Annotated in this window: 410 protein-coding genes, 9 tRNA genes, 3 rRNA genes and 1 pseudogene (2 of these 423 running past the window's edge); 158 read left to right on the forward strand and 265 right to left on the reverse strand. The window is 64.7% G+C overall.

What is annotated here, in order from left to right:
* The 21 genes from tyrS to der form a co-directional block, all read left to right on the forward strand.
* Nucleotides 1-294, forward strand: the 3' portion of a protein-coding gene (gene tyrS / locus CIMIT_RS05850) for a tyrosine--tRNA ligase (protein ID WP_038590440.1). It extends 969 nt beyond the left edge of the window; only the last 294 of its 1,263 coding nucleotides appear in the window; the start codon falls outside the window, past its left edge; it ends in the stop codon at nucleotides 292-294.
* A 668-nt stretch (nucleotides 295-962) separates the two neighbouring features.
* A 16S ribosomal RNA gene (locus CIMIT_RS05855) occupies nucleotides 963-2,481 on the forward strand.
* A 517-nt stretch (nucleotides 2,482-2,998) separates the two neighbouring features.
* Nucleotides 2,999-6,083: ribosomal RNA gene (locus CIMIT_RS05860) — 23S ribosomal RNA — on the forward strand.
* A gap of 181 nt (nucleotides 6,084-6,264) precedes the next feature.
* Nucleotides 6,265-6,382, forward strand: a 5S ribosomal RNA gene (rrf, locus tag CIMIT_RS05865).
* Together the 16S, 23S and 5S rRNA genes form the textbook arrangement of a ribosomal RNA operon.
* 800 nt (nucleotides 6,383-7,182) lie before the next feature.
* Entirely contained in the window at nucleotides 7,183-7,857 is a 675-nt protein-coding gene (locus tag CIMIT_RS05870; protein WP_038590443.1) for a tetratricopeptide repeat protein, read from the forward strand.
* A gap of 16 nt (nucleotides 7,858-7,873) precedes the next feature.
* On the forward strand, nucleotides 7,874-8,863 hold the full coding sequence (locus CIMIT_RS05875; protein ID WP_038590446.1) for an HAD-IIA family hydrolase: 990 nt from the start codon (nucleotides 7,874-7,876) through the stop codon (nucleotides 8,861-8,863).
* A 1-nt stretch (nucleotide 8,864) separates the two neighbouring features.
* The gene (locus CIMIT_RS12800; protein ID WP_168167117.1) at nucleotides 8,865-9,032 is read left to right on the forward strand and encodes a hypothetical protein; all 168 of its coding nucleotides are present in this window, start codon (nucleotides 8,865-8,867) and stop codon (nucleotides 9,030-9,032) included.
* Between the two features lie 21 nt (nucleotides 9,033-9,053).
* Nucleotides 9,054-9,884: a TlyA family RNA methyltransferase gene (locus tag CIMIT_RS05880; RefSeq protein ID WP_038590451.1), complete on the forward strand. Its 831-nt coding sequence runs from the start codon at nucleotides 9,054-9,056 to the stop codon at nucleotides 9,882-9,884.
* Complete coding sequence (locus CIMIT_RS05885; RefSeq protein ID WP_038590454.1) at nucleotides 9,881-10,798, forward strand: NAD kinase; 918 nt, start codon at nucleotides 9,881-9,883, stop codon at nucleotides 10,796-10,798. Before CIMIT_RS05880 ends, CIMIT_RS05885 begins: the two co-directional genes overlap by 4 nt.
* 19 nt (nucleotides 10,799-10,817) lie before the next feature.
* A complete protein-coding gene (gene recN, locus CIMIT_RS05890) occupies nucleotides 10,818-12,545 on the forward strand; it encodes a DNA repair protein RecN (protein WP_038590457.1) in 1,728 nt (575 codons plus the stop codon).
* Between the two features lie 53 nt (nucleotides 12,546-12,598).
* Complete coding sequence (steA, locus tag CIMIT_RS05895; RefSeq protein WP_038590460.1) at nucleotides 12,599-13,795, forward strand: putative cytokinetic ring protein SteA; 1,197 nt, start codon at nucleotides 12,599-12,601, stop codon at nucleotides 13,793-13,795.
* Nucleotides 13,796-13,815: 20 nt separating this feature from the next.
* Complete coding sequence (locus CIMIT_RS05900) at nucleotides 13,816-14,679, forward strand: copper transporter (protein ID WP_051904836.1); 864 nt, start codon at nucleotides 13,816-13,818, stop codon at nucleotides 14,677-14,679.
* 2 nt (nucleotides 14,680-14,681) lie between these two features.
* Nucleotides 14,682-15,317: an NUDIX domain-containing protein gene (locus tag CIMIT_RS05905; RefSeq protein ID WP_038590462.1), complete on the forward strand. Its 636-nt coding sequence runs from the start codon at nucleotides 14,682-14,684 to the stop codon at nucleotides 15,315-15,317.
* Complete coding sequence (xerD, locus tag CIMIT_RS05910; RefSeq protein WP_038590465.1) at nucleotides 15,318-16,223, forward strand: site-specific tyrosine recombinase XerD; 906 nt, start codon at nucleotides 15,318-15,320, stop codon at nucleotides 16,221-16,223. It abuts the gene before it with no gap.
* 100 nt (nucleotides 16,224-16,323) lie between these two features.
* Nucleotides 16,324-17,394 carry a hypothetical protein gene (locus CIMIT_RS05915; protein ID WP_051904837.1) on the forward strand — a complete coding sequence of 357 codons (1,071 nt, stop codon included), beginning with the start codon at nucleotides 16,324-16,326 and terminating at the stop codon, nucleotides 17,392-17,394.
* A 128-nt stretch (nucleotides 17,395-17,522) separates the two neighbouring features.
* A complete protein-coding gene (locus CIMIT_RS05920; protein ID WP_038590468.1) occupies nucleotides 17,523-18,404 on the forward strand; it encodes a ParA family protein in 882 nt (293 codons plus the stop codon).
* A 6-nt stretch (nucleotides 18,405-18,410) separates the two neighbouring features.
* Nucleotides 18,411-19,247, forward strand: a complete 837-nt coding sequence (locus CIMIT_RS05925; protein ID WP_051904838.1) for a segregation and condensation protein A — start codon at nucleotides 18,411-18,413, stop codon at nucleotides 19,245-19,247.
* A 230-nt stretch (nucleotides 19,248-19,477) separates the two neighbouring features.
* Entirely contained in the window at nucleotides 19,478-20,029 is a 552-nt protein-coding gene (gene scpB, locus CIMIT_RS05930) for an SMC-Scp complex subunit ScpB (protein ID WP_051904839.1), read from the forward strand.
* Nucleotides 20,030-20,138: 109 nt separating this feature from the next.
* Nucleotides 20,139-21,068 (forward strand): pseudouridine synthase, encoded by a 930-nt coding sequence (locus tag CIMIT_RS05935; protein WP_038590471.1) that lies wholly within the window; start codon nucleotides 20,139-20,141, stop codon nucleotides 21,066-21,068.
* Entirely contained in the window at nucleotides 21,069-21,773 is a 705-nt protein-coding gene (gene cmk / locus CIMIT_RS05940) for a (d)CMP kinase (protein ID WP_038590474.1), read from the forward strand.
* A 62-nt stretch (nucleotides 21,774-21,835) separates the two neighbouring features.
* Nucleotides 21,836-23,341, forward strand: coding sequence for a ribosome biogenesis GTPase Der (der, locus tag CIMIT_RS05945; RefSeq protein WP_038594222.1), 1,506 nt, complete (start codon nucleotides 21,836-21,838; stop codon nucleotides 23,339-23,341).
* Between the two features lie 6 nt (nucleotides 23,342-23,347).
* Here the strand turns inward: der and CIMIT_RS05950 are convergent, their stop codons facing one another.
* Nucleotides 23,348-24,136 (reverse strand): class I SAM-dependent methyltransferase, encoded by a 789-nt coding sequence (locus tag CIMIT_RS05950; protein WP_038590477.1) that lies wholly within the window; start codon nucleotides 24,134-24,136, stop codon nucleotides 23,348-23,350.
* Nucleotides 24,137-24,176: 40 nt separating this feature from the next.
* On the opposite strand from CIMIT_RS05950, the gene CIMIT_RS05955 reads away from it, so the two are divergent.
* From CIMIT_RS05955 to CIMIT_RS12585, 6 genes are all read left to right on the forward strand, one after another.
* Nucleotides 24,177-25,100 carry a CE1 family esterase gene (locus tag CIMIT_RS05955; protein WP_038590480.1) on the forward strand — a complete coding sequence of 308 codons (924 nt, stop codon included), beginning with the start codon at nucleotides 24,177-24,179 and terminating at the stop codon, nucleotides 25,098-25,100.
* Between the two features lie 47 nt (nucleotides 25,101-25,147).
* On the forward strand, nucleotides 25,148-26,092 hold the full coding sequence (locus tag CIMIT_RS05960; protein WP_038590484.1) for a diacylglycerol/lipid kinase family protein: 945 nt from the start codon (nucleotides 25,148-25,150) through the stop codon (nucleotides 26,090-26,092).
* 80 nt (nucleotides 26,093-26,172) lie between these two features.
* Complete coding sequence (locus CIMIT_RS05965; protein ID WP_038590489.1) at nucleotides 26,173-26,745, forward strand: DUF3558 family protein; 573 nt, start codon at nucleotides 26,173-26,175, stop codon at nucleotides 26,743-26,745.
* 2 nt (nucleotides 26,746-26,747) lie between these two features.
* On the forward strand, nucleotides 26,748-27,329 hold the full coding sequence (locus CIMIT_RS05970; protein WP_038590493.1) for a DUF3558 domain-containing protein: 582 nt from the start codon (nucleotides 26,748-26,750) through the stop codon (nucleotides 27,327-27,329).
* Between the two features lie 19 nt (nucleotides 27,330-27,348).
* Nucleotides 27,349-27,945 (forward strand): DUF3558 family protein, encoded by a 597-nt coding sequence (locus CIMIT_RS05975; protein ID WP_038590498.1) that lies wholly within the window; start codon nucleotides 27,349-27,351, stop codon nucleotides 27,943-27,945.
* Nucleotides 27,946-28,285: 340 nt separating this feature from the next.
* Nucleotides 28,286-29,821 (forward strand): hypothetical protein, encoded by a 1,536-nt coding sequence (locus tag CIMIT_RS12585; protein ID WP_144311822.1) that lies wholly within the window; start codon nucleotides 28,286-28,288, stop codon nucleotides 29,819-29,821.
* A 448-nt stretch (nucleotides 29,822-30,269) separates the two neighbouring features.
* Here the strand turns inward: CIMIT_RS12585 and ggt are convergent, their stop codons facing one another.
* The 6 genes from ggt to CIMIT_RS06015 all read right to left on the reverse strand — a co-directional run bounded on the left by ggt (nucleotide 30,270) and on the right by CIMIT_RS06015 (nucleotide 36,110).
* Nucleotides 30,270-32,249 carry a gamma-glutamyltransferase gene (gene ggt, locus CIMIT_RS05990; RefSeq protein ID WP_038590510.1) on the reverse strand — a complete coding sequence of 660 codons (1,980 nt, stop codon included), beginning with the start codon at nucleotides 32,247-32,249 and terminating at the stop codon, nucleotides 30,270-30,272.
* A gap of 39 nt (nucleotides 32,250-32,288) precedes the next feature.
* Nucleotides 32,289-32,498 carry a hypothetical protein gene (locus tag CIMIT_RS05995; RefSeq protein WP_038590512.1) on the reverse strand — a complete coding sequence of 70 codons (210 nt, stop codon included), beginning with the start codon at nucleotides 32,496-32,498 and terminating at the stop codon, nucleotides 32,289-32,291.
* Between the two features lie 113 nt (nucleotides 32,499-32,611).
* Nucleotides 32,612-34,225, reverse strand: a complete 1,614-nt coding sequence (locus CIMIT_RS06000) for a cation:proton antiporter family protein (protein ID WP_038590515.1) — start codon at nucleotides 34,223-34,225, stop codon at nucleotides 32,612-32,614.
* 137 nt (nucleotides 34,226-34,362) lie between these two features.
* Nucleotides 34,363-34,436: transfer RNA gene (locus tag CIMIT_RS06005), tRNA-Pro, on the reverse strand.
* A gap of 85 nt (nucleotides 34,437-34,521) precedes the next feature.
* A complete protein-coding gene (locus tag CIMIT_RS06010; RefSeq protein ID WP_038590517.1) occupies nucleotides 34,522-34,902 on the reverse strand; it encodes a YchJ family protein in 381 nt (126 codons plus the stop codon).
* Nucleotides 34,903-34,904: 2 nt separating this feature from the next.
* Complete coding sequence (locus CIMIT_RS06015) at nucleotides 34,905-36,110, reverse strand: bifunctional alpha/beta hydrolase/OsmC family protein (RefSeq protein WP_051904842.1); 1,206 nt, start codon at nucleotides 36,108-36,110, stop codon at nucleotides 34,905-34,907.
* 216 nt (nucleotides 36,111-36,326) lie between these two features.
* Between CIMIT_RS06015 and secA2 the strand changes: the two genes are divergently transcribed.
* The 4 genes from secA2 to CIMIT_RS06035 all read left to right on the forward strand — a co-directional run bounded on the left by secA2 (nucleotide 36,327) and on the right by CIMIT_RS06035 (nucleotide 40,900).
* On the forward strand, nucleotides 36,327-38,618 hold the full coding sequence (gene secA2, locus CIMIT_RS06020) for an accessory Sec system translocase SecA2 (protein ID WP_038590520.1): 2,292 nt from the start codon (nucleotides 36,327-36,329) through the stop codon (nucleotides 38,616-38,618).
* 176 nt (nucleotides 38,619-38,794) lie between these two features.
* The gene (odhI, locus tag CIMIT_RS06025) at nucleotides 38,795-39,226 is read left to right on the forward strand and encodes an oxoglutarate dehydrogenase inhibitor Odhl (RefSeq protein WP_038590522.1); all 432 of its coding nucleotides are present in this window, start codon (nucleotides 38,795-38,797) and stop codon (nucleotides 39,224-39,226) included.
* Between the two features lie 96 nt (nucleotides 39,227-39,322).
* Nucleotides 39,323-40,069, forward strand: coding sequence for a transcriptional regulator FtsR (gene ftsR, locus CIMIT_RS06030; protein ID WP_084674279.1), 747 nt, complete (start codon nucleotides 39,323-39,325; stop codon nucleotides 40,067-40,069).
* A gap of 249 nt (nucleotides 40,070-40,318) precedes the next feature.
* Nucleotides 40,319-40,900, forward strand: coding sequence for a MerR family transcriptional regulator (locus CIMIT_RS06035; RefSeq protein WP_038590527.1), 582 nt, complete (start codon nucleotides 40,319-40,321; stop codon nucleotides 40,898-40,900).
* Nucleotides 40,901-40,966: 66 nt separating this feature from the next.
* Here CIMIT_RS06035 and CIMIT_RS06040 read toward each other — a convergent pair whose 3' ends face one another.
* The 5 genes from CIMIT_RS06040 to CIMIT_RS06060 are packed head-to-tail and all read right to left on the reverse strand — an operon-like array spanning nucleotide 40,967 to nucleotide 47,011.
* The gene (locus tag CIMIT_RS06040; RefSeq protein ID WP_038590530.1) at nucleotides 40,967-42,373 is read right to left on the reverse strand and encodes a vWA domain-containing protein; all 1,407 of its coding nucleotides are present in this window, start codon (nucleotides 42,371-42,373) and stop codon (nucleotides 40,967-40,969) included.
* 47 nt (nucleotides 42,374-42,420) lie between these two features.
* Nucleotides 42,421-43,296, reverse strand: a complete 876-nt coding sequence (locus CIMIT_RS06045; RefSeq protein ID WP_038590533.1) for a hypothetical protein — start codon at nucleotides 43,294-43,296, stop codon at nucleotides 42,421-42,423.
* Entirely contained in the window at nucleotides 43,297-44,349 is a 1,053-nt protein-coding gene (locus CIMIT_RS06050; RefSeq protein WP_038590536.1) for a hemolysin family protein, read from the reverse strand. It abuts the gene before it with no gap.
* Nucleotides 44,346-45,749 (reverse strand): hemolysin family protein, encoded by a 1,404-nt coding sequence (locus CIMIT_RS06055; RefSeq protein ID WP_038590539.1) that lies wholly within the window; start codon nucleotides 45,747-45,749, stop codon nucleotides 44,346-44,348. Before CIMIT_RS06055 ends, CIMIT_RS06050 begins: the two co-directional genes overlap by 4 nt.
* Nucleotides 45,750-45,754: 5 nt before the next feature.
* Nucleotides 45,755-47,011: a DEAD/DEAH box helicase gene (locus CIMIT_RS06060; protein ID WP_038590542.1), complete on the reverse strand. Its 1,257-nt coding sequence runs from the start codon at nucleotides 47,009-47,011 to the stop codon at nucleotides 45,755-45,757.
* A gap of 139 nt (nucleotides 47,012-47,150) precedes the next feature.
* Here CIMIT_RS06060 and CIMIT_RS06065 point away from each other — a divergent pair, with 139 nt between their 5' ends.
* Nucleotides 47,151-48,212 carry an HNH endonuclease gene (locus CIMIT_RS06065; RefSeq protein WP_051904843.1) on the forward strand — a complete coding sequence of 354 codons (1,062 nt, stop codon included), beginning with the start codon at nucleotides 47,151-47,153 and terminating at the stop codon, nucleotides 48,210-48,212.
* Here CIMIT_RS06065 and gndA read toward each other — a convergent pair.
* Nucleotides 48,209-49,678 (reverse strand): NADP-dependent phosphogluconate dehydrogenase, encoded by a 1,470-nt coding sequence (gndA, locus tag CIMIT_RS06070; RefSeq protein ID WP_051904844.1) that lies wholly within the window; start codon nucleotides 49,676-49,678, stop codon nucleotides 48,209-48,211. The two genes, CIMIT_RS06065 and gndA, sit on opposite strands and share 4 nt — an antisense overlap.
* A gap of 49 nt (nucleotides 49,679-49,727) precedes the next feature.
* Here gndA and CIMIT_RS06075 point away from each other — a divergent pair, with 49 nt between their 5' ends.
* Nucleotides 49,728-50,195, forward strand: coding sequence for a PaaI family thioesterase (locus CIMIT_RS06075; RefSeq protein WP_051904845.1), 468 nt, complete (start codon nucleotides 49,728-49,730; stop codon nucleotides 50,193-50,195).
* Here CIMIT_RS06075 and CIMIT_RS06080 read toward each other — a convergent pair.
* From CIMIT_RS06080 to CIMIT_RS06100, 5 genes are all read right to left on the reverse strand, one after another.
* Complete coding sequence (locus tag CIMIT_RS06080; RefSeq protein ID WP_038590546.1) at nucleotides 50,192-51,265, reverse strand: magnesium and cobalt transport protein CorA; 1,074 nt, start codon at nucleotides 51,263-51,265, stop codon at nucleotides 50,192-50,194. The two genes, CIMIT_RS06075 and CIMIT_RS06080, sit on opposite strands and share 4 nt — an antisense overlap.
* 82 nt (nucleotides 51,266-51,347) lie before the next feature.
* Nucleotides 51,348-52,223 carry a pyruvate formate-lyase-activating protein gene (gene pflA / locus CIMIT_RS06085; RefSeq protein ID WP_038590549.1) on the reverse strand — a complete coding sequence of 292 codons (876 nt, stop codon included), beginning with the start codon at nucleotides 52,221-52,223 and terminating at the stop codon, nucleotides 51,348-51,350.
* Nucleotides 52,224-52,305: 82 nt separating this feature from the next.
* Entirely contained in the window at nucleotides 52,306-52,557 is a 252-nt protein-coding gene (gene grcA2 / locus CIMIT_RS06090) for an autonomous glycyl radical cofactor GrcA2 (protein WP_038590551.1), read from the reverse strand.
* A gap of 26 nt (nucleotides 52,558-52,583) precedes the next feature.
* Nucleotides 52,584-54,695, reverse strand: a complete 2,112-nt coding sequence (locus tag CIMIT_RS06095) for a pyruvate formate lyase family protein (RefSeq protein WP_038590553.1) — start codon at nucleotides 54,693-54,695, stop codon at nucleotides 52,584-52,586.
* Between the two features lie 286 nt (nucleotides 54,696-54,981).
* A complete protein-coding gene (locus CIMIT_RS06100; RefSeq protein ID WP_038590566.1) occupies nucleotides 54,982-56,376 on the reverse strand; it encodes an NAD(P)/FAD-dependent oxidoreductase in 1,395 nt (464 codons plus the stop codon).
* Nucleotides 56,377-56,520: 144 nt separating this feature from the next.
* On the opposite strand from CIMIT_RS06100, the gene CIMIT_RS06105 reads away from it, so the two are divergent.
* Entirely contained in the window at nucleotides 56,521-57,843 is a 1,323-nt protein-coding gene (locus CIMIT_RS06105) for an SAM-dependent methyltransferase (protein ID WP_038594235.1), read from the forward strand.
* Nucleotides 57,844-57,951: 108 nt separating this feature from the next.
* Here the strand turns inward: CIMIT_RS06105 and CIMIT_RS06110 are convergent, their stop codons facing one another.
* The gene (locus tag CIMIT_RS06110) at nucleotides 57,952-58,686 is read right to left on the reverse strand and encodes a YceI family protein (RefSeq protein WP_084674280.1); all 735 of its coding nucleotides are present in this window, start codon (nucleotides 58,684-58,686) and stop codon (nucleotides 57,952-57,954) included.
* Between the two features lie 5 nt (nucleotides 58,687-58,691).
* Nucleotides 58,692-59,018 (reverse strand): hypothetical protein, encoded by a 327-nt coding sequence (locus CIMIT_RS06115; protein WP_038594241.1) that lies wholly within the window; start codon nucleotides 59,016-59,018, stop codon nucleotides 58,692-58,694.
* A gap of 179 nt (nucleotides 59,019-59,197) precedes the next feature.
* Here CIMIT_RS06115 and CIMIT_RS06120 point away from each other — a divergent pair, with 179 nt between their 5' ends.
* Nucleotides 59,198-59,569: an RNA polymerase-binding protein RbpA gene (locus tag CIMIT_RS06120; protein WP_038590569.1), complete on the forward strand. Its 372-nt coding sequence runs from the start codon at nucleotides 59,198-59,200 to the stop codon at nucleotides 59,567-59,569.
* Between the two features lie 53 nt (nucleotides 59,570-59,622).
* Here the strand turns inward: CIMIT_RS06120 and CIMIT_RS06125 are convergent, their stop codons facing one another.
* The 6 genes from CIMIT_RS06125 to CIMIT_RS06150 are packed head-to-tail and all read right to left on the reverse strand — an operon-like array spanning nucleotide 59,623 to nucleotide 65,800.
* Entirely contained in the window at nucleotides 59,623-60,609 is a 987-nt protein-coding gene (locus CIMIT_RS06125; RefSeq protein ID WP_038590572.1) for a polyprenol monophosphomannose synthase, read from the reverse strand.
* A gap of 28 nt (nucleotides 60,610-60,637) precedes the next feature.
* Complete coding sequence (lnt, locus tag CIMIT_RS06130) at nucleotides 60,638-62,179, reverse strand: apolipoprotein N-acyltransferase (protein WP_051904847.1); 1,542 nt, start codon at nucleotides 62,177-62,179, stop codon at nucleotides 60,638-60,640.
* On the reverse strand, nucleotides 62,180-62,713 hold the full coding sequence (locus tag CIMIT_RS06135; protein WP_038590575.1) for an FxsA family protein: 534 nt from the start codon (nucleotides 62,711-62,713) through the stop codon (nucleotides 62,180-62,182).
* Between the two features lie 9 nt (nucleotides 62,714-62,722).
* On the reverse strand, nucleotides 62,723-63,931 hold the full coding sequence (locus CIMIT_RS06140; protein WP_231910266.1) for a lipase family protein: 1,209 nt from the start codon (nucleotides 63,929-63,931) through the stop codon (nucleotides 62,723-62,725).
* A gap of 5 nt (nucleotides 63,932-63,936) precedes the next feature.
* Nucleotides 63,937-64,692 carry an SDR family NAD(P)-dependent oxidoreductase gene (locus tag CIMIT_RS06145; RefSeq protein ID WP_038590578.1) on the reverse strand — a complete coding sequence of 252 codons (756 nt, stop codon included), beginning with the start codon at nucleotides 64,690-64,692 and terminating at the stop codon, nucleotides 63,937-63,939.
* Nucleotides 64,693-64,696: 4 nt separating this feature from the next.
* Nucleotides 64,697-65,800 carry a M24 family metallopeptidase gene (locus CIMIT_RS06150; protein WP_038590581.1) on the reverse strand — a complete coding sequence of 368 codons (1,104 nt, stop codon included), beginning with the start codon at nucleotides 65,798-65,800 and terminating at the stop codon, nucleotides 64,697-64,699.
* 32 nt (nucleotides 65,801-65,832) lie between these two features.
* On the opposite strand from CIMIT_RS06150, the gene CIMIT_RS06155 reads away from it, so the two are divergent.
* Nucleotides 65,833-66,405, forward strand: coding sequence for a S1 family peptidase (locus CIMIT_RS06155; protein ID WP_051904848.1), 573 nt, complete (start codon nucleotides 65,833-65,835; stop codon nucleotides 66,403-66,405).
* Here the strand turns inward: CIMIT_RS06155 and CIMIT_RS06160 are convergent.
* The 8 genes from CIMIT_RS06160 to dop form a co-directional block, all read right to left on the reverse strand.
* On the reverse strand, nucleotides 66,402-69,263 hold the full coding sequence (locus CIMIT_RS06160) for a DEAD/DEAH box helicase (RefSeq protein WP_084674281.1): 2,862 nt from the start codon (nucleotides 69,261-69,263) through the stop codon (nucleotides 66,402-66,404). The two genes, CIMIT_RS06155 and CIMIT_RS06160, sit on opposite strands and share 4 nt — an antisense overlap.
* Before the next feature lie 5 nt (nucleotides 69,264-69,268).
* Nucleotides 69,269-70,228, reverse strand: a complete 960-nt coding sequence (gene tatC, locus CIMIT_RS06165; protein WP_084674282.1) for a twin-arginine translocase subunit TatC — start codon at nucleotides 70,226-70,228, stop codon at nucleotides 69,269-69,271.
* A gap of 81 nt (nucleotides 70,229-70,309) precedes the next feature.
* Nucleotides 70,310-70,606, reverse strand: coding sequence for a Sec-independent protein translocase subunit TatA (gene tatA, locus CIMIT_RS06170; protein WP_038590584.1), 297 nt, complete (start codon nucleotides 70,604-70,606; stop codon nucleotides 70,310-70,312).
* A 51-nt stretch (nucleotides 70,607-70,657) separates the two neighbouring features.
* Entirely contained in the window at nucleotides 70,658-71,599 is a 942-nt protein-coding gene (locus CIMIT_RS06175; RefSeq protein ID WP_038590586.1) for a helix-turn-helix transcriptional regulator, read from the reverse strand.
* Complete coding sequence (locus CIMIT_RS06180) at nucleotides 71,589-72,536, reverse strand: helix-turn-helix transcriptional regulator (protein ID WP_051904849.1); 948 nt, start codon at nucleotides 72,534-72,536, stop codon at nucleotides 71,589-71,591. Before CIMIT_RS06180 ends, CIMIT_RS06175 begins: the two co-directional genes overlap by 11 nt.
* Before the next feature lie 31 nt (nucleotides 72,537-72,567).
* The gene (pafA, locus tag CIMIT_RS06185) at nucleotides 72,568-73,959 is read right to left on the reverse strand and encodes a Pup--protein ligase (RefSeq protein WP_038590589.1); all 1,392 of its coding nucleotides are present in this window, start codon (nucleotides 73,957-73,959) and stop codon (nucleotides 72,568-72,570) included.
* 4 nt (nucleotides 73,960-73,963) lie between these two features.
* A complete protein-coding gene (locus CIMIT_RS06190; RefSeq protein WP_038590592.1) occupies nucleotides 73,964-74,152 on the reverse strand; it encodes a ubiquitin-like protein Pup in 189 nt (62 codons plus the stop codon).
* Complete coding sequence (gene dop, locus CIMIT_RS06195) at nucleotides 74,145-75,656, reverse strand: depupylase/deamidase Dop (protein ID WP_038590595.1); 1,512 nt, start codon at nucleotides 75,654-75,656, stop codon at nucleotides 74,145-74,147. The genes CIMIT_RS06190 and dop overlap by 8 nt, the downstream gene beginning before the upstream one ends.
* Nucleotides 75,657-75,723: 67 nt before the next feature.
* On the opposite strand from dop, the gene CIMIT_RS06200 reads away from it, so the two are divergent.
* Both CIMIT_RS06200 and trpB read left to right on the forward strand, forming a co-directional pair.
* The gene (locus CIMIT_RS06200; protein ID WP_038590598.1) at nucleotides 75,724-77,211 is read left to right on the forward strand and encodes a peptide MFS transporter; all 1,488 of its coding nucleotides are present in this window, start codon (nucleotides 75,724-75,726) and stop codon (nucleotides 77,209-77,211) included.
* 89 nt (nucleotides 77,212-77,300) lie between these two features.
* On the forward strand, nucleotides 77,301-78,644 hold the full coding sequence (gene trpB, locus CIMIT_RS06205; RefSeq protein ID WP_038590601.1) for a tryptophan synthase subunit beta: 1,344 nt from the start codon (nucleotides 77,301-77,303) through the stop codon (nucleotides 78,642-78,644).
* 38 nt (nucleotides 78,645-78,682) lie between these two features.
* Here the strand turns inward: trpB and CIMIT_RS06210 are convergent, their stop codons facing one another.
* The 5 genes from CIMIT_RS06210 to pdxS form a co-directional block, all read right to left on the reverse strand.
* Entirely contained in the window at nucleotides 78,683-79,798 is a 1,116-nt protein-coding gene (locus CIMIT_RS06210; protein ID WP_051904850.1) for a Wadjet anti-phage system protein JetD domain-containing protein, read from the reverse strand.
* Nucleotides 79,785-83,120, reverse strand: a complete 3,336-nt coding sequence (locus CIMIT_RS06215; protein ID WP_038590604.1) for an ATP-binding protein — start codon at nucleotides 83,118-83,120, stop codon at nucleotides 79,785-79,787. Before CIMIT_RS06215 ends, CIMIT_RS06210 begins: the two co-directional genes overlap by 14 nt.
* On the reverse strand, nucleotides 83,107-83,769 hold the full coding sequence (locus CIMIT_RS06220; protein WP_038590607.1) for a DUF4194 domain-containing protein: 663 nt from the start codon (nucleotides 83,767-83,769) through the stop codon (nucleotides 83,107-83,109). The genes CIMIT_RS06215 and CIMIT_RS06220 overlap by 14 nt, the downstream gene beginning before the upstream one ends.
* Nucleotides 83,762-85,258, reverse strand: a complete 1,497-nt coding sequence (locus CIMIT_RS06225) for a DUF3375 domain-containing protein (RefSeq protein WP_038590610.1) — start codon at nucleotides 85,256-85,258, stop codon at nucleotides 83,762-83,764. The genes CIMIT_RS06220 and CIMIT_RS06225 overlap by 8 nt, the downstream gene beginning before the upstream one ends.
* A gap of 413 nt (nucleotides 85,259-85,671) precedes the next feature.
* Complete coding sequence (gene pdxS, locus CIMIT_RS06230) at nucleotides 85,672-86,556, reverse strand: pyridoxal 5'-phosphate synthase lyase subunit PdxS (protein ID WP_038590613.1); 885 nt, start codon at nucleotides 86,554-86,556, stop codon at nucleotides 85,672-85,674.
* 81 nt (nucleotides 86,557-86,637) lie between these two features.
* Here pdxS and pdxR point away from each other — a divergent pair, with 81 nt between their 5' ends.
* Entirely contained in the window at nucleotides 86,638-88,026 is a 1,389-nt protein-coding gene (pdxR, locus tag CIMIT_RS06235; RefSeq protein WP_051904851.1) for a MocR-like pyridoxine biosynthesis transcription factor PdxR, read from the forward strand.
* Here pdxR and CIMIT_RS06240 read toward each other — a convergent pair.
* The 4 genes from CIMIT_RS06240 to CIMIT_RS06255 form a co-directional block, all read right to left on the reverse strand.
* Nucleotides 87,980-89,023, reverse strand: a complete 1,044-nt coding sequence (locus CIMIT_RS06240; RefSeq protein WP_231910267.1) for a bile acid:sodium symporter family protein — start codon at nucleotides 89,021-89,023, stop codon at nucleotides 87,980-87,982. The two genes, pdxR and CIMIT_RS06240, sit on opposite strands and share 47 nt — an antisense overlap.
* A gap of 102 nt (nucleotides 89,024-89,125) precedes the next feature.
* A complete protein-coding gene (gene arc / locus CIMIT_RS06245; RefSeq protein WP_051904852.1) occupies nucleotides 89,126-90,673 on the reverse strand; it encodes a proteasome ATPase in 1,548 nt (515 codons plus the stop codon).
* A gap of 27 nt (nucleotides 90,674-90,700) precedes the next feature.
* The gene (locus tag CIMIT_RS06250) at nucleotides 90,701-91,534 is read right to left on the reverse strand and encodes a tRNA (adenine-N1)-methyltransferase (RefSeq protein ID WP_038590615.1); all 834 of its coding nucleotides are present in this window, start codon (nucleotides 91,532-91,534) and stop codon (nucleotides 90,701-90,703) included.
* A 15-nt stretch (nucleotides 91,535-91,549) separates the two neighbouring features.
* A complete protein-coding gene (locus CIMIT_RS06255; protein ID WP_038590618.1) occupies nucleotides 91,550-92,767 on the reverse strand; it encodes a M18 family aminopeptidase in 1,218 nt (405 codons plus the stop codon).
* A gap of 26 nt (nucleotides 92,768-92,793) precedes the next feature.
* On the opposite strand from CIMIT_RS06255, the gene CIMIT_RS06260 reads away from it, so the two are divergent.
* Nucleotides 92,794-93,609: a RecB family exonuclease gene (locus CIMIT_RS06260; RefSeq protein ID WP_407919527.1), complete on the forward strand. Its 816-nt coding sequence runs from the start codon at nucleotides 92,794-92,796 to the stop codon at nucleotides 93,607-93,609.
* Between the two features lie 12 nt (nucleotides 93,610-93,621).
* Here CIMIT_RS06260 and CIMIT_RS06265 read toward each other — a convergent pair whose 3' ends face one another.
* The 9 genes from CIMIT_RS06265 to CIMIT_RS06305 all read right to left on the reverse strand — a co-directional run bounded on the left by CIMIT_RS06265 (nucleotide 93,622) and on the right by CIMIT_RS06305 (nucleotide 102,720).
* Nucleotides 93,622-95,307: a formate--tetrahydrofolate ligase gene (locus CIMIT_RS06265; protein ID WP_038590624.1), complete on the reverse strand. Its 1,686-nt coding sequence runs from the start codon at nucleotides 95,305-95,307 to the stop codon at nucleotides 93,622-93,624.
* A gap of 36 nt (nucleotides 95,308-95,343) precedes the next feature.
* Nucleotides 95,344-96,654, reverse strand: a complete 1,311-nt coding sequence (locus tag CIMIT_RS06270) for an anaerobic C4-dicarboxylate transporter (protein WP_038594275.1) — start codon at nucleotides 96,652-96,654, stop codon at nucleotides 95,344-95,346.
* Between the two features lie 138 nt (nucleotides 96,655-96,792).
* Nucleotides 96,793-98,217, reverse strand: a complete 1,425-nt coding sequence (gene aspA, locus CIMIT_RS06275) for an aspartate ammonia-lyase (RefSeq protein ID WP_038590627.1) — start codon at nucleotides 98,215-98,217, stop codon at nucleotides 96,793-96,795.
* 119 nt (nucleotides 98,218-98,336) lie between these two features.
* On the reverse strand, nucleotides 98,337-99,185 hold the full coding sequence (gene hisG, locus CIMIT_RS06280) for an ATP phosphoribosyltransferase (RefSeq protein ID WP_038594278.1): 849 nt from the start codon (nucleotides 99,183-99,185) through the stop codon (nucleotides 98,337-98,339).
* 24 nt (nucleotides 99,186-99,209) lie between these two features.
* Nucleotides 99,210-99,473: a phosphoribosyl-ATP diphosphatase gene (locus tag CIMIT_RS06285; RefSeq protein ID WP_038590632.1), complete on the reverse strand. Its 264-nt coding sequence runs from the start codon at nucleotides 99,471-99,473 to the stop codon at nucleotides 99,210-99,212.
* A gap of 11 nt (nucleotides 99,474-99,484) precedes the next feature.
* The gene (locus tag CIMIT_RS06290; protein WP_268870422.1) at nucleotides 99,485-100,168 is read right to left on the reverse strand and encodes an HAD family hydrolase; all 684 of its coding nucleotides are present in this window, start codon (nucleotides 100,166-100,168) and stop codon (nucleotides 99,485-99,487) included.
* Nucleotides 100,161-100,565: a hypothetical protein gene (locus CIMIT_RS06295; protein WP_038590636.1), complete on the reverse strand. Its 405-nt coding sequence runs from the start codon at nucleotides 100,563-100,565 to the stop codon at nucleotides 100,161-100,163. Before CIMIT_RS06295 ends, CIMIT_RS06290 begins: the two co-directional genes overlap by 8 nt.
* A gap of 12 nt (nucleotides 100,566-100,577) precedes the next feature.
* Nucleotides 100,578-101,804: a cysteine--1-D-myo-inosityl 2-amino-2-deoxy-alpha-D-glucopyranoside ligase gene (gene mshC, locus CIMIT_RS06300; RefSeq protein WP_038590639.1), complete on the reverse strand. Its 1,227-nt coding sequence runs from the start codon at nucleotides 101,802-101,804 to the stop codon at nucleotides 100,578-100,580.
* 58 nt (nucleotides 101,805-101,862) lie between these two features.
* Nucleotides 101,863-102,720: an undecaprenyl-diphosphate phosphatase gene (locus CIMIT_RS06305; protein WP_038594283.1), complete on the reverse strand. Its 858-nt coding sequence runs from the start codon at nucleotides 102,718-102,720 to the stop codon at nucleotides 101,863-101,865.
* An 86-nt stretch (nucleotides 102,721-102,806) separates the two neighbouring features.
* Between CIMIT_RS06305 and CIMIT_RS06310 the strand changes: the two genes are divergently transcribed.
* Entirely contained in the window at nucleotides 102,807-103,871 is a 1,065-nt protein-coding gene (locus tag CIMIT_RS06310) for a YncE family protein (protein ID WP_197697001.1), read from the forward strand.
* Between the two features lie 28 nt (nucleotides 103,872-103,899).
* Complete coding sequence (locus tag CIMIT_RS06315) at nucleotides 103,900-105,021, forward strand: quinone-dependent dihydroorotate dehydrogenase (RefSeq protein WP_456236323.1); 1,122 nt, start codon at nucleotides 103,900-103,902, stop codon at nucleotides 105,019-105,021.
* Here the strand turns inward: CIMIT_RS06315 and CIMIT_RS06320 are convergent.
* Both CIMIT_RS06320 and CIMIT_RS06325 read right to left on the reverse strand, forming a co-directional pair.
* Nucleotides 105,018-105,374, reverse strand: coding sequence for a hypothetical protein (locus tag CIMIT_RS06320; RefSeq protein WP_038590642.1), 357 nt, complete (start codon nucleotides 105,372-105,374; stop codon nucleotides 105,018-105,020). The genes CIMIT_RS06315 and CIMIT_RS06320 overlap by 4 nt on opposite strands.
* A gap of 14 nt (nucleotides 105,375-105,388) precedes the next feature.
* Nucleotides 105,389-105,925 carry a YbhB/YbcL family Raf kinase inhibitor-like protein gene (locus tag CIMIT_RS06325; RefSeq protein ID WP_038590645.1) on the reverse strand — a complete coding sequence of 179 codons (537 nt, stop codon included), beginning with the start codon at nucleotides 105,923-105,925 and terminating at the stop codon, nucleotides 105,389-105,391.
* 240 nt (nucleotides 105,926-106,165) lie between these two features.
* On the opposite strand from CIMIT_RS06325, the gene CIMIT_RS06330 reads away from it, so the two are divergent.
* The 3 genes from CIMIT_RS06330 (at nucleotide 106,166) to CIMIT_RS06340 (ending at nucleotide 107,628) form a co-directional block, all read left to right on the forward strand.
* Nucleotides 106,166-106,251, forward strand: a tRNA-Leu gene (locus tag CIMIT_RS06330).
* 120 nt (nucleotides 106,252-106,371) lie between these two features.
* On the forward strand, nucleotides 106,372-107,025 hold the full coding sequence (locus tag CIMIT_RS06335) for a TVP38/TMEM64 family protein (protein WP_038594291.1): 654 nt from the start codon (nucleotides 106,372-106,374) through the stop codon (nucleotides 107,023-107,025).
* 36 nt (nucleotides 107,026-107,061) lie between these two features.
* Complete coding sequence (locus CIMIT_RS06340) at nucleotides 107,062-107,628, forward strand: DNA-binding protein (protein WP_038590648.1); 567 nt, start codon at nucleotides 107,062-107,064, stop codon at nucleotides 107,626-107,628.
* On the opposite strand, the gene CIMIT_RS06345 is transcribed toward CIMIT_RS06340, so the two are convergent.
* Genes CIMIT_RS06345 through CIMIT_RS06355 form a run of 3 tightly spaced genes read right to left on the reverse strand, consistent with a single transcriptional unit; the run spans nucleotide 107,591 to nucleotide 110,142 of the window.
* A complete protein-coding gene (locus CIMIT_RS06345; RefSeq protein ID WP_084674285.1) occupies nucleotides 107,591-108,856 on the reverse strand; it encodes an SPFH domain-containing protein in 1,266 nt (421 codons plus the stop codon). The two genes, CIMIT_RS06340 and CIMIT_RS06345, sit on opposite strands and share 38 nt — an antisense overlap.
* Nucleotides 108,857-109,285, reverse strand: coding sequence for an NfeD family protein (locus tag CIMIT_RS06350; protein ID WP_038594297.1), 429 nt, complete (start codon nucleotides 109,283-109,285; stop codon nucleotides 108,857-108,859).
* A 5-nt stretch (nucleotides 109,286-109,290) separates the two neighbouring features.
* Nucleotides 109,291-110,142, reverse strand: a complete 852-nt coding sequence (locus CIMIT_RS06355) for a DUF3097 domain-containing protein (RefSeq protein ID WP_038590650.1) — start codon at nucleotides 110,140-110,142, stop codon at nucleotides 109,291-109,293.
* A gap of 72 nt (nucleotides 110,143-110,214) precedes the next feature.
* On the opposite strand from CIMIT_RS06355, the gene CIMIT_RS06360 reads away from it, so the two are divergent.
* A complete protein-coding gene (locus tag CIMIT_RS06360) occupies nucleotides 110,215-110,955 on the forward strand; it encodes a hypothetical protein (RefSeq protein WP_038590653.1) in 741 nt (246 codons plus the stop codon).
* Between the two features lie 21 nt (nucleotides 110,956-110,976).
* Here CIMIT_RS06360 and CIMIT_RS06365 read toward each other — a convergent pair whose 3' ends face one another.
* From CIMIT_RS06365 to CIMIT_RS06375, 3 genes are all read right to left on the reverse strand, one after another.
* Nucleotides 110,977-112,029 carry a ferrochelatase gene (locus tag CIMIT_RS06365; protein ID WP_038590668.1) on the reverse strand — a complete coding sequence of 351 codons (1,053 nt, stop codon included), beginning with the start codon at nucleotides 112,027-112,029 and terminating at the stop codon, nucleotides 110,977-110,979.
* Between the two features lie 41 nt (nucleotides 112,030-112,070).
* Entirely contained in the window at nucleotides 112,071-113,882 is a 1,812-nt protein-coding gene (locus tag CIMIT_RS06370; RefSeq protein ID WP_407919528.1) for a DIP1281 family NlpC/P60 protein, read from the reverse strand.
* Nucleotides 113,883-114,392: 510 nt separating this feature from the next.
* Nucleotides 114,393-114,872, reverse strand: a complete 480-nt coding sequence (locus CIMIT_RS06375) for an Rv1476 family membrane protein (protein ID WP_051904855.1) — start codon at nucleotides 114,870-114,872, stop codon at nucleotides 114,393-114,395.
* A 305-nt stretch (nucleotides 114,873-115,177) separates the two neighbouring features.
* Here CIMIT_RS06375 and acnA point away from each other — a divergent pair, with 305 nt between their 5' ends.
* The 3 genes from acnA (at nucleotide 115,178) to CIMIT_RS06390 (ending at nucleotide 119,408) form a co-directional block, all read left to right on the forward strand.
* Nucleotides 115,178-117,958, forward strand: coding sequence for an aconitate hydratase AcnA (gene acnA, locus CIMIT_RS06380; protein WP_231910269.1), 2,781 nt, complete (start codon nucleotides 115,178-115,180; stop codon nucleotides 117,956-117,958).
* Between the two features lie 103 nt (nucleotides 117,959-118,061).
* A complete protein-coding gene (locus CIMIT_RS06385) occupies nucleotides 118,062-118,628 on the forward strand; it encodes a TetR/AcrR family transcriptional regulator (protein WP_038590674.1) in 567 nt (188 codons plus the stop codon).
* 24 nt (nucleotides 118,629-118,652) lie between these two features.
* The gene (locus tag CIMIT_RS06390; RefSeq protein WP_038590677.1) at nucleotides 118,653-119,408 is read left to right on the forward strand and encodes a glutamine amidotransferase-related protein; all 756 of its coding nucleotides are present in this window, start codon (nucleotides 118,653-118,655) and stop codon (nucleotides 119,406-119,408) included.
* Nucleotides 119,409-119,414: 6 nt separating this feature from the next.
* On the opposite strand, the gene CIMIT_RS06395 is transcribed toward CIMIT_RS06390, so the two are convergent.
* Nucleotides 119,415-120,140, reverse strand: a complete 726-nt coding sequence (locus tag CIMIT_RS06395) for an NAD(P)H-binding protein (RefSeq protein WP_084674411.1) — start codon at nucleotides 120,138-120,140, stop codon at nucleotides 119,415-119,417.
* A 60-nt stretch (nucleotides 120,141-120,200) separates the two neighbouring features.
* On the opposite strand from CIMIT_RS06395, the gene CIMIT_RS06400 reads away from it, so the two are divergent.
* The 4 genes from CIMIT_RS06400 to CIMIT_RS06415 are packed head-to-tail and all read left to right on the forward strand — an operon-like array spanning nucleotide 120,201 to nucleotide 123,201.
* Nucleotides 120,201-120,470, forward strand: coding sequence for an ACT domain-containing protein (locus CIMIT_RS06400; RefSeq protein WP_038590680.1), 270 nt, complete (start codon nucleotides 120,201-120,203; stop codon nucleotides 120,468-120,470).
* Between the two features lie 15 nt (nucleotides 120,471-120,485).
* A complete protein-coding gene (locus CIMIT_RS06405) occupies nucleotides 120,486-121,856 on the forward strand; it encodes a PFL family protein (protein WP_038590683.1) in 1,371 nt (456 codons plus the stop codon).
* Nucleotides 121,857-121,904: 48 nt separating this feature from the next.
* A complete protein-coding gene (locus tag CIMIT_RS06410) occupies nucleotides 121,905-122,603 on the forward strand; it encodes a MerR family transcriptional regulator (RefSeq protein ID WP_038590685.1) in 699 nt (232 codons plus the stop codon).
* On the forward strand, nucleotides 122,596-123,201 hold the full coding sequence (locus tag CIMIT_RS06415; RefSeq protein ID WP_038590688.1) for a hypothetical protein: 606 nt from the start codon (nucleotides 122,596-122,598) through the stop codon (nucleotides 123,199-123,201). The genes CIMIT_RS06410 and CIMIT_RS06415 overlap by 8 nt, the downstream gene beginning before the upstream one ends.
* On the opposite strand, the gene CIMIT_RS06420 is transcribed toward CIMIT_RS06415, so the two are convergent.
* The 10 genes from CIMIT_RS06420 to CIMIT_RS06465 form a co-directional block, all read right to left on the reverse strand.
* Entirely contained in the window at nucleotides 123,182-123,424 is a 243-nt protein-coding gene (locus CIMIT_RS06420; protein WP_231910270.1) for a hypothetical protein, read from the reverse strand. The two genes, CIMIT_RS06415 and CIMIT_RS06420, sit on opposite strands and share 20 nt — an antisense overlap.
* Nucleotides 123,425-123,447: 23 nt before the next feature.
* Nucleotides 123,448-124,341 carry a trypsin-like serine protease gene (locus CIMIT_RS06425; protein ID WP_084674286.1) on the reverse strand — a complete coding sequence of 298 codons (894 nt, stop codon included), beginning with the start codon at nucleotides 124,339-124,341 and terminating at the stop codon, nucleotides 123,448-123,450.
* A gap of 26 nt (nucleotides 124,342-124,367) precedes the next feature.
* Complete coding sequence (locus CIMIT_RS06430) at nucleotides 124,368-125,996, reverse strand: ABC-F family ATP-binding cassette domain-containing protein (RefSeq protein ID WP_038590694.1); 1,629 nt, start codon at nucleotides 125,994-125,996, stop codon at nucleotides 124,368-124,370.
* 100 nt (nucleotides 125,997-126,096) lie between these two features.
* Nucleotides 126,097-126,537 (reverse strand): metal-sulfur cluster assembly factor, encoded by a 441-nt coding sequence (locus CIMIT_RS06435; RefSeq protein ID WP_038590697.1) that lies wholly within the window; start codon nucleotides 126,535-126,537, stop codon nucleotides 126,097-126,099.
* Nucleotides 126,538-126,540: 3 nt separating this feature from the next.
* On the reverse strand, nucleotides 126,541-126,993 hold the full coding sequence (sufU, locus tag CIMIT_RS06440) for a Fe-S cluster assembly sulfur transfer protein SufU (RefSeq protein ID WP_038590700.1): 453 nt from the start codon (nucleotides 126,991-126,993) through the stop codon (nucleotides 126,541-126,543).
* Nucleotides 126,990-128,249: a cysteine desulfurase gene (locus tag CIMIT_RS06445; RefSeq protein WP_038590702.1), complete on the reverse strand. Its 1,260-nt coding sequence runs from the start codon at nucleotides 128,247-128,249 to the stop codon at nucleotides 126,990-126,992. Before CIMIT_RS06445 ends, sufU begins: the two co-directional genes overlap by 4 nt.
* Nucleotides 128,249-129,004 carry a Fe-S cluster assembly ATPase SufC gene (sufC, locus tag CIMIT_RS06450; RefSeq protein ID WP_038590705.1) on the reverse strand — a complete coding sequence of 252 codons (756 nt, stop codon included), beginning with the start codon at nucleotides 129,002-129,004 and terminating at the stop codon, nucleotides 128,249-128,251. Before sufC ends, CIMIT_RS06445 begins: the two co-directional genes overlap by 1 nt.
* Before the next feature lie 49 nt (nucleotides 129,005-129,053).
* On the reverse strand, nucleotides 129,054-130,226 hold the full coding sequence (sufD, locus tag CIMIT_RS06455) for a Fe-S cluster assembly protein SufD (protein WP_038590709.1): 1,173 nt from the start codon (nucleotides 130,224-130,226) through the stop codon (nucleotides 129,054-129,056).
* Nucleotides 130,227-130,231: 5 nt separating this feature from the next.
* Nucleotides 130,232-131,677, reverse strand: a complete 1,446-nt coding sequence (sufB, locus tag CIMIT_RS06460) for a Fe-S cluster assembly protein SufB (protein ID WP_038590713.1) — start codon at nucleotides 131,675-131,677, stop codon at nucleotides 130,232-130,234.
* Nucleotides 131,664-132,398: a helix-turn-helix transcriptional regulator gene (locus CIMIT_RS06465; RefSeq protein ID WP_038590717.1), complete on the reverse strand. Its 735-nt coding sequence runs from the start codon at nucleotides 132,396-132,398 to the stop codon at nucleotides 131,664-131,666. Before CIMIT_RS06465 ends, sufB begins: the two co-directional genes overlap by 14 nt.
* Before the next feature lie 241 nt (nucleotides 132,399-132,639).
* On the opposite strand from CIMIT_RS06465, the gene mptB reads away from it, so the two are divergent.
* The 5 genes from mptB (at nucleotide 132,640) to CIMIT_RS06490 (ending at nucleotide 138,120) form a co-directional block, all read left to right on the forward strand.
* Entirely contained in the window at nucleotides 132,640-134,259 is a 1,620-nt protein-coding gene (mptB, locus tag CIMIT_RS06470; protein ID WP_038594313.1) for a polyprenol phosphomannose-dependent alpha 1,6 mannosyltransferase MptB, read from the forward strand.
* A gap of 5 nt (nucleotides 134,260-134,264) precedes the next feature.
* Nucleotides 134,265-135,191: an ABC transporter ATP-binding protein gene (locus tag CIMIT_RS06475; RefSeq protein WP_038590721.1), complete on the forward strand. Its 927-nt coding sequence runs from the start codon at nucleotides 134,265-134,267 to the stop codon at nucleotides 135,189-135,191.
* 132 nt (nucleotides 135,192-135,323) lie between these two features.
* Nucleotides 135,324-136,025, forward strand: a complete 702-nt coding sequence (locus tag CIMIT_RS06480) for an ABC transporter permease (protein ID WP_084674412.1) — start codon at nucleotides 135,324-135,326, stop codon at nucleotides 136,023-136,025.
* 126 nt (nucleotides 136,026-136,151) lie between these two features.
* Entirely contained in the window at nucleotides 136,152-137,126 is a 975-nt protein-coding gene (locus CIMIT_RS06485; protein WP_231910271.1) for a COX15/CtaA family protein, read from the forward strand.
* 40 nt (nucleotides 137,127-137,166) lie between these two features.
* Entirely contained in the window at nucleotides 137,167-138,120 is a 954-nt protein-coding gene (locus CIMIT_RS06490) for a zinc-binding dehydrogenase (protein WP_038590730.1), read from the forward strand.
* Here CIMIT_RS06490 and CIMIT_RS06495 read toward each other — a convergent pair.
* A complete protein-coding gene (locus tag CIMIT_RS06495; RefSeq protein WP_197697002.1) occupies nucleotides 138,117-139,043 on the reverse strand; it encodes a heme o synthase in 927 nt (308 codons plus the stop codon). The genes CIMIT_RS06490 and CIMIT_RS06495 overlap by 4 nt on opposite strands.
* A gap of 416 nt (nucleotides 139,044-139,459) precedes the next feature.
* On the opposite strand from CIMIT_RS06495, the gene tkt reads away from it, so the two are divergent.
* The 5 genes and pseudogenes from tkt (at nucleotide 139,460) to pgl (ending at nucleotide 146,003) form a co-directional block, all read left to right on the forward strand.
* The gene (gene tkt / locus CIMIT_RS06500; RefSeq protein WP_095066769.1) at nucleotides 139,460-141,541 is read left to right on the forward strand and encodes a transketolase; all 2,082 of its coding nucleotides are present in this window, start codon (nucleotides 139,460-139,462) and stop codon (nucleotides 141,539-141,541) included.
* 101 nt (nucleotides 141,542-141,642) lie between these two features.
* Nucleotides 141,643-142,740: a transaldolase gene (gene tal / locus CIMIT_RS06505; RefSeq protein WP_038594332.1), complete on the forward strand. Its 1,098-nt coding sequence runs from the start codon at nucleotides 141,643-141,645 to the stop codon at nucleotides 142,738-142,740.
* A 16-nt stretch (nucleotides 142,741-142,756) separates the two neighbouring features.
* The gene (zwf, locus tag CIMIT_RS06510; RefSeq protein WP_051904856.1) at nucleotides 142,757-144,304 is read left to right on the forward strand and encodes a glucose-6-phosphate dehydrogenase; all 1,548 of its coding nucleotides are present in this window, start codon (nucleotides 142,757-142,759) and stop codon (nucleotides 144,302-144,304) included.
* A gap of 100 nt (nucleotides 144,305-144,404) precedes the next feature.
* Nucleotides 144,405-145,211: pseudogene (locus CIMIT_RS06515) on the forward strand (glucose-6-phosphate dehydrogenase assembly protein OpcA); the annotation flags it as partial.
* Between the two features lie 57 nt (nucleotides 145,212-145,268).
* On the forward strand, nucleotides 145,269-146,003 hold the full coding sequence (gene pgl, locus CIMIT_RS12360) for a 6-phosphogluconolactonase (RefSeq protein WP_084674414.1): 735 nt from the start codon (nucleotides 145,269-145,271) through the stop codon (nucleotides 146,001-146,003).
* Nucleotides 146,004-146,069: 66 nt separating this feature from the next.
* Here the strand turns inward: pgl and secG are convergent, their stop codons facing one another.
* The 19 genes from secG to metK form a co-directional block, all read right to left on the reverse strand.
* Entirely contained in the window at nucleotides 146,070-146,306 is a 237-nt protein-coding gene (secG, locus tag CIMIT_RS06520; RefSeq protein WP_038590740.1) for a preprotein translocase subunit SecG, read from the reverse strand.
* A 115-nt stretch (nucleotides 146,307-146,421) separates the two neighbouring features.
* Complete coding sequence (gene tpiA / locus CIMIT_RS12970; protein WP_038590743.1) at nucleotides 146,422-147,204, reverse strand: triose-phosphate isomerase; 783 nt, start codon at nucleotides 147,202-147,204, stop codon at nucleotides 146,422-146,424.
* 39 nt (nucleotides 147,205-147,243) lie between these two features.
* Nucleotides 147,244-148,461 carry a phosphoglycerate kinase gene (locus tag CIMIT_RS12975; RefSeq protein ID WP_038590746.1) on the reverse strand — a complete coding sequence of 406 codons (1,218 nt, stop codon included), beginning with the start codon at nucleotides 148,459-148,461 and terminating at the stop codon, nucleotides 147,244-147,246.
* Nucleotides 148,462-148,576: 115 nt separating this feature from the next.
* Nucleotides 148,577-149,587 carry a type I glyceraldehyde-3-phosphate dehydrogenase gene (gene gap / locus CIMIT_RS06535; RefSeq protein WP_038590749.1) on the reverse strand — a complete coding sequence of 337 codons (1,011 nt, stop codon included), beginning with the start codon at nucleotides 149,585-149,587 and terminating at the stop codon, nucleotides 148,577-148,579.
* A 393-nt stretch (nucleotides 149,588-149,980) separates the two neighbouring features.
* Entirely contained in the window at nucleotides 149,981-150,997 is a 1,017-nt protein-coding gene (whiA, locus tag CIMIT_RS06540; RefSeq protein WP_084674288.1) for a DNA-binding protein WhiA, read from the reverse strand.
* Between the two features lie 85 nt (nucleotides 150,998-151,082).
* A complete protein-coding gene (locus CIMIT_RS06545) occupies nucleotides 151,083-152,060 on the reverse strand; it encodes a gluconeogenesis factor YvcK family protein (protein WP_038590755.1) in 978 nt (325 codons plus the stop codon).
* A gap of 42 nt (nucleotides 152,061-152,102) precedes the next feature.
* Entirely contained in the window at nucleotides 152,103-153,023 is a 921-nt protein-coding gene (rapZ, locus tag CIMIT_RS06550; RefSeq protein ID WP_084674289.1) for an RNase adapter RapZ, read from the reverse strand.
* Nucleotides 153,024-153,085: 62 nt separating this feature from the next.
* Entirely contained in the window at nucleotides 153,086-155,158 is a 2,073-nt protein-coding gene (uvrC, locus tag CIMIT_RS06555) for an excinuclease ABC subunit UvrC (RefSeq protein WP_038590758.1), read from the reverse strand.
* Nucleotides 155,159-155,187: 29 nt separating this feature from the next.
* On the reverse strand, nucleotides 155,188-155,700 hold the full coding sequence (locus CIMIT_RS06560; RefSeq protein ID WP_038594345.1) for a PH domain-containing protein: 513 nt from the start codon (nucleotides 155,698-155,700) through the stop codon (nucleotides 155,188-155,190).
* 150 nt (nucleotides 155,701-155,850) lie between these two features.
* Nucleotides 155,851-156,336 carry a 6,7-dimethyl-8-ribityllumazine synthase gene (ribH, locus tag CIMIT_RS06565; RefSeq protein WP_038590761.1) on the reverse strand — a complete coding sequence of 162 codons (486 nt, stop codon included), beginning with the start codon at nucleotides 156,334-156,336 and terminating at the stop codon, nucleotides 155,851-155,853.
* Nucleotides 156,337-156,399: 63 nt separating this feature from the next.
* Nucleotides 156,400-157,686, reverse strand: a complete 1,287-nt coding sequence (locus tag CIMIT_RS06570) for a bifunctional 3,4-dihydroxy-2-butanone-4-phosphate synthase/GTP cyclohydrolase II (RefSeq protein WP_038590764.1) — start codon at nucleotides 157,684-157,686, stop codon at nucleotides 156,400-156,402.
* Nucleotides 157,679-158,326, reverse strand: coding sequence for a riboflavin synthase (locus tag CIMIT_RS06575; RefSeq protein ID WP_038590767.1), 648 nt, complete (start codon nucleotides 158,324-158,326; stop codon nucleotides 157,679-157,681). Before CIMIT_RS06575 ends, CIMIT_RS06570 begins: the two co-directional genes overlap by 8 nt.
* Nucleotides 158,327-158,338: 12 nt before the next feature.
* Nucleotides 158,339-159,361 (reverse strand): bifunctional diaminohydroxyphosphoribosylaminopyrimidine deaminase/5-amino-6-(5-phosphoribosylamino)uracil reductase RibD, encoded by a 1,023-nt coding sequence (gene ribD / locus CIMIT_RS06580; RefSeq protein ID WP_038590770.1) that lies wholly within the window; start codon nucleotides 159,359-159,361, stop codon nucleotides 158,339-158,341.
* Nucleotides 159,358-160,026 (reverse strand): ribulose-phosphate 3-epimerase, encoded by a 669-nt coding sequence (rpe, locus tag CIMIT_RS06585; RefSeq protein WP_038590773.1) that lies wholly within the window; start codon nucleotides 160,024-160,026, stop codon nucleotides 159,358-159,360. Before rpe ends, ribD begins: the two co-directional genes overlap by 4 nt.
* 10 nt (nucleotides 160,027-160,036) lie before the next feature.
* On the reverse strand, nucleotides 160,037-161,464 hold the full coding sequence (locus CIMIT_RS06590; protein ID WP_038590776.1) for an RsmB/NOP family class I SAM-dependent RNA methyltransferase: 1,428 nt from the start codon (nucleotides 161,462-161,464) through the stop codon (nucleotides 160,037-160,039).
* Nucleotides 161,461-162,393 (reverse strand): methionyl-tRNA formyltransferase, encoded by a 933-nt coding sequence (gene fmt / locus CIMIT_RS06595; protein WP_038590779.1) that lies wholly within the window; start codon nucleotides 162,391-162,393, stop codon nucleotides 161,461-161,463. The genes CIMIT_RS06590 and fmt overlap by 4 nt, the downstream gene beginning before the upstream one ends.
* Nucleotides 162,394-162,894 carry a peptide deformylase gene (gene def / locus CIMIT_RS06600; RefSeq protein ID WP_038590782.1) on the reverse strand — a complete coding sequence of 167 codons (501 nt, stop codon included), beginning with the start codon at nucleotides 162,892-162,894 and terminating at the stop codon, nucleotides 162,394-162,396.
* 44 nt (nucleotides 162,895-162,938) lie between these two features.
* Entirely contained in the window at nucleotides 162,939-164,945 is a 2,007-nt protein-coding gene (locus tag CIMIT_RS06605) for a primosomal protein N' (RefSeq protein ID WP_038590785.1), read from the reverse strand.
* 52 nt (nucleotides 164,946-164,997) lie between these two features.
* Complete coding sequence (metK, locus tag CIMIT_RS06610) at nucleotides 164,998-166,212, reverse strand: methionine adenosyltransferase (RefSeq protein WP_038590788.1); 1,215 nt, start codon at nucleotides 166,210-166,212, stop codon at nucleotides 164,998-165,000.
* 653 nt (nucleotides 166,213-166,865) lie between these two features.
* On the opposite strand from metK, the gene CIMIT_RS06615 reads away from it, so the two are divergent.
* Nucleotides 166,866-168,197 (forward strand): HNH endonuclease signature motif containing protein, encoded by a 1,332-nt coding sequence (locus CIMIT_RS06615; protein ID WP_084674292.1) that lies wholly within the window; start codon nucleotides 166,866-166,868, stop codon nucleotides 168,195-168,197.
* Nucleotides 168,198-168,230: 33 nt separating this feature from the next.
* Here CIMIT_RS06615 and coaBC read toward each other — a convergent pair whose 3' ends face one another.
* The 10 genes from coaBC to pyrR form a co-directional block, all read right to left on the reverse strand.
* Nucleotides 168,231-169,490: a bifunctional phosphopantothenoylcysteine decarboxylase/phosphopantothenate--cysteine ligase CoaBC gene (gene coaBC / locus CIMIT_RS06620; protein ID WP_051904857.1), complete on the reverse strand. Its 1,260-nt coding sequence runs from the start codon at nucleotides 169,488-169,490 to the stop codon at nucleotides 168,231-168,233.
* 77 nt (nucleotides 169,491-169,567) lie between these two features.
* Complete coding sequence (rpoZ, locus tag CIMIT_RS06625) at nucleotides 169,568-169,867, reverse strand: DNA-directed RNA polymerase subunit omega (RefSeq protein WP_095066809.1); 300 nt, start codon at nucleotides 169,865-169,867, stop codon at nucleotides 169,568-169,570.
* A 15-nt stretch (nucleotides 169,868-169,882) separates the two neighbouring features.
* A complete protein-coding gene (gene gmk / locus CIMIT_RS06630; protein ID WP_038590805.1) occupies nucleotides 169,883-170,476 on the reverse strand; it encodes a guanylate kinase in 594 nt (197 codons plus the stop codon).
* A 3-nt stretch (nucleotides 170,477-170,479) separates the two neighbouring features.
* On the reverse strand, nucleotides 170,480-170,803 hold the full coding sequence (gene mihF, locus CIMIT_RS06635) for an integration host factor, actinobacterial type (protein ID WP_038590808.1): 324 nt from the start codon (nucleotides 170,801-170,803) through the stop codon (nucleotides 170,480-170,482).
* Between the two features lie 287 nt (nucleotides 170,804-171,090).
* Entirely contained in the window at nucleotides 171,091-171,912 is an 822-nt protein-coding gene (gene pyrF, locus CIMIT_RS06640) for an orotidine-5'-phosphate decarboxylase (protein WP_038590811.1), read from the reverse strand.
* 4 nt (nucleotides 171,913-171,916) lie between these two features.
* A complete protein-coding gene (carB, locus tag CIMIT_RS06645; RefSeq protein WP_038590814.1) occupies nucleotides 171,917-175,261 on the reverse strand; it encodes a carbamoyl-phosphate synthase large subunit in 3,345 nt (1,114 codons plus the stop codon).
* Between the two features lie 34 nt (nucleotides 175,262-175,295).
* Entirely contained in the window at nucleotides 175,296-176,471 is a 1,176-nt protein-coding gene (carA, locus tag CIMIT_RS06650; protein WP_038590819.1) for a glutamine-hydrolyzing carbamoyl-phosphate synthase small subunit, read from the reverse strand.
* 19 nt (nucleotides 176,472-176,490) lie between these two features.
* Nucleotides 176,491-177,810, reverse strand: coding sequence for a dihydroorotase (locus tag CIMIT_RS06655; protein WP_038590824.1), 1,320 nt, complete (start codon nucleotides 177,808-177,810; stop codon nucleotides 176,491-176,493).
* Nucleotides 177,811-178,731, reverse strand: a complete 921-nt coding sequence (locus CIMIT_RS06660; protein ID WP_038590828.1) for an aspartate carbamoyltransferase catalytic subunit — start codon at nucleotides 178,729-178,731, stop codon at nucleotides 177,811-177,813.
* 3 nt (nucleotides 178,732-178,734) lie between these two features.
* Nucleotides 178,735-179,304, reverse strand: coding sequence for a bifunctional pyr operon transcriptional regulator/uracil phosphoribosyltransferase PyrR (pyrR, locus tag CIMIT_RS06665; RefSeq protein WP_038590831.1), 570 nt, complete (start codon nucleotides 179,302-179,304; stop codon nucleotides 178,735-178,737).
* A gap of 162 nt (nucleotides 179,305-179,466) precedes the next feature.
* On the opposite strand from pyrR, the gene CIMIT_RS06670 reads away from it, so the two are divergent.
* A complete protein-coding gene (locus CIMIT_RS06670; protein ID WP_231910273.1) occupies nucleotides 179,467-180,030 on the forward strand; it encodes a type III secretion system chaperone family protein in 564 nt (187 codons plus the stop codon).
* A complete protein-coding gene (locus CIMIT_RS06675) occupies nucleotides 180,020-180,478 on the forward strand; it encodes a YbjN domain-containing protein (protein WP_038590834.1) in 459 nt (152 codons plus the stop codon). Before CIMIT_RS06670 ends, CIMIT_RS06675 begins: the two co-directional genes overlap by 11 nt.
* Here CIMIT_RS06675 and CIMIT_RS06680 read toward each other — a convergent pair.
* From CIMIT_RS06680 to aspS, 16 genes are all read right to left on the reverse strand, one after another.
* Nucleotides 180,475-181,317 (reverse strand): PPK2 family polyphosphate kinase, encoded by an 843-nt coding sequence (locus tag CIMIT_RS06680; protein ID WP_038590837.1) that lies wholly within the window; start codon nucleotides 181,315-181,317, stop codon nucleotides 180,475-180,477. The genes CIMIT_RS06675 and CIMIT_RS06680 overlap by 4 nt on opposite strands.
* Before the next feature lie 21 nt (nucleotides 181,318-181,338).
* Nucleotides 181,339-181,932 (reverse strand): transcription antitermination factor NusB, encoded by a 594-nt coding sequence (gene nusB / locus CIMIT_RS06685; protein ID WP_038590841.1) that lies wholly within the window; start codon nucleotides 181,930-181,932, stop codon nucleotides 181,339-181,341.
* Complete coding sequence (gene efp, locus CIMIT_RS06690) at nucleotides 181,932-182,495, reverse strand: elongation factor P (protein ID WP_038590843.1); 564 nt, start codon at nucleotides 182,493-182,495, stop codon at nucleotides 181,932-181,934. The genes nusB and efp overlap by 1 nt, the downstream gene beginning before the upstream one ends.
* Nucleotides 182,496-182,569: 74 nt before the next feature.
* Nucleotides 182,570-183,661, reverse strand: coding sequence for an aminopeptidase P family protein (locus CIMIT_RS06695; RefSeq protein ID WP_038590845.1), 1,092 nt, complete (start codon nucleotides 183,659-183,661; stop codon nucleotides 182,570-182,572).
* A 13-nt stretch (nucleotides 183,662-183,674) separates the two neighbouring features.
* Entirely contained in the window at nucleotides 183,675-184,112 is a 438-nt protein-coding gene (aroQ, locus tag CIMIT_RS06700) for a type II 3-dehydroquinate dehydratase (RefSeq protein ID WP_038590847.1), read from the reverse strand.
* A gap of 45 nt (nucleotides 184,113-184,157) precedes the next feature.
* Nucleotides 184,158-185,210 (reverse strand): 3-dehydroquinate synthase, encoded by a 1,053-nt coding sequence (aroB, locus tag CIMIT_RS06705; protein WP_038590848.1) that lies wholly within the window; start codon nucleotides 185,208-185,210, stop codon nucleotides 184,158-184,160.
* Between the two features lie 24 nt (nucleotides 185,211-185,234).
* A complete protein-coding gene (locus tag CIMIT_RS06710; RefSeq protein ID WP_084674293.1) occupies nucleotides 185,235-185,816 on the reverse strand; it encodes a shikimate kinase in 582 nt (193 codons plus the stop codon).
* A 2-nt stretch (nucleotides 185,817-185,818) separates the two neighbouring features.
* Nucleotides 185,819-187,048 (reverse strand): chorismate synthase, encoded by a 1,230-nt coding sequence (aroC, locus tag CIMIT_RS06715; RefSeq protein ID WP_038590850.1) that lies wholly within the window; start codon nucleotides 187,046-187,048, stop codon nucleotides 185,819-185,821.
* Nucleotides 187,049-187,072: 24 nt separating this feature from the next.
* On the reverse strand, nucleotides 187,073-187,495 hold the full coding sequence (locus CIMIT_RS06720; RefSeq protein ID WP_051904858.1) for a prepilin peptidase: 423 nt from the start codon (nucleotides 187,493-187,495) through the stop codon (nucleotides 187,073-187,075).
* Between the two features lie 11 nt (nucleotides 187,496-187,506).
* Nucleotides 187,507-188,385, reverse strand: coding sequence for a shikimate dehydrogenase (locus CIMIT_RS06725; RefSeq protein ID WP_051904859.1), 879 nt, complete (start codon nucleotides 188,383-188,385; stop codon nucleotides 187,507-187,509).
* 12 nt (nucleotides 188,386-188,397) lie between these two features.
* Nucleotides 188,398-189,549: an endolytic transglycosylase MltG gene (gene mltG, locus CIMIT_RS06730; protein WP_038590852.1), complete on the reverse strand. Its 1,152-nt coding sequence runs from the start codon at nucleotides 189,547-189,549 to the stop codon at nucleotides 188,398-188,400.
* Nucleotides 189,546-190,040 (reverse strand): Holliday junction resolvase RuvX, encoded by a 495-nt coding sequence (gene ruvX, locus CIMIT_RS06735; RefSeq protein ID WP_038590855.1) that lies wholly within the window; start codon nucleotides 190,038-190,040, stop codon nucleotides 189,546-189,548. Before ruvX ends, mltG begins: the two co-directional genes overlap by 4 nt.
* A gap of 138 nt (nucleotides 190,041-190,178) precedes the next feature.
* Nucleotides 190,179-192,848: an alanine--tRNA ligase gene (gene alaS, locus CIMIT_RS06740; RefSeq protein WP_038590857.1), complete on the reverse strand. Its 2,670-nt coding sequence runs from the start codon at nucleotides 192,846-192,848 to the stop codon at nucleotides 190,179-190,181.
* 90 nt (nucleotides 192,849-192,938) lie between these two features.
* Nucleotides 192,939-194,321: a replication-associated recombination protein A gene (locus tag CIMIT_RS06745; protein ID WP_038590859.1), complete on the reverse strand. Its 1,383-nt coding sequence runs from the start codon at nucleotides 194,319-194,321 to the stop codon at nucleotides 192,939-192,941.
* 61 nt (nucleotides 194,322-194,382) lie between these two features.
* The gene (locus tag CIMIT_RS06750; RefSeq protein ID WP_038590861.1) at nucleotides 194,383-195,630 is read right to left on the reverse strand and encodes a protein kinase family protein; all 1,248 of its coding nucleotides are present in this window, start codon (nucleotides 195,628-195,630) and stop codon (nucleotides 194,383-194,385) included.
* A 182-nt stretch (nucleotides 195,631-195,812) separates the two neighbouring features.
* Complete coding sequence (gene aspS, locus CIMIT_RS06755; RefSeq protein ID WP_038594363.1) at nucleotides 195,813-197,633, reverse strand: aspartate--tRNA ligase; 1,821 nt, start codon at nucleotides 197,631-197,633, stop codon at nucleotides 195,813-195,815.
* Nucleotides 197,634-197,772: 139 nt separating this feature from the next.
* Here aspS and ypfJ point away from each other — a divergent pair, with 139 nt between their 5' ends.
* From ypfJ to CIMIT_RS06780, 5 genes are read left to right on the forward strand one after another with little or no spacing between them, the layout of a single operon-like run.
* Nucleotides 197,773-198,681, forward strand: a complete 909-nt coding sequence (gene ypfJ, locus CIMIT_RS06760) for a KPN_02809 family neutral zinc metallopeptidase (protein ID WP_084674294.1) — start codon at nucleotides 197,773-197,775, stop codon at nucleotides 198,679-198,681.
* Between the two features lie 14 nt (nucleotides 198,682-198,695).
* The gene (locus tag CIMIT_RS06765; protein WP_051904860.1) at nucleotides 198,696-199,454 is read left to right on the forward strand and encodes a CBS domain-containing protein; all 759 of its coding nucleotides are present in this window, start codon (nucleotides 198,696-198,698) and stop codon (nucleotides 199,452-199,454) included.
* Between the two features lie 35 nt (nucleotides 199,455-199,489).
* A complete protein-coding gene (locus CIMIT_RS06770) occupies nucleotides 199,490-200,608 on the forward strand; it encodes a CE1758 family FMN-dependent luciferase-like monooxygenase (protein ID WP_038590863.1) in 1,119 nt (372 codons plus the stop codon).
* 19 nt (nucleotides 200,609-200,627) lie between these two features.
* Nucleotides 200,628-201,299, forward strand: a complete 672-nt coding sequence (locus CIMIT_RS06775) for an FMN reductase (protein ID WP_038590865.1) — start codon at nucleotides 200,628-200,630, stop codon at nucleotides 201,297-201,299.
* 42 nt (nucleotides 201,300-201,341) lie between these two features.
* Entirely contained in the window at nucleotides 201,342-202,739 is a 1,398-nt protein-coding gene (locus CIMIT_RS06780; protein ID WP_038590867.1) for an L-serine ammonia-lyase, read from the forward strand.
* A 6-nt stretch (nucleotides 202,740-202,745) separates the two neighbouring features.
* On the opposite strand, the gene hisS is transcribed toward CIMIT_RS06780, so the two are convergent.
* From hisS to tpx, 3 genes are all read right to left on the reverse strand, one after another.
* Complete coding sequence (gene hisS / locus CIMIT_RS06785) at nucleotides 202,746-204,029, reverse strand: histidine--tRNA ligase (protein ID WP_038590869.1); 1,284 nt, start codon at nucleotides 204,027-204,029, stop codon at nucleotides 202,746-202,748.
* Between the two features lie 11 nt (nucleotides 204,030-204,040).
* A complete protein-coding gene (locus CIMIT_RS06790) occupies nucleotides 204,041-204,697 on the reverse strand; it encodes an MBL fold metallo-hydrolase (RefSeq protein WP_038590871.1) in 657 nt (218 codons plus the stop codon).
* 80 nt (nucleotides 204,698-204,777) lie between these two features.
* Entirely contained in the window at nucleotides 204,778-205,275 is a 498-nt protein-coding gene (gene tpx / locus CIMIT_RS06795; RefSeq protein WP_038590873.1) for a thiol peroxidase, read from the reverse strand.
* A gap of 133 nt (nucleotides 205,276-205,408) precedes the next feature.
* On the opposite strand from tpx, the gene CIMIT_RS06800 reads away from it, so the two are divergent.
* Both CIMIT_RS06800 and CIMIT_RS06805 read left to right on the forward strand, forming a co-directional pair.
* Nucleotides 205,409-206,407 carry a peptidylprolyl isomerase gene (locus CIMIT_RS06800; protein ID WP_051904861.1) on the forward strand — a complete coding sequence of 333 codons (999 nt, stop codon included), beginning with the start codon at nucleotides 205,409-205,411 and terminating at the stop codon, nucleotides 206,405-206,407.
* Between the two features lie 236 nt (nucleotides 206,408-206,643).
* The gene (locus tag CIMIT_RS06805; RefSeq protein WP_038590876.1) at nucleotides 206,644-206,988 is read left to right on the forward strand and encodes a hypothetical protein; all 345 of its coding nucleotides are present in this window, start codon (nucleotides 206,644-206,646) and stop codon (nucleotides 206,986-206,988) included.
* A 171-nt stretch (nucleotides 206,989-207,159) separates the two neighbouring features.
* Here CIMIT_RS06805 and CIMIT_RS06810 read toward each other — a convergent pair whose 3' ends face one another.
* From CIMIT_RS06810 to CIMIT_RS06915, 22 genes are all read right to left on the reverse strand, one after another.
* Nucleotides 207,160-209,229 (reverse strand): bifunctional metallophosphatase/5'-nucleotidase, encoded by a 2,070-nt coding sequence (locus CIMIT_RS06810; RefSeq protein WP_038590878.1) that lies wholly within the window; start codon nucleotides 209,227-209,229, stop codon nucleotides 207,160-207,162.
* Between the two features lie 166 nt (nucleotides 209,230-209,395).
* Complete coding sequence (locus CIMIT_RS06815) at nucleotides 209,396-211,675, reverse strand: RelA/SpoT family protein (protein ID WP_038590880.1); 2,280 nt, start codon at nucleotides 211,673-211,675, stop codon at nucleotides 209,396-209,398.
* A gap of 45 nt (nucleotides 211,676-211,720) precedes the next feature.
* Nucleotides 211,721-212,287, reverse strand: coding sequence for an adenine phosphoribosyltransferase (locus CIMIT_RS06820; RefSeq protein WP_038590882.1), 567 nt, complete (start codon nucleotides 212,285-212,287; stop codon nucleotides 211,721-211,723).
* 60 nt (nucleotides 212,288-212,347) lie between these two features.
* Nucleotides 212,348-213,979, reverse strand: a complete 1,632-nt coding sequence (locus CIMIT_RS06825) for an ABC transporter substrate-binding protein (protein WP_038590884.1) — start codon at nucleotides 213,977-213,979, stop codon at nucleotides 212,348-212,350.
* A gap of 40 nt (nucleotides 213,980-214,019) precedes the next feature.
* Entirely contained in the window at nucleotides 214,020-215,189 is a 1,170-nt protein-coding gene (gene secF, locus CIMIT_RS06830) for a protein translocase subunit SecF (RefSeq protein ID WP_038590886.1), read from the reverse strand.
* 2 nt (nucleotides 215,190-215,191) lie between these two features.
* The gene (gene secD / locus CIMIT_RS06835) at nucleotides 215,192-217,042 is read right to left on the reverse strand and encodes a protein translocase subunit SecD (protein WP_084674295.1); all 1,851 of its coding nucleotides are present in this window, start codon (nucleotides 217,040-217,042) and stop codon (nucleotides 215,192-215,194) included.
* Between the two features lie 136 nt (nucleotides 217,043-217,178).
* Nucleotides 217,179-217,493, reverse strand: coding sequence for a preprotein translocase subunit YajC (yajC, locus tag CIMIT_RS06840; protein WP_038594378.1), 315 nt, complete (start codon nucleotides 217,491-217,493; stop codon nucleotides 217,179-217,181).
* A gap of 42 nt (nucleotides 217,494-217,535) precedes the next feature.
* The gene (ruvB, locus tag CIMIT_RS06845; protein ID WP_038590888.1) at nucleotides 217,536-218,612 is read right to left on the reverse strand and encodes a Holliday junction branch migration DNA helicase RuvB; all 1,077 of its coding nucleotides are present in this window, start codon (nucleotides 218,610-218,612) and stop codon (nucleotides 217,536-217,538) included.
* A gap of 6 nt (nucleotides 218,613-218,618) precedes the next feature.
* Nucleotides 218,619-219,218 carry a Holliday junction branch migration protein RuvA gene (ruvA, locus tag CIMIT_RS06850; RefSeq protein ID WP_038590890.1) on the reverse strand — a complete coding sequence of 200 codons (600 nt, stop codon included), beginning with the start codon at nucleotides 219,216-219,218 and terminating at the stop codon, nucleotides 218,619-218,621.
* A gap of 11 nt (nucleotides 219,219-219,229) precedes the next feature.
* Entirely contained in the window at nucleotides 219,230-219,784 is a 555-nt protein-coding gene (gene ruvC, locus CIMIT_RS06855) for a crossover junction endodeoxyribonuclease RuvC (RefSeq protein WP_038594381.1), read from the reverse strand.
* Nucleotides 219,785-219,930: 146 nt separating this feature from the next.
* Nucleotides 219,931-220,683, reverse strand: a complete 753-nt coding sequence (locus CIMIT_RS06860; RefSeq protein ID WP_038590893.1) for a YebC/PmpR family DNA-binding transcriptional regulator — start codon at nucleotides 220,681-220,683, stop codon at nucleotides 219,931-219,933.
* Between the two features lie 88 nt (nucleotides 220,684-220,771).
* Complete coding sequence (locus CIMIT_RS06865) at nucleotides 220,772-221,650, reverse strand: acyl-CoA thioesterase (protein WP_051904863.1); 879 nt, start codon at nucleotides 221,648-221,650, stop codon at nucleotides 220,772-220,774.
* Nucleotides 221,651-221,684: 34 nt separating this feature from the next.
* Nucleotides 221,685-222,170, reverse strand: coding sequence for a hypothetical protein (locus CIMIT_RS06870; protein WP_038590896.1), 486 nt, complete (start codon nucleotides 222,168-222,170; stop codon nucleotides 221,685-221,687).
* On the reverse strand, nucleotides 222,167-223,267 hold the full coding sequence (locus tag CIMIT_RS12590) for a glycosyltransferase family 4 protein (protein ID WP_038590899.1): 1,101 nt from the start codon (nucleotides 223,265-223,267) through the stop codon (nucleotides 222,167-222,169). Before CIMIT_RS12590 ends, CIMIT_RS06870 begins: the two co-directional genes overlap by 4 nt.
* Nucleotides 223,268-224,212, reverse strand: a complete 945-nt coding sequence (locus tag CIMIT_RS12595; RefSeq protein WP_038590902.1) for a phosphatidylinositol mannoside acyltransferase — start codon at nucleotides 224,210-224,212, stop codon at nucleotides 223,268-223,270.
* Entirely contained in the window at nucleotides 224,213-224,848 is a 636-nt protein-coding gene (gene pgsA / locus CIMIT_RS06885; protein WP_038590905.1) for a phosphatidylinositol phosphate synthase, read from the reverse strand.
* On the reverse strand, nucleotides 224,841-225,449 hold the full coding sequence (locus CIMIT_RS06890) for an ATP adenylyltransferase (RefSeq protein ID WP_038590907.1): 609 nt from the start codon (nucleotides 225,447-225,449) through the stop codon (nucleotides 224,841-224,843). The genes pgsA (CIMIT_RS06885) and CIMIT_RS06890 overlap by 8 nt, the downstream gene beginning before the upstream one ends.
* Nucleotides 225,439-227,514 (reverse strand): threonine--tRNA ligase, encoded by a 2,076-nt coding sequence (thrS, locus tag CIMIT_RS06895; RefSeq protein WP_038590910.1) that lies wholly within the window; start codon nucleotides 227,512-227,514, stop codon nucleotides 225,439-225,441. The genes CIMIT_RS06890 and thrS overlap by 11 nt, the downstream gene beginning before the upstream one ends.
* A 171-nt stretch (nucleotides 227,515-227,685) precedes the next feature.
* Nucleotides 227,686-228,852, reverse strand: a complete 1,167-nt coding sequence (locus CIMIT_RS06900; RefSeq protein WP_038590913.1) for a Dyp-type peroxidase — start codon at nucleotides 228,850-228,852, stop codon at nucleotides 227,686-227,688.
* A 33-nt stretch (nucleotides 228,853-228,885) separates the two neighbouring features.
* Entirely contained in the window at nucleotides 228,886-229,527 is a 642-nt protein-coding gene (locus tag CIMIT_RS06905) for a copper chaperone PCu(A)C (RefSeq protein WP_038590916.1), read from the reverse strand.
* Between the two features lie 45 nt (nucleotides 229,528-229,572).
* Nucleotides 229,573-230,145, reverse strand: a complete 573-nt coding sequence (locus tag CIMIT_RS06910) for a copper resistance CopC family protein (protein ID WP_038590919.1) — start codon at nucleotides 230,143-230,145, stop codon at nucleotides 229,573-229,575.
* Between the two features lie 181 nt (nucleotides 230,146-230,326).
* Nucleotides 230,327-230,398: transfer RNA gene (locus CIMIT_RS06915), tRNA-Val, on the reverse strand.
* Between the two features lie 232 nt (nucleotides 230,399-230,630).
* Here CIMIT_RS06915 and CIMIT_RS06920 point away from each other — a divergent pair.
* The 6 genes from CIMIT_RS06920 (at nucleotide 230,631) to CIMIT_RS06945 (ending at nucleotide 231,240) form a co-directional block, all read left to right on the forward strand.
* Nucleotides 230,631-230,706 (forward strand) — tRNA-Gly (locus CIMIT_RS06920).
* Nucleotides 230,707-230,724: 18 nt separating this feature from the next.
* Nucleotides 230,725-230,796 (forward strand) — tRNA-Val (locus CIMIT_RS06925).
* 48 nt (nucleotides 230,797-230,844) lie between these two features.
* Nucleotides 230,845-230,920: transfer RNA gene (locus tag CIMIT_RS06930), tRNA-Gly, on the forward strand.
* A gap of 35 nt (nucleotides 230,921-230,955) precedes the next feature.
* A tRNA-Cys gene (locus CIMIT_RS06935) sits at nucleotides 230,956-231,029 on the forward strand.
* Nucleotides 231,030-231,044: 15 nt separating this feature from the next.
* Nucleotides 231,045-231,116, forward strand: a tRNA-Val gene (locus CIMIT_RS06940).
* 48 nt (nucleotides 231,117-231,164) lie between these two features.
* A tRNA-Gly gene (locus tag CIMIT_RS06945) sits at nucleotides 231,165-231,240 on the forward strand.
* Between the two features lie 401 nt (nucleotides 231,241-231,641).
* Here the strand turns inward: CIMIT_RS06945 and CIMIT_RS06950 are convergent.
* A complete protein-coding gene (locus CIMIT_RS06950; RefSeq protein WP_038590922.1) occupies nucleotides 231,642-232,622 on the reverse strand; it encodes an asparagine synthase C-terminal domain-containing protein in 981 nt (326 codons plus the stop codon).
* Nucleotides 232,623-232,771: 149 nt separating this feature from the next.
* Between CIMIT_RS06950 and CIMIT_RS06955 the strand changes: the two genes are divergently transcribed.
* The 3 genes from CIMIT_RS06955 to msrB are packed head-to-tail and all read left to right on the forward strand — an operon-like array spanning nucleotide 232,772 to nucleotide 235,221.
* The gene (locus tag CIMIT_RS06955; RefSeq protein WP_038594387.1) at nucleotides 232,772-233,527 is read left to right on the forward strand and encodes a pyrimidine reductase family protein; all 756 of its coding nucleotides are present in this window, start codon (nucleotides 232,772-232,774) and stop codon (nucleotides 233,525-233,527) included.
* 22 nt (nucleotides 233,528-233,549) lie between these two features.
* A complete protein-coding gene (locus CIMIT_RS06960; RefSeq protein ID WP_231910274.1) occupies nucleotides 233,550-234,815 on the forward strand; it encodes a glycosyltransferase family 87 protein in 1,266 nt (421 codons plus the stop codon).
* Nucleotides 234,808-235,221, forward strand: a complete 414-nt coding sequence (msrB, locus tag CIMIT_RS06965; RefSeq protein WP_038590925.1) for a peptide-methionine (R)-S-oxide reductase MsrB — start codon at nucleotides 234,808-234,810, stop codon at nucleotides 235,219-235,221. The genes CIMIT_RS06960 and msrB overlap by 8 nt, the downstream gene beginning before the upstream one ends.
* Before the next feature lie 58 nt (nucleotides 235,222-235,279).
* Here msrB and hemQ read toward each other — a convergent pair whose 3' ends face one another.
* Nucleotides 235,280-235,981, reverse strand: coding sequence for a hydrogen peroxide-dependent heme synthase (gene hemQ, locus CIMIT_RS06970; RefSeq protein ID WP_038590928.1), 702 nt, complete (start codon nucleotides 235,979-235,981; stop codon nucleotides 235,280-235,282).
* Between the two features lie 130 nt (nucleotides 235,982-236,111).
* Here hemQ and CIMIT_RS06975 point away from each other — a divergent pair, with 130 nt between their 5' ends.
* Both CIMIT_RS06975 and CIMIT_RS06980 read left to right on the forward strand, forming a co-directional pair.
* Entirely contained in the window at nucleotides 236,112-236,750 is a 639-nt protein-coding gene (locus CIMIT_RS06975; protein ID WP_038590931.1) for a DUF3000 domain-containing protein, read from the forward strand.
* Nucleotides 236,751-236,761: 11 nt separating this feature from the next.
* A complete protein-coding gene (locus CIMIT_RS06980) occupies nucleotides 236,762-237,973 on the forward strand; it encodes an HRDC domain-containing protein (RefSeq protein ID WP_231910275.1) in 1,212 nt (403 codons plus the stop codon).
* Between the two features lie 16 nt (nucleotides 237,974-237,989).
* Here the strand turns inward: CIMIT_RS06980 and dxs are convergent, their stop codons facing one another.
* The 4 genes from dxs to dut form a co-directional block, all read right to left on the reverse strand.
* Nucleotides 237,990-239,924 (reverse strand): 1-deoxy-D-xylulose-5-phosphate synthase, encoded by a 1,935-nt coding sequence (dxs, locus tag CIMIT_RS06985; RefSeq protein WP_038590934.1) that lies wholly within the window; start codon nucleotides 239,922-239,924, stop codon nucleotides 237,990-237,992.
* Nucleotides 239,925-240,038: 114 nt separating this feature from the next.
* On the reverse strand, nucleotides 240,039-241,286 hold the full coding sequence (locus CIMIT_RS06990; protein WP_038590937.1) for a class I SAM-dependent RNA methyltransferase: 1,248 nt from the start codon (nucleotides 241,284-241,286) through the stop codon (nucleotides 240,039-240,041).
* 13 nt (nucleotides 241,287-241,299) lie between these two features.
* Nucleotides 241,300-242,190: a DUF3710 domain-containing protein gene (locus tag CIMIT_RS06995; protein WP_038590940.1), complete on the reverse strand. Its 891-nt coding sequence runs from the start codon at nucleotides 242,188-242,190 to the stop codon at nucleotides 241,300-241,302.
* Between the two features lie 152 nt (nucleotides 242,191-242,342).
* Nucleotides 242,343-242,834 (reverse strand): dUTP diphosphatase, encoded by a 492-nt coding sequence (dut, locus tag CIMIT_RS07000; protein ID WP_051904865.1) that lies wholly within the window; start codon nucleotides 242,832-242,834, stop codon nucleotides 242,343-242,345.
* Nucleotides 242,835-242,883: 49 nt separating this feature from the next.
* On the opposite strand from dut, the gene CIMIT_RS07005 reads away from it, so the two are divergent.
* The 3 genes from CIMIT_RS07005 to CIMIT_RS07015 all read left to right on the forward strand — a co-directional run bounded on the left by CIMIT_RS07005 (nucleotide 242,884) and on the right by CIMIT_RS07015 (nucleotide 245,951).
* Nucleotides 242,884-243,420, forward strand: coding sequence for a DUF3093 domain-containing protein (locus tag CIMIT_RS07005; protein ID WP_231910276.1), 537 nt, complete (start codon nucleotides 242,884-242,886; stop codon nucleotides 243,418-243,420).
* 116 nt (nucleotides 243,421-243,536) lie between these two features.
* Nucleotides 243,537-244,355, forward strand: a complete 819-nt coding sequence (locus tag CIMIT_RS07010; RefSeq protein WP_038590943.1) for a PTS sugar transporter subunit IIA — start codon at nucleotides 243,537-243,539, stop codon at nucleotides 244,353-244,355.
* 12 nt (nucleotides 244,356-244,367) lie between these two features.
* Entirely contained in the window at nucleotides 244,368-245,951 is a 1,584-nt protein-coding gene (locus CIMIT_RS07015) for a PTS ascorbate transporter subunit IIC (protein ID WP_038590946.1), read from the forward strand.
* A gap of 6 nt (nucleotides 245,952-245,957) precedes the next feature.
* Here CIMIT_RS07015 and CIMIT_RS07020 read toward each other — a convergent pair whose 3' ends face one another.
* Nucleotides 245,958-246,254, reverse strand: a complete 297-nt coding sequence (locus CIMIT_RS07020) for a DUF4193 domain-containing protein (RefSeq protein ID WP_038590949.1) — start codon at nucleotides 246,252-246,254, stop codon at nucleotides 245,958-245,960.
* 150 nt (nucleotides 246,255-246,404) lie between these two features.
* A complete protein-coding gene (locus CIMIT_RS07025) occupies nucleotides 246,405-247,265 on the reverse strand; it encodes an inositol monophosphatase family protein (RefSeq protein WP_038590952.1) in 861 nt (286 codons plus the stop codon).
* A gap of 75 nt (nucleotides 247,266-247,340) precedes the next feature.
* Between CIMIT_RS07025 and ppgK the strand changes: the two genes are divergently transcribed.
* Nucleotides 247,341-248,129, forward strand: a complete 789-nt coding sequence (gene ppgK, locus CIMIT_RS07030) for a polyphosphate--glucose phosphotransferase (RefSeq protein ID WP_051904866.1) — start codon at nucleotides 247,341-247,343, stop codon at nucleotides 248,127-248,129.
* Between the two features lie 343 nt (nucleotides 248,130-248,472).
* Complete coding sequence (locus tag CIMIT_RS07035; RefSeq protein WP_407919529.1) at nucleotides 248,473-250,020, forward strand: RNA polymerase sigma factor; 1,548 nt, start codon at nucleotides 248,473-248,475, stop codon at nucleotides 250,018-250,020.
* Nucleotides 250,021-250,097: 77 nt separating this feature from the next.
* On the opposite strand, the gene CIMIT_RS07040 is transcribed toward CIMIT_RS07035, so the two are convergent.
* Nucleotides 250,098-251,867, reverse strand: coding sequence for a DEAD/DEAH box helicase (locus CIMIT_RS07040; RefSeq protein ID WP_038590955.1), 1,770 nt, complete (start codon nucleotides 251,865-251,867; stop codon nucleotides 250,098-250,100).
* Nucleotides 251,864-252,118, reverse strand: coding sequence for a DUF3039 domain-containing protein (locus CIMIT_RS07045; RefSeq protein ID WP_038590958.1), 255 nt, complete (start codon nucleotides 252,116-252,118; stop codon nucleotides 251,864-251,866). The genes CIMIT_RS07040 and CIMIT_RS07045 overlap by 4 nt, the downstream gene beginning before the upstream one ends.
* A 50-nt stretch (nucleotides 252,119-252,168) precedes the next feature.
* Here CIMIT_RS07045 and CIMIT_RS07050 point away from each other — a divergent pair, with 50 nt between their 5' ends.
* From CIMIT_RS07050 to galE, 6 genes are all read left to right on the forward strand, one after another.
* Nucleotides 252,169-252,681: a DUF3099 domain-containing protein gene (locus CIMIT_RS07050; protein WP_084674299.1), complete on the forward strand. Its 513-nt coding sequence runs from the start codon at nucleotides 252,169-252,171 to the stop codon at nucleotides 252,679-252,681.
* Between the two features lie 4 nt (nucleotides 252,682-252,685).
* Nucleotides 252,686-254,200, forward strand: coding sequence for a DUF7782 domain-containing protein (locus CIMIT_RS07055; RefSeq protein WP_038590961.1), 1,515 nt, complete (start codon nucleotides 252,686-252,688; stop codon nucleotides 254,198-254,200).
* Nucleotides 254,201-254,218: 18 nt separating this feature from the next.
* Entirely contained in the window at nucleotides 254,219-254,653 is a 435-nt protein-coding gene (gene dtd, locus CIMIT_RS07060; RefSeq protein WP_038590964.1) for a D-aminoacyl-tRNA deacylase, read from the forward strand.
* A gap of 206 nt (nucleotides 254,654-254,859) precedes the next feature.
* On the forward strand, nucleotides 254,860-255,852 hold the full coding sequence (locus CIMIT_RS07065) for a sigma-70 family RNA polymerase sigma factor (protein ID WP_038590967.1): 993 nt from the start codon (nucleotides 254,860-254,862) through the stop codon (nucleotides 255,850-255,852).
* A 15-nt stretch (nucleotides 255,853-255,867) separates the two neighbouring features.
* Nucleotides 255,868-256,557 (forward strand): metal-dependent transcriptional regulator, encoded by a 690-nt coding sequence (locus CIMIT_RS07070; RefSeq protein WP_038590978.1) that lies wholly within the window; start codon nucleotides 255,868-255,870, stop codon nucleotides 256,555-256,557.
* Nucleotides 256,558-256,582: 25 nt separating this feature from the next.
* Nucleotides 256,583-257,548, forward strand: coding sequence for a UDP-glucose 4-epimerase GalE (gene galE / locus CIMIT_RS07075; protein WP_038590981.1), 966 nt, complete (start codon nucleotides 256,583-256,585; stop codon nucleotides 257,546-257,548).
* Between the two features lie 7 nt (nucleotides 257,549-257,555).
* On the opposite strand, the gene CIMIT_RS07080 is transcribed toward galE, so the two are convergent.
* The gene (locus tag CIMIT_RS07080) at nucleotides 257,556-258,725 is read right to left on the reverse strand and encodes a DUF4192 domain-containing protein (RefSeq protein ID WP_038590984.1); all 1,170 of its coding nucleotides are present in this window, start codon (nucleotides 258,723-258,725) and stop codon (nucleotides 257,556-257,558) included.
* A gap of 234 nt (nucleotides 258,726-258,959) precedes the next feature.
* Between CIMIT_RS07080 and CIMIT_RS07085 the strand changes: the two genes are divergently transcribed.
* The 4 genes from CIMIT_RS07085 to CIMIT_RS07100 all read left to right on the forward strand — a co-directional run bounded on the left by CIMIT_RS07085 (nucleotide 258,960) and on the right by CIMIT_RS07100 (nucleotide 267,518).
* Nucleotides 258,960-260,006 (forward strand): PAC2 family protein, encoded by a 1,047-nt coding sequence (locus tag CIMIT_RS07085; RefSeq protein ID WP_038590987.1) that lies wholly within the window; start codon nucleotides 258,960-258,962, stop codon nucleotides 260,004-260,006.
* Nucleotides 260,007-260,037: 31 nt separating this feature from the next.
* Nucleotides 260,038-262,566 (forward strand): DEAD/DEAH box helicase, encoded by a 2,529-nt coding sequence (locus tag CIMIT_RS07090; protein WP_038590990.1) that lies wholly within the window; start codon nucleotides 260,038-260,040, stop codon nucleotides 262,564-262,566.
* 250 nt (nucleotides 262,567-262,816) lie between these two features.
* Entirely contained in the window at nucleotides 262,817-264,034 is a 1,218-nt protein-coding gene (locus CIMIT_RS07095) for an NAD(P)/FAD-dependent oxidoreductase (protein ID WP_051905036.1), read from the forward strand.
* 67 nt (nucleotides 264,035-264,101) lie between these two features.
* Nucleotides 264,102-267,518, forward strand: a complete 3,417-nt coding sequence (locus CIMIT_RS07100) for a proline dehydrogenase family protein (protein ID WP_038590996.1) — start codon at nucleotides 264,102-264,104, stop codon at nucleotides 267,516-267,518.
* Between the two features lie 65 nt (nucleotides 267,519-267,583).
* Here CIMIT_RS07100 and CIMIT_RS07105 read toward each other — a convergent pair whose 3' ends face one another.
* From CIMIT_RS07105 to CIMIT_RS07115, 3 genes are all read right to left on the reverse strand, one after another.
* Nucleotides 267,584-268,612, reverse strand: coding sequence for an HNH endonuclease signature motif containing protein (locus CIMIT_RS07105; protein WP_038590998.1), 1,029 nt, complete (start codon nucleotides 268,610-268,612; stop codon nucleotides 267,584-267,586).
* 168 nt (nucleotides 268,613-268,780) lie between these two features.
* Entirely contained in the window at nucleotides 268,781-269,305 is a 525-nt protein-coding gene (locus tag CIMIT_RS07110) for a carboxymuconolactone decarboxylase family protein (protein WP_038591001.1), read from the reverse strand.
* An 86-nt stretch (nucleotides 269,306-269,391) separates the two neighbouring features.
* The gene (locus CIMIT_RS07115) at nucleotides 269,392-269,988 is read right to left on the reverse strand and encodes a peroxiredoxin (RefSeq protein WP_038591004.1); all 597 of its coding nucleotides are present in this window, start codon (nucleotides 269,986-269,988) and stop codon (nucleotides 269,392-269,394) included.
* A 135-nt stretch (nucleotides 269,989-270,123) separates the two neighbouring features.
* Here CIMIT_RS07115 and CIMIT_RS07120 point away from each other — a divergent pair, with 135 nt between their 5' ends.
* The gene (locus CIMIT_RS07120) at nucleotides 270,124-271,080 is read left to right on the forward strand and encodes a hydrogen peroxide-inducible genes activator (protein WP_038591007.1); all 957 of its coding nucleotides are present in this window, start codon (nucleotides 270,124-270,126) and stop codon (nucleotides 271,078-271,080) included.
* A gap of 28 nt (nucleotides 271,081-271,108) precedes the next feature.
* Nucleotides 271,109-275,035, forward strand: coding sequence for an ATP-dependent RNA helicase HrpA (hrpA, locus tag CIMIT_RS07125; RefSeq protein WP_038591010.1), 3,927 nt, complete (start codon nucleotides 271,109-271,111; stop codon nucleotides 275,033-275,035).
* A 4-nt stretch (nucleotides 275,036-275,039) separates the two neighbouring features.
* On the opposite strand, the gene nrdR is transcribed toward hrpA, so the two are convergent.
* Together nrdR and CIMIT_RS07135 are read right to left on the reverse strand one after the other, a co-directional pair.
* Nucleotides 275,040-275,498, reverse strand: coding sequence for a transcriptional regulator NrdR (nrdR, locus tag CIMIT_RS07130; RefSeq protein ID WP_038591013.1), 459 nt, complete (start codon nucleotides 275,496-275,498; stop codon nucleotides 275,040-275,042).
* Between the two features lie 82 nt (nucleotides 275,499-275,580).
* Nucleotides 275,581-275,949, reverse strand: a complete 369-nt coding sequence (locus CIMIT_RS07135) for a hypothetical protein (RefSeq protein WP_038591016.1) — start codon at nucleotides 275,947-275,949, stop codon at nucleotides 275,581-275,583.
* A 219-nt stretch (nucleotides 275,950-276,168) separates the two neighbouring features.
* On the opposite strand from CIMIT_RS07135, the gene lexA reads away from it, so the two are divergent.
* The 5 genes from lexA (at nucleotide 276,169) to CIMIT_RS07160 (ending at nucleotide 281,371) form a co-directional block, all read left to right on the forward strand.
* Nucleotides 276,169-276,849: a transcriptional repressor LexA gene (gene lexA / locus CIMIT_RS07140; protein WP_038591019.1), complete on the forward strand. Its 681-nt coding sequence runs from the start codon at nucleotides 276,169-276,171 to the stop codon at nucleotides 276,847-276,849.
* A 164-nt stretch (nucleotides 276,850-277,013) separates the two neighbouring features.
* Nucleotides 277,014-277,805 carry a DeoR/GlpR family DNA-binding transcription regulator gene (locus CIMIT_RS07145; protein WP_038591022.1) on the forward strand — a complete coding sequence of 264 codons (792 nt, stop codon included), beginning with the start codon at nucleotides 277,014-277,016 and terminating at the stop codon, nucleotides 277,803-277,805.
* Nucleotides 277,806-277,993: 188 nt separating this feature from the next.
* Nucleotides 277,994-278,974 (forward strand): 1-phosphofructokinase family hexose kinase, encoded by a 981-nt coding sequence (locus tag CIMIT_RS07150; protein WP_038591025.1) that lies wholly within the window; start codon nucleotides 277,994-277,996, stop codon nucleotides 278,972-278,974.
* Nucleotides 278,975-278,989: 15 nt separating this feature from the next.
* On the forward strand, nucleotides 278,990-281,035 hold the full coding sequence (locus CIMIT_RS07155) for a PTS fructose transporter subunit IIABC (protein WP_038591028.1): 2,046 nt from the start codon (nucleotides 278,990-278,992) through the stop codon (nucleotides 281,033-281,035).
* Between the two features lie 66 nt (nucleotides 281,036-281,101).
* On the forward strand, nucleotides 281,102-281,371 hold the full coding sequence (locus CIMIT_RS07160; protein ID WP_038591031.1) for an HPr family phosphocarrier protein: 270 nt from the start codon (nucleotides 281,102-281,104) through the stop codon (nucleotides 281,369-281,371).
* 74 nt (nucleotides 281,372-281,445) lie between these two features.
* On the opposite strand, the gene CIMIT_RS07165 is transcribed toward CIMIT_RS07160, so the two are convergent.
* Nucleotides 281,446-282,723, reverse strand: coding sequence for a uracil-xanthine permease family protein (locus tag CIMIT_RS07165; RefSeq protein ID WP_038591034.1), 1,278 nt, complete (start codon nucleotides 282,721-282,723; stop codon nucleotides 281,446-281,448).
* A gap of 50 nt (nucleotides 282,724-282,773) precedes the next feature.
* Entirely contained in the window at nucleotides 282,774-284,300 is a 1,527-nt protein-coding gene (gene hflX, locus CIMIT_RS07170) for a GTPase HflX (protein WP_051904867.1), read from the reverse strand.
* Nucleotides 284,301-284,422: 122 nt separating this feature from the next.
* Here hflX and CIMIT_RS07175 point away from each other — a divergent pair, with 122 nt between their 5' ends.
* Both CIMIT_RS07175 and CIMIT_RS07180 read left to right on the forward strand, forming a co-directional pair.
* The gene (locus CIMIT_RS07175) at nucleotides 284,423-285,196 is read left to right on the forward strand and encodes a hypothetical protein (RefSeq protein ID WP_051904868.1); all 774 of its coding nucleotides are present in this window, start codon (nucleotides 284,423-284,425) and stop codon (nucleotides 285,194-285,196) included.
* Nucleotides 285,197-285,278: 82 nt separating this feature from the next.
* Nucleotides 285,279-285,794, forward strand: a complete 516-nt coding sequence (locus CIMIT_RS07180) for a hypothetical protein (protein ID WP_051904869.1) — start codon at nucleotides 285,279-285,281, stop codon at nucleotides 285,792-285,794.
* 22 nt (nucleotides 285,795-285,816) lie between these two features.
* Here the strand turns inward: CIMIT_RS07180 and dapF are convergent, their stop codons facing one another.
* The 3 genes from dapF to CIMIT_RS07195 are packed head-to-tail and all read right to left on the reverse strand — an operon-like array spanning nucleotide 285,817 to nucleotide 288,178.
* Entirely contained in the window at nucleotides 285,817-286,635 is an 819-nt protein-coding gene (gene dapF, locus CIMIT_RS07185; RefSeq protein ID WP_038591037.1) for a diaminopimelate epimerase, read from the reverse strand.
* The gene (miaA, locus tag CIMIT_RS07190) at nucleotides 286,632-287,555 is read right to left on the reverse strand and encodes a tRNA (adenosine(37)-N6)-dimethylallyltransferase MiaA (RefSeq protein WP_038594421.1); all 924 of its coding nucleotides are present in this window, start codon (nucleotides 287,553-287,555) and stop codon (nucleotides 286,632-286,634) included. The genes dapF and miaA overlap by 4 nt, the downstream gene beginning before the upstream one ends.
* An 11-nt stretch (nucleotides 287,556-287,566) precedes the next feature.
* Nucleotides 287,567-288,178 carry a hypothetical protein gene (locus CIMIT_RS07195; protein WP_231910277.1) on the reverse strand — a complete coding sequence of 204 codons (612 nt, stop codon included), beginning with the start codon at nucleotides 288,176-288,178 and terminating at the stop codon, nucleotides 287,567-287,569.
* Nucleotides 288,179-288,487: 309 nt separating this feature from the next.
* Between CIMIT_RS07195 and CIMIT_RS07200 the strand changes: the two genes are divergently transcribed.
* Nucleotides 288,488-289,819, forward strand: a complete 1,332-nt coding sequence (locus CIMIT_RS07200; protein WP_038594424.1) for a DUF349 domain-containing protein — start codon at nucleotides 288,488-288,490, stop codon at nucleotides 289,817-289,819.
* The gene (locus tag CIMIT_RS07205) at nucleotides 289,819-290,907 is read left to right on the forward strand and encodes a GNAT family N-acetyltransferase (RefSeq protein ID WP_038591043.1); all 1,089 of its coding nucleotides are present in this window, start codon (nucleotides 289,819-289,821) and stop codon (nucleotides 290,905-290,907) included. Before CIMIT_RS07200 ends, CIMIT_RS07205 begins: the two co-directional genes overlap by 1 nt.
* A gap of 6 nt (nucleotides 290,908-290,913) precedes the next feature.
* Here the strand turns inward: CIMIT_RS07205 and CIMIT_RS07210 are convergent, their stop codons facing one another.
* Together CIMIT_RS07210 and miaB are read right to left on the reverse strand one after the other, a co-directional pair.
* Nucleotides 290,914-291,534, reverse strand: a complete 621-nt coding sequence (locus CIMIT_RS07210; protein ID WP_038591046.1) for an Rv2732c family membrane protein — start codon at nucleotides 291,532-291,534, stop codon at nucleotides 290,914-290,916.
* A gap of 17 nt (nucleotides 291,535-291,551) precedes the next feature.
* Entirely contained in the window at nucleotides 291,552-293,102 is a 1,551-nt protein-coding gene (gene miaB, locus CIMIT_RS07215; protein WP_051904870.1) for a tRNA (N6-isopentenyl adenosine(37)-C2)-methylthiotransferase MiaB, read from the reverse strand.
* A 193-nt stretch (nucleotides 293,103-293,295) separates the two neighbouring features.
* Between miaB and gluA the strand changes: the two genes are divergently transcribed.
* The 4 genes from gluA to CIMIT_RS07235 all read left to right on the forward strand — a co-directional run bounded on the left by gluA (nucleotide 293,296) and on the right by CIMIT_RS07235 (nucleotide 296,648).
* Nucleotides 293,296-294,024 (forward strand): glutamate ABC transporter ATP-binding protein GluA, encoded by a 729-nt coding sequence (gene gluA, locus CIMIT_RS07220; RefSeq protein ID WP_169713229.1) that lies wholly within the window; start codon nucleotides 293,296-293,298, stop codon nucleotides 294,022-294,024.
* A 50-nt stretch (nucleotides 294,025-294,074) separates the two neighbouring features.
* Complete coding sequence (locus CIMIT_RS07225) at nucleotides 294,075-294,953, forward strand: glutamate ABC transporter substrate-binding protein (RefSeq protein ID WP_038591052.1); 879 nt, start codon at nucleotides 294,075-294,077, stop codon at nucleotides 294,951-294,953.
* A 70-nt stretch (nucleotides 294,954-295,023) separates the two neighbouring features.
* A complete protein-coding gene (gluC, locus tag CIMIT_RS07230; RefSeq protein ID WP_038591055.1) occupies nucleotides 295,024-295,710 on the forward strand; it encodes a glutamate ABC transporter permease GluC in 687 nt (228 codons plus the stop codon).
* Complete coding sequence (locus tag CIMIT_RS07235; protein ID WP_038591060.1) at nucleotides 295,710-296,648, forward strand: amino acid ABC transporter permease; 939 nt, start codon at nucleotides 295,710-295,712, stop codon at nucleotides 296,646-296,648. Before gluC ends, CIMIT_RS07235 begins: the two co-directional genes overlap by 1 nt.
* Here CIMIT_RS07235 and recX read toward each other — a convergent pair.
* The 3 genes from recX to CIMIT_RS07250 all read right to left on the reverse strand — a co-directional run bounded on the left by recX (nucleotide 296,645) and on the right by CIMIT_RS07250 (nucleotide 298,818).
* Nucleotides 296,645-297,244 (reverse strand): recombination regulator RecX, encoded by a 600-nt coding sequence (gene recX, locus CIMIT_RS07240; RefSeq protein WP_038591064.1) that lies wholly within the window; start codon nucleotides 297,242-297,244, stop codon nucleotides 296,645-296,647. The genes CIMIT_RS07235 and recX overlap by 4 nt on opposite strands.
* The gene (gene recA / locus CIMIT_RS07245; RefSeq protein ID WP_038591069.1) at nucleotides 297,244-298,368 is read right to left on the reverse strand and encodes a recombinase RecA; all 1,125 of its coding nucleotides are present in this window, start codon (nucleotides 298,366-298,368) and stop codon (nucleotides 297,244-297,246) included. The genes recX and recA overlap by 1 nt, the downstream gene beginning before the upstream one ends.
* 234 nt (nucleotides 298,369-298,602) lie before the next feature.
* Nucleotides 298,603-298,818, reverse strand: coding sequence for a DUF3046 domain-containing protein (locus CIMIT_RS07250; protein WP_038591072.1), 216 nt, complete (start codon nucleotides 298,816-298,818; stop codon nucleotides 298,603-298,605).
* Between the two features lie 89 nt (nucleotides 298,819-298,907).
* Between CIMIT_RS07250 and CIMIT_RS07255 the strand changes: the two genes are divergently transcribed.
* From CIMIT_RS07255 to CIMIT_RS07265, 3 genes are read left to right on the forward strand one after another with little or no spacing between them, the layout of a single operon-like run.
* The gene (locus tag CIMIT_RS07255; RefSeq protein WP_084674300.1) at nucleotides 298,908-299,510 is read left to right on the forward strand and encodes a biotin transporter BioY; all 603 of its coding nucleotides are present in this window, start codon (nucleotides 298,908-298,910) and stop codon (nucleotides 299,508-299,510) included.
* A gap of 1 nt (nucleotide 299,511) precedes the next feature.
* On the forward strand, nucleotides 299,512-300,201 hold the full coding sequence (locus CIMIT_RS07260; protein WP_038591077.1) for an energy-coupling factor ABC transporter ATP-binding protein: 690 nt from the start codon (nucleotides 299,512-299,514) through the stop codon (nucleotides 300,199-300,201).
* The gene (locus CIMIT_RS07265) at nucleotides 300,198-300,812 is read left to right on the forward strand and encodes an energy-coupling factor transporter transmembrane component T family protein (protein WP_038591080.1); all 615 of its coding nucleotides are present in this window, start codon (nucleotides 300,198-300,200) and stop codon (nucleotides 300,810-300,812) included. Before CIMIT_RS07260 ends, CIMIT_RS07265 begins: the two co-directional genes overlap by 4 nt.
* Before the next feature lie 262 nt (nucleotides 300,813-301,074).
* Here CIMIT_RS07265 and CIMIT_RS07270 read toward each other — a convergent pair whose 3' ends face one another.
* From CIMIT_RS07270 to pgsA (CIMIT_RS07285), 4 genes are all read right to left on the reverse strand, one after another.
* Entirely contained in the window at nucleotides 301,075-301,923 is an 849-nt protein-coding gene (locus CIMIT_RS07270) for a PspA/IM30 family protein (RefSeq protein WP_038591083.1), read from the reverse strand.
* Between the two features lie 72 nt (nucleotides 301,924-301,995).
* Nucleotides 301,996-302,343, reverse strand: coding sequence for a helix-turn-helix domain-containing protein (locus CIMIT_RS07275; RefSeq protein ID WP_407919530.1), 348 nt, complete (start codon nucleotides 302,341-302,343; stop codon nucleotides 301,996-301,998).
* 49 nt (nucleotides 302,344-302,392) lie between these two features.
* Complete coding sequence (locus CIMIT_RS07280) at nucleotides 302,393-302,902, reverse strand: CinA family protein (RefSeq protein WP_051904871.1); 510 nt, start codon at nucleotides 302,900-302,902, stop codon at nucleotides 302,393-302,395.
* Nucleotides 302,892-303,431, reverse strand: a complete 540-nt coding sequence (pgsA, locus tag CIMIT_RS07285) for a CDP-diacylglycerol--glycerol-3-phosphate 3-phosphatidyltransferase (RefSeq protein WP_084674416.1) — start codon at nucleotides 303,429-303,431, stop codon at nucleotides 302,892-302,894. Before pgsA (CIMIT_RS07285) ends, CIMIT_RS07280 begins: the two co-directional genes overlap by 11 nt.
* Nucleotides 303,432-303,477: 46 nt before the next feature.
* On the opposite strand from pgsA (CIMIT_RS07285), the gene CIMIT_RS07290 reads away from it, so the two are divergent.
* Nucleotides 303,478-303,771, forward strand: coding sequence for a YciI family protein (locus CIMIT_RS07290; protein WP_038591094.1), 294 nt, complete (start codon nucleotides 303,478-303,480; stop codon nucleotides 303,769-303,771).
* A 9-nt stretch (nucleotides 303,772-303,780) separates the two neighbouring features.
* Here the strand turns inward: CIMIT_RS07290 and CIMIT_RS07295 are convergent, their stop codons facing one another.
* From CIMIT_RS07295 to dapB, 9 genes are all read right to left on the reverse strand, one after another.
* Nucleotides 303,781-304,962, reverse strand: a complete 1,182-nt coding sequence (locus CIMIT_RS07295; protein WP_038591097.1) for a TerC family protein — start codon at nucleotides 304,960-304,962, stop codon at nucleotides 303,781-303,783.
* Between the two features lie 204 nt (nucleotides 304,963-305,166).
* Nucleotides 305,167-305,739 carry a DJ-1/PfpI family protein gene (locus CIMIT_RS07300; RefSeq protein ID WP_236620827.1) on the reverse strand — a complete coding sequence of 191 codons (573 nt, stop codon included), beginning with the start codon at nucleotides 305,737-305,739 and terminating at the stop codon, nucleotides 305,167-305,169.
* A 30-nt stretch (nucleotides 305,740-305,769) separates the two neighbouring features.
* Entirely contained in the window at nucleotides 305,770-309,102 is a 3,333-nt protein-coding gene (locus CIMIT_RS07305) for an FtsK/SpoIIIE family DNA translocase (RefSeq protein WP_038591103.1), read from the reverse strand.
* Nucleotides 309,103-309,198: 96 nt separating this feature from the next.
* Complete coding sequence (locus CIMIT_RS07310; protein WP_038591106.1) at nucleotides 309,199-309,828, reverse strand: TIGR03085 family metal-binding protein; 630 nt, start codon at nucleotides 309,826-309,828, stop codon at nucleotides 309,199-309,201.
* A gap of 30 nt (nucleotides 309,829-309,858) precedes the next feature.
* Nucleotides 309,859-310,305, reverse strand: a complete 447-nt coding sequence (locus CIMIT_RS07315; protein WP_144311825.1) for a hypothetical protein — start codon at nucleotides 310,303-310,305, stop codon at nucleotides 309,859-309,861.
* 504 nt (nucleotides 310,306-310,809) lie between these two features.
* Nucleotides 310,810-312,855 carry a ribonuclease J gene (locus tag CIMIT_RS07320; RefSeq protein WP_038591112.1) on the reverse strand — a complete coding sequence of 682 codons (2,046 nt, stop codon included), beginning with the start codon at nucleotides 312,853-312,855 and terminating at the stop codon, nucleotides 310,810-310,812.
* Between the two features lie 2 nt (nucleotides 312,856-312,857).
* Nucleotides 312,858-313,766 carry a 4-hydroxy-tetrahydrodipicolinate synthase gene (gene dapA, locus CIMIT_RS07325; RefSeq protein ID WP_038591115.1) on the reverse strand — a complete coding sequence of 303 codons (909 nt, stop codon included), beginning with the start codon at nucleotides 313,764-313,766 and terminating at the stop codon, nucleotides 312,858-312,860.
* An 82-nt stretch (nucleotides 313,767-313,848) separates the two neighbouring features.
* Complete coding sequence (gene thyX, locus CIMIT_RS07330) at nucleotides 313,849-314,601, reverse strand: FAD-dependent thymidylate synthase (protein ID WP_038591118.1); 753 nt, start codon at nucleotides 314,599-314,601, stop codon at nucleotides 313,849-313,851.
* A gap of 4 nt (nucleotides 314,602-314,605) precedes the next feature.
* Nucleotides 314,606-315,361, reverse strand: coding sequence for a 4-hydroxy-tetrahydrodipicolinate reductase (gene dapB, locus CIMIT_RS07335; RefSeq protein WP_038591120.1), 756 nt, complete (start codon nucleotides 315,359-315,361; stop codon nucleotides 314,606-314,608).
* 130 nt (nucleotides 315,362-315,491) lie between these two features.
* On the opposite strand from dapB, the gene CIMIT_RS07340 reads away from it, so the two are divergent.
* The 3 genes from CIMIT_RS07340 (at nucleotide 315,492) to CIMIT_RS07350 (ending at nucleotide 318,134) form a co-directional block, all read left to right on the forward strand.
* Nucleotides 315,492-316,184 (forward strand): AMIN-like domain-containing (lipo)protein, encoded by a 693-nt coding sequence (locus tag CIMIT_RS07340; protein WP_144311826.1) that lies wholly within the window; start codon nucleotides 315,492-315,494, stop codon nucleotides 316,182-316,184.
* Between the two features lie 223 nt (nucleotides 316,185-316,407).
* On the forward strand, nucleotides 316,408-317,190 hold the full coding sequence (locus CIMIT_RS07345) for an NAD(P)-binding protein (RefSeq protein WP_038591123.1): 783 nt from the start codon (nucleotides 316,408-316,410) through the stop codon (nucleotides 317,188-317,190).
* 29 nt (nucleotides 317,191-317,219) lie between these two features.
* Complete coding sequence (locus CIMIT_RS07350; protein ID WP_231910278.1) at nucleotides 317,220-318,134, forward strand: oxygenase MpaB family protein; 915 nt, start codon at nucleotides 317,220-317,222, stop codon at nucleotides 318,132-318,134.
* Nucleotides 318,135-318,485: 351 nt separating this feature from the next.
* Here CIMIT_RS07350 and CIMIT_RS12980 read toward each other — a convergent pair whose 3' ends face one another.
* Complete coding sequence (locus tag CIMIT_RS12980) at nucleotides 318,486-319,940, reverse strand: DUF6114 domain-containing protein (protein WP_231910374.1); 1,455 nt, start codon at nucleotides 319,938-319,940, stop codon at nucleotides 318,486-318,488.
* The gene (locus tag CIMIT_RS07365; protein WP_038591129.1) at nucleotides 319,924-320,508 is read right to left on the reverse strand and encodes a DUF6230 family protein; all 585 of its coding nucleotides are present in this window, start codon (nucleotides 320,506-320,508) and stop codon (nucleotides 319,924-319,926) included. The genes CIMIT_RS12980 and CIMIT_RS07365 overlap by 17 nt, the downstream gene beginning before the upstream one ends.
* Before the next feature lie 450 nt (nucleotides 320,509-320,958).
* Here CIMIT_RS07365 and CIMIT_RS07370 point away from each other — a divergent pair, with 450 nt between their 5' ends.
* Both CIMIT_RS07370 and CIMIT_RS07375 read left to right on the forward strand, forming a co-directional pair.
* Nucleotides 320,959-321,990 (forward strand): oxygenase MpaB family protein, encoded by a 1,032-nt coding sequence (locus tag CIMIT_RS07370; RefSeq protein ID WP_051904874.1) that lies wholly within the window; start codon nucleotides 320,959-320,961, stop codon nucleotides 321,988-321,990.
* 94 nt (nucleotides 321,991-322,084) lie between these two features.
* Complete coding sequence (locus CIMIT_RS07375) at nucleotides 322,085-323,668, forward strand: succinic semialdehyde dehydrogenase (protein ID WP_038591132.1); 1,584 nt, start codon at nucleotides 322,085-322,087, stop codon at nucleotides 323,666-323,668.
* Between the two features lie 89 nt (nucleotides 323,669-323,757).
* On the opposite strand, the gene CIMIT_RS07380 is transcribed toward CIMIT_RS07375, so the two are convergent.
* The 4 genes from CIMIT_RS07380 to CIMIT_RS07395 form a co-directional block, all read right to left on the reverse strand.
* Entirely contained in the window at nucleotides 323,758-326,037 is a 2,280-nt protein-coding gene (locus CIMIT_RS07380) for a polyribonucleotide nucleotidyltransferase (protein WP_407919531.1), read from the reverse strand.
* A gap of 177 nt (nucleotides 326,038-326,214) precedes the next feature.
* Entirely contained in the window at nucleotides 326,215-326,484 is a 270-nt protein-coding gene (gene rpsO, locus CIMIT_RS07385) for a 30S ribosomal protein S15 (RefSeq protein ID WP_038591150.1), read from the reverse strand.
* Between the two features lie 104 nt (nucleotides 326,485-326,588).
* The gene (locus tag CIMIT_RS07390) at nucleotides 326,589-327,551 is read right to left on the reverse strand and encodes a nucleoside hydrolase (RefSeq protein ID WP_038591153.1); all 963 of its coding nucleotides are present in this window, start codon (nucleotides 327,549-327,551) and stop codon (nucleotides 326,589-326,591) included.
* A gap of 45 nt (nucleotides 327,552-327,596) precedes the next feature.
* Entirely contained in the window at nucleotides 327,597-328,568 is a 972-nt protein-coding gene (locus CIMIT_RS07395) for a bifunctional riboflavin kinase/FAD synthetase (RefSeq protein WP_038591156.1), read from the reverse strand.
* 30 nt (nucleotides 328,569-328,598) lie between these two features.
* Between CIMIT_RS07395 and truB the strand changes: the two genes are divergently transcribed.
* Nucleotides 328,599-329,495, forward strand: a complete 897-nt coding sequence (gene truB / locus CIMIT_RS07400; RefSeq protein WP_038591159.1) for a tRNA pseudouridine(55) synthase TruB — start codon at nucleotides 328,599-328,601, stop codon at nucleotides 329,493-329,495.
* A 29-nt stretch (nucleotides 329,496-329,524) separates the two neighbouring features.
* Here truB and CIMIT_RS07405 read toward each other — a convergent pair whose 3' ends face one another.
* The 9 genes from CIMIT_RS07405 to rimP all read right to left on the reverse strand — a co-directional run bounded on the left by CIMIT_RS07405 (nucleotide 329,525) and on the right by rimP (nucleotide 339,038).
* Nucleotides 329,525-330,178, reverse strand: coding sequence for a 4'-phosphopantetheinyl transferase family protein (locus CIMIT_RS07405; protein WP_038591162.1), 654 nt, complete (start codon nucleotides 330,176-330,178; stop codon nucleotides 329,525-329,527).
* Entirely contained in the window at nucleotides 330,179-330,979 is an 801-nt protein-coding gene (locus tag CIMIT_RS07410; protein WP_038591165.1) for a metallophosphoesterase family protein, read from the reverse strand. It lies immediately after the preceding gene.
* 25 nt (nucleotides 330,980-331,004) lie between these two features.
* Nucleotides 331,005-332,360: an MATE family efflux transporter gene (locus CIMIT_RS07415; protein ID WP_051904875.1), complete on the reverse strand. Its 1,356-nt coding sequence runs from the start codon at nucleotides 332,358-332,360 to the stop codon at nucleotides 331,005-331,007.
* Nucleotides 332,361-332,430: 70 nt separating this feature from the next.
* On the reverse strand, nucleotides 332,431-333,423 hold the full coding sequence (locus CIMIT_RS07420) for a DHH family phosphoesterase (RefSeq protein ID WP_038591170.1): 993 nt from the start codon (nucleotides 333,421-333,423) through the stop codon (nucleotides 332,431-332,433).
* Nucleotides 333,424-333,879, reverse strand: coding sequence for a 30S ribosome-binding factor RbfA (gene rbfA / locus CIMIT_RS07425; RefSeq protein ID WP_038591174.1), 456 nt, complete (start codon nucleotides 333,877-333,879; stop codon nucleotides 333,424-333,426). It lies immediately after the preceding gene.
* 159 nt (nucleotides 333,880-334,038) lie between these two features.
* On the reverse strand, nucleotides 334,039-336,840 hold the full coding sequence (gene infB / locus CIMIT_RS07430) for a translation initiation factor IF-2 (RefSeq protein ID WP_038591177.1): 2,802 nt from the start codon (nucleotides 336,838-336,840) through the stop codon (nucleotides 334,039-334,041).
* A 109-nt stretch (nucleotides 336,841-336,949) separates the two neighbouring features.
* Nucleotides 336,950-337,264 carry a YlxR family protein gene (locus tag CIMIT_RS07435; RefSeq protein WP_038591180.1) on the reverse strand — a complete coding sequence of 105 codons (315 nt, stop codon included), beginning with the start codon at nucleotides 337,262-337,264 and terminating at the stop codon, nucleotides 336,950-336,952.
* A gap of 196 nt (nucleotides 337,265-337,460) precedes the next feature.
* Complete coding sequence (gene nusA, locus CIMIT_RS07440; RefSeq protein ID WP_038591183.1) at nucleotides 337,461-338,465, reverse strand: transcription termination factor NusA; 1,005 nt, start codon at nucleotides 338,463-338,465, stop codon at nucleotides 337,461-337,463.
* Nucleotides 338,466-338,495: 30 nt separating this feature from the next.
* Nucleotides 338,496-339,038 carry a ribosome maturation factor RimP gene (rimP, locus tag CIMIT_RS07445; protein WP_038594461.1) on the reverse strand — a complete coding sequence of 181 codons (543 nt, stop codon included), beginning with the start codon at nucleotides 339,036-339,038 and terminating at the stop codon, nucleotides 338,496-338,498.
* Between the two features lie 31 nt (nucleotides 339,039-339,069).
* Here rimP and CIMIT_RS07450 point away from each other — a divergent pair, with 31 nt between their 5' ends.
* Nucleotides 339,070-339,882 carry a ferritin family protein gene (locus CIMIT_RS07450; protein WP_144311828.1) on the forward strand — a complete coding sequence of 271 codons (813 nt, stop codon included), beginning with the start codon at nucleotides 339,070-339,072 and terminating at the stop codon, nucleotides 339,880-339,882.
* A 7-nt stretch (nucleotides 339,883-339,889) separates the two neighbouring features.
* Here the strand turns inward: CIMIT_RS07450 and CIMIT_RS07455 are convergent, their stop codons facing one another.
* Nucleotides 339,890-341,680, reverse strand: coding sequence for a proline--tRNA ligase (locus CIMIT_RS07455; protein WP_038591186.1), 1,791 nt, complete (start codon nucleotides 341,678-341,680; stop codon nucleotides 339,890-339,892).
* 31 nt (nucleotides 341,681-341,711) lie between these two features.
* Between CIMIT_RS07455 and yaaA the strand changes: the two genes are divergently transcribed.
* The gene (gene yaaA / locus CIMIT_RS07460; RefSeq protein WP_038591188.1) at nucleotides 341,712-342,413 is read left to right on the forward strand and encodes a peroxide stress protein YaaA; all 702 of its coding nucleotides are present in this window, start codon (nucleotides 341,712-341,714) and stop codon (nucleotides 342,411-342,413) included.
* On the opposite strand, the gene CIMIT_RS07465 is transcribed toward yaaA, so the two are convergent.
* A complete protein-coding gene (locus CIMIT_RS07465) occupies nucleotides 342,397-343,326 on the reverse strand; it encodes a DUF559 domain-containing protein (RefSeq protein ID WP_051904877.1) in 930 nt (309 codons plus the stop codon). The genes yaaA and CIMIT_RS07465 overlap by 17 nt on opposite strands.
* Nucleotides 343,327-343,763: 437 nt before the next feature.
* Here CIMIT_RS07465 and CIMIT_RS07470 point away from each other — a divergent pair, with 437 nt between their 5' ends.
* From CIMIT_RS07470 to CIMIT_RS07480, 3 genes are read left to right on the forward strand one after another with little or no spacing between them, the layout of a single operon-like run.
* A complete protein-coding gene (locus CIMIT_RS07470; protein ID WP_038591191.1) occupies nucleotides 343,764-344,492 on the forward strand; it encodes a DUF1648 domain-containing protein in 729 nt (242 codons plus the stop codon).
* Between the two features lie 11 nt (nucleotides 344,493-344,503).
* The gene (locus CIMIT_RS12145; RefSeq protein ID WP_051904878.1) at nucleotides 344,504-345,109 is read left to right on the forward strand and encodes a thermonuclease family protein; all 606 of its coding nucleotides are present in this window, start codon (nucleotides 344,504-344,506) and stop codon (nucleotides 345,107-345,109) included.
* A 4-nt stretch (nucleotides 345,110-345,113) separates the two neighbouring features.
* Nucleotides 345,114-345,860 carry an NAD-dependent deacylase gene (locus tag CIMIT_RS07480; RefSeq protein ID WP_038591194.1) on the forward strand — a complete coding sequence of 249 codons (747 nt, stop codon included), beginning with the start codon at nucleotides 345,114-345,116 and terminating at the stop codon, nucleotides 345,858-345,860.
* On the opposite strand, the gene CIMIT_RS07485 is transcribed toward CIMIT_RS07480, so the two are convergent.
* Nucleotides 345,857-346,816: a class I SAM-dependent methyltransferase gene (locus tag CIMIT_RS07485; protein WP_038591197.1), complete on the reverse strand. Its 960-nt coding sequence runs from the start codon at nucleotides 346,814-346,816 to the stop codon at nucleotides 345,857-345,859. The two genes, CIMIT_RS07480 and CIMIT_RS07485, sit on opposite strands and share 4 nt — an antisense overlap.
* A complete protein-coding gene (cobA, locus tag CIMIT_RS07490) occupies nucleotides 346,800-347,540 on the reverse strand; it encodes a uroporphyrinogen-III C-methyltransferase (protein ID WP_051904879.1) in 741 nt (246 codons plus the stop codon). Before cobA ends, CIMIT_RS07485 begins: the two co-directional genes overlap by 17 nt.
* Nucleotides 347,541-347,564: 24 nt before the next feature.
* Here cobA and CIMIT_RS07495 point away from each other — a divergent pair, with 24 nt between their 5' ends.
* Nucleotides 347,565-348,818: a protein adenylyltransferase SelO family protein gene (locus tag CIMIT_RS07495; RefSeq protein WP_038591200.1), complete on the forward strand. Its 1,254-nt coding sequence runs from the start codon at nucleotides 347,565-347,567 to the stop codon at nucleotides 348,816-348,818.
* A gap of 43 nt (nucleotides 348,819-348,861) precedes the next feature.
* Here CIMIT_RS07495 and mqo read toward each other — a convergent pair whose 3' ends face one another.
* Nucleotides 348,862-350,358 carry a malate dehydrogenase (quinone) gene (mqo, locus tag CIMIT_RS07500; protein ID WP_038591203.1) on the reverse strand — a complete coding sequence of 499 codons (1,497 nt, stop codon included), beginning with the start codon at nucleotides 350,356-350,358 and terminating at the stop codon, nucleotides 348,862-348,864.
* Nucleotides 350,359-350,544: 186 nt separating this feature from the next.
* Between mqo and CIMIT_RS07505 the strand changes: the two genes are divergently transcribed.
* The 4 genes from CIMIT_RS07505 (at nucleotide 350,545) to CIMIT_RS07520 (ending at nucleotide 354,246) form a co-directional block, all read left to right on the forward strand.
* Entirely contained in the window at nucleotides 350,545-351,561 is a 1,017-nt protein-coding gene (locus tag CIMIT_RS07505) for an alpha/beta hydrolase (RefSeq protein WP_051904880.1), read from the forward strand.
* A gap of 44 nt (nucleotides 351,562-351,605) precedes the next feature.
* Complete coding sequence (mtr, locus tag CIMIT_RS07510) at nucleotides 351,606-353,012, forward strand: mycothione reductase (protein ID WP_038591206.1); 1,407 nt, start codon at nucleotides 351,606-351,608, stop codon at nucleotides 353,010-353,012.
* Nucleotides 353,013-353,331: 319 nt separating this feature from the next.
* Nucleotides 353,332-353,730: a hypothetical protein gene (locus tag CIMIT_RS07515; RefSeq protein ID WP_038591209.1), complete on the forward strand. Its 399-nt coding sequence runs from the start codon at nucleotides 353,332-353,334 to the stop codon at nucleotides 353,728-353,730.
* A gap of 54 nt (nucleotides 353,731-353,784) precedes the next feature.
* Complete coding sequence (locus CIMIT_RS07520; RefSeq protein ID WP_038591212.1) at nucleotides 353,785-354,246, forward strand: hypothetical protein; 462 nt, start codon at nucleotides 353,785-353,787, stop codon at nucleotides 354,244-354,246.
* Between the two features lie 424 nt (nucleotides 354,247-354,670).
* Here the strand turns inward: CIMIT_RS07520 and map are convergent, their stop codons facing one another.
* The 5 genes from map to dxr form a co-directional block, all read right to left on the reverse strand.
* Nucleotides 354,671-355,567, reverse strand: coding sequence for a type I methionyl aminopeptidase (map, locus tag CIMIT_RS07525; protein ID WP_095066772.1), 897 nt, complete (start codon nucleotides 355,565-355,567; stop codon nucleotides 354,671-354,673).
* Between the two features lie 45 nt (nucleotides 355,568-355,612).
* A complete protein-coding gene (locus CIMIT_RS07530; RefSeq protein WP_038591218.1) occupies nucleotides 355,613-357,424 on the reverse strand; it encodes a penicillin-binding transpeptidase domain-containing protein in 1,812 nt (603 codons plus the stop codon).
* Nucleotides 357,425-357,486: 62 nt separating this feature from the next.
* Complete coding sequence (gene ispG, locus CIMIT_RS07535; RefSeq protein ID WP_038591221.1) at nucleotides 357,487-358,647, reverse strand: flavodoxin-dependent (E)-4-hydroxy-3-methylbut-2-enyl-diphosphate synthase; 1,161 nt, start codon at nucleotides 358,645-358,647, stop codon at nucleotides 357,487-357,489.
* Between the two features lie 36 nt (nucleotides 358,648-358,683).
* A complete protein-coding gene (locus CIMIT_RS07540; RefSeq protein WP_038591224.1) occupies nucleotides 358,684-359,892 on the reverse strand; it encodes a M50 family metallopeptidase in 1,209 nt (402 codons plus the stop codon).
* A gap of 9 nt (nucleotides 359,893-359,901) precedes the next feature.
* Nucleotides 359,902-361,065, reverse strand: a complete 1,164-nt coding sequence (gene dxr, locus CIMIT_RS07545; RefSeq protein WP_038591227.1) for a 1-deoxy-D-xylulose-5-phosphate reductoisomerase — start codon at nucleotides 361,063-361,065, stop codon at nucleotides 359,902-359,904.
* Between the two features lie 192 nt (nucleotides 361,066-361,257).
* On the opposite strand from dxr, the gene CIMIT_RS07550 reads away from it, so the two are divergent.
* On the forward strand, nucleotides 361,258-361,758 hold the full coding sequence (locus tag CIMIT_RS07550) for a DUF2631 domain-containing protein (RefSeq protein ID WP_084674303.1): 501 nt from the start codon (nucleotides 361,258-361,260) through the stop codon (nucleotides 361,756-361,758).
* 300 nt (nucleotides 361,759-362,058) lie between these two features.
* Here CIMIT_RS07550 and rlmN read toward each other — a convergent pair whose 3' ends face one another.
* Genes rlmN through frr form a run of 3 tightly spaced genes read right to left on the reverse strand, consistent with a single transcriptional unit; the run spans nucleotide 362,059 to nucleotide 364,717 of the window.
* Nucleotides 362,059-363,162, reverse strand: a complete 1,104-nt coding sequence (gene rlmN, locus CIMIT_RS07555) for a dual-specificity RNA methyltransferase RlmN (protein WP_038591230.1) — start codon at nucleotides 363,160-363,162, stop codon at nucleotides 362,059-362,061.
* A gap of 43 nt (nucleotides 363,163-363,205) precedes the next feature.
* Nucleotides 363,206-364,114, reverse strand: coding sequence for a phosphatidate cytidylyltransferase (locus CIMIT_RS07560; protein WP_231910279.1), 909 nt, complete (start codon nucleotides 364,112-364,114; stop codon nucleotides 363,206-363,208).
* A gap of 45 nt (nucleotides 364,115-364,159) precedes the next feature.
* Nucleotides 364,160-364,717, reverse strand: coding sequence for a ribosome recycling factor (frr, locus tag CIMIT_RS07565; protein WP_038591233.1), 558 nt, complete (start codon nucleotides 364,715-364,717; stop codon nucleotides 364,160-364,162).
* A 72-nt stretch (nucleotides 364,718-364,789) separates the two neighbouring features.
* Between frr and CIMIT_RS07570 the strand changes: the two genes are divergently transcribed.
* The gene (locus CIMIT_RS07570) at nucleotides 364,790-365,899 is read left to right on the forward strand and encodes an amidase family protein (RefSeq protein WP_038591236.1); all 1,110 of its coding nucleotides are present in this window, start codon (nucleotides 364,790-364,792) and stop codon (nucleotides 365,897-365,899) included.
* A 120-nt stretch (nucleotides 365,900-366,019) separates the two neighbouring features.
* Here the strand turns inward: CIMIT_RS07570 and pyrH are convergent, their stop codons facing one another.
* The 3 genes from pyrH to rpsB all read right to left on the reverse strand — a co-directional run bounded on the left by pyrH (nucleotide 366,020) and on the right by rpsB (nucleotide 368,900).
* The gene (gene pyrH / locus CIMIT_RS07575; protein ID WP_231910375.1) at nucleotides 366,020-366,703 is read right to left on the reverse strand and encodes a UMP kinase; all 684 of its coding nucleotides are present in this window, start codon (nucleotides 366,701-366,703) and stop codon (nucleotides 366,020-366,022) included.
* A 194-nt stretch (nucleotides 366,704-366,897) separates the two neighbouring features.
* Complete coding sequence (gene tsf, locus CIMIT_RS07580; RefSeq protein WP_038591245.1) at nucleotides 366,898-367,716, reverse strand: translation elongation factor Ts; 819 nt, start codon at nucleotides 367,714-367,716, stop codon at nucleotides 366,898-366,900.
* Between the two features lie 251 nt (nucleotides 367,717-367,967).
* A complete protein-coding gene (gene rpsB, locus CIMIT_RS07585) occupies nucleotides 367,968-368,900 on the reverse strand; it encodes a 30S ribosomal protein S2 (RefSeq protein WP_038591248.1) in 933 nt (310 codons plus the stop codon).
* A 288-nt stretch (nucleotides 368,901-369,188) separates the two neighbouring features.
* Between rpsB and CIMIT_RS07590 the strand changes: the two genes are divergently transcribed.
* Nucleotides 369,189-369,704 carry a M23 family metallopeptidase gene (locus tag CIMIT_RS07590; protein ID WP_051904881.1) on the forward strand — a complete coding sequence of 172 codons (516 nt, stop codon included), beginning with the start codon at nucleotides 369,189-369,191 and terminating at the stop codon, nucleotides 369,702-369,704.
* On the opposite strand, the gene CIMIT_RS07595 is transcribed toward CIMIT_RS07590, so the two are convergent.
* The 13 genes from CIMIT_RS07595 to rpsP all read right to left on the reverse strand — a co-directional run bounded on the left by CIMIT_RS07595 (nucleotide 369,701) and on the right by rpsP (nucleotide 386,446).
* Nucleotides 369,701-370,594 (reverse strand): tyrosine recombinase XerC, encoded by an 894-nt coding sequence (locus CIMIT_RS07595; protein WP_038591252.1) that lies wholly within the window; start codon nucleotides 370,592-370,594, stop codon nucleotides 369,701-369,703. The genes CIMIT_RS07590 and CIMIT_RS07595 overlap by 4 nt on opposite strands.
* A 29-nt stretch (nucleotides 370,595-370,623) precedes the next feature.
* Nucleotides 370,624-371,796 carry a DNA-processing protein DprA gene (locus CIMIT_RS07600; RefSeq protein ID WP_038591257.1) on the reverse strand — a complete coding sequence of 391 codons (1,173 nt, stop codon included), beginning with the start codon at nucleotides 371,794-371,796 and terminating at the stop codon, nucleotides 370,624-370,626.
* Nucleotides 371,793-373,301, reverse strand: a complete 1,509-nt coding sequence (locus CIMIT_RS07605; protein ID WP_038591259.1) for a YifB family Mg chelatase-like AAA ATPase — start codon at nucleotides 373,299-373,301, stop codon at nucleotides 371,793-371,795. The genes CIMIT_RS07600 and CIMIT_RS07605 overlap by 4 nt, the downstream gene beginning before the upstream one ends.
* Nucleotides 373,288-373,668 (reverse strand): YraN family protein, encoded by a 381-nt coding sequence (locus tag CIMIT_RS07610; protein WP_038591262.1) that lies wholly within the window; start codon nucleotides 373,666-373,668, stop codon nucleotides 373,288-373,290. Before CIMIT_RS07610 ends, CIMIT_RS07605 begins: the two co-directional genes overlap by 14 nt.
* Before the next feature lie 106 nt (nucleotides 373,669-373,774).
* Nucleotides 373,775-374,086 (reverse strand): DUF2469 domain-containing protein, encoded by a 312-nt coding sequence (locus tag CIMIT_RS07615; protein ID WP_038591265.1) that lies wholly within the window; start codon nucleotides 374,084-374,086, stop codon nucleotides 373,775-373,777.
* Nucleotides 374,086-374,739, reverse strand: a complete 654-nt coding sequence (locus tag CIMIT_RS07620; protein ID WP_038591267.1) for a ribonuclease HII — start codon at nucleotides 374,737-374,739, stop codon at nucleotides 374,086-374,088. Before CIMIT_RS07620 ends, CIMIT_RS07615 begins: the two co-directional genes overlap by 1 nt.
* 3 nt (nucleotides 374,740-374,742) lie before the next feature.
* Nucleotides 374,743-375,432: a signal peptidase I gene (lepB, locus tag CIMIT_RS07625; protein WP_038594490.1), complete on the reverse strand. Its 690-nt coding sequence runs from the start codon at nucleotides 375,430-375,432 to the stop codon at nucleotides 374,743-374,745.
* 213 nt (nucleotides 375,433-375,645) lie between these two features.
* Nucleotides 375,646-375,993 carry a 50S ribosomal protein L19 gene (gene rplS / locus CIMIT_RS07630; protein WP_038591270.1) on the reverse strand — a complete coding sequence of 116 codons (348 nt, stop codon included), beginning with the start codon at nucleotides 375,991-375,993 and terminating at the stop codon, nucleotides 375,646-375,648.
* 116 nt (nucleotides 375,994-376,109) lie between these two features.
* Nucleotides 376,110-378,404: a Tex family protein gene (locus CIMIT_RS07635; RefSeq protein WP_038591273.1), complete on the reverse strand. Its 2,295-nt coding sequence runs from the start codon at nucleotides 378,402-378,404 to the stop codon at nucleotides 376,110-376,112.
* A complete protein-coding gene (gene trmD / locus CIMIT_RS07640; RefSeq protein ID WP_197697003.1) occupies nucleotides 378,401-379,609 on the reverse strand; it encodes a tRNA (guanosine(37)-N1)-methyltransferase TrmD in 1,209 nt (402 codons plus the stop codon). Before trmD ends, CIMIT_RS07635 begins: the two co-directional genes overlap by 4 nt.
* Entirely contained in the window at nucleotides 379,602-380,102 is a 501-nt protein-coding gene (rimM, locus tag CIMIT_RS07645; protein WP_038591276.1) for a ribosome maturation factor RimM, read from the reverse strand. Before rimM ends, trmD begins: the two co-directional genes overlap by 8 nt.
* A 129-nt stretch (nucleotides 380,103-380,231) precedes the next feature.
* Nucleotides 380,232-385,253 (reverse strand): YPDG domain-containing protein, encoded by a 5,022-nt coding sequence (locus tag CIMIT_RS07650; protein ID WP_038591279.1) that lies wholly within the window; start codon nucleotides 385,251-385,253, stop codon nucleotides 380,232-380,234.
* 677 nt (nucleotides 385,254-385,930) lie between these two features.
* Nucleotides 385,931-386,446: a 30S ribosomal protein S16 gene (gene rpsP / locus CIMIT_RS07655; protein WP_038591282.1), complete on the reverse strand. Its 516-nt coding sequence runs from the start codon at nucleotides 386,444-386,446 to the stop codon at nucleotides 385,931-385,933.
* 428 nt (nucleotides 386,447-386,874) lie between these two features.
* Here rpsP and CIMIT_RS07660 point away from each other — a divergent pair, with 428 nt between their 5' ends.
* The gene (locus CIMIT_RS07660; RefSeq protein ID WP_084674304.1) at nucleotides 386,875-389,172 is read left to right on the forward strand and encodes an acyltransferase family protein; all 2,298 of its coding nucleotides are present in this window, start codon (nucleotides 386,875-386,877) and stop codon (nucleotides 389,170-389,172) included.
* A gap of 82 nt (nucleotides 389,173-389,254) precedes the next feature.
* Here the strand turns inward: CIMIT_RS07660 and ffh are convergent, their stop codons facing one another.
* From ffh to gdhA, 10 genes are all read right to left on the reverse strand, one after another.
* Nucleotides 389,255-390,883 carry a signal recognition particle protein gene (gene ffh, locus CIMIT_RS07665; protein WP_038591285.1) on the reverse strand — a complete coding sequence of 543 codons (1,629 nt, stop codon included), beginning with the start codon at nucleotides 390,881-390,883 and terminating at the stop codon, nucleotides 389,255-389,257.
* Nucleotides 390,884-390,991: 108 nt separating this feature from the next.
* On the reverse strand, nucleotides 390,992-392,770 hold the full coding sequence (ftsY, locus tag CIMIT_RS07670) for a signal recognition particle-docking protein FtsY (RefSeq protein WP_407919532.1): 1,779 nt from the start codon (nucleotides 392,768-392,770) through the stop codon (nucleotides 390,992-390,994).
* 393 nt (nucleotides 392,771-393,163) lie between these two features.
* Complete coding sequence (gene smc / locus CIMIT_RS07675) at nucleotides 393,164-396,607, reverse strand: chromosome segregation protein SMC (RefSeq protein WP_038591291.1); 3,444 nt, start codon at nucleotides 396,605-396,607, stop codon at nucleotides 393,164-393,166.
* Between the two features lie 38 nt (nucleotides 396,608-396,645).
* A complete protein-coding gene (locus CIMIT_RS07680; protein WP_038591294.1) occupies nucleotides 396,646-396,948 on the reverse strand; it encodes an acylphosphatase in 303 nt (100 codons plus the stop codon).
* A gap of 19 nt (nucleotides 396,949-396,967) precedes the next feature.
* Entirely contained in the window at nucleotides 396,968-398,470 is a 1,503-nt protein-coding gene (locus CIMIT_RS07685) for an alanine/glycine:cation symporter family protein (protein ID WP_038591297.1), read from the reverse strand.
* Between the two features lie 83 nt (nucleotides 398,471-398,553).
* Nucleotides 398,554-399,375, reverse strand: a complete 822-nt coding sequence (gene mutM, locus CIMIT_RS07690) for a bifunctional DNA-formamidopyrimidine glycosylase/DNA-(apurinic or apyrimidinic site) lyase (protein ID WP_038591300.1) — start codon at nucleotides 399,373-399,375, stop codon at nucleotides 398,554-398,556.
* Complete coding sequence (rnc, locus tag CIMIT_RS07695; RefSeq protein WP_038591303.1) at nucleotides 399,376-400,149, reverse strand: ribonuclease III; 774 nt, start codon at nucleotides 400,147-400,149, stop codon at nucleotides 399,376-399,378.
* Nucleotides 400,146-400,682, reverse strand: a complete 537-nt coding sequence (locus tag CIMIT_RS07700; protein WP_038591306.1) for a YceD family protein — start codon at nucleotides 400,680-400,682, stop codon at nucleotides 400,146-400,148. The genes rnc and CIMIT_RS07700 overlap by 4 nt, the downstream gene beginning before the upstream one ends.
* A gap of 41 nt (nucleotides 400,683-400,723) precedes the next feature.
* Nucleotides 400,724-401,524 carry a DivIVA domain-containing protein gene (locus tag CIMIT_RS07705; RefSeq protein WP_038591309.1) on the reverse strand — a complete coding sequence of 267 codons (801 nt, stop codon included), beginning with the start codon at nucleotides 401,522-401,524 and terminating at the stop codon, nucleotides 400,724-400,726.
* 85 nt (nucleotides 401,525-401,609) lie between these two features.
* A complete protein-coding gene (gene gdhA / locus CIMIT_RS07710; RefSeq protein ID WP_038591313.1) occupies nucleotides 401,610-402,956 on the reverse strand; it encodes an NADP-specific glutamate dehydrogenase in 1,347 nt (448 codons plus the stop codon).
* Between the two features lie 159 nt (nucleotides 402,957-403,115).
* Between gdhA and CIMIT_RS07715 the strand changes: the two genes are divergently transcribed.
* Nucleotides 403,116-404,264 (forward strand): glycerate kinase, encoded by a 1,149-nt coding sequence (locus CIMIT_RS07715; RefSeq protein ID WP_051904882.1) that lies wholly within the window; start codon nucleotides 403,116-403,118, stop codon nucleotides 404,262-404,264.
* Here the strand turns inward: CIMIT_RS07715 and CIMIT_RS07720 are convergent.
* Nucleotides 404,261-404,659 (reverse strand): hypothetical protein, encoded by a 399-nt coding sequence (locus tag CIMIT_RS07720; protein ID WP_038591317.1) that lies wholly within the window; start codon nucleotides 404,657-404,659, stop codon nucleotides 404,261-404,263. The two genes, CIMIT_RS07715 and CIMIT_RS07720, sit on opposite strands and share 4 nt — an antisense overlap.
* Nucleotides 404,660-404,694: 35 nt before the next feature.
* Here CIMIT_RS07720 and CIMIT_RS07725 point away from each other — a divergent pair, with 35 nt between their 5' ends.
* The 5 genes from CIMIT_RS07725 to CIMIT_RS07745 all read left to right on the forward strand — a co-directional run bounded on the left by CIMIT_RS07725 (nucleotide 404,695) and on the right by CIMIT_RS07745 (nucleotide 412,638).
* Entirely contained in the window at nucleotides 404,695-406,020 is a 1,326-nt protein-coding gene (locus CIMIT_RS07725; RefSeq protein ID WP_038591321.1) for a DUF4921 family protein, read from the forward strand.
* Nucleotides 406,021-406,127: 107 nt separating this feature from the next.
* Nucleotides 406,128-407,498, forward strand: coding sequence for an amidohydrolase (locus CIMIT_RS07730; protein WP_197697004.1), 1,371 nt, complete (start codon nucleotides 406,128-406,130; stop codon nucleotides 407,496-407,498).
* A 117-nt stretch (nucleotides 407,499-407,615) separates the two neighbouring features.
* A complete protein-coding gene (locus CIMIT_RS07735) occupies nucleotides 407,616-410,006 on the forward strand; it encodes a glycogen/starch/alpha-glucan phosphorylase (RefSeq protein WP_038591326.1) in 2,391 nt (796 codons plus the stop codon).
* Nucleotides 410,007-410,060: 54 nt separating this feature from the next.
* A complete protein-coding gene (locus CIMIT_RS07740) occupies nucleotides 410,061-411,917 on the forward strand; it encodes a chorismate-binding protein (RefSeq protein ID WP_038591329.1) in 1,857 nt (618 codons plus the stop codon).
* Nucleotides 411,910-412,638 (forward strand): aminotransferase class IV, encoded by a 729-nt coding sequence (locus CIMIT_RS07745; RefSeq protein WP_038591332.1) that lies wholly within the window; start codon nucleotides 411,910-411,912, stop codon nucleotides 412,636-412,638. The genes CIMIT_RS07740 and CIMIT_RS07745 overlap by 8 nt, the downstream gene beginning before the upstream one ends.
* Before the next feature lie 190 nt (nucleotides 412,639-412,828).
* Here CIMIT_RS07745 and CIMIT_RS07750 read toward each other — a convergent pair whose 3' ends face one another.
* The 15 genes from CIMIT_RS07750 to hisD all read right to left on the reverse strand — a co-directional run bounded on the left by CIMIT_RS07750 (nucleotide 412,829) and on the right by hisD (nucleotide 427,489).
* Complete coding sequence (locus CIMIT_RS07750; protein WP_038591335.1) at nucleotides 412,829-415,246, reverse strand: excinuclease ABC subunit UvrA; 2,418 nt, start codon at nucleotides 415,244-415,246, stop codon at nucleotides 412,829-412,831.
* A 36-nt stretch (nucleotides 415,247-415,282) separates the two neighbouring features.
* Nucleotides 415,283-416,704, reverse strand: coding sequence for a pyruvate kinase (gene pyk / locus CIMIT_RS07755; RefSeq protein WP_038591338.1), 1,422 nt, complete (start codon nucleotides 416,702-416,704; stop codon nucleotides 415,283-415,285).
* A gap of 138 nt (nucleotides 416,705-416,842) precedes the next feature.
* Nucleotides 416,843-417,742, reverse strand: a complete 900-nt coding sequence (lgt, locus tag CIMIT_RS07760) for a prolipoprotein diacylglyceryl transferase (RefSeq protein WP_038591341.1) — start codon at nucleotides 417,740-417,742, stop codon at nucleotides 416,843-416,845.
* 54 nt (nucleotides 417,743-417,796) lie between these two features.
* A complete protein-coding gene (locus CIMIT_RS07765) occupies nucleotides 417,797-418,642 on the reverse strand; it encodes an indole-3-glycerol phosphate synthase TrpC (protein WP_051904884.1) in 846 nt (281 codons plus the stop codon).
* Between the two features lie 76 nt (nucleotides 418,643-418,718).
* Nucleotides 418,719-419,408, reverse strand: a complete 690-nt coding sequence (locus CIMIT_RS07770) for a TIGR02234 family membrane protein (protein WP_051904885.1) — start codon at nucleotides 419,406-419,408, stop codon at nucleotides 418,719-418,721.
* Nucleotides 419,409-419,774 carry a phosphoribosyl-AMP cyclohydrolase gene (gene hisI, locus CIMIT_RS07775; RefSeq protein WP_038591344.1) on the reverse strand — a complete coding sequence of 122 codons (366 nt, stop codon included), beginning with the start codon at nucleotides 419,772-419,774 and terminating at the stop codon, nucleotides 419,409-419,411.
* Nucleotides 419,774-420,547, reverse strand: a complete 774-nt coding sequence (gene hisF, locus CIMIT_RS07780; protein WP_038591346.1) for an imidazole glycerol phosphate synthase subunit HisF — start codon at nucleotides 420,545-420,547, stop codon at nucleotides 419,774-419,776. The genes hisI and hisF overlap by 1 nt, the downstream gene beginning before the upstream one ends.
* A 24-nt stretch (nucleotides 420,548-420,571) precedes the next feature.
* Nucleotides 420,572-421,402: an inositol monophosphatase family protein gene (locus CIMIT_RS07785; protein WP_051904886.1), complete on the reverse strand. Its 831-nt coding sequence runs from the start codon at nucleotides 421,400-421,402 to the stop codon at nucleotides 420,572-420,574.
* Between the two features lie 12 nt (nucleotides 421,403-421,414).
* Nucleotides 421,415-422,170: a bifunctional 1-(5-phosphoribosyl)-5-((5-phosphoribosylamino)methylideneamino)imidazole-4-carboxamide isomerase/phosphoribosylanthranilate isomerase PriA gene (priA, locus tag CIMIT_RS07790; RefSeq protein ID WP_038591349.1), complete on the reverse strand. Its 756-nt coding sequence runs from the start codon at nucleotides 422,168-422,170 to the stop codon at nucleotides 421,415-421,417.
* A gap of 87 nt (nucleotides 422,171-422,257) precedes the next feature.
* Complete coding sequence (hisH, locus tag CIMIT_RS07795) at nucleotides 422,258-422,911, reverse strand: imidazole glycerol phosphate synthase subunit HisH (protein ID WP_038591354.1); 654 nt, start codon at nucleotides 422,909-422,911, stop codon at nucleotides 422,258-422,260.
* A gap of 11 nt (nucleotides 422,912-422,922) precedes the next feature.
* The gene (locus CIMIT_RS07800) at nucleotides 422,923-424,242 is read right to left on the reverse strand and encodes an MFS transporter (protein WP_231910280.1); all 1,320 of its coding nucleotides are present in this window, start codon (nucleotides 424,240-424,242) and stop codon (nucleotides 422,923-422,925) included.
* A gap of 1 nt (nucleotide 424,243) precedes the next feature.
* On the reverse strand, nucleotides 424,244-424,420 hold the full coding sequence (locus CIMIT_RS12725; protein WP_157727809.1) for a hypothetical protein: 177 nt from the start codon (nucleotides 424,418-424,420) through the stop codon (nucleotides 424,244-424,246).
* Nucleotides 424,421-425,053 (reverse strand): imidazoleglycerol-phosphate dehydratase HisB, encoded by a 633-nt coding sequence (gene hisB, locus CIMIT_RS07810; RefSeq protein ID WP_051904887.1) that lies wholly within the window; start codon nucleotides 425,051-425,053, stop codon nucleotides 424,421-424,423.
* The gene (locus CIMIT_RS07815) at nucleotides 425,034-426,170 is read right to left on the reverse strand and encodes a histidinol-phosphate transaminase (RefSeq protein WP_038594510.1); all 1,137 of its coding nucleotides are present in this window, start codon (nucleotides 426,168-426,170) and stop codon (nucleotides 425,034-425,036) included. Before CIMIT_RS07815 ends, hisB begins: the two co-directional genes overlap by 20 nt.
* 5 nt (nucleotides 426,171-426,175) lie before the next feature.
* Nucleotides 426,176-427,489 carry a histidinol dehydrogenase gene (gene hisD / locus CIMIT_RS07820; protein ID WP_038591359.1) on the reverse strand — a complete coding sequence of 438 codons (1,314 nt, stop codon included), beginning with the start codon at nucleotides 427,487-427,489 and terminating at the stop codon, nucleotides 426,176-426,178.
* Nucleotides 427,490-427,689: 200 nt separating this feature from the next.
* Between hisD and CIMIT_RS12150 the strand changes: the two genes are divergently transcribed.
* Nucleotides 427,690-428,778, forward strand: a complete 1,089-nt coding sequence (locus CIMIT_RS12150; protein ID WP_051904888.1) for a type III secretion system chaperone family protein — start codon at nucleotides 427,690-427,692, stop codon at nucleotides 428,776-428,778.
* 7 nt (nucleotides 428,779-428,785) lie between these two features.
* On the opposite strand, the gene CIMIT_RS07830 is transcribed toward CIMIT_RS12150, so the two are convergent.
* Both CIMIT_RS07830 and CIMIT_RS12155 read right to left on the reverse strand, forming a co-directional pair.
* Complete coding sequence (locus CIMIT_RS07830) at nucleotides 428,786-429,391, reverse strand: hypothetical protein (RefSeq protein WP_038591364.1); 606 nt, start codon at nucleotides 429,389-429,391, stop codon at nucleotides 428,786-428,788.
* 6 nt (nucleotides 429,392-429,397) lie between these two features.
* Nucleotides 429,398-430,123, reverse strand: a complete 726-nt coding sequence (locus CIMIT_RS12155) for a hypothetical protein (RefSeq protein ID WP_141760579.1) — start codon at nucleotides 430,121-430,123, stop codon at nucleotides 429,398-429,400.
* A 293-nt stretch (nucleotides 430,124-430,416) separates the two neighbouring features.
* Here CIMIT_RS12155 and CIMIT_RS07845 point away from each other — a divergent pair, with 293 nt between their 5' ends.
* From CIMIT_RS07845 to CIMIT_RS07870, 6 genes are all read left to right on the forward strand, one after another.
* Nucleotides 430,417-431,004, forward strand: a complete 588-nt coding sequence (locus tag CIMIT_RS07845) for a TetR family transcriptional regulator (protein ID WP_038591381.1) — start codon at nucleotides 430,417-430,419, stop codon at nucleotides 431,002-431,004.
* Nucleotides 431,005-431,015: 11 nt separating this feature from the next.
* Entirely contained in the window at nucleotides 431,016-433,193 is a 2,178-nt protein-coding gene (glgX, locus tag CIMIT_RS07850; RefSeq protein WP_038591385.1) for a glycogen debranching protein GlgX, read from the forward strand.
* A gap of 82 nt (nucleotides 433,194-433,275) precedes the next feature.
* Nucleotides 433,276-434,709: a 3'-5' exonuclease gene (locus tag CIMIT_RS07855; RefSeq protein ID WP_038591388.1), complete on the forward strand. Its 1,434-nt coding sequence runs from the start codon at nucleotides 433,276-433,278 to the stop codon at nucleotides 434,707-434,709.
* Nucleotides 434,710-434,846: 137 nt separating this feature from the next.
* On the forward strand, nucleotides 434,847-435,395 hold the full coding sequence (locus CIMIT_RS12730) for a hypothetical protein (protein ID WP_038591391.1): 549 nt from the start codon (nucleotides 434,847-434,849) through the stop codon (nucleotides 435,393-435,395).
* A gap of 100 nt (nucleotides 435,396-435,495) precedes the next feature.
* Nucleotides 435,496-438,066 carry a malto-oligosyltrehalose synthase gene (gene treY, locus CIMIT_RS07865; RefSeq protein ID WP_038591394.1) on the forward strand — a complete coding sequence of 857 codons (2,571 nt, stop codon included), beginning with the start codon at nucleotides 435,496-435,498 and terminating at the stop codon, nucleotides 438,064-438,066.
* Nucleotides 438,067-438,089: 23 nt separating this feature from the next.
* The gene (locus CIMIT_RS07870; RefSeq protein ID WP_084674306.1) at nucleotides 438,090-439,166 is read left to right on the forward strand and encodes a GTP pyrophosphokinase; all 1,077 of its coding nucleotides are present in this window, start codon (nucleotides 438,090-438,092) and stop codon (nucleotides 439,164-439,166) included.
* A gap of 10 nt (nucleotides 439,167-439,176) precedes the next feature.
* Here CIMIT_RS07870 and CIMIT_RS07875 read toward each other — a convergent pair whose 3' ends face one another.
* From CIMIT_RS07875 to CIMIT_RS07885, 3 genes are all read right to left on the reverse strand, one after another.
* The gene (locus CIMIT_RS07875; protein WP_038591397.1) at nucleotides 439,177-439,560 is read right to left on the reverse strand and encodes an RNA-binding S4 domain-containing protein; all 384 of its coding nucleotides are present in this window, start codon (nucleotides 439,558-439,560) and stop codon (nucleotides 439,177-439,179) included.
* Nucleotides 439,561-439,794, reverse strand: a complete 234-nt coding sequence (locus tag CIMIT_RS07880) for a hypothetical protein (RefSeq protein WP_038591400.1) — start codon at nucleotides 439,792-439,794, stop codon at nucleotides 439,561-439,563.
* A gap of 297 nt (nucleotides 439,795-440,091) precedes the next feature.
* The gene (locus tag CIMIT_RS07885; RefSeq protein WP_038591403.1) at nucleotides 440,092-440,736 is read right to left on the reverse strand and encodes a YigZ family protein; all 645 of its coding nucleotides are present in this window, start codon (nucleotides 440,734-440,736) and stop codon (nucleotides 440,092-440,094) included.
* 59 nt (nucleotides 440,737-440,795) lie between these two features.
* Between CIMIT_RS07885 and treZ the strand changes: the two genes are divergently transcribed.
* Nucleotides 440,796-442,547, forward strand: coding sequence for a malto-oligosyltrehalose trehalohydrolase (gene treZ / locus CIMIT_RS07890; RefSeq protein WP_038591406.1), 1,752 nt, complete (start codon nucleotides 440,796-440,798; stop codon nucleotides 442,545-442,547).
* Here treZ and ilvA read toward each other — a convergent pair.
* Complete coding sequence (ilvA, locus tag CIMIT_RS07895; protein WP_038591409.1) at nucleotides 442,544-443,851, reverse strand: threonine ammonia-lyase IlvA; 1,308 nt, start codon at nucleotides 443,849-443,851, stop codon at nucleotides 442,544-442,546. The genes treZ and ilvA overlap by 4 nt on opposite strands.
* Nucleotides 443,852-444,009: 158 nt before the next feature.
* Here ilvA and CIMIT_RS07900 point away from each other — a divergent pair, with 158 nt between their 5' ends.
* From CIMIT_RS07900 to CIMIT_RS12370, 3 genes are all read left to right on the forward strand, one after another.
* Nucleotides 444,010-445,911, forward strand: a complete 1,902-nt coding sequence (locus CIMIT_RS07900; RefSeq protein WP_038591412.1) for a choice-of-anchor I family protein — start codon at nucleotides 444,010-444,012, stop codon at nucleotides 445,909-445,911.
* Nucleotides 445,912-446,103: 192 nt separating this feature from the next.
* Entirely contained in the window at nucleotides 446,104-446,589 is a 486-nt protein-coding gene (locus tag CIMIT_RS07905; protein ID WP_038591414.1) for a hypothetical protein, read from the forward strand.
* Between the two features lie 92 nt (nucleotides 446,590-446,681).
* The gene (locus CIMIT_RS12370) at nucleotides 446,682-447,131 is read left to right on the forward strand and encodes a hypothetical protein (RefSeq protein WP_084674307.1); all 450 of its coding nucleotides are present in this window, start codon (nucleotides 446,682-446,684) and stop codon (nucleotides 447,129-447,131) included.
* A gap of 83 nt (nucleotides 447,132-447,214) precedes the next feature.
* Here the strand turns inward: CIMIT_RS12370 and dnaE are convergent, their stop codons facing one another.
* The 7 genes from dnaE to lspA all read right to left on the reverse strand — a co-directional run bounded on the left by dnaE (nucleotide 447,215) and on the right by lspA (nucleotide 457,004).
* Complete coding sequence (dnaE, locus tag CIMIT_RS07915; RefSeq protein WP_038594515.1) at nucleotides 447,215-450,784, reverse strand: DNA polymerase III subunit alpha; 3,570 nt, start codon at nucleotides 450,782-450,784, stop codon at nucleotides 447,215-447,217.
* Nucleotides 450,785-450,820: 36 nt separating this feature from the next.
* Nucleotides 450,821-452,104 (reverse strand): ABC transporter permease, encoded by a 1,284-nt coding sequence (locus CIMIT_RS07920; protein ID WP_038591421.1) that lies wholly within the window; start codon nucleotides 452,102-452,104, stop codon nucleotides 450,821-450,823.
* A 3-nt stretch (nucleotides 452,105-452,107) separates the two neighbouring features.
* Nucleotides 452,108-452,827, reverse strand: coding sequence for an ABC transporter ATP-binding protein (locus tag CIMIT_RS07925; protein WP_038594517.1), 720 nt, complete (start codon nucleotides 452,825-452,827; stop codon nucleotides 452,108-452,110).
* Nucleotides 452,828-453,088: 261 nt separating this feature from the next.
* Nucleotides 453,089-454,873, reverse strand: coding sequence for an efflux RND transporter periplasmic adaptor subunit (locus CIMIT_RS07930; protein ID WP_038591424.1), 1,785 nt, complete (start codon nucleotides 454,871-454,873; stop codon nucleotides 453,089-453,091).
* Nucleotides 454,874-455,004: 131 nt separating this feature from the next.
* Entirely contained in the window at nucleotides 455,005-455,553 is a 549-nt protein-coding gene (locus CIMIT_RS07935) for a hypothetical protein (RefSeq protein ID WP_038591427.1), read from the reverse strand.
* Between the two features lies 1 nt (nucleotide 455,554).
* The gene (locus CIMIT_RS07940) at nucleotides 455,555-456,484 is read right to left on the reverse strand and encodes an RluA family pseudouridine synthase (protein ID WP_038591430.1); all 930 of its coding nucleotides are present in this window, start codon (nucleotides 456,482-456,484) and stop codon (nucleotides 455,555-455,557) included.
* Complete coding sequence (gene lspA, locus CIMIT_RS07945) at nucleotides 456,474-457,004, reverse strand: signal peptidase II (RefSeq protein WP_084674308.1); 531 nt, start codon at nucleotides 457,002-457,004, stop codon at nucleotides 456,474-456,476. Before lspA ends, CIMIT_RS07940 begins: the two co-directional genes overlap by 11 nt.
* 79 nt (nucleotides 457,005-457,083) lie before the next feature.
* On the opposite strand from lspA, the gene CIMIT_RS07950 reads away from it, so the two are divergent.
* Together CIMIT_RS07950 and CIMIT_RS07955 are read left to right on the forward strand one after the other, a co-directional pair.
* Nucleotides 457,084-458,079, forward strand: coding sequence for a DUF6263 family protein (locus CIMIT_RS07950; protein WP_051904890.1), 996 nt, complete (start codon nucleotides 457,084-457,086; stop codon nucleotides 458,077-458,079).
* A gap of 18 nt (nucleotides 458,080-458,097) precedes the next feature.
* Complete coding sequence (locus CIMIT_RS07955) at nucleotides 458,098-459,801, forward strand: ABC-F family ATP-binding cassette domain-containing protein (protein WP_038591433.1); 1,704 nt, start codon at nucleotides 458,098-458,100, stop codon at nucleotides 459,799-459,801.
* 10 nt (nucleotides 459,802-459,811) lie between these two features.
* Here CIMIT_RS07955 and CIMIT_RS07960 read toward each other — a convergent pair whose 3' ends face one another.
* The gene (locus CIMIT_RS07960) at nucleotides 459,812-460,426 is read right to left on the reverse strand and encodes a WKL family lipoprotein (protein WP_038591436.1); all 615 of its coding nucleotides are present in this window, start codon (nucleotides 460,424-460,426) and stop codon (nucleotides 459,812-459,814) included.
* Between the two features lie 115 nt (nucleotides 460,427-460,541).
* Between CIMIT_RS07960 and CIMIT_RS07965 the strand changes: the two genes are divergently transcribed.
* On the forward strand, nucleotides 460,542-461,373 hold the 5' portion of the coding sequence (locus tag CIMIT_RS07965) for an asparaginase (RefSeq protein WP_038591450.1). The gene runs 95 nt beyond the window's last position; the window shows 832 of its 927 coding nt (coding positions 1-832); it begins with the start codon at nucleotides 460,542-460,544; the stop codon falls past the right edge of the window.

The raw sequence follows: 461,373 nt of genomic DNA on the forward strand, positions 1-461,373 counted from the left end.
GGTCGCGCCGAGATCCGTGACCTGGACGAGCAGACGCTCGCCTCGGCAGTCTCCGCGACCGAGGTCTTCGAGTTCAGCGACGCTGAGACCTCCATCGTCGATCTGCTCGTCGGCGCTGGCTTGTCGGAGTCGAAGGGCGCAGCCCGCCGATCCGTCAAGGAAGGCGGCATCTACGTCAACAACGAGCGTGTGGAGTCCGAGGACTGGACGCCGACTGCCGACGATCTCCTGCACGGATCGTGGCTCGTGCTGCGCCGCGGCAAGAAGAGCTTTGCTGGCGCCAAGAAGATGTAGGGCTTCAATTCGCTGCAACGCCGTTGCTTCTCGTGTAAGGAGAAGCAACGGCGTTTTGCTTTGCACGAATATGCGGCTTGTGCTGGCGATTTGTGTTGGTGTGTGGAAAATGGTTAAGTATTTTCTCGTTGCCGCGAGCGAGTGAGTCGCTGGGTGGGAACGAGATAATTTCAAAGTGTTGCAGGCTTGGTTTGCAGGTTGTTTGGTCGGGGTTGTTCTCGATTTTGACTTTTGTTTACCTTGTGTGTAACGTTGAGATCCGCTGCTTAGCGCTGATTGGTTGAGTACTGGTTGGTGCGGGTGTGCGTGTGTTGTTTGAGAACTCGATAGTGTGCCAATGTACTTTTGTTTGTGGATTGGTTGCGTGCCTGGTTGTGCTGGCTGTGCCCTGTGTGGGTGTGGTTGGTGTGTGCCGGTGGTGCTGCCCTTGAATCTCTAATTTTGGGTGGTGTTTTGCTGGTTGCTTGGTGCGTGATGTGATTCGCGTTATTTTGTAACTATTTTTGTTTTGCCGGTCCTTGTTTTCCCTCGTCGGGTGAGGGCCGGTTTATAAACAGTAATTTGAGGATTTGCCAGTCCTGCATTGCAGTTTTTGTGGTGTGGGTTGGTTTGTTTTTGGTTAGGTTTTCAGGCTTTTCACGGCCTTGTTTCTTGCTGAAACATTTGTTTTTGTGGAGAGTTTGATCCTGGCTCAGGATGAACGCTGGCGGCGTGCTTAACACATGCAAGTCGAACGGAAAGGCCGAAGCTTGCTTCGGTACTCGAGTGGCGAACGGGTGAGTAACACGTGGGTGATCTGCCCTGTACTTCGGGATAAGCTTGGGAAACTGGGTCTAATACCGGATATGACGATCTCTTGGATGGGGTTGTGGAAAGCTTTTGCGGTATGGGATGAGCTCGCGGCCTATCAGCTTGTTGGTGGGGTAATGGCCTACCAAGGCGTCGACGGGTAGCCGGCCTGAGAGGGTGTACGGCCACATTGGGACTGAGATACGGCCCAGACTCCTACGGGAGGCAGCAGTGGGGAATATTGCACAATGGGCGCAAGCCTGATGCAGCGACGCCGCGTGGGGGATGACGGCCTTCGGGTTGTAAACTCCTTTCGCAACCGACGAAGCTTTTGTGACGGTAGGTTGAGAAGAAGCACCGGCTAACTACGTGCCAGCAGCCGCGGTAATACGTAGGGTGCGAGCGTTGTCCGGAATTACTGGGCGTAAAGAGCTCGTAGGTGGTTTGTCGCGTCGTTTGTGGAATACCGCAGCTTAACTGCGGGGTTGCAGGCGATACGGGCATAACTTGAGTGCTGTAGGGGAGACTGGAATTCCTGGTGTAGCGGTGGAATGCGCAGATATCAGGAGGAACACCGATGGCGAAGGCAGGTCTCTGGGCAGTAACTGACGCTGAGGAGCGAAAGCATGGGGAGCGAACAGGATTAGATACCCTGGTAGTCCATGCCGTAAACGGTGGGCGCTAGGTGTGAGTCCCTTCCACGGGGTTCGTGCCGTAGCTAACGCATTAAGCGCCCCGCCTGGGGAGTACGGCCGCAAGGCTAAAACTCAAAGGAATTGACGGGGGCCCGCACAAGCGGCGGAGCATGTGGATTAATTCGATGCAACGCGAAGAACCTTACCTGGGCTTGACATACACCGGATCGCTGCAGAGATGTAGCTTCCCTTTGTGGCTGGTGTACAGGTGGTGCATGGTTGTCGTCAGCTCGTGTCGTGAGATGTTGGGTTAAGTCCCGCAACGAGCGCAACCCTTGTCTTATGTTGCCAGCATTTGGTTGGGGACTCATGAGAGACTGCCGGGGTTAACTCGGAGGAAGGTGGGGATGACGTCAAATCATCATGCCCCTTATGTCCAGGGCTTCACACATGCTACAATGGTCGGTACAACGCGTTTGCGAGCTCGTGAGGGTGGGCTAATCGCTGAAAGCCGGTCGTAGTTCGGATTGGGGTCTGCAACTCGACCCCATGAAGTCGGAGTCGCTAGTAATCGCAGATCAGCAACGCTGCGGTGAATACGTTCCCGGGCCTTGTACACACCGCCCGTCACGTCATGAAAGTTGGTAACACCCGAAGCCCATGGCCCAAACKTGTTAGGGAGTGGTCGAAGGTGGGATCGGCGATTGGGACGAAGTCGTAACAAGGTAGCCGTACCGGAAGGTGCGGCTGGATCACCTCCTTTCTAAGGAGCTTTTTTAATGTGCCCACGGTTGTGGGACGTGTGGTGGTTGAGTCGCCGAGTGTGTGACTGCCACCRAWWAKTRTTTKRAAWTCCGGGTGGATGCRYAYCCGCAGKRCAYRGAKKSMCTGCGTAGCAGACCTGGGTGGTAACCAAGCTTCACAAACATTGTTTTGGGTATGTTGGCATGCTGTTGGGTGTCTGGGGCAGCACACAATGAGCTACGCCGGTTGGTGTGGTTGTGGTTGTCTTGTTGGCCTGCACGTGAATGATCATGCGCCCTGGTTGGTGTGTGGTTGTTGTGGTGTGGGTGTGTTGTGTGAGAACTGTATAGTGGACGCGAGCATCTTTCTTCTTTCCATGCTCCGCATTGTTTKKGTGGGGTGTGGGTTGATTTATTTTTGTGTTTTGCAATGTTTTGTGTTTGCAAGATCGTTTGTAAGTGTTTTGTGTATCTGCGCATGCTGTCTGCYGCTKTTKKGTGGYGAGGTGGTGTGTGTTTGTATCGTGTTGGGTAATTTGTTTGGTTATTCAGGGCGTACGGTGGATGCCTTGGCATGCTTAGCCGATGAAGGACGTGTGAGGCTGCGTTATGCCTCGGGGAGTTGTCAACAAAGCGTTGATCCGAGGATGTCCGAATGGGGAAACCCAGCACCGGTTGTGTGGTGTTACCCGCAGATGAATGCATAGTCTGTGTGGGGGTTGACGCGGGGAAGTGAAACATCTCAGTACCCGTAGGAGAAGAAAACAATTGTGATTCTGCTAGTAGCGGCGAGCGAACGTGGATGAGGCTAAACCATGTGCGTGTGAGACCTGGCAGGGGTTGCGTGTGTGGGGTTGTGGGGTGCAATGGAYCYAGGCTGCCATCTGGGTGCGTGTGTGTGCGTGTAAGCGGAAGTYRYTTGGGATGGTGTACCGGAGTGGGTGAGAGTCCCGTACGCGAATATKYGTYGMATRTGCGTTGTTGTTAKCCCCGAGTAGCAGCGGGCTCGTGGAATCTGCTGTGAATCTGCCGGGACCACCCGGTAAGCCTAAATACTAAGTGTGACCGATAGTGAAKAGTACCGTGAGGGAATGGTGAAAAGTACCCCGGGAGGGGAGTGAAAGAGTTCCTGAAACCGTGCGCTTACAATCCGTCAGAGCACCRTTGTTGTGTGTGATGGCGTGCCTTTTGAAGAATGAGCCTGCGAGTCAGCGGCATGTCGCGAGGTTAACCCGWRTGRWGGGGTAGTCGTAGCGAAAGCGAATCCTAGTTGGGTGTKTTTAGTGGCATGTCCTGGACCCGAAGCGGGGTGATCTACCCATGGCCAGTGTGAAGCAGCTGTAAGAGGTTGTGGAGGCGCGAACCCACGTAGGTTGAAAACTGCGGGGATGAGTTGTGGGTAGGGGTGAAAGGCCAATCAAACTCCGTGATAGCTGGTTCTCCCCGAAATGCATTTAGGTGCAGCGTTATATGTTTAGCTTGCCGGAGGTAGAGCKACTGGTTGGTTGAGCGGGACTATCATCTTAGCAACATCAGCCAAACTCCGAATGCCGGTGTAAGTGTGTATAGCAGTGAGACTGTGGGGGATAAGCTTCATAGTCGAGAGGGAAACAGCCCAGATCGCCGGTTAAGGCCCCTAAGGGTGTACTAAGTGGAAAAGGATGTGGGATCGCGAAGACAGCCAGGAGGTTGGCTTAGAAGCAGCCATCCTTGAAAGAGTGCGTAATAGCTCACTGGTCGAGTGGTTCTGCGCCGACAATGTAGTGGGGCTCAAGTACACCGCCGAAGCCGCGGCAATAATCCTTGTGATTGTTGGGTAGGGGAGCGTCGTGCATGGTGTGAAGCAGTACCGTGAGGAGTTGTGGACTGTGTGCGAGTGAGAATGCAGGCATGAGTAACGAGTGTAAGGTGAGAATCCTTACCGCTGGATGACTAAGGGTTCCTGGGTCAAGTTCGTCTTCCCAGGGTGAGTCGGGTCCTAAGGCGAGGCCGACAGGCGTAGTCGATGGTKAACGGGTTGATATTCCCGTACCCGTGTATGCGCGCCAAGTGATGAAGCGGTGAGACTAACCACCCTGAACACTGGCCATTGGGTGACTTTGTTGCCCTGGGTTGGTGTGATGCGTGGGGCCTGATCCGTGGTAGTCAAGTGATGGGGTGACGCAGGAAGGTAGCCAAGCCACCGGTTGGTGTGTGGTGTAAGCGTGTGGCACGACAGTGTGTGAAATGCCGCTGTCAAATGTGTGAGGCGTGATGCGTAGCCCATKKTTGGGTGATGTTGGTGATCCTATGCTGCCGAGAAAAGCCTCTAGCGATGTGTGTATACGGCCCGTACCCGAAACCGACACAGGTAGTCAGGTAGAAAATACTGAAGCGGTCGGGTGAACTGTGGTTAAGGAATTCGGCAAAATGCCCCCGTAACTTCGGGAGAAGGGGGACCCATGCTGGTTGCCATGTTTTGCGTGTGGTTGCTGGTGTGGGTCGCAGAGAAGAGAGGGGAGCGACTGTTTATCAAAAACACAGGTCCGTGCGAAGACGGTTAAGTTGATGTATACGGACTGACGCCTGCCCGGTGCTGGAAGGTTAAGAGGACCTGTTAGGCCTTTGTGGTCGAAGCGGAGAATTTAAGCCCCAGTAAACGGCGGTGGTAACTATAACCATCCTAAGGTAGCGAAATTCCTTGTCGGGTAAGTTCCGACCTGCACGAATGGCGTAACGACTCCCCTGCTGTCTCAACCACAGGCCCGGTGAAATTGCAGTACGAGTAAAGATGCTCGTTTCGCGCGGCAGGACGAAAAGACCCCGGGACCTTCACTATAGCTTGGTATTGGCATTCGGTGCGGTTTGTGTAGGATAGGTGGGAGACKWTGAWGCGGCYACGCTAGTGGTTGTGGAGTCGTTGTTGAAATACCACTCTGACCGTAGTGGATATCTAACCTTGGCCCATGATCTGGGTTGGGGACAGTGCCTGGTGGGTAGTTTAACTGGGGCGGTTGCCTCCCAAAATGTAACGGAGGCGCCCAAAGGTTCCCTCAGCCTGGTTGGCAATCAGGTGGTGAGTGTAAGTGCACAAGGGAGCTTGACTGCGAGACTTACAAGTCGAGCAGGGACGAAAGTCGGGACTAGTGATCCGGCACCTACTTGTGGATGTGGTGTCGCTCAACGGATAAAAGGTACCCCGGGGATAACAGGCTGATCTTCCCCAAGAGTCCATATCGACGGGATGGTTTGGCACCTCGATGTCGGCTCGTCGCATCCTGGGGCTGGAGTAGGTCCCAAGGGTTGGGCTGTTCGCCCATTAAAGCGGCACGCGAGCTGGGTTCAGAACGTCGTGAGACAGTTCGGTCTCTATCCGCCGCGCGCGTTGAAACTTGAAGAAGGCTGTCCCTAGTACGAGAGGACCGGGACGGACGTACCTCTGGTGTGCCAGTTGTTCCGCCAGGAGCATTGCTGGTTGGCTACGTACGGGAGGGATAACCGCTGAAAGCATCTAAGCGGGAAGCCTGTTTTAAGATGAGGTTTCATTTGAGGTGCCCAGTAGACGACTGGGTTGATAGGCCGGAACTGGAAGCACAGTAATGTGTGGAGGTGACTGGTACTAATCCACCAAATATCAAACAACAACCCCAACCACAACACACGTGGTCTTGGTAAACACATCAAACCGTGTGAAACAACAAAAGCATTCGCGTCCACTGTGCAGTCACTGACACAACACACCAACGTGTCAACAGTGATTCAAAATAAATATTGCGTCACCAACAACCAACAACACTGGTTGACTGGCATGCCCCAATAGGTGTGTCGGTGGTTGATGGCGGCGGGGAAACGCCCGGTCCCATTCCGAACCCGGAAGCTAAGCCCGCCCGCGCCGATGGTACTGCACTCGGGAGGGTGTGGGAGAGTAGGTTACCGCCGACCCAACAACTTCATTTTTCGACGCGCTTCGCGCACCAAGTAGAGGTGCCCGGAGCGCGTCGCTTTTTTGCGCCTTCGCCGCCCCGGGGGTATTCCAGACACTACCCCGCGCGCCCGAGGGCACTGGAATGATTTTGTAACAAGACAGCACTGCAACAGCGTTGTGCCTGGTCACTGGAAATCCAACGCAACATTATTCCACCCTTCCGCGGCGCGACCCCACCCAATGCACCGTGTACCGACACAATCACACGCGACCAAGCGTTTTACACGCGGGGTGGGGCCAAACGGAGCTAGCTTCAAATAGACAAACCGGCCACACGTGACCAGGGGAAATACCAGTGGCCAGCGGCCAAACGGAGCTAGCGCCATCTACGACAATCAAGCGCCGCGCGAGGAACAACGTCCAGCCCCCAGCCAGAACCCGTGCCAAACCCCGCACCACGCCCACCCCGCACCACGCCCACACCGAGCCACCGTTCCCGCAGCTCACCCCGGACACCACGACGGCGATGACATAGACGACCTCCCACATCAGGGCAACCCCAAAGGTGTGTGAGCAAACCCCCTATAATGAGTTGAACGCAAAAGAAAGGGCATTGATGTCGGAAGAGAAGCACTCGTCGCATAGGCGCGAAGGCGGATACGGCGGTGGCCGTGATCGTCGTGGAGCAAAGCCACGCGGTGGTAAGCCGGGTGGCCGCCGAGGTGGTAGGGGGCACGGTCGTGACGATCGCTTTAGCGGCAAGAAGGTTCGGCACGATCGCCCGAACCCGTCCCGCCAGGGATTCCGTGAGGATCGTATGGCAAAGAAGGCTGAGGAGCCGGATCTGCCGGACGGCATTGATATCAACGAGCTCGACCGCTCCGTGCTGCAGGATTTGCGCGTGCTGTCCAAAGACAACGCAAACCGGGTAGCACAGCACATGGTCATGGCGATCGAGGTGCTGGAGGATGATCCCCAGCTTGCGCTTCGCCACGCGCGTGCGGCGAAGAACCGCGCAGGTCGCGTGGGTGTTGTGCGTGAGACCAACGGGGTCGTCGCCTACCACGCCGGTGAGTGGAAGGAAGCGCTCTCCGAGCTGCGCGCGGCTCGTCGCATGAGCGGCGGCCCGGGTCTGCTGGCGGTGATGGCGGACGCTGAGCGCGGCCTTGGTCGGCCGGAGAAGGCGCTGGAGCTTGGCCGGACTCCGGAGGCTCGCCAGCTGAATCCGGAAGACCGGATCGAGCTTGGCATCGTGCTTGCGGGCGCTCGGCACGACCTGGGGCAGCACGAGTCTGCCCTGGCTACGCTGTCGCGCTTTGAACCGACGCAGACCCCAGGGACTGTCTCTCAGCTGCGGCTCGCCTACGCCAATGCTGAAGCGCTGCTTTCTGTAGGCCGGAAGGATGAGGCCAAGGAGTGGTTCCAGTCCGTTGCTGAGGCAGACGCTGAAGGTATGACGGACGCCGAGGAACGCGTCCGCGAGCTGAGCTAGGAGGAGACAGAAGCTGATGTCTGCGACCTTGCAAGACCTCCACGACGCGCTGCTCTTGGATCTCGACGGCACCGTATGGGAGGGCGGGCGCGCGATCCCGCACGCTGTCGAAGCGATCAACGCCTCTGGGTGTACGGCTGTGTACATCACCAACAACGCTTCCCGCTCGGCGGCTGAGGTGGCCAGGATGCTTGATGCAATCAACCTGCCTACAGATGCAGAGCACGTGCTGACCTCGGCCCAGGCCGCGCTTGGGCTTGCAGCGGATACGCTCGCACCTGGCGATCCGGTACTCGTGCTGGGCGCACAGTCCTTCCGCGATCTTGTCCAAGAAGCTGGTTACCGCCTCGTCGATTCCGCAGACGAGCAGCCGAAGGTCGTCCTGCACGGCCACAACCCGGATACGGGCTGGGCGCAGCTTTCCGAGGCCGCGCTGGCCATTCGCGCCGGTGCCACGTACCTCGCCTCCAACATGGACACGACGCTGCCCATGGAGCGTGGGTTGATGGTGGGTAACGGTTCGATGATCGCTGCGGTGACGTCGGCAACCGGCGTGGTGCCCGCCTCAGCTGGCAAGCCTGAGCCTGCGATGTTCCACCAGGCCGTGCAGCGCATTGGGGCGAAAGCCCCGCTGGGCGTCGGCGATCGCTTAGACACCGACCTCGCTGGCGGGGTCGCCGCCGGCATGCCTACCCTGCATGTGCTCACCGGTGTGTCCGGGCCGCACGCACTTTTGCAGGCCCCGGCGAAGCAGCGGCCGACCTATATCGCGGAGGACATGCGCGGCCTTGCTGCGGATCCCGCCTCTTTGCGCCCGGGCGTGCACGGTGGTTTCTCTGCCCGCATGGACGGCGAAGTGCTCGTGCTCGACGGCGGCACCGCGGACTCCACCAGCCACGAGGCACTGCTTACCGCGCTGGAGGTCGCCTGGTCGCAGCCGACACCTCCGAGCGAAGTCCGCGCTGAGTCTGCTGCGGCGGAGGCCGCGCTGGCCAAGTGGTGGTAGCGTGAGCGCCCCGAAACCGCACGATCCGCGCACAACGCAGCACAGCCCACAGGAGGTGCGCGAGCGCGTGGAGGCAATCCTCGCGGAGCCCGCCGATTCGCTTCTCGACGAAGCGTCGCAGCTCGCCCGCGCCCACGACGTCTTAAGCGACGCGCTGCGCGAGAACTAGGAAAAGGAGACGGAAAAGGACGTGGCACCCGGACGCAGACGGCTCGACGCAGAGCTGGTTCGCCGCAAGATCGCACGCTCGCGTGAGCAGGCCCAGACCTGGATCAAAGAAGGCAAAGTGACCGTCAACGGCTTCCCAGCAACGAAGCCGGCCACGGTGGTGGAGCCGGACGTGTCGATCAAGGTCGACGTGGGCGAGGAGGATGAGTGGGCCTCGCGCGGGGCACACAAACTCTTGTCTGCGCTCGAGGTGTTCACCCCGCAAGGGCTCGACGTAGCTGGGCGCAGGGCGCTAGACGCGGGGGCGTCGACAGGCGGCTTTACCGATGTCTTGCTCAAGCGCGGGGCGAAGGAAGTCATTGCCGTGGATGTGGGCTACGGCCAGCTCGTTTGGCGGCTGCAGAATGATCCGCGGGTGCAGGTGCTGGATCGGACGAACATCCGCCACCTGACGCTTTCGCAGCTGGGCGAGCCAGCAGACCTGATGGTCGGCGATCTGTCCTTCATCTCGCTGAAGCTGGTGCTGCCCGCGATCGCGGAGTGCATGGCGGAGGGCACAGACCTGCTGCCGATGGTCAAGCCGCAATTCGAGGTGGGCAAGGACCGCCTCGGGCACGGCGGGGTCGTGCGTTCCCCGGAGTTGCGCGCGGAAGTGACCACCGAGGTCGCGGAGTTTGCGCAGTCGCTCGGCCTGAGCGTGAAGGGCGCGACGGCGTCCGGGCTCCCCGGCCCAAGCGGCAACGTAGAATACTTCCTGTGGCTGGTCAAAGACGGCGGCGCGAGTGCACTTGATGCCGCAGAGCTACATTCGCTGGTTACACATGCAGTAGAGGAAGGGCCCAAAAAGACGTGAGCGAGACATCCACGCGCGAGATCCTATTGGTGCCGCACTACTCGCGGCCGGACAATATTTCTTCCGCAGCCACTGCGGCCCGGCTGCTTACCGACGCGGGCCTGCGCGTCCGGCTGCTTGAACAGGATGCAGAAAGCCCGATCAACAAGGACCCGGAACTGCGGAAACTCGAACAGGTCCCGGGTGGACTCGACGCGGCGGCAGGGTGCGAGCTGGTTCTGGTGCTCGGCGGTGACGGCACGTTCTTGCGCGCTGCGAGCTACGCCCACGCCCAGGACATTCCGGTGCTGGGGATCAACCTTGGCCACGTCGGCTTCTTGGCTGAGGGCGAGGCGGAAAGCCTCGAGCAGGTGATCGCGGACGTGATTTCGCGTTCCTACCGCGTCGAGGAGCGCATGACCATTGACGTGATGGTGCGCGATGCTTCGGATACCGAGCTCGGCCGCGGGTGGGCACTGAACGAGTGCAGCATCGAAAACGTGGACCGCACCCAGGTGCTGGACGCCACCTTGGAGGTGGATTTCCGGCCGGTGTCTTCCTTTGGGTGCGACGGCGTGCTCATTTCCACCCCGACAGGCTCGACCGCGTACGCCTTTTCCGCGGGCGGTCCGGTGATGTGGCCGGCGCTCGACGCGATTTTGGTGGTGCCCAATAACGCGCACGCGCTGTTTGCGAAGCCACTGGTGGTCTCTCCGCGCTCGACGGTTGCGGTGGAGTCCGAGCCGACGACGAGCGACGCGGTCGTGATCATGGACGGGTTCCGCTCGATTGCCATGCCAGCGGGTTCGCGCGTGGAAGTCATTCGCGGCTCGCGGCCGGTACGGTGGGTGCGTCTGGACGACCGCCCGTTTACCGACCGTCTGGTCAATAAGTTCCAGCTGCCCGTCTCCGGGTGGCGCGGGCCCCGCTACTGATTTTTGAAAAGGAGCATGCATGCTGGCAGAGATTGCCATTCGCAACCTCGGCGTGATTTCTCACGCCTCGGCGGAACTCGCGCCAGGACTGACTGTGCTCACCGGCGAGACCGGCGCGGGCAAGACCATGGTGGTCACCGGTCTACGCCTCCTCACTGGGGGTCGCGCCGACGCATCCCGGGTGCGTACCGGTGCCACGGAAGCCGTGGTAGAGGGCGCGTTTAGCCTCGCCGGCATTGCGGAGGACACGCAGGAGCGCGTCGAAGAGATCGCCGAGGGCGCGGGTGCGAGCGCGGATGAGAACGGCGAGTACGTCGTCTCTCGCTCCGTGAAGGCGACCGGCCGCTCGAAGGCCCACCTGGGCGGGAGGACGGTGCCCGCGGCCACGTTGGGCGAGCTGGCGGGCGAGCTGCTGACCATCCACGGCCAGAACGACCAGTTGCGCCTGATGTCGCCGGATGAGCAGCTCGCCGCGGTGGACCGTTTCGACCCGAAAATCGCGGGCCTTTTGGAGAAATACCGCAGCGCCTACCGTGCGTGGCGGGAGGCGGCGCGGGATCTGCGGGAGCGTACGGAGCGCCGACTAGAGCTTGCCCAAGAGTTAGACCGGCTTCAGTTCGCCTTGGAAGAGATCGACGGGATCGACCCGCAGGAGGGCGAGGACACCGAGCTGGTCGAGACGATTAACCGGCTCCAAGACGTCGACGCACTGCGGGAGGCGGCGGAGACCGCGCTTGCCGCGATCGACGGGTCGGAGGCCGCCGGGGGCTATGGCGGCGACGAGGACGCGGCGTCCACGCTGGTGGGGCGTGCCGCGGCGGCGCTCGACGGGGCCAGCGACGCGGTGCTGAAGGAGTTGGGCACGAGGATGCACGAGGTCGCGAGCCTGCTTGGCGACGTCTCCGCGGAACTCGGCAGCTACGTCGCAGAATTGCCCAGCGACCCGGACGAGCTTGATCGCCTCCTGCAGCGACAGCAGGAGCTGAAAACGCTGACGCGCAAGTACGCGCCGGATATCGCAGGCGTGTTGGCGTGGCGAGCTAAAGCCGCCGAGCGCTTGGCGCGGATCGACACCTCTGACGAGGCCATCGAGGCGCTGAAGAGGCGCGTGGCGACAGCGGAGAAGGAGATGCGCACCCGCGCCAATGCTCTGACCAAGGCGCGCGTGGCCGCTGCCGCGGAGCTGGGGCAGGCCGTAACCGGCGAACTGCACGGTTTGGCCATGCCGAAGGCGCAGTTGAGCGTGGAAATTTCTGAGGTCGACTTCGGCCCGCGTGGCGCAGATGCCGCGGAGATCCGCCTCGCGCCGAATACCGCGCTGGAACCGAAGCCGCTGGCCACGAGTGCCTCCGGCGGCGAGCTGTCCCGCGTCATGCTCGCGCTCGAGGTCATCCTCTCGGGTGCGAGCGGTGGGGCCACCATGGTCTTTGACGAGGTCGACGCGGGCGTGGGTGGTCGCGCTGCGGTGGAGATTGGGCGTCGATTAGCGCGCTTGGCGGCCAACAACCAGGTCATCGTGGTCACGCACCTGCCGCAGGTCGCAGCGTACGCGGATACGCACCTGCACGTGGCCAAGGACGTCAGCGACGAGTCTGTGACGTCCGGGGTGCTCAGCTTGGATGCCGCGGCCCGGATTGACGAGCTCGCCCGCATGATGGCAGGCCTGGATGACTCCGATACCGGCCGGGCCCACGCCACAGAACTCTTCGAGCGAGCACAGCGCGAGGTGCGCGAAATGCGCGCCTGACGCTCCCGCGCGCCTTCACCATACGGGCTGGTCACGGGTGCACAATATGACGCATGACTGTTGCTTCCCGGAACACCGAATCTGCGCAGCCCGCGCTGACGGGCACGCTGCGCGATTGCACTGCCCAGGGGCGGGGGCTGTCGCGCATGCAGGAGGGCGATATAGCTCTCGTTGACTCGCCGGACATGACCCGCAGGCAGGCCGAGGCGTTGCTCGCCCGCAAGCCGAAGGCGGTGGTGAACCTGGCGCAGTTTTCCACCGGTGCGATGCCGAACTACGGCCCCCACCTGCTTGCCGACGCCAATGTGACCATGTTCGAAGCCATCGGCACCGACACTGCAACCCGGGACAAGCTGCGTGATGGGAAGAAGGCGTCGATTAGCGCTGACGGCACGATCACCGTGGGCAAGAAACAGGCGGCGACGGCCCAGCTGGTCAAGCGTGCCGACCTGGACACGACCTTTACCGAGGCGCAGCAGCACCTGGTGGAGCAGATGGAGGCCTACTTCGGCAACACCATCGAGTTCGTGCATGCGGAGGCCCCGCTGCTTATCGACGGCCTCGGCGTGCCCGACCTCGGCGACGCCATGCTCGAGCGCAAGGTGCTGGTGGTCTCGCCGGGGTCGGAGACGCGCGAGCGGCTGAAGGGGATCAAGAACTTCATCCGCGAGTTCACCCCGGTCATCGTCGGCGTGGGGCAAGCTGCGGACACACTGGTGGAGATGGGCTATGAGCCGGACTACATCGTGGGGGATCCGACGGGTATCGCGTCGACAAGCTTGCGCAGCGGCGCGCGGGTGATCCTGCCTGCGGAGACGGACGGCTTTGCCCCGGGGCTCGAGCGCATCCAGGATCTTGGGGTGGGCGCGATGACGTTCCCCGCGGCGACGGAATCGCCGACGGATCTGGCGATTTTGCTTGCTGTGTTCCACGACCCGGACATGATTATTACTGTCGGTGAAGCCGTGGAGCTTGACCAGATCTTTGCTGATCCGGACTCCACGCAGCCGGAGGCGCTGCTGACCCGCATGAAGGCGGGCCGCAAGTTGGTGGATTCGACGGTGATTGAGCAGCTCTACGCCGTGCCGTCGAACGGCGGGGTCGCGTGGGCGTGGGCCATTTTGGGCATCCTGGTGGCGTTCGCCACGATCGTCGTGGTCGTGGGGCTCTACGGCGCGGGCGACTTCAGCGAGAACTTGATTAACACCTGGAACAGCATCGCCTTGTCGGTGCAGAGCCTGTTTGAATAGCGGAGAAGGGGTAGCCAAATATGTCTGATTCTTCACGTGCAAGCGGGCTTGTCGTTGCGGGTCTCGGCTGGGGTATCGCGCTCGGTGTGGCCGCGGGGGCGCTGGTGCTTGCGCCGGCGATGCGCAGCGAGGGCGAGCCTTTCGGGCAGGAGTCTGCCGCCTCGATGCGCGAGATGCAACGCGCGGAATCCTACGCCGATGATGCGGATAGCCTGCTCGGCGACCACTCCGCGGCACTCGTCAGCGGCACGCTCGACGACGCCCACGTGACAGTACTGCGCACAGCGCGCGCCGCCGACGAGGACGTCGCCGCGGTGCGCTGGCTGCTCGACCGGGCGGGCGCGAAGAACTCCGGCGAGATCGCGCTGACGGAGAAGTTCACCTCGCAGGACTCCGCGGATGCGCTGTCCTCGCTCATCGCTAACACGCTGCCGGCGGGCGCGCAGCTGTCGGTGGAGCAGCGCCGACCGGGCGTGCACGCTGGCGAGTCGCTTGGTGCCGCGCTGTTCGCGGACCAGGAAACCGGGGAGGGGATTGCCGCAGCTGGGGACCGCCAGTTCGTGCTCGACGCGCTGCGTGAGGGCGGCTTCCTCGACTTTTCCGGCGACGTCGTCCCGGCCGATGCGATCGTGATCGTTGGCGGGGACACCGCTGATATCGGCGACGACGCAGAGACGGCAGGCGAGGCCGGCGAATTCGGCCAGCAACTGCTCGGAGACTTCGCCGACGCGCTCGGCGGCACGGGTACCACCGTGCTGAGCGTGCGTGAGATGGGCGCGTGGAAGGCCCCGGAGCTTGAGCAGGCCACCTTCATCGAGGCCGTGGAGACCGAAGCGGGCCGGATCCGGACCGTGCTCGGTGCCGCCGACGACAAGGAGTCCTAGACGTGCCCCACGAATTCACTGTGAGAGGCTCCGAGCTGCTCGCCCAGTCGCCGATCTTGGCGCTGCGGCGCGACCGCGTCGAGATGCCGGGCGGCAAGGTGGCCAACCGAGAAATCGTCGAGCACTTCGGCGCGGTCGCCGTGGTTGCCCTCAACGAGGCAGGCGAGATCGCCGTGGTGGAGCAGTACCGGCACGCGGTTCGCCGCCGCCTGCTCGAGCTGCCCGCCGGGCTGCTGGACATGTCGGGCGAGGACGAGCTGACCTGCGCGAAGCGCGAGTTAGTCGAGGAAGCCGGCCTGGAGGCTGGCAACTGGGCCGTGTTGGTCGACCTGGTGACCTCGCCCGGGTTTGCGGAGGAAGCGGTGCGCGTTTTTCTCGCCCGGGACCTGCGCGAGGTGCCGCGTCCGCCAGCCGAGGACGAAGAGGCAGACATGACCGTGAGTTGGATGCCGCTGGCGGATGCCCGGGATGCGGTGCTGCGCGGGGAGATCGTCAACTCGATTGCGATCGCCGGTGTCCTGGCCACGACCGAGGTTGCCGCAGGCCGTGCCACCCCGCGGTCGGTAGACACTCGCTTCGAGTACCGCCCGACGTCCCTGGCCAAGCGCCGTACGGGCCCGGACCTGAAGCAGCTCTAGGTGGACGCGCGCACACTCGCCGAGCGCTGGCTGACCCACCTCATCGTCGAGCGCGGGGTTTCGGCGCACACGGAGAGCAATTATCGACGCGACGTCAACCGCTACCTCACCTGGCTCGAGCGCGCCGGCATCACCGATTTGCGGCAGGTCACGGCCCGGGACGTGGAAGCCTATGTGGCTGATCTGCGCCGCGGAGTAGACGGAGCGCGCGGGCTGTCGACCTCATCGACCGCCCGAGCGCTGGTCGTTGCCCGAGGGCTGCACAAATTCGGCGTGGCCGAAGGCGTACTCGACGCCGACGTCGCCGCGGAGGTCGCACCGCCCAAGCAGGGGGAGAAGCTGCCCGACACCTTGAGCGTGCACGAAGTCGAGGCGCTGCTGGATGCGTGCCCGACCGAGACGCCGATCGGCGTACGGGACCGGGCGCTTTTAGAGCTTTTGTACGCCACGGGGGCGCGCGTCTCGGAAGTGCTCGCGCTGAACGTCGACGACGTGCACGACACCGAGGGCGTCATCACAGTCACCGGCAAGGGCAACAAGCAGCGGCTGGTGCCAGTCGGCTCGCACGCCCAGGCGGCCGTTGGCGCATACTTGGTGCGCGTGCGGCCCGCGTTCGCCACTGGGAAGAGCCACGCCCTGTTCTTGAACACCCGCGGCGGGGCCTTGTCGCGGCAAAGCGCGTGGACGGTGCTGAAGCAGGCGGCGCGTCGCGCTGGGATTGAGAAGGATATTTCCCCGCACACGCTGCGCCACTCCTTTGCCACCCACCTGCTTGAGGGCGGCGCCGACGTGCGGACGGTCCAGGAACTGCTCGGGCACTCCTCAGTGACTACCACGCAGATTTACACGCACGTGACCGCCGCAAACCTGCGCGAGGTGTGGCAGCAGGCGCACCCGCGCGCCTAACTCATGGTTAGCTGTGCGCACCGTGTCAGGCGCTGCCAGCCGGAGGGTGTAGATTAACCGTTTTGCACGTTTTGTTCACACACAGGAGGGGTTTGCACCCGTGACGTATTCCCGCACAGCCGCCCGCGCAACACTGAGCGTCGCCGCGGTCGCAGCACTGGCACTGGCCTCAGCACCGATCGCGCCCGCACAGCTGCCCGAGGGCGTGAACCCGGCTGATGTGCAGTCGATGATCCCCTCCGAGGTCACCGTCCGCGCCGGCGAGACCACCACCGTGGACCTTGGCGTCCCGGTGGACGTGAACTACTCCAGCGGCGGGTGGCAGGTCACCTCGAACGGCACGCAGGTCTCTGTCACCGCGCCGGATACACCCGGGGCCACGGCAAGCGTGCCCGCGAGCGCCGGTGGCATGACGGCTACGGTGAACCTCGTGGCGGTCGGTGAGGGCGAACAGGCTGACGCCGACGACGTCGCGGAAGGGGGCGGCGGCGCAGCTGCTGGCGGAAGCGGCGGCGGAAATGCTGGCGGAAGTGCCAGCGAGGGCGCTGGAGAAAATTCCGGTGAAAGCGCCGGTGGCGCTGGTGAAGGCGGCTCCGGTGGTGAGGGCGGCGGCGGGGCGTCGCAAAGCAGCGGGGCCGGCGGAGAGGCAGCACCCGCGCGCGGTGACCGACAGAAGGCGGAGGAAGTCGACACCTCTGGTGCGAAGCGGCTGGCCTTTGACGGTGAGATCGACGGCAACACACTCGTGGTGAAAGTCTCGCTGCGCAAGGCCCGCGACCTGATGAAGTATGCCAACGCGGACCGCGAGGGTGCGAAGCTGCGCTACGTGGACGCGGAGGGCAACATCATCAAGGGCGTGAAGCGCGACGTGGATGTGGCCAAGCGGACCATGACGTTGACGTATCCGGAGGGGGAGACCCCCGATAACCCCTTCATCATGGAGGTCGTGCGCGACGGCAAGGCAGAGTTCATCGCGGAGATTACGGCGACGAACGCCCCGGCCTCCGGTGCGGAGGATGAGGCGCAGCCAGTGGAAGATCAAGGCGGTACCGTTGACTCTTCGAGTAAGGGCAGCTCGGTGCTCCCGCTCGTGATCGGCGGGGTCGCGCTGCTTGCTGCGCTGGCGCTGATCATTGTGTTCTTCGTCCGCCGTTCCCGCGCACGCGGTTAATGCCAACGTTGTAAGATAGACGCGTCAAGCGTTACGGCGGAACTTTGGGCGCTTCGCCGCTGGCGCGGATTTGGATGTACAGATGCTCACTGGACGTTTGGGCCGACGGCTGAAGGAAAGGACCGACAATGGCAGATGACGCACTGTTCGATGCCTCCGAGCAGAAAACCTTCCTCACGGGACGCCCCTACCGCGAGTTCCCCGAGCCGGCACCGCTGGACAAACACGGCCCGGCCACCGTGCTGTCGATGGTGAACCAGAAGGGTGGCGTGGGCAAGACGACGTCGACGATCAACCTCGGCGCCTGCCTGGCGGAGCAGGGCAGGAAAGTCCTCCTGGTTGACTTAGACCCCCAGGGCGCGCTGTCTGCCGGGCTGGGCGTTTCCCACGACGAGGAGCAGGTGACGGTCTACGACCTGCTCTTTGACAACACGGCGAGCATCCACGCCGCGATCAAGCACTCGAACGTCAGCGGTCTCGATCTGGTGCCCGCCAACATTGACCTGTCGGCAGCGGAAATCCAGCTGGTCAACGAGGTCGGGCGCGAGCACACCCTGGCCCGAGCGCTGCGCCCGGTGCGCAACGAGTACGACATCATCATTATTGACTGCGGGCCGTCTCTCGGCCTGCTCACCGTCAACGCGCTCGCCTGCTCCCACGGCGTGATCATCCCGATGGAGTGCGAGTACTTCTCGCTGCGCGGTCTCGCCCTGCTCACCGACACCGTGGAGAAGGTGCGCGACCGGATCAACTTCGACCTGGACATCGTGGGCATCCTGGTCACCATGTTCGACCGTCGCACCACGCACGCGCGCGAGGTGATGGACCGCGTGGTGGAGGTCTTCGGCGAGCGAGTCTTTGACACCGTAATTACCCGCACCGTGCGTTTCCCGGAGACCTCGGTGGCCGGCGAGCCGATCATCACCTGGGCACCACGTTCGCAGGGCGCGGAGCAATACCGCAACCTTGCGCGCGAGCTGCTCGAGCGCACCGAGCGGGGCACGGCGTAGGCAGGCGTGGCTGATCCTGCAGGTGGCGGCCCCCAGGGCCAGGTAGGCGAGCAGCCGGAGATTACCGGGTTCCGGCTTGTCCTCAACAACTTCGAGGGCCCCTTCGACCTGCTTTTAAACCTGATTAGCTCGAAGAAGCTCGACGTGACCGAGGTTGCGCTCGCCGAAGTGACCGACGAGTTCATCGCGTACACTCGCGCGCTTGGCGAGACCGCGAACCTCGACGAGATCACCGAGTTCATCCTGGTCGCGGCCACTTTGCTCGACCTCAAAGCCGCGCGCCTTGTGCCCCGCGGCGAGGATGAGGAGATCGAGGACATCGAGCTGTTGGAGTCCCGAGACCTGCTCTTCGCCCGCCTTCTGCAGTACCGCGCCTACCAGCAGGTGGCTGATCAGTTCGCCGAGTGGCAGAAGCACGCGCAGCGACGATACCCGCGCGCTGTCTCCATGGAGCCGCAGTTCGCGGACCTGCTGCCGCCGGTCAACCTCGGGCACACCCCGGCGAGCTTTGCGCAGCTGGCCGCCAGCGTGTTCCGCCCCAAGCCGCCGGAAGAGGTCGGCGTGGACCACCTGCATGCGGTGGAGGTGTCGGTCCCGGAGCAGGCCGGTCGCATCCTGGACACGCTCAAGGTAGTGGGGGCGAGCCAGTGGCTTAGCTTCGCGTCGCTGACGAAGGACTGTGCGCTGTCGATGGAGATCGTCGGCCGCTTCCTCGCGCTGCTCGAGCTCTACAAGGCGCGCGCGGTGGAGACGAAGCAGGAGGAAGCGCTCGGCCCACTGGAGGTGTCCTGGACCGGGCTCGAGGTGGACCCGGCCGTCGTTGCGGCGAGCAACTGGGCGTGAGCGGATCACGCGCTACATGACGAAACCTCCACGACGAAGACCTTGGGATTTTCGTCAATCTGCGGCCGCTGTGTTCGTCATGTAGCCCGGCCGCGAGCTAAACAGCGCAGATCGGAGCTCGATTATCGCCAATTCAGCACTATCGACGTGCTGGTTACGCCTTTTAGCGGAGCGCTGTCGATCGGGACACGCGGGCGTCGGCAAGCAATAGCACCTTATAGACTGTGGGCATGGATATGCCGATGGTTTCCCAGCTGCGCTCGCGTGTGGAGTCGATTCTGCTGGTCGTGGACACGCCGGTGGAGGCGGAGGCCGTCGCGGGTGTGCTGGGCGCGACGCGCGAGGACGTTGATGCGGTCTTGCGCGAGTGGGCGGCGGAGCTGGACGCGCGTGGCAGCGGGATCGACCTGCGGGAGACTCAGGAGGGGTGGCGGCTGTACACGCGCCCGCAGAACGCAGAGGTGGTCGAGGCGTTTGTGCTGGATGGCACGCAGTCCAAGCTCAGCCGCGCGGCGCTGGAGACGCTCGCGGTGGTGGCGTACCGCCAGCCGGTGACGCGCGCGCAGGTCGCCGGGGTGCGCGGCGTGAACGTGGACGGCGTGATGCGCACGCTGACGCTGCGCGGGCTGATCGCGGAGGTGGACCCGGACGAGGCGACGGGCGCGCACCGCTACGTCACCACCGAGCTGTTCCTGGAGCTGCTGGGGATCGACTCGCTGTCGCGGCTGCCGGACCTCGCGCCCTTGCTGCCTGAGGTCGACGCGATCGAGGACGCGTGGTAGCGGCTGGTAGACGCCGGTTGTCGCTGGTAGACTCTGCCCCGAACACGCGCGGTGCCGCTTATGTTGCCGTCACCCGCATAACCCCAATATGGATGTAAAGGATTCACACATGACTCCTCCCGCTCGCCGAGACGGCACACCGGACACGGGGAAGGATGAGCCGTTCTACCCTTCCTACGCAAAGCCGGCGAAGAAGCAGAATGTGCGCCTGGACAAACGGCGCGAAAACGCGAAGAAGCATGAGCCCCACCCGTTGGAAGACAATTGGTGGGACGACGATGAGACGAAAGCCCGGAAGCAGAAGACGGATGGGATCCGGCTGCAGAAGGTGCTGGCTCAGGCGGGTGTGGCGTCGCGTCGTCACGCGGAGGTGATGATCGACCAGGGTCGCGTCGAGGTCAACGGCAAGATCATCGCGGTGCAGGGCACGCGCGTGAACCCGAACGTGGACATCATCCGCGTCGACGGCACCCGCATCAATGTCAACGAGGAGATGGAATACTTCGCGTTTAATAAGCCGCGCGGAGTGCAGACCACAATGCAGGACGAGTTCGACCGCACCTCTGTCGGCTCCTACCTGTCGGAGCGTACGGCTTCCGGCCAGCGCCTCTTCCACGTGGGCCGCCTTGATGCGGACACCGAAGGCCTGCTGCTTCTGACCAACGACGGGGAGCTGGCCAACCGGCTGACCCACCCGAAGTACAACGTGTCCAAGACCTACCTGGCCACCGTGCTGGGTGAGGCGAAGGGCGGCCTGGTCAAGAAGCTGAAAGAGGGCGTCGTGCTTGACGACGGCACGGCGAAGGCCGACTATGCGCAGATCGTCGACGTACACAACGGCCAGTCCTTGATCCGCGTCGAGCTGCACGAGGGCCGCAAGCACATCGTGCGCCGCATGCTCAAAGAGTGCGGCTTCCCGGTCCAGCGCCTGGTGCGCACCAAGGTGCACACCGTGCAGCTGGGCGACATGAAGCCGGGCGCGATGCGCGCGCTGAACTCCTCCGAGCTGGCTTCGCTGTACAAGGCGGTGCAGATGTAAATGGGTACCGCACAGATTTCTAACATGCCTGACGGCGGGCTCATCCTGGCTGTCGACGGGCCGTCCGGCACCGGCAAGTCCACCACCTGCCGCGCGCTGGCGAAGCGCTTGGACGCAAAGTACGTGGATACCGGCGCGATGTACCGGGTGGCAACACTCGCGGTGCTGCGCGCGGGCGTCGACCCGACGGATACGCAGGCCGTGATCGAGGCGACGAAGGATCTGCCGCTCGAAGTCTCCGATGACCCGGACGCGAAAGAGGTCCTGCTGGCAGGCGAGGACGTCTCCGGCGAGATCCGCGGCCCGGAGGTCACCCGGAACGTGTCTGCGGTCTCGGCGATCCCCGAAGTGCGCGTGAACCTGGTCGAGCTGCAGCGCAAGCTCGCCCGCGAGGCGCACCGCGCGATCGTGGAGGGCCGCGACATTGGCACTGTGGTGCTTGCCGACGCCCCCGCGAAGGCCTTCATGACGGCGTCGGCCGAAGTACGCGCCCAGCGCCGCTACGACCAGGACGTCGCCGCAGGCCGCGACGCCGACTTCGAAACGGTGCTGGCGGATGTGCAGCGCCGCGACGAGCTGGACTCTTCCCGCGCGACCAGCCCGCTGCGTCCGGCCGATGACGCGGAAGTGATTGATACCTCAGCAATGGCCCCCGACGAGGTGCTTAGCGCCCTCATTGGATTGATTGAAAGGAGCGCGCAGTGACCCAGGAGCCAAAGGACACGGGTGCTGAAAACGCACCCGAGACGGAGTTCATCCAGCCGGGCATCGACGCCTCCGGCTACGAGGAGCTGAGCCCCGAAGACGTTGGGGCCGATGACGCCGAGTTCTACGACGCCGACTTTGACACCAACGACTTTTCAGATGCCGACTTCGCCGAATACACCGACGAAGATTGGGCCGAGATCGAAGAGTCCTTCGGCATCATGCGCCCGGACGTGGTGGAGGAGAACCTGCCCACGGTAGCGATCGTGGGGCGCCCGAACGTGGGCAAGTCGAGCCTGGTCAACAGGTTCATCGGTCGTAGGGAAGCCGTGGTGGAAGACCACCCCGGTGTGACGCGTGACCGGGTCAGCTACCTCGCAGACTGGGGCGGGCGTCGCTTCTGGGTGCAGGATACCGGTGGGTGGGACCCTAACGCCCGCGGCATCCACGGCGCGATCGCGCGCCAAGCAGAGGCCGCGATGGAGACCGCCGATGTGATCGTGATGGTGGTCGACGCACAGACCGCGATCACCGAGACGGACGCGGTGATGGCGCGCAACCTGCAGCGCTCGCCGGTACCGGTGATCCTGGTGGCGAACAAGTTCGAGTCTGAGTCCCAATGGGGCGACGCCGCCGAGTTCTACGGGCTCGGCCTGGGCGATCTGTGGCCGGTCTCGGCGCTGCACGGCCGCGGCGGCGCGGACGTGCTCGACGAGATTCTGCGACTGTTCCCGGACGAGCCGCGCGCCAAGCCCTCCATCACGGATGGTCCACGCCGCGTCGCGCTGGTCGGCCGCCCGAACGTGGGCAAGTCGAGCCTGTTGAACAAGCTGGCCAAGTCGCACCGCTCGGTGGTGGACAACGTTGCTGGCACCACGGTGGATCCGGTGGACGAGATGATCCAGCTGGATGAGCACATGTGGAAGTTCATTGACACCGCTGGCTTGCGCAAGAAGGTCAAGAACGCCCAGGGCCACGAGTACTACGCGAGCCTGCGCACCCGCGGCACGATCGATGCGGCCGAGGTGTGCGTGGTGCTGATCGACGCCTCCGAGGAGATCTCGGAGCAGGACCAGCGCGTCATCTCCATGGTGCTCGAAGCGGGCAAGGCGATGGTGATCTGCTTTAACAAGTGGGACCTGATGGAGGAAGATCGCCGGTACTACTTTGACCGCGAGTTCGACGAGATGATGGGCCACCTGCCGTGGGTGACCAAGCTGAACATCTCCGCAGAAACCGGCCGCGGCCTGCACCGCCTGGAAAAGGCGATGACGGAGGCGCTGGAGAACTGGGACAAGCGTATCTCCACCGGTCAGCTGAACAACTGGCTGCGCGAGGCGATCGCTGCCAACCCGCCGCCGATGAAGAACAACCGGCTGCCCAAGCTGCTGTTCGCCACCATGGCAACCACCCGCCCGCCGACAATTGTGCTGTTTACCACCGGTTTCTTGGACGGCGGCTACCGCCGCTACCTGGAGCGCAAGTTCCGCGAGACCTTCGGCTACCACGGCACGCCGGTGCGCATCGCGGTGCGCGTGCGTGAGCGGAACCCGCGGCGTCGCAAATAGCGCGGGCTAATCCCGCTTCCCGTATACGAACGCGTCGACGCGGTAGGGAAGCGGGATGCGCTGTCCGCGCTCGAAGCCGAGCCGATCGTGGAGATACCAGTCCAGGTTGGCCACCATTTTCTCCCGTGTCTTCGTGTTTGCGCGCAACCAGTAGGAGCGGGAGGCCATCAGATCGAAGCACTCGTCGGTGGTGACGATCTGCGCCCAGGTTTCACGCAGTTCGCCCTCGAGTACCCAGGGGCGCGCGACTTGCGGGTAGAACCCGGCGCGCTGCACATCTCCTGAGTGCATGATTCGGCTGAGCCTTAAGACCCACGGGTGGTTGACGGCGAGCGTGTTCCAGCACAGCAGCAGTTTGCCGCCTTCGCTGGTCACGCGGGCGGCCTCAGCGCTGGCAGCTGTAGTGTCGACCCAGTGCCAGGTTTGGGCGCAGGTGACGGCGTCGACGGCGGCGTCGGCAAGTGCGGTGGCCTCTGCAGTGGCGCGCCAGACGGGCACCTCGGGCAGATGTTCACGCAGCACGCGGGTCATGTCGGCCGACGGGTCGCAGGCGAATACGTGCTGATCCGTGTTTTCCGCGAGCAGCTTGGTGAGCTTGCCGGTACCGGCGCCGACGTCCACGATGCGGGCACCGCCGGCTCGCCGTGGGAGCGTGCCCAAAAGCTTGGTCACGGCAGGCGGGTAGGAGGGACGCACCGCGTGGTAGAGCGTCGCCCCGTCGCTAAAAGCGCGTGCTGAGCTGGTGCGATGCTGCTCATCGCGGAAGGCTGGCTGCTGCTTTCCACTGGGCTTCATAATCGACTAATGTACCGGGTCGAAGGTTTTGGGAGGAACTATGACAGCACTGCGCACGGCGGGCCTGCTCGCTGTGGTCGGCGTGGTGCTTTGCAGTGCCGCCTGCGCGGACGCGCCGGAGCCGATCTCGGAAATCGTGCCCTCTTCGGTGCGCGACCACGTCGCTGAAGTGGAGCCGTGGAGCAGACCGGATACGCACGAGCGCACGATCCAGGTCGGAGAACGCGAGCGCAGCTACCTGCTCAGCGTGCCGCCCGGGGCAAAGCAGCGCGGAAGCCTCCCCATGATTTTTGCGTTCCACGGCTATGGGGAAGACGCGGCGTCGATACGCAAATACTCGCGACTAGATGTGGCCGACGCGATCGTGGTCTACCTGGACGGGGTCGGCCGCGCGTGGGCACCCGCGCCGTACGCGAAGACGTCGGGCGGCGAGGATCTGGCGTTTGTCGACGCGGTACGCGAGGAAGTCATGGGCGAGTACTCCGTGGACAAGGCGCGCGTGTTTGCCACGGGCCTGTCCAACGGCGGTGGGTTTGCTACCTACCTGGGCTGCCAGCGCCCGCAGGACTTTACCGCGGTGGCTTCGGTCTCGGCAGCGTTCTACCACCGCGTTTCGGAGGGGTGCTCCTCCATCCCGATCAAGCACGTGGACTTCCACGGCACTGATGATTCGGTGATGAGCTACTCCGGCGGCGAGCGCCACGACACGGCCTACGAGTCAATCGAGGCGATGCTGGAGGAGACGGCGCAGCGCAACCACTGCGCGCCCGAGTACGTGGAAAAGCCGCTCTCAGAGACGGTGTCCGAGCTGCGCTGGGACGGCTGCGACGCGCCCTTGGTGCACTACCGGGTTACCAGCGGACCGCACATTTGGCCCGGCGGTGCCTACGACACCTCGGAGACGACGACCCGCGGGTTCGCCACGCGCACACAGCTCGCGTTCTTCGGCGTGCCGATGCGCTAAAAGGTACCGGGAAGTTTCGGCCGCGTGCCCTATGCTTGTGCGGTGTGATGCAGAATTCTCCACGAGCCGCCGTCGTCGTGTTCAATCCTGCCAAGATCGATAAGAATCGCCTCCGCGCGGTGGTCACGCGCCATGCGCCGAGCGACTGCCGGATCGAGTGGATCGCCACAACCCCGGACGACTCGGGCGAGGCTGAGGCAGCCGCGCTGCGCCGCTCCGACGTCGACGTGGTGCTGGTCGCGGGCGGCGACGGCACGGTTCGCCAGGTTGGCACCGCGCTGGCCAACTCTGGGATTGCGCTGGGCATCGTGCCCACCGGCACAGGGAATCTGTTGGCGCGCAACCTTCGCCTGGACTTGGGGCTCGAGGCGTCGGTAAGCAGGGCTTTCCACGGGGAGCATATGCTTATCGATGTCTGCCGCGCCAAACTCTCACGCCCCGACGCCAGCAACGAACGCCTCGGCTTTCTCGTGATGGCCGGAGTCGGCCTGGACGCGCAGATGATCGAGTACACCGACGAGGGCCTCAAACGGCGCATCGGCCCGCTGGCCTACATCTCTGGGATCGCGCGCTCGCTGCGCGGCGGCAACCGGATCAAGGTGACCTACACCGTCGACGGGCATCGCACCCATGCCACCAAACTGCACACCCTGATCTTTGGCAACTGCGGGGAGCTCATCAACGAGATCCCACTGCTTCCCGAAGCCCGCCCCGACGACGGCCTGCTCAACGCCGTCGGCATGGCACCTCGCGGGCCCATCGGGTGGACCAAGATCGGGCTCAACCTCGTGGCAAACAAGGTGGCGCGGCTGCGAGGACTCAACCCCGACCCGCCCGTGGTCAACTTCGCCGACCTGGAGTATTCGGAAGGGAGCCACGTCAAGGCCTTCTTTGCCGCCCCGGAAATCTTCGAAGTCGACGGTGATCCGGTTGGCGAGGTCACCGCAGTAGAGATCTCAGTCGACGCAGGCGCACTGAAGGTGTGCGTGTAGCACGTGTTCCGGTAGCGGGTTTTCCGGGCTTGCGTCATACTGAACGCAAACCTGTAAGGACCGTACACGGGGAGGATGCCGTGCGAACAACTTTCATTGGTGGTGCCGGAGTCGCGGCCTGCGCGGTGCTCCTCGTTGGCTGCGGGGCTACAGAAGAGATCCCAACGGTGCCAGAGCTCCAGTTTAAGAGCGGAACGCTTGCGATTGAGGAGTTCTCCAGCGAGTCGGTGGCTGGAAACGTGTTTGATCCCTGCACTGAGATTTCTGCGGAAGAATACGAGGCGGCAGGCCTTAACGGCGTCAGGCCAATGGAGAGTGAATACGAGTTTGAGGACATCAACTCGTGCGACACGAACCTGAACGAGGCCGGTCAACGGCTCACGATCAAGGCGGGCCCGATCAGTGAAGCAGGGCTGAAGAAACAGTCGGAAAACGCATTGGAATACCCCGAGTCGATCGTGCCCGGGCTGTTTACGTACACCAATGCGTTGCCGGGAGTGTGCTTTGCACAAGTAGATACCGAGCGGGGAGCACTTACAGCGCAGATGTCTGCGCAGGGCAGCGGCACCGAAGACATTGATCGATGCAAGATCGCTCGGGAAACCATCGAGGACATCTACAAGGCCGTCAACACAGATGACGAGGAGCAGTAAGCATGCGGCACAGGCCTTTCCAAACGATGCTCTGCGCCGCTGCGCTCGTACCGCTTCTGGTCTGCTGCGGGACTGCGGCTAAGGAACCGGCACCTGAGCCGGAGGCACCCCCAGCGTTCCACTTTGCCAACGGCGATCTAGTCATCCGCGAATTCGCCTCCGATGCCGTGAAGGGAAACCTCTTCGACCCCTGCACGGAGATCACCGAGGAAGAGTACACCCAAGCTGGCATCGAAGGCGTGGACACTTTTGAAAATGAACTCGGCGACGACCAAGTTGTAAAGTCGTGCACCTCAATCGAGCCGAGTGCAGACTCGAACCGCCGCATCGAAGCCTCGGTCTTGAGCGAGAATTCACTGAAGGCCTCCGGGGCGAAGCAGATTGACCATCCGCAGTCCAGTGTCCCAGGCCTCTACACAGTGAGAGAAGGTGCCGGATCTTGCCGGGCACAGGTCGACACCGAACGCGGTGCCTTTGCCATCGGTCTATGGAAAAATGACCACGAGGGGAAAGAAGACACTGTGTGCAGTGAAGCACAGCAGGAGATGGAAAAGCTGTACGAGGCAGTCAGCGGCGACGAGTAACACGCACATGGGGGATGCAATGGACAAGAAGCTCTCAGCGACGTTGAGCTGTCTGGCGATTGTTGGCGCGCTGGCGGGGTGCGCGAGCGATCCGGTTGAGCCAGCTGCGGAAGTGGCGGAGCCTGAAGCGCCGGCGTTCCACTTCGCGAGTGGGACGCTGGAGCTCGGGGACTTCGACCCGGCTACGCTTGGCGACGACCTGTTTGATCCCTGCACCGAGATCTCCGCGGATGAGTTTGCTGCAGCGGGGATGACGGGGGTGGAGGCGGAGCCTTCGATTGGAAGTATGTCGGGTGGACTTGGCCAGGGGTGCCGAACTGACAGCCTCGAGCCTGGGGTTACGCGCATGATCCTTGCCACGCGGACTTCATCACAATCTGTGGCACAAGCGCCCGGTTATGAGATAAAACATCCTGAATCCGTGGTGCCAGGCCTGTACACTCACCAGGCCCCAGAGGTTGATCCGTACTTGTGTATCGCACAGGTCGATACGATACGTGGAGGAGTTGGAGTGGGGGCCACTATCAGTGGTTTAAAGAAGAACACTCTCGATGCGTGTGGAATTGCCGTACAAGAACTGGAAGAGCTGTTTACTACAAACGGGGACAATGGTTAGCAAACCCGGGCCAAAGACTTAAGTTTCCGGTACGTTGACAAATGCAACGCAGATTGAATCATCTGCTAGCTAGTTTCTGGGGAAAACTAAAACTATGGGGGAAATTGTGGGGAACCGAATTAATTTAGACGTTGACTCTGTTTTAAATGCAGCTGCGAACCTCTCTGCACTGAGCACTCAGATAAGTGGGGGGAGGGCAGGTAGCTACCTTTCCGGGCTTAATGGTTTTTCGACTGTTTCTGGTTTGGATGGTGTGGGGCGGACGCATTCGCGGGTGTCGTCGGCGTCTGCGCCGGAGGCGAATCGGGTGTTGGGGGAGTGGCTGCAAACAGTTGCTGACGTGTTGCGGGTGAGTGCGGAGAACACCTCGCGTGCCGATGGATCGGTTGCAGGCTTGTTGGGCTCGATCGGTGTGGTGGAACGTACTGGTGGTGCTGGCGCGGTAGCCGGTCTGATGGGGCAGACGTTGTCGCAGTACGAAAACGCGAACTCCTTTGCCAATCCGCGCCCTGCTGCGGGTGCACAAGGATCGCTTCCGGTGTTGCATCAGCAGTTGATGGCCACCCAGGTCGCACAGGCAACAGCGGCAGCGGCGTTTTGGGCGAAGAACGCCGCGTTGGTGCAGTCGGTGGTCGCCCAGTTGCCGGCGGTCGCGGGTCTGCTTGCTGATTCTGCGGAGACGGAGTTTGTTGCCCGTGCAATCAACAAGCTTGGTGAGGTGTCTCGTGTGGGCCAGGAGTATGTTGCCCGTTCAGTGCTGATGCAGGGCCATGCTGCCGGTCTGGCGCAGGTTGCGGGTGCGGAGCAGCTGATGGCCCATGGTGCTATGGCGGTGTGGGCTGGCCTGCCAGGTCCGTCGCGGGCGTTGTTTGAGCAGTCGTATTTGGGGGTGTTTCCACCGAGGTTGACTGCGTCGTTGCAGCCGGTGGTGCCGGTGTTTGATCGCCTACTGCCGGATTTGGGTTCGATTCCTGGTGATGGGTTTGCGGTTGGGGATATGCCGTCCCCGCAGGTGCCGGGGTTTGAGGACGCGCCGTTGCCGCGGACGTTGCGTGATGCGTTTACTGCTGCAGGTCTTGGTGCGTTGGGGCAGGCGGTGACGCCTTCCCAGGTGGTTGGTGAGTATGGGTTGCCCACGCCAGAGGTGTTAGAGCAGGTTGCTGCGAAAACGCCTGCTGGTGTGGCGGGTACCCAGGCGGCATCTGTTGGGCTGGGCCCGCTCGCACCGGCTGGTGTCGGTGCGGGTGCTGGGTTGGCACCTACGGCTGGTGCTGGTGGTGTGGGCACGCTTAGCCAGCCGGGTGCCGCTGGTCTGGCGGGCCCTGGTGGTCCGGGTCGACCGGGTGTGGGTGGTGTCTCGCCCACGGTGGCCGCCGGTGCCGGTGCTGGTGGTGCTTCCGCTGGTGGTGCTGGTGGTGTGACGGGCCCAGTCGGCGCCGGTGCTGGGGCTGGGCGTGGATCCGGTGCACAGGGTGCGCGTAGTCGTGTACCGCGTGATGCGCACGCGGGTGCAGCTGCTGGTGCTGTTGGTGGTGCGTTGGGTGCTGGCGCGGGTCTTGCCGGGGCTGCTGCTGGTATGGGCGCTGGTCGTGGTGTTTCAGGATTCGGTGCTGGTGCGCCAGGCGCTGCGGGCCAGGCACCTGGTGCAGTGGCGGCTGGTGGATCTGCTGCCGGTGCGACCGGTGGTCGTGGCGGTGGTGTGATGGCTGCTGGTCCGATGGGTGCTGCTGGTGGTCGTGGTCAGGGGCAGGGCAAGGCACAGGCGAAGGTCAAAGCGGTGACCAGTGCGGTCGAGCGTGATGGGAACCTGGAGGCGTTGCTGGGGCAGTCTCCGTTGGTGTTGCCGACGGTGATTGGTAACAACGTCCGCGGCTAACACGCACTGTCGGAGGGTCAGCTGCGTCGCGGTTCTGCAGTCTGCGGCCGCAGACTGTGCATCCATGCGAGTCCGCGGCCGCAGACTTCACACTCCTTGCGGCTATTTGCTCCGCGGCTGTCTGTCCAACATGTGTTCGGATTCTGTGTCCGAAAACCTCTTGGTCTGCGGGTGGCTGGTTGCCGTAAACGGAGCTAGCTCCATTTGCGGCCGGCCCACAGGGAAAACCCCAGGTCGCCACGACGCGGCAGGGCTAAACAGAGCTAGCTCCTTTTGGGTTATCGCTGGATCCGTCTCCAGTCCGCGGCCGCAGGCTCCAGAAGCCATGCACCCAGTCCGCGGCCGCAGATTGTTATCTCCTAGCCTTTCAGTGCGTTGGAGGGTCTTCTCGCCAACCGCCGAGCAAACCGAGCAAACCGCCGAGCAAGCCGACGCGCCAACCGCCGAGCTACCCGCCAAGAACGATGCCTTCGCGGCGGGGGTCGGCACCTCCATAGATCCCGTCTGGTGTCACACGCAGCGCAGAAAGACCACTCGTGAGTTCATCAAGCTCCACGCTGTGACCCTTTTGCTGCAAGCTGTCCACTGTTTCCGCAAGGGCATCTTCAGAGACGTCTGGGTGCTCGTTACCGATGTTCGTTTCAGGCTGGTTCCTCGCCCCGAAGTTAGGAGCAGAGATTGCCTGCTGCACGTTCATGTCCCAATCCGTGATTCCGAGCAGTGTTTTTATCACGTACTGGATGATTAGGGACCCGCCGGGCGACCCTAGGGCCATGGCCAAAGAACCGTCTTCGTTGAAAAGCAAAGTGGGGGACATTGAGGAACGCGGGCGTTTCGCGCCCTCGACGCGGTTTGCAGCTGGAGTGCCGTCTTCATTGAGCGGTTCCGCATTGAAGTCGGTCAGCTGATTGTTCAGCACAAATCCGTTCGTGAAGTGGAACGATCCGAAGGCCGCTTCGACGCTGGAGGTGATCGCTGCGGCGTTGCCCTCACTATCGATCACGTTGATGTGTGTTGTACCGTTCTCGGCGATATCGACGCCCGCTCCAACCGGTTCCTCGAGCACTCCCGGCTCCACCTTCCCGGCAGAAGCGTCGGGGTCGATGAGTTCTGCTCGCTGGGACGTGTAGGCGTCGGCAAGCAGTGCTTCCGGGCCGCCTGGGATCTCGACGAATGCCGGGTCTCCGACGTAGGCATCGCGGTCGGCGTAGGCGAGCCGCTCCGCCTCGGAGACAAGGTGGATCGCCTCGGGCGCGGGCAAGGCCCCGTCGACGCCCGGGCTGTCGGGTTTGTACTGGGCGAGGTCGATATCGTTAAGCAGGCGGAGCGTCTCGACTACGGCGATGCCTCCTGAAGAAGAGGGCGGCATCCCACAGACCTCGTACTCCTTGTATTCGCCGCACAGCGGTTCAGTGACATTGGGAGTATAGGCGGCAAGGTCCGCAGTCGTCATCTGCGAAGGTGTCATGTTGTCCGTGTCGCGCGTGGCTTCCTCCACGATGGCCTTCGCGAGCTCGCCTGTGTAGAACGCATCTGGACCCTCGTGTGCGACCTTTTGCAGGGTGTCGGCGTAATCCTGGTTTTTCAACATTGTGCCCGCGGAGATCGGGGTGCCCTGCTCGTCAAAGAAGTAGGCGGCCGCGTTGGGGCTTGCCTGCAAATCTTCCGCGTTGTCAGCCACCAGTGCAGCCAGCCGTGGGGACACCTCGAAGCCATTCGCTGCGATGTCGGCAGCGGGCGAAATGAGATCAGCCCAGTCCTGCTTGCCATATTGCTCGTGCAGCACCCCGAGCGCGGCCACGATGCCAGGCACACCGATTGATCGGCCAGACCGTCGTGCATCGGGAACTGGCGGGTCGGTGTTGTCGTCTGATTGCTGGATCAAGTAGGTCTCGGTGGCACTGACGGGTGCTACTTCGCGACCGTCGATGGCAATGCGCTTACCGGTCTTTGCATCGGAGTAGAGAATGTAGCCGCCACCGCCGATGCCGGAAGATTGCGGCTCGACGAGTCCGAGCACGAACTGCGCTGCAATTGCCGCGTCGGCCGCGCTCCCGCCGTCCATGAGCACCTGACATGCGGCCTTCGTCGCCTCGGGATTTGCTGTGCTTGCGGCAAAGCTGGCAGCTTTTACCTCCTGCATGCCAGAGCGGTAGCCTGTTCCGCTCTCTGGTGCAGCAGCGATGTCCTCCGAGGCCCCGGAGCCGCTCTCGCCAGCGGCGCTATCAACGAATCCGGTGACACCTTCCGCAGGTTCGCAGTTGGAGATATCAATGGTTTGCACTGCCGTCTTTTCGGGAGCAGTGCTTTCCGACGCTCCGTTGACATCCGCATCGCTCGAGGATGCAACATCATCGGGCTGTCCGCCACACGCAGTAAGTGACGCAGTGCATAGTAGGGTGAGGAATGTGAGATGGGTCTTCTTCATGGTGAAAATTTAGCATCTGAAGACCCACCATGGGAGCGTTTACGCAGCGCTGCCCTTCTTCTTTTCCCGCTCGTCGTAGTACCAACCGACAACGGCACCGAGGATGATGCCGAGCGCGACGCCGAGGGCGATGCCCAGCTGCGAAACGGTGAGGCCGAGTACGACGCCCAGGGCGACACCGACGCCGACGCCGGTCGCCAAGTGATTACTGCAGGTAGTGTTCTTCTTTCCGTTGTTTGGTGTGGTCATGGGTATCACTACTTCCATGCATATTGGGGGATGGAGTCCCGAGATTACCAAGCTTTTCGCCCGCTAATCGTCTACAACGACAATGCTCAGGGCCTTGTGCGGTGACGTGCAGCCTATTCCGTAGCATCTCCCGCGACATGCAGGCGGCGCTGCTCGTTCTTTGTGAAGGTGCGCTCGGCGAGGGACTCACCGGCACCGTCTAGCAGGTGTACCACCACATCCAGGCCGAGGGCCTCGAGGTCTTCGACGTCTTCGCGGTACATGGCCACCGAGCTGATCGTGCACTCTTCGGGGTTGATGCGGGAGGCGTAGATCTCTTTGACTGTGTCCACGTTTGCGTGTTGGGCGGGCATGGCGAGCATGATCATGTCGATCTGGTGGCTGTCCTTGACGCGCTCCCAGAAGTCCACATCAGTGGCGTCGCCTTCAACCACGTTGTAGCCGCGTTCTTGCAGGTGGCGGACGCGGGCGGGGTCGTGTTCCACGCCCAGGACCCGGGCGCCGTAGACCTCGGCGAGCTCCTTGTAGCAGGCGAGTCCGAGGCGGCCGACGCCGAGGACGAGTGCGTGGGCGTCGCCAAGCTCGATGGGGCGATCCTCTGGGTGAATCTTGTGCGGCGGACGCGTGGGCAGGCGCTTCGCCAGGTGGGTGGCGCGCGAGACGCTTTGTGGGTTGCAGATCGCCGAGACAACGAAGCTGAGCGAAACCGCGAGCACAAGAGAAAGTAGCCAGCGCTGGTTGAGCCAGCCGTCTGCGACGCCGAGGGCGGCGATGATCAGCGCGAACTCGGAGTAGTTCGAAAGCAACAGCGCTGCGAGCACCGAGGTGCGGTTGCGCAGGCCCAGTGTCCAGAGGATCGCCCAGTAGGCCACAGTTTGGAGTGGGAGTAGGAGGAGTAGTAGGCCGGCGTCGAGAAGATTCTGCCAGCTCGGGAGTCCGAGGAAGCCGATGTTCACGAAGAAACCGACGAGAAGCAGCTCTTTGAGGGTAAACAGCGAGTGGCTGAGCTGCTCGGCACCGGGGGACCGGGCGAGTACCACGCCCATGATCAGGGCGCCGAGGCTGCCGGAAAGGCCCACCCACTCGAAAAGGGCGTAGCCCGGAAGCAATGCCATGACGATGCCGAAGAGCGCGCCCAGCTCGCCGTGGCCAAGCTTGTACCAGCGGCGCGTGGTCAGGGCGAGCAGCGGGACGATGAGGACGAGGAGGAGAGCGGCCAGACGAGGCGGTTCGCCGCGGAGGACGCTCATGAAAGCAACGGCGAGGATGTCCTGCATAATCAGCACGCCGACGCAGATATTGCCGTAGAGCGCTTGCTCGTCGCCGCGGTCTTGGAGGATCTTGATTACCACGATGGTGCTCGAAAAGCTCAAGACCAGAGCGATGTTGACGGCGACCGAGAAGGACGTGGGGCCGAAAGCGCCGAGCGCGCCAAGTGCGGAGATAAATCCCGCGCCAACAAGCGTCATGACCAAGACGTGGGCGCTGGCGGTCAGCCACACGGCTTTATCCGTCAGCGCACGCAGATCCAGGCGCAGGCCAATGGCGAAGAGCATGAGGGTGACGCCGATGTCGGCGAAGAGATCGAGGGCCTCGACGTGAGCCACGCCGTTGGCGTTGAGGATAAACCCCGCGGCCAGAAACCCGATCAGTGGTGGGAGACGGACTGCCCATGCGATAAGCCCGCAGCCAAACACCACAGCAAGGTAGGTCAACAGCAATTCCATGCAGAGTAGTCTGCCTTACATAGGCAGGCTTACCAATGGTTGAAACGCAATCTACCCCAAGTGGGTGAGGTCTCGCTAGGGGGACTACGCAAAAAGCGAGGGTACCGGCCGTTTTATCGGTACCCTCGCGGATTTTGTCGGACTGACAGGATTTGAACCTGCGACCCCCACACCCCCAGTGTGGTGCGCTACCAAACTGCGCCACAGCCCGTCCGCTACCGCGTCTGCGGTAACTCGGCCAGATTACAACACTGTGAGGAGAAAAGGAAACCGGCAGGTCAGTCAGTCTAAGCGTCCTATCTCACGTCGCCGTTGAGGTAGACCCACGCGCCGCCTTCGCGGATGAAGCGGGAGACCTCATGCTGCACGCCGGTGGGGGAGTAGGCGGCAAACTCCACCACGCCTTCCGTGTCAAAGGGGCCGCCACCCTGCGTGCGCCGGATCTCGAGTCGGGTAAAGGGCAAGCCGGTCGCAGGCAGCTCTGACACCTTTGGTCGGGTCCGCGCCGCCCAAGTGGTGTGCAGGTACTCGGGCAGGCCGTGGACAAAAGCGGTGTAGCGCGAGCGCATCAACGCCTCGGCGGTAAGCGGCTTCGCGCCGCGATGGTAGGCACCGCAGCAGGCGGCGTACGGCTTGCCAGATCCGCACGCACAGGCAGAAAGAGAGCGGGCGGCCATAGTTAGCGCTGCTTGTCGCGCTCGCGGCGCTGCTCGACGGTAGCGGTGTCCACCGTGGTGGTGATGTCGTTAGAAGCGACGTAGCCGTCCACGGTGGAGGCGGCGCCGGCGGCGCGCAGGGTCTCCACCTGTTCGTCCGTCAGGTCTCCGTAGAGGGTGATGTGGCGGGTGAAGGTGGTGTCTGCGTCGTGGGTGACTTCCACGCGGACGTCGTCAAGCGGCATGCCCTTCGCAGCGATCCTGATCGCCTGCGAGCACGACACGGCGAGCGCTGACATGAACAGCCCTGTCGAGGTCACGCCCTGGCCCTTGCCGCCGGCGTTCTTCGCGCGGTCGGTGGTGATCTCGCGCCCCGAGGTGCGCACGACATCTCCGTACTTCGTGCCGCGCGCCGAGTAGGAAATGGCATTGGAATCGCCGGTGGACTCCGGGGTGAACTCGGGCACGATGTACTGCTGGGCCCAGGAGCCGATGATGTCGGCGGCGCGCTGCGCGGTGCCCTGGCGGGTGAGCAGGTGGTCGGCCTTGTCCAGCGCCATCAGCGACTTGGGGTAGCGGGTGAGCTGGAAGATGGTCTGGGCGTTATCGATGCCTACGGTGACGTCGATAGGCGAGTGCACCACCAGCAGCGGCTTGCGCACCTTGCCCAGGTATTCCTCCGGGTTGGTCTCCGCGAGATCCTCCAAGAAATGGCGCGAAATGACCAGCTCGCGCCCGCCGAGCGTGACGTGGACGGAGCCGTTCGCGTCCGCCTCGCCGATCTTGTCCGCGTAGTGCAGCACGGAGTGTGCGGGGTCGAAGGGTGCGCCGACGGTGGCCACCATCTTCAGCATCTTCTTTAGCTCCGGGCGGGTCGCTGCCTTGAGCACCGCGGCACCACCGAGCGAGTGGCCCATGATCAGCTGCGGGGCCGTAAAGTGCTCCTCCATCCACTGCGCGACCGCGACGATATCGTCAACATTCTGGCTAAACGAGGTCTCGGCGAACTCGCCCTCGGACTGGCCCAGGCCTGGGAAGTCGAAGCGCAAGGTGGCGATCCCGTGCTCGGTCAGCCGTTTCGAGATTCGCGATGCGCCAGGAGTGTGGCGCGAACCGGCGAAGCAGTGCGCGAAGATTGCGTAGGCTTTTGCCGGCCCGTCGGGGCGATCCATAGTGGCGGCAAGCTGGAGCCCCGTCGAAGAGGGGACCTTGAGATTCAGAGACTTCATGGCGTGGGCTTTCTCTTGTTTGTTCGCGATTTCTCAAGTGCTGCGCGCCAAACGTGCGCGCGGGCTGCCATACAATCTAAGGCACAAAGAATCTCCCAACAACAGTCCCGCCCGGTGGGTGAGTGCGCGCAGCGCTTAGACTTGGGGGCATTGACCTTTGCCGTCGGCGCGACCCACGCGCCTGCGGTGCCGCGATGAGGAAGGACGGCCCTGCGCATGGGCGCATTCGACTGGTTCTGGAAGGCGATGGGCTCGACATCCGAGCGCAACAACAAAAAGTCCAAGGGCATCGTCGCCGCTGCCTACGAGTTGCTGCCGGAGCTCGAGCAGCTTGACGACGCCGCGTTGGTGGACACCATCCGCACCACCGTCGCTGACGGCGAGATCAAGGACAAGTCGCGCTTCTTGGCCGTACTCACGGTCGCCTCGCAGCGCCGGCTTGGCATGCGGCCTTTCGACGTGCAGAACCAGGCAGTGCTGCGCCTGCTTGAGGGCGATGTGATCCAGATGGCCACTGGTGAGGGCAAGACGCTTGTCGGCGCGATGGCCGCCACCGGCTTTGCGCTCACGGGTAAGCGCGTCCACGTCATTACGGTGAATAATTATCTGGCCGGGCGCGACGCTGAGTGGATGCGTCCGCTCGTGGAGTTCTTCGGGCTGAGCGTCGCTGCGGTCACCGAGGCCAGCAGCCGCGCAGAAAGGGTGGCGGCGTACCGCGCCGACATCATCTACGCGCCGGTCACCGAGATCGGCTTTGACCACCTGCGCGACAACCAGATCACCTCGCGCGAGCAAACTGTCCAGCTGCCCGCCGACGTTGCCTTGGTAGATGAGGCGGACAGTGTGCTTGTCGACGAGGCGCTCGTCCCCTTAGTCCTCGCCGGCTCCGAAGGTAGCGAGCAGGCCACCGGGCAGATCACCGAGGCCGTTTCCCACCTCGTCGAGGACAAGGACTACACCATCGACGCTGAGGGGCGAAACGTTTTCCTCACCGACGAGGGCGCGAACCGCGTGGAGAAACTCCTGGGTATCGACTCGCTCTACGGGGACGGGCACATCGGCACCACCTTGGTACGCGTGAACCTCGCGCTACACGCCAAGGCCCTGCTGATCCGCGACGTGCACTACATCGTCGACGACGGCAAGGTCGCGCTCGTCGACGCCTCCCGCGGGCGCGTGGCCGAGTTACAGCGCTGGCCCGACGGGCTGCAGGCCGCTGTTGAGGCGAAGGAGGGGCTGAAAGTTTCCGAAGGTGGCCGCATCCTCGACTCGATCACCTTGCAAGCGCTCATGCGCCGCTACCCGTCGGTGTGCGGCATGACCGGCACCGCCGTCGAGGCCACCGACCAGCTGCGCTCCTTCTACGACCTGCACGTTGCGGTGATCGACCGGGCCAACGAGCTCAAGCGTTTTGACGAGGCCGACCGCATCTACGCCACGATGGAGGAGAAGAACCACGCGATCGTCGAAGAGGTCGCGCTGCTGCACTCCAACCGCCAGCCAGTGCTGGTGGGCACGCACGACGTCGCGGAATCCGAGGCGCTCGCCGACGCACTCGAGGCGCGCGGCATCGCGGTCAACGTGCTCAACGCGAAGAACGACGCCGAGGAGGCCCGCATCATCGCGGAGGCGGGCGACTTGGGGCGCGTGACCGTGTCCACTCAGATGGCGGGCCGCGGCACCGATATCCGCCTCGGTGGCGCGGACGAGGCCGACCACGACGAGGTCGCCGCCCTCGGCGGGCTCGCAGTCATCGGTACCGCCCGGCACCGCTCCGCTCGCCTGGACAACCAGCTGCGCGGCCGCGCTGGCCGCCAAGGGGATCCGGGCTTAAGCCTGTTCTTCGTCTCGCTGGAAGATGACATCGTCACCACCGGCGGTGCCGACGAACAGGTCACGGCACACCCGGGCGCGGACGGCCGGATCGAGTCGAACCGCATCCAGCAGTTCGTCGAACACTGCCAGCGCGTCACCGAGGGCCAGCTGTTGGAGATCCACTCCCAGACCTGGAAGTACAACAAGCTGCTCGCAGACCACCGCGAAATCCTGGACACCCGCCGCGCGGCGCTGCTCGACACCGACGCCGCCTGGCGCGAGCTGGCCGAACGCAGCCCACAGCGCGCCGCCGAGCTTTCCGGCCTCGACCAGGCCGTGCGCGAGCAGGCTGCCCGCGAGATCATGCTCTTCCACCTCGACGCCGAGTGGTCCGAATACCTCGCGCTTATGGACGACGTGCGCGAATCCATCCACCTGCGCGCCATCGCCCGCGAGACCCCGATTACCGAGTACCACCGCATCGCCGTCCGCGAGTTCAAGGAGCTGGCCAATCGCGCCGTCGACCAGGCAGTCGACACCTTTGAGCAGGTGCTTATCGACGCCAACGGCGCCCACCTCGCCGACGCCGGCTGGAAACGACCAAGCGCCACCTGGACCTACATGGTCTCCGACAACCCGCTTGCGGGCTCGGGCAACAGTGTCCTCTCCGGCATCGGGAATATCTTTCGATAGAGGGCTGGGGCGCTACAGAAGCGTTACCTGCGAACTTGGTGGGTGAGTGGTGGCAAAGGCCCACAGAACCGACGCGAGTCGGTAGTATGACAAACAGCTAACTGAAAACCTCGACATCGACGCGGTGGCTTTTCCCGCCGGGAAGCGTCGGTATCACACAAAGTCAGGAGTAAGTGATGAGCGAAAACACCGGTAACCCGCAGCACCAGGTGGAAACGACTTCGGTGTTCCGTGCGGACCTGCTGAAGGAGATGGAAAACGGCGCCTCCGCATCCAAGGACGGCATCACCGGTGCAGAGAACCTCCCCGAGGGCGCGGCACTGCTGGTGGTCAAGCGCGGCCCGAACGCTGGCGCACGCTTCCTGCTGGACCAGGATTCCACCACGGCCGGTCGCCACCCGGAGGCCGACATCTTCCTGGACGACGTGACCGTGTCCCGCCGCCACGCCGAGTTCCGCCGCACGGAGGACTCCTTCGAGGTTGTCGACGTGGGCTCGCTGAACGGCACCTACGTCAACCGCGAGCCGCGCAACTCCCAGACGCTGTCCACCGGCGACGAGATCCAGATCGGTAAATTCCGTCTGGTCTTCATCGCCGACGAGAAGTAAGGTTCTCCTATACGCCCGCGTCCCGGGCATCATCCTTTACCTGTCCCTCGCTGATTGCGGGGGACACGAGACGTAGCAACGAAAGATCCACCACCAGTGAGCGCACTCCGTAGCACCTCGCCGCTGAAAGCGGCTGGCCAGTCCCCGAAGAGGAAAGCCAAGACCATGTCCATCGGCGTGGTCCTTGAACGCCTCCGCGAGGAATTCCCGGACGTGAGCCTGTCCAAGATCCGCTTCCTCGAGTCCGAGGGGCTGATCACCCCGCAGCGCACCGCCTCCGGCTACCGCCGCTTCACCGACGAGGACGTGGAGCGTCTGCGCTACATCCTGGTCACCCAGCGCGACAACTACCTGCCGCTGAAGGTCATCCGCGAGCAGCTCGAGGCGATGGACTCCGGTCAGGTCACCGCGATCATGAACGGGGCCGATGCGGAGCCGATGGTCTCTGCGGACAACTTCCGCGCGCCCGCGGACACCAAGCTCAGCGACGAGGATGTCGCCGAGCAGGCCAACACGGACCAGGCGACGGTGGCGCAGCTGATCAAGGCTGGGCTGATCAGCCCTGACCGGGCGGGCTACTTCACCGCCGACGACGTCAGCGTGGTGACCACCGCGCTCGCCCTCGGTGACTTCGGCGTGGACATCCGCCACCTGAAGACGCTGCGCACCACCGCCGACCGCCAGGTCGACCTCATCGCGCAGGTCGCCGAGCCCATCGCGAAATCCGGCAAGGACACCGCGCACCAGCTGGCGGAGGAAACCGGCCAGCAGATGTCGGCGCTGATCGTCTCCGTGCACGCCTCACTGGTGAAGAACGAGTTGCGCCGCAGGTTGGGCAACTAGGCCAGCACGCTTCTCGACGCGCCGCCAACCCTCATACGCGGGGTGGGCGGCGCTTTCCCACGTTTGGGGGTGCTTTTGCGTGTCTGAAGTTTCTAGAGTGACGCAAGTGAAAGTCGGGGTAGAAGAACCCTCAACGTGAAGTTGAAGGTTAATGTTCGGCGTGTTGCGCGTGCAAAGGTTGACCAGATGCCTATGCTTGACATTTAATAAAGACATCGGCATTCAGCCAAACACCATGGGAGTAATTACGTGACTACGAACACCCCGGACCTCGGCGCACAGCCTACGCTCGACGCCGCCGTACAGGAATCGCTCTTCGACCTCGGCCCCAGCGACGAAGTGGGCTACCGTGTCCCGATCGCCTGCCAGGTCGCCGGCATCACCTACCGCCAGCTGGACTACTGGGCGCGCACCGAACTCGTGCGGCCGTCCATCCGCGGCGCGAAGGGCTCTGGCTCCCAGCGTCTGTACTCCTTCAAGGACATCCTGGTCCTGAAGATTGTCAAGCGCCTGCTGGATACCGGCATCTCCCTGCAGAACATCCGCCTGGCGGTGGACAAGCTGCGCGACCGCGGCGTGAACGACATCGCGGAAATCACCCTCGTCTCCGATGGCACCACCGTCTACGAGTGCCGCAGCAACGAAGAGATCATCGACCTCCTCGGCGGCGGCCAGGGCGTATTCGGCATCGCCGTCCCGCAGATCATGAAGGAGCTCACCGGCACCATCTCGGCCTTCCCGTCGGAGCGCGTGCTTCACGACGACGCGCCAACCGCCGAAGTCACCGGCATCGACGAACTCGCCGCCCGCCGTCGCCGCAAGACCTCCTAGGCCTTACGCCGCACTCCCATAGAAGAAGGAACGCCCCCAGCAGAGGGGGCGTTCCTTTTTGCGTGCCTACTTGGTGCCGACCCCGGTAGCCAGTGCCGCGGGCAGGTCCTCGGGCGTGGACGCCTGCGCCTGCGTTGCGGCAACGCGCTCTACGCCCGCGTCCGGCGCGCCGTCGCCGACGTGCACAACCGCAATCTCGACGCCCTGATCCAAGTACTGCTGGATTGACTCGGCAAAGGCGGTGCCGTCCGCGTCCTCGCCTGCGTCGGCGGTGCCAGTGGTCACCAGCACGATTCGGACAGGCTCTGCGCCACCGGCGGAAGCAGCGGCGGCAGCGTTAAGCGCCTCTCGAGTCTGCGGCACCCCGCCAGTGAGGAAGCGGTGCACCGCCACGTCAACTTCCTCCGCGGAGGGGGTTAGGGCGACGTTGACTCGGTAGCCGCGGGTCACACCCTCGTTGAGCGGGGAGGAGTAGTTCCACAGGCCGACCATCTTCTCCTGCGCGGCGACGTTGCCCGCCGCCTCGCCGATGGCGTCCTTCGCGGGCTGGATAAACGGTGCCATCGCATCCGAAGTGTCGAGCAGGAACAGCGTGTGCGCAACCTCGCCGGCCGCCTGTGCCGTCTCCTTTTCAGTCTTCTTCTCCGGAGCCTGCTCGGCCGGGGCGGTATCAAAGGCGGCGGCCCACACCGAGTCATCGACGCCCGCTGGCTCACCGACGTCTTCCTTCGCCTGCGACCGGGCGAAATCCTGCCCGGCGCGCGACTGGTTCTCGTCGGTGTGCTCGCCCGCATTGAGCGGGATCGCCGCGTACTGCACCGCCGCGTCGACGGGTGTGAACACAAGCCCCTCCGGGGTGGCGTCTTCAGCCGTGGCGACGAAGGTGTCCGGCGTTTGCTCATAGTCGGCGAACGGGTCCAGACGCTGCTCCTTAAGCGCTGAGGCGGCGCGGCCCGCGTCTTCGCCCGCAAGCTTCGAGGCGACAACCGCGGAGGCCGACGGCTGCTCACCGGTAGGGAAGCGCACCGCGGAAAGGTCGACTTCGCCGAGCTCGGCGGCCTTCTCGCCGGCGATGCCCACCGGCTGCTCGGCAACGACCTCCGGATCAGACACGGCGGCGGTGCGGCCCGCGTCCTCGATAGTCTTGTGTGTCAGCGGTGTGTCCGGGGCGACGTAGACGGCGGCGTCCGCCACGTTGTCCACCAGCACGGGCTGCACGCAGTAGTCGCGGACGACCGGCTTGGTCTCCGCGTAGGCGTCGACAACTGCTTGGCCCACGCCTGTATCCGAGGCCGCAACGGGCAGTTCCAGGTTGCCGGAGACGCATTCGCCGCCGGCCACCTCCTCAGAGCTCTCGCCGCGGCCGAAGATCAGCCACAGCACGAGCGCAACAATGAGCAGCAATGCCACGAGTACCGCGATGGCACCTCCCGACAGTGCGTAATTGTTCTTCCCATTGGAGTGTCGTGCCATGTCAACCGCCTTAAACGCCACAGGACCAAAAAACTTCTGCCGCCATCTTATCCGTCGATAAGCTGATCCAGGAGCGCGACAAGCCGAAGCCGCAGCGGCTCCGCGGCCGCCGCGAGCTCCCGCTGCCGACGCACGTACTCGGCCTTGCCCTCGGCCGTCTCTATCGGCACGACGCCAAAACCCAGCTCGCGGCAGTCGTAGGGGGAGGCCTCCATGTCCAGCTTTCGCGCCTGCCGCGCGAGCGCGAACGTGTCCAGCAGCAGCTCGCCGGGCACCGCAGGCCCGAGCTTGGTCGCCCACTTGTACAGGTCCATCGCCACGTGCACGCAGCCCGCCCGATCGTTGTCCGCCTGCCCCTCGCGCGTGAGCACGGTGAGGTTCAGCGGCCGCGCGGGCTTGGTGAAGAAGCGAAACGCGTCGTAGTGCGTGCACTTGAGCTGGTGCGATTCCACCACTGCGTCGGTCCCGGCTCGCCCCAGCCGTAGCGGCAAATTATGCCGGGGCCGATCCGTGCGGTAGACCATCGCCCACTCGTGCAGCCCAAAGCAATCGAAGTGGGGCTCCCGCTTATCGACGCCACGCAGCAGCCCCCGAATCTCCTCCATCGCCACCCCGTGCCGGGCCATAAACGACTCCGCGTCGAACCCGACCGTCGCGCTGCCGTCGACGGCGGCTTCGACCCGGTAATCGCGCCAGGTGGCGTGGGGCGTGGTGGCAGCGTCGTCAAGCACGCGCCCGAGCCCCGGGTGCCAGCGACGCAGGTGGGTCGGGCGCAGCCAGTAGTAGTCGAAGAGGAAGTCCCACACCGGGTGGTGCTGTCCGCGCGCACGGCGCTTCAAGTGGGGCGTCACCCAGGCGTCGGCGCGCGCCTCGTGCGCAGCCATTGCTTCTCGGTACTCGGCGGGGGAGAGGTGTACGGGCATCTAGTCGTCCTCGTGGGTCCAGTCGGCGACCGTGCCTACGTACTCCTCGATAACGTCCTCCAGCGCCAGCACGCCGACGACGACGCCGTTGTCGCGGACCTGCGCCATGTGGGCGGAGCGGCGGTGGAGGGACGTGAGCGCGTCGTCAAGCGTCTGGGCCCCGTCGACGCTGCTGAGCGGGCGAATCTTCGCGCGCGGCACCAGCGGGTCGTCCTCCGCCGACTCCATGAGATCCAAGATGTCCTTGACGTGCAGGTAACCGACGAACACCCCAGGAGCGGTCTCCACCGGGAAGCGGGAGTAGCCCGTCTCCCGCACCGCGCGTTCGACTGCGGAGAGCCGAATGCCCGAAGGCGGCAGCGCGATGGTCTTCACATTCTGCAGAGGAATCATGACCTCCTTCAGGTTGCGGGACTCCGAGCGCAGCGCTTTGGCCAGGCGGGCCGTCTCCTCGGCGTCCAGCAGCCCCTCCTCGCGGGACTCCTGGATCATGCTGGCCAGCTGTTCCTGGTCCACCGTGGACTCCAGCTCGTCGCGCTGCACGATGCCGAACGCCGCCAGCGTCTTGCGCGCCACCCAGTTCAAAAACTCGATCACCGGGCGGGTGAGCTTCATCCACACCGTCATCGGCTTCGTCAGCCACATCGCTGTCGACTCCGGGCCAGCGATCGCGATGTTCTTCGGCACCATTTCACCCAGCAGGATGTGCAGGTAGGAGATGATGCACAGTGCGATGGCGAAAGAAACCGGGTGCAGCAGATTCTCCGGCAACCCGAGGCCCTTGAAGGGCACCTCGATGTAGTGCGCGATCGCGGGCTCGGCGACCTTGCCCAGCACCAGCGAGGCGATCGTAATGCCGAACTGCGCGCCCGCAAGGTAGATGGATAGGTGCTCGGTGGCCTCGAGGACGCCCTTCGCATCCCTCTTGCCCTGCGCGAGCATGTTCTCCAGCCGGTCGCGCCGCGAGGAGACGAGCGCGAACTCCGCGGCGACGAAGAACGCGTTCAGCGCCAGCAGTACAACGATTAAGACGATGGCAAGCCAGATACTCACTCCTGCTCACCACCCTGGCGCTCGGCGATACGCTCCGCTTCTGCGGGCGAGACTGGACTCAAGACGACACGGTCCACCCGGCGGTCGTCCATGACGGACACGCGCCCGACCCAATTGCCGGCACCGCCCGCCTCGAACTCCTCCTGGAAGTTCGCGGTAGCCTGCGGCAGCACCACAGTGTCGCCCGCCTGCGGGATCCGCCCCAGGGTGGCCATCACGAGTCCGCCCAGGGTTTCGTAGGGGCCTTCGGGGGCGGTGTATCCGGTCATGGACGCTACGTCGTCAAGCCGAACCAGCCCCGAGACCTCCCACGAGGTGCCGAAGCGCTGGAAATCGCGCTCCTGCTCCGCGTCGTCGTACTCGTCGTAGACCTCGCCCAGGATTTCCTCAACCACGTCCTCGATGGTCACCAGGCCCTGCGTGCCGCCGAACTCATCGGCGACGAGCACGACCTGCGAGCCGGCGGAGCGCACGCGGTTGAGCACCGCGTCGCCGTCGAGCGTGCCGGGGACAAACGGCACCGCTTTCGCAAGCCCCGCGAGCTTCGTCGTGGACCGCTCTGATTTATCCACCGAAAACGCGTCCTTGATGTGCACCACGCCGATCGTGTCGTCCAAATCGCCGCGGCGCACGGGGAAGCGGGAGTGGCCGGTCTCGCGGGCAAGCGCGATGAGGTCGGCGACAGTGTCCTCGGCATCCAGGGCGTTGATCGTCGAGCGCGGCGTCATCACCTCTTCGGCGGTGGTGTCGCCGAACTGCAGCGATCGGTCGATCACCGCCGCGGTATCCGCATCCAGCCCGCCGGCCTGTGCGGAGCTGCGCACCATCGCGGTGAGCTCCTGGCCGGAGCGGGCGGAGGCGAGCTCGTCAGCAGGCTCCATGCCGAGCTTGCGCACAATGAAGTTCGCCGAGCGGTTCAGCGAGGAAATGAAGCCCTTGAACACCGTGTTGAAGGCGTTGACCGGCGGCACCACGAAGCGCGCCGTGGCGAGCGGGTCCGTAATCGCCACGTTCTTCGGCACCAGCTCGCCGAACACCATGGAGAGAAAAGTCGCCACCGCGAGGGCGAGCACAAGCGCGACTGCGGTAGAGGCCTGATCGCTCAAACCCACCAGCCGGAGCAGGGGAGCGAAGTACTGGCCGAGCACCGGCTCGGCGAGGAAGCCCGCGGCCAGCGTCGTCAGCGTGATGCCGAGCTGCGCGCCGGAAAGCGCGAAGGAAAGGTTTGCGTGGTCGCGCGCCACCGCGTGGGCGCGTTTGTCGCCCTTCTCTCGCACGTGGGCGTCGATAGTGGACCGCTCGAGCCCTGTCATGGCGAACTCGATCGCCACGAACAGGCCCGTTGAGGCGGTGAGCAGGATGAAGCCCAGCAGCGAGAGGATGGATATGAATATGTCCATTGCAGTTAGCGCCTATGTCTCCTTCGTGTGTGCGGTGCTTTTCGACGCCCACGCGCCCCCGCCGGCTGCCCCGGCGGCGGCAGCGGCGCGCCCTTGGGCTCGCGTGCACCGGTGATTGTAATGAGGCTTTCGGACATGGGCTCGACTTCGACCTCGCGGGCGTCGACACCCGCCTTGCGCAAAAGTTTGTCCACTTCCTTGCGCTGCTCATCCATGACCAGCGTCACCACCGTGCCCGAGGTGCCTGCGCGCGCGGTGCGGCCGGCGCGATGCAGGTAGGCCTTGTGCTCGGCGGGCGGGTCGACGTGCACGACGAGCGAGACGTCGTTGATGTCGATTCCGCGAGCGGCAATGTCGGTGGCCACGAGCACCGGCGTCGAGCCGTCCGCAAAACCCTCGATAGCGCGAGTCCGCGCGCCCTGGCCCTTATCGCCGTGGAGACCCTGGGCGTTGATGCCCACGCGCCGCAACTTCTTGACCTGGCGGTCTACGCCGTGCTTCGTGCGCATGAACATGATGGTCTTGCCCTCGCGCGCAGCGATCTGCAGCACGATCGCATTGCGCTGCTCGCGGCTACCGACGAGCAAACGCACGTGCTCCATCGTGTCCACCGACGCCTCCACGGGCGCAGTCGAGTGCGTGACCGGGTCGTGCATGTAGCGGTCGATGAGTTTTTGCACATCCCCGTCGAGCGTGGCGGAGAAAAGGAGTCGCTGGGTGTTGGGCGGCGTGGCGTCGAGAAGATTGCGGACCTGTGGAAGAAAACCCATGTCGGCCATCTGGTCGGCTTCGTCGAGCGCGGTGACTTCTACCGCATCCAACGAGAGTTTGCCCTGGTTGATCAGGTCCTGGGCGCGGCCCGGGGTGGCGACGAGCAGGTCGACGGGGGCGGCGAGCGCGCGGATTTGGGTGTTGATGTTCACCCCGCCGACGACATCGAGCACCCGCAGACCAAGCGTCGCCGCAGGATCGGCCAGACGCTCGCGGATCTGCGCCGCAAGCTCGCGGGTCGGTGCCAAAACGAGGCCGCGCGGACGGCCGGGGCGGCTTGGCGCGCCGCTGAGACGCACGAGCATCGGCAGGCCGAAGGTGAAGGTCTTGCCGGAGCCGGTGGGGCCGCGGCCGAGGACGTCGCGCCCGGCGAGCGCATCGGGGATCGCTGCCTCCTGGATGGGGAAGGGATGCTCGATACCTTGCTTGGACAGGACGGTGACCACAGGCTTTGGCAGTCCGAGGTCAGCAAACGTGGTTGACAGTGTCATTGCCACGAGTCTACCGCGCGAAAAACTCCGATCCCTATTAGACGCACATTTCGGGGCTTCGGTTCCCTTTTGGGGCGAAAGTGGAATACTTCTCACATTTGCTTGTTTGCGCAGCTCATGGGTGTTTATGGTGGGTGGCATGAACCTCGTAGACGCTTTAATCGCCCAGGACCGCGCCGGCATCGCCATCGTTGCCGACGCGGCTTCGGCGAGCGTCTCCGAGCTGGTCGCCCGTGGCATGGACCGTGACCGCGCCGAACAACTCGCGGTTGCCGCCGAAGTCTTCTACGGTGCGGTGCGCAACAAGAAAGCACAGGCGGCGTGTGTTGCCGCGGCGCGGGAAAACGGGCACCGCCTGGACACCCTGGCGTATATTGCACGGTCGTCGCGGTCGCTGGATTCGGACAAAGACCGGTGGCACTACCGCCAGAAGCTTTGTGAGACTGAAGGTGACATGCGCACCGTGGTCAAACGCGCGAAAGCCTTGAAGAAGGAACTCAAACCGCCCGCACCGCGTGCGCCGAAAGCCTCGGTGACCTTCCACGACACAGGCTGGTCGACCGTGCACATCACCGGGCGCACCACTGATGTGCTGCCGGTGTATCGCGCGGCGAAAGACGACCCGCAGGCGTGGCTGAGGGACACACGCACGGGTGGCGATGCGGCGATTACTACCGTGTTGAACATGGACATCGGCGACTTTGTCCAGTGGCGCATGTGCGACGACGGCGAGGTCGAAGTCCAGCTGACCAACGGCGAGTGGCTGCGCGGTGCAGAGCTGGTCAACCGGAAGCTGCGCGCGGCCGGGTACATCGCGCTGATCTCGGCCACGGACGGGCCGGTCAACCTCTACCCGGTGAAAATCGAGCGCCACGCCACTCGCGAGCTGCGCGCACTAATGAGCGCGGATGGTGCCACCTGCGCGTGGGCTGGCTGCAACCAGCCGGCGGATTTCTCCGAGGCGCACCACATCCAAGAGTGGTCCAAAGGAGGCACCACCGAGGTCGAGAATATGTGCTGGTTGTGCACCTACCACAACCGGCAAAACGGCAGGCCGAACCGCGGGCGGATGCAGCGGGTCGGCGGGCAGATCATGTGGCAAAGCCCGAAAGGCTACCTCACACCCCGCGGCATAAAGCACACCGACCCGGCACGAAGACACGCCCGGGCCGCACACATCCCAGCAACAGGACCGCCTTAAGCGTCGATCTCCTCCCGAGACCCGGACCACGTGGTGTGGAAGGTGCCGTCCATGTCGACGCGCTTATAGGTGTGCGCGCCGAAGAAATCGCGCTGCCCCTGGATCAGCGCTGCCGGCAGGCGCTTGGAGCGCAGCGAGTCGTAGTAGGAAAGCGAGGACGCAAAGACCGGGACCGGCAGGCCGAGTTGGGTGGCGGTGATGACGACGCGGCGCCAGGCGTCGATAAGCCCGCCCTCAAGCTCCTGCTTGAAGTACGGATCGAGCAAGAGCGACGGCAGCTCGGGGTCGTTTTCGTAGGCCTCGGTGATACGGTTGAGGAATTTCGCGCGGATGATGCAACCGCCGCGCCAGATGCGCGCGAGCGCGCCCGGCTCGAGGTCCCAGCCGTACTCCTGCGAGCCCGCGTTGATCTCGTCGAAGCCCTGCGCGTAGGCGACGAGCTTCGAGGCGTAGAGCGCGCGGCGCACGTCCTCGACGAACGCGGCGCGGTCGATGCCGAGCTCGTCGAGCGTGGTGACCTCGCCGGCCGGCAGGCCGATGCGCTGCGCGGCCTCGCGCTGGGCGATTGCCGACGACAACGCGCGCGCAAACACCGCCTCGCCGATACCCGTGACGGGCACGCCCAGGTCGAGCGCCTCCTTCACCGTCCAGCGGCCGGTGCCCTTCTGGCCGGCGGCGTCGAGGATGACGTCGATGAACGGCTTGCCCGTCTTCGCGTCCGTCTGGCGCAGCACCTCGGCGGTGATCTCGATGAGGTAGGAGTCCAGGTCGCCCTCGTTCCAGGTGCTGAAGATCTCGGCGAGCTCAGCGGGGGAGAGACCGGCGCCGTAGCGCAGCAGGTGGTAGGCCTCGCCGATGACCTGCATGTCGGCGTACTCGATGCCGTTGTGCACCATCTTGACGAAGTGGCCGGCACCGTCGGGGCCGATGTGGGTTACGCACGGGGTGCCGTCGACTTTCGCGGAAATGTCCTCGAGCAGCGGGCCGAGCGTCTCCCAGGATTCCTTCGGGCCGCCTGGCATAATCGACGGGCCGCGCAGCGCGCCCTCCTCGCCGCCAGAGATACCAGCGCCGACGAAGTGGCGGCCGTGGGCGGCGACCTCCTTTTCGCGGCGGATTGTGTCCGTGAAAAGGGCGTTGCCGCCGTCGATGATGATGTCGCCGTCGTCCATCGCGGTCGCGAGCTGGTCGATCACCGCGTCGGTCGCGGCGCCGGCCTGCACCATGATGATGGCCTTGCGCGGGCGCTTGAGCGAGGCGACGAACTCCTCGATCGTCTCCGCGGCGACGAAGTTGCCCTCGTCCCCGTGGTCCCCGATGACCTGGCGGGTCTTCTCCGGCGAGCGGTTGAAAATGGCAACGGTGTGGCCCTTCGAGGCGAAGTTGCGGGCGAGGTTGGAGCCCATCACGGCCATGCCAACCACGCCGATGTCGGCGGTTCCGTACGCAGAGGATGCTTCAGTCATGCGGCCGATTCTACGCGCCGGCACCGCGGTGGCGCGCTAGAGTGTGGCCATGAGCGCACACCAAGAGAGACAGGCTGGGCTGCCCAGCCGTTTTGCCAGGGAAGTACTGCACACACCGCTCGACAGCGACGAGCTACGCGCCATTAACGAGCAGCGCGGCGGCTTCGGCGCCCACATTGGGCTGGTCACCACGTCCTGCTCGGCGGACCGCGCGACCGGGTACGTGGAGGTGGGGCCGCAGTTGCTGCAGGTCACGGGTGTGGTTAATGGGGGTGTGTATGCGTCGATAGGCGAGACGCTCGGCTCGATCGGAGCGATCGCGGCGGCCGGCCGCCCGGCCGTGGGCATGAGCAACTACACGGACCTGCTCGGCAGCGTCGCCGAAGGCCGCATCGAGGCGGAAGCGCTCCCGGTACATACCGGCAAGCGCACGCACCTGTGGCGCGTGGAGCAGCGCGCGGGCGGGCGGCTCGTCGCTGTGACGAACCTCAAGCTCATGCTTATCGACGCCCCCTAGAGCCAGTGGTTACGCCGGAACCACCAGTACATCAGCGCCATCGAGCCAAACATGACGCAGAGCACGACCGGGTAGCTGAATGACCAGGAAAGCTCCGGCATGTTCTCGAAGTTCATGCCGTAAATGCCCGCGATCATTGTCGGGGCGGCCGCCATGCCCACGACGGCGGAGATGGTGCGCATGTCGGAGTTCTGCTGCATGCTGACTTTGGCCACGGAGGCGTCGAGAAGCGAGGAGAGGCGCTCGTCGAAGCCGAAGAGATGGTCGCTGGCGATCGTGGCGTTATCCATCACATCGCGGAAGTAGGAGCGCAGCGTTTTGCGCAGCAGGTCCTTGTGCGCAACCAGGGCGTTCTTGAGCGCCGGCACCAGCGGGTCAATCGCGTGGCGCATCTCGAGCACCTCGCGCTTGTACATGTAGATCTTGTCGATGTTGATGTCGCGGCGCGGGGTGAAGACCTCGTTTTCCAGCTCGTCGACGTCGGTTGAAAGCTCGCTGGCGACACGCAGGTGGTTGTCAACCGCGTAGTCGGCGATCTTCCAGGCCACTGCCGCGGGGCCTAAGATGGCGAGCTCCTCGTCCTCCTCCAGCTGCGCGGTGAGATCCGGCAGGGGAGCGTGGTGGCGGATCGTGATCGCGAAATTCGGGCCGACGACGATCTGGATCTCGCCGGTGGAAATGATCTCGCGGGAGTCGTCGACTTCCTCGTCGTCGCGGTAGTAGACGGTGCGGATAACCAGGAAGAGCTGGTCGTCGTAGCGCTCAACCTTGGGGCGCTGGTGGGCGTCGATGACGTCGTCGACGATAAGGTCGTGAAGGTTGAACAGCTCCGCGATGCGCTCCATCTGGGTGTTCGTCGGCTCCTTGAGCGAGAGCCACACGAAGGCGTTGTCGTGCTCCTCGACGCGCGCAAGTGCCTGTGCGACGCGCGCATTGCCGGGCAGGCGCTTGCCGTCCACGAAGATGCGGCAGAAGTCGATCGAGCGCTCGATCGGCACCGGGACGTGGGGAGCAACGGGGGCGAAGTTCTTCTTCGGCCGTGGACGTGGCATGGGGATCCGAGGCGGCATGCATGCCTCCCTTCGTGTGACGCGAAAACTAGCGGGCCCCGCCCTGGGAGCGGAGCCCTTAGAAAATACTACGCTGCGGCCGCTAGAAAACCGTGAGCCCCCGCGAGCGGAAGACTTCGCGGACATGCTCGACGCTCTCGGGCGTCGGTGGTGTGACGTCCTCGAGCTCGTAAGGCAAGCCGATGCGCTTCCACTTGTCCGCGCCCATGTTGTGGAAGGGGAGTACCTCCACGCGCTCGACGTTGTCGGACCAGCGGGCGACGATGTCGGCGACGTTGTTCACGTTCTCCTCGGAGTCCGTGTGGCCCGGCACGACCACGAAGCGCACCCACACCGGTTTGTCGAGCTTGCTGAGCCGGTCGCCGAAGGCAATCGTGGGGGCGAGCTCCCGCTTCGTTACGGCGTTGTAGGTGGCCTCGTCGCCGGATTTGACGTCGAGAAGCACGAGATCGATGTTGTCGAGGTCCTCGTCGCTCAGTCGTGCGCCAAGGTAGCCGGAGGTATCAATGCAGGTGTGGATGCCTGCGTCGTGGACGAGCTTGAGCAAGCGGCGCGTAAACGCGATCTGAAACAGCGGCTCGCCGCCGGAGAGCGTGAGACCACCGCCGGAGGCGTTGAAGACGCTGCGGTAGCGCATGACGCGCTTGGCCACCGACTCGACGGATTCGAGCGTGCCCTCCTTCATCTCCATCGTGTCTGGGTTGTGGCAGTACACGCAGCGCAGCGGGCAGCCGGAAAGGAAGATGGTCATGCGGGTGCCGGGGCCGTCGACAGCGGTGACGAGCTCCCACGAGTGCACGAGCCCAACGTCGCCCGTGCGGCGAGCTTCGAGCAGCTCGGGGCGGGTGATCTCCAAGTCAGCGTCCGCGGTACCGCCAAGTCCAGCGGCAACACCCCTGACCCGCTCGCCCTGCTGCGGCTCAAGTGTGACGATGCCGGTCGTTCCATCCTGCGCCATTGGCGCCCTCCTGTTTCTTTGCGAGCGCCCCACCGCCCGCCTCTGACAGAGACGAACAGCGGGGCGTTGCGGGATTACTGTGTTATGCGCCGTGGTGGAAGGTGCGCGAGATGACGTCGCGCTGCTGCTCCTTGGTGAGCTTGACAAAGTTCACGGCGTAGCCGGAGACGCGAACGGTGAGGTTCGGGTAGTTCTCCGGGTGCTCCATCGCGTCCTCCAGGGTGTTCTGGTCAAGGACGTTGATGTTGGCGTGGTACAGGCCAGAGTCCATGTTGTTCGCGGAACGGTTGGCCTTCATGGATGCGAGGCGCTCGTCGAAAGTGTGGGTAGCCATTGGGAATTCCTTTCTGGGAAGTGAAGTTATGCGGGGTGGATTTCGGAGTCTGCGTGCTCCATGATGAAGCCCGCATCCAGCACGCCGACCAGGTTCTGCACCTGCTCCTCCTTGTCGCGGCCGAGGCCGGAGGGCGTGATGGTGTTGGTCAGCGAGATGCCGTCAAGCGCGTCGTTGTAGTCGAGCTTGCCGACCGAGAGCATCGACGCCACCATACCGTGGTTGTCGGCGCCGTTCTCGGGGTTTGCGCCCGGCGCGAACGGGGTGCCGGCCTGGTGCCCGGAGGGGAAGGAGCCGGTGGCCTTACCGTAGACCACGTTCGAGGTGATGGTGAGCACCGACTGGGTCGGGATGGCGTCGCGGTACATCGGGATCGCCTTGATCTTCTGCATCACGGTGTGGACGACGGTGGCGGCGATGTCGTCGGCGCGGTCGTCGTCGTTGCCGTAGAAGGGGAAGTCGCCCTCGGTGATGTAGTCGACGATCAGGCCCGTCTCGTTGCGCACCGGGGTGACGGTGGCGTACTTGATGGCGGACAGGGAGTCAGCGACGATGGAAAGGCCAGCGATGCCGCAGCCCATGGTGCGCACGATGTCGGAGTCATGCAGCGCCATCTCGACGGACTCGTAGGCGTACTTGTCGTGGCAGTAGTGGATGATGTTCAACGCCTCGACGTAGGTGCCAACGACCCAGTCAAGCATTTCCTCGTACTTTGCCCAGACCTCGTCGAAGTCGAGCGGTCCGTCGCCGGTGATCGGGGTGTGGCCCTCGGTGACCTGCTTGCCGGTGACCTCGTCGCGGCCGCCGTTCATGGCGTACAGCAGGGCCTTCGCCGCGTTGACGCGGGCACCGAAGAACTGCATCTGCTTGCCGACGGGCATCGGGGACACGCAGCAGGCAATCGCCGCGTCGTCGCCCCACTGGTCGCGGATCTGCTTGTCGGATTCGTACTGGATCGAGGAAGTCTCGATCGAGATCGCGGCGCAGAATTCCTTGTAGCCCTCGGGCAGTGCCGGGTCCCAGAAGATGGTGATGTTCGGCTCCGGAGCCGGGCCCAGGTTACGCAGCGTTTGCAGCAGACGGAAGGCGGTCTTGGTGACCTGGTGGCGGCCGTCGGTGGAGAAGCCTGCGTCAGACCAGGTTGCCCAGTAGGGGTCGCCGGAGAAGATCTGGTCGTAGTCCTCGGTGCGCAAGAAGCGGACGATACGAAGCTTGATCACCAGCGCGTCGATGATCTCCTGGGCCTCTTCTTCGGTGAGCGTGCCGTTGGCCAGGTCGCGCTCGAAGTAGATGTCGAAGAAGGGGGAGAGGCGACCAATGGACATGGCGGCACCGTCCTGGCTCTTCACGGAGGCCAGGTAGCCGAAGTAGGTCCACTGCACGGCCTCGAGCCCGTTGGTTGCCGGGCCGGAGATGTCAAAGCCGTAGTCGGCGGCCATCGCCTTGAGCTTCTTCAGCGCCTTGATCTGCTCGGCATGCTCTTCGCGGTAGCGCGCCCAGTGCTCGGAGAAGCCCTTGTCCAGGGACGCGTCCTTGGCAGCGATCTTGTCTTCGATGAGCTTGTCCACACCGTAGAGGGCGACGCGGCGGTAGTCGCCGATGATGCGGCCTCGGCCGTATGCGTCAGGCAAGCCGGTCACGATGTGCGAAGATCGAGCCGCGCGGATGCGGGGGGTGTAGATGTCAAAGACGGCGTCGTTGTGGGTCTTGCGGTACCGGGTGAAGACCTTCTTCACGTCTTCGTTGACTTCCTTGCCGGCCTCCTTGATGGCCTGCTCGACCATGCGCCAGCCGCCGTTCGGCATCATCGCGCGCTTGGTCGGCACGTCGGTTTGCAGACCGACGATGACGTTGTCGTCCTCGCAGATGTAGCCGGCGGGGAAAGCGTCGATGTCAGCCGGGGTGTCAGTATCGACGTCGTAGACGCGGCGCTCGCGCTCAACGGCGAGGTAGTTCTTATCCAGCGTGTCCCAGACGCGCAGCGTCTTCTCGGTCGGGCCGGCGAGGAAGGAAGCGTCGCCGTCGTAGGGGGTGTAGTTGCGCTGAACGAAATCGCGGACGTCGATGTGCTCGGTCCATGGGCCTTCTTCGAAGCCGTCCCAAGCGTTGGTCTGCGGTGCAGCGGTAGTAGCAGTCACGTTGAAAATCTATCCTTTATATCTCGAGGATCTGATCCAAGATGGTCGCGCTGACTCTCTCCCAGGTTCCCGTTCAACATCCGCCACCGGGCGCAGAGGCTCCGGCCGATGATTTGAAGCGCGCCATCGTTAGTTCCCATCATAAGGTAAGACCATTGAAAATTGCATCCTCAACGCCCTGTGATGTCACTCACGTAGCTCAAAACGTCCCCAAAAAGTGCGAAAAGGCCCGGTCACAGGGGACCGGGCCCAAACGTCGACGCCCGCACGGGGCGGCAACTCGGGGCTAGTTCTCGCCGTTGGTGTCGCGGACCTCTTCGAGGTTGTCGTCGCCAGCCTTCTCGCGCAGCTTCTTCAAAGCGTTGCGGCCGTGCTGCTGCTGCAGGGTGGTGGAGAGGTTGTAGCGCTTCGGCGTCAGGGCGTTGAGCGTCCAGGTGTAAATCGAGACGAGGCGGTTACGCCCGGCCACCAGGAAGGAGACGTGCACGAGCAGCCACATAAGCCAGCCGATGAAGCCAGTGACCTCGACCTTGCCCATCTTGACCACGGCGTTGAAGCGCGACACGATCGCCATCGAGCCCTTATCGAAGTACTCAAAGGCATCGCGGTCCGCCTGTGCGACGTCGTGCTCGACCTGTTCCTTGATGATGCGGCCGACGTACTCGCCGGACTGGATAGCCACCTGGGCAACGCCCGGGAGGCGGTCGCGGCTCATCATGTCGCCGATGATGAAGACGTTGTCGGTCTCACCCACGGTCAGGTCAGCGTTGACCGGCACCTTGCCGTTTCGCTCGGCTTCGACGCCAACCTGCTCTGCGATCTGCTTGCCCAGCGGGGAGGCCTGCACGCCCGCGGACCAGATCTTCGTGGCTGCGCGCAGGGTGGTCTCCTTATCGGTCTTGGTGTCCTTGTAGGTCACCGTGTTTGCGTCGATGTTGGAAACCAGAGCGTTGAGTACCACAGTCACGCCCTTACGCTCGAGCTCGCGCTGGGCGCGCTTGCCCAGGCGCTTGCCGAATGGCGGAAGGACCTGCGGCATGCCGTCGATAAGCACGACCTTGGCCTGGGAAGGCACGAAGTTCTTGAACTGCCCCTTGAAAGAGCGGTGGGCCATCTCGGCGACCTGGCCGGCGAGCTCGACGCCGGTCGGGCCGGCACCGACGATGACGAAGGTGAGCAGCTCCTCGCGCTCCTGCTCGGTCTCGGCCAGCTCGGCGCGCTCGAAGGCGCTGACCAGGCGGGCGCGGATCTCGAGGGCGTTATCCACCGTCTTCAGGCCCGGAGCGAACTCAGCGAAGTGGTCGTTACCAAAGTACGACTGGCCTGCACCAGCGGCAACGATGAGCGAGTCGTACTCGTAGGTGCGGGTAAACGCGCCCTCGTTCGCGGTCACGGTCTGCCCCTCGACGTCGACGTCGGTGACATCGGCGCGCACAACGGCGACGTTGTCCTGGTTTGCCAGGATCTGACGCACCGACGTAGCGATCTCGCCGCTGGAAAGCAGACCGGTTGCCACCTGGTACAGCAGGGGCGCAAACAGGTGGTAGTTCGTGCGGTTGATCAGCGTGACGTCGACATCAGCGTCAGCGAGCTCGCGGGCTGCGAACAGGCCACCGAAACCAGCACCGATGATGACGACGTGGTGACGGTTGCCTGCGGGGCGAAACGGCGTTTCTGCCATAAGAACCTACTCCTTGCACACAAAGTACAAATTGCTGGGAAAATTTTTACCTTGCATATCCTACGCTGATTGTAAAAAATCACCATTGATGGGTCCCGTCGTGGCGCCAACCGCTACGAAAATATGGCGACTAGCATTGGCCGGGTGGCGAACTCACAGCGATTTCCGGAGCACCTCGCGCCTATCGACGCGCGCACGTGGCCGAGCGTGGCAAGCGTGCCCACCAGCCGCCTTCTGCGCTGGAGGGCCTCGCGCGCGGAGGCGCATTTTGCTGCGGTGTGCGCAAAAGCGGAGCTCCGCCTGGAGGGCGATGCGCCGGACTTGAGCGTGGATTACGTCGAGGTCTTCGACCGGATCGCGGCGAGCGGCTGGGTCGGGCTGGCAGAAGGCTATATGGCAGGAGAGTGGCGTACACCGGACTCGGATCGGCTGGTGGCGGTCCTGCGCGGGCTGGTCGAGGCGGGGTATAGGCCGCCGACGTTGCGCGTTGCACCCCCGCAGCACGGCGGCGGTGGCCAGATTCCGCCCTCGCTGGTCCAGCACTATGCGGGTGACGGCGTAAGCCCATTTCAGGGGCACTTTGCCACCGGCGTACCGACGCGCGAGCGCGTGCGCGTGAAGTCCTGGGTGCCGCGCGCCGGCCGCGGGGCGGAACCGGCGACGCACTTCGTGGACAACACGGAAATTGGGGCTCCGCTGGACGCGGCAACCACGCGCGCTGACCTTGCGGATGCGCAGGAACGCTCGGTAAATAGGCTGGTCAGTGAGGTGGGTGCCCGCGAGCGTTGGCGGATTCTGGAGTATCCGGCGGCGGGACCTGCGGCCACGATTGCGGCCGCGGCACGCGGAGCGGAAACGGAGTGCGTAACGCTGAGCGAGGACATGGCCGCGGCGCTGCGGGAGCAGCTCACGTTTGCAGGTGTCAGCGGGCATGTTCGCGCGGTGCGACCCAACGTGACCTCGCTGGGCCGGGATTTCGACGCCGCGGTGTCGCTGGAGCACCTCGAGACGCTGTCCGCGGACGATAAGGCGGAGTACCTGACCCGGCTGGGCAAGGCGGTCGCGCCAGGTGGGCGCATCGCGTTGCAGACGATCCTTGGCACGGGCAACCTGCAGGGTAAGGGTGCGGGCAAGGCCGCGACGGCGGCGTTGGCGTCGCTGCGCGCGTATGTGTGGCCGGGCTTAAGTTATGTCACGCCCGAGGAACTGGCGAAGCTGGTGGATCGGCGCACGCCGCTGCGCGTGATTGGCGAGTCGCACGCGCCGGACCACCTGGCACGTTCCTTGGCGCTGCAGCGGTCGACGTTTGAGACGCACCTGCGGGACGCGGCGGCCGACGGCTTCGATCCGGTGTTCCGCCGGTTGTGGGTCTGGCAGCTGGCGCTGCGGCAGGCGCTCGCGGAGCTCGAGCTGATCGATCTCGCGCAAGTGACGCTCACGGCCCGGAATAGGCGGGGGCGTCGGTAGGGGTGGTGCGTGTGGTCGTCGAGAAGCAAGGGCGCGAAGTTAAGTTGACATAATGTACATTATCGGACATATATTGCCATATATTGCGTCACATGACGCAATATGGGCCTAGTCCTTGGTCAGGTGCAGGCGGACGTTGATTTCGCCTTCCTCGTTGATTGTGGCCGCAACGAACTCCGGCGACTCGACGCCGTAGTCTAGGCGGTTGATCGGCATGTCGCCCGCGACGTACACCGAGGATCCAGAACGCGCCGCGGCGAACTCGTGCGTGACCGGGTTGGTCTTGCCGTGGATGGTCATCTCGCCGGTGAGCTCGACAGTGCCGACGGAGCCGTCCTCCGGCAACTGCGAGACGTCCGCGGGCTCGGTCACGCGGAAGGTCGCCTCCGGGTAAGTATCGGTGTGCAGGATCTTGCGGCGCACGTTGGAATCGCGTACGTCGCTATCGCTGGTGAGGTTGTTCAGGTCTACAGTGATCTCGCCTGCGGTGAGCGTGCCGGCCTCGATGGTGACGTTGCCGGAGACGCCCTCCGTCGACGCCGAGGTGACCTTCCGTTGGCCCGGCAGTACCTCCGAGAAGGTAAAGCCAGCCGAGGTGCTGTTTGGCCCCGGGCGCTTGGTGACGGTCCACTCGCCGTCGATATCCGTCTCGGCGGCCTTCAGGCGCGACTCATCGATGCCCTCGGTCTTCACGCCGTTGCTAAACAGTCCGCTCAGTGCGAGCGGGATTAGCGCGATGGCGAGCAGGATGACCAGGACGATGGAGACAACGACGATCAGGATCGTCCGCTTGCGCTTCGTCGCGGCAATGTCCTCAGCCGTGGACAAATTCTTGGATGTCATGATTGCTACCTTAACCTCTCGATGTGTTGAGCCAAGCTCACCATTTCGTCACACAAGTGACGTAATTCCTCAGGCGTTGCACCCTCGGCGGCTGCCGTGTGGATGTCCTCGGCCGCGCACCGCAGTTGATACAGGCGATCCCGCAGGTCAGACACCTTTTCCGGGCTGAGGATCACGGCGTCCTCTGGAATCTTCGTCCCCGAGACGGAGTTTCGCTGCTCGTAGGCGCGCTGCTTGCACGACGGGCTGCAGAACCTGCGACGCCGACCTCTCCCCTTCTGCTCCGGCAGCGGACCACCGCACCAGGCGCACACCGGCGGCGTGCGACCAATTCGCGCGGATTGGGGCAATTGGTCAGGATCCGATTCTGCGACGTCATCAATGCTTGCCACACGGCAAGCCTAGTACATTGGGCAAATTCCAGATCGCTCGCGACGCCGGGAACAAAAACTTAAGCGAAGACGTTATACTAAGGCGTTGACTTGAAGATATTGAAGGGATGGGATGCAGCATGGCTGATCGCGTGCTCCGAGGAAGCCGTATGGGTGCCGTAAGCTACGAGACTGACCGGGACCACGACCTGGCCCCGCGCCAGATGGCAAAGTACCGGACCCCGGACGGGTCGGTCTTCGAGGTCCCTTTCGCCGACGACGCGGAAATCCCCGAAGAGTGGATGTGCAAGAACGGCCAGCTCGGCACCCTCATGGAGGGCGAGGGCGTAGAGTCCAAGCCGACGAAGCCGCCGCGCACCCACTGGGACATGCTGCGTGAGCGCCGCAGCCTTGAGGAGCTCGACGTGCTGCTGGAGGAGCGCCTGGAGCACCTGCGCAAGCGTCGTCGCGCCGCAGCCCGCCTGGCCAAGGAACAGCAGGAAAACTCCTAGAAATCGCGAAAGGCCCGGACCGTTACTTTGAACGGTCCGGGCCTTCTGCGTGCTTAGCGACGCAACCTGCGCAGCTCGTAGCGGGCGAGGCCAATTCCCTCGCGCACCATCTCATTCGCCTGGCTCGCCGCGTCGGCAAGCTTGGCGGGAAGCTTGGGAAGCGACGTGTTGTTCAGCTCGTACTTGGCCAGCTTGAAGCCTTCCGCGATCATGTTTGCGAGTTCTTCCGGTGCCTGATCGATTTTGGCACCGACGCGGGAAAGCTTCGAGTTGTTGTACTCGTACTGGAGGAGCTTGCCCGCCTCCTTCGCCATTTCCGACGCCTGCCAGCTGCGCTTCTCGGCGCCCCACTTGCTGACCTCTGCGAGCGAGGCACCGGCGAAGCTCGCGTCGAGCTTAGACTCGCCCAGCGTGCGGTCCTCGAAGGTGATCGGGACCTCGCGGACGTCGAAGCCCGCGTCGATGACCTTGTGTGCCAGGTCCACCTGGAAGATGTAGCCCTTATTCGACAGCGCGTCCAAGTCGATTGCCTCGAGCACCTCGCGGCGGAAAGCACGGTAGCCGGCGGTCATATCGGCAATGTCGCTGCCGAGCGCCACCGAGATGTACTGGTTGCCCAGCTTGGACAGCAGGTAGCGGTTCTGCGGCCAGTTCTTCACCTCGCCGCCTTCGACGTAGCGGGAGCCGATGACCAGGTCTGCGCCGTCGTCAATCGCCCCGAGCAGACGCTCCAGCTCCTCGGGCGCGTGGGAGCCGTCCGCATCCATCTGGCACAGCACCTCGTAGTCCTTCTCCAGGCCCCAGCGGAAGCCGGCGCGGTAGGCCGCGAGCAGGCCCTCCTTGCCGGTGCGGTGGAGCACGTTGATCTCCGGGTGCGCGGCGGCGAGCTCGTCAGCTTTCTCGCCGGTGCCGTCGGGCGAATTATCGTCCACGATCAACAGGTCAACATTCGGGTTTGCCTTGAGCACCCGATCCGTGATCAGCGGAAGGTTCTCCAGCTCGTTGTAGGTAGGGATGATGACCAACGTCGAGTTCGCCATGAACGGTTACTCCTTGTATGAACGGTTGTTAGCTCTCGGTGGGCGCATCCAGGGCGCGCGATTCACTCATTGCAGCATACTCCCGGCGCGTGGCGAACGACGCACCGATAGCGACAAGCACGCCGCCAAGCACCATGAGCCACTCCAGCCACTCGCCGATGCGGACTGCGAGGGTCTGGCCGGACTTCAGCGGCAGCGTGGAGGTCAGATGCGCCGGGGTGAAGATCTCGGTCTGCTGCTCCACCGTGCCGTCCGCGCGCACGATGGCGGACACACCGGAGGTAGCAGCCACCACGACGGCACGGTCGGTCTCGATCGCGCGCATGCGGCTCATCGCCAGCTGCTGGTAGGTCATGTCGGTAAAACCGAAGGTGGCGTTGTTGGTAGGTGTTGCGAGCAGCTGTGCCCCGTTCTTCACCGCCATCCGGTAGGCGGGGTCCTCGGCGACCTCGTAGCAGGTGGCGATGCCCACGATGGTTTCGCCCATCCGCACGACGCCGGGGCCGTCGCCGGGCTTGAAGTCGCCTGCGAGGTCGACCAGCTCGGAGAAGTTGCGGAAGAAGTCGCGCATGGGCATGTACTCGCCGAAAGGTTGCAGGAAGCGCTTGTTGTGCCGCTCGCCGACGCTGCCATCCGGGTTGATCACCACCATGGTGTTGCGCGCCCCGACCTCGTCGTGGGTCAGCGTGCCCACCAACAGCGGCGCGTCCACTGCTCGCGCGGCCTGCGTGACCAAGGTTCCGGCCTCCGGGTCGACGAAGGGATTGACGTCCGAGGCGTTTTCCGGCCAGACCACCAGGTCGACGGGGCCTTCCTCTGCCAGCCGCTCGGTCTCGTCCACGTGGTTTTGCAACACGGCGCGACGCTGCGCGTTGAAGTCGAGCCCCATCCGCGGCACGTTGCCCTGCACTGCGGCGGCGCGCACCGTGCCGGTGGCTCCCCCGTCGGCGGACACTCCCAGGCCCGCGAGCGCACCGAGCACCAGCGGCGCAAGCGCGGTCAGCCCTGCTACCACCCGGGCCTTCCCACGACGTGCAACGCAGGCCGCCAGGCTCGCACCGGCCAGCACCGCCGCAACGGTGACGAGCGCGGGCCCGCCGTAGGCCGCCAGGTTGGCCAGTGGGCCGTTGATCTGGCCCCAGGCCAGGCGCACCCAGGCAAAACCGCCAAAGGGGAAGGAAGAACGAGCGAACTCCACGGCGAGGTACACCAGCGGGAAGACGGCGAATCCCCACCGCCTGCGCGCAACCCACACCCCGGCGGTACCCGTGACCAGTCCGTACAGGGAGAGGAAGAATGCCAAGGCCAGGTACGGCATCGGTCCGACGAACTCACCAATCCACGGCAGCAACAGCAGGTAGCAGGCCAGCGCCTGCAGCATGCCGAGCCCTGCACCCAAACGCGCGCTTGGGCGTGCACCGTTCGGCCAGGGCGCAAGCGCGGCGTAGAACAGCGCCATCGCCACAAGCGCCAGCACCCAGTAACCAAAAGGCTCATAGGAGAAGAACAGCAGCGCGCCGGAGCCTGCGGCGAGCAGGCAGCGCAGCGCTGTCGTCCATGCGCTACTCACCTACTTGCGCTCCTCGCCAGTATCGTTGCCGGTATCGTCGCCGGGATTCGCTTCCTTGCGGAACATCTCTTCGAGTTCGTCGGCGTCGATCACTTCATGGCTCTGCTCAGGCGCCGCGGGGCCGCCGAAGTTGCCGTAGCTGGTCTGGAATTGCGACAGTGGCGAGGCGTTGTAGACGCGCACGCTGAACTCTTCCATGCTGCGCATCGCCCGATTCGTGATCACGCGGCGCAGCAGCGCCCGGGTCGGACCGAATACCAGCAAAAGCCCCACCGCGGAGGTGACGAAGCCCGGGATGATGCTGAGCAGCCAGCCCGTCATCAGCAGCGCGGAGTCCCCGGCGAGGCGGCCGAGCGAGCTGCGGCCTTGCGAGGCCTGTGCGAGCGCACCCCGCAGGCTCACACTCGCCAACACGGCGCCCAGAAGCATCAGCGCGAAGATGGCGAAGATAGCCCAGCCGACGCCGATGAGCTTGGCCACTCCGTAAAACGCGAGGGCCTCGATGAAAAAGTAGGCGAAAATAAACAGCGGCATGCGGCCAGACTACCTGCCGAGCTGGCGCAGCAGCCATTCAACATCGCGGGTGAGGTGCTGGAAATACGGCCCGTAGTGGTTCAGGCCCGTCCGGCCTGGCAGGCGCGGTAAACGCCGGGTCTGCAACCCCACGCCCCACTGCTCGGCGAGGTCGTGGACCAAGGGGTATGGCACGATGTCGTCGTGAAGCGAGGCCCACAGCCGCAGCGGGATGCGCACAGGGCGGCGGGAACCGAGCGCTTGGCGCTCAAGCACCTCGGCGGTGTGCGGCAGCGCGTCGAGAAGCTCGGCCATGCCGATGCCTTCCCGCGTCCAGGCGGTGGTGTGCGCCCAAGGCCGGCGCAGTGCGGCACCGACGGCGCAGACCTGCGCGTTTTCTACGATCGCCGCGGCCCCGGCCGGGCTTAAGTGCGGGACGAGCTCTTCGGCGACGCGGGGGTGGTGCGCCACCAGCCCGGCGACCGCGTAGAGGATCACTATCGACGGCAGCGCGCCATCGACATGGTCAAGCATCGGAATCAGTGCCGCGGGCGGTGCACCGCATACTGCCGCGAGCGGCTGGAGTTCGGGTGCGTACTCGGGTCGCTCGAGCCACGCCCCTACTGCCCCGCCGCCCTGGGAAAAGCCCCACAGGCCAAGGACGTTGGTGTCCAGTGGGAGGTGGGAGGCGGCGCGGGTGGCGTCGATAAGCGATTGCGCGGCGGCGGTGTGGTCGCAGTACAGCTGCACGCGGTCGGCCGGGTCGCGCGGGTAGTCGGTGAGCACGACGTTCGCGCCGCGGGCGAGCATGAGCGCGATGGCGGGCTGCTCGTAGGCGGCGATCAGATCGAGCGGGGCGAAGCGCGGCGCGAGGCCGATGGTGCAGGAATACGACGGGTCGCAGCGCGCCGCCACACCCTGGGTCGACGGCGCGAACGCAATGGTCGGGCGCGGGCCTGCCCCGCCCCAGGGTGTGCGGGAGAAAAAGACCGCGCCGGTGGCGGTCAGCGTGCGGCCCGCGGCATCAGTGGTGACGTAGTCGATGCTGAACGCCTGTGCGGGATTCAGCCTGCGCGTCAACCCCACGGCCTTGATCTCGCGTGCTTTCAGGAGGGTGCCCGGGCTGCGGCCGATCACCCAGGCCGCGTCGGTGTGCTCCGGCTCTGTAAGGCGCGCGCCGCGCACCGCATCCACCGCAAGCCCCAGCGCGGCACGCAGCGCCGCAGAATGCTTCCCCACCTTCGCTAGCGCGGCATCCGACGCCAGATCGGTCGCGGCACCACGCGCATCACTGCGGCGAGCAGTGCTAATCGACGCGGCACCCACACCGTCCGGCTGCGCCCGGTACCTGCCGCGTCGACCACGGCGTCGGCGACATCGTCCGGAGTGACAGACATCACTGCGGGCTTCATCCCGTCTGTCATGGAGCCGATGACGAATCCAGGCCGGGCGGTGATCAGTCGCAGCTGGGATCCGTGGAGCTGGTCAGCAAGGCCCTGGCAGAAGGCGTCGAGGCCTGCCTTGGTGGAGCCGTAGACGTAGTTGGCGCGGCGGGCACGCCACCCGGCGATGGAAGAGAAGGCGAAGATCTCCCCGCGCGACATGACGTTGGTGAGCACTGTCAGCGCGTTGATCTGCGCGAGGTAGTCGATGCTGCCGATGCACACTGCCTCCGTCTCATCCCGCTGCGCGCGGTCGTGATCGCCCAGGATGCCGAAGGCGACGATGGCGGTGGTGATCTTGCCGCCCGAGTGGACCTCTTCGACGAGTGCGCGGTGCGACTCCAAGTCGGTCGCTTCGAAGCGCCGTGTCTCCACCTTGGCTGCGCCGCAGGCCTGCAGCCGTTCGCGGATCTCTACTGCGTCTTCGCGATCCGGTTCCCGCATCGCCAGCACTACGCGGCGCCCGTGGCACATGCGCTGCGCAATCGCGCTGCCGATGTCGCTTGTGCCGCCGAGGACCAGCAGGGTTCCTGTGGACTCACTGTCTCGAGTACGCATGGGCCTAGCGTAGTCCACGGGCCACGTTGTTCAGCGAGACCGCACCGTCGTCGTCCAAGTAGACAATGTCCTCCAGGCGCATCCCCCACTTGCCGGGCAGGTAGATGCCCGGCTCGATGGAGAAGGCCATCCCGGTTTTCAGTTCGGTGTCGTTGCCCCCGATGATGAAGGGTGCCTCGTGGCCGGCCAGCCCGATCCCGTGGCCGAGGCGGTGGGTGAAATATTCGCCGTAGCCGGCCTGCTCGATCACGCCGCGCGCAACAGCATCGAGCTCGCCCGCGGTGATCCCCGGGCGCGCCGCCGTCACCGCCGCCTGGTGGGCCTGCGTGAGCACATCGTAGGCGCGCAAAACCTCGGGGTCCACGTCCTCGGTGTTGCCGCCGACGATGTAGGTGCGGGTGCAGTCCGAGTGGTAGCCGCTGTCCAGCGTGCCGCCCAGGTCGACAACCACAACATCGCCGCGGGACAGCACGCGCTCGGAGAAGTCGTGGTGCGGGTTGGCACCGTTTTCGCCGGAGCCCACGATAACGAAGTCGACTGCCTCGTGCTCGTCCATGATCAGGCGGTCGAGCTCCTCGGCCACCTGCGCCTCGGTGCGTCCCGCAACGAGCAGCTCCGGCACCCGCGCGTGCACCCGGTCGATCGCGGCACCGGCGCGCGCCAGCTCGGCCAACTCCGCGTCCTCCTTCGCCATGAATAGCTCCGCGAGCGTGTCCGTGGCCAGCCGGGTATCCGGCACAAGCACCTGCAGCGCAAAGACGTGATCTGCGGTCAGCGAGCTGTCGAGCGCCACCGGTTTTGTCGCGTCGAGTGCTTCGACGGCCAGCGCGTAGGGGTCTTGCCCGTCCTGCCAGCCGCGCACCTCTACCCCGCTGTCGGCCGGGATGCCCAGGCTCGCGATGTCTGTCAGTGGCGCGACGAGCACAGCACGCCCGTCCGGGCCGATCGCCAGTGCGGTGAGCCGCTCGTGTGAGGACGCCCAGCTGCCGGTCAGATACGCAAACTCCGCCCCGGTTCCGACAACCAGTCCGCCAAGCGAGTGTGCAGCAACAAGCTGTGCCGCGCGCTGTCGACGGTGTGCAAACGTGGTCTGATCTATACGCGTCATGCAGGCAATCCTAGGCAGTTAGACTTGATCGCGTGACATCGCCTACGTTCCCCGAGCTGCTTGCCCGCTGCTCCGTGGGCGCGCGCTATTGCTCCGGCATTTTCGTCGCCTCGGACACGGTGCTTACCTGCGCGCACTTTTTGCGCCCCGAAGATGAGGCGAATCCCGGCGCGATCACGGTCCGGGTGGCCGGAGCCCGCTACCGGGCCCGCGGGGTGCGCCGGTTCGTAGGCACGGATATTGCACTGCTGCGCGTCGACGCGGCGCGAGTCGGCCCCTTCCCAAAGCTGGGCCCTCCCCCGCGCCCGCTTGCGCGCACCGTGACCTTCGGTTTCGGCGGCGGGGCCAAGGTCCCTGCAGTGCGGAGCGGGCGGTTCCTGTTCACGCTCCCGCTGGCGTTTTCGCGCAACCTGCGGACGTTCGTGCGCCCGGCCGGCGTCGTCGCTAATGCGCAGCCTGCAGTCAAGGGGGACTCCGGGGGCCCAGTGCTTGTCGACGCCCACCTGGTCGGCACCCAATCCCTCATCCTCGACCCCTTCCGCACCAACCTGCGGCTGGCCACGATTTCCCTGCTTACTGAGGAAGTACGGGAGGCAATCAGCTAGTTGCCCAGGGCGACGACGCCGCGTCGGATCGCGTCAATCGCCTTGTTCGCCGAGGTGCGAATCTCATCGCTGTAGCCGGTCTTCTTCACCTGCTCGAGCAGGTCAATGACTTGTCGGCACCAGCGCACGAAGTCGCCCGGGGTCAGCTCCGCGCCGCATTCGGCGGCGGCCGCGAGCGCGTAGCCAAGCGGGGCACCTGCGGTCCACTGGTGCAGTGAGAGCGCGAAGGCGGGATCGGGCAGGCGGGTGGCCGGCAGCTGGTGGCGCTGCTCGTCGGAGGTCAGCTCGCCATAGATGCGCATGGTCTCCCCCATTGCCTCTGCCATCGCCTCAGTTGCCGCTTCCGGCGTGCCGTGGGTGGTCTTGCGGTTTTCAAAGACGACCATGGACGCAACACCGGCGAGCTCGGCGGGATCGAGCTCATCCCAGATGCCGCGCTTGAGGCACTGGGCGACGAGCAGGTCGGACACATTGTGGATGCGGGCGAGGCGTTCGCCCTCCTCGCTCACGGCAGGCTCGCCCTCGCGCAGCTCGACGTAGTCGAGTTCAGTGAGCAGGCCGATGATGCGCTCGAAGGTGCGGCCGAGCGAATCAGTAGAGCGATCGACGCTGCGGGTAAGCGCGGCGAGCTTGCGCTCGTCGCGGACGAGCTCCTCACCGACCCGGGCCAAAAGCTCGCGATCGTGCGCGGGCCAGGCATGCACCGGGTGGTTGTGCACAGCCTCGCGCAGCGCCGTGACCTTCTTCGTCGGGCGCACCCGCGCCTTCTCCCGCAGCTTGCGCGGCGCGTGCAGGTTGCCGCTGTGAAGCTGGCTGACCACCTTGCGGGTGTGCTTGCGCGGCTGATCCTGCACGTGCCGCGGCACCTTGATCTGGCCCACGACCACGGGTGGGTTACGGAAGGAGGCGGCGTCGATGCGGCCCGACCAGCCGCGCTCGGTGGTCACCCACGGGCGCGGATCGCGCCGCTTGCCAGCGACCTGGACGACGGCGGCCAACTCCGGCTTCTTCTTCCCCGGCAGTGCGATGACCTCGCCCACGCGCAACCGCCCCAGGATCGTCTCGGTTTCCTGCTGGCGGTTTTCTCTCGCGTGGCGGCGGGCCTCCTTTTCTGCCTCGCTCAGATCGCGGCGCAGGCCCAAGTACTCCACTAGGTCTGCAGCCGGGTCATCCCCGGGTGGGGCGAATTTGGCCACGTCCGCGTGCAGCTTCTCGCGCTGGCGGCGTACCTTCGTCCGCAGACGGTCGATATCGCGCACCTCGCCCACCACCGAGCGGTTAGTTTGGAACTGTGCGAAAGACTGCTCGATCAACCGGATCGAGTCCTCGTAGCCGTTCATGCCCAGCATGTTGATCGCCATGTTGTAGCCGGGCTGGAACTGTGAGATCAGCGGGTAGGTTCGCGTCGAGGCAAGGCCCGCGACCTCGCGGGGATCCATCGCAGGTGCCCACTGCACCACGGCGTTGCCGATGTGGTCAATGCCGCGGCGCCCGGCACGGCCTGTAAGTTGCGTGTACTGGCCCGGGGTGAGATCCACGTGCGCCTCGCCGTTGAACTTCACCAGCTTCTCCAACACGACGGTACGTGCCGGCATGTTGATCCCAAGCGCCAGCGTCTCAGTAGCGAAGACCACCTTGACCAGACCTCGGACGAACAGTTGCTCCACGATGTGCTTAAATGCCGGGAGCAGGCCCGCGTGGTGGGCAGCGTAGCCGCGCAGCCAAGCGGTGCGCAGCTGGCGGTAGTTGAGCACGTCGAGGTCCTCGTCGGGGATGCCCTCTACGCCGGCGTCGATAATCGCCCTGGCCTCGTCTTGCTCCTCGGGCGTGGTGAGCTCCTTGCGCGAGCGCAGGCACTGGAACAGTGCCCCATCGCAGCCGGCGCGGGAGAAGATGAACACGATGGCAGGCAGCATGTCGCGCCCGCCGAGTGCGGCCACGACTTGGGGCCTGCCCACCGGCTTGATCTTGTCCTGGCCGCGCATGCGCCCGCTGCGGCTGCCCTTTGCGCGCGAGCGGAAGCCGCGGCCTGATTCGAAGTCCGCACGGCCCACGTCGTGCGTGCCGGCCTCGATGCGCTCGATGGCGCGCAGCAGCGAGGTGTTGACCTTGCCGCCCTCCCCCGTGCCGGGTTCGAAGAGCGGGAAGACCTTGCGGCCAACCATCATGTACTGGCTCAACGGCACCGGGCGGTGCTCCGAGACGACGATGGTGGTGTCGCCGCGCACGGCGTCGAGCCACTCGCCGAATTCCTCCGAGTTGGAGACGGTGGCCGAGAGGCCGATGAGGCTGACAGACTCGTCGAGGTTGAGGATGATTTCCTCCCACACCGCGCCGCGGTCGCGGTCGGCTAGGTAGTGGATCTCGTCCATCACCACGTGCGAGAGGCGGTGCAGCTGGCCGGAATTGGCGTAGATCATGTTGCGCAGCACCTCGGTGGTCATCACGACGATCTCCGCGCTGCCGTTAATCGAGGTGTCTCCCGTGAGCAGGCCGACCGCGTTTTCGCCGTGCTCGGCGACGAGGTCGTGGTACTTCTGATTGCTCAGCGCCTTAATCGGCGTGGTGTAGAAGCACTTCGTGCCTTGCTGCAGCGCGAGTGCGACGGCGAACTCTCCCACGATGGTCTTGCCGGAGCCAGTCGGCGCGCACACCAACACGCCGTGGCCGCGCTCGATATCGGCGCACGCTTGTACCTGGAACTCGTCGAGGGGGAAAGGACGCGCGGCGCGAAACTCCGCGAGGAACTCGAGCTGTTCGATTGGCGTCTGCTCCGGCTGTTCCCCCTCGGCACCAAACGCTTCCGGGGTGTACTCGTCATCGGGCAGAGACTGCGAAGAAGAAGCGTGGGAAACCATGCCCCTTAGAGTACGTCGTCGAAGGGATCCTTGTCCGCAAAGGACCGCGGCTGCGCCTTCGGCTGGGGAGTCGTTTGCGGTGCGTTGCCGACGTTGGAAGCGCGTACCGGGGCGCTCGGTCCAACTGGCGTGGCGGCCCCGATCGCACCCGAGGAGGTCACCGGACCGGAGGCCTGCTCGTCGTCTAAGTCCATCCACTCCGGGCGGTTCGCGCCCGTGCGCTTGTCGTGGATGCGGCAGAACTGAAAAGCCATCTCCACCAAGAGGCAGATCGAGATGCCGAGGGCGAGCATGGAAAAAGGATCCTGGCCCGGGGTCATCACCGCGGCGAAACAAAAGATCAGCACGATGATCATGCGCCGCTTGTCCTTGACATGCTCGTAGCGCAGGATGCCGACGAGGTTGAGCATGATCAGGATCAGCGGTACCTCGAAGCTCACCCCGAAGATGATGATGAGCGCGAGCAGGAAGTTGTAGTACTCGCCGCCCGTGAGCGCCGCGACCTGGTACTCGGTGCCGATGGACATCAGCACGAGCAAGCCCTGGTCGAGCACGAAGTAGGCCAGCACCGCGCCTGCAACGAAGAGGAAGACCGCCACCGCAACGAAGCTGAAGGTATAGCGGCGTTCGTTCTTATGCAGACCGGGCGTGATGAAGTTCCAGATTTGGGTCAGCCACACCGGCGAAGCCAAGACGAGCCCGGCGAGCGCGCCGACTTTGAGGCGCAGCATAAACATCTCAAACGGGCTGATAGCGAGCAGTCGGCACTGCCCATCGCCGGAAAAGTCGGCACGGAGCTCGTCCGGAAGGTTGCAGTAAGGTCCGCGGATGATCTCGCCGAGTGGCATCACGCCGGGTGGCGAGGTCTGGTACCAGATGAACCCGATAATCGTGCCGACAAATACCGCGGCCAAAGAGATCATGACGCGCCGACGCAACTCCTGGAGGTGCTCAACCAGGCTCATCTCACCGGTTGGGTTCTTCGCCCTCCTGCTGCGCTTCAGCTTCAGCGACAACGCCACTCCCCTCTCAACGTGCAGTAGCGCTTACTGGTTGCGCTGGTTTTCCGGCTTATCCCAGAACGACTCTGGGCGCGCCGCCTGCTGCGCATCGCTATTGGTGATGCCGGTGCTGCCGCCGGGGTTAGCGTCCAGCTCGCGCTGCGGCTGGGCCTGCTCCGGCTGGCCTGCCGCGTCATCGTTCTTCATCTCCTTGACCTCGGACTTGAAGATGCGCGCCGAGCGACCCATGGAGCGGGCGAGGTCAGGCAGCTTATTCGCGCCGAACAGGAGCAGCACGATGACAAGGATGATGAGGATTTCGGTCCAGCCAATGCTAGCCATAGTGGATCAAGTCTCTTTCCTACGATTCCGACGGACGTTAAACCTAAAGCGCTATCTTAACGCGTCGGCCGCGCGACATGCACGCTCACGCACCTTCACGGCCAAGTCTTCTGGCGCGACAAGACGCAACCGGTCCGCATGTGCGAGGCAAAAGCGAGCCAACCAGTCGTCTGAGCCGTAGCGCAGGGTTGCGTCGACCCACTCCGGAGGCTGATCGGCCTCATCTGGCGTCAGTTCGAGCTCGAGTTCCCAGTACTCCGCCATCCACAAGGCATCACCGCGCACCTTGAAGTGCGCCACGTTGCCGTCGTCAAAGGCGAAGGGCTCGTCGACGTCTGCGGCGGCGTGCACGGCGCGCTCGTCGACTGCCTCTTCGCTAACCTCGATCTCGCGGATGCGGTCGAAGCGGAAGGTCTTCTGCGTGTCGCCCTCGAGCGCGCGCAGGTAGGTCTGCTCGTCGCGCTGCAGCACAGCAATTGGCGACACCGTGCGCTGGGTTAGCTGGTCAGAGGTCGCGGAGTAGTAGCGAAGCTGGAGCTTTCTGCCCTCGGCGATCGCCGCTGCAATCGTGGCCGCGACCGGGGTGTTTGCCACGATCTGGTCCACATCGGTCACCCCGGCAGTGTTGGTGACGGCACGGATCTTGTCCGCGGCCGAGCGCACCGCATCGACGTTGACCAGGCCGGGCAGAGTCTCCAAAGACTCCAGCAGGAGCAGCAGCGCGTGCGCTTCTGTGGGTTTGAGCCGCAGCGGCGCGTTGAGTCCCTGGTCATCCAGTACCGTGACCCCGCGCCAGGTGTGCGCAAGGTCGAACATTTCCCCCGGCCCACGCCCCACTCCGGACAGGTGTAACCGGTCTAAGTCGTCGCGGACTTCCGCCACATCCATGTTGAGGTCGCGGGCGATCTCCATCAGCGTCTTGTCCTGGTGGCGGGAGACATACGGTAAGAGGTTGAGCAGGCGCACCAGCCGCCCCGATTGCTCATTTGCCATGATCTCCTCCCCCTGCCTGCCTCAGCAGCGCAAGTACATCGCGCCTGATGTCTTCCGGTTCGATCGCTCGCACGTCGAGCGCATGGGCGGCGGTAGTGCGCACGACCCAGTCGCGCTCTACCTGGCGCAGCACGATGGTGTCTGTCTCGGGCGTTGGCCCGTGCTCGCGAGTGCCTTTTGCGGCGAGCTCCTCGGCGCTGCCCGGGTCGACGGTTATGCGGGCATCCGTCACCGGGCCGCGCAGCAGCTCGCGGACGATCTCGCCCGCGTCCTCAGTCGGCGAGTGGAAATCTGTGGTGTCGCGCACCAAGGTTACATCCGAGATGCGGGTGGCGCGGAAGACGCGCTCGGCGTCCCGGTCGACGTCCCAGCCCACCAGGTACGCCCTGGTGTTAAGCGAAACAATGGTCCACGGATCGACCGTGCGGCGCTGCACGCGCCCGCTGCCTGGGACGTGGAAGTTGAAATGGGCGCGCAGGTTGTGGCGGATTGCGCCGAGCAGCTGGTGGAAGGCATCCGGATCAAGCTGGGTTGCGTCGTGTGCGGCAGAGGCAAGCGGGGCGCTGTCAAAGGTGCGGGTGGCACCCGAGGCGGCCAGTTTGGTCCAGCCAGAGCGGGCAAAGGCGCCGAGCGAGCCGCGCTGGCTCAGATCGACGGCGAGGCCCACGACGCTCGCCTCTTCTTCGGTCAGGTCGACTGGCGCGAGCTCGTAGCGTTCCCGGTCGAGGCTTAACTGCCCGTCGCGGTAGCGCACGGGAACCCCGGCGAGGCGCAGTGCTTCAACGTCACGCCGTACCTGCACGTTGAGGGCCTCTCGGCTGCGGTGCTGGTAGCCGTCGACGTGGCTCCCCACCCACGAGGTATCGCGTTGCCGAGGGGAACCGAGCAGCGCGAACGCGAGGTTCGCCTGGCGCACCTCTGGTTCTAGCTCGGCCACATAGCCTCCCGTGATTGTCTGTTCGCCCGCTCTAGGCTTCCGCGTCGAGCGAGGCAATGTAGTCAATGAACTCGTCGACGCGCGGGTCCGTGGAGGCGAAGGGGTCAAGCAGCTCGAGCGTGCGCGGCTCGGGCCGGTTTGTCTTCAGGTGCACCCAGTCCACGTTGTAGTCCACGCCCGCGGCCCGCGCGGCGGCGAGGAAACGCCCCCGCAGCGCGGCGCGCGTGGTCTGCGGCGGCTGGGCCGCTGCTTCGGCGATGGACTCGTCGTCGGTCCAGCGCTTCGCCAGCCCCTTGCGCTGCAGCAGGTAGAACAGGCCCCGGTTGGGGTTGATGTCGTGGTAGGTCAGATCGATCTGGGCGAGTTTGGGGTGATCCCAATCCGCGCCGAGCTTGTCCTTGAATTGGGTGAGCAGCTTGCGCTTGATCACCCAGTCGATCTCCGTGTCCACGCCGGAAAAGTCCTGGCTAGCGATCGCGTCGAGCGTGCGCGACCACAAATCGACCACGCGCGCCATCTCCTGGTTCGGGGTGCCCTCATCCGGGCGGGACTCCAGCCAGCGTTTGGCGGCCGCAAGCGTTGCCTGCTGCACTTCGAGCGCGGTCACAGTGCCGCCCTCCTTCAGACGTAGCGGGGTCTGGCCCGTGGGATCAGTGGCGATCTCGCGGATGTGCTCAATGGCGTTGTCCAGCGTGAAGTCCGGCAAATCGAATCCCGCCTCGAGCATTTCAATGACCAACAGCGTGGAGCCGATCTTCAGTGCGAAAGAGGGCTCGGACATGTTGGAGTCGCCCACGATGACGTGCATGCGGCGGAAACGGTGGGAGTCGCCGTGGGGCTCGTCGCGGGTGTTGATGATCGGGCGGGTGCGAGTTGTCGCCGAAGAGACACCCTCCCACACCTGGTCAGCGCGTTGCGAGATGACGAAACGGCCCTTTTTCACCATGCCTGCACCACAGATGAGTTGGCGCGTGATCATGAAGGGCAGCAGCTGCGTGCCGAAGGACTTCAGCGCGAGCTCGCGGCTGATCAGGTAGTTCTCGTGGGTGCCGTAAGAGTTGCCCTTCGAGTCCACGTTGTTTTTGAACAGGAAGACGTTGCCGCCGACGCGGTCGTCGGCAAGCGCCTGCTCTGCCTCGGTAGCGAGCCGGTTGTACAGCAGCTCGCCGGCCTTGTCGTAGTTGAGCAACTGGGTGACCGAGTCGCACTCGGCCGTGGCGTACTCGGGATGCGAACCCACATCCAGGTAGAGGCGCGAGGCGTTTTCGGTGAAGATATTTGAGCTGCGGTGGGCAGTCACGACGGGGCGAAACAGGTAGCGCGAAATCTCCTCGGGGGTGAGGACCGCTGTACCGTCGCGGACCGCAGTGACACCGAATTCGGTCTCCACACCCATCACGCGGCGGGGGTAGACAGTGGTCATGGGGTTACTGCCCACCCTTTTGTACGAACGAGCGCACGAACTCCTCCGCGTTGTTGTCCAGCAGGGAATCAATCTCGTCGAGGATATCGTCGGTGCCCGTGGTGTTCAGCTGTGCCTGCCCGGCGTCGAAGGATTCGTCTTGTGCCCCATCGTCGCCGCTGTTGCCGCCTTGTACGTACTGCTGCTTAGACATGCTTGAATCCTAATCCCTTCATCAATGCTGTGATGTCCTCGGCGCGCTCAACGAGCTCGCCGATCTCTTCTTTGGTAAAGCCATCGACCTTGTCCATCGGCAGGCGGTGCGGTTGGTTGTTCACCGAGAAAATCACCGACTGCCAGCTGGAAGCCACGATGTCCTCGCCGAACTTCTCGCTCACACGCCCGCGGAAGTAGGCTCGCGAATCGGTCGGCGGCTCGGTGACTGCCCGCTTAATGGTCTCCTCGTCGACCAGCGTGCGCATCTTCCCCTTGCGCACCAACGCGTGGTAGAGCGACTTGGCGGGGTCGATGTCCGCGTACTGGATGTCGATGAGCTTGAGCTTCGGATCGGCGATATCCACCCCGCGGTCCAGGTAACGGCGGATCAGCGACCACTTCGCGGTCCAGTCCAGCCGGTCCGCGGTGCTCAGTGGGTCACGCTCCAGGTCGTCGAGGATCTCTCCCCACAGGGCAAGGACCTTGGTGTCTACCTCGTCGAGCTCCGGCAGCGCGGCAGCGCGCTCGCGGTAAATGCGCAGGATGTCGATGGCGGTGAGCCTGCGCCCGTCGGCAAGCAAAAGGCCGTGCGTACACGTCGGGTCGTGGGAGACCTGCTTGATCTCGTCGACGGGGTTTTGCAGCCGCAGATCAGCAAAATCGACATCGGACTCGATGCAGTCGAGCACGAGCTTGGTCATGCCCATCTTGAGGAAGTTGGAGTACTGGCTCATGTTCGCGTCACCCACGATGACGTGCAGGCGGCGGAACTTGGCGGCCAGCGCGTGCGGCTCGTCGCGGGTGTTCACGATGCCGCGGTTGAGCGTGGTCTCCAGCGAGACCTCCTGCTCAAAGTAGTCGGCGCGCTGCGAGATTTGGAAGCCCTCGCGCTCCGATTCCTGCCCGATGCCCATGCGGCCTGCGCCAATGATCACCTGACGGGTGACGAAGAAAGGAATGAGCACCTGGGTCAGCCGCGCGAAGTCGGTCTTGCGCGAGTACTGGTAGTTCTCGTGGCTGCCGTAGGACTGGCCCTTGCCGTCGACGTTGTTCTTATAAAACTTCAGCGGCGGGCACGGGTCGATCTTGTCCAGCACACTGATCTGCTGGTCCCAAAGCTCGCGGATATCGGTCGCGGACTTGTTGAGCACGTAGTCGCCCGCCGCGTCATAAATCATGGCGTCCCACGCATTGGAGACCTCTGGCGAGGAATACTCCGGGTGCCCATGATCGACGTAATAGCGCGCGCCGTTAGTAGTGACCACGTTGGCCACCCCCATCGCGTTCGGGTCCACCACCGGGACGGTGCGATAGCGCTGCAGATCGAAACCGCGCGTGTCCTTGAGCGGGGCTTCTTCCTCGTAGCTCCAGCGGGAGCGGGCGGCGGTGTTCATCGCCGCGTACGCCACCACCGCGTGGGTAGAGGTGAGCAGTTGGCTTATCGACGGGTCGTCCGGGGTTGTGATCCCGTACTCAGTCTCAGTGCCCATGTAACGTGTCATACCGCACTACCGTACCCGGCGCGGCGGGTATTTGTGTGAAAAATGCGTTGGGGCGTATTTTATTTACATGAGTTCTGTCACCCACGCAAGCAACCCCGAGGTAGCGCCGAAGGAACGGAAGTTCTTCGGGCAACCCTGGGGGTTGGCCAACCTCTTCGGCATCGAGCTCTGGGAGCGCTTCAGCTTCTACGGCATGCAGGCCCTGTTGGCCTTCTATATGTACTACTCCACCACCGAGGGCGGCCTCGGGATGGACCAGACCACTGCGTTGAACCTGGTCGGTGCCTACGGTGGCTTTGTCTACATGATGGCGCTGGTCGCTTCCTTTGTCGGCGATCGCCTCCTCGGCGCCGAGCGCACGCTGCTCTACTCGGCCGTCCTGGTCATGATTGGTCACGTTGTCCTGGCCCTAGTGCCTGGCGGCATCGGTCTTGCCATCGGCCTCATCTGTATCGGTATCGGCTCTGGCGGTGTGAAGACGTCTTCTCAGGTGGTTCTGGGCGAGCTGTACACCCGCGAGGATCCGCGTCGCGACGCGGGCTTCTCCATCTTCTACATGTCGGTCAACATTGGCGGCCTGTTGGGGCCAGCACTCACCGGCGCGATCTGGGGCATAGCTGGCTTCCATTGGGGCTTCGGCCTTGCCGCGATCGGCATGGCGCTGGGTCTTGTCCAGTACATCCTCATGCGTGGCTCCAGCATTGGCGCTGCAGGCTCGGAGATCCCCAACCCGCTGCCGCACTCCGAGTACGACAAGTGGATCGCAGGCACCGTCATCGTCGTAGGCGTTGTCGTCGCGCTGCTGGTTACAGGTGTTGTGCCACTCAGCGCGCTGTCCTGGATCGTGTTCGCAGTGGCGCTCGTGGCTACCGTCTTCCTGCTCTGGGAGATGTTCCAATCCGAAGAAGTTACTGCTGTGGAGAAGTCCCGACTGACCGGCTACATTCCCCTGCTTGTCGGTTCGGTGGCGTTCTTCGCCATCTTCCAGTCGCAGTTCACCGTGGTCGCGGTGTACTCGGATCAGCGCGTGAACCTGGATTTCCTCCTTTGGGAGCTCACGCCCGCGCAGGTACAGTCCTTCAACCCGGCGTTTATCATCATTTTCTCGCCAATCTTTGCCGCCCTATGGACCACGCTGGGCGAGAGCCAATGGTCCTCGTCCGTCAAATTCGGCGTGGCGAATATCGTGATTGGTATCTCCCTGTTCCTCTTCCTGCCATATGTTGGCGGCGGTGAAGAGTCCACCCCGCTATTCGTACTCGTGTTGATCCTCTTCCTCTTCACGATGGGTGAGCTGTTGCTCTCGCCAGTTGGCAACTCCCTTGCCACCAAGGTTGCCCCCGAGGCCTTCAAGTCGCGCCTGTTCGCCGCCTGGTTGATGACGGTTTCGATGGGTACCGCGCTGTCCGGTGTCCTCGGCTCGCTGTACAACCCGGATGACGCGGTCGCGGAGCGCACGTTCTTCCTCTCGCTGTCTGCGGCGACGATCGTGCTCGGCATAGTGCTCATCGCTATTCGACGCTGGGTGCTGCAAAAGTTCGGAGACGTGCGCTAGCGCCGTTTCGACGAAAACGCCGAATCCGCCCCGCGGGCTGGGTTTGCGGGGTAGGCTACCCGGCAACGATGCTAACGAGAGGTGAACCCATGTCTGATGTCGACAAGATTGAGCGCGATACGCTTCTACCTGCATATTTCGGGGAATTCGGTGGCCAATACGTGCCTGAGCCGCTCTACCCGGTACTCGATCAGCTCGAGCGCGCTTTCGTGGACGCCCGCGAGGACAACGAGTTTCTCGACGAGCTCTCGCGCCTCCAAGCGAAGTTCCTCGGCCGTCCGACTCCGGTCTACGAGTGTGCCAACTTGCCGAGGGTGGGGGCGTCGAAAATTTTCTTGAAGCGTGAGGACCTCGCGCACGGCGGCGCGCACAAGGGCAACCAGGTGTTGGCACAGGCGCTGCTCGCGAAGCGGTTGGGTAAGAACCGCCTCATCGCCGAAACCGGCGCCGGCCAGCACGGCACCGCCACCGCCATGGTCGCCGCGCTGATGGGCATGGAGTGCACGATTTACATGGGTGCACAGGACGTTGCGCGCCAGCAGCCGAACGTGCGCCGCATGCGCCTGATGGGCGCCACAGTCGTCCCCGTGACTAACGACGCCGGCGGATCCATGTCCAACGCCATCGACATCGCGCTGCAGGACTGGGTCGAAAACATTGACTCCACCCACTACGTCCTCGGCTCCGCGTGCGGCCCCCACCCCTTCCCCACCCTGGTCAAGGAGTTCCAGGCTGTTATTTCGCGCGAGTCCCGCCAGCAGATGCTGGAGGACACCGGCCGACTTCCCGACGCCGTCATCGCCGCAGTCGGCGGCGGCTCCAACGCCATCGGCGCCTTCGCCGAATACCTCAAGGATGAGCCCGGCAACGCCGATGTCAAACTCATCGGCGTCGAACCCGCCGGCGAAGGCCTGGACACCGACCGCCACGGCGCACCGCTCAACCATGGCAAGCTGGGCATCCTGCATGGCTCCCGCTCCTTTATCGTCACTGGTCAGGACGGCGAAGTCCTCCCCGAGTCCTTCTCTGTCTCCGCCGGCCTGGACTACCCAGGCGTCGGCCCCGAGCACGCTCACCTCCGCGAGATCGGCCGGGCCCAGTACGTAGCCGTCACTGACGAAGACGCCCTCCAAGCTTTCCGGCTCCTCTCCCGCTACGAAGGCATCATCCCCGCCCTCGAGTCCTCCCACGCCCTGGCGTACGCCCTCAAGCTCGCCGAAGTAGCTGACGCCGACGGCCACGAACTCAACCTGTTGGTCAATCTGTCCGGCCGCGGCGACAAGGACCTCGACTACGTCTACAACATCCTCGGCGACCAACTCTTCGAGGATCCCGAGCAAGCCCCCATCGGCGACCTCCGCATCAGCGAGGTCCTCGCCTCCATGACGAGCTCCTCCAACGAGCGCGAGGCCGGCCACACCGTCGCCCACTAGCTCTGGGTTCTCGGCTTGTTATCTGCGCACAAGCCTAGCTACACCACCCCAAACTGCCTTAACACTTTTAAGGCGTCCTCTATATTGATGCGCTCCTGCTCGATGCGCAGGTGCCCGTGGGTGATCAGGATGTCGAGTGCTTCGTTTTCTTCCGGGGCCAGGCGGGTGAGGGTGGTTGGGGTGAAGTCGCGGTCTGGTGTCGCGATGCCGAGGTTGGAGGTGACAGTGTCGGGTCCCATGAGGACGGACTCGGCATTGGGGCGTTGGGATCGGACGGCGTCGAGGATTCGATACCCGTCGAGGTCGAGGTCTCCCCAGTACAGTAACCGTTTTCCGTCGAAGACGTCGAGGCTAGCGGAGTGGTGTGCGCGGTAGCCGCCGCCGAAGACGAGGCATGTGCCTGGTTGGGGTGTGAGGGAGAGGAACGTTTCTTGGTTTTCGAGGAACAGTACTTGCTCAACCTGTTCCCGCGCACCTGAGAGCGCTTTCCCGAGTGCGTTGGTTGGTACGGAGATGTCGTCGAGTCCGGCGGGGCCGGATCCGGGGGCGAAGCGGAGTCGGATGGTGGGGAGCACGGACCCTAGTCCGAGGTCGCCATCGTCGCCGCGTGCGATGCCAACGAGATGCTCGAGCAGGCGGCGGTGTTGCTCGATCCATTTTCCGTGGACCCCTTCGACGGCGACGGCGCGTGGAAGTACGCCGGAGCTGGGATGGGTGCAGAACCATTGGGTGACGCGCTGGGCGTGGTCGATGTCGGCTGGCGGGAGGTCGCGCCATAGCGGCAGGGCATCTACTACGGCACGGCGGGATCCCACGCCTTCCAAAATGGCCAATGACCTGGATAATCGTTCGAACTCGGACGTGTAGCCCGCCATCGAAATAAGCTCTGCATTGGACGCAGCCTCATATCTGACGGGTAAACGTTGTGTTCCGAGGCCCCAGCGTGCAAAGTTCCTCGTTTCGAAGGTCACGCCGTCGTGTCCTTCCCAGGCCCGGATGAATGCTTTGGCGGTGTCGGGGTCGGCGTGGATGGCTTGCCCGGTTGGCGGGTGTAGGGGCACTGAGAACGCAACGGGTTCCCCGATGAGGAGTGTTTTGAGGTCGCGTTGGACCTTGCGCTGAGCGAGGGCGGCGACGTCCTTAGGCATCCGCATGGCTGGTGATTCCGATCGTGGAGTAGCGGGAGACGCCGCGTACGTTGCCGTTCTCGTCGGCCTCTTCCTTGTAGTCGAAGACGATAGATCCGCCGACGTAGTTGCCCAGAACTTGGATGAGTTTGAGCGGGGTGGCCAGGATCATGTGGAAGCCGAATTGGGCGAAGACGTCCATGGTTTGGCGTGTGAACGTGGGGTCGGCGCGGTCGAAGGCTTCGTCCAGGACGACGGTGGCGTAGTTGGGGAGGGTGTGGCCGTCGTCGGCGAGTTGGTATCGGAGGGCCGCGGCGAGGCAGAAGAACACCAGCTTTTGGGCCTGGCCGCCGGAGAGCGTGGTGGAGTCGGCGTAGGTGTTGACGATGGTGCCGTCTTGTTCGGACTCGACGCCGATGAACCGAACGTGCCTGCGTGTGTCCAGGACGGTGTGTTGCCAGCGCTGTTCGGCGTATTCGGCGGAGGAGAGCCTGGTGATGATGGCGTTGATTGCCTGGTAGCGCTTTATGGATTGGGCGTCGTCGGCGGTGCTGAGGCCGCCGGAGATGGCGGCGTCGAGGTCGCGGAGGAATGTTTTGGCTTCGTCGCCGCGGGCGTCGCGGACGTCGATTTGGAGGTAGCGGCCGCGGTTGAATTCAGACTGTGCGAGTGAGGCGTTGACGGGGGTGATGCGTCGTTCGATGTCGTCTTTTGCACTGCGGATGGCGTGTGCGAGTTGGCCGAGTGCGCGCGTGGACATGTCATTGATGAGGTCGCGGAACTGGTTGGAGAATTCGCCGAGCCGTTCGCCTTTGAGCTGGCCGAGGCGTGTCAGTGCGTCGCCGAGGAAGTTGACGTCGGCGGCGAGGTCGGCGGCTTCGCTGCCCCATTGGTTGATGTAGGCGGACAATGTGGAGACGATGCTGTTTGTCGCACGTTGCAGGGTGGTGTCGGCACGTTTGATGCTGCGTTGGCAGTCGGATTGCACTTCGTTGACTGCGAGGTTGATGCGCCGATTCTTTTCCCACAGCAGGGCGCGCACTTCTTTGAGGAGTTCGTCGGTGGTGTCGATGGGGTCGGCTTGGTCTTCCTCGTCGAGTTCTTGGAGCAGGTCTTGTTGTTTTTGCAGGTTGTTCTCTGCGACGCTTCTCCGTCCCGTCGCGTCTTGCTCGTCGCGTTCCGCGGCTTTCAGTTCGGTGCGCGCTGCGTCGAGCTGGGCGGTCAGGGTGGCTGCTTCGGGTGAGGAGCTGAGGGCCTTGCGTCCGGCTTCGAGGTCGTCGATGGTGGCTTGCGCCCCGGCGACGTCTACGTCTTGGTAGGTGAGGCTGGTCATGCTGGTGGCCCAGTTGAACTCGAGGTTGCGCAGTTTGCGTGTTTTCGCGATCTCGGCGATGACGCGTTTGTGCGCTTCGACTTGCTTGCGCTGTCCTTGTTGCATGGTGAGCAGCAGTTCGACTTTGGCGTCGTTGTTGGAGCCGAGGTACCAGTGGCGCCGGTCGGTGAGGCTGAAGCGGTCGTCTTTCTCCCACCGTGTGGTGGTGTCATGCCTGTTGGTAGCCAGTTTTACGAGCCCGGCGAGGGTGACACCCTTCTCATGCGCTTTGAGCTCGTCGAGTGCTTCGGGGGTGTCCACGCACTGGTAGTCGTAGCGTGTGGCCAACTCCCAGTTGAGCCAATTGCGCATGGGTGATTCCACTACCTCAATTTTGCGCACGAGGGATCGCCCGCTGGTCGTCGGCGCAGCGTACTCGACGTGTGTGTCCACGGCATTCATGCGGAGCCGCAGGCCGAGGTTGTTGTCGTTGGCCCAGCGCCGCACGTCGTCGAAGACGGTGCGTGGTACGAGCATGACGGTGGCCAGCCCGCGCAGTTGCCGTTGGATGACGGGTTCCCAGGTGGGGTCGGTGACGTCGATGAGTTCGCCGGCAAATGGCAGGTCTCTGGCTTGCAGCCCGAGTTCGGCGCAGGCGTGTTCCCGCATCGCGATGTGTCGCGCGCTGATGTTGTTTTGGCGTCTCGCCAGGGATTCCAGCTCGTCGGTGATGGCTTTGAGTTCGTTCTGTACTTGCGTTCGCTTTTCGACGACCTCTTCAGCCCGCCCGTCGAGCTCCTTGATCTGCTCGTCATGTTCGTCGCGGATCTGCCGTGCGGTGGCTTCAAGCTGTTCGAAGTCTTCGAGCGTTTCGGGCGCCTTGCCGTTGAGTGCAAGGATGCGTTCGCTGAGGTCAGCGAGTGTCCTTGTGCGCATCGCGAGGCGTTCGTGGGCGTGGTGCAGCTCGGCGTCGATCACTTCGATGCGCGAGCCGATCTGTTCGTTCAGGCTTGCCCGTAGCGTCTCGATCAAGGACTGTTGGGACTCCTTACGTTCCGCCGCGAGCCGCTGCGCGTTGATTGCCTGGCTGAGTTCGACTTTCAGCTCCTCAATGCGCTCCTCCGCGTCTTCTCGACGTAGCTGCCGCACCACTTTCGGCATCGTCCGCAGCAGCGCCTCCGCGTGCTCCTTGGTGGCGGCCGCCGCGTCGCGCTCTTGCCTTAGCTTCACCAGTGGTTCCAGCGCGTCGATTTGTGCCTTGGTGTCTTGGACTTTTTGGTAGGCGATTTCGAGTTCCCGGAAGCCCTCTACGGCTTGGTCGGCAAGCTCGTAGGTGTCGGGTTTGTGCAGCACGTAGTCGCGGAACAGGTCGTCGAGGCTTTGGAGGTCTTTCGCGGACTGTGTCCGGTGCAGCAGTTCCATGGCTTCGGCGCCGGGGATGCCGAGGCGACGTCGAAACGTGGCGGCGAATGCGCTGTGGCTGTTGTTGAACTTGCCCTGCGGGAACTGCTTCTTGATGCTGCGTGTGTCCAACCCGCCGCTGAGGTACGGGGCGAAGTCGGTCGCGGCGACAGGGCCTTCGAGCACTCCATAGAGCCGCTGAACATCGCCGGAGCTGTTGGCGTGCGCCTTCAGGTAAAACAGGGCTGCCAGGCTGTATTCCTTCTCGACTCCGTCGGAGTAGGTCAGCACCACCACGGTATAGGTCGCCTTGGGGCGCGCTGTTTTAGTCACGACGGTGCCCGTGGCGTGGTCCTCGCGCGAGCCCCACGCCCCGCGCAGGTAGGACACCAGTGTGCGCCCTTTTCCGCGTGGTGTGTTGGCTTGGGCTGCGGCGTTGAAGCGGAGTTTGTCGCCGGGGAGCAGGACGGCGCTCATGGCGTCGAGGAGCGTGGACTTGCCGGTTCCGGACCCGCCCGTGATGAGGAAGCCCTCCCTGGGCACCTCGATATCGATGCTGCCGCCGAATGTTCCCCAGTTGATAGCCTGAATCCGCGACAACCGGAACTGGCCTGGGAAAATGTTACTCGTCTGCATTGTCGTCTCCTGTCTCGGTGGCTTTGAAGCGGGCGTCGTACTCTGCCTTGATGCCTTCGACGGTGGCGGTGTCGAAGATGCTGCGTAGTGCCGGCGAGACCTCGAAGCGGTCGTCGGTTTCCGTCGGCGTGAGCAGCGAGTATTCCACCATGCGGTTGAATGCGGCGTCGAAGCGTTTGTCCATCTTGGTTTCGTTGCGCTCGCCGTCGGGCCGGTACATGCGGATGTGCTCGCGCAGCTCCTCGTAGCTGATCACCACGCGATCCCCCGGCGTGGCCAGAGACAACTCCTGCCGCAGATGCAGCGCCACCAGAGTGTCCACGTGGCTGAGTGTCCTCGTGCGCAGCACCGACGGCATGGTATGAGTGCGCCCCTCTGGGGTGGTGAGGTCTTCGCCGTTGTTCGCGGGCCGCGTGAACGCGATGCCCGCATCCTCGTCGAGCACGAGCTCGAGGAACACATCGTTGAGGCGGGATCGCAGCGTCTGCTCGTCGGAAATGATTGCTGCCCAAATGTGCTGCATCTCGTGCGCGACGATCATCGGCCCTTTCAGCAGCGCGACGAGCGCGCGCCGGGAGTCGTAGCTCAGCCCGCCGCGGTCGCCCTCCCAGAGCCCTTTGATGTCGGCGTGTGTGTCGTGGTTAGTCATGGTCTGCCTCGTTTGTTGATGGTGTGTCGGGCGCGGTGAAGTACCAGTCGCCCACGGTCGCGCGGTAGTGGGTGCCATCATCGTCCCAGGTCAGCTCGACCTTATCGACGCCCCCTTCGAACCCAGATTCCATCGCCCGGTAAAGGAACCCGACCACACTGGCCAGCCCCTGCGTCAGCCCACCAGCCTCGTGGACGACCTCCAGCAGCGAGGCCTGCGTCTTGCGCTGCAACGCCCTCGCGATTGCGGCGTCGATCTCCTCGAAGTCAATCTCTGATTCCCGAATGCTGTTGCGCAGCGCCTCTTCATCCAACGGCACTTCTTGGATGGGCTGCACTGCATACTCAACGATCTCTTCCCCAGGGTTGCGCAACTTCAGCGCAGACACTGACCCGATGCTCATGCCAATCCGCACTAGCTTGGTCTCCATTGGGGTCAGCGCCTGTACCTCCCCCTGTTGCGCTGCCACCGCCGCCGCGTGCCGAGTCTCCCTTAACAACGCCACCATTCGCCTATTTTCCGCGAACTCGTCACTGGTGACGTAGTGGCGTAAACTCCTGGCCAGGGACGTCATCTCCTGGTTCACATCAAAGCTTGCTCGCTCCATGTCGTGGAACAGTGCCCCCAGCTTGCGCACCATCTCCACATCCGGCCCGCCTTCGTCCTCCGGCATCTCGTGCGCGAGCACCTGGTCTGTCCACTGCTGCCACTGCGCCGAACGCTCCCGATCCAGCAGCACCTCATAAAAGCTGGTGAACGACTTCCCCGCATCCGAGGACCCAATCATGTCCACCCCGCGGAAAATGTCCTCCAGCACGCTGCCCCGCTGCTCTTCGGGATCGAGCAGTTGTCTGCGCAGCCGCCGGTTCAGCGCCTCCATCTCGTGGCGCACGCGCGCGAAGTCCGCCGGGATCCCCGCCGCCAAGTCCAGAATGTCCCCGATCCGTTCGCGCACCTGCACGGGCGAAAGCACATCAAACTCGCCACGCTCCGTCTCCGCTATTTGACGCTCAATACGCTCCCGCTGCTCCTCCAACAGCGCCAACCGGGCCTCGATCGTGGGGTCAGCGTCCCTTGCCAGCCTGTGCAGCGCCTGCGAAATCGTCTCAATTCTCGACGCCGTCACTGCCCTCTGCGGCGCATCCCACCTCTCCAGTGTCTCAACAACCGCCAACGCCTCCTCACTCGGCTCTACCGTCTCCCCCGTCCTGCTCGTCCCCGTCCGGCGAGTCAACCACCCCTTCTTCACCCACTCACTGACGTAGTGCTGTGGCCCACTCGCCAGATCGAAGCCTTCTGCACGCAGTAGCCGAAGGTCCGTCGATAAGCCTTCGTACACCTCCACCACTGGTCGAGCTTTACTCCCATGCGGGAAGTACCTCTTAATGAATGCCACAACTACCGGCATCAGCGGACTCCTCATCAGCGACAACGCCGCCGACTCCCCACCTACACGCTTCGCTTTCAGCGCATCTGCCACCAGGTTCATAGGCCGTTCCTTTGCAGTTGAATGAAACTAGCATCAGACTACAAAACACCCCGGACATAAACCGGGGCTCCGGAGCGGAATGTTCGAACGATTGTTCTTTTCTCCGCGTTGCCTCTTCCCCTTATCTCGCCGCAACCTGGGCTTTTCTCGCCTGCCCCTACCAAACCTCCGAATTTGGTGCTGCTCAGCTTCGAGTCTCTTTGTGTAGTGACAAATCACGCGCTTCATGTCAAGGGTTGTGAACGATTTGTGGTTCACATTTCATGGTGTCGGGTTGGAGTGCGGGCGCTGTGCTGGTGCGGATGATGGTTTCAGATGGAGGGAACAGAAATAAACATAACCCGCCCACGATCGGGTGGACAGGCTATGAATCTTCGGCGACCTGAGGTGGAACTGCTGCCAACGTAATGGGATTACCAGCCACGTTCTGCGAGGCGGTGCGGCGCCGGCAGGTCGGCGACGTTGATGCCCACCATCGCCTCGCCGAGGCCGCGGGACGCTTCGGTGACGACCGCGATGTCGTCGTAGTGCTTGGTTGCCTTGACCACGGCCTTCGCGCGGGCTTCGGGGTTGCCTGACTTGAAGATGCCGGATCCGACGAACACACCGTCTGCGCCGAGCTCCATCATGAGCGCCGCGTCTGCCGGAGTGGCGACACCACCGGCGGTAAACAGCGGCACAGGAAGTTTGCCGTGCTCAGCGACGTAGCAGACCAGCTCGTAAGGGGCCTGCAGCTCCTTCGCCGCGACGTAGAGCTCGTCGCGGTTGGCGGCGTAGGTGGCCTGCAGGGCAGCGATCTCGCTGCGGATCGTGCGGATGTGCTTGGTGGCCTCCGAAACGTCACCGGTGCCAGCCTCTCCCTTGGAACGAATCATGGCAGCGCCCTCGTTGATCCTGCGCAGCGCCTCGCCAAGGTTCGTCGCACCGCACACGAAGGGCACGTTGAAGTCGCGCTTGTCCACGTGGTTGACGTAGTCCGCCGGGCTGAGCACCTCGGACTCGTCGATGTAGTGTACGCCGAGGTGCTCGAGGATCTTCGCCTCCACGCTGTGGCCGATACGGGCCTTGGCCATGACCGGGATGTCCACGGCGTTGAGGATGCCCTCGATCAGGTCCGGGTCCGACATGCGGGCCACGCCACCCTGGGCGCGGATGTCAGCCGGCACGCGCTCCAGCGCCATGACGGCAACGGCACCGGAATCTTCGGCGATCTTTGCCTGCTCTGGGGTGACCACGTCCATGATCACGCCGCCCTTGAAGGAATTGGTCAGCTCTGCAAATTTGGTGAAATCAGTCATAGTGACCAATCTTTGGCCGCCAACTGGTAGATTCCAAGGTCCAGTTTTATTTTCATTCTTTGTACCAGTTAGGCGGTATGTGTGCTCCTCGACATCTCCCCATCGCTGCCCGTGCCACTGCCAACACAGATTGCCCAGCAGATCCGACTCGCCGTAGCCGAGGGAACCCTGCAACCAGGCGACAGGGTGCCGAGCACGCGCTCGCTAGCGCGGCAACTCGGAGTCTCCCGGGGCACCGTTGTCTCCGCCTATGACCAGCTGATTAGCGAGGGGTTCTTCCTCTCCGCACAGGGCGCGCCGACCCGCGTCCATCCGGAGCTCACGCGCTCTCCCACGGCGCAGCCGCCGCGCCCACCCGGAGTCTCACGGAAACTCCCCCGCGCCCGTATCTCTTTGCGGCCGTCTGCCGGGAGTAGCGGTGCCGTGCGCCCCGCCGCGTGGCGCAAGGCGTGGCGAGAGGCCATCAACGTCACCGGAACGAGCGTGGACAAGACCGGTGAGCCGGAGCTCAAAGCCGCGATCGCCGAGCACCTGCGCCTCGCCCGCGGCGTCACGGTAGATCCGGACCACGTCGTCATCACCGGCGGCTCGCGCGAGGGGCTGCTGTTGATCCTGCACGCACTTGGTCCGCAGCTGCGCGTCGGCGTAGAAGACCCGGGGCACCCTGGGCTGCGCCGCGTGATTCCGCTCGGCGGACACGAGGCAGTCCCCTGCACAACCAATGCTGGCGGCGTAGAGGTCGACGAGTTGCCTGGAGACCTCGACGCACTGCTGGTCACTCCCTCGCACCTCTACCCCTTCGGAGGCGCGATGAGCGCAGCCCGGCGCTCTGCCTTGTTGAACTGGGCATCGACGACAGGCGCCGTGCTCATCGAGGACGACTTCAATACTGAGCTGCGCTACCTGATCTCCCCACAACCGACGCTGGCCACGCTCGCGCCCGGAGCCGACGTGCTAACCCTGGGCACCTTCTCCACCCTGCTGTCACGGGAGCTGTCCGCCGGCTATGTCATCGCCCCGCCGGCGCTCGCGCCCGCGCTGCGCAATACCCGCGAAGTCCTTGGTATGCCAGTCGCGACCGTGACACAGCGCGCGATTGCCAACCTGCTCGCCGGTGGGTACCTCCGGCGCAGTACGCGGGCAGCGCACAACCGCCTTGCTAAGCGACGTGCCGTCCTGGCAGAGTCCTTGCTCCCCGCGCTCAAGCAAGGCGGAGTCAGCGTGACAGTCCCGGATGCTGGTGGCGCCGATGTCAGCGTCGCGTTTTCCACGCCGGCATTACGCGACTACTTTGAGAAGGACCTGGCGGGACAAGGCATTGAATGCGGCCACGAATCGAGTCTCTGGTCAGACGGCAAGGATGGGCTCGTGCTGAGCTTTTCCCACCTCACTGACGCGGACTTCCACATCGCGGTCGACGCAGTTACTGCGGCTGCGTCGCGCCTGTCTGCGCAGGCTCCGAGGCAATAGTCGACGCTTGCGCGCCTGCCTGCGGGTTTACCTCGTGATTGCGTGTACTCCTCCGGACTGCCCAAGCGTAGACGGCGCCCGTAATGTTGTGCAGGACGGCTGCGACGGCACCTGGCAGCGCTGCCTCAGGGGAAAAGAACTTGCCCGCCATACCGCTGGCGAGCCCGGCCGACTGCGTACCGACCTCAATCGCCACGGTGCGGCGGTAGCTCTCAGGCAGCCGGGTGAGTTTTGCGGTGTAGTAACCGAGTACGTAGCCAAGCACGTTGTGAATAAGCACTGCGGCGAAAACGAGCAGGCCGACCTCAACCAGTGCCTCACGGTTCTTCGCCACTGTGGGGAAGACGACGCCGCCAATGCCTGCGATAGAAATCCACGGCAATACTGGTGCGATGTGTTCCATCCACGCGTCTAGAAAGTAGCGCAGCACGACGCCGCCGATGACTGGTATAAGGACCGTCTGCGCGAGCGACCATGCCATTCCAGCGCCGTCCACGTGGACATCGGCGCCGGCGAGGAGAAGCATGATGATGGGCGTGACCACTGGTGCCAGCAGAGTAGACACGCTGGTCATGGCAACAGAAAGCGCGACATCCCCTTTAGCCAAGTAGGCGATGACGTTCGACGAAGTACCACCTGGCACGGAACCGAGCATGAGCAGGCCGACGGCCAGTGCCGGATTCATGCCAAAGAGCTTCGCCACCCCCACGGCAGCGAGAGGCATAATCACGAACTGCGCGACCACGCCGATGGCGATGGGCACTGGCCTTCTGGCCACTTCTTTGAAGTCCGGGATGGTCAGCGTGAGCCCCATACCGAACATGATGATCATCAGGAAATAGGTGATGTAGCTTGTCAGGGGCAGAAACGGGCCGGGAGTGAAGAAGGCGAGTATCGAACCGGCAAGAATGAATGCCGGAAATGCCGCGACCGCGATCGCAGCAGAGCGGTCCTCCTGCCCGGTGGATGTTCGTTGCGGTGTGTGCGGGCCTGCCATGAACTCTCTCCTATTCACTGTGTGAGACTGCATCTCACTGATTGGGATAGGGGAAGTATAGGTGATCCCGCCCACACTTTCGCGTTTGTATTCAAATACGGTCTAACCGATGACCTCCGCGCTGACCACGCGCTTGCCTTGGCGGCCGGTAATGCGGGCCCACTCGTCCGGGTTCGCTGTGTTCGGCATGTCTTCGCTTTCGTCCTGTTCCGCGCGGACCGCGGCCCGGAGGTGGTCGGCGGTCACACCGTGCGGTGCCGTCTCATCCCCACTGCCCATTGCGGCGATGTGATCTTTAATCGCCAACTTCTTCGCCCTGTCCACAACGTTGGCGATCATCGCGCCGGAGATGAAGTCGGCGTAGTGGAGGAGCTCGGAGGAGCCGTCGACAAGCTCGAGGCGCACGAAGGGGCGCGGGGCGAACATCGCCTCGGCGGCGGCGTCGATAAGCTCAGCGGGCTCGGCCGCGAGCGGGATCTGCGGCGTGATGTAGCGAGCCAGGATGTCTTCGGCCTCCGCGCGGTTCGGGCGCGAGACGCGCACCTTGATGTCCAGGCGGCCCGGACGCAAGATGGCTGGGTCGATGAGCTCCTCGCGGTTCGTGGCACCGATGACGATGACGTTTGCGATGTCCTCAACACCGTCGATCTCTGTGAGCAGCTGCGGGACCACGGTGGTCTCCATGTCGGAGCTGACCCCGGAGCCGCGGGTGCGGAAGATGGACTCCATCTCATCGAAGAAGATGATGACCGGCCTGCCGTTCGCGGCGAGTTCCCGGGCACGCTCAAAGATCAGCCGGATGCGGCGCTCGGTCTCACCGACGAACTTGTTCAAAAGCTCCGGGCCCTTCACGTTGATGAAGTGGGCCTGCCCGCCGTCCCCGATCCGCTGGGACAGCGAGTTGGCCACCGCCTTGGCGATAAGCGTCTTGCCGCAGCCGGGCGGGCCGTAGAGCAGCAAGCCCTTTGGCGGGGTGAGCTCGTAGTCGCGGTAGAGCTCCGGATAGGTAAAGGGCAGCTCCACCGAATCCTGGATCATCTCGATCTGCGAGCTTAGGCCCCCGATATCGGCGTAGGTAACGTCCGGGACCTCGTCGAGAGAAAGCTGGTTGACCTCGGTCTTCGGCACACGCTCGAACGCGTAGCCGGCGCGGGTATCCACCAGCACGGTATCGCCGGCGCGGGCAGTTTCTACCAGCGGCTGCGCAAGGTGGACCAGGTGCTCTGTGCCCTGCTGGTCGGCGACGATCGCGCGCTTGGTATCAATCTTCTCGGACAGGGTGGCAAGTTGGCCGACGTTTTCGTACCCGCAGGCCTCCACCACGATCGCACCGTCGCCCAAGCGCACCAGGGTGCCCGGGCGCAGAGCTTCTGGCGCTACGTTGGGCGCGACCTTGACGCGCATCCGCCTGCCGGAGGTAAACACCTCGGCCTCAAGGCCGCGGCGAGAGGCCGCCTCGAGGAAGATGCCGTAGGTCGACGCAGGCTCTCCCAGTGCCTCGACCTGGGCGTAGAGGTCGTTGAGCTTGTCGCGGCTCGCCTTAAGCAGCTCCGCAAGCTTCTTGTTGCGGGCGCTCATCGCCTGATTCTCGCGCTTGAGCTCGCGCAACTCGGGGCCAAATGCGTCGTCGTTGATTGCGTTGGATGCCATAGGCACCACCCTAGCGGGTCAAACGCGCTATTTGCGTGCGCGGCGTTGCGGGCGCGGGGGCGTGACGCCGTCGGCAAGCCTGCGGGTCCACACCAGGAATGCGGTGTGCGCGTTCATGCGGTGCTCCGGGCGGGTGGCCAGGCCCTCGACCTTCCACTCGCGCAGGAGGGTCTCCCAGGCGCGGGGCTCGGTGAAGCACTTCGCCTCGCGGATTGCCTCCATGATGTTCATCAGCTGCGGCACCGTGGCCACGTACGTCATGAACACCCCGCCGGGGATCAGCACGTTTTTGACCGTGTCGATGAAGTGCCAGGGCTCGACCATGTCCAGGATCACGCGGTCCACCGGGCCGTCAAGCTCTTCCGGAGTGATCTCGCCAAAGTCCCCCAGGCGCGGCGTCCACCACTCGGGCGTGCCGTTGAAGTAGTCGGCAACATTGTCACGAGCAAAGGCCAGGTGGTCGTCGCGGATCTCGTAGGAGAACACTCGGCCTTCCGGGCCGACGGCGCGCAGCAGCGACATGGTCAGCGCACCCGAACCGGCCCCGGCTTCGAGCACGCGGGCACCCATGAAGATGTCGCCCTCCACCAGGATCTGCGCCGCGTCCTTGGGGTAGATCACCGCGGCACCGCGCGGCATGGACAGCACGTGGTCGACCAAGAGGTGGCGGAAGCACAGGTAGTCCGATCCCAGGGTGGATTTGACCACCGAGCCCTCGTCTGCCCCGATGATGTCGTCGTGCATCACGATGCCCTTGTGCGTATGGAACTGCCCGCCTTCAACCAATTCAATGGTGAAGTGGCGGCGTTTCGCGTCGGTGAGCTGGACTTTGTCTCCGGCTTGGAATGGTCCTGAATACATGGGCCTAAGTATGCCCTACTGACCTGCCGCCGCGTAAAACGCAGTGAGCGCCTTGACGAAGTACTCCATGTCGTCCGCGCCGCATAGCTCGCGTGCCGAGTGCATGGACAACAGCGGCACGCCGACGTCCACGGTGCGAATACCCATGCGGGTCGCGGAAATTGGGCCGATCGTAGACCCGCACGGGACGTCGTTGTTGCCCACGAACGTCTGGCTGGGTACTCCTGCAGCGCGGCAGGCGCGCAGCCACTCCGCCTCGGTCACGGCGTCCGAGGCGTAGCGCTGGTTCGCGTTGATCTTGAGCACCGGGCCTGCATTGAGCCGCGGGCGGTGCGTGGGGTCGTGCTTTTCCGGGTAGTTCGGGTGCACCGCGTGCGCGGCGTCCGCGGAGACCTGGAAGGACTGCGCAAACACCTCAAAGGGCTCGCCTATCTCGCGGGCGATGCGGTGTAGCACTCGCTCGAGCAGCGGGCCGCCCGCGCCGGTCGTGGAGGAAGAGCCGACCTCCTCGTGGTTAAAGGCCGCGAGCACCAGGATGTCGCGGGCCGAGTCTTTCGCGGCGAGCAGCGCCTCAAGTGAGGCCCACACGCTGGTGAGGTTATCCAAGCGGCCGGCCGCAAGCAGCTCGCCGAGCAGCTCGCCGCGCTGAGCGTCGGCGGTGATTAGCTCGTGCGAGAGGATGCGCTGCGGGTCCACGCCCGCGGCCTCGCCAACCAGCTCCATTAGCGGGCGGTTGCCGCCGAGGATCGGCTGCGTGTGCGCCTGGCGGTTCACCGTCGGGGCGTCCGCGCGGTAGAGGTGGATGGCTAGGTTGGGAATGCGGGCGACCGCGCCGGTATCGACGAGGTGCTGCGCACCATCATCGGTCACGACCCGGCCAGCGAAGCGCAGATCCCGATCCAGCCAGCTTTGCAGGATCGGCCCGCCGTAGACCTCCACGGCGACCTGGCGCAGCCCCTCGCGCTCGAAATCTGGCTGGGGTTTGGCCATCAGGCCGGGCGAATCAGTGTGGGAGCCGACGATGCGGAAGCGCGGATTAGGGTTTTCCGGGACCCACCACGCAATCACCGCCCCGCCGTCGACCAGCACGTGGCCGCCGGGGGCTGCTGGGGAGTCGGGGGCGGTGGCGTCGATAAGCGAAAAGCCCTGCTCCACAAGCGCGGCGGCGACGCGGTCCGCCGCGTGGAAAGCGCTGGGGCTTGCGTGGGTGAAGTCAATAAAGCGAGCGAGCATGCTTCCACTCTAAGATGTGGGGCACCATGACACCACGACCGCTTGCACTTTCCCCGTCCCGCGCCTCCGACTACCAAAGCTGCCCGCTGAAGTACCGGCTGCGCACCATCGACAAAATCCCCGAGCCAACGACGGAAGCGCAGGTCAAGGGGACGCTCGTGCACGCGGTCCTAGAGGATATGTTCAGCTGGCCGCGCGAGGAGCGCACCTTCCCGGCGGCGGTGAAGCGCATCAAGCCGGCGTGGGCCGCACTGTGCGAGAAGGACCCCAGCAGCGCTGAGCCGATTGACGACGAGATGGCGCTCTTCCGCGATGCACGCGACCTGCTGCGCGGCTACTTCCACATGGAGAATCCGCTCGGCTTCGACGCCCACGAGCAGGAGATGTACGTCAACACCGTGTTGCCCAACGGCGTGCCGGTGCGCGGCTTCATCGACCGGGTCGACATCGCCCCGACCGGCGAGGTGCGCGTAGTAGACTATAAGACCGGCAAGAAGCCACTGCCCCGCTACTCGCAGGACGCGCAGTTCCAGATGCGTTTCTACGCGCTGGTGTACTGGCGGTTGTTTGAGACCATCCCCACTCAGCTGCGGCTGATGTATTTGAAGGTGATGGATTCGATGTTCCTCGCGCCCTCGCGCGAAGAGTTGGAGTATTTCGAGCGCGACCTGGGCGATCTGTGGGCGAAGATCGAGGCCGACGGCAAACAGGGGCACTTCCGGCCGAAGAAGTCGAAGCTATGCGGCTGGTGCGCCTTCCAGGATCTCTGCCCGGAGTTTGGCGGGACGCCGCCGGAGTACCCGGGCTGGCCGGGCTCGGCGGCAGACACGCCTGCCTCTTAAGGTGCGTCGGCTTTAGAACAGGCCGGTGATGTGGCCGTCCTCGGCGACGTCGATGTTGTTGGCCGCAGGGGTCTTCGGCAGCCCCGGCATGGTCATCACATCGCCGGTGAGCGCGACGACGAAGCCCGCCCCGGTGCGCGGGATGAGCTTGCGCACGTGCAGCGTGTGCCCGGTCGGGGCGCCGAGCAGCGAAGGCTCGTCCGAGAAGGAGTACTGCGTCTTGGAGATACATACCGGCAGGGTGTCGAAACCGTTTGCCTTCAACATCTTCAGATCACGCGATGCGTTGACGGAGTATTGCACGTTGTCGGCGCGGTAGATCTCTCGCGCGATGGTCTCGATCGAGGCCTCGATCCCGTCAGCCGGGTCGTAGAGCTGCGTGGACGTGCCCTCGGAGAGGTTGTCCAGCAGCGTGGTCGCAAGCTCGGTGGCCCCCTCACCGCCCTTGGACCACACGTCTGCTTCGGCGATGGCAACGCCGGTGCGCTTCGCCCAGTTGCGTACCCACTCGAGCTCGGCATCCGTGTCCGAGGTGAAGCGGTTGAGCGCGACGACCGGTGTCACGCCGAACTTGCGGATGTTTTCCACGTGGCGGGCGAGGTTGCTGATGCCCTGCTCGAGCGCGTCGAGGTTTTCCTTCTCCAGGTCCTCGCGCGCAATTCCTGCGTTGTACTTGATGGAGCGGACCGTGGCCACAACGACGGCACCGGCAACATCCAGGTCGCCGTAGCGTGCCTTGATGTCGAAGAACTTCTCCGCACCCAAATCGGAGCCGAAGCCCGCCTCGGTGAGCACGATGTCCGCGTACTGCATGGCGGTACGTGTGGCCAGCAGTGTGTTGCAGCCGTGGGCGATGTTGGCAAAGGGGCCGCCGTGGATGAACGCCGGGGTGCCGCCGAGCGTTTGCACCAGATTCGGGTTGATGGCTTGCTTGAGCAGTGCTGCCATCGCGCCCTCCGCGCCTAGCTGGCCCGCAGTGACCGGCTCCTGGTCGTAGGTCAGTCCGATGGTGATCTTGGCCAGGCGCTCCTTCAGATCATCCAGATCCGTTGCCAGCCCCAAGATCGCCATGATCTCCGAGGCGGCCGTAATAGTAAAGCCAGTCTGTGCCGGCACACCGTTGGTAGGTCCGCCCAGGCCGGTGACCACGTTGCGCAGGCTGCGGTCGTTGACGTCCAGGCAGCGCTGCCAGGTCACGCGGCGCGGGTCAATGTTCAGCTCGTTACCCTGGTGGATGTGGTTATCAATCATCGCGGCCAGGGTGTTGTTTGCCGAGGTGATCGCATGGAAATCGCCGGTGAAGTGCAGGTTGATGTCCTCCATCGGGACGACCTGCGAGTAGCCACCACCGGCTGCGCCGCCCTTGATACCCATGACCGGGCCGAGTGAAGGCTCGCGCAGTGCCACCATGGCGTTGTGACCGAGCTTGGCGAGCGCGTCGGTCAGCCCGATCAAGACGGTGGACTTGCCCTCGCCCGCAGGCGTGGGCGACACGCCGGTGACCAGCACCAGCTTCGCGTCGGCCTCGCCAGGGTTGCGGGAGACGTCGACCTTGGCCATGTGCGCGCCGTACGGGATCAGCGCGTCCTTGTCCACGCCCGCCTTCGCGGCAATGTCCGCGATCGGCTCGAGCGTGTGGGCTTGGGCGATGTCGACGTCAGATTTCGGAGCTGTGGTTGGTGCTTTGGTCTCAGACATGCCCCCACAGTACCGCAGAAACGAGGATGAAGGCCGCTAGAGAACGACGGCACCAATCCCGTATCCCAGCAGGATGGAGGTGGTGATGCACGCGATGCCGGGGATGATAAACGGGTGGTCAAAGACGTATTTGCCAATCCGGGTCGAGCCGGTGTCGTCCATTTCCACCGCTGCGAGCAGCGTGGGATAGGTCGGCAGGACGAACAGCGCCGAGACCGCCGGGAACGCCGCCACCGCTGTCAGCGGGCTCACCCCAATGGCCAAAGCGGCGGGCATGAGCGCCTTTGCGGTCGCCGCTTGCGAGTAAAGCAGGCAGGCGGCGAAGAACAGCACGACTGCCAGCAGCCAGGGCTGCGCTTGCAGCACATCACCGGCGATGACCTGGATGTCATCGATGTAGTGGTTGATAAAGGTCGTGCCGAGCCAAGCGACGCCGAGGACGCACACGCTGGCAGACATGCCGGAGCGGAAGACCTGGGTGGTCAGCACCTCGGCGGCCTTGCTCTTTGTTACCCAGCAGATCACTGCCGCAGCCGAGAGCATGATCGCCATAATGGCCTCGTTGCGCGGCACCGTCGGGTTGGGGATCAGGCCGATCTGCTCGGAGATCAGCGTAGCGTAGACCATGACGATCAGGATGGCGGCGAGGAAGATACCGACGGAGGCCTTCGCCCCTGGCTTCGGTGTGAACCCGGCCGAGGTGTGCGAGGTCGACACCAATCCGTCGGCCAAGCGCTGCTGGTAGACCGGATCGTCCTCCAGGTCGCGCCCGAGCCGGTTGGCCAGCCAGGCGGTGGGGAAAATGGCGAGGAAGGTCGCCGGCAGCATCACCGCGAGTAGCTGCAGGTAGCCCACACCGTGCGGCTCGAGCAACGCAGCCATAAACACCACAGCGGCCGAAATTGGCGAGGCCACGATGGCCATCTGGGAGGCAATCACGGCGACTGAGAGCGGGCGCGAGGGGCGTACCTTGCCCTCCTTGGCCACCTCCACGATCACTGGGAGCGTGGAAAACGCGGTGTGGCCAGTGCCCGCAAGCACCGTCATCAGCCAGGTGACGATCGGCGCGTAGATGGTCACCCGCTTTGGGTTAGAACGCAGGAACTTCTCGGCCAGATACACCAGGTAGTCCATCCCGCCCGCCAGCTGCATCGCGGAAATTGCGGCGATGACGCACATGATGATGCCGATGACGTCAAAGGGGATGTCTTCGGCAGTCACGGTCACGCCGGTGGCACCGAGCAACAGCACGCCCAGCCCGCCGGCGAAACCGATAGCGATTGAGCCCATCCGGGCACCAAGCACAATGGCGCCAAACAAAATGATGAGGTGTACGAGCAAGAGCAAGGACACGGGGCGACTCCTCTTTACAAGCCTGGAGGTGTACTGGGCGAGTTCCATTATCGCCCCGATGGTGTTACCAATACAATTCGGCCGGGCGTGAGATGCGTTACGCTCTCACGCCCGGCCTCAGCTAACCCCCGATTAGTCCTCGTCTACGTACAGCTTGCCCCGGTACTCAGGGTGCATGAGGTTTTCCTTGCTCAGCACGGTATCGAGCTCTTCCTCGGTGAGCAGCCTTTTCTCCAGGACCAGCTCGCGCACTCCGCGGCCGGTCGCTGCTGCCTCCTTACCGATGAGGTCGCCGTTGTGGTGGCCAATGACCGGGTTGAGGTAGGTGATGATGCCGATGGAGTTCTGCACATACGCTTCGCAGACCTCCTTGTTGGCGGTAATCCCGGTGACGCACTTCTCGCGCAGGGTGCGCGCCGCGTTGGCAAGCAGCGAAATGGAGTTGAACAGCGACTGCGCGATCACCGGCTCCATGACGTTGAGCTGCAGCTGACCCGCCTCGGCGGCCATGGAGACCGTCAGGTCGTTGCCGAAGACCTTGAAGCAGGCCTGGTTGACCACCTCGGGGATGACCGGGTTGACCTTCGCCGGCATAATCGACGAGCCCGCCTGGCGCTCCGGCAGGTTGATCTCGTTGAGGCCAGCACGCGGCCCGGAGGACAAAAGGCGCAGGTCGTTGCTGATCTTGGACATCTTCATCGCGGCGCGCTTGATCGCGCCGTGCATCATGACATACCCGCCCGTATCCGAGGTCGCCTCGATCAGGTTAGGAGAGGCCTGAATCTCCAGGCCAGTCACCTCACGCAGCGCAGCGACCGCCTGATCGCGGTAGCCCTTCGGCGTGTTGATGCCGGTGCCGATCGCGGTGGCGCCCAGGTTGATTTCCAGCAGCGATTCCGCCGCGTTGACCAGCGTACGGTTTTCCTCCCCCAGGTTCTCACCAAAGGCGGTGAACTCCTCCCCCAGCGTCATCGGCACCGCGTCCTGGAGCTGGGTGCGCCCCATCTTGATGATGTCCGCGAACTCATCGCCCTTCGCGCGGAAAGCCTGCTGCAGCTGATCGAACTCCTCGATGAGGTTCTGCACCGCGTGGTACAGGCCGAGGCGCAAACCAGTCGGGTAGGCGTCGTTGGTGGACTGCGACATGTTCACATCGTCGTTCGGGTTGAGCGCCGCGTAGTCGCCCTTCTCCTTGCCCATGTACTCCAGCGCCAGGTTGGTCACGACCTCGTTCGTGTTCATGTTCAGCGAGGTACCCGCCCCGCCCTGGAAGGCGTCGATGGGGAACTGATCCATACAGCGCCCATCTTCAAGAATCTGGTCGCAGGCCCAGACAATGGCCTCCGCCTTCGCCTTCGGCAGCGCGTGGAGGCGCCGGTTGGCCAGGGCTGCCGCCTTCTTCACCTGCACCATGCCCCGGATAAAATCCGGGAAGTCATTGATGGTCTCGCGCGAGATGTGGAAGTTGTCCACCGCGCGCAGCGTGTGGATGCCGTAGTACACATCGGCCGGAACATCGAGGGTGCCAAGCAGGTCTTCTTCTTTACGAGTGCTCATGCCGCCCAAACTACCAAGCAACGCTCCCCCGCCACACGCCTCGCCCGGTTTGGGGGTGAATGCGTGGGGCATGCTTATCGACGCCCCGTGCCCGCCCGCGTGACGCGCCCCCAAGCTTCCTAGAGTCGGGCGATACGCAGCTCAGTGGCAATCGTGCCCTCGGCACCAAGATCCGTGAGCGCGTCCATGATGCGGTTTGCCTCCTTGCGCGGCACCATCGCGCGGACCGCCACCCAGTTCTCGCGCGACAACGGCGAGACCGTCGGGCCGGTAATGCCCGGGGTGAGCGCCAGCACCTCGTCGAGGGAATCGCGCGAGACGTTGTAGTCGATCATCAGGTAGTTCTGCGCGTTGAGGATGCCCTCGATGCGCTTGAGGACCTTCACGTGCCCGTCGCCAAGCGCCATCTCCTTTCGCTTGACCACCACCGCCTCGCTAGCGATGATCGGCTCGCCGAATGGCGCCAGACCCTGCTGGCGCAGCGTGGCCCCCGTGGAGACCACATCGGCGATCACGTCAGCAACGCCGAGCTTGATGGAGATCTCCACCGCGCCGTCGAGGCGGATGACCTGACCCGGGGTAATGTCGCGCGCGGCGAGGTAATCCTCCACCAGATGCGGGTACGAGGTGGCAATTCGCTTGCCCTGCAGGTCCTCGACGGCCCAGGTCTCGCCCTGCGGGGCGGCGAAGCGGAACGTGGAGGCGCCAAAGCCGAGTTCCATGACCTCTTCGACGTCGGCGCGGGAGTCCTCTGCCAAGTCGCGGCCGGTAATACCGAGGTCAAGGTGGCCCTGGGCGACGTAGATCGCGATGTCCTTAGGACGGAGGAAGAAGAACTCCACCCCGTTCGGCTCATCCACGATGTTCAGCGCCTTGTTGAGCCCACGGCCCTTGTAGCCGGCCTCCTTGAGAACCTGCAGCGCCTTTTCCGACAGCGAGCCCTTGTTGGGCACGGCAATTTTGATCAGGGGTGTGTCCATTGCTGCTACTTCCTAAAGGTACTTGTAAATGTCTTCCGGGGTCAGCCCACGCTTGATCATCATGACCTGCGTCCAGTAAATGAGCTGGCTCATCTCCTCGGCGAGCTCTGCGTCCGACTGGTACTCGGACGCGATCCAGACTTCGCCAGCCTCCTCGATGATCTTCTTGCCGATGAAGTGCTCGCCCTTGTCCAGCGCTTCGACGGTGCCGGAGCCCGCGGGGCGGTCGGCGGATTTTTGGGTCAGCTCAGCAAACAGTGCATCGAAAGTTTTCACGCCTTCAAACCTTAGCCCAGTGGCCTTGCCGCTGCGGCAAACCATGCAGAAACATCCGAGACTGTCGCCCCAACAAAGCGTGCCGGGTCAAACTGGTACACCCCGCGCGGCACCTCGTGTGCCAGGCCGAGTACTCGGCAGCCGGCCCTGGCTGCGGCCGTCATGCCGGTGAAGGAATCCTCTGCGACCAGGCAGGCTGCAGGATCCGCCCCGACGCGGCGGGCGGCCTCGACATACATGTCCGGGGCCGGCTTCGGAGCCGCGACCTCGTCGCCGGTGATCGAGTCGGTGAAGAACTCACGCCCGATGGCGTCGATGCAGCGATCCGCCAGCGAGCGCTCCGTGTTCGTGGTGACAAACATCGGCACGCCCGTAGCCTCTAAGAGGCTGAGCAGGGGGCGGATCCCTGGCGTGAGCTCAATACCGTGGGCGAGCTTTTCCGCCATGCGTGCGTACATCCACTCCCGCAGCGTGTCCTCTTCGCCCGGGGCGAGCTCGTAGTCGGCCCACCGCGCGCAGATGCGCAGCGATTCAGCGAAGCTTGCGCCCTCGGTCTTCTTCCGCTCCTCCGGGGTGAGCCTGCGCCCGAGTTTCTCGGAAAGCTCGAAGGTGGTCTCCGCCCACACCGGTTCGGTGTTAATGAGCGTTCCGTCCATGTCCCAAAAGATCGCTGCGGGCAGCTCGTGCTTACTCAAATTCCGGCAGCTCCCCCACTGCCTCGTCTTCCGCGCCGATCGCTACCGCGGCACGGCGTACGAGGTCTTCCAGCTCTGCCTTCTCCTCGGGCTCGAGCACGGCGTACTCGTGCTTAGCGTTGAAGGCTTCCAGGTTGTCGTAGAAGGGCGTGACCAGGGATATAAGGCGCGTGGCGTCGGGTGCCGGCTCGAGCAAGTCGACTGCGTCAAGGAACATTTCAATCAGCTTCTTCAGCTCCGGCAGCGCCTCCGGGTCGAAGGGTTGCTCCCAGAGCTCCTTATCACTGTCGTTGAGGTAGGAGCCGGTGGCGAAGGTGCGCAGATCATCGATGAACTCGTCGACGTCCGGCTGCAGCTCGGCGCGGACGGAGGATCCTGCTGGTGTACTCGAAGTCATGGTCTCTATTCTTTACGACTCGGCGAAAACGCGCACGCCGAGCAGACCGTCAATCGCATCTGCGAACAGGCCTTCGTGGTCGCCGCGTGCTTGGTCAATGAGGCGTAGCGCCCGGGGCGTGTCCAGGTCATCGGCAAGCGCGGCGCGCAGCTCGTTGATGTTAGCCAGCGCTTCAGCCTCGGATACCTCGTTGCTCAAGCGCTCCTGCCAGCGGGCAAGGCGCTGCTCGGCGGCTGCCAGCCCGCGATCGCTGAAGTCGCGGTCTGCCCGGTAGTGGTCGGCAAAGACCGCCACGCGGATGGCGTCAGCGCTGTGGCCCTGTTCGGTGAGCTTGTGCACGAAGACGAGGTTGCCCAGAGACTTCGACATCTTCACCCCGTTGAGCGCGATCATGCCGGAGTGCACGTAGTGGTCGGCCATGCGCGGGGTGCCAAGGGCCGCCTCCGCGTGCGCTGCCGAGAACTCGTGGTGCGGAAACGCAAGGTCGGAACCCCCGCCCTGGATGGCGAACGAGGAGCCAAGACGGTTGGTGGCGATCGCGGAACACTCCACGTGCCAGCCAGGTCGGCCCGCCCCCAACGAAGTGTGCCAGGAGGGCTCACCCTCGCGCGCACCGCGCCACACCAGGGCGTCGAGCGTGTCGCGCTTGCCTTCGCGCTCCGGGTCGCCGCCGCGCTCAGCGAAGAAGTCCTCCATGGTGGCCCGATCCAAGTTGGACTCGTAGCCGAACTGCTCGGTGGCCCTAATGTCGGCGTAGATATCGCCCTTGTCAAGGCGGTAGGCCGCGCCAACCTCGAGAAGCTTCTGCACCATCTCTGCGACCTCATCGATCGCCTCCATCGCACCGATAAACTCCCGCGGCGGGATCACCGAAAGGATCTCCATATCGCTGCGGAAGAGGTTGATCTGGCTGCGGCCCAGCTCGCGCCAGTCCACGCCGTCGCGCTCCGCGCGCTCGAACAGCGGGTCGTCCACATCGGTGACGTTTTGGACATAGTGGACTTTGTGCCCGTTAGCCAGCAGCTGGCGCTGCACCAGGTCGAAGGTGAGGTAGGTCGCGGCGTGGCCCAAGTGGGTGGAGTCGTATGGGGTGATCCCGCAGACGTAGAGGCCGACCTCGCCGCGCGCATCCGGTGTCACGTTGACCGGACGCACTTTCTGGTCGGCGGTGTCGTACAAGTGCAACGGCCGGGGGAAACCGGCGACGTGCTTCACATTCGGGTAAGGCCAGGATTGCATGGGAACCACCCTAACCCATCTCCGCCATCTTCAGCGCAGTCCCGATGGACACAGCAGACTAGACCGGCTGCATCACGCCCGTGGCCAACAGAATCATCACGATGATGCCCAGCGGGATGCGGTAGGCCGCGAACCAGGCAAAGGAGTGGTTAGACACGAACTTTAACAGCCAAGCAATGGAGATGTAGCCGAGCACGAAGGCCACACCGGAGCCGACCAAGAGCTGGATGCCGCTGGCGGCTTGTCCGGCTTGGGGGTCGAAGGCGTCGGGAAGCGAAAAGAGCCCCGAGGCCAGCACCGCTGGGATGGCCAGCAAGAAGCTGAAGCGGGTGGCCACCTCGCGGTCCAGGTTGCGGAAGAGACCACCGGAGACCGTGCCGCCGGAGCGCGACACGCCTGGGATGAGCGCGAGACACTGCCACAGACCCATCACGATTGCGTCCTTCATGTTCAACTCATCGAAGCTGCGGGCCTTTGTGCCCTTGCGCTCGGCGAGAATGAACACGAGGGAGAACAGGATGAGCACAGCCGCGGTAATCCACAGGTTGCGCAGGTTTTCCCTGATCAGGTCCTTGAACAGCACGCCCATCACCGCAACTGGGATGGTGCCGACGATGACCATCCAGCCCATGCGGTAGTCAAAGCCGCGCTTATCCTTATTGGCAAGGCCGATGAACCAGCCTGAGAGGTAGCGCCAGATGTCTTTGGCGAAGTAGACCAGCACCGCGAACTCAGTGCCGAGCTGGACGACGGCGGTGAAGCTGGCACCAGCGTCTTGACCCCAAAACAGCTCGGAGACGATGCGCAGGTGCCCGGAGGAAGAGACCGGCAGGAACTCGGTCAGCCCCTGCACGATCGACAAGACGATGACCTGGATCCAGGTCATGGACTCGGTGAGTTGCGTGGGATCAGTCATGGCAAGAAACACTACCCGCGCCATACCGCTGCCACCCAACGCACACGGCTCAAGATGCCTATGGCAGGTTGCTAGGGTTAGGGATTGTGAAACACTCAAAATCTCGTGCTGCTGCCTGTCTTCTGGTGGCCGCTACCGCGCTGAGCGCGTGCGGCTCGGACGTCACTGGCGACGACCTGCCAGAGCAGATGGGCAACGCCACCCCGGCTCCATCCCCCGCATCCTCTGATCCCGCAGGCACCGTCCTGCCTTTCGACGCGATCGAAGACCTCGACACCACCGAGGGCGTGATCGCGGTGCGCACCGCCAACGAGCTGCACGTGGGTACCGTCGAGAAGCTGCGCGAGGGTACCGCTGACACGCTTGCGCTCGACGAGGCATGCGGGGATGTTTCCGCCAACGCCGGGGTCTTCGCGCTGGGCTGCGGGAACACAATCATGCTCGTGCGCGCCGCGGATTCTACGCAGGCAGAGACCCTAGAGGTCGAGGAACCAGTCACTGCCGCCACGGTCACCACCGGCGGTGAGGTACTCGCAGGCAGCGACAGTGAGCGCAAGGTCTGGCTCTACCGCGACGGTCAGCTCGCCGACACCTTCTCTGTCGCGCGCGAAACCGACCAGCTCCAGGCGGTCCCCGTCGACGGCCAGGCGGACAGCGTGGTGCGCGTCAACCACTTCGATACCACCATCCAGGACATTGACTGGGGCACGGGCCGCCAGGGTGGCACGCTCCGTGTCGGCCTCGGCGTAGGCAAGGTCGCCGGTGGCACCGATGGGCTGGTGCTTGCTGCCGACGCGACGGGCAACCAGCTTTTGGTCTACACCACCGACGACATCATCCGGCTGCACCAGATGGCACCAGTGCCGGAAAGCCCGTGGGATGTGGCCTGGGACGAGGACACGCAGCTTGCGTGGATCACCTCCACTGCCACCAACACCGCCACCGGCTACGACATCTCGCGCGGCGTACCGCTCAAACGCAGTGAGTTCGCAACAGTTGCAGACGCGCAGAGCATCGTCACGCTTGACGACGCCACGTTGCTCATCGCCTCCGCCTCCGGCGAAGGCCTCCAAATCATCAAGTCCACCGACCGGGAGCTTGCCGATCTGCCGGCCGCAACCGCCTCCGCAACCCAAGTACCGCAAAACTGACACAGGCAACGCATAGGAAGTAAGAGACGTGACCGATAAGCCATCCTCCCCCAGCAAGGCCGTCGGCGTGTACGACACGGCCTACGCCGCCGCGCTCAAGGCGATGTTCCTCCTGCCGCCGGAGCGCATCCACGGCATCATCAATGTCGGATTGCGCGCACTCCACGCGCTCGGCCCGGTGAACCGACTCGCGGAAAAGGTCGTGCGCGTGCACGACCCGGCGCTCAAGCAGGTCTGCTTCGGCGTCGAATTCCCCGCCCCGCTCGGCCTTGCCGCCGGGTTTGATAAGAACGCCGACGCGCTCGACGCCTGGGGCGCGCTCGGGTTCGGCTACGCCGAGGTCGGCACCGTCACACCGAAGGCGCAGCCCGGCAACCCCGCGCCCCGCCTGTTCCGCCTGCCCGCTGACAAGGCGATCTTGAACCGCATGGGCTTTAACAATCGCGGCGCGCTCGCGGCCGCGATTAACCTCGATTCGCGCAAGTCGACCGACATCGTGGGCATCAACATCGGCAAGAACAAGACCGCCGAAGACGCTGTCGCCGACTACCGCGCCGGGGCGACTGTGCTCGGTCCCCTCGCCGACTACCTGGTGGTCAACGTCTCTTCCCCGAACACGCCGGGGCTGCGCGACCTGCAGGCGGTAGAAGAGCTGCGCCCGATCCTGCAGGTGGTTGCCGAATCAACCAACACCCCGGTGCTGGTGAAGATCGCCCCGGATCTTTCCGACGAGGACATCGACGCGGTCGCCGACCTGGCGTTAGAGCTCGGCCTGGCGGGCATCGTAGCGACCAACACCACGATTTCCCGCGAGGGCCTTGCCACGCCTGCCGACGAGGTCGAGGCGATGGGCGCCGGAGGCATCTCCGGTGCCCCGCTCAACGACCGCTCGCTGGAGGTGCTGCGCCGCCTGCACGCACGCGTCGGTGAATCGCTCACGCTGGTCAGCGTCGGCGGGATCAGCACGCCCGAGCAGGCCTGGGAGCGCATCGCTGCGGGCGCGAGCCTGCTGCAGGGCTACACGGGCTTCATCTACGGCGGGCCTGCCTGGATCCGCCGGATCCACACCGGTATTGCCGCGCAAATCAGAGCCCACCGCCTGCGGGATATTTCCCAGGCCGTGGGCTGCGGGTTGCCCTACAAGGGTTAACGAGGCTGCGGCGTCGTGCGGCGTAGCACAATGGCGCACAACAAGGCGCCGATGCCCCACAGCGCGGGCCAATAGGCCTGCGTGTAGAAGAGCGTGTACGTGGGCAGCGCCACGCCGAGCCCGATGAGCACGAGCGCCACAATGAGTGCACCGACCTGCGTGCGCGAGCCCTCCTGCGAGGTGCTCACGGTGGCGAACGCGCCGATGATCACCGCGGCGATAAGCACAGTGACAGTCTGCAAGGTCATGGCGAACAGCTCCTCGCCGCGGAGCAGGGTTAACACGGTAAACAAGAACAGCGCGGCGGCCAGCGTGATAAACGCGCCGCCTGCGCGAAGCTGAATTGGGACCATAGGTAGACGTCGAGCTAGTTGTTCTCGAACCAACCCCACGCCACGGCGCGACCCAGCGAGTGGAAGTACAGGTTAAAACCCAGCTGGGTCGGGTTAGCGATCTCCGCGGCCGGCAGCTCCTCGACGTCCACCGCGTGCACCGCGAAGAGGTAGCGGTGCGGGCCGTGGCCGGCTGGCGGGTTGGCACCGTAGAAGCCGGAGACACCAGCATCGCCCACCAGCTGGGTGGCACCCACGCCCAGGTCTTCCTTTGCGGCATCGCCGGAAGCCAGGCTCGTCACCGAAACCGGGATGTTAAACGCAGCCCAGTGCCAGAAGCCGGAGCCCGTCGGGGCGTCCGGGTCAAAGCAAGTGATGGCGAGAGACTTCGTGCCCTCCGGCAGATCGGACCAGGACAGCTGCGGCGAGGTCGCATTGTCACCGGTCAGGGTGATCGGCAGCTTCTCGCCTTGCGTGAAGTCCTCGGAGCTCAGCTCGAAAGACGGTAGGTCCTTCAGCGGCGCGTACGGGTCGGGACCAGGGAAACGATCAGATACGTATGAAGCAGTCATGCTTCCCATTTGTACCTGAAAGGATGTGAACTCCGCCATGTTTTGGCCTAACTCGCCGAAACCTCACGGCGTCAGGCTGCGCTGCGTGAAGGCGGGAATCACATCGGTGTCATAACGGGCCACATAAAGCAGTCCAAGACGCTTAAGAAACCCCCACATGCTGGCGATTTGTACTCTTTGCCGGTGTCGCCCTATAGTAGTGCAAGTGCCCAGCCGAGAGGCTGAAAACACAAACACCCAGCCCGGGTGGCGGAATGGCAGACGCGCTAGCTTGAGGTGCTAGTGTCCTATTAACGGACGTGGGGGTTCAAGTCCCCCCTCGGGCACAACGACCGGCTTCTGAGAAGGAGCCGGTTTTTCTTTTCGTGCAAGGAGAGCTCGACCTTATGGAGTCTGCGGAATCTACGGGCACGCAGCCGTCGGCAAGCCAAAGGCCCCGGCGTGCTGTGCCAACCGCGACTCCGCAGCGCATTACCGTGGTTGCCCTTGCCGCGCTCGCGTTCTTCGCTGCCTGGTGGTGGCTGGACGTGCCCTCTTTGACGACGCTGCGCGCCTGGTCCGACTCCACTGGCGCGTGGTTCCCGGTCGTCTTCTGGCTCTTCTACGTCCTGATCACGCAGTTTCCTATCCCCCGCACCGTGCTCACGCTCTCTGCGGGCATTCTCTTCGGCACAGGGGCGGGCATCGCGCTGTCGCTGACGGCCACGACCGCCGCCGCAGTGTTATCCCTGTGCATCGTGCGGGGCTTGCTGCGCGACTGGATCGCGCCGAAGCTCACGCACCCGGCTGTCGAGCAGATCAACCGCCGCCTCGAGCAGCGCGGGTGGTTGGCGGTGGCGAGCCTGCGCATGATCGCCGGCGTGCCCTTTTCCATCATGAATTACGCCGCCGCGCTCACCCGCGTGCGCGTGCTCCCCTTCGCCATCGCGACCTTCATCGGCTCCGCGCCCACGACGGTGCTCGGGGTGATCTTCGGCGATACGCTCACCGGCCAGGCCAACCCCTGGGCGATCGCGGCGCTCGTGGCGCTGGCCATCCTCGGCGTCGGGGGCTTGCTTCTCGACGCTGCGCTACCGACACGCCGCGCACCCCAAAAGTAAAGGCCTGAACACAGACCAGGGCGTAAAGTAGGCTCTATGATTGCCGTCCACGCGAAATACAGGGGTAGGGAGAAAAGCCGCGCGCAGCTCGTGCAGCGCTCGGCCGAGGCGCTGGCAACGCTGCCGGGGGTTGGCGAGTTCGAGGTCTGCGGCGTCGAGGACATTCGCGCGGACGTGGATTCGCCCGAGGCCGCGCTCAACCTGGTCATGGCGCTGCTTTCCGACGGCAACTGGGCAATCGGGCTCGGCATCACCGGCCACGGCCGTGCCGTCTACGCGGCGAGCGACGCGGTGGGTACCCGCCCCGCCAAGGTCAGCGTCGTTGTGGATACCCCCGACCCGAAGACCTTCGCCGCCGATATCGCAGCGACCTTCGCGCTCGTGGGCCACGTGCTGCACAAGCGCACCTTGGAAGGCCGAGAGGCCACCTCGCTGGTGCGAAGTGGCCTCAATCAAAACGAAGCGGCGGCCGAGCTCGGCATCTCCAAGCAGGCGATGAGCCAGCGCCTCCAGGCCGCCGGCTGGCAGGCCGAGCAGGCCGGGTGGAAGCTCGCGCTCAACCTGATTACTCAGGCTTCTGCGCCCCCTGCTCTGGATTCTTGATCTCTTCCTGGGCTGGGTACGGAGCGTAGACGGACGAGGACTGCTCAGGCGCAGCAATCTCGCGGGGCTGCTGGGTGGCCTCCGACGCACCGGAAAGGCCAGCGCTACTTGGGCTATCCTGCGTCGGGTCCGGGTCGTCGACGTGCTTGTTGGCCACGGCGCGGGCCTCGGCGAGCGCCTTCGCCAGCTCCGGGTCAGTCGAAGTGTCGAACCACGAGTCCGTGTCCTCCGACTCCGCCATCTCCTTGGTCTCCTCGTCCACCCGCGCCGGCTCGTAGCGGAACACACCATCCTCGCCCTTGCCTGCGAAGGCCTGCGCGAACTGCTGCAGCGAGTCGCCGAACTGCGAGGGGATCATCCACATTGTGGCCGCCTCGTTGTCCGCGATCTGTGGCAACTTCTCCAGGTACTGGTAGGCCAAAAGCTCCGGGGTCACGCCGGAGGACTTCACCGCTGCGTTGACCTTCTGGATCGCGCGGGCCTCACCCTGTGCAGCGAGGTACTTCGCGGCGCGTTCACCCTCGGCGCGCAGGATCATCGCCTGGCGCTCAGCCTCAGCGCTCAAAATCGCGGCGTGCTTCTCGCCCTCGGCGGACAAAATGCGTGCCTGCTTCTCACCCTCTGCAGTCTTGATGTCAGATTCACGCTTACCTTCTGCGGTAAGGATCATGGCGCGCTTCTCGCGGTCCGCCTTCATCTGCATCTCCATGGACTGCTGGATGCTCGGCGGCGGATCAATCGCCTTGAGCTCCACTCGGCTAATGCGCAGGCCCCACTTACCCGTCGCGGCATCCAACTCGCCGCGCAGGCGACGGTTGATGGTCTCACGCGAGGTCAGGGTCTCCTCCAGCGTCATGCCGCCGACCACGTCGCGCAGCGTTGCGGTGGAGATCTGCTCCACGCCGACGAGGTAGTTGTCCACGCCGTAGATAGCCTTCGCAGGGTCGTTGATCTGGAACGTCACCACCGTGTCAATCGCCACGGTGAGGTTGTCCTGCGTGATCACCGCCTGGGGCGGGAAAGACACGACGCGCTCACGCGTATCCACGCGCGCACGCACCGAGTCAATGTACGGGATGAGTAAAGTCAGACCCCCGGAAACCGTACGGGTGTAGCGCCCTAGCCGCTCAATCACGGCGGACTCCCCTTGCGGAATCAGTTTCACGGAGGCGAAGAGCAAGGCCGCCACCAGGGCGATGATGACGACCAAAACGATGGTTGCGCCCATTTAGTGTTCCTTCCAGACGACCGCAACAGGGCCGTCGATATCCGCTACTGTGACAATGTCGCCGGCGGCGATCCGCTCGGCAGGGTCGAGGCACCTCGCTGACCAGATGGAGCCATCCATCCGCACCTGCCCGCCATCCGGCCCGATCGCTTCGATCACTGTCACACGCTGGCCAACCAGCGCGCGCGGTGAATCGTCATAGACCTGCGGCTGACGGAAACGCTTGTTCAGGTACGGCCGCAAAAAGAGCCAGAACGCTGCGGAGGAGACCACGAATGTGGCGATCTCCGCCCACAACGGCACTCCGCCGAGCGCAACTCCTGCAGTGGTCAACGCGCCGGCAGCGAGCATGAGCAGGGTAAACTCCCCCACCGCAAGCTCTAAAAGCGCGAGGACAGCTGCTGCGACAAACCAAACTAAAGCACCCACGCGCACTAGGGTACAAGGTCTTGCTTGGACAGATCAGGATTGGTCACAAAATCGACCAAGCGCTCGACCGCACCAATCAGCGTGGAGTCCAAATCCCGGAACGTCTCCACAGCGTTGTACACGCGATGCCATCCTTCCTTCGGGTCCGACCACCCGAGGCGCTTGCACACTCCGGTTTTCCAGTCCTCGCCATATGGCACGTCCGGCCATGCGGGAATGCGCAGCTTCTCCGGCTTCACCGCGGCCCAGATGTCGATGTAGGGGTGCCCAGTGACCAGGACGTGCTCGCCGACGTGCTCAACCAGCCGCGACTCCTTGGTGCCTTCGATCAGGTGGTCCGCAAGCACGCCGATGCGGCGTCCGGGGCCCGGCTGAAACTCCTTGAGCCGCTCCGGCAAGTTGTCCAGGCCCTCGAGGTATTCCACCACGACGCCTTCGACGCGCAGGTCGTGGCCCCATACCTTCTCCACAATCGCCGCGTCGTGGATGCCCTCCACCCAGATCCGGCTGGGCATGGCGACTTTCGCGCGCACATTCTCCACCTTGCGCGAGCCCGAGTTGGAACGCTTCGGGCCAGTCTCCTGCGGGGGCACGTACCTGGTCAGGGTGACGCGCTGACCCTCCACCAGGAACGCGCCCGGCAGCATCTTGAACAGCCGCTCGGTACCGTACCGGTCCTCGAGCCGGACGAAGTCGCCGTCGTAGGTGCGCTCGAATCCGACCACGGCACCAACGAAGTCGTTGCCCACGATTTCCACGACGATGCCAGGCTCTGCCGGCATCTCCGGGTACACCGGCCGCTTTTTGCGCGCGTGGCCCTGAAAAATGTCTCCTCCGTAGCGGTCATCAAAGCTCATAGTGACCAAAGTCTAACTGGGGCGCACTCACCGCTTTACTCGCCTAGAAAAAGCCCTGCTAGGATTCGTCGAATGCATTCGCGCGCCGAAGTCTATTCGCCCCTGCAAAACACCGCCGTGTGGATCGCGGCGTGGCTCTACAACGTCGAGTCCAGCGACGAAACCCTCGACGCCCTGCGTGACCTCGGCGGCAGGCACTCATATCTCGGCGGCCCGCTTCTGCCACTGCTTCGCGACATCCGCACTACCGCCGATCTGGATACCCCCGGTCCCGCAGTCCGGCTCATCCTCTGGGGCCCAGGCCAGGCCCCGGGGCTTCTCGCCGGCAGCCCCGCCATGGAAGCGCTCACCCCCGCCGGCGCGATCGTCGTGCGCGGCCACGACGCCTCGCACATCCTCGTGCCCCGCTACACCGGCACCACTGTGCAGTGGCGGTGGTTCGAAGAAACCCGCCGCCTGCCCGAGCCCGCGTGGCTCAGCCCCGGGGAGGCCGATGCGCTGCTTGCCCAGGCCACCAACCAGGCTGCACTGCTTATCGACGCCACGGGCCCCACCCGCCACGATCTCCCCAACCCCCGCCTGACCGTCGGCACACTCGCCGACTTTTACGACACGCCGGGGCTACCCGCCGGCGTCACCGCGCGGGCGGCCAAGCTGTTTGCACGTGCGGACCAGGTCGCGGCGATCATCGAAACGGTGACCGACCGGCTCAACGACCACTCCTTCGACCCGCAACTTTTCGCCCTGTGGCGCCACATCCGGACCGCGCGGATGGCAGGCGTGGCCGACGCCGTGCTTGACTACCAGCGCTAATATATGGGAAGCGTGTAAACGCTACTGCGGTCGCGCCCCGGTGGGCCGCTGCTGCGGCGCGCAGCAGCCGGGGCGGCACGGGGCACCGTTTTCGGTGCAGCCCTGGACGGTGACCGTCGATAAGCTAGCCGGCTCCTCGCCCCGCGCAACTGCTTCGGCGAGATCGACCACCATCGCGGCGAACTGCGAAGTCAACCCCACGGTTGCCACGCGGTCGAGGCTGACGCCCTTTGCCTCGCATGCCTGCTTGAGCTCGGTGTCGAGGTCCCAGACCACCTCCATGTGGTCGGTGATAAACCCGATCGGTACGCAGATGAGGTGCTCCATCCCTGTGTCTGCGAGCTCCTCAGCGCGGTCGACGACGTCGGGTTCCAGCCACGGGGTGGCGGGGTTGCCGGAGCGGGACTGCCACACAATCTCGTAGTCGCTCACGCCCGCCCGCTCGGCTACGAGGCGGGACGCCTCCGCCACCTGCTGGGAATAGAGATGCGGGTTGTCGGGCCCACCCGAGGCAAGGTCTGCGGCGTCGGGGACGCTGTGGGCGGTAAAGAGGACGCGGAAGTTTTTACCCTCGGCCCGGTCGACTGCGCCCTTGAGCTCGTTCGCAACCTGGTTAACGAAGCGTTCGTTGCCGAAGAACTGCCACAGCTTGGTGAAGTTCACGCTCGGCGCGACCTCGCGCATCCGCTCGATATCTTCGTCGTACTGACGGCAGGCGGAGTAGCCACCCCAGGCGCTGGTGGCAAAGACGAGTACCTTGTGCTTGCCGTCTGCGGCGAGCTGTTTCGCTGTGTCTTCGGCCAGCGGGTGCCAGTTCCGGTTGCCAAAGTAGACAGGAAGGTCAATGCCACGGCTTTTCAGCTCAGCCTCGACGTTGGCGATCAGCGTGCGGTTCTGCTGGTTGATCGGGCTGACGCCGTCGAAGTGGTAGTAGTGCTCGCCAACCTTGGCCAAGCGCTCCTTGGGGATGCCGCGACCGCGGGTCACATTCTCCAAAAATGGAAGCACCTCGTCCTTGCCCTCGGGGCCGCCGAAGGAAAGAACGAGGAGTGCATCGTAGTCAGAAAGCTTCATGCCACCATCGTAATGAGCGTGACATGACGCGGTGCCAGTACCTAGAGGAGTCGCACCGCCATCGGCGCCATGCCGGAGTAGCGGACCGGGGAGATCTGCACGTTCTGGCCCGCCTGCGGGGCCTCGATCATTGTGCCATCACCGAGGTAGATCGCCACGTGCTGGTTGCCGCCCGGACCCCAGAAGAGCAGGTCGCCGCGCTGCGCCTCGCTCGCGGGCACCTGGGTGCCGCGCTGGTACTGGTAGCCGGTGTAGTGCGGAAGCGAGATGCCGACGCCAGCGAAGGCGTAGAGCACCAGGCCCGAGCAGTCGAACCCGGAAACGCTGCCGCCATTGACACCGGTGGTCGGTCCGTTCGCGTCGCCGCCGCCCCACACGTACGGCGTACCGATCATGGCCTGCGCGCGGGAGATGACGGTCTCGATCGAGCCCGAATTCGAGCCAGAGACTGCGTTGGACACCGCGTCGGAAACAGACTCTGCGGTCCCGACCTCCGGCAGCAGCGAGGCAAGGCCATCACTGACCTCCGGGCTGGCGTAGTCATCGGACGTTGGGCTCACGTTCGCCGCCCCGCCGCCGAGCGCGTTGCCCAAGCCGCCGGCGAAGGCCGCGATGACCTCGCTGTTGCTCGACCCGCCGTAGGGGTTGTCCAGGCTGGTGTGGTCCGCCTGGCTCGACCCGACCATCGCAGCGGCGGCAATGATGCCTGCCGCGGCGGTAATCATCTCGTCAGAGATCTCCAGGTTGCTCGACATCGCCGCAGCGTTGGCCCCGCTGTCGACGTTTTCCGCCGGCGCCGGCTGCAGGTTCTCCCCGTTGGCGGTTGCCGCGGTGGTCAACGCCTGGGCCACGGTCTCCGAGCTCAGCGACGCCACGTCCGGATCGATCTGCGCCGCGTGCTGCTCGACGCGTACTACCACGTCGTCCGGCACCTCGTCTGCAGTGACCTGCTGCTCTGGTGCAGCAGCGGGAGCGCTGCCGTCTGTCTGCTCGGCCTGCACCTGTGAAGGCGCAGTCTCTACAGGTTGTGCAGGGGCATCGGTCGCAGCGTTCTCTGCGTCTTCGCCAGACTCGGCAGACTCTGCGCCCCCGTTGGCGTCGGCACGCTGCTGGTCGAGCTCGGACTGGGCCGCGTCGAGCTCCGACTGAGCGGCATCGCGCTGGGACTGCTCCTGCGCAAGCTCCGTATTGGCCGAATCGAGCAATGCGCGCACCTCTGCCTCAGCGGCCTCGGCCTCGGCAGCGGTCGACGCGGCGTGCTCGCTTGCCTCGCGCTGTGTCGCCTCGTCGTTCGCCGCCTCGGTGCGGGCGCGCTCAACTTCGGCGAGCTTCGCGCGACGTTCCTCGGTGCGCTGACGCAGGAAGAGCGAGCGATCGAGCACGTCCTTCTGATCGTCGCCACTTACGGCAAAGTCAAGGCTTTTCGATTGACCCGCGCCGCGGTATTGGGAGCGGGTGACCTCATCAAGCGCTTTACGCGCCTCCACGACAGCTTCTTCGGAGGCTGCGAGACGCTTCTTTGCCTCCTCCGCGCCGCGGCGAGCCTGCTCTGCACGTGCGCGGGAGTCCTGCAGGTCTACCAGCGCCTGGTTGACCTTTTCCTGCAGGTCGCCGATGTTGAGGTTCAGCCGGTCAATGTTTGCTTGGGCTTGCGAGATGTTTGCCGCAAGCTCCGTCATCGACGCCGGAGCAGCGTTTGCCACTGGGCTGACCAGGGGTGCCGCCAAGGACAGGGATGTTGTGCACGCAACGACGCCGAGGGTGGCGCGGAATCGGCGGCCAGCGCGCGTGGGGCGCGCAGCAGCCGAGGCTCCACCCACAGACGATGGCGTGAACCGCGATGGTTCTACCACGAAAAGGGCTCCTCACGCCGCGTGCCAAAGCGTGCGGAAACCATCGAGGGGCATACTGCCTCTCGACGGCCGCCGCCACGGGTGACTAGCCCATAGCCTTGACTCGCAGCTGTAGAAAATTGACTACTGATGCAAGCCCGCAAGCAACACTGACCCCGCCGTCTGTCCCCGGTGCATCCTTGGCGTGCTTCCCCACATGCCCGAATTTTCCGACGCAACCTCGCGTGACTAGCGCGTTGCTGCTGTTGAGCGCGAGACGATTGAGTGCAATGCCGACTCACGAGCCGACATGGAGACCATACGACACGTGATCATCCCGTTGCACAACCTTTACCTAAATTCACATGAGTCAAGGTTTTTCCCATGACTCAAAATGACCACACGCTGCACATTCACCCTCCTGCATACATAGTGTGATTTTGGACACATTATGTAACGCGCACGAAAAGAAGGCGCCGCCCCACCTCAAGTCAAGGCAGGACGGCGCAGTAGCGCTTCCAGCAGGATTGACTACATCCGTCGCCGAACTGCCCACGCAGTCGCGCCAATTACTACACCAAAGACGATCGCCGCGGCGAGCGCGAGCGGAATCCAGGGCACATGGAAGCTGTCGGCAGCCTCAACAAAGGCGGTCACGCCCTGGGGGTAATCGGATTCGGTGACCATCGCGCGCTGCCCGGCATCGATAGATGCGCGGTCGAGCGTGTCACTGACAGCCAGCGCTACCTGGGGCGTTCGCACGATCACGGTGTCGAAGTCCCCCGCGAGCAACAGGTCCTGGGCCACGTCGCGCAGGTCCGGCACATGTGCGGGCGTGTGCTCTAAAACGACGAGCCCCGTGTGGCCCTGGCCCGCACTCGGGGCGGCGTCCAGAGCGTCACGCATGGCTGCTTCGACGGTCCCATTGACTGGGTTCTCCGCCCCAAAGGCGATGCCATCCGCCGCGAGCTGGCCTTCCAGGTCGGCCATGTCGATCTCGGGTGGAATCATTCGGACACTCCTTGAGGTGTTGTGCGTGGGGCGCGCCGCAACCACGATCGGGGGCGACGATTGTGCAGTGTATCTGGCAGCTCCACCACCGCTGCGCGCCCCACGCGGTTGTACTGCACGCAAATGGGGGTGAGATTGCACACTCCCCGGCCAGTTCTTGCCGTAAAACCTCCGTGCCTTACCTAAACATAACGTGCGTACTGTTATTATGGCAACGGAACCGTGGTTGGTCGCATATTATTGATGGTTGACCATCACGTGTCATAGTTCCCAGATTTGGATTACGACGAGAAATGGAGCTCACTGTGGCTGAAAGCAAGAACTCCTTCAACGCTAAGAAGACGCTCGAGGTTGGCGGGAAGTCCTACGACTACTTTGCACTCGATGCTGTTGACGGCATGAAGAAGCTGCCCTACTCCCTCAAGGTGCTGGGCGAGAACCTCCTGCGCACCGAGGACGGCAAGAACGTCACCGAAGACCACATCAAGGCAATTGCCAACTGGGATCCGTCGGCAGAGCCGTCGATCGAGATCCAGTTCACCCCGGCCCGCGTCCTCATGCAGGACTTCACCGGTGTGCCCTGTGTGGTCGACCTTGCCACGATGCGTGAGGCAGTCAGCGACCTCGGCGGCAGCCCCGACCAGGTCAACCCGCTGAACCCGGCAGAGATGGTCATTGACCACTCCGTGATCATCGAGGCGTTCGGTTCCACCGCCGCGCTGGATAAGAACGTTGAGATTGAGTACCAGCGCAACGAGGAGCGCTACCAGTTCCTGCGTTGGGGCGCAGAGAACTTCTCCAACTTCCGCGTCGTCCCGCCGGGAACCGGCATTGTCCACCAGGTCAACATCGAGTACCTCTCCCGCGTCGTCTTTGACAACGAGGGCCTGGCATACCCGGACACCTGCATCGGTACCGACTCCCACACCACCATGGAAAACGGCCTGGGCATCCTGGGCTGGGGCGTCGGCGGCATCGAGGCCGAGGCTGCAATGCTCGGCCAGCCGGTCTCCATGCTCATCCCGCGCGTCGTCGGCTTCAAGCTCACCGGTGAGATCCCGGTTGGCGTGACCGCAACCGACGTGGTGCTCACCATCACCGAGATGCTGCGCGAGCACGGCGTCGTGCAGAAGTTCGTCGAGTTCTACGGCAACGGCGTCAAGCAGATCCCGCTGGCAAACCGCGCCACCATCGGCAACATGAGCCCGGAGTTCGGCTCCACCTGTGCGATCTTCCCGATCGACGAGGAGACCATCAACTACCTGCACCTGACCGGCCGCAGCCAGGAGGACATCGACCGCGTCGAGGCATACGCCAAGGCGCAGGGCATGTGGCTGGAGCAGGACGCAGAGGAGGCCGAGTACTCCGAGTACCTCGAGCTCGACCTGTCCACCGTCGTGCCGTCCATCGCTGGCCCGAAGCGCCCGCAGGACCGTATCCTGCTCGCCGATGCGAAGGAAACCTTCCGCAAGCAGCTGCCGGACTACAACACCGCCGGCAACGAGACCTCCGAGCCGGTGCGCGCAGAGAAGACCGAATCTGTGGACTACAACCAGTCCTGGCCGGGCAACGGCGAGACCGCAGCAGCAGGTGCTGAGGGCCGTGCCTCCAAGCCGGTCATCGTCGAGTCTCCGCAGGGCGGCGAGTACACCCTCGACCACGGCATGGTCGCGATTGCCGCAATCACCTCCTGCACCAACACCTCCAACCCGTCCGTCATGGTCGGTGCCGCACTGCTGGCTCGTAAGGCTGCTGAGAAGGGCCTGCACGCCAAGCCGTGGGTCAAGACCATCATGGCTCCGGGTTCCCAGGTCGTCGATGGCTACTACGAGCGCGGCGACCTGTGGAAGGACCTCGAGGCTGTCGGCTTCTACCTCACCGGCTTCGGCTGCGCATCTTGCATTGGTAACTCCGGCCCGCTGCCGAACGAGGTCTCCGAGGCGATCAACGAGTACGACCTGACCGCAACCGCAGTCCTGTCCGGTAACCGCAACTTCGAAGGCCGCATCTCCCCCGATGTGAAGATGAACTACCTGGCCTCCCCGCTGCTGGTTATCGCGTACTCCATCGCCGGCACCATGGACTTCGATTTCGACGCCCAGCCGCTCGGCCAGGACGCCGATGGCAACGACGTCTTCCTGAAGGACGTTTGGCCGTCCACCGAGGAGATCGAGAGCACCATCTCCGGCATCATCTCCCGCGAGATGTACGAAGCCGACTACGCCGACGTTTTCAAGGGCGACGAGCAGTGGCAGAACCTGGACATCCCGAAGGGCAAGACCTTCGACTGGAACGAGGACTCCACCTACATCCGCAAGGCACCGTACTTCGACGGCATGCCGGAGGAGCCGGAGGCAGTCGAGGACATCACCGGTGCACGCGTGCTGGCCAAGCTCGGCGACTCCGTGACCACCGACCACATCTCCCCTGCTTCCTCCATCAAGCCGGGCACCCCGGCGGCGAACTACCTGGATGAGCACGGTGTGGCACGCCACGACTACAACTCGTTCGGTTCCCGTCGTGGTAACCACGAGGTCATGGTTCGCGGTACTTTCGCCAACATCCGTCTGCGCAACGAGCTGGTGGATGAGCAGGGTGGCTACACCCGCGACTTCACCCAGGAGGGCGCACCGCAGGCCTACATCTACGACGCGGCGATGAACTACGCAGAGAAGAACATCCCGCTCGTGGTCATCGCTGGTAAGGAGTACGGCACCGGCTCCTCCCGTGACTGGGCTGCAAAGGGCACCAACCTGCTCGGCGTCAAGGCCGTCATCGCTGAGTCCTTCGAGCGTATCCACCGCTCGAACCTCATCGGCATGGGCGTGCTGCCGCTGCAGTTCCCGGAGGGTGAGTCCCACGGCTCCCTCGGCTTGGACGGCACCGAGACCTTCGAGCTGACCGGCATCACTGCCTTCAATGAAGGCGACACGATCCCGAAGACGGTCCACGTCGTAGCGACGAAGGACGGCGGCGAGGAGGTCGAGTTCGACGCAGTGGTCCGCGTTGACACCCCTGGTGAGGCAGAGTACTTCCGCCACGGCGGCATTCTGCAGTACGTGCTGCGCCAGATGGTCAAGAACTAATGCCTTGACCCAGCTAGAGGGGTAACTCGGGTTCCGCACCCGGGTACCCCTCTTCTTTGTCTGTACCCCGCCCACCCCGAACAAAGGAAGGGTTGCACCGCGCATGCCCATCGTCAGCGAAAGCGAACTCACTCGCCGTCGGCAGGAAATCATCGACTCTGCTCGTCTCTGCTTCGCCCACTACGGGTTCGAAGGCGCCACCGTGGCCAAGCTTGAGCAGGCGACTGGGAAAACACGCGGTGCGATCTTCCACCACTTTGCAGACAAGGAGGCGCTCTTCCTCGCGATCGCAAGCGAGGACGCGAAGCGCCAGGCCGAGGTGGTGAGCAACCAGGGTCTGGTTGAGGTGATGCGCGACATGCTGTACCACCGGGAAAAGAACGACTGGTTTGTCACCCGGGCCGAGATCGTTCGCAAGCTGCGTACCGATCCCGAGTTTGAGAAGCGCTGGCGCGAGCACCAGGAGGTGCTAGACAAAGCTGTTCACGAACGCATCGTGTCCAACCGCGCAACGCGGGAGGACGTGACCACCGACGTGGTGCAGACCTACCTAGAGACGGTCTTTGAAGGATTCGTGGTCAAGCTGGCTGCGGGCGAGCCCGTGGAGCGTCTAGAGGCCATGCTTTCTTTGGTGGAGCAGTCCGTACGGAGCCCGTTTAGCACAAAGTAGACCAAGCGGTATAGACTTGCCGCTATGTCCAAGCTGCTTTTCCTCTCCTTGCGCCAGGGCGAACTTGCCCAACAGGTCGCACGTGCCGAATACCACGACGTACTCAAGGCCACGGGCTTAAGCGAGGTAGACGTTGAGCTGCAGATCCTCGACCGGCTCGACGAGGAGGTTGGCTCGCTTGAGACCATCAGCGGCATCATCGTCGGCGGCAGCTCGCTCAACATCACCAACGATGAGTACTCGCCGTGGCAGCGTCATGTCCACGAGGTGCTCGCCGGGGTGGTGGATTCCGGGCTCCCGGTCTTCTTCGTCTGCTTCGGCTTTTCCTGGTTGGTGGATCACCTCGGTGGCACCGTCGGCCATTCCCACCCGGAAGACTCCGGCCCAACCGAGGTAGTGCTTAGCGACGCCGCGCACGACGATCCCCTCCTCCGCGGCACTGCCGCCCGCTTCACCGCGCTGACCGGCCACACCGAGAACCCGGACGAAGTCACACTGCCCGCCACGCTGACCGTGCTGGCCACCGGGCCGAGCTGCCCGGTGCAAATCGTGCGCTACGGCGACAACGTGTGGGCTACTCAGTTCCACGCGGAAATGGACGCGGAAGCGATGCATACGCGCATGGACTTCTTCTACGACTACGGGTACTTCCCCGCTGAAGAGTACGCTCGGATCGTGGCGGATTTGCCGAACCACGATGTGGCCTGGGCGAACGCGATCCTGCGCAACTTCGCCCAGTACTGCTTCGAGCGCAGCCCGGCGCACGCCCCGCGCGCCTAGCCCGGCTTAGCGGCCGAGCTCGCGCACCGGCACGCCGCCATTTTCAAACTCGAAGGGGTTGGGTACCTGCGAGACGTCCTCGCGCCCGACGAGCTCAACGATGACCTCCGCGACAAGCTCGCGCGAGGTCTCGGGGTGCGCCGAATCGGCACCGTCGTCGCTTGCGGCCGTGATTGGGGCGAAGCCGGGCACGGGGCCGTCGATAAGCATGCCGGGGCCCAGGATGACCTGCGGCAGGTCGCTGTCCATCAGGCGCAGATCCACCGCCTTCTTCGCCTCGACGTAGGCGTACCAGGAGCCACCATCGTCTTCTGTGGTGGCGAAGCGCGCGCCGGTGTAGGAGACCATAAGGAACCGTGGTGGCTCGGGGAGCTGCTCGAGCGCGTCGATAAGCCGCAGCGCCGCGTCCCGATCGACCGCCCAGGTCCGCTCCGCAGAACCGCCGCCCGCGCCAGCGGACCACACCACGACATCGAACTGCGCAAGTAGCTCAGCCCACTGCGCGACGGAAAGCTCCGTAATGTCGCGGACCAGGCCGTGCGCGCCCGCCTGCTCGATGCTCTCGACGTGCGCCGGGTTACGCACCAGACCGGTGACCTCGTGTCCCTGCTGGGAAAGCCACGGCACCGAGTGGCGGCTGACATTGCCGCCCGCACCGATGACGAGCACGCGGCCCGTACGTTCCGGCTGTGCGCTAAAAGTTGTGTGTTCGTTGTTGGAAAAAGCAGTCATGGGGCCACCGTAACCTCCCAGGTGCGCGCCGTACACCACTCCCGCACTAAGATGAGCGCTATGCACGCAATCATTACGACCACGGGCCCGGACCGCGTCGGCATCATTGCCGCTGTGGCCGGCGCTGCCGCGGAACGCGACCTGAACATTCTCGACGTCTCCCAGACTCTGATGGACAACTACTTCACCATGGTCATGCGCGTCGCCCTCCCCGACAACACCCCGGACATGGGCGAGCTGCAGGAGCACCTTGCGGCCGTGGGCGATAAGCTCGGCGTCATCGTACGCATCCAGTCCGAGGACCTCTTCACCGCGATGAACGAGGTCTAGGGGTAACACACGACGATGGCTACAGATTTCGATTTTAAGTCCGGCCACATCCTCGACGTCATCCGGATGATCGAGGACTACCGCCTGGATATCCGCACCGTCACCATGGGGATCTCGCTGATCGGCTGCACCCGCTCCTCCATGGAGGCCACCTGCCAGGCCGTGTACGACCGGGTGACCACCCGCGCCGCGCGCCTGGTGGAAGTGTGCGAGGGCATTGAGCGCGAGCTCGGCATTCCGATCGTGAACAAGCGCATCTCGGTCTCCCCTGTCTCGCTCGTCGCGGCGGGTGTGGACGGCAACCCCGTCGACATCGCGCGCGCTTTGGACAAGGCCGCGTCCGAGCTGGGCGTCAACTTCGTGGGCGGCTACTCCGCGCTGGTGGAAAAGGGCGAGACGACCTCAGATCGCCGCCTTATCGATTCCATCCCCGAGGCGCTCAGCGTCACCCAGGCGGTCTGCGGCTCGGTCAACGTAGGCACCTCGCGCGCGGGCATCAACATGGACGCCGTCGCGCGTATGGGGCAGGTGGTCAAGGAGGCCGCCGAGCTAACGAAGGACGAGTCTTCCATCGCTTGCGCAAAGCTCGTGGTGTTTGCGAACGCGGTCGGCGACAACCCATTCATGGCAGGTGCGTTCCACGGCATCGAGGAGCCCGACACCGTGGTCTCCGTCGGTGTCTCCGGCCCCGGCGTGGTGGACAACGCGATCAGCCCGATTAAGGGTGCCTCACTCAACGAGGTCGCCGAGGAGATCAAGAAGGCCGCCTTCAAGATCACCCGCGCCGGCCAGCTCGTTGGCAACATGGCGGCGGAGCGCCTTGGCGTGCCCTTCGGCATCGTCGACCTTTCGCTTGCCCCCACCGCGGAGGTCGGTGACTCGGTCGCCCACATTCTGGAGCGTATCGGTCTTGAGCAGGTCGGCACTCACGGCACGACCGCTGCACTCGCCCTGCTCAACGACGCGGTGAAGAAGGGCGGCATGATGGCCTGCTCCCGCGTCGGCGGCCTGTCCGGCTCGTTCATCCCGGTCTCCGAGGACCAGGGCATGATCGATGCAGTCCGCTCCGGTTCGATCTCCATGGACAAGCTCGAGGCCATGACCTCAATCTGCTCCGTCGGCTTCGACATGATCGCCATCCCAGGCGATACCGCGGCGGAAACCATCGCGGGCATGATCGCCGACGAAGCCGCGATCGGCATCATGAACCATAAGACCACCGCAGCGCGCCTCATCCCCGTCCCCGGCACCAAGCCGGGCGACGAGGTGAACTTCGGCGGCCTGCTCGGCTACGCGCCAGTCATCCCGGTCAACACCAAGAGCAGTGCGGAGATGATCCAGCGCGGCGGCTTCATCCCGGCACCCGTGCACGGATTTAGGAACTAGGCACGCTGTCCTTGACCCTCACATTGTGTAAGGGTTTAGGTTAAAAGCGTGAAGATTTCAGAAGTCGCCGCGGCCGCAGGTTGCTCAGTGCGCTCGGTCCGCCACCTGCACGAAAGCGGTGCAGTGGCCGAGCCCGCCCGCACGAGTGGCAACTACCGCGAGTACTCAATCAGCGACCTCGCTGCAGTGGTTCGCGCTCGTGCGCTTATCGACGCCGGCGTGCCCATCGCCGACGTCGCAGCCGAAGACGCAGCGGCTGTGGTCGAGCGTGCCCTAGCGCAACTGGATGGCCGCATTGCCCACCTGCAGCAGCAGCGAAAACGGCTGGCCATGCTTGCGGCTAATCCTTCTGGTGCGCCGGAGGATATCCGCCAAGCACTGCGTGGAGTGTTCACCGACCCGCAGGCGCTCCAGCGCGAGCTGGACGCGTGGGATCTCATGGCGCTGACCGGGGTTGCCACTGCCGCCACGTGGGACCAGCTGCGTACAAACCTCAACGCTCCGGAGTGCATCAAGGCAGCGCGTGCGGCCGGTCAGCTCTGGGAGGGCCTTGGGGAGATGCGGACGCGAGATAGCCAAGTGGCCGAAAACGTCGCGCGCTTTCGCGAGCTCCTCCCCCACGGGCTGCTCCGCGGGGTTCTCCCCACCCTGCGGCCTGGGGACGTCTCCCTCGGCGTGCACGATGTGCCGACGCGGGGTGCGCAGCGCGTCGTGCTGCAGGCGTTGGCGGAGGACTTCGATGAGTAGCATCCTCTCGCTGTGGAAGAAGCACCCTGGCTTCCGCTTCGCCCGCTACGAGCTCGAACTGTACCGCGATTTACTGCGTTGGATACGGGGCCACCGGCTTGTGCCAGAGGATGCGGAGGTACTCCCCCACCCGCCAGGGCGATTGCAGATGCTCGTAAGCGTGATTTCGGTCTTGTGCATCGAGATGGTGGTGGTCCACCTGCTCCTGCCTGCGGGAACGGTGCGGTTGGTTGCGCTGCTGCTGTCCATCTGGGGCATTGTGTACGTCGCCTCGCTGATCGGCAGCGAGCGCATCCGACCGAGCTACGTTGCCGACGACGTGACAGTGCTGCGGCGCGGGAAGCTCGTGTTTGCCGAAGTTCCGGCCTCGCTCATCAAGCAAAAACACCACCAGCGAACTTTTTCGTCCGAGGTGTCCATTGACAGCGACACGCTCACTGTGGGCGGGGCTGGTGGCACCGACACGCTCCTAGAACTCAGCGAAGCGATCGACGTCGCCGGTGATCGCTATCCTTGGCAGCGACCCCGGATGCAACCGGTGACGCAGATCCGTTACTACGCTGGGGTTGCGCGTGAAACTAGCGCTTCTTCCCGATGAGGAAGTAGCCCACCCAACCGAAGGTGTTCACCGCGCCGATGATCGGCGTCCACAGCCACTTCGGGCCGCGGAGCTTGCTGTCCTTCGCGCGCGCAAGGTCGCGCAGCGCGAGCGCCTTACCGAGGGTATCCACAGCAGCCAGTACGCCGACGATGGTCTTCTGGTCTTTCGACATGGCGTTCCATGCGTCGGGCCAGCTCTTCAGAATTTCGTTGATGGTCATAGGCATAAGTCTACGCGGCCGCGTTAGTACAACACGCTATTGATCATGCCTCCAATGGCCAGACCAGCAAGGAGCACACTAGTGAGTACAAGCGCGATCGCAGCGCCTTCGGCGTCGCTGGAGCCGGCGTCGGCCAGCCCCTCGATAAGCGAGCTACCTGGTTCGATGTCGTGTTCCCGCAGCCTGACTCTGGTGCCATAGTACTGATTGATGATGCGCGCTTCCTCTTCCAGGGTCACCGGGCGGCCGTCCTTCGGCGCGTTGGCGGTGACGATGTAGCTCGTATTTCCGTTGGGCTCGTCGACTTCGTAACTAGTGGACAGCACACCGACCAGCCCGCCGCCCGGCACGTAGACCGGGCCACCGGAGTCGCCTTTTCGCGCACCCTTTGGTGTCTCGATGATGATCTTGGTGCCCAGGGTGGCAATCAGCCTGCCGCAGTCCGCGCTTCCTACAGACCCGTGGCTGGTATGCCCGTGAAAGCACAGCTCCTGCCCCTTTCGCAGGCTTTTAACTGGCACGATGCCGTCGCGGTCAAAGGTGTTGGGATTGATGGTCACGCCGTCTTTCCAGCGGATGATGGCCCAGTCGTTGGCATCGGTTTTCGGGTTATATTCCGGCGACATTTCGATCGTGCCAGCGTGGATCGGCCGTTGGAAGCGTTTGCCGGACTTGTCGGAGAGAAAGACCCGGTTCACGCCCTCCGCGCAGTGCGCAGCCGTGTAGCTAATGCGCCTGACTGGGTCGTTGTACCCGATCGTGCACGTCCCAAGCACAGTGCCAAACTCCCACCCCTGGTTGACCTCAAGGCCGTCTCTTATCGACGACTCCGCCCCCGCCTCAGGTGCCCCCACACAAGAGAAAGCGAGAGCGGCGGCGAGGACTGTAGCGCTGAGGCGACGTGCAGAGGAAGACATACTTCCATGCTAATTTACAGCTCACTTTAAGCCAATTCAACGATCTCCATATATTCGTCGCTCCACAGATCCTCATCGCCCTCAGGCATGATGATCACGCGCTCCGGCTCAAGGGCGCGCACCGCGCCCGGGTCGTGGGTGACCAGGACGACGGCACCCGTGTAGGTCTTGAGCGCGTCGAGGACCTGCTCGCGGGACTGGGGGTCGAGATTGTTCGTGGGCTCGTCGAGAAGCAGCACATTGGCACGGGATGAGACGAGCGTGGCCAGTGCGAGCCTGGTCTTCTCACCGCCGGAGAGCGTGCCTGCTGGCTGCTCGAGTTTGTCGCCGGAGAACATGAAGGCACCGAGCAGTCCGCGCAGGTCCTGCTGGCCGGCGTCCGGACACGCCTCGATGGTGTTCTCCCACACGGTTTTGTCCCCGTCAATGGTGTCGTGCTCCTGTGCGAAGTAGCCGATGCGCAGCCCGTGGCCGGTGACCAGGCCGCCTTCGCCGTCGGTGCGCTCGACGCCGGCGAGCAGTTTAAGCAGCGTCGTCTTACCGGCACCGTTGGTCCCGAGCACGACGACGCGCGACCCCTTGTCGATGGCCAAGTCGACACCCGCGAATACCTCAAGCGAGCCGTACATCTTGGTCAGCCCTTTGCCGTAAAGCGGGGTCTTACCGCAGGGCGCGGGTTCCGGGAACTTGATCGAGGCGAACTTGTCTGCCACGCGGACTTCATCGAGCTCTCCCATCATCCGGTCGGCGCGGGCGAGCATCTGCTTCGCCGCGGCGGCCTTGGTCGCCTTCGCACCGAGCTTTGCGGCTTGCGTCTTCAACGCAGACGCCTTCTTCTCCGCGTTGGCGCGCTCGCGGCGTCGCCGAGCCTCGTCGAGGGCGCGGGCGTCCTTGTACTTGGCAAAGCCCATGTTGTAGACGTCAGCCTCGGCGCGCACGGCGTCGAGGAACCAGATCTTGTTGCACACCGCGTCCAAGAGTTCCACGTCGTGCGAGATCATGATCAGCCCGCCCTCGTGCTTGGACAAGAAGCCGCGCAGCCAGCTGATGGAATCGGCGTCGAGGTGGTTCGTGGGCTCGTCGAGAAGCAGCGTGGTCTGCGACTTCCCTGAGCCCTGCCGGGAAGCGAACAGGATCTGGGCGAGCTCCACGCGGCGCCGCTGGCCGCCGGACAGCGTCTTGAGCGGCTGGTCGAGCACCCGGCCCGGCAGGCCGAGATTGTCGCAGATCTGGGCGGCCTCCGCGTTCGCCTCATATCCGCCGAGCGCCTGGTAGCGCTCCTCCAAGCGGGAGAATTTCGCGATCGCCTTGTCGCGCTCCGCGCCGTCGGTTTCCTCCATGATGGCCTGCTGCTTGGCCATCGAGCGCTGGATCTGGTCGAGCCCGCGGGCCGACAACACGCGGGCCCGGGCAGTCTGCTCGATGTCGCCTTCCTTGGAGTCCTGCGGCAGGTAGCCCACCTCGCCCGAGCGGGTCACAGAGCCGCCGTAGGGTTCGGTCTCCCCCGCCAGGATGCGCATCGTCGTCGTCTTGCCTGCACCGTTGCGGCCCACCAGACCGATACGATCCCCCGGCTGGACACGGAGGTGTTGGCCGGGAGCGTTAAGCAGCGTGCGCGCTCCGACGCGGACTTCAAGATCATTGGTGACAATCACGCAAACACTGTAGCAAGCACCCCCAAACCGCCTACTACCGCATAAAACGCTGCGTCCCCCTGACAGATGTTTCCATCAGGGGGACGAAAAGCGGGGATTCTTAGACCGCGAAACCGAGCGCGCGCAGCTGCTCGCGTCCTTCCTCGGTAATCATGTGCGGGCCCCACGGCGGCATCCATACCCAGTTGAGCACGATGTCGTCCACCGAGGTGTTGTTGACGATCGCCTCGTGCGCTTGCGCCTCAATGACGTCAGTCAGCGGGCACGCAGGCGAGGTCAGCGTCATGTTCACAATCGCGAGCGTCTTGCCCTCCCGCTCCTCGATCCACAGATCGTAGACCAAGCCGAGGTCGACGACGTTGATCCCCAGCTCGGGGTCAATGACGTCGTGCAGGAACTCTTCCGCATCGGCAGCGAGCTTAATCTGCTCCTCGGTCTGCGGCGGACGCTCGCCACCGCCCTCAAAATTGGAGACACTTTCGCGTTCCTGGGCACCACCTGCGGCAGCGCCAGCGGTGTCGTTGACGTTGTCTTCAGACATGGTTTAGTTCTCCTTCTTCTCCAGGGCTTCCTGGGTTGCGGCCTCGAAAGCCTTCCACCCAAGTAGCGCGCACTTCACGCGGGCGGGGAACTTCGCCACCCCGCCGAAAGCCACGCCGTCACCGATCTTTTCCGGATCGCCTTCGACGGTGCCGCGCGAGGTGATCATCTCCTCAAAGGCGCCGAGCTTCTCCATGGCTTCGGCAAGCGGCAGTCCCTTGATCTCTTCGGCCATCACGCTTGTCGACGCCTGCGAGATCGAGCAGCCCTGCGCCTCATAGGAGACATCCTCAACGGTCTTCCCGTCCTCGGACAGGTGGACGCGCAGCGTCAGCTCGTCGCCGCAGGAGGGGTTGACGTGGTGGACTTCCGCCTCGTAAGGATCGCGAAGCCCTGCGTATTGCGGGTTTTTGTAGTGGTCCAGGATGACTTCCTGGTACATCGATTCAAGGTTCATCGTGCGAAAAACTCCTTCGCCTTTGCAATAGCTGCCACCAGCGCATCTACCTCTTCCTTGGTGTTGTAGAGGTAGAAGCTGGCACGCGAGGTCGCCTGCACAGCAAGCCCGCGGTGGGCCGGCCACGCGCAGTGGTGGCCCGTGCGGATTGCCACACCCTCAGAATCGAGGACCTGACCAAGATCGTGCGGGTGCACACCATCCACGGTAAAGGCGATCGCGCCACCCCGGTTCTCTGCGGTCAGCGGACCGGCGATCTCCAAGCCCTCGATCTGTTGCATCTGCTCGAGCGCGTATGCCGTGAGTTCCTGCTCGTGGGCGTGGATGCGATCCATGCCCACCTCGTTTAAGAACTCCACCGCCGCTCCGAGACCGACGACCTGGCTGGTCATCTGCGTACCTGCCTCGAAACGCTGCGGGGCAGGTGCGAAGGTCGAGCCTTCCATCTTCACGATCTCGATCATGGAGCCACCGGTCAAAAACGGCGGCAACGTATCAAGGATGTCGCCCTTGCCGTAGACGGCTCCGACGCCGGAAGGCCCACACATCTTGTGGCCCGAGAAGGCTGCGAAATCCACGTCGAGAGCGTGGAAGTCGACCGGCATGTGCGGCACCGACTGGCATGCGTCGAGCACAGTGAGCGCGCCGACTTCCTTCGCGCGGCGCACGATCTCGTCGACGTCAGCGACCGCGCCAGTCACGTTTGACTGGTGGGTAAAAGCCACGACCTTGACCGTCTCGTCCAGCTCGAGCGAATCGAGGTCGATCCGCCCATCCGGCGTCATCGCGTACCACTTTAAGGTGGCACCGGTGCGCCGGGCGAGCTCCTGCCAGGGCACCAGGTTCGCGTGGTGTTCCAGCTCGGTAACGACGATGGTGTCGCCCTCACCAACCTGGTACTCGCCAGCGCGGTCGTCTCCAAGCACGTAGGCGACGAGGTTTAAGCCCTCGGTCGCGTTTTTCGTAAATGCGATCTCGTGGCCTTCCGCGCCGACGAAGCGCGCGATTGCCTCGCGAGCCTTTTCGTAGGCGTCGGTCGCCTCCTCGGCGAGTTGGTAGGAGCCGCGGTGGACGGGCGCGAAGGTGTGCAGCACGAAGTCGCGCTCGGCGTTCCACACGCGTTCCGGTCGCTGTGACGTCGCACCAGAGTCGAGGTAGACAAGTGGCTTGCCATCCCTGACGGTGCGCGACAGGATCGGAAACTCCGCGCGGATCGCCTCCACGTTGAGTGTTCCGTTGTCGTTGACGTAGGCCATTAGATGAACTTCTCGTAGCCCTCTGCCTCGAGCTGGTCTGCCAGCGAGGCGTCGCCCGTCTTCACAATCTTGCCGTTGGCAAAGACGTGGACGAACTCCGGCTGCACGTAGTTGAGGATGCGCTTGTAGTGGGTGATCATCAGCACGCCACCGTTGGTCTCCTCCTGGTACTTGTTGATGCCGTCGGAAACCACGCGCAGCGCGTCGACGTCCAGGCCGGAGTCGGTCTCGTCCATGACGGCGAACTTCGGCTTCATCAGCGCCAACTGCATGACCTCGTGGCGCTTCTTCTCGCCACCGGAGAAGCCCTCGTTGACTGAGCGCTCGGAGAAGGACTCGTCCATCTGCAGCGAGTTGCGGGCCTCGTTGAGCTCAGCGACCCACTCGCGCAGCTTCGGGGCCTCACCGCGCACCGCGGTCACCGCGGAGCGCATGAAGTTGGAGGAGGACACACCGGGAACCTCCACCGGGTACTGCATAGCCAGGAAGAGGCCTGCGCGAGCGCGCTCGTCGACCTCCATATCGAGGATGTTCTCGCCGTCGAGCAGCACCTCGCCCTCGGTCACCTCGTACTTGGGGTGGCCAGCCAACGTGTAGGCCAGCGTGGACTTACCCGAGCCGTTCGGACCCATGATCGCGTGGGTCTCGCCAGCGTTAATCGTCAGGTTCACGCCCTTGAGAATCGGCTTTGGCTCCTGACCTTCCTCCGTCGGCAGAACGTTGGCGTGCAGGTTCTTAATTTCAAGCTTCGACATATTCGCGTATCCGCTTTCTTTCTTTCAGTACTTTATTGAGCAGCGTTGACTAGTTGTTGGTGCGCTCCAGCTCGCCCACGACGCGGGCGATGAGCTCTTCGCGGACTTGCTCGACCGGGATCTGGTTGAGCACTTCGTTGAAGAACCCGCGAATGATCAGGCGGGTGGCCTCGTCCTCGGGGATACCGCGGGAACGCAGGTAGAAGAGCTGCTCATCGTCGAAACGGCCGACCGTGGCAGCGTGGCCCGCGCCGGCGATCTCGCCCGTCTCAATCTCCAGGTTCGGGATCGCGTCCGCACGCGCGCCGTCGGTCAGCACGAGGTTGCGGTTCGTCTCGTACGTGTCGGTGCCCTTCGCCTCGGCGCGGATCAGCACGTCGCCGACCCAGCAGGTGCGCGCCTCGGGCAGCGAGGACTGCTTATCGCCCTGCAGCGCACCCTTGTAAAGCACGTTGGAGCGGCAGTTCGGTACGGAGTGATCCACCAGCATGCGGTTCTCGATGTACTGGCCGGGGTCGGCGAAGTACACGCCGTTGAGCTCGGCATCGCCGCCGGGGGCAGCGAACTTCACGCGCGGGGTGATGCGAACGATCTCGCCGCCGAAGGCTGCCACGTAGTGTCGCAGCGTCGAGTCGCGCTCCAACAGGATCGATTGCTGACCGATGTGGACGGTATCCTCATTCCACTCGGCGTCGACGATGGCGCGCACGGTCGAGCCCTCGCCGAGGTGCCAGTTCACGTTATCGGCGTGGGTGCCGGAGCCTGCATAGCGCAGGATGACGTTGCCCTTGGCGTGCGTGCCGGACTCGATCAGGATGTTGCCGAAGGTGGTCACATCCGCACCAGCACCGGTGACGGTGATCGTGATGTCCTGCTCAAGCTCGGTGTCGGCAGGCAGGTGCACGATGACACCGGTCTCGGCGGAGCTCCAAGCCTGCGCGGAGACGCGGTCGACGGCACCGCCAGCGACCTTCAAGCGCTCGTCGCTAATCGGCACCTCTTCAACGCGCACGCTTTCCGGCGCATCCACGGTGATCTGCGCCTTCGCAGCCGGGGCAAACTTGCCGTTGTGCAAGCCGCGGATGCGGCGCAGGGAGATGAAGCGCCACACCTCATCGCGGCCGCCGGGCACCGGGAAGTCCTCGACGTTAAACGACTGGAAGAGGTCACCCTTGTTGTTGTGCGGGGTGGCGTTTTGTACGGGATCAACAGAAACGGTCATTGGGTTTAGCCCACCGATCCTTCCATTTGCAGCTCGATGAGACGGTTCAGTTCCAGGGCGTACTCCATCGGCAGCTCCTTCGCAATGGGCTCGACGAAGCCGCGCACGATCATGGCCATGGCTTCCTCCTCCGGGATGCCGCGGCTCATGAGGTAGAACAGCTGCTGCTCGGAGACCTTGGACACCTTGGCCTCGTGGCCCAGGGTGACGCGGTCATTACGAATGTCGTTGTACGGGTAGGTGTCGGAGCGAGAAATGTCGTCCACCAGCAGCGCGTCGCACTCCACGTTGGACTGGGAGTTGTGCGCATTCGCGTTGACCTGGATCAAGCCGCGGTAGGCGGAACGGCCGCCACCGCGAGCCACAGACTTCGACACCACCGAAGACGAGGTGTGCGGAGCCATGTGAGTCATCTTGGCGCCGGTGTCCTGGAACTGGCCCTCGCCGGCGAAAGCGACAGAAAGGACCTCGCCGCGTGCGTGCTCGCCGGTCATCCAGACCGCCGGGTACTTCATGGTCACCTTGGACCCGATGTTGCCGTCGACCCACTCCATGGTCGCGCCCTCTTCAGCCTTCGCGCGCTTGGTCACGAGGTTGTAGACGTTGTTCGACCAGTTCTGAATGGTGGTGTAGCGGCAGCGGCCGCCCTTCTTCACGATGATCTCCACCACGGCGGAGTGCAGCGAGTCCGACTTATAGATCGGCGCGGTGCAGCCCTCGACGTAGTGCACGTAAGCGTCCTCGTCCACGATGATCAGGGTGCGCTCAAACTGGCCCATGTTCTCGGTGTTAATGCGGAAGTAAGCCTGGAGCGGAATGTCCACGTGGACCCCCGGCGGCACGTAAATGAAGGAACCGCCAGACCACACGGCCGAGTTCAACGCGGAGAACTTATTGTCGCCAGCCGGAATGACGGTGCCGAAGTGCTCCTTAAACAGCTCCTCGTGCTCGCGCAGCGCAGTATCGGTATCAACGAAGATGACGCCTTTTTCCTCCAGGTCCTCGCGGATCTGGTGGTAGACCACCTCAGATTCGTACTGAGCGGCCACACCTGCGACCAGGCGCTGCTTCTCAGCCTCAGGAATACCCAGCTTGTCGTAGGTGTCCTTAATGTCCTGCGGCAGGTCGTCCCAGGAAGTCGCCTGCTCCTCGGTCGAGCGGACGTAGTACTTAATGTTGTCGAAATCGATGTCCGAGAGATCCGCACCCCAGGTGGGCATCGGCTTCTTCTCAAAGATCTCGTGCGCCTTCAGACGCTGGTTCAGCATCCACTCCGGCTCGTTCTTAATACCCGAGATGTCGCGCACCACGTCCTCGTTCAGGCCGCGGCGTGCGGAGGCACCGGCGACATCGGAGTCGTGCCAGCCGTAGCTGTACGCGCCGATGGAATCGATGATCTGCTCATCGTTCATCGGTGTTTCGAGACCGGGTGCGGGGTTAGCTTTCGTCATTATCTCCGCTCCTTTCAGTATGGGTTCCCGCCGCCGTAGCGGTAGCGGCGAGAGGAATATTCGTCGTGCAGATGCCATCGCCGTCAGCGATCAGCGCCAAGGGCTGCACATGCGTGCCCACGAGCGCCGAGATGGCTTCATGTTCTGCCTCGCAGATCTCCGGGTGCGCCGAGGCGACGTCAGAGACCGGGCAGTGGTGCTGGCAGAGCTGGATGCCGTTGCCAGCGGAGGTCACCGTGGCTGCGTAACCGTGACGATCCAACACCTCGGCGATCGCCTCCACGGTCGCCTTGGTTGCCTCCTCACCGGAAGCGGCATCGGAATCATCGCATTCCGCAGCGTTTGCCTCTGCGAGGACTTTCTCAATCCGTGCCCGGGCAAAGTCACGCACTGCGCGCTCTCCCCCGAGCTGCTTAATCATCTCCACGGCGTCGACGGCCAAGCCGTCGTAATGCGTGCCAAATGAACGCCGCCCACTTTCGGTCAGCCGGAAGTACTTCGCGGGGCGTCCCCGCGTCGCTTCCTCCCCAGCAACGACGCGTGGATCGCACGTCTCTGCCAGGTCGTCCCCGAGAAGTTTATCGAGGTGGCGGCGCACACCTGCGGCAGAAAGGCCTAGTTGCTCGGCAATGTCGGTGGCGGTCACCGGGCCAAGCGTTAACAGCGCACGCATCACGTCGCCGCGGGTGTCTACCCCTACTGCTCGATGCTGCTCGGCCATTGCTTCACCTCAGCTTCCTTTGATTTCCACGTTGCTCGCGTGCAAAAGGACGTCCCTTTCGCCTTTACACAACACTAGTGTTTCCAAATTATTTCTGCCGCGCGGGGTCCCCCCGGCGTGTCACCATCTGCTTTCACCTGCTCCTGGTGGCCCCTAGAATGCTGAAGGTGTGACCCCACCGCACCACACCGCTAAGGACCGGGACGCACACGAAGCAGCACGGTCCGCCTTTTCGCCAGGCCTGGTCGAGGCGCTACCCCGCCTGGGCACGGCCGGTTCGCGCTCAGCGCTACTGCACCGCGCTGACCTTTCCGACGCTGGTGTTGCGGCCTCCACCATCGAGCTCAACCGCTTCGCACTGTTGCGGTGGCTCGGCGCACTCGGCACGCTGCTGATGGGCTTAGGCGGGCTGGGCGGCGGTGCCCTCCCGGTGGTGGACAACCCGTGGTTCGACCTGCCAGGCGGCCAAATCATGGGTCGCATGATGCAGACTTCTTCCTCCGTGGTGCTGATCGGTGTCGGCTGCCTCGTCGTGGCTTGGCTGCTCATGGGCCCCTTCGTGGGTGCGGGCACCAAACACTCGCGCATCAGCGCACGAGTGATCTTCCGCACCTTTCTCGTCTGGGCCGCACCATTATTCCTCACCGCTCCCTTGTTTACCCAAGACATCTATTCCTACTTGGCGCACGGCTCCATCGTGAGCCAAGGCCTCGACCCCTACGCCGCGGGCCCTGTGGAGATCCTCGGCACCGACAACCACCTCGCGCGCTCCGTCCCCTTCATCTGGGCGCACTCACCGAGCCCCTACGGACCGGTCGCACTCGGCATCGCCTCGGCGATCTCGTGGATCACCCAAGACTCCATCTACTTTGGCGTGCTAGCCCACCGCGCCGTCTCTTTCGCGGGCGTCATCGCGGCGGCGTGGGGCATTCGCGCGCTCGCCGCGCGCTGCGGCGTCCACGGTGCCACCGCCCTGTGGCTCGGCGTACTCAACCCGCTGACCATCCTGCATCTGATCGGCGGGATCCACAACGAAGCAGTCATGCTCGGCTTTCTCCTCGTCGGCATGGAGCTGGGCCTGCGTGGCGTCGACAAACTTGCGCAGCACCAACGCAACCTTCCCGGCTGGGCGCTCTTCCTCGGCTCGAGCGCGCTACTGACCTGCGGCGGCCTGGTCAAGGTCACAGGGTTCGTCGCCCTCGGGTTTACCGGCATGGCGCTCGCCCGGCTTTGGGTGGGAAACGGGGGCAAGCGGGCGTCGATACGCGCCATCGGGTGTGCCGCACTCATCCAGACCTGCGTCCTTGTTCTCACAGTGGCGGCTGTGTCGCTAGCCACGGGCATCGGGCTCGGCTGGGTCACCGGGCAGGGCGGCGCGGCGTCGATACGCAGCTGGCTCTCGGTCACCACCGATATCGGAGTGCTGAGCGGGCGCCTCGCCATGCTGCTCAACCTCGGCGACCACACCGATGCCATCTTGAGCATTACCCGCGGCGTCGGCCTGCTTATCGCCGGCGCGTTCCTGGTGCGCATGCTCTGGGCAACCTTCAAAGGCTCGATCCACCCCGTCGGTGGGCTCGGTGTAGCCACACTCGTGCTCGTCCTGCTGTTTCCGGTCGTCCACCCCTGGTACCCGCTCTGGGGCATTCTGCCGCTGGCGGCGTGGGCGAACCGCTTCTTCTTCCGCGCGAGCGTCGCCACCTATTGCGCCGTGTTCAGTTTCCTAGTCCTGCCCCGCGGGCTCGCGCTCCCGCCGGGCACAGTGGCCACCATCTACCTGGCCGCCGCCTGCTATTTCGCCCTCATGTGCGGCGGCGCATGGCTGTGGTACCGGTGGCGCGCCGGACGCGGGCTACACTAGCGCTCATGGAAAATGATGCCCTGGTAGTGAGCAATGTGGTGAAAACTTTTGGTCACACCCGCGCCGTCGACGGCGTGTCCTTCCGCGCGCGTCAGGGCCAGCTGCTTGCCCTGCTCGGCCCGAACGGCGCCGGCAAGACCACGACGATCGAGATGTGCGAGGGTTTTACCAGCCCTACCTCGGGCAGTATTCGCGTGCTCGACTTCGACCCGGCCACCGAACCGCAGAAAGTCCGCGACCGGATCGGCATCATGTTGCAGGGCGGTGGCTCCTACTCTGGTGTGAAGCTGCGCGAGATGCTGCGCCTGGCGGCCTCCTACAACAAGGACCCGCACGATCCTGACTGGCTCATCGAGTTGCTCGGTCTTGAGGGCGTGGCCAACACCACCTACCGCAGACTTTCGGGTGGCCAGCAGCAGCGTCTCTCGCTCGCGCTCGCGATTATCGGACGCCCGGAGCTGCTGTTTCTCGACGAGCCGACCGCCGGCATGGACGCCCAGTCGAGGCTCGCCGTCTGGGACCTGGTCAACGCCTTAAAACGCGATGGCACCACCATTGTGCTGACCACGCACCTGATGGACGAGGCTGAGACGTTGGCCGACCACATCGTGATTATGGACCGCGGACGCGTCGTCGCCGACGGCACGATGGCCGAGCTCACCTCGCATGATGACTACCCGCTCGTCTCTTTCACCACCGCCACTGAGCTCGATGTGCCCGCGTTCAACGCCCAGCTCGAGCCATTTGGCGTGTCCGCCGAAGCGCTGCGCCCGCTTTCCTACCGGGTGCGCGGCAGCGGCAGCCCCGCGCTGATCACCGCGCTCGCCCAGGCCGCGGAGCACCAGGACGTACTCATCCGCGAACTGGGGGTCTCGCACCGCAACTTGGAAGACGTCTTCCTCGACATCACCGGCCACGAGCTGCGCAGCTAGCGCTTTCACAAACCTTCACCAGAAAAGGAGTAGATCACCGTGAGCACTGCGTCACCGGACACCCCGCGCCCCGCGCGCACGCTCCCGCCCGGGACGTTTACCCCCAACCCGCAGCGCGCATCTGTGCTGGACATGGCACTTGCCCAGGGCAAGATCGAATCGAAACTCATGCTGCGCCACGGCGAGCAACTGCTGGTCAACATCCTGATCCCCGGGGCACTCCTGGTAGTCGCGGCGGTCGTGCCCATCTTCGCCGATACGGACTTCAACCAGATTGTCCCCATGGTGTTCGCTGTTGCCGCCACGAGTGCCGGGTTTACCGGTCAGGCGATCGCGCTCGCCTTCGATCGACGCTACGGGGCGCTGAAACGCACCGGTGCCTCCGGAGTGCCGCCGTGGACGATCATCACCGGCAAGATTATCGGCGTGCTCGCCACAGTCGCGGTACAGATCGTCGTCCTCGGTGCCCTGGCCTTCTACCTAGGGTGGCGCGCAAGCGCGCTCGGTATCGTGTGCGGGCTTTTTACCTTGGTCGTCGGCGTGGCAGCGTTTAGCGCGATGGGTCTGTTGATGGGCGGCACCTTAAGCTCCGAGCTCGTGCTCGCCCTGGCCAACCTTTTCTGGCTCGTACTCATGGGGATTGTCGGCTGGGTCCAGTACAGCGGCGACATTGGGCAGGCGGGTGCCTGGAACCTCGTTCCCACGGTCGCGCTGGCGGGTGCACTGACCAAGGCGCTCGCGGTCGCGTTCAACTGGCAGGCCTGGCTTTCACTGCTGTGCTGGACGGTCGCAGCAATGGCCGCCGCCGCCCGCTGGTTCCGCTTCGACGGATAACCGCAGCGCCCGCACTGCAGTGCGGATCCCCTTGTTTTCCGCAGTATGCGTTAAGCTGTGGACGACACTTTCCTCATCCGAAAGTTGCATGCATTCTCTCCAAGATTTCGAAAGGGAGCGCGTCTCGTGAAGTCGACGCAGGTGGATTCCACACACACTCAGCCCCAGGCGCTCGCAAGCCAGCCTGATGGCCCTCGCGGTACAGGGCCCTCGCTCAAGGTCCAGCGAGTGCTGGCCATGATTTTGCTGCTGTGCCAGGGCGGGATTACCGTGACCGGCTCGCTCGTGCGCGTCACCGGCTCCGGTCTGGGATGCGACACCTGGCCGTTGTGTCACGAGGGCTCGCTCGTGCCCGTCGCTGGCGCGGCCCCCTGGATCCACCAAGCCATCGAGTTTGGCAACCGCCTGCTCGCCATCATTGTCGCGGCCGTCGCGATCGCGGTACTCGTCGCCGTCTACAAGGCGCAGCGCCGCAACGCGATCAAGGCACTCGCTGCCGTATCCCTCGCAGGCGTGGTGCTCCAGGCCATCATTGGCGGCATCTCCGTCCACCTGGACCTGCGCTGGTGGGCCGTGGCCGTGCACTTCCTGCCCTCGATGGTCCTGGTCGCCGTGGCCGCTGCGCTGTACATGCGCATCGCGGAGCCGGACGGGGTCGAGCCGACTCGTGTGTTCCCTAAGGCTGCGAGCACGTGGGCGATCATCGCCGCGATCGCGCTCGCCGTGGTGCTGATTACCGGCACGATGGTCACCGGCTCTGGCCCGCACTCGGGCGACGCAGACGCGGGCATGGCAGGCCGCCTGCAGATGGACACCCGCGTGCTGGCCTACGTCCACGCTTTCTGCCTCTACATCTATCTCGGCGCTACCGTCGTCGCTGTCTGGCTGCTGCGTAAGGCGCAGGTGCCGAAGGACGTGATGCGCACCGCGATCGTGCTCATCGTGCTCATCCTCGTCCAGTGGGCGATCGGCGTTATCCAATTCCAGCTGGGTGTGCCCCGCTGGACCATCCCCGCTCACATCGGCATGTCCTCGATGGTGGTGGCCTTCACCACCTTCCTGTGGGCCCACGGCGAGCGCCGCCTCCCCACGCTGGTCTAACCTGCAGCATGCTTCCTGCCCGCCGGGGTAACCTGTGGCTATGCACGCCATAGTCACCGATTCCCCCGGCGGGCCATTGCTTTTCACCGACATCGCTGCCCCCACCCCCACCGTGGGCCAGCTGCTTATCGACGTCACGTATGCCCACATCCAGCCTCCTCTCCCCAAAGCCGACGCTGGCACAGTCGTGGGCTCCGCCGGGTGCGGCCGCGTGGCAGAGGACCCGGAGGGCGAAATCGCCCCCGGTACGCTCGTCGCGTTTGCGGACGCTCAAGGTGCGTGCGCGGAGCAGGTCGTCGTCACCCGCGAGCGCGTCGCCGCCGTGCCCGAGGGGATTGATGAGGCGGTGGCCGCCTGCATGCTCGCCCCGGGCATGGCCGCGCACGCGATGCTCTACAGCGTGCGCGAGACGAAAGACGGCGACACGATGGTGATCACCGATGGAGCAAGCGAGGTGGGGCTGGCGCTCACGCAGCTGGCAGCAGCTGCGGGCGCTACCGTCTTTTCCGTCGTGCGTGATGGCTCCGGCGAGGAAGCGGCGTATGACGCCGGCGCGACGGGGGTGTTCCGCTACTACGCTGATGCCGCGCAGCGTATTTGCGAGGCCAACGGAGGCCGTGGCGTCGACGTGGTCTACGAAGCTCATTCCGGCGCACTTCCAGGGGCGATCCACCCTCTGCAACTCGCACTGGAGGCCTGCGCACCACGCGGCCTCATCTGCGCCTACGGGCAGGTGGACGCGGACGAGCAGAGCGCACGCGTCGGAATCGCGGAGCTCGAGCGCCACGGAGGTCTGTACCTCACGCACGCCTCGCTGCCGTGGTACACGCAAACAGCAGACGAGTTCCGGTACCACTCACAAGCGGTGACCCGCGCTGTTGAAGACGGCACGCTGCGTTTCCACGTGCGCGAGGTCTTCCCCCTCACCGAGGCAGCCACGGCCTTTGAGGCTGCACAAGCAACCGGGCCCGGCTGCGTCGTGGTACGGATTTAGAAGTAGCTGGCGATGGTGGGCAGCCCCAGCACCGCGTCAACCGACAGGCCCAAGAAGAGCGCTGCGAGGTAGTTGTTGGACAGGATGAACAACTTCAGCGGCTTGACCTGCTCGCCGCGGCGCACACCCTGGTGCAGGCGGGTCGCCATAACCAGGAAGGCGATACCGGAAACCAGCGCGACGATGAGGTAAATCCACGAGGTCGCTGGCACGAGCGCGAGCGAGACGATGACCGTCCACCAGGAGTAGAGCACGATCTGGCGGGTGGTTTCCTCCTGGGAGGCCACCACGGGCAGCATCGGGACCTCGGCGCGAGCGTAGTCCTCGCGGTACTTCATCGCCAGGGCCCAGGTGTGCGGCGGGGTCCAGAAGAAGATGATGAGGAACATCACAACCGCCTGCCACCAGCGGTCGGGCGAGCCGTCGGTCACGTTGTCACGGATGACCGCCCAGCCGACAAGCACCGGCATGCAACCGGCCGCGCCGCCCCAGATCACGTTCTGCCACGTCCTCCGCTTCAGCCACTTGGTGTAGACGAAGATGTAGAAGAAGTTGGTAAAGATAATGAAGGCGGCGGCGAGCCACGAGTTGCACAGGATGCCGAGCCAGAGCACGCTGGCGATGAGCAGCACCCAGGCGAACACGGCGGCGCGGGTCTTGGTGATCTTCGCGCGGACCAGCGGGCGGGCGCGGGTGCGTCCCATCTTCTGATCAATGTCGTAGTCGGCCACCATGTTGAAGGTGTTGGCTGCGCCGGCACCCATCCAGCCGCCGAGCAGCGTGGCCAGGATGAGCCACACGTTGACGCTGCCTCGGTCGGCTTGCAGCATCGCCGGGATTGCCGCGACCAAGAGAAGTTCAATGACCCTCGGCTTCGTCAATGCGAAATACGCCTTCACGGTCTCCAAAAACTTCTCCTCCAAACAACACGCACCGCCCTCGCGGCGGCCTTACTTACTTCCACGTTGACGCGATCGTGCGCGGGGTGCGCACGCGGTCGCGTCCTTGAGGTGCCTTAGGGCCTGCGATACTAGTCGGATCGCGGGGCCGGAAAGTTCCCGTCGGCGCTACCGCATCTGGGAGCGCGGGCTGGATCTGCTCCGCCCGGCATCATTCCTTTGGTTGATGTTAGCCCTTGACCTGTCCACCTCCCAATCGGACACGCGCCGGAAAAGATGATGAGTGGAACACCGGTGGCGCTCGGCCGACTACACTGTGACAGGCAAGCGCACAACCGGGCGGGTCTGCCCGCGTGAGCGCGCGTTTTGTATATAAACATCGCAACCGATTGAGTGAGGATACTGTGACACAGTCGACCCTGCCCCCGGAACTTCAAGCCATGACCGTCCGCAATTACCCGGACGATTGGACGGAGACCGACACCCGCGCGGTAGACACCGCCCGTATCCTCGCCGCCGATGCGGTGGAGCACTGCGGCTCCGGCCACCCCGGTACCGCGATGTCGCTGGCTCCTTTGGCTTACACGCTGTACCAGCGCGTCATGCGCCTGGACCCCACCGATCCGAAGTGGGCGGGCCGTGACCGCTTCGTGCTTTCCAACGGGCACTCCTCGCTTACCCAGTACGTCCAGCTCTACCTGGGCGGCTTCGGGCTTGAGATGGAAGACCTGAAGCAGCTGCGCACCTGGGGGGCAAAGACGCCGGGTCACCCCGAGTACAACCACACCGACCACGTCGAGATCACCACTGGCCCGCTCGGCCAGGGCCTGGCCTCTGCCGTCGGTATGGCAATGGCGGCGCGCCGCGAGCGCGGCCTGTTCGACCCGGATACCCCGGCGGGCGAGAGCCCGTTTGACCACTACATCTACGTGGTTGCGGGCGACGGCTGCCTGCAGGAGGGCGTGACCTCCGAGGCCTGCTCCCTGGCGGGTACCCAGCAGCTGGGCAACCTGATCCTGTTCTGGGACGACAACCGGATTTCCATCGAAGACGACACGCAGATCGCGTTCACCGAGGACGTTATGGCCCGCTACGAGGCCTACGGTTGGCAGACGCTGACGGTGGAGTCCGGCGAGGACGTCGCGGCCATCGAAGAGGCCGTGGAAAAGGCCAAGGCGGAGACGACCAAGCCGACGATCGTGCGCGTGAAGACCGTCATTGGCTTCCCCGCCCCCAACCTGCAGAACACGGGCGCAGCACACGGCGCTGCACTCGGTGCTGAGGAGATCAAGCTGGTCAAGGAAGCGCTCGGCTTTGACACCGACGTGGACTTCCCGGAGGAAGACGAGGTCATCGCGCACACCCGCAAGCTTGGTGAGCGCGCAGCAGCCGTCCGCAGCGAGTGGCAGCAGCGCTTCGACGCGTGGGCGGAAAAGTACCCCGAAAACAAGGCACTGTTCGACCGCCTGACGGCGCGCGAGCTGCCGGACGGCTGGAAGGACGAGTTCCCCACCTGGGAGCCCGACGCCAAGGGCGTGGCTACCCGCAAGGCTTCTGCAGCGGCGATCCAGGCCGCGGCGGCTGCCCTGCCGGAGCTGTGGGGCGGTTCCGCCGACCTCGCTGGCTCCAACAACACACTGATCAACGGCGCTCCGTCCTTTGGCCCGGAGTCGATCACCACGGAGATGTTCACCGCAGAGCCTTACGGCCGCAACCTGCACTTCGGTATCCGCGAGCACGCGATGGGCGCGATCATGAACGGCATCGCCCTCCACGGCGGCACCCGCGTCTACGGCGGCACCTTCCTCATCTTCTCCGAGTACCTCTACCCCGCCATCCGCGTCGCCGCGCTGTCTGGCATTGACGGCTACTACGTGTTCACCCACGACTCGATCGGGCTCGGCGAGGATGGCCCGACCCACCAGCCGGTCGAGACGCTCACCGCGCTGCGCGCCATCCCGGACTTGGCAGTGATCCGCCCGGCCGATGCGAACGAGACCTCCGCCGCGTGGATCGCCGCACTCGAGGGCCGTGAGCAGCCGAAGGCACTTGCTCTGTCGCGCCAGAACCTGCCGGTGCTCGCGGGCACCAAGGAGAAGGCCTTCGAGGGAGTGTCCAAGGGCGGCTATGTGCTTGTCGACGGGGCGAAGTCCACCCCCGACGTCATCCTCATCGCCTCCGGCTCCGAGGTCCAGTACGCCGTCGAGGCAGCGAAGCTCCTGGCCGAGGACAACGTGTCGGCCCGCGTGGTCTCCATGCCGTCGATTGACTGGTTCCTGGAGCAGTCCGAGGAGTACCAGGAGGAGATCCTCCCGCGCGCGGTCAAGGCGCGCGTGTCCGTCGAGGCAGGCACGGCGATGCCGTGGCACCGCTTCACCGGCGATCACGGCCGCAACGTCTCCCTTGAGCACTTCGGTGCCTCCGCCCCGGGCGCGGAGCTCTTCGAGCGCTTCGGGTTTACCACCGAGCACGTTGTCGAGGCGGCGCGCGACTCGCTTGAATCTGTTGCAGCGCAAAACTAACCGCGGCAGGTAGAAAGGGGCTGGGACACCAGCCCCTTTTGTCGCCCCAACCACGAAAGGCACACGACATGGCACACGAGAACAACAACGGCAAGCACGCAATGGTCGCGACCAACCGGATCTACGACATCGGGACCTCCGTGTGGCTCGATGACCTCTCCCGCGACCTGCTGCACGGCACCGAGAACTTCGACCTGTTCCTGCTGGAGCGCAACATCTTAGGCATTACCACCAACCCGGCGATCTTCTCGGCGGCGATTAGCGCCGGCGGCGACTACGACCGCCAGCTTGAAGAACTCCGCGAGGAGAACGTCACCGCAGAGGAAGCCGTCTACCGCATGAGCATCCGTGACGTGCAGGAAGCATGCGACGTACTCGCCGGGGTCTACCAGGACACGCACGGCCGCGACGGGCGCGTTTCCATCGAAGTGGATCCCCGCTACGCACACGATGAGGAGAAGACGATCAACCAGGCGCGCGAGCTGTGGAAGCAGGTCGCCCGCCCGAATGCGATGATCAAGATCCCGGCTACCGACGAATCGCTGCCTGCGATCACCACCGCACTGTCCGAAGGCATCAGCGTGAACGTCACACTGATTTTCTCCGTGGAGCGCTACAAGCAGGTCATCGACGCCTACAAAAAGGGCCTTAAGCTCGCCGCTCAGCAGGGGCGCGACCTTGAAGAGATCCACTCTGTGGCTTCCTTCTTCGTGTCCCGCATGGACGTCGAAGTGGACAAGCGGCTGGAAACCATTGGCACGCCGGAGGCGCTCGCGCTGCGCGGCAAGGCAGGTATCGCCAACGCGCGCCTGGCCTACCACCTGTTCCTGGACTCCTTCAACGACGTCGATGAGCTGCCGCCGCGCGCGAACAAGCAGCGACCGCTGTGGGCCTCGACGGGCGTGAAGAACCCCGAGTACCCGCAGAACATGTACGTGGTCGAGCTCGCGGGCCCAGACACGGTCAACACGATGCCGATGGACACCATCAACGTGGTCAACGAGATGGACCAGCTCAAGGGTGACACCTTGACCTACGCCGACGAGAAGGCCCGCGAAGTGTTTGCCGGGCTGGAGAAGGTCGGCATCGACTTGGACGATGTTGTGGCAGTCCTCGAGCGCGAGGGCGTGGAGAAGTTTGTCACGGCGTGGCAGGAGCTGCTTGACTCCACTGAGGAAAAGCTCAACGCGGCGAAGTAAAGGAGACGCGTCGAAGGTGAACGACGACAGGGAAGCACAGGTGCAGCGGGGCAATCCGCTGCGCTCGGCCGTCGATAAGCGATTGCCCCGTATTGCTGGCCCTTCCGGCCTGGTGATTTTCGGGGTAACCGGCGACTTGGCGCGCAAGAAGCTGCTGCCGGCGGTCTACGACCTGGCGAGCCGCGGCCTGCTGCCTGCAGGCTTTGCGCTCGTGGGGTTTGGCAGGCGTGACTGGTCAAAGGAGGAATTCCAGGACTACGTGCGCGAGGCTGTGCAAGCGCGCGCCCGCACCGAGTTTGACCAAAACGTGTGGGACCGGCTAGCCGACGGGATGCATTTCGTCACCGGCGCATTCGACGACGATGCCGCCTTCGATGCCCTTGCCTCGACCCTGGCCGAGGCGGATCGCCGGCAGGGTGTTCACGGGAACTGGGCTTTCTACCTCTCGGTGCCCCCTGAGCGCTTCGCGGGTGTGGTGCACCAGCTCGACCGCTGCGGCATGGCCAAGCCTGCCGAAGGTCAGTGGCGCCGCGTGATCATCGAGAAGCCTTTCGGGCACGACCTGGCTTCAGCGCAGGAGCTGAACAAGGTGGTCAACACGGTCTTCCCGGAGCACGCGGTGTTCCGCATCGACCACTACCTGGGCAAAGAGACCGTGCAGAACATCTTGGCGCTGCGCTTTTCTAACCAGCTCTTTGAGCCCATTTGGAACGCCAACTTCATCGACCACGTGCAGATCACCATGGCCGAGGACATCGGGCTTGGTGGCCGTGCGGGCTATTACGACGGCATTGGTGCCGCCCGCGACGTGATCCAGAACCACCTGATCCAGCTGCTCGCGCTCGTGGCGATGGAGGAGCCGACTTCGTTTTCCCCGCGCCAACTGCGCGCCGAGAAACTCAAGGTGCTGCGCGCGACCTCCCCCACCGGCCCCTTTTCTGAAACGACCGCCCGCGGCCAGTACACCGCAGGCCTGCAAGGGTCTGTGCCCGTGGTGGGGTTGCGCGAGGAAGAAGGCTTCGATCCGGACTCAAAGACGGAGACCTTCGCCGCCTGCACGTTGGAGATCAACTCGCGGCGCTGGGCCGGCGTGCCTTTCTACCTGCGCACCGGCAAGCGGCTCGGGCGGCGCGTGACCGAGATTGCGCTGGTGTTCAAGCGCCCGCCGTACCAGCCCTTCTACCCGGATCAGACGAACCTGCTGACCAACAACGCGGTGGTCATCCGCGTGCAGCCGGATGAGGGCGTGCTCATGCGCTTCGGCTCCAAGGTGCCGGGGGTGGGTCTGGAGGTGCGCGATGTGAACATGGACTTCTCCTACTCCGAGGCGTTCACCGAGCAGTCGCCCGAGGCCTACGAACGTCTCATCCTCGACGCCCTGTTGGACGAGTCCAGCCTCTTCCCCACCAACTCCGAGGTTGAGCGTAGCTGGGAGATCCTCGACCCGATCCTGGAGTATTGGGACGAGCACGGCGAGCCCGACGAGTACGAGGCCGGTACCTGGGGCCCGGCGTCCGCCGACCGCATGCTGGAAAAAGACGGCCGCACCTGGCGTCGCCCCTAAACGCTTCAAAGAAGGAAACTGCTTCGTGATTATTTCGCTGCCGGACACCACTACCCGCCAGATCGCAGGCGCGCTGCTCAAGGCGCAGGAGAACTTCTCCATGGCCACGGGCCGCGTGCTCACGCTGCTCGTCGCCGCGCCCGAAACTGAAGATTCGGAGGCGATCCTCGAGACGGTCCGCGCCGCCACCAGGGAGAACCCGGCCCGCGTGATCGTGCTGCTGCTTGGCGACGCCTCCGCGCCCACCAGCATGAACGCCGACCTCATCATCGCCGCGCACTCCGGTGCCTCCGAGATGGTGGTCATGCGGCTCTTCGGCGAACTCACCGACCACCTCGACGCGGTGGTCACTCCCCTGCTCCTTCCAGACACCCCGATCGTGGCGTGGTGGCCCGGGCGGGCACCCGCGAAGCCGGTGGCCTCGCAACTCGGCGCGATCGCGCAGCGGCGCATCACCAACGCGCGTGCCGACGACTCCGCGGAACCTTTGCGCACCCTCGTCGAGGGCTACCACCCTGGTGACTCGGACATGGCATGGTCTCGCATCACGCCCTGGCGCGGGGTCGTCGCCTCCGCCTTGGACCGCTACGCGGATGATCCGGTGCAGTCGGTCTCCATCGCCGGCGACCCTGCCGACCCCGCTGTCCTGCTGGCGGCCGGGTGGCTCGCGGCCTGCCTCGATGTGGAGGTCACCCGCTCTCCCATTGCGCAGCCGCGCAAGGGCGTGCCTGTTGAGCACCTGGCGCTGCACTGCGAGAAGGGCGATATCACCGTCGACGTGCTTGACGCGCACACCGCGCGCGTGGCGGTCCCCGGCAGCCCCGCCTCGCATGTCGCGCTCGGCGCGCGCTCGGACGCGTCCTGCCTGGCCGAGGAGCTGCGCCATTTGGACGACGACGTCACCTACGCCCGGGCACTGCAGGCCACCACGCTGGTGCGCGAGGCAGACACCGCGCCCGCGCACGTGGTTGACGTGGTGCGCGTTGCTGACCGGCCCGCGCTCGTCGACGCCGCGGCTGACCGGTTGCTTGCACTCCTCGCTGCAATCCAAGCCGATGCTGCCGGCGGACTGCACGGCGACGGTGTCCCCCGCGTCGTGCTGACCGGCGGCACCGCCGGCATCGAGTTGCTCGCGAAGCTTGCCGAGCGCGCAGAAAGCAGCGATGTGGACGTCGCGCGCATCGAGTTCTTCTTCGGCGACGAGCGCAACGTGCCCGCAACCCACCCGGACTCCAACGAGGGCCAGGCGCGCGAGGCGCTGCTCGACCCGCTTAGCGTGCCGGCCGAGCGCATCCACGGTTGGGGCCTCGACGGTGGCGAGATGGACGAGGCGGTTGCCGCATACGAGCGCGCGCTCGACGAGTACGCACCGCGCGGCTTTGACCTCCACCTGCTGGGTATGGGCGGCGAGGGACACATCAACTCCCTGTTCCCCGACACGGACGCGGTGCGCGAGTCTCGCGCGCGGGCCATTGCTGTGACCGACTCCCCGAAGCCGCCTGCGGAGCGCGCCACGCTCACCCTGCCCGCGGTGCGCGGCTCCGAGCGCGTGTGGTTGCTTGTCTCCGGTGCGGAGAAAGCCGAGGCCGCAGGCCACGTTGCCCGTGGAGCGTCGCCCGAGGACTGGCCCGCAGCAGGTGCGCGCGGCAGCCACGAGACGGTGCTGTTCGTCTCCGAGGATGCCGCAGGCGCACTGTAGCGCTGGCCCCAAAACGCATTAAGCCCCTCCCAGCTAACTGGGAGGGGCTCTATGTTTTGGAAATCTCTACGCGGCGTAGGTCTGCATCAGGTTCAGCGCGATGATGCACGCGATCCAGATCAGGCAGATCACGATGGTGTAGCGGTCCAGGTTCTTCTCCACGATGGTGGAGCCGGACAGGTTGGACTGCACGCCGCCGCCGAAGAGGCTCGACAGGCCGCCGCCTTTACCCTTGTGGAGCAGGACGAACACGGTCGCAAGCACCGATGCGATTACGAGCACGATCTCCAGAGCCAACGTCATGTGGGGCGATCCTCCACTTTCACTTTGGGGAATAATTGTTCAACCTGCATTAGCCTACACCATCACCGCGCAAAGCCTTACGGCGGACACACGACGCGCGCGTGTCCGCCCGGCGCTAAGCGACGGCGTTAGCGGCCGCGGCTGCCAGCTTGGCAAAGTCCTCGCCCTTCAGCGAGGCACCGCCGACCAGGCCGCCGTCGACGTCCGGCTGGCCGACGATCTCGGCGACGGTCTCGGTCTTGACGGAGCCGCCGTAGAGGATGCGGATGCCGTCGGCCGTCGCATCGTCGGCAAGCTCGCGGACGAGCTCACGGATCGCGTGGCAGACTTCCTGCGCGTCCTCTGCGGAGGCGACCTTGCCGGTGCCGATGGCCCACACCGGCTCGTAAGCGATGACGGTGCGGTTGAGCTCCTCGGTGCTTAAGCCGGCCAGGGAGGCACGGGTCTGCTCCTCCACGAAGCTGACGTGCTTGCCCTCCTCGCGGACCTCCAGCGGCTCACCTACGCACACGATCGGCGAGATGCCGTGTGCAAGCGCCTTCTTCGCCTTCGCGGCGACCAACTCGTCGCTCTCGTTGTGGTATTGGCGGCGCTCGGAGTGGCCGACGACGACCCAGGTGCAGCCCAGCTTTTCCAGCATAGCGGCGGAAATCTCGCCGGTGTACGCGCCATTGTCGTGCTCGGACACATCCTGCGCGCCGTAGGTGATCTGCAGCTTGTCCCCCTCCACGAGCGTCTGGATCGAGCGCAGGTCCGTGAACGGGACGGTCAGCGCAACGTCAACAAGCTCGTAGCCATCCTTCGGGAAAGCAAAGGCGAGCTTCTGAGCGCTGGAGATGGCCTCAAGGTGGTCAAGGTTCATCTTCCAGTTGCCGGCAATAAGTGGCTTGCGTGCCATAAGTGTGTGTTCCTCTCTTCTAGGTACCGGTGACCGCGACTACTTGGACAGGACGACGGCGCCGGGCAGCTCCTTGCCCTCGATGAGCTCGAGGGAGGCACCGCCGCCGGTGGAGATGTGGGAGAACCCATCCTCATCCAGGCCGAGGGTGCGCACAGACGCCGCGGAGTCGCCACCGCCGACGACGGTGAAGGAGTCGTTGTTCTTCGTTGCAGCAATCATGGCCTCGGCGACAGCCTTGGTGCCGTCAGCGAACTGCGGGAACTCGAACACGCCCATCGGGCCGTTCCAGAACACGGTCTTGGAATCCTCGATGGCAGCAGCGTAGAGCTTCGCGGTCTCCGGACCGATGTCCAGCGACAGCCAGCCCTCCGGGATACCGTCCAGATCGACGGTCTCCTTCGCCGCGTCCTTGTCAAACTTCTCCGCAACGGCAAGGTCGATTGGGAGGACGAGCTTGTCCCCGTAACGCTCGATAAGCTCCTTGCAGGTGGCAATCATGTCTTCCTGCAGCAGGGAGTTCTGCACGTTGTGCCCCTGTGCCGCGAGGAAGGTGTAGCACATGCCGCCACCGATGACGACCTTGTCGGCCTTTGCAGCCAGCGCCTCAATCACGCCGAGCTTGTCCGAGACCTTGGACCCGCCGAGGACGACAACGTAGGGGTGCTCCGGGGCATCCTTGACCGCCGACAGCGTGGAGACCTCCTTCTCCACCAGGTAGCCGGCGTAGGCCGGCAGCTTCTTCGCAATGTCGTAGACCGAGGCCTGCGCGCGGTGGACCACACCGAAGCCGTCGGACACGAAGGCGCCGTTGTCTGCGGCCAGGTCGGCCAGCTCAGCTGCGAACTCCTCGCGCTCCGCCTCATCCTTGGAGGTCTCGCGCGGGTCGAAGCGGACGTTTTCCAGCAGCAGGATCTCGCCCTCAGTCAAGCCGTTGGCGCGCTCGTGCGCATCCTCGCCAGAGACGTCGCCTGCGAGCGCGACGAACTGGCCCAGGCGCTCGGACAGCGCCTCCGCCACCGGCTGGAGCGAGAAGGCAGGGTTAACCTCGCCCTTCGGGCGGCCCAGGTGCGCCATCGCGATCACCTTCGCGCCGCCGTAAAGCAGGGCGCGCAGAGTGGGCAGGGAGGCGTCGATGCGACCGGCATCGGTGATGTTGCCGTCCTCATCCAGCGGGACGTTGAAGTCGGATCGGACGATGACGTGGCGGCCGTCCACGCCCTCGTCGAGAAGCTGCTGCAGTGTTTGCGTAGTCATCGGTGATTGCTCCTTGATAAGTGTGTCTACGCGGGACATGATACGCAGTTTTACGCCAAGGGCCCGGTGCATGCGATGTGCACGCACCGGGCCCATCAGCTGAACCGCGCGGGGTTTAGAGGTTGTCAGCGACGTGCTTGGTCATACGGACGTACTGCGAGGTGTAGGACCACTCGTTGTCGTACCAGGAGATGACCTTGACCAGGTTGTTGTCAATGACGCGGGTCATGCCAGCATCAAAGATCGCACCGTGGCTGTTGCCGATGATGTCGGAGGAGACGATCGGATCCTCGGTGTAGAGCATGGCGGTACCGAGCACCTCGTCCTCGGTGGCCTTCTTCACCGCAGCGTTGATCTCCTCTGCCGTGACGTCCTTGTTCAGCTGCACGGTCAGGTCGGTTGCGGAGCCAGTGATGGTGGGCACGCGCATGGCAAAGCCGTCGAGCTTGCCCTCCAGCTCAGGCAGAACCAGGGCCACGGCCTTTGCTGCACCCGTGGTGGTCGGCACGATGTTCTGGGCAGCGGCACGGGCGCGGCGCAGGTCCTTGTGCGGTGCATCCTGGATGCGCTGGTCGCCGGTGTAGGCGTGGATGGTGGTCATCAGACCGGACTTGATGCCGAACTCCTCGTCCAGCACCTTCGCCAGCGGCGCGAGCGAGTTAGTGGTGCAGGATGCGGCGGAGATGATGTTCTTGTCGTTGGCGTAGTCGGTGTGGTTGACGCCCCACACGTAGGTGCCATCGACGTCCTTGCCAGGAGCAGAGATGATGACCTTCTTCGCACCAGCATCCAGGTGTGCCTTTGCGGTGTCACCGGAGCGGAACACGCCGGTGCACTCGAGCACGATGTCAACGTTTGCGTCGCCCCAAGCCAGCTTGGACGGATCCTTTTCCTCGGAGACCTCGATGCGGCGGCCGTCAACACTGATGGAGCTTTCGTCGAACTCCACCTCGTGGCCGAACTGGCCGTACGCGGTGTCGTACTTCATCAGGTGTGCAAGGGTCTCGTTGTCGGTGAGGTCGTTGATCTTCACAACCTCGAGCTCGCCCTGGTACTCATCCTGGATGATGCGGAACGCTGCGCGACCGATACGACCGAAGCCATTGATGCCAATACGAGTAGTCACTGTCTAATACTCCTCTGCTGAGTCGAGTTCTACGGGGCACACGCTGCGCCCCTAGGTTCAGGCTCCTGGTGCCTACCCGCCTGCGGCTCAATCCCGTTGCTACCTGCAGGGTTACCGGGCGATTCGGCTTCCTTTTCGCCTGTCGGTGCCCAGTGTAGCGATGCACCCTCAACCCTGCATGGCTCCTGGACGGCTCCGCACGCGCTATTTGGGCGAGCCGGAAAGGTACGCAAAACCGGGGGTACAAATGCCGTTCCTCCCCCGTCGCCGGTGCCCGATTCTTCGCGTCCCCACCAGCTTTACCGACATCCTCCCCCGTCGTTCGGGCACTGAACTGACAATGAGCACACCTTTAATAGTTGACGTGACTACATTATTTCGGTGTGCAATATGTCACATTTCTGATTCGTGCGACTTTTCGTCGTCGATCGCTGCCGTCGTCGGCGGAATTCCCAGCTCTTTTGCGCGTTTATCCGCGAGCGACAACAGCCTCCGGATGCGCCCCGCCACCGCATCCTTAGTCATCTGCGGGTCCGCCAGCTTGCCCAGCTCCTCCAAGGAGGCGTGCCGGTGCTCGGCCCGCAGGTAGCCTGCCTCTGCGAGGTGTTCGGGCACATCGTCGCCGAGAATGTCCATCGCGCGCTCCACACGCCGCGCCGCGGTCGCAGCCGCCTGCGCGGAGCGACGGGTATTGGCGTCATCAAAGGTAGCTAGGCGCTGCCCCGAGCGCGCGCGCAGCTGCTTGCGGCGGCGCTTCTCGTCCCACTCCAGGCGCGAAAGCGGCGCGCCCATCCGGCTGAGCAAAATACCGATCGTCTCCCCATCGCGGATGTAGACGCGCTCCACTCCCCGCGTCTCCTTGGTCCGCGTCGGGATATCCAGCCGGCGTGCCAAGCCCACGAGCGCGAGCGCGGACTCCTCCGACGGGCACGCGACCTCAAGCGCCGAAGTCCTGCCCGGCTCCGTCAGCGAGCCGCGCGCCAAAAACGCACCGCGCCACGCGGCCTCGACGTCCGCGACCGGGCCGGAGACGATCGTGTGCGGCATGCCGACGACTGGGTGGCCTGATGCGGTGACCAGGCGCAGCTTCCGCACCACGTCGCGCATCCCGCGGCGTACAGTGACAACACACTTGCGCTCCTTGGTCGCGGACCCTGGGGCAATGATGTCCATCTCCGCCTCGACCCCAGTGGTGGCGTGCAGCAACGTCACCAGCCGGCGCGCAACCTGCTCCTCCGCGAACTCCACGACCAGCGCAATGCCTTGCGGCGTGTCCTGGTAGCTGCCCGCGTAGCGGATCATGGCGGTGGCCTCCGCTATCTGCGCACTCGCATGCGTGAGGCGAACGTTCAGCAGCTCGTCTTTGACTTTCGCGGTCAGCGCCACCGTTGCCGTCCCCTTTCTGTTCATCTCTCGTTGGCCTGTATGAGCACACACAGGCGCGCGCACCAACCTCAGCTGTACTCAGCGAGGGCGCGCGTATCGACGCTTGATTCTAGCGCGCCCGGTACAACTCCAAAATCGCCTCTGCCAACTTGGCAGGGTCGTGCTTGTCCACCTGCTCGCCTTCCGGGGCAGGAATGTGGACGTCGCGAAACGCGATTCCGGCGCTCACCTGCTGCGCGGCACGCTGCAGGTGCCGACGCTCACCTTCTGAGGGCGAGATGTGGTTGTCGGCCAGGAAGTAGTCGACGCGCAGCTCCGGCGCGTGCTGGTTAAACACCTGGATGTGGCGCTCGGTACTAAAACCTAGGGTCTCGCCAGCCTGGGGCAAGAGGTTGAGCATGACGACCACCATCGCGTCGGTAGCGTTCAGCGCCTCCACGATGCCCGGCACCAAAAGGTGCGGCAACACCGAGGAGAACCAAGAGCCCGGGCCAATGGTGACGATGTCCGCGGAACGGATCGCCTCAATCGCTTCAGGCGACGCCTCTGGCCGGTCTGGCAGCAAACGCACGCGGCGCACCTCGCCCGACGTCGACGCCACGGCAGCCTGTCCACGCACCGAGCGCAACACCCGCGGGTCGTCGTCGAGCCCGGAGACATCCGCCTCAATATCCAACGGCCGCGGGCTCATCGGGATGACACGACCGACTGAGCGAGTCCACCGCGCCACAATATCGAGGGCGTTCTGCATCCCGCCGAACCTCTCCGCCAGGCTCACCAGCATGAGGTTGCCCAGCGGGTGCCCGGCCATCACACCGTTGCCGCCAAACCGGTGCTGCAGCGCCTCCTGCCACAGCGTGCCCTCCTCGTCGTCGGCGGTCAGCGCGGCGAGCGCCATGCGCAGATCCCCCGGCGGGATGATGGGGAACTCCCGGCGCAGCCGCCCGGAAGACCCCCCGTCGTCGGCAACAGTGACCACGGCGTTAATCTCCGTGGCCTCGGCTTCGCGGGCGGCGAGCAGGGTCTGGTACAGGCCGTGACCACCACCCAGGCAGGTTAAAGCAAGACGCTCAGTAGACGAGCTCATCGCTGACTCCTTTCACGCTGGGAAGTTGACGTCTCGCGGCACCTAGTGCCTCTGCAAGTCTCTGTGCAACACGCTGACATCCAGTTGCGGTTTCTTCCGCAGCCGTCGCCCGACCTCTTCAGCCACCGCCACCGAGCGGTGGTGCCCGCCCGTGCAGCCGATACCGACGGTGATGAAGTCTTTCCCCTCGTGGCGGTAGCCGTCGAGCGTGCTGCCGAGCAGGCGCACGAAGTTTTCGATGAAGGGCTCCGCATCGGCTTGGCCAAGCACGTAGTCGGAGACCGGCTTGTCCACCCCGCGGAATTCGCGCAGCTCTTCCACCCAGTACGGGTTCGGAAGGAAGCGGACATCCACGATCAGGTCCGCGTCGCGCGGCGAGCCGTGCTTAAACCCGAAGGATTCGATGGTGACGTGCTGGCGCCCGGAGGCCAGCTCGCCTATCGACGCCTCGATCGAACGCCGCAGGTCATGCACCGACTGGTTGGTCGTATCGATGATCACGTCAGCAATCTCGCGCACCGGCTCCAGCTCTTTGCGCTCCCGCTCTATCCCGTGCTTGAGCGTGTCCGTGCCCTGCAGGGGGTGCGTGCGGCGCACCGAGTCGAAGCGCTGGATGAGCACCCCGTCACGGGCTTCGAGGTAGAGCACGAAGGGGTTGTAGCCGCCCTCCTTGATCTTGGAGATCGTCTCCATCAGCGAGCCGTTGAACATGCGCGCACGCACGTCGGTGACCACCGCCACCTTCGCCACAGGCGACTGCTCGCCGGTGGACATCTCCACCAGTTCCAAGATGAGCTGCGGCGGCAGGTTCTGGGAGACGAAGTAGCCCTTGTCTTCGAAGATCTTCGCCGCCGTGGACAGGCCACCGCCGGACAGCCCGGTGATAATGACGGGGTGCAAAACTTGCGCTGCGTTGCCCGATTGGCCCGCAGGTTGGGTCTGATGCTGGTGCGACTGCGTCATACACCACATCCTAACCGAGCCGACGCGCGCACGCGGGCGGCTTTCGGCCCTGAGTTGCGCCCTTAGTTGCCGCGGTGCAAGTGCTCGTAGATTGTCGTGGCGAGCTTCGGTCCCACGCCGTCGACCTCTTGAATCTCCTCCACGGAAGCCGCCTTGATCTTCTTCACGGACCCGAAGTGCTTGACCAGCTCCGTGCGCCGCGCGGGCCCGAGCCCGGGGATAGCGTCAAGAGCGGAGGCACGCATCCGTTTCGAGCGCTGCTGGCGGTGGTAGGTGATGGCGAAGCGGTGCGCCTCATCGCGGATCTGCTGGAGCAGGTACATGCCCTCGGAATTGCGCGGCAGGATCACCGGCTCATCGTCGTCGGGCACCCACACCTCTTCCAGGCGCTTCGCCAGCCCGATGAGCTGGACGTCGACGATGCCGAGTTCGTCGAAGACGGCCTGCGCGGCGTCGACCTGAGGCTTGCCGCCGTCGACAATGTAGAGCTGCGGCGGGTAGGCAAAGCGCTTGTTGTCCGTGGTCTCGACCTCGGCGGCCTCCTCCGCGAACATCAGCGCCGCGCTTTCTTCGTCGGGGTTGGCCAACTTGTCCTCGTTGTAGCGCTTGAACCTGCGGCGAGTGACCTCGGCGATCGAGCCGACGTCGTTCGAGCGGCCGTCACCGGCAGCTTCTTTGATGCGGTAGCGTCGATAATCCTGCTTCTTTGGCAGGCCATCCTCGAAGACGACGAGCGAGGCGACCACGTCAGTGCCCTGGATGTGCGAGATGTCAGTGCACTCCATCCGCAGCGGGGCCTCCTGCATCCCCAGCGCGTCCTGGATGTCCTGCAGCGCCTGCGAGCGCGCGGTGAGGTCGCCGACGCGCTTAAGCTTGTGCTGGTGCAGGGCCTCGACCGCATTTTTGCGCACCGTCTCCATCAGCGCGGCCTTGTCACCGCGCTGCGGCACGCGGATGTCCACCTGCGCGCCGCGCAGTCCCTCGAGCAGCTCGGTGACCTCGGCGAGCTCGTCCGGCATCTCGGCGACGAGAATCTCGCGGGGCACGGGCTGCGGGGTGCGTATCGACGCCCACGATTCCTGATCCACCCCGCGCCGCTGGATCTTCTCCTCCTCGCGCTTGCGGTCTTCCGCATCCTCTTGGTGCTGCCGCTCCACAGCATCCGAGTAGTACTGCACCAGGAAGTTCTGCATGAGCACGGGCAGCGCTGGGTCCTTGTCACCCTCCTCGAGCCGCTCGGTGGAGCCCGGCTCGTCGCCGGTCTTCTCCACTACCCAGCCACGCTGCGCGCGGATGCGCCCGCCGCGTACGTTAAAGATCTGGACCGCGGCCTCGAGCTCGTCGGTATCAAAGGCGATGATGTCGGCGTCCGTATCCTGGCTCAGCACCACGGTCTGGCGCTCCATGACCTTGTTCACCGCGCCCAGGTCGTCACGCAGCCGCGCGGCCTTTTCAAACTCCAGGTTTTCCGCGGCCTCCTCCATCTGACGCGTCATCCCGCGCACGAGCGCGTCCGTGTTACCAGACATGAAGCCGAGAAAGCCGGCGACGATCGCTGCGTACTCTTCCTCGTCGACGCGCCCAACGCAGGGTGCAGCGCACTTATCGATGTAGCCGAGCAGACACGGCCTGCCCAGCGACTCGTGACGGTTGTACACACCATTGCTACAGGTGCGGATGGGAAAGACGCGGGTGAGCAGGTCAAGCGTTTCGCGCACGGCCCACGCATGCGAGTACGGGCCAAAGTAGCGCACCCCCTTGCGCTTCGGCCCGCGGTAGAAGAAGGCGCGGGGGAAGCGCTCGCGCACGCTCACCGCGAGCATCGGGTACGTCTTGTCGTCCCGGTACATCACGTTGAACCAGGGGTCGAACTTCTTAATCCAGGTGTACTCGAGCTGGAGCGCTTCCACCTCGCTGGAGACCACCGTCCACTCCACGGACGCGGCGGTAAAGACCATCTGCCGGGTCCGCGGGTGCAGGTGCTCCGGGGGCTGGAAGTAGTTGTTCAGCCGCGAGCGCAGGTTCTTTGCCTTGCCCACGTACACGACGCGCCCGTTCGCGTCGCGGAATTTATACACGCCCGGGTCGGTGGGAATCGTGCCCGTCGCCGGGCGGTAGTCCTGCGGGTTTGCCAATCAGCTCGTCCCTTTCCGTTGTGCGCTGCTTATTCCGCGGGGTCCTCCGGCATGTACTTTGCCTCGAGGTCGCGGAACTTTGCGACGGCCTCAAGCGCGTGCTCCTTGTCGCCCGCCTGGATCGCCCACAGCGGCACGTACTCAAACTCCGGCAGCTCCAGGCGTGCCATGCGCGAGCCCTTGGGGAAGGACAGCCCGTAGATCACCAGCCAGGGATAGAAGCGCGTGCCGATGATGTTGGCTACTTCCACCCCGTCCTCGTTGACGCGCACGCGCGGCCGAGTCAGGCAGATCCAGGACACGATCGAGATGACAATGCCGACGCCCACGAAGGCGAACTTATCGATCCCGGTAATGGCAACGCCGGTAAACTCCACGTCCACGACCGAGGCCATGAAGAAGTGCACCGCCATAACCAGCACGATCCACGCGACGGCCACGCGGCGCAAGAAGCGCGACGTGACGGTGAGCTCCCAAGGCTTAGTCGAGGTCAGCGCGTGGGGGTCGAGGGCGTTGAGGTAGACGAGCTCCTCTTCGCTCAGCTTGCGCGTCTGTGTCGCATGCTGCGCGTCGTTTGCCTCCCCCGTTGCCCCGGAACCGCCAGTGGACCCTGTCTCCCCTGTCACGCGAACGTCCTTTCCTTCCCGCGGCCCGCACGTCGAGCCTGCGCTACCGTCAATTACCTTGGGATCCTAGTCACGGGCGCGCAGCGCGCGCACCTTTCCCAGCTCTACCGCCGCGCCGAGCGCCGCGCGAACAGCGGCCTCGCCCTTGTCCTCCTTGGCGTCCTCACCACCGGACCGCTCGTAGGCCTGGTCTTCATCTTCTACGGTGAGCACACCGTTGCCCACGGGCGTGCCCTCGTCGAGGGCAACGCGGGTAAGCCCGCTGGTCACCGAGTCACAGACGACTTCGAAGTGCGGCGTCTTGCCGCGGATCACACAGCCGAGCGCCACCACAGCGTCGTAGCGGCGGCCGCAGGCCTGCACCACCACGGGCAGCTCCATCGCGCCATCCACCAAGTACTCGTCGGCCTTCGCGCCGAGCTCGCGTGCCGTGGCCAGCGCACGCTCGCGCAGGGTATCGACGATCCGCGCATTCCAGCGCGTGGACACAATTGCCACCGTCAGGCCTTCAGCCTGCGGCGAATACGGTTCCGGCTCACCAGAGGAAGCCATAAGTTTTCCACTCCATTCGAGTCGTCGCTTCTAGAGACGGGCGTCTTTCTAGAATACGTGCAATCAGCCTGCCGAAGGCGCACCGCCACCGGCATCCGGCGTGTGTGCATCCAACCACTGCGCAACGCCCGGCAGGTCATGGCCCATCCGGTCGCGCTTGGTGCGAAGGTAGCCGATGTTGTCGTGCGAGGGCACGATCTCAATCCGGGTGCGGCCGGCAACCTGTGGGCCGAACCCGCTGAGTGCGTGGACCTTGTCCGGGTTGTTGGACAGCAGCTGCATGGATTCGATGCCCAGGTCGGCGAGGATTTGGCCGGCGACTGAGTACTCGCGGGCGTCGATAGGCAGCCCCTGCTCTAAGTTTGCATCCACCGTGTCAAGGCCCTGGTCCTGTAGCGCGTAGGCCTGCAGCTTGGCCAGCAGGCCGATCCCACGGCCCTCGTGTCCACGGACGTAGACCACCACGCCGCGGCCAGCCTCGTGGATGCGGCGCATGGACTCGTGCAGCTGCGGGCCGCAATCGCAGCGAGCCGACGCAAACGCGTCGCCGGTCAGGCACTCGGAGTGCACGCGCACGAGCACGTCGTCGGCACCGGCGAGCTGCGCGGGATCACCAGCGACGAGTGCGACGTGCTCGGTGCCGTCGATGTCGTTGCGGTAGCCCACGGCGTGGAACTCGCCGAACTCGGTGGGCAGGCGTGTCTCGGTGACGCGGGAGACAAAGCGTTCGTGGCGGCGTCGATACGCAATGAGCTGGTCAATCGAGATCATCACCAGGCCGTGGGTGTCGGCGAATTCGCGCAACTCGTCGAAGCGGGCCATATCCGTTGGGTCCTGCTCGGAGACGATCTCGCACAGCGCACCGGCCGGACGCAGCCCCGCCATCCGAGCGAGATCCACGCTGGCCTCGGTGTGCCCGTCGCGGGCGAGCACGCCGCCGGGCCGGGCGCGCAGCGGCACCACGTGCCCCGGGCGGGTGAAGTCGTTCACGGTGGTCTCAGCGCTGGCGAGTCGGCGTAGCGTCTCGGCACGCGAGGTCGCGGAAATGCCGGTCGTGCCGGTCGCCGCGTCCACCGTCACGGTATAGGCGGTGCCGCGGGCGTCCTGGTTGCGCGCCACCATCGGCGGCAGATTGAGCCGGTCGGCGTCTTCGTTTTCCAGAGCGACGCAGATGTAGCCGGAGGTGTAGCGCACCATAAACGCCACGAGCTCTGGGGTGGCGGCTTCGGCGGCGAAGATCAGGTCGCCCTCGTTTTCCCGATCCTCATTATCCACCACAACCACCGCTTCGCCGCGGGCAATGGCGGCGATGGCGTCCTCGACAGCATCCAAGCGGGAACCGTTACTCATAGTCGTTTACCTTAGCCCGCACCATATTCTCCACGTACTTGGCTACCTGGTCGACCTCCAGGTTCACCGGCTCGCCGACGCGCAGCTCGCCCGCGGTGGTTTCTGCAAGCGTGGTGGGAATCAGCGAAACCTCGAAGAAGTCGTCTCCCACCGCAGAGACGGTCAGCGACGTGCCGTTGACCGCAATCGAGCCCTTCTCCACCACGTAGCGGCGCAGGCCCTCTGGCAGGCTAAACCGCAGCACGTCCCAACGCGGCCCCGGCGTGCGCGAAAGCAGCTCGGCCACGCCGTCCACGTGGCCCTGCACGATGTGCCCACCTAACCGGTCGCCCACCTTCAGCGCCCGCTCCAGGTTCACCCGCACTCCTTCCAGCGACGTGCCCTGGTTCGCCAGCCCGAGCCGGGTCCGCCGCATCGTCTCCGGCATCACGTCGGCCCAAAAGCGCTCGGGCCGCGGCTGCCCGTCTTCGAGTGCCTCCGGCAGCCCGGTCACAGTCAAGCACACCCCGTCGACAGCAATCGAGTCGCCGTTGCGCGCATCCTCGGTCACCTTCGGCGCGCGGATACACACGCGTGCATCTGTTTCGCCCAGTTCCACGGCCTCGATCGTGCCGACTTCTTCAATCAGTCCGGTAAACACTGCGTATCCTGCCTACTTATCCTGTTCAAGCAAATCTTTTCGTGCCATCTCGATGAGCACGTCTTCACCCAGCTGTATCACGCGCTCGACGCGGAAGCGCTGTGCCTGACTCATCGTCGTGGCTAGCGGCCCGCCGAGCACCCCGCGCCCGGCACCGAGCAGCGCCGGGGCAACATACGCCTGGATGCGGTCGACGAGTCCCGCGTTCACGAAGCTGAGCGCAAGAGACGCGCCGCCTTCAACGAGCACGTCGCGCGCCCCGCGCTCCCACAGCGCCGCCAGCGCGCTCTCCGGGTCCGGGTACTGCGTAAAGCCGAGGCGCGCGAGGTTGCCGGTGATCTCGCGGGTGCCCACCACCACGCGCTCCGGCTGGGTTGAGTACAGCTCGCCGTCCGGGCGGCGCGCGGTGAGCTGCGGGTCGTCCGCGAGTGCGGTGCCGGTACCCACGATGATCGCGTCGCGCCGCGCCCGATCACGATGTACGTGCGCACGCGCCGCCTCGCCAGTAATCCACTTGCTCGTCCCATCGGCCGCAGCGGTAAACCCATCAAGGGTCGCCGCGTACTTCCAGGTCACCGCAGGCCGCTGCATGCTTATCGACGCCCACCACGCCCCCAGCGCTACCACCTCCCGCGGCTCGTACGCCACCTGCACCCCCGCGCGCCGGAGCACTTGCGCGCCCCCAGCAGCTTCGGGGTTTGGGTCTTTGGTGAGGTAGATGACCTGCGCTACGCCCGCCTGTATCAACGCGTGCGTGCACGGACCGGTGCGCCCTGTGTGCGCGCAGGGCTCGAGGGTCACGATCGCGACCGCGCCCTGTGCCCGCTCACCGGCTGCTGCCAAGGCGTTGACCTCAGCGTGCGCGCCGCCGGCGGGCGAGGTGGCACCTACGGCAATGAGGTGACCTGAGGCGTCGATAATCGCGCAGCCGACTGGCGGGTTCGGCGACGTCGTGCCCCGCACTGACTCGCCCGCGGAAATCGCCGCGGCAATGCCTGCCTCTACCGCGGCTGGATGGGCCCGTACGTTACTCAGTTGGCACCGCCGCGAGCCTCTTGGGCGAGCTCGCGCAGGCGCTCAACCGCCTCGGCCGGGTTATCCGCACCGAAAACCGCGGAGCCCGCAACAAAGGCGTCAACGCCGGCCTCCGCCGCCTGCGCGATCGTCGCGTTCGCGATGCCGCCGTCGATACCAATGATCGTGTCGAGCCCCTCGGCTTTGATGTGGTCACGCAACGCCATGACCTTGCCAAGCACCTCCGGCATGAACTTCTGCCCACCGAAGCCGGGCTCCACGCTCATCACCATGACCTGGTCAAACTCGCCCACCGAGTCCAGGTAGGGCTCGATCGGAGTGCCCGGCTTGACCGCAAAGCCCGACTGGACGCCGAGCTCGCGGCACTGCCGGCCAGCCGCCACGTGGTCCCTGGTTGCCTCCACATGGAAGATCATGCGGTCCCCGCCTGCCTGAACGTAGGTGGGAAACCAGCGCTCCGGGTCTTCGATCATCAGGTGCATGTCCAGAAACTGGTCCGTGACACCGTCGACGGCCTTAGTCACGTCGGGGCCGAAGGAGAGGTTGGGCACGAAGTGACCATCCATGATGTCCACGTGGATCAAGTCCGCGTTGGGCACTTTGCGCACGTCGTTGCCCAGGTTTGCGTAGTCTGCGGCGAGAATTGATGGGGCGATGTAGATCATGGTGCTAAGCCTACTTCTTCCGCAGCACCGCGAAGAACATTGCGTCGGTGCCGTGGCGGTGCGGCCACATCTGCACGCTGCGCGCCTCGCCGGTTTCGGTCATGCCGCAGGCGTACGGGCTCGCATCGAGCTCTTCGACCTCGCCGCGCCCAAGCGCGTCGTCGACCACTCCGCGTGTCTCGCGCACATCGGGCGAGCAGGTCGAGTAGATCACGACACCGCCGGCACGGGTAAGTGAGATCGCGGAGGCCAGCAGCGCCTTCTGCAGCGGAACCAGCTCGTCGATGTCGCTTTCCTGCTTGGTCCAGCGGGCTTCCGGGCGGCGTCGCAAAGCACCGAGCCCCGAGCACGGGGCATCGACCAGCACGCGGTCGTAGCCGGGATTCAGGCCAGGGTCGCGACCGTCCACCGTGTGGACGTTGACCGGCAGGCCCTTCACCGCCTTGCGCACCAGGTCCGCGCGGTGTTTGCTGGGCTCGACCGCATCGACGGTGGCGCCGTCGATACGCGCGAGTGCGCCGATGAGCGCAGCCTTGCCGCCGGGACCAGCACAGAGGTCAAGCCAACGGCCTTGATCGTCGTCGACCGACACCTCGGCGACGGCGCGCGCGATGAGCTGCGAACCCTCGTCCTGCACCGCGGCGAGCCCCTCGCGCACCGGCGCAAGCTCACCCGGATCCCCCTCCTCGAGGTAGACGGCGTAGGGCGAGTAACGTCCCTGCTCGCCGCCGACGGCCAGGGCGAGCTCCTCTGCGCTGAGCTCTCCGGGGCGCGCAACCAGGTGCACACCGGGGCGAGCCGAATCAGCCTCGAGCGCGGCAGCCAGCTCGCCGGCCTGGGCACCCAGCGCGGTGTGGAAAGAGCGCGCGATCCACGCCGGGTGCGCGTGCTCGAAGGCGAGCGCGTCGAGTGCGTCCGAGGGCATGAGCCGGTCGAACCACTGCTGGCGCGTCGAGCGCCCAATGGTGCGCAAGATGCCGTTGGCAAAGCCCTTCGCCTTGCCCTGGCCCGCAGCCTCCACGAGGCGCACGGTAGTATCCACCGCGGCGTGCGGCGAGACGCGCGTGTACAGCAGCTGGTACGTGCCAAGGCGCAGGGCGGCGAGCACCCACGGGTCGATCTTGTCCAACTCGCGGGAGGAATTCGCCGCGATCACCGCATCGAGCACACCCTGGGTGCGCAGCGCACCGTAGGTCAGCTCGGTGGCAAAGGCCGCGTCGCGGCCGGTGATGCGCCGCTCGCGCAAAAGACCAGGCAGCACCAGGTTCGCGTAGGCCCCGTCCGTTGCCACGCGGTGCAGCACCTCCAGCGCCGCCTCGCGGGCCGGGTCGTTGATCGCTACTTGCCGCTGCTGCTTCGGTGCGCGCCTACGCGCCGCCGGCGCGGTCTTCTTCGGCTCACGCCTACCCGCGGCACGGGAACGAAATCCGCCACTCACTCAAACACCACTCCTTGCGATACCACGTCCTGCTGCAAGCCGCGGCCCCAGTCCGCCGCAGCCATCATCTTCTTCCCCGGCGGCTGCACCGTGGTCAGGATCACGTCCTGGGTCCCGGTACCCACGCGCACCTCGTTCTTCTCGACGCTCACGTGCCCGGGTTCGAGCGAGTCCGTCTCGCCGACCTTGACCGGGCCCACCTTGACGCGCTGGCCGTCCCAGGTCGTCCACGCGCCCGGGCCGGGGGTGTGGGAGCGCACGGCCCGGTCGATCTGATCTGCCGCCGCGTGCCAGTCAATGCGCGCGTTGTCAGTGGTGAGCTTCGGCGCGTAGCTGGCCTCGCCCTCCTGCGGGGTTGGCGCGAGCGTGCCGTTTTCCAGCCCGGTCATCGTTTCTACCAGCAGGTCCGCGCCCGCGTAGGCAAGGCGGGTCAGCAGCGAATCTGCGGTGTCATCGGCCGCGATGTCCTCGGTGAGCGTGGCGAGCACCTCGCCGGTATCCAAGCCCTCGTCTATCCGGAACGTCGTCGCGCCGGTTGTCGCATCGCCCTCCCGGATCGCGGCCTGCACCGGGGCTGCGCCACGCCACCTTGGCAGCAGCGAAAAGTGCAGGTTGACCCACCCGTGCGGGGCGAGCTCCAACATGTCCTTGGGAATCAAGTTGCCGTAAGCCACCACGGGGATCGCCTCCGGGGCGAGCGCTGCCAGCCGCGCGCGCACTTCTTCGTTCTCGCGCAGCGACTCGGGCGTGAGCACCTCGATGCCGTGCTCCTGGGCCAAGGCCTTGACTGGCGAGGGGTGCAGCGTCCTGCCCCGCCCGCGACGGGCATCGGGGCGGGTCAGCACCGCCACCACCTCGTGCTCGGAATCAATGAGCCGCTGCAGCGCCACCACTGCGGGCTCCGGGGTACCGGCGAATACAACTCGCATCTAGTTCTCCTTCCACCATTCGGAAGCGTGAATCGCGGCCATCGCCGCCTTCCGCTCCTCGCGTTCCATCCGCTGCATAAACATGACTCCGTCCAGGTGATCCGTCTCGTGCTGGATGCACCGCGCAAGCAGCCCCGAGGCAGCGATTGTCACGGGTCGACCCTGGACGTCATTCCCGGTTGCCAGGACATTGGCTGCGCGGGTGATCGTGCCCTGCACGCCCGGAACGGAAAGGCAACCCTCGACGCCAGTCTGCGTCTCCTCTCCCACCTGGTGCCACACCGGGTTGACCAGGTGGCCGCGCATGCCGTTGCAATCGTAGACAAACAACCGTATGCCTAGGCCAACCTGGTTGGCGGCGAGTCCCACCCCGCCGGAGGCATCCATAATGTCCAGCATCTCCGCGGCGGTGCGTCGCAGCCCCTCGCCGAACTCCTCGACAGGGCGCGCAGCCGTCTTGAGTATTGGGTCGCCAAAAAGGCGCAAACTCAGCGCAGTCATGTCTGCCAAGTGTACTGTCCCACCCCTCAAGCACACTGCAAGGACTACCCCACGTCAATGGGGTTGACTTGGATACGCAACGGCAGCGTCTGCTTGCGCGCAGCCCGGTGCACCGCACCCGCCCGCAACGCCCGGCCGAGCTCGGTACGTCCGCGCAGCGGCGAGCGCACGAGCATCCGCTGCGCTTCGCCGTACCTGGGCACATCCCACTCGCCCGGGAGTGTGACCCCGGCGGGCAGGTCGACAGGACCCAGTACCTCTGCATGCTCGGGCAGCTCCACATGCGCGAAGAAGTCCTCGAGCGCGTGCCGGGGCGCATCCACGACGGCAATGTGCACCGCCGGTGGAAAGCGCGCGTCCCTGCGGTGCGCCAGCTCTAACGCCGCATGCCCTGCCGCGTCCCAGCGGATGAGGTGTTGCACGACCGGCAGTGCGGGGTCAGCCACGACCACGACCTCCCCGCCTGCACTGTGCGGTTGCACCAAGGTGGCCGCCTGCAGCCACTTGGCAAAGGTGTCCTCAGTTGCACGTAAGTCCGGGCGCTGCAGCAGTGCCCAGACATCGAGCAGGATCGCCGCGCCGTAGCCTCCTTCCGCGGGCGGCTCCGCCCCCGGCGTGGCGACGATAATGGCGGGCTCGCCCGGCACGGCATCGAGTACCTTGTCGCCCCAGGAGGTGCGCACCCGAAACTGCGCAAATGCCCGTCCGAGTTCTTCTGCCGTGCGCTCGGTGCCCAATACTGTGGCTCGCACCCGTCGCGAGCCGCACGCGGGGCACACGTGCGCGGGGTCCATCCGCCCGCACCATCTGCAGGTCGGGGCCGCAGCTTCCTCGCCGGACGGCAGGCCGAGCGGGCCGTTGCACCACCTGCAGCGGGCAGGCGTCCGGCACTGCCCGCAGGCCAAAGACTGGATATAGCCCGTGCGCGGCACCTGAAAGAGCACAGGTGTCCCGCGCTTGAGCGCGCGCCGGGCGGCCATGAAAGCCTCGGAAGGAAGGCGCGCGTGCCGCGCCCGCGGATCCCTTTCAAGCGCGATATCGGAATCGCCCGCGGCGTGGATGTACGGGCTGAGCTGGCGCAGCACCGGGCGCGGCGCAACCAGTTCGTGCATCCAGCCGGACTCGACGAAAAGCTGCGCCTCCGCGGTGCGCGCCCATCCGCCAAGCACGAGCGGGACTCGCTCCATCGCGGAGCGCGTGGTGAGCACCTCGCGCGCGTGCACGTACGGGGCCCGCGGGTCCACCAGGTTTGCATCCCCGTCGTGCATGAGCACCATCAGCCGCAAGTCGCGTACCGGTGCGAAAGCCGCCGAGCGGGTGCCCACCACGATGCGGCCCTGGCCGTGCAGAATCGACAGGTAGCGTGAGTAGCGGGCCTGCGGGCCCTGGCTCGCCGTGAGAGTGGTCACCTGCTTCGCGCTGACCAACTCACGCAGAGCTCGCTCGCAACTATCGACGTCACGCTGATCCGGCACCACAATCAGCACCCCTCCCCCGTCGCGCGCAAGCTTGACGCCCAGGGCCGCAAGCGCGCCCGCCCAATCATCACCGGGGGCGACTTGCCAGGCCGCGCGCGCCATCTTGCCCTCGAGCACCGCGTCGACGAAGCTCTCGCCGAACTCGTAACTGCTCCAGGCAGACAAGTCGGGCTCCGCAACCTCGCCGAGCTGTGCCCACGGCGTGGAGGTATCTGTCTCTTCGGCTTTGGCGTGGCGCGCAGGGATGGCTGCGCGGTAGATGTCTGAGCGGACGCCCGCGTACCGCTGCGCTAAGGCGTCGATAAGCGAGCGAAGCTGCTCTGGGGCAACCTGCTCGGGCGAGATCACCCGCTCGATGAAGCGGAGGCTGCCCTCGTGCGCGGAGGCGGCGGTGCGCTCCAGGACGATTGCGTCGACCAGTCTGCCGGCGAAGCGGATCCGCACCCGCACCCCCGGTTGCGCCGCGTCGGACTCCCCTTCGGTGACCAGGTAGTCGAAAGGGCGGTCGAGCTGCGGCAAGCCAAGCAGCGGCAGTACCCGAGCGACGGGAAAGCGGGCAGCAGGCTGGGACATGGTGCCAGATTCTAGCGCAGCGCTGTCCCCTGCCGTGCCCCGCCGGTTGTGGCTACTGGGTCGCGGCCTTGAGCTCCTCGACCTTGTTGAGCTGCTCCCACGGCAGCTCCACGTCGGTACGACCGAAGTGGCCGTACGCGGCGGTCTGCCCATAGATGGGGCGAAGCAGGTCGAGGTCGCGGATGATGGCAGCCGGGCGCAGGTCAAAGACCTTGTCCACCGCCTGCTGGATCGACGCGTCGGTGTGCCCCTCAGCGGCGGTGCCGAAGGTCTCCACGTAAAGACCCACCGGGTTCGCGCGGCCGATCGCGTAGGCGACCTGCACCTCGACGCGCTCGGCAAGGCCCGCGGCGACGATGTTCTTGGCCACCCAGCGCATGGCGTACGCGGCAGAACGGTCCACCTTTGAGGGGTCCTTGCCGGAGAACGCGCCGCCGCCGTGGCGGGCCATGCCGCCGTAGGTATCGACGATGATCTTGCGACCGGTCAGCCCCGCATCGCCCATCGGACCGCCAAGCACAAAGGACCCAGAGGGGTTGACCAGCAACTTGGTGTCGTCGGTATAGAAGCGCTCGAGGCCCGCGTCCTTGATCACCCACTCCAGCACCTGCGTGCGCAACGCCTCGCGCAGTGCCTCGCCGTGGAAGTCCGGGTCGTGCTGGGTAGAGATGACCACGGTGTCAAGGGCAACCGGACGGTCGCCGTCGTACGCGAAGGTGACCTGGGTCTTGCCGTCCGGGCGCAGGCCCACGACCGTGCCCATCTTGCGCACTTCCGTCAGGCGGCGGGCCAGTCGGTGCGCGGTGGCGATCGGCAGCGGCATGTACTCCGGGGTCTCGTTCGTGGCGTAGCCAAACATCAGGCCCTGGTCACCCGCACCTGCTTGGTCGTTTTCCTCCGCAGAGTCGTGCTCGCGCACCTCCTGCGAGGTGGTGACACCGTCTGAGATCTCCGCCGACTGGTCGCCGATCGCGATGTTGACGCCGCACGTACGGCCGTCGAAGCCGACCTCAGAAGAAGTAAAGCCAATGCCCACAAGCTTGTCGCGGACAATCTTGGCGATGTTGGAGTACGCGCTCGTCTTCACCTCGCCCACCACATGCACCTGGCCCGTGGTCACCAGCGTCTCGACAGCAACGCGGGAGGCCGGGTCCTGCTTCAGCATGTCGTCCAGGATGGCGTCCGAGATCGCGTCACAGATCTTGTCCGGGTGGCCTTCCGTTACAGACTCACTAGTGAACAAGCGGTAGTAGGGATCAGTAGACAAAACGGTCTCCTCTTTCGATGCAGCAATAACGTGTATTACGCACCCGCGCCAACTGGGAACCACCAGACAACAACGCTGGTCTCACACGGAATCACGGGCAGGCACCGGGGTGCTGCGCGCACGCGTTGCGGCGGGAACTTCACCAACAATAGACCAAGCGGTCTAAATGCGCAATGTCGGCTCTCGGAACGCTTGGGTACATACCGGGCTTGCGCCACGACCTGGGCTTTTGGGGACGCCAGCGCCATGGCGAAGCAACTGGGCTTCATGCAGCGAGTTGCCAGACTAATTCCGCACAGGCGGAAAACTGAGGCGGACTGTTAACGGCACCTCAACCCCCCTCTCACCCAGCAAGCTCCCAGACTAATTCCGCACGGGCGGAAGTTTGGGCGAGCTGATGCTTGCCGACGCTCGGTCGCCACGGCCAGCTCGCCATGGTGCCTCTCGTCCAGCAGGCTCCCAGACTAATTCCGCAGAGGCGGAAAACAAGGCCCTATGTTCGAGCCAGATAAACACACTTCAAGCACCGGCAGAAATACGCGCTCATCAGGCATGTTCGAAATGTTTAACGGCCATGTTAGACCCATTTGTTAGCGTGCACACATTCGACGAACACACACCACAACACACCAAAAACCCAGGGAGCCACGCCAATGTCCGACACCAAAGCACCACCAAAGACCCCGACCCAAGTCCGAGAAGAAATCATCGGCCACTACACCGCCCTGAGCCAACACCACGCCCAAGTACTTAGCGCGATTAGCCAACTATGCGAGCGTGATATTCAACGCGAGTACGCCTGCAAAAGCATCCCCGTGTGGCTGATCCGCTACTGCAGGATGAAAAAATCCCGCGCCTACGAATACACCGCAGTTGCAGTCAAACTCCGGCGCTTCGCCTACCTGTGCGAGGCCTTCCACAAAGGCAAAATCGACTACTCCACCGTACGACTCCTGCTCAAACACATCCACTCCGAAAACGAGCACCGCCTCGTCGACCTTGCCATCGAACTCGGCTACCACGGACTCGAAGAAGCACTCGCCGGCCAACAAGACAACAACACCGACCCCACGCCACCAGCCAAAGGCCTCCACCTACGCGAAGACGGTCGCCTCACCCGCGGATGGTTCACCATGAGCGCGGTCGACGGCGCACAATTCAAAGCCGCACTCAAAGCAGGTGCCCTCGCCTACCACGCAGGCCTGAACTCCATGAGCGACTACGTCGACGAAAAAGGAGAGTTCGATGAGACCAAACTCACTACCGCATTAGAAGAAGCCACCACCCGACCCGATACCAGCGGCGCCGACATCCTCAACACCGGCTTCGGACTGCCACCACAACGCTTCCTCCTCCACGCACTTATGGGCATGGTCCAACTGGTACGCTCCGGCATGGCCAAAAGCACCCGGCTGGCACCAGCCGCACAAGTCAACATCATGATGAGTATGAGCGGCAACGGGTATCTTCCCAACAACAAGGCCGTACCCGCCTTCAACCTCGCCAACGTCGCCGCCAACGCTGAAGCCCGCGGCGTGCTTTTCGACGACCACGGACTGATCATCAACTACGGGCGCAAACGCCGACTCGTCTCCAAAACCCAAATGGAAGCACTCATGAGCATGTGGGGGCATCAATGTGCCATGCCCGGATGCAACCATGACATGTTCATGCAAGCCCACCACATCGACGAATGGGTCAACGGAGGACACACCGACCTCGACAACCTCATCCCCCTGTGCTCCTCGTGCCACTCCATGGTCACCGACCGAGAAATACTCATCATGCGCCACGGCATAGAAATCCACTTCATCGCACCCGACGGCGCACGCTGGGTCTCCAAAGACAGGCAAACCCCGAAACGCGACGACAACGCCCGCCTCCAATGCGAACTCGAAGACTACGGCGACAACTTCGCCGACAAACCATGCGACGATAACGAATGCGAAAACTGCACCTGCACAACAGAAGAGAACCCTGACTAGCGCGTCAGAGGCTCAAGCACCCGAAACGCAACGTTACTTCTCGAAGCGCTCCACCGCGTCCCAGATCCGTGCCGCAACCTCGTGCTTCGAACCGTCCGCAACCTCGGCTACGTTGCCGTCGCGTGTGAGCAACCAACCGGAGTTGCGCGGCTGCCCAAATACTTTGCCGCCGGAGACATCGTTGACCATGAGCATATCTGCACCCTTACGCGCGAGCTTCGCCTGCCCGTGCTCCAAAGGCTGATCGGTCTCGGCCGCGAAGCCGAGAATCCGTGCCTGCGTCTGACCTGCGTCGCGCATTGCAACCAGGCCGCGCAAAATGTCCGGGTTCTCCACCAGGTGCAGCGTCTCCAGGTCCTCGTTCGCCTGCCCCTTCTTCAGTTTCGAGGTTGCCTCGTGCTCCGGGCGGTAGTCGGAGACCGCAGCGGCCATGATGATCACGTCCGCCTCGGCCGCGCGTTCGCGCATCGCTGCCTCCATCTCGCGTGTGGAACGCACCCGCACCACCTCGGCACCCGCGGGCGTTTCCAGCTCCTCGGTGTTTCCGGCGACGACGGTGACGTTGGCCCCCTTGTGCGCGGCGACGTCGGCAAGCGCAAAGCCCTGCCGTCCCGACGAACGGTTGCCGATGTAGCGCACCGGGTCGATATTCTCCTGCGTGCCGCCGGCGCTGATGAGCACGCGCTTGCCAGACAGCGACTGCGACAGCGGTCCCGTGGCGAGCACTGTGCGCGCCATCTCCGCGATCACATGCGGCTCCAGCAAACGCCCGGGGCCTGTGTCCTTCCCCGTGAGTCGGCCGTGCGCGGGCTCAAGCACAGTGATCCCGCGCTCGCGCAGGGTGGTGACGTTCGCCTGCGTGGCCGGATTGAGCCACATCTCCGTGTGCATCGCCGGCGCGATCACGATGGGACAAGTGGCGACGAGCACCGTGGCGGTGAGCAGGTCATCCGCACGACCTGCGGCGATGCGTGCAATCACATCCGCCGTAGCCGGGGCAATGACCACCAGGTCCGCCTCCTGACCGACCCGCACGTGCTGCACCTCGTCCACCCTCGAGAACACGCCCGTGTCCACGGGGTGGCCAGACAGCGCCTCGAAAGTGGCCGCGCCGACGAACTCGAGTGCGCTTGGCGTGGGCACCACGCGGACGTCGTCGCCAGCCTCTTTGAAATCCCGTACGAGGTGGCACGCCTTATAGGCCGCGATGCCGCCCGCCACCCCCACGACGACGCGCCGCCCCCGAGACTCATCCGTAGGTGCCTTGACGCTTCTTTTCTGCACATCGCTCATGGCACCCAAGCATACGCAATGCGCAACGCCCGCCAGCCGAGGGGACGGCGGGCGGGCGTTACGACGCTACGGTCTGTTTACTGGCCTTCTTCGTGCTCCAGCAAACCAGCCTGGATTTCGCGCAGCGCGATCGAAAGCGGCTTCTCGCCGGGTTCCGGCGTGACCAGCGGGCCAACGAACTCGAAGACGCCGTCCTCGGAGTCCTGGTAGAAACTGTTGATCTGGCGGGCGCGCTTGGCCGCGAAGATGACGAGGGCGTACTTGGACGACACCTTCGTCAGCAGCTCATCGATCGGGGGCGCGGTAATACCTTGCGGGGTGTCGTAGGTCTTCTGCTCCGGCGAATCCGCGGTGACCTGCGACTGATCCTCAGTAATGTTGCTCACTAAAACCTACTCGTTTGTCTCGTTGTTCGTGCTGTTCATCAGGATGCTGGCGATAGCCGCGACGGCGGTGTCCACATCATCGTTGACCACTACATCGTCGAACTCGTGCTGTGCGTTGAGCTCTTCACGTGCGGTAAGCAAACGACGCTGGATCACTTCTTCCGTCTCTGTGCCTCGGCCGGAGAGACGCTGCACCAGAATCTCCCACGAAGGCGGGGCCAAAAAGACAGTCGACGCCTCTGGCATCAGCCGCTTAATGTTGCGCGCGCCTGCGAGGTCTACTTCCACCAGCACGGGACGGCCCGCGTCAAGCGCCTCCTGCACCGGGCCGGCCGGTGTACCGGAGCGCTGCAATCCGCCATGAATGTCGGCCCACTCCAGCATCTCGCCTGCATCAATGCGGCGCTGGAAGTCATCAGCACTGACAAAGAAGTAGTCTTCCCCGTCGACCTCACCCGGGCGCGGTGCCCGGGTGGTCATGGAGACGGAGAAGTACAGATCAGGGACATCGCTCACAAGCCTGTGCACCACTGTCGACTTACCTACAGCGGAGGGGCCGGCCAGCACGACCAGCCTGCCTCGCGGCGATACCTCAGTCATGGTTTAGTCCTCGGAGAAACCGAAGCGCTCGAGCAGCGCACGACGCTGACGCTCACCCAGGCCGCGCAGGCGGCGGGTCTGTGCGATCTCCAGCTCTTCCATGATCTCGCGGGCCTTGACCTTGCCCACCTTCGGCATTGCTTCGAGCAGTGCGGAGACCTTGGTCTTGCCGATGATCTCGTCGGACTCAGCCTTCGCGAGCACGTCCTTGAGGTTGGTGTCGCCGCGCTTGAGGGAAGCCTTCAGCTCAGCACGCTGCTTGCGTGCCTCGGCTGCCTTTGCAAGTGCTGCCTTGCGCTGCTCATCAGTCAACTGTGGAAGTGCCACTGGTTCCTCCATAAAGTAGTAGTACGTTTCGGTCCAGTCCTACCTAAACCGTCGTTCCAAGAGTGCAACACGGTAGCAGGCCGAAGACATCAGCCAAAATACCACCGCTGCAACTCTCAGTTCTGGCTAAGTGTAGCACTGGGTTAATTCCGCCGCGTTGATGACGTGCCGGGAAAGGCACCGCGGCTCATCCCGCGCACCGCACGGTATTTCGCCACGTCAACGCTTTGACGGAACTAAACTACCAGGCTTTTTAGCGAAAAGCGCAAACGCCCTCGCCAAAAACCCTATTTTGCCAGGTCGCGCGCCTGTTTCCGCAGTTCATCCACGTCCGGCCCAGCCTTCAACACGGAGCGCGACACGTTCGGAAACACCAGCTGTGCCTGCGCGCCGGCAATTCGAGCTACGTCCTTCATCGTCGCGCCCTGCGCACCGACGCCTGGCATGAGGACCGGTGCGTTGAGGTGCTCGAGCACGGGTGGATTCTGCACCGTCGCCCCAACCACGACGCCAACGTGACCAACACCAGCGCCGTCGTTGTAGGCCGCGCACCCGTCGACCATGTACTGGGCCACCGTGCGCTCCCCTATCAGCGAGCTCTGGAAGGCCTCCGCCTCCGGGTTGGAGTTCGCCGACATGACGAACACACCCTTGCCGTGGGCGGCCGCCAGCTCGATCGCTGGGTCGAGCGAGCCGACGCCGAGGTACGGCGTCAGCGTTACCGCGTCGGCTTCGAGCGGCGAGCCTGGCGCGAGCCAGGCGTCGGCGTAGCCGGCCATGGTCGAACCGATATCGCCGCGCTTCGCGTCCGCCACCACGAGCGTGTCGCGCTCGCGCAGCGCGGCGAGCGTCTCCTCCAGCACCGCGAAGCCACGGGAGCCGAAGCGCTCGAAGAACGCCACCTGCGGTTTGACCAGCGCGACGTGGCCTGCGAAGGCCTCCACGCAGATGCGGGAGAACTCGCGCAGTCCCTCCACGCTGTCGCTTAGGCCCCACTGCTCAAGCAGGCCCGCGTGCGGGTCGATGCCTACGCACAGCCTGCCGTGATGCGTACCGGCGTCGACAAGCCGCTGTCCGAAGCCGGGCTCGGTGTCCACACTCTGCGCCATGGCCTTAAGCCTTCGCTTCCTCGCCTGCGTGCTCCAGCTCCTGCAGGCTGGTCACCGTGATCTCATTGCCGCGGATGGCCTCGATGCCCTGCACGGCCGCGGTCACGCCCTGCACCGTCGTCATGATCGGCACACCTGCGACCACGGCGGCGGCGCGGATGTCGTAGCCGTCGTGACGTGCGCCGGAGGACCCGGCCGGGGTGTTGAGAATCAGGTCGATCTCGCCTTCGCTGATGCGGTCGACGATCGAGGTCCCCTCGCCGCCCTCGCGCACCTCCGACGCCTTCAGCGCGGTCTCGCAGGCAATGCCGTTGCGGCGCAGCATCTGCGCGGTACCTGCGGTCGCCACAATCTTGAAGCCCATGGTGGACAGGCGCTGGATCGGGAAGATCAGTGTGCGCTTGTCGCGGTTAGCGACGGAAACGAACACCGTGCCCTCCGTCGGCAGCGGGCCAAAGGCCGCAACCTCTGCCTTGGCGTAGGCCACACCGAAGGACGGGGCAAGGCCCATCACCTCGCCCGTCGATTTCATCTCAGGCCCAAGGATCGTATCGAGCAGCGAGCCGTCGGGGCGGCGGAAGCGGGTAAACGGCAGTACCGCCTCCTTCACCGCGATCGGGTGGTCGAGCGGCAGGGACCCGCCGTCGTAGTCGGTCGGGATGAGGCCCTCCTCGCGCAGCTCGGCAAGGGTGGCACCCATCATGATGCGGGCGGCGGCCTTCGCCAGGTGCACGCCCGTGGCCTTGGACACGAACGGCACCGTGCGGGAGGCACGCGGGTTCGCCTCGATGACGTAGAGGATGTCGTCCTTCAGCGCGAACTGGACGTTCATCAGGCCTTTGACACCGATGCCGTGCGCAAGCGCCTCCGCTGAGCGGCGGACCTGCGCGATATCCTCCGGGCCAATGGTCATCGGCGGCAGGGCACAACCGGAGTCACCGGAGTGAATACCGGCCTCCTCGATGTGCTCCATCACGCCGCCGAGGTAAACCTCCTCGCCGTCGCAGAGCACGTCGACGTCGATCTCAATCGCGGAATCCAGGAAGCGGTCGACCAGCACCGGGTGGTCCGGCGACAGCTCGGTCGCGCGGTCGATGTAGTCGTGCAGGCTGGCCTCGTCGTAGACGATCTCCATGCCGCGCCCGCCGAGCACGTAAGACGGGCGCACCAGCACCGGGTAGCCGATCCCAGCCGCCACCTCGCGTGCCTCCTCAAACGAGGTCGCAGTGCCGTAGGCCGGTGCCGGCAGGTTCGCTGCCTCGAGCACGTCGCCGAACTCGCCGCGATCCTCCGCCGAGTCAATCGCTTCCGGGGTCGTGCCAACCACGGGCACGCCCGCGTCGGCAAGCCGCTGCGCCAGGCCCAGCGGGGTCTGGCCGCCCAGCTGCACGATGACGCCTGCCACCGTGCCCGAGGCGGACTCGGCGCGGTAGATCTCCATGACATCCTCGAAGGTCAGCGGTTCGAAGTAGAGGCGGTCCGCCGTGTCGTAGTCGGTGGAGACGGTCTCCGGGTTGCAGTTGACCATCACCGTCTCGTAGCCGATGCGGGACAGCTCGAGCGCGGCGTGGACGCAGGAGTAGTCGAACTCGATGCCCTGGCCAATGCGGTTCGGGCCGGAGCCCAAAATGATGACCTTCTCGCGGCCGGTCTCGGCCACCTCGTTCTCGGCATTCGGGTCCATCTCGTAGGCCGAGTAGTGGTACGGCGTCTGCGCCTCAAACTCGCCAGCGCAGGTATCGACGGTCTTGAACACGGGGTGGATGCCCAGCGACCAGCGCAGGGAACGCACGCCGTCCTCGCCTGCCAGCTCCGGCCGCAGCGCCGCGATCTGGGCGTCGGAGAGCCCATAAGCCTTGGCTTCGCGGAGGAGTTCGGCGTCGAGCACGGGGGCGTCGAGAAGCTGCTGGCGGAACTCCACGAGCGCCTGCAGCTCGGCGAGGAACCAGGGGTCGATGCCGCTAGCCTCGTGCACCTCATCGACGCTGGCGCCGAGGCGCAGGGCGAGCTCGACGTCGTACATGCGCTTGTCCGTCGGGACCTTGAGGTCCTCGAGCACTGCGGCCACGTCGTTCTCACGGCCCTCGGCGAAGTACTCGTCCGGGCGAGTCCAGAAGCCGTTCGGCTTGTCCTCCATCGAGCGCATGACCTTGTTCAGGCCCTGGATGTAGTTGCGGCCGATGCCCATGGCCTCGCCAACCGCCTTCATTGAGGTGCCGAGCGTGTCGTCGCTGCCCGGGAACTTCTCGAAGGCAAAGCGCGGCATCTTCACAATCACGTAGTCCAGCGTCGGCTCGAAGGCCGCAGGCGTGACACCGGTGATGTCGTTGGTGATCTCGTCGAGCGTGTAGCCGATCGCCAGCTTGGAGGCGATCTTGGCGATCGGGAAGCCGGTGGCCTTCGATGCCAGCGCCGAGGAGCGCGACACGCGCGGGTTCATCTCAATGGTGATGATGCGCCCGTCTTCCGGGTTGACCGCGAACTGGATGTTGCACCCGCCGGTGTCCACGCCCACCTCGCGGATAATGGCGATGCCCTGGTCGCGCATGGTCTGGTACTCGCGATCCGTCAGGGTCAGTGCGGGGGCCACGGTGACGGAGTCGCCGGTGTGCACACCGAGCGCGTCGACGTTTTCGATCGAGGCAATGACCACGACGTTGTCGTCGCCGTCGCGCATGAGCTCGAGCTCGAACTCCTTCCAGCCCAGGATGGACTCCTCGATGAGCACGTTCGCCTCGGGGCTGGCCTCCAGACCGCCGCCGGCGATGCGGTCGAGGTCCTCCATCGTAAAGGCCAGGCCGGAGCCCAGCCCGCCCATGGTAAACGACGGGCGCACGACGACCGGCAGGCCGAGCTCTTCGACCGTCTCGTGGACCTCGTCCATGGTGTAGCAGACACGGGAACGGGCGGACTCGCCGCCGATCTTTTCCACGATGTCCTTGAACTTCTGGCGGTCCTCGCCGCGCTCGATGGCGTCGATGTTCGCGCCGATGAGCTCGACCCCGTGCTTAGCCAGGATGCCCTGGCGATCCAGCTGGATCGCGGCGTTCAGCGCGGTCTGGCCGCCAAGCGTTGCCAGGATGGCGTCGACAGGGTTGCCCTGCTCCGCCTCCTTCTCCAGAATCATGTCGATGTAGTGCGGCTCGATCGGCTCGACGTAGGTGTGGTCGGCAAATTCCGGGTCCGTCATGATGGTTGCCGGGTTCGAGTTAATTAGGGTGACCCGCAGCCCCTCTTCCTTGAGGACGCGGCACGCCTGGGTGCCCGAGTAGTCAAACTCGCAGGCTTGACCGATCACAATCGGTCCGGAGCCAATAACCAGGACGTGGTTGATGTCTTCTCGTTTCATCGGTGATACTCCCTAGTACTTTCGTTTTTCCTGGTTACTTTGCGTTCGGGCTGTGCTCGTCCATCAGCGCGATGAACTGGTCGAAAAGCGGGTTCGCGTCGTGCGGGCCGGCGGCCGACTCCGGGTGGAACTGCACCGAGTACGCCATCCCGTTCTCCAGCGCCACGCCCTCGACGACGTCGTCGTTGAGGCAGGTGTGGGTGATCACGGCCGGGCCGAACTCGGTGTCGAAGGTCTCGCCGGCACCGATGCCCTCGGGGGCGGCGAGCGCGAAGCCGTGGTTTTGGCTGGTGATGTCGATCTTGGAGGTCAGGTGATTCTTCACCGGGACGTTGACGCCGCGGTGGCCGAACTTCAGCTTGTAGGTGTCAAGCCCGAGCGCGCGTCCGAGGATCTGGTTGCCAAAGCAGATGCCAAACAGCGGCAGCTTCTTGTGGATGATCTTCCGGGTAATCGCAACCATCTCGTCCGCGGTCGCCGGGTCGCCCGGACCGTTGGAGATGAACACGCCGTCCGGCTTGTACTGCAGAATGTCCTCGTAAGCGGTGTTCGCCGGCACAACGATGGTTTCCACCCCGCGCTGGGCCAGGTGGTTCGGAGTGGCCGTCTTGATCCCCATGTCGTAGGCCACGACGGTGTAGCGCTTCTCCCCTACCGCCTCAATGGTGTAGGGCGAATCGGTGCTCACCTGGGCAGAGAGGTCGGCCCCAGCCATGGTCGGCTGTTCGTTCACCTTCGCCACCAAGTCTTGGACATCGCTTTGCGACGCCTCGCCCACGAACAGGCCCGCTGGCGCAGACCCCTCGTTGCGCAGGTGACGCACCACGCTACGCGTATCAATGCCGGAGATGCCCACGATGCCCTGGGCGCGCATCTCCTCTTCCAGCGAGCGCTCGGCGCGCCAATTCGATACGCGCTTGGAAAGGTCGCGCACGATCAGGCCGGCGACCCAGATGCGGCCGTCGCGGGACTCGTTGTCCTCGTCGTTCCAGCCGGTGTTGCCGATCTGCGGTGCCGTCATCACCACGATCTGGCGGTGGTACGAGGGATCCGTCATGGTCTCCTGGTAGCCGGTCATGCCGGTGGTAAACACGGCTTCCCCGTAGACAGGGTCGATGTCGCTGTCGGGCTCGACTGCGCCGAAGGCGTAGCCGCGGTAAACGTGACCGTCGCCAAGCACGAGGGCCGCAGGGATTCGAGATTCAGTCATGGTTGCTTCCTTTGAAAAATTACTTCGTGCTGGTGGTAGTCGTTTCGGTCTCAGTCTCGTCGGCCCGGTAGGTGACCTCGCCGCGCAGCATGGTCAACGCGATGCTGGTGGCAAACTCCGTGCCCTCGTACGGGGTGTTCGACGCCTTGGAGCGCAGCTTGTCGCCCTCGACGGTCCACGCCGCGCCCGGGTCGACGAGCACCAAGTTGGCCGGCTCCCCTTCCGCGATCGGGCGACCCTGATCTTCGAGGCGCAGGATCTCTGCGGGGCGCTCGCTCATCACCTTCGCCACGAAGCGCCAGTCCGCGAGGCCAGACTCCACGAAGACCTGCGCGATGATCGGCAGCGAAGTCTCCAGGCCCAGCATGCCGGGCTTGGCGTGCTCGAACTCCACGCACTTGTCCTCGGAGCCGTGCGGGGCGTGGTCGGTGGCCACCACGTCGATCGTGCCGTCAAGCAACGCATCTCGCAGCGCGATAGTGTCGCGCTGCTCGCGCAGCGGCGGGTTGACGCGGTAGACGCCGTCGTAGGTCTCGAGTTTCTCGTCGGTAAGCAGCAGGTGGTGCGGAGTCGCCTCGGCGCTGACGTTGATGCCCTGCTCCTTAGCCCAGCGCAGCAACTCAACTGTGCCCTCGGTCGAGGCGTGGCAGATGTGCAGACGGCCACCGTAGTCACGGGTCATGATCACGTCGCGGGCGACGACGGATTCCTCCGCCACTCGCGGCCACCCACCCAGGCCGAGCCGGGCTGCGGTCTCGCCCTCGTGGGCGACCGCGTCCGCGGTCATGCGGTGGTCCTCGGCATGTTGAGCGAGCAGCACGTCATAGGCCTTCGCGTACTCGACCGCGCGGCGCATCACCTGCGGGTCGTTGACGCACTTGCCGTCATCAGAAAACATACGGACGTGGCCCTGGCTCATCAGCCCGATCTCGCTGAGCTGCTTGCCTTCCAGGTTCTGGGTGATCGCGCCAACCGGGTAGACGTCGCACTTGCCGTAGGCCTGGCCCTTCTCCCACACCGCGTCGGCGAGGAAGGGCTGGTCGATCACGGGGCTCGTGTTCGCCATGGTGAACACGGCGGTAAAGCCGCCCTTGGCTGCCGCATCGGAGCCGGTGGCGATGGTTTCTGTGTCCTCGCGGCCCGGCTCGCGCAGGTGGACGTGCATATCCACCAGGCCCGGCAGCAACACCTTGCCGCCGGCGTCGATGACCTCGAAGGACTCATCTGTCTCGTCGAGGCCGAGGTCTTTGCCGATGGCTTGGATCACGCCGCCGTCGATAAGCAGCTGCACCTCGTCCTCACCGTAGGGACGGACGTTTTTGATTACGAACTTTCCCATTTACTCTTCCTCTCCCACAAGCAGCGTAAACAGCACCGCCATGCGGGTGTACACACCGTTAGAGACCTGCTGCAGTACCGCGGTGTTGTCTCGCTCCGCAACAGCAAAGTTAATTTCCATCCCGCGCAACATCGGGCCCGGGTGCATGATGATCGCACCTTCCTTCATCCGGTTGGCGCGCTGCGCGCTCAAGCCGTAGAGGGTGGCGTACTCGCGGTGCGAGGGGAAAAACCCGCCGTGCATGCGCTCGGCCTGCACGCGCAGCATCATCACCACGTCCGCATCCGCGATCTCGGCGTCCAGGTCATAGGCCACGCGCGCCGGCCAGTGCTCCACCCCGGTGGGCAGCAGCGTCGGTGGAGCCACGAGCACGACCTCCGCCCCCAACAGGTGGAGCAGATCAACGTTCGAGCGCGCCACGCGCGAGTGCACGATGTCGCCCACGATGACCACCTTGCGCCCGGCGATCTCGCCGATCCGCTGACGCATCGTCACCGCGTCCAGCAACGCCTGCGTGGGGTGCTGGTGCTTGCCGTCGCCTGCGTTAATGATCGAGGTACCCGGCAACCACTGCTTCAGCAGCTGCGCGGCTCCCGACGCCGGGTGGCGCACCACGATCGCATCCGCGCCGACGGCCTCGACCGTCTGCGCCGTATCTTTGAGCGACTCGCCCTTCTTTACCGAGGAACTCGAGGCGGAGATGTTGATCACGTCCGCGCTCATCCATTTGCCCGCGGTCTCGAAGGACGAACGGGTGCGAGTGGAGTTCTCGTAGAACAGGGTGAAGATGGTGCGGCCCCGCAGCGTGGGCAGCTTCTTGATCTCGCGGCCGTCCAAGGCCTCCTTGAAGCGGTCGGCCTCATCCATGATGGCGAGGGCCTCGTCCCGGCTTAGGTCTGCAATATCAATGAGGTGCTTCATCTCTTATGCCTCCCGGTGCAGCGTGACCGCGTCAACGGCGTCGATCGGAGTGAGCGTGACGGTCACGTCCTCGCTCAACGCGGTCGGGATGTTCTTGCCCACATAGTCCGCGCGGATGGGCAGCTGGCGGTGCCCGCGGTCAACCAGCACGGCAAGCTGAATCGTTGCTGGCCTCCCGATGTCGCGCAGCGAGTCCAGGGCGGCACGGATCGTGCGCCCCGAGTACAGCACGTCATCGACGAGCACCACCGTCGCCCCGTCGAGCGGTGCCGGAATGCTGGTCGGGCGCAGCGCGCGGTGCGGTTTGTCGCGCAAATCATCGCGGTACAGGGTGACATCTAAGCTGCCGACGGGCACGCTCACCCCGGAGAATTCCTCAATAGCCGCCGCGATGCGCTGCGCCAAGGGCACGCCCCCGGAGGGAATACCGAGCAGCTGCACGGGCGCGGTGCCATCTTGCGATGCCGTGTCCAGCGCCGTCTTTTCAATTATCTGGTGCGCAATGCGTGCGATCGTGCGCGCGACGTCGTCTGCGCTCAGCAGCTCCACCGTCGTGCGGGTATCTCCACTCATCTCGCCTCCTTCCCCGCCTCACAGTGCGGAATTTAAAGGATGCTTGTGCAAAACCCGCGTGCTGCGGGCCGAGTCCCGGTCTGAAAGATTGTTGAGACTGCCCAGCATTTTAGCACTTATGCCTTACTCCCGTGGCGAAGCGTGGCAGGTACAGTCGTCTGTGTGAGTAGCAACAATACGACACCCCCAAACGCGTCCCAGTCAGCTGCGGACGGGGCCGAGCTTCCAAGCGCCCCGGACGCGGAGACCGTCGCCGAGGTCAATGCCGCAGCGCAGGCTGACTCCAACAACGAGCCCAAAGAAGTGACCCCAGAGGCCGTCGCCGAAATCTTCAGCGCCGAAGGCCTCGAGCACCGCGTCGAGGACGGCACGGTGCGCTCCGGCTTCATCAACGCCGCCATCGTGGTTGCCTTTGACAGCGACCACCTCATCTTCGAGTCGCTGTGGCGCGGCAAGATTCCAAAGGACATGGCCTCGCATATCCTGCTTGCCACCAACGAGCACAACCAGACGCACTTCGCGCCCACCCTGCGCTTCTTCGAGCAGGGCGAAGACCACCTGGCGATTAGCGCGATCCGCACGCTCGACATCACGCACGGCGCATCCTACAACCAGCTCGGTGCGTTCATCATGAGCTCGATCGACACCACGCTTCAGGCCTTCGACTTCTTGGCCACTTCATTCCCCACCCTCGTCACTTGGGAGGATCCGCACGATGAGCACTAATACAACACAACTGGTCACCATCGACCGCGTCGCCGACGCACTCGCAGGCCTCGACGTCACCGTGCAGACCGATGCCTCCGGACGCGCCGCGCACGCCAACATCAACGGCTACAACGTGCTGTTCGTCCTGCTGGACTCGGTGCTCATCGCGCGCGCCGACGCCGCAACCGAAACGCCGTCTGATACCCCGGACCCCACCGTGTACCTGGCTGCTAACCAGGTCAACTCTTCTTTCCTGGATGCTCGCGCGCTTGTTGTCAACAAGGCGGACACACTGATCATCCGCACGGAGTCCGAGAACCAGGTCGCCGCCGGCATGACCGACGAGCAGCTCTCGAGCGCCCTCAAGCGCAGCCTCGACGGGCTGATGCGCGGCCAGGACGCGATGCATGCCTTGATTGAGGAAATCACCTCGGCCCGCGAGGCCGCCCAGAAAACGGAGAGCTAAGAGTTCTCTAGCCGCGCAAGCTCCGTCGCCGGGTCAAAGTCGGCGGCGGGCCACTGTGGATCGAGTTGCTTGAGCGCGTCGACAAGCAGCGTCTTGACCACGGTGCGGCAGTACTTCTTATTGTCAGAGGGAATGCAGTACCACGGCGCAGTATCTGTCGACGTGCGCGTCAACGCGATCTGATACGCGGCCATGTACTGCGTCCACAACTTCCGGTCATCGATGTCGCCTGGGTTGTACTTCCAGTGCTTCTCCGGATTCTCGATGCGCTCGCGCAGGTTTTCCGCCTGAAACTCGCGCGAGATATGCGGCATCACCTTGATGATCTTCGTGCCGTTTGCCGCAGCCTTCTGCTCAAAGTCCACGATCGCGCCGTAGCGGCGCTCGATCTCCTCCGGCGGTGCCATCTGCTTGACCCGCTGCACCAACACGTCCTCGTAGTGAGAGCGGTCGAACACGCTGATCTGTCCCGGCTCCGGCAGGTGCGGAGCAATCCGCCACAAAAAGTCGTGCTCGGCCTCCTCTTCAGTCGGCGCGCCGAAAGCCTTGATGTGCACGCCCTGCAGATCCATCGTCCCGCCGATGACGTGGCGAATGATCCCGCCCTTGCCCGCAGTATCCATCCCCTGGAGCACTAAGAGCACCGAGCCGGTCCCCGGCGTGCCCGCGCGTCCATTGGCGTAGAGCTTCTTCTGGAGCACGCCGAGCTCATCGTCGAACTTTTCGAAAGCCTCCCCGACGTCTTTGACGCCCGGGGTGGCTGCCGTGTCCACATCGTCGATCTGGAAATCCGGGCCGACTTTGAAAGCCTGCGCCTCTTCGATAGAAACCTTTGCCATTGGGTGTGTCCTTGCGGTGTCTTAGGGTTCTTGCGGGCTCATTTCAGTCGGGACAGCGGCCTCGGCCACCGTCTCGGTCACCAGCCGCTGCGCGTCATCTGCGCTTTGGGCTGGAGCTGGGGTCTCGCCGGGCTCTGCCTCGACAAGCGTAGCGTCCTCCTCCGCGAAGGGGGCCTCCGGGAGGCCGCGCTGCGCGATACCGTCGAGCACCACATTGATGTAGGGCGCAGCCTGCGCGGCGGAATACTCCGCGGCCATTTCCACGCCCTCCTTGATGGAGATCGGCGCGTCGACCGCGTCGTTGAACATGATCTCCCAGGCGCACACGCGCAGGATTTGACGATCCACCGCGGGCAGGCGGGACAGCTCCCAATCGTCGACCAAGAAGCGCTCAATCGCGTCATCCAGGTCGTCGAGTTGCTCAGCGGCACCAGCCACGATCTGCTGCGTGTACTCGGCGACGGGCGCGACCGAGTTCTGCGGGTTTTTCGCAAGTTCGACGCGGTCTTCAACAATGGCGACCGGATCAACGTCGCGTGTTTCCGCCTCAAAGAGGATGTCTACCGCGCGACGACGTGCGCGGTACCGGGCTCCGTGGCGTTTAAAGTCCGCCATTAGTTGCTCACGCGGGAGAGGTACTCACCCGTGCGGGTGTCTACCTTGACCACGTTGCCGGTTTCCAAGAACAGCGGCACCTGGATCTCCGCACCGGTCTCCAGCGTTGCCGGCTTGGTGCCACCGGAGGAACGGTCGCCCTGCAGGCCCGGCTCGGTGTGCTCGATCTTCAGGTCCACCGAGATCGGCAGCTCGGCGAACAGCGCCTCACCCTCGTGGAAGGAAACCTGCACTCGCATGTTCTCCAGCAGGAAACGCGCCGCTTCGCCGAACTTTTCGGCCGGCAGCTCAAACTGCTCGTAGGTCTTATCGTCCATCACGACGTAGGCGGTGCCGTCGTTGTACAGGTAGGTCATGTCGCGGCGGTCAACGTTCGCGGTCTCTACCTTCACACCAGCGTTCCACGTCTTGTCCACGGTCTTGCCGGTGACGACGTCCTTGAGCTTGGTGCGCACGAACGCAGGGCCCTTGCCTGGCTTGACGTGCTGAAACTCAATGATCTGCTGGAGCTTGCCCTCGTTCTTGAGTACGAGCCCGTTCTTAAAATCGGCGGTAGTTGCCACGTGAAACCTTTCCTCTACTTCTTCATGAAAGTGCCGCTGAAAACTTCAGCAAAGCGTGTGCAAACACAACAATGCTACAGCACAGTCAGTTCCTTAGGGTACTGCGTGATCACCTTCGGTGCCCCAGAGGTGATAATTAGCGTGTCCTCAATACGCACCCCGCCCTTGCCAGGCACGTAGATACCCGGCTCGATGGTCAGCGTCATCGCTTCGCGCAACTCGCCCTTGCCCGTCGTCGAGGCGTAGGGAGCCTCGTGAACGTCAAGGCCCACGCCGTGACCAGTGGAGTGTACGAAGTACTCCCCGTACCCTGCCTCTTCGATCACGGTGCGGCAGGCCGCGTCGACGTCGACAAGCTTGGCACCCGCGACCGAAGCACGCACACCCGCCTGCTGGGACTCCAGCGTGACCTCGTAGATCTCGCGCAGGAAGTCGTTCGGCTCGCCAATGGCAAAGGTGCGGGTCATATCGGAGTTGAACCCGAGGCGGTGCATGCCAAAGTCGATGGTTACCAGCTCGCCTTCCTGCACGATGCGCTCGCTTGCGCCGTGGTGCGGCTTCGCAGAGTTGGGCCCGGAGGCGACAATCGTGTCAAAGCTGGGACGCTCCGCGCCGAGCTGGCGCATGCGGTACTCCAGGTCTGCGGCAATGTCGCGCTCGCTGCGGCCTGCGGCGAGCTCGCCGGCGTCGACAAGCTGCTCGAGCGCCTCAGTCGCGAGCGCTGCGGCCTCCTCCAGGCGGTGCAGCTCGAGGCCGTCCTTGGTCAGGCGGATATCTTCCACCGCACCGGACACCGGCACCAGCGTGACGTCTTCGGGGCATGCCTTCTTCAGCACCTCGAGCTGGCTCACGCTGAGGTAATCCGCCTCGAAGCCCACGCGGTGCCCCTCAACCACCTGCGTCAGCAGCTCCTCGGCCACTTTGCGGGTAATGGTCGCGGGAATGTCGGGCACTTCCTCACCAATCTGAGTAGTGTAGCGCCCATCCGTGGCGATCTTTGCCGTGCGATCCTTCGACACCAGCAGCGCACCGTTGGAGCCGCTAAAACCCGAAAGGTAGCGCACGTGCGTGATGTGCGTGATCAGCACGTCGTCGATCCGCTTCGCAGCCAGTGCGGAAGCAAGCTTCCGACGCCGCGTTTCAAAACGAGTATCAGCCAGTGACATGTGTTCCTCCAAACTAACCTTCGGTCTGTGCAAAGTATTCAAGTGCGAGCAGGTAGCCCTGCGTGCCCAGCCCGGCGATCACGCCCTTGGCGATGGGTGACAGGTACGAGTGCTGCCGGAAAGGCTCGCGGGCGTGCACGTTGGAAATGTGCAGCTCGATGAAGCCGTGGGCGTCGGTCAGCTCCACCAGCGCGTCGCGCAGCGCCACCGAGGTATGGGTCCAGCCGCCGGGGTTGATAATGACGGGCAGGCCCGCCTCTGCCGCCTCGTGTACCCACTCGAGCATCTCGCCCTCGTGGTTCGTCTGGCGCAGCTCAACCTCCACATCGAGCTCCGCCGCGCGCGCCTGAAGCTGGCGCTCCACGTCTTCGAGCGTTGCGTGCCCGTAGATCTCCGGCTGGCGCTTGCCCAGCCGGTTCAAGTTTGGCCCGTTGAGCACCAGAATCTTCATTGCTTTTACGTCCTTCCTAGAAGACTTGCCCCGTGTGTGGGCGCGCTACTCCGCAATCGCGTCGTAGGCCGCGCGCATTTCCTCGAACGTTGCGTCCTCCAGACGGGTACACGAGCCAAGCTTGTTCAGCACCACGAAGCGGATCTGTCCGTCGCGGTTCTTCTTATCGTGCGTCATCGCCTCGTACAGCTCATCGAAAGCGCCCGCTTCGTAGGTGGTTGGGAGGCCGACTGCGGTGAGCACCTCGTGGTGGAGGGCGAGCAGGGAGTCGTCGATAAGCCCGCGATTGTGCGCCAAGTGAGCGGCGAACATCATGCCCACACCCACCGCGTTGCCGTGGCGCCAGGTGTAGTTCTCGCGGCGCTCAATAGCGTGGCCGAGTGTGTGCCCGTAATTGAGGATTTCACGCAGGCCCGACTCTTTGAGGTCGCGGCTGACGACGGCGGCCTTGACTGCCACGGAGCGCTCGACCAGCTCCGCCCAGTGCGCGTCCGCGCCGGCGCGGTACAGCTCCAAAATCTTCGGGTCGGCAATAAAACCGGTCTTGACTAGCTCGGCGGACCCGGAGACGATCTCCTCCTGGGGCAGGGTGTAAATGCGCTCGAGGTCGATGAACACCGAATCCGGCTCGTGGAACGCGCCGACAAGGTTCTTGCCCACCGAGGTGTTGATGCCGGTCTTGCCACCGACCGCGGCATCCACCATGGCCAAAAGGGTGGTCGGCACCTGGATGACCTGAATGCCGCGCATCCACGTCGCGGCGATGAAGCCGGCGATGTCTGTGGCCGCGCCGCCGCCCAGACCGATGATCACGTCCTGGCGGGAAAAGCCCTGTTCTCCGACCAGATCCCAGAGCGCGCTTGCGGTCTCCAGCGACTTGCCCGCCTCCGCGTCCGGGATCGGTGCCAGCACTGCGGTAAGGCCTTCGCCTTCAAGGTCTTGCGCGATGGAACGCGCCACCGCCTGCAGCGTTCCTTGGTGCACGATTGCTGCCTTGCGCGCGCCGATTTCTTTCACCCGCCCCGCAACGTCGCGAATGGTGTCATACCCGATGTGGATCGTGTACGGGTCTGCTCCAGTTACCTGCACTGTGGCCATGGTTGCTCCTTGGGTGGGTAAAAACTATTCCTCGGTTGAATCGATGATGCTGAGCACCTCGGCCACCACACGCTGCGGCGGCCGGGAATCCGTCCGCACCCGGTAGTTGGCAACCTCGCGGTAGAAAGGCTCGCGCGTGGCCAGCAGGTCGCGGTAGTGCTGCGCCGGGTCATCGGCCTGCAGGACCGGGCGCGACGTCGAACCCGCGGTACGGCGGATGCCCTCTTCCACAGTCACATCGATCCACACCACGGTGTGACGCTGCAACAGCTGGCGCGTCGACGGGGTGAGCACGGCACCGCCGCCGAGGCTGACAACCCCGCCGGTGGCCAGCGCCTGGGCCACGCACTCGGCTTCCAGCTCGCGGAATCGCTCCTCCCCGAGCTCACTGAAGATCTCGCCGCAGGCCTTGCCATGCGCCTGCTCGATCAGCAGGTCACTATCCACGATCGGCAAGTTCAGCGCGCTCGCGATGCGCCTGCCAATGGTGGACTTGCCAGCACCCGGCGGGCCGACAAGCACGACGCGCGGCGCCGATGCGACGACCGCTGAATTCGCTTGTGCGTCTTCCGGCACCGTGGTCCCGCCACGCTCTGTGTGCGTCATCGCTACTGCCCTTCTTCCGCCCCGTTTTGCACGAAAGCTAATCGACGCTCGACTGCTCCCTTGTACGCCTCGACGTTACGCTTGGTCTCCTCCAAGCTGTCGCCGCCGAACTTCTCCAACACCGCGCGGGCGAGCACGAGCGCCACCATCGCCTCGGCGACAACGCCACCGGCAGGCACCGCGCACACGTCCGAGCGCTGGTGGATGCCCGTCGCCGGCTCACCGCTGCGCATGTCCACGGTCTTCAGCGCGCGCGGCACCGTGGAAATCGGCTTCAGACCCGCACGGACGCGCAACTGTTCGCCATTGGTCATGCCGCCTTCCAGGCCGCCGGCGCGGTTGGTCAAGCGGTGCACGCCCGTCTCGTCGCGCACCATCTCATCATGCGCGGCCGAACCGCGCCTGCGCGCCTCCTCGAAACCGTCGCCGATCTCCACGCCCTTTACCGACTGGATACCCATCAGCGCGCCGGCCAGCTGGGCATCCAGGCGGTGCTCGCCAGAAATGTGCGAGCCCAGCCCGATCGGCAGGCCGTCGACAATGACCTCGACGACGCCGCCAAGCGTGTCGCCAGACTTCTTCGCATCCTCGATGCACGAGATCATCGAGGCCTCCGCTTCCGAATCGAAGGCGCGGACCGGCGAGGCATCAATGGCCTCAATGTCTGCAAAGGTGGGAAGGTCTCCCGCAGCGGGTGTCGACTCCCCGATCGAGATTACGTGCGAAAAGACCTCCACCCCGAGCGTCTCGCGCAGGAAGGAACGCGCCACGGCGGCAGCCGCGACCCTTGCCGCTGTCTCACGGGCTGAAGAGCGTTCGAGCACCGGGCGTGCCGAGTCGAAACCGTACTTGAGCATGCCCGCGAAATCCGCGTGGCCAGGCCGCGGGCGGGTCAGCTTCGCGCCGCGCCCAGAGGACATGGCCTTCGCCACCTCCGGGTCGTCCATATCCAACGGGTGCGGCGACATGATCGTGGTCCACTTCGGCCACTCCGAGTTCCCAATCTGGATGGCAATTGGGCTGCCCAGCGTGCGGCCGTGCAGGATGCCGGTGAGCAGCGTGAGCGCGTCGGCCTCAAACTTCATGCGCGCGCCGCGGCCGTACCCCAGCCGACGGCGCGCGAGGTGGTGAGCGATCTCCTCTTCGGTGATCGGTACACCTGCGGGCATGTTCTCAATCAGCGCGATGAGCGCCTGTCCATGGGATTCCCCAGCGGTTGTCCAACGAAGCATGCACGCATTGTCTCACACGCTGGCTCAAACTGAGCCGTTTAGCCCAACAAACGTTCCCACCGCCCAGGCTGCACCCAGCATTTGCGGTCCGTGCGCAAGCCTGGGCCGGCGCAGCGCGAGTCCAAGCACCACCGTCGCAGCTCCGGAAAGCGCCACCGCAGCGAGTACTGCGCCGAGCCCGCCGAGCGCCATGAGCACAACCCCTAAAGTGACCGCGAGCTTGACGTCGCCGCCGCCTATCCCCCTCCCCGCCACGAAGTACAGTGCTGGCCACACCAGCCCCCACGCAAACCCCGGCGCGGCCACGCACACGAACAAGCACGCAAGCGCGGGCGGCACCGTCAGTGGATTCGGTAGCCTTCGCCACCGCAGATCGTATAGACACAGCGCCGCGCTCCAAACGGCAAAGGTGCACAACGCGAAGATGCAAAGTCCCCCATTCCCCATGGGGGCAAAGCCTAGTCGCTCGTTGGGCCCGTGTCTTGCCCATCGTTTGCATGCATGGACTCCCAATGCGCAAACAGCGCCTCGCGCATCGCGGTGCGCGGAGCGGCGACGCCGGTGAACTGTTCGAATTGCGAGTAGGACTGGCCGGCCAGCATGGTCAGCCCGCCGACGGTGGGGTACCCGTTCGAGGCCGCGCGCACCGCCAGCGGGGTCGGCCACGGGTCATAGATCACGTCCAGCACCGGCGCATGCCCCAGCTGTGGCGCGTACGGCTCCACGCCAGCGGCTGGCACGGTCGAAACGATCACGTCCGCCCATGCTGAGAGCTCGAAGAGGTCCGCCGAATAGTCAACGAAACGGGTATCTACCCCACTGACCAGCTCGGCCACCTCAGCGGAGCGGTCCGAGCGGTTGACCACCACGATTTCGCTCGCTCCCTGCTCCTGCAGCGCCCACAGGGCCGGGCGAGCCGTCCCACCTGAGCCGATGACCAGGGCACGCGTGGGCGGTTCGTCGCCAAGCAGCGCCTTAAGCGCGGTGTGGATGCCCTCGCAGTCGGTGTTGTCCGCGCGCCAGCCCTCGCTGGTGCGCACGAGCGTGTTGGCCGAGCCGATCGCGCGGGCGCGCTGCGTGACCTCGGTGGCGAACTCCAGCGCCGCGAACTTTGCGGGCATGGTGACGGAGAAGCCACGGTACTCCGGCGCAGCCTGACCGACGATGGTCGGCAGTTCCTCGGCGGTGCACTCAATCCGCTCATAGGCCCAATCGTCCAGCTCGGCGGCCTTGTAGCCTGCGTGGTGCAACACCGGCGAGAGCGAATGCGCGATTGGCGAGCCCAGCACCGCCGCACGGTGCCGCACGATGCGCGGCACTCCTGTTTCCTTCTCCATCAGCAACTTTCCTTAGCGACGCGAATCCAGCACGCCGGAGTCGATGGCGCGGCGAGTGTCTTCCTGGTGCTGCTCGAAGGTGTCGTTGAACACCGTCGTGCCGTCCTTGTCGACGGTGACGAAGAACAGCCAGTTGCCCTCGGCCGGGTGCTCCATCGCATCGATGGCCTCCACCGACGGCGAGGCGATCGGCGTCTGCGGCAGCCCGTCCATCGCGTAGGTGTTCCACGGGGTCACACGCTCACGGTCCTCGTCGGTGGTCGCGACCTCAACCTGCTCCAGCCCGTAGTTCACCGTGGAGTCGAACTCGAGACGCATCGGCTTGTCCAGGCGGTTGAGTATCACTCGTGCCACCTTGTCGAACTCGCCGGCCGGAGCCTCACGCTCGACCAGGGAGGCAGCGACGACGAGCTCGTAGGGGCTAAGCCCCACCTTCTCGGAGCGCGCCTCGATATCGGTGGACTCGTACACCTTGGTCGAGCGGGTCACCAGGTCGGTGAGAATCTGCTCAGCGGTCGCGCCCGGGTCAATGATGTACTCGCCCGGCACAATCAGGCCCTCAAGGCGCTTCGCGTCGCCCTTGCGGCCGTCGACCACCTCGCGGGCCCACTCGGGCACCCCGAGGCTTGCCGCGTCCGCCTCAGCGGCGACGTGCTGCAGGCGCTCGACGTCCACGCAATCGTGGGTGGCGTTCCCACCGCAGGTCACGTCCTGGATCATGGTCAGGATGCCGTAGCGGGTCTGGCCGCCGACGACCTGAATGTCCATCAGCGTCGCGCCGCCGTAAACCTGCAGGGGCGTGACCTTATTGTTCGGGTCGAGCAGCGCGGAAACGGCGCTCTTCGCGCTCATCTCGCCCTCCAGGCGGTAGAAGCCCGGCTGGATGTTGTCGGAGTCCGGGTCGGCCGCGGCAGCAGACTGGAACGCCTTGTTGGAGGCGACGATCCCGCGTTCCTGAAGCTCTGGACCAAGCGCGGAGATATTCGAGCCCTCGGGGATCTCTACGACTTCCTCTTCGCCGTTGCCGCTACCGCGAAAATCACTTCCGGCACCGTTCTGGTGCGCCACCGCGATCCAGGCGATCAGGCCAATGATGAGCAAAATCGAGGCAACGAGCACAGCCACGCCACGGGTGCGCCGGCGGCCATTCTGTCGGGATGTCACGATTCATTCTCCTTTAGATAGTTCTGCCGGCCATCCAGCCACGACTGCAAAATCTCTACCGCGGCAGCCTGATCAATCACGTCGCGCTGCGCTTTCTCGCTGCGCCCCGAGGCCCGCATCGCGTGTGTTGCAGCCACCGTGGTCAGCCGCTCGTCGGCCATGCGCACAGGCAAGCCGGTGCGCCTGTTAATCCGAAACGCGATCTCCTTGGCATGCTTCACGCTGCGCGAGCCGTTACCCTGCAAGTCCCGCGGCAGGCCAACGACCACCTCGACCACCTGGTACTGCTCGGTCAGCTCCACCAGGCGGTCAATGTCCGCCCCATCGCGGTCTTTGAAACCGGTGACGCGCTTGACAGTCTCCACCGGCATCGCCAGCTTCGCATCCCGATCAGAGGACGCGACCCCGATGCGCACGGTGCCCACGTCAACGCCAAGGCGCCGCCCCGGACCCGGGTCGTCCACCCCTGGGGTGTCAGGCTCAACCTTCAAAAGTTTCTCCGATCTGCTCGGCTCGCCGGGGCTTGCCGCTTCTCGACGCTCGCGTTCACAGCTAAAATACCGGTTGCATACAAAAAGGCCGGGGCACGCGCACGGCGTGTCCCTTGACCATTTTGTTATATTCCCACCTTAGCGGTTGGCGAGCTCATCCCGCAGCGCCTGCAGGCCGGCGTTGATGCCCTCCGGCTTCGACCCGGAGCCCTGCGCAAGATCCGGCTTGCCGCCACCCCTGCCATCGATGTAGCCGCCAACGAGCTTGACCAGGTCACCGGACTTCACCCCGCGGGCGACGGCCTCCTTGTTCGCCGCAACGGCGAACGGCACCTTCGCGCCGTCCTTGGAGGCAAGCGCGACCACGGCGGGCTCGGCACCGAACTTGGCGCGCACATCCTGCGCGATGGTGCGGATGTCACCGCCGGACACACCGTCGGGAAGCTGCACGGCGACGAGCTTGAACTCGCCGCAGGTCTCGGCCTTGTCGGCCAGACCAGAGGTCTGCGAAAGCAGCTGCTGGCGGTGCAGCGCCTCGATCTCCTTTTCGGCAGCGCGCAGACGCTCGGTGAGCTGGGCGATGCGCTCCGGCAGCTGCTCGGTCGGCGTCTTCAGCGCGGCCGCAAGCCCCGAGGCCAGCGCCGCTTCCTTAGAGAAGTAGTCGAAGGAGTGCATGCCGGAGTAGGCCTCGATACGACGGGCACCGGAGCCGACGGATGACTCGCCGAGTACGGCCACCGGGCCGATCTGCGAGGAGTGTTCCACGTGCGTACCGCCGCACAGCTCGATGGAGAATGGCCCGCCGATTTCGACGACGCGTACCTGGTCGCCGTAGTTCTCGCCGAACAGCGCCATCGCGCCCATCTCCTTCGCCTTGTCCAGGGAAGTTTCGATGGTGTTGACCGCGAAGTCCGCGTCGACCGCCTGGTTGGTAATCGTCGCGATTTCTTTCAGCTGCGCGTCAGTGAGCTGGTCGGTGTAGTTGAAGTCGAAACGCAGGTAGCCCGGCTTGTTCAGCGAGCCCGCCTGCACGGCGGTCGGGCCAAGCACCTGGCGCAGCGCGGCGTGAATCAGGTGCGTCGCAGTGTGCGCCTGACGTGCACCGTGGCGCCACGCACCATCTACCTCGGTGGTCACGGTCTGGCCGAGGTCCAGTCCGCCCTGCGCCACGGTCGCCTTGTGTACCCAAAGCTTTTTGCCCACCTTCTGCACGTCATTGACGTTGAGGACGGTATCGCCGACCACGATGCGGCCGCGGTCGGCCATCTGGCCGCCGGCCTCGGCGTACATCGGGGTGACGTCCAGGATCACCTCAACCTCATCGCCGGCCTGTGCCTCGGTGACCTTCTTGCCGCCGCTGACCAGGCCGAGGACTGTGCCCTCGTGCTGGAGCTGGTCGTAGCCGACGAACTCGGTCGGGTGTGCGTCCACCCACTCGCGGTAGAGCGACTCGTCGACGTTGCCCTGCTTCTTCGCCTTGTTGTCGGCCTTCGCGCGAGCGCGCTGCTCCTGCATCGCCGCATCGAACGCGTCCATGTCCACGTCGAGACCTGCCTCGCGCGCCATCTCCAGAGTCAGATCGATGGGGAAACCGTAGGTGTCGTGCAGCTCGAAGGCCTGCTCGCCCGGCAGCACCTTGGCCCCGGACTCGCGCAGCGCGGCCGCAGCCTCGTCGAAGCGGGTCGTGCCTGAAGCCAACGTCTTCAAAAAGGCGCGCTCCTCGGCCTTCGCCACGCGCAGGATGCGCTCGCGGTTGTCCGCGATCTCCGGGAAGGACGGGGTCATCGTGTCCATGATGGTGTTCATGAAGACCTCAAGCACGTTGCCCTCGGCACCGAGGAGGCGCGCAGAGCGCACGATGCGTCGCAGCAGGCGGCGCAGGATGTAGCCGCGGCCCTCGTTCGACGGGGTCACGCCGTCGAGAATGATCATCATGCCGGTGCGCGAGTGGTCCGCGATCACGCGGAAGCGCACATCGTCTTCGTCGTTGCCGGCGTCGTACTTCGTACCGGTCAGGCGCACTGCTTCGTCGATAACGGGGCGCAGCAGGTCCGTCTCGTAGACATTGTCCACGCCCTGCAGCAGGCAGGCCACGCGCTCAATGCCAAGGCCGGTATCAATGTTCTTCTTCGGCAGCTCGCCGAGCAGCTCGAATCCGCCCTTCTTGTCGCCCTCGCCGCGGATGGACTCCATGAACACAAGGTTCCAGATCTCCATGTAGCGGTTGTCATCTACAGCAGGACCACCCTCCTTGCCGTAGTCGGGGCCGCGGTCGTAGTAGATCTCCGAGCACGGCCCACACGGGCCGGGCACGCCCATGGACCAGAAGTTGTCCTCCATGCCCATTCGCTGGATGCGCTCGGCGGGCACGCCGACCTTGTCGCGCCAGATCTCGAAGGCCTCGTCGTCGTCCAAGTAGACGGTTACCCACAACCGCTCCGGGTCAAGGCCAAAGCCGCCGTCGGCGACGGCGCTGGTCAGAAGCGCCCAGGCGTGAGTAATGGCGCCTTCCTTGAAGTACTGGCCGAAGGAGAAGTTGCCCGCCATCTGGAAGAAGGTGTTGTGGCGCGTGGTGATACCCACCTCCTCGATGTCCAGGGTGCGCACGCACTTCTGGATAGAGGTGGCCAGGCCGTTTGCAAACGGCGGGTTCTGCTGGCCCAAGAAATAGGGCTTGAACGGCACCATGCCCGCGTTGACAAACAACAGCTGCGGGTCATCCAAGATCAGCGACGCGCTTGGCACGGAGGTGTGCCCCGCCTTCACGAAGTGGTTGGTAAACCGCTCTCGGATCTCATGAGTCTGCACGAGGTGGTGTCCTTTCAAAGCTTGCAAATTTGTCCCGGACTACTCTACCCCTGAGGTATGCGGAGGACCCAGTGCGCGTCGATAAGCGCGCTAGCCCTTGCCTCGCAGAATGCCTCGCAGACGGCCGAGAAAATCCTTGATCCGCTTCTCCGCGCCGTGATCTGTGGGCTCGTAGTACTCCGTGCCCACCAGCTCATCCGGCAGATACTGCTGTGCGAGCACGCCGCGCGGATCGTCGTGCGGATACTGATAGCCCACCGCGTTGCCCATCGCCTTGGCCCCCTCGTAGTGGCCGTCGCGCAAATGCGGCGGCACGGCACCGATCTTGCCCTGGGCCACATCCGCCTGGGCCTTCGAGATCGACTGGATCACCGACGCTGACTTCGGTGCGGTGGCGAGGTGGATGGTGGCTTGCGCGAGCGGGAGGCGGCCCTCCGGCATGCCGATGAGCTGCACCGCGTTCGCCGCAGCGGTGGCGATCTGCAGCGCGGAAGGGTCCGCCATCCCGATGTCCTCGGAGGCGTGGATGACCAGGCGGCGGGCGATAAAGCGGGGGTCTTCGCCGGCCTCGATCATGCGCGCCAGGTAGTGCAGTGCCGCGTCCACGTCCGAGCCGCGGATGGACTTGATAAACGCGGAGATCACGTCGTAGTGCTGGTCCCCGTCACGGTCGTAGCGCACCACCGCACGATTGACGTTCTCGCGCAGGGTGTCGACGGTGATCCGCCCACCTTGGGGCACCGCCTCGGCTGCGGCCTCGAGGTAAGTCAGTGCGCGGCGCGCGTCGCCGCCGGCGAGCGTGACCAGCTGCTCGCGGGCTTCCTCGTCAAGTTCGACGGTGCCGGCGAGACCGCGCTCGGCCGTCACCGCGTTGTCGATGACCTTGGTCAGCTCTTCCCGCGACAGCGACTCCAGCTTGAGCAACAGCGAGCGCGACAACAGCGGGGCCACCACGCTAAACGACGGGTTCTCCGTCGTCGCCGCAACCAGCAGCACCGTGCGATTTTCCACCGCGGCAAGCAGTGCGTCCTGCTGTGTTTTGGAGAAGCGGTGTACCTCGTCGATAAACAGCACTGTCTTCTCGCCGCGGATGAGGTCGCGCCGCGCCTGGTCAATGACCTGGCGGACCTCTTTGACCCCGGAGGACAGCGCGGAAAGCCCGACGAAGTTCTGCTCCATCGTCTGCGCAATCAGCGACGCGATCGTGGTCTTGCCCGTCCCCGGTGGGCCGTAGAGGATCACGGATGCCGCTCCCGACCCTTCAACCAGCCTGCGCAGCGGTTTGCCCTCTGACAGCAGGTGGGTCTGGCCCGCGATCTCGTCCAAGCTCCGCGGTCGCATCCGCGCGGCCAGCGGTGCCGTCGCTCCAGCGTGGAAGAAGCTTGCGCCGCGACGCCCCGCGCCCGGTGTTTCTGCCTCGTCCCCGCCGAGACCACCGCCGAGACCACCGCCGAAAAGGTCTTCCTGCGCCACGTTTTCGCACCTCCTCCTTTGTCGAAGCGTTTTGCCCGAAAGCGCTTGAGTTTTCGCAGCGCTACTTAAAACGCGCCGCTACGCTCCGCGCAAACTCCGCGATGACTAGGTAGGCAGTGTCCCGGCCCGTGCCCGCATAGGCGGCGAGCGCGTCAAAGGTCTCCTCAAAGTCGCGGCGCACAAGCTCCTCCTCGTGGGTGAACGGCCCCTGGCTCTGCGGACGCAGGATGCCCGGACCAGCGCCCTGCGGTGTAGACGACGACTGGCCATCGGCTACCTGATCAGTGACGTCGATCCCCGCTGCAGCAAGCTCCTCGGCCAGCGCTTCGTCGCGTGCGGCCAGCTCCTCTAGGGAGAACTGTCCCATGACTGACAGGCTCGACAGGGCCCAACTGACCATCGCCCCGGTGATGCGGGCCTGCAGGGTGTCCTCGTGCTGGAAGGCGGGCCAGGTGTCGCGGATCTCGTGCAACCAGGCATCGATAAACGCGTCGACGGCCTCCTCGTTGTAGTCCCACTCGGAGATGTACAGGGGAAAGCCTGCAACGACGAACGCTACGTCAAAGGAAACATCCCGGAAACCGGCCCACTCGTAGTCAAGGAACTGCGTGCGGTCGGCGTAGATGATGTTGTCCGGGGACAGATCGAAGGGGGTAAACGCGCGAGAGCCGCCCTTGAACAGGCGCGATTGCACGTTCGCCGCAGTGATCGCCACCTCGCCCGGCACGTCGATCCCGCTTGCCTCCAGCATCTCTAGGCCGAAGCGGATCCGGTGCGCCAGGAGGCGCTCCCGCAGCCGCTGAATGGTCTCCGCCCCGGAACGATTATTCGTCGCACGGGCAAAAAGCACGTCGAAGGCGTGCTCACGGCCCGCCGACCCGGCGTGCATTCGACCGAGCGCCGTGCCCAAGTTGCGCAGGATCTGCACGTGGCTCTCCGCATCCGCGTGATCCAGCAGCGTGGCGAGCGTGTCCCCCTCACCGGAATCGCTGATGATCATGATGCGCTGATCCACGTCGTAGCCAAGCAGCACCGGGCCCGGCCGGGCTTCTTCGCTTAACGACGTAGTGAACTGGTAGGCCACCACCTCACGCAAGAAAGCCGCGTCCTCGACCGCGTTACCCGTCTCCGGGGAGTATTTCACCACCACCGTCCGGTGCTGCAGGAAAGGGTTGGTGGCCACACGCGCACGGAGGACGTGGGCGAAGCCGGAGCCGCTCAGCGCATCCACCCCGCTCAGCTTCTGCGCACCCCCGTAGCGGCGGGTGAGGATTTCCTCCGCCTGGGCGATAATCGTCTCCTGGTCCAACCGAACCCCTCCTTGTGGGTTTCGTCCTTTTTGGGTTCTTCTGGGTTACGAGCTACGCGCTACCGGTGTGCTCTAAGTCTGACACACTGCGCCATGTGGCGGCATGCTGTCGCATGCGTCAGCCCCGAGGTGACGCTGAGACGCGAGACCCCGGGGCCGAAAGATGACGCGGGCGCAAGGCGTTACTTGTCTGTGCCTTCCGCATCCTTCGCGGCGTTCTTCGCCGCGTCAGCCTTCGGCTTGAAGTCGACGCCGGTCTCCTTGCGCTGCTCCTTGGTAATCGGGGCTGGCGCATCCGTGAGCGGGTCGACGCCGCCACCGGACTTCGGGAAGGCAATGACGTCACGGATGGACTCGAAGCCACCCAGCAGGGAAACGATGCGGTCCCAACCGAAGGCGATACCGCCGTGCGGCGGGGCACCGAAAGCGAAAGCGTCCAGCAGGAAGCCGAACTTCTCGCGTGCCTCTTCCTCCGTAATACCCATCACGTCAAAGACGCGCTCCTGCACGTCGCGCTGGTGAATACGGATCGAGCCGCCGCCGATCTCGTTGCCGTTGCACACGATGTCGTAGGCGTACGCCAGTGCCTCGCCCGGCTCCTTGTCAAAGGTATCCAGGTACTCCGGCTTCGGCGAGGTGAAAGCGTGGTGCACAGCGGTCCACTTCGAGTGACCCAGCGCGACGTCGCCAGAGGCGGTCGCGTCCGCGGCAGGCTCGAACAGCGGCGCGTCAACCACCCAGGTAAACGCCCAGTCGCCGTCCTTGATCAGGTCCAGCTTCTTGGCGATCTCGCCGCGGGCAGCGCCGAGCAGCGCGCGGGAAGCCTTCGTCTCACCGGCGGCGAAGAAGATACAATCGCCCGGCTTCGCGCCGACGTGGTCGGCAATGCCCGCCTTCTCCTCGTCGGTGATGTTCTTTGCCACCGGGCCTGCCAGGGTGCCGTCCTCCTGCACGAGGATGTAGGCCAGGCCCTTCGCGCCGCGCTGCTTGGCCCACTCCTGCCACGCATCAAGCTGGCGACGGGGCTGGGATGCGCCACCGTCCATGACGACAGCACCGACGTACTCCGCGTTGAACACGCGGAAGGTGGTGTCCTTGAAGAACTCGGTGCAGTCGGTCAGCTGGATGTCAAAGCGCAGGTCCGGCTTGTCCGAACCGTACTTCTCCATCGCATCCTTGTAGGTCATACGCGGGATCGGCGTGGAGATCTCGTAGCCGATGAGCTTCCACAGCTCCACCAGGATCTGCTCGGCGAGCTCGATCACGTCGTCCTGATCCACGAAGCTGGCCTCGACGTCCAGCTGGGTGAACTCCGGCTGGCGGTCAGCGCGGAAGTCCTCGTCGCGGTAGCAGCGCGCGATCTGGTAGTAGCGCTCCATACCGGCAACCATGAGCAGCTGCTTGAACAGCTGCGGGGACTGCGGCAGTGCGTACCAGCTGCCCGGGCGCAGACGCGCCGGCACGAGGAAGTCGCGCGCACCCTCCGGGGTGGAACGTGTCAGCGTCGGCGTCTCGATTTCAGTAAAGTCGTGCTCGTCAAGCACGCGGCGCGCGGCCTGGTTCGCCTTCGCGCGCAGTCGCAGCGCTTCCGCCTGGCGCTCACGGCGCAGGTCCAAGTAACGGTACTTCAGGCGGGTCTCCTCACCGACCTCCGTTGAGGAGGCATCCTCAATCTGGAACGGAAGTGCGGCGGACGTGTTGAGCACGTTGAGCTCGGAGACGTTGACCTCGATCTCGCCCGATGCCAAGTTCGAGTTCTCGGAACCGGCCGGGCGCGGCTCGACCACACCGGTGACCTGGATGACGTACTCGCTGCGCAGGTCGTGCGCGGCCTCGGCCACCTCAGACTCGCGGAATACGACCTGCGCCAGGCCGGAGCGGTCGCGCAGGTCGATGAAGATGACGCCGCCGTGGTCGCGGCGACGCCCCACCCAACCGGTCAGGGTTACGGTCTGTCCATCGAGGTCTTTGCGGAGATCACCCGCAAGGTGAGTGCGCAGCACGGTCTCTTCCACGTCCTTCCACGTGAGGGCAATACTTTAACCCCAAGCACTTTACCCGTTGCCGGACCATCGCGCCGAAGCACCCCTCTGACGCACACCGATGCGGCGCTCGCCTCGGATTTTTGGCAAGATTTGCAGCATGACGTTTAAGAACGATTTTGGCCAGGGCCAGGGCAGGCGTGCTCAGACTAGCTCCGGATCAGGCCGGCGCGGCGGTGGCATGGGTATCCCCATTGCCGTCGGCGGCGGCGGGCTGAGCACTATTCTCCTACTTGCGCTCGTCTTCTTCCTCAATGGCGGACTCGATGGTCTTCTCGGCGGCTCGGGATCGCAGTCTGACACACAGAGCCAGGGCGATTACGACTTGAGCCATTGTGACGCTCCAGGTGCCGCGAACGAATACGACGACTGCCGCGCCGAAGCCGTGGCGCGCTCCGTCGACCAGGTCTGGTCCGAGGTCCTGCCGAGCCAGGCCAACCTCGAATACGAACCCGCAGGCATCACGCTGTTCCGCGGCGATGTGAGCACCGGTTGCGGCTACGCCACGGCAGACACAGGACCGTTCTACTGCCCGCGCGACACCACTGCCTACCTCGACGTGTCCTTCTTCGAGCAGCTCGGTCAGCTGGGTGGTTCCGACGGCGCGTTGTCCCAGGAGTACGTCACCGCGCACGAGATGGGCCACCACATCCAGCAGCTCGAGGGCACCCTGGGATTGAGCGACTACAAGAATCCCGGCGAGGACTCAGCCGCCGTGGCAATTGAGCTGCAGGCCGACTGCTACGCCGGCATCTGGGCCAAGCATGCCTCCGAAGGTCCGGATGCGGCGCTCGAGCCGATCACGGAAGAGCAGCTCAACCAGGCGATCCAGACGGCGCAGGCGATTGGCGACGATAACATTCAGCGCAAGTCCGGCGGCGACGTCGACCCGGATGCGTGGACGCACGGTTCCTCCGAGCAGCGCAGCGAGGCGTTCATGTCCGGCTACACCACCGGCCAGATGGCCGCATGCGACACGCTCAACCGCGGCGTCTACACCGAGGGCTAACTACGCTATTGGGCATGGATAGCGCCACGAAGGACCCGCAGGACACCAATTCCCCTACCCCCGCGCCGAATCGGGCGGTGCCTTTTATGGCGGCGTTTAACGCCATCGAGGGGTTTCTCCGCGATGAGTTGAACGCGAAGAAGTCCGACTCCTTCAAGTGGATGACCAACTTGGCGGCGAAGAAGAAGCTCATCACCAGGGACCAGGCGGACACGCTCATCGAGTTTGCCGAGCTGCGCAACGCGATCTCCCATGGCGAGTACCGTGACCTGCGCCCGATCGCGGAGCCGCTGCCCGAAACGGTTGCGGAAATTGAGCAGCTGCGCGAGGCGTTGCTACGCCCGGCGCTTGCTCTCGACGTCATCCAACCGGAGAAGGTGCTCACCTTCTCCCCTGACGACGATGTGCTCGAGCCGCTGCGCGCACTGCGCGAGACCGGCCACAAGCAGTTCCCTATCTACGACGACGGCGTGTGCGTCGGTTTGCTCACCACCAACGCGCTGGCCCGCTGGGTGGCGCGCGAGGTCGAGGAAGACACCCGGCTGCGCAGTGCCACGGTCAACGAGGTGCTCGAATTGTCCGGACGCCACGACCAGCCGGTTTTCCTGCCACGCGACGTGACTGCCGCTGCCGCTATGGATGCCCTGACTACCCCGCTGGAGTCCGGCGCGCTGCCGCGGATGGCCATCATCACAGAGAACGGCAACCCGCGCCAGCAGCCCTTCGCGGTGCTCGTCGCGACGGAGATTCCGGCCCTGCTCGCAGCTAGCTAAGTGGCCACGACGTTGCAAGAAAGGCAGAAATAAACATGCAGTTTGGCATCTTCACTATTGGCGATGTCACCACTGACCCCACGACCGGTGAAACACCGACGGAAAAGCAGCGCATTGATGCGATGACGCAGCTCGCGCTGAAGGCGGAAGAGGTTGGCTTGGACGTCTTCGCCACCGGCCAGCACCACAACCCGCCATTTGTACCTTCCGCGCCGACGACGCACTTGGCCTACATTGGCGCGCAGACCACAAACATCGTGCTGTCGACCGCGACCACGCTGATCACCACAACGGACCCGGTGCGCATTGCCGAGGACTACTCCTTCTTGCAAAACCTGGTGGACGGGCGCATGGATCTGATGTTGGGGCGCGGCAATACCGGTCCGGTGTACCCGTGGTTTGGCAAGAACATCCGCGATGGCATCGACTTGGCGGTAGAAAACTACCACCTGCTGCGCCGACTGTGGCGCGAGCGCAATGTCACCTGGCAGGGCCGCTTCCGCACACCACTGCAGGGATTTACTACCACGCCGTTTCCGCTGGAGGGCGTAGCCCCGTTCGTGTGGCACGGTTCGATCCGGTCCCCGCAGATCGCGGAGCAGGCGGCGTACTACGGCGACGGCTTCTTCCACAACAACATCTTCTGGAACAAGGAGCACACCGCGAAAATGGTGGGGCTGTATCGCAACCGCTTCGCGGCCTACGGGCACGGCGACGCCGACCAGGCCATCGTGGGGCTAGGCGGCCAGACCTACATCGCCGATACCGAGGCCCAGGCCGTGCGTGAGTTCCGTCCCTATTTCGACAACGCTCCCGTCTACGGCCACGGGCCGAGCTTGGAAGAGTACACGGCGCACACGCCGCTGACGGTGGGAACTGCAGAGATGGTCATTGAGCGCACGATGCAGTTTGCCGATTGGGTTGGCGACTACCAACGCCAGCTTTTCCTCATCGACCACGCCGGGCTCCCCCTCGAGGTGGCCCTGCGCCAGGTCGAGCTGCTCGGTCGCGAGGTCGTGCCTGAGCTGCGCCGTCGCATGGAGAAGCGCCGCCCCGCGCATGTGCCGAGCGATCCCCCATCGTTTGCCTCGCTTACCCAGGCCAAGCGGGAAGGGAAGGATTTACCGCACTTCCGCGTTGCTCCTGCTGAGTAGTCAACAGTAAAGGAGCACTATGAAGCAGTTGATGGTCGTCAGTGCTGGGCTATCCACTCCCTCGACCACGCGGCATGTGGCCGATCAGATCGCAGCCGCGGTACGCGCCCAGGTCACCGCGCGCGGCGAGGACCTTAAGGTCCGCACGGTGGAGGTCCGCGAGTACGCGCAGGATCTCACCCAGCTCATGCTCACCGGGATGGACTCGCCCGCGCTTGAAACACTCAAGCGCGACATCTCCAGCGCGGATGGCCTCGTGGCCGTCACCCCGGTGTTTCAGGGCAGCTACAGCGGTCTGTTCAAGATGCTTTTCGACGCCCTGCATACCGACTCCCTCAACGCCATGCCCACCATCATCGCGGCTACGGCTGGTTCGCAGCGCCACAGCCTTGTCACCGAGTACGCGCTGCGCCCGCTGTTTACCTACCTGCGAGCAAACGTGGTGCCAACCTCACTGTTCGCAGCGACTGAGGACTTTGGCAACGACGAAGGCGCGGCATTTACGCGGCGCGTGGACCGCGCTGCCCGCGAGCTAGCAGAACTGCTGGTTACAACCTCTGGCGCTGTCTCCGGCCTGGCCGGCTCGCTCGACAAGTCGGCGAAGCCCCGGCCGCGCCGCTCCGGCACTGACCTCGACGAGTTCGTGCCGCTTGGGCAGCTGCTCGGCCGGCAGACGGGCGGGCAGGGCTAGGCCCGCTGCATTGCAGACTCGAAGGTCTGTATTATCGCGCGCATGCCCCACAGCACAGTCAGTGTCGTAGACCTTTTCAGCATTGGTATTGGCCCGTCATCCTCGCATACTGTCGGCCCGATGCGCGCTTCCCTTGCGTTTATCGAGGCACTCGGTCAACTGCCTGCCTCCGTGCGCATCGAGTTGCGTGGATCTCTTGCCGCCACCGGCGTGGGCCACGGGACGGACCGCGCAGCCCTTTTGGGCCTGGTTGGCTACACCCCGACCACCACCTCAGCGGATATTTCGCCAAAGCCCGGCGAACCGATCCCCACTACGGGCACGATTAGCGGCCCGGCGGGCACAGTGGAATACGAGGTGCAGTTCAACCCCACCCCGGTGTCGAAGCACCCAAATTGCCTGATTTTCGACGCTTGGGACACCGACGGTAACCGCATCGCCTCCCGCTCGGAGTACTACTCGGTGGGCGGCGGGTTCATCCTGGACCGTGCCGGCATGGAAGCGCACGAAAACGAGGCGGGCGTGGCTACGGTGCGCGAGAGCGAACCACTGCCCTACGAGTTCGAAGACGCGAAGACGCTCGTGGCGCTGTGCGAGGAAACCGGGCTTTCCATCGCCCAGCTGATGCGCGCCAACGAGGAGCACCTCCACGGCCGCGAGCGTCTCGACGCCCACCTCGACGCGGTGTGGGACGTGATGCAGGAGTGCGTCGCCCACGGGCTGAAAACCGAAGGCGTGCTCCCCGGCGGCCTCGGGGTGAAGCGCCGCGCGAATCGCCTGCACCGGCTGCTTACCGCAGAGTACGAGGAGTCCACGGCCCGCGGGCTCGACGCCATGGAGTGGGTGAACCTTTACGCGCTCGCGGTGAACGAGGAGAACGCCGCGCACGGCCAGGTGGTTACCGCCCCGACCAACGGCGCAGCCGGGATCATCCCAGCGGTCATGCACTACTGCCGCGACTTCACCGAAGGTGCCTTCGGCCTGGAGCAGGCGCGTGACTTCCTGCTCACCGCGGGTGCCATCGGCATCATCATCAAGACCAACGCGTCGATCTCCGGTGCCGAGGTGGGTTGCCAGGGCGAAGTGGGCTCAGCCTCCTCCATGGCTGCGGCAGGCATGTGCGCCGTCCTCGGTGGCACGCCCGCACAGGTAGAAAACGCGGCGGAGATCGCCCTGGAGCACAACCTCGGGCTGACTTGCGACCCGGTCGGCGGGCTCGTCCAGGTGCCGTGCATCGAGCGCAACGCCATCGGCGGTGTCAAGGCGATCAACGCGGCCCGCCTGGCCAAGCTTGGCGACGGCACGAACATCGTCACCCTCGACGACGTCGTAGAAACCATGGCGGCAACGGGCCGCGACATGATGACCAAGTACAAGGAGACCTCGATGGGTGGACTGGCAATCCAGCTCGGCCTGCCAGTCAACATCACCGAGTGCTAGAGCCGACTAGCGCAGCTGCTCCAGCACCGCCGCGGACGACAGTTCGACTGTTTCCTGGGTGTGCGCGGCAAGGTCCTTGACAGCGACTTCGCCGCTTTCAAGCTCGCGGTCGCCCAGCACGAGAGCGTATTTCGCGCCGGCGCGGTCGGCCCCCTTCATCGCGCCCTTGAGCCCGCGGCCGCCGTAGGCCATGTCGGCGCTGAGTCCTGCGGCGCGGAGCTCGTCGATAAGCAGGGCCATGCGCGCCTGCGCCGCCTCGCCGATTGCGACGCCGAAGACATCGACCCTGCGCTCGACGCCCTCGAGGGTGACTCCTTCTGCCTCGAGGGCGAGTAGGGCGCGGTCGACGCCGAGGCCGAAACCAATGCCGGAGAGGTCCTGACCGCCGATCTGCGCCATCAGCCCGTCGTAGCGGCCTCCGCCGCCAATGCCGGACTGTGCACCGAGGCCGTCGTGGACGAACTCGAAGCAGGTCTTGGTGTAGTAGTCCAGGCCACGCACCATGCGCGGGTTGAGCACATACTCGACGCCCATTGCGTCGAGGGTGGTGCGCACCGTCTCGAAGTGGGCGCGGCAATCCTCGCAGAGGTGGTCAACCATCAGGGGCGCGTCCGCGGTCATCTCGCGGACCTCGGCGCGCTTGTCGTCGAGGACGCGCAGCGGGTTGATCTCGGCGCGGGCGCGGGTCTCCTCGTCCAGCGGCAGGGCGAAGAGGAAGTCCTGCAGCTTCTCGCGGTAGTCCAGGCGGCACTGCGCATCGCCCAGGCTATTGAGCTCCAGGCGGTAGCCGCGCAGACCAATGGCACGGAAGCAACGGTCCGCGAGCGCGATGACCTCGGCGTCCAGCAGCGGGTCGTCCACGCCAATGGCCTCCACGCCCACCTGCTGGAGCTGGCGGTAGCGCCCGGCCTGCGGCCGCTCGTAGCGGAAGAAGGGGCCGTAGTAGTTCAGCTTGACCGGCAGGTAGCCGCGGTCCAGGTTGTGCTGGATCACCGCGCGCATCACACCCGCGGTGCCCTCGGGTCGCAGGGTGACCGAGCGATCGCCACGGTCGGTGAAGGTGTACATCTCCTTGCTCACCACGTCGGTGGACTCGCCGACGCCGCGGGCGAACAAGGTGGTGTCCTCGAACACCGGCAGCTCGATGTGTTGGTAGCCGGCGAGATGCGCCTGCCGGGCAAACTCATCACGGACGCGCAGGAAGGTCGCGGACTGCGGCGGGACGTAATCCGGCAGGCCCTTCGGGGCCGACAGCGGCTGGAACTTTGCGGACTTCTTCGATTCACTCACGACTGCTCAGTCTAGCGGTCTGGGTTGGCCTGCAGGAGAAATGGGTTACTCGCCCGCTCCTGTCCCATCGTGGTGGTCGGCCCGTGCCCGGGCAGGACCGCCAACTCGTCGTCCAAGTCCCAGACCGGGCCACGCAGCGTTTCCCGCATCGCCTCCGGGTCGGAGTTGGCGAAATCGGTGCGGCCAATCGAGCCGCGGAAGAGCACGTCGCCGGAGAACACGGGTCCGGCCTGCCCTTCGTACTCGGTGAGCAGCAGCACGCTGCCCGGCGAATGGCCCGGGGCGTGACGGACGGTGAAGGTGGTGTCGGCGAAAGAGAGCGTGGTGCCGTCGTCAAGCGGGCGGACCTCTTTGGGCAGCTCCATCGACCCGGCGTCGAAAAGCGTGCGGGAGTTTTCCGGCAAGCCCTTGCCTCCCTCAAGCATGAACTCGTCCTCCGGGTGGATGTAGACGGGCACGTCGAAGCGGGCCGCATCGCGGGTGTGGTCGAGGTGGCCGTGGGTGAGCAGCACCGCAGCAGGGGTCGCGCCTGCCTGCTCGACGATGCGCATCACGTGCTCGTACGCGCCCATGCCCGGGTCGATGATGACCGCCTCGTCCGAGTGCTCGCCGCACACGACGAAGCAGTTGGTCTGGTAAGGGCCTGCAGCAAAACCGGAAAGCTTCATAGCCACATCGTAGGCGGGCAAAGGAAAAGGGGCACCCACGGCGCGGCGGCCATGGGTGCCCCTGGGAAAGGGGGCGGCGCTTACTTCAGCGCGTCTTCTGCAGCCTGGTAGTCGGGCTCGTTGGTAATCTCGGAGACGAGCTCGGTGTGGATGACCTTGTGGTCCGCATCCGTGACGACCACGGCGCGGGCAGTCAGGCCCTCCAGCGGGGAACCTTCCAGCTCAACGCCGAAGTCCTTGGCAAAGGAAGAACGGAACGCGGAGAGCGCCTCGACGCTTTCGATGCCCTCTGCCGCGCAGAAACGCTGCTGCGCGAACGGCAGGTCCTTAGAGATGCAGAGCACCTCAGTGTTGTCGAGGGAAGCAGCGAGCTCGTTGAACTTACGCACCGAGGTCGCGCACACGCCGGTGTCCAGGGACGGGAAGATGTTTAGCACGAGGCGCTTGCCCGCGTAGTCTGCGAGCGACTTCTCGCTCAAATCGCCTGCGACAAGCGTGCTGTTGGGCAGCGCTTCGCCCACGGCGGGCAGCTCCCCGGAAGTAGTAGTGTCATTGCCTTGAAAAGTCACGGTAGCCATGGCCGCGATTCTATGGACGCTCGCTGTACTGCGCAAGGGTCCACGCTTCCACACTGCTAGTGTTAACAACCGGAATTTTCATGGTGCGCTGCGGGCGCGCTGAATACTCACAACTAGGACGAGGAAGCACATCATGGCTGAGAACTCGGGCGCTGCAGACAGCAGCGCATCCAACACGCCCACCACTGACAACGCGAAGCGCGGCGAGGACGCGTTGCGCCACCTCAAGCGCGAGCTGGATTCGCGCGACCGCAAAGAGAAGTCCAAGCCGTTGACGGTCGCAGCACTTTCCGCGGTGGTAATCGTAGGCATCGGTGGTGCGATCTACTTCGCCTCGACGCAGAACGACGACGAAGAAGTCACCGCCGCAGAGGAAGAAACCTCGGAAACTACTGAGGCCGAGGAGACCTTCGACGCGTCGCAGTACGAGGCAGTCGGCACTGCGCGCGCCACTGCCCTGCCGGCCACGGTGAGCTGCTCGTACAACGACAGCCCGCAGGCAGATCAAGGCGAGGCCGCCTCGAAGCCGAAGGAAGAGGACATCTCCACTGAGGGCAAGGTGAACATCGAGCTGGATACCAGCGCGGGCCCGATCGGGATGGAGCTTGATCGCAGCGTCGCCCCCTGCACGGTCAACGCCATCGAGCACCTGACTGAGGAGAAGTACTTCGACGACTCCGTGTGCCACCGCCTCACCACCGGCGACGGGCTGAAGGTCCTCCAGTGCGGTGACCCCACCGGCTCTGGCTCTGGCGGCCCGGGCTTCCAGTTTGCGAACGAGTTCCCCACCGACGAAGCGCTCGAGCAGGTTGACGACGCTGACCTGCAAATCCCAGAGGGCGTCTCCGAGGAAGAGAAGGAACAGTACCGCGCAATGGCGCTACAGAACGGTCCCAAGCGTTACGACCGCGGCACCATTGCGATGGCTCACGCGGGCGTTGGCACCAATGGTTCCCAGTTCTTCTTGAACTACGGCGACTCCGTCCTGCCCCCGCTGTACACCTACTTTGGCCAGATTGATGACGCTGGTCTCGAGACTCTGGACAAGATCGCCGAGCAGGGCGTTGAAGGCGGCGCCACCGATGGTGCACCAGCGGAGGAAGTGAAGATCAAGAGCGCTACCGTAAAGTAGCCGAGACGATACTTTCAAGTATCACCAACACTTCACTACGTTACCTTTGTACACTTGTCCAGACACCTTTCGGGAAGCTCTAACTTCCTGCAAAGGCCTGCCTGACCTGTTCATTCAAAGTTCACCTCAAATATCGGAAATCCTCCGAAAACGCAGACAAAACTGTTGCGTATCTCTTGGCGTCTGGCTAAGGTAGTCAACGTCAAATCGAACCTCTCCGAAAGATAGGGAATCAGATGCAGTTCCGTAAGGGTCTCGTCGCTGCTGCAACCGCAGCAGCTGTCATGTCCACCGGTGCCGTCGCTGTCCAGGCACAGGAAACCACCACCACCACCGCTCCGACGACTACCACGTCGAAGCCGGCCGATAAGAAGACCACCAAGCCGACCACCACTGCGACCAAGAAGCCGAACCCGGCCAAGCCGACCGTCCAGAACGACAACAACAAGAACAAGAAGGACGGCTCCTCCGTCAAGGACATGTCCCCGGCTGAGATCCGCGACTGGATCGCTGTCTTCACCGCGGTCATCGGCGCGCTCGGTACCCTGTTCGCATTCCTGGACAAGTACATGCGCCCGTAAGCGCTAAGCAGCGAACACACGCTTGAAAGCCCGGCCCCGGCCGGGCTTTTTGCATGCCTGCCCCACTGCCAGACACCGGGCATAAAGAAAACCGGCCCCAAGCCACTAAGGCTTTAGGGCCGGTCGCGCGTTGCTATCGCACTATTACAGCGCGGCTGCGCTTTAAGTGCGTTAGCTCAGCTTCGCGATCGGGCCAAGCACCTGGTCGATCGGACCAGCGAAGACGATGCTCAGCAGGCCGAGCAGCGCGAGCACACCAGCGATCGCACCGAAGATCGTGCCGGTGTCAGCGGAGCTGCCCTCCTGCGGGGTCTCGCCCGGCTCCTGTGCATCCGCCTCTGCGACAGTCACCGGCAGGGTGACCTCGGTACCAGCATCGGTGGTGACAGTCAGGGTCTGCTCGCCGCTGAGCTCGGCCGGGATATCCAGGGTGACCTCCGCGCGGCCCTGCTCGCCCAGGCCGTTGTCCGCCTCGGTCGTGGTCGCGTCGATATCTGCGGTGGCTGTCGTCTCGCCGAGCTTCACGGTTGCCTGCTTTGCTATCGGCTCACCCTCCGAGGAGTAGTTCAACGAGCTGAGCTTGATCGTAGCCTTGGTGCCGGCCTTCAGGCCTTCGGCGGGCAGCACCACGCCGACGTCCTTCTGGCCCTTGCGCACGCCGATTCCATCGGTCTTGAGGTAATCCACGAAAGCGTTGAGGTCGTTGTAGCCGACATTGAGCTCGTCGCGGACCTCGGCCGGATCAATGAACCCGTCGCCGCCACCCAGGAGGAAGGAGGACGCCGCAACGCGGTAGTCCTTGTCGTCCTCCAGCGGTGCGCCGTCAATGGTGATCGAGGTGATGCGCTCACCGCGGGCGGCCTCCGGGTTGTAGGTGTAAGACACGTTGTCGGACAGGCCCATATCCAGGCGCGGACGGCCCGACTTTACCGCGTCCTCCTCTGTCTGCCACTGGTTCTCCAGCGCCTGCTTGATTGCCTTGCCAGACAGGGTGGCCACAGAGATGTCGTTGCCGAAGGGCTGCACCTCGAAGGCCTGCTGGTAGGTCACCTCGCCCGCGGGCAGGTCAGCGCGTACGCCGCCGGCGTTCATGATGCCCAGGTCGATCTTCTCTTCCAGTGACGCGTTCAACGCCACCAGTGCGGACTGGGCGAGCATGTTGTTCGCGGTGGACTCGGTACCGCGGTTGGACCCAGTCTTCGCGCCCGGGTTGGAGCCGCGCAGGTAAGTCTCTTCGACCGTCGCAACGACCTGCTGGCCCAGTTCGCCGGCTTTCTCCCGAGCCTTCTCCACGAGCTTCTCCACCTCGGCATCCGGCGCGATATCGAGCTCGATCAAGGTCTCGGCGTTGTACTGGTCCACCTTGAGATCCTCGATCTCTCCGGTGGTCTTGTTGTAGGTAAAGCCCAGGTCAGAGACGACCTTGCCGTACTCCCAGGACTGCGCGTTCGGCACCTCCGCCTCGGTGTCGACCACGTTTACGTGGCTGTCGCCGCCGAACATGAAGTCCACGTACTCCGGATCCAGCTTGGGAGCGCCCGTATCGACCGGGTCGTGGATCAGGGCGATGACCACGTCAGCCTTGCCCTCATCCTTGAGCTTCTTGGCCTCCTTGTTCACTTCCTCAGAAGAGTCGGTGATGTTCAAGCCCTTGACGTGGTCCGGGCTGGACTTGCTCTTCGTCAGGTTCGAGGTAGTGCCCACCAATGCGACCTTCACGCCCTCGACCTCGACGATGCGGTACGGGTCAATCTCGCGGGAGCCGTCTTCCTTGTAAATGTTCGCGCCGAGCTGGACGCCCTTGGTGCCCGGGACAATACGGTCGACCAGGTCGTCGTAACCCTTATCAAACTCGTGGTTACCCACAGCAGAAGCGTCCGTACCGATGGCGTTAAGGAACTCCATCGTGTACTCGTCGTCCGAGATCGCGGAAACGAACGCGGAGCCACCCTGGTTGTCACCCGAGGTGGTCACCAGCTGGTTCTCGTTCTCGGCACGCAGGTAGTTGATGATGCCGGCAATGTTCGCCGCACCCATCTCATCGCCCACCTTCGGGACGAGCTTGCCGGTCTCGCGGTCCTTGCTCAGGCCAGCCTCAAGGCGGCCGTGGAAGTCCGTGAAGTTGGCAACGTTGATCTGCACCTTCTCATCTTCCGCGGCGAGTGCAGGCACCGCGGTGACGACGAGTGCGGTAGACGTGGTGGCAGCCACCAGGGCACCGAGGCGACGGTAAGAAAACACGAAAAGCTCCTCTGTTTGATCGATGTCGGGGTCTTTATGTGTTTTCTAGCCCGAAATCAGTCACCTCGCAGCGCAACCTCGGCGATGTTTACGAACTTTCCTCGGCATTCAAGCTCACCGTCGCCAAAAATTCATGTGCAGTTCACTTCAAGGCCCGGTGCTTGCTTTACGACGTCACGCGGTAGATGTCGAACACACCCTCCACATTGCGCAGCTGGTTCATCAGCGCACCGAGCTGCTTCGTATCGGAAACCTCGATGGTGAAGCGCACGTTGGCAATCCGGTCATCGGAAGCCTGCGAGGACAGCGCCAAGATGGGAAGGTTCTGCTCCGTGAGCACGCCGGTCAGCTCCGCGAGCAGGCCGTGGCGATCGAGCGCCTCGGCTTGCAGGGTCGCCAGGGAGGCACCGCCGGCGTTGGTGCTGTCGGCCCACGCAACGTCGATAAGCCGCTCGGGCTCCTCGCCCAGCTTGGCCGCATTGGTGCAGTCAGTGCGGTGCACTGAGACTCCCCCGCCGCGGGTGACAAAGCCGAAGATCTCGTCCCCGGGCACCGGCTGGCAGCACTTTGCCAGCTTGGCCATCACGTCGGGGCTGCCCTGGACCAGCACGCCGCTCGTGGACGAACGGGACTCCCGGCGTACCAACTCGGACATTGGCGCGCGGTCCGTGAGCGCATCGACGGCGTCCTCCTCGTTCCCGAAAAGATCCACCAGCATCTTGCTCACGTGCTGCGCGGACACATGCCCCGCGCCGATCGCGGTGTACAACGCATCCACGTCCGGGTAGTGCAGGCGCTGCGCGACTTGGCGCATCGACTGCGAGGTAAACAGGCGGTGCATCGGCAAACCGCCGCGCTGCACCTCCGCCGCAAGCGCGTCGCGGCCGGCCTCTAAGTGCTCCTCGCGGCGCTCCTTGGCAAACCACTGCCGGATCTTCGCCTTCGCCCGCGGGGAGACCACAAAGTCCTGCCAATCGCGCGAGGGCCCGGCGTTTTGGTCCTTCGAGGTGAAGATCTCCACCCGGTCGCCGGACTTCAGCTCCGACTCCAGCGCCACCAGCTTGCCGTTGACCTTGGCACCGATGCAGCGGTGGCCTACCTCAGTGTGCACGGAGTAGGCAAAATCCACCGGAGTCGAGCCCGCCGGCAGGTTGATTACGTCGCCTTTGGGGGTAAAGGCGAAGATCTGCTGGCTGGTCAGGTCGTAGCGCAGCGAGTCCAAGAACTCGTCCGGGTCGGCGGCCTCCTTCTGCCAGTCGAGCAGCTGGCGCATCCACGCCATCTCGTCGACCTCGTTCTGGTTGCCCTTGTGCGAGCCCTTCGTCTCCTTGTAGCGCCAGTGCGCCGCGACGCCGAACTCGGCGTTGTAGTGCATATCGTGGGTGCGCACCTGCACCTCGAGCGGGCGGCCCGTGTCCGTCATCACCGTAGTGTGCAGCGACTGGTACACGCCGAAGCGCGGGTTGGAGATGTAGTCCTTGAAGCGCCCCGGCATCGCCGAGTACAGCGAGTGGACCACGCCGACAGCCGCGTAGCAGTCGTGGACGTTATCCACCAGCACGCGGATGCCCACCAGGTCGAAGATCTCGTTGAACTCGTGGCCGCGCACCACCATCTTCTGGTAAATCGACCAGTAGTGCTTCGGCCGCCCCATCACCTCGGCCTCAATGCCGTTGGATTTCAGCTCCGCCTGGATTTCCTCGGTCAGCTCTTTCAGCGCCCGGTCGCGCGAGGGCGCGCGGTCGGCGACAAGGCGCACGATCTCCTCGTACTTCTTCGGGTACAAGATAGCGAAGGCGAGGTCTTCCAGCTCCCACTTCACCGACGCCATGCCCAACCGGTGCGCCAGCGGGGCAATGACCTCGAGCGTCTCGCGTGCCTTCTTCGCCTGCTTCTCCGGCGGCAAGAAACGCATCGTGCGCATGTTGTGCAGGCGGTCCCCGACCTTGATCACCAGGACGCGGGGATCCTTCGCCATCGCCACGATCATCTTGCGGATGGTCTCGGCTTCCGCAGCGTGGCCCATCTCCACCTTGTCCAGTTTGGTCACCCCGTCGACAAGCCGGGCGACTTCAGGCCCGAAGTCGTTGGTGAGTTCCTCAAGCGAGTAGTCGGTGTCCTCGACGGTGTCGTGCAACAGGGCAGCCACCACGGTCGTGGTGTCCATGCCGATCTCGGCGCAGATCGTGGCCACGGCCAGCGGGTGGGTGATGTAGGGGTCCCCCGACTTGCGCATTACGCCCTCGTGCAGGCGCTCCGCCGTCTCGTAGGCACGGTTGAGCAGTTCGACTTTCGCCTTCGGGTGGTACTGCCGGTGGATAGACAGCAACGGGTCCAGCACCGGGTTAATCTTCGGTTTACCGCCGCCCGTGAGTGAACGTGCAAGGCGTGCCGACACGCTGCGCACGGTCTGCCCCGATCGCTTGGGTGTTTTCTCGTGCGTCAACGCAATCCTCCATCAAAGAGCGGATGGGAACTTATTGCAACGATACTAGCCGTTGACCCGGTGCCCGTCATCAAGCACGACAAGTGGCGCACCAGCCAACTTCTCCCGGCCGCCCAGGCCCTCTACCTCAAGCACCACCACGTAACCCACGACCTCGCCCCCGGCGTGCTCGATGAGATTCGTGGCGGCAACCAGGGTGCCGCCGGTGGCCAAGACGTCGTCGACAAGCACGACCTTCTTGCCCGCCAGATCCACACCGTCAGCGGGGATCTGCAGAGCGGCGGTGCTGTACTCGGTCTCGTACTCCTGTGTAATGACTGGCGGCGGCAGCTTGCCCTTCTTGCGGATCGCAAGAATTCCCAGGCCCATGTCGAAGGCCACTGCGGAGCCCAGGAGGAATCCGCGCGCGTCCAGCCCGCCGATCAGGTCCGCGCCGAGGTCTTGGCTGGCCTCGGCCATCTCGCGGATGACCGCGTGGAGCGCCGCCGGGTCGGCGAGCACGGGCGTGAGGTCCTCGAAGAGCACGCCCTCAGATGGGAAATCGGGCACGCGGCGCACTTTATGCGCCAAAGCCTCCTGCGCGGAAGAGTACTGGGTGGGGTGTGTAGCCATGTCAGCGAAACCTTTGCTTGAGAATCTTCGTCAGTGCAGTAGCAGGGCGAGCACTTCGCGTCACCCTTGATCAGGTGCGGGCGGAATATCGTCCTTAGCCAACATACGCCAGCGGTCCATGTTCCAACTGATACCGTTCATGCCCGCGTACGGCACCACGTTGGCCACGCCACGGTGCACAGCAAACGTGCGCGGCTGGGTGGCCAGCGGTAGCGAAGGCAGCTGCTCCCACAGCGCCTTCTCCTGCGCACGCAGGGCACCTACGTTGGCCGCCCTATTGTCAGCTGCCGGGTATTCCTTCATCGGGTCAACCGGTCGCAGCAACACGTCAATGTTGCCCTCGGAATAGCCAGGGTTCCCCTGGTCATCGAGGGTAGCGTGCGGCAGGTCCGCGAGCGTCTTGCCGGACTCGGTCACGTCGATAATCGTGATCCCGGCTGGTTCGCAGGTGCGCCGCATGGACTCCACCATCGCCGCATGCCGCGCGTTGGGATAGGGGTACGCCACGCGGACCTCCGCGCCGGAGATGCGAGATGCCGCCGCGATGTCCACGTCCAGGTTCGGAGTGGCAACGTCGATCACGCGCCCATAGAGCGGGTCGTCCTGCTGCAGCACGTGCACCGGGGCAACCGGCACCTCTACCCCAGCGAGCTCGCCGGAGGCCTGCGCTACCGCGCGTGGATCGAGACACCGCGACAGTGCCTTGCGCTGTGCCGGCTCGGCCCACGGGCCGACGTCGGGGAACGTGAGCACCTCGGTGAGCTCGCCGTGCACAGTGGTCAGATCGATTCTGTTGTTCTCCGCGTTCACGTCGAACCACTCGGGGTCCGGCTCGTCTAAGTCCGCGACCTTGAGCGCGTCGTGCTCGTAGAGCTGCGCACTATCGGCAGAGCCGGGCCACACCACAAGGCGTTCGACCTGCGGTTGGTCGCCGTAGTAGTGCTCGTTGGCGACCAGATTCACCTCACCCTGCTCGCCGAAACTCTCAATCACGTAGGGGCCGAAAGAGACCTGCAGCTCAGGGTCGAACTCCGCGAAATCGAAGCCGGTGCGCCACACCTTGGCAATCGGCGCGATCCGTGCCGGATCCAAGGAGTGCAGGGCGTCGACGAGTTCTTCCTCGCTCATACCTGCCTTCTTGGCCACCGCGTGAGCAGGCAGCACTGTACCTGCGTCGAAAAGGCCACGCCAGCGATCCCCGCGACCTTCTTTAAAGACCACGGTGAATGTCTTGGCTCCGGGGGTGCATCGGAGGGACTCGGTGTCGTCGAAAAGCGGCAGGTGCGCGCCGAAGAGTTCCGGCAGCTGGCCGGCCGTGAAGGTGAGCAGGTAGTCGGCGCAGGTTACCGGGGTGCCGTCGGAGAAGACGGCCGCGTCGGAAAGCGTGTAGCTTACGCGCCGCTGCGCACCAGGCAACGCTTGTGCCTTGACCAGGTCCGTATTGGGGATCATCTCCCCGCCCGGACCGGGGACGAACACGCCCGGGTACAGGCGGCCCGAAAGCCGCTGTGCCTGCGTGGACGCGCCTTGCATCGACGCCGCGTTGGTGGTCAGCAGCGGTCCGGATACCTGGTACCCGAAGTGCTCATCGTCCAACTGCCCGTTGTCGTCGCCAAGCGTGCTGCATCCAGCCAGCGCGAGGGCGCTCGCCGTCAGCACCGCCGCAAGCGCGCGCGGAGTTCGTTCAGCCATCACTGATCCTTCGCCTCTCAACGAAACCAAAACCGCTCGCCTAGCGTCCCGGCCTCCACGTCGCGGAGCCAGAGGACTCGCCACGCGGCTGCTCCTGCGCGGCGCTCGGCGCAGGCGCGCGCCCGGCCGGGGTGCTCACGGAAGCAACGGTGCGCTTGCCAGCGGCCTCGTCCTCGACGTCTTCTTCGGCGTCCTCCCCGTTGCGGAAAGCCTCAACGGCAGCGTTGTGTTTGCGGATGGAAGGCTTGCGCTCCACGAAGGTCACCAGCAGCGAAGTGGCAAGGAAGAGCGAGGAGATCACGCCCTCGATCACACCAATGAGCTGGATAACCGCAAGGTCGCGCAGCGTGCCGACGCCGAGCATCCATACGGCGACGATCATCAGCGCGATGATCGGCAGCGCCGAGATCACCGAGGTAGAAATCGAGCGCATCACCGTCTGGTTTACCGCCAGGTTGGCCTGCTCCGCGTAGGTCGACCTGCGCGAATCCAGAATGCCGGAGGTATTTTCCTTGACCTTGTCAAACACGATGACCGTGTCGTAGAGGGAGAAGGTCAGCACGGTGAGCAGACCGATGATCATCGCCGGGGTGATCTCCAGCCCGAACAGGGCGTAAAAGCCCATGATCAAGATCGCGTCCACCACGAGTGCCAGCAGCGCCGCGGCGGCCATCTGCCGCTGCAGGCGCAGCGCCACGTAGACCGCTGCGGCCAGAATAAACACGAGCATTGCGAGCAGCATGCGCTGGGTAATCGTGTCGCCCCAGGACTCGGACACCGTCGAGTCACCGATCGCGTTCGCGGAGACCTCGCCGTTGGCATCCTTCGGGTGGTACTCCTCGAAGATCGCCTGGCGTGCCTGGTCAATCTGCTCCTGCGTGAGGTGCTCGGAATTGATCTCCAGCGTGCGTGCGTCGCCCGCGCCCACGATCTGGGTCAGCTCCGGAGTGACCCCGGTGGCTTCGATAAAGGTTGCTTCGACTTCTTCGGCGACAAGCTCGTCGGCAGGCATGGACATCTTCGTGCCGCCCTCGAAGTCAATGCCCAGGTTGAAGCCGCGGCCGAGCATCGCGACCACAGCAATCGCGATGAGCCCGACGGTGATCGAGTACCACAGCTTGCGGCGCCCGACGAAGTCGATCACGCCGTAACCGGTGTGCAGCCGCTCCGAGCGGTGCTCGGCGGCGTCGGTGAGAGTAGCGTTAGTCATGTTTACTTCTCCTCAGCTTCGTGGCCGCTTACGGCGCCTACGGGCTCGCGCTTTTCGACGCCCACCGCCTCACGTTCTTCCGCTTCCCCAGCCCGCACCGCGGCACCGGTGGCAAAAGCCTTCGACATCCCGTTGACGCCTGGCTTGGACCAGAACTTGCTCCGCGAGGCCAGCACCATCAGCGGCGCGGTGACCAGGAAGGTCACCAACAGGTCGAAGATGGTGGTCAGGCCCATGGTAAAGGCGAAGCCCTTCACGTCACCCACGGCGAGGAAGTAAATAATCACCGCGCCGATGAGCGTAACCATGTTGCCTGTCACGACGGTTTCCTTCGCGCGATCCCAACCAGAAGCCGTGGCAGAACGGAAGGTCTTGCCCTTGCGCACCTCATCCTTGATGCGCTCGTAGATCACCACGAAGGAGTCTGCGGTCGTACCAATACCGATGATCAGACCCGCCACGCCAGACAGGTCGAGTGAGTAGCCGATCCAGCGGCCCAGCAGCACGAGCGCACCGTACACCAGCACACCAGCCACTGCCAGGGTGGCCAGCGAGATCAGGCCGTAGAGGCGGTAGTAGGTAAAGACGAACAGGGCGACCAGGGCAAGACCCACCAAGCCTGCGTAGAGGCCAGCCTGAAGGGATGCAAGGCCGAGTGACGGCGGCACCGTCATCGCGGTGCCACCCGGTTCGCCGTTCTCACCTGCGAACGACAGCGGCAGCGCGCCGTAACGTAGGTTGTTCGCCAGACCCTCGGCCTCTTCCTGGGTAAAATCGCCGGTAATCGCGGTAGCAGAGCCGACCGGGGTTGCGCCCTGGATCACGGGCGCGGAAATGACCTGGGAGTCCAGGGTGATGGCGATCTGCTTGCCAATCATCTCGCTGGTCAGCGCAGCCCAGGTGGAGGAACCGTTCACGTCGCCGCTCTGGCTGAACGCGAAGCTGATCTCCATCTGGGAAGACTGCGGGTTGTAGCCGCCGGAGATCGGGCGCGTGGTGTCGATCTGCTCGCCGGTGAGGCGCGGGCCGTCTTCGTCGGTCACGCCCTGCAGCAGCGGCACCTGATCAAGCAGTAGAGGCTGGCCCGAGTTGGAGTCACAGGCCACCAGTGGGCGGTCCTCCGCGTCCGTGCCGGCCAACGGGTCAACATCCTGGCTGGCGCAGACGCCCGAGAGCAGAATCATGGAGGCGAACTGTTGGGTCGGATCCTCCGACTGGCGGGATTCGCGCAGTACTTCCGTCGCCTCTTGACGACGCTCGGCGGCCTCCACCGGGCCCTCCGGCTCCGGCAGGGGCTCCGCGTCAACCTTCGGCCCCTGGGGCGCGTTCTCGGCCTCGGGCTGGTTAGCTTGGACGGCCTGGTCCAGCACGCCCTGCGCCTGCTCCTTGGTCATCACGCCGTACTTGACCCACTCGTTTGCGGTCTCCAGCAACGTGGGGGCAATCGCTGCGGCGTCCGGCTGCGGCGGTTCCATCACGGGGCGGAACAGCAGCTGCGAGGTCTGTCCAATGTTGCGGACCTCCGAGGTGTCGTCGCCGGCGGCGGTGATCACGATCGTGTTGCCGTCCACCACGACGGTCGCGCCGGAAACGCCCATGCCGTTGACGCGGTTTTCCAGGATGCGCCTGGCGTCGTCCAGCTGCTCGCGGGTCGGCTCCTCCCCCTGCGGCACCAGCGTGACTCGGGTACCGCCCTGGAGGTCGATGCCGAGCTTCGGCGTCGCCGACTTATCGCCGGTGAAAAAGACTAATGCGTACACGCCTACGACGATGAGGAGGAACAACGCCAAGGCCTTGCCTGGCCATGTCCGCTTGGACCTCAGATCGCCGGAACGCCGAGTGTGTGACGACACTTACGCTGACTCCTTAATTGATCCGATGAATGGTTCTGCGCCTTGCGCACAACGCATCTATGCTACGGCATGGTGCGCGTAGTTACGCGGTCGGCCACGTGGTCCCTGAAAAATTCTCAGGTGTGACTCGTGCTGTTTAGCGCTCCTCCTCGGTCTCGCCTGGGGCGGGCTCGGCTGCCGATGCCGGTGCTGCGGGGTCTTCCACACGCTTCATCACGCCGGCGGTCTCCATCGTGACCTGCACGCCGGGGGCGAGCTCAACGAGCAGGTTGTCGCCGTTGTGCTCCACCACAGTGGCGTGGAAACCGGCGACGTTGACCACCTTGTCGCCCGGAGCAATCGAGGCTTGCATCTCTTGAACCTGGCGCTGGCGCTTCTTCTGCCCACGCATCATCAGCAAGGAGGGCAGCAGGAAGATGAGCAGGACAACGAGAATCATGAGGAAATCCATGCGCCCCATTGTTGCATAGTGGCCTGTGCGGCCAACGGTTCCCTACATCAAGTTCAGCTGTCCCGGCGCCTCGGGCGGCGGGGTCATGCCCAGGTGGTCCCAGGCGGCAGCGGTCGCGACACGCCCGCGACCGGTACGCGCCATCAGCCCCGCGCGCACGAGGTATGGCTCGCAGACTTCCTCGACGGTCGAGGGTTCCTCCCCCACCGCGATGGCGAGCGTGTTCACACCTACTGGACCGCCGCCGTGCCCACGGATGAGCGAATCCAGCACTGCTCGATCCAGCCGGTCGAGTCCGCGCTCGTCGACGTCGAAAACCGCTAGCGCGGACTGCGCCGCGGCCAGATCGACGTGCCCGTCGCCGTTGACATCCGCCCAGTCGCGCACCCTGCGCAGCAGGCGGTTGGCGATGCGTGGCGTGCCGCGCGAGCGCGAGGCGATCTCGACGGCAGCATCGTCGTCGATATTGACGTTGAGGATTGTCGCCGCGCGGGTCACCACGCGCGTAAGGTCGTCCACCTCGTAGAACTCCATCTGCGCGGTGAAGCCAAAACGGTCGCGCAACGGGCCGGTGAGCATGCCGGCGCGCGTGGTGGCCCCGACGAGTGTGAAGGGCGGGATCTCCAGCGGAATCGAGGTCGCGCCCGGACCCTTGCCCACGATCACGTCGATGCGGAAGTCCTCCATCGCCATGTAGAGCATCTCCTCCGCCGGGCGCGCAATGCGGTGGATCTCGTCGATGAAGAGGACGTCGCCTTCCATCAGGTTCGACAGCATGGCCGCCAGGTCGCCGGCGCGCTCAAGTGCTGGGCCCGAGGTCATCCGCAGCGAGGTACCCAGCTCCTGCGCGATGATCATCGCCATCGTCGTCTTACCCAGGCCGGGCGGGCCGGAGAGCAAGATGTGGTCCGGCGTGACCTCACGGCGCCGGGCACCGGCGAGCACCAGGCTCAGCTGCTCCCGGACTTTCGGTTGCCCAATGAACTCCTCGATAGACTTCGGGCGCAGCGACTTTTCGGCGTCGCGCTCCTCGGGCTGCGACGTCGCGTCGATAAGCGAATTGCTCGGCCGCGACATGCCTTCCGGGAGGCTGAACTCTGTTTTCTCCACATCCGACATGAGCGGCTACTTCTTTCCTAGCTCGGTCAGCGCGGCGCGCAGCAGCGCTGAGGTCTGCGCCTCGGGGTTCGCATCCACTACCCGGTCGACGGTGGGCCGCGCGCTGCGCTCCGGGAAGCCGAGCCCGATGAGCGCTTCGACCACCTGCTCGGTGGCCAGCGAAGACTTCGCCGCGGGTGCCGGCGTTTCCTCCTGGTCAGTGGCGAAGCCAGCCATCTTGTCCTTCAGCTCAAGCACAATGCGCTCGGCCATCTTCTTGCCCACACCGGGAATCGTCTGGATCCGCTTCGTGTTCTGCTCAGAAATCAAGCCCGCGAGCTCGCCCGCGCCGAATACGGAAAGGGAAGCAAGCGCAAGCTTCGGGCCCAGGCCCGTGACGCTTTGCAGGCGGTGAAACATCTCGCGTGCCTCGTCGTCCGAGAACCCGTAGAGCGTCACCCCATCGTCTTTGACCACCATGGACGTGAGCACACGGCGGTTTTCGCCGCGAGAAAGCGTGGCCAACGTCGGCGGGCTGGCCAGGAAGCGATAGCCCACACCCGCACACTCAATGACCGCGTGGTCAAGCCCGATCGAGATGACCTCTCCGTTGAGCGAATCAATCATGCTGTACTCCTTCACTTCCCTACCTGTGCTGCCCGCTGCGCCTGCTGCAACCGCTGTGCCTGCGCGCTACGCGCGAGAAGCGGCGCGCGCCAGCAGTGACACACCGCGATGGCCAGCGCGTCCGCCGCGTCAGCCGGTTTCGGCGGCTCCGAAAGGCCCAGGATACGCGTAATCATGGCCGTCATCTGCTTCTTATCGGCACGACCGTTACCGGAGATCGCCTTCTTCACCTCGGAGGGCGTGTACATGTGCACCGGAATGTCTCGCTCCGCAGCAGCGAGCACGAGCACCCCAACGGCGTGCGCGGTGTGCATCACCGTGGACACATTGCCGCGCTCAAAAATTCGTTCCATCGCCACAACATCAGGGCGGTACTCGTCCATCCAGTCCCCCACTGCGCGGGAGAGCCGCAGGAGCCGCTCGCCCAGCTCCGCGTCCGAGGGCGTGCGGACCACCCCCACCGAGATAGGGAAGATCTGCCTGCCGCGCCCGGCCTGCACCACGGACAGGCCGCACCGGGTCAACCCCGGGTCAACGCCCATCACCCGCAGCCCCTCAAGGTGCATGCCTTACCTCCCACACACGGACAACCTACTAACACACATGTTCTACCATAGGTCGCGCCACAGCGCGAAGCCCCGCCGCAGACACCGCGTTACACGCGGCCCACGGCGGGGCATATCGGCACCGAACCCATCGGCGCGAGCGGGAACTAGTCGTCCAGCTGCGCGGCAACCTCGTCGGAGATGCTCATGTTGGTGTAGACGTTCTGCACGTCGTCCGCGTCCTCGAGCGCATCAATCAGGTTCAGCGTCTTCTTGGCCGCGGAGAGATCCGCCTCGACCTCGATGTCGGCGCGGAAGTCCTGGTCAGCCCCCTCGACCTCAATGTCGGCGTCCTTCAGCGCGTCGCGCACCGCTTGCACGTCGGTCGGCTCGCAGACAACCTCGAACTCCTCGCCCAGGTCGTTGACCTCCTCGGCACCGGCGTCGAGCACCGCCATAAGAATGTCGTCTTCGGTGAGCTCGCCCTTCTTCACGGTGACGATGCCGGTGCGCTTGAACATGTATGCAACCGAACCGGAGTCACCCATGTTGCCGCCGTTCTTCGTCATCGCAGTGCGCACTTCGGTGGCAGCGCGGTTGCGGTTATCGGTCAGGCACTCGATGAGCAGCGCGATGCCGTTCGGGCCGTAGCCCTCGTACATCACGGACTCCCAGTCCGCGCCGCCGGCTTCCTCACCGGAGCCGCGCTTGCGGGCGCGCTCAATGTTGTCGCCCGGCACGGAGGCCTTCTTGGCCTTCTTAATCATGTCGTCGAGCGTGGGGTTACCTGCCGGGTCGCCGCCGCCGGTACGGGCAGCCACCTCGATATCCTTAATCAGCTTCGCCCACAGCTTCGAACGCTTTGCATCGTTCGCAGCCTTCTTGTGCTTCGTCGTAGCCCACTTTGAGTGGCCCGCCATATGGCACCCCTTTTCGTCGCTGGAGGATGAACTTTGACGATTATACGTGCCCTGCGCCGCGCACCCCCCTTTGACTGGTGGACCGCGCCTATTTCTCCGGCACAGCAGTCGCTCCCTCGCGCAAGTTCCGCGTCAGCCCTTCCTGCACCACCACAGCAACGAGGTTGCCCGCGCGGTCGAAAATGCGCCCGTGCGTGAGCGCGCGACCAGCGTGCGCCGAGGGCGAAATCTGGTCGTAGAGCAGCCAATCGTCCGCACGGAAAGGACGCAAGAACCACACTGCGTGATCCAGCGAAGCCAGCTGCACCTTGCGCCCCGGGTGCGCCGCAAGCGAAGAATGCAGCAACGTCATATCTGACATGTAGGTCAGCGTGCAGGCGTGGAAGGTGTCCTCGTCCGGCAGTCGGCGTTTGGAGCGGAACCAAACCACTTGCTGGCTCTGTGTGTACTGGTTCGGCGCGTAGCGATCCTGCGGGACAACCCGAATATCCCACTCGTTTAAGTCGTGCTTCGAGCCCGGACCGAGTTTCAGCGGGCTCGCCTCGTCGCCGAGCTCCTCCGGAGCTGGCACAGCGCGCATCTCGTCGGAGTGCTCGAGGCCCTCGTCGTCGGTGCGGTGGAAGCTGGCCTGCATGGAGAAGATCACCTCCCCATCCTGGACCGCTTCGACGGTCCGTGTGGCGAAGCTACGACCGTCGCGCGGGCGACCAACCCGGTAGACCGTAGCCTCGTTGGCGTCGCCGGGCCGCAAGAAGTAGCCGTGCAGGGAATGCACGTGCTTGTCATCTGCAATCGTCCGGGTCGCCGCGACAAGCGCTTGCCCGGCAACGTGGCCGCCGAAGGTACGCACGAAGTTCTCCGAGTGCATCGCCGCACCGCGGTAGATGTTCTTGTCAATACGCTCGAGATCCAGGATCCGCTGAATGTAGGTGGGCTGGGACGCAGAAGTTGGCAAATCGTGGTGCATGCCACCTCACACTACGCGCTCACGGCCCAGCTGTTTAGTTCAACTCCAGTTCTTCGAGCGCGGCGTATTCGGGCAGGGCCGCGGTCCCGCCGAGCCGGAGCACGCGCACCAGCGGGCGCAGGCGTAAATCGCGCGTGTCGGAGACCGCCTCGTTATAGAAGCGCAACGCGAGAAACACGCGTGTCTGCGCGTCCTGCAGCTCCCGGCGCACTTCCGGTGCTTGAAGCTCCTCCACCTCTTCCGTGAGCGCCACAAGGTCTGCGGCAAAAGTGCGCTCGAGCTCGAGGCGGCTATCGACGTCGCGTGCGTCGAGTCGCACCTCTTCGATCGCACGCGCACGCTCCCGTAGTTGCGGTACGACCGCGGCCACCACCGCAGCGCGACGATCCAGCGCAGCCTGCAGCGCCTCGCGCGAGCGATCCAAGCGCGTGTGCAGCCGGTCTAAGCGCTGCGCTGTGAAATACGCCCACGCAGCGAACAGCGTCACCGCAACTGCGACAATGACCCACACCACCGTCACGGCTTACCCCCCTTCACGTTGGCCGCGCCCACGACCGTTTCGTAGACCGTCATGATCTGATCCGCCACAGTGTCCCAGTCGTACTCCAGCGCACGCGCACTACCCCGTGCAATGAGTTCGTTTCGCGCGTGCGGATCCGCCACGAGTCTGCGCAACGTCGCGGTGAGCGCTTCGTGGTTGCCTACCGGCACAAGTGCTCCAGCGGGTGTCGCCGAGTCTGCGTCGCAGACTCGCGCAAACGCCTCCAAGTCGCTGGCCACCACGGCGCAGCCCGCCGCCATCGCCTCGACGAGCACGATGCCAAAGGACTCCCCTGATGTGTTCGGCGCGACGTAGATGTCGGCGCGTCCGAGGATGCGCGCCTTCTCCTCGTCGCTGACCGCACCGACGAAGTCCACGCCCTCGACCGCAGTGATGTGGTGGCCGGAGCCGATGACGGTGACGCGCACGGGGGCGTCGAGTAGCGCGATTGCGCGCAGGAAGATGTCGAGCCCCTTGCGTGGCTCGTCGAGACGGCCGAGGAAGACGATCTCCACCGGTGCCGCCGGGTCGCGCGGGACGCGGGCGCGCCGAAACTGGGCGGTGTCGACACCGTTGGGGATCACGATCGGATCCGCGCCTACTTGCTCAACCTGCCAGCGGCGCGCGAGCTCGCTCACCGCGATGCCTGCGTGGATCTTCTCCAGGTTCGCGCGCAGCAGGGGCAGCGCGGCGCGCAGGGCGTAGGAGTGTGTTGCCGAGGTGTGATACGTCGCCACGATCGGCCCGGTGGCCAACGCGGTTGCGACCATGGAGTAGCTCGGTGAATTCGGCTCGTGCACGTGCACCACGTCAAAGTTGCCCCGCGAGAGAAACTCGCGGGTGGTGCGCCGCACCTGCGGCCCGAACGCCAGCCGCGCCACAGAGCCGTTGTAGCGCACCGGCACTGCAGGGCCTCCGCGGGTCACCCACTCCGGCAGAGCAGTGCTTGTCGACGCCGGGCCGAGCACCCCGACCTCATGTCCCCGAGACCGAAACACGCGCGCGAGATCAAGCACGTGGGACTGCACCCCACCGGGGTGGTCGAAAGAATAGGGGCAGACCATGCCGATGCGCATCTACGCTGCGCCTCCTGACTCCCCTCCGGGTGCCTGCCGACGGCGCGGGTGAGCGGTGTTGCGCCACTGCGCATCGGCGGGCCAGATGGGCTGCAGCGCGTGCCAGTCCTGGGGGTGGCGCGCAATGTTTGCGGCGAATTCGTCTGCCACCCGCTGCGCGGTCGCCTCGAGCGTGGAAACCTCCACGGGTGCGGAGACCGAAAAGCCCCACCGCGGACCCCGTGCGGCAGGATCGGGATACCAGGAGTGCGCGACCGCAAGCTGCGCGTCAGTTTCCATGGCGAGCTTGGCCGGGCCTGCCGGCATCGTCGTGCCCTCGCCAAAGAAGCGCACCTTCACGCCGCTTCCTTTCAGGTCGCGTTCGCCCATGAGGCACACGATGCCGCCGTCTCCGAGCACCTCCTTGAGACGCGCAAACGGCGGGGTCGCCGCGCCCGTGAGCGGGAGCACCTCAAAGCCGAGCTGCTCACGGAAGTCCACAAAGGCGTCAAACAAGGCTTCTGGCTTGACCCGCTCGGCCACGGTGGCGAAGCCCCCGTAGTGGTGCGCAAGCCACATCCCTGCCATATCCCAGTTACCACTGTGCGGGAGCGTCAAGATCAAGCCCCTGCCGTTGTCCAGTGCGGCGTCGATGTGGGCCCGGCCCTCAACACCGGCGTCGAGCTCGCGCATAAGTCGCTGCTCGCCCGCAAGCTGTGGCAGGCGGAAGACCTCGTGCCAGTAGCGCGCATAGGAGCGCGTCGCGTCGCGCACCAACGCACGGGTTACCGCGGTTGGGCCGACGACTCGGGTGAAGTTGCGGCGCAGCATTTCCATCCCCTCCCCCTGCTGGGATAAGGCGTCCGCGCCGCGCGCGAACATTGCGGCGGTCCACCCGGCGGGCAGCTTGCCGACGAGCTTCCACCCCGCCAGGTAGCCCGCAGTCGCCAGATCGATGCGCTCCATCTACGCCCCCGGCGGTGGTGCGAGACGCTCCGCGGACTGCGGGTCGCGGGCCGCGAAGATGAGGCGCTGCACCACGGTAATGGCGGAGCCGACAAGCAAGACCCACAGGGACACCACGACGGCACCGCCCACGCCGAAGCCCTCAAGGAGCAGCCCAACTACGGCGATGATGAGCCGCTCGGGGCGCTCGATCAGCCCGCCGACGATGCGTAAGCCCCCAGCCTCGCCGCGGGCTTTGATGTAGCTGATCACCTGCGACAGCACGAGCACCGCCAGGCAGGCAGCAACGTGCGCGGGGTGCGCATGATCCACATAGACCAGCCACATGGCGATGGCGGCAAACAGCGCGCCGTCGGTAATGCGGTCGCAGCTGGCGTCCAGCGTGGCGCCGAAGGCGGTACCGCCGCCGGAGAGACGGGCCATCGTGCCGTCGACCATGTCGAAGGCGGCGAAGAAGATACTCAGTAGCGCGGCCCACACCAAATAGTCAGCAGGGATGAGGACGACCGAGGCGACAACCGTGGCTGCGGTGCCCACCAGTGTTGTCACGTTTGGCGTCAGCCCCACGCGCAGAAGCGCCTGCGCCACAGGCTTGACCACGACGGCCGCGGGCTTGCGCCCGTGCACGCTAAGCATCGCTGTCTCCTTTATCGTTTGGCTGGGGGCCGGGCCAGGCGTCGGCAAGCAGCTGGCGCGTCTCGCGCAACAGCTGCGGGAGCACCTTCGTACCGCCGATAACCGTCATGAAGTTCGAGTCGCCTGCCCAGCGCGGCACGACGTGCAGGTGCAGGTGGTCGCCCACCGAGCCGCCTGCCGCCTTGCCCAGGTTGAGCCCAACGTTGATCGCCTCCGGCGTGGACACGGCTTTGAGCGTGCGCACCGCGCGCTTGGCAAAGACCATCAGCTCCGCGGTCTCTTCGTCAGTCAATGCCTCGAGCTCAGCGACCTTACGGTACGGCACCACCATAAGGTGGCCCGCGTTGTACGGGTACAGATTGAGCAAGGCGTAGACCGTCTCGCCGCGGGCGATGATCAACCCGTCCTCGTCACTGCCCTTGGGGATGTCCACGAAGGGGTCCGTGCTGCGCTTCGGTGCCGTGGCGATGTAGTTGGACCGGTACGGGGCCCACAGGCGCTGCAAACGGTCCGCATCGCCCGCCCCGCTGTCGACGTAGTCGCCTGCCGCGGCCTGGGCAGCGCTGCCGGAGCTGCCGGCACCCTCGCCGTTAGTTCCCACGGCGGGCCGCAATGGCTTCCTCGCTCGGCTGCTCGTTGTGTTTGGCTTCCACCCATTCGATGATCAGCGCCACGGCCTCGTCAACTGGCACCCCGTTGACCTGGGTGCCGTCGAGGAAGCGGAAGCTCACCGCGTTCGCCTCCACGTCGCGGGCACCCGCTACGAGCATGAACGGCACCTTGCCGGTGGTGTGGGTGCGGATCTTCTTCTGCATGCGGTCATCGGAGTGGTCGACCTCTGCGCGAATGCCCGCCTCGCGGAGTTTACCCACAACCGCGTCGAGGTGCGGGGCGAACTCGTCGGCGACCGGGATACCCATCACCTGGCGCGGTGCAAGCCACGCCGGGAACGCGCCGGCGTAGTGCTCGAGCAGCACGCCGAAGAAGCGCTCGATCGAGCCGAACAGCGCGCGGTGGATCATCACCGGGCGGGTCTTCGACCCATCCGGGCCGGTGTACTCCAGGTTGAAGCGCTCCGGCAGGTTGAAGTCGAGCTGCACCGTGGACATCTGCCAGGTGCGGCCGATCGCGTCGCGCGCCTGCACGGAAATCTTCGGCCCGTAGAACGCGGCACCCGCCGGGTCCGGAACCAGCTCCAGGCCTGACTTCTCCGCCACCGACTGCAGGATGTTGGTGGAGCGCTCCCAGATGTCATCATCGCCGATGTACTTCTCCGGATCCTTGGTGGACAGCTCGAGGTAGAAGTCGTCCAGGCCGTAGTCCTGAAGCAGCGAGATGATGAACTCGAGCACGCTGGTCAGCTCTTCTTCCAGCTGGTCCTCGGTGCAGTAGATGTGCGCATCGTCCTGGGTAAACCCGCGCGCGCGGGTCAGGCCGTGCACCACGCCGGACTTTTCGTAGCGGTAGACGGTACCGAACTCGAACAGGCGCAGCGGCAGCTCGCGGTAGGAGCGCCCGCGCGAATCGAAGATGAGGTTGTGCATCGGGCAGTTCATCGGCTTGACGTAATAGTCAACCGCCTGCTTGGTCACGTTGCCGTCCTCGTCGACCTCGCCGTCGAGCTGCATCGGCGGGAACATGCCGTCGGCGTACCAGTCCAGGTGGCCCGACTTCTGGAAGAGCTCGCCCTTGGTCACGTGCGGGGTGTTCACAAAGGAGTACCCGGCCTTGAGGTGGCGCTGGCGGGAGTGCTCCTCCATCACCATGCGCACAATGCCGCCGTCCGGGTGGAAGACCGGCAGGCCGGAGCCCACCTCGTCCGGGAAGGAAAACAGGTCCATCTCGTTGCCCAGGCGGCGGTGGTCGCGCTTCTCCGCTTCCTCGAGCATGGTCATGTACTCGTCCAGCTTCTCCTTGGACTCCCATGCGGTGCCGTAGACACGCTGCAGGCCGGCGTTGTTCTGGTCGCCGCGCCAGTAGGCGGCAGAGGAACGGGCCAGGGCGAACGCCGGGATATATTTGGTGGTCGGCACGTGCGGGCCGCGGCACAGGTCGAACCACTCGACGTCGCCCGTGCGCGGGTTGACGTTGTCGTAATAGGTCAGCTCGCCGGCGCCCACCTCGGTCGCCTCGTCCGAGTCCGGATCCACGTTGCCCTTGTCCTGGATCAGCTCAAGCTTGTAAGGCTCGTCCGCCAGCTTTTCCGACGCCACCTCAGCGGACTCAAAGACGCCGCGGGCAAACTTCTGGCCCTGCTTGATGATCTTCTTCATCCGGCGTTCCAGCTTCTTTAAGTCCTCAGGCGTAAAGGGTTCAGCCACATCGAAGTCGTAGTAGAAGCCGCCCTCGATCGCCGGGCCGATGCCCAGCTTGGTGCCCGGGAACTCCGCCTGCACCGCCTGCGCGAGCACGTGCGCGCAGGAGTGGCGAATCACCGAGCGGCCCAGCTCCGTGTTGGCAGCGACCGGGGTAAAGGTTGCGGTCTCATCCGGCACGTGCGAGAGATCAACCAGCTCGCCCGCCTCGTTTTGTACAACAACGACGGCATTGTCGCCCCGGTTAGGCAGGTTCAGCTCGCGCATCGCCGCGCCCACGGGGGTGCCAGCTGGCACCTCGAAGGGCTCGAACTCTACCTGCACGTTGACATCGGCTACATCGGTGGCCATTGGCGCTCCTTTGCGCATCATCTGGGGTCCGCCGTACCTGGGCGCACCCCTTTAAGTTCACTGTTCGTCATGCGCCGGGCGCGAAAGAGGGCCCGACACGTCGTTGCACATCCTACCCCGCGGCTGTGTGGGGTTGCGGGTTGGCGGGGTCACGTAGCGTCGAAAAGCGACCTAGGCTTCGAGCAGCGACTGACCCCAGTAGTCGCTTTCACCGACGCCGGGCACGATGTAGTACACGGCCGAGCCGATGTGGGTGATCCACTCATTGAGACGGTCGACTTCATCAAGGTGCTTGAGCATCGGGGTAAAGCTCTCGTCCGGGTCGCGCTGGTAGGACATGAACACGAGCCCAGCGTTGGACAGCTCGCCGGATCCCGGCTCGGGCGGCAGGTTGTAGTTGTAGGGGCGGCGCAGAATCTTCGTGCCCACCTCGCGGGCGCGCGCCATGTGCGAGTTGCGGTCGATGACCGGCAGCCCGTATTCATCGCGAGCCTCGAAATCAGGCTCAGAGAACTCATCCCCGCCCGTTAGCGGCGCACCAGTGTCCAAGGTGCGGCCCACCGACTCCTCGCGGGAGCGCCGATCCAGAAGCTCCCACTCGTCCAAGTTCATGGCGATGCGGCGCACCACCAGCGAGGTACCCCCGGCAAAGGGGCCGGAAGGAATCCACACCTGTTCGTCGAATTCCTCCTCAGTGTAGGGGTTGACCGTCCCGTCGACCTGGCCAAACAGGTTGCGCGGGGTCTCCCCCTCCGGCGTGGCCCCGTGCGCGTTGACAAAGCCCTGCTGCACCCAAGCCGTCTCCACGTAATCCACGCCCGCGCGCGTCATGTGCCGCATCGCCCACGCGCCCATCACCGGATCGTCGCAGCAAATCTGCAGCACCAGGTCGGTCTGCCCCCACTTCGGATCGAGCCTGTCGCGGGTCATTGCCGGAATGTCGTGCAGCCACTCCGGCTTTTCAAGGCCTGCGGCACGGAAAAGTCCCTCGCCGAAACCGCAGGTAAAAGTGAGGTTTGCGGGCCACGCGGTCATCTCCGGCTCAAGGCTGCCCAGCGGATTCTGCCCACTGGCCAGCCTGCGCGCGTCCTCAGTCCACAGCCGCATCAGCCGCATGACGGCTTTCTCGTCGGCCCCGTCTTTGAGGTTGAAGCCGATGAGGTTCAGGCTCGCCTGCGCAGGCGTCGCCACGCCCGCTTGATGTGTGCCGTGGAAGTCCACGGTTGCTTCCCGCAGCGGCAGCGGCGGGGCTTCCGGTTTGTCTGCGCAGGCAGCGAGCATGCTTAACGACGCCACTCCCGCCGAACCAGCGAGAAACCCCCGTCGCGAAACCGCCATCGTAAAAGTTCACTTCTCCTTTGACTCGTGCCTTTAGTGTGCGCTGTGGTCCATCTCGCCGTGGTCCATGTGACCATGGCCCGCGAGCTGACCGTCTTCACCGTAATCCTCGCCGCCCGGCAGCATGGAACGCACCGCGACCCCGTCGATGGCAATGCCCTCGCCGTCAGCGGTCTCGAGGGTGACATCGACCGTGTCGCCAGCGGGGATCTCCGGGGCGTAGCCCATGATCATCAGATGGTCGCCACCCGGCTTCAGCTCGAAGGTGCCGCCGGCGGGGATCGTGATGCCACCTTCCTTCTCCTGCATGACGCCGTCCACGGTCTCGTGGATCTCGTAGGAAGCCTCGCCCAGCGAGGTGGTGAAGCCGGTAACCGTGATCTCGTTATCCGAGGTGTTGTGGATGGTACCGAAGATGGCGGTCATCTCGGTGCCGTCCTCCGCATCAGCGGCGGCCTTGGCGCGCACGGTGCCGTTTTCCAGTTTGAGGTCGCCGTCGCCAAGCAGCTCGCCCTCGGTGTCAGCTGCGTCGGAGGAGTCTGCGGCCGCGGACTCGGATGCGGCGGTAGTCTCCTCGGTTTGCGTCGAATCATTCTCGTTCGGCGGGGTGCACGCACCAAGGGCCAGGGCGGTCGCGGCTGCGAGTGCAATGGAGGTGGAACGGAAGATAGACATGTTTTGCTCTTTTCTGTCGGGATTTTCTATCGGGATGAGTGGGTTTTACTTGTTCTTTCGGCCGATAAGCACGATTCCGACGCCCAGCACGGCGACCACCGCGACGATAATGCCGATAAGTACGCCGGCGCTCATGCCGGAGTCCTGCGTTGCAGCGTCTTCGGATGCGGCGTCAACCGTCGCGTCCCCGTCGCCCGTGCTCTCGGAGTCTGCTTCGGCCGTCGGCTCGTAGGTAAAGGTCGTGCGGCCCTTTGTTGAGTGGCCGTCAGAAGAGATGATCTGGAATCCGACCTGGTACTCGCCAGGCTCGGCGTTCTCCTCAACCTCTGCGGGGACATCAACAGTCACCAGTCGTTCGTTTAACTCAGGCTCCCCAGTGAACAGGATCTCACCGTCACTAACGCGAGACAGCGCGACGGTATTGAACCCCTCTTTCGGCTGCCCGGAGAACTCCAACGTAATCGAGTCCGGGAACTCCGAGACCACAGATGCGTTCTCCGGGTCCCCACCGATTACCGAGTCATGAGCGAGTGCCGTCGGGGCACCAATCGCGGCTAGACCTGCGACAGCGCCGGCTGCGGCCAAAGCGCACTGCGTGCGCCACGGGAAGCGTTGCATCAAAAAGGCTCTCCATTCTTTGGTCGCGCGGAGGTACGTGTGGTTCACGTTTCCGCTTAGGAGAGTAGTCGGGCCGCAGCCCTAAAGAGTTCCCGGCACACCAACTTTTGTTTGATATCTACCAAAATGGGGTCTGCAGAAAAGAAGACAGCCGCCAGAAGCTGGCGGCTGTGTGTCGTTGTGGTCCTAGCTGGGATCGAACCAGCGACCTTTCCGGTGTGAACGGAACGCTCTTCCACTGAGCCATAGGACCGAACGAGTAAGTACTTTACAACGGCAGTGAGCGTTTCCACGAATCCGCAGGATATCGGGCGCTTTGCTCACTACGCCCCCCAAGAACGCGCGGCGCGGCTTTCAAACTACAGCGCTGTAATCCCCACCCCTCCAACCGGGACCACTAGAAGTGCCGCTTTGTGCGCATGACCTCGCGATTTGGACTCTGGTGAGCAACAGGTTAATGTTTTATCTCGCACAATGCAGTGCATGCGGATGTAGCGCAGTTGGTAGCGCATCACCTTGCCAAGGTGAGGGTCGCGAGTTCGAGTCTCGTCATCCGCTCCAATCCCCCACAGGGGATGAGCGCGATTAGCTCAGCGGTAGAGCACTACCTCGACACGGTAGGGGTCACTGGTTCGATCCCAGTATCGCGCACAGAGTCCTCGCAAGAGGGCTCATACGGTAAACCTCAACGTTTGCCACGCGGATGTAGCGCAGTTGGTAGCGCATCACCTTGCCAAGGTGAGGGTCGCGAGTTCGAGTCTCGTCATCCGCTCCAAGTACATATGGGTACTTTTGGAGGTTAAGCTCCACGGTGGATTGGTCGAGTGGTTAGGCAACGGTCTGCAAAACCGTGTACACGGGTTCGATTCCCGTATCCACCTCCAAGCTGGAAACAGCCCGCGCGATTAGCTCAGCGGTAGAGCACTACCTCGACACGGTAGGGGTCACTGGTTCGATCCCAGTATCGCGCACAGAGTCCTCGAAAGAGGGCTCAGAAGGTAAACCTCAACGTTTGCCACGCGGATGTAGCGCAGTTGGTAGCGCATCACCTTGCCAAGGTGAGGGTCGCGAGTTCGAGTCTCGTCATCCGCTCCACATAGGCTCACGCCCCCGGGAGATCCCCCGGGGGCGTGAGTTTTTTCTCTGGCCAGGGGGGCGGGGCGGCCTTGGTCTAAATGGAGCTAGCTCCATTTAGACCAGTCGGTTTTACGCGACCAGGCGTTTTCCCGGCGGCCCGGACCCAAATGGAGCTAGCTCCGTTTGGAGCAATCGGCTTTACGCGACCAGGCGTTTTCCATGCGAGGCGAGTCTAAATGGAGCTAGCGCCATTTAGAGCAATCGGCTTTACGCGACCAGGCGTTTTCCATGCGAGGCGAGTCTAAATGGAGCTAGCGCCATTTAGGAGACACATTTAGAAGAAGCTTTTAGGACAACCGCTCTCGCGCCGCCCCAAGACCACACCACACCAACCCGGCAGGTCCAACCCGAAACCTGTCCTATTCGCCTAGCGTCTGGCGTTCCAGTTGTGCGAGAAACAAGCGCGCGACCGTAAACTCCAACGGCTCATCCAGCGGGTCAGAGTAGGTCTTCTCCCCCGCCCGGCGCGCCAGTTGCTCCCGTGCCAGTGTGACGATGGCCTCCAGGCCTCCGGATGAGACCTGCATCGGGTTCTTCGTGGTCTGCACGAGCGCCGGGTTGATGCCTAAGTCCGCAGCAATACGGCGGAACAGGCCTTTGTCCTGTCCAAGGTCGGCTCCGCGGGTCACCCGTGGGTGGATGCGCAGTGCGAGGTCGACTGCTTCGTGGGTCTGCCATACCTGGATATGGCGCTCGGGCTGTGCGATGAGGCGCTCGTAGAAGTCCGGGATGAAACGCTCGCGGGTGAAGTTCGCCTCAATCCCCTGGCGTACCTGCGCATCCCATTGGCTGAGGTAGTCCTCTGCTGTTTCGTCGATGTCTTTCCCACCGAGGAAGAGGGCATCCGCGCCCGCGCCCGTGATCAATGCGCCGTCAGCTCCGTGCTCTTGCCTAAGCTTGTCGACGGCCACCAAGATCGCCCCGGAGAGCACCTCCCAGGGCTCGGCGGAGTCGAGGCGTTCAACAGTCTCTTTCAGCAGCGACTCCAGTGCCTCACCGCGCGGGGCGACTACGTGGTGCTCGAAGCCGAGTGCGTGCGCAACCTCGCGCGCGACTCGGGTCTCCTCGGCTGCCTGTGGCGATGAGTCTTGGCTAAACGATACCGCGAGGACGTCGGTGCGTAGCTGGGCGAGTACCGCTGCGATGAGGATCGAGTCGACGCCGCCGGAAAGCATGAGTACGGGACGTCCCGGCCAGCGCTCGAGTACCGCTTCAAGACGCGTGCGCAAGTAGTCGAGGATGCCCTGCTTCGCTGGCACATATTCGGTGATGTCGTACGTCCCTGGCTCGATGCTGCGTTCGTCGGCGACGTACTCGCAGTCTTTATCCGTCACGGCCATCTTTCGTCCTTTCTTCGAGCTGTGCAGGTCACTGTTGCAGGTCTCGTATCTGATTCCGGGGAATCTTAATCACCACTGACTCTGCGTGCGTATGACGGTAGGCCGCTTTGCCGAATACCTCGTGGATGACGATGTGTACGCTTGACGCCATGGTAGACGCGAGCCACACAATTGAACCAGCGGAACTGTTAGGCACCGTGCTGCACCCTTCGGTCCCGCAACTACGCCTGCTTGCGGTCATGACGGTCTCCGGCGCAGCTTCCCTCGACGGCACGTCCCGCTCGCTTGGCAACAGCATCGACTCGGAGCTACTCAACCTGCTGCGTGTGTGGTCCGACGCCGTCTTGGTCGGCGGTGGCACCGCGCGAGCGGAAAACTACTTCGGGGTCAAGTGCACCAACGAGGACAAGGCCCAGCGTCTGGCGCGCGGGCAAGCGGAAGTTCCGCCGCTGGCGATCATCACCGAAAGCTTCGACTTTGACGTGGACACGCAGCTGTTCTACGACACGGAAGTGCCCCCGCTGTTTCTCGCCCCGCAGCACTGCGTCGACGATCCGGCGCTCGCGGGGCGTCGAGAAGCACTGCAGCAGGCAGGCGGTCGCATCCTCTCGACTGGCGATGGCTCCGCGCACTCGATTATCGACGCTCTACGCGGCCAAGGCTTCAACCGCATCTCCTGCGAGGGCGGCCCCGGGCTCTACGGCATGCTCCTGGCCGCAGGGTTGGGCGACATCCTGCACCTGACCATCGACCCGACATTGCAGGGCAACGTGGAGAAGCCGCTTTTCGGCGGCGGTGGCGACTACACCACCTCGCTCGAAGTCGAGGACGTGCGCGTCAGCGAGGACTCCATGATGTTCGTTCGCTACCGCCTGCGAGGTAAAGCCGCTTCCCGCGAGGAGTAATTCATTCGGTACGGTTATGCGCGTGACGTACGCGCAAAACACTCGCCCCGGCTGGGCCCAACGCTTGGACAATTTCTGGACCGCACCTGCCCCGCAGGGCGCGCCCACGGAGTCCGCAACGCGCACGCTGTCGCCCGCCGCCCGCGCAACCCGCGCAGGGGCCTGGCCGCTGGCGGTGCTTTTGATCATCCACCGCGTCTTTGTGCTCGCCAGGCAGGGCTCGCCGACCGACGACTTCACCACCGTGTGGGCTGCCACTCGCCGCTTCGTCGAGCGCGTGCCCGTCTACAACGAGGTCTACCACTACGTCGACCCGCACTACCTGTACAACCCCGGCGCTACCCTGCTGCTGTCCCCGCTGGGCCTTTCCGCGGACCCGAATGCGGTGCGCCCGCTGTTCATCCTTGCCAACGCGCTGGCCATCATCGCCGCGCTCGCCTGGTGCACCAGGCTGGCTGGGCGCAGCCTGCGCGGCCCGGTCTTCCCCATCGCGCTCGGCCTGGCCTTCGCCACCGAGGCCGTGACCAACACGCTGGTGTTCTCCAACATCAACGGCATTCTCCTGCTCGCCCTCACCGCTTTCTTGGCCAGCTACCGCGCGCGCCGCTTCATCCTCGCGGGCGTAGTCCTTGGCTTCGCCATCCTGATCAAGCCGATGTTCGCCCCACTCCTGGTCTTGCCGCTCATGCAGCTGCAGCTGCGCACTGTACTCGCAGGCATCGCTGTGCCCGTGCTACTGAACGCGATTGCGTGGCCGCTCACCCCGGGCGCGGGCGACTACTTCGGCAAGCTTGTGCCGTACCTGGGCACCACCCGCGACTACGCGAACTCCTCGCTGGCGGGCTTCGCCGTCTTCTTCGGCATGCCCGGCTGGCTCCACGGCCTGTGCTTTGTCCTCTTCGCCGCAGCCGTCGCCGTCGCGGTACTCGGCCTGGCCCGCTGGCGCTTCACCGACGAGTGGCTCTGGCTCACCTGCTCCACAGCAGTACTGCTCGCCGGGGTCTGCCTGCTCAGTTCCTTGGGTCAGGCCTACTACACCATGATGCTCTTCCCTGCCGCCTTCACCGCGCTGCACAAAGCAAGCCCCTTCCACACCGGCACCGTGTGGCTGGGCCTGCTACTGTGCGTGAGCCCGCTGCGCTTCGATGCCGAGGTCATGGGGCTTACCGGCCGCTGGCTTGGCACCTTCTTGCCCACGGCAGGATGGTCCATATTCCTCGTCGCGGTCGCCGCGTGGGTAGTGTCGGTGCAAACACAAAACCCGGTAAAGGAGGCCCACAATGGCTGATGAAACCCCCGATTTCGCCTCACTTTCCCCGCAGGAATGGAAGGATAGGCTGACCCCGGAGGAGTACCACGTCCTGCGCGAGGCGGGTACGGAACCGCCTGGCGTGGGCGAATACACCGACACCACCACCGAGGGCGTCTACCGCTGCCGCGCCTGTGATGCGGAGCTGTTCCGCTCCTCTTCCAAGTTCGACGCCCACTGCGGCTGGCCCGCCTTCTTCACCCCGCTGGCGGGCGACGCCGTCCTCGAGCGCGAGGACCGCTCCTTGGGCATGGTCCGTACCGAGGTGCTGTGCGCGAACTGCCACTCGCACCTAGGCCACGTCTTCGCCGGCGAGGGCTTCGACACCCCGACTGACCTGCGCTACTGCATCAACTCGATCTCGCTGACCCTCGAGGAGCGCTAAAGCTTTGCTTATCGACGCCGCGTGGAACCTGCCCCGCAGCGTCGATAAGCAACAGGCCCTAAGGCAGGACCTTGATGATCTCGCTGATGTCTGCGACGCGGCGGCCCGTGTGGAACGGGATCTCCTCGCGCACGTGCAGGCGAGCCTCGGTATAGCGCATGGTGTGCATGAGCTCCTCAATGCGCGCCAGGGTCGGTGCCTCGAAGGCAAGCATCCACTCGTAATCGCCGAGCGTGAACGCCTCGACCGTGTTCGCGCGCACGTCGGCGAAATCTCGCGCCGCCTTGCCGTGGTTAGCAAGGATGCGGCGACGCTCCTGCGGATCCAGCAGGTACCACTCGTAGGAACGGACGAACGGGTAGACCGTAATCCACGCCTCCGGGTCCTCGCCCATGATGAAGCTGGGCAGGTGCGACTTGTTGAACTCGGCCGGGCGGTGCAGGCCGTTGCCCAGCCACGCCACCTCAAGCAGCTGGCCCAGGGTGGTCGTGCGACGGAAGTCCGCAAGCGCCTTCTGCAGCTCCTCGAAGTGCTCTGCGTGCCACCAGATCATAAAATCCGCGTCGGCGCGGATACCGGTGTTGTCGTAGATACCGCGCACCACGACCTTGCCCTCGGCCTCCAGATCCGCGAAGAACTGCTGCGCCTCCTTGGTAAGCTCCTCACGCTCAGAGCCCAGCGCACCGGGGATCGCGCGAAAAACAGCAAACTGCAGGTAGCGCTGCATCGCATTGAGCGCATCGAAATCAAGCTTGGCCATAGGATTCTTCTCCCTTCCTGTGGCCCGAAATAGGCCACCTCAAACGAAAGTCGTATGCAAGTCTACGCGCTTTCGCCCACGGCGCGCCTCCCACCCGATCCCCCAGTTGACGTTTACCTTAATTCCTGTGATGAATTCGGACACTTCCTCCCAGACGGGCAACGGCACGCGCGACACGCATAGCGAGCAGGCCAGCCTGCCCGCAGATTTCTCCGCCGCGGTGGAGTCCATGCACGCGGCGAAGTTGCGCCCGGAGATCACCTTAGGCACGATCCGCCCGCCGCAGCGCCCCGCGCCGTACAGCCACGCCGTGGGCCTCGAGGTTGAGCGCCCGCAGGAGACCAAGCCCGGCGAGGCGATCCCGGTCGACTCCGAGGGCGACGCCTTCGGGCGCCTCATCCTTTTGCACTCCCCCGACGCGGAGGAGGCCTGGGAGGGCTCCATGCGGCTGGTGGCCTACATCCAGGCCGACATGGACGACGCTGTGGCCTCCGACCCGCTGCTTCCCGACGTCGCGTGGCAGTGGCTCAACGAGTCCCTCGACGAGACCGGGGCCGGCTTTACCAACCTGGGCGGCACCGTCACCTCCACCGCGTCCGTACGCTTCGGCGAGATCGGCGGGCCGCCGCGCGCCTACCAGCTGGAGATGCGCGCCTCCTGGACCGCAGAAGGCATCGACCTCGCGGCGCACGTCGAAGCCTTCGCCAAAGTGCTCGCGCACGTCGCTGGCCTGCCGCCAGAAGGTGTCACCGCGCTGGGGAACCGCTAAAATACTTTGAAGTGTCACAGCAACTGCAGTACGAACTCATCGATGAACCAGCAGGGTTTCATCGTGCTGCCGCACGCCTGTTAGCCGGGCGCGGCCCGTTTGCGGTGGATACTGAGCGCGCCTCCACCTTCCGCTACGACGATCGGGCCTTCCTCGTCCAGGTGTATCGCCCCGGGGCCGGCACGTTTCTCCTCGCCCCCGAGGGTCACCGCGATGAGTTCAAGGAAGTTTTCGCGCCCGTGCTCAACCATGGCACCTGGATCCTGCACGCCGCGGGCGAGGACTTGCCCTCGCTGGCTGAGCTCGGCCTTTTCGCCGGCGCGCTTTTCGATACCGAGCTCGCCGGACGCATCGTGGGCTTCGACCGCACCAATCTCGGCGCGATGGTCGAAGAGTTCGTGGGCATCCACCTGGAGAAAGGCCACGGCCGCGAGGACTGGTCAACCGTCCCGCTGCCCAGGGCGTGGCAGGACTACGCCGCCTTAGACGTGCTCTACCTCCACGACCTCGCCGACGCGCTGACCTGTCTACTTGCCGAGGACGGCAAGCTCGATATCGCCGAGCAGGAATTCGCCCACATCCTGCGCACGCGCTCGCAGGCCCCGGAAGCAGGCACCTGGCGCGACGTGAAAGGTGTCTCCCGCTTCAACTCCCCGGAATCGCTCCAGCTCGCCCGCGCGCTGTGGGAGCACCGGGATGCGCTCGCCCGCAAGAACGACCGCTCGCCAATGCGCCTGCTGCCCAACAAGGTGCTGGTGGACATTGCCGCGAACCGGCCGCGCAGTGTCGCCGAGATCCGCGCGACACCAGGATTTCCCCGTCGGCGTCGCGGAGCAGCTGAGCGCTGCGCGTCTGTCCTTGAGACCGCGCGTGCGCAAGACCCCGCCACGTGGCCGCGGCCAGAGCGCAACACCTCAGGGATGCCCTCGACTTCCACGCTGAAGAAGCACTACCCACAGGCCTGGGAGTGCATCGTCGCAACGCGGAGCGCGGTTGAGGAGCTCGCGGCAGAACTCGACCTGAATACGTCCACGCTCTTAACTACGAAAACGCTGCGTACAGTGCTGTGGAGTGCAATGCACGCAGATTCAGCCTGGGACATCGACCAGGCGTACGCAGCACTTGCAGCGGCCGGGGCGCGCCCGTGGCAGTGCGAGATGGTCGCGCCGATCATCGTGGCCGCCAAGGCACACGACGTGCCCACTCCCCCGGAACGCGCCTAAGCGCACACTGGCAGATCTAGCGGTCAGCCAGCTCCAGCGCCCACTGGCGTACCTGCGACGCAGCACTTGCCTGATCCAGCCCGTATTCCGCGAGCACCTCGTCGCGCGAGGCGTGCTCCGGGTACACGGAGGGGAAAGCAAGCTGACGCAGCGGTGCATCCACGCCCGCCGCGTGCAGCGCCTCCGCCACGGCGGAACCGACGCCACCGCGCAAAAGGCCGTCTTCATAGACCACGACCAGGTCAGCCTCCGCAGCCATCTCAACCAGCTCGGCGGCCACGGGGATCACCCAGCGCGGATCCACCACGGTCAGATCGATGCCCTCGGTAGCCAGCTCATCAGCGATCGCGCATGCCGGCTCCGCGAAAGTACCGATGGCAACCATGAGCACGTTGAGGCGGGCCTCATCTGTGTCCGGGTCTGTGTCCAGGGTTTCTGCGGGACGGCGCAACACATCGACATTGCCACGGCGCTCCAACGCCGGGATGTCCTCGCCCACTTTCCCCTTCGGGAAACGGACAACCGTCGGGCCGTCGGTCACCGCGATTGCCTCTGCGAACTCCTCACGCAGACGCTGCGGGTCGCGCGGTGCCGCGATCCGGATCCCCGGCACGATCGAGGCCACGGAAAGGTCCCAAATGCCGTTGTGGCTCGCTCCGTCTGAGCCGGTCACACCGGCCCGGTCAAGCACCACGGTCACCGGCAGGTGCAGCAGGCCTGCATCCATGAGCAGCTGGTCAAAGGCCCGGTTGAGAAAGGTGGAGTAGACCGCGACCACCGGGTGCATCCCACCAAGTGCGAGCCCCGCGGCCGAGGTAATCGCGTGCTGCTCCGCAATGCCGACGTCAAAGAACCTGTCCGGGAACTTTTCAGCGAAAGGCTGCAGGCCGGTAGGTCCCGCCATCGCAGCGGTAATCGCCACGATGTCTTCGCGCTCGTGGCCTGCCCGCAAAAGCTCCTCGGTAAAGACGCTGGTCCAGCCCGGGGCGGACTTGGCCAGCGAGGCACCGGTCACCGGGTCAATAACGCCCGTGGAGTGCATCTGGTCCGCCACGTCGTTCACTGCGGGGGCAAAACCGTGCCCCTTCTCCGTCACCACGTGCACGATCAGGGGCCCTTCGTAGCTATTCGCGTACTTCAGCGCGCTGATCAGTGCCTTTAAGTCGTGGCCTTCCACCGGGCCGACGTACTTCATGCCCAGATCCGAGAACATCTCGGTGGGTAGCACCTGGTACTTCACGCCCTCCTTGAGCGCATGCAGCGCGTCGAAGGTTCGCTCGCCGACCCAGCCCATGGATTTCAGCGTCTTCTTGCCGTTTTCCATCACCTCGTCGTAGCCAGGCTGCATGCGCAGCGCGGCCAGCTGGTCACGAAGCTTGGTCAGGTTGTTGGCAAAGCCACCGATCGTGGGCGAGTAGGAACGCCCATTGTCATTGACCACAATGACCACGTTGCGCTCGCCCGCCGCAATATTGTTCAGCGCCTCCCAGCACATGCCGCCGGTCAGCGCACCGTCCCCCACCACGGCGACAACCTTGTCCGAGCCGCGGCCGGAAAGCTCCTTCGCCTTGGACAGCCCGTCGGCGTACGACAGCGAAGCGCTGGCGTGCGAGGACTCCGTCCAGTCATGTTCGGATTCAGCGCGCGCGGTGTAGCCGGACAAGCCGCCCTTCTTGCGCAGCGTGTCGAACTGGCCCGCGCGGCCGGTGAGAATCTTATGCACGTAGGACTGGTGCGAGGTGTCAAAGATAATGGGGTCATCCGGCGAGTTGAAGACGTAGTGCAACGCGAGCGTCAGTTCAACCACGCCGAGGTTGGGGCCCAGGTGTCCCCCGGTCGCGGACACCTTGGAAATCAACAGCTGACGGATCTCGTCCGCGAGTGCGCGCAGCTCGCTTTTCGAAAGCGACTTAATATCCGCCGGCGATGTGAGTCCCTCGAGCATTCCCACTGTCCTCAAGCTCTCCTTCTCTCGCCCTACAGTCCGTCCGCAGGTGGGCGAAAAACCACCGCCCAGCCTGTATTTCACGCCATCTTACACCGTGACTCGTCTGCGCCCGTAGCCTTACTGGTCGGCAGGTCGCAGCAGGCACATCGTTTCAAAGTGGTGGGTGTTGGGGAAGGCGTCGATAAGCAGCAGGCGCTCCACAGCAAAGCCTGCCTCGCCCCAGCTCGCCAAATCGCGCGCGAGCGTGGCCGGGTCGCAGCCAACGTGGATGACGCGCTCCGGTCCCGCCGCCGCTACCGCGCGCACGACCTCGGCACCAGCACCGGCGCGCGGCGGATCGAGCACAACGAGTCCGGGCGCGGGCAGCTGGGCGATAGCTTCCTCGACGCGCGCGTTGGTCACGTGCAGATCCAGGTCCGCAAGGCCCTGCTGGGGCGAGGAGGTCGCCGCGGGCGAGTAATCCACGGTTTCCACTCGCCCACCACCGGTGGCTCGGCTCAGCGCGGGCGCGAACATGCCGACGCCGCCGTAAAGATCCCAGGCCACCGGCCGCGAGTACTGCCCACTACCCCACTCAGCCACCACGTCGGCATAGGCCTGCGGCGCGTTGACGTGCGCCTGCCAGAACGCCGTCGCGGGAAAGTGCAGAGTGCGCGAATCTATGTGCTCTTCCACGATCCCGCTGCCTTCCACACGCTTATCGACGGTCTCTGCACGACGCCCCCGCTGCACCCGGCGTATCTCCACCACGTGCCGGGTGCCGGTGACGTCGCGCACGGCGATGACCTCGGCACCAGGTGTAAAGCTGCGCGCTCCGGGGCCGACGAGCCCGTCGAGAAGCCCAGGCACAGCCTGCGAGCACAGCGCGTCTGCGACCACGTCGTTCGAGCGCAACTTGCGCACCCCGGCACGCCCGGCGGCGTCCACGCCCAGGCGCACGCGGGTACGCCAGCCGCTGGCGGGTGCCAGCGCGCGGGTTGCAAGCGCGGCGTCCAGGTCGAGCCCGCGCAGGACGCTCGAACGGCCCGCCAAAGCCTGAAGCTGGCCGCGTAGCACCTGCGTTTTCAGCTCGAGCTGGTAGGCCGGGTCGATGAAACTGAGATCGCAGCAGCCGGCCCCTGCTGCCGCGGCCGGGCAGGTAGGGTCCACGCGGTGCGGCGAGGGCTTTATCACCTCGACCAGGTCAGCGCGGGCCCAGCGTTTCTTCACCTTGGTCAGCGTGGCGGTAACGGTTTCGCCGGGCAGCGCGCCGCGCACAAAAACGACGCGGCCATCGGGTGCGTCCCCGATGGCCTCGCCGCCGTGCGCCAGCGCGCGGGTGGTCACCTTAATGTGCTCGCCCGGTGCGATGGCGGGAGTGGTCATTGCGTGTGAAGGCTTACTTGTCTTTGTTGAAGTCGTTGTTCTGGGCGATGATCTGCTTGAGCGCATCGCTCAGCGCGTTCGGGTTGCCAGCCTGCGGGGCGGAACCTTGCGCTGACTGCTGACCCTGCTGCGCGCGCTGCTCCACTGCCTGCTGCACCTGCTGGGCCAGCTGCTTCGGCAGGGTGACCGGGAGCGAATTGCCGGCCAGGATCGGGTCGTTGCCGCGGTAGACAAAGGAGCGGGCAACCACTTCGCGGCCCAGCTTCGCCATATCGTCTTCGCGACCGGTCGGTGCCGCAAGCGTGACGCGGTAGAGCCAGCGCGGACCTTCCACTCCGATGATGCGGATCACGCCGTTGGTACCGGTGCCGATGATCTCCTTACCCCACGGCCCCTGCTCGAAGCGCACGGGCATGTCCTCGTTGCGCATCCCCTCGGCGATCTCCTCTGCTGACTCCTCCCACAGTCCGCCCGAGCGCGGGGCTGCGAAGGCCACCGGGGTAATGCGGCCATGGCGGGTGACGATGTGGACCATCTTCGGCCCCTGCTCGCCCATCTCCACCTGCACCTGCGCTTCCTTCGGGAAGGGGATCTTGATGGAGCCGAGGTTCAGCGTGGCGTTGGAGAAATCGGTGAAGTCGAAGTCCTCGATGTTGACATTGTCGCCGTCGAAGGGGCCGGTGCTGCCGTTGACCGCGTCATAATCCTCAAGCGGGGTCGTACCCTCAGCCTGTTCAAGCGGGGCCTCGGGAGTCACAGTGCTTGTCGACGCCTCGGGCTCAGCGCCCTCCTGCACGTCCTGCGCCTGGGTCTCCTGTGTGTCCTGCTCCTGCTGCGGGGCGGCGGCCTGCGCTTCCTGGGCGGCCTTTTCCTTCTTCTTCTTGCCAAATGGCCACAATGCCATGGTGGTGTGTCCTCCTCGCGCCGACCGGCGCTTCCTTTTATGTACGTCTATCCCTATACGCCACTGTAGGTGGTACGTAGTGCGCTTTCGAACTTAGCGCGCAGCCTGCGGCCCAAAGGCTTTAGCTCTGCCTGGCTAAACCCGTTTGTGCCCTAGTTGGTACCGGTCGAGCCGTAGCCACCGGCACCGCGCTCCGTGTCGTCTAACTCATCGACTTCTACGAAGTCGACCAGCTCCACCCGCTGCACGACGAGCTGGGCGATCCGCATGCCGCGCTCGATAGTGAACGCCTCGTCGCGGTCTGTGTTGACCATGCACACTTTCAGCTCGCCGCGGTACTGGGCGTCGATCGTTCCGGGGGTATTGACAATGCTCAGCCCGTGCTTGGCGGCCAGGCCTGAGCGCGGGTGGATCAGCCCTACTGTCCCCAGCGGCAAGGCGAGCGCTACACCCGTGCCCACCAGCGCGCGCTGGCCCGGGGCGAGCGTGACGGTCTCCGCCGCGTAAAGGTCCGCGCCCGCATCCCCTGCATGCGCCCTTTTTGGTAGCGGCAGTTCTGGGTCCAAGCGCTTCAGCGGGATTGGGCCGAGCGCGGACTGCGGTTCAGAATCAAGGCCTCGAGGGCTGTTGGTGGTGGCGTTCATGGTCGCCCACATTACGGCAATGGGTGCAAACTCAACTAAAGTTGCATGCGTGTCTGAAAACCCGCGCTTTTCCAACGAGTCCACACAGCACACCTCCCCCACCGCAGGAGGTACCGCGAAGGTGCTCTACCGTGAGCGCCAGTGGGTGCCCTGGTACTGGTGGGCCGCAGGTGCCTTCCTTACGTTTTTGCTGGCTGCGCAGTTCGCGCTGAACCGCAACGTGTGGTGGTTTATCATCCCGCTGATCCTCATCGGCGGGCTGATCGGCTGGTACTTGACCTGGCTGTCGCGCACCACCGTCGCGGTGGAGCAGGATCCCGATGGCTCTCGCTGGCTGCGCGTCAACGACGCAAACTTGCCCGCGACCGTGGTCACGCGCGCAATGGAAGTACCGCAATCAGCCCGGCAGAACGCGTTGGGCCGCCAGCTTGACCCTGCCGCCTATCTTGTCTCCCACGCCTGGGTGCCGGAGCACGCGCTGATCGTCCTCGACGACCCGGAGGACCCCACCCCGTACTGGCTGGTCTCATCCAAAGACCCGGAGGCGCTCCTCAAGGCGTTCGTGCCGGAACAGATGCACAAGTAGCCTCGAAACTCGAGCCAACGGGAAAGCTTGACTCGGGTCACGCCACTGGTAATAACATGTAGCTACAACCGGCGTTACACAATCGCCGGTACCTGCTACTAGAGGGACTACAAGTTATGTCCACAATAAATACGCTGCTTGCGCCAGGGGCTGTTGAGCTCGATGGCCGCGCGGATGATTGGCGCGAGGCCATTCGCCTCGCAGGCAGACTGTTGGAACGCTCCGGCGATGCCACACGTGACTACACCGATACAATGGTGCAATCCGTCGAGGACAATGGCCCGTACATCGTAGTCGCCCCGGGTTTCGCCTTCGCGCACGCCCGCCCATCGGAGGCGGTCAAGCGCACGGCGCTATCTTGGGTCAGGCTCGCGCAGCCGGTGGAGTTCGGCCACAAGTCGAACGACCCGGTCGATCTGGTGGTGGCGCTGGCGGCCCGCGATTCCTCGGAGCACCTTGCTGCCATGAAGGAATTGGCGGGACTTTTAGGCAAGCCCGCTACCCGCAGCGCCTTGGACAGCATCTCCACAGAAGAGGAGCTGCGCGAGGTGCTTCGCACTGCGGGCAAGAAAAAATCCGCAAGCACGAAACAGGCCGCCGCCGCGCCACGATCCTCCCGTACGGAAAAGCGCAGCGACTCGGTGCCGTCGAAAGGCAAGATTCTCACTGTCTGCGGCAACGGCCTGGGCACCTCACTGTTCCTCAAAAACACGCTCGAGCAAGTGCTTGACGCCTGGGGTTGGGGCCCGTACCTCGATGTGGAAGCCACGGACACAATCTCCGCGAAGGGACGCGCGAAGGAAGCTGACTTCCTGCTCACCTCCGGTGAGATCGCTGCCACGCTTGGCGACGTCGGCGTGCCCGTCCATGTCATCGAAGACTTCACCAACATGTCCGAAATTGATGGGGCTCTGCGCGAGCTCTACGACGTTTAAGGCGGCACAGAAATGGACTTCCTCCCCGCAATCGCGAACTTTCTTGTCAACGAGATTCTCTCCGTCCCAGCCTTTTTGATTGGCCTGATTACCGCGGTCGGGCTTGCTGCAATGGGCCGCGGCGTGGGCCAAGTACTTGGTGGGGCGATCAAGGCGACGCTGGGCTTCTTGCTCATCGGCGCAGGCGCCAACCTGGTGGTGTCCTCGCTTGAGCCACTCGGTGCCATGATCGCTGGTGCGACCGGCGCCCAGGGCGTGGTGCCCACCAATGAGGCGATCGTCGGCATTGCCCAAGAGCAATTCGGCAGCCAGGTCGCCTGGATCATGATTCTGGGCTTTGTGGTCTCGCTGCTGCTGGCGCGTTTTACACCGATGAGCTACGTCTTCCTCACCGGCCACCACGTGCTGTTCATGGCCGCCATGCTCACCATGGTGCTTGCCCCCGCGGGATACTCTTCGTGGCTCGTCGTTCTCTTCGGTGCCGTCCTGCTGGGCATTTTGATGGTCTCCCTGCCGGCGATCGCGCACCCGTGGACCCGCCGCATCACCGGCGATGACTCGATCGCTATTGGCCACTTCGGCACCGCCGGCTACCTCGCCGCGGGCGCTGTAGGCAAAGTCGTCGGTGGCAAGGGCACAAAGATGTCGCCATCAACCGAAGAGCTCAAGCTGCCTGAGGGCCTGCGGTTCCTCCGCGACTCCATGGTGGCCACCGCGCTGTCCATGGCGCTGATGTACATCGTTTTGGCACTGCTGTTCATCGCCCGCGCGGGCACTGAAGAAGCTTTCACCGCCTTCGAGGACGGCGCGACCAGCGTAGGCAACTACCTCATGCAGTCCTTTACCCAGGGCTTGGAGTTCGGTGTAGCTGTCGCTGTCATTCTCTTTGGCGTGCGCACCATTCTCGGCGAACTGGTCCCCGCGTTCCAAGGCATCGCCGCCAAGGTGGTGCCCGGCGCCATCCCGGCACTCGATGCGCCGATCGTCTTCCCCTACGCGCAGAACGCCGTGCTGGTTGGCTTCATCTCTTCCTTCGTCGGCGGGCTGATCGGGCTGGCGGTGCTCTCCCTGTGGCTCAACCCGGCCTTTGGTGTCGCACTGATTCTGCCTGGCCTGGTCCCCCACTTCTTCACCGGCGGCGCTGCGGGCGTCTACGGCAATGCCACGGGCGGACGTCGCGGTGCGATCCTTGGTGCCTTTGCTAACGGCCTGCTGATTACGTTCCTGCCCGCGTTTCTGCTGAGTGTGCTCGGCTCCTTCGGCTCCGCCAACACCACCTTCGGTGACGCCGACTTCGGCTGGTTCGGCCTGCTTTTGGGCTGGTCCACGCGCGCCGACGGTGCCCTGGGCCTCATCCTCGTCGCGCTCTGCGGTGCCGCTGTCTTTGCGCTTGGCTGCCTGTCGCAGCGCAAGCTTGTCGACGGCAACTGGGACCCCACCCCCTGGCGCCCAACCCCCGGCGAGGGCGCGGCAGCCACTGCCGCAACCACCCCCGACGTCACGCCGCTGGCTGCCGGCCAGACCGCAGCGTCGAAGAAGTACCCGAAGGTTCTGCCTCCGGACGGGGCACCAGTCCCGCCCGCGCCGATCGCTTAAAAGTCGCTACTCGCAGTCGAGGCAGAACTTCGAGCCGTCGTCTGCCGTGTAGGCCAAGCGCTTCTTCTTCTGCACGAGGAAGCAAGAAGCGCAGGTGAACTCATCGTCCTGGCGAGGCTTAACCTCCACGTTGAGTTCCTCGCCGGACAGGTCCTGCGGCGGGATTTCCACGGGCTCGACGATTTCGCCCTCGTCGTCCATGCTGCTGCCCGCAACCTCGGCGGCCTTCAGGCCCTCCAGCGAATCGGTCGTGATTTCATCGTCCTCGAGGCGGCGGCGCGGTGCATCGTAATCCGTGGCCATAACAAGCACTCCCTAGCTCAAATATCGTTGGAATTTAGCGTCGTATCAGCACGCGTTTGAGCGGAATACTAAATGATTGGCCTGCGTCTGTCACTTTCGCCCCGCATACTGCACCTTTGTCGGGTTTTCGGGGGTGAAAGCAGCGCCGAACTACGCTTGCAGATCCCGCTGGGCTCCCGCCTTGTGCAACAGGTCCGCAAACTCGTCGGCGATCCCGGGCGCGCACGCCGTGACCAGCGCCCCCTGCCCGCCGCGATCCACCAATCCCGGGTGGTGCACCACCGCACCGGCTTCCGCCGCGATCACAGCCCCGGCGGCGTAGTCCCAGGGGTGGGTGCCGTGCTCGTAGTAGGCATCCACGCTGCCCTCTGCCACGCGGCACAGGTCAAGTGCGGCCGAACCCATGCGCCGAATGTCGCGCACCACGGGCAGGATGTGCTGCAGGATTTCCGCTTGGAGTCCCCGCCACCCCGCATCGTAGGCAAACCCGGTCGCGACAAGCGTGGTCGCCAGTTGTGATGCTCGGGAGGCGCGAAGCGGGTGCGCGGTGCCGTCGATAAGCACACTGGCTCCCGCACCCACCGCCGCGCGGTAGACCACCCCGCGCGCCACGTCTGCAACTGCACCAGCCACAAGCTCGCCGTCGACGGCCACGCCGACAGAGACCGCGTAGGCGGGCACCCCGTAGATGAAGTTGACCGTGCCGTCGATCGGGTCGATGACCCACTCCACCCCGGTGCGGGTGGGCACCGCCGAACCCTCCTCGCCGATGATGCCGTCGTCGGGGCGAAGCTCGGCCAGGCGCTTGACCACGCGCGCCTCACAGCCCTTATCCACCGCGGTGACCGGGTCCACCTCCGAAGACTTCGTCTCCGCCACCATCGCCACGGACCCATGCTTGGTCAAAAAAGCGCGCTGATGCGCGACGAACTCCGCCGCATCGGTGACCAGATCCACGCACATATCGCGCAACTCGGCGGGACTGGGAACGTGATTCGCTGCAGTATTCATACTCCTATCGTGCCCGGCCCGCGTCACAGCTGCATCCTGGGCACCCGAGGCGGGAGGTTTTGTACAGTTGAGTACATGAGCGACACAACAGCGAATACCCAGGCTTCGACCGCGCCCACCTTGGGCTTTGGCGTAGACGTAGGCGGCTCCGGCATCAAGGGTGCCGTGGTTGATCTGCGCACCGGCGAGTTTGTCGGCGAGCGGATAAAAATCGCCACGCCCAAGCCCGCCACCCCGCAGGCTGTGGCGGACACCGTGGCGCAGATCGTGCGCGCGCACGACTGGCACGGCCCGGTTGGCATCACGCTGCCGTCGGTGATTCGACAGCAGGTCGCCACCACCGCCGCCAATATCGACCCCTCCTGGGTGGGCACGCAGGTCCACGACCTCTTCGCCGAGGCCCTGGGCCGCGAGGAGCTCGCTGTGCTCAACGACGCTGACGCAGCCGGTGTCGCTGAAGTCGCCTTCGGCGAGCCGCAGGCGCGCGAGGGCGCAGTCATCTTCCTCACCTTCGGCACGGGCATCGGCTCCGCAATGCTTGTCGACGGCACGCTGTTCCCCAACACCGAACTCGGACACCTCCTGCTCGACGGGAAGGAAGCCGAACACCTCGCCTCCTCGGCGGCCAAGGACCGCGAGGACCTGAGCTACAAGAAGTGGGCCAAGCGCGTCGACGCTGTGCTCCACGAGTACGCCCGCTTGTTGAACCCGACCGCATTTGTGGTTGGCGGCGGCATCTCCCGCAAGGCCGACAAGTGGGTGCCCTTGCTTACCGTCGACGTGCCGGTGATCCCGGCGAAGCTGCGCAACCGCGCCGGCATCGTCGGGGCCGCGATGGCCGCGCACACACATCTCGCGCCCTAGGCGGCGCGCAGCTCACCGGTGTGCGCCGGCTTTCATGTACGGTGGGCACCGGACAAGAGCCACTGTCCTTGACCTAAAACGATGCGTTGCGAAACCGCTGCGCAGTGGGCCATGAGGAACGCAAAAGCCAAGACTCGCGGCGGGGGCTGGAATAGATTCATCCCCCACCCTGTTAAGATGGGCGTTCTATAAATGAAACCATTGCGCAACCCGACAAGATGTGCATCACACCTTGTTCGCAGCGTTCGCAGCGCACGCGCGGTTCTGCGTCGGCAGCGCTCCCACCTTTTATGCGGGGAGTGCGGCTTGAGCTTAAACGCAGGATCGCGGTGAGGTGGTGGCAGTGGACAACGACCGAAACGGCGAAAGGGCGTACGTGGTAGCCAGCGAAGCTTCAGGCAATAACAGCGTCGACGATGCAGCACAGGCATCCTCCGACGGCGGAGCAGGCAACGGGTCGAGCGGCGCCGCGGCACCGGCGGCGAAGAAGACCGCGAAGAAAGCGGTAAAGAAGACTGCGCGCAAGAAGGCAACGAAGAAGACTGCCAAGAAGACGGTGCGCAAGAAGGCGACGAAGAAGACCGCTCGCAAGACTGCGAAGAAGACGAAGAAAACGACGCGCAAGAAGGCGACGGCGGCGCACGCTGAGAGCTCCGCTGTAGATGAGGACGAGCTGCGCACCGACGCGCTGCTCGACGATGCGGATAACCCCGACGACCGCGAAGACGAGGACTACGATCCGGATCTCGCGGACGAGGCGGACTTCGACGACGAGCTCGCCGACGACCTCGACGAAGATGAACTCGATGAGGACCTCGATGACGCTGACGACGTTGATGACGCGGACGAGGACAGCGACGAAGATGAGGAAGAAGAGGAAGACTCCTCCTCTGTCTGGGACATCGAGGAGTCCGCGGCCCTGCGCCAGGCACGCAAGGACGCGCAGCTGACCGCTTCGGCGGACTCGGTGCGCGCCTACCTCAAGCAGATCGGCAAGGTCGCGCTGTTGGACGCGGAGCAGGAGGTCTCGCTGGCCAAGCGCATCGAGGCCGGCCTCTACGCACAGCACCGTCTTGACGAGATGCAGCGCGCTGCCGCCGAGGGCGATAAGGACGCCAAGCTCACTCCCGCGGTCAAGCGCGACTTCCGCGCCGTGGCGCGCGACGGGCGCAAGGCGAAGAACCACCTGCTTGAGGCGAACCTGCGCCTCGTGGTCTCGCTGGCGAAGCGCTACACCGGCCGCGGCATGGCCTTCCTGGATCTCATCCAGGAGGGCAACCTGGGCCTGATCCGTGCCGTGGAGAAGTTCGACTACTCCAAGGGCTACAAGTTCTCCACCTACGCCACCTGGTGGATCCGCCAGGCGATTACGCGCGCGATGGCGGACCAGGCGCGCACCATCCGTATCCCGGTGCACATGGTCGAGGTCATCAACAAGCTCGGCCGCATCCAGCGCGAACTGCTGCAGGACCTGGGTCGCGAGCCGACGCCGCTGGAGCTGGCCAAGGAGATGGACATCACCGAGGAAAAGGTGATGGAGATCCAGCAGTACGCCCGCGAGCCGATCTCTCTGGACCAGACGATCGGCGACGAGGGCGACAGCCAGCTCGGCGACTTCATCGAGGACTCCGAGGCAGTCGTCGCAGTCGATGCGGTCTCCTTCACGCTCCTGCAGGATCAGCTGCAAGATGTGCTCCACACGCTCTCGGAGCGTGAGGCTGGCGTCGTGCGTCTGCGCTTTGGCCTGACCGACGGTATGCCGCGCACTTTAGACGAGATCGGCCAGGTCTACGGGGTCACCCGCGAGCGTATCCGCCAGATCGAGTCCAAGACGATGTCCAAGCTGCGCCACCCCTCGCGTTCGCAGGTGCTGCGCGACTACCTGGATTAGCGCTGGTGTAGCCCAGCACGAAGCCGGCGCGGGAAGGAATCAGTTTTCCCTTCCCGCGCCGGCTTCTTTCGTCTGCCTTACCAGCCGCGCAGGTAGTCGATGCGCTGGCGGAGCTGCTCGGCGCTGCACAGCGCGGTCGGCGGTCCCCCGCACGCCTTGCGAGCTTCGGTGTGGATCGCGCCATGTGGGCGTCCCGTCTTTCCCGCGACGATGGAAACGCGGTCGTTAAGCTCCTTGCGCAGACGCGGGATCTCATCCGCCGCGGTGCTCCCGCCTCCCGACCCGCCGCTCGGGGCACCCGGTGCCTGCTTTGTCGGCTGCGGCTCGCCGAGGATTTTCGCGCGCTCTGCGGCTTCGCGCTCGGCGGCCTTGCGCGCCTTTTCTTCCGCCTCGCGCGCATCGAGCTGGTCACTCTGACGCTTGCGCAGCAGGGTCTTCACCTGCTCGGCGTCCAGCAAGCCGGGCAGCCCGAGGAAGTCTTGTTCCTCCGCGGAGCCGGCGGCGGTGCCGGTGCCGTAGGTCGAGCCGTCGAAAATCAGCGAATCGAGCTCAGCCGAGGCCCCGATGGACTCGTAGCTGGGGGCCTCGTCCGGTTCGTTTTGCTGGCGATTCGCCTGCTCGATGAGCTCGTCGGACCAACCCTGCTCCCGGTGCGGCTTGCCGAGTACGTGGTCGCGCTGCACCTCCATGTTCTCGGCGAGCCCGAGCAACACTGGCACCGAAGGCAGGAAGACGGAGGCCGACTCGCCCGGCATGCGCGAGCGCACGAATCGGCCGATGGCCTGTGCAAAGAAGAGCGGTGTGGAGGCGGACGTGGCGTAGACGCCGACGGAGAGCCGGGGTACGTCCACGCCCTCGGAGACCATGCGGACTGCCACCATCCATTCGTCCTTGGAGGCGGAGAACTCTTCGATGCGATCGGAGGCGCCGGGCTCGTCGGAAAGCACGACCGTGACAGGCGTGTTGGACAGCTCCTGCAGAATCTTCGCATACGCGCGGGCGGTCGTCTTGTTGGTGGCGATGACCAGGCCGCCGGCGTCCGGCATGTTGCCGCGGATCTTCATCAGACGGGTGTGCGCGGCCTGCAGGACGAGCCTGATCCAGTCGCCCTTCGGGTCCAGCGCGGTCTTCCATGCGCGCGTGGTTTGCTCCGCATTGAGCGGCTCGCCGAGGCGCGCCGAGTACTCCTCGCCCGCGGAGTCGCGCCACTCTGTCTCGCCGCTGTAGGCGAGGAAGACAACGGGCCGCACCACACCGTCTTTTAAGGCGTGGGCGTAGCCGTAGGTGTAGTCCGCCTCCGAGACGAGGTGGCCCTCGCCGTCCTCGTTGTAGCGCACGAACGGGATCTGCGAGTCGTCGGAGCGAAACGGCGTGCCGGTGAGCGCGAGCCGGTGTTCGACATCGTTGTAGGCCTCGTAGACGCCGTCGCCCCAGCTCTTCGAGTCGCCCGCGTGGTGGATCTCGTCCAGGATGACCATGCTGCGGCGCGCCGAGGCCACAGCGTGGTGCTTGAAGGGGTGCATGCCCACTTGGGCGTAGGTGACCACGATGCCGTCGTAGGCCGCGTTGACCGCCGACGAGTTGGTGAAGTTCGGGTCGAGCGAGAGCCCGAAGCGCTTCGCGGCGTCCGACCACTGGTGCTTGAGGTGCTCGGTGGGCACCACGACGATGAGACGCTGGACCGTCTTATCTGCCAGCAGGCGGCTGGCCAGGGTCAGCGCGAAGGTCGTCTTGCCTGCGCCCGGGGTTGCCACGGCCAGGAAGTCACGCGGTTTCGTGCGGAGAAACGAATCAAGGGCCTCTTGCTGCCATTTGCGGAGCTGAGGCCCTGTACTCGGGGTGGTCACTTGCGGCGCAGCCCCTTGTAGATTCGCTCGCAGTCCGGGCACACGGGCGAGCCGGGCTTCGCCTGCTTCTTCACGGGGAATTTCGCCCCGCACAGTGCGACGACTTGCTTGCCGGACATGGCGGAGTCGACGATTTGGTCTTTCTTTACATAGTGGAAAAACTTCGGGGTGCCGTCGTCGGTGGTTGACGAGGTGTCCTCCCGAAGATCGGGGCGCTCAAGAGTCTTCGTCGTCGTATTCACGCCCTCCATCATGCCCCAAAGGGGGCCAGTTGTGGCAACGGGGCGCTAACCTTTGCCTTATGAGCGGATCTCAGCACTATTCTCACGACGCATCACCGGGCGAGTCCGATCCGCACGTCATCGACGCGCCGCTTGATCACGACCCCGCACCGCAGAAGCGCCGTTTTCGGCGGCGCTCCCGGCGCGCGCTGATTACCGACGCCACGCGCACCCCCGAGCAGAACCGGCAGTCCCGCGAGAAGCAGTACCTGATCTTGCAGGGGCTGCGCCTGCCGCTGATTGCGCTGTCGATCGGTGCGGCGGTTGCGGGCCATTGGTGGTGGGCCGCGGCTATTTTCGGGATTACGCTTCCGCTGCCGTGGGTCTCGGTGATGATTGCCAACGGCCAGGGTGAGGTGCGTGAGAAGCGCGAGCGCAATGTGTACAAGCCTGCGGTTGCGCGTGAGCAGGCGCGCCAGGCCGCGCTTGCGGAGCAAGCGCGCGCCCAATTGGGCCAGGGCACCGCGCAGATGCGTGAGTTGGGCCCGACTATTATCGACGCGGACACTGAGGATTCTGACGAGAAGGAGTAGCACGATGAGTGCCCTTGAACAGGCCGCGCGCGAGCTCGCCTCCGCGCTGCACAGCGCAGGGTTGACCGCCGATGGCGTCGCCCGGCACCTCGGCCCGGTCGCGACGGCGGCGCTGTACCGGGGAGAGCCGGGTGTGGTGCTCACGGCCTGCGACGACTCCGCGCTCTCGCGCCTGATCCGCATCTTCCTGGTGCGCGAGCCCACGCCTCGCCCTGCGCTCGAGGATGTGCTCTCGCCTGCGCTCGTGCAGCTGCTTATCGACGCAGGCGTGCTCTCCCCCACCGCATCCCCGGCCACCTTCAGCGTGGCCCTCGACGTCCGCCCGCACGTACTTGCAGGCCGGGACTTCTTCGTCATCTCGGACCTGGATGCCTCCATGACCGATTATGTGCCAGGCCCGGACCACGTCCTCGGCGTCGGCGCGGCCTCCCTGTCGCTGCTGCAGGCCACCCCGACCTCCCCTGCCGAGCGCGTGCTGGATCTTGGCACGGGCTCCGGAGTGCAAGCGCTCGCGCAGTCGGGGTGCGCGCAGCAGGTGGTTGCCACCGACGTGCACCCGCGGGCGCTCGATCTTGCACGCGCCACGCTCGCCGCCAACAGCGTCGAGAACGTCGAGCTGCGCGAGGGCCCGTGGTTTGCACCCGTTGCAGGCGAGCGTTTCGACCGGATCGTGGCGAACCCGCCGTTTGTGGTGGGTCCCGCCGAGGTCGGTCACGTATACCGCGACTCCGGCCTGGAATTGGACGGTGCCAGCGAGCTGGTCGCCAGCCAGGCAGCCGACTACCTCTCGGAAGGCGGCACCGCCTGCATCCTGGGCGCATGGGCGCACACCCGGGGCCAAAGCTGGCGTCAGCGGGTGGCCTCCTGGCTGCCTGCACAGGGAGTCTCAGCGTGGGTGCTGCAGCGCGACGTGGTGGATCCGGGCCAGTACGTCTCCACCTGGTTGCGCGACGAATCCATCGACGTGCGCTCGGCTGAGGGCATCGCGCGCACGCAGCGCTGGCTTGAGTACTTCCGAGCACACGAGGTCGAGCAGATCGGCTTCGGCTGGATCTTCCTGCGAGAAATCGGCGATCACGCCTCGGAAATCACCGCAGAGGCGCTTTCCCACCCCTTCGATGACCCACTCGGGCCGGAGGTCGAAGAGTACTTCACCCGCGCGGAATGGCTGCGCAATTCGGATGCGGACGCGGTGCTGGACGCGAGCTACACCGTGCGCCCCGGCGTCGCACTCGAGGAGGTCAGCCTGGCTGACACGGAAACAGGCATGGGGTTTGCGCCCGAGGTCACGCGGATTACGCGCACGGACGGGCCGCGCTTTAGCCACGAGATCGACGCCGCGGTGCGCTCGCTGCTTGCCGGGCTGCACCCGCAGGGTTTGAGTTTGCGTGACGTGGTGGGGTTGCTCGCGGCGTCGCAAAGCATTGGCGATGTCGGCGAGCTGGAAGCCTCCGCGGTGCGCATCGTGGTGGACCTGGTGCGCCACGGGATCGTGCTGCCCACAGACATTGTGGCGTAAACAGGAAGGAACCAGAGTATGAAGGCCGTACTTACGCGCGTGGCCAGCGCGAGCGTCACCGTCGATGGCGAGGTCGTCGGCGCGATCGACTGCAAGGACACCGGCGGAATCCTCGCGCTCGTGGGCGTCGGCCGCGACGACGATCCGCAGGCCTGGGAAACCATCGCCCGCAAGATCGCTGAACTGCGCATTCTCGACGGCGAACGCTCCGTCCAAGACGTCGACGCGCCAGTGCTACTGGTCAGCCAGTTCACGCTTATGGGGCGCACCGCGAAGGGCAGGCGGCCCTCCTGGTCGGATGCCGCGCCCGGCGACGTCGCCGAGCCGGTGATCGCAAAAATCGCGGCCGCGCTGCGCGAGCGCGGCATCACCGTGGAAGAGGGCCGCTTCGGGGCGATGATGGACGTCGAGAGCGTCAACAGTGGGCCTTTTACGGTGCTCGTCGAGGCGTAACTCGGCCCTGCGCGCAAAGAAGCCTGACAACCCCCCACGTTCTAGGGGTGAATCTCCTGGGGTAATCCTGACAGTGGCGCGGATTTGGGGCCGGTTGAATAATATCTACCAAAGCCGGAACAATCGGGCGCTCTGCACCGTTGGACGTATAAGACTGAACCTTTTGTGGGTTCGGATGGTTCGAAACCTCAAGGAGGCAGCTCTTCATGACTCAGCCGGACCACTCTCGCGAGGCGGCAAACGAAGACAATGTGGACCGCGGTAGTCGGCGCAACCAGACGAACGACAACCCGTCGGCCGATCTTGTCCGCGTCTACCTCAACGGTATCGGCAAGACGGCGCTGCTGAATGCGGAGGAAGAAGTCGAGCTGGCCCAGCAGATCGAGGTCGGCCTCTACGCCCAGCACCTGCTGGATGACCCGGAGGTGAAACTCACCCGCGCGAAGAAGCGCGACCTGAAGATCCTGGCCAAGGAGGGCCGCAAGGCTCGCTCCCATCTGCTGGAGGCGAACCTGCGCCTGGTGGTCTCGCTGGCCAAGCGCTACACGGGCCGCGGCATGCCGCTGCTTGACCTGATCCAGGAGGGCAACCTGGGCCTGATCCGCGCGATGGAGAAGTTCGACTACGCGAAGGGCTTCAAGTTCTCCACCTACGCCACCTGGTGGATCCGCCAGGCGATCACCCGCGGTATGGCCGACCAGTCCCGCACGATCCGCCTCCCAGTGCACCTGGTCGAGCAGGTCAACAAACTCTCCCGCATCCGTCGCGAGATGTACCAGTCCCTGGGCCGCGAGCCCACGAACGACGAGCTGTCGGAGGAATCCGGCATCGAAGAATCCAAGATCGAGATGTTGCTGCGCCAGTCGCGCGACCCGGTCAGCCTCGACATGCCCGTCGGCGCGGACGAAGAAGCCCCGCTGGGCGACTTCATCGAGGACGCCGAGGCCACGGACGCCGAGGACGCGGTTGTCTCCACGCTGCGGCACGACGATATCCAGGACATCATCAACGGGCTTGAGGAGCGCGAGCAGGACGTGATCCGGATGCGCTACGGTTTGACCGACGGTGTGCCTCGCACACTGGACCAGATCGGGCGCCAGTTCGGGCTCTCGCGCGAGCGCGTGCGCCAGATTGAGCGTGAAGTCATGGCGAAGTTGCGCGTCGGCGAACGTGCCGACCGGCTGCGCGACTACGCCTAATGCAAGGGAGTACACATGCGTGACTTGGTCGATACGACCGAAATGTATCTGCGGACGGTTTACGAGCTCGAAGAGGAGGGGATCACGCCGCTGCGCGCCCGCATCGCCGAGCGCCTCGAGCAGTCCGGCCCCACGGTCTCGCAGACCGTGGCGCGCATCGAGCGTGATGGTTTCCTCATCGTGCAACCGGATCGTTCGCTTACCCTCACCCCAGCCGGCCGCGAGCGCGCCACCGCGGTGATGCGCAAGCACCGCCTCGCCGAGCTTTTGCTTACCGACGTGCTGCAACTCGATCCCGCCCACGTCCACGATGAGGCCTGCCGCTGGGAGCACGTGATGAGCGAGGAGGTTGAGCGCCGCGTCGTCGCCGTGCTGAACAACCCGACCCGCTCCCCCTTCGGCAACCCCATCCCCGCCTTGGAGGAGCTGGGCGCGACCCCGAGCTCCGAGACCGCCTACGGCGAGCGCGCCGCCGACCTCGAGTTGGCCGAGTCCACTGAGGCCGTCGTGGTGCAGGTAGCCGAGATTTTGCAGCAGCTGTGCTCCACGATCTCCCCGGAGCTCGACGTCGCCCGTCTCGTCGGCACCACGGTCACCCTCGAGCGCGAGGAGGACGAGTCGGTGACGCTGACCACCGCGCAGGGCGAAGCCTTCACGCTCAGCCCCGAGCTCGCGCATGCGCTGCGCGTGCGCATTGCTGAATAAACCCGGAAAGGTATTTGGGATTTTAATGAAGCTCGTTGTCACCGGCGGTGCCGGTTACGTGGGCAGCGTCTGCGCTGCCGTCCTGCTCGAAGGCGGTCACGAGGTGATCGTGGTCGACGACTTCAGCACCGGCAACCGCGAGGCCGTGCCCGAGGGTGCCACGCTCGTTGAAGGCCGCATCAACGATGTCATCGACGAGGTCTTGCGCCCCGGCGACATCGACGGCGTGCTGCACTTCGCTGCCCGCTCTCTAGTCGGCGAGTCCGTGGATGTGCCGGACGAGTACTGGCGCGACAACTTCGAGGTCAGCCTGTACCTGCTCAACGCGATGCGCCGCCACGGCGTACGCTCGCTCGTTTTCTCTTCTACCGCTGCGACCTACGGCGAGCCCGAAAACGTCCCGATCACCGAGGACGCGCCAACTCGGCCCACCAACCCCTACGGGGCCACGAAGCTCGCCATCGATTACGCGATTTCCTCCTACTGCAAGGCCTACGGCATCGCGGCGACGAGCCTGCGCTACTTCAACGTCGCCGGCGCGTACAACCAGTTCGGCGAGCTGCACCGCACTGAGACGCACCTGATCCCCATCGTGCTGCAGGTGGCCCTGGGCCAGCGGGACGCGATCAAGATGTTCGGCGACGATTGGCCGACTGCCGACGGCACCTGCGTACGCGACTACATCCACGTCCGCGACCTGGCAGACGCGCACGTGCTCGCACTCCAGGCGAACACGCCGGGCACGCACGCGATCTACAACCTCGGCTCCGGCGACGGCTACTCCGTGCGCGAGGTCGTGGAGATGTGCCGCGAGGTCACCGGCCACGAGATTCCCGCGGAGGTCGCGCCCCGCCGCGCGGGCGACCCGGCTGTACTCATCGCTTCTTCGGAGAAGATCAAGCGGGAGCTGGGCTGGAACCCGACGCGCACGGATCTGCGCCGCATCGTCGAGGACGCCTGGGCCTTTACGGCCGCCCGCACCGAGCGCTAACGGCTCGCTAGGCCACGCAGTTATCCTCGATCTCCTCCCAGAGCAGGCGGCAGCCCGCCACTGCGGTGTCGAGCATGCCCTCCCACTCCCCGATCGCCATGAGCTGGCGCTGCACGGCTGAGAGCGAGTGGCCGGGAAGCTCTTCTTGCGCAGCACGTAGCGCCGCAAAGCCCCAGGGCTCGAGCCCGCTTTCCACGGCGGCGATCGCCCACAGGCTCAGCGCGTTCGCCCGAATCATCCCGGTGAAGTTGCGGGCGATGCACAACAAGCGCTGTGCCGCAGCGCCTGGGCTTTCTACGATGTCGATGATCAGGCTATCGCGCAGGTGGCTCTGTGAAAGCAGCGCCGCGAGTAATTGGACGTCCTCGTCGCTTGCGAAGCAGTCATCGAGCATCAAAGGCTTGGTCGCACTACCGGCCGGGAATTCCGCCTCGTGCCCCCGACCCGGGTTGAGCATCTCGCAGCCGCGTTCCACCGCTGCCAGGAGTGCTTCCGGCCGGGTGAACCGCTGCTCGATGAGCAGCCTGCCCTGGGTATAGGCTGCCTCGTACAGCGCCTCGCAGCGGCGCGTCTCCGCGCCCGAACTCGACTCAAAGTGCAGGGCGATTTCCTCGCGGTTGAGTTCCGGCAGCAGGCCGTTTTCCAGCAGGCCGCGCATGGTCGGAGCCCCGACGACCGAGGGCACTGCGCCGGAGAAGTACTTCGCCGGGGCGTCGGCAAGCGGGCTGCCGGGCGCAGCGGTGGCGGTGGTGGCGGTGGCACCGGCGGCGTCGAACAGCAGCGTGTAGGGCGTGCCCGAGGCGACTTCGGAGACGTGCCAGCAGGCGGCGATGCCGGGCGCTCCCTCGGTGCCCGAGTGCTCGAGGAAATAGGCTGCCTCGAGCGCGAGCCGGGAGTTGGGGATGCGGGTGATGATGACGGCCAGGTGGACGTCCTGGTCGGCGAACTCCAGCGCGCGCATCGCGTGCTCAAGCTGATCCTGATTGCCAAGGTCGGCGCGGACAATCGGGCCGAGTGCGAAGGCAGAGGGGTCGGGCCCGTGCTGCTCCAGGCCGATGAGCACGAGGGATTCCTGCGGGTAGAAGCCTAAGGCCCCCGGGATGCAGGCGATCAACTCGCCGGGGCCGGAAGCGGAGTGGTTAGTGAGACGGTGTGCGTGTGCGTGTGATTCAGTCATACATATTGGACGCAAAAAACAGCCCGCCGGTTCCCTCGGCGCGCGAATTCGCCATAGCGCAAGGGCGAGACGCTAAACTTGTTGCCACTCATGCGCGGCTGAGCACCCGCGCAGGGCGGTGGAATAGCCACGCCCGCGGCGCGGTTGTGCTTACTAATACGAACACTGTTACGAAGTAGCCGCCGCACAAGCCGGGGCCACTCGCGCAGCAGAACGATTTTTAGGAGGAAGCACATGTCTGACACGTCTCGCATGTACGAACTTGAATACCCGTCACCCTCGGTTGGTGGCGATGACGCCTCCGGCCCAGCGCTGATTATCGCGATGCAGGGCTACGCCGACGCCGGCCACGCCGTAGAGGGTGCCGCCGAGCATCTCAAGGCGGCGCTGGAGTCCCGCACGCTAGCCACGTTTAGCAACGATGAGCTGATCGATTACCGCTCGCGCCGCCCCGCGGTGACCATCTCGCAGCACGAGATCACCGACATCGATGACCTACAGCTCGACCTGCGCGTGCTGCGCGACACGACCGGGACGTCCTTCCTGCTGCTCTCCGGCCCGGAGCCGGACTTGAAGTGGGAGGCGTTTAGCAAGGCGGTAAGCGATTTGGTGCAGCGCTTCGACGTGTCGAAGACGATCTGCCTCTACGCCGCCCCGATGGGCGCGCCGCACACCCGCCCGCTGGTGGTCTCCGCGCACGGCAACAGCGCCGAGCTCGTTGGCCGCATGTACACCTTCGACGGGATGGTCACCGTGCCCGGCGCGGCCGCGATCCTCATCGAGCGGGAGCTGCACAAGCAGGGCAAGCCGGTCGCGGGCTTTACGGCGCACGTGCCGCACTACGTCGCCTCCTCGCCGTACCCGCACGCGACGTTCCAGCTGCTGCAGTCTATCGAGGACGCGACCAAGCTGCAGTTCCCGCTGCGCGCCATCGAGGGCGACATCACGCGGGTGACCAAGCAGCTCACCGAGCAGATGGAGGGCTCGGCCGAGATCGCGCACGTGGTGCACGCCTTGGAAGAGCACTATGACAAGGAGATGAACGACTACCGCGAGCGCCACCCGCAGGCGATGATGCCGGGCGAGGCGCAAGTGCCTAGCGGCGAGGAGATTAGCGAGGCGTTTGAGAACTACCTCACCGCCATCGAGGACCGCGACCGCGTGCTGGGCCAGGACGAGCAGCAGCTGAGCCTGCCTTTCGGCGACGATGAGAACAGTCTGCTCATGGAGCACTTCCTCATCGACCCGGATGAGGAGGAGCCCCCGGCTGACGAGGAGTAGCGCTACGGTGGGTGGCGTGACTTTATCTGACATGCTCGCCGATCTCACCGATGTGCCCGCCTCGCTTATCGACGAAGCGGTGTGGGACTCGTTCACCTCCTGGACCCACTCGCGCGGTATCTCGCTCTACCCGGCGCAGGAGGAAGCCTCGCTGGCGCTGCTCGCCGGCGACAACGTGATCCTGGCGACCCCGACGGGCTCGGGCAAGTCCATGGTGGCCAACGCCGCCCACTTCATCGCCTTAGCGCGCGGCCAGCGCACCTTCTACACCGCGCCGATTAAGGCGCTGGTGAGCGAGAAGTTCTTCTCGCTTTGCGAGATCTTCGGGGCGGAAAACGTTGGCATGATGACCGGGGACGCCACCGTCAACGGCTCGGCACCGATCATCGCGGCGACCGCGGAGATCGTGGCGAACATCGCCCTGCGCGAGGGCGAAAACGCGCGCATCGACCAGGTGGTGATGGACGAGTTCCACTACTACTCCGAGCCGGACCGCGGCTGGGCGTGGCAGGTACCGCTGTTGGAGCTGCCGAAGGCGCAGTTTTTGCTCATGTCCGCCACCCTCGGCGACACCGATTGGTTAGAAAAGGACCTCACCGAGCGCACGGGCCGCGAAACCACCTACGTGGGCGGCTCGCAGCGGCCGGTCCCATTGGATTTCCATTACGTGTTCACCCCCATCCACGAGACGATCGATGAGCTGCTTGCCGACGGCAAGGCCCCCATCTACGTTGTCCACTTCTCCCAGCGCGAAGCCACGGAGCGCGCGCAGGCGCTGACCAGCATGAAGATCATCACCGATGAAGAGAAGCAGCGCATCAAAGAGGAGATCGGCGATTTCCGCTTCACCACCACCTTCGGCAAGACACTGTCGAAGCTGGTGCGCCGCGGCATCGGTATCCACCACGCGGGCATGCTGCCGAAGTACCGCCGCTTGGTCGAGCGGCTGTCCCAGACCGGCCTGCTGAAGGTCATCTGCGGTACCGACACGCTGGGGGTGGGCATCAACGTGCCGATCCGCACCGTGGTGATGACAGGTCTGGCCAAGTACGACGGGACGCGCCAACGCATCTTGAAGTCGCGCGAGTTCCACCAGATCGCAGGCCGTGCGGGCCGCGCCGGCTTTGACACCGAGGGCACCGTGGTGGTGCAGGCACCGGAGCACGAGATCGAGAACGTGAAGCTGCGCCGGAAAGCGGGCGACGATCCGAAGAAGCGCAAGAAGCTGCGCAAGAAAGCAGCCCGCGAGGGCGAGGTCTCGTGGTCCGAGAACACCTTCAACCGGCTCACCACCGCGGAGCCGGAGGAACTGACCAGCCAGTTTTCCGTGTCCAACTCGATGCTGCTCAACGTGGTCGCTCGCCCCGGCGACGGCTACGAGCACATGCGCCACCTTTTGCGCACCAACCACGACACCCGCGCGAAGCAGAACCGCGACATCCTCACCGCCGTCGAACTTTTCCGCGGCCTGATCAACGCGGGCGTGGTTGAGCGCACCCCGGATTCGCCCGCCTACCGCCCGTATACGCTGACCACGGAGCTCGATCGCGACTTCGCGCTCAACCAGCCACTCTCCCCCTTCGCGTTGGCGTTTTTGACCATCCTGGATCCGGAGTCGGACACCTACGCCCTCGATGTGATCTCCACATTCGAGGCCATCCTCGACGACCCCCGCCAACTCCTCCAGGCCCAGCAGTCCGCCGCCCGCGGCGAAGAAATTGCTCAGCTTAAGGCCGAAGGCGTCGACTACACCGAGCGCATGACGCTCATCGAAGACGTCACCTACCCCAAGCCGCTCGCCGAGGAACTCGACGAAGCCTTCGACACCTTCTGCCAGGGCAACCCGTGGGCCAAAGAATTCGAGCTCTCTCCAAAATCCGTGGTGCGCGACATGATCGAGCACGCCATGACGTTCTCCGACCTCATCGCCACCTACGGTCTCGCTCGCAGCGAGGGCGTGGTTCTGCGCTACCTCACCGACGCCTGGCGCACCCTGTCACATTCGGTACCCGAGGCGCACATGACCGAGGAGCTCGAGGACATCATTGTCTGGCTTGGCGAGCTGATTCGCCAGGTGGACTCTTCGCTTATCGACGAGTGGGCCCACATGGCCGACGAAGACACACCCATCGACCAGGCCACCCTGGACCGCGAGCTGGCCTTCGGCGTCGAAGACCCCAACGCACTGACCGCCAACCGTCGCGCGTTTACCATCATGGTGCGCAACACCTTCTTCCGCTTAGCCCAGCTCTTCGCGTTTGAGAAGGAAGACGCGCTCGAGGAGATGTTCGCCTACCTCGAGCCCGACGAGCGCCCCGACTTCCCCGCCGGCATGGACGACTACTTCGACGAGTACGACGACGTCGACACCGGCCCCGACGCCCGCGGGCCCGAGTACTTCCGCCTGGGTGACACTACCGGGCGGCAGTGGCACGTCACCCAGATCCTCAAAGACCCGGAGGGCGATAACGCCTTCCAGTTCCACGGTGTAGTCGACCTGGATGCCTCCGATGCGGCGGGCGAGGTGCGGCTTGCGAGTCTGGAATTGCGGGCCGGGTAGCTCTTTTGGGGGTAGTGGGGCGTCGCAAAGCATGCCCCATACCTGTGTATAGACAGGTAGCTGAGCTGGGGCATTGGCGACGATATGCGCATAAATCCCAAAGCTTCAAACTTTATGCGCCCGCGGAAAATCGCACAGCGAACGCTACGTGAGTGGACCTAGCGCTGCGGTACATTGTTGTTCGCAACACAATCCGCAGATTCGTGAGGAGAAACACAAAGTGACTCGTGCGATCGTCATCGGCGCAGGCATGACCGGACTATCCACCGCATGGTTCTTGCAAGAATATGGCTACGAGGTGGAAGTCCTCGACAAAATCGGCGTCGCCGGCGGCTCCTCCTGGGGCAACGCCGGCTGGCTCGCCCCCGGCAAAACCATCCCGCTGTCCAACTCCAGCCTCTGGGCCTACGGCCCCACCGCCCTGTTCGACCGCAACGCCGCGCTCTCCGTGCCAGTGCGCATCGACCCGAAGCTCTGGGCCTTCTGCGCACAGTTCATGGCGCACGCCACCCAGCGCGCGTGGGACAAGACCATGGCGGGGCTCACCCCGGCCGACATGGCCTCGCTCGCGGCTTTCGACGAGCTCGAGGAAGGCGGCGTAGCATCCAAGTCCTACCGCGCGCCCTACATCATCGGCTTCGAGTCCGAGAACCAGGCCAAGGGCTTCCTCAAGGAAGTCGACGGCGCAGTCCGCCACGGCCAGGAGATCCCCTTCCACCCCGTCTCCCTGGAAGAAGCACGCGAGCACGCGCCCATGCTCACCGACAAGGTGAAGGCCATCTACAAGATGGAAGGCCAGCGCTTCATCGAGCCCGGCCCGTACTGTCAGGCCATCGCCGACTCCTTTACATCTCGCGGCGGCACCATCACCACCGGCGTGGAAGTCACCAAAGTCACCTCCACCCGCAAGCCGGCGGTTCAGCTGTCGACCGGCGAGTGGAAGCCCGCTGACGTCGTCGTCGTGGCCACCGGCGCGTGGATGCCGGACCTGGCGCGCGAGCTCGGCGTGAACACCATGGTGCAGGCCGGACGTGGCTACTCGTTTAGCGTCGAGACCGAAAAGACCCCGGAGTGCCCCGTCTACCTTCCCGAGCAGAAGATCGCCTGCACCCCCTACCAGGGCCGCCTGCGCGTCGCCGGCACGATGGAGTTCCGCGGTCCGGACGAGTCCTTCCAGCCCGGGCGCGTCGCCTCCATGATCCACGCCACCGCGCCCATGTTCCGCGGCATTAACTGGGACGACCGCCAGGACGAGTGGGTCGGCTCCCGCCCCGTCACCCCGGACGGCCTGCCGCTGGTCGGTGCCACGAAGGCACCGAACGTCTACACCAACGGCGGCCACGGCATGTGGGGCATCATCCTCGGCCCGCTGTCCGGCAAGATGCTGGCCAAGCAGATCGCCACCGGCGAGATCGACCGCACCATCGCGCCGTTCGACCCGCTGCGCAGCCGCTTCGCCGGCCTGTAAATCCCCTCCCGCCCGCTTGCGCCCGCGCCCAAGCGGGTGTTTTTCTCGACCCCTTAAGGAGTACGCCATGGCTCAACCCGTCACCGATTTCGACGCCATCGTCGAGGCCGCCGCCGCCCAAGCCCACGCCTGGATCGCGGAAACCGCCGAGGACGACGCGAACGACTCACAAACCCAGCAGCTCGCCGCGCTGCTTCGCGACGACGACGGCGTCCGCTTCACCATGGACTTCGTCGACCGCGTCATGCGCCCCGAAGACGACCGCGTCGCCGCCCGCGCCCTGCGCTCTCTCACCTCCGGCATCGACGCCTCCTTCCTCGGCCAAATCAACGGCCTGCTCGTCGGTCTCGGCGCCTTCGTCGGCCCGATCTTGCCGAAGGTAGTTATCCCGGCGGCGCGCGCCCGTCTGCGCCAGCTCGTCGGCCACCTCGTGCTCGATGCGGAGTCGGACGCGCTCAACGACCTGCTGGATCGCGCGGCCGAGCGTGGCGAGGAACTCAACCTCAACCTTCTCGGCGAGGCTGTCCTCGGTGAGGGCGAAGCCACCGACCGCGCGGAACGCACACTCGCGTTGATCCGCAACCCGCGGGTCACTTACGTCTCGGTCAAGGCTTCCTCCATGGTCGCGCAGCTCAACCCCTGGGACTTCGACGGCAGCGTTGCCCGCGTCAAGGACCGCATTCGGCCGCTGTACCGCGCCGCCCGCGACCGCAGCCCGCGCGTATTCCTCAACATGGACATGGAGGAATACCACGACCTGCACCTGACCATCGCAGTGTTTACCCAGCTGCTCGCAGAGGAAGAGTTCCGCGACTACGAAGGCGGCATCGTCTTGCAGGCCTACCTGCCGGACACGCTTGCCGCGCTGGAGGAGCTCGCCGAGTTCGCCCGCGAGCGCGTCGCGGAGGGTGGCGCGAAGATCAAGATCCGCCTCGTCAAGGGCGCGAACTTGTCCATGGAGCGCGCGCACGCCGAGCTGCGCGGCTGGCCGCAGGCTCCCTACCCCACCAAGCAGGACGTCGACGCGAACTACTACCGACTCCTCGACACCATCCTGCGGCCCGAGTACGCCGACGCCGTCTCCATCGGCGTGGCCACCCACAACCTGTTCACTGCGGCCTTTGCCAAGGAGCTCGCTTCTCGACGCAACGTCGCCCACATGATCGACTCCGAAATGCTCCAAGGCATGTCCCCGGCCCAGCAGACCACGGTGCGCCGCGCCTACGGTCGCCAGATCCTCTACACCCCAGTCGTGCACAAGGAGGACTTCGACGTCGCCGTTTCCTACCTCGTGCGCCGACTGGAGGAAAACGCCGCGCCCCAGAACTTCCTCTACGCCCTGTTCGCCCCCAACGAGCCGGGTCACGGCCACAGCGAACTGACCCCGCTCCAAGCACAGGAGCAGGTCTTCCGCAACGCCGTGGCCACCCGCCACGAGGTCGCAGCAGGCCCGCGGCACACCCAAGATCGCGCCCAAGATGCGGCCCGTGCCACAGCAAGCGCGAGCGCGCACGCCGGGCGCTTTCTCAACGAGCCGGATACCGACCCCGCCCTGCACGCCAACCGCGCCTGGGCGCTCGCGCACCTGGCCAACCCGCCTGCCATCGATATCGGCGAAGAGATCCACGATACGGGGCGGGTGGATGAGGCGGTGCGTGTGGGCGTCGAGAAGCAAAGGGCGTGGGGCGCACTCAGCGCCGACGAGCGCGCAACCGTGCTCGAGGCCATCGGCGACGTGATCGCAGCGCGCCGCGGCGACTTCATCGCCACTGCCGCCCACGAGGCCGGAAAAACGGTCGACCAAACCGACCCAGAGATCTCCGAGGCCATCGACTTCTGCGCCTACTACGCCGACGCCGCGCGTCGCCTCGGCGACATCCGCGCGCGCTTCGAACCCAACCAGCTCACCGTGGTGGTGCCGCCGTGGAACTTCCCCGTGGCCATCCCCACCGGCGGGATCACGGCGGCGCTCGCGGCGGGTTCTGCGGTGATCATCAAGCCGGCGCCGCAGGTCACGGCGTGCGCGAAGCTCATCGTCGACTGCATCCACGAAGCCTTCGCCGCGCACGACATCGACCCCGACACCGTGCAATACCTGCGCGCCGACGAGGCCGACGCCGGCAAGCGCCTGATCACCCACGCAGACGTCGACGCCGTCATCCTCACCGGTGCCTCCGACACCGCGCAACTGTTCAGCTCCTGGAAGCCGCAGCTCAACGTGATGGCGGAAACCTCCGGCAAAAACGCCCTGATCATCACCCCGTCCGCCGACCCGGACCTCGCGATCGCTGATCTCTACCAGTCCGCCTTCGGCCACTCCGGCCAGAAGTGCTCCGCAGCGTCCCTGGTGATCTTGGTCGGTGCCGCCGGCGACTCCGAGCGCCTGCGCAACCAGCTCATCGACGCCACGCGCACCCTGAACGTCGGCCCCGGCACCGACATCACCACTACCATGAACGGACTCATCGAAGCCCCCGGCGACAAGCTCCGCCGCGGGCTCACCCAGCTCGAGCCCGGCGAACGCTGGCTGCTCGAGCCGAAGCAGCTTGACGACGAAGGTCGCTACTGGTCCCCCGGCATCCGCGACGGCGTGCGCCCCGGCTCCTGGTTCCACCTCAACGAATGCTTCGGCCCCGTCCTGGGCATCATGCACGCCCGCGACCTCGACGAGGCCATCGAGTGGCAGAACTCCACCGGCTACGGCCTGACCGCCGGCCTGCACACCCTCGACGGCGAGGAGATCACCTACTGGCTCGATCGCGTCGAGGCGGGCAACGTCTATGTCAACCGCGGGATCACCGGCGCGATCGTGCAGCGCCAGCCCTTCGGCGGGTGGAAGAAGTCCTCGGTCGGGCCGGGTGCGAAGGCCGGTGGGCCGAACTACGTTGCACAGATGGGCACCTGGCACGACATCGACGCGCCTTCGCCCGGCGTGAGCGTGCAGCCGCAGGTTGCGGAGCTGCTCCGCGAGTTCGCAGACCACGTCTCCGCGGAGGACTTCGGCTGGCTTTCGCGTGCCGCGGAGTACGACGAGTTGGCGTGGCAGCGGGAGTTCGGCCGCGAGCACGACTTCGCGGGCCTGCGCTCCGAGGCGAATATCTTCCGGTACCGTCCGCTGCTCGAGCCGCTTGTGTGCTACGTCGGCGACGGCTTTGTGCTTCGCGACGTCTACCGCCAACTCCTCGCAGCCGCACGCACCGGCACGCAGCTCCGCATCATTGCGCCAGAGCCCGCGCACGCGCAGCTTCGCGCCGCCGGCGTCCAGGTCGACGGGTCCGAAATCACGGGCAAGCCCTCGCGCGTGCGCGTGATCGGTATAGCCCCCGAGTCGCTTTACGGCGACATCGCTACCGCGGTACTCGACGGGCCTGTGCTTGCCGACGGCCGCCGCGAGCTCCTCCCCTACCTCCACGAACAAGCCATCTCGGCGACTCTGCACCGCTTCGGCGTCTTGCGTGACCCGGCTGGCCTGCGCGAGGCTTAGGTCGCGTTTCCGGGCATGCTTGCCCGCGCGCCGGTGGTGTTGGCGCGCGGGCTTTTGCGTGGGTTTTAGTCGGGTGGTTTGCGGTTGTCGGCTCGGGCTTTGTGGTCGGTGCCGGTGGCGGTGACGTTCCCGTAGGGTGAGACGTAGGTGATCTGCCCGTCGCGTCTTTCTGTATGCCCGCGGGTGCCGCGGGCGGCCTGGGAGTTGTGGTACTTACACAACCACCCCAAATTCGATGGTGTGGTCTCCCCACCATGTTGGTGCTCAACCATGTGGTGGGCATCGCACTCAGAGGCGGGTGCCTTGCATCCCTTCCAGGTACACGTGGTGGAGTCGGCAAGCATGACTTCCCGGTGCTTCGGGGTAGCAAAACGCGCATGGTACGCGTTGACTGGCCCGTCCATGACCCCGATGAGGATGATCGCCCCGATGTCTTCGAGCTGCATGCGCACAAACTCCTCACCGGAGACGATCACCCCATTATCAAAATGCACCTGCACATCGTTGCCTTCGCCGGCAATGATGCGCAGGTAGTCACCCAGATCAAGGTTTGCGGTCACCCGCACCAGGTAGTCGGCTTTCGGGCACCCGCCGTTTAGCCAGCCGGTGACGTCGTTCTTGGCGGCGTCGAAGACGCCCTGGACGTCTGCCGCGGGCCCGGTAAGCCGCAGGGTGGCAAACCCGTCGCCGTGGTGGGTGACCCGTGCTTTCGGGGTGCGCGGTTCCGGTGCCTGCAGTTCGGCCTTCAGCTCCGCGGCCACACGCCGAATGCGTGCCAGGTCGCCGGATGTGTTGCACAGGCGCTCGATGTAGTGCCAGCGCTTCGTCACGTCTTTCAGCGAGCGGGCAGAGCGGGTGATGTAGGCCAGGGTGTCCAACCTATGCCCGTGCACGCGCGCACCTTCTTGGGCGCGGGCCTGGTATTTGGTGTGCGAGGTTTTCCCGCACAGCACCGAGGCGGTGTCGCGGAGTTGTTTGGCGCGATCTGGTTGGATGCCGTGTGCCTGCAGTTGGGCAAGCTCGAGTCCGGCCGCAGCGGCAACGAAGTCGTATCCGCAGCGGTCAACCAAAGCAAGTGCATCCAAATCTGTCATGCCCCCGACGATAAACCACGCTCACCTGCAAAAACAAGCAAATGTGAGAATACACCCATTAGTGGCCCGAAACGGAACCAACGACCCAAAACGAACGTCTAATAATGGTTTGGGGGAAATAAAAAAGACGCCCTGCTCGGGGTGAGCGGGGCGTCGATAAGCGGGCGACTAGCGCGCGTCCTCGATCTCAATGGTCTGAGCGATTGCCTGCACGACACCGGCGACCTTCACGGCCTCCCAGACCTGCTCTTTGGTCAGGCCCTCCTCGCGTACGGTGTTGGCGTGCGCGACAGCGCAGTGCTCGCAGCCGTTAATGGTGGACACGGCGAGCGACCACAGCTCGAAGTCGACCTTCTCCACGCCCGGCTTGGAGATGATGTTCATGCGCAGGCCGAACTTGACCTGTGCGTAGTCGTCGCCGAGCCAGCCCTTGGCGCGGTAGGCAACGTTGTTCATCCCCATGACGGTGGCGGCGCCGAAGGCGGCGTCGATAGCCTCCTCGGAGAGGTGCTCCTTAGCCTCGTCGGTGATCTCGGAGATCACGGTTGCGTTGCGGGTCGCGGCCGCGGTGGCAACGAGGGTGCCCCACAGCTGCTGCTCGGAAAGCTCGGTGGAGCGGGTCAGGGAGCCGAGGTTGAGCTTCTGGTCCTTGGCGTACTCGGGAAGTGCGTTGCGCAGGTTATCAATAGACATACGTTTATCCTCTCGGTTGCTATAGGTGCGCCCCGCCGCTCCAGCGGTGCGGAGCGCGGGGCGGCACGGGAACTAAAGGTGAAGTACTACTTCAGGGACTCCTGGACCACAGCCATCTTGTCGATGTTCTTGGTCGGGTCGTTCTTCTGCCAGTCGCAGGCGCAGACTTCCTCGGACTGCAGTGCGTCGAGCACGCGCAGGACCTCGTCGACGTTGCGGCCGACTGCGTCCGGGGTGACGGACACGAACTGGACGATGCCGTCCGGGTCGATGATGAAGGTCGCGCGGTCTGCAACACCGTCAGCGTTCTCGACGCCGAGTGCGCGGATCAGGTCGTGGCGGATGTCCGAGAACATCGGGAACGGGATGTCCAGCAGATCCTCGTGGGTTGCACGCCAGTTGAAGTGGGAGAACTCGTTGTCAACGGAGCCGCCGAGCACCTGGGTGTCGCGGTCCTCGAACTCCTCGTTCAGCTTGCCGAACGCAGCGATCTCGGTCGGGCAGACGAAGGTGAAGTCCTTCGGGTAGAAGAAGACGACCTTCCACTTGCCCTCGTACTTATCCAGGGAGACCTGCTCGAAGTAGTCGTCCGGGGTGGAGGCGTTAGCGTCCTTCAGGTTGCCACCCTTCAGTGCGGTGAGGTTGAACTCGGGGAAGCGCTCTCCAACGGTCATGATCGGCATAGTGATTCCTCCATTTAAGAATGTTGCCGGGTACGGATTTGCTGTGAGGCGGTTTTCGCCTTCGATCCCAAGTATGCCACAGCACACGCGATTAATCAACAGCAAAACTTATTACCGTCGTGTACTCTTATAGGCATGAGCAATAAGGAATATAAACCCACGCTCGCACAGCTGCGCACCTTCGTCACTATTGCGGAGCACAAGCACTTCGGCACTGCGGCGAGCAAGCTACACATCTCGCAACCCTCGCTCTCGCAGGCGCTCGCGGCGCTGGAAAGCGGCCTCGACATCCAGCTCATCGAGCGCTCGACCCGCAAAGTCATCGTCACCCCAGCGGGCAAGGAGCTCCTCCCCTTCGCAAAGGCCACGCTGGAAGCGGCCGACGCCTTTGTCTCCCACGCCGAGGGCGCGCACGGCGCGCTGCGCGGCCCACTGACCATCGGCGTCATCCCTACTGTTGCCCCCTACCTCTTGCCCGGCCTGCTCCCCCTCCTGAAACAGGAGTTTGCCGAGCTGCGCCCGCGCATCGTGGAGGAACAGACCGAGCACCTGCTCGCCCAGCTTCGCGACGGCCGCGTGGACATCGCCATCCTCGCGCTTCCCACCGAGGCCACCGGGCTGACCGAGGTACCGCTCTACGACGAGGAGTTCGTCGTGGTCACCGGCGCCGACAGTCCGCACGCCGGCAACCGCAAGCTCTCGCTCGAAGCGCTTGGCGACCTTGAGCTGCTCTTGCTTGACGACGGCCACTGCCTCCGCGACCAAGTCATCGACCTATGCAAGCGCGCAGACGCTCGCAACGCCTCGACGGCGCACTCGGATACTCGCGCCGCGTCACTAACCACGGTAATCCAGCTGGTCATGGCCGGATTCGGCGCTACGCTCGTGCCGCTTTCCGCGGTGGCGACTGAGTGCGACCGGCCCGGGCTTGGGCTGGCCACTTTTGCCGAGGGAGCGGAGGCGCACCGTACGGTGGGGATGGCCTACCGCGCGTCGTCGACACGCGGCGAAGAGTTCGCGGCACTCGGAGAGATGATCGCGCAGGTCTACGCTGCCGCCGTCGAGGACAGCACCGCCGTCCTAGCGAAGTAGCGCGGGCGACTAGACTGGTGCTTCATCTATGAAGGAATCTGCTGCAGCACACGAGGCGCCTGACTCTGCGCCGACGAAAGACGAGCTCTACCAGCGCCTCGACAAGGTCCCGCTGAGTGAGGTGCGCCGCTTCCGCCGCCGGCTCGCCAAAGCCAAGGCACCGCGGGCGCTGGCGGCGATTGGTGAGGATATTGGGAAGGCGCAGCGGGTCGTCGAGAAGCGAGATGCGCTTGTGCCCGCGATCGAATACCCCGAGCAGCTGCCGGTTTCCGCGCGGCGTGAGGACATCATGGAGCTCATCCGCGACAATCAGGTCGTAATCATCGCGGGCGAGACCGGCTCGGGCAAGACGACGCAGATCCCGAAGATGCTGCTCGAGCTCGGGCGCGGCCGCAGGGGGCTGATTGGGCACACGCAGCCGCGCCGTATTGCCGCGCGCAGTGTCGCCGAGCGTATCGCCGACGAGCTCGGACAGAAGATTGGTGAGTCCGTCGGCTACGCCATCCGCTTCGATGACAAGGTTTCGGCGCACACGGCGGTCAAGCTCATGACCGACGGCATCCTGCTCGCCGAGATGCAGCGCGACCGCTTCCTCAATGCCTACGACACGATCATTATCGACGAGGCGCACGAGCGCTCGCTGAACATCGACTTTCTGCTCGGCTACCTCAAGCGGCTGCTGCCGAAGCGCCCGGACCTGAAGGTCATCATCACCTCCGCGACGATCGACCCGGAGCGCTTCGCCGAGCACTTCAGCGATGCGAAGGGTGAGCCCGCGCCGATCATCGAGGTTTCCGGCCGCACCTACCCGGTGGAGATCCGCTACCGCCCATTGGTCGAGCAGGTCGGCGGCAAGGAAGTAGACATCGACATGATCGACGGCGTCGTCGACGCCTGCGCTGAGCTCATGCGGGAGGGAGGCGGCGACATCCTGTGCTTCTTCGCGTCTGAGCGCGACATCCGCGACTGTATGGAGGCGATTGAGAAGAAGCACTGGCGCGGGGTGGAGGTCACTCCCCTATTCGGCCGGCTGTCCAACGCGGAGCAGCACCGCGTGTTCTCTCCGCACTCGGGCCGCCGCATCGTACTGGCCACGAATATCGCGGAGACCTCGCTGACCGTGCCAGGTATCCACTACGTGGTGGACACAGGCCTCGCGCGTATCTCGCGTTACTCCACGCGCACCAAGGTGCAGCGACTTCCCATCGAAGAGGTCTCGCAGGCCAGCGCCAACCAGCGCTCGGGCCGCTCGGGCCGCGTGGCCGACGGCGTCGCGATCCGCCTGTACTCGGAGGAGAACTTCGAGGCGCGGCCGGAGTTTACGGACCCGGAAATTCTGCGCACCAACCTCGCCAGCGTGATTTTGCAGATGATTTCGCTGCGCCTGGGCGACATCGCCGAGTTCCCCTTCATCCAGCCGCCGGACCACAAGACGGTGCGCGACGGCCTGCTGCTGCTCCACGAGCTCGGCGCGATCACAGACAAGGAGCGCGGCGGCGCGCCAGTGCTCACCGACATCGGGCGCGACCTCGCCCGCATCCCGGTCGACCCGCGCATGGCACGCATGCTCGTTGAAGCCAATACGCTGGGCGTGCTTGACGACGTCTCCGTGATCGTCGCAAGCATGACCATCCAAGACGTCCGCGAGCGACCCCTGGAGTACCAGGCCCAGGCCGACCAGGCGCACGCCCGCTTCAAGGACAAGACCTCGGACTTCCTGTCTGCGCTCAAGCTGTGGGACTACATCCACGACTCGCGCGACGAGCTCTCCGGCAACGCATTCCGCAAGCGCATGAAGCGCGAATTCCTGCACTACATGCGCATTCGCGAGTGGTACGACTTGGTGCGCCAGCTGCGCGAGGTGTCCAAGCAGCTCGGTTGGTCGATGCCCGCTCAGGTCGCCGGCGAGCGGGACGCGGACGCCATCCACAAGTCGCTGCTGACCGGTCTGCTGTCGAACATCGGCGCACGCGACGGCAACTCGAAGGAGTTCCAGGGCACCCGCGGCACCCGCTTCATGATCTTCCCAGGCTCCAGCCTGAGCAAGAAGCCGCCAGAGTTCCTCATGGCCGCCGAGCTCGTTGAAACCTCGCGACTCTGGGCGCGCGATGTGGCCAAGATCGAGCCGGAATGGGTCGAACGCGCCGCGAAAGACCTGATCAAGCACAGTTATTCGGAGCCGGTGTGGTCGCGGAAGCGCTCGTCGGCAATGGTGCACCAAAAGTCCATGCTCTATGGCGTGGCCATCGTGCGCGACCGGCTCGTGCCTTACCACCGCGTCGACCCAGAGGCGGCGCGCGCGATGTTTATCCGCCACGCCCTGCTCGCCGGCGAGTGGAACCGCCACCACCGTTTCATCGAGCACAACGACGCGCTGCTTCACGAGGCCGCGCACGTCGAGGACAAGGTGCGCCGCCGCGGGCTCGTGGTTGACGAGGACACACTCTTCGACTTCTACGACGCGAAGTTGCCCGAGGGTGTCACGACCGCCCGCCACTTCGATTCCTGGTGGAAGAAGCAGCGGCGCAAAGACGAGCACTTTTTGGACTTCGACCCGGACGCGCTGCTTGACGACGCGGGCACCGACACCTCCGCAGCCGCCTTCCCCGAAACGCTGCGCAGCGGCTCCATCGACTATGCCCTGCGCTACAAGTTCGAGCCTGGCGACCCCTTCGACGGCGTCACCGTGGAAGTCCCCGTCCCACTGCTCGCCGGCTTTGACCCGACGGGCTTCGACTGGCTCGTGCCGGGCCTGCGCGAGGAGCTGCTCACCGAACTGATCCGAACGCTGCCGAAGGGCATCCGCACCACGGTGGTGCCCGCCCCCGACTTCGCCCAACGCGCGCTGCCCCTGTTGGAAACGCAGGAGCCCTCGCTTATCGACGCCTTCGCCACCGCCCTGCAACGCCTCGGTGCAAGCGGCGTCAACGGCTCGGACTTCAACCCGAATCGGCTACCAGCGCACCTGCGGGTCACCTTCGCCGCGATCGATCGCCGTGGCGACATCGTCGACCACGACAAGGACGTCGAGGCGCTCAAGCGCAGGCAGGCGGGCAAGATCTCGTCGTCGGTGTCCAAGGCGGGGCGCGCCTCCGAGTCGAAGGCGGTGCAGGCCTGGACCGCCGACTCGCTTGGCGAGGTTCCCGAGACGGTGCCAACCACCATCGACGGCAACGAGGTCGACGCCTACCCCGCCCTCGAGGCGACGCGCGAAGGCGTGCGCGTGAAGGTCTTCCCAACCAAGGCCGCGGCGGATGCCTCAATGATGACGGCAACGCTGACCATGCTTCTGCGCAAGATCTCTGTCTCCCCGCAGCAGATGACGAAGGGCTTGCCGCTGCGTCAGAAAGTCGCCGTTGACCAGTACCCGCACGGCGGTGCCGCGGGCTTGGTCGAGGATGCCCGCGTCGCTTCCATCCGCGATCTGCTGATCAAGCACGGCGGGCCGGTGCGCACGCCGGAGGACTTCGACGCACTCGTCGCACGTATCAAGCCGGAGGTGCCGGGTGCGGTGCGCCGCATGGTGGTAGGTGTGGCACCCGGCTTGGTGGCGTACGCCAACATGGCCAGCGAGCTTTCCCAGTGGGAGGGCCCAGCCATCGATGACATGAAGTCGCAGCTGGCGTTCTACCTCCCGAAGAACGCGCTGACGATCCACGGGTTGGTCAACCTCCAGCACTTGCCGCGCTACATCGAGGCCATGCGCCTGCGGTTGGAGGACATGCGGATGGACCCGGACCGCGATGCCGACCGCCAGGAGGTCATCGACACCGCAAAGGCCTATCTGGAAGCGAAGCGCAAGACGCTGCCAGCGGGCCGGGAGAAAACACGCGCGTACAAGGACGTGCTGTGGCGCATCGAGGAGCTGCGCGTGAGTATTTTTGCGCAGCGGCTCGGCACACCGAAGCCGGTCAGCGCCCGCCGGATCGAGAAGATGGTGGACAAGCTGCGCTAGGTGCCTAGAAGTCGTCCTTGTCGCGGCGGCGCATCAGCCGGATCTCGGATTCGAAGTCGTCCGCGCTCTCGAAGGACTTATATACCGACGCGAAGCGCAGGTACGCCACCTCATCGAGCGCACGCAGCGGCTCAAGGACGGCCAGACCGATCTCGTTGGCGGGCACCTGTGAGCTGCCGTGCGAGCGCACGGTTTCTTCTACCTGCTGCGCGAGCCGTTTGAGCGCGTCGTCGGACACGTCTCGGCCCTGGCATGCCCTGCGCACGCCGACGATGAGCTTGTCGCGGTCGAAGGGTTCGCTCACGCCGTTTCTCTTCACCACTGTCAGGACCGCCTTCTCCACCGTGGTGAAGCGGCCGCCGCACTCGGTACACTCGCGGCGGCGCCGGATTGCGGCACCAGCGTCAATCATGCGCGAGTCGGTCACCCGCGAGTGTTCGTGGTGGCAGAACGGGCAGTACATCGCGGTCTCCTCCGGCAGCTCGGCGTCTTATCTTCTTGCTTGCCTACGCTACCCGGTGCCGCGGTCAGAGAGACAGTGCAGCCTAGTGCTGTGCGTAGAAGGCGAACTCCGCCTCGCTGGGCAAGGTGTTCCCTGACTGCTCCGGCGAGAACACCCCGCCAAGTGCAGATCCCAGGATCAGCGCAATCCCCAGCCCGATTCCCACCAATACGCTTTCACGCTTTTCGCGGCGGGATTCGAATTGAGATTTTTCGACTTTCCCAATAACGGGCGCTTGCTTTCTCTCTTGCGGATCCAAGGGTGTCGAAACATTGAGCGTTCGAACAGGGCGAGCCTCTCGTGCAGGAAGCTCCCTTTCTATAAGGTCCCATTCTGCGACAGGATATCCACGGTACCCACGCTCCTTCGCGCTCGTCGCTGCGGAATACGTACGATTGTGCATGATGGTCATTGTTGTGCTCCTTTGTGCGTTTTCTTCATTCTAAAAACCCGACGAACATTATCGAACGGTCTCGCGCCCATATGTTCGAGATTAGGTTACGTGTTCGATTTATAGCACCCCAACACAACGCTGTCTACACCACTAAGAAAAAGTCGAACACCCTTGCCCTGTCTGGTAGGTTAAAGAGTGCGCTATACGCGCCACCAATTCCACAATTAAGGAGCACCCATGGCACGCAAGAAACCCGAGACCAAGAACTTAGACATGAGCGTTTTGTCTGATCGCCAGCGCAGAATTCTGGAGGTAATCCAGGATGCGGTGGTGCTGCGCGGATATCCGCCGAGCATTCGCGAGATCGGAGATGCGGCAGGGCTGCAGTCCACATCTTCTGTGGCATACCAGCTCAAGGAGCTGGAGAAGAAGGGCTTCCTGCGCCGAGACCCGAACAAGCCGCGTGCGGTTGATCTTCGCCACCTCCCCAATGCAAAGCAACGCCAGAAGGCCCCGGCGGCAGAAGCCCCGGAAGACGCTTCGAACGCCCGTTACGTTCCGGTTGTCGGCCAGATTGCCGCTGGCTCCCCGATCCTCGCCGAGGAGAATGTGACGAGCTACTACCCGCTACCCGAGGAGCTTTTGGGCGACGGCGACTTGTTCATGCTGCAGGTTGTTGGCGAGTCGATGCGGGATGCAGGCATTCTGCCCGGCGACTGGGTTGTCGTGCGCTCTCAGCCGGTGGCAGAGGAGGGCGAATTCGTTGCCGCACTGCTTGACGGCGAGGCAACGGTAAAGGAGTTCCACAAGGACTCCACCGGCGTGTGGCTTTTGCCACACAATGACGCCTACTCGCCTATCGACGGCACGCATGCCGAGATTATGGGCCGCGTCGTCTCCGTCTTCCGCACGCTCTAGATCACCCCTCATGCGGGGGCGGCATGCCGCACAAGGTGTGGCTTTTGCCGCCCCCAAAGCGGGGGAAACGGAAGCAAAAGGGTGTAACCGGGCACTGGTTTTTGCAACAATACGGTCAACGTGTTGGTTTTTGCTTAGTGTGTCAAAGGAGCCGAAGGAGCGCCGTGTACGCAGAAGAACGTCGGCGGCAGATCGCCTCGCTTACTGCAGTTGAGGGACGGGTCAACGTCACAGAACTCGCTGGGAAATTCGGGGTAACCGCGGAAACGATCCGCCGCGACCTGGCCGTGCTGGACACCGAGGGGCTGGTTCACCGCGTGCACGGCGGTGCCGTGGCCAGCCAATCGTTCCTCACCACAGAGTTCCCGCTCGACGCCCGCTACCGGACCGCCTCCGCTGCAAAACTCGCCATCGCACGCGCCGCGCTGAATTTCGTGCCAGACAAGCCCGGCGGCTCGATCTTTTTGGATTCCGGCACCACAATCAACGGGCTCGCCTCGCTCATGGCGAAGCACCCGCCAGCGCGCGAGTGCCACATCGTGACAAACTCGCTGCCCACCGCGCTTGACCTCTCGAGCGCCGACGTGCAGGACGTGCAGCTGCTCGGAGGCAACGTTCGCGCGATCACCCAGGCTGTCGTCGGCGATATCGCGCTGCGATCGCTCGCCATCCTGCGCGCTGACGTGGCATTCATCGGCACGAACGCACTCACCATCGACCACGGGCTTTCTACTGCAGACGCGCAGGAGGCGGCGGTCAAGCAGGCCATGGTAACCAACGCTCGCAAGGTAGTGGTGATGTGCGATTCCTCCAAGCTGGGCAACGACTACCTGGTTAGCTTTGGTTCGATCGACGATATCGACGTGCTCATCACGGACTCCGACGCGCCGACCTCCTTTGTCGAAGAGATCGAGCGCAACGGGGTGCAAGTCATCCTCACCAAGGAAGAGGAATAACACACCCACAAATGTGGGTTTATGCCCGTTTTCTTGAATGTTCCCACACAATCGGGCATAATTGGGTGTAGCACGTGGTGCTCACACGACCGCTTTGTCGCTGTTCAAGGGCACTTGAAGTGCACTGCCCGCGGGGTGTGACACACCGGGGGTAGGAAACACCGGACATCGACAGTACGGAGTACGCCGTGATCATCACGTTGACACCAAACCCCAGTATTGACGCCACCCTGTCCGTCGACCAGGTCGTCCGCGGCGAAGTCGTCCGCGCACACGCTGCCAGCCGCGAAGCCGGTGGCAAAGGCATCAACGTCTCCCACGCCATCGCCAAGGCAGGCGGGGAAACGCTCGCGCTCGCGCCATGCGGTGAGAATGATCCATTCCTGCAGGCTGTAGACCGGATCAACGTACCGTTTGTACCGATCGCGGTCGACGGTTTCGTGCGCACGAACACCGCGCTGACAGAGGCCGACGGCACGACCACCAAGATCAACGAGCTTGGCCCGGAGTTGTCCGGGGAGCGACGGGTGGACGTCGAGAAGCAATTGGCTGAGCACGCGCACAAGGCCGACGCCGCGGTGCTCGCCGGCTCCCTGCCTCCCGGCGCACCGGTCGATTGGTACGCCGAACTTACTGCTCAGCTGCGCGACACTGTGCCGCTGATCGCGGTAGACACCTCCGACGCGCCGTTGCGCGCGCTCGGTAAGCGCCTCGAGAGCGCCGCGCCGACCATCATGAAGCCGAACGCCTTCGAGCTTGCGCAGCTTACCGACGGCGACGGGCGCGCACTCGAAGCCGACGCCGCCCGCGGCGACTACGACTCGATTCTGCGCGCAGCCCGCGAACTTGTCGACCGCGGCGTGGCCGAAGTGCTGGTCACCTTAGGCGGCGCGGGCGCGTGCCTCGTCACAGCAGACGGTGCCTGGGCCGCAGCGGCGCCGAAGGTGACTGTGCGCTCGACGGTCGGCGCGGGCGACAGCTCGTTGGCCGGCTACGTCATGGCGCGCGTGGCAGACAAGTCTTTCGCCGAGTGCCTGCAGCAGGCCGTCGCCTACGGGTCTGCGGCCGCTTCCCTGCCCGGCACCGGTATTCCCTCCCCGGCGGATGTTGATTGCGCGCGCGTTGAGGTCGTCGCGCTCGATACCCCCGCCTCATCCCCTCGCGTGTAAGTGGAAGGACACACTATGAACGCACCACTGATTACGCCTGACCTGGTCAGGCTTGATGTTGATTTCGGTGGCCAGCCGAGTGAGGTCATTGGGCACCTCGCCAAGCTGATGGCCGCCGCCGGGCGCGCAACTGACGCCGCGGAGGTCGCGGCTGCGGCGACCGCTCGTGAAGAAAAGGCCGGCACCGGCGTCAACGGCCGGGTTGCCATTCCGCACTGCCGCGTCGCTGCGGTCAACGAGCCGACGCTCGCGTTTGCCCGCCTATCCGCGCCCGTGGACTTCTCTGGCCCCGACGGCGACGCCGAGCTGGTCTTCCTTATTGCCGCCCCGGAGTCCGGCGGCAAGGCTCACCTGAAGATTCTGTCGAAGCTCGCCCGCGCGCTCGTCCGGGGCGATTTCGTGGAGACGTTGCGCGCAGCCACGACGGAGCAAGAGATTGTCGACGCCGTGCTTGAGGTGGTCAACGCCGAGCCGAAGAAAAAGAAGGCGACCCCTGCTGCGCCAGCGGCAAGTGCCGAGAAGAAGCCCGAGGTTATCCGGATTGCGGCGGTGACCTCGTGTGCCACGGGTATCGCGCACACCTACATGGCTGCCGACGCACTCACCCAGGCCGCGCAGAAGCGCGACAACGTCGAGCTCATCGTCGAGCCCCAGGGCTCCTCGGGCGGCGACCCGCTTGAGCAGTCCTTCATCGACAGCGCCGACGCGGTCATCTTCGCCCACGACGTCGCCGTCCGCGACAAGGGTCGTTTCGCGGGCAAGCCGGTCGTCGACACCCCCGTCAAACGCGGGGTGAACAGCCCGGACGCGCTCATCGACGAGGCCATCGCCGCCGCGAAGGACCCCAACGCCAAGCGCGTCGAGGCCACCTCCGAATCGGCTGGCGAGGATTCCGCCGCCGCCAGTGACGGCCAGCCCTGGCCGAAGCGCCTGCAGCAGGCGATCATGACCGGCGTGTCCTACATGGTCCCGTTCGTCGCCGCCGGCGGCCTCCTGCTCGCACTCGGCTTCCTTATCGGCGGCTACGACATGGCCAACGCCTGGGAGGCGCTCGTGCTCCAGCACTCGCCCACCAACCTGCCGGGCCATGAAGTGCTTGTCGACGGCACCGCCATGACCTTCGAACGCTCCGGTTGGGCCCTCTACCTCGGTGCCGTGCTCTTCGCCACCGGGCAGATGGGCATGAACTTCGTCGTTGCCGCGCTCTCCGGCTATATCGGCTACGGTCTGGCTGGCCGCCCCGGTATCGCCCCGGGCTTCATCGGTGGCGCAATCTCCGTCATGGTCGGCGCGGGCTTCATCGGTGGCTTGGTCACCGGTCTGCTCGCCGGTGTCATTGCCTACTGGATCCAAACCTGGCGCGTGCCTCGCTGGCTGGGCTCGCTTATGCCGGTGGTCATCATCCCACTGTTGACCTCGCTGGTCGTCGGCCTGATCATGTTCCTCCTGCTGGGTCGCCCGCTCGAGTCGCTCATGCTGGGCTTGACCGATTGGCTGGAGTCCATGAGCGGCTCTTCGGCGATCCTGCTGGGCATCATCATCGGCCTGATGATGTGCTTCGACCTGGGTGGCCCCGTCAACAAGGCTGCGTACCTCTTCGGTACCGCCGGTCTGTCGGCTGGCACGGATGCAAGCTTCGAAATCATGGCCGCCGTCATGATCGCCGGCATGGTTCCGCCGATCGCGCTGTCCATTGCCACCTTCCTGCGCAAGCAGCTGTTCACCCCGGCTGAGCAGGAAAACGGCAAGTCTGCGTGGCTGCTCGGCCTGTCGTTTGTCTCCGAAGGCGCGATCCCCTTTGCCGCGGCTGACCCCTTCCGTGTCATCCCGGCGATGATGCTCGGCGGCGCAACCGCAGGTGCGGTCTCCATGGGCCTGGGCGTTGGGTGCCAGGCACCGCACGGCGGTATCTTCGTCATCTTCGCCTACGAGCCGTGGTGGGGCATGTTCATCGCCCTGGCTGCGGGCGTGGCGGTAGCCACCGTGGCCGTGATTGCCATCAAGCAGTTCTGGCCGAACGAAGAAATTCAGAAGGCCGCCGCGGCAACGGTGGCGGCCTAAGCAGTGGCGGCCTAAGCACACGCGCGCCTAGACTGGCACGTAACACCAAAAGAAAGGATTCTCACTATGGCTTCTAAGACTGTCAAGGTCGGCTCCACGGTTGGGCTGCACGCCCGCCCCGCAACCATCATCGCCGATGCGGCCGGCGAGTTCGACGACGAGATCATCCTCACCCTCGTCGGCGGCGACGAGGACGATGAGACGGATGCCGCGTCCTCGCTGATGATTATGGCGATGGGCGCAGAGTTCGGCGACGAGGTCACCGTCGAGTCCGAGAACGCAGCCGCGGTGGACAAGATCGCCGCGCTGATCGAGCAGAACCTCGACGAGGAGTAAAAGCCTTCGCTTAAAAGCACGCTTCAAGCCCCCGGCACCGTGATCTTGGTGCCGGGGGCTTGCAGCGTTGGGACCTAGCGGTACTGCCCCTCCCCGATCGTCTCGTACGCCCACCGCATGAGCGGGTAGAGCACGATGATGCCAACGGAACCAATCGCGATGCCCTCCAGAGTGACCTGGCCAACCGTAAAGGACAGGTTGCCGATACCCACGATGAGCGCCACTGCGGCCGCAGTGAGGTTAACCGGGTTTGTGAAGTCGACCTGGTTGTCTTGCCAGATGCGCACGCCCAGCATGCCGATGAGGCCGTAGAGCACCAGGCATGCCCCGCCGAGCACGCCGGCCGGGATGGTGAAGATCACTGCGCCAAACTTCGGGACAAAGGCCAGTGCGATAGCGAACAACGAGGCGACCCAATAGGCAGCAGTCGAGTAGACCTTGGTCGCGGCCATGACGCCGATATTCTCGGCGTACGTGGTCGTGCCGGAGCCGCCGAAGGTACCGGCAAGGGTGGTGGCGATGCCGTCGCCAATCAGTGCCTTGCCCTGCAGCGGGTCGAGGTCGCGGTGCGTCATCTCGGAGACGGCTTTGACGTGGCCGACGTTTTCCGCGATCAGCACCACCAGTACCGGCAGCGTGACCAGGATGGCGGAGAGGTGGAATTCGGGGCTGTGGAACTCCGGCAGGCCGACCCAGGGGGCCGCGCCGATGGTGGAAAGCGCGTCGTCGGAAAGCCCGCCCGTCGCAGCTGCAAAGGCCCAGCCGACCACGACGCCGATGAGGATGCTCAGGCGCGAGGCCATGCCGCGCGTGGCGACGGTGACCAGCACGATCGTGGCCAGGGTGACGCCAGCGACCGCCGGTTGGGTCTCCACGTTGCTCACCGCGGTAGGCGCGAGGTTGAAGCCGATGAGCGCCACGATCGCGCCCGTGACGGCCGGGGGCATCACCGCGTCGATGACGCGCTTGCCGGCCACATGCACCACCACGCCGACCAGGATGAGCAGCACACCCGTGGCGAGCACGCCGCCCAGCTGCGCGCCGATGCCATACTGCTGCGAGGCGGAAAGCGGAGCGATGAAGGCGAACGACGAGCCCAGGTAGCTGGGCAGCCGATTGCGGGTGATCAGGAGGAAGATGATCGTGCCGAGCCCGGAAAACAGCAGCGTCGTGTTGACCGGGAACCCGGTCAGCGTCGGCACAAGCAGTGTTGCGCCGAACATGGCGACGACGTGCTGCATGCCGATGCCGACGGTACGCGACCAGCTCAAACGTTCATCGGGTGCGACGACGGCACCGGGTTTCACGGTGCGGCCGTCGCCATGGAGGGACCAACCAAGTGTCTGTTTCACACCTGGGAGTCTAAGGCGCGCACCCAGGTGTCACCCAATTCCGCGCGGGGCTACTTTGCGACGACGAACTCGGCGTACTGCTCGGCGAGCACGTGCGGCAGGCGGACGTCGATACGCGTGCCGTCTTCCTCGTACGCCTCGCTGCGCACGGTGCCGGCCTCGTGGATGTGGGAGACGACATCGCCGCGAGTGTAGGGCACGAGCATCTCCACGTGCGCGTCAAGCGTGTTCAGGAACTGCTCGACCTTGCCCTCGAGTTCGGGGATGCCCTCGCCGGTCAGCGCGGAGACGAAGACAACGTCGCGGCCAGACTTGTCGAAAGCGTGGCGCAGCTCGGCGAGGACGAGCGGGTCGGCCTGGTCGATCTTGTTGACCACCACGATCTCCGGCGGGATCTCCTCGCCGGAATCGCGCGTGATCTCCGCGAGCACCTCGTTGACCGCCTCGATCTGCTTCAGCGGAAAGGGGTCGGAGCCATCCACCACGTGCAGCACGAGGTCGGCGTTGGTGACCTCCTCCAGGGTGGACTTGAACGCCTCGACCAGCTGGGTTGGCAGGTGGCGGACGAAACCGACGGTGTCGGTGAGGACGACCGTGCGGCCGTCGGCAAGCTGGGCGCGGCGCGTGGCTGGATCCAAGGTGGCAAAGAGCGCATCCTCGACGAGCACACCCGCGTCCGTCATCGCGTTGATCAGCGAGGACTTGCCCGCGTTGGTGTAGCCCGCGATGGCGATCTGCGGCGTGGTCGAGCGATTACGGCGGGCGCGCTTAACCTCGCGCACCGTCTTCATACCCTTGAGCTCGTGACGCAGTCGCGCCATGTCCGCGCGCAGCCTGCGGCGATCCGCCTCAATCCTGGTCTCACCGGGGCCGCGCAGGCCCACGCCGCCGTTGGAGCCGGCACGGCCACCGGCCTGGCGCGACAGGTTGCCGCCCCAACCGCGGGTACGCGAGAACAGGTACTCCATCTGCGCCAGCGACACCTGTGCCTTACCCTCGTTGCTCTTCGCGTGCTGGGCGAAGATGTCCAGGATGAGCATGGTGCGGTCAATCACCTTGACGCGCAGGGCCTCCTCCAGCGCCACAATCTGGGAGGGGGAAAGCTCGCCGTCGAAGACAACGGTGTCCGCCCCGGAGGCCTCGACGACGTCGCGCAGCTCGGAAACCTTGCCCGCGCCGATGTAGGTGCCGGGGTCGGGCTTGTCGCGCTTTTGGTAGAGCATGTCGATGACTTCCGCCCCGGCGGTCTCGGTCAAAGCCTCCAGCTCGCGCATGTTTGCTTCCATCTCCGCGGTGGTGCCCTCCAGCCACGCGCCGACCAGGATGACCTGCTCGAGGCGCAGCTTGCGGTACTCAACCTCGTAGGCTTCTTCGGCCTCGTCGGTGCGGATCTCGGTGCGCTGGCCCACGCGCCGCAGCGCGTTGCGCGCCTCGAGGTCGAGGGAGCCTGTAGTTGGTTCGCCCGAACCTTCTCGTGGGGGCTGTGGCGCGTTGTGGCGAAAAGCCTCCGCCAGCAGCGCGTCGTGCGCAGCTTCCTGTGGGTCGTGCTCGGGATGGGTATTTACAGTTGAGGTCATTGAGTCCTTTGTTCTCACCAGCATGCTTTCTCGCTATCTTACGTGCTTTGTCCAGCCGCCGGGTGCTTCCTATCTCGCTTCGCGTTTCCGCCCTGCCGCCGCCACGGGCTAGGCTGTGGCCTATGACCGAATCTTTAGACACGCACTCTGACACGCACGCTGATCTGGCCGCCATCGGCCTTGGCTTTGCCAAGTGGCAGGACGCAGTCGAGCGGGCTATCGCCACCGAGCACCTTGCGGTCACCGGTGAGGTCCGCGGCGGGCAGCTGATCCAGTACAGCGATCCGTCCGGCGCGCAGCTCAACATTCTTGCGGTGGAGCCTTTCGCCACCTTCGCTGGCTTTGACTCGGTCACGCGCGCGTACGCGCACATCACGCCACTTAACGACGTGGTGTCTTTGGCCGATATCGTCGATCCGCACGGTAACACCATTACCTCGGCCACCGTCAACTTGGCGCAGGGCCCGCTCGTTGTGGAAGAGGCGACCCTGCAGTGGCAGGAGCTGGGTTTGACCGCCCTGGTGCTCGCGCACGAGCGTTACGCCTCCACGGAGTCCTTCTTGGCCAACAACCCCGGTGCCACACTCGGTGCGGTAGTCTCCCCCGGTGCGGAGGCCGTCGCAAATGGCGCAGCAACCGCGCCTGATGCTGCAGCCGAGTTCTCCGCCCGCGTGCTGGACGCCGAGTACCGCACCTCTGAGCTGACCGGCCAGCGCTTCATCCACGCCACCGTCGACGGGGCGTTCCCCTTCGACATCTGCTTGCCCGACGGCGAGCTGCCGGAGCGCGATTCCGTCATCGCGGGCAGCGCCGTGCTCACCGGTGCTATCCCGACCCCGGGCGCGGGCGGCGGCTGCGGCGGTTGCGGCGGTTCCTGCGGCTGCGGTGGGCACTAGGCCTGCCACATCGATAGGAGATTCGCGCTACCATGGCGCGAAATCGACGGTCGGTACGTTTTCAGGAGGTGACGATGCAGCGATGGATCCCTCGCGGAAAGACTTGCTCCAAGCGCTCTACGGGGCGCTTGTCCTTGCGCTAGCGATCCTGCTGGTGGTCTTCTTCCGGCTGCCTGGCCTGATCATCGCGATTCTGCTGGTGGTGTTTGGCGTTGCCGTCCACCGCCGCTACAACACCAATCCGGAGGTCGCCTCGCTGAAGGCCTCGCTGCGCATCGCCCGGGACGACATGGCGGAGATCCTGCAAAACTACGAGGACCTCCAGCACGGCACCTCCACCCAGGCTGTCGCCGACCGCACACTCAACTACCCCGCCCTGGCCAACGGCGACATCTCCCATCACGCGATTAGCGAGTTTTTGCTGCGCAGCTCGTCAGCGCGACGTTTCATCGCCCGTATCGACGGCTACCTCGAGTCCCCCGACATCGACCGCTACCAATTGGAGCGGCTCATCGCTGTCGCGGACGAACGCGCTTTGGAACTCGCCGAATCCTGGGACGACGCCCGGCGCGCCGCACGCCAGATCGGGCCTGCTTAGTCAGTCGGGCACTGATCGAGCACTAGTCGAGCTCAGCCGCGAGCTGACCGCGCGCCACAATACGCGAGGGCCCGGTCATGACGGCGGCGCCGTCCTCGGCGAGTTCAATTTCTACCTCGCCGCCCGGCACGCGGACGGTCACGCTGCCGGATTCCTTACCGCTGGCGCGCAGTGCCGCGGTACCTGCGGCGACCGTGCCGGTCCCGCACGAGCGGGTCTCGCCCACGCCGCGCTCCCACACGCGCATTGCGCAGGCTCCGTCGTGGGCGGCGGTGAGGATCTCCACGTTGACCCCGTTGGGGAAGACCTCCGGGTCGAAGGTCGGGGCGGAAAGCTCCATTTCTGAAAGCGCCTCCGCGGTCAACCCCGGTACCACGGCGGCGAGGTGCGGGTTGCCCACGTCGACGGCAATGCCGTCGTACGTAGTCTCCCCTATCTTCGCCCAGGACTCGCCGAAGACGTTGACCTGGCCCATCCCGACGCGGACGCGGGCGTGGACTTCGTCCGCGTGCTCGACGGTGATGTGCTTGATCCCGGCGCGGGTGTGCACGTCGAACTCGTCGGCGTCTTCGAGTCCCTCGGCCTTGAGCACGTGGGAGAAGGCACGGATGCCGTTGCCGCACATCTCGGCGATGGAGCCGTCGGCGTTGCGGTAGTCCATAAACCACGTGCCGTCGGTACGCACCACCCGCAGCAGCCCGTCGCCGCCAATACCGGCGCGGCGATCGCAGAGCCAGGCCACCTGCGCAGGTGTGAGCTCGAGCTGATCGTCGACGTCGATAAGCACGACGAAGTCGTTTTCCGTGGCGTGGGCCTTGATGAAGTGCAGCGGGGATGTCATGCCTGCGAGTCTATCGCGGGCGCATCCAGCACCGCCAAGGCCTGCTCGAGTGTGTTGCCTGCGGCGGCGTCGAGCCAGGAAATGCGGTGGTCGCGGTTGAACCAGGAGCGCTGGCGGCGCACGTAGCGACGCGTGCCGGTAATGGTTTTCTCCTCGGCCTCCTCGCGCGTGAGCGTGCCCGCGAGCATGTCGAGCACTTGGGCGTAGCCGATGGCGCGGCCCGCAGTGGAGTTGCGGGAAAGCCCCTTACCCACCAGCGACTCGACCTCCTCGATGAGCCCGAGTGCAAACATGCGCTCAGCGCGCAGCGCGATGCGCGGGTTGAGCCACTCCGCATTGGTGCGCAGCCCCAAGATGCGCGTGCCCCAGCGCGGGGGCGCATCCTTCGGCGGCTGGGAGGCCTGGAAGGGCTTTCCGGTGAGCTCGATGACTTCGAGCGCGCGGACAGTGCGGCGAGGGTCCTTGTCCTCGATAATGCGCGCAGCCGCAGGATCGACGGCTGCGAGCTCTGCGTGCAGCGCGTCGGTCCCGATTTCCTGCCTGCGGTCCTCGTACTTCTGGCGGACGGCGGGGTCGGTGGGCGGGAACGTCCAGGCGTCGAGAAGCGACTGAGCGTACAGCATCGAGCCGCCGACGAGGATGGGGACCTTGCCCCGCGCCATGAGCATTTCCACCGTGTCGACGGCGAGCGCCTGGTACTCGGCGACAGACGCGGTTTTGGTCACCGGCCAGATGTCGAGCAGGTGGTGCGTGATCCCGCCGCGCTCATCTAGGGCGAGCTTGGCGGTGCCGATGTCCATGCCCTGATACAGCTGCATGGAGTCGACGTTGACCACCTCGCCGCCCAGGCGTTGGGCGAGCGCGATGCCCAGGTCGGACTTGCCGGAGGCCGTCGGCCCCACGACTGCGATCGGGCGGATTTCATGTGTACTCACGAGCACACCTCCCACACACCGACGTAGCGGCCCACGCCCAAGGAGTCGTCGGCGCAGTACAGCTCGCGACGGTGCGCCTCTACATTGGCCAGCTCCTCCCACAGGCGCGGTGCAAACACGCCGAGGGACTCCAGCTGGCCAGGCAACTCGGCTTTCCCCGCGACGAAGTCCTGCAGCTGGGCGTGCAGCTCGGGCGCGCCGGGTACGAGCGCGAGCGGGGCGCGGGCGGTCAGCCCCGCGGAGCCGTCCACCACCACGACGGTGAGCACCTCCGGGGCCGGGGTGCCGATGTGCTCGCGGACCTCGCGCACCTGTACCTCGAGCGGAGCCAGCGCGTAGCGGGCGACGAGCTCGGGGAGGTAGTTGCCGGCACCTGGCTGTACCTGCGGTGCGCCCCAGGCCGCAAAGGAGCCGGTATGGGCGGTATAGTCGTGCTGCTCGAGCGGGCAGACGATATCGACGGCGCGGGCCTCTGTGTCCTCTAACGTATCGCGCGCGGCGCTGCGGATGCACTCCAGCACCCGCCGCGAGGGCTCATGCGCGGGCGCGAGCGCGTCCACGAGGGCCGGCGAGCCGGGCATCAGCAGAATAGAGGCGCGAGTATTCACGCACTCCACTCTAGTGGCCCGGTCGCGTGGCCTTTCTCGCTGGCCCCCGCGAGTTGGCTGGTTTTCGGCGCACTTCCTGCCTGCCCCCTGTAGAGTCTGTTGCAGCACCCGCCGTGCGTTACGGGCCGTATTCCACTTCGGCCCCGGCGCATGCGCTGGGTGGCACCGGCAGCCGCGTCGCGCGGCACTTTGAACGTAGGGAAAGGACCTGCAATGACCACCTCGGACCAGACACCGGAGAACACGCCCCAGGCGGACGCGAAGCCGCAGGCAAGGCCCACACCGGGCGCGAAGCCCTCGCCGGCCGCAATGCCGCACCGCGCGCCGAAGCCGGGACCGCTGCTCGGTGCGCGCCCGAGTTCGGCGAACCCGCAGTCCACTACCCCGTCCCCGGTGCCCCACCCGGCACCTGTCGCCCCCGCATCTGACCCGTCCAAGTTCGGCCGGATTGACGAGCACGGCGCGGTCTTTGTCACCCGCGGCGGCACGGAGCGCCAGATCGGCTCCTGGCAGGCTGGCACCCCGGAAGAGGGCCTGGCCCACTACGGGCAGCGCTTCGACGACCTGGTCACAGAGGTCGAGTTAATCGAGTCCCGCCTTGCCGCCCACCCGAACGACGCGGCCCAGCTGCGCCAGCGCGCCGAGGAGCTCAAGGCCTCGCTGGATGAGCAGGCCGTCATCGGCGACCTCGACGCGGTCGACGCACGCCTGGATGTGGTCATCGCCGCCTCTGATGTCGCGGGGAAGCAGGCCAAGGAGGCCAAGGAGAAGCGCCGCGCCGACGCCATTGCCCGCAAGGAAGCGCTTGCAGCCGAGGCCGAGGATCTGGCCGAGAACTCTACTGAGTGGAAAGCGGCGGGCGATAGGATCCGCGCCATCTTGGAGGAGTGGCGCACCATCCGCGGCATCGATCACAAGACGGACGACCAGCTGTGGAAGCGCTACTCGCGCGCCCGCGACGCTTTCAACCGCCGCCGCGGCTCCCACTTCGCCGAGCTCGACCGCAACCGCGCCGCCGCCAAGCGCGCGAAGGAGGAGCTGGTGGTTCGCGCCGAGGCGCTGCAGGACTCCACGGACTGGAACGAGACCGCGCGTGCCTACCGCGACCTGATGAAGGAGTGGAAGGCCGCCGGCCGCGCCCCGCGCGAGGCCGATGACAAGCTGTGGGCGAAGTTCCGCGCCGCCCAGGACAAATTCTTCGGTGCCCGCGACGCGGTTAACGCCGAGCGCGACCGCGAGTTCGCCGCGAACGCCGAGGCCAAGGACGCGCTCATTGCGCAGTACGAGCCTTTGATCGACCCGGCCAAGGGCCTGGGTGGCGCGAAGGCGAAACTGCGCGAGCTGCAGGACAAGTGGGACGAGATCGGCTACGTGCCGCGCGGTAAGGTGCGCGAGTACGAGGACAAGATTGGCGCGCTCGAGCAGCGCGTCGCCGAGGCCGAGGAATCCCGCTGGCGTAAGGCGGATCCGGCGGCGCAGGCTACCGCGAACCAGTTCCAGGTCAAGGCAGACGACTTGAAGAAGCAGGCAGAAGCCGCCGAAGCCGCAGGCAAGGCCGACAAGGCCGCGGAACTGCGCGAGCAGGCAGCCCAGTGGCAGGAGTTCGCCGACGTGGCGACCAAGGCGGTCAACGACAACTAGTGCTGCACCCGCAACTTTTCGTACTTCGCCCCGGAACGGACGAGCTTACGGAGGCCGTGACCGGAGCGTACGCCTTTTCCGCCACCCTGGCCATCCAGGACATCACCGGCCTTGCCACCTCCGGGGTCAGCGCTTCACACGTGCGCACCCGTCTGGTGCCGTCTGCGGAATCCGCCGCCTACCTCTTCGCGCTCACCGAGGCCCGCGCGCCGCGCCCCGTCACCGAACTCGGCTACCCGGAGCTGTACGCCTTGGACCTCGACCACGTGGCCGCATGGGTCTTCGTTTCACTGCCGCTGCTGGAGGACCGTGGAGTAATCGAGGCGAACATCACCCTCGATGCGGCCATCGCGCCGCTGCCCGGCGAGCCAATTCCGCCCGCACCGTGGGAAGCAGCTCTCAAGCTTCTCGACGCCCTGTCGTCCCACTTCGCACGCCCAACCTGCCACATCTGGGTCCCTCATGCCCCGGGCGAGCACACCCCGCCGGCGCTGCAGGATTTTGGCTACACGGCCGCTTTCAGAGAGGACCAGGCCACCTTCCCGATCGCACGCCGCACCGCGCTGCCGGATGCCACCCGCTACCCCGCCGACACCTTCGAGGTCGTCGAAGGCCCTGGCTTCAACTCCGCGCGCCCTGGTATCCCGGGCGAGGTGGAGCAGTTCGCTCACCTGTTAACCTCCGCCTCGCAGGGCTACCCGCGCGGCGAGCTAGAGCTCGACACGATCGAGTGGGACCTCACACGCATCGTCGAAGCGGGGCAACGCCTTGGCAACCGGGGCGGGCACCAGCTCACCGGCCTGGCCTACGTCGACGGGCAAATCGTCGGGCTGTGCGAGCTCGTGCGCTACAGCGCCGACGATAAAAAGGTCTGCGAGCTCGGGCTGATCTATGTGCTCCCCGAGCACCGCGAAAAGGGCCTTGCTGCGGGCATGATCCGCGCAACGCTCACGCGCGCACACCAGGTGTGGGAGGACCTAGAAACGGTGTACTGCTCCTACCCCGCTGATTCCGCGGCGGCGGGAGCTCTCCTTGCAGCCCTTGGTGCCGAGTGCGTCTCTTCGACGACCGCCTGGCACAAGCGCTGATGCACGCTAGTCGCGCTTACTGCCTTTCCGGTGGCGTTCGGCGGCGCGGGCGCGGCGATCGTCGATAAGCAGCGGGTTGCCCTGCTCCCTGGTCGCAGCGCGCTGCGCGAGCGCCACCTCGTCCTTGCCTTGGATCTCCCTGCGCTGCTCGGCGACGGCAGCCTGCTCCTCGTTGCGTGACAGGATCAGCGGGAAGATGGTAAACACCACAACCACAACGGCGAGGATGGCCAGGTAGTAACCAGGGCCGCGGCCAATACCTGAACCGCTCGAATTACGCAGCCAGATCCCCAGCACGGAGAACACCAGCGAGACCGTGGTGACCATCCATGCGGGCACGGTGACAGCGAAGCGCTGCGTCAGCACTGCAAGCGTGGTCAGGATGCCGACGCCGATGAAGGAAATCCACGCGAAGAGGTACTCGGTGAGCGCGGTCTGCGCAGCCTTCGCCGCCTCAGTCGCGGCAAGCACCTGCCAGAGAGAGGCACCGCCTGCAAACGGCAGGAACACCGCCACCAGGTAAAGCGCCGCTGCGGCTGCGAGTACCCATCGCTTCGTGCCCATGACCACGGAAGAGGCGGCTTCCTTTTCCGCGCGGGCAAGCGTCTCGGTGTTGAGCTTCGTCATGTCGCCCAACTGTAGCGCTAACCGCCGCAGCAGGCGGAATCCGGAGCCTCTGCCGCTGGCTGACCGATCGTCGGCAGGCCGAGCCCGACGCCCACCGGTGCGGTCGTCGGCACCTCTCCTGCGGCCGAGTTGTCGCCCGCCTTGGTGCGGCGGTGCGCGAGCACCCCGTCGTCAGCGATGAGAAAGTGCGGCTTGGAATCGGTGATGCGCACGTGCACAACGTCGCCGGGCCGGATCTCACCGTCGAGGTTGCCCTCTGGGGTGAAGTGGACGAGGCGGCCGTCTCGGGCTCGGCCGGACATGCGGTGGGTTTGGTCGTTCTTCCGCCCACCCTCGGCTTGTACGAGCAGCTCCTGCTCGGTGCCGACGAGCTTCGCGTTTTCTTCGGCGCTGATGCGTTCTTGCAGCGCGACGAGGCGCTCGAAGCGCTCCTGAACAACCTCCTTGGGCACCTGGTTATCCATCTCTGCAGCCGGGGTACCGGGCCGCGGCGAGTACTGGAAGGTAAACGCGGAGGTAAAGCGCGCCTTTTCCACCACGTCGAGGGTGTCCTGGAAGTCCTGCTCCGTCTCGCCGGGGAAGCCGACAATGATATCGGTCGTCAGCGAGGCGTGCGGCAGTTTTTCGCGCACCTCGTCCAAGATGCCGAGGAACTTCTTCGTGCGATACGAGCGGCGCATGTCTTTAAGCACCTTGTCGGAGCCCGACTGCAGCGGCATGTGCAGCTGCGGGCACACGTTCGGGGTCTCGGCCATCGCGTCAATCACATCGGAGGTAAATTCCGCCGGGTGCGGGGAGGTAAAGCGCACCCGCTCCAGGCCCTCGATCTCACCGCAGGCGCGCAGGAGCTTGGAAAAGGCCGAGCGGTCGCGCTCTAAGTCCTCATCCACAAAATTGACTCCGTAGGAGTTGACGTTCTGGCCTAGCAGCGTGATCTCCGAGACGCCCTGGTCCACCAGCGCCTGCACTTCGGCCAGGATGTCGCCCGGTCGGCGGTCCACCTCCTTGCCGCGCAGACTCGGCACGATGCAGAAGGTGCACGTGTTATTGCAGCCCACCGAGACCGAGACCCAGCCCGCGTACGAGGACTCGCGCTTGGCCGGCAGCACAGACGGGAACACCTCGAGCGACTCGACGATCTCCACCTGCGCCTCCTCCTCCACGCGCGCACGGTCGAGCAGCGCGGGCAGGGCGGACAGGTTGTGCGTGCCAAAGACAGCATCCACCCACGGGGCCTTTTCCAGCACCGTGTCGCGGTCCTTTTGCGCCAGGCAGCCGCCGACGGCGATCTGCATGCCCGGGTGCTGCTCCTTGGTCTTCTTCAGCTGGCCGAGCGTGCCGTAGAGGCGCTTGTCGGCGTTTTCCCGCACCGCGCAGGTGTTAAAGACCACCAGGTCCGCTTCCGCATCTGTGCCCGCGGCAACGTAGCCGGCCTCCTCCAGCATGCCGGAGAGGCGCTCGGAGTCGTGCACGTTCATCTGACACCCGAAGGTGCGCACCTCGTAGGTACGCGGGTGCGCGGGTGCTTCTGCCAGGTCCGTGGTGTGGGAAAAGTTCTGCTGCGTCACGGCGAACAGTCTATCCCCGCGTGCGAAATCCACCCAACCGTCGGCGCGTGCGCGGCGGCCAGGGTCCGGTCAGCAAAGATTGCGGCAGCGTTACCCACAGTTTGGGGGAAATTTACACAAACTTTTACAATCAGGTGGCATAGGTCACGTTTTTGGAGTACCAGTTAGACCTATGACACAGGAAACTGAACCCATGATTCGCATGGAAGGCGTGCAGAAGTACTTCGGTGACTTCCATGCCTTGACAGACATCAACCTGACCGTGCCCAAAGGCGAGGTCGTGGTCGTGCTCGGGCCGTCCGGCTCTGGCAAGTCCACCCTGTGTCGCACGATCAACCGCCTCGAAACCATCGAGGAGGGCACGATCCACATCGACGGCAAGCTTTTGCCCGCCGAGGGCAAGGAGCTGGCAAAACTGCGCGCCGACGTCGGTATGGTGTTCCAGCAGTTCAACCTGTTTCCGCACCTGACCATCCGCGACAACGTCACGCTTGGCCCGATGAAGGTACGCAAGATGAGCAAGGCCGATGCGCAGAAGCGCGCGGCGGAGCTGCTCGATCGCGTCGGCATCGGCAACCAGGCAGACAAGTACCCCGCACAGCTCTCCGGCGGCCAGCAGCAGCGCGTCGCCATCGCGCGTGCGCTCGCCATGGAGCCGAAGGTCATGCTTTTCGACGAGCCGACGTCCGCCCTCGACCCCGAAATGGTCGGAGAAGTCCTCGATGTGATGGGTGAGCTCGCCGCAACCGGCATGACGATGGTGGTAGTTACCCACGAGATGGGCTTCGCCCGCAAGGTAGCCGACCGCATCCTGTTTATGGCCGACGGCGAGATCGTGGAGGACACCGACCCGGAGTCCTTCTTCACCAACCCCCAGTCAGGTCGCGCGAAAGACTTTCTGGCAAAGATCCTCTCGCACTAACCAGACCACATCCCTTATCCCTACCCCTTTATCTTGCAAGGAGACCACTCATGAACCGCGCACTTCGCACCCTGACCACCACCGCCGTCGCCGCGCTGGCGGCCACTACCCTGGTTGCCTGCGGCGGCTCGGAAGGCGAAGCCTCCGGCGACGGCCTGCTCGCACAGATCGAGGCCGGCAGCGTCACCCTCGGCACCAAGTACGATCAGCCAGGCCTCGGCCTGCGCGAGGCCGACGGCACCATGTCGGGCCTCGACGTGGAGGTGCTGACCTACGTGGTCAACTCCATCGCAGACGAAAACGGCTGGGAACACCCGGAGATCACCTGGCGCGAGACCCCGTCCGCCCAGCGCGAGACCCTCATCCAGAACGGTGAGGTCGCCGCCATCGGCGCGACCTACACCATCAACGAGTCCCGCTCCGAAGCCGTCAGCTTCGGCGGCCCGTACCTGCTCACCCACCAGGGTCTGCTGGTTCGCAGCGATGCCAACGACATTGCGGGCCTCGAAGACCTGGATGGCCGCATCCTCTGCTCCGTGACCGGTTCCACCCCGGCACAGAAGGTCAAGGATGCCCTGCCGGGTGTCCAGCTCCAGGAGTACGACACCTACTCCTCCTGCGTCGAGGCACTGCGCAACGGCAACGTTGACGCCCTGACCACGGACGCCACCATCCTCGGCGGCTACGCAGCCCAGTCCCCGGGCGACTTCGAGGTCGTCGAGCTGGAGAAGGACGGCGAGCCGTTCACCAACGAGAACTACGGCATCGGCGTGCAGAAGGACGACACCGCCGCAGTCGACGCGATCAACAAGGCGCTCGAGGCGATGTACTCCGACGGTTCTTTCCAGAACTTCGTCGACGAGAACCTCGAGGGCGGCGTTGGCGTCAACGAGGCAACCCCGGGCGACCTCTCCTTCCTCGAGAGCTAGTTCAGCCCACCCACCCCGCGCGCGTATCGACGGGGCGTCGATATGCGCGCACAGCTTGTAGGAGTACTCCATGGACGCCTTATGGGCCGACCTTTTACCGAATCTCTGGCCGGCGTTTTTCACCACGATCAAGCTGACCGTCTACTCGGCGATCGGCGCAATGATCCTCGGCACGATTCTGACCGCAATGCGGGTCTCGCCCGTCGGCATCCTGCGCGGGCTCGCCACCACCTACATTGAGACGGTGCGTAACACCCCACTGACCCTGGTGATCCTGTTTTGCTCCTTCGGGCTGTACCAAAACCTCGGGCTGACGCTGGCCAGCCGGGATTCATCAACGTTTATCGTCGACCAGAACTTCCGGCTCGCCGTGCTCGGCTTCATCCTCTACACCAGCTGCTTCGTGGCGGAATCGCTGCGCAGTGGTATCAACACCGTCCACTTCGGGCAGGCAGAAGCCGCGCGTTCTCTGGGCTTGAGCTTCGGGCAGATCTTCTCCGTGATCATCTTCCCGCAGGCCGTGCGCGCCGCGATCGTGCCGCTGGGCAATACCCTGATCGCGCTGACGAAGAACACCACGATCGCGTCCGTGATCGGCGTCGCTGAGGCCTCGCTGCTGATGAAGTCCACGATCGAGTTCCACGCGAACCAGCTGTTTGTCATCTTCGGCGTGTTCGCCGCCGGATTCCTCATCCTCACCCTGCCGATGGGCCTTGCCCTCGGCTGGCTGTCTGACCGATTGGCGGTGAAGCGCTAATGTCCGTCCGCGCAACAGTCCTTTACGACGCACCGGGACCAAAGGCCATCCGGCGCAACCGTATCTACACCGTGCTGACAGTTCTCGCACTGGCCGCCGTGGCCTGGTGGGTGCTTTCCACGCTGGCCGACAACGGCCAGCTCACCGCCGCGAAGTGGACGCCGTTCATCCAAGGCAACACCTGGACGACCTACATCATCCCGGGCCTGCTCGGCACCCTGAAAGCGGCAGCACTGTCGATCCTCTTCGCCATCGTCTTCGGCGTGATCTTCGGCCTCGGGCGCCTCGCCGAGTCAAAACTCGTCCGCTGGCTCTGCGGCGTGATCATCGAGTTCTTCCGCGCGATCCCCGTGCTGATGCTCATGATCTTCCTCTACCAATTCTTCGCGGTATTCAAGATCGTGCCGCCTAAGGGCCTCGCCTTCTGGGCCGTGGTAATTGCACTGACGCTCTACAACGGTGCCGTCATCGCCGAGATCCTCCGCGCGGGCATCAAGTCCCTGCCCAAGGGCCAGACTGAAGCAGCCCAGGCGCTCGGCCTGTCGCACTGGCAGACCATGTGGCAGATCCTTTTGCCCCAGTCCGTCGCCGCCATGCTGCCTGCGCTGATCTCCCAGATGGTCATCGCGCTTAAGGACTCGGCGTTGGGCTACCAGATCGGCTACGTCGAAGTGGTCCGCTCCGGTACCCAGGTGGCGTCTGCCAACCAGAACTACATCCCTGCATTGATCGTGGTGGGCATCATCATGATCGCCATCAACTTCCTGCTCACCCGCCTGGCCTCCCGCGTGGAGCGCCAGCTGCGGGCAGGCCGCGCCCGCCGCAACCCGTTCGCGCTCGTTCCCGAGCAGGCCGACCAGGGCCTCGACACGAAGGACAACGTGAACGTGGACTGGCACGACCCGGACTACGTGCGGATTGATAACCCGGACCGCTAGCTGTCTTGCAGCTCCTCGAGCCTGGCGTCAAGCACCTCTCTGCCGATTGCCAGGGCCATGCCCTCGGGGAAGCCGCGACGCGCCATCGCCCCCACCACCCGGCGCAGCACCTTGTTGTACTCGCTGCGGTCCGCGGGCACGCGCTTGACCTGGCGAGCTTTCTTCTCAGCGACCTCGCGGGCGGTGTGTTCCTCGTCCTCTTCGCTGAGCTGCGCGAGCGCGTCGGCTCGGTCCGCGCGGCCCACGCCTTTCTGCACAAGCTCGCGGTCTAGCGCGCGAGAGGACTTGCCGCGACGCTTCGCGCGTTGACGAACCCACTCGTGGGCAAACGCGGCGTCGTTGATAAGCCGGTTGCGCTCAAGCTCGTCGAGCACTTCCTCGACCACCTGCGGTTCGAACTCCGCACGCACCAGGCGCTCGCGCAGCTCAGAGCGGGAGCGGGCGCGCTGGTCGAGGAGGCCGAGCGCACGCTTGCGCACCGGGGCGAGCGCCTCCTCACGGGTGCGGTCGAACAGCTCACTGGAGCCCTCGCCACGCGCGTACGCGGCAAGCGCTGCCTGCAGGCGCTCCAGTTTCTCCGGATCCGGCTGCGCCACTACTTCGCGTCCGCCGCGGCGGCCTCTTCATCGTCGAAGTCGATGTTTGGCACCATGTCCACCGGATCGTCCGACAGCTCGTCTTCGTCCTTCACGTTCGCGTACGCGCCAACGCCCAAGGCACGGAAGATCTTATCCTCGATTTCGTTGGCCAGATCCGGGTTGTCCTTGAGGAAGTTGCGGGCCTTCTCCTTACCCTGGCCGAGCTGGTCGCCCTCGTAGGTAAACCAGGAGCCGGACTTCTTCACGATGCCGTTGTCCACACCCAGGTCAATGATGGAGGACTCGCGCGAGATGCCTTCGCCGTACATGATGTCGAACTCGGCGATCTTGAACGGCGGCGACACCTTGTTCTTCACCACCTTCATCTTCGTGCGGTTACCAATGGAGTCCTGGCCGTCCTTCAACGTCTGAATACGGCGCACATCGCAGCGCACGGAGGCATAGAACTTCAGCGCCTTACCGCCCGTGGTGGTCTCCGGCGAGCCGAACATCACGCCGATCTTCTCACGCAGCTGGTTAATAAAGATGGCGGTCGTGCCCGAGTTGTACAGCGCACCGGTCATCTTGCGCAGCGCCTGCGACATCAGGCGCGCCTGCAGACCGACGTGCGAGTCGCCCATCTCGCCCTCGATCTCCGCCTTTGGCGTCAGGGCGGCGACGGAGTCAATCACAATGATGTCAATCGCACCGGAGCGTACCAGCATGTCCGCGATCTCCAGGGCCTGCTCACCGGTATCCGGCTGGGAGACCAGCAGGTTATCGGTGTCCACGCCGAGCTTCTTCGCGTAGTCCGGGTCAAGCGCGTGCTCCGCGTCAATAAACGCCGCGATGCCGCCAGCGCGCTGGGCAGACGCGATCGCATGCAGCGCCACAGTGGTCTTACCCGAAGACTCCGGGCCGTAGATCTCTACCACGCGGCCGCGCGGCCACCCACCGATGCCAAGCGCCACGTCGATCGCGGTATTACCGGAAGAGATGGACTGAATCGGCGGGCGGTTGTCATCGCCCAGGCGCATGATTGCACCCTTGCCAAAGTCCTTCTCAATCATCGCCATCGCGGCGTCGAGCGCATTTTGGCGATCATTGCCGCTCGCAGCGGCAGCCTTCTTCTTCGCAGCCATGTTGTTTGCTCCTTAAACCTTCGCTTCTTCTCAATGCTTCTTGCGGCAGGTATGCCACGTTCCCTTTATTAGACGCACCGACTATAGGGGGCGGTTCCCTTCACACCGCAAAGTTTTCTTCACCCGGCTTCCAAGGGGAACTACCGCACACAGTAGGACAGCGCGCGAACACTCTCAGAGCATACACGCATACATGTTCGACTCCACACGCGGCGCGCCGCACCAAGCGCCGGACTAGGTGCCCGGCCTATCGACACCGAGTCTGCGCTCATCGGGGACATCGAAGGCGTCGCAAAGCCGCGCCCAGGCCTCCTTCGGGTCGATCCCGTTTTCGATCATCTGGGCCGCGGTTTCGCCCTCCCCCGTGAGCACTTGCGATTGGATGATCCACCCGGCCCGATCGGAACCGAATTCGTCGTCCACCAACTGCCGGAACTCCGTCAAACGCATGCCGTCTAACCTACACGCCGCACCGAAACGCCGACACAAACCCGGCCCGTAGTGCGAAGGATTGAACACCATTCAGTAATGTCACTGCCATGAGTACGCAACCTTCCTCCAACGCAGCGCCAAGCAAGAAAGCAGGCGCCCGCTCCATCTCCCCAGTCGACATCGCTTATATCGCCGTCTTCGCCGCGATTATCTGTGTCCTCGGCTTCGTCTCTATCCCCGTTGGCGCAGCCGGCGTGCCCATCGTGCTGCAGAACGCTGCCGCGATCCTCGCGGGTCTCGTCCTCGGCGCACGCCGCGGCACCGCGTCCGTGGCGATCTTCCTCCTGGTCGGCCTCGCCCTGCCCGTGCTCGCTGGCGGGCGCACCACCATCTACGCGCTCGGCTCCCCGACGGTGGGCTACCTTGTCGGCTACCTCGTCTCCGCCGCCGTCGCCGGTGCGATCGCTTACGCTGGCCTGCGCGGCGGCAAAGGCACCCGCGTCGCGATGTTCATCCTCGCCGGCTACCTCGGCCTGTTCCTGCAGTACCTCTTCGGCGTGTTTGGCCTGATGTTCCGCGCCGACATGACTTTCGGTGCCGCATGGGCAGCTCAGGTGCCTTTCCTGCTGCCGGATGCGGGCAAGGTCGCGCTGATGATCGTCATCGCGCTCGCCGTCCACGCCGCCTTCCCGGACATGCGCCGTCGTTAAGATGCCCACCATCGAGTTCCGCGGTGCCACCGTCGCTTACGACGGCCGCACCGTGCTGGCCCCGCTCAACCTCACGCTCACGGAGCGCCGCATCGGCATCATCGGGTCAAACGGCTCCGGCAAATCGACCACGGTGCGCCTGATCAACGGGCTCATTGAGCCCACCGAGGGCGAAGTGCTTGTCGACGGCCTCTCACCGACCACCGACGGCAAAACCGTCCGCAAACGCGTCGGCTTCGTCTTCTCCGACGCCGAATCACAGATCGTCATGCCGCGCGTAGCCGACGACGTCGCCTTCTCCCTGCGCCGCTTCAAGCTGCCGCGCGCGGAAGTCCGCGCTCGTGTCGACGCGGTACTCGAGCGCTTCGGATTAGAAGACAAGGCAGAGAACTCCCCGCACACGCTCTCCGGCGGCGAAAAACAGCTGCTCGCGCTCGCCTCCGTACTGGTCATCGAGCCCGAGACGGTCATCGCCGACGAGCCGACCACGCTGCTCGACCTGCGCAACCGCCGCCGCATCATCCAGGAGCTCGGCGCACTAGATCAGCAGGTCATCGTGGTCACGCACGACCTCGACATGCTCGCGGGCTTCGATCGCGTCATCTGCATCGACGACAGCGAGCTCGTCTACGACGGCGCGCCCCAGGACGCCATCGCGTACTACACCGACCTGATGGACTCGAAGCCATGATCCGAGCACTTCCCCTAGGCGTCTACGTCGAAGGCGATACGATTCTCCACCGCGCAGGTCCGACGCAGAAATTCGTCGCGCTGGTGGTGTTCATTCTCGCCGTTACCCTGTTGCCCACGGTGCCGTGGCACTCGCTGGCTGCCCTCGGCGTGACGGTCGCGCTCTATGCGGTGGCGAAGATCCCGCCGAAGATCGCCTGGGACCAAGCACTCCCCGTGCTTCCGCTCCTGCTCTTCCTGGCCGCGTTTTTGTGGTGGCAAAACGGGCTGCAGTCCGCTGCAACGACGTTCTTCGCGCTGCTCGCCACTGTGGCCGCTGCGAACCTGCTCACGCTGACCACGCCCGTCGAGGCCCTACTCGACGCCCTTGACCGCAACCTCGCCCCGCTCGGACGATTCGGCGTGCCGGTGGAGACGATCAGCCTGACAATCGCCCTGACCATCCGGCTCATCCCGCTCATGCTCGCCACCGCGAACGAGGTACTCGACGCCCGCAAGGCTCGCGGTGCAGGATTCTCGCTTGCCGCCTTCGGTATCCCGCTCGTGATCCGCTCGGTGCGCCGCGCCCGCCTGATTGGCGAGGCGCTCATGGCGCGGGGCGCGGTGGACTAGCGGGGTTTTCGCCGGAAATGCTGCAGAAAGCGCAGGTAGCACTTCGATAGTGCCGAAATTTTCGACATTATCGAGCTCCGATCTGCGCTGTTTACCCCGCGGCCGAGCTACATGACGAACGCAGTGGCCGCAGATTGACGAAAATCTCGACATCTTCGTCGTGCTGGTTTCGTCATGTAGGCGAGCCAGGCGAACCACCCACCGAAACTGGCACGAAAAAGCGCCAGGGGAAGCCTCTCCCCTGGCGCTCTAACTCTTCTGCTTAGCTCTCGCCGCGAAGCTCGCGCATGCGCTGCGCCACCGCGTCGTCGCTCACGCTCGCGCCGGAAGCATCAGAAGCGCTGGAGCCAGCGTCAGCGGAACCCTCGATCGCCGGCTTCTGCCCGGAGGACAGCTCGCCCGCCATCTCTGCACGGATCTGCTCGAGACGGCCGTGGCCAGCCATCTGGATGCCTGCCTGCTCCACCTCGGCCATGCGCCCCTGGACGGAGTTCTGTGCCAGCTCCGCAGAGCCAAGCGCCTTGGCGTAGCGACGCTCGATCTTGTCGCGCACCTGATCCAGGTTCGGGCCCTGCGCCGTGATCGAGTTCATCGACTGCATGGTCTCGGAGACCTTTTCCTGCATCTTGGCCTGCTCCAGCTGGCTAAGCAGCTTGGAGCGCTGCGCGACCTGCTGCTGCAGGTGTGCGGCGTTGCGCTCGACGGCCTGCTTGGCCTGGGATGCTTGCTGCAGTGCCTGGTCGTGCAGCTGCTTGGTCTCCTCGATGCTCTCCTCGGCGGTGACCAGCTGAGCCGCGAACGCCTCCGCGGCGTTCTCGTACTCCTGGGCCTTCTGCGGGTCGTTGTTCGCGCGGGCCTTGTCCGCCAGCTGCAGTGCCTGCTTGGTGTTCGCCTGCAGCTTCTCCACCTCTTCGAGGCGGCGGTTCAGCTGCATCTCGATCTGGCGCTGGTTGCCAATGACGGCGGCGGCCTGCTGGGAAAGCTCCTGGTGCTGGCGCTGAGCCTCGCTGATTGCCTGCTCAATCTGCACCTTAGGATCAGCGTTCTCTTCGATCTTGTTGTCAAAGAGGGCCATCAGGTAGTTCCAGAACTTTGCAAATGGGTTAGCCATACGAGTTCAAAAGACCTTTCGTTTATGGGTCGATCACACTAAGTAGTCACTACTGTAGTGCGGCCGGTGCCATTACGCTTCCGCTGCCGCCGGAGAAGTGGTAGCCAATTCCTCCTGGATGGAATGCAGTGACATATTCGCCACCACTTCCATCAGCAGCTCAGCCACCGTCGTGTCCAGCGCGTTACAGATCGCGGCGAGCAGCTCCGAGGACACTTCCTTGCGGCCGCGTTCCAGCTCGGAAAGGTACCCGGAGGACACGCGTGCCTGCTTGGCCAGCTCGCGCAGCGTGACGTTCTTGTCGGCGCGGTAGGCACGCAGCGACATGCCGAGCGCTTCGCGCAGCAGCGGTTCGCGCCCGGGCACGCCTGAGTGCAGTGCGTCATCCACCGCGCCTGCGAGCGCGGCGGGGCGAGTCATCGGTGCTTCGTGTACGAGAGTTGTTGTTGCCATCACGAGTAATAACGGTCTAGGTCTCTGATTTGTTCCCATCGCGGGCAGAAAGATCTTCCCGCAGCGTATCTACAAGAATCCGTAGCGCAGCGTCCACAGCGGCGCTCCGGATCTCCTGGCGCGAACCCTGCAGCAGCGCACTGCCCCCAGCTGGCGCTGCAAAGCTGCGCGTAGGCGTCGCCACACCGATCCAGACTTCCCCGACTGGGTGCCCGTCCTGGGGGTCCGGTCCGGCCACACCGGTGAGCGACACCCCGTAGTCAGCGCGGCAGGCACGGCGCGCGCCCTCAGCCATGGCGCGCGCTGTTTCAGGGCTCACCGGCCCATACGCGGCGAGTACCTCGTGGGGCACCCCGGCGAGCGTCTCCTTGAGATCCGTCGCGTAGGTAACAAGCCCGCCGCGCAGTACCGCGGAGGCACCGGGCACACTCGCCACGGTGGCCGCAGCGAGTCCCGCGGTGAGTGACTCGCAGAAGGCGAGGGTGACACCCGCGCCCGTCGCTAAGCGAACAAGCTCACGCTCCATCGTTGGCCTTCCGTGCATCTACCAGGTACTGCACGCCGGTGATCACGGTGACGGCCACCGCAATCAGCATGACAATCAGCGTCGACATGTCCATCCAGCCGGGCAGCGGGCACAAGTACATGCCGACGCCAAGAGTTTGCAGCACGGTCTTGAGTTTGCCGCCCTTAGAGGCGGGCACGACCTGGCCTTGGCGCAGCATCCACATCCGCCAGAAAGTAATGCCCAGCTCGCGGACGATGATCACCACCGTGATCCACACCGGCAGCGGGCCGACGATATTCAGGGTGACCAGTGCGGTGATCATCAGCGCCTTGTCGGCGATGGGGTCGGCGATCTTGCCAAAGTCGGTCACGATGTTCCTGGCGCGGGCGATGTCCCCGTCCAGCTTGTCCGTGATCATGAGCGCCACAAACAGCCCGAACGCCCACCACCAGTGCTGCGCGAGCACGAGCCACGCAAACACCGGAATGAACAGGATGCGCAAAGAGGTCAGCGCGTTCGGCAGATTCCAATTGGACTGAGTGTTCACGCCCACCACCCTACCCACCTACTCGCCGTGGCCTAGACTGCCACCCATGAAGTATTTCGCATTTACCTATACCTACGGTGCCGACGCCGCGCTTGTCGACGCGACCCGTCCCGCCCACCGCGAGTTCATCTCCAGCCAGCTCTCGCTGGGCCGAATTGTCGGCTCCGGCCCCTACGCCGGCGGGGAGCAGGCACTGATCATCCTCCAGCTGCCGGATACCGCATCGGTGGCCGACGCGGAGGAGATCATGGACGCTGACCCCTACACGGTCGAAAGGGCGCTGGCCGGGCGTGAAGTCCACGAGTGGAACCCGGTCAGCAACATTTTCTCAGGCGACTAAGCGCCCCGTTTAGCGCTGCTTCGGCTTGCCGCCGCGGGCAACATGTAAGTGGTCCGTCTCGCGCGAGCCGGTCGCCGTGTGATCGCCCTTGCCGGAGGTTGCGGGGTCGTCGATCCACTCCAGGTGGTGGCCGTCGCGGTCGACCTTGCGGCGGTTGCCGTGGTCGTCGTAGTCAATGTGGAATGACGGCCCGTTCGGGTCGAGGCGTCCGGCCTTGATGTCCGCGCGGTCCTTGATCATGGAAGCAACCGCGGTCACTGCCAGCACGCCGATGATGACCAGCAGCGAGGTGACTGTGCCGATCTCCGGGACGGAAAGGCCCTCGCCGCCGTTGATAAACGACAGGTTGTTCTCGTGCAGGGCGTGCAGCAGCAGCTTGACGCCAATGAAGCCGAGCACTACCGCCAGGCCGTACGGCAGGTACACCAGCTTGTCTAGCAGCCCGTTGAGCAGGAAGTAGAGCTGGCGCAGACCGAGCAGCGCGAAGGCGTTGGCGGTAAAGACCAGGAAGGACTCCTGCGTGATGCCGAAGATGGCGGGAATGGAGTCGAAGGCGAACATCACGTCGACAAACCCGATGGACAGCAGCGCCACGAACAGCGGGGTGACGGCCTTCTTGCCAGCCTGCGTGGCCGAAACCAGGCGGTCGCCGTGGTACGAGCTGGTCACCGGAATGACTTTGCGCAGGGTCTTGACCACCATCATGTCGTTCGGGTCGGGGTCTTCCTGGTCGGTCGCCTCGTCGTAGACCAGCTTGATGGCAGTGTAGAGCAGGAACGCGGCGAAGATGTAGAAGACATCGGACCATGCCTCGATGATCACGGCGCCGAGCAGAATGAAGGCGAGGCGGCAGATCAGCGCAATCACGATGCCGATGAGTAGCACTTTCTGCTGGTAGGCACGCGGAATCTTAAACGAGCTCATGATGAGCGCGAACACGAAGAGGTTATCCACCGACAGCGAGAGCTCGGTGATGTAGCCGGTGAAGAACTGCATGCCGTGCTCGGCGTCCCACAACCACCAGACAATCCCGCCGAAGATGCAGGCCATGGCCATGTAGAACCCGGCCCACCCGGCGGACTCCTTCATCGACGGCTCGTGCGCGTTCCGCACGTGCGAGAAGAAGTCGAAAATAAAGAATCCAAGGATTACCGCTGAGGTAATCAGCCAAATTGAAAGAGGCACATGCATAAGCTTTCCTCCGGTCAGAAGTTACGTTGAAATGACCGGAGGTCTCCCCCACCCCTTGATATGGGGCTGCCCAGACCGGGGCGCGAGGTGCGCTGCCGTGCTGACGATCCGGGCACTTATAGGGTACTCCCCTCCAAGCGCGTCCAACTCTACACCACAAGGCACATCAAGCGAGAAGGCACCTTCCGGTGAGGTCTGTGGCGTCTACACAGCGAAAGGGTCATTGTTCGGGTCGAGGTGGAGACGAAGCTCGACCGCGTCCGCGACTTCACGTGCGACTGCCTCACCACACGCATCAGCGACGAACGCCACCGCCATATCTGTACCGGCGGAGACTCCAGAGGACGTCCACCGGTCGCGGTCGTGCACCCACCGGGCCGAGCGACGCCAGTCAATGTCGTGGCCGAAACTGGTGGCCCAGGCAAACGCTCGCTTATTGCTCGTAGCCGCATATCCCTCCAGGAGCCCTGCCGCGGCAAGCAACGCCGAGCCGGTGCACACTGACATCACCACGCTGGCTTCGTTCGCCATCTTCTGAAGACTCTTAAGGAAACTCTCGTCGCCCGCAAGCCTGCGAGTCCCTTGCCCTCCCGGAACGAACACCACATCGCAACTGCGCGGCGCATAGTCACCGCCGACCTCAAACCGCACACCCTGAGACGAGGCCACCGGCCGCCCATCCGGGGAGAGCAACGTGGTTTCCCACCCCGCAACCTTTGAGAAAATCTCCAGCGGGCCGGCCACGTCGAGAAGCTCGAACCCGTCAAACAGAACCAACGAGATCCGTTTTGAGCTGCGCTGCTGCATCTAGAACGCGCCGCCAGTCGGATTGTAGGTTGCCTGCACGGTGCGGGTCTCATCGTCAGCATCCGAGCCATCGCTTGTCGACGCCCCGTCGTCCTCCACATCCGCTTCCTTCGGAGCCTCAGCCGGATCGGCACCCTTGATCATCCAGATGATCGTCTCGAGCTCCTCCGGCTTGACCAACACCTCGCGCGCCTTCGATCCCTCGGAAGGGCCGACCACGCCGCGCGATTCCATGAGGTCCATCAGTCGACCGGCCTTGGCGAAGCCGATGCGCAGCTTACGCTGCAGCATCGAGGTCGAGCCGAGCTGCGAAGTGACCACGAGCTCGACTGCCTCGAGCAGATCGTCGAGATCCTTGCCGATGTCGTCGTCAATGACCTTCTTCTCCGCCTGCTTTTCCTCAGTGACGCCCTCGACGTAGTCGGGTTCATCCTGGGACTTCGCGGCGTCGACAACCGCCTGGATCTCCTCGTCGGTGACGAATGCGCCCTGGAGACGCTGCGGCTTGCCGGCCCCCTGCGGGATGAACAAGCCGTCGCCCATGCCGATGAGCTTCTCGGCGCCGCCCTGATCCAGGATGACGCGGGAGTCCGTCAGCGACGAGGTCGCGAACGCCAGGCGCGAGGGCACGTTCGTCTTGATCAGGCCCGTGACCACATCTACCGATGGGCGCTGCGTGGCCAGCACCAGGTGGATACCGGCCGCACGTGCCTTCTGCGTGATGCGCACGATCGATTCCTCGATCTCCTTCGGCGCGGTCATCATCAGGTCGGCGAGCTCGTCGACCACGCAGACGATGAAGGGGTACGGCCGCATCTCGCGCTCGGAACCTGGCGGGGCCTGGATCTCGCCGCTGCGCACCTTGCGGTTGAAGTCCTTGATGTGGCGCACGCGCGCCTGCTTCATGTCCAGGTAGCGCTGCTCCATCTCCTCGACCAGCCACTGCAGGGCGGCCGCGGCCTTCTTCGGCTGCGTGATGATCGGGGTGATCAGGTGCGGGATGCCCTCGTACGGGGTCAGCTCCACCATCTTCGGATCCACCAGGATCAGACGCACATCTTCTGGGGTGGCGCGCGTAAGTAACGAGACCAGCATCGAGTTCACAAACGCCGACTTACCGGAACCAGTCGAACCTGCGACGAGCAAGTGCGGCATCTTCTGCACCGAGGAGGCGATGAAGTCGCCCTCGATGTCCTTGCCAAGCCCGATGAGCATCGGGTCCTCGTCGGCGGCCACCTTCGGTGCGTCCAGCACGTCGCGCAGGCGGACCATCTCGCGGTCCCGGTTAGGCACCTCGATGCCCACGGCGGACTTGCCCGGAATGGGTGTCAGCAGTCGTACATTATCCGTCGCCACCGCGTAGGCGAGGTTGGATTGCAGGTTAGTGATCTTGGAGACCTTCACACCTGGACCAAGCTCGACCTCATAACGTGTCACTGTCGGGCCGCGGGAGAAGCCGGTGACTTGGGCATCGACCTTGAACTCCTCGAAGACATCGGTGATCGCCTCGATCATGCGGTCATTGGTCTCCGTGCGCGTCTTCGGGGCATCGCCTTCGATAAGCAAGCTTGTCGACGGCAACGTGTAGTCCGTATCGCGCGCCACCTTCCGCGCCAGCTGTTGGGTCGGCGCAGCGTCGTTTTCGGCGGCCTCCAGCTCCGACTTCGGCGTGGAGGCGGGCACCGCAGCGGCGTCGATACCCGAGCGAGCGACAATTGCCTTGCGCACCGCATCCCGGGAGCTTGCCACAGCATCTCCGGCGGCTTCGGCTGCTTGCCCGGCCGCCGCGGCCTTACCAGCTGCGGCCGCACCCGCAGTCGCTCCCGCAGCACCGGCAGCTGCCGCCGCAGTCCGGCCTGCCCCCTTGACGGTTGCCGCTGCGGTCTTACCCGCCGCGTCTGCGATGTCTGCACCACGCGAGAGCACCTTCGTCTCCTCGGGCTGTGCTTTGCGACGCCCAGTGCGCCCACTGTGTCCACTGTGCCCAGAGCGTTCAGTGCGCTCAATATGCTCGGTGCGCTCTGGTGCAGCGAATGCATCCGTGACGGGCTCGCCGAAATCGTCGCGGCCCTCCTCGCCGATGTCGCTCGCCGGCGCAACCTCGCCATCAGCCGGGTAGTTGTCCAGCGGTGTACGAGACTTGCGCACGCGGCGCTTCCGCGGACGCTGTTCGGGATCCTCACCGTAGTGGGTGTCTCGGTCGCGGGGCTGGCGCTCCGTTCGAGCCTTTCGCTCCGTTCGTGCCGTTGCGCGCGGACGGGGTCGACGACGCTCGCGACCTTCCGCAATGTCGTCCAGATCGCGCTCGACATGACCATAGAGGTCGTCGTCTTCGTCGTCCCACTCCTCCTCGAGGTCAGCATCCGGGTTGCGAGCGGAGTCGATAAGATCGGTGGCCCACGCGACAACCATGTCGTAGGCCTCACGCACGGTAATACCGGTAGTCTTCAGCGCCCCGTAGACAATGACCAGTGCCAGCAGCGGCACGGCCACGTAGGAGGAAAACCCAGCGGCAAGCACACCACCGGTATAGGCACCGATAATGCCACCGGCGATGCGTCGAGTCTCCCAGTCGGAGGGGTTGCCCGCGAAGACATGCACGAGTCCGAGCATCGCCACAGCGATGATGCTCAGACCGATAGTGACGCGGGTGCGCACCTCGCCCGGGGCCCGCACATTAAGCATCAGTGCGATGGCGACACCGACAAGCAGTACCGGCAGAATGAGCGCACCCGCCCCGATCACCCAGTGGGTGGCCTTGGCGATCAGCTCGCCGATAGGACCGGCGATGTCCAACCAGACCGAGGCACCAATAACCGCGGCCAACCCGATGAGCAACAGCCCCCAGGCGTCAGCGTGCTCCGCAAAGGTGCCGCGGTAGGGCGTGCGTGCCTGCTGCTCCTCAGCTTCCTCGTCCCAGTCGTCGTGCTGAACGTCAGCAGCTTCGCTGGGTTCGCTGTAACGGCTAGTGCCAGGGTGCTCGAGAGTACTGGCGTCTTTCCTCCGACGGTTGCGCCTGCGGTCTGGTTGCACGTGCTCCTCTTCGTCGTCGAATAGGTCAAAATTGTCGTCTACATCTTCATCGTCATGTTTCCGACGTGCGCTCCCGAGCTTTCTCGTCAGCGCACCGAAGGCACCACCCACCCCGCGGGCGGCAGACCCCAGCGAGCGACCGACGGCGCGCGTGGCAGAGCCGACGCGCTCGTCGGTGGTTTCCGCCGCAACCATCGACGAAGTCGGTGGGTGCGTCAGCGACACTGGGCCACTGCGACGCGCGGACGACCCGCCGGACTGTGGGCGGGTTGAGCGTGGGGCGGAATTTTTGACAGACATGGCTGTAACTCTAATACCTCAAGTCACATTATTCACAGAGGCATCGCGGGGTGAGGCGAACTTTCTTCCGCAATACCCCGCTGAGTATGCGCTGCCTTAGCCCAATGTGATGTCGTAACCAGCGAGCAAATCGGCACCGTCAACGCGCACCTGCGCAGCCGACGTACGACCCGTCACCCACAGCAGCAGCTCTGCCGGCGCTCCAAAGACGCGCACGACTCGGTTGCCCTTGTCCGCGACTCCCGCACGCTCCCCCAGCGTCACCGGTGGAAGGTGCTCGGGAGTCAAGATCACCGGCACCGGGGCCTTACGCAGCGTCATTTTGCCGTAGCGCTTAGCCAGCTTGAGCAGCTTCGCCTGTGTCGCCGCACTGAGCTCGCGGGGTTCCGGATTCTCCTGGGCGCGGCGGACATCCTCGTGATGGATGAAGTGCTCACCTTCGTTTGCCGGGCCAAACAGCGCGCTTACCACCGGGTTGGCACCCGAAAGCCAGTCGGCGACCACCTCTTCATAAGGCCTTCTTTTCGCCGCCTCCATCTCACGGTCAAGACCCTTGGCCAGCGCCTGCACGAAAGCACCCGCGATCCAAGGTAGGCGCTGCTCTCGCACGTAGAGGTGCGCGGCCAGGTCACGGGTGCGCCACCCATCAAGCAGCGTGGGCGCGTCCGGCCCAAGTTCCAGTAACAGCGCGCCGAGCTTTTCCCGTTCACTAGAAGCAAAAGACATGCCTTTTACCCTAGCGCTTCCGCCGCAAGCTTAGCCGCGGGAGCTGGACAGCTGCCGCTCCAAAGAGACGAAGCTGCGAACAACGGGTGCAAACATAGCGACCACCGGGTCCGTGGTCACAATCTTGCCGCCAGCACCCCAGCCGAGTTCAACAGCCTGTTTACCGTCGGCATAGCACTCACTCACCCCACCCTTGAAGTTCATCACGCACATAATCGTGTCTGGCTTGTAGCTGCCCACAACACGGATCCCTCGGACGTCACTATTGCGGTAGTCCGGGTTGCCCAGCTTGATAGCGTCGTAACTCTTCCAGCTGGAGCCGTACCCGGGCTCGTAGGGCACCTCGGTGCCCTCCGGCAGCGGGCGACCACCCGTCCAGTCGGTCTCATCCTCCGCTGCTGCGGCAGTAGGGATGGCAGGTGCAGAAATTACTGTGGCGGCGAGAAGCGCCGCGGTCATTCTCCTAAGCGTCTTCATGCCACGAAATTTTATACACCTGTCGCCCATGTGTCACCACCCATGCACAAAATTCCACCCCTGCGGAATTATCCTGGGAGATGGCTGCGAAATATGGCGTGGCTGTCGACGTGAAAGTCCGCGCCCGCAGACTCCTTGCGTCTTTCAGCCCGCGGCGCGTGATCCGCGAAGTCTTCGAACTTCGTGCCCTAAAGCCACTCTTGGTTCCGCAAATGGAGCTAGCTCCATTTGGACCGGCCCCGCCAGAAAAACCCCAGGTCGCGCCAAACCGAATCCTCTAAACGGAGCTAGCTCCATTTGGACCAATGCCACCCGCAAACCCCCAGGTCGCGCCAAACCGAATCCTCTAAACGGAGCTAGCTCCATTTGGACCTGGCCTGTCACTTGGACCTGGCACGCCCAGAACCACCTCGGCCGCACACCAAGACCGAACAGACCAACCCCAAAAACACGTCACCCCCCCTGACCAAAACAATTAGCCAAGGGGGGTGTACGAACGGGTGCTTAGAGCGACTCGCGGGTGGCTTCGATGTCTTCGTCGTCAACCGGGAGGTTCTCTGCTGCCATCGGAACGACGGTCGGCAAGATTACCGGCTCGCGTTTGTACTTCTGCTCGATCGAGCGGGAGAGCTTGCGACGCAGCTGCTGCACCATGCGGTACGGGTCGTTCTCCCCCTCGGCCGCAAGGTCGCCCATCACGTTCTCGACGGCCTCGACGAGCTTCTTGTTGAAGTCGCGGTCGTCGTCTGAGAAGCCCGTGGTAGACACGCGCGGTGCTTCGAGGAGCTGGCCCGTGCGGTCATCAATCACGCAGGTGATCGAGACCACGCCGCCGGAGGCCAGCGAAGACCGGTCTGCCAGCACGTCCGGGTCCACGTCACCCATCGTCACGCCGTCGACGTAGAGCTGGCCGACCTGGTACTGGCCGACAACCTTGATCTTGCCGGCCTGCATGTCCACGACCACGCCGTTTTGAGCCAGCGCGGTGTTCTCCGGGCGCACGCCCGTGGAAATCGCCAGCTCCTTGTTGGCGCGCATATGACGCCACTCGCCGTGCACCGGCATCGCGTTACGCGGGCGCGCAGCGTTGTACAGCTGCAGCAGCTCACCGGCGTAGCCGTGGCCGGAAGCGTGGACGTGCTCCTCGGCGTTGGTGATCACCTTCGCGCCGATCTGGGCAAGGTTGTTAATCACGGCAAAGACCGCTTCCTCGTTGCCCGGGATGAGCGAGGAGGACAGGATGATCGTGTCACCGTCGCGCACCGTGATCTGGCGGTGCTCGCGGCGCGACATGCGCGACAGCGCAGCCATCGGCTCACCCTGGGTACCAGTGGTGATAAGCACCGTCTTGTGCGGTGCCATCTTCGCAGCTTCCTCGATCGGGATGATCGTGCCCTTCGGTGCCTTCAGCAGGCTCATCTTCTCCGCGATCTCCATGTTGCGCAGCATGGAGCGGCCGTTAAAGGCCACCTTGCGGTTATTCGCCACTGCGGCGTTGACCGCCATCTGCACGCGCGCCACGTTAGACGCGAAGGAGGCGATGACCACGCGCTGCTTCGCCTGCGAGACCAGGCGGATCAAGGTGTCCTCGATACCTGCCTCGGAGGCGGAGATGCCCGGAATGGTGGCGTTTGTAGAGTCGCAGAGGAACAGGTCCACGCCCTCGTCGCCAAGCCGCGCGAGCGCCGGGATGTCGGTGGGCTTGCCGTCGTACGGGGTCTGGTCGACCTTGACATCGCCCGTCATCACGACGTGGCCCGCGCCGGTCTTGATGGACAGGCCCAGGCACTCCGGGATGGAGTGGTTGACGTGCCAGAAGCGCAGGCGGAACTGGCCGAGCGTGACCTCGGAGTCCTTGTTCACCTCATGCAACTTCGGACGCTGACGGTGCTCCTGTGTCTTCGCTGCGATCAACGCGTTGGTGAAGCGGGAAGAGTAGATCGGGATGTCCGGGCGCAGCTTAAGCAGCCACGGAATCGCGCCGATGTGGTCCTCGTGGCCGTGCGTGACCACCAGGCCCTCGATCTTGTCCAGCTTGTTTTCAATCGGCCCGAAGTCCGGCAGCACCAGGTCCACGCCCGGCTCACCGGAGTTGGGGAAGAGCACGCCGCAGTCCACGATGAGCAGACGGCCGTTGTACTCAAAGACCGTCATGTTGCGGCCGATCTCAGAGATTCCGCCGAGCGCGTAGATACGCAGGGTATCCTTCGCAGGCTTCGGCGGGGCCGGCAGGCGCTTGGTCAGGTCCGCGCCCTGCATTGACTTCACCGGGTTGCGGCGACCGCCGCCCGATCCACCACGACCGCGGCGGCGACGATTGCGGTTGTTCCCGCCGCGGCCTCCACCGCCGTTACCGCCCTTGGCCTTGCCGCCGCCATTGTTGCCGTTTTTCCTGTTGTTATCGCCTGCGTGTCCGTTGCCGCTTCCGTTGTCGGCGTCGTTGTTGGGGGTCTGCTGCGCAGGTGCCTTGAATGCGGGCTGCTGCTCAGCAGGCTCCGGCGGACCCGCCTTGCGGGTGACCTTGCGGGAGCGATTACGGGGTTCGTTCATACTTAAAGGACTCCAGCCTTTTCCATATCCTCACGGAGCACCTCGATCTGCGCATCCGTCGCGTCAACGACAGGCAGGCGGGGTGCCCCAACGTCAATGCCCTGCAGGCGCAGGGCTGCCTTTGCAAAAGTTGCGCCACCAAGCACGCCCTGCTGGTGAGCAAGGACTGCCATGGTGTTGGCGTTGATTTCCCGCGCACGGGCGAGGTCGCCTTCCTCGAAGCTTGTGACCATCTCGCGCATCGCCCTCGGAGCCGCATGCCCCACGACCGAGATCATGCCAGTCGCACCCACGGAAAGCCACGGCAGGTTCAGCGGGTCATCGCCCGAGTACCAGGCCAGACCAGTGTCCTGGATCAGCGGGGCGGCCTCCAGGAAGTCGCCCTTGGCGTCCTTAACCGCCTGAATCGTGTCCAGCTTCGCCAGCTCGGCGATCGTGGCCCCGTCAATGGGGATGCCGGAGCGACCCGGGATGTCGTAGAGGCAGATCGGCAGCTCGGTCGCTTCCGCGACCGCAGTGAAGTGTGCCTTCACGCCGTCTTGCGAGGGTTTGGAGTAGTACGGGGTGACGACCAGCAGTGCGTCTGCCCCGGCGTCGCGCGAAGCTTGCGCGAGTTCCACCGAGGTTTTCGTGTTGTTTGTGCCGGCGCCCGCGATCAACTTCGCACGGTCCCCCACTTCTTCCTTGACTGCCTTGAGCAGTGCAAGTTTTTCTTCCACCGTGGTGGTCGGGGACTCCCCCGTCGTTCCTGCGAGGACGAGCGAATCGATGCCTTGATCAACAAGGTGGGCTGCCAACTTTCGGCCCGCGGCGCAGTCGAGTGCACCGTCAGAATCAAACGGCGTGACCATTGCGACGCAGACGGTGCCAAAGATTTCTGCACCGAGGTTAGCTTTCATTGATGTGCCCATGCCCACAAACCCTACCCCCTTGGGGCCAGTTGTGGTACAACAGCACGCCGCTTGTTCGGGGCAGTTGCTTATCGACGCCCCCTTATGCCACGTACGGGCTCGTGGCCATGCGGGTGCCGTCGGCAAGCGTGCTGACCAAAAAGTCGTCGAAGAGTGCGGGGGCCTGCTCGCGCAGAATCTCAAGGCACGCCACGGCGAGTGTGCGGATCTCCACGTCCGCGTGCTCCGAGGCGCGCGCGGCGATGAACCCGCGCCAGGTGCGGTAGTTACCGGTGACCACGAAGCGGGTCTCGGTGGCGTTGGGCAAAATGGCGCGTGCTGCCTGCCGCGCCTTCTTTTTGCGCAAAAGGGCGTTCGGCTCGGCGGCCATGTGCTCGTCCAGCGCGGTGAGCAGCTCTTCGTAGACGAAGCGGGAATCATCCACCGCGGCGAGGAACATGCGCTTGAGCTCTTCGTCCTGCGCGATGATGCTGGGAACGACGACTTCGTTATCGGTGTTGTGCACGAAGCGCTGCGACAGTTGGGAAAACGAGAAATGCCGGTGCCGCAGGAGCTCGTTGCCCGCAGAACGGGACAGGCCCCGGATGTAGAGGGTGGCGGTGGCGTGCTCGAGCAGCGCATCGTGGCCGACGTCGAGAATATGGTGCAGGTACGCCTCGTTCGCCGCAGTGTGTGGGTTCGGCCGGTCGAAGGTTTCGTAGCAGGCGCGGCCTGCGAACTCGACTAAAGACTCCGCGTCAGTGGCCCCCTCCTCGGGCTGCCAGTCGACCGACTGCGGGGGCGTAAACGTTGTCGCGGCAATGAGCTGCACATCCAAGTGCGAGGAAACAGCCATCTGCCTACAGCCCCAGGTAGGCGTCCAAGCCGACCGTCAGGCCTGGGTGCTCGGCGACCTGGCGCACGCCGGTGAGCACGCCCGGCACGAAGGAATCACGTCCGTAGGAGTCCTGCCGGATGGTCAGCGACTGATCCAGCGTGCCGAAGATGACCTCCTCGTGCGCGACCATGCCTTGCATGCGCACGGCGTGGACTTTGACCCCGTCGACGTCCGCGCCGCGCGCGCCGTCGAGCTGCTGTTCGGTCGCATCCGGCATCGGGGCCATGTCCGCCTCCCTGCGCGCTTCCGCGATGCCCTGCGCGGTCTTGACCGCAGTGCCAGACGGCGCATCCAGTTTGTTCGGGTGGTGCAGCTCGACGACCTCTGCAGACTCGAAGAACGGCGCGGCCTGGCGCGCGAACGCCATGGTCAGCACTGCGGAAATGGCGAAATTCGGGGCGATGAGCACGCCGACCTCTGGGTGCTTTTCCAGCCAGGAACGCACCTGTGCGTAGCGCTCGTCGTCAAAACCGGTAGTGCCAACCACGCAGTGGATGCCGTGGGTAATGCAGAACTCCAAGTTGTCCATCACCGAGGCGGGGGTGGTGAAGTCCACGATGACCTCTGCGCCGTTATCCACCAGCACGTCAAGCCTGTCGCCGCGATCAACCTCGGCGACGAGCTCCAAATCCTCCGCCTTGTTCACCCCAGCGACAACGGCAGTACCCACACGCCCCTTCGCGCCGAGGACGCCAACTTTCACAGCCTTCGCAGTCATGGTGCACTCCTTCTACAGCCTTGTCTTGTTACTCGTTGCTGGCAACTTTAGCCCGCGGGCGGCAGGCGCACCGCACCGGGCGCACGCAGGCTCCAGCCACCGCAAAGCTTGGTGCCCATATACTTAAAGCATGACTCACACGCACCACCAGTCTCGTCCGCACCCTGCCGTTACGCTTGTCGGCGTGCTGTGCGCCTCCGCGCTCGCACTTACCGCGTGCGGACAGAGCGCCGATTCTGGCGACGCCACCACTGCCCCCTCCTCTACCGAGACAACCACTTCCACGGAGGCTGTGACGAGCACGCCGAGTGAGACTACTACGGCGGCTGCGGGGGACGAGGGGGCGTCGACAAGCGAGAAGCCCCAGCGCATGGCGAGCGCGAGCAGCCCCTTCAAAGTCGAGGACGTGCGTGTGGCCCAGCCGCAGCCCGCTGATCTGACGCTGCAGGATATCCGCGTCGGCCAGCACGAGGGCTACGACAGAGTCGTGTTTGAGTACGCGGGCACCGGCATGCCTAGCTACCTGGCTGGCTACGCGGACACGCCGCGGCAGCAGGCCTCGGGTAACCCGATGCAGGTGCCGGGTACCGCGCACCTCGAGCTGATCGTGCAAGGGACCGCAGGCGACATGATGCGCACGGACGCGCCGATTACCCAGATCGGCTCCAAGGGTGTGTCGACTCGCAGTGTGCAAGACGTGTATCTCGCCTCCATTTTCGAGGCGGATTCGCAGTTCTTTATCGGGCTTGATCGAAAGCGCGGCTTCCACGTCTTCACGCTGGAAAACCCAACGCGCATCGTGGTGGATATCGACGCCACCTAGCCTTCCCGAGAGCTTTCGACCCTGCGAGAAGCGGGCATGCGGAGTATCCCGCATGCCCGCTTTTGTTGTCTCTGCGCACCATATTGCCGAATTGGTAACGTGGGCCACATAATAATTTGCAAGTGAGCGCTATTGCTGCGTATCGTCCGCTATTATCTACATCAATTCATCCAGACTTCTTCTCGTCGGCGTTAGCTCGCGCCGACTGTGAAAGGCAACGCACATGTTTGACCCATACAGGCGACCGACCGTGGCCGTCATCGGTGCCGGCCCGGCCGGTGCCACCGCTGCCGCCGAATGCTCGTTCTCCGGCTTCGACACCACCCTGTTCGATATGCGCAGCCAGATCGGCGGCCACCTCACCGCCCCGGACGCGGAGCCGGTATCCAAGCACTTCCGCTACCGCACCCCGTATTTGAAGGTGACCAAGGTGGACGGCTCCGCCGCCTCCGCTGCCCGCCACCTCGCGGCCGCCGTCAACGCCGGCGGCGCACAGTTCCGCGCGAACACCACCGTGACCAAAGCCGCGTTTAATGAGGGCGAAGGCCAGTGGGAAGTCACTTTCAGCGGTGCCGACGGCACGACCGATACCGAACGCTTCGACATCCTCATCCGCGCCACCGGCGAGGCCTCCCCCTGGATCGAGGTGCCGGGCCGGCCAAACATCGCCGCCGACGACCTTTACCTCCACTACGGTGCCGAGGTTGTTGGCCTGCCGAACGCCCTGTTTGTCGACGGCCCCTTCCCCACCGACCGCGCACTCAAGCGCCACCCGCTGGCCGTGTTTGAGGCCCGCGGCGACTACGCCCGCCGCTACGCACGTCAGCTGGAGATCCGCGGCCCGGGCGCGCTTTCTGTCAAGCGCGACAAGTGGTTGGTCCAGCCCGGTGCCGTGCGTGGTATCCGCTCCAAACTTTCCGAATTCGACCCGGCCGTACACACATTCCAGCGCGCTTCCAACTACGCGGACGAGGCCCGTAAGTCCGCCCGCACCCACGTCGGCTAGAACTTACACCGCTTCTTCAAGGAGACATGATGACTACCGTTCACCCACCAAAGAACGAAACGAATGACACCGCAGCAGCGGCAGACCCGGTCACCGACATCGCCGCACCGGCTGCGGGCCTGCCCGAGCTCGGCCCCGACTCGATCCTGTGGAACCGCTTCGGTGACTGGCGCTCCGCTTTCGTTGCCCTGTCCGCTGGCGTGCTGCAGATCGCACAGCGCGACATCAGCCGCTCGCTGGTACAGCAGTCCAACGTGTTCGACAACGAGGTCGCACGCCTCGTCCGATCCGCCTTCCCGATCATCCGCGCAGTCTACGAGGGCCCCGAGGTCGGTGCCATGATCCGCGACTTCCACAAGGACATCAAGGGCACCCACCCGGATGGCTCGCGCTACCACTCGCTGAACCCAGAGGTCTACTACTGGGCACACGCCACCTTCGTGTCCATGCCGTACCTGCTCGCAGGCAACTTCATGCCGGATATGACCCGCACCGAAAAGGAGCAGCTCTTCCAGGAGTGCCGCACCTGGTACAGCTTCTACGGTGTTGCCGAGCCGGACGATGCGCCGAAGACTTACGACGAGTACGTCGAGTACATGGACGCGATGATTGACAAGCTGGGTCCCAGCGAGACCATCGATCGCTCCCGCATCATCAACGGCCTGACCCTGGACACCCCGGACCCGTCTGTGCCGAAGTGGGCGTGGAAGCCGATCGCCCCCTACGTGTCCAAGCTGCTCCTGTGGGTTGCCATCGGCATGATCCCGGACAAGCTGCGCGACAAGTTGGGCTGGGAGTGGACCAAGTCCGACGCCCGTCGCCTCAAGGCACTGTCCACTGGCACCCGCCTGGTCTTCTCCGTCCTGCCACGCAAGGCCCGCATGGTGCCGATCGCCTCGCGCGCCTTCGAGAAGGCAGAAGCCGAGGGCGGTTTCCACTACTAGGAGGCCTTGACCGCGGCTTTCAGCGCCAGGTTCCGCGTTCCCGCGGGCCTGGCGCTTTTGCGTGGGTCCGGTGGGGGTGGCGTAGCGCTTCGAGCTGCCGTTGCGCGGTGCCCTAAATGTGTCCTAAACGGAGCTAGCTCCATTTGGCTCAATCCCGGTCACAAATCCCCAGGTCGTGCAATACTGACAACCCCAAACGGAGCTAGCTCCATATAGACCAACGTTTAGACCAACGCCGCCCGGAAGCCAGTGGACACAGCAAAAGACCCGGCCAGCCGCTCCCACGATGTACTACACCGTGGCAGCAGCTGCCGGGCCCTACAGACCGTCAGCCTTACAGTCCATCCCCGTTTAGGGAACGGTGAGGCGCACCGACGGCGCGTCGAAGTTCTTGCCGTAGAGCGCGACCATCTCCATGGTCACGCCGGTCAGGGAGATCTCCTTCATCAGCATGTCGGGGATCTCCATGTTCGGTACCGGGTGACGCTCTGGTACGCCGAGCTGATCCAACACCGAGTTGATGTCGCCATTCAGGTTCACGGTTACCGGGATCGTGCGCACGTCACGCACCGCCGGGGTGGCGGTGAGCCCGGTAGCGACGATCTTCACCGGGCCGTCGATTACCTTGGTGTCCACGTTGCCGGTGCTCAGCTTCGCCCCGCCGCCAAAGCCGGGGATCTGCAGTCCCAGGTTGCGGCCGACGAGGCGATCGCCGGTCAGAATCAGCGCGCGCGTGGGCGTGCCTGCGACGTTGACGTAGTCCAAGGTGGCGTGCACGTTGCCGGTGATGGTGACTTTATCAGCGGTCACCGTAGCTGGAGTCGCCGCGGGTGCGAGCGGGCCCGCGGCCCTCGCGCCGACTTCTGGGCCCGGAGTGGGGCTCGGCGCCGGTGTGGTCTGGCTCGTCGTCGTTGCCTGTGCACTCGGACGTTCCGACGGCTGCCCTGCGCCTGGTGGCGGGGGTACGTTGAGGGAGGGCAACGGCACGTCGGGAAGCTGCGGGAGCTCGAGCTGCGGGGTCGGTAGCTGCGGGAGCTGCACCGCCGGCGCCGGTTGCGCGACTTTACGTGCGGTCTCCTGGGCGGACACCGTCTGCGCGTCGCCGAGCACGAGGCCGACCAGAGCCGTGGCAGTTGCGAGCGCGACAATCGAGTTCAGCGTCGAGCCGCCCAGGCGAGTGCTCCCGCCGCGGCCTTCCTCCTGCTCCGGCTCTGCGCCATCGAACGCTTCCTCTGCAAAGGGGTCGAAGTCCTCTTCTTCGTCTTTCGGTTCGGCTTCCTTGACACGTTTCTTCTTCGCGCGCTTCTTCTTCGGCGTATCCGAACCTTCGCCCTCTTCAGGTTCCCAGCCGAGCGCGAGCGAGCCGCCCACAATCCCGAAGAGCGAGCCGACGACAAAACCGCCGAGGTTCGAGGTGGGCAGCGCCACCACGGCCACAATAATGGCAAGCACGCCGAGGTAGACGGCGGTCGCCGGCTGCAGCCAGCAGCCCAGCCCAAACATGAACATCAGCACGCCGATCAGCAGCGTCGAGACGCCGGAGACCGTAGAAATCATCACCAGGATGTCAGAAAGCTGCACCGTAATATAGGCGGGCGCAGCGATGACAAACCCGGAGATCATCATGAGCAGGCCGGGAATGAAGGGCCGGTTGCGGCGCCACCGCTTGAAGCGCTGGGCAGTGGTCAGCTGCTCCTCGCCGTCCTCCACCTCGACTCGTTCAAGTTCGGCGGTTTCAGCAGTGCTTGTCGACGCCCCGTCGTCAAGCGAGTCTTGCGGTTCTTTCGGATCAGAGGCCGCAGGCATTCTCACGTCCCCTCTCCACGGTCACACCGACGCCGGAGGCGGACAGGTACTCCGCGCCGACGGAGGTGGTGGTGATGTCGTCGGCGCTCAGGGTCACCTTGCTCGAGTGCAGACCCCAAGAACCGGGGGACGCCTGCGGGACGACCTGCTTGGCATCGATGCCCACGCTGGCGTCGGTAAGCTGCAGCGCGCCCTTAATGTCGTTGGCGCCCACAACGAGGTTGCGTACCTCAACGCTATTGTCGCCCTTGGCGCGCAGGGCGAGCGTGCCCTCCCCCACCATGGGCAGATCCGGCAAGGTAGCGGACAGACAGAGGTTCGACGCGTACGCGTGGCCGAACTTCAGGCGGGCGACGGGGATCGTGTCATCCTCTTTCATCTGCTCACTGTCCACGAACAGGGCAAATTCTTCACCTTCGAGGTGAGTCATGCTCACCTTAAAGAAGGTCCCGGACAGGGCGAGATTTGCGGTTAACCCGCCCTGGGCCACCGCCACGCCGGTCGCGCCAAAGGCGGCCAGCCCCGCGGTCAGCGCGACCGCGGTCTTCTTCCAGTTGAATTTCCCCATGGGATCTACCTTTCATCAATGGGAAACCGTGAACGTAAAGCTCCTGCTCACTTCCGTTTCACGCACGTTGTGGGCAAACCGCGCCAGCTCCAAAGACTGGCGAAGCGTCTGAAACGACACAATCGAGTATGATCTGCCACACGCTACCACGCTTTAGGTGGCGCACACCAACACACTCGCGCATGTGTGGCACATCCAGTGATCCTTCCACACTCCGGGCGCGTGCGTGGCGCTTTCACGACGCGCCGAACCCTCGAAGGCGTGCCAATCCCCGCGACAGGTGCCGCTCCTCGGCAGCACACCCTCCCCGCTACTCGCAGTACCGATAATGAGGTATGGGTAATATTTTCGTTTCGAAAACAGTGTGGGCCATTTCCCACGGCCGCAACTATTGTGCTATTGTTCACATATCAATCGTGATGTCGACTAGCACATGGAAAGAGGCAGCTGATGGCTACTCCAGTTTCCGCCGACAAGCCCAAGGGCGGCAAGCGCGAAATCCGCCGCTCGCCCCTCGGCCCGGATTCCCTTCTGTGGAAGTGGGGCTCCGACAACCGCATCCAGCTACTCCGCGGCTACACGGGCATTATGCAGAACATGCACCCGGCGATCGGCCAGTCGCTGCTGGATCACTCCAAGTTCTTCGACGAGCCCTTTGCCCGCCTGGAGCGCTCCACCCCGCAGATCATCATGTCTATCTACGACGATGAGGGGCTGTCCAAGAATATCCGTGACTACCACACCACCATTAAGGGCAAGCTGCGCAACGGCGAGCGCTACCACTCCATGAACCCGGAGACCTTCTGGTGGGCGCACGCCACCTTCGTCTACCGCGTGATCTACGCCCAGGAGCTTTTCGGCACCCCGTTCACCCACGAGGAGAAGGACCAGATTGTCCGCGAGGGCGTGACCTGGTGGGACAAGTACGAGATGTCTGAGCGCCCCGTCATCGACAACTACGACGACCTGATGGCCTACATGGACGAGATGGTCGACACGGTGCTCGAGCGCAACGAGACAGTCGACTTCGCACTGCGTACCGCGCGCGAAGAGATGATCACCCCGCCGGAAGGCGTGCCGCTGAAGGTGTGGAAGGTCATTTGGAAGCCGATCATGCGCCCGGTCATTTGGCTTACCTACGGCACCCTGCCTGAGAAGGAACGCCGCATCCTGGACCTGGAGTGGACCAAGAAGGACCAGAAGCGCTTTGACCGCATCGCCAAGCTGGTGAAGAAGGTCTTCGAGATCCTGCCCGAGGACAAGCGCTACATGGAGCCGGGCCGCTCCCAGATGATCAAGCACGGCATGATCGAGGGCAAGTACAAGGAGCCGCGCAACATCGCGCCGTACAACAACGGCGGCGACCCGGAGGAAGAGCTCAAGGCTGCCGACGGCATTACTGTCGCCGCGCGTGAGCCCGGCGAGAAGGGCAACGAGGACGGCGGTGCCGCAGCACGCCGCGCCGCAGGCTGCCCGTTCTAATCCCGCACCTCAGTACCCCACGCCCCAGGTTCGCACACCCGCAACCTGGGGCGTGAGTCCTTGCACACAGCAACTTTTTATTGGAGAATTTCCCATGCCAATTCGGCGCCTGAAGGCACAACCGCTGCCGGAGCACTTCCTCGAGATGCTGCTCAACCTCACCACCAACCACGCCACCGGCTCGCTCTACAACGGCGAGCGCCAAGAAGTGACTTCCCCGTTTGTCGACGAGCCCATCGGCTGGGTCGGCGTCGGCACCGAAGCTGATGTCGACGAAGCCTTCCGTCGAGCCCGCGTAGCCCAAAAGCAGTGGGCTGCACGTGAGATCGGCGAGCGCGTCGCAGTGCTCTCCCGCTTCCACGACCTGGTCTACCGCAACCAGGATCTGCTGGCAGACGTCGTCCAGTTAGAGACCGGCAAGGACCGCACCGCAGCGTTCGACGAAGTACTCGACGTCCTCAACAACGCCCGCTACTACTGCAACAAGGCGGAAGCCCTGCTTTCCGACACCAAACGTGCCGGTGCCTTTCCGCTGATTTCCAAGACGGTCGAGCAGCGCGTGCCCAAGGGCATCGTCGGCCAGATCAGCCCGTGGAACTACCCGCTCGCTCTCGGCGTGTCCGACGCGATCGCAGCGCTTATCGCCGGAAACGGTATCGTCGCAAAGCCGGACTGGCAGACCCCATTTTCCAACCTCATCGCGCTGCACTTCCTCATCGAGGCAGGCCTGCCGCGCGAACTATTCCAGATCGTCACCGGTTCCGGCCGACAAGTCGGTGCCGCGATCTCCACGCAATGCGACTACCTCATGTTCACCGGTTCGACCCAGACCGGCAAGATCCTCGGCGAGACTGTCGGCGAGCGTCTCGTAGGCTACTCGGCGGAGCTGGGCGGCAAGAACGCAATGCTCATCGCGCCGGACGCGGACATTGAGAAGCACGCCAACACCATCGCCACCGCCTGCTTCTCCAACTCCGGCCAGCTGTGCGTGTCCATCGAGCGCATCTACGTGCCCGACGCCATCTTCGACCGCTTCATCGACGCCTTCCGCAAGGCCACCGAGTCCATCACCCTGGGCTCCGGGCTGAACTGGGATTACGAGATGGGCTCGCTCATCAACCAGGATCAACTCGACCGGGTCCAAGCATTTGTCGACGACGCGCTTTCCAAGGGTGCCACCCTCATCACCGGTGGCAAGGCCCGCCCGGACGTCGGCCCGTACCACTTCGCCCCCACTATCTTGACCGACCTGGGCCCGGACACCGACCTGGAAACCCAGGAGGTCTTCGGTCCGGTGGTCTATGTCCAGCGCGTCCGCGACATGGACGAGGCCGTCGAGCTGGCCAACTCGCTCGACTACGGGCTCAACGCCTCTGTCTTCGGTGCGCCGAAGACCGCGTGGGCGCTGGCGAGGCGCATCGAGTCCGGCAGCGTCACCATCAACGACGGCTACGCGTCCACCTGGGCTGCCATCTCCACCCCGCTTGGCGGCGTGAAGCAGTCCGGGCTGTCCCGCCGCCACGGTGCCGAGGGGCTGACCAAGTACACGGAGCCGAAGAACATCTCCGAGCAGCGCATCATGCCGATGCGCGGGCCGGCCCAGCTGCCGCGCAGGTACTACGGCACGCTGCTCAGCACCGCGCTAAACCTGGGCAAGAAGCTGCGCTTCCTCCCCTAGCGCGTACGCGCACGCGCGCACGAGAAAACGCCTCCCGCAACACCGAAGTTGCGGGAGGCATTTTCACTATCGCTCGTAGGCAGTGAGGATTAGTCCTCCACGGGAACCAGGGAGATCTTGCCGCGGTTATCAATGTCGCGGATTTCCACCTCGACCTTGTCGCCCACGTTGATCACGTCTTCAACCTTCTCCACACGGGTGTTGCCGCCCAGGTTGGAGATGTGGATCAGGCCGTCAGTACCCGGCAGGATGGAAACGAATGCGCCGAAGGCGACGGTCTTGACCACCGTGCCCAGGTAACGCTCGCCCACCTTGGGCATCTGCGGGTTCGCAATCGCGTTGATCTTCTCAATCGCTGCGTCCGCTGCCGAGCCCTCGGTTGCGGAGACGTAGATCGTGCCGTCGTCCTCAATGGTGATGTCGGCGCCGGTCTCCTCCGTGATGGAGTTGATCATCTTGCCCTTCGGGCCGATGACCTCGCCGATCTTGTTCACCGGGACGGTGACAGTGGTGATCTTCGGCGCAAGCGGGTTCATCTCATCCGGCCCCTCGATGACCTCGGCCATCGTCTCCAGGATGGTCTCGCGTGCCTCGTAAGCCTGGTCCAGGGCTGCGGCCAGGACGTCGGACGGGATACCGTCGAGCTTGGTGTCCAGCTGCAGCGCGGTGATGAACTCGCTGGTACCTGCGACCTTGAAGTCCATGTCGCCGAAGGCGTCCTCGGCACCCAAGATGTCGGTCAGTGCGACGTACTCGGTCTTGCCGTCAACCTCGCCAGAGACCAGGCCCATGGCGATGCCGGCCACCGGTGCGGCCAGCGGCACGCCCGCGTTGTACAGCGACAGCGTAGACGCGCAGACCGAGCCCATCGAGGTCGAGCCGTTGGAGCCCAGCGCCTCAGAGACCTGGCGGATGGTGTACGGGAAGTCCTCCTTGGTGGGAATGACCGGCAGCAGCGCGCGCTCTGCGAGTGCGCCGTGGCCAATCTCGCGGCGCTTCGGCGAACCGACGCGGCCGGTCTCGCCGGTGGAGTACGGCGGGAAGTTGTAGTGGTGGATGTAGCGCTTCGAATCCTCCGGGTGCAGGGAGTCGATGTGCTGCTCCATCTTCAGCATGTCCAGGGTGGTCACGCCGAGGATCTGGGTCTCGCCGCGCTCAAAGAGTGCAGAGCCGTGGGCGCGCGGGATCAACTCGACCTCGACCTCCAGGTCGCGAATGTCGTTGACACCACGGCCGTCGATGCGGAAGCCCTCCTTCAGGATCTTCTCACGCACGATCTTCTTCTGCACTGCGTTGTAGGCGGCGCGGATCTCCTTCGAGGTGGCGGCGTATTCCTGGTCATCCTCGTCCACGTCGAACTTGTCCAGCAGCGACTCCTCGATTTCCTCCATGTAGGCGTTGGAGGCATCCTCGCGCTCCGCCTTGGACTTGATCGTCATGATCTTGCCCAGCTTCTTGGCGGCCTTCTTCTCCACCTGCTCGTAGACCTTGTCAGAGTACGGCGGGAAGAGGGTAAACTCCTTCGTCTCCTTGCCTACCTCGGCGGCCAGGTCAGCCTGTGCCTTGGCCAGAGTGCGGATGTACGGCTTCGCCGCCTCCAGGCCCTCGGCGACGGTGGACTCGGTCGGTGCGGGGAACCCGTCCTTGACCAGCTTGACCACGTTCACGCCGGCGCCGGCCTCAACCATCATGATGGCCACATCTTCGCGAGTCTTTTTGCCATCCTTGCGCTCAACCATGCGGCCGGCAACGACCATCTCGAACAGGGCGCGCTCGTGCTGCGCCGCGTTCGGGAAGGCGACCCACTGGCCCTGCGGGTGCTTATCGTCGGCAATCAGCGCCATGCGCACGCCACCGACCGGGCCGGAGACCGGCAGGCCGGACAGCTGGGTCGCGGCGGATGCGCCGTTGATGGCGACAACGTCGTAGTACTCGTCCGGTGCCATCGACAGCACGGTGATCACGCACTGCACCTCGTTGCGCAGGCCCTTGGCAAAGGTGGGGCGCAGCGGGCGGTCAATCAGGCGGCAAGCCAGGATCGCCTGCGTGGACGGGCGGCCCTCGCGGCGGAAGAACGAGCCGGGGATACGGCCCGCGGCGTACATGCGCTCTTCGACGTCAACGGTGAGCGGGAAGAAATCGAAACCCTCGCGAGGCTGGTTCGATGCGGTGGTGGTGGCCAGCATCATCGTGTCCTCGTCCAGGTAGGTGGTCACCGAGCCGTCAGCCTGGCGGGCCAGCTGGCCCGTCTCGAAACGGATGGTGCGGGTACCGAAGTCACCGTTGTCCAGGGTGGCAACGGCTTCGGTGATGCCAAACTCCTCATCGACGTGGACGTCGTACGAGTTTTTGGGGGTAAAGCTGCTCAAAAGATCCCTCTCCTTGGGTCTTGACAAGGCGGTCATCGGTGCCGCCGGGTATCGCGTTCTCTTGCAACGGCACACATCCTACCAGCACCTGCACGTATTGCAGCTTCAGATCTCGCGGAAACGCAAAACCCGCCGCCCCAGGAAGCTGGGTGCGGCGGGTAAAAGGTGCGCAGTCGCTTAGCGACGCAGGCCGAGGCGAGCGATGAGGTCGCGGTAGCGCTCAACGTTGTTCTCGCGCAGGTACTGCAGCAGGCCACGACGGCGGCCGACCAGCAGCAGCAGACCACGACGGGAGTGGTGATCGTGCTTGTGGTCCTTCAGGTGCTCGGTCAGGTTGTTGATGCGCTCGGTCAGCAGCGCAACCTGTGCCTCCGGGGAACCGGTGTCGGTCTCGTGGACGCCGAACTCCTTGAGGATCTCAGCCTTCTTCTCAGTGGACAGTGCCATGAGTATGCTCCTTGGTATTTCAGTTCGCGCTCTAGATCAAAAGTCTTGTACTGCACCGCAACTGCCGCGAACCGCAGTCGATTGGCGCAAGACCTCGAGAAAGCTTACACGACCGCAGTAGCAGAAGCCAAAGTGGTCAGCCGGTGCATGAACTCCTCGAGGAAACGCGCGGTGTCCACGCGCACGGCCACAGCGGCGTGCTTATCCGGGTCGTTCAGGCGCGTCTCTTCGCCGATGGTGCGCCCGCGGGTCGGTCCCTCGGTGTCGACCTTCATGTTGATCCCGAGGGTGTCCACCAAGCTCGGGTCAAGCGCGACCGCGACCGCGAGCGGGTCGTGCAGCCCGCACCCGCCCAGGTGCGGGGAGGTCGTCTTATACGCGTTGATGTAGTAGTTGGTGGCGGCCGCGAGGAAGTCACCGCCGCGCGTGCCGAGCGCTTCCCACTGCGCGGTCTCTTTCCGCGTCAACAGCGTCTGGAGCGTGACGTCGAGACCGATCATGGTGACGTCGCGCAGGCTGCGGAACATCAGGTCGGTGGCTTCTGGGTCCTGGTTGATGTTCGCCTCCGTCCAGGCGTTGACGTTGCCGGGCACGGCCAGCGCGCCGCCCATCATCACGATGCGGGCGCTCTCGCGGAAGACGTTGGAGGCCTCGATCGCAGCCGCAATCGTGGTCGACGGGCCGGTGGGCACGATCACCAGGTCATCGCCGTAAGCCTCCACCGAGTCGATAAGGAAGTCCACCGCCGAGGTCTCCTCTACCCCGCGTGCGGCATCCGGAATGTCCACCTCGCCGATGCCGTTTGTGCCGTGGATGAACGCGGAGATTTCCTGGACTGCAAAGGAGTCCTTGGCTCGGGCGTGGTCGGGGCCTGCAAAGACCGGCACGTCGGTGCGTCCGAACAGCTCCAACAGCGCAAGCGTGTTGCGCACGGACTGCTCCACCGTCACATTGCCGTAGGTACATGTCACGCCGATCAGCTCGGCGTCCTCGGAGCCGAGCGCGTAGGCGAGCGCCAGCGCGTCGTCGATGCCGGTGTCTAGATCCAAGATGAGCTTGCGTGCCATGAGTTGGAGTCCTTTCGCTGCCTTCAAAGGGGCTTCTACGACATGCTAGTTCACGCCGAGGATCTCGCGCGTGCGCTCGACGTCACGCGCCATGTTCTCCAGCAGCTCCTCGACCGAGTTGAACTTCAACATGTCGCGGACTTTGTCCACGAACTCCACGCGCGCCATGCGGTCGTAGAGATCCGCGTCGCGGTCCAAAATATAAGACTCCACGCTGCGGCGGGTATCCCCAAACGTCGGGTTGGTGCCTACCGAGATCGCGGCCGGGTAGCGCACGCCCGGTTTCACATCGCCGTCGATCGGTGCGGTATCGATGATGGTCAGCCAGCCGGCGTAGACCCCGTCGGCGGGCAGCGCGGAGACGTCCTCGACGTACTGGTTTGCCGTCGGGTAGCCCAGCTCGCGGCCGCCGCGGCCCGCGCCGCGCTCGATGGTGGAGATCACTGAAAATGGCCTGCCCATGTAGTCGGTGGCCACGCTGATGTTGCCGGCGGTGAGTTCGTCGCGGATGGCGGTGGAGCAGATGCGCACGTCGCCGTCGTTAAGCAGCTGCACGATGGTGACCTCGAGCCCGAAGCGCTCCCCCAGCTGCGCCATCGTCTGTGCGGTGCCTGCGGCGTCCTTGCCGAAGGTGAAGTTCTCGCCGACGACGACCTCACGCGCGCCGAGCGTGCCCTGCAGCACCCCGGTGACGTAGTGCTCGGTGCTGTCGCCGGCGAGTTCCTTGCGGAAGTCGATGACCAGCAGGTAGTCCACGCCCAGCGCCTCGATCTGGCGGGCGCGCTCTTCCAAGCTCAGTAGGGCCAGCGGGGCGCGCTCCGGGGCGAAGACTGCCACCGGGTGCGGGTCGAAGGTCATCACGACGCTCGGCACGCCCTGCGCTTTCGCCTTTTCCACCGCTGTGGTGATGAGCAGCTGGTGGCCCCGGTGCACCCCGTCGAACACGCCGATGGTGACTACGCTGCCGCCTTCAGTGAGGTGTTCGGGAACGTCTGAAAGCCCGTGCAAAATATCCACGCGCAATAGCGTACGGCATACTTGAAAACCATGACAGATCCCCTCGCAACCTCCGGAATCGTCGTGGTAGACAAGCCTGCAGGCATGACGAGCCACGATGTCGTCGCCAAGCTGCGCCGCGCCTTTTCCACCCGCAAGGTGGGCCATGCCGGCACGCTCGACCCGATGGCCACCGGCGTGCTTGTCGTCGGCATCGAGCGCGGCACCAAGCTGCTCGCCCACCTGGTAGCCAACGACAAGGCGTACGCCGCCACGATCCGGCTCGGCCAGTCCACCACCACCGACGACGCCGAGGGCGAAGTCACCGCCACGCACGACACCTCCGCAATCACGGATGCGCAGCTCAAGGCCGAAATCGATGCGCTTACCGGCGAAATCATGCAGAAACCTACCGCGGTCTCCGCTATCAAGATCGACGGCAAGCGCGCCCACGAACTCGTCCGCGAGGGCAAGGAAGTGGACATCCCGGCCCGCCCGGTCACCGTCTTCAGTTTCGACATCGGTGAGATCCGCCGCGAGGGCCCGTTTATCGACGTCGACGTGCGCGTCCACTGCTCCTCGGGCACCTACATCCGCGCGCTCGCCCGCGACCTCGGCGCCGCGCTCGGCGTTGGCGGCCACCTCACCCAGCTACGCCGCGAGTCCGTCGGTGCCTTTTCGCTTGCCGCCGCCACGCCGTTGGCAACCCTCCAAGACTCCCCCGCCCTCTCGCTCACCCTGGACGAGGCGCAGCTGCGCGCCTGGCCCGTGCTCGAGGTCACCGCCAACGAGTACGAGGCGCTCGCGCTCGGCAAGTGGCTTGAACCCCGTGGGCTCGACGGCGTCCACGCGGCGAAGGGCCCCGACGGGCGTGTGGTGGCCTTAGTCAAGGAGCAGGGCAAGCGCCTGGCCACCGTGTTCGTCGCGCGACCGGCGACGCTGGGCTAGTACTCTGCTAGCACTCTGCTAGTGCTGCGCTAGCGCACGAACGCCGAAGCGATCACGTAGCCGTCGCCCACCACCCAGCGCCCCTCAAACATGGGCCTGGGCGTAGGCCGGGCCAAGATGTAGGAAACGAAGGTGCCGTCCGGGCGCAGGCAGATGTCCGCTTCGTCGAAGTCGAGGAAGCGCCGCGTCATCGGGAACCAGCACTTGTAGGTTGCCTCCTTCGCGCAGAACAGCAGCCTGTCGGCCCACTCCATGCCCGCGTCTTGCATCCCGCGCACCATCTCGTACTCCTCGCCGCGGGTAATCGCGTCCAGCACGCCCTCGGGAAGCGGCTGGGCGAGCTCTGCGTCCAGGCCCATGGAGCGCACCCACCTGGTCGGCGCAGCCACCGCCGCGCGGAAGCCGGTAGTGTGCGTCAGCGAACCGGTGTAGCCCTCCGGCCACAGCGGCATCCCCTTCTCCCCGCGCAGGATGGCCCCGGCGTTTTCACAGCCGAGTTCTTTGAGTGCTTCGTGGGCGCACCAGCGGGCGTCGCCAAACTCGCCCTTGCGCAGATCAACCGCGCAGCTGACCTGTGCCTGCTCGCTCGGCAGGAGGTTTTCGTACTTGCTCAAGTCGTTGCCGCCGTCGGTGCGCAGGTAGACAAAGCGCGCCTCAGGCGGAAACAGTGCCAGGTTCTGCATTTACGCTCCCACCTCCATCACCGGGTACGGGAAGGGGTGGCGGCGTGGGAAGCGCTCCCACTCGCGTGGGTAACCCAGAGAGACCTCGATGTGCTCAATGCCATCGATCTCCATTACCCCGGGCATGTGCAGGTGCCCGTAGATCACAGCCTGCGCGTTGTACCGCTTCGGCCAGGAGCGCGTGTGCCTGGTGCCGCACCACAGGGCGATTTCTGACCACTGCATGCGCAGCGTCGGCTCCTGCACAAGCGGCCAGTGGTTGATCAAAATCGTCGGCCCGCTGATGCGGGACAGGCGCTTAGTGGTGTAGGCGAGTCGATCCCAGCACCACGCGCGGACGTCGACAAACGAGGCGATGGCGAACTGGTCCGTCATCACGATGTTCTTCTCGTGCGCGGCCTCGATCGCCTCCTCCACCGTCATGTTCGCGCCACGGAAAGAGTAGTCGTAGAGGGTGAACAGCGGGGCGATGGTCACGCCGCCAAACTGCGGGTACGGATCCTCCGGCGTGATCACGCCGATTTCGCGCATAGCCTGCACCAGCGCCGTGTATTTGTCGCGGCCGCGGTAGCGATCCGCCGAGCGCGAGAAGAGCTCGTGGTTACCCGGTGCCCAGATCACCGTGTCGAAGCGCTGCGCCAGCTGCTCCATCACCCGCACGATCAGGTCCAGTCGTTCCGCGACGTCGCCGGCCACGATCAGCCAGTCGGAGGGGTCGCGCGGTTGGATGGCGTCGATCTTGGGCCCGTTGCGTTTTACGGCCGCGTGCAGATCGCTCACGGCCCACAGTGTGGTGCTCATTCTCGGCTCCTCTCTTTCTGCCGCTTTACGACGCCCGCGCGGTCGCCCCAGTCCGCGCCCACTTATCCCCACGGAAACGGATCACCACGCCCACCAGGCGCAGCACCACCGAGGCGAGGTGGCCTGCCCAGATGCCGGTCAGCCCCCAGCCGAAGGTGACGGAAAGCAACGTAATCGGCAGGAACGCACCGAGCACGGACACGATCGTCAGGTTACGCAAAAACGCCGCGTCCGAGGCCCCCAGCAGCACGCCGTCGAGGGCGAAGACCACGCCGCCCACAAGAATCATGGCGATGAGCAGCCACCACGGGATAACCAGGGCGTCGAGGACGGAACCGTCGCGGGTGAAGATGGACTTCAGTGGGGCGTCGAAAAGCGCGAAGATCGTGGCGAGCACCACCCCGAAGCCGACCGAGAAGCGGGTAGCCTGCGCGCCCACTGAGCGCGCCTCGGCGACGCGCCCCTTGCCCAGCGAGGCGCCGGTGAGGGTCTGCGCGGCGATCGCCATCGAATCGAGCACGAGCGTGAGGAAGTTCCACAACTGCAGCAGAATCTGGTGGGCGGCGAGCGTGGCCACGCCGAAGCGGCCGGCGACAGCGGCCGCCGCCAGGAAGGAGATCTGGAAGGACAGCGAGCGCAGGATCAAGTCGCGGCCGAGCACTAGCTGATCGCGCATGACTGCCCAGCGTGGTGCCCAGGATCCCTTGTGCTCGCGGATGAGCACCACGAGGAAGAGTGTGGCAGTAATCCCCATCCCGATCACGTTGGCCACCGCCGAGCCGACCAGCCCGAAGCGGTGCACCAGCATCGGCAGAATGAGCGCGCCAGGCACCAAGCCGCACAGCGTAAGCAGGAAAGGCAGGCGGGTATTTTGAATTCCGCGCATCCAGCCGTTGCCCGCCATGATGATCAGCGTCAGCGGGATGGCAATCGCGGCCACATGCATCCAGGTCGCGGCCTGCGCCGCCGTGGCATGGTCGTTGGTCAGCGCGAACGCGATCGGCTCTGCAAACAGCCAGATGATCGTGGCCAGGCATAGGCCAACCAGCACCGCAACCCAGGTCGCCTGCACACCCTCGGCGACCGCGGCGTCGCGCTTGCCCGCCCCGAAGAGCCGGGAACTGCGTGCGGTGGTGCCGTAGGACAAAAAGGTCAACTGGGTGGTCACCGTCGACTGGATCGTGGTGCCGGCGGCCAGCGCCGCCAGCTGCGCGGTGCCCAAACGGCCCACCACCGCGGTATCCAGCAGCAGGTAGAGCGGGTTGGCCGCGAGCACACCGAGCGCCGGCAGCGCGAGCCCCAGGATGGTGCGCGCGCTGACCTCCGGCCTCCGGTTCGCCTGCGAATGAGTCGATGAATGTGCTGTGGACTTCGCTGCCACGCGCACGCTCCTTCTACTTTAAGTTGAGTGCGGTACAAATCTTCACGGGCTTCGGGCTCTGCCCGCCGCCCTAGTGCGCGGCGCGCTCCTCACGAGTCGGCAGCGCCGCGATCAGGTCGCGCACCACCATATCCTGCGAGCCGTGCGCGGTATACCCTGCCGCCGGGACGTGCCCGCCGCCACCGAAACGCTGCGCGAGCTTGGACACGTCGATCACGCTCGAGCGCAGCGACACCGCCCAGCGCTTCGGCCCATTCTGCTTGAGCACCATGCCCACATCAGTGCCCTCGAGCGCGCGGGCGTAATCGATGATCGCCTCCACGGTGGTCTGGCTCATTCGCGCCAGCGCCTCCGCCCGGATGGTAAAGACGCTGAGCTTGAGTCCTTCCTCGCGGAAGTTCTGCAAATCGGCGAGCACCCCGCCCATGATCTGTAGGTCTCGCGCGCTGGCCTTGTCCGTCAATTCCAGGGAAATCTGGCGCGTATCAAGGCCGTAGCCCATCAGCTCGCCCGCCAGCTGGTGCATGCGCGGCGTGCCCCAGCGGAAGTTCCCCGTGTCGGTGACCAGGCCCGCGTACAGGCAGTACGCCATGTCGTGGTTGAGTTCCACGCTCAGGTAGTCGAAGAGCTCGCGGATAATCGTCGTGGTGGACTCCGAGTCCACGATAAGGTTGTGCGCGCCGAACGCCGGGTTCGTCTCGTGGTGGTCAATCACCACCACGCGCGAGGGATCGTCTGCGATCTGCGTACGGAACAGCCCAGTGCGGTCCACCGACGCACAATCCACCGTGACCACGAGCCCGTCCTCCGGCAGTTGGCCGCCGTAGGTGATCTCCTCGACCCCGGGAACCGTAAGCAGGTTCTCGGGGTGCGGGTAGGTCTGGCCGATGAACACGTGCGCGTCGATACCCAGCGAGCGCAGCCCAGCAGTCAGACCGCACGCCGAGCCAACCGCATCCGCGTCCGGCTTGATGTGCGCGACCACCGAGACCTTCTTCGCCGCGCGCAGTACCTCGGCGATCTCGGTGAACTGTGCTTCCGCGCCCGGGAACAGTGCGCCCATTTACGCGCCAGTCCCTGCGCCGCTATCCCCGTCCGTCTTGTACGGGTTGTCCTCGCCGGCCGGCTTCGCGCCCTCGCGCAGGCGCGCGGTCTCCTCGTCGCGGGCGCGCGCACGGTTGAGCAGCTCCTCCATCCGCGCGGAGGCCTCCGGCACGGTGTCGAGCTCGAAGGCGAGCGTCGGCGTAAAGCGCACGGAGAGCTGGTCCCCGACGATCTTGCGCAGCTGACCGCGGGCGCGGTGCAGCGCCTCCGCGGCTTGCTCGTAATCCGGCTCATCATCGATCTCGCGGCCGCGCACCGTGTAGTAGACGGTCGCGTCGTGCAGGTCGCCGGTCACGCGGACATCGGTGACGGTGACCAGCTCCAACCTCCGGTCTTTGACCTCTCGCTCGATCGCGGAAGCAACAATCGCGTGAATCTGCTTCGCCAAGCGTTGCGCGCGCGGGTTGTCAGCCATGTCATCATCTCCTTGTGTCTCGTCAGCGTCCTTTCAAGTTTAGACGCTTGCACTGCTTATCGACGCCACAGCGCCCCCGCCCCGGCACAAAGCCGGGAAGGGGGCACCGCTTTTCGTGTCTACTCACGCCAACCGTATGGAGCCGGCGAATAATCCCGCCTAGTCGCGCGGGACCTCGACCATCTCGTAGACCTGAATCTGGTCGTCGACCTGGATATCCGGGTACGACAGCACCATACCGCACTCGTAGCCCTTGGCTACCTCGGTGACGTCGTCCTTCTCGCGGCGCAGCGACTCGATCGTCGCGTCCGGAGTAATGACGTTGCCGTCGCGCACCAGGCGCACCTTCGCGCCGCGCTTGACCTTGCCCTCGGTAACCATGCAGCCCGCGATGAGGCCGACGGCGGACGCCTTGAAGATCTGGCGGATCTCCGCGGCACCCATCTCGCGCTCCTCGTAGATCGGCTTGAGCATGCCCTTGAGCGCTGCCTCCACCTGATCGATCACGTCGTAGATGACCGAGTAGTAGCGGATGTCCACGCCCTCGTTGTTGGCCTCCTCGGTGGCCTTACCCTCGGCGCGGACGTTGAAGGCGACGATGACCGCATCGGATGCGGCAGCGAGCACCACGTTGGTCTGGGTGACAGCACCGACGCCACGGTCGATGATGTTCACCTCCACCTCGTCGTCCACCTCGATCTTGAGCAGTGCCTCCTCCAGGGCCTCCACCGAACCGGCGTTGTCGCCCTTGAGGATGAGGTTGAGCTGGTTGGTCTCCTTGAGCGCCTGATCCAGGTTCTCCAGGGACACGCGCTTCTTCGTGCGCGCCTGCATGGCGGCACGCTGACGCGCGTCACGCTGCGCCGCGATCTGGCGCGCCACGCGGTCGTCCTCGACCACGAGCAGGTTATCGCCCGGGCCGGGGACACCGTTGAGGCCCTGGACCTGGACAGGACGGGACGGACCAGCTTCTTCCACGTCGTTGCCCCACTCGTCGACCATGCGGCGCACGCGGCCGAAGTTGCCGCCCACCACAATGGATTCGCCGACGCGCAGCGTACCGCGCTGGACAATGACGGTGGATACCGGGCCGCGGCCGCGGTCCAGGTGGGACTCGATGGCCACACCCTGTGCGTCCATGTCCGGGTTAGCCGTCAGCTCAAGTGCCGCATCGGCGGTGAGCAGGACGGCTTCCAGCAGATCGTCGATACCCGTGCCCTGCTTGGCCGAGATGTCGATGAACATGGTGTCGCCGCCGTACTCCTCCGGGATCAGGCCGTACTCGGTGAGCTGACCACGGATCTTGTCCGGCTGTGCCTCCGGCTTATCCACCTTGTTCACGGCAACCACGATCGGCAGATCAGCCGCCTTGGCGTGGTTGATCGCCTCCACGGTCTGCGGCATGACACCGTCGTCCGCGGCCACGACCAGGATGGCCAAGTCCGTGGACTTCGCACCGCGGGCACGCATGGCGGTAAACGCCTCGTGGCCCGGGGTATCCAGGAAGGTGATCTTGCGCTGCTGGCCGTCGAGCTCTACCTCAGTCTGGTAGGCGCCGATGCCCTGGGTAATGCCGCCGGCCTCGCCGCGGCCCACGTTTGCCTTGCGGATCGAGTCCAGCAAGCGAGTCTTACCGTGGTCGACGTGGCCCATGACGGACACCACCGGCGGGCGCTGCTCGAGCGCCTCTTCGCCGCCCTCGTCCTCGCCGAACTGCAGGTCGAAGGACTCGAGCAGCTCGCGATCCTCATCCTCCGGAGAGACGATCTGCACCTCGTAGTTGATCTCGGCACCCAAAAGCTGCAGCGTCTCCTCGGAGACCGACTGCGTAGCCGTGACCATCTCACCCAGGTTAAACAACGCCTGGACCAGGGAGGATGCATCGGTGTTGATCTTCTCCGCCAGATCCGACAGGGTCGCGCCCTGACGCAGGCGAACCGTCTTGCCGTCGCCGTCAGGCAGACGCACGCCACCGATTACGTTCGGCTTGTGCATCTCCTCATATTCGGCCCTCTTCTGGCCCTTCGACTTGCGACGACGCCCCGGTGCGCCACCCGGACGCCCGAATGCACCTGCGGTACCGCCACGACGACCGCCGCGTCCGCGGAAGCCGCCACCGCGCGGCGGACCACCCGGACCGCCACCACGGCCACGACCGCCGCCACCGTTGCGACCGCCGCGGGAACCGGCAGCCTTTGCCGGCATCTGCTTCGGCGAAGGCGCTGCCGCCATATCGGCCGGCGACGGACGACGTCCACCACCGGAGCGGTTGCCGCCTGGACGCGGTGCGCCCTGGCCCTGGGAGCCCTGCCCCGGGCGTGGTCCACCCTGGCCGCGGCCACGGCCGCCGCCCTGGTTCTGACCACCGCGGCCGCCGCCGGGACGCGGGGCCGGGCGCGGTGCGGAAGTGTTCGAGGAAAATGGGTTGTTCGCTACCTTCGGGCGACCACCCGGCTTTGCCTTCGGACGCGGCATCGAACCAGGCGTCGGGGCGTCCTTCTTCGCGGCCTGGCCAGGCTTCGGAGCTTGGCCGGGCTTGGGTGCAGCCGGCTTGGCAGCCTGACCCGGCTTCGGCGCGGCAGGCTTGGCGGCTTGGCCGGGCTTCGGTGCCGCGGGCTTGGCGGCCTGCCCCGGCTTCGGCGCGGCAGGCTTCGCGGCCTGGCCGGGCTTCGGCGCCGCAGGCTTGGCAGCCTGGCCGGGCTTCGGCGCCGCGGGCTTCGCGGCCTGGCCGGGCTTCGGCGCCGCAGGCTTCGCAGTCTTGTCTTCCTTCGGCTCGTTGTCCGCGCTCTGTCCTTCGTTCTTTGCTTCGTAGAACGCGGTCATCTTCCGCACAACCGGCGACTCAATCGTCGACGAGGCGGTCTTTACAAACTCGCCCTGCTCCTTGAGCGTGGCGAGCAGTTCCTTACTCGTAACTCCAAGCTTCTTCGCAAGCTCGTGTACTCGTAACTTTCCGGGCACGTGTCTCCTTGTAGTTTGTGCTAGGAGCGCGGTGCCCGGTTACGGGTACCGACCCCTAGACGTGGTCAATGACTTTCATCGCTGATGCTGCTTCACGGTTGTGTACTCATCAGTGTTCGGTCTTCCTTACTTGCGTTGGGTCTTTCGCCTGTGTGGCGAGGTACGTGTGTACATGACCTAGGTCCACCGGAGTGGACAGACGGAAAGCGCGCGCAAAGGCACGCCGCTGTTCCGCCAGCTCGAGTGCGTCCCGCGTGGGTGTGATCCACGCTCCCCTGCCCGGCAACTTCCGGGCTGGGTCGGCCACAATGCGGCCGGGAACGTCCGGGTCTTGCACGAGCCGCAGCAGGCGCGTATCTGGCAGTGCCTCACGCGTGGCGATACAGGTACGGGTACGGATGGGACGCTTGCGCGCATCACTCATCCAGCACCTTCCTTTTCGCCTCGCGGTAGCTCACCGGCCAGACACCCGCTACTGCACCGGCACGTACATGACACGGCACGCGGGAATTAAGCCGTGTACTAGCCTACGCCAAAACCGCGCTAAAAAATACTTCCTAAGCTCAGCGGGGCCGACACCGGCTCACACCGGTGTCATTTTTGCAGCCGCTTAGGCATATCTAGTCCGTGGCCGCGTCGGAGTGGATATCAATCTTCCAGCCCGTCAGTCGCGCGGCGAGGCGGGCGTTCTGCCCTTCCTTGCCAATCGCCAGCGAGAGCTGGTAATCCGGCACGGTCACGCGCGCCGCCTGGGCTTCCTCGTCGAGCACCTCGACCTTGATCACCTTCGACGGTGCCAGCGAGTTGCCCACGTAGGTCGCGGGGTTATCCGAGTAGTCAATAATGTCGATTTTCTCGCCGCCGAGCTCCTTCATGACATTGGACACACGCGAGCCGCGCGGCCCAATGCAGGCACCCTTCGCGTTGACACCCTTGACGGTGGCGCGCACCGCCACCTTGGAGCGGTGGCCCGCCTCACGCGCGATCGCGATGATCTCCACCGAGCCGTCCTCCACCTCCGGCACCTCGAGCGCGAACAGGCCGCGAACCAGCTCAGGGTGCGTGCGCGACAGGTTGACCTGCACGTTGCGCTCCCCCTTGTTCACGCCCACCACGTAGGCCTTCACGCGGTCGCCGTGGGTGAGCCGCTCGCCCGGGATCTGCTCCGCAGGCAGCAGGATGCCGTCCTGCGGGTCGGCCTCGGTGCCTAGCTGCACGATCGTCAGCCCTCGAGCCTCCGCGTTCGCGTCGCGCTGCACCACGCCGGAGACGACGCGGCCCTCAAACTCGGAGTACTCGGTGTAGACGCGCCCGGCCTCCACCTCGCGCAGGCGGCGCTTGATCGCGTCACGAACTGCGGGCGCACCAATGCGGGAGAAGTTGACCGGCGTGGCATCGTACTCGGAGATCACTTCGCCCTCGGCGTCGAGCTCGCTGACCATGACGTGCACATCGCCGGTGTCCGGGTCGATGTCCACGCGTGACTTGGTGTTTTCACCTGGATCCACCTCGCGGTAATCCAGGTATGCAAACAACAGCGCGCTCGCAATGGTGGTCAACAGGTCATCGACCTCGATACCCTGCTTGTCCTCAATCACTTTGAGCGCGTTCAAGTCAATATTCACTTGTCTTCCTCCCAGGTAAGCCTGTTGGGCTTACGCGTCTACTACTTCGTCGAACGGTGCGTCTACCAGCTCCTGCTCGGCCGCCGGCGGCGCTTTAAATTCAATTTCTACCACTGCCTTGGGCATTTCGGAAACCAACCGGGCCTGCACCGCAGGCACTTTCGCCCCGCGCTCGATCAGCGCAACACGGGTTTCCGTCTCGTCGAGCGCGCCGATGCGCCACAGTTCTTTCTTGCCGTCGGCGTCGAGAAGCGCCACGGCGCGGCCGCGGTTGCGCCGCCAGTGGCGCGGCTCGGTCAGTGGCATGTCCACGCCCGGGGTGGTCACCTCGAGGGTGTAGCCGGCACCGAAGTTGAGGTCGCCGGCGTCCTCGTGGGCGTCGAAAAGCTCGCTGAGCTCGTTGGAGACGACCTCCAACTCATCTAAGGTCGGGGGCGTATCACCGTCGAGCGCGATGATCACCTGCGATTTCTTGCCAGCGCGCACCGCGCGGATCTGTTCAACGTCCAGCTCATGGTTGCGGGCAATCGGCGCGACCAGCGCGCCCAGCTGCTCAGGTGTAGGAAAAGCCATGCCCACCACCCTATCGTGTACGGTTTTCCGCGTGAAGAAACTCCTCGCCGTCACGCTTTGTGCCCTACCACTTACCGCCTGCAACGCGCTCGATATCGTCGGCCCGCGGCCGAACGCCGAGCTCGTCGCGCTCGCGCAGCAGGCCTTCGCCGATGGGCAAGTGCTTGACGACGCCACGTTGGCCCACACCCGACAAACCCAGGCCACCCAACTCTTCAACGAGGTCGAGCGTCTCTGCGGCACCACCGAGGCCGGAGAGACCCCCACCACCTGTACTTTCGATCGCGGCCCCGGCGAGGCCACCGGCAACGCCGACCCAACCGCCGCCGCCAACCTAGCTACTGCCGCGCTGCTGGGCGCTGCGGCCAGCGCCCCCGAGGATTCCGTGACCTTACTTGTCGCGCAGGCCATCGACCTGCGCGCGGGTCAGGCCGAAGATGAATCGGCAGACCTGGACGGTGAGACCTTGGAGAACGAGGAAGATCTCGAGGCCGCCCGCGCCATGCTGCGCGCCGAATATGCCGCCCAGTACGGCTTCGGCATGGCCACCGCCTACGCCGACGACGCCACCGACGCACGCCTCGACGAACTCCGCACGTCCTCCGACGCCCGCGCGCTGATCCTCCGCGAAGCGCTCGAGCCTGCGGGCGATGTGCCGGAGGCGGCACCCGGCTATGACTTCGAGGGCGTGCCCGCCCCGGGTGATGCCGCCTCAGCGGGCGCGTACGCGCAGTCCCAGCAGCAGACGCTTATTGACCAGTGGCGCGCCACCGCCGCCCACGCCCAGTCCGACGCATTCCGCCGCCTGGCCGTGGAGCTCGCGGCGAACGCGCAGCGCGCGTAGGCCGGGCTTAGACCGCGAGCTGCTCCGCGACGAGCTCTCGCACCTTTGCCACGATCTCGTCAGCCGGCACCTCGAGGGTCTCGCCGCCGCGGATACGCAGCTCCACGTTGCCGTCTGCGAAAGCGCGGCCCAGGATCACGATGAACGGCATGCCGAGGAGCTCGGCGTCCTTGAACTTCACGCCTGGGGAGACTTTCGGGCGGTCGTCGAAAAGCACCTCGAGCCCTGCGTCCGAGAGCTCCGCGGCAATGCGATCGCCGGCCTCCAGCGCGGCGGCATCCTTGTTCGCCACCGCGACGTGCACCTGGTACGGCGCGATCGCGACCGGCCACACCAGGCCCTTCTCGTCGTGGCGCTGCTCGGCCACGACCGCCATCATGCGGGATACACCGATGCCGTAGGAGCCCATGGTCGGCACGGCGCGCTTGCCGTTCTCGTCCAGGATCTGCACGTCCATCGCCTCGGTGTACTTGCGGCCCAGCTGGAAGATGTGGCCCAGCTCGATGCCGCGCGCGAGCTGCACGGTGCCGTTGCCCTCCGGAGCCGGGTCGCCCTCGTGGACCTCGGCGGCCTCGACAAATGCATCGACGGTGAAGTCGCGGCCTGCGACCAGGCCCACCACGTGCTTCTGCGGCGCGTCCGCGCCCGTAATCCAGCTCGAGCCCTCCACCACGCGCGGGTCGGCGAGCACGCGCACGCCGTTGGCGTTCATCGCGCGCGGGCCGACGTAGCCCTTGACCAGGAAATCGGTGTTCTTGAAGTCTTCGTCGCTGGCCAGCTCGAACGTCGCCGGTTCCAGGGAGGCCTCGAGGCGCTTTTCGTCCAGCTCGCGGTTGCCCGGGATCAGCACGGCGGTCAGCTGCGGGCCGACCTTGTTGCCGTCCTCGTCCACCGCGCGCGGGTCATCGACCTTGAGCACCATGCACTTGAGCGTGTCTGCGGCCTCGACAGCGCGGCCGTCGATCTCCACACCTGCGTCATTCGCCCACTGCACGAGTGTCTCGATGGTCTCCGAGGCCGGCGTGTCGTAGTCCTGCGCCTCCGGCTGCCCCTCGATCGGGGTTGCAGCCGGTGGGACCGTCACCACGGCCTCCACGTTTGCTGCGTAGTCGCCTTCCGAGGAGACCACGAAGGTGTCCTCACCGTTCTCGCTGTACGCGAGGAACTCCTCGGAAGCCGAGCCACCCATCGCACCCGAGGTCGCCTTACAGATCTCATAGCGGATTCCCACGCGACCGAAGATGCGCTGGTAGGTCTCGCGGTGCTTCGCGTACGACGCGTCCAAGCCCTCGTCCGACATGTCGAAGGAGTAGCTGTCCTTCATCACGAACTCGCGGCCGCGCAGAATACCCGCACGCGGACGCGCCTCGTCGCGGTACTTCGTCTGGATCTGGTACAGCGTGACCGGGAAGTCCTTGTAGCTGGAGTACAGGTCCTTGACCGTCTGCGTAAACATCTCCTCGTGGGTGGGCCCGAGCAGCATGTCCGCGCCCTTGCGGTCCTTCAGGCGGAAGAGGTCATCGCCGTACTCGTCCCAACGGTTCGTCGCCTCGTAGGGCTCCTTGGGCAGCAGCGCCGGGAAGAGCAGCTCCTGGCCGCCCATCGCGTCCATCTCCTCACGCACCACACCCTCAATTTTGCGCATCGTGCGCAGCCCCAACGGCAGCCAGGAGTACACGCCCGGCGCGGCGCGGCGGATGTAGCCGGCGCGCACCAAGAGCTTGTGGCTGGGGACTTCGGCGTCGGCGGGGTCTTCGCGCAGGGTGCGCAGGAACAGCTGAGAAAGGCGTGTAATCATGGCGTTTATCCTAGCGCTAAGGTTAGGGGCCATGCTTATTGTCCTCCCACCTTCAGAGACCAAAGCGCCCGGCGGCCAGGATGCGCCGATCAGCGTGTCTTTCCCCGCGCTCGACCCGATCCGCACCGCGCTCATGCAGGATCTGGCTTCGCTTCAGGTCGACGAGATGATGGCCCAGCTGAAGATCCCCGCCACCAAACGCGCGGAGGCCGAGGAAAACCTCACCCTGGCCGAGGCGCCGGTTATGCCCGCCGTTTTCCGCTACACCGGCGTGCTTTTCGACGCCCTGTCCGCCCCCACCCTCCCCACACCAGCCCTCGAGCGCCTCGCGATCGGCTCCGCGCTCTTCGGGGTCGTGCGCGCCGACGATATGATCCCGCGCTACCGACTCTCGGGCAGCGCCCGCCTGGGCGGCGCCACGCTGAAATCCCGCTGGGGCACCGCCATTACCGACGTGCTGGCCGACTTCCCCTTCGTCGTCGACCTGCGCTCCGGTACCTACCAGAAGCTCGGCCCCGTGCCCGGCGCGGCCACCGTCCGCGTCGAGTCCGTCCAGCCCGACGGCTCGCGCAAGGTGGTCAGCCACTTCAACAAGCAGTACAAGGGTGAGCTCGCCAGGGCACTTGCGCTTCACGACGCCCCCGCCACCTCCCCCGACGACATCGCCCACATCGCCACCGAAGCCGGCATGACCGCCGAGGTCCACGGCACCCAGGTCACGCTGGTCGTGTGACATACATTTCCGCGAGGTCGAGCATGCGGGTGACGGTGGTGAGGAACCCGTGGGCGTCGTCAAGCAACTGGTCCGGCGACACCCGCACCACGACATAGCCTGCGTTCTGGAGGCGCTTCTCGCGCTCGCGCTCCTCACGGATCGCCGTCTCGGTTGGCGAGAACGTGGTGCCATCGTATTTTTGCGCACCGTCGATCTCTACGATCAGGCGGCCGCGCAGCAGGTCCGCCATGTACAGGTTGGGCGAGACGGCGATACGTGCGTTGACCTGCCAGCCGCCAATGCCCGCCTGCAGCAGTAGCGCGCGGGCGTAGGACTCGTACGGCGACAGCGAATTGTCCACCGCATGCGCGATCACACGACGCAGCGTCCCGATATTGCGGATCCGGCCCAGGCTGGCGGCGGCTTCTTCAATCCGGTGGCGCGGCACGCCTTCGCGCAGCAGCCAATCCATCGCGACGAGGCCCTCCGCGAAACCGTGACGCAGCGCGATATCAAACACGGTGGTCAGCGCGTCGGTCGTGCGTAGCCGGTCGAAGTGCTGCGTGGTTGCGTCGCCCGGCGACCTGTCCCGGTAGACCACACCCGTCGGCCACTGCTTCCGCGAAGGCGCCTTCCCCCGCTGTGCGACCAGCTCCACCGGCTCGCGCGTCGTCGCGATCACCCAGATCCCCAGGATCCGCGCCGCAGACCGGCCCGACAGCACCGCACGCGGCACCGTACAACCGACCGCATACGCCGCCAGCCACCGTTTCTCGTGGTACCGCAACTGTTCCCATTCCGTCACCTTGATGAAAAACCGCGTCGAAACCTTGCGGTACGCCGCCGGCCTTTTGCGATGTGCGAGCCTGTCTTCTTGCCGATTACTATCCATGAGCTTGTTCGCCAGCTCCTGCTTTCTCGTCGAATTCATACTGTTCCTTCTATTATATTTCGCTCGTTTCGTCCAGTGATGGTTGACGATCATCTTTGGATACGGCGTTCGCCGGGGCCCTGCCACACCCAAATGGAGCTAGCTCCATCTAGGAACCCCGCCAACCCGCGACCAGGCGTTTTACAACCGCGCACAGCCCAAACGGAGCTAGCTCCATCTAGAGACCCCGTCAACCCACGACCAGGCATTTTCCACCCACCCACGGTCCAAATGGAGCTAGCTCCATTTAGCAACCACGCCAACCCGCGACCAGGGTTTTTCCACTCACTTGCGACCCAAATGGAGCTAGCTCCATTTAGGAGTTTCGGCGACCCACGACCAGGCATTTTCCACCCACGCCAAGTCCAAATGGAGCTAGCTCCATTTAGCAACCGCAGACAGCAACCACCCCAACCCGCCCCTGCTACCCTCAGACCATGCAATCCCGCCAGTACTACGCCGCCACGATCTTCGTCTACCTCGCCACGTTGGCGTACGTGCTACTGCGGTGGGACTCCATCCCGGATCCAATCCCGGTGCACTTCGACGCCGCAGGCAACCCCGACCGGTACGAGCCGAAGTCGTTCCTCGCCGCGACCGCCTTGATCTGGATCGGCGCGGTCCTCTCCGCCGCGGTCGCCTGCTGCGTGCCGCCGCGTTCCCTGGTCCGCCGCACCGCGAACATACCGTCCACCTCCCCGATCCCGTTTTCGGAGGCCAACGCAAGACGTGCCGAACTACTCACCGATAAGACAGGCACCTTCGTCGCACAAACCATCTTCGGCATGGCGGTGTGTACGTGTCTCTCCGTGCTCTCGTCAACCAACCTCGCTCCGTCCGGCTGGCTGATGCCTACGGTCTGGATCGCATTCACCATCGGCGTCGTGGTGCTCGCCGTCGCGTTGACCCTCAACACCAGCAAGCAGGTCCAGGCACTCCCGACAGACGAGGACGAACAAACCCGCAACGAGCACTTCCGTTACGCCGCCGGCATGGGCGTCTACAGCGAGCCGCAGGACCCGGCACCGATCGCAGTATTCCCATCCAACCCCAGCAAGCTGCAGATCAACACGGTGCACGAGCACGCTCGCCGTTACCTGTGGCGGATGGGCATCGCGCTTGCGGCGTCCCTTGCAGCCTGCGTCGTCTTCGCCGCCGTCATGTAAGCGAGACCGATATGCGCCCCCTCCGACTTTTCGCCGCCATCCTCGCCGCCGCGCCCCTTGCCGCCTGCCAGAGCCAGCCAACAGTGACCAAGATCGTCGACGGCGACACCCTCGACGTCGACCGCGACGGGGAGACCGTCCGCGTCCGGCTACTGAACATCGATACTCCCGAGCGCGGCGAATGCCTCTACCAGGAGGCCACGGATCGGCTCACCGAGCTCGCCCCACCCGGCACGCGCGTACGCCTCGAACACGACCAGGAGCGCAAGGACCGCTACGGCCGCGAGCTCGCCGCGGTCTTCGCGGGCGACGTATTCGTCAACGAGCAACTCGCCGCAGACGGCCTTGCCCGCGCCGTGACCTACGAGCCGAACCACGCCTACACCACCCGCATGGAGGCCGCCCAGGCCCGCGCCCGCACTACCCACCTGGGCATTCACGCCGTGCCGACCGAGTGCCTGCTGCCCACAGACACCGCCCGCCGCGCACTCGAGCTGCACGCGGAGGACCCGGCCCACCGCGCCTTCTACCGCGACGTCATGCGCGACGCCGTCACCGCCACCAACAACTTCACCTACAAAGACCAGGCCCTGCAGTTCATCGACGCCCTAGAATAGGGCCATGGAGCAATTGCTTATCGACGCCCACCAGATCCTCATCAACGCCAACCACATCGAAGTCTTCACCGGTGCCGGCATGAGCGCGGATAGCGGGATCGCTACGTACCGGGATGCAGAAACTGGGGTGTGGGAGCAGGTAGATCCGGTGGCGATGGCGTCGATAAGCGCATGGCACGACGACCCGGACACGATGTACGCCTGGTACCTCTGGCGAGCACAACTCGCGCACCGCGCTGAGCCGAACGCCGGACACCGGGCGATTGCGGCGGCGCGTGGGGTGACGGTGACGACACAAAACATCGATAACCTGCACGAACGGGCGGGCAGCGAGGACGTGGTGCACCTGCATGGCTCGCTGTTCGCCTTCCGCTGCACTGACTGCGACACCCCGTACGAGGATCCGATCGCGCTGCCGGAGGAACCGGTTGAGGCGATTGCGCCGCCGCACTGTCCTGTGTGTGGCGGACTCGTGCGCCCGGGCGTGGTCTGGTTTGGCGAGGCACTGCCGCAGGACGAGTGGGTCGAGGCAGAGCGGCGCATGAAGACAGCGGACGCGCTACTGATCGTCGGCACCTCTGGCGTGGTCTACCCTGCCGCGGGGCTGCCGCTGATGGCGCACGCACGCGAGATTCCGATCGTGGAGGTCACCCCGCAGCCGACGGAGCTGTCACACCTGGCCAGCGTGGTCGTGCCGGCAACGGCGGCGGAGGCGCTGCCGCGGATCCTGCAGGGGCGGATTACTGCTTAAAGGCGCGCCCGCAGCACCGTAAACGTCGCGTCGCGGGCGACCTGCTCTACCTCATCGAAGCGGCGCTCCACCTCGCCGCGGTAGCGCAGGTGCGAGTTATGTACCACGTACAGCGCGCCGTCGGCGGCGAGCAGGCGCTGTGCGGCGTCGAGGAGGTGCTGGACTAGCGTGGCGTCGATGGTGGTGCCTTCGTGGAAGGGCGGGTTGAGCGCAATCGTGTCGAAGCTGGCGTCCGGGAGCCGCGAGCCGGCGTCGTCCCACGTGGTTTCGAGGCCGATAGCACGTGCGGAAAGGACGGCGTCCGCATCCGAATCCGTGGCAACCGCGCCGGCGATACCGCGGCTGACCGAGCCGTTGCCGCAGCCGAGGTCCAGAAGACGGCCCGGTTCTTCCGGCAGGCAGGAGCGGAGCAGCTCGCCGCCGCGGTCCGGCTTCGCGCCGGAGAACACGCCACCGAAGGCCACCAGCCCACCATGGGACACGGGCACGTACGCAACCTCGCGCGGCCCGGAGGCGACCAGGCAGCGGAACTTGCCGCGCCCGCGGGAGCCGTGCACCGTATCGAAAGAGTCGGCGAGCACCGTGTTCATGCCGCGCGAGAGGTGCTTGTTGTTCGCCCCGAGCACCAGGCGCGCGCTGTCAAAGCTCGCCCCGGCAATAGCGCGAGCAAGGTAATCCAGCCGGGCGAGCGACTTTGGCATCTCGCCGAGCCCGACCGCAGACCCTTCACCGGCACAAGCGAGGAACTCATCTAACCGCTTATCCCCCGCAATCTCCGCGCCGAGCGCCAGTGCGGCTTGGCCGCGCGCGTAATCGGGATCGAGAAACAGCACGCGCGGTCCCGTCTGCACGGCTTTCCGCGTCAGGTCGAGCGTCGGATCGTGGCAGATCAGCAGCGTGTCCGGCGCCTCATCGGCAAGAGCGGTGTCCCAGATCAGACTATCGAGCGTCCGCAAGGCCGGCGACCTCCCCGAAGACGTAAACCGCCGGCGAGGCGATCGACTCAGCCTCCATAGCATCCGCCAGCGTCGCCGCCGTCGCGCGCACCACGCGCTGGGAGGCGGTCTCGCCTTCCTGCACCGCGACCGCGGGCGTGGCCGGATCCAGCCCCGCCCCGACCAACGTTTCCGCAATCGCACGCACGTTGCGCACGCCCATGATCACGCAGATAGTTCCGCCGACGCGTGCGAGCGCCTCCCAGTCCACCAAGGAGTTCGGGTGCGCCGGCGGCAGGTGGCCCGAGACCACCGTAAAGGCGTGCGTCACCCCGCGCTGAGTCACGGGCACCCCTGCTGCGGCGGGCACGGAGATCGCGCTGGTCACCCCGGGCACCACCGTCACCGGCACGCCGGCTGCGGTGCACGCCTGCACCTCTTCAAAGCCGCGCCCGAAGACATAAGGGTCACCGCCCTTGAGCCGCACGACGTGCTTGCCCGCGAGCGCGTGCTCCACCAGCAATTCGTTGGTGCGCGTTTGGGCGACCTGTTTGCCGTAGGGGAGCTTCGCGACGTCGATAAGCACCTTGCTCTTGACGTCAAGGAATTCCTCTAGCTGGCTGGCGGGGCCGAGGTGATCGGTGAGGATCACGTCGGCGGCCTCGAGTGCGCGCAGGCCGCGGATGGTAAGCAGGTCCCATTCGCCTGGGCCCCCTCCGACGAGTGTGACTTTGCCGATGCTCATGGCCCACTAGTCTAGGCTGGCCCCATGGAACAGCCCACGCTTGCCCACACATTCGCCGACGCGCTGCCCGACATGGCGGTGCCCGTACCCGGAACCGACCTGCCAGATGCCGAGCTGATCGTCCTCAACGAGCCTCACGCGCGCGAGCTCGGCCTCGACACGGAATGGCTGCGCAGCGACGAGGGCGTCGCGTGGCTCGCCGGGGCCGCGGGCGGGCACGCCACCGCGTACTCAGGCCATCAGTTCGGCCAGTTCGTGCCAGTGCTTGGCGACGGTCGCGCGATGCTCCTCGGCGACATCAACGGACGCGAGATACAGCTCAAGGGCTCCGGGCTCACCCCCTTTTCCCGCCCCGGCTCCGACGGACTCGGCGCGATCGGCCCAATGCTCCGCGAGTACCTCGTCAGCGAATTCATGCACGCCATCGGCATACCAACCACACGCGCGCTCGCGGTGATACGCACTGGGGAGAAGGTCATCCGCCAACAAGGTCAGGTGCCAGCGGGCATTGTGGTGCGCACGGCCTCCTCGCACCTGCGCGTCGGCTCCCTGCAATACGCGGCGCAGAAGTCCCGCGACCTGGTCGCTGACGTGATCACCGCCGCCGGGTACGAGGGACCAGAGCGGCTGCTGGATTCGGTGATTCATCGACAGGTTGATGTAGTGAGTCGGTGGATGGCCGTCGGCTTTGTCCACGGCGTCATGAATACGGACAACGTGGCGCTGTCCGGCGAGACCATCGACTACGGGCCGTGCGCGTTTACGCAGCGTTTCGACGGCGCAGCAACCTTCTCTTCTATCGATGCGCAGCGGCGCTATGCATTTGGCAACCAACCCAGCATTCTGGCCTGGAACATGGTCCGCCTGGCGGAAACACTGCTACCGGAACTCGGCCAGGAGCGTGCCCAGGAAATCCTGTCCACGATGCAAAGCCGGTGGGACACGGCGTGGGAAACCTACATTGGTGATCTCGCTGACGAGCTGGCACAGGCCGACGACATCACCACCTTTAACCGGGAGCACGGAATGGTTTTTGGCGGAGTCACCGCATTTGAGTATGGCGACGCCCCCGATGGCTCCCCCTACCCTGGCCCCATCTATATCCCGCGTAACCACATGCTCCAGGACGCAATCAACGCCGCGGAGCGCGACGGCGACTTCGCCCCGTATCTCGCGCTGCTGCATGCAGTCACGCACCCCTACGACGAGGGCGCGGGCGAGGAATGGATGGCGCAACCGGAAAGGCCGGGGCCGTTTACGACCTTCTGCGGTACGTAAACGACCCCGGCGGCACGGGCTTAAGCGCCGGAAGCTGGTGTGTCTAGCGCTCCAGCTTCAGCGTCTTCTGGGTCCAAGCCCACTGCTCGTCGTAGGCTTCCTTGTTCTCCTTGAGCGACTTGCCGTAGGTGGGGAACATCTCGTGGAGCTTGTCGCGCCACTCAATCATGCGCTCACCGAAGCAACGCTCGAGCAGCTCAAGCATCGCGGACGGGGTAATCGATGCACCCGGGGATGCGCCGAGGATGCCGGCGATGGAACCGGACTGGTCGTTGACCAGGGCGGTGCCGAACTCGAGGGTGCCAAACGTCGGGGCCGGGGCGGGCTTGATCACCTGCACGCGCTGGCCTGCGACGACGACGTCCCAGTCCTTCGGGTCGGCCTCCGGGTAGTACTCGTGCAGCACGTCCATCTTGCCGTCGAAGTCGCGGAAGACCTCCTCGACCAGGTACTTGACCAGGCCGAAGTTGGTCGCGGCAACACCCAGGTAGGACGGGATGTTGTCCGGGCGGATCGACTTGAACAGGTCGAGGTAGGAGCCCTTCTTCAGGAACTTCGGGGTCCAGCCGCCGTAGGGGCCGAACAGGAGCGACTCCTCGCCGTCGATGACGCGCAGGTCAAGGTGCGGCACGGACATCGGCGGGGCACCGACCTTGGCCTTGCCGTACACCTTTGCCTTGTGCTGCGCTACGAGCTCCTGGTTGGTGGTACGCAGCCACATGCCGGAGATCGGGAAGCCTGCGTAGCCGCGGACCTCGGGCACGCCAGCCTTGCGCAGCAGGTCGAGCGCGTAGCCGCCAGCGCCGACGAAGACGAAGCGGGCGCGGGTGACCTTCTTGTCGCCGGTGTGCACGTTGCGCACGGTGACCTTCCAGAAGTTGCCCTCGCGCTTGAGGTTGGTCACCTCGTGGCCGTAGCGGATGTCGGTGCCAGCTTCCTTGGCAGCGTCAAAGAACTGGTTGCACAGCGCACCGTAGTTGATGTCGGTGCCCGCGTCGGTCCAGGAGATGGCGACCGGCTCAGCGTCGAAGTCGCGCCCCTTAGCCATCAGCGGCAGCTTTTCAGCGAAGACCTCGCGGTCCTCGGTGAACTGCATGTTGGGGAACATGTGGTTTGCCGACAGCGCCTCGTAGCGACGGCGCAGGTAGTCAATCTGGTCCTTGCCCTGCGCGAAGGAGACATGTGGGACGGGGTTGATGAACTCGCTGGGATCCCCGAGCACATCGTGTTCGATCTGGTGGGACCAGAACTGGCGCGAGATCTGGAACTTCTCGTTAATGCCCATCGCCTTGTTGACGTCGATGCGGCCGTTCTTCTCCGGCGTGTAGTTCAGCTCGCAAAGCGCGGAGTGGCCGGTACCGGCGTTGTTCAGCGCGTACGAAGACTCTTGCGCGGGGCCTTCAAGGCGCTCGTAGATGACCTGGCTCCACTCGGGTTCAAGCTCGCGGATCATGGCGCCGAGCGTGGCGGACATGATGCCGGCGCCGATGAGGAGGACATCCACCTCATCGTCGTAGCGGTTCGCTGCTGTATCAGACATCGTTGTTTCCCTCTTCACTCTTTCGAAGCGTTGTGCTTTCACGTCCCTTCAACAATACGCCTGCGACACGCAAATGTGGCTATAACCTCCCCCAAATAATGGTACGATGTTTGCCCCTTCGCTTTTCGACGCCCACATGCTCCACCCCCAGCCTCAGCCAAGAAACCCGCACTACACTTACTTGCCATGACGAAACACGCAACAACCACGCCCTCCGAGGTGGACTGGTACCCCGACATTCTGGGCGACGGCTACGAGTCCGCCTACCTTCACCAGGGCAAGGATCCCGATACAGGAAAGTCCACTCGCGCCACCCTCGTGCGGGCAACGATCAACGCCGACAAGCGCGACCCTAAAAAGCCCGCCATCATGTGGGTCCACGGCATGAGCGACTACTTCTTCCAGACGCACGTGGCTGAAGCATTTACGGCCGCAGGCTACCCGTTTTACGCTTTGGACCTGCGCCGCTGCGGCCGCTCCCGCCAAAACGGTGAGTACTGGCACTACACCGAGGACTTAGCGCACTACTTCCCCGAGCTTTCGGACGCGCTCCGCGTCATTACCCATGAGCACGGCCACCTCGTCCCGCTCGCCCACTCTGCAGGCGGGTTAATCACCTCCCTATGGGTCGACCACCTGCGCCGCACGTCCCCGGAAGATCACGCGCTGGTGCAGGGGCTCATCTTGAATAGCCCGTGGATCGATTTGCAGTTCAGTCCCTTACTGGTCAAAACTGCAAAACCGGTCTTGAAGGCCACGGGCAGGATCCTGCCGCGCGTCGCGCTCCCAGACCGAGGCTTTGGTGCCTACGGCAAGTCCATCCACGCCGACCACCACGGCGAGTGGGACTTCAACACGAAGATGAAGCCCCCGTCGGGCCACAAGAAATACACCGGCTGGTTCCGCGCGATCGTCGAGGGTCAGGAACGCATCCACGCCGACGACGTCGATACCGGAGTGCCGGTGCTCACGCTTGTCTCCTCGCACTCCTACCTCGGCGAGGAATATTCCCCAGCCGCTGATACCGCCGACACCGTGCTGGACGTGGAACAGATCAAACACTGGGCCCCGCACCTTGCCGAGGACACGGACGTAGAAATTATCGACGGCGCACTACACGACGTCTTCCTCTCCGGCCTCCACGCCCGCGACGCGGCCTTCAAGGCGTGTTTCTCCTGGTTGGACACCCTTAATTCAAAGTAAATTTTCGCCCAAATAGACCTTTATATATAGAAGGAGAAAATCTCTTGTCTGCAAACATAGAGCACTACGACGTTGCCATCATCGGCACCGGCTCCGGCAACAGCATCTTGACGCCCGAGTTCGACGACAAGAAGGTCGCCATCATCGAGGAAGGCACCTTCGGCGGCACCTGCCTCAACGTCGGCTGCATCCCCACCAAGATGTTCGTGCTCGCCGCCGACGCGGCGCTCCAGGCCCGCGAGGCGAAGCGCCTCAACGTGGACTTGGAGTTCCACGGCGCGGACTGGCAGGCCATCCAGAAGCGCGTCTTTGAAGAACGCATCGATCAGATCGCCTCCGGCGGCGAGGCCTACCGCCGCGGCGACGAGTGCCCGAACGTGACGGTCTACGACATGCACGCGAGCTTTGTTGGGCCGAAGACGCTTGCGACGGGTCAAGGTGGCGTCGAGAAGCAGATCAGCGCAGACACGATCATCCTGGCCGCAGGTGCCAGGCCCTTTATCCCGGAATGGGCCAAGGAAGTACCCTTCCACACCAACGAGGACATCATGCGGCTAGAGGAACTGCCGAAGTCGCTGACAATTGTGGGCGGCGGGTTCATCGCGATGGAGTTTGCGCACATCTTTGACGGCCTCGGCTGCGAAGTCACGATTGTGAACCGATCGCCGCTCATGCGCGCGCTCGACACGGAGCTGCACGAGCGATTCAACGAGCTTGCGAACGAGCGCTTCACCACCCACATTGGCCGCACCGTCAGCTCCGCGCGCGAGAGGGACGGCCAAGTCGAGCTCGTGCTTGACGACGACACCGTGGTTGCCTCCGAAGCCCTCCTCATCGCCACCGGGCGCGTGCCCAACGGCGACCGCCTTAACGCAGAGGCCGGCGGCGTTGAGCTGAGCGAGGACGGGCGCGTCAAGGTAGACGAGTACGGCCGTACCACCGCCGAGGGCGTGTGGGCGCTCGGCGACGTCTCCTCCCCGTTCCAGCTCAAGCACGTGGCGAACGCCGAGCAGCGGGCCGTGACCCACAACGTGCTCGCGACCATGCGAGGCTCCGACGAATTGGTACCCATGCCACACGAGCACGTGCCATATGCAGTGTTTACCCATCCGCAGATCGCCGTCGTTGGTCTGACGGAGCACCAGGCGCGGGACGCAGGCCATGACGTGACGGTGAAGGTGCAGAACTACGGCGACGTGGCCTACGGCTGGGCACTGGAGGATAAAACCGGTCTGGTGAAACTCATTGCGGACCGAAAGACTGGCAAGCTGCTTGGCGCGCACTTACTCGGACCTCAAGCCTCTACCCTTATCCAGCAATTGATCACTGTGATGGCCTACGACATGGACCTCCGCGACTTTGTCCGGCGCCAATACTGGATCCACCCGGCACTCCCCGAGGTGGTCGAGAATGCGTTGCTCGGTCTCGACCTGGCCTTTCGAGAGGTATAACCCATTCGACCACCCCCATATCGGGGGGTTGTAGTTTCGATAAGGAAAGTGTCAGTGAGCTTGGAAATCTGCACGTCAGATAATGGTTGTGTAACAGATACGCTACGAATCTAGATAACATACGTCCCATTCTTAACGTGGCCGAAAGTTTTTCGGCGGGCCCTTGTGCATCGCCAGGAAGTATCCATTATGGTTATTCCTCGACACCGGGATCCGAGTCCATCGGGCTTGTCATTCGGTCCTAGGAGCCAAGGCCCCTGGATTTTCTCCGTTAATCCCCGGACGTCTTGCAAGTACTATCAGAGAAGGATTTCGTTTCATGCGTAATTTCCGTAAGGCAGCCCTCGCAGGCGCAACCGCAGTTGCCGTGGCATTCGGCTCCACCACCATGGCCGTCGCCGAGGAGACCAACAACGACGTCGAGCTCATCAACGAGACCGACCAGGCCGAGGGCACCGACACCCCGTCTGACAACAACGAGGGCAAGTCCAAGGCTTCCACCAAGATCGGTGCTGGCCTCGGTGCATACGACAAGGACGGCGCTACCGCTGCTGACGGCGAGGCCATCTTCGGCTCCGACAAGACCGGCTTCGGCGAGCAGCCGGGCTGGGCAAAGGCTTTCTACGCGCTGACCGTGTTCTCCGCAGTCTCCGCTTTCATCGGCCTGGTTGTTGGCCCGGCATACAACTTCGTCGTCCACGGCATGCCGAACCTGTAAGTCGCGGAAACCCGCACACAGACAATAACGATTTTCTCGAAAGAAGGAACATCAATGCGTAACTTCCGCACCGCAGCTGTTGCCACCGCAACCGCACTGACCGTCGCACTCGGCGGCGTCACCGTCGCTACCGCTGAGACCACGGATGGCGAGACCTCCACCGAGTCCACCTACACCCCGCACCCGAGCCGCCCGAAGGAGGAGACCAAGAACAACGACAGCTCCGTCGCGTTCAAGGGCTTCGACGGCCGCAAGGGCGACAAGGAGTTCGGCGAGTCCATCAAGGACGGCGTCAAGGGCTCCTTCGATGGCAAGGGTTCCTCCCACTACGTCAACGATGCTGATAAGCCCTTCTACGGCGTCGACGCATTCGGCAAGGAGAAGGACGCTGAGGCTATGCCTCAGTGGGCACGCATCTGGTACGACGGCACCATCGTTGCTGGCATCGGCGCCCTGGTTGGCCTGATCATCGCTGGCTTCAACTTCGCTTCCTACAACGGCCTGATCAAGCTGTAAGAAGCACCAGCCAGGACTACGCGTCCTAGCTTGAAACACCTCCCCACCGTTTCGGTGCGGGAGGTTTTTCGTATGTCTGGGGGCGTGCAATGGGCGTCCATGGGCATCTGCGGATTGCTTGCAACTGGAGCTAGCTCCGTTTACGGAGCGTCGGTTGGCAAAACGCCTGGTCGCAGATCACTCTCGACTCCAAATGGAGCTAGCTCCATTTACGGCAAGGCGAATACCAATACCGCAGGTCGCGCTCCAACGCTGACTCCAGATGGAGCTAGCTCCATCTGGACGAACCAGCGCCTACAAGGACGCCACGCACTCCCCCCCCCTCCGCCAGATTGCTTCGTTCCCGGCACTGCACCCCAGCAACACCGGGCTTCACGAACCAAGCCCCCGAAACCCCAAAAGTCCCCGTGAATATCCAGCCGGCCTACCCGAGCATCAGCTGCCCGGCGGCGTACTGCTCGTCCGGGATGGTGAGGATCTCGTTGCCATCGTCGGTGATGACGATGGTGTGCTCGAACTGGGCGGTGTACTCACCGTCGCGGTTCTGCACGGTCCAGCCGTCGTCCCAAATGTCGTACTCCAACCCTCCGAGGTTAATCATCGGCTCGACGGTGAGCGTCATGCCGGGCTCGAGGACATCGCGGTAGGCGTCGGAGTCGTAGTGCAGCACGACAAGGCCATTGTGGAAGGTCGTGCCGACCCCGTGGCCGGTGAAGTCAGTGACCACGTTGTAGCCGAAGCGCTTGGCGTAGGACTCGATGACGCGGCCGATCACGTTGATTTCGCGGCCCGGCTTGGCTGCTTTGATGCCGCGCATGGTGGCTTTGTAGGTGCGCTCGACAAGGTCACGGTGCTCCTGGGTGACCTCGCCAGCGAGGAAGGTGGCGTTGGTGTCGCCGTGGACACCGTTCTTGTAGGCGGTGACGTCAATGTTGACGATGTCGCCTTCCTGGATCACAGTGGTGTCGGGAATGCCGTGGCAGACGATCTCGTTCAGCGATACGCAGCAGGACTTCTCAAACCCGCGGTAGCCGAGCGTCGACGGGTACGCGCCGTGGTCGCACATGAACTCGTGGGCAACGCGATCGATCTCGTCTGTGGTCACGCCGGGCTTCACAGCAGCGCCTGCGACGGCCAAAGCGTTCGCGGCGATCTTGGAGGCCTCGCGCATCCGCTCAATGTTCTCCGCGGTCTGGATAAGCGGCTCACCGACGTTTTCTTGTACGTCGTCTTTCCATGCGTATTCGGGACGCTCGATGGATGCCGGTACCTTGCGGATCGGCGTGGGTTTTCCTGGTGTGAGTTTTCCTCTTTGATTCATGTCTGCCATGGTAGTCCCCCGGCAAAGCGCACCCGGCAGCGCCGGTTAGGGGTTCAAGTTGTGCAGCATCCGATCGGTAATCGCCACAGCGGCTTCCGAGCCGCCACCCAGGACGACAAGGGTGGCAAAGGCGATGTCGTCGTCCGCGCGGTATCCGGCGAACCAGGAGTGCGAGCCGCCGTTGATTTCGGCCTCGCCGGTCTTGCCGCGGATGTCGCCGCCGGCGCTCATCCCGTTGGCGGTGCCACCTGCCGCGGTCACCGCGGCCATCATCTGCTGCAGCTGGCCTACGGCCTCCGGGGGCATCGCCCCGGGCTCCTCACTCAGCTCCGTCTTCTCGCCCTGGATCAGATACGGCACGGGCATTGCGCCATGCGCCGCAGTGGCGGCGACAAGCGCCATGCCAAACGGGCTCGCCAAATCCAGGCCCTGCCCGTAGCCGGCCTCTGTGCGGTCGAGGGGCTCCTCGCCTTCCGGGATCGAGCCCGTGATCGTATCCAGGCCCGGGATCTTCATGTCCAGTCCGAGGCCGAACTGTTTGCCAATCTGCGCCAGCTCGCCGGGAGCCAGCTTGGTGGAGATGTCGGCAAACGTGGTGTTGCACGAGTGCGCGAACGCGGATTCCAGGCTCACGTTGCCCAGGCTGAAGCCCGCGTAGTTGGTCACCGTGCGGCCGAAGATGTCCATAGTGCCCGGGCACGGCACGATCGACCCGGTGCCAAGACCCTGCTTCTCCATACCGGCGGCCGCGGTGATGATCTTGAAGGTAGAACCCGGCGGGTATTGGCCCATCGTGGCCACGTTGCCGTCCTTATCCGCCGCAGGCGTCTGCGCGACCGCCAGAATGCCGCCGGTAGACGGCCGGATCGCCACGATCATCGCCTGCTGGCCCGCCACAGGTTCGAGGGCGGCCTCGGCCGCACGCTGTACGCGGTGATCCAGGCTGATGTGAACCGCGGGCGCAGGGGCGGCGTCCTCACGCTCGAGCTCCTCGTACGCAGCGCCGTTCTCGTTGACCACGCTGACGTTCCAGCCGGCCTCCCCCTCGAGGTCTTCGCGCACCAGCGCACCCACGCGCGCCATGATGTCCGGAGCAAAGGACGGGTCGGCGTTCACCATCGCCGCTTCCTCATTCAGGCGTACACCTGCCAACCCGCCCAGCTTGTCTTCGACGGCGCGCTGAGCGCCCTGCGGCACCATCGCCACCGAGTACGTGCCTTGCGCGTTTTCTAGGTCGGTGGTCAGCTGCGCGGCGTCGCGAAGCGGCACGGCGCGGTCCGCCTCGTGTCCGGCTGCGAGCGCCTCCGAGATGCGGAAGGCGGTCTCGGGCGCGGTACCCATCGCGTTGGTGTCGACGAGCAGGCGGTAGGCGATGCCCGGGCGGAGCAGCTCCACGCCGTCGGAGGAGACCACGCTCGCTTCCTTCGGCGTGATCGAACGCAGCTCCAGGTGCTGATGGGCCCCGAGGCGCGGGTGCAGCACGCTCGGCTGCCAGCGCACCGTCCAGTCGTCGCCGGTCTGGGTCAGCGTCATCTGCGCCTCGTACGACAAATCGCGCTCGCGGGGCAGCTGCCAGTGCATGGAGTAGGTCGCCGTGGCGAGGTTTTCCGACTGGCTCACGCCGGTGAGTTCCGCATCCAAGGAGTCGGCCTGCAGGCCGTCCCAGGTGGCGTTGATGGAGGCGGAGGCGGACGAGGGGTCGTCGACAAGCGAGGAAAGCCCCTCAGTGTCGCGGGAGACAAGCGCGTCGAGCATCGCCTGCGCCGCGGGTTGTGCGTCGTTCGGGCGCGGGGTACATGCAGCGAGCGCGGAGGTGAGCACGACCGCGCCCGTGAGCAGGGCGAGAAGTCGTTGCATGGCACAAAAATAGCAGCGCCGGGGCCATCCCCAGCGCTGCCACGCGTACAACACGCAAAGGTCTAGTTGGTGACCTTGACCTCCGCGCTGCCCTCGCCCTTCGCCAGGCCTTCTTCCTCCGCGATGCGGTTCGCGTGGCGGATCAGGGTCTCCACGATGTCGGCCTCGGGTACGGTCTCGACGACCTCGCCCTTGACAAAGATCTGCCCCTTACCGTTGCCGGAAGCCACGCCCAGGTCCGCGTCGCGCGCCTCGCCCGGGCCGTTGACCACGCAGCCCATGACGGCCACGCGCAACGGGTACTCCAGGTTCTCCAGGCCCGCGGTGACTTCCTCGGCCAGCTTGTACACGTCCACCTGCGCGCGCCCGCAGGACGGGCAGGAGACGATCTCCAACTTGCGCGGCCGCAGGTTCAACGACTGCAGGATCTGGTCGCCCACCTTGATCTCCTCGACCGGATCGGCCGACAGGGACACGCGGATCGTGTCGCCGATGCCCTGCGAAAGCAGCGCGCCGAAGGCCACCGAGGACTTGATCGTGCCCATGAACTTCGGGCCCGCCTCGGTCACGCCGAGGTGCAGTGGGTAGTCGGTCTGCTCCGCCAGCTGACGGTACGCCTCCACCATCAGCACCGGGTCGGAGTGCTTCACCGAAATCGCGATGTCGCCGAAGCCGTGCTCCTCGAACAGCCCGGCCTCCCAAATCGCGGACTCGACCAGCGCCTCCGGGGTGGCCTTGCCGTACTTCTCCAGCAGGCGCTTGTCCAGCGAGCCGCCGTTGACGCCAATGCGGATCGGGATACCCGCATCCCCCGCGGCCTTCGCGACCTCCTTGACGCGGCCGTCGAACTCCTTGATGTTGCCCGGGTTCACGCGCACCGCGGCACAACCGGCGTCGATCGCGGCGAAGATGTACTTCGGCTGGAAGTGAATGTCCGCGATCACCGGAATCGGCGATTTCGCCGCAATGGCCGGCAGCGCGTCCGCGTCGACGGTCTTCGGGCACGCCACGCGCACGATGTCGCAGCCGGTGGTAGCCAGCTGCGCGATCTGCTGCAGGGTGGCGTTGATATCGTGCGTCTTCGTCGTGGTCATCGACTGCACCGAAATCGGGTGCTCCGAGCCAACGCCTACGTCCCCCACCATCAGCTGGCGGGTTTTGCGTCGCTCCGCCAGCGTGGGTGGCGGGCCTTCAGGAATACCTAGTCCGATGGGGAGATTCATAGTGCCCAACTCTAGCACCGCGCTTGTGTGCGCCCCCTAGCCGCCGAGCCGGATCGGATTGACCACATCCGCCACCATCACAAACACGCCGACCGCGAGCAGGGCCGCGGCCATGGCGTAGGTCAGCGGCATGAGCTTTTGGTAGTCCGCCGGGCCGCCGGGGCCGAGGCCACGGAGGCGTCGGATCATATCGCGCAACTTCTCGTACAGCACGACTGCGATGTGCCCACCATCCAGCGGCGGCAACGGCACCAGGTTAAACAGGGCAAGGAAGAAGTTCAGGCTGGCGAGCAACATCCAGAACACCGACCACAGGTCCTGCTCTACCAGCTCGCCGCCAGCGCGCGAGGCACCGATCACGCTCACCGGCCCGGTCACGTCACGCTCCTGGCCGAAGATGGAGGCGACCACGCCCGGGATCTTACTCGGAAACGCGATCAGGCCGTCGACGGTTGCCTCGAGCATCTGGCCAGTGAACCGCAGCGTGGCGGGCACGGCTTCCACGGGGCCGAACTGTCGCATCGCGTCCTTGACCGGAGCACTCGTCACACCGATCGCGCCGGCCTGGAACTCCTGACCGCTGCCCGGGTCAAGACGCGTCACGCTGTCCACGTGCACGTCCACGGTCAGCGCCTGGCCTTCGCGCTCAACTTCGACGGCTACGGTCTCGCCGGGCCGCGCCATGACGTAGTCGCGCAGGTCTGTGAACGCCACCACGTCTTGGTCGTCGACCGCGAGCACCTTGTCCCCCTGGCGTAGACCGGCCTCTGCGGCTGGACCTTGACCGGTGCACGGCGCGAGCGTCTCGGCATCGACCTGGTCGGAGGTACACGCGAGCTCGCCGATGGTGGGCGTGCGATCGGCGTACGGGTTCGGGATCGCAGCGAGCACCGCCACCAGGTAGGTGATCACCACGCCGATAAGCAGGTTCATCACGATCCCGCCCGACATCACCGCCACGCGCTGCCACCAGGGCTTCTTGTACATCGCCCGCGGTGCCTCGTCGGGGGTCAGTTCGTCCTGCGCGGTCATGCCCGCGATGTCGCAAAACCCGCCGAAAGGCAGCGCCGCCACACCGTACTCCGTGTGCCCGCGCGTGGTTGACCACACCGTGGGCCCAAACCCGATGAAGTATCGCCGCACCCGCATGCCACACGCCCGGGCAACTGCGAGGTGTCCGGCCTCGTGCAGCGCAATCGACGCCGCAATCCCAAGCGCGAACAGTACGATCCCGAAAATCCCCACCAGTGCCCCCTACGCGCCGCTCAAGCGCGCCGCCGCAGCTGCTGCTTCTCGACGCGCACGTGCATCCACCGCCAGAATCTCCTCCACCGACGAAGGCGCCGCCGCGTAGTTCGACGCGCCGTCCAACACCTCCTTGATCGTGTCCACGATCTGGGGGAAGCGGATCTGGCCGTCAAAGAAGGCGTCGACGGCGACCTCGTTCGCCGCATTGTAGATTGCCGGGTACGGGTCGCCCTGCGCCGCGACCTGACGCGCCAACTCGACCGCCGGGAAGGCGTCGTCGTCGAGTGGCTCGAAGGTCCACTCCGAAGCCGTGGAGAAATCCAGCGCCGGCTGGGCGCCGGCGACGCGGCCCGGCCAGGCGAGCGCGTGCGCGATCGGCATCTTCATCGACGGCGGCGAGGCCTGCGCGATCGTTGCCCCATCGACGAAGGTGACCATGGAGTGGACGATGGACTGGGGGTGCACGGTGACGTCGATAAGCGAAGGCTTTACGTCAAAGAGCAAGCTGGCCTCGATGAGCTCCAAGCCCTTGTTCACCATGGTGGCCGAGTTGATCGTGTTCATCGTGCCCATCGACCAGGTCGGGTGGGTCACCGCTTGCTTCGGCGTGACGTCCCACATCTGCTCGCGGGTCTGGCCGCGGAAGGGTCCGCCGGAGGCGGTGAGCACAAAGGAGGCGACGTCCTCGCGACGGCCCGCGCGCAGCGCTTGCGCCATCGCCGAGTGCTCTGAATCCACCGGCACCAGCGCGCCCTCGGGAGCCTCGCGAAGCACGACCTGGCCGCCAGCGACGAGCGATTCCTTGTTCGCCAGTGCAAGTACTGCGCCGGAGCGCAGCGCCGCGAGGGTGGACGACAACCCTGCAGCACCCACCAGCGCGTTGAGCACGACGTCGGCCTGGTGTGCCTCAGTCAGGATGCGCGCCGCCTGCTCGCCAGAGATGGCGGTGCCGCCGAGCGCCTCGCCGACCTTTTTAGCGGACTCGCCATTCTGCACCGCGACCTGGTCGGGCTTCAGACCAAACTCCTTCGCCTGCGCGATAATCGCCTCGGGGTCGCGGCCGCCCGCAGCGATACCGACGACCTCAAAGGTGTCGCGGTTAGCGCGAATCACCTCGCATGCCTGGGTGCCAATAGAACCGGTAGAGCCTAAGATGACAATTCTTTTCACCCCGCCATTGTGGCACGCGGGCCCGGTATGTCGGGTCGTGGGCGCGGGTAGGCCGAAAGTTTGCACCTATTAGGGGTACAAGATCACCGTTTGGGGACGAAATGTGACAATATAGTTCCCAGTATTGTTTTCCGCACCGGTAGTCTGCGCGCACGCAGCACGGCCGGAGCGCACCGACGCTGACAAAGGAGTATGGCAGTGGCCCACGCGAAGGATAAGGCACCGCAGGTGTACAACGGCGTTTCCGAGGCGGACGTCCCGTCTGCACGCTTCGGTTGGAGCGAGCAGAGCCGCGGCACCATCCAGGCCGCAGGCTGGGTCTCCGTCCTGTTCCTTATCGCCTACAACTTTGGCAACCACCAGGGCCACGTTGAGACCATCTGGCTGATCACCCTCGCCGTCCTCATCGCGCTCGGCCTGGTGCTGCACGCCACCCAGCCGAAGCTGAACCAGGTGCGCACCGTCACCTCCCACAACAAGCCGCAGGGCCACGTGGAGCCGGACTGGACCTACGACCAGAAGACGCTCTCCGGTGTCTACGCCGACCTTGACGAGCGCCAGCTGCGCGCCCTGAACATCGACCCGGCCCGCCTCGAGGGCCTGAACACCCAGCAGGCTGTCGGCGCTGCCGATGGTGTCGACGGTGTTGAGGTTGTCGAGGTTGCACCGCGCGGCAAGCACGCGGCACGCTAGATTCGCGTAGCGATCGAGACCGGTCCCCTGGTAGGGGCCGGTTTTTTGTTGCCTATGGAGTGGTCGGTCCGGGTCTTCGGTTTTTCGGTAGATGACGTTGGAGGTTTTCGCAGGTGACGTCGGTTGCTTGGCGTGGTCGCAAACGGAGCTAGCTCCATTTAGACAACGCGCGCAGTAAATCCCCAGCTCGAAAAACGGCACTGCAGCCAAACGGAGCTAGCTCCATTTAGACATGCGAAAAGACGCCCGCAGCGTACTCCCAAAAACGGCGAACCCCAACGACCACGCCTACGACCGCGCCTACCCCGTCTTCTCGTCGGCGGCGAGCTGACCGCAGGCGGCGGCGATCTCTTGCCCCTTGGTGTCGCGGACCGTGCAGGTCACGCCCTGGGCGATCACGCGGCGCACGAACTCGTCCTGGCGCTCGCGCGGGGAGGCGTCCCACTTCGAGCCCGGGGTCGGGTTCAGCGGGATCAGGTTGACGTGGACACGGGACCCGAGCGCGTTGTGCAGTTTCTTACCCAGCATGTCCGCGCGGAAATCCTGGTCGTTGATGTCGCGGATCAGGGCGTACTCGATGGAGACGCGTCGGCCGGTTTGGTCGGTGTAGTAGGCAGCGGCGTCGAGCACCTCGGAGACCGCGAACCGGTTATTGATCGGCACGAGGGAGTCACGCAGCTCGTCATCAGGCGTGTGGAGCGAGACGGCGAGGGTGACGGACAGGCCCTCGTCGGCAAGCCGGCGGATCTGGGGTGCCAGACCGACCGTAGAGATGGTCACGTTGCGCTGGGAGATGCCGAAGCCGTCCGGGCTGGGCTGGGTGATCTGGCGGACCGCGGACATGAGCCGGTTGTAGTTGGCCAGCGGCTCCCCCATCCCCATGAACACGATGTTGGACAGGCGCGAGCCTTCTGCTGCCATCATTGCGGCGGCGGCGCGGACCTGGTCGACGATTTCTGCCGTCGACAGGTTGCGGTCCAGCCCGCCCTGGCCCGTGGCGCAGAACGGACACGCCATGCCGCAACCTGCCTGAGAGGAAATGCACAGCGTGGCGCGGTCGGGGTAGCGCATGAGGACGGACTCGAGAAGAATCCCGTCGTGGAGACGCCAGAGCGTCTTGGTGGTGTCCCCCTCATCGGTTTCCACCGTGCGAACGGGGTTGAGCAGAGTGGGAAACAGCTCGTCCTTGACCAACTGGCGCTGAGCCTCGGGCAGATCCGTCATGGTCGACGGGTCGGCCTCAAACTTGCCGTAGTAGTGGCGGGCGATCTGGTCGGCGCGGAACTTCGGCAGCCCCAGCTCTTTCAGCTTGTCGATGCGCTCTTGCTTGGACAGGTCCGCGAAGTGCTTTGGCGGCATGCCGCGCTTCGGCGTCAGCAATTGGATCTTCGGTACATCGCTCATAATGCAGCCATTCTTGCACGTAGAGCGACACTTTTCTAATCCGCTAGAACGGGTTCATAATCGCTGCGGCGTTCAGCAACATGTAGGTCGCACTCGCCGCCGGCAACATGCCGTCGAGACGATCCATCAGCCCGCCGTGGCCCGGCAACAAGTTGGACATGTCCTTGATACCCAGCTCGCGCTTGAACTGGCTTTCCACCAGGTCACCCATCGTGGCGCACAGCACCAAAGCAATGCCTAAGATGATGCCCATCCACCACGGGCCCTGAATAAGGAAGTGCACCACTGCAATGCCCGTAAGCACGCCAAAGCACACCGAGCCTGCGAAACCTTCCCACGATTTGTTCGGGCTGATCGCCGGTGCCATCGGGTGCGAGCCAAACATGACGCCGGCCGCGTAGCCACCGACGTCGCTCGCCACAACGCACAGCATGAAAGCGGCGATGAAGCGGCTGGCGGGGAGCGAGCCCTCGTCGATAAGCGAGATCATGGCAGCAAAGCTGCCGAACAACGGGATCCACACCAGCACAAAAATGCCCACCGCGGTGTCACGCAAGTAGTTTTCCGGAGTGCGCTGTCGGCCGTTGTGGAACAGTCGGTAGAACATGAGGAAGAGCGCGGTGAAGGCGAACCCAGTGACCAGGCCCGCCGTGCCGTACGGCGCGGACGCCCACAGCATGATTTGGCCAAGGATAATTAGCAAGGTGCGCGGCTGCTGGTAGCCCACCTCGCGCAGGCGGGTGAGCACCTCCCACATCGCCAACGCAACAGCGACGGCGACAAGCGGGTACCAGGCGTAAGGACCAATCAACAGCGCGGCAATCACCAACGCCCCCAGCACGAGCGCCGTGGCGATCGCCACCGGCAGGTTACGACCCGCGTTATTCTTCGGGGTCGGAGGCTTCAGGCGGATCTGTGGCCACTTGGACGCCTCGGAACTCAGTGATTGCACTTTCGCCTCGCTGATTGAATGATCGACCTGGACTGGGCAGGAGGATTAGACCTCCATCAGCTCGTCTTCCTTGCGCTGCACCAGCTCATCAATCTGCGCGACGTAGGTCTGGGTCGTTTTGTCCAGCGACTGCTCCGCGGTCTTGACCTCGTCCTCGCCCGCGTCGCCGTCCTTCTGGATCTTCTTCAGCGACTCCATGCCCTGGCGGCGCACGTTACGGATGGCAATCTTGCCCTCCTCGCCCTTCTGCTTGGAGGTCTTGACCAGGTCACGGCGGCGCTCCTCGGTCAGCTGCGGCACGGTCACGCGGATGACCTGGCCGTCGTCGGTGGGGTTGACGCCCAGGTCCGAGTTGCGGATCGCGTTCTCGATCTCCTGCAGGGTGGACATGTCGTAGGGCTTGATCAGCAGCATGCGCGGCTCCGGCACAGAAATCGTGGCCATCTGGTTGATCGGAGTCGGCGCGCCGTAGAAGTCCGCGATGACGCCGTTGAACATCGCCGGGTTTGCGCGGCCAGTACGGATGGTGACCAGCTCGTCGCGGGTGTGCTCGACCGAGGCGGTCATGCGCTCTTCGGCGTCCAACAGAACATCATCAATCATGGTTTTCCTCACCTGTAGTTGTAAACGTTCCCCACTAATCTACCAGCGACACCCGCCTCCTACACTTATGCCATGCAGCATTCGGCGTTTACTCACCGCGCGCACCTCGCACTCCCCCACCCCGGCCCCCAGCCGCGCTCGCGCACCCGCCTTTCCGGGTGGGAAGTGCCGGTCAAAGACTCGGCGGATGTCGCCGGCTGGCCCACCACCAACGGCAATCCGGCCCGCGCGTACACCGCCACGCGCACCGACCCGATCGTGCACATGATCCTCGGTGCCGGGGCCACCATCCCGGGCAAGACGCTCACCTCGGAGCTGGGAGCGACCTGCTACGCGGAGCGCCCCGGCGTGCCCGTCCTCGAGTCGCCCGCTCACCCGGGTTGCACGCCCGGCGGGTCCTCGACCGGTGCCGCCGTCGCCGTGGCGGAGGGCCAAGTGCGCGCCGCCCACGGCACCGATGCCGGCGGCTCCCTGCGCGTGCCCGCCGCGGCCTGCGGGATCGTCGGTTTCAAGCCGGCCGCCCCGCACGTGGCGGCCCATGGGTTCCTCACCCGCACGGTGGCCGACCAGTGCGCGCTCTACGGCATGCAGCCCTCGGTGCCCCGCCGCATGCGCATCGGGCTGCTTCTCGACGCCCTCCTCGCTCCCGCCAACCTCTCCCCCTCTATCGCCAGCGCTGTTGAGCAGGTCGCGTCTGCACTATCCCGGTACCACGAGGTGGTGCGGATACGCCCCTACCGCGAGGCGGGTGCAACCTTCGAGCACTTCTCCAACCGCATCCGCCACTCCTTTACCAGCATCGACCCGCTGGACAACGAGTACCTCCAGTGGCTCAACGCGGAAGGCTCCCGCGTCACCCCTGCCGATATGCGGGCCGCGCGCGAGCACATCGACGCACTGCCGTACCTGCTGGCGCAGCAGTGGGATGTGGACGTGGTGCTTTCGCCCACGCTCAGCAGAACGCCGCCCAAGCTGGGGTACTTTCCGTCCCTTACGCCGGAGGAAAGTTTCTACGAGCAGACCGTGTGGTCGCCCTGGTGCTCGGTGTTTAACGTCACCGGCAGCATGGCTATTTCCGTCGGCGGGATCCACCTGGGCGCGCTCGGTGGGGCGAGCGCGCCGTCGGTCAGCGCGACGGAGCTGTTGAACCTGGCGTGGCAGGTTGAGGGATTAGGGATTTGAGGAGAGCGTGAAAAATTCGACGTACATAGCTCGCCTATCCATTTTCCACCTGGGAAAACGCCATTCCTGGAAGGCTGCTGTGTAGAAATTTTCACGGTCCCCGGCAGCCCCCCAAAGCCTTTAAGCCACCAGGGTGCCGATCTGCTCGCCCGCAACCGCGCGCGCGATGTTGCCTTCCTTGAGCAGGTTGAACACCAAAATCGGCATGTTGTTGTCCATGCACAGCGAGAACGCGGTCGCGTCCGCCACCTTCAGCTCCTGCTCGATGACCTCTCGCGGCGACACCTCGGTGAGCAGCTTGGCGTCCGGATTGGTGCGCGGGTCGTCGTCGTAGACGCCGTCCACGCCCTTGGCCATGAGCAGCACCTCGGCGCCGATCTCCAGCGCGCGCTGGGCGGCGGTGGTGTCGGTGGAGAAGTACGGCATGCCCATGCCCGCGCCGAAGATGACCACACGGCCCTTCTCCAGGTGGCGGGCGGCGCGCAGCGGCAAGTACGGCTCGGCGATTTGCGCCATGTTGATGGAGGTCTGCACGCGGCAGTCCACGCCCTTCTGCTGCAGGAAGTCTTGCAGGGCCAGGCAGTTCATCACGGTGCCGAGCATGCCCATGTAGTCAGAGCGCGCGCGATCCAGCCCGCGTTTTTGCAGCTCGGCACCGCGGAAGAAGTTGCCGCCACCGATGACCACGGCGACCTCGGTGCCGGACTTCGCCACCTCGGCGATTTGCGACGCCACGCTTTCCACCACGTCCGGGTCGATGCCAACCTTGCCGCCGCCAAACATTTCACCGCCCAGCTTGAGCATGACGCGTTTGAAGCCGTTGCGGTCGGGGGCGATATCAGTCACAGTGTGACACTCCTTTTCACGAAAGCCGGATGTGCGTGGAACTTTTCGCTCACAATTCTAGCCAGAGAGCGCACGAGAAGATAAACGCACAAAAATAGCGCCCAACCCCCTGGTGAGGGAGCTGGGCGCTAAAAATCTAGGCAGGTGAAACCTTATGCCTGGCCGACCTCGAAGCGGACGAAGTCGGTGATCTCGATGTTGTGCTCGTCGGCGAACTGCTTCACCGTCTTCTTGGAGTCAGCCAGGGACGGCTGGTCGAGCAGGACGACGTCCTTGAAGAAGCCACCCATACGGCCCTCAACGATCTTGGCGATGGCAGCTTCCGGCTTGCCCTCGTTGCGGGTGATCTCCTCCTGGACCGCGCGCTCCTTCTCCACGACGTCGGCCGGGATGTCCTCCTGCTTGAGGAAGCGAGCCTTCATCGCAGCGATCTGCAGCGCGACCTGGTGTGCAGCCTCAGCGTCGTCGCCGGTGTAGGCAACGAGCACGCCAACGGCCGGCGGCAGGTCAGCGGAACGCTGGTGCAGGTACTTGGCAACGTTTGCGCCCTCGACGGTGGCGGCGCGACGCAGCTCGAGCTTCTCGCCGATCTTGGCGGAGAGCACCTGGAGCGCCTCGTGCGCGGTCTGGCCGTCAACGTCAGCGTTGGCCAGCTCCTCTGCGGAGTTTGCCTTCGCTGCTGCGGCAGCGTCAGCGATCTTGGCTGCGAGATCCTTGAACTCCTGGTTCTTCGCCACGAAGTCGGTCTCTGCGTTGACCTCGACGATAGTGTTGCCGGAAACAGCAACCAGGCCCTCGAGAGCATTGCGCTCTGCGCGCTTGCCCACGTCCTTCGCGCCCTTGATGCGCAGGTTCTCCACGGCCTTGTCAAAGTCGCCGCCGGTCTCCTCGAGCGCCTTCTTGCAGTCCATCATGCCGGAGCCGGTCATCTCGCGGAGCTTCTTCACGTCTGCTGCGGTGTAGTTCGCCATTGTTGGGCGATCCTCCTCATGTAAGGTTTGTGCAACTTCCGCACCGCCTCCCGCAGAACTACGGGTAACGGCCACGCAAGTTGGCTGTGATAAGTAATCGTGTAAAGGGTAGCCGAATTCTTCATCATCGGCATGCTAGACGCGGCTAACAGTCCCCTTCACGCAGTTCACCCCGCGCTTCGCTCGCGTCCCGGCCCAACTACTGGGGCGGACGTGAACCGAAGACGCGGGGTGAATGAAGGGTGAGGTTTTTAAGCCTCCTTGTCGGAGCCTTCCTCCTGCTTAGCCTGCTCGGCGGCGCGCACTGCGTGCGGCTGCTCGACCGGTGCGACCTCCTGCGGAGCTGCAGCCTCAGCTGCGGCTGCTGCCTTCGCTGCGTCAGCGGCGGAGACGTCGTCGGAGGATGCGGCCTGCGCAGCGGCCTCGGTGGCCTCTGCCTGCAGCTTAGCGTCGTTGTCGCCTGCGGCGTCGCGAGCTGCGGCGAGCTGACGCTCTTCGCGCTGCTGCTTACCAGCGATGACTGCCTCGCCCACGACGTGGGTGAGCAGCTTGACTGCGCCGATGGCGTCGTCGTTGCCCGGGATCGGGAAGTCGACGAAGTCCGGATCGCAGTTGGTGTCCAGCACTGCAACAACGGGGATGCGCAGCTTCTGCGCCTCGTTGACGGCGATGTGCTCCTTGTTGGTGTCCACAATCCACAGTGCGGACGGGGTCTTGGTCATGTCGGCGATGCCGCCGAGCACGCGCTCAAGCTTGACTCGCTCGCGGGTGAGCATGAGGACTTCCTTCTTACCGCGGCCGGCGTAGCCGTCCTCGGCTGCGTCCATCGCCTGCAGTTCCTTCATGCGGGCGATTCGCTTGGACACGGTCTGGAAGTTGGTGAGCATGCCACCGAGCCAACGGTGGGTGACGTACGGCATGCCGACGCGCTCTGCCTCTTCCTGGATGGACTCCTGCGCCTGCTTCTTGGTGCCGACGAACAGGATGGTGCCGCCGTGCGCAACGGTCTCCTTGACAAACTCGAACGCCTCGTCGATGTAGGTCAGGGTCTGCTGCAGGTCGATGACGTAGATGCCGTTGCGGTCGGTGAAGATGAAGCGACGCATCTTCGGGTTCCAACGACGCGTCTGGTGGCCGAAGTGGACACCGGCGTCGAGGAGTTCGCGCATGGTTACAACTGCCATGGGAATGTCTCCTTTGGAGAAAGTAGTTCGGTTATGTACTGGTCTATGTGCGGGTTTTTATCCCACACCCTGGCACCGTGCGTACCGTGCACCCCGTTAAGAGGGGACCTTTGCCCGGTTCGCGTCTATCGGCGCGCGGAGTCAGCTGCGCGCAAAAGCGTGCATACTGCCGGGACAACTATACGCGCCACACGCCACAACTCCTAATTGTGGATAACTCGCACGCGTTATCCACAGATTTTTCGCTTGCTCTTCCAAACAAGCGAAGCATCTGCTTTACATAGACGCATGCAATGCTTATCGACGCCCACCTATTCCCCCATCACCGCCACCCTCACAACCCTCCTACTCCTGCTCATTACCGCCACCCCGGCACTTGCCTGGGTGGACCCCACCACCACCGCACCCTATGCCTCACAGGTGCTGCGCCCAGCCGAAATCCCGTTGCGTAACTGGCAGCCCGGCCACCGCGGGGTGGATCTTGCCGCCGAACCTGGTGACACGATCTACGCCGCGGGAGATGGCACCGTCCACTTTGCGGGCACCGTAGCCGGCACACCGGTACTCTCCATCCATCACCCGGAGGGCTTTCGCACCACCTACCAGCCGGTGCGCACCACGCTAAAGAAGGGCGACGAGGTCACCGAGGGCGACGCCATCGGCACCCTCGCCTTCACCCCACCCAACGCCCCCAACTCGCATCTCGGCCTGCACTGGGGCGCGCTGCGCGGCAAAGACGGCTACTTCGACCCGCTCACGCTCCTGGATCCCCCGCAGATCCGGCTCAAACCGCTTGACGCTTAGGCCCGTGGGTGCGCCTGCTCGTAGACGCGGCGCAGTCGCTGAGCGGAGACGTGCGTGTAGATCTGCGTGGTCTGCAGGCTCGAATGCCCGAGCATTTCCTGGACCACACGCAGGTCCGCACCGCCCTCAAGGGTGTGCGTGGCCGCGGTGTGGCGCAGGGTGTGTGGCGTGATGTCAGTCAACCCTGCCCGTTGCCCGGCGCGCTCCACAATCCGGCGCACCTGCCGCTGGTCGATACGCGCACCGCGGCTGCCAACGAACAGGGCGCGCGTCTCCCCAGCCAGCTCGTCGCGCCCCTGCTCCAGCCAGTCCTGCACGGCCAGGCTCGCCTGTGTGCCAAACGGCACGGTGCGCTGCTTGTTGCCCTTACCGGTGACTCGGGCAACCTGGCGGTCGAAGTCGAGGTCGCCAACGTCTAAGCCGGTGAGTTCGCCGACGCGCATGCCGGTGGCGTAGAGCAGTTCGAGCATTGCGCGGTCGCGTAAGGCTTCGGCGGGGTGGGCGTCGTCGGCGGTTTCGGCCTCGACGAGTGCACCTGCGCGATCGGGGTTGACCACGGTAGGAAGCGGACGGGAGACCTGGGAGGTGACCAGGCGGGCGGCGACGTCGGCGTCGATAAGCCCTTGCTTGTAGGCCCACGTGGAAAACCCTCGCGCGGTGGCGGTGCGGCGGGCGATGGTGGTGCGGGCTTTGCCGGCGCGGGCGGCGTCGGCAAGCCAGGTGCGCAGCGTGTCCAGGGTGAACTCGTCGAGTGTGCGCACGTAGCCGCCGAGCGAGCGCAGGTCTGCCGCGTACGCCTTGACGGTGTTTTCCGAGCGGCTCTGCACCGTGCGCGCGTAGTCGGTGTAGTCCGCCGCGGCAGCGAGAAACTGCGTGCCAACATCACTCATGTCACATGAGTGTACTTGGCCCCCGCGAGTTACGTCTGGGTGCGGGACCACACCCGCCGGTTGCGCTGGACGAGTCCGCGGCGCTCGAGCTCCATGAGCAGGTGGACTGTCAGCCCGGTGCTCATTCCGGCGCTTGCAGCGATCTCTTCGGCTTCGCGTGCCTGGGTATCGTGCGGCGGCGTGGCGTCGTAGATGCGCAGCTCGTTGTGGCTCAGCTGCTGGACGGGGTTCGCCGCGTATTCGAGTTCGAGCTGCTCCTCGCCCTCTGATGCGCCGAGCTGACCAAGCTGGGCATGGATCTGCTCGCCGTTGAGCACCATGGTGGCGCTGCCGTTGCGGATAGCCAGGTTCGCGCCCAGGGAGCCTGCACCCAGGATCGATCCGGGCACCGCCATCGCCTGCCGGTTGTAGTAGCGGGCCCACTTCAGGGTGTTCAGCGCACCGGAGCGAAAGGCAGCCTCCACCACCACGCTGCCAAGCGAAAGCCCGGCGACCAGGCGATTCCGGGTAAGGAAGCGATGCCGATCCGGGGTCACGCCCGGCGGATATTCCGACACAACAGAACCACCCGCCGCCACGATCCGGTCAAAGAGGCGCTCGTTGCGCCGCGGATAGGTGACGCCCGGCCCGCAGGCGGCGACCACCACCGTCGGGGTGCGCGCGGCGAGCGCGGCCTCGTGTGCGACGGTGTCAATGCCGATCGCACCGCCGGAGATCACCGTGTATCTGTGCTTGGCTATCGAGGTGACCAGGTCCTGGGTGGCCTGGTGCCCGTAGGCGGTGGCGGCACGGGTGCCCACAAACGCGACGGACTGCTCGCACAGCTGCGCTAAATCGTGCGCACCGCGCACCCAAAGCGCGTGCGGGGCGGCGGCGTCCGCGATGGGGGTGTCCATATTCTCCCGGCTTGCGAACGCGCCGCGGACAAAGGACTCCTCGATGCGTGTGCCGGGCCAGCCGGGTGCTTCCGGGGTGAGCAGGGCGTAGCCAAGCGAGTGCGCCTGCTCCAAGTCTTCTTCTGGCCGGTCCCAGTCGTAACGGCGCTCGGTGGTGCGTAAAAGCGGGCCGAGCCAGGAGGCCCGGTGGCGGATGCCGCGGGCGATCTCGTCGGCGTCTCGCCCGGCGCGCAGCAGCTCCTGGAGGTGTGTCGATGGGCCCTCGATGACCCGCGAGAGGTACGCCCAAGACGTCAATGCGCTCATGCGGCACGCTCCTCAAGACGCGGGGCGTGCAGCTCGCAGGCGCGGGCGACGTGGTCGATGTCGGGGACGGCTGCGGCCTCCAGGTCCGCGAGCGTCCAGGCGAGCTTGAGCACCTTGTCCACGCCGCGCTGGGTAAGTTCACCGTGGCCGAGGCGGTGTTCGAGGAAGGTCATGCCAGCCTCGTCGGCTGGGTGCTCGCGGCGCAGCAGCGTAGAGGCCACCTGCGCGTTGGTCAAAGGCGCACCCCACCTGGCGGCGGCGCGCTCGCGGGCACAGGCCACGCGTTCGGCAATGATCGCGCTGGACTCGGCTCCTTCGGGGCTTAAGACGGCTGCGGCCTGGGTGGTGCGGCAGAAGACGTCCAGCCGGTCGCGCAGCGGGCCGGAGATGTTCGCCAGGTGGCGGGCCCGCTCACTGGGGTGGCAGCGGCATTTTTCTTGCTCCTGCCCGCAGGGGCAGGGATTGGCAGCCATGATGAGCTGGAAGCTGGCCGGGAAGACCACGGTGCGCTTGCCACGGGTGAGCCTTACCTCCTGCTGCTCGAGTGGGATGCGCAGGGCGTCGAGGACTCGAGCGGGGATCTCGGAGGCCTCGTCAAGAAATAGGACTCCGTGGTGGGCCTGGCTTACCGCGCCCGGCGCAGGGTTGTGCGCACCCCCGCCAAGCAGCATCGTTTTGGTCAGCGAGGGGTGTGGGGCAATGAAAGGCCGGTTAGCCACGACCTCGCCGCGCGAGATACCCGCGGCCTGGTGCAGCGAGGTGCACTCGATGCGCTCATGCTGGGTCAAAGGTGGCAGGATCGACGGCAGGCGCTCAGCTAGCATGGACTTGCCGGTGCCGGGCGGGCCCACCAGCATTACGTGGTGGCCGCCCGCGGCCGCTACCTCGAAGGCGGCGCGTTCGTGCGCCTGGCCCGCAATATCGCGAAAGTCCGGGCCGCTCGGACTCGCCGCGCAAGCGAACTCCTGGGAAACGGCCTCCAACTCCGGCCCGCCAGTCAGGAACGCGAACACCTCCCCCAGCGAATCAGCTAAGCGGATACGGGGATCGCCCACCAGCGCGGCCTCGTGCTGATTCGCGCGCGGGATGATGATGGTCTCGATGTTTTGACGCTGGCGCGCCTGAAGGAGCATCGGCAGGATCGCCTCGACCCGGCGTAGCGTGGCGTCGAGAGCCAGCTCGCCGAGCAGCATCGTCGAGCGCAACCGCACTTGGGCGCGCGGATCCAGACTGCCCAGCACCGCGACGGCGACGGGCAGGTCAAAGTGCGAGCCCGCCTTCGGTAGGTGCGCGGGCGAGAGTGAGACCATGATCTTCGTGCGCGGCCACGGCAGCGCCGCATTGGCCACCGCGGTGCGGATGCGCTCGCGCGACTCTTTCACCGCCGCGTCGCCCAGCCCCACCATGTGCATGCCCGGCAGGCCCGGACCGACGTTGGCCTCCACGGTCACCGGGTGGGCGTGGACACCTTCTACCGTTGCAGTTTGTGTGCTAGCAAGCGCCATCTTCGGCCCCCTGGTAGCGCTGGAGGTGGAACTCGGTGCCGTCGAAAAGCGCCTCCACGACGTCGAATCGCACCTCGCGATAGTCGTGCTCATGACCCGCGAGCCACTCCGCCGCGCAGCGGCGCATCGTGGCGAGTTTCTTCGAGGTCACTGCCTCCGCGGCGCCGAAGCTGGTGCTGCGGCGAGTTTTTACCTCCACGCACACGACTGCCCCGTCGGGTGCAAGGAAGATCAGGTCGAGCTCGCCGGATCTACATCGCGCGCGGTGCGCGAGCAGCTCGTAGCCGGCCTGCTCGTAAAAGGAAATCGCGCTGGCTTCGCCGGCGTAGCCGAGCTCGTACTGATTGGCAAAAGTCGTGTGGTGCATGGCCCCTCCCAAAGTCACTAGGTTTGTTTTGCGGTGCGTTCGCACACGCCGTACCTAGTTAGACTCCGAAACAGGCCCGCCGGTTCCCTTGCGCGCCGAAAAACTTCTAGCGCGGATCCGGGAAGGTGAGATCCGGCTTGTCCAGCTCCTCGATGTTGACGTCCTTGAACGTAATCACGCGGACGTAGCGGACAAAGCGCACAGCGCGGTACATGTCCCACACCCAGCAATCCGACATGCGGACCTCGTAGTAGACGTCCCTGCCCTCGGTGTGCGGGATCAGCTCGACCGCGTTGGCCAGGTAGAAGCGGCGGTCAGTCTCAACGACGTAGGAGAACTGGCTGGCCACATCCCGGTACTCGCGGTACAGCGAGAGTTCTACTTCGGCCTCGTAGTTATCCAGTTCCTCAGCGCTCATCAAAGCACCCCTTTTGTGTAGACCTCGTGCGCCTCTTTGACGTTGGCATAACTATAACGGTGTTCAGGTGTCGCGCCGTGGCGGCGCACCGCATCCATGTGCACCTTCGTCCCGTAGCCCTTGTGGCCTGCCAACCCGTAGCCGGGGTATGCCTCGTCCATCTCCGCGATGAGCCGGTCCCGGCTCACCTTGGCCAGCACACTTGCCGCCGCGATACAGCGCGCTGCGGCGTCCCCGCCGATGACTGGCAGTTGCGCTACAGGCATGCCGGGGATGCGGAAGCCGTCGACAAGCACATAGCCCGGCTGCACTCCAAGCTGGGCAACCGCGCGGCGCGCCCCGTCCAGGTTCGCGGCTTGGATCCCCCGGTGGTCGATCTCGCCGGCCGGGATGTGCACGATCGCATGCGCCAAGCTCAGCTCCATGATCGGGGCAAAGAGTGCTTCTCGACGCCGCGCCGTCAACCTCTTCGAATCCGTCAGCCCCTCCAGCGCGCGCAGCGGCTCGGGCGGCAGCACGCACGCCGCGATCGTGATCGGCCCGAAGCAGGCACCGCGGCCTGCCTCGTCGACACCCGCGACAGGCCCCAGGCCCGCCTTGTGCAGTGCGACCTCGTAGGTGCGCAGCTGCTTTAGCCTGCGAACACGCCCCATGCGCTACTGCAGGATGTCCGGGCTCTCCACGCCGCCGAAACGGTTCAGCGGGAAGACGATGCCGAGCACCTTGCCGCGGATGTTCTCGCGCGGGATCGTGCCCTCGAGCCCGTCGCCAAGGTGGTAGCGGGAATCCGCGGAGTTGGTGCGGTTATCACCCATCATGAAGTAATGATCCTCGGGCACCTCGACCGGGCCGAAGTAGGGCCCGCCGCACGCATCCGAGCCCGTGGTGGGATCGACCGGGTAGTAGGAGGGCTGCATCATGTAGTCCTGGTTGATCGGTGCCCCGTCCACCATGACCGCCGAGTCGCCTTCCTGGCAGGACACGGTCTGGCCGCCCTCAGCGATGATGCGTTTGACCAGCGTGTTCTCATCCTTCGGCACAAGCCCCACCCAGGATCCAGCCTCCTGCAGGCCGCGGACGAAAGTGTTGTCGGAGCGGTTAGTGGAAAAGCCGGTATTCCAGGAGTCGGTGCCCTTAAACACGATCACATCTCCCGGCTTCGGGTCGTTGAACGCGTAGGTGATCTTCTCCACGAAGATGCGGTCGCCCGAACCGTCCTCGCCGTGCAGGGTCGGCTCCATCGAACCCGAGGGGATGACGTAAAGGCGCCCGATGAAGGTCTGGATAAGGAAGATAAACACCAGCGTGAGCACGATGACCATGGGGATTTCCACGTACCACGGCATTTCCTTCTTGCTCTCTTTTTCGGGCGCGTGCTCATCAGCTGCAGGCGCTGCGTGCGCTGCCGACACAGTGGTGTCGCGGGGGTACTCCGGCTCTGGGTTTAAGCCGCTCGGATTTCCATTCACGTTGGTCACTCCGCACACTTTAGCAGCCCAAGCAAAACGCCCCGCACACCAATACCTGGCGTGCGGGGCGTGAGCCGAAGCTGTAAAAGCTTAGCGACGCTCCTTAATACGAGCTGCCTTACCACGCAGATCGCGCATGTAGTACAGCTTCGCACGGCGGACGTCACCCTTGCGGACAACCTCGATCTTCTCAATGTTCGGGGAGTGCACCGGGAAGGTACGCTCCACGTCGATGCCGAAGGAGACCTTGCGGACCGTGAAGGTCTCGCGGATGCCGCCACCCTGACGACGCACAACGAAGCCGGTGAAGACCTGGGTACGGGTGACCGAGCCCTCGATCACCTTCACGTGCACGTCGAGCGTGTCGCCCGGGCGGAAGTCCGGAATGTCGTCGCGCAGCTGGCCTGCGTCTACAAGATCAATAATGCCGTTGCTCATGTCAAGCAATCCTTTACGTTTAAGGACAGAGGACCCTAGCGGCTTTTCCCATTCAAGGGCGCTCGGCTGGTTCATGTCGCCTACAACAACCTACGCAAGTCTACACAGGCGAGACCCTATTTCCCAAATCCGGCACGCTTGAGCGCATCGGCCATCGAACCGCCAGGGGCCTTCTGCTTGTCGACGCCACGTCGTCCCCCACCCCGGCGCTTCCCACCACGCGACTGCGCAGGCTTGCCGCCGCCGCGCTTGGGTTCCTGGCCCGGCTCGTCGTCAAGCCGCAGGCTCAGCCCGATACGCTGGCGCTCCACATCGACGTCCATCACCTTGACCTTGACCACCTCGCCCGAGCGCACCACGTCGTGCGGATCGTTGACGAACTTGTGGCTCATCGCGGAGACGTGGACCAGGCCGTCCTGGTGTACGCCCACGTCCACGAACGCGCCGAAGGCGGCGACGTTGGTGACCGTGCCCTCGAGGATCATGCCCGGGGTCAAGTCGGAAACCTTGTTTACGCCCTCCTTGAAGGTGGCGGTCTTGAACTCGGGGCGCGGGTCGCGGCCCGGCTTGTCCAGCTCCGCGATAATGTCGGTGACAGTGGGCACGCCGAAGGTCTCGTCGGCGAAATCGGCCGGGCGCAGCTTCGTCAGCACCGCACTGTTGCCAATGAGTCCCTTGGTATCCAGCCCGGTGGACGCGGCGATGCGGTTGACCACCGGGTAGGCCTCGGGGTGGACGGCGGAGGCGTCGAGCGGATCGGCCGCGCCCTGGATACGCAAAAAGCCCGCGGACTGCTCAAAGGCCTTCGGTCCAAGGCGCGGCACCTTGCCCAGCTCCTTGCGCGAGGCAAAGGAGCCGTGCTCGTCGCGGTAGGCGACGATGTTTTTCGCGATCGTCGCGCTCACCCCGGCAACTCGCTCCAGCAGCGGCGCCGATGCCGTGTTCACATCTACGCCCACCGAGTTCACGGCGTCTTCCACCACGGCATCGAGCGTGCGCGCGAGCGCGGCCTGGTTCACGTCGTGCTGGTACTGGCCCACACCGATGGACTTCGGGTCCACCTTCACCAGCTCCGCGAGCGGGTCCTGCAGGCGGCGGGCGATGGAGACAGCGGAACGCAGAGAGACGTCCATATCCGGGAACTCCTCGGCGGCGATCTCGCTTGCCGAGTACACCGAAGCACCCGACTCCGAGACCACGACCGGCGTCGGCCGCGCGCCGCCCGCCTCTGCGATCAGGTCCGCGACCTCCCCGGCGAGCTTTTCCGACTCACGGCTGGCGGTACCGTTGCCCACCGCGATCAGCTCCACCGCGTGCTGCGCGCACAGCGAGGACAGCGTCTGCACCGCCTGCTGCCACTGGTTCTGCGGCTGGTGCGGGTAGACGATCGTGGTGTCAAGCACCTTGCCGGTGCCGTCGATAACCGCGCACTTCACGCCGTTGCGGTAGCCCGGATCCAAAGCGAGGGTTGCGCGCTGGCCGGCGGGCGCGGCAAGCAGCACGTCGCGCAGGTTCGTCTTGAATACCTCGAGCGCGCCTTCTTCGGCCTTCTCTTTGAGCCGGACACGCGTGTCCAGGTTGGCAGAGACCTGCAGCTTGGTCCGCCAACCCCACTTGACCGCCTTAGCCAGCCACTCGCTGTCCTCAACGGGCAGCTCGAAGCGCTCAGCAATCATGCCCTGATAGACCGACTCATCGCCCGCGTCCAGGTCGAGCGTGAGCACGCCCTCGTTCTCCCCGCGCAGGAGCGCGAGGATGCGGTGCGAGGGCAGCGACTCGAAGGGCTCGTTGTACTCGAAGTAGTCCTTGAACTTCGCGCCTTCTGCCTCCTTGCCTTCGACGACCGCGGAGCGCATCGTGCCCGTGGTGTAGAGCCGCTCGCGGACCTCGCCAACCAGGTCGGCGTCGGTGGCGAAGCGGTCGACCAGGATGGCGCGCGCCCCGTCGAGGGCGGCCTTCGTCTCCGCAAACCCCTCGCAGAGGAAGTCCTGCGCGAGCGTCTCGGGGTCGGTGCAGGGAGCGCTAATAAGCTGGTCCAGCAGCGGCTCAAGCCCGGCCTCGCGGGCGATATCCGCCTTCGTCTTGCGGCGCTTCTTGTACGGCAGGTAGAGGTCCTCCACACGGGCCTTGGTCTCCGCGTCGAGGATCTGGCGCTTGAGCTCGTCGTTAAGCTTGCCCTGCTCCTCGATGGCCTCGATGACGGTCTGCTTGCGCTCTTCCAGCTCCACAAGATAGGTGTGGCGTTCTTCGATGTGGCGCAGCTGCGCGTCATCGAGCCCGCCGGTAGCTTCCTTGCGGTAGCGGGAGATAAACGGGACGGTGTTGCCCTCAGCGAGCAGCTTGAGCGCTGCCTCGACCTGGTGCGGTTGTACGTTGAGTTCTGTCGCGATTGTCGCTGCGAGAGATGTCATTGTTGTGATTCTACTGGCCGGGTCGCCCCGACCCACTGGGTACCCCACGGCAGGGCCGCGACCACGGCCTCGGTAGCTTCCGCGTTGCTCAGCGTAGTGCGGCCCGTGATTTCAAGCTCGCACAGCGGGACGTTCGGCGGGCGGCCGTGCTCGCGCTCGTAGGCCTGCTCCAACATGGAAGGCTCGAAGCAGACAGCACCTTTGCGCTCGGTGAGGGTCGCATCTTCGACGCGGTAGCCCGCCTTGGCCAGCGCGCGGCGCATGCGTTTGCGCACCTTGGGCCACGCCTGCGGGTCGATGAGCACGTCGAGCACCGTACGCACCGGGCGGGAATCGAGGAAGAACACGTCGTCCTCGTCGAGCTCCCCGGCCTGGCGCGCCTGCGCAATGAGATCCGGACGCACACCCTGCGTACGCTTCAGTGAGGCCTGCCTGCGCCACTTATCAACTTTGCCGTGGTCGCCGGAGGTCAGCACCTCGGGTGCTGCGATGCCTCGCCAGGTGCGCGGCGTGGTGTAGCTGGGTGCCTCGAGTAGCCCATCGGAGAAGCTGTCGTCCTCGTGGCTCTGGGTATTGCCCAGCACGCCCGGGATGAGCCTTGTGACGGCCTCAGCGATAACAAGGGCTGCGACCTCGCCGCCGATGAGCACGTAGTCCCCGATGGAGACCTCACGCACCCGGTAGCGGACCGTGGCCTCTTCGAAGACACGCTGATCAATCCCCTCGTAGCGACCGCAGGCCACCACGATGTGCCGCTCGCGCGACCAAGCCTGCGCGTCCGACTGCGTAAATGGCGCGCCCGCCGGCGTGGGCACGAGCAATAGCGGCGCTTCAGGGTCCTCGCCCTCGCACACGTCGCGGGCTTCGTAGGGCCGGGCTTTGACGCCGCGGCGTTCGTCGTGCCGGACCTTGTCGTTGCGGTGTGCGGCAGCGGTGGTGAGCGTCTCGACGTCAGCGTCGCGGTGCGCGACCGCGTCGAGCGCTGGGCCCCACACCTCCGGCTTCATCACCATGCCGGGGCCTCCACCGAGCGGCGGGGCGTCGACAGACTTGTGGTTGCCCTCGCCCCACTGCCGCAGGTCGTGCACGCCGACCTCCAGAATCCCTTGCTCAATCGCCTTGCCCAGCAGCGCGTGCCGCAGCGGCTCTAAGTATTCGGGGAAAATGGTCACCACGTCGAGGCGCAGCTGCGGGGTGCTAGACATCGAGCAGGCCCTCCGGCGGAGTGATGGTCAGGTAGCCCTGCTCCAGGTCCACCTCGGGGACGATGTCCATGACGAAGGGGATGAGCACTTCCCTGCCCTGGTAGTCCACCTCGAGGATCTTGCGGTTCGGGGTATCCATCACGCCTGTCACCTCGCCGATGCGCGTACCATCCATACGCACCTCGAGCCCCGTGAGCTCGTGGTCGTAATAGCCGTCCTCCTCGGCGTCGTGCTCCAAAGGCTCCGCGAAGAACTTCATGCTGCGGAGACTGTCGGCGGCGGTGCGGTCCGGGACCTCTTCGAAGCTGACAAGCAGGCGCTTCTGGTGCGGGCGCATGGTTTTGACGGTGAGCTCAACCTCTTTGCCCGCCTGCTTGCCGGTGAGCGTTTCCCCGACGGCGAAGTGGACGTCCGGGTCGTCGGTAGTGACTTCGACTGCGACTTCGCCTTTAATGCCGTGCGATTTCACGACTCTTCCGATGTTGAGCTCCATGGCCAGCAAGCCTAACACTGGGCATCAATCGTGCGTACTGCGCTGCAGGTTGCTGGAAATGCGTGATGCCCCGCACCCCAAGTGGGGGTGCGGGGCATCGCGGGACTCAAGGTGAGCCGCTAGCTAGGCTTACTTCTTCTCAGAAGAACCCTCCTGCTTTGCCGGCTTCTCATCCTTGGAGGAACCAGCGTAGGTCTTCCCGGAGGAACCCTTCAGCTCCAGATCCTTGACAGAGCTGCTGGCACCGTTCGGGGAGCAGTTGTCGTAGATCAGCGTGCCGGCCAGGATGCCAGCCGCGATCAGCGCGAGACCACCAGCAACGGTAGCCACATCGGCGCCGAACTTACCAAGCTGCTGGTTGACCGCATCAACCTGTGCAGCCAGCTGCGGGTTGAACAGGCCAGCCTGCTGCTGAATCTGCGTGTTCGCAGCCTGGATCTGGGCGTTTGCCTGAGCAACGAAGTCAGACAGACCCGGGATCTGCATCTGGGTAGCCAGACCAATCGGGATCAGCGCGATCAGCGGCAGACCGAAGCCCACAGCAGTCGCCGCACACTTACCAGCGTCGATGCCAACCTGAGCAGTCGCCTTGTTACCAGCACCATCGGTCGCAGTGACCTTGTCGCCCGGCTTCAGCTCCACACCAGACGGAACGTTGACCTTCCAGTTACCGTTCTCATCCGTGGTGGTCGTGACAGTCTTGCCACCCGGGAAGGTTACCGTGATTTCCTCATTCGGACGATCACCCTTACCGGAGACGGTCTTGTCACCAGGCTTGATCTCGTTGATGGACGGAGCCTTCGTATCCTCAACCGTCGCCTCAGCAGAGTTGCCGGCCTCATCCGTCACCGTGATCTTGTCACCGGGGTTGAGCTCCACATCAGACGGAACGTCAACCTTCCAGTTGCCGTTCTCATCCGTCGTGGTCTCGATCGGTTTATCCACACCCGGAATGGTCACAGAAATCGAGGTGTTCGGACGATCATCCTTACCCGTGATCTCCCGATCACCAGGCGCAACCGGGTCAATCGTCGGTGCCTGAGTATCCGGGACGCTATTGGCATTCGACGGGTTGGAACCCTTCTCGATCTCGTCACGGTTGGAAATACCGTCACCATCGAAGTCACCATCCGGCGTCAGCAGGGACTTGCCGTCCTTACCGACCAGATCGAAGTCAGCCTTATCAGAGTTCTTGGAACCATCGTTGTATTCGAAGTTCACATCCACACTCGGCTTCGCAAACGGGGTGAACTCCTTGACGAACTCATCCCAACGCTTACCGGCCTCGTGGCTCTGGATCTCCGGCAGCTTCTCAGCAATCTTCTCGCCGACCTTGTCGTAGGTCGGGGCAGTCGCCTCAACAACACCAGAGGACTTGTCCGTCTTGAACTTCCAGTCGTCGGAACCAGCAGACGGGGTGCCCTCTGCTTCCTTCACCGGAACATCAGACTTGCCCTTGAACGGATCAGCCTTCTCGGTCTTGCCAGCCTCAACGGGGGTCAGACCGTATTCCGGAACGGACTTCGCAGCGTCAGAGTTCGGGTCTTCAACCGTCACCGTGACGTCAACGTTGTCCTTCGAACCATCCGGGTAGGTCACCTCAACCGGAACAGTGATCTTGTCACCCGGGGTCGCACCCTCAGGAACAGGAACAGTGATCTCACCAGTGTTCTCATCGACCTTCACACCCTCAGGCGCGTTGTCACCCGGGGTGAACTCCGTGCCATCAGGAGCAGTGGTCGGGTTACCGTCCTTGTCCTTGAAGTCAGGCTTGTCGACCGTGACGTCCTCACCCGGCTTACCAGAACCAGGCTTGTACTCAGGCTCAAAGGAGTCAGCGTCCTTGTCCTTAGCGTCAGGCTCGTCAACCGTGACGGTGACATCAACGTTGTCCTTCGAACCATCCGGGTAGGTCACCTCAACAGGAACAGTGATCTTGTCACCCGGGGTCGCACCCTCAGGAACAGGAACAGTGATCTCACCAGTGTTCTCATCGACCTTCACACCCTCAGGCGCGTTGTCACCCGGGGTGAACTCCGTGCCATCAGGAGCAGTGGTCGGGTTACCGTCCTTGTCCTTGAAGTCAGGCTTGTCGACCGTGACGTCCTCACCCGGCTTACCAGAACCAGGCTTGTACTCAGGCTCGTACTTGTCCTTGTCCTCAGTCGTATCCGGAGTTGGCGGAACTTCCTTATCCTTGACGTCGAACTCAAACGTCTCAGTAACCGGCTTACCGTCAGCACCCTTGACCGGGTTGCCATCCTTATCCAGGACAGTCACGGTCACCGTAGACTTACCAGCCTTCTCCGGCGTACCAGAAACCTCACCAGTCTCCGGATCGTAGGTCACGCCATCCGGCAGACCGTCAACCTTGACCGAACCATCAGTCGGAACGTTGTCAACCTCGATCTTGAACGAATCGATCGGCTCACCAACAGTGCCAGACTTGTCCTCAATGTCCTTGATAGTCGACGGGACAGAGTTCGAATCCTTCGGATCCGTACCCTGGTTCTTCTCGTCCTCATCAGAGACACCATCGTTGTCGTCGTCATCATCGCCTTCGACGACGACGTTGCCGTCCTCATCCTTGATGCCCTCATCAAGGTCCGGCTTACCGTCACCATCAGTATCCAGATAGAACGGTGCGGTCACCTCATCAGTGGAACCATCCTTGTAGGTCACTGTTACCGGAACATCAAACTTCTCAGCGGTGTCCTTGTTGACGCCATCAACAGTCACGGTGATCTCACCGGTGGCCGGGTCGATGTCAACGGTGTAACCCTCTGGAGCCTGGAAGTCCTCCGGGATCGCGAACTCCGAACCCTCAGGAACATCAACGCCCTTACCGTTCTTGTCAGTAAAGGTCGGCGGAGACTTCGTCTCCTCACCAGGAACAACAAGCTTATTGTCGTACTTCGGCTCGAAGAAGTCTGCCTGCTTACCGATCACGATCGGCGCGTATGCACCATTAGCAGTCTTGTCGGCGTACTCAACACGAACCGGAAGGTTTACCGTGTCACCAGGCTTGAGTTCCTCACCGTCGATACCATTCGCACCAGGCGTAACCGTAATCACACCGGTCTCAGCGTCGATATCAGCGACCCAGCCTTCCGGCAACGCATCCTTGTGCAAAACGTAATGTGCATCTGCAAGACGCTCATCAGCCGGATCAATCGGCTCACCCGACAACGCATCAACGAACTTCGGCTCACCAGTCGTCGCCTCAGTGCCGACCTCAGCAAACGTCGGATCATACTGCGGAGAAACCTCAGCAGCCGTCTTCACCAATGCAGTAAACGAGTCGGACGCGAGAGCAATTCGGTCACCATTGGCATCGATGCCATACAGGGTCGCCGTGTACGTCATCACCTTGTCAAGATCCTCCGGAACCGTGATCTCACAGTTCGGCAGAGAACCATCAGACTTCGCCGGCATACCCAGCGAGTCCTCATCTTCAATCAGGTTGCCCTCAGCATCAACAGCCTTGCAGGTGTTAACCACATTGCCGTCACTATCCGTCCACTCAACCTGGTAGAGAGCACTCAGGTTGAAGCCAGGAAGACCGTTGGTAAACGCGTGAGTCTTATCCCCCGGACGAGCAAAGTTCGTCAAGGAGTCATACTTATCCACCTCAAAGTGGATCTGGTTCGGCATCAACGCCATATCCCACGAACCTACATTGTAGTTCGTGCTCAGGCTCGCCTTCTGCATACCGCGCATATCGTACGGCGTGCCAGCAACGCCACCAATATCAGCGATCCCCCAGGGGTTAGATGTCAGACCCTGCCACACGTTTCCACGCCATGCACCCATATTAGACACACCGGTCGGCAGGTTCGGCGCGTCAACAAACAACCAATCCCAGTTCACGTGCTTCGCATTTGCACGGCCGGAGATCTGATTATTTGTAAAGACGCCATCCGCAAAGCTGTCAGCAACCGTACCGGCAAGCTCAGGATCAACCTTGCCTGCCTTATTCGGGTTAATACCGTACGTGCCCTTGAACTGAATCAGGTAGTCGCCATTGCCGTCAGTTTCCGTGACGACGCGCTCAGCGATCCAATCCGGATTCTCCGCGATCTGCTCGTTAATCCAAGCCTGCAGCTTCAGCTCATCATTGACATCCCAGCTGGAGCTACGCAGGTCGTGGTTTTGGTACTCCGTACCCTTGTTCTCCTCAACGTGCTTCTGGATCTCAAGCACGGCCTTATCGGAAAGGTACGCCGCAACAACCTGAAGGCCCTCGATACGGCGATCATTCTTATCGCCGACGACCTCCTTTTGACCAAGGGCAGCCAGCCCCTGGTTCAGGTTCCAGTACGCCTTACCGTAGAAGGCCCCCCCCTCTTTACCATTGGCAGCCACTTCGGTGTCATCCATCTTGCGCCACTCGGACTCGTCGCCAAGCATCTGCTCTGCATTAGCGCGCTTGACGAAAACCTGGTGCGCACCAGCCAAGGAGCGCTGAGCCGCACCGGAGCCCCAGCCGGCACCACCAGTAGTGTCCGCGACAGTGCCATCCGGCACCTGACGCTCACCGTAGCCACGGACCATCTCGTATTCGTCACGGTCATAGCCGTCGACCCAGATCTTCACCTTCTGGCCACGACCGCCGGCAGCGATGTTGTACTGCGCGTGAAACTCACGGTATTTACCATCAGAATCAATAAACGGACGCATGTTAATTGCGTACGTACCGTCTTCATTCACAGTCGTCTTGTACACCGGCGAAGCAACCGCTGGATTGTTACCAGACTTGCCCTTGTCCGGCTTCTCAAACCACTGCGCGTACACAGTCGCGCCCTTAAAGTTCTCGCCCACACCGGAGCCGGCTGCCGGCAGTGCCTTACCAAAGTCACCCTTTGCAGCGGTATTACCATTCGACGATCCCGGGAACTGGTCGTAGAACAGGACCGTACCTGAAACAGTCTTCTTACCATTGACTACTCCGGGCGAGTAGATTGCGTCGTACGAATCCTTGTCGCCGCTTGCTGGCTGAGCGGGCGCATTCACCGACCCAGCTTCAGAGACAGCAGCAGACACATCTTGCGCAACTGCCACGGGCTGCGCAAACGGCGCAACCAGAGCGAAAGACAATGCTGCCGCAGCAACGGAGGTGCCACGGCGGCGAATGATTTGGCTCTTCTTCATAAAAATCCCTTCAGGAAAGACTACGCCCCAACATGAGGCACTGAGGTTTGCCCGGAAGAATCAACTTCCCTGTGAAGTGCTCCGGAGCTACAGATGCCATCATAAGGAATTGGACACTTGCTTGCAAGTTATTTCCATGACTGATCTAAATTGCCCTATACTGCTTTATTATTATTTCTCAGCCTGCATATAGAGCGTCTACCTCGATCATTAAACAAATATAGAAACTTAACTTAATTTTTCCGCACGTTTATCACATTGCGGTGAGAGCCTAAGTAAGTGGGACACTTATGTATATTTAACTGAACTGATCCTCCAAAAATCCGCCCCATGGCCTGCTTTCTTAATACACCCGTCCATCGTTGGCACCAACTTATAGGCCCAAACGGCCGTGCCCGAACCCCGCCTCGTGTACTGAAAATAAGATCAAGATAAACTTCTTAACCTGCCCATCAGTAGTGGGGAAGTTTATATACATACATGTATTCTTGGGCCTTCGGACGAGTTGACCACCCAAGCACCCAAATCCCACTTCGTTTCTATAAATCAGCCACGTGCCCAGCATTCACCAGTAAGACCCTCTCCTGCTTTCACTTTGAACAACTGGTGTACACATGACAAAACCCCGCCACATCGACTCTCACGTCGATACAGCGGGGTTCGCGGTTCGAGAAAGCTTAGTTCTCCTCGGACTCCTCAGCCTTCTCCTCGGAAGCCTCGGCTTCCTCAGACTCCGCCTTCTCGGCAGCCTCAGCAGCGGCAGCGGCCTCAGCCTCGGCAGCAGCCTTGGCTTCTTCCTCTTCCTTAGCCTTCTTACGCTTCTCGGTGATCGCCTCGGCGGTCGGGCCGTTGTTGGCCTCCTCGAGTGCCTCGTTGAACAGCTCGAGCTTGGACTTCTTCTCCTCAGCAACCTTCAGGGTGCCCTCGGCACCGTCCAGGCCCTTGTGCTTCTGCCAGTCGCCGGTAACCTTCAGCAGTGCAGCAACCGGCTCGGTCGGCTGTGCGCCAACGCCCAGCCAGTACTGTGCGCGCTCCGAGTCGATGCGAATGAGCGACGGCTCTTCCTTCGGGTGGTAGATGCCGATGTTCTCGATGACGCGGCCGTCGCGACGGGTACGGGAGTCAGCGACGACGACGCGGTACTGTGCGTTGCGGATCTTGCCCACACGCTGCAGCTTGATCTTGACAGCCATGAAAATTCTTCCTTTACGGTCACTGGGCAGTGCAGACACCCGCCGTGTGCTGGCGGGCCGGTTCAACCCTTCTTCTTTAACCTGCGCGTGACTGGCCGGCCGACCGCCCGAGCAAACGGGTTCAGACGCTTCCGGCGCGTACGCAGTGTGCTGTCCCCGACACACACGTGCCAGGCAACCTGGAATACTTTACCGTGAAGGCAGCCGAAGTCCAAAAGCGTCGCCCTTCTCGCGAGCCATCGGAGACATGCGTCGTTGTCTTCGCCGCGACGGTTCCGGCTTTTCCTCCGATAGGCGGTAAGGTTTGCACAGTCACGGGAGCGTCCCGCGTATTGGCGTGCCTGCACAACGCAGAGCAAACGCCCACGGATTAGCGTTTCCCACATAATACCTAGAGTTATTCGGTTCGCAGAGGTTTTTGAGGATAGATGAGCGCAACGACGACGAAGCCTGCGCAGCACGATGCGGGGGAAAGCACACGAGCACGAACCTCGTCCTACCGCGTTGATATTGACGGTTTGCGTGGCTACGCCATCGGGCTTGTGGTCCTCTTCCACGTCTTCGTTGGCCGCGTCTCCGGCGGCGTAGACGTCTTCCTCCTCCTGTCTGGTTACTTCTTCCTCGGCGGGCAGCTGCGTTACGCCATGCGCCCCAACCCGAGCCTGAACCCCTGGTGGCCACTGTGGCGGACGATCCGCAGGCTGGTCCCAGCGCTCGTCGTGGTGATCCTGTCCGTGTTTGTGGCGGTGCACTACCTCACCCCAGAGCTGATGAGCGACGAGCTGACCGCACAGTTCACGGCCTCCATGCTCTATTACCAGAACTGGGAGCTCATGGTGCAGGCGGCCGACTACGCCGCGGCGAGCCAGGACACCTCTCCCCTGCAGCACCTGTGGTCGATGGCCGTCCAGGGCCAGTTCTACCTTTTTGGCATTCTGCTAGGCACGCTCATTGCCTTCCTTATTACCAAGTGCAACCTGCCGCGCACGTACGCCAAGCGTGGCGCAATTGCCGTGCTCGCGATTATCACTGTCGCCTCGCTCGCCTGGGCCTCCCGCTTCGGCTTCATTGGCACCGGCGCGAACTACTACTCCACGTTCTCCCGCGCGTGGGAGCTTTCGCTCGGCGCACTGCTCGCGTTCGTGCCCACGAGCCGCTTCCTGCCGCAGAAGACCGCCTGGCTCACTTCCGCGATCGGCATCATTTGCATCACCATTACCGGCGCGGTGGTCTCCAACACGCTCGCATTCCCCGGCCCAATCGCCCTTCTTCCGCTTCTCGGCGCTGCGCTGGTGATACTCAGTGGCGACGACAACCCGGTGTCTAAGGTCCTTGCGTCCAAGCCCATGACGTGGCTTGGTGGGATCGCCTACTCCCTCTACCTGTGGCACTGGCCGATGCTGATCATCGTCACTGTCATTGGTGGCTTCGGCACTCCTCCGGCGTGGGTCGGCGTGATCGTGATCGCGGCGTCGCTGGCACTGGCACACGTGACACACGTGCTGCTGGAGCAGCCGCTGCGTCAGCACCGCAAGCGTCCAAAGGCTACTGATACGCCAGTACGGGATGCACGCCGCAGCCTGCGCACGCCCCAAGGCATCGGACGCGCCATCGGCGGTGTACTCATCGCCGCACTCGTCGGCGCAGCACTGACCATCCAGCCGCTGTGGAACCAGCGGGTCGAAAACGCGAACCGCCCGCTGGACATCAATATGTACCCCGGCGCCATGTCCGTAGTCGGCGCGCCCGTCCCTGACGTCACACCGCAACCGGATCCGAACCTGGTCTCCGGCATCTACCCGCCAATCGGGTCCGAGGGCTGCATGGTCTTCCAGAACGAAGAGGCCGACGTCATGCCGCGCCCCGACTGCATCTACGGCGACAAAGACGCCGAGACCACAGTGGTCATGGTCGGCGGCTCACACATCGAGCCCTACGTCATCCCGCTGGACCGCCTCGGCCGCGAACACGGGTTCAAGGTCGTTCCCTTTGTTCGCCAAACCTGCCCCCTGACCATCGGCGGCGAGGACGGCACAGAACTCGTCTCGGATGTGTGCTTCGAGTGGAGCCAGAACGTCTTCGAGGAAGTTGTCAACATGCAACCGGATCTGGTGGTCTCCACCTCCACGCGCCCCGAGGGACGCGCCGGTGACGTGGAAGTGACCGTCGACCACGTACCGGACTCCTACCTCGTGCTCTGGGACGCGTTTGCGCAGTACGACATCCCATTTTTGGGATTCCGCGACAACCCGTGGATCTTTGACATCTTCGGCCAGATCATGGACCCCAATATCTGCATCGTCTCCGGCTTCACGGAGGAAGAATGCTCGATGCGCACCGATGATGTGTACGGCCCCGTGGACCCAGCGGCCGAGTACCTCGACGGGACGAACAAGCAGTTCAGCGTAGACACCGCCCCGTGGTTCTGCGACGCAGAGCTGTGCCGCCCCCAGATCGGCAACGTCTACGTCTACCGGGACCAGAACCACATCTCGAACGCCTACATGGCCACGCTGACACCACTGGTGTGGCAGGAACTGCGCAAGGTTTTCGACGCCCTCGAGGTCCCCTATGTGGGCACCGACGCTCCCGAGTACGAGGTCCCACCGCTGCGCCCGGATCCCAACGCCGAGGTCCCCGTCGGTGAAGACGGCACGGCCCCGGAGAACCTGCCGGTCAACCCCGTTGATGGACAGCGCCAGCCGCTGGGCCTGCTCGGCCAGTAGGCCGGAGCCCCGACAAACGCAGAAAGGTGGCCCCGCAACGCACCAGCGTTGCGGGGCCACCTTCTTTATTGCGCGGCGGGTTTTATTTGCCCTTGCCCATACGCTTCATCGCCTCGTTGAAGTCGAGCTTGTCCAGGTCCAGGCCCTCCATGCCCGGCGGCATCTGCTCCTGGAGCTTCTTCAGCTCCTTCATGTCAGGCATGCCGCCGCCCATCCCCGGCATCGGCGGCATCCCGGGCATACCCGGCATCCCGCCGCCGCTACGGCGCTTCGGCGGCTTACGCTTGCCGTTTTTGCCCCTGCGGCCCTTCGGCTTCTTCTTCGTCGCCGAACGCCCGCCGGGCATCCCCGGCATTCCGGGCATACTGCCCATGCCGAACTGTCCTGCCATCTTGCCCATCATCTTCTTCGCTTCGAAGAAGCGCTCCACAAGCTGGTTGACGTCGGAGACTTCGACGCCGGAGCCTGCGGCGATACGCTTGCGTCGAGAAGCATTGAGGATCTTCGGATCCTCACGCTCGGCAGGGGTCATACCGCGAATGATCGCCTGGATGCGGTCGAGCTGCTTCTCGTCGACCATGTCGGCCATCTGGTTCATCTGCTTGCCGCCGGGCATCATTTTCAGCAGGTTGCCAATCGGCCCCATGCGGCGGATCATCAGCAGCTGATCCAGGAAGTCATCGAGGGTGAGCTCGCCAGAGGCCAGCTTGCTAGCAGCCGCCTCCGCGTCTTTCTCGTTGTAGGTCTGCTCCGCCTGCTCGATCAGGGAGAGCAGATCGCCCATGCCGAGGATGCGGCTGGACATACGGTCCGGGTGGAAAACGTCGAAGTCGTCGAGCTTCTCGCCCGTGGAGGCGAACAGGATCGGCTTGCCGGTGACCTCGCGGATGGAGAGTGCGGCACCGCCGCGGGCGTCACCGTCAAGCTTGGTCAGCACCACACCGGTGAAGTCGACGCCGTCGGCGAAGGCCTGGGCGGTGCTCACAGCGTCCTGGCCGATCATGGCGTCGATGACAAAGAGGACTTCGTCCGGGTTGACGGCGTCGCGGATGTTGCGGGCCTGGGTCATCAGCGTTTCGTCGATACCCAACCGGCCCGCGGTATCGATAATCACCACGTCGTGCTTGGTCTGCTTCGCGTGCTCGATGCCCTGCTGCGCAACCGCGACCGGGTCGCCGTGGGAGGAGCCCATCTCGTGCTCATAGGAGTCGATCGAGGTGCCCGGGTCCGGTGCAAAGGTGTCAACGCCGGCGCGCTCACCCACGATCTGCAGCTGCTGGACCGCGCCAGGACGCTGCAAGTCACAGGCCACCAACAGCGGGGTGTGCCCCTGCTTCGCAAGATGCTTGGACAGCTTGCCGGCCAGCGTAGTCTTACCAGCACCCTGCAGGCCGGCGAGCATGATCACCGTCGGCGGGTTCTTCGCCAGGTTAAGGCGGCGGGTCTCCCCGCCCAAGATGCCGGTGAGCTCCTCATCAACAATCTTGATGACCTGCTGCGCAGGATTGAGCGCCTCGGAGACATCCGCGCCGAGGGCGCGCTCCTTGACGCGCTTGATAAAAGCCTTGACCACGGCAAGCGAGACGTCGGCCTCCAGCAGCGCAATGCGGATCTCGCGCGCGGTGGCGTTGATGTCAGCCTCGGTGAGCTTGCCTTTTCCACGCAGGCCACCGAGGGCATCTTGCAAGCGGTCGGACAGTGACTCGAACAACGTAAGGTACTCCTGTTCGCTTCGTTTTATCAGCGTGCGCGGTACGCTCGCCGTCAAAAATGTACTCGTTACAGCCTAGCGTCTAGCTGGGCGAACCCAGAACTTGCGCTATCCCAGCAACGCGTCGACGAAGCTTTCCACCTCAAACGGCGCGAGATCGTCCGCACCCTCGCCAAGGCCGACAAGCTTAACCGGCACGCCGAGTTCCTCCTGTACCTGGAAGACGATGCCGCCCTTGGCAGTGCCGTCCAGCTTGGTCAACACCACGCCGGTGATGTCCACGACCTCGCGGAAGACGCGCGCCTGCGCAATACCGTTCTGTCCCACCGTGGCGTCGAGTACCAGCAGCACCTCGTCAACGTTGCTCTTCTTCTCCACCACGCGCTTGACCTTGCCCAGCTGGTCCATCAGGTCGGTCGAGGTGTGCAGGCGACCCGCGGTATCAATGAGGACGACATCCGCGCCCTCCTGCACGCCAGTGGCCACGGCGTCGAAGGCCACGGATGCCGGGTCCGCGCCCTCCTTGCCGCGCACCGTCGACGCACCGACGCGGCGGCCCCAAGTCTCAAGCTGGTCGGCAGCGGCTGCGCGGAAGGTATCTGCAGCGCCGAGCACTACGGAATGCCCCATGGAAACCAGCACGCGCGCCAGCTTGCCGGTGGTGGTGGTCTTGCCGGTGCCGTTCACGCCGGCAACCAGGATGACCGCGGGCTTGCCCTCGTTCGGCATCGCCTTGATCGAGCGGTCCATCTCCGGGCGGGCCGCCTCGATGAGCGTCTCGCGCAGCATCGCGCGCGCCTCTTCCTCCGTGGAGACGCCGCGCTCGGCGATCTTGCCGCGCAGGGTTTCGGTCACACGCATGGTCAAGTTGGCACCGAGGTCCGCCATAATCAGCGTGTCCTCGATCTCCTCCCACGCGTCCTCGTCCAGGTCACCTGCGGTAAGGATGCCGAGCAGCCCCTGGCCGATCGCGTTCTGCGAGCGCGACAGACGACCACGCAGCTTGCCGATGCGGCCAGCCGCAGGCTCGATCTCCTCGATGTCCTCGGTTGGCTCATCATGCTTCTCGACAACCACGTCCTCACTGACCTCGGCTGCCTGGCTGTCCTGTGCACGAGCCGTCTCAGCGCTCGCGGCGGCCGCCGCTGCTGCCGCGGCGGCTTCCTGCGCCTGGCGAGTCTGGCCCTCGTCTGCCTGCGGCTCCTCGGCCGGTTCTGCCTCGGGTTCCGGTGTGGGTTCCGCTGCGGGTTCCTCGGCGGGTGTTTCCGGTTCTGGCTCCGGCTCTAGCTCCGCTGCCGGCTTCTCCACCGGCGCTGCCTCATCCGGGGTCACGACGGTCTCGCGGGTCTCCGGGTCGGTCTCCGCGTCGGTGTTCAACACGACCTCATCGGCCGGCTTCTCAGTCGGCGGCTCGGGCGTGCGCTCGACCTTGGCTGCTTCCTCGACCTTGGCTGCATCTTCAACCTTCGCGGGTTTCTCGACCTTAGCCGTCTTCTCTACCTTCGCGGCATCCTCAACCTTGGCTGCTTCCTCAACGGCCGACGGGTCCGGTTCAACTACCGGCTCCGGGGCTGCGGCAGCCGCCTGCTGTTCTTGTGCGGGCTTCGGCTCGCGCGGCTCGTCGATACGCACCGGCTCCTTCTCCGGTGTGCTGGGGGCTGCGGCCGGGGCGAAGTTAAAGCCACCCTTGGCCTGGTAATTGCCGGACTTCTCCTGCTGGGTGAGCTCCTTCGGCTCCTCCGTCTTGGCAAAAGAGACGGTCTTTTCCTCTTTACGCTTGCGTCCCACCACGACGATGCCCAAAACGATGAGAGCAACGACGACGATGGCAACAACGATCCACAGAAGTGGCGAGTTCATTGCGAGTTCCATATCCATGGCACCCATAGTGCCATAGTGAATCGAATGGCCAGGCGAGTCAGCCGCTGTTCTATCCATCGAGTTCCCAGGTATTCCTATAAGAACGGAGCTAGCTCCATATGGAAGAACCGCTGACACACGACCAGGCGTTTTGCACCCGCTGCACACCCAAACGGAGCTAGCTCCATTTAGAGAAACCGGCGACCCGCGACCTGGGGATTTGCCTACATCGCAAGTCAAAACGGAGCTAGCTCCATTTAGACAAGCCACCAACCCGCGACCAGGGCTTTTACAACCGACGAAGACCCAAACGGAGCTAGCTCCATTTAGAAAGACCCGTGTGAGGAACCGAGCGTTAGGACCTCGCGTCAGGAAAACCGTTAGAGCACCCGCGTCAGGTAAACCGCTGCAAAACCGCTGTTAGTCAGCCGCCGGCTGCATGCGCTGCGAAAGCACGCGGGTCACGCCGTCGCCGCGCATGGTCACGCCGTAGAGCACGTTCGCCACGTCCATCGTGGGCTTCTGGTGCGTGATCACGATCAGCTGCGAGTCCTCTCGCAGTTCTTTGAGGAGGGCGATGAGGCGGCGGAGGTTGACGTCGTCAAGCGCGGCCTCGACCTCGTCGAGCACGTAGAAGGGACTCGGGCGCGCGCGAAAGATCGCCACGAGGAACGCGAGCGCGGTGAGCGACTTCTCGCCCCCGGAAAGCAAGGACAGGCGCTTGACTTTCTTGCCGGGCGGGCGGGCCTCGATCTCGATGCCGGTGGCGAGCATGTCGTCGGGTTCGGTGAGGATGAGGCGAGCCTCGCCGCCTGGGAAGAGCGTGTGGAAGACGCGAGGGAACTCGGCTTCGACGTCTTTCCAGGCATCGGTGAACAGTTGGAGGATCTGCCCGTCCACGTCGTTGATCACGCCGATCAAGTCCTCGCGCGCCTGAATCACATCATCGAGCTGCGTGGACAAAAACGCGTAGCGCTCTTCCAACGCCTTGAACTCCTCGAGCGCGAGTGGATTGACCTTGCCGAGGGCGCGCAGGTCCTTCTCCGCCTGCGCCAGGCGGGCCTTTTCCGACGCCTGGTCGAAGTCCTCGCCCGGCGTGTAGTCCCGCAGCAGGTCCGTGATGGCGATGCCGAGCGATTCGGTGATCTTCTTCTCCGCCTCGTCGATACGCACCTGCGCCTGCGACTGCGCGATCTCCGAATTGTGCGAGCTCTCCGTCAGCCGCTTGAGCGTCTGCCGCGCCGCCGAGACCTGGCTGCGGGCTTGCTGGAGTTGAGCCTGCAGCTTAGCGACGCCCGCCTGCCACCGGTCCCTCTCCGCCCCCGCACGCGCAAGCGCGTCCTGGACCCGGGCGGCCACGTCCCGGCCTTGCTCTGCCACCGCCTGCGCAAGCTCGGCCTGTGCGCGGCGCTTCTGCATCGCCGCGTCGTGGCGGGCCTTGGCATGTTTCTCGTGCTCGGCCTGCCTGCGCAGCGCGTCTCCCCTGCCGGCGCGTTGCTCGGCTTCCTGTTGCGCCGTGCGCGAGGCAAGCGTGGCCTCCATCTCCATCGCCTTGACCTGGGCGAGCTCCTGCTGGGCGGCGTCGCGCTGGGCCGAGGACGGCTCCTCGCTCGGCTGGTCTTCGGCGTTTACGCGGGCCAACCGGTCGCGGGTCTGCGCCAGCTCCTCTCGGCGGGCGGCGAGGCGGCCTTCGGCTTCGGTGGCGCGCTGGGCGGCACGCTCGTGCTCGCCGCTGTTGGCCTGCCACTGCTTTTCCAGGCGCTCGTGGTCGCGGCTCAGGCGCTGAGCCTCCGCGTCGTGTTCGCGCAGGGCGGCCTTGGCCGAGGCTGCGGTCACGCGCGCATCCTCGGCCGCGATTTTTGCGCCTTCCAGGGTGCCGGAGAGCTCCTCGAGCTGCGCCTGTGCCACCTCAAGCTCGCCGCGGGCCTGCTCGATCTGCGCGGTGACCTCGACAGCGGTCGTGGTACCCGTCCCGGCGGCGACCCAGCCCTCGCCGACAAGCACCCCGTCGTGGGTCACGGCGCGCAGGCGCGGATCCTCGGCGACCAGCTCGCGCGCGGCCTCAAGTGTCTCCGCGACTGCTACGTCGACGAGCAGGCGGGTCACGGGGCCGAGGACGGAGTCGTCGACGCGTACGTGGTCGAGCAGCCAGTCGACCTTTGCGTCCGTCTCTAGGCGCCACGAGGCGCCGCCGTTGGTGTCGATCACGATGGTGCGCGCGGCGTCGGCAAGCTGGTCCACGGCAGCAGTGTTGACCTCGCCGGTGAGTGCCTCCGCGTGTGCGCCGAGGGCTGCGGCAAGCGCCCGGTCCATGCCTTCCTCGGCGCGTAGCAGCCCGGCGAGCGGGGCGAAATCCACAAGCGCGTCGGCGGCCTGCGGACGCGGTGCCTGCTCGACAAGTGTGGCGATGCGGGACTCGAGCGTAAACACGGCGCGTTCGCGCTCGCGCTGCTCGGCGCGCAGCTGCTCCAAGCGCTTATCGGCGGCGTCGGACTCGGTGTAGGCACGCACGTGTTCCTCATCGAGTGGGGCGCGCTGGGTGTCTACCTCCGTGAGCGCTTCCGCGGCCTCCCGGGCCTCCTGCTCAGCTGCGCGAGCGCGGGCGCGGGTTTCTTCCAAAAGCTCAGTCAGTCGCGCGACTTCTTCTTCGGCCGCAATGATCGCCGCCTGCTGCGACTCTTCCTGCGCGAGCAGACGCACCACGCCTTCGCGGCGATCCGCGATCGCGCGAACCTGGGCCATGTGCTCGCGCTCCGCATCGTCGAAGGCCTCTTGTTTCTCGGCAACCTCCTCGCGCAGCGTCTCGAGCTTTTCGGCGGCTTCTTCGGCAGCCTCGAGTGCTTCGGCGTACTCTTCGTCAGCGAACTCAGCGCGGCGCAGCAGCTGGTCTGGGTCTTGGCCTGCGTAGGGTACCTGCGAGCCGGAGTGCTGGGCGCGCTCGGTGGCGATGCGGACCGTGGCGCTGACCCGCTCCGCCAAGGTGGAGAGCTCGAACCACACCTTTTGAGCCTGCTCGGCCTGCGGCTGCGCTTCCTCCTGCTCGTACTCGATTTCGGCCTGCGTCTGCTCGGCTTCCTCGAGCACGGCCGTGGCGGTTTCGACTTGCTCGGCGAGTGCTTGGGCGGCGGCGGTGGCGTCGGCAAGCGAGGCGCGCAGCGTGACCACCTGGTGCCCGGCGAGTGAGAGACGGGCCTCGCGCAGCGTGGACTGCACGGTGGCGGCGCGCTTGGCGGCCTCGGCCTGGCGGGCGAGCGGTTTAAGCTGTTTGCCCAGCTCCTCGGTGAGATCGCTGAGGCGGTCTAAGTTGGCCTGCATGCCGGTGAGCTTGCGCTGCGCCTTCTCCTTGCGGCGGCGGTGCTTGAGCACACCCGCGGCTTCCTCGATAAACGCGCGGCGCTCCTCCGGGCGCGATTCCAGGATTTCTGAGAGCTTGCCTTGGCCGACGATGATGTGCATCTCGCGGCCGATGCCAGAATCCGACAGCAGCTCCTGGATGTCCATCAGGCGGGCTTTCGCACCGTTGATCTCATACTCGGAGGCGCCGTCGCGGAACATGCGGCGGGTAATGGCCACCTCGGTGTACTCAATGGGCAGGTGCTTGTCGCTGTTGTCGAAGGTGAGCGTGACCTCGGCACGCCCCAGCGGCTTGCGGTCGCCGGCACCGGCGAAGATGACGTCCTGCATCTTGCCGCCGCGCAGATTCTTCGCGCCCTGCTCCCCCATCACCCACGCGAGCGCATCCACCACGTTCGACTTGCCCGAGCCGTTCGGGCCGACGACGGCGCAGATGCCCGGCTCGAACTTCATCGTGGTCGCCGAAGCGAAGGACTTGAATCCTTTGAGCGTCAGCGATTTCAGGTGCATTGCTGTGAGTTTACCTTTCTCAAGCGCGCTCTCGGTATTTAGCGTTCGTCGAAACCGGAGGCACCGCGGGGCTCGCCGTATTGTGCGCCGACGAAGTCGACCCGGCCGGGCCGCCGCGTCGTCGTCTGTTCCTCGCGCAGCAGCGCAAGCAGCGCGTCCGTCTGCTCGCGGGTGCCCTCGGCGACGACCTCGACGCGGCCGTCAGCCAGGTTCTTGGCGTACCCGTTCAGCCCCAGCTCGAGGGCGCGGGAGCGGGTCCACCAACGAAAACCCACGCCCTGGACGTGTCCATGGACGTGGGCGGTGAGACGTACTCGTGTGTTGTCAGTGTGTTCGGTCATGCTCCCACACTAGTGGGGCTTACTTGTCCGGACGGCCTGCAACCTTCAAATCCTCGACGCTGCGGCGGGTGACCGGGTCGGAGCCATCCCAGAACTCCACGTTTTTCAGCTCCGGCAGCATATCGCGGTGGAAGACAGGGTCGAGGCCCTTGGTGCGCTGCTCGCTGAAGTTGCGCAGCAGCTTGAAGGCCACGCCGCCCAGCGGCACGATCGCGATGATGTTGATGATCGCCATGGTGCCTGCCATCGTGTCGCCGAGTGCCCACACCAGCGGCAGGGAGCCGAAGGCACCGAAGATGACAAAACCGATCACGCCGAGGCGGAAGATGGTCATGACAGTCTTGGAGCTGGTGAGGTACTCCACGTTGGCCTGCGCAAGGTAGTAGTTACCAATCACGGAGGAAAACGCGAGGAAGAAGAGGATGAACGTGATCGCGTGCGCGCCCCAGGCACCGACGGAGTCCGCCAGCGCGGATTGGGTCAGCGCAGCGCCCTGGATGTCGTCCATGCCGTAGTTCACCGCCGGGCCGAGCAGCACGATAAACGCGGTGATGGTGCAGACCACGAGCGTGTCGAAGTACACGCCGAGGGTCTGCACCAGCCCCTGCTTGACCGGGTGGGACACGGTTGCGGTTGCCGCGGCGTTCGGAGCGGAGCCCTGGCCGGCCTCGTTGGAGAACAGGCCACGGCGCATGCCGAAGGCGAAGGCTGCACCCACCGTGGCACCAGCGACCTGCTGCAGGCCGAGCGCATGGCCGACAATCAGGCTGATCATGCCCGGAACCTCGGAGATGTTCATGATGACCACGACAAGGCCAATGAGGATGTAGGCGGTCGCCATGAACGGCACGATGATCTGCGTGGCGCTGGCGATGCGGGTCACGCCGCCGAAGATGATCAGGGCGGTCAGCGTGGCGAGCACGGCGGCGACGATCACCTTCAGGGTCATCGAGTCGGTCTGCAGGGAGCCACCGACTGCCTCAACAATCGAGTTGGTCTGGATGGCGTTGAACACAAAGCCGTAGGTCAGCGACAGGGCAACGGCGAAGATGATGGCGAGCGGGCGCCAGTTCAACCCGCGCGTCATGTAGTAGGCGGGCCCACCGTGGTAGTTGCCGTCCTGGTCTTTCGTCTTCCAGAGCTGCGCCAGCGTGGACTCGACGAACGCGGTGGCGCCACCGACGATGGCGATGATCCACATCCAGAACACAGCGCCCGGGCCGCCCACGGAGATGGCCAACGCCACACCGGCGATGTTGCCGGTGCCCACGCGCGAAGCAGCCGAGATCGTGAAGGCTTTGAACGCGGAAATGCCGCCGTATTCCTCGTCCAGGTCACGGCCATGGCGGTCCTTGCCCTGAGGCTTTTCAGTGACAGCCTTGAACATCTCGGGCAGGAGACGGACCTGTACGAAGATGGTGCGAAGGCCGAAGTACACACCGGCTGCGAGCAGCAGCCAGGGAACGATTTCCCAGATCACGCCGTTGAGCGTGTCGTTCACAAAGGAAGTTGCGGAATCCATGGCGAGAATCTTATCTGGTGAGACAGAATCTCTTGCAACTTAAATGTTGGCTCCCCCACATTCGTGGGCGGAGTGGTGCACAGCTAGAGGACCTGGCAGACCGGGCAGAAGTAGCAGGAGCGCCCGCCGACCACGCGCTTTGCAATCTCAGTGCCGCAGCGCGCACACGGCGTGCCCGCCTGCCCGTAGGCGTTAAGCGAGCGGGAGAAATAGCCGGAGGCACCGTTGACGTTGACGTAGAGCGAATCGAAACTCGTCCCGCCTTCTGCAAGGGCGCGTTCCATCACCGCGCGCGCGTGGACCAACACCGAGACGGCGTCGCGCTGACGCAGCGCGCGCGCCGTGCGCCACGGTTTCACGCGCGCAGCCCACATCGCCTCGTCGGCATAGATCGAGCCGATTCCGCTAACCAGCTCCTGGTTCAGTAGCACCGTCTTTAACGCCGAGCGCCTCGTGCGCATTACCCGCGCGGTGGCGGTGAGATCGAAGTGCGGGTCGAAGGGGTCGCGCGCAATGTGGGCGACCGGGGCGGGTACCTCGCCGTCAAAAGGCGCGTACTGCCACATGCCGAAGGTGCGCTGGTCCACAAAGTCCAGCTGCACCTCCCCGAGTAAGGCGCGGATGCGCACGTGTGGGCTTTGCACCCCGCCGGGTGGTCCGACGAGCATCTGCCCGCTCATGCGTAGGTGGACGACGAGCGCGGCACCGTCGTCAAGCGTAAGCCACAGGTACTTGCCGCGCCTGCCAGTCCCAGTAATCCTTTTGCCCGGCAAGAGCTGAGCAAGATCTTCGGTGTTGCCGCGCACCGCGCGCGGGTGCAGCACGTCAACGGTGTCAAAGGTGCGCCCCACCAGGTGTGTCTCTAGGCCGCGGCGCACCACCTCTACCTCGGGTAGCTCCGGCACTTAAAGCCCCTCGGCGTTACCGGCGACCCGTTCCGGGTGGTCGTGCAAAAAGCGCATCGCCGCGCGTGCTGCTTCCTGCTCCGCGAGTTTCTTTGCAGTACCACGGCCGCTCCCCAGCAGGGTATCTCCCGAGACCACCTCGCAGGTGAACAGCTTCTGGTGGTCGGGGCCGGTGGAGGTCGAAGAATAATCCGCCACCTGCGCGCCCAACTCGGCAAGCCGCTCCTGCAGCGAGGTCTTCCAGTCGCGGTGCGCGCTCGAAGCGGTAGCTCCGCGGAGCTTCTCGTCGAAGAGCTCGAGAATGACGTCGCGGGCGCGCTCAAAGCCGTGGGCAAGGTAGATCGCGCCGAGGAGCGCCTCGGTCGTATCAGCCAGGATCGAGTCCTTGTCCCGTCCCCCGCCGAGCTCCTCACCCCGGCCCAGCAGGACGTGCTCGCCGAGGTTGATCTCGCGGGCAACGTCGGCAAGCCCGTAGCGAGACACGATCGACGCGCGCATGGGTGAAAGGTCCGACTCGGGCCGCGAGGGGTAGAGCTGAAAGAGCTTCGTCGCCACGGTGAGTCCGAGCACCGCATCGCCCAGGAACTCGAGGCGCTCATTGTTCGGCAGGGTGCCGTGCTCGTTGGCAAAAGAGCGGTGCGTCAGCGCATGCCGCAGCTCTCTTTCTCCCAGCTGCACACCAATGCGGTCCAACAGGGGCTGGTGGTCGACGGCGGTAAAAGCCTCCTGCCAGGCTTGCTCGTTGGAAATCCGCTTCTTCTTCGAGCGGCTCACAGGAACTTCTCCAGGTCCGCCCACCGCGGGTCGACCAGGTTATTCTCCTCGCCCGAGACCCCGTCGGGGGCCGGGACGTCGGTGTCGCCCGCGCACTCGGGTTCGCAGACCGGGTTAAACGGCAGGGTCAGCCCCGCCTCGTCCACAAACGCCTGCTCCACGTCCACCGTCTCGTTTTCGATCCGGCGGATCTCATCGCCCGAGCCCTTGTCCTCATCGGTCTCCTCGTCGCCGACGATGAAGCCGTCCTCGGCCTCAAAAACCTGGGAGATGGACAACGTGCGGGTGGGCGTGAGCGTTTTCAGGCAGCGCACGCACTGACCTTCGAGCTGGGCGGTCACCGAGGCGTCAACAAGCACGCCCGCGCCCAGCGGGGTAATGGTTGCCTCCAGCTCGACCGGCTGGCCCTGCGGGATGGCGATCATCTCGGGGCCGATCCGCGAGGGGCTTTCGCCGGTGCGGTGGACGGTCACTGGCATGCCGTCGCCGTGCAATGCTTCGGCGACATTAATAATGAAAGGATTCGTAGCCATAACAGCCCCTACCCTACAACCACAGCAGCCAGAAAGCGCTGCTAGTACTGATCTCGCTGCTCGCCGCGGGAACGGCGCGGGTAGCGGCGCGGTTCGTAGTGGCCGGTCTGCTCCTGACGCTCGTTGCGACGCCCGCCGGACTCGCCCGCCGCACCTGCAACTCCGGCACCGCGGCGCAGCGCGGAACGGTCAGAGGCCACGGTGCGCAGGACCGAAGACAGCGCATCCTCAAACTCGGCCAACTTGGAGTCGACGTACTCGTCGCATTCGCGGCGCAGGCGGGAGGATTCAGAGTGCGCATTTTCCACCAGGCGGTGCGCCTCCTCGTCTGCGCGGCGCATCACCTCGGATTCGGAAATGAGGTGCTCCTGCTGGGCCAGCCCCTCATCCACAGAGCGCTGGTACTGCTGCTTGCCGTCCTCCACCAAGCGCTCCGCCTCGCTGTGGGCGGCATTGAGAGCAGTGTCGGCTTCCTCGCGCGCGTCGGCGACCATACGGTCGGCGTCCTCCTCGGAACGCGAAAGCAGCGCGGTGGCCTGCGCCTGCGCATCGTGCAGTACGGAATCGGCCTGCGCGTGCGCGTCGTCGACAAGCTGCTTGGCCTCGGCCTCCGCATCGCCGACCAGCTGGTCGGCGCGGTCCTCGGCACCCCGCAGGATCTCGTCCTGGTTATCCAGGACGTCCTGCGCGTCGTCGATCTCGTCGGGCAGGGCCTCCCGGATATCGTCGAGAAGCGTGAGCATCTCGCTGCGCGGGACCATGCAGTTCGAAGTCATGGGCACGCCCATTGCGGCCTCGACGGTTTCAACGAGCTCATCTAGTGCTTCAAAAACGCGATACATGACTCTTAAGTCTACTGCGTTAGGCATACAGAAGGGCCCGCGCCACGAGGCACGGGCCCACAAGGCGTACTTTTACACCGCTTCTTTACACAACACCCTGGGCGAGCATCGCGTCGGCGACCTTCTTAAAGCCGGCTATGTTCGCACCGACAACGTAGTCACCAGCGCGGTCGTACTCCTCCGCGGTCGATGCTGTGACGTTGAAGATGCCGGACATGATCTGGTGCAGGCGACCATCGGTGTAGTCAAAGGTCCAGGAATCGCGCGAAGCGTTCTGCTGCATCTCCAGCGCGGAGGTAGCCACACCACCTGCGTTGGCAGCCTTGCCCGGGCCGAAGGAAACCTTGTTCTCGCGGAAGACCTCGATAGCCTCTGCGGTCGACGGCATGTTCGCGCCCTCGGCGACGTACTTCACGCCGTTGGACACCAGGGTCTTGGCGTGCTCGCCGTGAAGCTCGTTCTGGGTGGCGCACGGCAGGGCGACGTCGGCCTTGAGATCCCAGATGGAGCCATCCTCGTGGTAGGTCGCGCCCTCTGCTTCCTTGGCGTAGTCGGACACGCGGGCGCGGCGCACTTCCTTGATGTCGTGCAGCAGCTCGACGTCCACGCCGTTGGGGGTGTTCACCCAGCCGGAGGAGTCGGAGAAGCCCACCACGGTTGCGCCGAGCTCCTGTGCCTTCTGGATAGCGTAGATGGCCACGTTGCCAGAACCGGAGACGATGACGTTTGCGCCGTCGAGGGACTCGCCCTTGGCCTTCATCATCTCCTCGGTGAAGTAGACACATCCGTAGCCGGTGGCCTCGGTGCGCACCAGCGAACCGCCCCAGGTCAGGCCTTTGCCGGTGAGGACACCAGACTCGTGCTGGTTGGCTAGGCGACGGTACTGGCCGAAGAGGAAGCCGATCTCGCGGCCGCCGACGCCGATGTCACCGGCAGGCACATCGCGGTACTCGCCGATGTGGCGCCACAGCTCGGTCATAAAGGACTGGCAAAAGCGCATGATTTCACCCTCGGACCTCCCCTTCGGGTCGAAGTCCGAGCCGCCCTTGCCGCCGCCGATGGGCAGGCCGGTGAGCGAGTTCTTGAAGATCTGCTCGAAGCCCAGGAACTTGATGATGCCCAGGTTCACGCTCGGGTGGAAGCGCAGGCCACCCTTGTAGGGGCCGAGCGCGGAGTTGAACTGGACGCGGAAGCCACGGTTGACGCGGATCTGGTTGTTGTCATCCATCCACGGCACGCGGAAGATGATCTGACGCTCGGGCTCGCAGAGGCGCTCGATCAGACCGTAGTCGGCGTAGTGCGGGTCCTTGCCCAGGACAATCTTCAGCGAGTCCAGCACCTCGGCGACGGCCTGGTGGAACTCAGGCTCTCCAGCGTTGCGCTGCAACAGCTTGTCGTAATAGCCGGCTACCTCTTGTTCGATCGAGCTCATGAGCGTTCCTTTCAATACCTGTTAGGCAGTAGGTTTAAAGGTCGTGCAATAGCTTACATCAGGTTTCGGTCTCACGATAGAAAACAGATCGTACTTCCGCGGATCGAAGCAGATAGAATGCCTGCAATGTCCCCCGCACCCTCGAAAAAAGGCACAAATATGAGCTTGATCACACAAGGTACGGAAGGTGCTGAGGCACCCTCCCCGCGCATCCTGATCGCCCCAGATTCCTTCAAGGGCACCGCCACCGCACAACAGGCTGCCGAGTGGCTCGGCGAGGGCGTGCGCAGCATCATCCGCGACGCGGAAATCAATCTGCTGCCCATGGCCGACGGCGGCGAGGGCACCTCCAGCCTCTTTCAAGGCGAGCAGATCACCCTGCCCACCACAGATGCCGCGGGCCGCCTCACCGAGGCCACCTACACCTACGACGCCGAGACCACCACCGCGTTTATCGACGTCGCCGCCGCCTCCGGTCTCCCCGCCGTCGCCGACCGGCCAGTGCCAATGACCGGCGATACCTACGGCACCGGCGTGCTCATCGCCGACGCCGAGACCCGGGGCGCGACCCGCATTGTGTTAGGGCTCGGCGGTTCCGCCACCATCGACGGCGGCACCGGCATCCTCGTCGCGCTCGGCGCGAACCCACTCGACGAGCACGGCTACCAGCTCACCCCCGGCGGCGGCTCGCTCCACAAGCTCGGCGACTTCGACACCGCCAAAGTCAACATCCCGGCCGGCTCGCTCGAGTGGCACCTGCTTTTCGACGTCACCTCGCCGGCCACCGGCCCGCAGGGCGCGCCTGCCGTCTTCGGTCCGCAGAAGGGCGCAACGGAGGAGGACGTCGCCGTCCTCGATGCAGGCCTTGCCCGCCTCTGCGAGTTTGCCGGCATCGATCCGGCCACCCCGGGCATGGGCGCGGCCGGCGGGGTGGCCATCGGCATTACCTGGCTGTCGAGCCTGCTGCACGGCACCGCCGACCACGTCCACCTGCAGCCCGGCGCGCGCATGGTGGCAGAGGCGAACGGCCTGGCAGGCAAGCTTGGCGAGGCCTCCCTGGTGATTACGGGCGAGGGCCGCTTCGACGCGCAGACCGCCACCGGCAAGGTTGTTGCCACGGTGTGCGACTTGGCCCGCGAGATAGGCGAACAGGCACCGACGGTCGCCGTGGTGGCGGGCAGCTTCGACGGCGAGCCAGACGAGGGGGTCCTCGCCGTGGAGCTCGAAGAGGTAGTAGATACCCGCGAACAGCTGATCCGTGCGGGCAAGCAGGCGGCGGTGGCGTACCTCAACGCCGGCGCGCGCTAGCGCAGGATCGTCACGGTCCAGGGGAACAGCGCGGGGAGCTCGAAGCGGTCCTGTTGCTCCAGCGCGACCGGATCTCGCGGCAGGTCCGCCTTCGGGGTAAGGATGCGTGACAGGCCCATGGCGAGCCGGTTGTAGCTGTCTACGCCTTCGGCGTCGATGAGGTAGCGGTGTACCTCCGCGCCCTCCTCGTCGGCGGTGAAACCGCGGTCGGATTCGTAGGTGCGGGCGAATTCGGCGGTCACGTGGGCGTCGAGAAGCACTGGGCCCTGCGCCTCGAGCGAGGCGGAGCTGAGCTTGCCCCGGTGAACGAGGATGTCGAGTGCGCGCTGGAGGGCTTCGGCGAGTTTGCCGGCGTGGACTGGCGGGACGAGGACGTCGAATTGGATTCTGGGCATGCGATCAGCCTAACCAACGGTCTACGCTGGAGCGCATGAGCTTTCCCCTGCCCTCGTACAGAGATGCACTGTCCACCATGGCCGACGGGACGATCAAGCAGGTCAACCCGTTTTCCGGCACGCAAGTGTGGACGGTGCCGGGGCGCGGCAACCGACCACTGAGCAAGCCTTCGGGCGAGGCGCGCCCGGTGCGGGAGGAAGACTTCACCCACGCCTGCAACTTCTGCGAAGGCAAGCTGCTTGCCACCCCGCCGGAGAAGTCGCGCATGGTGCGCACCGATGCGGGGTGGGAGATCCTGCGTAACCAGATGCCGCACGAACTCGAGGCCACTCGTGCCCAGTTTCGCCGCGTACCCAACCTCTTTGAAATCGTCTCCTACCAGTACTGGAAGGAGAACTACGGCTACGACATGTCGGCCGCGCAGCGCGAGCATATGGAGCACTACCTGGCGGATCACGCCGGGCGCGAGCACATCTTCCAGATCGTGAGCACTCGACTGAAGGCCTCCGGCTTTGCCGATGAGCCGACCGAGGAGGAACTGCTCAGCTACGTGCCGGCCTACTTCGCCGGAGGTCACGACGTGATCATTGGCCGCCGCCACTTTGTCGACGGGGCGGAAAACGACTCCCAGCTCGCCGGCTCCGGCACGCTTGACCCGGAAGAACATGCCGCGTTTATCACCTTCACCATCGACGCGCTGCGCGACCTGGTGGATGAGAACCGTTACTCGCCGTACGTGGTGGTCTTCCAGAACTGGCTCGCGCCCGCCGGCGCCTCCTTCAATCACCTGCACAAGCAGCTTGTGGCTATCGACGAGCGCGGGGTCCAGGCCGAGCTGGAGATCTCCAAACTGCGGCAGAACGTGAACATGTATAACGAGTGGGGTGTAAATTACGCCAGCTACCACAACCTGGTGGTCGCGGAGAACGAGGACGCGATCGTGGTAGTGGGCATCGGGCACCGCTACCCCACCTTGAGTGTGTACTCGAAGTCGCCGGTGTGTGAGCCGTGGCTGCAATCCGAGCGCGAAGTACGCAACATGTCGAACCTGCTGCACGCCGTGCACGCGGCCACGGGCACGGAGGTCTCCACCAACGAAGAGTGGCACTATCGGCCGGTCGACCTGGACCTGCCGATGCCCTGGCGCATCAACATCAAGTGGCGGATCTCCACGCTGGCCGGATTTGAGGGCGGCACGAAGATTTACGTCAATACGCTCTCCCCCTTTGATATCCGCGACCGCGTGGTGTCCAACATGTACCGCCTGCGCGACGAAAGGCGCATTGACCAGGACATCCGCATTGCCACGGAGTGCGCGCCGGCGCGCAACACACTGCGCTATAACCCGGCGGTTGGGTAGGCCTCCTTTTGCACTCCCCGGCCCCGCGACCTGGGCGACGATGGTAGACATGTAGCAACACCGAAGAAACCATCGAGCGCGCGGGGAGCCCGCGCGGAGGAGTGACCTTGAGCGACACGAGCACGATCGCGTCCATCATCGAATCCTATGAGATCGATCCGGCCTGGCAGCGCCGGCTCTACGAGCTGCTGCACGCTAACCCGGAGCTCTCCCTCCAGGAGGAGGAGACCCACCAGCGCCTGCTGCTGGAGCTCAGCTACCTCAACTGCGAGGTCGTCGCCCCGATTGGTAAGTACGGCATCTGCGCCATCTTCCGCAACGGTGAGGGCAGAACCGTGCTGCACCGCGCGGATTTCGACGGCCTGCCGGTCACCGAGCAGACCGGCGTGCCGTACGCCTCGCACAAGAAGGTCACCACCAAGGACGGCGAGGTCGTCGGCACGATGCACGCCTGCGGCCACGACATTCACACCGCAGCGCTGGTCGGCATGTGCCACCACTTAGACAACACGCGCGACAAGTGGTCTGGCACATTCATTGCCCTATTCCAACCGGGCGAGGAGATCGGCGCGGGTGCCGAGGCGATGGTGGACGACGGCCTGGTGGACAAGATCCCCTTCCCCGAGGTCTGCTTCGGCCAGCACGTCATGCCGGGCCGCGCGGGCCAGGTGATGTCCAAGGCCGGCCCGCAGTTCGCGGCCTGTGATTCCATCCGCATCCGGATCCCCGGCCGCAGCGCGCACGGCTCCATGCCGCACAACGCGATCGACCCCACCTACACCGCGGCGATGATCATCGCCCGCATGCAGGCTGTGGTGGGCCGCGAGGTCGACCCGAACGACTTCGCGGTAATCACTGTGGCCAGCATGCACGCAGGTACCACCAACAACATCATCCCGGGGCATGCAGAGCTGGTGCTCAACTGCCGCTTCTACAGCGAGCGCACCAAGGCGCGCGTGTACGCCTCCATCGAGCGTGTCGTCCACGCCGAGGTACTGGCGTCCGGTTCCACCGAGGCACCGACGATTGAGTACTTCGCGCACGGCGAGCTGATGAGCAACGACGCGATCGTCTACAACAAGGTCCGCGCCACTTTCGACGACGTCTTCGGCACCGAAAGCGTCAACGCCGCACGCAAGACCGTCTCGGAGGACTTCCCCGTCCTGCCGCAGGCCTTCGGCGTGCCCTACTTCTTCTGGCTCATCGGCTGCACCCCGCAGGAGCAGTGGGACAAAGCAGTCGCCGCCGACCGCGTGGAGCAGGACGTACCGGTCAACCACATGTCCACCTTCCTGCCCGAATACGAACCCACCATCAAGGCGGCTACGAACGCAGGTCTCGCCGCAGTGCTGACGTACCTGGCAAAGACGGAAGACGCAGCGTGTGACGTCGACGGGGACGAGGACGCCGAGGATCCGGCCGAAGCGGCACGCGCAGATATTGGCGAGCTGGATCTGCCGGAGGCAGAGGCCCGCTGAGCTGCGGGCTCTGTGCTCGGGGCGGCGCGGTCGCGGGTCAGTCTGTAGGCTCGAAAAGCAGTGACGTGCATACAGCACGTAGCAGCCAATTGAAGGTGGAATGAGGTTCTTTTCAGGATGAATACCCCCGCACACGCCCCCGCGCTCAACGAAGCGCTCGCCGGACACGTCCGCGCGTTCGGCGGCCGCACCCCGGAAAACGCCACGACCAAGAAATTTTGGACCGGTCTTTCTGCGGCCGTGATGGAACAGCTCGCCGATAACTGGGACGCCACCCGCAGCGCATACGCGGGCACCCGCCAGGCGGCGTACTTCTCCGCCGAGTTCCTGCAGGGCCGTGCGCTGCTGAACAACCTGACCAACCTGGGTCTGGTCGATGAGGCCAAGGCCGCAGCGAAGGCCAGTGGGCACGAGCTGTCGGATGTCCTCGAGGCTGAGCACGACGCAGCACTGGGCAACGGTGGCCTGGGGCGCCTGGCCGCCTGCTTCCTCGACTCGGCTGTCACGCAGGACTACCCCCTGACCGGCTACGGCCTGCTGTACCGCTACGGCTTATTCCGCCAGGAGTTCGTCGACGGTTTCCAGAAGGAGCACCCGGACGCTTGGAAGGAGTCCTTCTACCCCTTCATCGTGCGCCACGGCTCGCAGCAGCGCATCGTGAAGTTCGACGACATGCACGTGCGTGCCATCCCCCACGACATGCCGATCACCGGCTACGGCACCGACAACGTCGGCACCCTGCGCCTGTGGGATGCCTCCCCGATGCACGAGTTTGACTACGACGCGTTTAACCACCAGCGCTTCACCGACGCGATCCTGGAGCGCGAGGCAGTCCACGACATCACGCGCGTGCTCTACCCCAACGATTCCAGCTACGCCGGCAAACTTTTGCGCGTGCGCCAGCAGTACTTCTTCGTCTCCGCTTCCCTACAGGAGCTGGTGGAAAACTACATCGAGCACCACGGCGAGGACCTGAGCAAGTTCCACGAGTTCAACTCGATCCAGCTCAACGACACCCACCCGGTGCTCGGCATCCCGGAGCTCATGCGCCTGCTCATGGACGAGCACGACATGGGCTGGGACGAAGCCTGGGAGGTCACCTCCAAGACCTTTGCCTACACCAACCACACTGTGCTGCAGGAGGCGCTGGAGACCTGGGAAGAGTCCATCTTCAAGCAGCTGTTCTGGCGCATTTGGGAGATCGTGCAAGAGATCGACCGCCGCTACCGCCTCGACATGGAAGCCCGCGGGATTGCCCCGGAGACCGCGCACCACTACTCGCCGGTGCACGACGGTGCGATCCACATGGCGTGGATCGCCTGCTACGCCGCGTACTCCGTCAACGGCGTCGCCGCGCTGCACACCGAGATCCTCAAGCGCGACACGCTGAACTACTGGTACGAGATGTACCCGGAGCGCTTCAACAACAAGACCAACGGTGTGACCCCGCGCCGCTGGCTGCGCATGTGCAACCCGCGCCTGTCCGAACTGCTCGACCGCCTCGCTGGTAGCGACGAGTGGGTCACTGACCTGTCCAAGCTGCGCGAGCTGCGCCACTTCGCCGAAGACCCGGAGGTGCTGCGCGAGCTGCGCGAGATCAAGGCTGCCAACAAGCGTGACTTCGCCGAGTGGATCGCCGATCGCCAGGGCGAGGAGATCGACCCGGATTCGGTCTTTGACACCCAAATCAAGCGCCTGCACGAGTACAAGCGCCAGCTGATGAACGCCCTGTACATCCTGGACCTGTACTTCCGTATCACCCAGGACGGCGAGCGCGACGTGCCGAAGCGCACCTTCATCTTCGGCGCGAAGGCGGCCCCGGGCTACACGATGGCCAAGGGCATCATCAAGCTGATCAACGCGATCGGCCAGCTGGTCAACAACGACCCGGTCGCCTCGCAGTACCTGCACGTAGTCTTCGTGGAGAACTACAACGTCTCCCCCGCCGAGCAGATCATCCCGGCCACCGATGTCTCCGAGCAGATCTCCACCGCTGGTAAGGAGGCCTCGGGCACCTCGAACATGAAGTTCATGATGAACGGCGCACTGACCCTGGGCACCATGGACGGCGCGAACGTGGAGATCGTCGATGCCGTCGGCGAGGACAACGCCTACATCTTCGGCGCCCGCGAGGAGGAGCTGCCTGAGCTCAAGCGCAGCTACGACCCGAAGGCCGTCGCCGCGGAGACCCCCGGTTTGATGCGCGTGCTCGATGCGCTTGTCGACGGCACGTTGGAGGACAACGGCAGCGGCGCCTTCCACGACATCCGCGCCTCCCTGCTCGACGGCTTCGGCTTCGACGACCCGGACGTCTACTACGTCCTCGGCGACTACGCAGACTTCCGCGCTACCCGCGACCGCATGGCCGAAGAGTACTACGCGGACCCGGACCACTGGGCGAAGATGTGCTGGATCAACATCTGCGAGTCCGGCCGCTTCTCCTCCGACCGCACCATCCGCGACTACGCGGAAGAGGTCTGGAAGCTCGACCCGACCCCGATCAACTAGCCCGGATGGGCCGAGGCTCAGCGGAACCGCCCCGGCAGTAAGATCAACGGCGCTATGATCTTGCTGCTGGATAACCGCGACTCCTACACCTTCAACCTGGCCCACCTCGTCGCCGAGGCCACCGGTCTCTCACCGCTCGTGGTGGCCTGCGACGACCCGGCAGCAGACGCACTCCCCGCACGCATCCGTGCCGGGGAGTTTTCCCATATCCTCATCTCCCCTGGCCCCGGCACGCCCGAGCGCGAGGAAGACTTCGGCACTTCCCGACGGGTGATCGAGGCCGCAGCCGACGCTGGCATTCCGCTGCTCGGCGTGTGCCTGGGACACCAGGGGCTCGCGATGCTCGCCGGTGCGGACGTGACCCGCGCGCCCGAGCCGCGCCATGGTTTCGTCTCCACGATCACCCACTCCGGCGAGGGCATCTTCGCCGGCATCCCGCAGGGCTTCGAGGTGGTGCGCTACCACTCCCTACACGTGGACGAGGCGGTCGAAGGGTTCACGGTGCACGCCCGCAGCGAGGACGGTGTGATCCAAGCGCTCAAGGTCGACGGCTTGGACCACTGGGGCGTGCAATTCCACCCCGAATCCGTGCTCACCCAGCACGGCACGGAACTGATCCGCAACTTCATCGGCGGGTGGCGGCTCATCCACCGCGAAGTGCCCGGCGCGCTTGACTGCCAGCGCGTCTTCAACGCGATTACACGCGAAGGCAACGACGCGTTCTTCCTCGACTCCGCTGACACCCGCGGCCAATTTTCCATCCTTGGCGATACCGCGGGCACACTGTCGCGCACGTTCCGCTACTCGCTTGGCGATACCCCAGACATCCTCGCCAGCCTCGAGGCGGAACTCTCCGCGCCAATTTACGACGCCCCCGACTTGCCCTTTACCGGCGGGCTGATCGGCTACCTCGGCTACGAGTGCGCGCAGCTAACCCTGCCACTCACGCTGCGGCACCGCTCGCCGTATCCGGACGCCTACTTCGTGCGCCCGCACTCCTTCATCATCTACGACCACGAGTCCGAAACCGCGCACCTGTGCGCGCTGGCCGGCGAGGGCGCAGACGAGCTCCTCGACCGCCTCGAACGGGCGCTTGCGGGTGCGGATGGTGGGCCGGAAGCGCAGCTAAGCGAAGGCACTTGGGCCAATCCGGACTACCTCGGGGCCATCGAAAACGCGCAGGACGAGCTGCGCGCGGGCGAAAGCTACGAGGTGTGCCTGACTGATACCTACACGGTCGAAGCTTCAGGAGATATCTACCCTCATCTGCGCGAACACAACCCCGCGCCGTACGCCGCGCACCTGCTTTTTGAAGGCGTGGAGGTTGCCAGCGCCTCGCCCGAGCGCTTCCTCACCGTGCGCGGGCGCGACGTGGAGGCGAAACCGATCAAGGGCACCATCGCCGCCGACGAAGACCCGGCGCTGCTCACCCGAGACACCAAGACCCGCGCCGAAAACCTCATGATCGTTGACCTGCTTCGCAACGACCTCTCCCGCGTCTGCGAACCGGACACCGTGCGCGTGCCGAGGCTCATGCAGGTGGAGTCGTACGCGACAGTGCACCAACTCGTCTCCACCATTACCGGGCGGCTTTGCGAGGGACTCACCGCCGTCGACGCGGTGCGCGCGGCCTTCCCGCCGGGCTCGATGACTGGTGCGCCGAAGCTGCGTACCTGCGAGATCATCGACCGGCTCGAGTGCGCCCCACGCGGGGTGTACTCCGGCGCGCTCGGCTACTTCGGCTTCGACGGGCAGGCCGACCTGTCGGTAGTCATCCGCACTGCGGTGCGCGCCCGCAACACCCTGACCGTGGGCGCGGGCGGCGCGATCGTGCTCGATTCCGACGCGCACGCCGAGCTTGCCGAACGCGACCTCAAAGCCCAGTCCGTCCTGGGAGCATGGGATGCGTAGGTACGCCTGGCACGGCTCGTTCGTCGAGCGCGACTTCACTGACGGCCCGCTCGAGGTCGTCGACTCCTGGCGGCACTCCTCCGGCCGCGCGCACGGCTTGGAGGCACACCTCGCCCGCTTTGTCCGCACCGCCGGCCCGCTGCCCGCAGGGTTCGTCGACGCCATGCTGCCACTGCTCGCGGAAGGCGAGCTGTTTCCCCGCATCGCGCTGTCTGCAGGCCTGTTGCTTCTCGACGTCCGCCCCGCCCCCGCACCTCGCCCATCTACTGCCCTGACCTACGTGACGGCTGACGACCCGCGCACGAAACCCGAGGTCAAAGGCCCGGACTTCGTCGCGTTTCGCGCATACCGTTCGCAGTACCAGGTAGAGGGGACGGACGACACCGTGATCGTGGATGCGGAAGGCGCGATGCTCGAGACCACCACCGGCGCGCTGGTGATGTGGGATGGTGCGACCCTGTGTATCCCCGACGGGGTGAAGCTGCCCAGTATCACGCTGCACCAGGTGACCACGCGGGCGCAGCAGCTGGGACTGCGAGTAGAACGCCGCCGGTTGTTTCCCGAACTCGCCAACGATCACCCCCTCTGGTTCCTCAATTCCCTGCACGGCATCAGCCCGGTCAGCGAGCTACGGGACAGCGAGCGCGTGCTCACTCCCCCGCCGCACCCGGACGTCGACGCTTGGCGCGCCTGGTGGTGGGACGGTTTCCAGCCGGTGTAGCGGTACCGCTGGGTGCTATCCAAACGCGGCTTCCAAACGGAGCTAGCTCCATTTGGACCAACGCCGCCCGCAAAATCCCAGCTCGCGGAAAACCGCGCACCCCAAACGGAGCTAGCTCCATTTAGACCAACGCCGCCCGCAAAACCCCAGGTCGCGAGAAACCGCACACCCCAAACGGAGCTAGCTCCATTTAGACCCGCGCTGCGCGCTCGGCGAGCACCCGCCCCGTCGGCGTGTCGCACGCAGCCAGCTCGGCCGGAGTACCAGAAGCAACAATTTCGCCGCCTTCGGCACCCGCGCCCGGGCCCATTTCGATGATCCGGTCGGCCTGCGCGAGCACCGAGGTGTCGTGCTCGACCACGATGACGGTCTGGCCCGCGTCAACCAGGCTGTTGAGCTCGGTGACCAGTAGCGCGACGTCGGCGGGGTGCAGGCCGGTGGTCGGCTCGTCGAGCAGGTAGACGGTGTGGCCGCGGCGCGAGTTGCGGGAGCGCTGCAGCTCGGTGGCCAGCTTGATGCGTTGCGCTTCGCCGCCGGACAGCTCGGGCGCGCCCTGGCCGAGTCGGAGGTAGCCCAGCCCCACCGCCTGCAGGGTCTCCACCGCGCGCAGGATCTTCGGCTCCTCGGCGAACACCTCCGCGGCCTCGTCGACCGTAAGCTCCAGCACGTCGGCGATGGTGCGCCCCTCCCAGGTCACCTCGAGGGTCTCGTCGTTATAGCGCGCGCCGCCGCAGTCCGGGCAGGTGGTGTAGGAGCCGGGCAGGAACACCAGCTCGACCTCGATCTTGCCCGCACCGCCGCAGGTCGGGCACTGGCCTTGCTTCACGTTGTAGGAAAAGCGCGAGACGGTCCACTTGCGCCGCTTCGCTTCGGAAGTACCGGCGAAAAGTTTCCGAACACCATCGAAGAGCCCCGTATACGTGGCAAGCGTCGAGCGCGGCGTGCGGCCGATCGGCTTCTGGGTGATCTGCACGACCCGGCGCACCGCGTCGAAGCCTGCATGCTTCCCGACGCTCCACTCCCCCGCCTCTTCGCCGTCGTCCTCGTCGACCACGTTTGCGGCGGCGTCGCGAAGCAAACCCGCAAGCACGGTGCTGACCAAGGTGGACTTGCCGGAGCCGGACACGCCCGCCACGGCAGTGAACTGGCCGAGTCCAAAAGAGACGTCCAACCCGTCGATGGACCGCGCCTGCACGCCGGACAGCCCAAGCGAACCGGCAGCATCGCGGGGCTCACTGTTCAAGCGCAGCGTCCGGTTGGCCAGCGCGCGGGCGGTCGGCGCGTCGCCCGCGTACTCGTTGGTGGGTCCCGAGTAGAGCACCTTGCCGCCGCCCTCGCCAGCGAGCGGGCCGACGTCGACGAGCCAGTCGGTTTGGGCAACCAGCTCCATGTCGTGTTCGACCAGGAGGACGGAGTTGCCGGACTCAATGAAGCGGCGGCAGATATCCAGCACGGCACCGCGCTCGTCCGGGTGCAGGCCCGCGGAGGGCTCGTCGAGGACGTAAGTGACTCCGAAAAGCCCCGAGCGCAGCTGCGAGGAAAGGCGGATGCGTTGCAGCTCGCCTGCGGACAGTGTCGGGGCGGGACGGTCCAGGCTCAGGTGCGCAAGGCCGAGATCGAGCGCGGAGCGCAGCGCGGGCAGGATCTGCTTCAGCAACAGGTCCTCGGCTGATCCTTCGGCAGGTTCCTGCGCGGCGAGCACCTCGTAGACGCGGTCGAGGGGAAGCGCGCCGAGGGCGTCGATAGGCATGCCCGCGTAGGTGACCTCGAGTGCCTTCGGGTTCAGACGCCGGCCGTGGCAGGTCTCGCACTGGCGGGAGACCATGTAGCTGAGCACGCGCTTGCGCAGGGTATCCGACTGGGTCTCGGCGAGCGTGTTGGTCAGATACGAGGCCACCGAGCGCCACGTGCCCTTGTAATTGCGCTGGATCTGATCCTCTCCGCGCAAAGGTTTGACAGTGACGACGGGCCGCTCGTCGGTAAACAGGATCCACTCGCGGTCCTTTTTGGGCAGGTCCCGCCAGGGCGAGTCCAGATCAAAGCCCAGGGTGGCCAGAATGTCGTGGAAGTTCTTGCCCGCCCACGCGCCGGGCCAGGCGGCGATGGCACCGTCCTCGATGGAAAGCGAAGGATCCGGCACCATGGAGGCCTCGGTCGGCTCATGGACCACGCCGGTGCCCTGACAGGTCGGGCACATGCCCTCGGGCGTGTTCGGAGAAAAGGAATCGGAGTACAGGCCCTCCGGGTTCTCCCCGCAGCGCGAGTACAGCAGCCGGATGCTATTCGACAGCGCCGAGACGGTCCCGACCGTAGAACGCGCCCCACCGCCCGAGGTGGACTGCTCCAGCGCAACCGTCGGCGGCAGACCGTCGACGGAGCCGACTTGCGGGTCCACCGCCGAGCCGATCAGGCGGCGGGCAAAGGGCACCACCGATTCCAGGTAGCGGCGCTGGCCCTCACCATGGATGGTGCCAAAAGCGAGCGAGGACTTCCCTGAGCCAGACACGCCCGTGACCGCGACGAGTGTGCCGCGCGGAATATCCACATCCACGTTGCGCAGGTTGTGCAGGTGGGCGTCGCGTACACGGATGTCTCGATTGTCATGCATGCGCCCCACCCTACGCGCGTGGTGGGGCACCGCTTCCTAGCGGCTGGTGGTGTCCTCGCCCAGCTCGTGGACACGGATGGTGTTCGTGGTGCCCGGGATCCCCGGCGGGGTGCCGGCAACTACTACGATCGTGTCGCCCTCGTTGTAGTCATCCAGCGCGAGCAGCGACTCGTCCACCACCGCGATCATGTCGTCAGTGGTGTGGGTCCTACGGCACAGGAAGGTGTCGGTACCCCAGGTCACCGCGAGCTGGGAGCGCACCTGCTGGTTCGGGGTGAATGCCAAAAGCGGCAGGTCCGGGCGCAAGCGCGCAACGCGGCGCGCCGTATCGCCGGAGGTGGTAAATGTGATGATCGCCTTGGCGTGCAGGTTCGTCGCGATGTCCTTGGCGGCGTACGCCACGACGCCGCGCTTGGTGCGGGGCACGTGCTGCAGCTTCGGCTCGATGCCGGAGTCCTCGGCGGAGCGCACGATGCGGCTCATGGTGCGCACCACGTTGTGCGGGTCCACGCCCACGGAGGTCTCGCCGGAGAGCATGACGGCATCCGCGCCATCGATGACCGCGTTGGCCACGTCGGAAGCCTCGGCGCGGGTGGGACGCGAGTTCTCAATCATGGAGTCGAGCATCTGCGTTGCCACGATCACCGGCTTGGCGTTCTCGCGCGCGATCTGAATAACGCGCTTCTGCACCGCGGGGACCTCCTCGAGCGGGATCTCCACGCCCAGGTCGCCGCGAGCCACCATCACCGCGTCGAATGCCAGGATGATCGACTCGATCGCGTCGACCGCCTCAGGCTTCTCCAGCTTGGCGATCACCGGAACGCGACGGCCAACCTCGTCCATGATCTCGTGAACCAGATCCACGTCGGCCGGCGAGCGCACAAACGACAAGGCAATCAGATCCACGCCCATGCGCAGGGCAAAGCGCAGATCGTCCTTGTCCTTCTCGCTCAGTGCCGGGACCGAAATGTTCATCCCGGGCAGGGAGACGCCCTTGTTGTTGGAGACCGGACCGCCCTCGGTCACGCGGCAGACCACGTCGTTGCCGTCAACCTCGACGCAGACGAGGCCGACCTTGCCATCGTCGACAAGCAGGCGATCGCCCGGGGAAGCATCACGCGCCAGGCCCTTGTACGTGGTGGAGACACGGTCGTGCGTGCCCTCGACATCGTCGGTGGTGATGCGGACGATCTCGCCGTCTTTCCACTCCGTCGCGCCTTCTTTGAAGCGGCCGAGGCGGATCTTCGGGCCCTGTAGGTCCGCGAGCACGCCCACGGCTTGCCCCGTCTCGTCGGTGGCCTCGCGCACCCAGTCGTAGTTCTGCTGGTGGTCGGCGTGGTCGCCGTGCGAGAAGTTCAGGCGCGCGACGTTCATCCCGTCGCGCACGAGGCCCACGATGGCTTCCTTGCTCGCCACAGCTGGGCCGAGCGTACACACGATCTTTGTTCTTCTATCCATGTTTATGCACCTACTTGGATGTAGCGAACGTACTGGGCCGAAATCAGACGTGTGTGTTGTTTCGTCCCTGTCTTGCAAGAGACCAGGCTACTCCCTTTCACACAATCATGCCCGATCGGACATAATCAGGCATTGTTCTCACCCGTCGTTCGCACTGCGCTCGCCCGCCTGCGCTTGCCGACGCGGGTCGACCTCCTCCGGCGTCTCTCTCCCCTTCGCACTGAAAAAGAAGAGCACCATAGCGATGAGGAAGACCACCGCGGAGACCCACGTGTTGACCCGCTGCCCGAGAATGAGCGTGGCCTCGTCGGTGCGCATCAGCTCGATGAAGAAGCGCCCGAAGGTGTAACCGGCCACGTACAGCCAAAACACGCGGCCATGGCCCAGCCTAAAGTAGCGATCCGCCCAGATCAGCAGGCAGAAGACGGCCACGTTCCATATCAGCTCGTACAGGAAGGTCGGGTGCACGCTGGCAAGCACTTCCCCGGTTGAGCGGCCGGTCAGCGGCGCGAAGTTGCCGGCCTCGTCGACGCGGTAGTAGATGTCCAGCGCCCATGGCACATCCGTTTCCGCACCGTAGAGCTCCTGGTTGAACCAGTTGCCCAGTCGCCCGATGCCCTGGGCGAGTACGACTCCGGGCGCGAGCGCGTCGGCAAGCGGGGCAAACGGCACGTTGCGGTAGCGCATCAACGCCCACACCGCGAGCGTGCCGAGCGCGACCGCACCCCAGATCCCTAGGCCCCCGGCGGTGATATTGAAGGCCTGCCAGGGGTTTTTCCCCTCGCCGAAGTACTTATCGTAATCCGTGATCACGTGGTAGAGGCGGCCGCCGATGATGCCTGCGGGGATCGCCACAATCGCCGCGTCCCACACCACATCCGCGTCCCCGCCGCGCGCCGTGTAGCGACGCACGCCGATCCACAGCGCAACGAGAATGCCCATGATGATGCACAGCGCGTAGGCACGAATGGGAATTGGGCCCAAATGCCACACGCCCTGCGGCGGGGAGGGAATATTTGCCAGAATATAGGTTTCCACGACACACAGTGTGCCTGAGGCTGCCTGGAATTTCGAACAGCGCCCCGCGAGCAATTAGCGACGCGACGGGCACGCCGGGTGCTGCCCCGCCGCCGCCAAGGCGCGGGTGGCCTGGCAGATGTCGCCGCCGCTCATGATTGCCTCGGCGGCCAGCACCGCATCCGCACCGCAGGCTGCGGCGTTGATGAGGTCGCGCGCGGTGGTCACCCCGCCGAGGCTGATCTTGATGACCTCGCTCGGCAGCCCCGGGGCGATCTCCGCGAAAGCCGCGGGGTTGCGCGAGTTGGTCTCAAAGGTCCACGAGTTGACCGCGACGACGCTCGCGCCCGCGGCGAGTGCGCGGTCCGCGTCCTGCGGTGTGCGCACCTCAGCCATCACCACCATGCCGAGCGACTCCGCCCGGTCAATCAGCGACGCCAGGCGCGCCTGGTCCAAAATGCCCACCTGCAGCGGCAGCACATCGGCGCCGTAGCAGCGGGCCTCGTGGATCTGGTAGGGGTCGACAATCACGTCGCGGCACACCATCGGCAGCTCGACGGCGGCGCGGGCGGCGGCCATATCGGTCAACGAGCCGTCGAAGCGCAGACGCTCCGTCTGGCAAGCGATCAGGTGCGCCCCGCCCTCTTCGATGGCGTGGGCGACCTCTTCGATCGAGCGGTACTTCGCCGCGGTCGGCCCGTAGACGGGCGAATTGCGCTTGATTTCCGCGACCACGCCGCACCCCGGGCGCAGCATGGCGGCGCGCGCGTCCCTCGTGGGGGCCATGTCGCGCGAGCGCGCCTTGATCTCCTGGAAAGGCACGTCGGCCTCACGGCGTGCCACGTCGCGCAGCACGCTCGTCACGATCGCCTCGGCGACCTCCGCGATGCCTGCGGTGTCGGCAGTGTGAGGAACCACCATGACTACCTCCAGGAGTATTGACTCTTGTCAACAGAATAGACAACGCCCACAGGCGCGCGAAATCCTCCCCTGCTTCTTAAGGGGACTTCCCGTCACGCGCGGGGTCTTCCGTCGGATCAATGTCCGCATCAAGTGCGTCCCACAGCACACGGCCTGAGTCCGGCTGGGATTCCAAGTCATCCCGGATCTTCTCGCGCCGTACCGTCTCCTGCTCGTACTTGTTCAGCTTCGCCGAGTCCTGCCCGGGACGCAGTGCGAGCGCCAGCCCGCCGAGCAGCGCGCACACGCAGCCGGCGAGCGCACCGGCCGGGCCGGTGGCCGCCACCGTGGTCGCGGTGATCTCCGCCCAATCCGCGATCGTGGCCGTGTCTGTGCCCTGGGCGGCCTGGGCGGCGTCGCTGCCAACGGTGAGCAGCGCGTGCACTCGCTCGTGCGAGATTGGACCCGCCAGCACCGCAGCCGGGGCGATCGCCGCACCGACGCCCGCCAGCGCGCTAACCACGCCGATGAGGCGTCGGCCGGTGCGCCGCAGCGCGAGCCCCGCGATCATGCCTACGACGAGCAAGAGTGCCAGCGCCGTCGTCTCCGTCGACCAGTCCGCCCCGGTGATTTCGGCCGTGCCGCTGCCGGCGAGGCTGTCGTCGTACGCTGCCTCGATCCACGGCATGCGGGCAAACAGCCACAGCGCGGCACCCCCGATGCCCAGTGCGGCCGCGCCCGGCCTCGACCATCCCTTGTCCACGGTCTTGGTGTCCGCCTCGCTCATCTACAGCAACCTTTCCGCGTCAAAGCAGGTGCGATCCCCAGTGTGGCAGGCGCCGCCCTCCTGGTCGACGACGAGCAGGATCGTGTCCCCGTCGCAATCCAGGCGCACCTCGCGCACGTACTGGGCGTGCCCGCTGGTCAGCCCCTTGATCCAGTACTCTTTGCGCGAGCGCGAGTAGTAGGTGCCACGCCGGGTGGCCAGCGTGTAGGCCAGCGCGTGGTCATCCATCCAGGCGAGCATGAGTACCTCGCCGCTGCCCGCGGCCTGTACCACGGCGGGCACAAGCCCTGCACTGTTGCGCTTCAGCTTCGCGGCGATGCCGGGGTCAAGCTCATACGACTCGGGGGTATCCGGGGCGGACGACACTAGCGCACCTCCTGCCCGGCAGCCTTGAGCGCTTCCTTCACCTCGGCGATCGAGACCTCGCCGAAGTGGAAGATGGAGGCCGCCAGCACCGCATCCGCGCCGGCCTCGACGGCGGGCGGGAAATGCTCCGCCTTACCAGCCCCTCCCGAGGCGATCACCGGAATGGACACCGCCTCGCGAACGAGTGCCAAAAGCTCCAAGTCGAAGCCCTCCTTGGTGCCGTCGCCGTCCATGGAGTTGAGCAGGATCTCGCCGACGCCTAAGTCCTGGCCGGTGCGGGCCCACTCGATGGCGTCGATACCCGCGGACTTGGTGCCGCCGTGCGTGGTGACCTCGAAGCCGGAGGGTTGCGGCACCCCGCCTTCGGGGACGCGGCGCGCGTCGACAGACAGCACGATGCACTGCGCGCCGAACTCCTCGCTAAGCTCGCGCAACAGATTCGGGTTGGCGATGGCGGCGGTGTTCACGCTTACCTTGTCCGCCCCTGCCCGCAGCAGCTCGCGCACGTCTTCAGCCGAGCGCACCCCGCCGCCGACGGTCAGCGGAATGAAAACCTGCTCGGCGGTGCGGCGCACCACCTCAACCATGGTGCCGCGGCCCTCCTTGGAGGCGGACACGTCCAAGAAGGTCAGCTCATCGGCGCCCTCGGCACCGTAGCGCTTGGCTAGCTCGACCGGGTCGCCCGCGTCCTTCAAGTCGGCGAACTTCACCCCCTTGACCACGCGGCCATTATCCACGTCCAAACACGGAATCACACGGATAGCAACAGACATCGTCTACAGCACTCTTTCTACAACTTAATTGGGGCCAGGGGTGGGCGTGTCACGCACGCTACTCATGCTACCCAGCACCATTTCGTGCGCTGCGGCGGTCCCCACCACCACGCCCACCGAATCCGGCGACCACGCGCTCCCGTCCGGCGCGCTCACAGACGCGCCTGCGCTGCGCGCGAGGCACACACCGGCCGCGTTGTCCCAAATGTAGGGCGAAAAGCTCACGGCGGCCTGGTAAACGCCCTGTGCGACAAAAGCCAAGTCGACGCCGACCGAGCCTGAGATACGCGGGCGCAGGTCCGCCTCTGCCAGCGCGCCGAGGAGTCCCAAACGCATGCTCGCGGGAAAAGCCTGCCGGTCGTCCGAGCCCACGGAGCCGACACCAACCTGCCAGGCCGCCGCCGTGGTGTGGTCCACCGGCGGTAGCGGTTCGTGGTTGAGCAGCACCGGCGAACCCGCGTGGCAGGACAGCTGGGTGCGAAAAAGCGGGATGTCGGTGACCGCGACGACGGGCTCGCCTCTCAACAGCAGGGAGACAAGGATGGCGCAGTTAGGGTTGCCAGATGAGTAGTTCGACGTACCGTCGATCGGGTCGACCACCCAGCACGCCTCGCTATTGAGCGTCCCGCCCTGCTCCTCCCCGAAAACCGGGATGCCGGTGGCCGCCTCGAGCCGACGGCGCAGCAGCTTCTCGATCGCCAGGTCAGCCTCAGTGGCAAAATCTCCTTTGCCCTTGTACAGGGCTGGGGCCGCACCCAGGTGCGCGAGGAAGATCTCCCGCGCCTCGGCGACAACCTCGTGCGCAACCCCCAGGTATTCCTCAAGCTGGTGCGCTGTGTTCGACTCTGCGGGCACGTGCCTTACGCCTTACTCGTCCGCAGCCGGGGTGGCACCGGCGGCAGCCTTGAGCGCCTCGTCGAGCGTGAACTTGTGCTCGTAGAGCGCCTTGCCAATAATCGCCGAGTCGATCCCCTCGTGTGCGAAACTTGCCAACTCCACCACGTTGTCCAGGGTGGCAATGCCGCCAGAAGCAGTCACATACGCGTCACAAGCCGCGGAGACCTCGCGCAGCAGGTCGGTGTTGGGGCCGGTAAGCATGCCGTCCTTGCTCACGTCGGTGACCACGAAGCGGGAGCACCCGGCGGAGTCGAACAGTTCGAGCACCTCCCACAGGTCGCCGCCGTCCGAGGTCCACCCGTTGCCCTTCGTGCGCCACTGGCCGTCCTCTTCACGCACAGCCAGGTCGATGGCCACCTTGTCGCCGTAGCGAGAAATCACGTCCACCATCCATTCCGGGTGCTGCAGCGCTGCGGTGCCGATGTTTACCCGACGCGCGCCGGTGGCCAGGGCGCGCTCAAGCGAAGCATCATCCCGAATGCCGCCAGTCAGCTCCACGTTGATGTCGAGCTTTTTGACCACGTCTGCCATCATCTCGTGGTTGGAGCCACGACCGAATGCGGCGTCCAGGTCCACGAAGTGCAGCCAGGTCGCACCCTGCTCCTGCCAGCGCAGCGCGGCCTCAAGCGGGTCACCATAGCTCTTTTCGGTGCCGGCCTCGCCCTGATCGAGGCGAACGGCCTGGCCATTGACTACATCCACGGCGGGCAACAGAGTGAAATCCATGAAGCACATGGTAGCAGCGTGACCACACGCACCGTGCAGTGTTGCCGCACCCGCTCAGCGCTGAATCGGAACCGATTCAGCGACGGATTACCTCAGCGTACCCACCCAGTTTTCCAACAGGTGCAGGCCTGCATCCCCGGACTTTTCCGGGTGGAACTGGGTGGCGCACAGCGGGCCGTTTTCCACCGCCGCCAAAAAGCGGCTTGCGCCGTGGGTTGCCCAGCTCAGCTTGGGGTAGGCGATGAACTCGTCGGCGACAAGCGGGAACTCGCGCACCCCGTAGGAGTGGACGAAGTAGAAGCGGGTATCCGAGTCTAAGCCTGCAAACAGCTCACTGTCATTGGCCATCTCGACGGTGTTCCAGCCCATGTGCGGCAGCACCGGGGCGTCAAGTTTTTCCACCACGCCCGGCCACTCGCCGAAACCTGCGGTATCTACCCCGTGCTCCACACCGCGCTCGAACATCACCTGCAGACCCACGCAGATGCCCAGCACCGGGCGCGAGCCCGCGAGCCGCTGGCCGATCACGCGGCCGCCGTCGACGCGGTTAAGCCCGCGCATGCACGCATCAAAGGCGCCGACGCCGGGCACGACCAGGCCCGCGGCCTCGGTGGCCACGTACGGGTCCGTGGTCACTGTGACCTCGGCACCGACGTGTTCGAGGGCGCGCTGGGCGGAGCGGATGTTTCCCGCGCCGTAATCTAAAAGGGCAACCTGCGTTAAGGGGCGAGCGACGTTCATGGTGGATTATTCTACTGTCCGCCTGAGCGCTTTTTGCCGCCGCGGTTGTAACGCCGCGGTGCCTGGACGGATTGCAGGCGCGCGGCCAGGTTGTTTACCTCCACCACGCGGTGGCGTCCAAGCTGCCGGTCGAGCAGCGTGACTACCAGCCCCAGCACGATCACGCCCGAGGCGATACCGAACATCGGCGCAAACGCCATCGTGGTGAGCAACATGCCGTAGAAGGTCGAGCCCATGCCCGTGCCTCCGTCGTAAGCAATGTTCCAAATGGCGGCGGCCTCCGAAGTCTTCGAGCGCGGCAGTCGGTAGAACATCATGGTCAGCGCCTCGTTCTGCACCGCGCCGAAGCCGGTGCCGTAGAGCAGCGCGGCGAGCGCCATCCACCACACCGGCAGATCCAAAAACAAAATGGTGGCCATGACGAAGACGCCGAGTGCGGAGATGATCTGGAAGCGGATCATCACCGTGCCCGGCTGACCCACCTTGTCCATCACCCGGCCCGCGTAGTAGCGCGACAGCATGGAGGCAAAGTTCATCAGACCCAGCATCAATCCGCCGAGTGTGGCACCGGTCGCTGCGTCGAGCTCGCGCATCGACGCCGGCAGGAAGTTCGTAATCGCGCCGTAGGCGGTGGTGACAAACATGAGTGCCAGGGCGGGCACGAGCACGAGCCGCCACATGGGGACGTGGATGTGGTCGGTCTCGGAGGACTTCTCGGTCGGTGGCGGGATCGGTGGGATGCCTTGGCAGGCCACCAGGGCAAGCAGACCAATACCGCCCGCGATGAGGTAAACGGCGTCGTAGCCGATCCGCTGTACCAGCGCCATGCCCGCTGGCAACGCGATCATCTGCGCCAAACCAATCATGATACCGACCAGCCCGGTGGCGCGGCCCAGCAGCCGAATCGGCACGAGCTCGGCCACGATCGCCGCCTCCGCCACGGTCAGCGCGCCGAAGCCCACGCCACGGATCGCGGACACGGTCAGTACCGCCGGAGCGCTCATACCCAGCAGATAGCCCACGGCGGGAAAGCCGAGGAGGAAGGCAGAGACTGACAGGACCGTGGTATATCCCACCTTGCGCAAAAGCATGGGCGTGAAGATCTGGGTGACCACGGTAAAGAGCATGAACACACCAGTGGTCAGCCCTGCGAGGGTTTCGGACCCACCCGCGTCAAGCACCGCGGTCGGCACCACCGGCAAAAGGAGGGCCCATGCGCCGAAGGCGCAGATCATCGCCAAGAATACGGGCTTAAGTCCGCGCGCCCGCCACACGCTTGTCAATGAGTTAACTTCCTCCGCAGTCACGGGACGACGGGAAAAGAGTGCCACCTTACACCACCTTTGCCATGTTGAACAGGGCGAATGCGAAAGCAATGACGGCGCACAGCGCCAGGATCACGGTGACGGCCTTCGAGCCGTTCTGGTAGGCCGACCACACCCCGCCGACGAGCATGCCGGCGAGCAGGAAGAGGATGACCACCCACATGCCGGCGGCGACGTTAAACATCTACAGCGCCCCCTTCGTGGACGGCACCCCCGTGATCTTCGGGTCGCGCTCCACGGCCTGGCGCAGGCTGCGGGCAACGGCCTTGTATTCCGCCTCGGTGATGTGGTGCGGGTCGCGCCCGTAGCGCACGTTGACGTGGAGAGTCATGCGCGCGTTGTACGCCAACGTCTCGAAGAAGTGGCGGTTGATCACCGTGGCGTAGTGGCCGCCAATGACCTGCCAGTCCATGTGCTCCGGCTCGCCGTGCATGACAAAGTAGGGGCGGCCGGACAGGTCCACCACGCCCTCGACGAGGGTCTCGTCCATGGGCAGCAGCATGGAGCCGAAACGGCGGATGCCGCGCTTGTCCCCCACGGCGTCGATAAGCGCCCAGCCCAGGGTAATGGCAGTGTCCTCTACCGTGTGGTGGGCGTCGATATGGGTATCGCCTGTGGCCTGGACCTTCAGGTCGAACGCGCCGTGGGTGCCGAAGGCGGTGAGCATGTGATCAAAAAAGGGCAGGCCCGTATCCACCTCGACGTTGCCGGTGCCGTCCAGGTTGATCTCGACGGTGATGTCGGACTCGCTGGTGGTGCGAGTCGCCGTGCCGATACGCGGCTCCAATTGTGCGTCCTTACGCGAGTTCTTCAGCATTGCGTACCTCCTTCGCTGCCTTAAGGAATGCGTCATTTTCGTGCGGCAGGCCGATCGTGGTGCGCAGGTGGCCTGCCACCCCGACGTCGCGGATGAGCACTCCCCGATCCAAGAATGCCTGCCACGCCTCGTGCGTCTTTTCGGTAGTCGAGCCGAAAGGCCCGAAGAACACGAAGTTCGACTCGCTCGGCACGACATCGTAGCCCATCGCCTCGAGTCCCGCTTGGACGCGCTTGCGCTCCTCGGCGAGTTTGTCCACGCTGGCCAGCGTCTCGTCGGCAAAGCGCAGCGCCACGCGTGCGGCAGCCTGCGAGAGCACCGAGAGGTGGTACGGCAGGCGCACGAGCATCACGGCCTCGATGAACGCAGGCGCGGCGACGAAGTAGCCCAGGCGCCCGCCCGCGAAGTCGAAAGCCTTAGACATGGTGCGCGACACCACCAGCTTTTCCGGGTACTTCTCCAGCAGGGTGGTCGCGGAAGCGCTCGGCGAGAACTCTGCGTAAGCCTCGTCCACGATCACAATGCCCGGCGCGGCCTTTAACAGCCGCTCGATGTCGTCCAGGCTGGTCACATCGCCCGTCGGGTTGTTCGGGGTGGTGATGAATATTACGTCCGGCGCATGCTTTTCGACGCCCGCCAGCGCCGCCGCCATATCAATCCGGAAATCCTCCCCACGCGGGATCGGAATGAACTCCGTCTGCGTGCCTGCAGAAAGGATCGGGTGCATGGAGTAGCTGGGCACAAACCCCATGGCGCTGCGGCCCGGGCCGCCGAAGGCCTGCAGCAGCTGCTGCAAAACTTCGTTGGATCCGTTGGCCGCCCACACGTTGTCGCGGGTGACGTGTACCCCGGTCTGGCGGGAGACGTAGGCGGCGAGGTCTTCGCGCAGCGCGAGCGCGTCGCGCTCCGGGTAACGGTTGAGCCCCTTGGAGACGCGGGCGACTTCCTCCACGAGGGCGTCGATAAGCTGCTGCGAGGGCGCGTACGGGTTCTCGTTCGTGTTCAGCGCGACCGGCACCTCGAGCTGCGGGGCACCGTAGGCGGATTTGCCGCGCAGCTCCTCACGCAGCGGCAGCGCGCCAAGTTCGGTGTCGGCGGCAAGCGTGTTGTCCTTCAATTGCATTAGCTTTCCTTCCCCATGCGTGCGCGGATGGATTCGCCGTGCGCGGGTAGTTGCTCGTCGGTTGCCAGCGCGATGATTTCCGCGCCGATGTCCTGCAGGGCCTTCCTGTCGTACTCGATGAGGTTGACCGGCTTGAGGAAGGTGTGCGTAGACAGGCCCGCGGAAAAGCGTGCCGTGCCGGAGGTGGGCAGCACGTGGTTCGAGCCGGCTGCGTAGTCGCCCAGCGGGACCGGCGAGTACGGGCCGACGAAGATCGCGCCGGCGTTGATGATGCGCTCGGCGACCTCGCGGGGGTTTTCCGTGTGGATTTCCAGGTGTTCGGCGGCGTAAGCGTTGGCCACGTCGATCGCCGCATCCAGGTCGGAAACCAAGACGATGCCGGACTGCTTGCCGCCGAGTGCGCTGCGGGCGCGCTCCGCGTTGATCGTTGCTTGTGAGCGCTCCTCCACCAGTGCGTCGACGCGGGCGGCGAAGTCTTCCGAGTCCGTGATGAGCACGCTGGCGGCCTGCTCGTCGTGTTCCGCCTGCGAGATGAGGTCGAGCGCGACGTACTCTGCGTTGGCGTGCTCGTCGGCAATCACGGCGATCTCGCTGGGGCCCGCCTCGGCGTCAATGCCGACGATGCCGTTGACCACGCGCTTTGCTGCGGTGACGAAGATGTTGCCGGGGCCGGTGACCATGTCCACCGGTTCCAGCCCGCACTCGTCGTCGCCGTAGGCCATCAGCGCAACGGCCTGCGCGCCACCGACGGCCCACACCTCGTCGACGCCCAGGAGCTGACAGGCGGCCAGCGTGGTCGGGTGCGGCCAGCCACCGAACTCCTCTTGCGGCGGGGTACACACCACCAGCGAGCTCGCACCCGCGGCCTGGGCAGGGATGACGTTCATCAGCACGCTCGAGGGGTAGACGGCCTTGCCGCCGGGCACGTAGAGGCCGACGCGGTTGACCGGGATGAACTTCTCGGTCACCAGTGCGGTCTCGGCCAAGCGCGTGGTGTGGCTTTGCGGCTTCTGCTCCTCGTGCACCTTGCGGATGCGCGCGATCGCCACCTCGAGCGCGTCGCGCACCGCCGAATCGAGTGCGTCGGTGGCCTGCTGGATCACCTCGGCGGGTACGCGCACCGCGGTCGGGCGCACATGGTCGAACTGCTCGCCGTAGTCCAGCGCGGTGGCGGCGCCGCCTTCGCGCACCGCTTCCACGATTGGTGTGACGGTGGGTAGCACCGCGTTGACGTCGGTACCGCCGCGCGGCAGGACCCTGCGCAGCTCGGACGTGGACGGGGTGCGGCCCCGTAAGTCTGTGACGTGCAGCATGAATTCTCCAGGAGTTGTGCTCTATGAAATGCTCTGTGATGCGTGCTTCAGGGCGTGTGCAGCCGAACGGAAGTGCCGGTACACTTGCACCCCAAGACAACACACAGTCTAGGGGGCGGGCTGACCACGCGTGGGGTGCGGGTGGTCCAACATGAGCGCACCGTGCGTGCCCCGTCAGCGAACACAACGAGGAGGCACCAATGGCGACACCGCAGTACGACACCGACCACGACGACAGCCAGCCGCAGGGACTCACCACGCGGGTGACGCTTCCGCGGGTTGCACTCGCACTCGCCGAGCTCGGCTACGACCCGCTCGAGCGCGAAGACCGCCTGGTCATCGGCCTGCCCGGCTACATTTTGACCTGCTGGATGGAACCACAACTGCCGGCCTCGCTGCACCTCGACGGCCAACTGCGCGTCCCGCTGCCGCTTGCAGAATCGAGCAAGCTCACCCGCATCCTCAACACCTATAACGGGCAGTCACCGGGGCCGGTGGCCAGCTACCGCGTCACCGACGCGGGCACGCTCGCCGTGCGCATGCGCGCGGGCACGTTCGTCTCCGATGGGTTAAGCGAGGAGCAGCTGCACAACTGGCTGCGCACGCTTATCGACGCCACCGCGCACCTCGTCCACGAACTCGACCGTCTCTTCCCCGAAGCGGACATCTTCGCCCCGCTTCCCGAGCCGCTGCGCACCGAGCAGGACTACGCCCAGCTGACCGGCAAGCACCCGAAGTGGCGCCACCGGGCCGAGACTCCCCGCCGGAACTGGACCCCGGAGCTGGACGAGTTCACCTACACCGACGCAGACCTTGCCAAGCAGGCACGGCTGCGCCCCAAGTGGCTCACCGAGCAGATGCTGCGCGACGCCGTCGGCGGCCTCGGCGTTGTCTACGGCATCCGCGAAGACAACGTGCTGCTCACCACGATGAACGGCATGTCGATTTCCGTGGAGTCACTCATTGGGCAGTGGGTGCGCGTCTACGGCATCTGGTTTACCGACCTGCCGTCAAAGGAGCACGCGACCAACCTCGCGCTGTTATGCAACGAGGCCAACGACCGCACCCTGATGGAGGCCTGCAGCGTGTTTTCCGATGCGGAGCATGCCATCGTGGTGATCAGCTCGCATGTGCTTATCGACGCCGGCGTCTCCCCCGCCCAGCTGTTCACCCACATCCAGTACGCGAACAGGTACCACATGGACATGCTGGACTACATCTCCACCCAAGCCACGGGCGAGTGCTGCATCGACTGGCCGCAGGAGTACCCCGACGACCCGCCGCGCTGACGTGCGCTTAGACGGTTTCGGCTGCGCTGTCTCCTGCGCTGTCCCTCGACAGGAAGTCGAACACGTTAGCCAGCCAGTAGGACAAGGCTGCGGTAAAGGGACCCACGCACCAGGCCACACCAAGGCTGACCGGCGGCACCACCTGCAGCGACTGGCCGTCAGCAAGCTCGGCAAACCCCTGCTGCTGCAGGCTAATCACCAGGTTGCCGGTGGTGTAAAGAGCAAAGGCCGCCGCGGCCGCGCAGACAATCAGCCACACCAGCGTGCCGACGCCGCCGCGTTTCTCGCCACGGGAAGACTGCCGGAGCGCAACCACGGCGAGCACGGCACCAATGACGGCGGTGAGCAGGCTGAACCAGCCCAGTGCCGCGAACTCCACGTTCTCGGGGCTGGCGATCTGGTCAACGGCCACCCCGCCGTGAGCGGTGGTGCCCACGTAGGCGGGCCGCAGCCACGCCCAGCCCAACCCAGCGATGATGCCAAGGCCGAGCGCGCACGCGACAAGGCCCGCCCCGGCCCCGATGCGCGCAAAACGTGCGCGTGCTCGGCGGCGGGAGGCGGGCTGCGCCGCAGGTGCACTGCCTGCGGCAGAAACGGTTACAGCGGTACTCAACGCGTTTTAGTTACAGAGCTTCCAGCGGCCGTCCTCGCGCTGGAAGAGCTGCGTCTGAGTATCCTCGCCGGAATCATTGCGGGCAGTAACCGAAGCGGAAGCCCGGTCGCCGTCGACGCGCACGTCCGCCAACGAGATCTCCGAGCGTGGCAGCTCAATGCCCATGCCGGCCTCTTCCTGCATGCGGGCGGCCTCTTCGACGGACTCGAGCGTCATGCCTTGGCGCTCCAGCTCCTCCATCGCCGGGTCGGTCACGGCCTTGCAGGAGTTATCCAAGATGACGCGGGTCCAGCTGGCCAGCGACTCCGGGTTGGAAACGGCCTCGACCACCTTGGTCATCTCATCAATGTCAGCCTGGGAAGCCTCCTGGCCGCCGGCGATGGGCTCGTGCGTGACCTGCTCGTACTGGCCGTCAGCAAACGGGTTGGCGATCGTGGGTACCTCGCCCGCGTCACCGGACTCGCCGGACTCGCCGTCCTTCTTCTCCGACTTCTGCTCTTTCTTGCCGTCGGTGTTCTTTTCCTTGTCGGCTTTTTCCTTGTCGCCCGAGTTCTCCTCGGACTTATTGGCAGCGCCGTCAACAGACTCGGTCGCCTCCGGGGCCTCTGCTGCGGTGGAGAGGCCGGAGCTGGTGGTTTCCTTGTCGGAGCCACATGCGGCAAGCGGAAGGACCAACGCCAACGCGGTCATGCCTGCTGCAGCAGCCTTCGATGTCTTGGTAGAAAACCTCACGTACTAACCTCTCTTTGTTTTCCGGCGACACATCAACGCCGGCCTCACGCAAAAGCCTTGCCGGTTCGTGAGTCCAGGTTCGTGGATCGACCCGCACGGCTCACGTGAGTTGCAAATACATTGTGTTGTTTCAAGCCATCTTAACAACGCTCAACTGGGTCACGGTTTCACTACAGGTGCTAACTCTCTGAGCGGTCTCTGTGAGGTTACATGGCACTCGTTTCTCAGTCGGCGTGTACAAAGCTGCCAAACGCCCCAACTCCGTCCTTGGCTAACCACTACGATGGAGGGCCATGCAGCTGTCCCGCGAAACGATTACCGCCGCCGCCCTTTCCATCCTGGGCGAGTACGGGCTGGGAGACGTTTCCATGCGCCGGGTTGCCACCGCCCTCGGCGTTGCCCCCGGCGCGCTGTACTGGCACATAGAGAACAAGCAGGAGCTGATCGCCAGCCTCGCGGCCGAAATTGTGCGGCCCGTTGCTGCAGACGCGGCAACTGCTGAAACTACCGACACAGCAGCGCTTGCCGCCTCGCTGCGCGCGCACGTGCTCGAGGTGCGCGACGGCGCGGAGGTGGTCCTGGCCGCGCTCAGCCAGCCCGACGCCCCGGTGCGCGAGGAGCTCATTGCCGTGTTTGTGGCGCAGGTGCGTGCGGAGTGGGGCGAGCGGGCGTCGGCAAGCAAAGCGCGCGCGGCGGCCGCGAACCTGGTCTACATGACGCTGGGGGCCGCAATGGTCTACCAAGCTGGCGCACAGCTGGCCGCGCTCACGGGCGAGGCCCCGGCGGTGAGCGCTGCTGATGCCGCCAACGAGCACGCCGCGGGGGTGGCACTGCTCCTGGCGGGCCTGCGCGCGCCGAGCGCGGAGACGGGATTGGACTAGAATCGTCTCCCATGACTGAATCTGCAGCGACATCGCAATCCCCCGAAGCCCCGATCGTGTGGCCGGGGTCCGCCTACCCCCTGGGCTCAACCTACGACGGCGCTGGCACCAACTTCGCCCTCTTTTCTGGCGTGGCCGAGCGCGTCGAGCTGTGCCTGATCGACGATGACGGCGCGGAGACCCGCGTAGCGCTGGAGGAAGTGGACAACCACGTCTGGCACGGCTACCTGCCCGCCGTCACCCCGGGACAGCGCTACGGCTACCGCGTGCACGGGCCGTGGGACCCGGCGAACGGCAAGCGCTGCGATCCGAACAAGCTGCTCATCGACCCCTACGCGCGCGCTTTCGACGGCACCTTCGACACGCACAGCTCCCTGTTTTCCTACGACCCCGGGGCGGACGAGCCCGGCACCGGCCGCAACGAGGAGGACTCGCTGGGCCACACCATGCTCTCGGTGGTGATCAACCCGTTCTTCGACTGGGGTGATGACCGCAACCCGCGCATCCCGGACGAGGAGACGGTGATCTACGAGTGCCACGTCAAGGGCATGACGCAGACCCACCCGGAGGTCCCGGAGAACCTGCGCGGAACCTATGCCGGCATGGCGCACCCCGCGGTGGTGGACTACCTCAAGGACCTGGGCGTGACCTCGGTGGAGCTTCTGCCGGTGCACCAGTTCTTCCAGGATGACCGCCTCAAAGAGCTGGGCCTGCGCAACTACTGGGGCTACAACACCTTCGGGTTCTTCGCACCCGAGCACCACTACGCCGCCGCGTCGAACCCGGGTGACGCGGTCGCCGAGTTCAAGCACATGGTGCGCGCCTACCACGACGCGGGCATGGAGGTCATCCTGGACGTGGTGTACAACCACACCGCTGAGGGCAACCACTTGGGCCCGACGATCGCCTTCCGCGGTATTGACAATGAGGCCTACTACCGCCTGGTGGAAGACGACAAGTACCACTACATGGACTACACCGGCACCGGTAACTCCTTCAACGTGCGCGACCCGCACTCGCTGCAGCTGATCATGGACAGCCTGCGCTACTGGGTCACCGAGATGCACGTCGACGGCTTCCGCTTCGATCTGGCCTCCACGCTCGCGCGCGAGTTCTCGGACGTGGACCGCTTGGCTACCTTCTTCGACCTGGTGCAGCAGGACCCGGTGGTCAGCCAGGTCAAGCTCATCGCCGAGCCCTGGGACGTGGGCGAGGGCGGCTACCAGGTGGGCAACTTCCCTGCCCTGTGGAGCGAGTGGAACGGCAAGTACCGCGACACCATGCGCGACTTCTGGCGTGGCGAGCCATCCACGCTCGGCGAGTTCGCCTCGCGCCTGACCGGTTCTTCGGACCTCTACCAGCACAACGACCGCCGCCCGACCGCCTCGATCAACTTCATCACCGCCCACGACGGGTTTACGCTCAACGACCTGGTCAGCTACAACGAGAAGCACAACGAGGCCAACGGCGAGGACAACCGCGACGGCGAGAGTCACAACCGCTCCTGGAACTGCGGCGTGGAGGGTCCCACGGATGATTCGGAGATCCGCCAGCTGCGCGCCCAGCAGCGCCGCAACTTCTTGACCACGCTTTTGCTTTCGCAGGGCACCCCGATGATTTCGCACGGCGACGAGTTCGCCCGCACCCAGGGCGGCAATAACAACGTCTACTGCCAGGACAACGAGATCGCGTGGATGAACTGGGACCGCCTGCAGGAGGCGGACGAGCTCCACGACTTCACCAAACGCCTCATCGCGATCCGCCAGGCCCACCCGGTCTTCCGCCGCCGTCGCTTCCTCTCCGGTGGTGCGCTCGGCGAGGACGTGCTCGACCGCGAGATCGCCTGGCTTGTCCCGGATGGCCAGCTCATGGAGCAAAAAGACTGGGACTTCGCTTTCGGCAAGGCGCTGATGGTCTACCTCAACGGCGATGCCATTACCGAGCCGGATTCCCGCGGCCGCCAGGTGAAGGATGATTCCTTCGTGCTGATGTTTAATGCCCACTACGAGGACATCCAGTTCCGCATCCCGCCGCAGAAGTTCGGCGCGAAGTGGGAGGTGCTCATCGACACCACGGAGCCCTTGGGCTACCCGGTCGGCTTCGCCCCGGCGGAAGCCGAGGGCACCCTGACCGTGCCTGCTCGCTCGACGATCGTGCTCAAGCAGATCGAGCCGCCGGTCATGTCCTAGGGCAGCTGCTTATCGACGCCGCGTAGCCCCCGCTAAACTACCGCCTATACGTGCTTGCCCCTGTGATTGGAGAGTTTTCGACGTGATTGCTGCCCACGGTGCCTTGGTAACGGTGACGAACACCGAGGTGGTGGTCCGCCCCTCGCCCCTGTTCGCCGCCCTTTCCGGCAACAGCGCCGAGCGCAGCGTTGCGGTCGAGGACATCGCCGAGGTGCACGTTAACGCAGGCGACGGGGTGAGCGAGTACCGCGTCGAGTGCGCGCTGCGTAGCACTGCGGAAACCCCGCTGCGCATCCGTTTCGCGCCCGGCGCGGCAGACGCGGTCGACGAGCTGGTCGACCTGCTCGAGCTGGCGCGTCAGGGCAAGGCCCCCGAGGTAGACACGGTTGAAGCCGGCGGGAGTGCCGCCGGTGTTCCGGGGCTGAGCTTTGTCGGCTTCGACGTGGAAACGGCGAACCCCCACTGGGGCTCGATCTGCCAGATCGGCCTGGTCAAGATCATCGACGGCGAGGAGGTCGACCGCGTCTCCTGGCTGTGCCAGCCGCCCAAGGAGTACAACTTCTTCGAGCCAGGCAACGTGGCCATCCACGGTATCCGCGCCGAGGACGTCGCCGACGCTCCCGGGGTGCGCGAGCGCATCGACGAACTGGTCGACTTTGTGGGTGAGCTGCCGCTGGTAGCGCACAACGCCCAGTTCGACGCCTCCGCGCTGCACTCGGCGTGCATCGCCACCGGCCGCGAGGTGCCCCCGCTGGTGTTCGCGTGCACGCTCGCCCAGTCGCGCGCCAAGAAGCTCGGCGTGCGCAACCACCGCTTGCCGACGCTCGCGGAGTACTTCGGCACCCCACTGGACAATCACCACGACGCCTGCGCGGATGCGGCGGCGTGTGCGGGCATCATGCTTGGTCTGGTCCGCGAGGCCGGCTACGCCGGCTCGCTGATGGGCTTTGTCCACGACTCCGGGTTCGCCCTCGGCACCATCGAGCAGGCGAAGGTCTCACCGGTGGTGCGCGACCGCTCCGGTGAGAAGCGTGCGTTGCAGGCCGAGCGCTTTGCCGCAGGCGGTGCGCGCGCGGTGGTCGAGGCCGCCGCCGCTCCCCGCGGCAGTAACCAGGCGGGGCCGAAGCGTCGAAAAGCGGGTGCTGGTGGGGGCTCTTCTGAGGGCTCGCAGCGTAGACCCGCGCCCTGGCAGTCCGTGGCCACCCCGGATACCGTGCCGGAGCCGAACCCGGACGCGAGCCCCGACTCTGCCCTGTTTGGCGAGCATGTCACGCTCACCGGCGAGTTCGAGCCCTTTGATAAGGGCACGCTGTGGAAGGGTATTGCCGAGCTCGGCGGCCAGGTGGGCAAGAACGTGACCAAGAAGACGACCATCTTGGTTGTCGGCGCGTGGAACTCGGTGACATCGAAGGAAAAACGCGCCAACGAGCTCAACGAGAAGGGTCAGGGCATTCAGATCTGGCAGGCAGACAAGCTGCTCAACGTGCTCGGATTGGACGAAACCCCGCCGTTTTAGGACAGGTTTCGCGGGCTTAAAAAAATTTTGCCCGCGGAGGGAACCGGCACGGCCTCGGCTGCGTCTAACTATGTATGACGCATTCCACCACCACCACTTGGTCCCCTGCCCACCAACCAACGCTTACGCCAGGTGCTGTGATCCCACGGCTCGCGTGGCGTGACGAGCGCTACGGCGTAGGCCCCTACGCCTGGATCACCGCGGGCCTAAACACCTCGACTGCGTATGTGCGCCTGTCACGCGGGCTCGCCTGCGTTTTTGAAACGCAGGGGCACGGCGTGCTGTCCCACCAGCAGGTGGGGCACTTAGGGTTTAACGAGCACCAGCTGTGGAACGCCGTGGGCGCGCACCTGGCGAGCCTGGCCGATACCTTCTGGGTGCGCCCCGCTGTGGGTCGGGAGCCCGGGCAACTGCCGCCAGGGGTCGAGATCCAAGCGCGCGGACACACCGCCGCGGGCTGGCTCGCCCACCCGCAGTCCTTCCAGAAGCTTCACCAGCACCTTGTTGCCACGCTTCGCCCGCGCCATGAGCTGACCTACTACGTGGGCGAGAACGACACGCTCTTTGCTTTCGACGCCACCGCGCGCCAGGTCGCGCAGACGCTGGGTTGGGATCGCCTCATGCGTTACTCGCTCGGGTTCCCGCTGTTGGCCGTCCCGCCGCGCACCCCCATGCGTTTCACCTAGTCCCCGGTTACTTGGCCCGCTTTTCACTACAGTGTGTGGGGAGTACTGGCACCGCGGAGATGCCGCGAGTAAAGCGAGCCCGCACAAGGAGCGAGACGTCATGCGTCAACCAATCACTTCCACCTATCGCTTGCAGCTACGCGGACCCGGCGCGGACCCCTCCGGGCGTGCCTTCGGTTTCGCCGAGGCCGCGGAGCTCATCCCTTACCTGCGCACGCTCGGGGTGTCACACCTGTACCTCTCCCCCATTTTTACAGCGATGCCGGATTCCAATCACGGCTACGACGTGCTGGATCCCACTGAGGTCAGCCCGCAGCTCGGCGGTATCGAGGGGCTGCGCGCGCTCGCAGCCGCGGCCAAGGAGGCAGGCTTGGGGCTAATCGCCGATATCGTGCCCAACCACGTGGGCGTGGAGGTACCGCGCTACAACCGCTGGTGGTGGGACGTGCTCAAACGCGGCCAGGAATCCGAGTACGCCTCCTTCTTCGACATCGACTGGCACGAGGACAACGGCGCGGGCGGCAAGCTGGGCATGCCGGTGCTGGGCAAGGAAGGCGACGAGACGCAGCTGCGTCTTGTCCACCTGCCCGCCGATGAGTTCCCGGTAGGCCTTGCCCCCGAAGGCGAGGACGTGCTCGCTTACTTTGACAACTACTTTCCGCTGGCACCGGGCTCCTACGACAGCCTGGAGGACGATCCGCAGGAAGTCTATGCCCGCCAGGCCTACCGCTTGATGTTCTGGCGCGACGGGGTGATCTCCTACCGGCGGTTCTTCTCCGTCAACGGGCTCGCCGGCGTGCGCCAGGAGGACCCGCTGGTTTTCGAGCACACGCACCGCCTGCTGCGCCAGCTGATCGCGGAGGATCTTCTCGACGGGGTGCGCGTGGACCACCCGGACGGGCTCACCGACCCCTTCGGATACCTCTCCCGGCTGCGCGACCTGGTCGGGCCTGACCGCTGGTTGGTAGTGGAAAAAATCCTCGAAGTTGACGAGCCTTTGGACCCGCGCCTGCGAGTCGACGGCACCACCGGCTACGACGCGATGCGCGAGCTCGACGGCATCTTCCTCAACCGCTCCGCAGAAGACACACTCAGTATGCTGGCGCTGCAGCAGTCCGGCTCTACCTGGGACGACGAAGCGATTGCTGCGAGCGCACAGCAGCTCAAACGTGACGTCGCCAGCTCCGAGCTCGCCGCAGAGGTACGCCGCCTCGTACGCGCCATCCGGCGCGATAACTTCTCAGCAGCATCGGCGGTGTCTGCGCAGCCGGTACAGTCTGCGGCCGCGGACTCGGATACGCGGGATACCGTCTCCGACGAGGAACTCGCCGCGACCGTGATCGAGCTCGTCGCCGCCATGCCCGTCTACCGCGCGGACTACCGCTCGCTGTCCCGTATCACCTCTACCGTGATCGCGGAGATGTCCAAGCGCTTCCCGTCGCGCCGGGGCGCACTCGACCTCATCGCCTCCGCATTCCTCGCCTCCGGGGAAGCCAAAAACCGCTTCGCCCAGGTCTGCGGCGCGGTGATGGCCAAGGGCGTGGAGGACACCCTCTTCTACCGCGCCAGCCGGCTCGTTGCCCTACAGGAGGTCGGCGGCGCGCCGGGGCGCTTCGGTGTGGGTGCAGCCGAGTTCCACCTGCTGCAGCACGAGCGCGCGAGTCTCTGGCCGCAGGCGATGACGTCGCTGTCTACCCACGACACCAAGCGCAGCGAGGACACCCGTGCCCGCATGCTCGAGCTTGCGGAGGTCGCCAACGACTTCGCCGAGCTGGTGCGACAGGTCATGGCGATGGTTCCGCCGCCGGACGCCGCCACGGGCCACTTCCTGCTGCAGAACATCCTGGGCGTCTGGCCCTACAACGGGGAGATCACCGACGCGCTGCAAGCACGCCTGCATGCCTATGCGCTGAAGGCGGTGCGCGAAGCAGCGCTGCACACCACTTGGTTTGATCAGAACGAGCGCTACGAGCACCGCGTCATCGACTGGGTCGACGCCGTGCTCTACGGCCCCGCGGCAGCCAAGCTCACCGAGTTCGTCCAGCAGCTGCACCCGGGCGCGGTGCAGGTGAGCCTGGGCAGGAAACTGCTGCAGCTGGTGGGACCGGGCATCCCGGATACTTACCAGGGCCAGGAGTTCATGCAGCTCACACTCGTCGACCCGGACAACCGCGCGTTTGTGGACTACACCGCCCGGACCCAGGCGCTGCAGCAGTACGACGGGGCCCGCGCAGAAACGGCCTTCTCGCTCGCGCGTTTCCTCTACGGCGAGCAAGGACCCTCGCCAGAGGCGCTTGCCGACGCCGCCGACTGGGCCAAGCAGTGCGTCACCGCAGAAGGACTGCGCCTGCGCAAGGAGCTGGCCGAGGTCTTCCAATCCGGCACCTACCGCGCCGTATTCGCGACCGGTGAGGCGAAGCACCACCTCGTCGGCATGGCGCGCGGGCATGCAACCGGCGAAGCGCCAGAGAACACCGAGGTCATCGGCCTGGCAACCCGCGAACCGCTCAAGCTTGCCCGCACCGGCGGATGGGGCGACACTTCCGTGGCGCTACCGCCCGGGGTGTGGCTCGACCGGATGACCGGCACCACGTATTCGGGCACCGCGGAGGTGGCACAACTTTTCGCCACGCTGCCAGTCGCGCTTTTGGTACGCGCCGAATCGGAGTAAGGGCGAGTATGCTGTAGCCCCTGATGGCTAAGGATCGAGAAAAGCGGCAAGGGGCGGATGGCGCCGCGTCGAAAAGCGCGAAGAGCTCGAAAAGCGCGAAGCAGAAGGCGCACGACGCGACCATCGCCAGCCTTGGCAACACCTATTTCAGCTGGATCAATGCACACGAGGACGCGGCGACAAGCTTCCGCCACGCACTCCACGAGCTGATGCGCGACGCCGCGGTGAACTTTGATCGAGTCGACGCGCGCGTGAAAACGTGGCCCTCGCTGAAAGAGAAAGCCCGCAAGATGCGCGACGGCAAGCCGGTGTACCCGGACCCGTGGAACGACATCAAAGACATCATCGGCACCCGGATTACGGTGCTGCACTCCACCGAAATTCCAGCGGTACAGCGGCTGCTCGCCGAGGAGTTCGAGGTGCTGCGCAGCGTGGACAAGGCCGAAGAGACGCGCGTGGCCGGCGGGTTCGGCTACGGCTCGCACCACCTCGTGCTGCGCGTGCAGGAAACTTCCGAGGGGCTGGAAGACTACGTGGGCCAAGCCTTCGAGGTGCAGATCCGTACCGTGCTGCAGCACGCGTGGGCCGAGTTCGAGCACGACGTGCGCTACAAGCGCTCCACCGGCGAGGTCGACCCGCAGGTCGACCGCGCTTTCACCCTGGCCGCCGGGCTCATCGAGCTGGCTGACCAGCAGTTCGACCAGATCGCGAGCCTGACTGACCTCCAGCCGGGCGATACAACCGATGAGGACTCTCAGATCGCCCCGGAGACCCTGCCCGGCATCCTGACCGTGCTTCTAGGCTCCCGCTACCCGCTCTCGCGCGCGAGCGACTATCGCTTCCTCAACGAACTGTTGCGCGCGCACGGACTCGAGCGGGTCTCCCAGGTCGCGGAGCTGATCAACCCCGCAGATCTCGAGGCCGTGTCCAACAGCCTGGCCTACACCTTCGTGCCCGGGCAGGTGCGGCTTGTCGACGACCTGTTGCTCAACCGCTACGGCACCGACCACATCGAACGCACCTGGGATTCCGGCAACCGGCCGAAGGTACGCAAAGCACGTCTGACCAAGCGTTTAGAGCAGCTGCGCTCGGCGGGTTAGCGCCGTTGTGTCAGCGCCGTCGGCCAAGCAGGCGGTCGGTCTCGCGGCGTTCCTTCTTCGTCGGCCGTCCCGCGCCCCGGTCGCGCTTCGGCATACTGGCGAAGATGTCCATCGGCGGGGGCGGCGGCGAATGGTCCACGTAGCACTGCTTCGCGATCGGCGCACCCACCCGCTTACGTACCGTCGCGGTGACCTCTAGGTCCCGGTAACGGTGGTCCTTGAACACCCGCACCTCATCGCCCGGCACCACCTGGGCGGCAGGCTTGACCGACTGGCCGTTGAGCTTCACGTGCCCGGCGCGCACTGCTTCGGCGGCCAACGTGCGGGTTTTAAAGATGCGGACGGCCCACAGCCAGGCGTCGATCCGCACCGCTTTCCCGTCGGGCTGGGTCATCTAGTACACGTCTTTGTGGTTGACGATCTTCTGTATCTTCATCCAGTTGCCCACACCGCCAACCACGGCCACGACCAGGCCGAGGGCCAGAATGGCCCAGGAGCTGAAGATAAGTCCGAGTGCGATGCCGCCGACGACACCGCCGCCGGCCCACAACACGGCGTTGCGGCTATAGGTGCGCACCGCCTGCTTGCGGCGCTCGATCGGGTTATTGGGGCGTGGCTGCATCGTCATGCTGCATAGTCTAGCGCCTTCGTGGTTTCGGTTCCCTAGCGTCCCGCGATGAACGCGCCGGGGCCGTGCGAAACTCAGGGTACCAACTGGAGTGCCAAATGGAGCTAGCTCCATCTAGCGCAGCGCCGCCCCTAAAACCCCAGGTCGCGCTCTCCTCGAGGTCACAAACGGAGCTAGCTCCATTTGGCACAGCGCCGTCTCTAAAACCCCAGGTCGCCAACACACGCCGCATGCAAACGGAGCTAGCTCCATTGAGGAGGCTGCGAGAACTGCACGACCCAGCGACCACACGCGCCGCTAGCTGCCCGCTTCCACCCAGCGGTGGCCCGCGTCCTTCGTCTCGGCGGTGCCCTGGGTGGAGGCGGCGAGCTGGGCGTCGACACGCTCGCGCTCCCCCGGCGCGAACGCCAGCGTGTAGGTGGCTTGCGCGCCGTAGGCGATGTCCACGACCTCAATACCGGCGTTGCGCAGCTCAGATTCGATCCGCCCGGCCTCGGCGTGCGGCAGGTTCACGGTGACTAGTTCCCGCAGGTTCCGCGTTGCCCGCGGCGTGACTTCCAGCGTGTCGGAAACGGCGTTGGTGTACGCGCTGACCAGCCCGCCGGTGCCCAGTTTGGTCCCGCCGAAATAGCGGATGACCACGGCGCACACGTTCATCAGCCCCAAGCCTTTCAGCACTTCCAGCATCGGCGTGCCGGCGGTGCCGGAGGGTTCGCCGTCGTCGGAGGAGCGCTCGATTGGCAACGCGCCGTCGACATGCACGATGAAGGCGGAGCAGTGGTGTCGGGCGTCGGGAAACGCTTCGCGGGCGGAGTGGATAAACTCGCGGGCTTCCTCCTCCGATTCGACCCGCCCGACCCAGGTGATGAAGCGGGAGCGTTTAATTTCAAGCTCGCCGGTGGCGGGCGCGCCGGCGGCTGGCAGGTCGTAGGAGGTCAGCATAAGCCCTTAAGTGTAGCGAGTCATTGCAGCACCTCTGCCACCTCCTTAGGCTTGGGGCCATGGTTGAATCACATGTTGCTCCTGCCCGCTTCGAGGTGTGGGCCCCGCGCGCACACAAGGTTCGCGTCCACGTCGAAGGCACAGACTTCGCGCTTGCACCCGACAGTGCGCGCGAGGGCTGGTGGGTGCTCGACGACATCGCGCCGCAACCCGGCACGCGTTATTCTTTCTCGTTGTTTAACGGCACGCAGTGGTCGCATCCCATGCCGGATCCCCGCACCCGCGCGCAACCCGACGGCGTGCACGGTCCGTCGGAGGTGGTCAGCACCGAGTTCTCCTGGACCGACAGCGCATGGGCCGGCATCGAGACCAAAGACCTGCGCATCTACGAGCTGCACGTGGGCACCTTCAGCCCGGAGGGCACCTTCGCGGGCGTGATTGACAAGCTGGATCACCTGTCTGAGCTTGGGATTAACGCCATTGAGCTGATGCCAGTGCAGCCTTTCCCCGGCACGCGCAATTGGGGCTACGACGGCGTCGACTGGTTCGCCGTCCACGAGGCCTACGGCGGGCGCGAGGGGCTGAAGAAGCTTATCGACGCCGCGCATTCCCGCGGCATCGCCATCCTCCTCGACGTGGTGTACAACCACTTCGGGCCGGAGGGCAATTACAACAACGCCTTCGGCCCCTATCTCGCGGGCGGGCGCACCGACTGGGGCGAGGTGATTAACCTCTCCGGCCCGGGCTCCGACGAGGTACGCGCCTACGTGCTGGATGCGGTGCGCCAGTGGTTGGGCGAGTTCCACGTCGACGGGCTGCGGCTGGACGCGGTGCAGACGTACGACGACCGCCGCGCGTTTTCCATCATGGAGGAAATCAGCCGTCTCGCCGACGAGATTGCCGCCGAGACGGGCATTCCGCGCACCGTCATCGCTGAATCCGACCAGAACGACCCGCGCCTGATCAGCGACGTCGATCGCGGTGGCTACGGTTTGTCCGGGCAGTGGCTCGACGACGTCCACCACGGCATCCACACGCTTGTCACCGGCGAGAATCAGGGCTATTACGTGGATTACGGGACCATGGCCATCCTGGCCGACACGCTGCGCCACGGTTACCGCTTCCGCAATTCCTACTCGCGCTACCGGGGCCGCACCCACGGCCGCGAGCTGGACCTAGCCCACACCGCGCCGTGGAAGCTGGTCACCTACACCACCACCCACGACCAGACTGGCAACCGGGCAGCCGGGGATCGTCCGAGCCAGAACCTTACGCCCGCGCAACTGGTACTCAAGGCCGCGGTGGTCTTCCACTCCCCGTTTACCCCGATGCTGTTTATGGGCGAGGAGTTCGCCGCGCAGACGCCCTTCCCCTTCTTCGTCTCGCATACCGATGAGGGCCTGCTCGAGGGCACTCGCCTGGGCCGTCTCGAGGAGTTCTCGCAACAAGGCTGGGACGCGACAGACGTCCCCGACCCCGCGAGCCCCGACACCTACGAGCAGGCGAAACTCGACTGGGAGTTCTCGGAGCAGCAGCAAGACGTCCTTGACGCCTACCAACGCCTACTGCAGCTACGCAGCGAGCACGGCTGCAACCGCGAGGACCTGCGCAACTTACGCGTCGAGCACGGCGAGCGGTGGCTGACCATGGCCAACGACAGTGATGACGCCGTCGTCCTTGCCGCGAACTTCAGCGACGAGCCGGTCACTGTGCCCGTCGGCGGCACGCTTGTGTACTCCTTCACCTCTCCTGAGGTCGGCGCGGACGAGACCGTGCTCGATCCGTGGGGCTTTGCCTATATTAAGCGCTAGCCCGCGACGATGAACTCGTACTCCGGGGTGCCGGGCTTCAGCTGGCGGCACTCGATGACGGAATCCGCCATCCGCTCCAGCAGCGGCTCGAGATCGCTAGCGCGAGTCAGCTCGATGCCGACAAGCGCTGCCCCGGTCTCGCGGTTGTTCTTCTTCAAGTACTCGAACAACACGATGTCGTCGTCCTCGCCCAGGATGTCGGTAAGAAAGGTGCGCAGCTGCCCTGGCTCCTGCGGGAAGTTGACCAAGAAGTAGTGCTTCAGACCGCGGTGGACGAGTGAGCGTTCCATGACCTCGGCGTAGCGCAGCACATCATTGTTGCCGCCGGAGATCACGCACACCACAGTGCTGCCCGGCTGGATCTTCATGCCAGCCAGACCAGCAACCGAGAGGGCACCGGCCGGCTCAGCGATGATCCCCTCGTTCTGGTACAGCGCGAGCATCTCCGTGCACACCGCGCCCTCGTCGGCGCGCAGCAGGTGGGTGCGCCCCTGGTTGTGCTCAATGACCTCGAAGGGGAATTCGCCGATGCGCTTGACCGCCGCGCCGTCGACGAAGGGGTCAATATCAGTCAGCGTCACCGGGCTGCCATGCTCGAGGGCGGCGTGCAGCGAGGCCGCGCCGCTCGGCTCCACGCCAACGACCGCAGTGCGCGGGGACATATCGGCAACGTAGGAGACGATGCCGCCGAGCAGGCCGCCGCCGCCGACGGGCACCATGATGGTGTCCAGCTCGCGGCCGAGGCCGGTCAGCTGCGCGAGGATCTCGGCGGCGACGGTGCCCTGGCCGATCACGGTGTCGCGCGCGTCAAAGGGCTCGATCATGGTCGCGCCGCGCTCCGCCGCGTCCGCGCGGGCGGCCTCCGCTGCCTCGTCGAAGGTGTTGCCGGTGACAACGAGTTCTACGAAGTCCCCGCCGTGGACCAGGATGCGGTCGCGCTTCTGCTTCGGCGTGGGCTTCGGCACGAAAATCTTGCCCTGGATGCCCATCGCCCGGCAGGCATAGGCCACGCCTTGTGCATGGTTGCCTGCCGACGCCGCCACCACGCCCGAAGCACGCTGCGTGTCGCTGAGACGCGAGATGTTGTAGTACGCGCCCCGGATTTTGTAGGAGCGCACGTCCTGCAGGTCCTCGCGCTTGAGGTAGATATCAGCCTCGTACTGCTGCGACAGGCGCGGGCAGTACTGCAGCGGGGTGGGCTCAATCACCGAGGAAATCTTTGCCTGAGCTGCCTGAATATCGGCCGCGTGGACCGGCTGGTAGTTGCTCGTGGATGGCTGTGTGTGCTCGGTGCCTGCATTCATGGTGGATAAGTCTATCCCTTCGCAGGCAGTGGTGTGTCGCGACCTCGGATTCCACTTGAACGTGCGGTGGTTCACCGAGAGTTCACCCCAGATTTTCCTGGCAACTACCTGGCGAAAATACGCTGGCTCCAAGCTTCAACTACGCAGAAAGGTGAACCATGTCCACGTTTCCCCGTTCCTCCCGCCGCACGCTGACGCTTCCTGCCGTCGCAGCGCTCGCGGTCGGTCTCGTCGCTGTCGCACCGGCCGATGCCGCAGGCGTCGCCCAGCCCGTCTACGACCAGGCCGCAGATTCCAGCGTCGCGGTCAAGACTCTGGGGTCCTACGGCACGGGCGTGTTCGATGAGTCGGCGGCGGAGATTGTGGCCTACCACGCGGCGTCGAAAAGGCTGCTCACGGTAAACGCGAACTCTGGCAAGATCGACGTGCTGGACGTGTCCAACCCTGCTGAGCCGACCAAGGTCGGCGACGTCGACGGCGGCAAGGACACCACCATCAACTCCGTCGCCGTGCGCGCCGACGGCCTTGCCGTAGCCACCGTCGAGCCCAACGCGGATAAGACGGCTCCGGGCGAGGTGATTTTCTTCGACGCCGGTGCGGAAACACTCGGCGAGGTGCTCGGGCGCGTGGGCGTCGGCTCCCTGCCGGACATGGTCACCATTACCCCGGAGGGCGACTACGCCCTGGTGGCTAATGAGGGCGAGCCCGCCGAAGACTACTCGGTCGCCCCAGAGGGAACGGTGTCCGTGATCAACCTGCCGAAGGACCTCGCCGCGCCTGCGGCAGACGCCGTGCGCACCGCCGACTTCCGTGCGTTCGAGGGCACGTTGGCGGACAAGGGCGTGCACATCTTCGGGCAGGTGGGGGCGTCGACAAGCGAGGCGCAGAACCTCGAGCCGGAGTACATCGCGGTCAACGGCGGCAAGGCCTACGTCACCCTGCAGGAGAACAATGCGATCGCGGTGGTCGACACCGCTTCGGCCAAGGTGGAAGACGTCTGGCCGCTGGGATACATCGACCGCCGCGAGGTGCCTTTCGACGCCTCCGATAAGGACGGCAAGATCAACATCACCAACTGGCCGGTCAAGTCGATTCTGCAGCCCGATTCCATCGCCGCCTACAACGTCGACGGGAACACCTACCTGGTGCTGGCCAACGAGGGCGACGCCCGCGACTGGGACGGCTACTCCGAGGAAGCACGCCTGAAAAAGTTCGGCTCCAAGGGCATCGCCCCGATCTGCGAAGGCTACGGGGGCCTTTCTGCCGAGCAGCTTGCAGAACTGCAGTCCGACGAGCAGCTTGGCCGGCTGAACATGACCACTGCCTTCGGCCTGAACGAGGAGAAGGGCTGCTACGACGATCTGTACAACTACGGCGGCCGCAGCTTCTCCATCTACACCGCCGACGGGCAGCGCGTGTTCGACTCCGGTGCCGACTTCGAGCAGATCACCGCGCGCGTCCTGCCGGACAACTTCAACTCCAACCACACCGAGACCTCCTTTGAGACCCGCTCGGATGACAAGGGCCCGGAGCCGGAGGGCGTCGCTGTAGGCGAGCTCAACGGCCGCACCTACGCGTTTGTCGGTTTCGAGCGCGTCGGCGGCGTCATCGTCTACGACATCACCGACCCGCAGAACGCGAAGTACCAGGCCTACATCAACAACCGCGACTTCTCCATCAACATGGAGGAGCTCGAGAGCGATGAGGCGATTGCCGACGGCCTGTCGAAGGTCGGCGACCTCGGTGCCGAAGGCCTTGCCTTTATCCCCGCTGCGGACTCCCCCAACGGCGAGGCGCTGCTCGCGGTGGGCAACGAGGTCTCCGGCACCACGACCCTGTTTTCGGTCACCTCCCTGCTGGAGAAGCCCGCCGACCCGGGCCAGGACCAGGGCGCAGACAAGGACGACTCCTCGACCGCCGGCACGGTCGTTGCAGCCATCGCCGGCGTGCTCGGCGTCATCGCTGCGGTTGTTGCCGCGGGCGTGTCGATGGGGTGGCTGCAGAACCCGCTCGACCAGGTACTCAGCCAGCTGCCGCCGCTGCCGGGACTTCCCCGCTAATGGGGTATGAGTGCGTCCACATAGTTTTGCCTTAAAAGCCAGTTAAGCTGCGGCGGGTGTGGGCGTCCTGCCTGGTAGTGACACTGCACTATCCAAATCGTTATAAACCTGCTACTTTTTCTATCGACCTTGCTGTAATCGTCCAGTCGATTCACGGCTAAGTACAGAGATCCCCACGAGGAGCACATAACCATGAAGCGTATTTCTACCGCCGTTGTCGCAGCAGCGACCGCACTGGCCATGACCGCAACCCCGGCCTTCGCTGCCGAGGAGACCCAGAACGACCAGAACGTCACCGCTGACCAGGGCACCGAGAAGCCGGAGCAGCCGGAGAACCCGGGCGAAGGCTCCGAGGAGGGCGAAGGCTCCGAGGACCAGGAGACGCCTGAGAACCCGGAGAAGCCTGAGACCCCGGAGAAGCCGGAGAAGCCGGGCGATACTGGCAACCAGGGCGGCAACACCAACAAGACGCAGGGCTCCGCTGGTTCCTCCAACGGCCACGTCGTGGGCATCACCTCTGGCCTGGCTGGCGCTACCGTGACCCTCGCACTGATCATCGGCTCCAACCCGACCGGTCTGAACAAGATCATCGACTACCTCAACGCAAACTTCCAGCTGGGTCTGCCGCACCTGCACGTGCCGAAGGTACAGCTGCCGAACATCCCGAACTTCTTCTAAGTTCGTTGTAGTGTCTTAGACGGCACTGTCGGCGGGGCGCTGTTTGGTGCGCCCCGCCTTTTCTTTTCTCATTCTCCGGAAGGACTCAAGACGTGAAGGCTACGTACCCCGTTGCGGCCGCAACTGTCGCAGCACTCGCCGTTGCTGGGCTCAGCCCCGTCTCGGCACAGGACGCACCAAAGACTGCTTCTGCCCCGACCACCGCGACAGCCACAGCGACAACAACGCCGAGTGCGACTGCAACGCCGACGACCACCACGCCGACATCGTCAGCCACGCCCGAGGGTCCGACCCCAGTCACCGTGACCGTCACCGCGCCCGCCGTAACTGCCACCACGACCCCCTTCCGCGCGACGGGTCCGAGCTCCGAGTGGATCAACAAGGGCGCGCTGGATGAACGCGGCCAGGAGATCTTCACCTACATCTCCTTCGCCCTCAGCATGATCGGTGGCTTGCTGCAGGCTGCGGCCTTCGTGGCGGCCGCTTCTCCCAACATGCAGGCGCAGTTGAAGTCGATGCTTGCGCGCGTCGGCATCAAGTAGCCGCTTGCCTCACGAAAAACCACACCGCCCGTGGCGCTGCGTCGTTGCAGTGCCACGGGCGGTGTGCGTTCTGTACCGCTGTCCTAACCCAAAATGCCCATGCCCATGGTGGCCTTGAGGTCACCCATCAGGTTGGCGGAGCGCTCCACGCGCAGGTGATCGCCAAGCACCATCATCTGCGTGTGGTCCCCGTTGACCAGGTTCAAGTACACGTCCGAGTCGCCGGGGTTGTTCTGCAGTACGCCTTTTAGGCGCGCGATATTTTCGATGGTGCACTGGTCAGTGCGCAGCGTGAGGCGCAGCGGCAGACCTGCGCCCTGCCCGGGCCCGAGCTCGGGGACTTTCACGTCGTCGCCAAAGAGGCTCATGCGCTCGTCGCGAATGGTCACGCGGGCCTTGACCAGGATGATGTTGTCCTCCACGATCTGCGGGGCGACGAGTGAGTACACCTTGTTAAACAGCAGGACTTCCACCTGCGCGCCGTGGTGGTCCTCAATAGTCACGATGGCCCAGGGCGAGCCGTCCTTCTTGGAGAAGCGACGGTCCACGCTGGAGATCAGCCCGCCGAGGGTGACCTCGGTGCCGTGGCGCAGCTCGCCGGAGAGCACAGTGGTCAGCTCCGTGTCGGTCTGCTGCGCGATCGCCTCCTCGAAGCCGTCCAGGGGGTGGCCGGAAACGTACAGGCCAAGCATTTCGCGCTCCAGAGCGAGCTTGTGCTTCTTGTCCCACTCGTCGTCCGGGATGTCCATGGAAAAGACGGCCGTGGCGCTTTCCTGGCCGTCCTCGCCGCCGCCGAGGCCAGCAAAGAGGTCAAACTGGCCCTTGTCCGCGGCCTTCTTCGTGGTGAGCACGGAATCAACCATGTCTTCCTGAACCAGCATGAGCCCCTTGCGAGCGTGACCGAGCGAGTCGAAGGCCCCGGCTTTGATCAACGACTCGGTGATGCGCTTGTTGCACGGCAGCAGATCGATCTTGTCCAGGTAGTCGGAGAAGCTGGTGAAGTCACCCTTCGTGCGGCGGGTTTCCTTGATGGACTCCACCACTTCGGCGCCCACGTTGCGCACCGCGGCAAGGCCGTAGCGGATGTCTTTGCCCACAGCCATGAAGTTCTCTTCCGACTCATTAATATCCGGCTGCAGCACGGAAATACCAAGGTGGCGGCAGTCGGACAGGTAAATGGCGGACTTGTCCTTCTTGTCGCCCACCGACGTCAGCAGTGCGGCCATGTACTCGGCGGTGTAGTTCGCCTTCATGTAGGCCGTCCAGTAGGACACCAGCGCGTAGCCTGCAGCGTGTGACTTGTTAAACGCGTAAGAAGCAAACGGCTCGATGGTGCCCCAGAGCGCGTCCATCGCGCTCTTGGAGTAGCCGTTCTCCTGCATGCCGCCCCAGAACTTGTCGTACTGCTGCGCAAGCACTTCCGGCTTCTTCTTACCCATCGCCTTACGGAAGCCATCTGCCTCACCAGCGGTGTAGTTCGCCACCTTCTGCGAGATACGCATGATCTGCTCCTGGTACACGATCAGGCCGTAGGTCTCGTCCAGGATCTCCTTGAGCGGCTCGTCCAGCTCCGGATGAATCGGCGTGATGGGTTTACGCCCATTCTTGCGGTCAGCGTAATCCCAGTGGGCGTTCACGCCCATCGGACCCGGGCGGTAGAGCGCCAGCGAGGCGACGATGTCCTTAAACCCGGTCGGCTTCATGCGCTTGAGCAGCTCCTGCATGCCGCCGGAGTCCAGCTGGAACACGCCGAGCGTGTCACCGCGGGAGAGCAGCTCGTAGACCGCCGGGTCGTCGGTATCCAGGCCCTCCAGGTCGAGGGTCTCGCCGCGGTTCTTCTGCACGTTCTCCAGGGCGTCGCCAAGCACGGTGAGGTTACGCAGGCCCAAAAAGTCCATCTTCAGCAGGCCGATAGCCTCGCAGGCCGGGTAGTCCCAGCCGGTGATGATCGCGCCGTCGGCGGGGCGCTTCCACATCGGAATGTGGTCCATGAGCGGCACCGAGGCCATAATCACCGCACAGGCGTGCACGCCCGCCTGGCGCACCACGCCTTCCAGTCCGCGGGCGGTCTCGTAGATCTTGGCCACGTCCGGGTCGGTCTCGATCAGCGAGCGCACCTCGGCCGCCTCGGCGTAACGCTCGTGCTCGGGATCGGTGATACCGGCCAGCGGGATGTCCTTGGCCATGATCGCCGGCGGCAGGGCCGCGTTGATGCGGTCGGCCATCTGGAAGCCGGGCTGGCCGAAGTTCACCTTCGCCGAGTCCTTAATCGCCTGCTTCGTCTTCACCGTGCCGAAGGTGATCACCTGGGCGATCTTGTCCTCGCCCCAGCGCTCGGCAGCATAGGTGATCATTTCGCCGCGGCGGCGATCGTCAAAGTCGATATCGATATCCGGCGCGGACGGGCGCTCCGGGTTGAGGAATCGCTCGAAGAGCAGGCCGTGCTCCATCGGGTCGATGTTGGTAATGGTCAGTGCGTAGGCCACCAGCGCGCCAGCGGCGGAGCCACGGCCGGGCCCAACACGGATGCCGATCTCGCGGGCGTGCTTGATTAGCTCGGCAACGATCAGGAAGTAGGACGGGTAGCCCTTCATGTCGATGACGTCGATCTCGTACTTCGCGCGGTCGAGGTACTCCTGCGGGACTTCCTTGCCCTCGAAGCGATCCTCCAGCCCGCGCTGGACTTCCTTGCGCAGCCAGCTGGTCGGGGTCTCCCCTTCCGGCACGTCGGCGACCGGCATGCGGTCGTGCGGGTGCTCCTCCCACAGCTCGCCGTAGTCGCCGACGCGCTCGGCGATCCAGAGCGTGTTGTCGCAGCCGTCCGGCACCGTGGAGTCCCACAGCTCACGCATCTGCTCGGCGGTCTTGATGTAGTAGCCCGTGCCATCGAACTTGAAGCGGTCCGGGTCCATCAAAGTCTTGCCGGTTTGCACACACAGCATGGCCTCGTGCGAGGGTGCCTGGGACTCCAGCACGTAGTGGCAGTCGTTGGTCACCAGCGGTGGCAAGTCGAGTTCCTTGCCGATGCGCAGCAGGTCGTCGCGGACGCGGCGCTCGATGTGCAGCCCATGGTCCATGAGCTCCAAGAAGTAATTGTCCCGGCCGTAGATGTCTTGCCACATCGCGGCGGCCTCGAGCGCCTCGTTGTACTGGCCAAGACGCAGGCGGGTCTGCACATCGCCCGACGGGCATCCGGTGGTCGCGATGATGCCGTCGGCGTGTTCGGCAATCAGCTCAGCGTCCATACGCGGCCACTTGCCAAGCTGCCCCTCGTAGGAAGCGAGCGAGGACAGGCGGAACAGGTTGCGCAGCCCCGTCGCGTTCTCCGCGAGCATGGTCTGGTGCAGATACGCGCCCGAGGCGGAGACATCGTCGCGCTTCTGGTCCGGGGTGCCCCACAGCTGGCGCTTCTTGTTTAAGCGCGAGCCGGGCGCCATGTAGGCCTCGATGCCAATAATCGGCTTGATCCCCGCGTCCACCATGCGGCGGTAGAAGGCGTTGGAGCCAAACATGTTGCCGTGGTCCGTCATGCCCACGGCGGGCATGCCCTGGCGGGAAACCTCCTCTGCGAGCAGATCCACCTTTGCCATGCCATCCAGCATGGAAAACTCGGTGTGGTTATGCAGGTGGACGAAGGAGGATTTTTTGGCCATGCCGGCCATCATATCCCGCCGCGCAAACCGGCAAAACTACTCGTAGCGAAGCGCCTCGATGGGCTGCATCTTCGCCGCCTTCGACGCCGGGTAGGCGCCAAAGAACACGCCCGTGGCCAAGGAGAACAGCAGCGAGAAAAGCACCGCGCCTAAGGGCGGCCACACAAAGGCGTCGAAGGCTGCGGTAGCGATCATGCCGATCGCCCCACCCAAAATCACGCCGATGACACCGCCGACGAGGCAGACCAGCATCGCCTCGACGATGAACTGGGTCCGGATGTCGCCGTGGGTAGCGCCAAGCGCCTTGCGCACGCCGATCTCGCGGGTGCGCTCGGTCACCGTGATGAGCATGATGTTCATCACGCCGATGCCGCCGACCAGCAGCGAGATCCCGCCGATGGCGGAGAGCACCGTGGACATGATCCGGAAGACACTGGTCAGCTCCTGCAGGGAGGACGACAGGTCGATGACCTCGGCCTCGTAGTCCTCGTTGCCCTTGTAGAGCCGGTCAAGATAGGACTGCAGGTCCGCCTGAAAGATCTCGGCCTCCTCGTCAGACGCGGAGCGCACGGAGAAGGAGGTAAACCAATCGCCGTTGAGCCCCACGCGGTCGGCTGCGGTCACCGGGATGTAAATGTCCGAGTAGGACTCCATCCCGCCAAACATGCCGCCGCCGGAGTCGTTCTCGGCGTCGCCGTTCATCACGCCGATGATGGTGAACACGGCCGGGCTGCCATCCTGGATCACGTCGATGCGCTGGCCGAGTGCGGAGATGGCGTCGCCGTCAAACATGGCGTCGACAAGCTCGGGGCTCACCACCGCCACGGGGCGCTGCCCGGACATGTCCTTGTCCGAAATGCCGCGCCCGAACTCGATCTCGCCGCCGCGCATGTCGAAGGATTCGGGCAGCACCGGGTAGATGGTCGTGCTGACCATCTCGCCGCCGTTGTCGATCTCGCCCATGCTGGACAGCTCGATATCCACGCCGGTCACGCGCTCGCCGAACGACGCCTTTAAATCGTCGAGGTCCTGCAACGTCACCGCGTCTTGCTCGTTGGAAGGCGGTGCCATAGACAGTGCGGCAAACGGGTCCTCGGAGCCCTCGCCTTCTTCGGCGCGCTCGTGAATGGTCACCGGGTGGGTTGTCGTGCCCACGCCCTGCAGGCCGGACATCACCTGGTTTTCCAGCCCGCGACCGAGCGTCATGATGATCACCACGGCCATGATGCCGATGATGATGCCCAGAAGGGTCAACAGCGAGCGCAGCTTGTTCTTGTTCAGGCTGGAGGTGGCCAGCCTGATGGATTCTGTGAGATTCACGTCCTACTCCTCGCCTCGCAGCCCGGAGGGTACCCGCACGTTGTCGATGCGCCCATCGAGCATCTCCACGATGCGTCCGGTTTCCTCGGCCAGCTCCGGGTTGTGGGTAATAAACACCACGGATTTGCCTAGCTCGTCGTGCAGCTTGTGGAATAAGTCCATCACCAAGCGGCCGGTTTTGGAATCGAGGGCGCCGGTCGGCTCGTCGGCAAGCAAAAGGTCCGGATCATTGGCCAGGCTGCGCGCGATCGCCACGCGTTGCTTCTGGCCACCCGAGAGCTCGTTCGGGTTGTGGTGGAGGCGATCCCCCATCCCCATCATCTCGAGCAGCTCGGCGGCGCGCTCCTCACGCTCGTGCCGTTCCACGCCCGCGTACATCATGGGCATGGCCACGTTTTGCAGCGCGTCGATGCGGCCGATCAGGTTGAAGTTTTGAAAGATGAAGCCGATGTTCTGGCTACGATAGGCGGCCAGCTCCTTATCCTCCTTGGCGTAGACCGGCTCGCCGTTGAAGGCGTAGCCACCCTTAGTGGGCCGGTCCAGCATGCCGATGAGGTTCATCAGCGTCGACTTACCACAGCCCGAAGGACCGACGATGGAGACGAACTCGCCGTGCTCAGCGTAAAAGTCAATGCCGTGCAGCACGGTCAGCTCGCTCGGCTCGCCCTCGTTATAGGTCTTGACGATGCCGCGCATGTCGATGAGCAGCCCAGAGTCAGCCATCGAAGGCTGCTTGTCGACGCCCACCTGCTCACCCCCAGTGACCACCCCAGCCGGGGCATCCGTCACCGGAAGTACCTCGGTATCGGAAGTGTCGACAGGTTCAGCAGGTTGTGCTGGTGTGTCGTCGTCCTCATCACCGAAGAAGAACGGGTCCGTCTCCGGATTGCCGTCGTACTCTTCCTCAGCGGGCTTGGCGGGCTTGGGCTTTTTGGAAAACTTTGAGAACTTCTTCGAAAACGGAGTGCTCAACGGCTCACTCCCCTACTTGTCCTCGCCGCCGTCGGCGGCTTCGGCGTTGTCGTCCTTCTTGGAGTCTTTCTTCTCGCCCTGCTTGTCGTCCTTCTTCGCGCTCTCTGTGTCGGTCTCCTTTGGCTTGCCCTCTTTCGCCTCACGGACTTGCTCCGGGTCGAAGCGCGGGTCCGAGATGCTCACCTTTTCCCCGATCTGTTCGGAGTACTCGTCGGGCCAGTTGATTACGATGTCGCCGGCCTTGAGCTCGCCGCCGGTAATCGCGATGTCGACGTCGTTGCTGGCGCCGGTTTCCACCTTGCGCTCTTCCACCACGCCGGAGGATGCATCATCACCATCGGTGGCCATGACCAGGACCTTCTTGTCACCCTCCTCGCCGTAGACGGCGTCCAGCGGGACGTTGAGTGCGTCCGCGGACTCCTGGGTGATGATCTCCGCGCGCACCGTGCCGCCGAGCAGGAGGCCCTTGGTGTCGCCGGTGACCTCGATCTCAACCGGGAAGGTCACGCTGCCGGACTCGCTATCGGATCCGCCCCCGCCTGCCGACATTCCGCCCGGCATTCCGGCCGGTGCGGCGCTGGACTGGTCGGCGGCGGGCGCGATGCGCTTCACACGCCCCTTGAACTTCTTATCGCCCGTTGCCGTGGAGGTAAATTCCACGCGGTTGCCCTGCTTGATGTTGGGCACGTCCGCTTCGCGGACCTCGGACTTAATGAGCAAGCTCGAGTCGTCGGCGAGGCTGAGCAGCTTGCCCTGCGGGATGTCGCCCTCCTCCACGTCGACGGAGGTAACTACGCCGGCGAGCGGCGAGTACAGGGTCGCCTCCTGCAGCTGGTACTCCAGGGTGCCGTCGGACTCGGAGATGCCGGCGCTTTCCGCCTGCCTACGTGCCGAATCTACCTGACCCTGGAGCTGCTGGCGCTCCTGCTGCGCCTGCGATTGTGCAGCCGCGAGTGCCGCCTTGGCATCCTGGAGGGCGGCGTAGGCCTCGTCCACGCTCATCGGTGCCCCGCCGCCTTCCGCGCCAGCGATCTGTGCGATCTCATCTGGCGACATGCCGCCTTGCCCGCCGCCCGGCGCGGGCGCGGCTCCCGGTGCAGCGGGTGCGCCACCCGGTGCGGCCGGTGCGGGCGCGGAAGGTGCCTTGGGGCCCTGGCCTCCACCGCTGGACGTGCCGTTGGAGCTGTTGCCCGGCAGGTGGGAGGAGAGGTTACCGGCCATCTGGCTAAAGACATCGGCCACGCGGGTGGCCGAGCGTCCGCCCTGGGCGGCAAGCGCAGCGTCGTACGCCGCCTGCGCCTGGTTGACCTGGGCTTGTGCCTGGCGGATCGTCTGGTTCGAGCCGTTCGCTACCGACTGGTCGTGCGCATTGAGCTGCGACTGCGCTTGCTCGAGTGCCTGGGCCGCCTCTGCCTGCGCGTTGGCCTGCTGGCGCTCCTGGGCGGCGAGCTGGCGGTCCAGCTGCTCGGTGTTCATCGAGGCGAGGAACTGATCCTTTTGCACCCTGTCGCCCGGCTGCACGGCGATCTTTTCCACCTCGGACTGTACCGAGGTGGTGATGTTCATGGCCCGGATCGGGGCGATGTGGCCGTTGACGATCACGCTGTCCGAGACGTCCTCGGCGGCGGCGATGGTGTAGTCACCCGGCTGGAGGCCCGAGCCATCCGCCTCGTCCGACCCGCCGAAGCCACACGCGGAAGCGAGCAGCACCACGCTGGTCAGCGCGGCGACGGTGCGCAGCTTCAACGAGCGGCGGCGGGGTGTGGCGTGCGGGGTGGTTGTTCCGAATTCGGACACCAAACATTCTCCTCACAAACGAGCGCGCCACGATGAAGACCCAAAATACGAAGGGCGACGGGCGCGAAGGGCGTGCAACTTCCGAAAACTATACACGCCGACCCCGCCAGATGGCAGTGCCGGACGAGCGTTTACGTCCTCGGTGTGGACACCGCGATCGCGCCCCACACCGCGTCGGCGGGCAGCACCTCGACTGCGGCGATGTCCGGTCCAGCCGCGATGCTTGCGAGTGTGGCCGTATCCGCGGTAATGATCGCGCCGACTACGCGCGCGTCAGCTGGCGCGGTGTGGGCGCGGAGCGCCGCGCGCTGCAGTTCGCGCTCGCACACCTCAGCACGGCTGCTACCGGATACCGGCTCCGGGGTGTCCTTGTGCGGCAGCCCTTGAGGCACGATCGCGTTGACCCGGGGCGCGGCCTCGTAGGCAGCCGCGGCTAGGTCACAGGAAAGCGGTGTGGTGAAACTCACGAGGGCCAGGTGGTCCAGGCCGTCTTCGCCCAGCGCTTCGAGGGAGGCGGCGGCACGCGCTGCGTAATGCTCGGCTGGTTCGTTGTTGAAAGGCCCGAGCGTGTCACCCTGCACCACCGGCGGGACGGGCGGGTGCAGCGCGCCGACGGCGAAGATGCTGGCACCAAGGACGGCCGCGGCCGCGATCGCACCAAACCCTTCTTTCGCGCGCACGCTAGGGCGCTCGCAACATATCGAGGGCGTGCTGCAGGTCCTCCGGGTAGCCGGATTCCACCACCATGTACTCGCCGGTGCGGGGGTGGGCAAAACCGAGCGCCTTGGCGTGGAGCCACTGGCGGATCAGTCCCAGGCGCTTGGCCAGGTTCGGGTCGGAGCCGTACATGGGATCGCCCACGCACGGGTGCCCGGTAGCGGCCATGTGGACGCGGATCTGGTGGGTGCGGCCGGTCTCCAAGTGGACCTCGAGCAGGCTGGCCTGACGGAAGGCCTCGAGCACCTTGTAATGGGTCACGCTCGCGCGGCCGTCGTCAGTCACGGCGAACTTCCACCCGGCGGAGGGGTGGCGGCCAATGGGTGCGTCGATGGTGCCCACGATCGGATCCGGCAGGCCCTGGACCACGGCGTGGTAGGTCTTGTCCACAGTGCGCTCCTTGAACGCACGCTTGAGCACCGAGTAGCCCTGCATACTCGCGGCCACCACCATCACCCCGGAAGTGCCCACGTCCAGGCGCTGCACGATGCCCTTGCGCTCGGGCGGGCCGGCGTCGGGCAGTGTAAAGCCCATGGCCTGCAGGCCGCCGAGCACGGTCGGGCCCTCCCAGCCGAGCGTGGGGTGTGCAGCCACGCCCACCGGTTTGTCCACGGCGATGACGTCGGCGTCGTGGTAGAGCACGTGCATCCCCTCGACCATCTCCGCGACCGGCTCCGGGGCACGCTTCGGCTCGGGCAGGGTTGCCTCGATGATGACGCCGGGGGTGACGCGGTCGGACTTTTGGGGCAACGTGGCGTCGATAAGCACTTGCTCTGCAGCGATCATCTCGACAGCGACGCTGCGCGAAATCCCGAAGAGCTTGGCGAGCGCGGCATCGACGCGCATGCCCGCGAGGCCCTCGGGGACCGGGAGGCGACGGAAATCACCCGGCATTCGACTCCTCCTTCAGAAAGAGGGCGAGCGCGAAGATCACCACGCCGACGGTGATGGAGGCATCGGCCAGGTTGAACACCGCGAAATTGCCCACCGAGATGTAATCCACCACGTGCCCGAACCAGAAGCCCGGGTCGCGCGCGAGTCGGTCGATGAGGTTGCCGAGCGCGCCACCGGCGATCATGGCCAGGCCGATTGCCTCGACGCGGTTGCTCAGGCGCGGGGCGGCGATCAAAGCACCCACAACGAAGACGAGCTGGATGGTGGTAAACAGCCAGGTCGAGTTCTGGCCCATGGAAAAGGCCGCACCCGGGTTGAACAGCAGGTAGAAACGGAACCAATCCCCGATCACCGCGACCGGCTCGCCCGGGGTGAGCCAGCCCAGCATCAGCTGCTTGACCGCCTGGTCAACCGCGGCGATGGCGAGCATGATGACCGCCACGAGCGGCAGGTAGCGCGGCCTGTTGCCCGCGGTCTGCGCCGAGCTCCCTTCACTTGCTTGGCTAGTTGTGTGTTGCATCGCCTGTTCACTGTAGTCGGTTGGCAACAAAGCGGGTATCGCCTCAATCGCCGCGGAGGCCGTGCGGTAGGTTCGAAGTGTGTTTACTCTGCTCGATCGCCCTGCTCACCCCGCCCTCCTGCTGAGCGCTAGCCTGCTCGTTTTCCCGCTTACCGCCTGCGGCGGGGAGGAATTCGACCCGCTGGAAACCATCCCCGCCTTCGCGCTCGACACCCCGGCCGTGGAGGTTGTCGAGACAGGTGAGCGGCCGCAGCTTTTGCAATTCAAGGACGCGGCGGCCGACAAGGCCGAGCCGTGGGAGACCGCCGTGGAGGTCGCCACCGGGCTCGAGCAGGACGTCGTGCCGGCCGAGCAGGCCGATGAGCTGGGGCAAGCCCCGGCGGGCGGCAACGTGGATACGGTAACCCTGCCGCTTACGGTCAACGCTGCGCCCGCGGACGAGCCGGGCGAAGGCGAAACACCTGCCGCGCGCGCAGTCGAGCTGACCGTGGGCACCGCCACCCACTCGGACCTAAGCCGCACCGAGGAGCTCGCCAGCGCGAAGGACTTCCTCCTGCGCTGGCGCGCCGCCGAGAGCGGGGCGATCTCCACGCTCAAGCTCTTAGCACCCGGCGATTCGACGGAAGCAGGCCGCGAGGCCGTGGAGCGCTCGCTGCTCCTGCTCGCCTCCACCAACGTCGTCCTGCCAAAAGACCCGGTGGGGGTTGGCGGGTCCTGGACTGTGCGCAACCGCATCACCGGCGCGTCGAACATGCTGCGCACCAGCACGTATACGGTCACCGCGATCGACGGCGACCGGGTCGAACTCGACGTCAGCGTCGAGGAGCGCCCGACCCAGCAGTCGCTGTCGATCGATAACGAGGTCGCAGGCGAGCTCGACGGTTCCTCGCTGGATGTGGAAACCACCTCCACAACCTCGCAGGGCAGTATTACGCTGGACTTAACGCGCCCGCTGCCGGTGGCCGGCCAGGTCGCCGCCACAACGCGCCTGATCTATTCGGGCACCGAGGGCACAAGCGGCTTCAAGGTGGTCCAGGACGTCACCGAGGCGCTGACCTACGGCGCGGACGCTTAAGTTACACGGAGGTTTCCCATGGTTGCACCGCTGCACATCGGCCTTGACGGCATCTCATTTTCCTACCCGGGCGGCAAGCGCGTGCTCACCGACATCTCGTTTGCCGTCCCCTCCGGCTCGGTCACGGGGCTCATCGGCGAGAACGGCGCGGGCAAATCCACCCTGCTGTCCGTCATCTCCCGCGAGCTTGTCCCCGACACCGGCGAGCTGATCACCCCGCCGGTCACCGGCTTCATCGCGCAGGAGACCTCCCTGCCTTTCACCGAGCCCGCCAGCATGCTTATCGACGCCGCCGTGGCCGAACTCCGCAACGTCGAAGCCGACATCACCCGCCTCGGTGAGGCGATGTCCACCGCGGAAGGCGCGGACAACGCCGCCCTCGCCGCCGACTTCGACCTCGCACTCGCCCGCGCGGAGCAGTCCGGCGTGTGGGAGCTCGATGCGCGCATCGCCACCGTGCTCGCCGGCCTGGGCCTGGCCAACGTGCCCCTGTCCACCCCGCTAGGCGAGATGAGCGGCGGGCAGCGCCGCCGCTTCGCCCTGGCCACCCTCCTGCTGCGCCCCGTCGACGCGATGGTACTCGACGAGCCCACCAACCACCTCGACGACGAGGCAGTCGACTTCCTCGTCGGCGAGCTCGAGGCATTCAAGGGTCCGGTACTGGTGGCCTCGCACAACCGCTACTTCTTGGACACAGTCTGCGACGGCATCGTGGACCTCGATCTCGGCCTGGGTGCCGAGGGCGGCTTCGGCGAGGAAACCCGCCAGGGCGCGCGCTTTTCCGGCGCGTTCTCCGACTACCTGGCAGCCCGCGAGGATCGCCGCCGCCGCTGGGAGAGCGACTACGCCGCCCAGGAGCACGAGCGCGCCCGCCTGGAAAAGGCCGCCGAGCAGGACGAAGAGGACATCTTCCACTCCCACGAGAACAAGACCGAGACGCGCAAGGCTGCGAAATTCTACTCCGATAAGGCGGCGAAAACGGTGGGCAACCGACGCCGCTCCGCTCGGCTGCGCCTCGAGGCACTCGAGCGCGAAGCCATCCCGGCCCCGCCCGCGCGCCTGGCGTTTCGGGGTGTGCCAGAGCACACGGCCACCTCAATTGGCGTGCCCGCAATCGTGACCAAAGGCCTAGCGGTACCGGAGCGGCTCGCCCCGCTCGACCTGAAGGTGCAGCCGGGCGAGCAGCTGCTCATCGAGGGCCCGAACGGGTCTGGCAAGTCCACCCTGTTAAAGATCCTCGACGGCACACTCACCGACTTCGAAGGCGAATGCCTCATCCCCGAGGAATACACGGTCGCCCGCTTAGAGCAGGACGACAACTGGCAAGACCTCAGCGTCACCGCAGCGGAGGCCTTCGCGGCGCGCACCGGCGAGACCGGCCCCACCCTCGTGGAGATGGGGTTGATGACGCAGGCGCAGTCGGAGAAGAAACTCGAGGACCTCTCGCTCGGCCAGCGCCGCCGCGTCTCACTCGGCATCATCCTGTCCTCGCCGCCGGACCTTTTGCTTCTCGACGAGCCCACCAACCACCTCTCACTCGCACTCGCCGAAGAACTCGAGCACGCGCTGCTCGACTTCGCAGGCACCGTCGTGATCACCAGCCACGACAGGTGGGTGCGCCGCCAGTGGCGCGAGCGCATCCGCCAGAAAGACGGACGCGCCAGGATCCTCACCCTGTCCACGATGTGGACCGGGGAGGTCTGGCGCGACGAGACGGACTAGCGCTTGGTTTTTACAGCGCCGGGGCCTCCTGGTACTCGCCCTCCGGGGCCGGTGCCTCCGCAGGCGCTTCCGCCGGCGCTTCCGCCGGCGCTTCTTCGCCTGCCGGAGCCGGTGCCTTACACATCTGTGGCAGCTGCTCCGGCGGCAGAGTGTTGCTGACCAGGGTGCAAGCCCACTCCTGAGACAGCTTCCACTGGCCGTCCTCGAAGACGAATTCCACGTCCTCCGCCTGTTGGGAGGACTGCTGCTCCGGCTGGGTGAAGTTCACCGTAGCCAGCACGGTGTTCGGCCCATAGCCGGGCAGAATCGGGTCCACGACCTGGAAGTTCGCGCCGGACTCCTGCTGGGACTGCGCCATGACGTCGAAAAGCTCGGGCACTGTCTCCCCGCCCTGCACCGTGTTAGTGCGCTCCCCGATCGGCAGGTTGGAATCGGTGGCGCGCGCGAGCACCGCGTTGAGCTCGTCTGCGGTGGGCAGCTCCGCGACCGGTGCGGCCTGCTGCGCCGAAGTCTGCTCGCTCGAGCTGGCAGGATCGTTGTTGGCGGCATCATCGTTGGAGCAGGCGGCCAACCCCAGGCTCAGGCCTACGGCGGCAACGGCGGCGACGAGTTTGTGTGCGTTCACTGGTTCTCCTTGCAGCAGCTCATGCGCCATACCTTCTGGTATGGGCTCTTCTTGCACCCAAGCGTACCGCCCGAGTAGCCCCACACCAACTACACCATCTGGCACGCTAGTTGCTATGGATCCCAACAAACCTTGTGTCCTCGTGATCGCCACCGGCGGCACGATCGCCTCCACCGCTGACGCAAGCGGCGCCCGTGTACCGACGCTCGACTGCACTGCACTTGTCGCCCGCGCAGAGGTGAGCACGCCCGTGCGCACGCACGATGCAGTCAGTCTCGATTCTTCCGCCATGTCGCTCGCCGACGTCGACATGCTTCGCGGGCTCGTGCGCACCTCGTTTGCTGACGCCTCCGTCACCGGCATCGTGATCACCCACGGCACCGACTCCATGGCCGATACCGCGCTCGCCCTAGACCTCGTCCACGACGACCCCCGCCCCGTCGTGCTTACCGGCGCACAGCGCCCCGCCGACGCCGCCGCCCCCGACGGGCCAGCCAACCTGCGCGGCGCGATCGAGGTGGCCGCTTCCCCGCAGCAGCGCGACCGCGGCGTACTTGTACACTTCGGCGGCGACACCCTGCCTGCCCGCGGCCTGTACAAGGCCGACACAGAGGAACTCCGCGCCTTCGCGCTGACCGCCCCGCACCCGCTGCCCCGCCCCGCTGCTGTTGACGTCGCGCCCCTGCGGGACTTGCGCATCCCCGTCCTTGCCGCCTGGCCCGGCGCAGACGCGGAACTTGCCGACGCGCTGGTTGCGCAGCACCCCGACGGCATCGTGGTGGCGGGCCTTGGCTCCGGCAACGTCTCCACAGCGATGGGACAGGCGCTCGCCCGCGCGCTCGAGCTCGGCATCGAGGTAGTCATGTCGACCTCTGTCGCGCACGGCGCAGTCTCGCTGGCCTACGGCGGCGCCGGAGGCGGGGCCACGCTGGCAGACCTCGGCGCGC

It is taken from the genome of Corynebacterium imitans (genome assembly GCF_000739455.1).
Classification (GTDB): domain Bacteria; phylum Actinomycetota; class Actinomycetes; order Mycobacteriales; family Mycobacteriaceae; genus Corynebacterium; species Corynebacterium imitans.

Coding starts and splice junctions, on each gene's coding strand:
- CIMIT_RS05870 (WP_038590443.1), top strand. CDS start 7,183: ATGGCAAAGAAGGCTGAGGAGCCGGATCTGCCGGACGGCATTGATATC.
- CIMIT_RS05875 (WP_038590446.1), top strand. CDS start 7,874: ATGTCTGCGACCTTGCAAGACCTCCACGACGCGCTGCTCTTGGATCTC.
- recN (WP_038590457.1), top strand. CDS start 10,818: ATGCTGGCAGAGATTGCCATTCGCAACCTCGGCGTGATTTCTCACGCC.
- steA (WP_038590460.1), top strand. CDS start 12,599: ATGACTGTTGCTTCCCGGAACACCGAATCTGCGCAGCCCGCGCTGACG.
- CIMIT_RS05900 (WP_051904836.1), top strand. CDS start 13,816: ATGTCTGATTCTTCACGTGCAAGCGGGCTTGTCGTTGCGGGTCTCGGC.
- CIMIT_RS05920 (WP_038590468.1), top strand. CDS start 17,523: ATGGCAGATGACGCACTGTTCGATGCCTCCGAGCAGAAAACCTTCCTC.
- scpB (WP_051904839.1), top strand. CDS start 19,478: ATGGATATGCCGATGGTTTCCCAGCTGCGCTCGCGTGTGGAGTCGATT.
- CIMIT_RS05935 (WP_038590471.1), top strand. CDS start 20,139: ATGACTCCTCCCGCTCGCCGAGACGGCACACCGGACACGGGGAAGGAT.
- cmk (WP_038590474.1), top strand. CDS start 21,069: ATGGGTACCGCACAGATTTCTAACATGCCTGACGGCGGGCTCATCCTG.
- CIMIT_RS05950 (WP_038590477.1), bottom strand. CDS start 24,136: ATGAAGCCCAGTGGAAAGCAGCAGCCAGCCTTCCGCGATGAGCAGCAT.
- CIMIT_RS05955 (WP_038590480.1), top strand. CDS start 24,177: ATGACAGCACTGCGCACGGCGGGCCTGCTCGCTGTGGTCGGCGTGGTG.
- CIMIT_RS05960 (WP_038590484.1), top strand. CDS start 25,148: ATGCAGAATTCTCCACGAGCCGCCGTCGTCGTGTTCAATCCTGCCAAG.
- CIMIT_RS05970 (WP_038590493.1), top strand. CDS start 26,748: ATGCGGCACAGGCCTTTCCAAACGATGCTCTGCGCCGCTGCGCTCGTA.
- CIMIT_RS05975 (WP_038590498.1), top strand. CDS start 27,349: ATGGACAAGAAGCTCTCAGCGACGTTGAGCTGTCTGGCGATTGTTGGC.
- ggt (WP_038590510.1), bottom strand. CDS start 32,249: ATGAAGAAGACCCATCTCACATTCCTCACCCTACTATGCACTGCGTCA.
- CIMIT_RS05995 (WP_038590512.1), bottom strand. CDS start 32,498: ATGACCACACCAAACAACGGAAAGAAGAACACTACCTGCAGTAATCAC.
- CIMIT_RS06000 (WP_038590515.1), bottom strand. CDS start 34,225: ATGGAATTGCTGTTGACCTACCTTGCTGTGGTGTTTGGCTGCGGGCTT.
- CIMIT_RS06010 (WP_038590517.1), bottom strand. CDS start 34,902: ATGGCCGCCCGCTCTCTTTCTGCCTGTGCGTGCGGATCTGGCAAGCCG.
- CIMIT_RS06015 (WP_051904842.1), bottom strand. CDS start 36,110: ATGAAGTCTCTGAATCTCAAGGTCCCCTCTTCGACGGGGCTCCAGCTT.
- secA2 (WP_038590520.1), top strand. CDS start 36,327: ATGGGCGCATTCGACTGGTTCTGGAAGGCGATGGGCTCGACATCCGAG.
- odhI (WP_038590522.1), top strand. CDS start 38,795: ATGAGCGAAAACACCGGTAACCCGCAGCACCAGGTGGAAACGACTTCG.
- CIMIT_RS06040 (WP_038590530.1), bottom strand. CDS start 42,373: ATGGCACGACACTCCAATGGGAAGAACAATTACGCACTGTCGGGAGGT.
- CIMIT_RS06045 (WP_038590533.1), bottom strand. CDS start 43,296: ATGCCCGTACACCTCTCCCCCGCCGAGTACCGAGAAGCAATGGCTGCG.
- CIMIT_RS06055 (WP_038590539.1), bottom strand. CDS start 45,749: ATGGACATATTCATATCCATCCTCTCGCTGCTGGGCTTCATCCTGCTC.
- CIMIT_RS06060 (WP_038590542.1), bottom strand. CDS start 47,011: ATGACACTGTCAACCACGTTTGCTGACCTCGGACTGCCAAAGCCTGTG.
- CIMIT_RS06065 (WP_051904843.1), top strand. CDS start 47,151: ATGAACCTCGTAGACGCTTTAATCGCCCAGGACCGCGCCGGCATCGCC.
- gndA (WP_051904844.1), bottom strand. CDS start 49,678: ATGACTGAAGCATCCTCTGCGTACGGAACCGCCGACATCGGCGTGGTT.
- CIMIT_RS06075 (WP_051904845.1), top strand. CDS start 49,728: ATGAGCGCACACCAAGAGAGACAGGCTGGGCTGCCCAGCCGTTTTGCC.
- CIMIT_RS06080 (WP_038590546.1), bottom strand. CDS start 51,265: ATGCCGCCTCGGATCCCCATGCCACGTCCACGGCCGAAGAAGAACTTC.
- pflA (WP_038590549.1), bottom strand. CDS start 52,223: ATGGCGCAGGATGGAACGACCGGCATCGTCACACTTGAGCCGCAGCAG.
- grcA2 (WP_038590551.1), bottom strand. CDS start 52,557: ATGGCTACCCACACTTTCGACGAGCGCCTCGCATCCATGAAGGCCAAC.
- CIMIT_RS06100 (WP_038590566.1), bottom strand. CDS start 56,376: ATGGCAGAAACGCCGTTTCGCCCCGCAGGCAACCGTCACCACGTCGTC.
- CIMIT_RS06110 (WP_084674280.1), bottom strand. CDS start 58,686: ATGACATCCAAGAATTTGTCCACGGCTGAGGACATTGCCGCGACGAAG.
- CIMIT_RS06120 (WP_038590569.1), top strand. CDS start 59,198: ATGGCTGATCGCGTGCTCCGAGGAAGCCGTATGGGTGCCGTAAGCTAC.
- CIMIT_RS06125 (WP_038590572.1), bottom strand. CDS start 60,609: ATGGCGAACTCGACGTTGGTCATCATCCCTACCTACAACGAGCTGGAG.
- CIMIT_RS06135 (WP_038590575.1), bottom strand. CDS start 62,713: ATGCCGCTGTTTATTTTCGCCTACTTTTTCATCGAGGCCCTCGCGTTT.
- CIMIT_RS06145 (WP_038590578.1), bottom strand. CDS start 64,692: ATGCGTACTCGAGACAGTGAGTCCACAGGAACCCTGCTGGTCCTCGGC.
- CIMIT_RS06150 (WP_038590581.1), bottom strand. CDS start 65,800: ATGACGCGTATAGATCAGACCACGTTTGCACACCGTCGACAGCGCGCG.
- CIMIT_RS06160 (WP_084674281.1), bottom strand. CDS start 69,263: ATGGTTTCCCACGCTTCTTCTTCGCAGTCTCTGCCCGATGACGAGTAC.
- tatC (WP_084674282.1), bottom strand. CDS start 70,228: ATGAGCCTGGTTGAGCACCTCCAGGAGTTGCGTCGGCGCGTCATGATC.
- tatA (WP_038590584.1), bottom strand. CDS start 70,606: ATGGCTAGCATTGGCTGGACCGAAATCCTCATCATCCTTGTCATCGTG.
- CIMIT_RS06175 (WP_038590586.1), bottom strand. CDS start 71,599: ATGGCAAATGAGCAATCGGGGCGGCTGGTGCGCCTGCTCAACCTCTTA.
- pafA (WP_038590589.1), bottom strand. CDS start 73,959: ATGACCACTGTCTACCCCCGCCGCGTGATGGGTGTGGAGACCGAATTC.
- CIMIT_RS06190 (WP_038590592.1), bottom strand. CDS start 74,152: ATGTCTAAGCAGCAGTACGTACAAGGCGGCAACAGCGGCGACGATGGG.
- dop (WP_038590595.1), bottom strand. CDS start 75,656: ATGACACGTTACATGGGCACTGAGACTGAGTACGGGATCACAACCCCG.
- CIMIT_RS06200 (WP_038590598.1), top strand. CDS start 75,724: ATGAGTTCTGTCACCCACGCAAGCAACCCCGAGGTAGCGCCGAAGGAA.
- trpB (WP_038590601.1), top strand. CDS start 77,301: ATGTCTGATGTCGACAAGATTGAGCGCGATACGCTTCTACCTGCATAT.
- CIMIT_RS06210 (WP_051904850.1), bottom strand. CDS start 79,798: ATGCGGATGCCTAAGGACGTCGCCGCCCTCGCTCAGCGCAAGGTCCAA.
- CIMIT_RS06215 (WP_038590604.1), bottom strand. CDS start 83,120: ATGCAGACGAGTAACATTTTCCCAGGCCAGTTCCGGTTGTCGCGGATT.
- CIMIT_RS06220 (WP_038590607.1), bottom strand. CDS start 83,769: ATGACTAACCACGACACACACGCCGACATCAAAGGGCTCTGGGAGGGC.
- CIMIT_RS06225 (WP_038590610.1), bottom strand. CDS start 85,258: ATGAACCTGGTGGCAGATGCGCTGAAAGCGAAGCGTGTAGGTGGGGAG.
- pdxS (WP_038590613.1), bottom strand. CDS start 86,556: ATGACTGATTTCACCAAATTTGCAGAGCTGACCAATTCCTTCAAGGGC.
- CIMIT_RS06240 (WP_231910267.1), bottom strand. CDS start 89,023: ATGGCAGGCCCGCACACACCGCAACGAACATCCACCGGGCAGGAGGAC.
- arc (WP_051904852.1), bottom strand. CDS start 90,673: ATGGCATCCAACGCAATCAACGACGACGCATTTGGCCCCGAGTTGCGC.
- CIMIT_RS06250 (WP_038590615.1), bottom strand. CDS start 91,534: ATGTATTCAGGACCATTCCAAGCCGGAGACAAAGTCCAGCTCACCGAC.
- CIMIT_RS06255 (WP_038590618.1), bottom strand. CDS start 92,767: ATGCTCGCTCGCTTTATTGACTTCACCCACGCAAGCCCCAGCGCTTTC.
- CIMIT_RS06260 (WP_407919527.1), top strand. CDS start 92,794: ATGACACCACGACCGCTTGCACTTTCCCCGTCCCGCGCCTCCGACTAC.
- CIMIT_RS06265 (WP_038590624.1), bottom strand. CDS start 95,307: ATGTCTGAGACCAAAGCACCAACCACAGCTCCGAAATCTGACGTCGAC.
- aspA (WP_038590627.1), bottom strand. CDS start 98,217: ATGAGCACTCGTAAAGAAGAAGACCTGCTTGGCACCCTCGATGTTCCG.
- CIMIT_RS06295 (WP_038590636.1), bottom strand. CDS start 100,565: ATGACTTCGAGTACACCAGCAGGATCCTCCGTCCGCGCCGAGCTGCAG.
- mshC (WP_038590639.1), bottom strand. CDS start 101,804: ATGCAATCCTGGCCTTACCCGAATGTGAAGCACGTCGCCGGTTTCCCC.
- CIMIT_RS06305 (WP_038594283.1), bottom strand. CDS start 102,720: ATGACTGATCCCACGCAACTCACCGAGTCCATGACCTGGATCCAGGTC.
- CIMIT_RS06320 (WP_038590642.1), bottom strand. CDS start 105,374: ATGGTCCCAATTCAGCTTCGCGCAGGCGGCGCGTTTATCACGCTGGCC.
- CIMIT_RS06325 (WP_038590645.1), bottom strand. CDS start 105,925: ATGACTGCTTCATACGTATCTGATCGTTTCCCTGGTCCCGACCCGTAC.
- CIMIT_RS06340 (WP_038590648.1), top strand. CDS start 107,062: ATGATTGCCGTCCACGCGAAATACAGGGGTAGGGAGAAAAGCCGCGCG.
- CIMIT_RS06345 (WP_084674285.1), bottom strand. CDS start 108,856: ATGGGCGCAACCATCGTTTTGGTCGTCATCATCGCCCTGGTGGCGGCC.
- CIMIT_RS06355 (WP_038590650.1), bottom strand. CDS start 110,142: ATGAGCTTTGATGACCGCTACGGAGGAGACATTTTTCAGGGCCACGCG.
- CIMIT_RS06360 (WP_038590653.1), top strand. CDS start 110,215: ATGCATTCGCGCGCCGAAGTCTATTCGCCCCTGCAAAACACCGCCGTG.
- CIMIT_RS06365 (WP_038590668.1), bottom strand. CDS start 112,029: ATGAAGCTTTCTGACTACGATGCACTCCTCGTTCTTTCCTTCGGCGGC.
- CIMIT_RS06375 (WP_051904855.1), bottom strand. CDS start 114,872: ATGATTCCACCCGAGATCGACATGGCCGACCTGGAAGGCCAGCTCGCG.
- CIMIT_RS06385 (WP_038590674.1), top strand. CDS start 118,062: ATGCCCATCGTCAGCGAAAGCGAACTCACTCGCCGTCGGCAGGAAATC.
- CIMIT_RS06390 (WP_038590677.1), top strand. CDS start 118,653: ATGTCCAAGCTGCTTTTCCTCTCCTTGCGCCAGGGCGAACTTGCCCAA.
- CIMIT_RS06395 (WP_084674411.1), bottom strand. CDS start 120,140: ATGACTGCTTTTTCCAACAACGAACACACAACTTTTAGCGCACAGCCG.
- CIMIT_RS06400 (WP_038590680.1), top strand. CDS start 120,201: ATGCACGCAATCATTACGACCACGGGCCCGGACCGCGTCGGCATCATT.
- CIMIT_RS06405 (WP_038590683.1), top strand. CDS start 120,486: ATGGCTACAGATTTCGATTTTAAGTCCGGCCACATCCTCGACGTCATC.
- CIMIT_RS06415 (WP_038590688.1), top strand. CDS start 122,596: ATGAGTAGCATCCTCTCGCTGTGGAAGAAGCACCCTGGCTTCCGCTTC.
- CIMIT_RS06420 (WP_231910270.1), bottom strand. CDS start 123,424: ATGACCATCAACGAAATTCTGAAGAGCTGGCCCGACGCATGGAACGCC.
- CIMIT_RS06425 (WP_084674286.1), bottom strand. CDS start 124,341: ATGTCTTCCTCTGCACGTCGCCTCAGCGCTACAGTCCTCGCCGCCGCT.
- CIMIT_RS06435 (WP_038590697.1), bottom strand. CDS start 126,537: ATGTCTGAAGACAACGTCAACGACACCGCTGGCGCTGCCGCAGGTGGT.
- sufU (WP_038590700.1), bottom strand. CDS start 126,993: ATGAACCTTGAATCGATGTACCAGGAAGTCATCCTGGACCACTACAAA.
- CIMIT_RS06445 (WP_038590702.1), bottom strand. CDS start 128,249: ATGGCCTACGTCAACGACAACGGAACACTCAACGTGGAGGCGATCCGC.
- sufC (WP_038590705.1), bottom strand. CDS start 129,004: ATGTCGAAGCTTGAAATTAAGAACCTGCACGCCAACGTTCTGCCGACG.
- sufD (WP_038590709.1), bottom strand. CDS start 130,226: ATGACCGTTTCTGTTGATCCCGTACAAAACGCCACCCCGCACAACAAC.
- sufB (WP_038590713.1), bottom strand. CDS start 131,677: ATGACGAAAGCTAACCCCGCACCCGGTCTCGAAACACCGATGAACGAT.
- CIMIT_RS06465 (WP_038590717.1), bottom strand. CDS start 132,398: ATGGCCGAGCAGCATCGAGCAGTAGGGGTAGACACCCGCGGCGACGTG.
- CIMIT_RS06475 (WP_038590721.1), top strand. CDS start 134,265: ATGGAAAATGATGCCCTGGTAGTGAGCAATGTGGTGAAAACTTTTGGT.
- CIMIT_RS06480 (WP_084674412.1), top strand. CDS start 135,324: ATGGCACTTGCCCAGGGCAAGATCGAATCGAAACTCATGCTGCGCCAC.
- CIMIT_RS06490 (WP_038590730.1), top strand. CDS start 137,167: ATGCACGCCATAGTCACCGATTCCCCCGGCGGGCCATTGCTTTTCACC.
- tkt (WP_095066769.1), top strand. CDS start 139,460: ATGACCGTCCGCAATTACCCGGACGATTGGACGGAGACCGACACCCGC.
- tal (WP_038594332.1), top strand. CDS start 141,643: ATGGTCGCGACCAACCGGATCTACGACATCGGGACCTCCGTGTGGCTC.
- secG (WP_038590740.1), bottom strand. CDS start 146,306: ATGACGTTGGCTCTGGAGATCGTGCTCGTAATCGCATCGGTGCTTGCG.
- tpiA (WP_038590743.1), bottom strand. CDS start 147,204: ATGGCACGCAAGCCACTTATTGCCGGCAACTGGAAGATGAACCTTGAC.
- CIMIT_RS12975 (WP_038590746.1), bottom strand. CDS start 148,461: ATGACTACGCAAACACTGCAGCAGCTTCTCGACGAGGGCGTGGACGGC.
- whiA (WP_084674288.1), bottom strand. CDS start 150,997: ATGAACAGAAAGGGGACGGCAACGGTGGCGCTGACCGCGAAAGTCAAA.
- CIMIT_RS06545 (WP_038590755.1), bottom strand. CDS start 152,060: ATGAGCTCGTCTACTGAGCGTCTTGCTTTAACCTGCCTGGGTGGTGGT.
- rapZ (WP_084674289.1), bottom strand. CDS start 153,023: ATGACGCAGTCGCACCAGCATCAGACCCAACCTGCGGGCCAATCGGGC.
- ribH (WP_038590761.1), bottom strand. CDS start 156,336: ATGGCTTCCTCTGGTGAGCCGGAACCGTATTCGCCGCAGGCTGAAGGC.
- CIMIT_RS06570 (WP_038590764.1), bottom strand. CDS start 157,686: ATGAGTAACGGTTCCCGCTTGGATGCTGTCGAGGACGCCATCGCCGCC.
- rpe (WP_038590773.1), bottom strand. CDS start 160,026: ATGATCTACATCGCCCCATCAATTCTCGCCGCAGACTACGCAAACCTG.
- fmt (WP_038590779.1), bottom strand. CDS start 162,393: ATGCGAGTTGTATTCGCCGGTACCCCGGAGCCCGCAGTGGTGGCGCTG.
- def (WP_038590782.1), bottom strand. CDS start 162,894: ATGACTGCGCTGAGTTTGCGCCTTTTTGGCGACCCAATACTCAAGACG.
- CIMIT_RS06605 (WP_038590785.1), bottom strand. CDS start 164,945: ATGTCCCAGCCTGCTGCCCGCTTTCCCGTCGCTCGGGTACTGCCGCTG.
- CIMIT_RS06615 (WP_084674292.1), top strand. CDS start 166,866: ATGTCCGACACCAAAGCACCACCAAAGACCCCGACCCAAGTCCGAGAA.
- coaBC (WP_051904857.1), bottom strand. CDS start 169,490: ATGAGCGATGTGCAGAAAAGAAGCGTCAAGGCACCTACGGATGAGTCT.
- gmk (WP_038590805.1), bottom strand. CDS start 170,476: ATGACTGAGGTATCGCCGCGAGGCAGGCTGGTCGTGCTGGCCGGCCCC.
- pyrF (WP_038590811.1), bottom strand. CDS start 171,912: ATGGCGCAGAGTGTGGACACCGAGCCCGGCTTCGGACAGCGGCTTGTC.
- carB (WP_038590814.1), bottom strand. CDS start 175,261: ATGAAACGAGAAGACATCAACCACGTCCTGGTTATTGGCTCCGGACCG.
- carA (WP_038590819.1), bottom strand. CDS start 176,471: ATGACTGAATCTCGAATCCCTGCGGCCCTCGTGCTTGGCGACGGTCAC.
- CIMIT_RS06655 (WP_038590824.1), bottom strand. CDS start 177,810: ATGGGAAAGTTCGTAATCAAAAACGTCCGTCCCTACGGTGAGGACGAG.
- CIMIT_RS06660 (WP_038590828.1), bottom strand. CDS start 178,731: ATGAAGCACCTCATTGATATTGCAGACCTAAGCCGGGACGAGGCCCTC.
- pyrR (WP_038590831.1), bottom strand. CDS start 179,304: ATGAGTGGAGATACCCGCACGACGGTGGAGCTGCTGAGCGCAGACGAC.
- CIMIT_RS06675 (WP_038590834.1), top strand. CDS start 180,020: ATGAGCACTAATACAACACAACTGGTCACCATCGACCGCGTCGCCGAC.
- CIMIT_RS06680 (WP_038590837.1), bottom strand. CDS start 181,317: ATGGCAAAGGTTTCTATCGAAGAGGCGCAGGCTTTCAAAGTCGGCCCG.
- nusB (WP_038590841.1), bottom strand. CDS start 181,932: ATGGCGGACTTTAAACGCCACGGAGCCCGGTACCGCGCACGTCGTCGC.
- CIMIT_RS06695 (WP_038590845.1), bottom strand. CDS start 183,661: ATGTCACTGGCTGATACTCGTTTTGAAACGCGGCGTCGGAAGCTTGCT.
- aroQ (WP_038590847.1), bottom strand. CDS start 184,112: ATGAAGATTCTGGTGCTCAACGGGCCAAACTTGAACCGGCTGGGCAAG.
- aroB (WP_038590848.1), bottom strand. CDS start 185,210: ATGGCCACAGTGCAGGTAACTGGAGCAGACCCGTACACGATCCACATC.
- CIMIT_RS06710 (WP_084674293.1), bottom strand. CDS start 185,816: ATGACGCACACAGAGCGTGGCGGGACCACGGTGCCGGAAGACGCACAA.
- aroC (WP_038590850.1), bottom strand. CDS start 187,048: ATGCTTCGTTGGACAACCGCTGGGGAATCCCATGGACAGGCGCTCATC.
- CIMIT_RS06720 (WP_051904858.1), bottom strand. CDS start 187,495: ATGGGGAATGGGGGACTTTGCATCTTCGCGTTGTGCACCTTTGCCGTT.
- CIMIT_RS06725 (WP_051904859.1), bottom strand. CDS start 188,385: ATGGAGAAGGAAACAGGAGTGCCGCGCATCGTGCGGCACCGTGCGGCG.
- ypfJ (WP_084674294.1), top strand. CDS start 197,773: ATGACGTTTAAGAACGATTTTGGCCAGGGCCAGGGCAGGCGTGCTCAG.
- CIMIT_RS06765 (WP_051904860.1), top strand. CDS start 198,696: ATGGATAGCGCCACGAAGGACCCGCAGGACACCAATTCCCCTACCCCC.
- CIMIT_RS06770 (WP_038590863.1), top strand. CDS start 199,490: ATGCAGTTTGGCATCTTCACTATTGGCGATGTCACCACTGACCCCACG.
- CIMIT_RS06775 (WP_038590865.1), top strand. CDS start 200,628: ATGAAGCAGTTGATGGTCGTCAGTGCTGGGCTATCCACTCCCTCGACC.
- CIMIT_RS06780 (WP_038590867.1), top strand. CDS start 201,342: ATGCCCCACAGCACAGTCAGTGTCGTAGACCTTTTCAGCATTGGTATT.
- CIMIT_RS06790 (WP_038590871.1), bottom strand. CDS start 204,697: ATGAAGCTTTCCGGTTTTGCTGCAGGCCCTTACCAGACCAACTGCTTC.
- tpx (WP_038590873.1), bottom strand. CDS start 205,275: ATGGCTACCGTGACTTTTCAAGGCAATGACACTACTACTTCCGGGGAG.
- CIMIT_RS06800 (WP_051904861.1), top strand. CDS start 205,409: ATGGCTGAGAACTCGGGCGCTGCAGACAGCAGCGCATCCAACACGCCC.
- CIMIT_RS06805 (WP_038590876.1), top strand. CDS start 206,644: ATGCAGTTCCGTAAGGGTCTCGTCGCTGCTGCAACCGCAGCAGCTGTC.
- CIMIT_RS06820 (WP_038590882.1), bottom strand. CDS start 212,287: ATGGCTACACACCCCACCCAGTACTCTTCCGCGCAGGAGGCTTTGGCG.
- CIMIT_RS06825 (WP_038590884.1), bottom strand. CDS start 213,979: ATGGCTGAACGAACTCCGCGCGCGCTTGCGGCGGTGCTGACGGCGAGC.
- secF (WP_038590886.1), bottom strand. CDS start 215,189: ATGACTAACGCTACTCTCACCGACGCCGCCGAGCACCGCTCGGAGCGG.
- yajC (WP_038594378.1), bottom strand. CDS start 217,493: ATGGATTTCCTCATGATTCTCGTTGTCCTGCTCATCTTCCTGCTGCCC.
- ruvB (WP_038590888.1), bottom strand. CDS start 218,612: ATGTCGGATGTGGAGAAAACAGAGTTCAGCCTCCCGGAAGGCATGTCG.
- ruvA (WP_038590890.1), bottom strand. CDS start 219,218: ATGATTGATTCGCTCAACGGAGAGGTCATCTCGATCGGGCTTGACCAC.
- ruvC (WP_038594381.1), bottom strand. CDS start 219,784: ATGCACCTTGAGGGGCTGCGGGTGATGGGCGTTGACCCGGGGTTGACC.
- CIMIT_RS06860 (WP_038590893.1), bottom strand. CDS start 220,683: ATGGCGGGCCACTCAAAGTGGGCTACGACGAAGCACAAGAAGGCTGCG.
- CIMIT_RS06865 (WP_051904863.1), bottom strand. CDS start 221,650: ATGCACCACGATTTGCCAACTTCTGCGTCCCAGCCCACCTACATTCAG.
- CIMIT_RS12590 (WP_038590899.1), bottom strand. CDS start 223,267: ATGCGCATCGGCATGGTCTGCCCCTATTCTTTCGACCACCCCGGTGGG.
- CIMIT_RS12595 (WP_038590902.1), bottom strand. CDS start 224,212: ATGGAGCGCATCGATCTGGCGACTGCGGGCTACCTGGCGGGGTGGAAG.
- pgsA (WP_038590905.1), bottom strand. CDS start 224,848: ATGCTTAGCGTGCACGGGCGCAAGCCCGCGGCCGTCGTGGTCAAGCCT.
- thrS (WP_038590910.1), bottom strand. CDS start 227,514: ATGGCCACCGATGTAGCCGATGTCAACGTGCAGGTAGAGTTCGAGCCC.
- CIMIT_RS06900 (WP_038590913.1), bottom strand. CDS start 228,852: ATGGCGGTTTCGCGACGGGGGTTTCTCGCTGGTTCGGCGGGAGTGGCG.
- CIMIT_RS06905 (WP_038590916.1), bottom strand. CDS start 229,527: ATGTCTATCTTCCGTTCCACCTCCATTGCACTCGCAGCCGCGACCGCC.
- CIMIT_RS06910 (WP_038590919.1), bottom strand. CDS start 230,145: ATGCAACGCTTCCCGTGGCGCACGCAGTGCGCTTTGGCCGCAGCCGGC.
- CIMIT_RS06950 (WP_038590922.1), bottom strand. CDS start 232,622: ATGGCCGTGACGGATAAAGACTGCGAGTACGTCGCCGACGAACGCAGC.
- CIMIT_RS06955 (WP_038594387.1), top strand. CDS start 232,772: ATGGTAGACGCGAGCCACACAATTGAACCAGCGGAACTGTTAGGCACC.
- msrB (WP_038590925.1), top strand. CDS start 234,808: ATGGCTGATGAAACCCCCGATTTCGCCTCACTTTCCCCGCAGGAATGG.
- hemQ (WP_038590928.1), bottom strand. CDS start 235,981: ATGGCCAAGCTTGATTTCGATGCGCTCAATGCGATGCAGCGCTACCTG.
- CIMIT_RS06975 (WP_038590931.1), top strand. CDS start 236,112: ATGAATTCGGACACTTCCTCCCAGACGGGCAACGGCACGCGCGACACG.
- CIMIT_RS06990 (WP_038590937.1), bottom strand. CDS start 241,286: ATGACCACTCCCGCCATCGCACCGGGCGAGCACATTAAGGTGACCACC.
- CIMIT_RS06995 (WP_038590940.1), bottom strand. CDS start 242,190: ATGGCATTGTGGCCATTTGGCAAGAAGAAGAAGGAAAAGGCCGCCCAG.
- dut (WP_051904865.1), bottom strand. CDS start 242,834: ATGAACGCCACCACCAACAGCCCTCGAGGCCTTGATTCTGAACCGCAG.
- CIMIT_RS07010 (WP_038590943.1), top strand. CDS start 243,537: ATGTCCACAATAAATACGCTGCTTGCGCCAGGGGCTGTTGAGCTCGAT.
- CIMIT_RS07015 (WP_038590946.1), top strand. CDS start 244,368: ATGGACTTCCTCCCCGCAATCGCGAACTTTCTTGTCAACGAGATTCTC.
- CIMIT_RS07020 (WP_038590949.1), bottom strand. CDS start 246,254: ATGGCCACGGATTACGATGCACCGCGCCGCCGCCTCGAGGACGATGAA.
- CIMIT_RS07025 (WP_038590952.1), bottom strand. CDS start 247,265: ATGAATACTGCAGCGAATCACGTTCCCAGTCCCGCCGAGTTGCGCGAT.
- ppgK (WP_051904866.1), top strand. CDS start 247,341: ATGAGCGACACAACAGCGAATACCCAGGCTTCGACCGCGCCCACCTTG.
- CIMIT_RS07045 (WP_038590958.1), bottom strand. CDS start 252,118: ATGGAGGGCGTGAATACGACGACGAAGACTCTTGAGCGCCCCGATCTT.
- CIMIT_RS07050 (WP_084674299.1), top strand. CDS start 252,169: ATGAGCGGATCTCAGCACTATTCTCACGACGCATCACCGGGCGAGTCC.
- CIMIT_RS07055 (WP_038590961.1), top strand. CDS start 252,686: ATGAGTGCCCTTGAACAGGCCGCGCGCGAGCTCGCCTCCGCGCTGCAC.
- dtd (WP_038590964.1), top strand. CDS start 254,219: ATGAAGGCCGTACTTACGCGCGTGGCCAGCGCGAGCGTCACCGTCGAT.
- CIMIT_RS07065 (WP_038590967.1), top strand. CDS start 254,860: ATGACTCAGCCGGACCACTCTCGCGAGGCGGCAAACGAAGACAATGTG.
- CIMIT_RS07070 (WP_038590978.1), top strand. CDS start 255,868: ATGCGTGACTTGGTCGATACGACCGAAATGTATCTGCGGACGGTTTAC.
- galE (WP_038590981.1), top strand. CDS start 256,583: ATGAAGCTCGTTGTCACCGGCGGTGCCGGTTACGTGGGCAGCGTCTGC.
- CIMIT_RS07080 (WP_038590984.1), bottom strand. CDS start 258,725: ATGACTGAATCACACGCACACGCACACCGTCTCACTAACCACTCCGCT.
- CIMIT_RS07085 (WP_038590987.1), top strand. CDS start 258,960: ATGTCTGACACGTCTCGCATGTACGAACTTGAATACCCGTCACCCTCG.
- CIMIT_RS07090 (WP_038590990.1), top strand. CDS start 260,038: ATGCTCGCCGATCTCACCGATGTGCCCGCCTCGCTTATCGACGAAGCG.
- CIMIT_RS07095 (WP_051905036.1), top strand. CDS start 262,817: ATGACCGGACTATCCACCGCATGGTTCTTGCAAGAATATGGCTACGAG.
- CIMIT_RS07100 (WP_038590996.1), top strand. CDS start 264,102: ATGGCTCAACCCGTCACCGATTTCGACGCCATCGTCGAGGCCGCCGCC.
- CIMIT_RS07105 (WP_038590998.1), bottom strand. CDS start 268,612: ATGACAGATTTGGATGCACTTGCTTTGGTTGACCGCTGCGGATACGAC.
- CIMIT_RS07110 (WP_038591001.1), bottom strand. CDS start 269,305: ATGTCTATTGATAACCTGCGCAACGCACTTCCCGAGTACGCCAAGGAC.
- CIMIT_RS07115 (WP_038591004.1), bottom strand. CDS start 269,988: ATGCCGATCATGACCGTTGGAGAGCGCTTCCCCGAGTTCAACCTCACC.
- CIMIT_RS07120 (WP_038591007.1), top strand. CDS start 270,124: ATGAGCAATAAGGAATATAAACCCACGCTCGCACAGCTGCGCACCTTC.
- hrpA (WP_038591010.1), top strand. CDS start 271,109: ATGAAGGAATCTGCTGCAGCACACGAGGCGCCTGACTCTGCGCCGACG.
- nrdR (WP_038591013.1), bottom strand. CDS start 275,498: ATGTACTGCCCGTTCTGCCACCACGAACACTCGCGGGTGACCGACTCG.
- CIMIT_RS07135 (WP_038591016.1), bottom strand. CDS start 275,949: ATGACCATCATGCACAATCGTACGTATTCCGCAGCGACGAGCGCGAAG.
- lexA (WP_038591019.1), top strand. CDS start 276,169: ATGGCACGCAAGAAACCCGAGACCAAGAACTTAGACATGAGCGTTTTG.
- CIMIT_RS07155 (WP_038591028.1), top strand. CDS start 278,990: ATGAACGCACCACTGATTACGCCTGACCTGGTCAGGCTTGATGTTGAT.
- CIMIT_RS07160 (WP_038591031.1), top strand. CDS start 281,102: ATGGCTTCTAAGACTGTCAAGGTCGGCTCCACGGTTGGGCTGCACGCC.
- hflX (WP_051904867.1), bottom strand. CDS start 284,300: ATGACCTCAACTGTAAATACCCATCCCGAGCACGACCCACAGGAAGCT.
- CIMIT_RS07175 (WP_051904868.1), top strand. CDS start 284,423: ATGACCGAATCTTTAGACACGCACTCTGACACGCACGCTGATCTGGCC.
- CIMIT_RS07180 (WP_051904869.1), top strand. CDS start 285,279: ATGGATCCCTCGCGGAAAGACTTGCTCCAAGCGCTCTACGGGGCGCTT.
- dapF (WP_038591037.1), bottom strand. CDS start 286,635: ATGACATCCCCGCTGCACTTCATCAAGGCCCACGCCACGGAAAACGAC.
- CIMIT_RS07200 (WP_038594424.1), top strand. CDS start 288,488: ATGCCGCACCGCGCGCCGAAGCCGGGACCGCTGCTCGGTGCGCGCCCG.
- CIMIT_RS07210 (WP_038591046.1), bottom strand. CDS start 291,534: ATGACGAAGCTCAACACCGAGACGCTTGCCCGCGCGGAAAAGGAAGCC.
- gluA (WP_169713229.1), top strand. CDS start 293,296: ATGATTCGCATGGAAGGCGTGCAGAAGTACTTCGGTGACTTCCATGCC.
- CIMIT_RS07225 (WP_038591052.1), top strand. CDS start 294,075: ATGAACCGCGCACTTCGCACCCTGACCACCACCGCCGTCGCCGCGCTG.
- gluC (WP_038591055.1), top strand. CDS start 295,024: ATGGACGCCTTATGGGCCGACCTTTTACCGAATCTCTGGCCGGCGTTT.
- CIMIT_RS07235 (WP_038591060.1), top strand. CDS start 295,710: ATGTCCGTCCGCGCAACAGTCCTTTACGACGCACCGGGACCAAAGGCC.
- recA (WP_038591069.1), bottom strand. CDS start 298,368: ATGGCTGCGAAGAAGAAGGCTGCCGCTGCGAGCGGCAATGATCGCCAA.
- CIMIT_RS07250 (WP_038591072.1), bottom strand. CDS start 298,818: ATGCGTTTGACGGAGTTCCGGCAGTTGGTGGACGACGAATTCGGTTCC.
- CIMIT_RS07255 (WP_084674300.1), top strand. CDS start 298,908: ATGAGTACGCAACCTTCCTCCAACGCAGCGCCAAGCAAGAAAGCAGGC.
- CIMIT_RS07260 (WP_038591077.1), top strand. CDS start 299,512: ATGCCCACCATCGAGTTCCGCGGTGCCACCGTCGCTTACGACGGCCGC.
- CIMIT_RS07265 (WP_038591080.1), top strand. CDS start 300,198: ATGATCCGAGCACTTCCCCTAGGCGTCTACGTCGAAGGCGATACGATT.
- CIMIT_RS07270 (WP_038591083.1), bottom strand. CDS start 301,923: ATGGCTAACCCATTTGCAAAGTTCTGGAACTACCTGATGGCCCTCTTT.
- CIMIT_RS07275 (WP_407919530.1), bottom strand. CDS start 302,343: ATGACTCGCCCCGCCGCGCTCGCAGGCGCGGTGGATGACGCACTGCAC.
- CIMIT_RS07280 (WP_051904871.1), bottom strand. CDS start 302,902: ATGGAGCGTGAGCTTGTTCGCTTAGCGACGGGCGCGGGTGTCACCCTC.
- CIMIT_RS07290 (WP_038591094.1), top strand. CDS start 303,478: ATGAAGTATTTCGCATTTACCTATACCTACGGTGCCGACGCCGCGCTT.
- CIMIT_RS07295 (WP_038591097.1), bottom strand. CDS start 304,962: ATGCATGTGCCTCTTTCAATTTGGCTGATTACCTCAGCGGTAATCCTT.
- CIMIT_RS07305 (WP_038591103.1), bottom strand. CDS start 309,102: ATGTCTGTCAAAAATTCCGCCCCACGCTCAACCCGCCCACAGTCCGGC.
- CIMIT_RS07310 (WP_038591106.1), bottom strand. CDS start 309,828: ATGTCTTTTGCTTCTAGTGAACGGGAAAAGCTCGGCGCGCTGTTACTG.
- CIMIT_RS07315 (WP_144311825.1), bottom strand. CDS start 310,305: ATGAAGACGCTTAGGAGAATGACCGCGGCGCTTCTCGCCGCCACAGTA.
- CIMIT_RS07320 (WP_038591112.1), bottom strand. CDS start 312,855: ATGAACGAACCCCGTAATCGCTCCCGCAAGGTCACCCGCAAGGCGGGT.
- dapA (WP_038591115.1), bottom strand. CDS start 313,766: ATGGGCACATCAATGAAAGCTAACCTCGGTGCAGAAATCTTTGGCACC.
- thyX (WP_038591118.1), bottom strand. CDS start 314,601: ATGGCTGTTTCCTCGCACTTGGATGTGCAGCTCATTGCCGCGACAACG.
- dapB (WP_038591120.1), bottom strand. CDS start 315,361: ATGACTGCGAAGGCTGTGAAAGTTGGCGTCCTCGGCGCGAAGGGGCGT.
- CIMIT_RS07340 (WP_144311826.1), top strand. CDS start 315,492: ATGACTCACACGCACCACCAGTCTCGTCCGCACCCTGCCGTTACGCTT.
- CIMIT_RS07345 (WP_038591123.1), top strand. CDS start 316,408: ATGTTTGACCCATACAGGCGACCGACCGTGGCCGTCATCGGTGCCGGC.
- CIMIT_RS07350 (WP_231910278.1), top strand. CDS start 317,220: ATGACTACCGTTCACCCACCAAAGAACGAAACGAATGACACCGCAGCA.
- CIMIT_RS12980 (WP_231910374.1), bottom strand. CDS start 319,940: ATGCCTGCGGCCTCTGATCCGAAAGAACCGCAAGACTCGCTTGACGAC.
- CIMIT_RS07365 (WP_038591129.1), bottom strand. CDS start 320,508: ATGGGGAAATTCAACTGGAAGAAGACCGCGGTCGCGCTGACCGCGGGG.
- CIMIT_RS07370 (WP_051904874.1), top strand. CDS start 320,959: ATGGCTACTCCAGTTTCCGCCGACAAGCCCAAGGGCGGCAAGCGCGAA.
- CIMIT_RS07375 (WP_038591132.1), top strand. CDS start 322,085: ATGCCAATTCGGCGCCTGAAGGCACAACCGCTGCCGGAGCACTTCCTC.
- rpsO (WP_038591150.1), bottom strand. CDS start 326,484: ATGGCACTGTCCACTGAGAAGAAGGCTGAGATCCTCAAGGAGTTCGGC.
- CIMIT_RS07390 (WP_038591153.1), bottom strand. CDS start 327,551: ATGGCACGCAAGCTCATCTTGGATCTAGACACCGGCATCGACGACGCG.
- truB (WP_038591159.1), top strand. CDS start 328,599: ATGACAGATCCCCTCGCAACCTCCGGAATCGTCGTGGTAGACAAGCCT.
- CIMIT_RS07405 (WP_038591162.1), bottom strand. CDS start 330,178: ATGCAGAACCTGGCACTGTTTCCGCCTGAGGCGCGCTTTGTCTACCTG.
- CIMIT_RS07410 (WP_038591165.1), bottom strand. CDS start 330,979: ATGAGCACCACACTGTGGGCCGTGAGCGATCTGCACGCGGCCGTAAAA.
- CIMIT_RS07420 (WP_038591170.1), bottom strand. CDS start 333,423: ATGGGCGCACTGTTCCCGGGCGCGGAAGCACAGTTCACCGAGATCGCC.
- rbfA (WP_038591174.1), bottom strand. CDS start 333,879: ATGGCTGACAACCCGCGCGCGCAACGCTTGGCGAAGCAGATTCACGCG.
- CIMIT_RS07435 (WP_038591180.1), bottom strand. CDS start 337,264: ATGAGTGATGCGCGCAAGCGTCCCATCCGTACCCGTACCTGTATCGCC.
- rimP (WP_038594461.1), bottom strand. CDS start 339,038: ATGGCTTTTCCTACACCTGAGCAGCTGGGCGCGCTGGTCGCGCCGATT.
- CIMIT_RS07455 (WP_038591186.1), bottom strand. CDS start 341,680: ATGATTACACGCCTTTCTCAGCTGTTCCTGCGCACCCTGCGCGAAGAC.
- yaaA (WP_038591188.1), top strand. CDS start 341,712: ATGCTTATTGTCCTCCCACCTTCAGAGACCAAAGCGCCCGGCGGCCAG.
- CIMIT_RS07465 (WP_051904877.1), bottom strand. CDS start 343,326: ATGAATTCGACGAGAAAGCAGGAGCTGGCGAACAAGCTCATGGATAGT.
- CIMIT_RS07470 (WP_038591191.1), top strand. CDS start 343,764: ATGCAATCCCGCCAGTACTACGCCGCCACGATCTTCGTCTACCTCGCC.
- CIMIT_RS12145 (WP_051904878.1), top strand. CDS start 344,504: ATGCGCCCCCTCCGACTTTTCGCCGCCATCCTCGCCGCCGCGCCCCTT.
- CIMIT_RS07480 (WP_038591194.1), top strand. CDS start 345,114: ATGGAGCAATTGCTTATCGACGCCCACCAGATCCTCATCAACGCCAAC.
- cobA (WP_051904879.1), bottom strand. CDS start 347,540: ATGAGCATCGGCAAAGTCACACTCGTCGGAGGGGGCCCAGGCGAATGG.
- CIMIT_RS07495 (WP_038591200.1), top strand. CDS start 347,565: ATGGAACAGCCCACGCTTGCCCACACATTCGCCGACGCGCTGCCCGAC.
- mqo (WP_038591203.1), bottom strand. CDS start 350,358: ATGTCTGATACAGCAGCGAACCGCTACGACGATGAGGTGGATGTCCTC.
- CIMIT_RS07505 (WP_051904880.1), top strand. CDS start 350,545: ATGACGAAACACGCAACAACCACGCCCTCCGAGGTGGACTGGTACCCC.
- CIMIT_RS07515 (WP_038591209.1), top strand. CDS start 353,332: ATGCGTAATTTCCGTAAGGCAGCCCTCGCAGGCGCAACCGCAGTTGCC.
- CIMIT_RS07520 (WP_038591212.1), top strand. CDS start 353,785: ATGCGTAACTTCCGCACCGCAGCTGTTGCCACCGCAACCGCACTGACC.
- map (WP_095066772.1), bottom strand. CDS start 355,567: ATGAATCAAAGAGGAAAACTCACACCAGGAAAACCCACGCCGATCCGC.
- CIMIT_RS07530 (WP_038591218.1), bottom strand. CDS start 357,424: ATGCAACGACTTCTCGCCCTGCTCACGGGCGCGGTCGTGCTCACCTCC.
- ispG (WP_038591221.1), bottom strand. CDS start 358,647: ATGAATCTCCCCATCGGACTAGGTATTCCTGAAGGCCCGCCACCCACG.
- CIMIT_RS07550 (WP_084674303.1), top strand. CDS start 361,258: ATGGCAGTGGCCCACGCGAAGGATAAGGCACCGCAGGTGTACAACGGC.
- rlmN (WP_038591230.1), bottom strand. CDS start 363,162: ATGAGCGATGTACCGAAGATCCAATTGCTGACGCCGAAGCGCGGCATG.
- frr (WP_038591233.1), bottom strand. CDS start 364,717: ATGATTGATGATGTTCTGTTGGACGCCGAAGAGCGCATGACCGCCTCG.
- CIMIT_RS07570 (WP_038591236.1), top strand. CDS start 364,790: ATGCAGCATTCGGCGTTTACTCACCGCGCGCACCTCGCACTCCCCCAC.
- pyrH (WP_231910375.1), bottom strand. CDS start 366,703: ATGCTCAAGCTGGGCGGTGAAATGTTTGGCGGCGGCAAGGTTGGCATC.
- tsf (WP_038591245.1), bottom strand. CDS start 367,716: ATGGCGAACTACACCGCAGCAGACGTGAAGAAGCTCCGCGAGATGACC.
- rpsB (WP_038591248.1), bottom strand. CDS start 368,900: ATGGCAGTTGTAACCATGCGCGAACTCCTCGACGCCGGTGTCCACTTC.
- CIMIT_RS07590 (WP_051904881.1), top strand. CDS start 369,189: ATGCAATGCTTATCGACGCCCACCTATTCCCCCATCACCGCCACCCTC.
- CIMIT_RS07595 (WP_038591252.1), bottom strand. CDS start 370,594: ATGAGTGATGTTGGCACGCAGTTTCTCGCTGCCGCGGCGGACTACACC.
- CIMIT_RS07600 (WP_038591257.1), bottom strand. CDS start 371,796: ATGAGCGCATTGACGTCTTGGGCGTACCTCTCGCGGGTCATCGAGGGC.
- CIMIT_RS07605 (WP_038591259.1), bottom strand. CDS start 373,301: ATGGCGCTTGCTAGCACACAAACTGCAACGGTAGAAGGTGTCCACGCC.
- CIMIT_RS07610 (WP_038591262.1), bottom strand. CDS start 373,668: ATGCACCACACGACTTTTGCCAATCAGTACGAGCTCGGCTACGCCGGC.
- CIMIT_RS07615 (WP_038591265.1), bottom strand. CDS start 374,086: ATGAGCGCTGAGGAACTGGATAACTACGAGGCCGAAGTAGAACTCTCG.
- CIMIT_RS07620 (WP_038591267.1), bottom strand. CDS start 374,739: ATGGGGCGTGTTCGCAGGCTAAAGCAGCTGCGCACCTACGAGGTCGCA.
- lepB (WP_038594490.1), bottom strand. CDS start 375,432: ATGCCGTGGTACGTGGAAATCCCCATGGTCATCGTGCTCACGCTGGTG.
- rplS (WP_038591270.1), bottom strand. CDS start 375,993: ATGAGCAACGGCATTATTGATCTTGTAGACGCAGGCCAGCTGCGCGAC.
- CIMIT_RS07635 (WP_038591273.1), bottom strand. CDS start 378,404: ATGACATCTCTCGCAGCGACAATCGCGACAGAACTCAACGTACAACCG.
- trmD (WP_197697003.1), bottom strand. CDS start 379,609: ATGTCTAGCACCCCGCAGCTGCGCCTCGACGTGGTGACCATTTTCCCC.
- rimM (WP_038591276.1), bottom strand. CDS start 380,102: ATGGAGCTCAACATCGGAAGAGTCGTGAAATCGCACGGCATTAAAGGC.
- CIMIT_RS07650 (WP_038591279.1), bottom strand. CDS start 385,253: ATGAAGAAGAGCCAAATCATTCGCCGCCGTGGCACCTCCGTTGCTGCG.
- rpsP (WP_038591282.1), bottom strand. CDS start 386,446: ATGGCTGTCAAGATCAAGCTGCAGCGTGTGGGCAAGATCCGCAACGCA.
- CIMIT_RS07660 (WP_084674304.1), top strand. CDS start 386,875: ATGAGCGCAACGACGACGAAGCCTGCGCAGCACGATGCGGGGGAAAGC.
- ftsY (WP_407919532.1), bottom strand. CDS start 392,770: ATGGGTGCCATGGATATGGAACTCGCAATGAACTCGCCACTTCTGTGG.
- smc (WP_038591291.1), bottom strand. CDS start 396,607: ATGCACCTGAAATCGCTGACGCTCAAAGGATTCAAGTCCTTCGCTTCG.
- CIMIT_RS07680 (WP_038591294.1), bottom strand. CDS start 396,948: ATGACCGAACACACTGACAACACACGAGTACGTCTCACCGCCCACGTC.
- CIMIT_RS07685 (WP_038591297.1), bottom strand. CDS start 398,470: ATGGATTCCGCAACTTCCTTTGTGAACGACACGCTCAACGGCGTGATC.
- CIMIT_RS07700 (WP_038591306.1), bottom strand. CDS start 400,682: ATGGCTACGAATCCTTTCATTATTAATGTCGCCGAAGCATTGCACGGC.
- CIMIT_RS07705 (WP_038591309.1), bottom strand. CDS start 401,524: ATGTATCGCGTTTTTGAAGCACTAGATGAGCTCGTTGAAACCGTCGAG.
- gdhA (WP_038591313.1), bottom strand. CDS start 402,956: ATGAGCTCGATCGAACAAGAGGTAGCCGGCTATTACGACAAGCTGTTG.
- CIMIT_RS07715 (WP_051904882.1), top strand. CDS start 403,116: ATGAGCTTGATCACACAAGGTACGGAAGGTGCTGAGGCACCCTCCCCG.
- CIMIT_RS07720 (WP_038591317.1), bottom strand. CDS start 404,659: ATGCCCAGAATCCAATTCGACGTCCTCGTCCCGCCAGTCCACGCCGGC.
- CIMIT_RS07725 (WP_038591321.1), top strand. CDS start 404,695: ATGAGCTTTCCCCTGCCCTCGTACAGAGATGCACTGTCCACCATGGCC.
- CIMIT_RS07735 (WP_038591326.1), top strand. CDS start 407,616: ATGAATACCCCCGCACACGCCCCCGCGCTCAACGAAGCGCTCGCCGGA.
- CIMIT_RS07740 (WP_038591329.1), top strand. CDS start 410,061: ATGATCTTGCTGCTGGATAACCGCGACTCCTACACCTTCAACCTGGCC.
- CIMIT_RS07745 (WP_038591332.1), top strand. CDS start 411,910: ATGCGTAGGTACGCCTGGCACGGCTCGTTCGTCGAGCGCGACTTCACT.
- CIMIT_RS07750 (WP_038591335.1), bottom strand. CDS start 415,246: ATGCATGACAATCGAGACATCCGTGTACGCGACGCCCACCTGCACAAC.
- pyk (WP_038591338.1), bottom strand. CDS start 416,704: ATGGATAGAAGAACAAAGATCGTGTGTACGCTCGGCCCAGCTGTGGCG.
- CIMIT_RS07765 (WP_051904884.1), bottom strand. CDS start 418,642: ATGGTGGTTCCTCACACTGCCGACACCGCAGGCATCGCGGAGGTCGCC.
- CIMIT_RS07770 (WP_051904885.1), bottom strand. CDS start 419,408: ATGAGCGAGGCGGACACCAAGACCGTGGACAAGGGATGGTCGAGGCCG.
- hisF (WP_038591346.1), bottom strand. CDS start 420,547: ATGTCTGTTGCTATCCGTGTGATTCCGTGTTTGGACGTGGATAATGGC.
- priA (WP_038591349.1), bottom strand. CDS start 422,170: ATGGATTTCACTCTGTTGCCCGCCGTGGATGTAGTCAATGGCCAGGCC.
- hisH (WP_038591354.1), bottom strand. CDS start 422,911: ATGAACGTCGCTCGCCCCTTAACGCAGGTTGCCCTTTTAGATTACGGC.
- CIMIT_RS12725 (WP_157727809.1), bottom strand. CDS start 424,420: ATGTTTAACGTCGCCGCCGGCATGTGGGTGGTCATCCTCTTCCTGCTC.
- hisB (WP_051904887.1), bottom strand. CDS start 425,053: ATGCTGAAGAACTCGCGTAAGGACGCACAATTGGAGCCGCGTATCGGC.
- hisD (WP_038591359.1), bottom strand. CDS start 427,489: ATGCTGCACGTCACAGACTTACGGGGCCGCACCCCGTCCACGTCCGAG.
- CIMIT_RS12150 (WP_051904888.1), top strand. CDS start 427,690: ATGGCGACACCGCAGTACGACACCGACCACGACGACAGCCAGCCGCAG.
- CIMIT_RS07845 (WP_038591381.1), top strand. CDS start 430,417: ATGCAGCTGTCCCGCGAAACGATTACCGCCGCCGCCCTTTCCATCCTG.
- glgX (WP_038591385.1), top strand. CDS start 431,016: ATGACTGAATCTGCAGCGACATCGCAATCCCCCGAAGCCCCGATCGTG.
- treY (WP_038591394.1), top strand. CDS start 435,496: ATGCGTCAACCAATCACTTCCACCTATCGCTTGCAGCTACGCGGACCC.
- CIMIT_RS07870 (WP_084674306.1), top strand. CDS start 438,090: ATGGCTAAGGATCGAGAAAAGCGGCAAGGGGCGGATGGCGCCGCGTCG.
- CIMIT_RS07875 (WP_038591397.1), bottom strand. CDS start 439,560: ATGACCCAGCCCGACGGGAAAGCGGTGCGGATCGACGCCTGGCTGTGG.
- CIMIT_RS07880 (WP_038591400.1), bottom strand. CDS start 439,794: ATGACGATGCAGCCACGCCCCAATAACCCGATCGAGCGCCGCAAGCAG.
- CIMIT_RS07885 (WP_038591403.1), bottom strand. CDS start 440,736: ATGCTGACCTCCTACGACCTGCCAGCCGCCGGCGCGCCCGCCACCGGC.
- treZ (WP_038591406.1), top strand. CDS start 440,796: ATGGTTGAATCACATGTTGCTCCTGCCCGCTTCGAGGTGTGGGCCCCG.
- ilvA (WP_038591409.1), bottom strand. CDS start 443,851: ATGAATGCAGGCACCGAGCACACACAGCCATCCACGAGCAACTACCAG.
- CIMIT_RS07900 (WP_038591412.1), top strand. CDS start 444,010: ATGTCCACGTTTCCCCGTTCCTCCCGCCGCACGCTGACGCTTCCTGCC.
- CIMIT_RS07905 (WP_038591414.1), top strand. CDS start 446,104: ATGAAGCGTATTTCTACCGCCGTTGTCGCAGCAGCGACCGCACTGGCC.
- dnaE (WP_038594515.1), bottom strand. CDS start 450,784: ATGGCCAAAAAATCCTCCTTCGTCCACCTGCATAACCACACCGAGTTT.
- CIMIT_RS07925 (WP_038594517.1), bottom strand. CDS start 452,827: ATGGCTGACTCTGGGCTGCTCATCGACATGCGCGGCATCGTCAAGACC.
- CIMIT_RS07940 (WP_038591430.1), bottom strand. CDS start 456,484: ATGCCGGGTGATTTCCGTCGCCTCCCGGTCCCCGAGGGCCTCGCGGGC.
- lspA (WP_084674308.1), bottom strand. CDS start 457,004: ATGCAACACACAACTAGCCAAGCAAGTGAAGGGAGCTCGGCGCAGACC.
- CIMIT_RS07955 (WP_038591433.1), top strand. CDS start 458,098: ATGGTTGCACCGCTGCACATCGGCCTTGACGGCATCTCATTTTCCTAC.